General features: G+C 59.6%; 447 protein-coding genes, 3 tRNA genes, 6 pseudogenes, 1 CRISPR repeat array and 1 riboswitch (2 of these 458 running past the window's edge). Of the genes and pseudogenes, 181 read left to right on the forward strand and 275 right to left on the reverse strand.

From position 1 onward, the window contains the following. The 13 genes from nrdR to hrcA form a co-directional block, all read right to left on the reverse strand. Positions 1-290, reverse strand: partial view of a transcriptional regulator NrdR gene (gene nrdR / locus THEVEDRAFT_RS05810; protein WP_006583784.1) — the 5' portion only. The gene continues 190 nt to the left of window position 1, outside the view; only the first 290 of its 480 coding nucleotides appear in the window; the start codon lies at positions 288-290; the stop codon falls past the left edge of the window. Positions 291-535: 245 nt separating this feature from the next. Further along, positions 536-997, reverse strand: coding sequence for a GatB/YqeY domain-containing protein (locus THEVEDRAFT_RS05815; RefSeq protein WP_006583785.1), 462 nt, complete (start codon positions 995-997; stop codon positions 536-538). After that, a complete protein-coding gene (gene rpsU / locus THEVEDRAFT_RS05820) occupies positions 997-1,179 on the reverse strand; it encodes a 30S ribosomal protein S21 (protein ID WP_006583786.1) in 183 nt (60 codons plus the stop codon). Before rpsU ends, THEVEDRAFT_RS05815 begins: the two co-directional genes overlap by 1 nt. Before the next feature lie 30 nt (positions 1,180-1,209). Continuing rightward, positions 1,210-1,548, reverse strand: a complete 339-nt coding sequence (locus tag THEVEDRAFT_RS05825) for a histidine triad nucleotide-binding protein (protein WP_006583787.1) — start codon at positions 1,546-1,548, stop codon at positions 1,210-1,212. Positions 1,549-1,585: 37 nt separating this feature from the next. Beyond that, positions 1,586-2,674: a J domain-containing protein gene (locus THEVEDRAFT_RS05830; protein WP_006583788.1), complete on the reverse strand. Its 1,089-nt coding sequence runs from the start codon at positions 2,672-2,674 to the stop codon at positions 1,586-1,588. Continuing rightward, positions 2,664-4,238: an Hsp70 family protein gene (locus tag THEVEDRAFT_RS05835; protein WP_006583789.1), complete on the reverse strand. Its 1,575-nt coding sequence runs from the start codon at positions 4,236-4,238 to the stop codon at positions 2,664-2,666. The genes THEVEDRAFT_RS05830 and THEVEDRAFT_RS05835 overlap by 11 nt, the downstream gene beginning before the upstream one ends. 104 nt (positions 4,239-4,342) lie before the next feature. Next, positions 4,343-5,533 carry a MiaB/RimO family radical SAM methylthiotransferase gene (locus THEVEDRAFT_RS05840; RefSeq protein ID WP_245522612.1) on the reverse strand — a complete coding sequence of 397 codons (1,191 nt, stop codon included), beginning with the start codon at positions 5,531-5,533 and terminating at the stop codon, positions 4,343-4,345. Positions 5,534-5,668: 135 nt separating this feature from the next. Beyond that, entirely contained in the window at positions 5,669-6,394 is a 726-nt protein-coding gene (locus THEVEDRAFT_RS05845; protein ID WP_245522613.1) for an RsmE family RNA methyltransferase, read from the reverse strand. After that, complete coding sequence (locus THEVEDRAFT_RS05850; protein ID WP_006583792.1) at positions 6,369-7,235, reverse strand: 50S ribosomal protein L11 methyltransferase; 867 nt, start codon at positions 7,233-7,235, stop codon at positions 6,369-6,371. Before THEVEDRAFT_RS05850 ends, THEVEDRAFT_RS05845 begins: the two co-directional genes overlap by 26 nt. A 74-nt stretch (positions 7,236-7,309) precedes the next feature. Continuing rightward, complete coding sequence (gene dnaJ / locus THEVEDRAFT_RS05855) at positions 7,310-8,458, reverse strand: molecular chaperone DnaJ (protein WP_006583793.1); 1,149 nt, start codon at positions 8,456-8,458, stop codon at positions 7,310-7,312. 15 nt (positions 8,459-8,473) lie between these two features. Then, positions 8,474-10,291 carry a molecular chaperone DnaK gene (gene dnaK / locus THEVEDRAFT_RS05860; RefSeq protein ID WP_006583794.1) on the reverse strand — a complete coding sequence of 606 codons (1,818 nt, stop codon included), beginning with the start codon at positions 10,289-10,291 and terminating at the stop codon, positions 8,474-8,476. Between the two features lie 60 nt (positions 10,292-10,351). Then, positions 10,352-10,975: a nucleotide exchange factor GrpE gene (locus tag THEVEDRAFT_RS05865; RefSeq protein ID WP_006583795.1), complete on the reverse strand. Its 624-nt coding sequence runs from the start codon at positions 10,973-10,975 to the stop codon at positions 10,352-10,354. Between the two features lie 6 nt (positions 10,976-10,981). Continuing rightward, positions 10,982-11,992, reverse strand: coding sequence for a heat-inducible transcriptional repressor HrcA (gene hrcA, locus THEVEDRAFT_RS05870; RefSeq protein WP_006583796.1), 1,011 nt, complete (start codon positions 11,990-11,992; stop codon positions 10,982-10,984). Between the two features lie 191 nt (positions 11,993-12,183). On the opposite strand from hrcA, the gene folP reads away from it, so the two are divergent. Both folP and folK read left to right on the forward strand, forming a co-directional pair. Beyond that, complete coding sequence (folP, locus tag THEVEDRAFT_RS05875; RefSeq protein ID WP_006583797.1) at positions 12,184-13,398, forward strand: dihydropteroate synthase; 1,215 nt, start codon at positions 12,184-12,186, stop codon at positions 13,396-13,398. Further along, positions 13,395-13,883: a 2-amino-4-hydroxy-6-hydroxymethyldihydropteridine diphosphokinase gene (folK, locus tag THEVEDRAFT_RS05880; RefSeq protein WP_006583798.1), complete on the forward strand. Its 489-nt coding sequence runs from the start codon at positions 13,395-13,397 to the stop codon at positions 13,881-13,883. The genes folP and folK overlap by 4 nt, the downstream gene beginning before the upstream one ends. Positions 13,884-14,082: 199 nt before the next feature. On the opposite strand, the gene THEVEDRAFT_RS05885 is transcribed toward folK, so the two are convergent. From THEVEDRAFT_RS05885 to THEVEDRAFT_RS05940, 12 genes are all read right to left on the reverse strand, one after another. After that, on the reverse strand, positions 14,083-14,427 hold the full coding sequence (locus tag THEVEDRAFT_RS05885; protein ID WP_006583799.1) for a hypothetical protein: 345 nt from the start codon (positions 14,425-14,427) through the stop codon (positions 14,083-14,085). Between the two features lie 28 nt (positions 14,428-14,455). Continuing rightward, positions 14,456-14,911, reverse strand: coding sequence for a peroxiredoxin (locus THEVEDRAFT_RS05890; protein ID WP_006583800.1), 456 nt, complete (start codon positions 14,909-14,911; stop codon positions 14,456-14,458). A gap of 65 nt (positions 14,912-14,976) precedes the next feature. Further along, positions 14,977-15,840, reverse strand: coding sequence for a thiamine pyrophosphate-dependent enzyme (locus THEVEDRAFT_RS05895; RefSeq protein WP_006583801.1), 864 nt, complete (start codon positions 15,838-15,840; stop codon positions 14,977-14,979). Between the two features lie 6 nt (positions 15,841-15,846). Then, complete coding sequence (locus THEVEDRAFT_RS05900) at positions 15,847-17,571, reverse strand: 2-oxoacid:acceptor oxidoreductase subunit alpha (RefSeq protein WP_006583802.1); 1,725 nt, start codon at positions 17,569-17,571, stop codon at positions 15,847-15,849. 125 nt (positions 17,572-17,696) lie between these two features. Further along, positions 17,697-19,319: a carbon starvation CstA family protein gene (locus tag THEVEDRAFT_RS05905; RefSeq protein ID WP_006583803.1), complete on the reverse strand. Its 1,623-nt coding sequence runs from the start codon at positions 19,317-19,319 to the stop codon at positions 17,697-17,699. 74 nt (positions 19,320-19,393) lie between these two features. Next, positions 19,394-19,822 carry a hypothetical protein gene (locus tag THEVEDRAFT_RS05910; protein ID WP_006583804.1) on the reverse strand — a complete coding sequence of 143 codons (429 nt, stop codon included), beginning with the start codon at positions 19,820-19,822 and terminating at the stop codon, positions 19,394-19,396. 53 nt (positions 19,823-19,875) lie between these two features. Beyond that, complete coding sequence (locus THEVEDRAFT_RS05915) at positions 19,876-20,079, reverse strand: heavy-metal-associated domain-containing protein (protein ID WP_006583805.1); 204 nt, start codon at positions 20,077-20,079, stop codon at positions 19,876-19,878. Positions 20,080-20,157: 78 nt separating this feature from the next. After that, entirely contained in the window at positions 20,158-22,329 is a 2,172-nt protein-coding gene (locus tag THEVEDRAFT_RS05920; protein ID WP_006583806.1) for a heavy metal translocating P-type ATPase, read from the reverse strand. 55 nt (positions 22,330-22,384) lie between these two features. Next, a complete protein-coding gene (locus tag THEVEDRAFT_RS05925) occupies positions 22,385-22,828 on the reverse strand; it encodes a hypothetical protein (protein WP_006583807.1) in 444 nt (147 codons plus the stop codon). Positions 22,829-22,890: 62 nt separating this feature from the next. Beyond that, entirely contained in the window at positions 22,891-23,310 is a 420-nt protein-coding gene (locus tag THEVEDRAFT_RS05930) for an acyl-CoA thioesterase (RefSeq protein WP_006583808.1), read from the reverse strand. After that, entirely contained in the window at positions 23,310-23,723 is a 414-nt protein-coding gene (locus THEVEDRAFT_RS05935) for a CoA-binding protein (protein ID WP_006583809.1), read from the reverse strand. Before THEVEDRAFT_RS05935 ends, THEVEDRAFT_RS05930 begins: the two co-directional genes overlap by 1 nt. Before the next feature lie 102 nt (positions 23,724-23,825). After that, complete coding sequence (locus tag THEVEDRAFT_RS05940; protein WP_006583810.1) at positions 23,826-24,194, reverse strand: hypothetical protein; 369 nt, start codon at positions 24,192-24,194, stop codon at positions 23,826-23,828. Positions 24,195-24,261: 67 nt separating this feature from the next. Here THEVEDRAFT_RS05940 and THEVEDRAFT_RS05945 point away from each other — a divergent pair. After that, positions 24,262-24,348: transfer RNA gene (locus tag THEVEDRAFT_RS05945), tRNA-Ser, on the forward strand. A 19-nt stretch (positions 24,349-24,367) separates the two neighbouring features. Here THEVEDRAFT_RS05945 and THEVEDRAFT_RS05950 read toward each other — a convergent pair. Beyond that, complete coding sequence (locus THEVEDRAFT_RS05950) at positions 24,368-24,667, reverse strand: hypothetical protein (RefSeq protein ID WP_006583811.1); 300 nt, start codon at positions 24,665-24,667, stop codon at positions 24,368-24,370. Between the two features lie 188 nt (positions 24,668-24,855). On the opposite strand from THEVEDRAFT_RS05950, the gene THEVEDRAFT_RS05955 reads away from it, so the two are divergent. From THEVEDRAFT_RS05955 to THEVEDRAFT_RS09590, 3 genes are read left to right on the forward strand one after another with little or no spacing between them, the layout of a single operon-like run. Next, a complete protein-coding gene (locus tag THEVEDRAFT_RS05955) occupies positions 24,856-25,251 on the forward strand; it encodes a hypothetical protein (protein ID WP_040825358.1) in 396 nt (131 codons plus the stop codon). Positions 25,252-25,306: 55 nt separating this feature from the next. Then, complete coding sequence (locus THEVEDRAFT_RS05960; RefSeq protein WP_006583812.1) at positions 25,307-25,750, forward strand: hypothetical protein; 444 nt, start codon at positions 25,307-25,309, stop codon at positions 25,748-25,750. A 31-nt stretch (positions 25,751-25,781) separates the two neighbouring features. Further along, complete coding sequence (locus THEVEDRAFT_RS09590) at positions 25,782-26,165, forward strand: hypothetical protein (RefSeq protein WP_006583813.1); 384 nt, start codon at positions 25,782-25,784, stop codon at positions 26,163-26,165. Between the two features lie 100 nt (positions 26,166-26,265). Here THEVEDRAFT_RS09590 and THEVEDRAFT_RS05970 read toward each other — a convergent pair whose 3' ends face one another. Next, on the reverse strand, positions 26,266-28,296 hold the full coding sequence (locus tag THEVEDRAFT_RS05970; RefSeq protein ID WP_006583814.1) for a urocanate hydratase: 2,031 nt from the start codon (positions 28,294-28,296) through the stop codon (positions 26,266-26,268). 197 nt (positions 28,297-28,493) lie between these two features. Here THEVEDRAFT_RS05970 and typA point away from each other — a divergent pair, with 197 nt between their 5' ends. Next, complete coding sequence (gene typA, locus THEVEDRAFT_RS05975; RefSeq protein WP_006583815.1) at positions 28,494-30,350, forward strand: translational GTPase TypA; 1,857 nt, start codon at positions 28,494-28,496, stop codon at positions 30,348-30,350. 79 nt (positions 30,351-30,429) lie between these two features. Here typA and THEVEDRAFT_RS05980 read toward each other — a convergent pair whose 3' ends face one another. Genes THEVEDRAFT_RS05980 through THEVEDRAFT_RS05995 form a run of 4 tightly spaced genes read right to left on the reverse strand, consistent with a single transcriptional unit; the run spans position 30,430 to position 33,710 of the window. After that, entirely contained in the window at positions 30,430-31,488 is a 1,059-nt protein-coding gene (locus THEVEDRAFT_RS05980; protein ID WP_006583816.1) for a glycoside hydrolase family 26 protein, read from the reverse strand. A gap of 35 nt (positions 31,489-31,523) precedes the next feature. Beyond that, the gene (locus THEVEDRAFT_RS05985; protein WP_050802136.1) at positions 31,524-32,096 is read right to left on the reverse strand and encodes a DedA family protein; all 573 of its coding nucleotides are present in this window, start codon (positions 32,094-32,096) and stop codon (positions 31,524-31,526) included. A 54-nt stretch (positions 32,097-32,150) separates the two neighbouring features. After that, positions 32,151-33,338, reverse strand: coding sequence for an alanyl-tRNA editing protein (locus THEVEDRAFT_RS05990; RefSeq protein ID WP_006583818.1), 1,188 nt, complete (start codon positions 33,336-33,338; stop codon positions 32,151-32,153). A gap of 3 nt (positions 33,339-33,341) precedes the next feature. Continuing rightward, on the reverse strand, positions 33,342-33,710 hold the full coding sequence (locus THEVEDRAFT_RS05995) for an acylphosphatase (RefSeq protein ID WP_172634035.1): 369 nt from the start codon (positions 33,708-33,710) through the stop codon (positions 33,342-33,344). Between the two features lie 343 nt (positions 33,711-34,053). On the opposite strand from THEVEDRAFT_RS05995, the gene THEVEDRAFT_RS06000 reads away from it, so the two are divergent. Together THEVEDRAFT_RS06000 and THEVEDRAFT_RS06005 are read left to right on the forward strand one after the other, a co-directional pair. After that, a complete protein-coding gene (locus tag THEVEDRAFT_RS06000; RefSeq protein ID WP_006583820.1) occupies positions 34,054-34,698 on the forward strand; it encodes a lactate utilization protein in 645 nt (214 codons plus the stop codon). 76 nt (positions 34,699-34,774) lie between these two features. Further along, positions 34,775-35,731: an asparaginase gene (locus tag THEVEDRAFT_RS06005; RefSeq protein WP_006583821.1), complete on the forward strand. Its 957-nt coding sequence runs from the start codon at positions 34,775-34,777 to the stop codon at positions 35,729-35,731. A 168-nt stretch (positions 35,732-35,899) separates the two neighbouring features. On the opposite strand, the gene THEVEDRAFT_RS06010 is transcribed toward THEVEDRAFT_RS06005, so the two are convergent. Next, positions 35,900-36,412, reverse strand: a complete 513-nt coding sequence (locus tag THEVEDRAFT_RS06010; RefSeq protein WP_245522615.1) for a YbaK/EbsC family protein — start codon at positions 36,410-36,412, stop codon at positions 35,900-35,902. Between the two features lie 130 nt (positions 36,413-36,542). On the opposite strand from THEVEDRAFT_RS06010, the gene THEVEDRAFT_RS06015 reads away from it, so the two are divergent. The 13 genes from THEVEDRAFT_RS06015 (at position 36,543) to THEVEDRAFT_RS06075 (ending at position 47,700) form a co-directional block, all read left to right on the forward strand. Beyond that, positions 36,543-37,463: a triphosphoribosyl-dephospho-CoA synthase gene (locus tag THEVEDRAFT_RS06015; RefSeq protein WP_006583823.1), complete on the forward strand. Its 921-nt coding sequence runs from the start codon at positions 36,543-36,545 to the stop codon at positions 37,461-37,463. Positions 37,464-37,478: 15 nt separating this feature from the next. Further along, the gene (locus tag THEVEDRAFT_RS06020) at positions 37,479-37,841 is read left to right on the forward strand and encodes a helix-turn-helix domain-containing protein (RefSeq protein WP_006583824.1); all 363 of its coding nucleotides are present in this window, start codon (positions 37,479-37,481) and stop codon (positions 37,839-37,841) included. Continuing rightward, the gene (locus tag THEVEDRAFT_RS06025; protein WP_006583825.1) at positions 37,813-38,259 is read left to right on the forward strand and encodes an ImmA/IrrE family metallo-endopeptidase; all 447 of its coding nucleotides are present in this window, start codon (positions 37,813-37,815) and stop codon (positions 38,257-38,259) included. Before THEVEDRAFT_RS06020 ends, THEVEDRAFT_RS06025 begins: the two co-directional genes overlap by 29 nt. 40 nt (positions 38,260-38,299) lie before the next feature. After that, the gene (locus tag THEVEDRAFT_RS06030; RefSeq protein WP_006583826.1) at positions 38,300-39,376 is read left to right on the forward strand and encodes a beta/alpha barrel domain-containing protein; all 1,077 of its coding nucleotides are present in this window, start codon (positions 38,300-38,302) and stop codon (positions 39,374-39,376) included. Positions 39,377-39,622: 246 nt separating this feature from the next. Continuing rightward, complete coding sequence (locus THEVEDRAFT_RS06035) at positions 39,623-40,858, forward strand: aminotransferase-like domain-containing protein (protein WP_006583827.1); 1,236 nt, start codon at positions 39,623-39,625, stop codon at positions 40,856-40,858. A 1-nt stretch (position 40,859) separates the two neighbouring features. Continuing rightward, on the forward strand, positions 40,860-41,936 hold the full coding sequence (buk, locus tag THEVEDRAFT_RS06040) for a butyrate kinase (RefSeq protein ID WP_006583828.1): 1,077 nt from the start codon (positions 40,860-40,862) through the stop codon (positions 41,934-41,936). Between the two features lie 45 nt (positions 41,937-41,981). Continuing rightward, positions 41,982-43,070: a butyrate kinase gene (gene buk, locus THEVEDRAFT_RS06045; protein ID WP_006583829.1), complete on the forward strand. Its 1,089-nt coding sequence runs from the start codon at positions 41,982-41,984 to the stop codon at positions 43,068-43,070. 10 nt (positions 43,071-43,080) lie between these two features. Then, entirely contained in the window at positions 43,081-43,734 is a 654-nt protein-coding gene (locus tag THEVEDRAFT_RS06050) for a hypothetical protein (RefSeq protein WP_006583830.1), read from the forward strand. A gap of 54 nt (positions 43,735-43,788) precedes the next feature. Then, the gene (locus THEVEDRAFT_RS06055; RefSeq protein WP_006583831.1) at positions 43,789-44,022 is read left to right on the forward strand and encodes a 4Fe-4S dicluster domain-containing protein; all 234 of its coding nucleotides are present in this window, start codon (positions 43,789-43,791) and stop codon (positions 44,020-44,022) included. Between the two features lie 43 nt (positions 44,023-44,065). Further along, positions 44,066-45,127 carry a 3-methyl-2-oxobutanoate dehydrogenase subunit VorB gene (locus THEVEDRAFT_RS06060; RefSeq protein ID WP_006583832.1) on the forward strand — a complete coding sequence of 354 codons (1,062 nt, stop codon included), beginning with the start codon at positions 44,066-44,068 and terminating at the stop codon, positions 45,125-45,127. 7 nt (positions 45,128-45,134) lie between these two features. Further along, complete coding sequence (locus THEVEDRAFT_RS06065; protein ID WP_006583833.1) at positions 45,135-45,884, forward strand: thiamine pyrophosphate-dependent enzyme; 750 nt, start codon at positions 45,135-45,137, stop codon at positions 45,882-45,884. Between the two features lie 3 nt (positions 45,885-45,887). After that, on the forward strand, positions 45,888-46,442 hold the full coding sequence (locus THEVEDRAFT_RS06070; protein WP_006583834.1) for a 2-oxoacid:ferredoxin oxidoreductase subunit gamma family protein: 555 nt from the start codon (positions 45,888-45,890) through the stop codon (positions 46,440-46,442). A 391-nt stretch (positions 46,443-46,833) separates the two neighbouring features. Beyond that, positions 46,834-47,700: a MurR/RpiR family transcriptional regulator gene (locus THEVEDRAFT_RS06075; protein WP_006583835.1), complete on the forward strand. Its 867-nt coding sequence runs from the start codon at positions 46,834-46,836 to the stop codon at positions 47,698-47,700. A gap of 82 nt (positions 47,701-47,782) precedes the next feature. Here the strand turns inward: THEVEDRAFT_RS06075 and THEVEDRAFT_RS06080 are convergent, their stop codons facing one another. The 4 genes and pseudogenes from THEVEDRAFT_RS06080 to THEVEDRAFT_RS06095 form a co-directional block, all read right to left on the reverse strand. Beyond that, on the reverse strand, positions 47,783-48,463 hold the full coding sequence (locus tag THEVEDRAFT_RS06080) for a metal-dependent hydrolase (RefSeq protein WP_006583836.1): 681 nt from the start codon (positions 48,461-48,463) through the stop codon (positions 47,783-47,785). Between the two features lie 65 nt (positions 48,464-48,528). Next, positions 48,529-50,337 carry an aspartate--tRNA ligase gene (gene aspS, locus THEVEDRAFT_RS06085; protein WP_006583837.1) on the reverse strand — a complete coding sequence of 603 codons (1,809 nt, stop codon included), beginning with the start codon at positions 50,335-50,337 and terminating at the stop codon, positions 48,529-48,531. Position 50,338: 1 nt separating this feature from the next. Then, a pseudogene (gene hisS / locus THEVEDRAFT_RS06090) lies at positions 50,339-51,623 on the reverse strand (histidine--tRNA ligase). A 252-nt stretch (positions 51,624-51,875) separates the two neighbouring features. Further along, on the reverse strand, positions 51,876-52,136 hold the full coding sequence (locus tag THEVEDRAFT_RS06095; protein WP_006583839.1) for a stage V sporulation protein S: 261 nt from the start codon (positions 52,134-52,136) through the stop codon (positions 51,876-51,878). Positions 52,137-52,331: 195 nt separating this feature from the next. On the opposite strand from THEVEDRAFT_RS06095, the gene THEVEDRAFT_RS06100 reads away from it, so the two are divergent. Continuing rightward, entirely contained in the window at positions 52,332-53,111 is a 780-nt protein-coding gene (locus tag THEVEDRAFT_RS06100) for a L,D-transpeptidase (protein ID WP_006583840.1), read from the forward strand. Positions 53,112-53,154: 43 nt separating this feature from the next. Here the strand turns inward: THEVEDRAFT_RS06100 and THEVEDRAFT_RS06105 are convergent, their stop codons facing one another. Further along, positions 53,155-53,409, reverse strand: coding sequence for a hypothetical protein (locus THEVEDRAFT_RS06105; RefSeq protein WP_006583841.1), 255 nt, complete (start codon positions 53,407-53,409; stop codon positions 53,155-53,157). A 183-nt stretch (positions 53,410-53,592) separates the two neighbouring features. On the opposite strand from THEVEDRAFT_RS06105, the gene THEVEDRAFT_RS06110 reads away from it, so the two are divergent. From THEVEDRAFT_RS06110 to THEVEDRAFT_RS06120, 3 genes are read left to right on the forward strand one after another with little or no spacing between them, the layout of a single operon-like run. Beyond that, entirely contained in the window at positions 53,593-54,771 is a 1,179-nt protein-coding gene (locus tag THEVEDRAFT_RS06110) for a type III PLP-dependent enzyme (RefSeq protein WP_006583842.1), read from the forward strand. 5 nt (positions 54,772-54,776) lie between these two features. Then, positions 54,777-55,565 carry an amino acid ABC transporter ATP-binding protein gene (locus THEVEDRAFT_RS06115; protein ID WP_006583843.1) on the forward strand — a complete coding sequence of 263 codons (789 nt, stop codon included), beginning with the start codon at positions 54,777-54,779 and terminating at the stop codon, positions 55,563-55,565. Continuing rightward, positions 55,565-57,127 carry an ABC transporter substrate-binding protein/permease gene (locus THEVEDRAFT_RS06120; protein WP_006583844.1) on the forward strand — a complete coding sequence of 521 codons (1,563 nt, stop codon included), beginning with the start codon at positions 55,565-55,567 and terminating at the stop codon, positions 57,125-57,127. The genes THEVEDRAFT_RS06115 and THEVEDRAFT_RS06120 overlap by 1 nt, the downstream gene beginning before the upstream one ends. A gap of 102 nt (positions 57,128-57,229) precedes the next feature. On the opposite strand, the gene THEVEDRAFT_RS06125 is transcribed toward THEVEDRAFT_RS06120, so the two are convergent. Both THEVEDRAFT_RS06125 and THEVEDRAFT_RS06130 read right to left on the reverse strand, forming a co-directional pair. After that, positions 57,230-57,634 carry a thioesterase family protein gene (locus tag THEVEDRAFT_RS06125; protein WP_006583845.1) on the reverse strand — a complete coding sequence of 135 codons (405 nt, stop codon included), beginning with the start codon at positions 57,632-57,634 and terminating at the stop codon, positions 57,230-57,232. Between the two features lie 34 nt (positions 57,635-57,668). Next, on the reverse strand, positions 57,669-58,892 hold the full coding sequence (locus tag THEVEDRAFT_RS06130) for an amidohydrolase family protein (protein ID WP_006583846.1): 1,224 nt from the start codon (positions 58,890-58,892) through the stop codon (positions 57,669-57,671). A gap of 102 nt (positions 58,893-58,994) precedes the next feature. Between THEVEDRAFT_RS06130 and THEVEDRAFT_RS06135 the strand changes: the two genes are divergently transcribed. Genes THEVEDRAFT_RS06135 through THEVEDRAFT_RS06150 form a run of 5 tightly spaced genes read left to right on the forward strand, consistent with a single transcriptional unit; the run spans position 58,995 to position 61,929 of the window. Beyond that, positions 58,995-59,612 carry a trimeric intracellular cation channel family protein gene (locus THEVEDRAFT_RS06135; protein ID WP_006583847.1) on the forward strand — a complete coding sequence of 206 codons (618 nt, stop codon included), beginning with the start codon at positions 58,995-58,997 and terminating at the stop codon, positions 59,610-59,612. Further along, on the forward strand, positions 59,609-60,682 hold the full coding sequence (locus THEVEDRAFT_RS06140) for a class I SAM-dependent RNA methyltransferase (RefSeq protein ID WP_006583848.1): 1,074 nt from the start codon (positions 59,609-59,611) through the stop codon (positions 60,680-60,682). Before THEVEDRAFT_RS06135 ends, THEVEDRAFT_RS06140 begins: the two co-directional genes overlap by 4 nt. Positions 60,683-60,721: 39 nt before the next feature. Beyond that, positions 60,722-61,075 carry a hypothetical protein gene (locus THEVEDRAFT_RS06145; RefSeq protein WP_156787127.1) on the forward strand — a complete coding sequence of 118 codons (354 nt, stop codon included), beginning with the start codon at positions 60,722-60,724 and terminating at the stop codon, positions 61,073-61,075. Then, positions 61,062-61,238: a hypothetical protein gene (locus THEVEDRAFT_RS09475; RefSeq protein WP_156787128.1), complete on the forward strand. Its 177-nt coding sequence runs from the start codon at positions 61,062-61,064 to the stop codon at positions 61,236-61,238. Before THEVEDRAFT_RS06145 ends, THEVEDRAFT_RS09475 begins: the two co-directional genes overlap by 14 nt. Positions 61,239-61,284: 46 nt before the next feature. Continuing rightward, complete coding sequence (locus tag THEVEDRAFT_RS06150) at positions 61,285-61,929, forward strand: SAM-dependent methyltransferase (RefSeq protein WP_245522616.1); 645 nt, start codon at positions 61,285-61,287, stop codon at positions 61,927-61,929. Positions 61,930-62,081: 152 nt separating this feature from the next. Here the strand turns inward: THEVEDRAFT_RS06150 and THEVEDRAFT_RS06155 are convergent, their stop codons facing one another. Continuing rightward, complete coding sequence (locus tag THEVEDRAFT_RS06155; protein ID WP_006583851.1) at positions 62,082-62,846, reverse strand: SIMPL domain-containing protein; 765 nt, start codon at positions 62,844-62,846, stop codon at positions 62,082-62,084. Position 62,847: 1 nt separating this feature from the next. Continuing rightward, positions 62,848-63,708, reverse strand: coding sequence for a pyrroline-5-carboxylate reductase (proC, locus tag THEVEDRAFT_RS06160; RefSeq protein WP_006583852.1), 861 nt, complete (start codon positions 63,706-63,708; stop codon positions 62,848-62,850). 399 nt (positions 63,709-64,107) lie between these two features. Between proC and THEVEDRAFT_RS06165 the strand changes: the two genes are divergently transcribed. From THEVEDRAFT_RS06165 to pdxT, 3 genes are all read left to right on the forward strand, one after another. Continuing rightward, a complete protein-coding gene (locus THEVEDRAFT_RS06165; protein ID WP_006583853.1) occupies positions 64,108-65,004 on the forward strand; it encodes a PLP-dependent cysteine synthase family protein in 897 nt (298 codons plus the stop codon). Between the two features lie 159 nt (positions 65,005-65,163). Next, on the forward strand, positions 65,164-66,051 hold the full coding sequence (pdxS, locus tag THEVEDRAFT_RS06170) for a pyridoxal 5'-phosphate synthase lyase subunit PdxS (protein WP_006583854.1): 888 nt from the start codon (positions 65,164-65,166) through the stop codon (positions 66,049-66,051). 2 nt (positions 66,052-66,053) lie between these two features. Then, a complete protein-coding gene (gene pdxT, locus THEVEDRAFT_RS06175; protein WP_006583855.1) occupies positions 66,054-66,623 on the forward strand; it encodes a pyridoxal 5'-phosphate synthase glutaminase subunit PdxT in 570 nt (189 codons plus the stop codon). Positions 66,624-66,800: 177 nt separating this feature from the next. Here pdxT and THEVEDRAFT_RS06180 read toward each other — a convergent pair whose 3' ends face one another. The 7 genes from THEVEDRAFT_RS06180 to THEVEDRAFT_RS06205 form a co-directional block, all read right to left on the reverse strand. Continuing rightward, complete coding sequence (locus tag THEVEDRAFT_RS06180) at positions 66,801-67,736, reverse strand: nucleoside hydrolase (protein WP_006583856.1); 936 nt, start codon at positions 67,734-67,736, stop codon at positions 66,801-66,803. A gap of 6 nt (positions 67,737-67,742) precedes the next feature. After that, the gene (locus THEVEDRAFT_RS06185) at positions 67,743-68,711 is read right to left on the reverse strand and encodes an ABC transporter permease (RefSeq protein ID WP_006583857.1); all 969 of its coding nucleotides are present in this window, start codon (positions 68,709-68,711) and stop codon (positions 67,743-67,745) included. 2 nt (positions 68,712-68,713) lie between these two features. Beyond that, on the reverse strand, positions 68,714-68,983 hold the full coding sequence (locus THEVEDRAFT_RS09865; protein WP_245522617.1) for an ABC transporter permease: 270 nt from the start codon (positions 68,981-68,983) through the stop codon (positions 68,714-68,716). Continuing rightward, entirely contained in the window at positions 68,976-69,755 is a 780-nt protein-coding gene (locus THEVEDRAFT_RS06190; protein ID WP_245522618.1) for an ABC transporter permease, read from the reverse strand. The genes THEVEDRAFT_RS09865 and THEVEDRAFT_RS06190 overlap by 8 nt, the downstream gene beginning before the upstream one ends. Next, positions 69,748-71,268 (reverse strand): ABC transporter ATP-binding protein, encoded by a 1,521-nt coding sequence (locus THEVEDRAFT_RS06195; protein WP_006583859.1) that lies wholly within the window; start codon positions 71,266-71,268, stop codon positions 69,748-69,750. The genes THEVEDRAFT_RS06190 and THEVEDRAFT_RS06195 overlap by 8 nt, the downstream gene beginning before the upstream one ends. 89 nt (positions 71,269-71,357) lie before the next feature. Beyond that, the gene (locus THEVEDRAFT_RS06200) at positions 71,358-72,395 is read right to left on the reverse strand and encodes a BMP family lipoprotein (RefSeq protein WP_006583860.1); all 1,038 of its coding nucleotides are present in this window, start codon (positions 72,393-72,395) and stop codon (positions 71,358-71,360) included. A 168-nt stretch (positions 72,396-72,563) separates the two neighbouring features. Next, positions 72,564-73,559, reverse strand: a complete 996-nt coding sequence (locus THEVEDRAFT_RS06205) for a LacI family DNA-binding transcriptional regulator (RefSeq protein WP_245522778.1) — start codon at positions 73,557-73,559, stop codon at positions 72,564-72,566. Between the two features lie 134 nt (positions 73,560-73,693). On the opposite strand from THEVEDRAFT_RS06205, the gene THEVEDRAFT_RS06210 reads away from it, so the two are divergent. Next, positions 73,694-74,590, forward strand: coding sequence for a ribokinase (locus tag THEVEDRAFT_RS06210; RefSeq protein WP_245522619.1), 897 nt, complete (start codon positions 73,694-73,696; stop codon positions 74,588-74,590). Between the two features lie 82 nt (positions 74,591-74,672). Here THEVEDRAFT_RS06210 and THEVEDRAFT_RS09170 read toward each other — a convergent pair whose 3' ends face one another. Next, positions 74,673-76,439 (reverse strand): methyl-accepting chemotaxis protein, encoded by a 1,767-nt coding sequence (locus tag THEVEDRAFT_RS09170; protein WP_006583864.1) that lies wholly within the window; start codon positions 76,437-76,439, stop codon positions 74,673-74,675. A 51-nt stretch (positions 76,440-76,490) separates the two neighbouring features. Beyond that, positions 76,491-77,840 (reverse strand): 4Fe-4S binding protein, encoded by a 1,350-nt coding sequence (locus THEVEDRAFT_RS06220; protein ID WP_006583865.1) that lies wholly within the window; start codon positions 77,838-77,840, stop codon positions 76,491-76,493. 189 nt (positions 77,841-78,029) lie between these two features. Between THEVEDRAFT_RS06220 and THEVEDRAFT_RS06225 the strand changes: the two genes are divergently transcribed. Together THEVEDRAFT_RS06225 and THEVEDRAFT_RS06230 are read left to right on the forward strand one after the other, a co-directional pair. After that, positions 78,030-78,115: transfer RNA gene (locus THEVEDRAFT_RS06225), tRNA-Leu, on the forward strand. Between the two features lie 262 nt (positions 78,116-78,377). Continuing rightward, complete coding sequence (locus THEVEDRAFT_RS06230) at positions 78,378-79,574, forward strand: hypothetical protein (protein ID WP_006583866.1); 1,197 nt, start codon at positions 78,378-78,380, stop codon at positions 79,572-79,574. A 20-nt stretch (positions 79,575-79,594) separates the two neighbouring features. Here THEVEDRAFT_RS06230 and THEVEDRAFT_RS06235 read toward each other — a convergent pair whose 3' ends face one another. Next, entirely contained in the window at positions 79,595-80,404 is an 810-nt protein-coding gene (locus THEVEDRAFT_RS06235) for an SDR family NAD(P)-dependent oxidoreductase (RefSeq protein WP_245522621.1), read from the reverse strand. 38 nt (positions 80,405-80,442) lie between these two features. Further along, positions 80,443-81,426 carry an acetoacetate decarboxylase family protein gene (locus THEVEDRAFT_RS06240; protein ID WP_245522622.1) on the reverse strand — a complete coding sequence of 328 codons (984 nt, stop codon included), beginning with the start codon at positions 81,424-81,426 and terminating at the stop codon, positions 80,443-80,445. A 57-nt stretch (positions 81,427-81,483) separates the two neighbouring features. On the opposite strand from THEVEDRAFT_RS06240, the gene cbiB reads away from it, so the two are divergent. From cbiB to THEVEDRAFT_RS06275, 7 genes are all read left to right on the forward strand, one after another. Beyond that, positions 81,484-82,419: an adenosylcobinamide-phosphate synthase CbiB gene (gene cbiB, locus THEVEDRAFT_RS06245; RefSeq protein ID WP_006583869.1), complete on the forward strand. Its 936-nt coding sequence runs from the start codon at positions 81,484-81,486 to the stop codon at positions 82,417-82,419. Between the two features lie 11 nt (positions 82,420-82,430). Next, positions 82,431-83,471, forward strand: coding sequence for a pyridoxal phosphate-dependent aminotransferase (locus tag THEVEDRAFT_RS06250; RefSeq protein ID WP_245522623.1), 1,041 nt, complete (start codon positions 82,431-82,433; stop codon positions 83,469-83,471). Further along, positions 83,434-83,925 carry a DUF2703 domain-containing protein gene (locus tag THEVEDRAFT_RS06255; protein ID WP_006583871.1) on the forward strand — a complete coding sequence of 164 codons (492 nt, stop codon included), beginning with the start codon at positions 83,434-83,436 and terminating at the stop codon, positions 83,923-83,925. The genes THEVEDRAFT_RS06250 and THEVEDRAFT_RS06255 overlap by 38 nt, the downstream gene beginning before the upstream one ends. A 96-nt stretch (positions 83,926-84,021) precedes the next feature. Then, entirely contained in the window at positions 84,022-84,534 is a 513-nt protein-coding gene (locus THEVEDRAFT_RS06260; protein ID WP_006583872.1) for a cob(I)yrinic acid a,c-diamide adenosyltransferase, read from the forward strand. 93 nt (positions 84,535-84,627) lie between these two features. After that, a complete protein-coding gene (locus tag THEVEDRAFT_RS06265; protein ID WP_006583873.1) occupies positions 84,628-85,287 on the forward strand; it encodes a GntR family transcriptional regulator in 660 nt (219 codons plus the stop codon). Positions 85,288-85,289: 2 nt separating this feature from the next. Then, on the forward strand, positions 85,290-86,186 hold the full coding sequence (locus THEVEDRAFT_RS06270) for a DMT family transporter (protein ID WP_245522624.1): 897 nt from the start codon (positions 85,290-85,292) through the stop codon (positions 86,184-86,186). Positions 86,187-86,215: 29 nt separating this feature from the next. Beyond that, complete coding sequence (locus THEVEDRAFT_RS06275) at positions 86,216-86,914, forward strand: YdcF family protein (RefSeq protein WP_006583875.1); 699 nt, start codon at positions 86,216-86,218, stop codon at positions 86,912-86,914. 57 nt (positions 86,915-86,971) lie between these two features. Here the strand turns inward: THEVEDRAFT_RS06275 and THEVEDRAFT_RS06280 are convergent, their stop codons facing one another. From THEVEDRAFT_RS06280 to THEVEDRAFT_RS06295, 4 genes are all read right to left on the reverse strand, one after another. Continuing rightward, positions 86,972-88,684 (reverse strand): response regulator, encoded by a 1,713-nt coding sequence (locus THEVEDRAFT_RS06280; RefSeq protein ID WP_006583876.1) that lies wholly within the window; start codon positions 88,682-88,684, stop codon positions 86,972-86,974. 14 nt (positions 88,685-88,698) lie between these two features. Further along, positions 88,699-89,970 carry a replication-associated recombination protein A gene (locus tag THEVEDRAFT_RS06285; RefSeq protein ID WP_006583877.1) on the reverse strand — a complete coding sequence of 424 codons (1,272 nt, stop codon included), beginning with the start codon at positions 89,968-89,970 and terminating at the stop codon, positions 88,699-88,701. A gap of 1 nt (position 89,971) precedes the next feature. After that, entirely contained in the window at positions 89,972-90,931 is a 960-nt protein-coding gene (locus THEVEDRAFT_RS06290) for an HAD family hydrolase (RefSeq protein ID WP_006583878.1), read from the reverse strand. A gap of 348 nt (positions 90,932-91,279) precedes the next feature. Further along, positions 91,280-91,855: an ATP-binding protein gene (locus THEVEDRAFT_RS06295; RefSeq protein WP_245522625.1), complete on the reverse strand. Its 576-nt coding sequence runs from the start codon at positions 91,853-91,855 to the stop codon at positions 91,280-91,282. Positions 91,856-91,942: 87 nt separating this feature from the next. Here THEVEDRAFT_RS06295 and THEVEDRAFT_RS06300 point away from each other — a divergent pair, with 87 nt between their 5' ends. The 5 genes from THEVEDRAFT_RS06300 to THEVEDRAFT_RS06320 all read left to right on the forward strand — a co-directional run bounded on the left by THEVEDRAFT_RS06300 (position 91,943) and on the right by THEVEDRAFT_RS06320 (position 99,802). Then, positions 91,943-94,312 (forward strand): DUF3536 domain-containing protein, encoded by a 2,370-nt coding sequence (locus tag THEVEDRAFT_RS06300; RefSeq protein ID WP_006583880.1) that lies wholly within the window; start codon positions 91,943-91,945, stop codon positions 94,310-94,312. Positions 94,313-94,418: 106 nt separating this feature from the next. Continuing rightward, complete coding sequence (gene glgP / locus THEVEDRAFT_RS06305; RefSeq protein WP_006583881.1) at positions 94,419-96,155, forward strand: alpha-glucan family phosphorylase; 1,737 nt, start codon at positions 94,419-94,421, stop codon at positions 96,153-96,155. Positions 96,156-96,158: 3 nt separating this feature from the next. After that, positions 96,159-97,625, forward strand: coding sequence for a glycogen synthase (locus THEVEDRAFT_RS06310; protein ID WP_006583882.1), 1,467 nt, complete (start codon positions 96,159-96,161; stop codon positions 97,623-97,625). 146 nt (positions 97,626-97,771) lie between these two features. After that, a complete protein-coding gene (gene glgC / locus THEVEDRAFT_RS06315) occupies positions 97,772-99,061 on the forward strand; it encodes a glucose-1-phosphate adenylyltransferase (protein ID WP_006583883.1) in 1,290 nt (429 codons plus the stop codon). A gap of 45 nt (positions 99,062-99,106) precedes the next feature. Further along, positions 99,107-99,802 (forward strand): lipid-binding SYLF domain-containing protein, encoded by a 696-nt coding sequence (locus THEVEDRAFT_RS06320; RefSeq protein ID WP_006583884.1) that lies wholly within the window; start codon positions 99,107-99,109, stop codon positions 99,800-99,802. Positions 99,803-99,995: 193 nt separating this feature from the next. Here the strand turns inward: THEVEDRAFT_RS06320 and THEVEDRAFT_RS06325 are convergent, their stop codons facing one another. Then, a complete protein-coding gene (locus tag THEVEDRAFT_RS06325) occupies positions 99,996-100,742 on the reverse strand; it encodes a 2-phosphosulfolactate phosphatase (protein WP_006583885.1) in 747 nt (248 codons plus the stop codon). Between the two features lie 73 nt (positions 100,743-100,815). Between THEVEDRAFT_RS06325 and THEVEDRAFT_RS06330 the strand changes: the two genes are divergently transcribed. Continuing rightward, positions 100,816-101,274: a universal stress protein gene (locus THEVEDRAFT_RS06330; protein ID WP_006583886.1), complete on the forward strand. Its 459-nt coding sequence runs from the start codon at positions 100,816-100,818 to the stop codon at positions 101,272-101,274. 107 nt (positions 101,275-101,381) lie between these two features. Here the strand turns inward: THEVEDRAFT_RS06330 and THEVEDRAFT_RS06335 are convergent, their stop codons facing one another. Further along, positions 101,382-101,819: a hypothetical protein gene (locus tag THEVEDRAFT_RS06335; RefSeq protein WP_006583887.1), complete on the reverse strand. Its 438-nt coding sequence runs from the start codon at positions 101,817-101,819 to the stop codon at positions 101,382-101,384. 157 nt (positions 101,820-101,976) lie between these two features. On the opposite strand from THEVEDRAFT_RS06335, the gene THEVEDRAFT_RS06340 reads away from it, so the two are divergent. Then, the gene (locus THEVEDRAFT_RS06340) at positions 101,977-102,861 is read left to right on the forward strand and encodes a YitT family protein (protein ID WP_006583888.1); all 885 of its coding nucleotides are present in this window, start codon (positions 101,977-101,979) and stop codon (positions 102,859-102,861) included. A 49-nt stretch (positions 102,862-102,910) separates the two neighbouring features. Here THEVEDRAFT_RS06340 and THEVEDRAFT_RS06345 read toward each other — a convergent pair whose 3' ends face one another. The 5 genes from THEVEDRAFT_RS06345 to THEVEDRAFT_RS09875 are packed head-to-tail and all read right to left on the reverse strand — an operon-like array spanning position 102,911 to position 106,763. Continuing rightward, positions 102,911-103,810 carry an ROK family protein gene (locus THEVEDRAFT_RS06345; protein WP_006583889.1) on the reverse strand — a complete coding sequence of 300 codons (900 nt, stop codon included), beginning with the start codon at positions 103,808-103,810 and terminating at the stop codon, positions 102,911-102,913. A 33-nt stretch (positions 103,811-103,843) separates the two neighbouring features. Further along, entirely contained in the window at positions 103,844-104,626 is a 783-nt protein-coding gene (locus THEVEDRAFT_RS06350) for a M55 family metallopeptidase (protein WP_006583890.1), read from the reverse strand. Then, positions 104,623-105,624, reverse strand: a complete 1,002-nt coding sequence (locus THEVEDRAFT_RS06355) for an oxidoreductase (RefSeq protein ID WP_006583891.1) — start codon at positions 105,622-105,624, stop codon at positions 104,623-104,625. Before THEVEDRAFT_RS06355 ends, THEVEDRAFT_RS06350 begins: the two co-directional genes overlap by 4 nt. Before the next feature lie 46 nt (positions 105,625-105,670). Further along, positions 105,671-106,120 carry a DUF933 domain-containing protein gene (locus THEVEDRAFT_RS09870; protein WP_050802099.1) on the reverse strand — a complete coding sequence of 150 codons (450 nt, stop codon included), beginning with the start codon at positions 106,118-106,120 and terminating at the stop codon, positions 105,671-105,673. Then, on the reverse strand, positions 106,092-106,763 hold the full coding sequence (locus THEVEDRAFT_RS09875; protein WP_050802100.1) for a GTPase: 672 nt from the start codon (positions 106,761-106,763) through the stop codon (positions 106,092-106,094). The genes THEVEDRAFT_RS09870 and THEVEDRAFT_RS09875 overlap by 29 nt, the downstream gene beginning before the upstream one ends. A 184-nt stretch (positions 106,764-106,947) precedes the next feature. Between THEVEDRAFT_RS09875 and THEVEDRAFT_RS06365 the strand changes: the two genes are divergently transcribed. From THEVEDRAFT_RS06365 to truD, 4 genes are all read left to right on the forward strand, one after another. Then, positions 106,948-107,319: a response regulator gene (locus tag THEVEDRAFT_RS06365; protein ID WP_425358276.1), complete on the forward strand. Its 372-nt coding sequence runs from the start codon at positions 106,948-106,950 to the stop codon at positions 107,317-107,319. A 136-nt stretch (positions 107,320-107,455) separates the two neighbouring features. Continuing rightward, positions 107,456-107,713, forward strand: coding sequence for a FeoA family protein (locus THEVEDRAFT_RS06370; protein WP_006583894.1), 258 nt, complete (start codon positions 107,456-107,458; stop codon positions 107,711-107,713). Next, entirely contained in the window at positions 107,704-109,476 is a 1,773-nt protein-coding gene (locus THEVEDRAFT_RS06375) for a ferrous iron transporter B (RefSeq protein ID WP_050802101.1), read from the forward strand. Before THEVEDRAFT_RS06370 ends, THEVEDRAFT_RS06375 begins: the two co-directional genes overlap by 10 nt. Positions 109,477-109,479: 3 nt before the next feature. After that, positions 109,480-110,652: a tRNA pseudouridine(13) synthase TruD gene (truD, locus tag THEVEDRAFT_RS06380; RefSeq protein WP_006583896.1), complete on the forward strand. Its 1,173-nt coding sequence runs from the start codon at positions 109,480-109,482 to the stop codon at positions 110,650-110,652. On the opposite strand, the gene THEVEDRAFT_RS06385 is transcribed toward truD, so the two are convergent. From THEVEDRAFT_RS06385 to cobT, 3 genes are read right to left on the reverse strand one after another with little or no spacing between them, the layout of a single operon-like run. Beyond that, positions 110,621-111,391 (reverse strand): ABC transporter ATP-binding protein, encoded by a 771-nt coding sequence (locus tag THEVEDRAFT_RS06385; RefSeq protein ID WP_006583897.1) that lies wholly within the window; start codon positions 111,389-111,391, stop codon positions 110,621-110,623. The genes truD and THEVEDRAFT_RS06385 overlap by 32 nt on opposite strands. Beyond that, a complete protein-coding gene (locus THEVEDRAFT_RS06390; protein WP_006583898.1) occupies positions 111,384-112,364 on the reverse strand; it encodes a FecCD family ABC transporter permease in 981 nt (326 codons plus the stop codon). Before THEVEDRAFT_RS06390 ends, THEVEDRAFT_RS06385 begins: the two co-directional genes overlap by 8 nt. Positions 112,365-112,374: 10 nt before the next feature. After that, the gene (gene cobT / locus THEVEDRAFT_RS06395; RefSeq protein ID WP_006583899.1) at positions 112,375-113,370 is read right to left on the reverse strand and encodes a nicotinate mononucleotide-dependent phosphoribosyltransferase CobT; all 996 of its coding nucleotides are present in this window, start codon (positions 113,368-113,370) and stop codon (positions 112,375-112,377) included. Between the two features lie 141 nt (positions 113,371-113,511). Between cobT and THEVEDRAFT_RS06400 the strand changes: the two genes are divergently transcribed. The 10 genes from THEVEDRAFT_RS06400 to THEVEDRAFT_RS06440 all read left to right on the forward strand — a co-directional run bounded on the left by THEVEDRAFT_RS06400 (position 113,512) and on the right by THEVEDRAFT_RS06440 (position 122,129). Beyond that, positions 113,512-114,138: a V-type ATP synthase subunit D gene (locus THEVEDRAFT_RS06400; RefSeq protein WP_006583900.1), complete on the forward strand. Its 627-nt coding sequence runs from the start codon at positions 113,512-113,514 to the stop codon at positions 114,136-114,138. Continuing rightward, positions 114,135-114,482 carry a hypothetical protein gene (locus THEVEDRAFT_RS06405; protein WP_006583901.1) on the forward strand — a complete coding sequence of 116 codons (348 nt, stop codon included), beginning with the start codon at positions 114,135-114,137 and terminating at the stop codon, positions 114,480-114,482. The genes THEVEDRAFT_RS06400 and THEVEDRAFT_RS06405 overlap by 4 nt, the downstream gene beginning before the upstream one ends. Next, positions 114,479-114,982: a V-type ATPase subunit gene (locus THEVEDRAFT_RS10120; RefSeq protein ID WP_281054535.1), complete on the forward strand. Its 504-nt coding sequence runs from the start codon at positions 114,479-114,481 to the stop codon at positions 114,980-114,982. The genes THEVEDRAFT_RS06405 and THEVEDRAFT_RS10120 overlap by 4 nt, the downstream gene beginning before the upstream one ends. Then, positions 114,931-115,572 carry a V-type ATPase subunit gene (locus THEVEDRAFT_RS10125; protein ID WP_281054563.1) on the forward strand — a complete coding sequence of 214 codons (642 nt, stop codon included), beginning with the start codon at positions 114,931-114,933 and terminating at the stop codon, positions 115,570-115,572. Before THEVEDRAFT_RS10120 ends, THEVEDRAFT_RS10125 begins: the two co-directional genes overlap by 52 nt. Then, a complete protein-coding gene (locus THEVEDRAFT_RS06415; protein ID WP_006583903.1) occupies positions 115,563-117,524 on the forward strand; it encodes a V-type ATP synthase subunit I in 1,962 nt (653 codons plus the stop codon). The genes THEVEDRAFT_RS10125 and THEVEDRAFT_RS06415 overlap by 10 nt, the downstream gene beginning before the upstream one ends. A gap of 75 nt (positions 117,525-117,599) precedes the next feature. Beyond that, complete coding sequence (locus THEVEDRAFT_RS06420; RefSeq protein WP_006583904.1) at positions 117,600-118,022, forward strand: ATP synthase subunit C; 423 nt, start codon at positions 117,600-117,602, stop codon at positions 118,020-118,022. Position 118,023: 1 nt separating this feature from the next. After that, entirely contained in the window at positions 118,024-118,338 is a 315-nt protein-coding gene (locus tag THEVEDRAFT_RS06425; RefSeq protein WP_006583905.1) for a V-type ATP synthase subunit F, read from the forward strand. Continuing rightward, a complete protein-coding gene (locus THEVEDRAFT_RS06430) occupies positions 118,335-118,946 on the forward strand; it encodes a V-type ATP synthase subunit E (protein WP_006583906.1) in 612 nt (203 codons plus the stop codon). The genes THEVEDRAFT_RS06425 and THEVEDRAFT_RS06430 overlap by 4 nt, the downstream gene beginning before the upstream one ends. A gap of 45 nt (positions 118,947-118,991) precedes the next feature. Continuing rightward, positions 118,992-120,752, forward strand: a complete 1,761-nt coding sequence (locus THEVEDRAFT_RS06435) for a V-type ATP synthase subunit A (RefSeq protein WP_040825371.1) — start codon at positions 118,992-118,994, stop codon at positions 120,750-120,752. Positions 120,753-120,758: 6 nt separating this feature from the next. Next, on the forward strand, positions 120,759-122,129 hold the full coding sequence (locus tag THEVEDRAFT_RS06440) for a V-type ATP synthase subunit B (protein WP_006583908.1): 1,371 nt from the start codon (positions 120,759-120,761) through the stop codon (positions 122,127-122,129). 61 nt (positions 122,130-122,190) lie between these two features. On the opposite strand, the gene THEVEDRAFT_RS09185 is transcribed toward THEVEDRAFT_RS06440, so the two are convergent. Continuing rightward, positions 122,191-122,979 carry a LacI family DNA-binding transcriptional regulator gene (locus THEVEDRAFT_RS09185; protein ID WP_245522779.1) on the reverse strand — a complete coding sequence of 263 codons (789 nt, stop codon included), beginning with the start codon at positions 122,977-122,979 and terminating at the stop codon, positions 122,191-122,193. A 204-nt stretch (positions 122,980-123,183) separates the two neighbouring features. On the opposite strand from THEVEDRAFT_RS09185, the gene THEVEDRAFT_RS06450 reads away from it, so the two are divergent. Continuing rightward, a complete protein-coding gene (locus THEVEDRAFT_RS06450) occupies positions 123,184-125,106 on the forward strand; it encodes a DUF2207 domain-containing protein (protein WP_040825373.1) in 1,923 nt (640 codons plus the stop codon). A 73-nt stretch (positions 125,107-125,179) separates the two neighbouring features. After that, complete coding sequence (locus tag THEVEDRAFT_RS06455) at positions 125,180-125,734, forward strand: LemA family protein (protein ID WP_006583911.1); 555 nt, start codon at positions 125,180-125,182, stop codon at positions 125,732-125,734. Between the two features lie 103 nt (positions 125,735-125,837). On the opposite strand, the gene THEVEDRAFT_RS06460 is transcribed toward THEVEDRAFT_RS06455, so the two are convergent. Next, positions 125,838-127,211, reverse strand: coding sequence for a zinc-binding metallopeptidase family protein (locus THEVEDRAFT_RS06460; RefSeq protein WP_006583912.1), 1,374 nt, complete (start codon positions 127,209-127,211; stop codon positions 125,838-125,840). Positions 127,212-127,307: 96 nt separating this feature from the next. Here THEVEDRAFT_RS06460 and THEVEDRAFT_RS06465 point away from each other — a divergent pair, with 96 nt between their 5' ends. The 4 genes from THEVEDRAFT_RS06465 to THEVEDRAFT_RS06480 all read left to right on the forward strand — a co-directional run bounded on the left by THEVEDRAFT_RS06465 (position 127,308) and on the right by THEVEDRAFT_RS06480 (position 132,323). Beyond that, entirely contained in the window at positions 127,308-127,976 is a 669-nt protein-coding gene (locus THEVEDRAFT_RS06465) for a zinc ribbon domain-containing protein (RefSeq protein ID WP_006583913.1), read from the forward strand. Between the two features lie 286 nt (positions 127,977-128,262). Next, positions 128,263-129,942, forward strand: a complete 1,680-nt coding sequence (locus tag THEVEDRAFT_RS06470; RefSeq protein WP_006583914.1) for a DEAD/DEAH box helicase — start codon at positions 128,263-128,265, stop codon at positions 129,940-129,942. Between the two features lie 64 nt (positions 129,943-130,006). Beyond that, the gene (locus THEVEDRAFT_RS06475; RefSeq protein ID WP_006583915.1) at positions 130,007-131,239 is read left to right on the forward strand and encodes a C40 family peptidase; all 1,233 of its coding nucleotides are present in this window, start codon (positions 130,007-130,009) and stop codon (positions 131,237-131,239) included. A 64-nt stretch (positions 131,240-131,303) separates the two neighbouring features. Next, a complete protein-coding gene (locus THEVEDRAFT_RS06480; RefSeq protein WP_006583916.1) occupies positions 131,304-132,323 on the forward strand; it encodes a homoserine dehydrogenase in 1,020 nt (339 codons plus the stop codon). Between the two features lie 180 nt (positions 132,324-132,503). Here the strand turns inward: THEVEDRAFT_RS06480 and THEVEDRAFT_RS06485 are convergent, their stop codons facing one another. From THEVEDRAFT_RS06485 to THEVEDRAFT_RS06510, 6 genes are read right to left on the reverse strand one after another with little or no spacing between them, the layout of a single operon-like run. Next, complete coding sequence (locus tag THEVEDRAFT_RS06485; protein WP_006583917.1) at positions 132,504-133,424, reverse strand: SAM hydrolase/SAM-dependent halogenase family protein; 921 nt, start codon at positions 133,422-133,424, stop codon at positions 132,504-132,506. A 44-nt stretch (positions 133,425-133,468) separates the two neighbouring features. Continuing rightward, on the reverse strand, positions 133,469-134,818 hold the full coding sequence (locus tag THEVEDRAFT_RS06490) for a DUF4403 family protein (RefSeq protein ID WP_156787131.1): 1,350 nt from the start codon (positions 134,816-134,818) through the stop codon (positions 133,469-133,471). A gap of 5 nt (positions 134,819-134,823) precedes the next feature. Further along, entirely contained in the window at positions 134,824-136,995 is a 2,172-nt protein-coding gene (gene recD2, locus THEVEDRAFT_RS06495; RefSeq protein ID WP_006583919.1) for an SF1B family DNA helicase RecD2, read from the reverse strand. Between the two features lie 3 nt (positions 136,996-136,998). Next, positions 136,999-138,297 (reverse strand): L-cysteine desulfidase family protein, encoded by a 1,299-nt coding sequence (locus THEVEDRAFT_RS06500; protein WP_006583920.1) that lies wholly within the window; start codon positions 138,295-138,297, stop codon positions 136,999-137,001. 36 nt (positions 138,298-138,333) lie between these two features. After that, positions 138,334-139,959 carry an amidohydrolase gene (locus tag THEVEDRAFT_RS06505; RefSeq protein WP_245522626.1) on the reverse strand — a complete coding sequence of 542 codons (1,626 nt, stop codon included), beginning with the start codon at positions 139,957-139,959 and terminating at the stop codon, positions 138,334-138,336. Positions 139,960-139,992: 33 nt separating this feature from the next. Next, on the reverse strand, positions 139,993-141,432 hold the full coding sequence (locus THEVEDRAFT_RS06510) for a leucyl aminopeptidase family protein (protein ID WP_006583922.1): 1,440 nt from the start codon (positions 141,430-141,432) through the stop codon (positions 139,993-139,995). Positions 141,433-141,650: 218 nt separating this feature from the next. Here THEVEDRAFT_RS06510 and THEVEDRAFT_RS06515 point away from each other — a divergent pair, with 218 nt between their 5' ends. Beyond that, positions 141,651-143,036, forward strand: coding sequence for an NAD(P)/FAD-dependent oxidoreductase (locus THEVEDRAFT_RS06515; protein ID WP_006583923.1), 1,386 nt, complete (start codon positions 141,651-141,653; stop codon positions 143,034-143,036). A gap of 109 nt (positions 143,037-143,145) precedes the next feature. Here THEVEDRAFT_RS06515 and THEVEDRAFT_RS06520 read toward each other — a convergent pair whose 3' ends face one another. Both THEVEDRAFT_RS06520 and THEVEDRAFT_RS06525 read right to left on the reverse strand, forming a co-directional pair. Further along, positions 143,146-145,848, reverse strand: a complete 2,703-nt coding sequence (locus THEVEDRAFT_RS06520; RefSeq protein WP_006583924.1) for a M16 family metallopeptidase — start codon at positions 145,846-145,848, stop codon at positions 143,146-143,148. A gap of 73 nt (positions 145,849-145,921) precedes the next feature. Next, on the reverse strand, positions 145,922-147,709 hold the full coding sequence (locus THEVEDRAFT_RS06525) for an ASKHA domain-containing protein (protein WP_172634036.1): 1,788 nt from the start codon (positions 147,707-147,709) through the stop codon (positions 145,922-145,924). Here THEVEDRAFT_RS06525 and THEVEDRAFT_RS09480 point away from each other — a divergent pair. Further along, positions 147,708-148,319: a hypothetical protein gene (locus THEVEDRAFT_RS09480; protein WP_156787133.1), complete on the forward strand. Its 612-nt coding sequence runs from the start codon at positions 147,708-147,710 to the stop codon at positions 148,317-148,319. The two genes, THEVEDRAFT_RS06525 and THEVEDRAFT_RS09480, sit on opposite strands and share 2 nt — an antisense overlap. Before the next feature lie 5 nt (positions 148,320-148,324). On the opposite strand, the gene THEVEDRAFT_RS06535 is transcribed toward THEVEDRAFT_RS09480, so the two are convergent. From THEVEDRAFT_RS06535 to THEVEDRAFT_RS06610, 16 genes are all read right to left on the reverse strand, one after another. Next, positions 148,325-148,780 carry a GNAT family N-acetyltransferase gene (locus THEVEDRAFT_RS06535; protein WP_006583927.1) on the reverse strand — a complete coding sequence of 152 codons (456 nt, stop codon included), beginning with the start codon at positions 148,778-148,780 and terminating at the stop codon, positions 148,325-148,327. A gap of 6 nt (positions 148,781-148,786) precedes the next feature. Further along, positions 148,787-150,073: an adenylosuccinate synthase gene (locus THEVEDRAFT_RS06540; RefSeq protein ID WP_006583928.1), complete on the reverse strand. Its 1,287-nt coding sequence runs from the start codon at positions 150,071-150,073 to the stop codon at positions 148,787-148,789. Then, positions 150,070-151,056: a divergent polysaccharide deacetylase family protein gene (locus THEVEDRAFT_RS09190; RefSeq protein ID WP_006583929.1), complete on the reverse strand. Its 987-nt coding sequence runs from the start codon at positions 151,054-151,056 to the stop codon at positions 150,070-150,072. Before THEVEDRAFT_RS09190 ends, THEVEDRAFT_RS06540 begins: the two co-directional genes overlap by 4 nt. 5 nt (positions 151,057-151,061) lie before the next feature. Continuing rightward, entirely contained in the window at positions 151,062-152,219 is a 1,158-nt protein-coding gene (locus tag THEVEDRAFT_RS06550; protein ID WP_342610153.1) for a S41 family peptidase, read from the reverse strand. A gap of 129 nt (positions 152,220-152,348) precedes the next feature. After that, on the reverse strand, positions 152,349-153,551 hold the full coding sequence (locus THEVEDRAFT_RS06555; RefSeq protein WP_006583931.1) for a murein hydrolase activator EnvC family protein: 1,203 nt from the start codon (positions 153,549-153,551) through the stop codon (positions 152,349-152,351). A 27-nt stretch (positions 153,552-153,578) separates the two neighbouring features. After that, positions 153,579-154,463: a cell division protein FtsX gene (locus tag THEVEDRAFT_RS06560; RefSeq protein ID WP_006583932.1), complete on the reverse strand. Its 885-nt coding sequence runs from the start codon at positions 154,461-154,463 to the stop codon at positions 153,579-153,581. Then, complete coding sequence (locus THEVEDRAFT_RS06565; RefSeq protein ID WP_006583933.1) at positions 154,450-155,145, reverse strand: cell division ATP-binding protein FtsE; 696 nt, start codon at positions 155,143-155,145, stop codon at positions 154,450-154,452. Before THEVEDRAFT_RS06565 ends, THEVEDRAFT_RS06560 begins: the two co-directional genes overlap by 14 nt. A gap of 6 nt (positions 155,146-155,151) precedes the next feature. Beyond that, positions 155,152-156,093 carry a transketolase family protein gene (locus tag THEVEDRAFT_RS06570; protein ID WP_006583934.1) on the reverse strand — a complete coding sequence of 314 codons (942 nt, stop codon included), beginning with the start codon at positions 156,091-156,093 and terminating at the stop codon, positions 155,152-155,154. Further along, positions 156,080-156,922: a transketolase gene (locus THEVEDRAFT_RS06575; RefSeq protein WP_006583935.1), complete on the reverse strand. Its 843-nt coding sequence runs from the start codon at positions 156,920-156,922 to the stop codon at positions 156,080-156,082. The genes THEVEDRAFT_RS06570 and THEVEDRAFT_RS06575 overlap by 14 nt, the downstream gene beginning before the upstream one ends. Before the next feature lie 6 nt (positions 156,923-156,928). Continuing rightward, positions 156,929-157,966 (reverse strand): polysaccharide pyruvyl transferase CsaB, encoded by a 1,038-nt coding sequence (gene csaB / locus THEVEDRAFT_RS06580; protein WP_006583936.1) that lies wholly within the window; start codon positions 157,964-157,966, stop codon positions 156,929-156,931. Next, positions 157,963-159,894 (reverse strand): DUF5693 family protein, encoded by a 1,932-nt coding sequence (locus THEVEDRAFT_RS06585; RefSeq protein WP_006583937.1) that lies wholly within the window; start codon positions 159,892-159,894, stop codon positions 157,963-157,965. Before THEVEDRAFT_RS06585 ends, csaB begins: the two co-directional genes overlap by 4 nt. Then, positions 159,891-160,481 (reverse strand): Maf family protein, encoded by a 591-nt coding sequence (locus tag THEVEDRAFT_RS06590; protein WP_040825380.1) that lies wholly within the window; start codon positions 160,479-160,481, stop codon positions 159,891-159,893. Before THEVEDRAFT_RS06590 ends, THEVEDRAFT_RS06585 begins: the two co-directional genes overlap by 4 nt. After that, a complete protein-coding gene (locus THEVEDRAFT_RS06595) occupies positions 160,478-160,735 on the reverse strand; it encodes a hypothetical protein (protein ID WP_006583939.1) in 258 nt (85 codons plus the stop codon). The genes THEVEDRAFT_RS06590 and THEVEDRAFT_RS06595 overlap by 4 nt, the downstream gene beginning before the upstream one ends. After that, positions 160,732-161,544, reverse strand: a complete 813-nt coding sequence (locus tag THEVEDRAFT_RS06600; RefSeq protein WP_040825842.1) for an undecaprenyl-diphosphate phosphatase — start codon at positions 161,542-161,544, stop codon at positions 160,732-160,734. The genes THEVEDRAFT_RS06595 and THEVEDRAFT_RS06600 overlap by 4 nt, the downstream gene beginning before the upstream one ends. Beyond that, a complete protein-coding gene (locus tag THEVEDRAFT_RS06605) occupies positions 161,544-163,172 on the reverse strand; it encodes a Na/Pi cotransporter family protein (RefSeq protein ID WP_006583941.1) in 1,629 nt (542 codons plus the stop codon). The genes THEVEDRAFT_RS06600 and THEVEDRAFT_RS06605 overlap by 1 nt, the downstream gene beginning before the upstream one ends. A 75-nt stretch (positions 163,173-163,247) precedes the next feature. Further along, complete coding sequence (locus THEVEDRAFT_RS06610) at positions 163,248-164,966, reverse strand: ribonuclease J (RefSeq protein WP_006583942.1); 1,719 nt, start codon at positions 164,964-164,966, stop codon at positions 163,248-163,250. A gap of 151 nt (positions 164,967-165,117) precedes the next feature. Between THEVEDRAFT_RS06610 and THEVEDRAFT_RS06615 the strand changes: the two genes are divergently transcribed. After that, positions 165,118-165,191, forward strand: a tRNA-Gln gene (locus THEVEDRAFT_RS06615). Positions 165,192-165,363: 172 nt separating this feature from the next. Here THEVEDRAFT_RS06615 and THEVEDRAFT_RS06620 read toward each other — a convergent pair. From THEVEDRAFT_RS06620 to THEVEDRAFT_RS06665, 10 genes are all read right to left on the reverse strand, one after another. After that, on the reverse strand, positions 165,364-166,671 hold the full coding sequence (locus THEVEDRAFT_RS06620; RefSeq protein ID WP_006583943.1) for a Na+/H+ antiporter family protein: 1,308 nt from the start codon (positions 166,669-166,671) through the stop codon (positions 165,364-165,366). A gap of 272 nt (positions 166,672-166,943) precedes the next feature. Continuing rightward, positions 166,944-167,264: a hypothetical protein gene (locus tag THEVEDRAFT_RS06625; protein ID WP_006583944.1), complete on the reverse strand. Its 321-nt coding sequence runs from the start codon at positions 167,262-167,264 to the stop codon at positions 166,944-166,946. A 27-nt stretch (positions 167,265-167,291) separates the two neighbouring features. Then, entirely contained in the window at positions 167,292-167,648 is a 357-nt protein-coding gene (locus tag THEVEDRAFT_RS06630; protein WP_156787135.1) for a hypothetical protein, read from the reverse strand. A gap of 447 nt (positions 167,649-168,095) precedes the next feature. Then, entirely contained in the window at positions 168,096-168,356 is a 261-nt protein-coding gene (locus THEVEDRAFT_RS06635) for a ubiquitin-like small modifier protein 1 (protein ID WP_245522780.1), read from the reverse strand. Positions 168,357-168,369: 13 nt separating this feature from the next. Then, positions 168,370-170,157 carry an aldehyde ferredoxin oxidoreductase family protein gene (locus THEVEDRAFT_RS06640; RefSeq protein ID WP_281054536.1) on the reverse strand — a complete coding sequence of 596 codons (1,788 nt, stop codon included), beginning with the start codon at positions 170,155-170,157 and terminating at the stop codon, positions 168,370-168,372. A gap of 21 nt (positions 170,158-170,178) precedes the next feature. Next, positions 170,179-170,661 (reverse strand): 4Fe-4S dicluster domain-containing protein, encoded by a 483-nt coding sequence (locus THEVEDRAFT_RS06645; protein ID WP_006583948.1) that lies wholly within the window; start codon positions 170,659-170,661, stop codon positions 170,179-170,181. Positions 170,662-170,760: 99 nt separating this feature from the next. Then, positions 170,761-171,483, reverse strand: a complete 723-nt coding sequence (locus THEVEDRAFT_RS06650) for a 2Fe-2S iron-sulfur cluster-binding protein (RefSeq protein ID WP_006583949.1) — start codon at positions 171,481-171,483, stop codon at positions 170,761-170,763. Further along, on the reverse strand, positions 171,480-173,342 hold the full coding sequence (locus THEVEDRAFT_RS06655; protein WP_006583950.1) for an NADH-ubiquinone oxidoreductase-F iron-sulfur binding region domain-containing protein: 1,863 nt from the start codon (positions 173,340-173,342) through the stop codon (positions 171,480-171,482). Before THEVEDRAFT_RS06655 ends, THEVEDRAFT_RS06650 begins: the two co-directional genes overlap by 4 nt. Then, entirely contained in the window at positions 173,339-173,815 is a 477-nt protein-coding gene (locus tag THEVEDRAFT_RS06660; RefSeq protein WP_006583951.1) for an NADH-quinone oxidoreductase subunit NuoE family protein, read from the reverse strand. Before THEVEDRAFT_RS06660 ends, THEVEDRAFT_RS06655 begins: the two co-directional genes overlap by 4 nt. Positions 173,816-173,981: 166 nt before the next feature. Then, positions 173,982-174,839, reverse strand: coding sequence for an HD domain-containing protein (locus THEVEDRAFT_RS06665; RefSeq protein ID WP_006583952.1), 858 nt, complete (start codon positions 174,837-174,839; stop codon positions 173,982-173,984). A gap of 137 nt (positions 174,840-174,976) precedes the next feature. On the opposite strand from THEVEDRAFT_RS06665, the gene THEVEDRAFT_RS06670 reads away from it, so the two are divergent. After that, complete coding sequence (locus tag THEVEDRAFT_RS06670; RefSeq protein WP_006583953.1) at positions 174,977-176,362, forward strand: phosphomannomutase/phosphoglucomutase; 1,386 nt, start codon at positions 174,977-174,979, stop codon at positions 176,360-176,362. A gap of 688 nt (positions 176,363-177,050) precedes the next feature. Further along, positions 177,051-178,997: a serine hydrolase domain-containing protein gene (locus THEVEDRAFT_RS06675; protein ID WP_006583954.1), complete on the forward strand. Its 1,947-nt coding sequence runs from the start codon at positions 177,051-177,053 to the stop codon at positions 178,995-178,997. A gap of 101 nt (positions 178,998-179,098) precedes the next feature. Here THEVEDRAFT_RS06675 and THEVEDRAFT_RS06680 read toward each other — a convergent pair whose 3' ends face one another. Then, positions 179,099-179,479 carry a hypothetical protein gene (locus tag THEVEDRAFT_RS06680; RefSeq protein WP_006583955.1) on the reverse strand — a complete coding sequence of 127 codons (381 nt, stop codon included), beginning with the start codon at positions 179,477-179,479 and terminating at the stop codon, positions 179,099-179,101. 152 nt (positions 179,480-179,631) lie between these two features. Here THEVEDRAFT_RS06680 and panD point away from each other — a divergent pair, with 152 nt between their 5' ends. The 4 genes from panD (at position 179,632) to THEVEDRAFT_RS06700 (ending at position 182,764) form a co-directional block, all read left to right on the forward strand. Next, positions 179,632-180,015 carry an aspartate 1-decarboxylase gene (gene panD / locus THEVEDRAFT_RS06685; RefSeq protein ID WP_342610154.1) on the forward strand — a complete coding sequence of 128 codons (384 nt, stop codon included), beginning with the start codon at positions 179,632-179,634 and terminating at the stop codon, positions 180,013-180,015. A 144-nt stretch (positions 180,016-180,159) separates the two neighbouring features. Further along, positions 180,160-180,999 (forward strand): pantoate--beta-alanine ligase, encoded by an 840-nt coding sequence (gene panC, locus THEVEDRAFT_RS06690; RefSeq protein WP_006583957.1) that lies wholly within the window; start codon positions 180,160-180,162, stop codon positions 180,997-180,999. Between the two features lie 4 nt (positions 181,000-181,003). Further along, on the forward strand, positions 181,004-181,837 hold the full coding sequence (gene panB / locus THEVEDRAFT_RS06695; protein WP_006583958.1) for a 3-methyl-2-oxobutanoate hydroxymethyltransferase: 834 nt from the start codon (positions 181,004-181,006) through the stop codon (positions 181,835-181,837). Positions 181,838-181,840: 3 nt separating this feature from the next. Further along, on the forward strand, positions 181,841-182,764 hold the full coding sequence (locus THEVEDRAFT_RS06700; protein WP_006583959.1) for a ketopantoate reductase family protein: 924 nt from the start codon (positions 181,841-181,843) through the stop codon (positions 182,762-182,764). A 119-nt stretch (positions 182,765-182,883) separates the two neighbouring features. Here the strand turns inward: THEVEDRAFT_RS06700 and THEVEDRAFT_RS06705 are convergent, their stop codons facing one another. The 5 genes from THEVEDRAFT_RS06705 to THEVEDRAFT_RS06725 all read right to left on the reverse strand — a co-directional run bounded on the left by THEVEDRAFT_RS06705 (position 182,884) and on the right by THEVEDRAFT_RS06725 (position 188,148). Beyond that, on the reverse strand, positions 182,884-185,013 hold the full coding sequence (locus tag THEVEDRAFT_RS06705; RefSeq protein WP_245522627.1) for a patatin-like phospholipase family protein: 2,130 nt from the start codon (positions 185,011-185,013) through the stop codon (positions 182,884-182,886). Between the two features lie 51 nt (positions 185,014-185,064). Next, positions 185,065-186,072, reverse strand: coding sequence for a proline racemase family protein (locus THEVEDRAFT_RS06710; protein WP_006583961.1), 1,008 nt, complete (start codon positions 186,070-186,072; stop codon positions 185,065-185,067). A 98-nt stretch (positions 186,073-186,170) separates the two neighbouring features. Next, on the reverse strand, positions 186,171-186,635 hold the full coding sequence (locus THEVEDRAFT_RS06715; protein WP_006583962.1) for a tetratricopeptide repeat protein: 465 nt from the start codon (positions 186,633-186,635) through the stop codon (positions 186,171-186,173). A gap of 43 nt (positions 186,636-186,678) precedes the next feature. Further along, positions 186,679-187,614, reverse strand: a complete 936-nt coding sequence (locus tag THEVEDRAFT_RS06720) for a FlgT C-terminal domain-containing protein (protein ID WP_006583963.1) — start codon at positions 187,612-187,614, stop codon at positions 186,679-186,681. Between the two features lie 111 nt (positions 187,615-187,725). Continuing rightward, positions 187,726-188,148, reverse strand: a complete 423-nt coding sequence (locus THEVEDRAFT_RS06725) for a hypothetical protein (protein WP_006583964.1) — start codon at positions 188,146-188,148, stop codon at positions 187,726-187,728. 130 nt (positions 188,149-188,278) lie between these two features. On the opposite strand from THEVEDRAFT_RS06725, the gene gpt reads away from it, so the two are divergent. After that, positions 188,279-188,770, forward strand: a complete 492-nt coding sequence (gene gpt / locus THEVEDRAFT_RS06730) for a xanthine phosphoribosyltransferase (RefSeq protein WP_006583965.1) — start codon at positions 188,279-188,281, stop codon at positions 188,768-188,770. Between the two features lie 56 nt (positions 188,771-188,826). Here gpt and phoU read toward each other — a convergent pair whose 3' ends face one another. From phoU to ptb, 4 genes are all read right to left on the reverse strand, one after another. Further along, entirely contained in the window at positions 188,827-189,528 is a 702-nt protein-coding gene (gene phoU, locus THEVEDRAFT_RS06735; RefSeq protein ID WP_006583966.1) for a phosphate signaling complex protein PhoU, read from the reverse strand. Continuing rightward, a complete protein-coding gene (locus THEVEDRAFT_RS06740) occupies positions 189,519-190,340 on the reverse strand; it encodes a dienelactone hydrolase family protein (protein WP_006583967.1) in 822 nt (273 codons plus the stop codon). Before THEVEDRAFT_RS06740 ends, phoU begins: the two co-directional genes overlap by 10 nt. Before the next feature lie 21 nt (positions 190,341-190,361). After that, positions 190,362-191,438 (reverse strand): butyrate kinase, encoded by a 1,077-nt coding sequence (buk, locus tag THEVEDRAFT_RS06745; RefSeq protein WP_006583968.1) that lies wholly within the window; start codon positions 191,436-191,438, stop codon positions 190,362-190,364. A gap of 182 nt (positions 191,439-191,620) precedes the next feature. Next, complete coding sequence (ptb, locus tag THEVEDRAFT_RS06750; protein WP_006583969.1) at positions 191,621-192,541, reverse strand: phosphate butyryltransferase; 921 nt, start codon at positions 192,539-192,541, stop codon at positions 191,621-191,623. Positions 192,542-192,827: 286 nt separating this feature from the next. On the opposite strand from ptb, the gene THEVEDRAFT_RS06755 reads away from it, so the two are divergent. After that, positions 192,828-193,406, forward strand: a complete 579-nt coding sequence (locus THEVEDRAFT_RS06755) for a folate family ECF transporter S component (RefSeq protein ID WP_006583970.1) — start codon at positions 192,828-192,830, stop codon at positions 193,404-193,406. Here THEVEDRAFT_RS06755 and THEVEDRAFT_RS06760 read toward each other — a convergent pair. From THEVEDRAFT_RS06760 to THEVEDRAFT_RS06795, 10 genes are all read right to left on the reverse strand, one after another. Beyond that, positions 193,384-194,406 (reverse strand): M20/M25/M40 family metallo-hydrolase, encoded by a 1,023-nt coding sequence (locus THEVEDRAFT_RS06760; RefSeq protein ID WP_006583971.1) that lies wholly within the window; start codon positions 194,404-194,406, stop codon positions 193,384-193,386. The genes THEVEDRAFT_RS06755 and THEVEDRAFT_RS06760 overlap by 23 nt on opposite strands. Continuing rightward, entirely contained in the window at positions 194,384-195,502 is a 1,119-nt protein-coding gene (locus THEVEDRAFT_RS06765; RefSeq protein WP_040825388.1) for an aspartate aminotransferase family protein, read from the reverse strand. Before THEVEDRAFT_RS06765 ends, THEVEDRAFT_RS06760 begins: the two co-directional genes overlap by 23 nt. Then, on the reverse strand, positions 195,475-196,317 hold the full coding sequence (locus tag THEVEDRAFT_RS06770) for an amino acid kinase family protein (RefSeq protein WP_245522628.1): 843 nt from the start codon (positions 196,315-196,317) through the stop codon (positions 195,475-195,477). The genes THEVEDRAFT_RS06765 and THEVEDRAFT_RS06770 overlap by 28 nt, the downstream gene beginning before the upstream one ends. Before the next feature lie 11 nt (positions 196,318-196,328). Next, positions 196,329-197,384 (reverse strand): N-acetyl-gamma-glutamyl-phosphate reductase, encoded by a 1,056-nt coding sequence (gene argC, locus THEVEDRAFT_RS06775; protein WP_006583974.1) that lies wholly within the window; start codon positions 197,382-197,384, stop codon positions 196,329-196,331. Further along, a complete protein-coding gene (locus tag THEVEDRAFT_RS06780) occupies positions 197,372-198,094 on the reverse strand; it encodes a citrate/2-methylcitrate synthase (RefSeq protein WP_006583975.1) in 723 nt (240 codons plus the stop codon). Before THEVEDRAFT_RS06780 ends, argC begins: the two co-directional genes overlap by 13 nt. After that, positions 198,085-198,246: a hypothetical protein gene (locus tag THEVEDRAFT_RS09485; protein ID WP_006583976.1), complete on the reverse strand. Its 162-nt coding sequence runs from the start codon at positions 198,244-198,246 to the stop codon at positions 198,085-198,087. Before THEVEDRAFT_RS09485 ends, THEVEDRAFT_RS06780 begins: the two co-directional genes overlap by 10 nt. A gap of 107 nt (positions 198,247-198,353) precedes the next feature. Further along, positions 198,354-198,491, reverse strand: a complete 138-nt coding sequence (locus THEVEDRAFT_RS09490; RefSeq protein ID WP_006583977.1) for a hypothetical protein — start codon at positions 198,489-198,491, stop codon at positions 198,354-198,356. After that, positions 198,488-199,333, reverse strand: a complete 846-nt coding sequence (locus THEVEDRAFT_RS06785; protein ID WP_245522629.1) for a RimK family alpha-L-glutamate ligase — start codon at positions 199,331-199,333, stop codon at positions 198,488-198,490. The genes THEVEDRAFT_RS09490 and THEVEDRAFT_RS06785 overlap by 4 nt, the downstream gene beginning before the upstream one ends. A gap of 1 nt (position 199,334) precedes the next feature. After that, entirely contained in the window at positions 199,335-199,517 is a 183-nt protein-coding gene (locus THEVEDRAFT_RS06790; RefSeq protein WP_006583979.1) for an alpha-aminoadipate/glutamate carrier protein LysW, read from the reverse strand. A 486-nt stretch (positions 199,518-200,003) separates the two neighbouring features. Beyond that, on the reverse strand, positions 200,004-201,176 hold the full coding sequence (locus THEVEDRAFT_RS06795; protein ID WP_245522781.1) for an amidohydrolase: 1,173 nt from the start codon (positions 201,174-201,176) through the stop codon (positions 200,004-200,006). Between the two features lie 553 nt (positions 201,177-201,729). Between THEVEDRAFT_RS06795 and THEVEDRAFT_RS10315 the strand changes: the two are divergent. The 6 genes and pseudogenes from THEVEDRAFT_RS10315 to THEVEDRAFT_RS06820 all read left to right on the forward strand — a co-directional run. Continuing rightward, positions 201,730-202,020 (forward strand): annotated as a pseudogene (locus THEVEDRAFT_RS10315) (Crp/Fnr family transcriptional regulator); the annotation flags it as partial. A gap of 172 nt (positions 202,021-202,192) precedes the next feature. Further along, positions 202,193-202,366 carry a helix-turn-helix domain-containing protein gene (locus THEVEDRAFT_RS10320; RefSeq protein ID WP_425358254.1) on the forward strand — a complete coding sequence of 58 codons (174 nt, stop codon included), beginning with the start codon at positions 202,193-202,195 and terminating at the stop codon, positions 202,364-202,366. 43 nt (positions 202,367-202,409) lie between these two features. Beyond that, positions 202,410-203,087, forward strand: a complete 678-nt coding sequence (locus THEVEDRAFT_RS06805; RefSeq protein ID WP_006583982.1) for a DUF969 domain-containing protein — start codon at positions 202,410-202,412, stop codon at positions 203,085-203,087. Further along, positions 203,084-203,995 (forward strand): DUF979 domain-containing protein, encoded by a 912-nt coding sequence (locus tag THEVEDRAFT_RS06810; protein ID WP_006583983.1) that lies wholly within the window; start codon positions 203,084-203,086, stop codon positions 203,993-203,995. The genes THEVEDRAFT_RS06805 and THEVEDRAFT_RS06810 overlap by 4 nt, the downstream gene beginning before the upstream one ends. Before the next feature lie 30 nt (positions 203,996-204,025). Continuing rightward, positions 204,026-204,673 carry a pyroglutamyl-peptidase I gene (pcp, locus tag THEVEDRAFT_RS06815; protein ID WP_006583984.1) on the forward strand — a complete coding sequence of 216 codons (648 nt, stop codon included), beginning with the start codon at positions 204,026-204,028 and terminating at the stop codon, positions 204,671-204,673. A 274-nt stretch (positions 204,674-204,947) separates the two neighbouring features. Continuing rightward, positions 204,948-206,453 (forward strand): phosphoenolpyruvate carboxykinase, encoded by a 1,506-nt coding sequence (locus tag THEVEDRAFT_RS06820; protein WP_006583985.1) that lies wholly within the window; start codon positions 204,948-204,950, stop codon positions 206,451-206,453. A gap of 214 nt (positions 206,454-206,667) precedes the next feature. On the opposite strand, the gene THEVEDRAFT_RS06825 is transcribed toward THEVEDRAFT_RS06820, so the two are convergent. Further along, on the reverse strand, positions 206,668-207,297 hold the full coding sequence (locus THEVEDRAFT_RS06825; protein WP_006583986.1) for a DUF502 domain-containing protein: 630 nt from the start codon (positions 207,295-207,297) through the stop codon (positions 206,668-206,670). 89 nt (positions 207,298-207,386) lie between these two features. On the opposite strand from THEVEDRAFT_RS06825, the gene THEVEDRAFT_RS06830 reads away from it, so the two are divergent. Beyond that, positions 207,387-207,998, forward strand: a complete 612-nt coding sequence (locus THEVEDRAFT_RS06830; protein WP_006583987.1) for a lysophospholipid acyltransferase family protein — start codon at positions 207,387-207,389, stop codon at positions 207,996-207,998. A 37-nt stretch (positions 207,999-208,035) separates the two neighbouring features. Here THEVEDRAFT_RS06830 and THEVEDRAFT_RS06835 read toward each other — a convergent pair whose 3' ends face one another. From THEVEDRAFT_RS06835 to THEVEDRAFT_RS06955, 27 genes are all read right to left on the reverse strand, one after another. Continuing rightward, complete coding sequence (locus THEVEDRAFT_RS06835; protein WP_006583988.1) at positions 208,036-209,391, reverse strand: FAD binding domain-containing protein; 1,356 nt, start codon at positions 209,389-209,391, stop codon at positions 208,036-208,038. 14 nt (positions 209,392-209,405) lie between these two features. After that, a complete protein-coding gene (locus THEVEDRAFT_RS06840) occupies positions 209,406-211,667 on the reverse strand; it encodes a xanthine dehydrogenase family protein molybdopterin-binding subunit (RefSeq protein WP_006583989.1) in 2,262 nt (753 codons plus the stop codon). A gap of 111 nt (positions 211,668-211,778) precedes the next feature. After that, complete coding sequence (locus tag THEVEDRAFT_RS09880; protein WP_245522630.1) at positions 211,779-213,074, reverse strand: molybdopterin cofactor-binding domain-containing protein; 1,296 nt, start codon at positions 213,072-213,074, stop codon at positions 211,779-211,781. After that, positions 213,025-214,284: a 2Fe-2S iron-sulfur cluster-binding protein gene (locus THEVEDRAFT_RS09885; RefSeq protein WP_245522631.1), complete on the reverse strand. Its 1,260-nt coding sequence runs from the start codon at positions 214,282-214,284 to the stop codon at positions 213,025-213,027. The genes THEVEDRAFT_RS09880 and THEVEDRAFT_RS09885 overlap by 50 nt, the downstream gene beginning before the upstream one ends. Beyond that, positions 214,285-215,670: a dihydropyrimidinase gene (gene hydA, locus THEVEDRAFT_RS06850; protein ID WP_006583991.1), complete on the reverse strand. Its 1,386-nt coding sequence runs from the start codon at positions 215,668-215,670 to the stop codon at positions 214,285-214,287. A 65-nt stretch (positions 215,671-215,735) separates the two neighbouring features. Then, positions 215,736-217,043: an NCS2 family permease gene (locus THEVEDRAFT_RS06855; RefSeq protein ID WP_006583992.1), complete on the reverse strand. Its 1,308-nt coding sequence runs from the start codon at positions 217,041-217,043 to the stop codon at positions 215,736-215,738. A gap of 95 nt (positions 217,044-217,138) precedes the next feature. Further along, on the reverse strand, positions 217,139-218,860 hold the full coding sequence (ade, locus tag THEVEDRAFT_RS06860; RefSeq protein ID WP_006583993.1) for an adenine deaminase: 1,722 nt from the start codon (positions 218,858-218,860) through the stop codon (positions 217,139-217,141). A gap of 2 nt (positions 218,861-218,862) precedes the next feature. Continuing rightward, complete coding sequence (locus THEVEDRAFT_RS06865; protein ID WP_006583994.1) at positions 218,863-219,423, reverse strand: deaminase; 561 nt, start codon at positions 219,421-219,423, stop codon at positions 218,863-218,865. Positions 219,424-219,479: 56 nt separating this feature from the next. Further along, positions 219,480-220,853, reverse strand: coding sequence for a uracil-xanthine permease family protein (locus tag THEVEDRAFT_RS06870; RefSeq protein WP_006583995.1), 1,374 nt, complete (start codon positions 220,851-220,853; stop codon positions 219,480-219,482). Between the two features lie 110 nt (positions 220,854-220,963). Further along, on the reverse strand, positions 220,964-221,968 hold the full coding sequence (locus THEVEDRAFT_RS06875) for an ornithine carbamoyltransferase (protein ID WP_006583996.1): 1,005 nt from the start codon (positions 221,966-221,968) through the stop codon (positions 220,964-220,966). 45 nt (positions 221,969-222,013) lie between these two features. Then, entirely contained in the window at positions 222,014-223,231 is a 1,218-nt protein-coding gene (locus THEVEDRAFT_RS06880) for a YgeY family selenium metabolism-linked hydrolase (protein WP_006583997.1), read from the reverse strand. 35 nt (positions 223,232-223,266) lie between these two features. Then, entirely contained in the window at positions 223,267-226,512 is a 3,246-nt protein-coding gene (gene ygfK, locus THEVEDRAFT_RS06885) for a putative selenate reductase subunit YgfK (RefSeq protein WP_006583998.1), read from the reverse strand. Between the two features lie 57 nt (positions 226,513-226,569). Next, positions 226,570-227,895 (reverse strand): putative aminohydrolase SsnA, encoded by a 1,326-nt coding sequence (ssnA, locus tag THEVEDRAFT_RS06890; RefSeq protein WP_006583999.1) that lies wholly within the window; start codon positions 227,893-227,895, stop codon positions 226,570-226,572. Positions 227,896-227,996: 101 nt separating this feature from the next. Beyond that, a complete protein-coding gene (gene dpaL / locus THEVEDRAFT_RS06895; RefSeq protein ID WP_006584000.1) occupies positions 227,997-229,229 on the reverse strand; it encodes a diaminopropionate ammonia-lyase in 1,233 nt (410 codons plus the stop codon). 19 nt (positions 229,230-229,248) lie between these two features. Next, positions 229,249-229,884: a helix-turn-helix transcriptional regulator gene (locus THEVEDRAFT_RS06900; protein ID WP_006584001.1), complete on the reverse strand. Its 636-nt coding sequence runs from the start codon at positions 229,882-229,884 to the stop codon at positions 229,249-229,251. A 376-nt stretch (positions 229,885-230,260) separates the two neighbouring features. Next, positions 230,261-231,655, reverse strand: a complete 1,395-nt coding sequence (locus THEVEDRAFT_RS06905) for a uracil-xanthine permease family protein (RefSeq protein ID WP_006584002.1) — start codon at positions 231,653-231,655, stop codon at positions 230,261-230,263. 178 nt (positions 231,656-231,833) lie between these two features. Further along, entirely contained in the window at positions 231,834-234,251 is a 2,418-nt protein-coding gene (locus tag THEVEDRAFT_RS06910) for a xanthine dehydrogenase family protein molybdopterin-binding subunit (RefSeq protein WP_006584003.1), read from the reverse strand. Positions 234,252-234,264: 13 nt separating this feature from the next. Beyond that, a complete protein-coding gene (locus THEVEDRAFT_RS06915; protein ID WP_006584004.1) occupies positions 234,265-234,747 on the reverse strand; it encodes a (2Fe-2S)-binding protein in 483 nt (160 codons plus the stop codon). Positions 234,748-234,761: 14 nt separating this feature from the next. Next, positions 234,762-235,616 carry an FAD binding domain-containing protein gene (locus THEVEDRAFT_RS06920; protein ID WP_006584005.1) on the reverse strand — a complete coding sequence of 285 codons (855 nt, stop codon included), beginning with the start codon at positions 235,614-235,616 and terminating at the stop codon, positions 234,762-234,764. A 64-nt stretch (positions 235,617-235,680) separates the two neighbouring features. Further along, complete coding sequence (locus THEVEDRAFT_RS06925; RefSeq protein ID WP_006584006.1) at positions 235,681-236,484, reverse strand: cyclase family protein; 804 nt, start codon at positions 236,482-236,484, stop codon at positions 235,681-235,683. Positions 236,485-236,574: 90 nt separating this feature from the next. Next, positions 236,575-237,339, reverse strand: a complete 765-nt coding sequence (locus THEVEDRAFT_RS06930) for a YlbE family protein (RefSeq protein ID WP_281054537.1) — start codon at positions 237,337-237,339, stop codon at positions 236,575-236,577. 77 nt (positions 237,340-237,416) lie between these two features. Further along, the gene (locus THEVEDRAFT_RS10130; protein WP_281054538.1) at positions 237,417-237,833 is read right to left on the reverse strand and encodes an oxamate carbamoyltransferase subunit AllG family protein; all 417 of its coding nucleotides are present in this window, start codon (positions 237,831-237,833) and stop codon (positions 237,417-237,419) included. Between the two features lie 70 nt (positions 237,834-237,903). Next, positions 237,904-238,086, reverse strand: coding sequence for a hypothetical protein (locus THEVEDRAFT_RS06935; protein ID WP_040825391.1), 183 nt, complete (start codon positions 238,084-238,086; stop codon positions 237,904-237,906). Then, the gene (locus THEVEDRAFT_RS06940; RefSeq protein ID WP_006584007.1) at positions 238,086-239,624 is read right to left on the reverse strand and encodes an AllF/FdrA family protein; all 1,539 of its coding nucleotides are present in this window, start codon (positions 239,622-239,624) and stop codon (positions 238,086-238,088) included. Before THEVEDRAFT_RS06940 ends, THEVEDRAFT_RS06935 begins: the two co-directional genes overlap by 1 nt. A 47-nt stretch (positions 239,625-239,671) precedes the next feature. Next, positions 239,672-240,391 carry an oxamate carbamoyltransferase subunit AllH family protein gene (locus THEVEDRAFT_RS09195; RefSeq protein WP_006584008.1) on the reverse strand — a complete coding sequence of 240 codons (720 nt, stop codon included), beginning with the start codon at positions 240,389-240,391 and terminating at the stop codon, positions 239,672-239,674. Between the two features lie 7 nt (positions 240,392-240,398). After that, a complete protein-coding gene (locus THEVEDRAFT_RS06950; protein ID WP_006584009.1) occupies positions 240,399-241,589 on the reverse strand; it encodes a CaiB/BaiF CoA transferase family protein in 1,191 nt (396 codons plus the stop codon). Positions 241,590-241,595: 6 nt separating this feature from the next. Further along, complete coding sequence (locus THEVEDRAFT_RS06955) at positions 241,596-242,483, reverse strand: carbon-nitrogen hydrolase family protein (RefSeq protein WP_006584010.1); 888 nt, start codon at positions 242,481-242,483, stop codon at positions 241,596-241,598. 275 nt (positions 242,484-242,758) lie between these two features. Here THEVEDRAFT_RS06955 and THEVEDRAFT_RS06960 point away from each other — a divergent pair, with 275 nt between their 5' ends. Beyond that, positions 242,759-244,330, forward strand: coding sequence for a PucR family transcriptional regulator (locus THEVEDRAFT_RS06960; RefSeq protein ID WP_245522632.1), 1,572 nt, complete (start codon positions 242,759-242,761; stop codon positions 244,328-244,330). Here THEVEDRAFT_RS06960 and THEVEDRAFT_RS06965 read toward each other — a convergent pair. Beyond that, positions 244,320-245,534 carry an MFS transporter gene (locus THEVEDRAFT_RS06965; RefSeq protein WP_006584012.1) on the reverse strand — a complete coding sequence of 405 codons (1,215 nt, stop codon included), beginning with the start codon at positions 245,532-245,534 and terminating at the stop codon, positions 244,320-244,322. The genes THEVEDRAFT_RS06960 and THEVEDRAFT_RS06965 overlap by 11 nt on opposite strands. Before the next feature lie 192 nt (positions 245,535-245,726). On the opposite strand from THEVEDRAFT_RS06965, the gene THEVEDRAFT_RS06970 reads away from it, so the two are divergent. Then, positions 245,727-247,622 carry an ABC-F family ATP-binding cassette domain-containing protein gene (locus THEVEDRAFT_RS06970; protein ID WP_006584013.1) on the forward strand — a complete coding sequence of 632 codons (1,896 nt, stop codon included), beginning with the start codon at positions 245,727-245,729 and terminating at the stop codon, positions 247,620-247,622. 55 nt (positions 247,623-247,677) lie between these two features. Here THEVEDRAFT_RS06970 and THEVEDRAFT_RS06975 read toward each other — a convergent pair whose 3' ends face one another. From THEVEDRAFT_RS06975 to THEVEDRAFT_RS06985, 3 genes are all read right to left on the reverse strand, one after another. Continuing rightward, positions 247,678-248,022 (reverse strand): hypothetical protein, encoded by a 345-nt coding sequence (locus tag THEVEDRAFT_RS06975; protein ID WP_006584014.1) that lies wholly within the window; start codon positions 248,020-248,022, stop codon positions 247,678-247,680. 4 nt (positions 248,023-248,026) lie between these two features. Next, positions 248,027-249,289, reverse strand: a complete 1,263-nt coding sequence (locus tag THEVEDRAFT_RS06980; RefSeq protein WP_006584015.1) for a DUF1576 domain-containing protein — start codon at positions 249,287-249,289, stop codon at positions 248,027-248,029. 116 nt (positions 249,290-249,405) lie between these two features. After that, the gene (locus tag THEVEDRAFT_RS06985) at positions 249,406-249,753 is read right to left on the reverse strand and encodes a hypothetical protein (protein WP_245522782.1); all 348 of its coding nucleotides are present in this window, start codon (positions 249,751-249,753) and stop codon (positions 249,406-249,408) included. A 177-nt stretch (positions 249,754-249,930) separates the two neighbouring features. Between THEVEDRAFT_RS06985 and THEVEDRAFT_RS06990 the strand changes: the two genes are divergently transcribed. Continuing rightward, positions 249,931-250,854, forward strand: a complete 924-nt coding sequence (locus THEVEDRAFT_RS06990) for a DMT family transporter (protein ID WP_006584017.1) — start codon at positions 249,931-249,933, stop codon at positions 250,852-250,854. Positions 250,855-251,213: 359 nt separating this feature from the next. Here the strand turns inward: THEVEDRAFT_RS06990 and THEVEDRAFT_RS07000 are convergent, their stop codons facing one another. The 5 genes from THEVEDRAFT_RS07000 to THEVEDRAFT_RS07020 all read right to left on the reverse strand — a co-directional run bounded on the left by THEVEDRAFT_RS07000 (position 251,214) and on the right by THEVEDRAFT_RS07020 (position 253,369). Next, complete coding sequence (locus tag THEVEDRAFT_RS07000) at positions 251,214-251,417, reverse strand: cold-shock protein (protein ID WP_006584018.1); 204 nt, start codon at positions 251,415-251,417, stop codon at positions 251,214-251,216. Positions 251,418-251,544: 127 nt separating this feature from the next. Then, entirely contained in the window at positions 251,545-252,567 is a 1,023-nt protein-coding gene (locus THEVEDRAFT_RS07005; protein ID WP_006584019.1) for a hypothetical protein, read from the reverse strand. After that, positions 252,554-252,805, reverse strand: a complete 252-nt coding sequence (locus THEVEDRAFT_RS07010; protein ID WP_040825397.1) for a hypothetical protein — start codon at positions 252,803-252,805, stop codon at positions 252,554-252,556. The genes THEVEDRAFT_RS07005 and THEVEDRAFT_RS07010 overlap by 14 nt, the downstream gene beginning before the upstream one ends. Further along, positions 252,772-253,047 (reverse strand): hypothetical protein, encoded by a 276-nt coding sequence (locus THEVEDRAFT_RS07015; RefSeq protein WP_040825399.1) that lies wholly within the window; start codon positions 253,045-253,047, stop codon positions 252,772-252,774. Before THEVEDRAFT_RS07015 ends, THEVEDRAFT_RS07010 begins: the two co-directional genes overlap by 34 nt. Positions 253,048-253,075: 28 nt before the next feature. After that, positions 253,076-253,369 (reverse strand): DUF883 family protein, encoded by a 294-nt coding sequence (locus tag THEVEDRAFT_RS07020; RefSeq protein WP_006584022.1) that lies wholly within the window; start codon positions 253,367-253,369, stop codon positions 253,076-253,078. A gap of 132 nt (positions 253,370-253,501) precedes the next feature. On the opposite strand from THEVEDRAFT_RS07020, the gene THEVEDRAFT_RS07025 reads away from it, so the two are divergent. The 4 genes from THEVEDRAFT_RS07025 (at position 253,502) to THEVEDRAFT_RS09495 (ending at position 256,372) form a co-directional block, all read left to right on the forward strand. Continuing rightward, the gene (locus tag THEVEDRAFT_RS07025; protein WP_006584023.1) at positions 253,502-254,131 is read left to right on the forward strand and encodes a nitroreductase family protein; all 630 of its coding nucleotides are present in this window, start codon (positions 253,502-253,504) and stop codon (positions 254,129-254,131) included. Positions 254,132-254,307: 176 nt separating this feature from the next. Further along, a complete protein-coding gene (locus tag THEVEDRAFT_RS07030; RefSeq protein ID WP_006584024.1) occupies positions 254,308-255,714 on the forward strand; it encodes a sodium-dependent transporter in 1,407 nt (468 codons plus the stop codon). Positions 255,715-255,795: 81 nt separating this feature from the next. Continuing rightward, a complete protein-coding gene (locus THEVEDRAFT_RS07035; protein WP_006584025.1) occupies positions 255,796-256,137 on the forward strand; it encodes a hypothetical protein in 342 nt (113 codons plus the stop codon). 64 nt (positions 256,138-256,201) lie between these two features. Beyond that, a complete protein-coding gene (locus tag THEVEDRAFT_RS09495; RefSeq protein ID WP_006584026.1) occupies positions 256,202-256,372 on the forward strand; it encodes a hypothetical protein in 171 nt (56 codons plus the stop codon). 149 nt (positions 256,373-256,521) lie between these two features. Here the strand turns inward: THEVEDRAFT_RS09495 and THEVEDRAFT_RS07040 are convergent, their stop codons facing one another. The 3 genes from THEVEDRAFT_RS07040 to THEVEDRAFT_RS07050 form a co-directional block, all read right to left on the reverse strand. Continuing rightward, positions 256,522-257,103 (reverse strand): indolepyruvate oxidoreductase subunit beta, encoded by a 582-nt coding sequence (locus THEVEDRAFT_RS07040; protein WP_006584027.1) that lies wholly within the window; start codon positions 257,101-257,103, stop codon positions 256,522-256,524. Continuing rightward, entirely contained in the window at positions 257,096-258,874 is a 1,779-nt protein-coding gene (gene iorA, locus THEVEDRAFT_RS07045; RefSeq protein WP_006584028.1) for an indolepyruvate ferredoxin oxidoreductase subunit alpha, read from the reverse strand. Before iorA ends, THEVEDRAFT_RS07040 begins: the two co-directional genes overlap by 8 nt. A gap of 66 nt (positions 258,875-258,940) precedes the next feature. After that, entirely contained in the window at positions 258,941-259,849 is a 909-nt protein-coding gene (locus THEVEDRAFT_RS07050) for a phosphate acyltransferase (RefSeq protein WP_006584029.1), read from the reverse strand. A gap of 322 nt (positions 259,850-260,171) precedes the next feature. Between THEVEDRAFT_RS07050 and THEVEDRAFT_RS07055 the strand changes: the two genes are divergently transcribed. The 3 genes from THEVEDRAFT_RS07055 (at position 260,172) to THEVEDRAFT_RS07065 (ending at position 262,482) form a co-directional block, all read left to right on the forward strand. Then, positions 260,172-260,345 carry a 4Fe-4S binding protein gene (locus THEVEDRAFT_RS07055; RefSeq protein WP_006584030.1) on the forward strand — a complete coding sequence of 58 codons (174 nt, stop codon included), beginning with the start codon at positions 260,172-260,174 and terminating at the stop codon, positions 260,343-260,345. Positions 260,346-260,695: 350 nt separating this feature from the next. Then, positions 260,696-261,622, forward strand: coding sequence for a CsgG/HfaB family protein (locus THEVEDRAFT_RS07060; protein ID WP_006584031.1), 927 nt, complete (start codon positions 260,696-260,698; stop codon positions 261,620-261,622). A 29-nt stretch (positions 261,623-261,651) separates the two neighbouring features. Then, positions 261,652-262,482: a hypothetical protein gene (locus tag THEVEDRAFT_RS07065; RefSeq protein WP_425358255.1), complete on the forward strand. Its 831-nt coding sequence runs from the start codon at positions 261,652-261,654 to the stop codon at positions 262,480-262,482. Between the two features lie 93 nt (positions 262,483-262,575). Here the strand turns inward: THEVEDRAFT_RS07065 and THEVEDRAFT_RS07070 are convergent, their stop codons facing one another. From THEVEDRAFT_RS07070 to THEVEDRAFT_RS07085, 4 genes are all read right to left on the reverse strand, one after another. Next, on the reverse strand, positions 262,576-264,585 hold the full coding sequence (locus THEVEDRAFT_RS07070) for a TRAP transporter permease (RefSeq protein ID WP_006584033.1): 2,010 nt from the start codon (positions 264,583-264,585) through the stop codon (positions 262,576-262,578). A 19-nt stretch (positions 264,586-264,604) separates the two neighbouring features. Next, positions 264,605-265,594 (reverse strand): TAXI family TRAP transporter solute-binding subunit, encoded by a 990-nt coding sequence (locus tag THEVEDRAFT_RS07075; protein WP_006584034.1) that lies wholly within the window; start codon positions 265,592-265,594, stop codon positions 264,605-264,607. A gap of 209 nt (positions 265,595-265,803) precedes the next feature. Next, positions 265,804-267,123 (reverse strand): glycosyltransferase family 2 protein, encoded by a 1,320-nt coding sequence (locus THEVEDRAFT_RS07080; RefSeq protein WP_006584035.1) that lies wholly within the window; start codon positions 267,121-267,123, stop codon positions 265,804-265,806. A 119-nt stretch (positions 267,124-267,242) separates the two neighbouring features. After that, positions 267,243-269,159, reverse strand: a complete 1,917-nt coding sequence (locus tag THEVEDRAFT_RS07085; protein WP_006584036.1) for an LTA synthase family protein — start codon at positions 269,157-269,159, stop codon at positions 267,243-267,245. A gap of 524 nt (positions 269,160-269,683) precedes the next feature. On the opposite strand from THEVEDRAFT_RS07085, the gene THEVEDRAFT_RS07090 reads away from it, so the two are divergent. Continuing rightward, positions 269,684-271,030: an alanine/glycine:cation symporter family protein gene (locus THEVEDRAFT_RS07090; protein ID WP_006584037.1), complete on the forward strand. Its 1,347-nt coding sequence runs from the start codon at positions 269,684-269,686 to the stop codon at positions 271,028-271,030. A gap of 156 nt (positions 271,031-271,186) precedes the next feature. Here the strand turns inward: THEVEDRAFT_RS07090 and THEVEDRAFT_RS09890 are convergent, their stop codons facing one another. Together THEVEDRAFT_RS09890 and THEVEDRAFT_RS09895 are read right to left on the reverse strand one after the other, a co-directional pair. Beyond that, a complete protein-coding gene (locus THEVEDRAFT_RS09890) occupies positions 271,187-271,414 on the reverse strand; it encodes a hypothetical protein (protein WP_245522633.1) in 228 nt (75 codons plus the stop codon). Further along, positions 271,365-271,580 (reverse strand): pyridoxamine 5'-phosphate oxidase family protein, encoded by a 216-nt coding sequence (locus THEVEDRAFT_RS09895; protein ID WP_245522634.1) that lies wholly within the window; start codon positions 271,578-271,580, stop codon positions 271,365-271,367. Before THEVEDRAFT_RS09895 ends, THEVEDRAFT_RS09890 begins: the two co-directional genes overlap by 50 nt. Positions 271,581-271,700: 120 nt before the next feature. Here THEVEDRAFT_RS09895 and THEVEDRAFT_RS07100 point away from each other — a divergent pair, with 120 nt between their 5' ends. Continuing rightward, the gene (locus tag THEVEDRAFT_RS07100; RefSeq protein ID WP_006584039.1) at positions 271,701-272,933 is read left to right on the forward strand and encodes an LTA synthase family protein; all 1,233 of its coding nucleotides are present in this window, start codon (positions 271,701-271,703) and stop codon (positions 272,931-272,933) included. A 46-nt stretch (positions 272,934-272,979) separates the two neighbouring features. On the opposite strand, the gene THEVEDRAFT_RS07105 is transcribed toward THEVEDRAFT_RS07100, so the two are convergent. The 4 genes from THEVEDRAFT_RS07105 to glgB are packed head-to-tail and all read right to left on the reverse strand — an operon-like array spanning position 272,980 to position 277,774. Further along, on the reverse strand, positions 272,980-273,966 hold the full coding sequence (locus tag THEVEDRAFT_RS07105; protein ID WP_006584040.1) for an ornithine cyclodeaminase family protein: 987 nt from the start codon (positions 273,964-273,966) through the stop codon (positions 272,980-272,982). Continuing rightward, positions 273,963-274,328 carry an Hpt domain-containing protein gene (locus THEVEDRAFT_RS09200; protein WP_006584041.1) on the reverse strand — a complete coding sequence of 122 codons (366 nt, stop codon included), beginning with the start codon at positions 274,326-274,328 and terminating at the stop codon, positions 273,963-273,965. The genes THEVEDRAFT_RS07105 and THEVEDRAFT_RS09200 overlap by 4 nt, the downstream gene beginning before the upstream one ends. Next, positions 274,316-275,842: a 4-alpha-glucanotransferase gene (gene malQ / locus THEVEDRAFT_RS07115; protein ID WP_342610191.1), complete on the reverse strand. Its 1,527-nt coding sequence runs from the start codon at positions 275,840-275,842 to the stop codon at positions 274,316-274,318. The genes THEVEDRAFT_RS09200 and malQ overlap by 13 nt, the downstream gene beginning before the upstream one ends. A gap of 9 nt (positions 275,843-275,851) precedes the next feature. Then, positions 275,852-277,774 carry a 1,4-alpha-glucan branching protein GlgB gene (gene glgB, locus THEVEDRAFT_RS07120; protein ID WP_040825404.1) on the reverse strand — a complete coding sequence of 641 codons (1,923 nt, stop codon included), beginning with the start codon at positions 277,772-277,774 and terminating at the stop codon, positions 275,852-275,854. Positions 277,775-277,894: 120 nt separating this feature from the next. Between glgB and THEVEDRAFT_RS07125 the strand changes: the two genes are divergently transcribed. From THEVEDRAFT_RS07125 to THEVEDRAFT_RS07160, 8 genes are all read left to right on the forward strand, one after another. Further along, positions 277,895-278,659: an SIR2 family NAD-dependent protein deacylase gene (locus THEVEDRAFT_RS07125; protein WP_425358256.1), complete on the forward strand. Its 765-nt coding sequence runs from the start codon at positions 277,895-277,897 to the stop codon at positions 278,657-278,659. A gap of 22 nt (positions 278,660-278,681) precedes the next feature. Next, positions 278,682-279,080, forward strand: a complete 399-nt coding sequence (locus tag THEVEDRAFT_RS07130; RefSeq protein ID WP_006584045.1) for a chemotaxis protein CheW — start codon at positions 278,682-278,684, stop codon at positions 279,078-279,080. A gap of 43 nt (positions 279,081-279,123) precedes the next feature. After that, positions 279,124-280,434, forward strand: coding sequence for a CheR family methyltransferase (locus tag THEVEDRAFT_RS07135; RefSeq protein WP_040825406.1), 1,311 nt, complete (start codon positions 279,124-279,126; stop codon positions 280,432-280,434). Between the two features lie 24 nt (positions 280,435-280,458). Next, positions 280,459-280,923 (forward strand): chemotaxis protein CheW, encoded by a 465-nt coding sequence (locus THEVEDRAFT_RS09205; protein WP_006584047.1) that lies wholly within the window; start codon positions 280,459-280,461, stop codon positions 280,921-280,923. Positions 280,924-281,055: 132 nt separating this feature from the next. Further along, positions 281,056-282,729 (forward strand): methyl-accepting chemotaxis protein, encoded by a 1,674-nt coding sequence (locus tag THEVEDRAFT_RS07145; RefSeq protein WP_006584048.1) that lies wholly within the window; start codon positions 281,056-281,058, stop codon positions 282,727-282,729. A gap of 11 nt (positions 282,730-282,740) precedes the next feature. Continuing rightward, positions 282,741-284,957: a hybrid sensor histidine kinase/response regulator gene (locus THEVEDRAFT_RS09210; RefSeq protein WP_006584049.1), complete on the forward strand. Its 2,217-nt coding sequence runs from the start codon at positions 282,741-282,743 to the stop codon at positions 284,955-284,957. Positions 284,958-284,994: 37 nt separating this feature from the next. Next, entirely contained in the window at positions 284,995-286,020 is a 1,026-nt protein-coding gene (locus THEVEDRAFT_RS10135; protein WP_006584050.1) for a chemotaxis protein CheB, read from the forward strand. A 45-nt stretch (positions 286,021-286,065) separates the two neighbouring features. Beyond that, entirely contained in the window at positions 286,066-287,448 is a 1,383-nt protein-coding gene (locus tag THEVEDRAFT_RS07160) for a diguanylate cyclase (RefSeq protein WP_006584051.1), read from the forward strand. 74 nt (positions 287,449-287,522) lie between these two features. Here the strand turns inward: THEVEDRAFT_RS07160 and THEVEDRAFT_RS07165 are convergent, their stop codons facing one another. Further along, complete coding sequence (locus THEVEDRAFT_RS07165) at positions 287,523-289,664, reverse strand: hypothetical protein (RefSeq protein WP_006584052.1); 2,142 nt, start codon at positions 289,662-289,664, stop codon at positions 287,523-287,525. A gap of 100 nt (positions 289,665-289,764) precedes the next feature. Between THEVEDRAFT_RS07165 and THEVEDRAFT_RS07170 the strand changes: the two genes are divergently transcribed. Next, positions 289,765-290,418 (forward strand): endonuclease V, encoded by a 654-nt coding sequence (locus THEVEDRAFT_RS07170; protein WP_006584053.1) that lies wholly within the window; start codon positions 289,765-289,767, stop codon positions 290,416-290,418. Between the two features lie 7 nt (positions 290,419-290,425). On the opposite strand, the gene THEVEDRAFT_RS07175 is transcribed toward THEVEDRAFT_RS07170, so the two are convergent. After that, the gene (locus THEVEDRAFT_RS07175; protein WP_006584054.1) at positions 290,426-291,313 is read right to left on the reverse strand and encodes a hypothetical protein; all 888 of its coding nucleotides are present in this window, start codon (positions 291,311-291,313) and stop codon (positions 290,426-290,428) included. A 170-nt stretch (positions 291,314-291,483) separates the two neighbouring features. Between THEVEDRAFT_RS07175 and THEVEDRAFT_RS07180 the strand changes: the two genes are divergently transcribed. Genes THEVEDRAFT_RS07180 through THEVEDRAFT_RS07195 form a run of 4 tightly spaced genes read left to right on the forward strand, consistent with a single transcriptional unit; the run spans position 291,484 to position 294,829 of the window. Next, entirely contained in the window at positions 291,484-292,836 is a 1,353-nt protein-coding gene (locus tag THEVEDRAFT_RS07180; RefSeq protein ID WP_006584055.1) for an FAD-dependent oxidoreductase, read from the forward strand. 46 nt (positions 292,837-292,882) lie between these two features. Next, positions 292,883-293,947, forward strand: a complete 1,065-nt coding sequence (locus THEVEDRAFT_RS07185; RefSeq protein ID WP_006584056.1) for an FAD:protein FMN transferase — start codon at positions 292,883-292,885, stop codon at positions 293,945-293,947. A 23-nt stretch (positions 293,948-293,970) separates the two neighbouring features. Then, positions 293,971-294,324: a NusG domain II-containing protein gene (locus THEVEDRAFT_RS07190; protein ID WP_006584057.1), complete on the forward strand. Its 354-nt coding sequence runs from the start codon at positions 293,971-293,973 to the stop codon at positions 294,322-294,324. Continuing rightward, positions 294,308-294,829 (forward strand): Gx transporter family protein, encoded by a 522-nt coding sequence (locus tag THEVEDRAFT_RS07195; RefSeq protein WP_006584058.1) that lies wholly within the window; start codon positions 294,308-294,310, stop codon positions 294,827-294,829. Before THEVEDRAFT_RS07190 ends, THEVEDRAFT_RS07195 begins: the two co-directional genes overlap by 17 nt. 53 nt (positions 294,830-294,882) lie before the next feature. Here THEVEDRAFT_RS07195 and THEVEDRAFT_RS07200 read toward each other — a convergent pair whose 3' ends face one another. The 9 genes from THEVEDRAFT_RS07200 to THEVEDRAFT_RS07235 form a co-directional block, all read right to left on the reverse strand. Beyond that, complete coding sequence (locus tag THEVEDRAFT_RS07200) at positions 294,883-295,446, reverse strand: RnfABCDGE type electron transport complex subunit B (protein WP_245522635.1); 564 nt, start codon at positions 295,444-295,446, stop codon at positions 294,883-294,885. After that, on the reverse strand, positions 295,398-295,691 hold the full coding sequence (locus THEVEDRAFT_RS09910; RefSeq protein WP_245522636.1) for an RnfABCDGE type electron transport complex subunit B: 294 nt from the start codon (positions 295,689-295,691) through the stop codon (positions 295,398-295,400). The genes THEVEDRAFT_RS07200 and THEVEDRAFT_RS09910 overlap by 49 nt, the downstream gene beginning before the upstream one ends. A gap of 13 nt (positions 295,692-295,704) precedes the next feature. Then, complete coding sequence (locus tag THEVEDRAFT_RS07205) at positions 295,705-296,280, reverse strand: electron transport complex protein RnfA (RefSeq protein WP_006584060.1); 576 nt, start codon at positions 296,278-296,280, stop codon at positions 295,705-295,707. Next, on the reverse strand, positions 296,277-296,999 hold the full coding sequence (gene rsxE, locus THEVEDRAFT_RS07210) for an electron transport complex subunit RsxE (protein ID WP_006584061.1): 723 nt from the start codon (positions 296,997-296,999) through the stop codon (positions 296,277-296,279). Before rsxE ends, THEVEDRAFT_RS07205 begins: the two co-directional genes overlap by 4 nt. Further along, positions 296,999-297,556, reverse strand: a complete 558-nt coding sequence (locus THEVEDRAFT_RS07215; protein ID WP_006584062.1) for an RnfABCDGE type electron transport complex subunit G — start codon at positions 297,554-297,556, stop codon at positions 296,999-297,001. Before THEVEDRAFT_RS07215 ends, rsxE begins: the two co-directional genes overlap by 1 nt. Next, the gene (locus THEVEDRAFT_RS07220) at positions 297,553-298,506 is read right to left on the reverse strand and encodes an RnfABCDGE type electron transport complex subunit D (protein ID WP_006584063.1); all 954 of its coding nucleotides are present in this window, start codon (positions 298,504-298,506) and stop codon (positions 297,553-297,555) included. Before THEVEDRAFT_RS07220 ends, THEVEDRAFT_RS07215 begins: the two co-directional genes overlap by 4 nt. 1 nt (position 298,507) lies before the next feature. Then, positions 298,508-299,851, reverse strand: a complete 1,344-nt coding sequence (gene rsxC / locus THEVEDRAFT_RS07225) for an electron transport complex subunit RsxC (protein ID WP_006584064.1) — start codon at positions 299,849-299,851, stop codon at positions 298,508-298,510. A gap of 296 nt (positions 299,852-300,147) precedes the next feature. Next, a complete protein-coding gene (locus tag THEVEDRAFT_RS07230; protein ID WP_006584065.1) occupies positions 300,148-300,603 on the reverse strand; it encodes a pyrimidine dimer DNA glycosylase/endonuclease V in 456 nt (151 codons plus the stop codon). A gap of 67 nt (positions 300,604-300,670) precedes the next feature. Continuing rightward, the gene (locus THEVEDRAFT_RS07235; RefSeq protein WP_040825881.1) at positions 300,671-301,315 is read right to left on the reverse strand and encodes a protein-L-isoaspartate O-methyltransferase family protein; all 645 of its coding nucleotides are present in this window, start codon (positions 301,313-301,315) and stop codon (positions 300,671-300,673) included. 79 nt (positions 301,316-301,394) lie between these two features. Here THEVEDRAFT_RS07235 and pap point away from each other — a divergent pair, with 79 nt between their 5' ends. After that, entirely contained in the window at positions 301,395-302,864 is a 1,470-nt protein-coding gene (gene pap / locus THEVEDRAFT_RS07240; RefSeq protein ID WP_245522637.1) for a polyphosphate:AMP phosphotransferase, read from the forward strand. A gap of 83 nt (positions 302,865-302,947) precedes the next feature. Here pap and THEVEDRAFT_RS07245 read toward each other — a convergent pair whose 3' ends face one another. The 8 genes from THEVEDRAFT_RS07245 to THEVEDRAFT_RS07280 form a co-directional block, all read right to left on the reverse strand. Beyond that, entirely contained in the window at positions 302,948-303,253 is a 306-nt protein-coding gene (locus THEVEDRAFT_RS07245) for a PTS sugar transporter subunit IIB (RefSeq protein WP_342610192.1), read from the reverse strand. A 5-nt stretch (positions 303,254-303,258) separates the two neighbouring features. Beyond that, entirely contained in the window at positions 303,259-303,945 is a 687-nt protein-coding gene (locus tag THEVEDRAFT_RS07250; RefSeq protein WP_006584069.1) for a copper homeostasis protein CutC, read from the reverse strand. Next, positions 303,946-305,253 (reverse strand): PTS sugar transporter subunit IIC, encoded by a 1,308-nt coding sequence (locus tag THEVEDRAFT_RS07255; protein WP_006584070.1) that lies wholly within the window; start codon positions 305,251-305,253, stop codon positions 303,946-303,948. Positions 305,254-305,323: 70 nt separating this feature from the next. After that, positions 305,324-306,307: a glycosylasparaginase gene (locus tag THEVEDRAFT_RS07260; protein WP_006584071.1), complete on the reverse strand. Its 984-nt coding sequence runs from the start codon at positions 306,305-306,307 to the stop codon at positions 305,324-305,326. Next, positions 306,304-306,630: a PTS sugar transporter subunit IIA gene (locus THEVEDRAFT_RS07265; RefSeq protein ID WP_006584072.1), complete on the reverse strand. Its 327-nt coding sequence runs from the start codon at positions 306,628-306,630 to the stop codon at positions 306,304-306,306. Before THEVEDRAFT_RS07265 ends, THEVEDRAFT_RS07260 begins: the two co-directional genes overlap by 4 nt. A gap of 126 nt (positions 306,631-306,756) precedes the next feature. Next, complete coding sequence (locus THEVEDRAFT_RS07270; RefSeq protein ID WP_083830711.1) at positions 306,757-308,793, reverse strand: BglG family transcription antiterminator; 2,037 nt, start codon at positions 308,791-308,793, stop codon at positions 306,757-306,759. After that, positions 308,712-310,256: a Na/Pi cotransporter family protein gene (locus tag THEVEDRAFT_RS07275; protein WP_006584074.1), complete on the reverse strand. Its 1,545-nt coding sequence runs from the start codon at positions 310,254-310,256 to the stop codon at positions 308,712-308,714. Before THEVEDRAFT_RS07275 ends, THEVEDRAFT_RS07270 begins: the two co-directional genes overlap by 82 nt. Before the next feature lie 3 nt (positions 310,257-310,259). Beyond that, positions 310,260-311,171, reverse strand: coding sequence for a Ppx/GppA phosphatase family protein (locus THEVEDRAFT_RS07280; protein WP_006584075.1), 912 nt, complete (start codon positions 311,169-311,171; stop codon positions 310,260-310,262). Between the two features lie 106 nt (positions 311,172-311,277). Between THEVEDRAFT_RS07280 and THEVEDRAFT_RS07285 the strand changes: the two genes are divergently transcribed. After that, positions 311,278-312,054, forward strand: coding sequence for a metallophosphoesterase (locus THEVEDRAFT_RS07285; protein WP_006584076.1), 777 nt, complete (start codon positions 311,278-311,280; stop codon positions 312,052-312,054). Beyond that, on the forward strand, positions 312,026-313,024 hold the full coding sequence (locus THEVEDRAFT_RS07290; protein WP_040825411.1) for a hypothetical protein: 999 nt from the start codon (positions 312,026-312,028) through the stop codon (positions 313,022-313,024). The genes THEVEDRAFT_RS07285 and THEVEDRAFT_RS07290 overlap by 29 nt, the downstream gene beginning before the upstream one ends. Here the strand turns inward: THEVEDRAFT_RS07290 and THEVEDRAFT_RS07295 are convergent. Next, positions 313,008-314,030 (reverse strand): dipeptidase, encoded by a 1,023-nt coding sequence (locus tag THEVEDRAFT_RS07295; protein ID WP_245522638.1) that lies wholly within the window; start codon positions 314,028-314,030, stop codon positions 313,008-313,010. The genes THEVEDRAFT_RS07290 and THEVEDRAFT_RS07295 overlap by 17 nt on opposite strands. Before the next feature lie 110 nt (positions 314,031-314,140). On the opposite strand from THEVEDRAFT_RS07295, the gene THEVEDRAFT_RS07300 reads away from it, so the two are divergent. Then, the gene (locus THEVEDRAFT_RS07300) at positions 314,141-314,527 is read left to right on the forward strand and encodes a hypothetical protein (protein ID WP_006584079.1); all 387 of its coding nucleotides are present in this window, start codon (positions 314,141-314,143) and stop codon (positions 314,525-314,527) included. Here THEVEDRAFT_RS07300 and THEVEDRAFT_RS07305 read toward each other — a convergent pair. Then, on the reverse strand, positions 314,493-315,188 hold the full coding sequence (locus tag THEVEDRAFT_RS07305) for a class II aldolase/adducin family protein (protein WP_245522639.1): 696 nt from the start codon (positions 315,186-315,188) through the stop codon (positions 314,493-314,495). The two genes, THEVEDRAFT_RS07300 and THEVEDRAFT_RS07305, sit on opposite strands and share 35 nt — an antisense overlap. Before the next feature lie 201 nt (positions 315,189-315,389). Here THEVEDRAFT_RS07305 and THEVEDRAFT_RS07310 point away from each other — a divergent pair, with 201 nt between their 5' ends. Beyond that, positions 315,390-317,471, forward strand: a complete 2,082-nt coding sequence (locus THEVEDRAFT_RS07310) for a methyl-accepting chemotaxis protein (RefSeq protein WP_006584081.1) — start codon at positions 315,390-315,392, stop codon at positions 317,469-317,471. Between the two features lie 110 nt (positions 317,472-317,581). Here the strand turns inward: THEVEDRAFT_RS07310 and THEVEDRAFT_RS07315 are convergent, their stop codons facing one another. The 5 genes from THEVEDRAFT_RS07315 to THEVEDRAFT_RS07335 form a co-directional block, all read right to left on the reverse strand. Then, on the reverse strand, positions 317,582-318,760 hold the full coding sequence (locus THEVEDRAFT_RS07315) for an MFS transporter (RefSeq protein ID WP_006584082.1): 1,179 nt from the start codon (positions 318,758-318,760) through the stop codon (positions 317,582-317,584). Positions 318,761-319,013: 253 nt separating this feature from the next. Then, complete coding sequence (eno, locus tag THEVEDRAFT_RS07320) at positions 319,014-320,285, reverse strand: phosphopyruvate hydratase (protein ID WP_040825415.1); 1,272 nt, start codon at positions 320,283-320,285, stop codon at positions 319,014-319,016. A 270-nt stretch (positions 320,286-320,555) separates the two neighbouring features. After that, the gene (locus THEVEDRAFT_RS07325) at positions 320,556-321,830 is read right to left on the reverse strand and encodes a Glu/Leu/Phe/Val family dehydrogenase (protein ID WP_006584084.1); all 1,275 of its coding nucleotides are present in this window, start codon (positions 321,828-321,830) and stop codon (positions 320,556-320,558) included. A gap of 180 nt (positions 321,831-322,010) precedes the next feature. Next, complete coding sequence (locus THEVEDRAFT_RS07330) at positions 322,011-322,952, reverse strand: RluA family pseudouridine synthase (RefSeq protein WP_006584085.1); 942 nt, start codon at positions 322,950-322,952, stop codon at positions 322,011-322,013. Further along, positions 322,949-323,983: a 3'-5' exoribonuclease YhaM family protein gene (locus THEVEDRAFT_RS07335; protein ID WP_245522640.1), complete on the reverse strand. Its 1,035-nt coding sequence runs from the start codon at positions 323,981-323,983 to the stop codon at positions 322,949-322,951. The genes THEVEDRAFT_RS07330 and THEVEDRAFT_RS07335 overlap by 4 nt, the downstream gene beginning before the upstream one ends. Positions 323,984-324,166: 183 nt before the next feature. On the opposite strand from THEVEDRAFT_RS07335, the gene THEVEDRAFT_RS07340 reads away from it, so the two are divergent. The 7 genes from THEVEDRAFT_RS07340 (at position 324,167) to THEVEDRAFT_RS07370 (ending at position 332,248) form a co-directional block, all read left to right on the forward strand. Next, a complete protein-coding gene (locus THEVEDRAFT_RS07340; RefSeq protein WP_245522641.1) occupies positions 324,167-325,228 on the forward strand; it encodes a GGDEF domain-containing protein in 1,062 nt (353 codons plus the stop codon). 154 nt (positions 325,229-325,382) lie between these two features. Beyond that, positions 325,383-326,594 carry an aminotransferase-like domain-containing protein gene (locus THEVEDRAFT_RS07345; protein ID WP_006584088.1) on the forward strand — a complete coding sequence of 404 codons (1,212 nt, stop codon included), beginning with the start codon at positions 325,383-325,385 and terminating at the stop codon, positions 326,592-326,594. Then, positions 326,591-327,952 (forward strand): tRNA uridine-5-carboxymethylaminomethyl(34) synthesis GTPase MnmE, encoded by a 1,362-nt coding sequence (gene mnmE / locus THEVEDRAFT_RS07350; protein ID WP_006584089.1) that lies wholly within the window; start codon positions 326,591-326,593, stop codon positions 327,950-327,952. The genes THEVEDRAFT_RS07345 and mnmE overlap by 4 nt, the downstream gene beginning before the upstream one ends. A 35-nt stretch (positions 327,953-327,987) precedes the next feature. Beyond that, positions 327,988-328,653 (forward strand): DUF5752 family protein, encoded by a 666-nt coding sequence (locus THEVEDRAFT_RS07355; RefSeq protein ID WP_425358257.1) that lies wholly within the window; start codon positions 327,988-327,990, stop codon positions 328,651-328,653. Further along, the gene (locus tag THEVEDRAFT_RS07360) at positions 328,650-329,897 is read left to right on the forward strand and encodes a glycosyltransferase (protein ID WP_006584091.1); all 1,248 of its coding nucleotides are present in this window, start codon (positions 328,650-328,652) and stop codon (positions 329,895-329,897) included. The genes THEVEDRAFT_RS07355 and THEVEDRAFT_RS07360 overlap by 4 nt, the downstream gene beginning before the upstream one ends. Before the next feature lie 4 nt (positions 329,898-329,901). Beyond that, positions 329,902-330,678, forward strand: a complete 777-nt coding sequence (gene otsB, locus THEVEDRAFT_RS07365; RefSeq protein ID WP_006584092.1) for a trehalose-phosphatase — start codon at positions 329,902-329,904, stop codon at positions 330,676-330,678. A gap of 31 nt (positions 330,679-330,709) precedes the next feature. Further along, positions 330,710-332,248: an alpha,alpha-trehalose-phosphate synthase (UDP-forming) gene (locus THEVEDRAFT_RS07370; RefSeq protein ID WP_425358258.1), complete on the forward strand. Its 1,539-nt coding sequence runs from the start codon at positions 330,710-330,712 to the stop codon at positions 332,246-332,248. Between the two features lie 31 nt (positions 332,249-332,279). On the opposite strand, the gene proS is transcribed toward THEVEDRAFT_RS07370, so the two are convergent. After that, the gene (gene proS, locus THEVEDRAFT_RS07375) at positions 332,280-333,719 is read right to left on the reverse strand and encodes a proline--tRNA ligase (RefSeq protein WP_006584094.1); all 1,440 of its coding nucleotides are present in this window, start codon (positions 333,717-333,719) and stop codon (positions 332,280-332,282) included. A 219-nt stretch (positions 333,720-333,938) separates the two neighbouring features. On the opposite strand from proS, the gene THEVEDRAFT_RS07380 reads away from it, so the two are divergent. Together THEVEDRAFT_RS07380 and THEVEDRAFT_RS07385 are read left to right on the forward strand one after the other, a co-directional pair. Continuing rightward, positions 333,939-334,226: a YerC/YecD family TrpR-related protein gene (locus THEVEDRAFT_RS07380; protein ID WP_006584095.1), complete on the forward strand. Its 288-nt coding sequence runs from the start codon at positions 333,939-333,941 to the stop codon at positions 334,224-334,226. A 7-nt stretch (positions 334,227-334,233) separates the two neighbouring features. Beyond that, positions 334,234-334,734 carry a hypothetical protein gene (locus THEVEDRAFT_RS07385; RefSeq protein ID WP_006584096.1) on the forward strand — a complete coding sequence of 167 codons (501 nt, stop codon included), beginning with the start codon at positions 334,234-334,236 and terminating at the stop codon, positions 334,732-334,734. A gap of 81 nt (positions 334,735-334,815) precedes the next feature. Here the strand turns inward: THEVEDRAFT_RS07385 and THEVEDRAFT_RS07390 are convergent, their stop codons facing one another. The 18 genes from THEVEDRAFT_RS07390 to THEVEDRAFT_RS09930 form a co-directional block, all read right to left on the reverse strand. Next, positions 334,816-335,904 (reverse strand): hypothetical protein, encoded by a 1,089-nt coding sequence (locus THEVEDRAFT_RS07390; protein ID WP_156787139.1) that lies wholly within the window; start codon positions 335,902-335,904, stop codon positions 334,816-334,818. 82 nt (positions 335,905-335,986) lie between these two features. Continuing rightward, positions 335,987-338,014 (reverse strand): methyl-accepting chemotaxis protein, encoded by a 2,028-nt coding sequence (locus tag THEVEDRAFT_RS10140; RefSeq protein WP_281054565.1) that lies wholly within the window; start codon positions 338,012-338,014, stop codon positions 335,987-335,989. Between the two features lie 170 nt (positions 338,015-338,184). After that, complete coding sequence (locus THEVEDRAFT_RS07400) at positions 338,185-338,673, reverse strand: chemotaxis protein CheX (RefSeq protein WP_006584099.1); 489 nt, start codon at positions 338,671-338,673, stop codon at positions 338,185-338,187. 67 nt (positions 338,674-338,740) lie between these two features. Further along, complete coding sequence (locus THEVEDRAFT_RS07405) at positions 338,741-339,232, reverse strand: RuvC family protein (protein WP_172634037.1); 492 nt, start codon at positions 339,230-339,232, stop codon at positions 338,741-338,743. Beyond that, on the reverse strand, positions 339,169-340,065 hold the full coding sequence (locus THEVEDRAFT_RS07410; RefSeq protein ID WP_006584101.1) for a lysophospholipid acyltransferase family protein: 897 nt from the start codon (positions 340,063-340,065) through the stop codon (positions 339,169-339,171). The genes THEVEDRAFT_RS07405 and THEVEDRAFT_RS07410 overlap by 64 nt, the downstream gene beginning before the upstream one ends. 61 nt (positions 340,066-340,126) lie before the next feature. Further along, positions 340,127-340,891: a hypothetical protein gene (locus tag THEVEDRAFT_RS07415; RefSeq protein ID WP_006584102.1), complete on the reverse strand. Its 765-nt coding sequence runs from the start codon at positions 340,889-340,891 to the stop codon at positions 340,127-340,129. Between the two features lie 112 nt (positions 340,892-341,003). Continuing rightward, the gene (locus THEVEDRAFT_RS07420) at positions 341,004-341,567 is read right to left on the reverse strand and encodes an AbrB family transcriptional regulator (protein ID WP_245522642.1); all 564 of its coding nucleotides are present in this window, start codon (positions 341,565-341,567) and stop codon (positions 341,004-341,006) included. Next, positions 341,512-341,721 carry a hypothetical protein gene (locus THEVEDRAFT_RS07425; protein ID WP_006584104.1) on the reverse strand — a complete coding sequence of 70 codons (210 nt, stop codon included), beginning with the start codon at positions 341,719-341,721 and terminating at the stop codon, positions 341,512-341,514. The genes THEVEDRAFT_RS07420 and THEVEDRAFT_RS07425 overlap by 56 nt, the downstream gene beginning before the upstream one ends. Further along, entirely contained in the window at positions 341,711-342,268 is a 558-nt protein-coding gene (locus THEVEDRAFT_RS07430) for a FumA C-terminus/TtdB family hydratase beta subunit (RefSeq protein WP_172634058.1), read from the reverse strand. Before THEVEDRAFT_RS07430 ends, THEVEDRAFT_RS07425 begins: the two co-directional genes overlap by 11 nt. A 6-nt stretch (positions 342,269-342,274) precedes the next feature. Beyond that, positions 342,275-343,123, reverse strand: coding sequence for a fumarate hydratase (locus THEVEDRAFT_RS07435; protein ID WP_156787141.1), 849 nt, complete (start codon positions 343,121-343,123; stop codon positions 342,275-342,277). A 162-nt stretch (positions 343,124-343,285) separates the two neighbouring features. Then, positions 343,286-344,410, reverse strand: a complete 1,125-nt coding sequence (locus THEVEDRAFT_RS07440; RefSeq protein WP_006584107.1) for a sodium ion-translocating decarboxylase subunit beta — start codon at positions 344,408-344,410, stop codon at positions 343,286-343,288. A gap of 21 nt (positions 344,411-344,431) precedes the next feature. Further along, positions 344,432-344,830 carry a biotin/lipoyl-containing protein gene (locus tag THEVEDRAFT_RS07445; RefSeq protein ID WP_006584108.1) on the reverse strand — a complete coding sequence of 133 codons (399 nt, stop codon included), beginning with the start codon at positions 344,828-344,830 and terminating at the stop codon, positions 344,432-344,434. Between the two features lie 95 nt (positions 344,831-344,925). Then, positions 344,926-345,339 (reverse strand): OadG family protein, encoded by a 414-nt coding sequence (locus THEVEDRAFT_RS07450; protein WP_006584109.1) that lies wholly within the window; start codon positions 345,337-345,339, stop codon positions 344,926-344,928. Positions 345,340-345,353: 14 nt separating this feature from the next. Further along, a complete protein-coding gene (locus THEVEDRAFT_RS07455; RefSeq protein WP_006584110.1) occupies positions 345,354-346,913 on the reverse strand; it encodes an acyl-CoA carboxylase subunit beta in 1,560 nt (519 codons plus the stop codon). A gap of 63 nt (positions 346,914-346,976) precedes the next feature. Further along, positions 346,977-347,378, reverse strand: coding sequence for a methylmalonyl-CoA epimerase (mce, locus tag THEVEDRAFT_RS07460; protein WP_006584111.1), 402 nt, complete (start codon positions 347,376-347,378; stop codon positions 346,977-346,979). Beyond that, positions 347,378-347,800, reverse strand: a complete 423-nt coding sequence (locus THEVEDRAFT_RS07465) for a cobalamin B12-binding domain-containing protein (RefSeq protein ID WP_006584112.1) — start codon at positions 347,798-347,800, stop codon at positions 347,378-347,380. The genes mce and THEVEDRAFT_RS07465 overlap by 1 nt, the downstream gene beginning before the upstream one ends. A 28-nt stretch (positions 347,801-347,828) precedes the next feature. Beyond that, a complete protein-coding gene (locus THEVEDRAFT_RS09925; protein ID WP_245522643.1) occupies positions 347,829-348,860 on the reverse strand; it encodes an acyl-CoA mutase large subunit family protein in 1,032 nt (343 codons plus the stop codon). Beyond that, on the reverse strand, positions 348,772-349,509 hold the full coding sequence (locus tag THEVEDRAFT_RS09930; protein ID WP_245522644.1) for a methylmalonyl-CoA mutase family protein: 738 nt from the start codon (positions 349,507-349,509) through the stop codon (positions 348,772-348,774). The genes THEVEDRAFT_RS09925 and THEVEDRAFT_RS09930 overlap by 89 nt, the downstream gene beginning before the upstream one ends. Positions 349,510-349,963: 454 nt before the next feature. On the opposite strand from THEVEDRAFT_RS09930, the gene THEVEDRAFT_RS07475 reads away from it, so the two are divergent. The 5 genes from THEVEDRAFT_RS07475 to THEVEDRAFT_RS10355 all read left to right on the forward strand — a co-directional run bounded on the left by THEVEDRAFT_RS07475 (position 349,964) and on the right by THEVEDRAFT_RS10355 (position 352,629). Continuing rightward, on the forward strand, positions 349,964-350,353 hold the full coding sequence (locus tag THEVEDRAFT_RS07475; RefSeq protein ID WP_006584114.1) for a MarR family winged helix-turn-helix transcriptional regulator: 390 nt from the start codon (positions 349,964-349,966) through the stop codon (positions 350,351-350,353). Between the two features lie 78 nt (positions 350,354-350,431). Beyond that, entirely contained in the window at positions 350,432-350,695 is a 264-nt protein-coding gene (locus THEVEDRAFT_RS07480) for a hypothetical protein (RefSeq protein ID WP_006584115.1), read from the forward strand. A gap of 258 nt (positions 350,696-350,953) precedes the next feature. Beyond that, positions 350,954-351,328 carry a hypothetical protein gene (locus THEVEDRAFT_RS07485; RefSeq protein ID WP_006584116.1) on the forward strand — a complete coding sequence of 125 codons (375 nt, stop codon included), beginning with the start codon at positions 350,954-350,956 and terminating at the stop codon, positions 351,326-351,328. A 103-nt stretch (positions 351,329-351,431) separates the two neighbouring features. Continuing rightward, complete coding sequence (locus tag THEVEDRAFT_RS10350; RefSeq protein WP_342610155.1) at positions 351,432-351,977, forward strand: oxygen-binding di-iron domain-containing protein; 546 nt, start codon at positions 351,432-351,434, stop codon at positions 351,975-351,977. Continuing rightward, positions 351,952-352,629 (forward strand): flavodoxin domain-containing protein, encoded by a 678-nt coding sequence (locus THEVEDRAFT_RS10355; RefSeq protein WP_342610156.1) that lies wholly within the window; start codon positions 351,952-351,954, stop codon positions 352,627-352,629. Before THEVEDRAFT_RS10350 ends, THEVEDRAFT_RS10355 begins: the two co-directional genes overlap by 26 nt. Before the next feature lie 208 nt (positions 352,630-352,837). Here the strand turns inward: THEVEDRAFT_RS10355 and THEVEDRAFT_RS10145 are convergent, their stop codons facing one another. Further along, the gene (locus tag THEVEDRAFT_RS10145; protein ID WP_006584118.1) at positions 352,838-354,097 is read right to left on the reverse strand and encodes a methyl-accepting chemotaxis protein; all 1,260 of its coding nucleotides are present in this window, start codon (positions 354,095-354,097) and stop codon (positions 352,838-352,840) included. 171 nt (positions 354,098-354,268) lie between these two features. Between THEVEDRAFT_RS10145 and THEVEDRAFT_RS07500 the strand changes: the two genes are divergently transcribed. The 9 genes and pseudogenes from THEVEDRAFT_RS07500 (at position 354,269) to thiT (ending at position 363,137) form a co-directional block, all read left to right on the forward strand. Beyond that, positions 354,269-355,948: a glycosyltransferase family 39 protein gene (locus tag THEVEDRAFT_RS07500; RefSeq protein WP_006584119.1), complete on the forward strand. Its 1,680-nt coding sequence runs from the start codon at positions 354,269-354,271 to the stop codon at positions 355,946-355,948. 20 nt (positions 355,949-355,968) lie between these two features. Then, positions 355,969-357,114, forward strand: a complete 1,146-nt coding sequence (locus tag THEVEDRAFT_RS07505; RefSeq protein WP_006584120.1) for a DegT/DnrJ/EryC1/StrS family aminotransferase — start codon at positions 355,969-355,971, stop codon at positions 357,112-357,114. Next, positions 357,111-358,064, forward strand: coding sequence for a glycosyltransferase (locus THEVEDRAFT_RS07510; protein ID WP_006584121.1), 954 nt, complete (start codon positions 357,111-357,113; stop codon positions 358,062-358,064). Before THEVEDRAFT_RS07505 ends, THEVEDRAFT_RS07510 begins: the two co-directional genes overlap by 4 nt. Further along, complete coding sequence (locus THEVEDRAFT_RS09215) at positions 358,061-359,008, forward strand: formyltransferase (protein WP_006584122.1); 948 nt, start codon at positions 358,061-358,063, stop codon at positions 359,006-359,008. Before THEVEDRAFT_RS07510 ends, THEVEDRAFT_RS09215 begins: the two co-directional genes overlap by 4 nt. A 98-nt stretch (positions 359,009-359,106) precedes the next feature. Beyond that, positions 359,107-359,559: pseudogene (locus THEVEDRAFT_RS10150) on the forward strand (NAD-dependent epimerase/dehydratase family protein); the annotation flags it as partial. A 73-nt stretch (positions 359,560-359,632) separates the two neighbouring features. Next, complete coding sequence (locus THEVEDRAFT_RS10155; protein WP_050802104.1) at positions 359,633-360,049, forward strand: GDP-mannose 4,6-dehydratase; 417 nt, start codon at positions 359,633-359,635, stop codon at positions 360,047-360,049. 7 nt (positions 360,050-360,056) lie between these two features. Then, positions 360,057-360,947, forward strand: coding sequence for a polysaccharide deacetylase family protein (locus tag THEVEDRAFT_RS07520; RefSeq protein WP_006584124.1), 891 nt, complete (start codon positions 360,057-360,059; stop codon positions 360,945-360,947). Positions 360,948-361,053: 106 nt separating this feature from the next. Then, positions 361,054-362,376 carry a UDP-glucose dehydrogenase family protein gene (locus tag THEVEDRAFT_RS07525; RefSeq protein WP_006584125.1) on the forward strand — a complete coding sequence of 441 codons (1,323 nt, stop codon included), beginning with the start codon at positions 361,054-361,056 and terminating at the stop codon, positions 362,374-362,376. 39 nt (positions 362,377-362,415) lie between these two features. Further along, a riboswitch (TPP riboswitch) is annotated at positions 362,416-362,522 on the forward strand. Between the two features lie 105 nt (positions 362,523-362,627). Next, complete coding sequence (gene thiT / locus THEVEDRAFT_RS07530) at positions 362,628-363,137, forward strand: energy-coupled thiamine transporter ThiT (RefSeq protein WP_006584126.1); 510 nt, start codon at positions 362,628-362,630, stop codon at positions 363,135-363,137. 100 nt (positions 363,138-363,237) lie between these two features. Here the strand turns inward: thiT and pssA are convergent, their stop codons facing one another. From pssA to THEVEDRAFT_RS07555, 5 genes are all read right to left on the reverse strand, one after another. Beyond that, complete coding sequence (gene pssA / locus THEVEDRAFT_RS07535) at positions 363,238-363,960, reverse strand: CDP-diacylglycerol--serine O-phosphatidyltransferase (protein WP_006584127.1); 723 nt, start codon at positions 363,958-363,960, stop codon at positions 363,238-363,240. After that, positions 363,957-364,574 carry a phosphatidylserine decarboxylase gene (locus THEVEDRAFT_RS07540; RefSeq protein ID WP_006584128.1) on the reverse strand — a complete coding sequence of 206 codons (618 nt, stop codon included), beginning with the start codon at positions 364,572-364,574 and terminating at the stop codon, positions 363,957-363,959. Before THEVEDRAFT_RS07540 ends, pssA begins: the two co-directional genes overlap by 4 nt. Then, positions 364,574-367,024 (reverse strand): DNA gyrase subunit A, encoded by a 2,451-nt coding sequence (gene gyrA / locus THEVEDRAFT_RS07545; protein ID WP_006584129.1) that lies wholly within the window; start codon positions 367,022-367,024, stop codon positions 364,574-364,576. The genes THEVEDRAFT_RS07540 and gyrA overlap by 1 nt, the downstream gene beginning before the upstream one ends. Before the next feature lie 108 nt (positions 367,025-367,132). Continuing rightward, positions 367,133-367,648 carry a nitroreductase family protein gene (locus THEVEDRAFT_RS07550; protein WP_006584130.1) on the reverse strand — a complete coding sequence of 172 codons (516 nt, stop codon included), beginning with the start codon at positions 367,646-367,648 and terminating at the stop codon, positions 367,133-367,135. Between the two features lie 15 nt (positions 367,649-367,663). After that, on the reverse strand, positions 367,664-368,137 hold the full coding sequence (locus THEVEDRAFT_RS07555; RefSeq protein ID WP_006584131.1) for an Lrp/AsnC family transcriptional regulator: 474 nt from the start codon (positions 368,135-368,137) through the stop codon (positions 367,664-367,666). A gap of 210 nt (positions 368,138-368,347) precedes the next feature. On the opposite strand from THEVEDRAFT_RS07555, the gene arcC reads away from it, so the two are divergent. Both arcC and sfsA read left to right on the forward strand, forming a co-directional pair. Beyond that, complete coding sequence (arcC, locus tag THEVEDRAFT_RS07560) at positions 368,348-369,304, forward strand: carbamate kinase (protein WP_006584132.1); 957 nt, start codon at positions 368,348-368,350, stop codon at positions 369,302-369,304. Positions 369,305-369,445: 141 nt separating this feature from the next. Next, positions 369,446-370,612, forward strand: a complete 1,167-nt coding sequence (sfsA, locus tag THEVEDRAFT_RS07565) for a DNA/RNA nuclease SfsA (protein ID WP_006584133.1) — start codon at positions 369,446-369,448, stop codon at positions 370,610-370,612. 70 nt (positions 370,613-370,682) lie between these two features. On the opposite strand, the gene sdaAA is transcribed toward sfsA, so the two are convergent. Genes sdaAA through THEVEDRAFT_RS07580 form a run of 3 tightly spaced genes read right to left on the reverse strand, consistent with a single transcriptional unit; the run spans position 370,683 to position 372,669 of the window. Continuing rightward, a complete protein-coding gene (gene sdaAA / locus THEVEDRAFT_RS07570) occupies positions 370,683-371,555 on the reverse strand; it encodes an L-serine ammonia-lyase, iron-sulfur-dependent, subunit alpha (RefSeq protein ID WP_006584134.1) in 873 nt (290 codons plus the stop codon). Next, positions 371,552-372,229: an L-serine ammonia-lyase, iron-sulfur-dependent subunit beta gene (gene sdaAB / locus THEVEDRAFT_RS07575; RefSeq protein WP_006584135.1), complete on the reverse strand. Its 678-nt coding sequence runs from the start codon at positions 372,227-372,229 to the stop codon at positions 371,552-371,554. The genes sdaAA and sdaAB overlap by 4 nt, the downstream gene beginning before the upstream one ends. A gap of 44 nt (positions 372,230-372,273) precedes the next feature. Next, positions 372,274-372,669, reverse strand: a complete 396-nt coding sequence (locus THEVEDRAFT_RS07580; RefSeq protein ID WP_006584136.1) for a response regulator — start codon at positions 372,667-372,669, stop codon at positions 372,274-372,276. 145 nt (positions 372,670-372,814) lie between these two features. Between THEVEDRAFT_RS07580 and THEVEDRAFT_RS07585 the strand changes: the two genes are divergently transcribed. Then, positions 372,815-374,197: a CHASE4 domain-containing protein gene (locus tag THEVEDRAFT_RS07585; protein ID WP_006584138.1), complete on the forward strand. Its 1,383-nt coding sequence runs from the start codon at positions 372,815-372,817 to the stop codon at positions 374,195-374,197. Positions 374,198-374,233: 36 nt separating this feature from the next. On the opposite strand, the gene THEVEDRAFT_RS07590 is transcribed toward THEVEDRAFT_RS07585, so the two are convergent. From THEVEDRAFT_RS07590 to THEVEDRAFT_RS07610, 5 genes are read right to left on the reverse strand one after another with little or no spacing between them, the layout of a single operon-like run. Next, complete coding sequence (locus THEVEDRAFT_RS07590) at positions 374,234-374,521, reverse strand: hypothetical protein (protein WP_156787142.1); 288 nt, start codon at positions 374,519-374,521, stop codon at positions 374,234-374,236. Positions 374,522-374,531: 10 nt separating this feature from the next. Further along, the gene (locus THEVEDRAFT_RS09945; protein ID WP_245522645.1) at positions 374,532-375,005 is read right to left on the reverse strand and encodes a LysM peptidoglycan-binding domain-containing protein; all 474 of its coding nucleotides are present in this window, start codon (positions 375,003-375,005) and stop codon (positions 374,532-374,534) included. Then, positions 374,920-375,492 (reverse strand): hypothetical protein, encoded by a 573-nt coding sequence (locus THEVEDRAFT_RS09950; RefSeq protein ID WP_040825422.1) that lies wholly within the window; start codon positions 375,490-375,492, stop codon positions 374,920-374,922. The genes THEVEDRAFT_RS09945 and THEVEDRAFT_RS09950 overlap by 86 nt, the downstream gene beginning before the upstream one ends. After that, positions 375,476-375,997 carry a hypothetical protein gene (locus THEVEDRAFT_RS07605; RefSeq protein WP_006584141.1) on the reverse strand — a complete coding sequence of 174 codons (522 nt, stop codon included), beginning with the start codon at positions 375,995-375,997 and terminating at the stop codon, positions 375,476-375,478. The genes THEVEDRAFT_RS09950 and THEVEDRAFT_RS07605 overlap by 17 nt, the downstream gene beginning before the upstream one ends. A 15-nt stretch (positions 375,998-376,012) precedes the next feature. Then, entirely contained in the window at positions 376,013-376,504 is a 492-nt protein-coding gene (locus THEVEDRAFT_RS07610; protein ID WP_006584142.1) for a QueT transporter family protein, read from the reverse strand. Positions 376,505-376,649: 145 nt separating this feature from the next. Between THEVEDRAFT_RS07610 and THEVEDRAFT_RS07615 the strand changes: the two genes are divergently transcribed. Beyond that, positions 376,650-377,657, forward strand: a complete 1,008-nt coding sequence (locus THEVEDRAFT_RS07615; protein ID WP_006584143.1) for an NAD(P)H-dependent glycerol-3-phosphate dehydrogenase — start codon at positions 376,650-376,652, stop codon at positions 377,655-377,657. On the opposite strand, the gene THEVEDRAFT_RS07620 is transcribed toward THEVEDRAFT_RS07615, so the two are convergent. Then, entirely contained in the window at positions 377,654-378,676 is a 1,023-nt protein-coding gene (locus THEVEDRAFT_RS07620; protein WP_006584144.1) for an acetate and sugar kinases/Hsc70/actin family protein, read from the reverse strand. The two genes, THEVEDRAFT_RS07615 and THEVEDRAFT_RS07620, sit on opposite strands and share 4 nt — an antisense overlap. 181 nt (positions 378,677-378,857) lie before the next feature. On the opposite strand from THEVEDRAFT_RS07620, the gene THEVEDRAFT_RS07625 reads away from it, so the two are divergent. Together THEVEDRAFT_RS07625 and THEVEDRAFT_RS07630 are read left to right on the forward strand one after the other, a co-directional pair. After that, the gene (locus tag THEVEDRAFT_RS07625; protein WP_006584145.1) at positions 378,858-379,691 is read left to right on the forward strand and encodes an aminotransferase class IV; all 834 of its coding nucleotides are present in this window, start codon (positions 378,858-378,860) and stop codon (positions 379,689-379,691) included. A 220-nt stretch (positions 379,692-379,911) separates the two neighbouring features. Then, on the forward strand, positions 379,912-381,891 hold the full coding sequence (locus THEVEDRAFT_RS07630; protein WP_006584146.1) for a putative bifunctional diguanylate cyclase/phosphodiesterase: 1,980 nt from the start codon (positions 379,912-379,914) through the stop codon (positions 381,889-381,891). Here THEVEDRAFT_RS07630 and THEVEDRAFT_RS07635 read toward each other — a convergent pair. Then, positions 381,865-383,208 (reverse strand): MATE family efflux transporter, encoded by a 1,344-nt coding sequence (locus tag THEVEDRAFT_RS07635; protein WP_006584147.1) that lies wholly within the window; start codon positions 383,206-383,208, stop codon positions 381,865-381,867. The two genes, THEVEDRAFT_RS07630 and THEVEDRAFT_RS07635, sit on opposite strands and share 27 nt — an antisense overlap. Positions 383,209-383,604: 396 nt before the next feature. Here THEVEDRAFT_RS07635 and THEVEDRAFT_RS07640 point away from each other — a divergent pair, with 396 nt between their 5' ends. From THEVEDRAFT_RS07640 to THEVEDRAFT_RS07680, 10 genes and pseudogenes are all read left to right on the forward strand, one after another. After that, positions 383,605-384,876, forward strand: coding sequence for a double-cubane-cluster-containing anaerobic reductase (locus THEVEDRAFT_RS07640; RefSeq protein ID WP_006584148.1), 1,272 nt, complete (start codon positions 383,605-383,607; stop codon positions 384,874-384,876). Positions 384,877-384,908: 32 nt separating this feature from the next. After that, positions 384,909-385,661 carry an acyl-CoA dehydratase activase gene (locus tag THEVEDRAFT_RS07645; RefSeq protein WP_006584149.1) on the forward strand — a complete coding sequence of 251 codons (753 nt, stop codon included), beginning with the start codon at positions 384,909-384,911 and terminating at the stop codon, positions 385,659-385,661. Further along, positions 385,654-385,896, forward strand: coding sequence for a putative Se/S carrier protein (locus tag THEVEDRAFT_RS07650; protein WP_006584150.1), 243 nt, complete (start codon positions 385,654-385,656; stop codon positions 385,894-385,896). Before THEVEDRAFT_RS07645 ends, THEVEDRAFT_RS07650 begins: the two co-directional genes overlap by 8 nt. A gap of 211 nt (positions 385,897-386,107) precedes the next feature. Then, complete coding sequence (yedF, locus tag THEVEDRAFT_RS07655) at positions 386,108-386,743, forward strand: sulfurtransferase-like selenium metabolism protein YedF (RefSeq protein ID WP_006584151.1); 636 nt, start codon at positions 386,108-386,110, stop codon at positions 386,741-386,743. Positions 386,744-386,827: 84 nt separating this feature from the next. Beyond that, positions 386,828-387,517: pseudogene (locus THEVEDRAFT_RS10255) on the forward strand (aminotransferase class V-fold PLP-dependent enzyme); the annotation flags it as partial. A 121-nt stretch (positions 387,518-387,638) separates the two neighbouring features. After that, entirely contained in the window at positions 387,639-387,926 is a 288-nt protein-coding gene (locus THEVEDRAFT_RS10260; RefSeq protein ID WP_342610193.1) for an aminotransferase class V-fold PLP-dependent enzyme, read from the forward strand. A 29-nt stretch (positions 387,927-387,955) separates the two neighbouring features. Beyond that, positions 387,956-389,050: a YedE family putative selenium transporter gene (gene yedE / locus THEVEDRAFT_RS07665; protein ID WP_006584153.1), complete on the forward strand. Its 1,095-nt coding sequence runs from the start codon at positions 387,956-387,958 to the stop codon at positions 389,048-389,050. 40 nt (positions 389,051-389,090) lie between these two features. Continuing rightward, entirely contained in the window at positions 389,091-389,312 is a 222-nt protein-coding gene (locus THEVEDRAFT_RS07670) for a sulfurtransferase TusA family protein (RefSeq protein WP_006584154.1), read from the forward strand. Between the two features lie 174 nt (positions 389,313-389,486). After that, positions 389,487-391,064, forward strand: coding sequence for a methyl-accepting chemotaxis protein (locus THEVEDRAFT_RS10360; RefSeq protein ID WP_006584155.1), 1,578 nt, complete (start codon positions 389,487-389,489; stop codon positions 391,062-391,064). 100 nt (positions 391,065-391,164) lie between these two features. Then, the gene (locus THEVEDRAFT_RS07680; RefSeq protein ID WP_006584156.1) at positions 391,165-391,530 is read left to right on the forward strand and encodes a hypothetical protein; all 366 of its coding nucleotides are present in this window, start codon (positions 391,165-391,167) and stop codon (positions 391,528-391,530) included. A gap of 236 nt (positions 391,531-391,766) precedes the next feature. Here the strand turns inward: THEVEDRAFT_RS07680 and bioA are convergent, their stop codons facing one another. From bioA to THEVEDRAFT_RS07705, 5 genes are all read right to left on the reverse strand, one after another. After that, on the reverse strand, positions 391,767-393,116 hold the full coding sequence (gene bioA / locus THEVEDRAFT_RS07685) for an adenosylmethionine--8-amino-7-oxononanoate transaminase (protein WP_006584157.1): 1,350 nt from the start codon (positions 393,114-393,116) through the stop codon (positions 391,767-391,769). Further along, positions 393,100-393,834, reverse strand: coding sequence for a dethiobiotin synthase (bioD, locus tag THEVEDRAFT_RS07690; protein ID WP_006584158.1), 735 nt, complete (start codon positions 393,832-393,834; stop codon positions 393,100-393,102). The genes bioA and bioD overlap by 17 nt, the downstream gene beginning before the upstream one ends. Beyond that, complete coding sequence (gene bioB / locus THEVEDRAFT_RS07695; protein ID WP_040825424.1) at positions 393,831-394,547, reverse strand: biotin synthase BioB; 717 nt, start codon at positions 394,545-394,547, stop codon at positions 393,831-393,833. Before bioB ends, bioD begins: the two co-directional genes overlap by 4 nt. Before the next feature lie 252 nt (positions 394,548-394,799). Next, a complete protein-coding gene (locus THEVEDRAFT_RS07700; protein ID WP_425358278.1) occupies positions 394,800-395,390 on the reverse strand; it encodes a biotin transporter BioY in 591 nt (196 codons plus the stop codon). Positions 395,391-395,458: 68 nt separating this feature from the next. Continuing rightward, positions 395,459-396,925 (reverse strand): glycosyl hydrolase family 18 protein, encoded by a 1,467-nt coding sequence (locus THEVEDRAFT_RS07705; protein WP_006584161.1) that lies wholly within the window; start codon positions 396,923-396,925, stop codon positions 395,459-395,461. A 287-nt stretch (positions 396,926-397,212) separates the two neighbouring features. Here THEVEDRAFT_RS07705 and THEVEDRAFT_RS07710 point away from each other — a divergent pair, with 287 nt between their 5' ends. Then, positions 397,213-398,355 carry a sodium ion-translocating decarboxylase subunit beta gene (locus tag THEVEDRAFT_RS07710; RefSeq protein ID WP_156787143.1) on the forward strand — a complete coding sequence of 381 codons (1,143 nt, stop codon included), beginning with the start codon at positions 397,213-397,215 and terminating at the stop codon, positions 398,353-398,355. Positions 398,356-398,401: 46 nt separating this feature from the next. Here the strand turns inward: THEVEDRAFT_RS07710 and THEVEDRAFT_RS07715 are convergent, their stop codons facing one another. Beyond that, positions 398,402-399,703 (reverse strand): hypothetical protein, encoded by a 1,302-nt coding sequence (locus THEVEDRAFT_RS07715; protein ID WP_006584163.1) that lies wholly within the window; start codon positions 399,701-399,703, stop codon positions 398,402-398,404. A 113-nt stretch (positions 399,704-399,816) separates the two neighbouring features. Between THEVEDRAFT_RS07715 and THEVEDRAFT_RS07720 the strand changes: the two genes are divergently transcribed. From THEVEDRAFT_RS07720 to THEVEDRAFT_RS07745, 6 genes are all read left to right on the forward strand, one after another. Further along, entirely contained in the window at positions 399,817-400,545 is a 729-nt protein-coding gene (locus THEVEDRAFT_RS07720; RefSeq protein WP_006584164.1) for a GntR family transcriptional regulator, read from the forward strand. 96 nt (positions 400,546-400,641) lie between these two features. Further along, a complete protein-coding gene (gene nagE / locus THEVEDRAFT_RS07725; protein WP_006584165.1) occupies positions 400,642-402,024 on the forward strand; it encodes an N-acetylglucosamine-specific PTS transporter subunit IIBC in 1,383 nt (460 codons plus the stop codon). Between the two features lie 15 nt (positions 402,025-402,039). Next, entirely contained in the window at positions 402,040-403,173 is a 1,134-nt protein-coding gene (nagA, locus tag THEVEDRAFT_RS07730; protein ID WP_006584166.1) for an N-acetylglucosamine-6-phosphate deacetylase, read from the forward strand. Continuing rightward, a complete protein-coding gene (nagB, locus tag THEVEDRAFT_RS07735; protein WP_006584167.1) occupies positions 403,170-403,910 on the forward strand; it encodes a glucosamine-6-phosphate deaminase in 741 nt (246 codons plus the stop codon). Before nagA ends, nagB begins: the two co-directional genes overlap by 4 nt. A gap of 27 nt (positions 403,911-403,937) precedes the next feature. Beyond that, positions 403,938-404,873 (forward strand): DUF7916 family protein, encoded by a 936-nt coding sequence (locus THEVEDRAFT_RS07740; protein ID WP_156787344.1) that lies wholly within the window; start codon positions 403,938-403,940, stop codon positions 404,871-404,873. Beyond that, on the forward strand, positions 404,870-405,340 hold the full coding sequence (locus THEVEDRAFT_RS07745) for a PTS sugar transporter subunit IIA (RefSeq protein WP_006584169.1): 471 nt from the start codon (positions 404,870-404,872) through the stop codon (positions 405,338-405,340). The genes THEVEDRAFT_RS07740 and THEVEDRAFT_RS07745 overlap by 4 nt, the downstream gene beginning before the upstream one ends. A 68-nt stretch (positions 405,341-405,408) precedes the next feature. Further along, positions 405,409-406,703: a CRISPR direct-repeat array (repeat unit 32 nt; unit sequence GTTTCAATCCACGCCCGCGCGCGGCGGGCGAC). Positions 406,704-406,892: 189 nt separating this feature from the next. On the opposite strand, the gene cas2 is transcribed toward THEVEDRAFT_RS07745, so the two are convergent. From cas2 to THEVEDRAFT_RS07805, 14 genes and pseudogenes are all read right to left on the reverse strand, one after another. Further along, on the reverse strand, positions 406,893-407,183 hold the full coding sequence (gene cas2, locus THEVEDRAFT_RS07750; RefSeq protein WP_006584170.1) for a CRISPR-associated endonuclease Cas2: 291 nt from the start codon (positions 407,181-407,183) through the stop codon (positions 406,893-406,895). 12 nt (positions 407,184-407,195) lie between these two features. Further along, positions 407,196-408,224, reverse strand: a complete 1,029-nt coding sequence (gene cas1c / locus THEVEDRAFT_RS07755) for a type I-C CRISPR-associated endonuclease Cas1c (RefSeq protein ID WP_006584171.1) — start codon at positions 408,222-408,224, stop codon at positions 407,196-407,198. Continuing rightward, complete coding sequence (cas4, locus tag THEVEDRAFT_RS07760; RefSeq protein ID WP_006584172.1) at positions 408,221-408,889, reverse strand: CRISPR-associated protein Cas4; 669 nt, start codon at positions 408,887-408,889, stop codon at positions 408,221-408,223. The genes cas1c and cas4 overlap by 4 nt, the downstream gene beginning before the upstream one ends. Before the next feature lie 13 nt (positions 408,890-408,902). Further along, positions 408,903-409,763 carry a type I-C CRISPR-associated protein Cas7/Csd2 gene (gene cas7c / locus THEVEDRAFT_RS07765; RefSeq protein ID WP_006584173.1) on the reverse strand — a complete coding sequence of 287 codons (861 nt, stop codon included), beginning with the start codon at positions 409,761-409,763 and terminating at the stop codon, positions 408,903-408,905. 3 nt (positions 409,764-409,766) lie between these two features. Beyond that, entirely contained in the window at positions 409,767-411,521 is a 1,755-nt protein-coding gene (cas8c, locus tag THEVEDRAFT_RS07770) for a type I-C CRISPR-associated protein Cas8c/Csd1 (protein WP_006584174.1), read from the reverse strand. Then, positions 411,518-412,234, reverse strand: a complete 717-nt coding sequence (gene cas5c / locus THEVEDRAFT_RS07775; RefSeq protein ID WP_006584175.1) for a type I-C CRISPR-associated protein Cas5c — start codon at positions 412,232-412,234, stop codon at positions 411,518-411,520. The genes cas8c and cas5c overlap by 4 nt, the downstream gene beginning before the upstream one ends. A 27-nt stretch (positions 412,235-412,261) precedes the next feature. Beyond that, positions 412,262-412,765 carry a hypothetical protein gene (locus THEVEDRAFT_RS09615; RefSeq protein WP_216593056.1) on the reverse strand — a complete coding sequence of 168 codons (504 nt, stop codon included), beginning with the start codon at positions 412,763-412,765 and terminating at the stop codon, positions 412,262-412,264. A 132-nt stretch (positions 412,766-412,897) separates the two neighbouring features. Then, positions 412,898-413,251 (reverse strand): annotated as a pseudogene (locus THEVEDRAFT_RS10340) (CRISPR-associated helicase/endonuclease Cas3); the annotation flags it as partial. Beyond that, positions 413,214-414,518, reverse strand: coding sequence for a CRISPR-associated endonuclease Cas3'' (locus tag THEVEDRAFT_RS09620; RefSeq protein ID WP_216593057.1), 1,305 nt, complete (start codon positions 414,516-414,518; stop codon positions 413,214-413,216). The gene THEVEDRAFT_RS09620 and the pseudogene THEVEDRAFT_RS10340, both read right to left, overlap by 38 nt. A 453-nt stretch (positions 414,519-414,971) precedes the next feature. Further along, entirely contained in the window at positions 414,972-417,734 is a 2,763-nt protein-coding gene (locus THEVEDRAFT_RS07785) for an ATP-binding protein (protein ID WP_006584177.1), read from the reverse strand. Beyond that, positions 417,731-418,714 (reverse strand): formimidoylglutamase, encoded by a 984-nt coding sequence (locus THEVEDRAFT_RS07790; protein ID WP_006584178.1) that lies wholly within the window; start codon positions 418,712-418,714, stop codon positions 417,731-417,733. Before THEVEDRAFT_RS07790 ends, THEVEDRAFT_RS07785 begins: the two co-directional genes overlap by 4 nt. Continuing rightward, positions 418,701-419,876 carry a YbaK/EbsC family protein gene (locus THEVEDRAFT_RS07795; protein WP_006584179.1) on the reverse strand — a complete coding sequence of 392 codons (1,176 nt, stop codon included), beginning with the start codon at positions 419,874-419,876 and terminating at the stop codon, positions 418,701-418,703. Before THEVEDRAFT_RS07795 ends, THEVEDRAFT_RS07790 begins: the two co-directional genes overlap by 14 nt. Next, positions 419,873-420,970, reverse strand: coding sequence for a histidinol-phosphate transaminase (gene hisC, locus THEVEDRAFT_RS07800; RefSeq protein ID WP_006584180.1), 1,098 nt, complete (start codon positions 420,968-420,970; stop codon positions 419,873-419,875). The genes THEVEDRAFT_RS07795 and hisC overlap by 4 nt, the downstream gene beginning before the upstream one ends. Continuing rightward, complete coding sequence (locus THEVEDRAFT_RS07805; RefSeq protein ID WP_006584181.1) at positions 420,967-421,764, reverse strand: HAD family hydrolase; 798 nt, start codon at positions 421,762-421,764, stop codon at positions 420,967-420,969. The genes hisC and THEVEDRAFT_RS07805 overlap by 4 nt, the downstream gene beginning before the upstream one ends. 162 nt (positions 421,765-421,926) lie before the next feature. Between THEVEDRAFT_RS07805 and THEVEDRAFT_RS07810 the strand changes: the two genes are divergently transcribed. From THEVEDRAFT_RS07810 to hisIE, 7 genes are read left to right on the forward strand one after another with little or no spacing between them, the layout of a single operon-like run. After that, positions 421,927-423,120: an ATP phosphoribosyltransferase regulatory subunit gene (locus tag THEVEDRAFT_RS07810; protein ID WP_006584182.1), complete on the forward strand. Its 1,194-nt coding sequence runs from the start codon at positions 421,927-421,929 to the stop codon at positions 423,118-423,120. Beyond that, complete coding sequence (gene hisG, locus THEVEDRAFT_RS07815) at positions 423,114-423,749, forward strand: ATP phosphoribosyltransferase (protein WP_006584183.1); 636 nt, start codon at positions 423,114-423,116, stop codon at positions 423,747-423,749. The genes THEVEDRAFT_RS07810 and hisG overlap by 7 nt, the downstream gene beginning before the upstream one ends. Further along, positions 423,746-424,318 carry an imidazoleglycerol-phosphate dehydratase gene (locus THEVEDRAFT_RS07820; protein WP_006584184.1) on the forward strand — a complete coding sequence of 191 codons (573 nt, stop codon included), beginning with the start codon at positions 423,746-423,748 and terminating at the stop codon, positions 424,316-424,318. The genes hisG and THEVEDRAFT_RS07820 overlap by 4 nt, the downstream gene beginning before the upstream one ends. Then, positions 424,315-424,923 (forward strand): imidazole glycerol phosphate synthase subunit HisH, encoded by a 609-nt coding sequence (gene hisH / locus THEVEDRAFT_RS07825; RefSeq protein ID WP_006584185.1) that lies wholly within the window; start codon positions 424,315-424,317, stop codon positions 424,921-424,923. The genes THEVEDRAFT_RS07820 and hisH overlap by 4 nt, the downstream gene beginning before the upstream one ends. Beyond that, a complete protein-coding gene (locus THEVEDRAFT_RS07830; RefSeq protein WP_006584186.1) occupies positions 424,914-425,624 on the forward strand; it encodes a 1-(5-phosphoribosyl)-5-[(5-phosphoribosylamino)methylideneamino]imidazole-4-carboxamide isomerase in 711 nt (236 codons plus the stop codon). The genes hisH and THEVEDRAFT_RS07830 overlap by 10 nt, the downstream gene beginning before the upstream one ends. Continuing rightward, on the forward strand, positions 425,615-426,370 hold the full coding sequence (hisF, locus tag THEVEDRAFT_RS07835; protein WP_006584187.1) for an imidazole glycerol phosphate synthase subunit HisF: 756 nt from the start codon (positions 425,615-425,617) through the stop codon (positions 426,368-426,370). Before THEVEDRAFT_RS07830 ends, hisF begins: the two co-directional genes overlap by 10 nt. 27 nt (positions 426,371-426,397) lie before the next feature. Next, entirely contained in the window at positions 426,398-427,048 is a 651-nt protein-coding gene (gene hisIE, locus THEVEDRAFT_RS07840; RefSeq protein WP_006584188.1) for a bifunctional phosphoribosyl-AMP cyclohydrolase/phosphoribosyl-ATP diphosphatase HisIE, read from the forward strand. Here hisIE and THEVEDRAFT_RS07845 read toward each other — a convergent pair. The 8 genes from THEVEDRAFT_RS07845 to THEVEDRAFT_RS07880 form a co-directional block, all read right to left on the reverse strand. After that, positions 427,045-428,649, reverse strand: coding sequence for a DEAD/DEAH box helicase (locus THEVEDRAFT_RS07845; protein WP_006584189.1), 1,605 nt, complete (start codon positions 428,647-428,649; stop codon positions 427,045-427,047). The two genes, hisIE and THEVEDRAFT_RS07845, sit on opposite strands and share 4 nt — an antisense overlap. Next, entirely contained in the window at positions 428,630-429,166 is a 537-nt protein-coding gene (locus tag THEVEDRAFT_RS07850; protein ID WP_156787144.1) for a GNAT family N-acetyltransferase, read from the reverse strand. Before THEVEDRAFT_RS07850 ends, THEVEDRAFT_RS07845 begins: the two co-directional genes overlap by 20 nt. 61 nt (positions 429,167-429,227) lie before the next feature. Further along, positions 429,228-430,736: a flagellar assembly protein A gene (locus THEVEDRAFT_RS07855; RefSeq protein WP_006584191.1), complete on the reverse strand. Its 1,509-nt coding sequence runs from the start codon at positions 430,734-430,736 to the stop codon at positions 429,228-429,230. Positions 430,737-431,032: 296 nt separating this feature from the next. Further along, positions 431,033-433,111, reverse strand: a complete 2,079-nt coding sequence (locus tag THEVEDRAFT_RS07860; RefSeq protein WP_006584192.1) for a methyl-accepting chemotaxis protein — start codon at positions 433,109-433,111, stop codon at positions 431,033-431,035. Positions 433,112-433,274: 163 nt separating this feature from the next. After that, a complete protein-coding gene (locus THEVEDRAFT_RS07865) occupies positions 433,275-434,540 on the reverse strand; it encodes a class II fructose-bisphosphate aldolase (RefSeq protein ID WP_006584193.1) in 1,266 nt (421 codons plus the stop codon). Between the two features lie 71 nt (positions 434,541-434,611). Continuing rightward, entirely contained in the window at positions 434,612-436,459 is a 1,848-nt protein-coding gene (locus THEVEDRAFT_RS07870) for an aldehyde ferredoxin oxidoreductase family protein (RefSeq protein WP_006584194.1), read from the reverse strand. Then, entirely contained in the window at positions 436,449-437,045 is a 597-nt protein-coding gene (locus THEVEDRAFT_RS07875; protein WP_006584195.1) for a DNA-3-methyladenine glycosylase I, read from the reverse strand. The genes THEVEDRAFT_RS07870 and THEVEDRAFT_RS07875 overlap by 11 nt, the downstream gene beginning before the upstream one ends. Continuing rightward, entirely contained in the window at positions 437,035-438,219 is a 1,185-nt protein-coding gene (locus THEVEDRAFT_RS07880) for an NAD(P)-dependent malic enzyme (protein WP_006584196.1), read from the reverse strand. The genes THEVEDRAFT_RS07875 and THEVEDRAFT_RS07880 overlap by 11 nt, the downstream gene beginning before the upstream one ends. A gap of 142 nt (positions 438,220-438,361) precedes the next feature. On the opposite strand from THEVEDRAFT_RS07880, the gene THEVEDRAFT_RS07885 reads away from it, so the two are divergent. From THEVEDRAFT_RS07885 to THEVEDRAFT_RS07895, 3 genes are all read left to right on the forward strand, one after another. Then, positions 438,362-439,543: a GGDEF domain-containing protein gene (locus tag THEVEDRAFT_RS07885; protein WP_245522647.1), complete on the forward strand. Its 1,182-nt coding sequence runs from the start codon at positions 438,362-438,364 to the stop codon at positions 439,541-439,543. A 131-nt stretch (positions 439,544-439,674) separates the two neighbouring features. Beyond that, positions 439,675-440,109, forward strand: a complete 435-nt coding sequence (locus THEVEDRAFT_RS07890) for an FKBP-type peptidyl-prolyl cis-trans isomerase (RefSeq protein ID WP_006584198.1) — start codon at positions 439,675-439,677, stop codon at positions 440,107-440,109. A 36-nt stretch (positions 440,110-440,145) separates the two neighbouring features. Continuing rightward, complete coding sequence (locus THEVEDRAFT_RS07895; protein ID WP_006584199.1) at positions 440,146-440,700, forward strand: nitroreductase family protein; 555 nt, start codon at positions 440,146-440,148, stop codon at positions 440,698-440,700. Between the two features lie 177 nt (positions 440,701-440,877). On the opposite strand, the gene phnD is transcribed toward THEVEDRAFT_RS07895, so the two are convergent. Next, positions 440,878-442,602 (reverse strand): phosphate/phosphite/phosphonate ABC transporter substrate-binding protein, encoded by a 1,725-nt coding sequence (gene phnD / locus THEVEDRAFT_RS07900; RefSeq protein ID WP_006584200.1) that lies wholly within the window; start codon positions 442,600-442,602, stop codon positions 440,878-440,880. A gap of 128 nt (positions 442,603-442,730) precedes the next feature. Between phnD and THEVEDRAFT_RS07905 the strand changes: the two genes are divergently transcribed. The 6 genes from THEVEDRAFT_RS07905 (at position 442,731) to THEVEDRAFT_RS07930 (ending at position 446,279) form a co-directional block, all read left to right on the forward strand. Next, entirely contained in the window at positions 442,731-443,264 is a 534-nt protein-coding gene (locus THEVEDRAFT_RS07905; RefSeq protein ID WP_156787145.1) for an RrF2 family transcriptional regulator, read from the forward strand. Next, entirely contained in the window at positions 443,251-444,420 is a 1,170-nt protein-coding gene (gene nifS, locus THEVEDRAFT_RS07910) for a cysteine desulfurase NifS (RefSeq protein ID WP_006584202.1), read from the forward strand. The genes THEVEDRAFT_RS07905 and nifS overlap by 14 nt, the downstream gene beginning before the upstream one ends. 48 nt (positions 444,421-444,468) lie before the next feature. Next, a complete protein-coding gene (gene nifU, locus THEVEDRAFT_RS07915) occupies positions 444,469-444,921 on the forward strand; it encodes a Fe-S cluster assembly scaffold protein NifU (RefSeq protein ID WP_006584203.1) in 453 nt (150 codons plus the stop codon). After that, complete coding sequence (locus tag THEVEDRAFT_RS07920) at positions 444,908-445,354, forward strand: MOSC domain-containing protein (RefSeq protein ID WP_006584204.1); 447 nt, start codon at positions 444,908-444,910, stop codon at positions 445,352-445,354. Before nifU ends, THEVEDRAFT_RS07920 begins: the two co-directional genes overlap by 14 nt. A gap of 89 nt (positions 445,355-445,443) precedes the next feature. Further along, positions 445,444-445,782, forward strand: coding sequence for a BMC domain-containing protein (locus THEVEDRAFT_RS07925; protein WP_006584205.1), 339 nt, complete (start codon positions 445,444-445,446; stop codon positions 445,780-445,782). 29 nt (positions 445,783-445,811) lie between these two features. Further along, the gene (locus THEVEDRAFT_RS07930) at positions 445,812-446,279 is read left to right on the forward strand and encodes a EutP/PduV family microcompartment system protein (protein ID WP_245522788.1); all 468 of its coding nucleotides are present in this window, start codon (positions 445,812-445,814) and stop codon (positions 446,277-446,279) included. A 62-nt stretch (positions 446,280-446,341) separates the two neighbouring features. Here the strand turns inward: THEVEDRAFT_RS07930 and THEVEDRAFT_RS07935 are convergent, their stop codons facing one another. The 13 genes and pseudogenes from THEVEDRAFT_RS07935 to THEVEDRAFT_RS07990 all read right to left on the reverse strand — a co-directional run. After that, the gene (locus THEVEDRAFT_RS07935; RefSeq protein WP_006584207.1) at positions 446,342-446,890 is read right to left on the reverse strand and encodes a BMC domain-containing protein; all 549 of its coding nucleotides are present in this window, start codon (positions 446,888-446,890) and stop codon (positions 446,342-446,344) included. Positions 446,891-446,903: 13 nt separating this feature from the next. Then, positions 446,904-448,232, reverse strand: a complete 1,329-nt coding sequence (locus tag THEVEDRAFT_RS07940) for a 4Fe-4S dicluster domain-containing protein (RefSeq protein ID WP_006584208.1) — start codon at positions 448,230-448,232, stop codon at positions 446,904-446,906. 24 nt (positions 448,233-448,256) lie between these two features. Next, positions 448,257-449,687: an ethanolamine ammonia-lyase reactivating factor EutA gene (eutA, locus tag THEVEDRAFT_RS07945; protein ID WP_006584209.1), complete on the reverse strand. Its 1,431-nt coding sequence runs from the start codon at positions 449,685-449,687 to the stop codon at positions 448,257-448,259. 36 nt (positions 449,688-449,723) lie between these two features. Then, positions 449,724-450,512, reverse strand: coding sequence for a cobalamin adenosyltransferase (locus tag THEVEDRAFT_RS07950; RefSeq protein ID WP_006584210.1), 789 nt, complete (start codon positions 450,510-450,512; stop codon positions 449,724-449,726). Positions 450,513-450,531: 19 nt separating this feature from the next. Then, complete coding sequence (locus THEVEDRAFT_RS07955) at positions 450,532-451,032, reverse strand: cupin domain-containing protein (protein WP_245522648.1); 501 nt, start codon at positions 451,030-451,032, stop codon at positions 450,532-450,534. Between the two features lie 88 nt (positions 451,033-451,120). Further along, a complete protein-coding gene (gene eutH, locus THEVEDRAFT_RS10160) occupies positions 451,121-451,750 on the reverse strand; it encodes an ethanolamine utilization protein EutH (protein WP_281054540.1) in 630 nt (209 codons plus the stop codon). Positions 451,751-451,814: 64 nt separating this feature from the next. Continuing rightward, positions 451,815-452,234 (reverse strand): annotated as a pseudogene (eutH, locus tag THEVEDRAFT_RS10165) (ethanolamine utilization protein EutH); the annotation flags it as partial. A 48-nt stretch (positions 452,235-452,282) separates the two neighbouring features. Beyond that, positions 452,283-452,558, reverse strand: a complete 276-nt coding sequence (locus THEVEDRAFT_RS07965; protein WP_006584213.1) for a EutN/CcmL family microcompartment protein — start codon at positions 452,556-452,558, stop codon at positions 452,283-452,285. Next, complete coding sequence (locus THEVEDRAFT_RS07970) at positions 452,555-453,238, reverse strand: hypothetical protein (RefSeq protein ID WP_006584214.1); 684 nt, start codon at positions 453,236-453,238, stop codon at positions 452,555-452,557. Before THEVEDRAFT_RS07970 ends, THEVEDRAFT_RS07965 begins: the two co-directional genes overlap by 4 nt. A gap of 18 nt (positions 453,239-453,256) precedes the next feature. Then, entirely contained in the window at positions 453,257-454,117 is an 861-nt protein-coding gene (gene eutJ, locus THEVEDRAFT_RS07975) for an ethanolamine utilization protein EutJ (protein WP_006584215.1), read from the reverse strand. After that, positions 454,114-454,773, reverse strand: a complete 660-nt coding sequence (gene pduL, locus THEVEDRAFT_RS07980) for a phosphate propanoyltransferase (RefSeq protein ID WP_006584216.1) — start codon at positions 454,771-454,773, stop codon at positions 454,114-454,116. The genes eutJ and pduL overlap by 4 nt, the downstream gene beginning before the upstream one ends. 3 nt (positions 454,774-454,776) lie before the next feature. Next, a complete protein-coding gene (locus THEVEDRAFT_RS07985) occupies positions 454,777-455,082 on the reverse strand; it encodes a BMC domain-containing protein (RefSeq protein WP_006584217.1) in 306 nt (101 codons plus the stop codon). A gap of 81 nt (positions 455,083-455,163) precedes the next feature. Then, positions 455,164-455,828: the 3' end of an acetaldehyde dehydrogenase (acetylating) gene (locus THEVEDRAFT_RS07990; protein ID WP_006584218.1), read on the reverse strand. 811 nt of this gene lie beyond the right edge of the window; the window shows 665 of its 1,476 coding nt (coding positions 812-1,476); its start codon lies off the right edge, out of view — the gene reads right to left on this strand; the stop codon is at positions 455,164-455,166.

The raw sequence follows: 455,828 nt of genomic DNA on the forward strand, positions 1-455,828 counted from the left end.
CTAAGCTTGCCCTCTATCCTGCAAGCCGCGTCCTCCAGGACGTCCAACGGCACCGGCAGCTTCTCACAAGCCCTCATAAGGCCCCTCAAAAGCTTGCACCGGTCAAAACTCTCCCTCCTGCCATCCTTCTTCACCACCCAAAGCACCTGGCGCTCCTCAACCCTCTCGTAGGTGGTAAAACGATGGGAACAGGAAGGGCACTCCCGACGGCGACGAACCACCTTGCCGCCATCGGAGGTCCTGGTCTCTATGACCCGGGTCTCACTTAATCCACACTGAGGACAGAGCATCCGCTTCCTCCCTACATATTGTGGCTTGCCGGGTTATGATACACCATATTTAGTGGTATTGATAGTCTGGAGGGGGTCCATCGATAAGGTCTCAGGTCCCATGTTTTTGGGGCCCTGGACTCTTGCAGTCAAAAGAGATTTTTATTTAAGCCCCGAAAATACGAGGGGGCCGGGGCTAGGGGTATCCCCCAAATGCCCGGCCCTCATCTTAGATCCCGCGATCTCCTACCTTGAAAAACCAGGCCCTAGTTTCCCAGGGAAGCCAGGTAAGCGGAAACCCTATCCTTAACACGGTTGCCGTCCGCCCTACCCTTAACCTTGGGCATCAGCTGACCCATCAACCGCCCCATATCCTTAGGGCCAAGCGCCCCGATATCGGAGGCCACACGGGCTATCAGCTCAGCCAAATCCTGGTCAGAAAGCTGCTCTGGGAGGTAGCGCCGCAGGAAATCCGCCTCCCGGATCTCCGAATCGGCCCTCTCGGAAGCACCGCAGCTACGGTACTGCTCCGCCGCCTCCTCCCTCTGCTTTATCAGCCGCTGGACTATGGCTATAAAGGCATCCTCGGAAATCTCGCCGCCCCTGCCCTTCTCGGTCTGGGCAACCTGGAGGGCGGACTTCAGCATGCGAAGCACCGATAGGGCCAGCTCATCCCTGTTCTTCATAGCCGACACCAGATCCGCCTGAACCCTATCAATGAAAGACATCAACCGGACCTCCTACGATTCTTGGCCTGAGCGGCCTTCTTGCGCTTCTTGATCTCGCTGGGCTTCTCGTAATGCTCGTGCTTCCTTGCCTCCCGCAGCACGCCCACCTTCCGAAGCTCCCGCTTGAAACGCTTTAGGGTGTCCTCCAAAGACTCATTATCCCTGCGAACGACAGTGGTCATCCCCGTTCCCCCCTTTCTATGCCACCTGCTCTACCCGGGCGGCCAATTAAACCGTCGGCCCGCAAGCACGTGAACGTGCAGGTGGGGAATAGTCTGACCGGCCTGTTCTCCGCTGTTCACGACCAACCGAAACCCCTCTCGGTTGACCCCCAGCAGCTCCGCCACGCGAACCGCACCCTCCATCACAGCCCCCCATACCTCGCCACCCGGCCCCTCCGCAGCACCACATACATGCACCTTCGGGACCACCAAGACGTGAAAGGGTGCCACAGGGTTTATGTCATGAAAGGCCAGTACCGCATCATCCTCATAAACCTTCCTGGCGGGGACCTCTCCAGACACTATCTTACAGAAAAGGCACGATTCCATCGCAACAGATTCCTCCGAACAGCCAGTTCCCATCATTCTACCCCATTGACCTGTTTCTAACAATAGCGGAAGCCCAAACCCTGACCGCAGGGGAAGGATGCGATGAGGCCAGCTTCTCTATCCGAGGCATCATCCAAGGCTGAGGCCCCTCCCTCTTTACAAGCCTCAGAGCCGCTCCAAGAACCCCCTCATCCTCGGACTTTAGAAACCTGGACATGTCGGATACGTCCGGCAAACCAACCCCGGACGGCCACATATCAAGAAGCGCCGCCAAAACTCCAAGGTCCCGATTGCCACAAAAGGGCTTTAAAAGCCCCCGGTCCCGAACCCCTCCGTACTTAAGCCACCTAAGCACCCCAACCGCATCGGGCCTTCCATACACACCTCCCCAACGGCAGACGCTCCTGGCCACCTCCGCCGCAGAGGGTTTGAATATGCTCAAAACCCTAGATAAAACCTCCCCGTCCGGCATGCCCCTGGAAAGAGCCAAGACCGCCAAACGCTCCCGGAGCCCCAAATCCTCTAACTTCCTCAGTTCCTCCAAGGCCAACACCACTACCCCTGGATGGCGGCTCAAAAGCCTTGACTCCAACCTGGGAGATATGTCATGCCCCTCCGCGGGCCTAGCCCTCTTTAAGATCCAATCAAGCCGGTTCTCCGCCAGGTCCAAGGCCTCCCACAGAGCCCTGTCACGCTCAAAGCTCCTCTTCGCTTCCTCCTTGCCCACGCCTTCAGAACGGCCAAACCGCATGGCCCCCTTAGCTAGGACCGACCCTATGGAGCTGAGCCAGCTCAACCCCTTAGCTCCCCATGAAAAACCTCCGGACCTACGCCTGCGCCTAGACCGCCTGGTCTGCCAAGTCCCACTCGCGGCATCCCTGGCAGTCCCCTGCGCAGAAGCCGCCTTCGCACCCCCCGTCTGGCCAAGAGCACCGAATGATCCACTTTGAACCGCCTCTCGGATGGACATGTAGGCCCTGTTTATCTCCGCAAACCGACGAGAGTGCTCGGGACCCGCCACATCGGGGTGGTAGGTCCTGGCAAGACGCCGAAACGCCGACTTAACGTCATCCCAACTAGCACCGGGGGAAAGCCCTAACGTCTTGAGATCAACCTCAAGGCTCACCGTTAAGCACCCTCTCCATGTCTAAAATCAGCCGGTCCAACACGTCCAGGGCCTCCATAGCAAGCCCCTCCTGTCCAGTCCCGCTAAGACGCCTCACCTTGCCAACCATGCTAAGAAGCCTATCCTGCACCTGCCTCGACGCGGACATGCTGATAACCGCCAGACGAGCCTCCCTCTCGCGAAGCTCCCTCTCCAGGTCAAATGAGGCAGCCCCACCGGACAGGGCAAGATCTACAACCCTGCTGGCAGACCAGTTAGCGGTCATTACCTTTACTCGAAGAAGCCCTCCGGTGTCCACCACCAGGGAAAGCCTTACATCCCCGGTCTCCCCAGAAGGGACCGGCACCCGATATATAACCCTGGACCCAGAAGGCCCCCGCAAAACCCCCTCTCCCTGAACCAGCGTAACCGCCCCATCCAGGTGATCCAACGAAACCGACGACGAAGCCTCCGCAGGAAGGGGTGAACCCCGATGAACCAGCGTCCGCACGGAACCGTCCTTCAAAACCACCCCCACCGAAGCACTTAAAACGTCTATGAGGAGCCTTTGCCCCCCCTGCCTTATGAAAAGGCTAGCTCCTAAGGCCACCGCTTCATCGGGACAGACCTTCATGTGCTCAATAGGGCCCACCCGCTCGCTAAGGCGCCGTCTAAGAAGGGGTATCCTTCCACTACCCCCCACCACAACCAGCCGATCCGGACGATGACGACGAAACAGCCTCTCCGTAAGGCGTACCACTTCGTCCACCACCGGGGCTATTATCCCCTCCAGATCCTCCCTGGTCACCCTAAGGGGCCCTGTATCATCAAAACCCCACGGAGGAACCCAGTCCACCACCCCCACGTCCGAAAGGGCAATCTTAACCTGCTCTGCCTCCCTAAGAACCATGAGCCAACGGGGGTCAACCTCGTCAAGAGGCACGCTCCCAAGGTGACGCCAAAGCCACACCGCAAGACGCCGGTCCAAATCATACCCACCTAGGTCCTTGCGCCCTAAACTGTCCAACACCTGGAACACCCCGTCCTCACCCTCGAGGACCGATATGTCCAGGGTACCTCCACCAAAGTCAAGGATGAGGAACCTGCCGTCCGAAGCCACCGAAAGAGCGGCGGCGGTGGGCTCGTTTAAAACCCTAACAAACTCGAAGCCCGCCCCCTTCGCGGAACGATATAATGCCCCCCTCTCGGGGAAACCGAAGTGGGCGGGAACAGTTATCACCGCAGAGGTCACAAAACTCCCAAGCGACGCCTCCGCATCCTCCCTCAGAAGGCAGAGAAGATGCGATAAAAGGTCCTCCGCCCCATAGGCCCTGCCCCCGCAACGGGCAACCCAGTCCGTACCAAGCTTTCTCTTTATATCCCACCACATGTCACCGGAGGATATGGCGGAGCCCCTTAAGGCATCATCCCCACAAAGGAAACGCCCATCCCTGTATGCCACGTAAGAGGGAGTCCTGGTCTTGCCCCAACGATTGGGCAATACCCTGGGCACCCCCCCGGGGGGACAGTATGAAACCAGGGAATAGCGAGTTCCCAGGTCTATTCCTATTACGGGCTCCTTCAACAGAACACCCCCGCGAACTACATATGCGAACCCAACGGGACCGTGATACATCAAGTATCACCGGGAAACCCTAAGACAACGAACCCAAGGACACCTCACTGGGCTTACAAAGGATACAACAAATCATCGGACGGGACAAAAGCCCCCTCCCCCACCACAAGGGTCCCTCCCATCGATGCGGTGGGAGTCAGCTCTACCACCACCCCCAAAGGCCCATGATAGGGGAAACGAACCCTTACAAACCCCTCGGTAAGACCGTCCGCCAGGCCTTCCGACACCCTCTCCACCAACACCGTAACCCTACGGCCAACAAACCTGGAAGCGAAGCTCTCCAACCGGGAAGCCCCCAATTCCAAGAGCCTATTAAGCCTCGCCCGAACCACATCCGGCGCCGGCCTCTCCCAATTAAAAGCCGGAGTGCCCGGCCTTGGGGAGTACGAAAAAGGATGTATACGCCCCACCGAGGCCCGATCAAGGACCGTCAGGGTTTTCTCAAAGGCCTCATCGTCCTCCCCTGGGAACCCAACCATCACATCGGAACTCAGATGAAGATCATCGCCCAGGATGCTCCTAGCCCGGTCAGCCAGGGCCACATAATCATCCCCCCGGTAGCCCCTCCCCATCCGCCTAAGGACGGAGTCATCCCCACTTTGGAGGGGGATGTGCAGGTGCCTCATAAATGCCCCACAGTCCCCTAGGACACGGAGCAACCTCTCCCCAACAGAAAAAGGCTCGATGGAACCAAAGCGAAGCCTCTTGAGCCCCGCCACCTTCCCCAATGCTTCCACCAGATCCGCCAGGTCAAGGCCCTCCCAGTTGTAATCCCCCAGATGAACCCCGGTGAGCACGACCTCTAAAGCCCCGGAATCCAAAACCCTACGCGCCTCATCCAAGACATCCCCAAAGGGTCTCGATATCGAAGGACCTCTGAGCTTGGGGATTATGCAGTACGTACAACCCCTGGAACACCCGTCTTGGACCTTAATGAACGCCCTGGTGTGCCTGGTGGGTCTTAAAAGCGAAAGGGAATCCCAGGAGCTTCCTCTCTCCCTGTAGACGGGCTCCAACCTCTCCCCTCGGACGTGACGTTCCACCAGCTGGGGCACCAGATGCTTCATACCGTTAACCAGACCCACGTCCACTCCCATGCTCGAGAGGTCCTCATCGGACACCCGGTCAACCCAACATCCGCAAACCACCAAAAGGGCATCGGGGTTCCTGCGCCTCAGACGCCTTACCTCCTGCCGGGCCTTCCTCTCCGCCTCGGCGGTCACCGCACAGCTGACCAACACCATAACCCCCGCATCCTCTACCCTCTGGGCCTCATCGGGCCCCCAAGGAGAGCAGCTCGGAAGCTATGGCATCCCCTTCATACTGATTTACCCTGCACCCGTGGGACACCACGAAAAAACCAACCCCCGCTAGACCGCTCACAGGGAACACACCTCCGGGTGAAGGATCCTTGCCGCCCCTAGGGCAGCGGCGACCGCGGTGGACGCCCTAAGCACCCTGGGACCCAAGGAGACCGCCTTAAAACCCGCCCCCTTGAGGATCTCCACCTCCCTAGCAGTCCAATCACCTTCCGGCCCCACCGCGATAGCCAGGTCTCCCTCCGGCAAGGCGGATACCAGAGGCACGGAATCGGGGGACAAAAACGCCCCCAATCGAACCTCCGGCAGCTCCGACAGATCCAGCACATCCAGGGGCTTCAAATCCATGAGCTCCGGGGCCCTAAGAGCTCCACACTGCCTGGTGGACTCGAAGAGAATCCTCTCGTAACGCTCCTTCTTCCGCCCCCAGTCATCCGGCCTAGGAACGGAACGTTCACAAAGAACTGGCCAAATCCTGGCAACCCCAAGCTCACAGGCCACCCTTAGAACCTGATCCCATTGATCCGCCTTCAGAAAACCAACCAGGAGATCCACCCTTCGAAGGTAATCAACCCCAGGGGAACTAGAAACCTCAAGGGCCTCAACTCCGTAAGGGGTGACCTGAATCCTTAAGAGCACCGACCCCTCCTGGCAAAGGCCCTCCACAAGGGCACCGGTGTAACATCTTAAGACCTTAGTAAGGTGCCTAGCCTGGGCCTGATCCAGCAGGTACCTGCCTTCTCCTGTCTTCGTACAGCTCTCAAGCCTTAGGCGATGCAAGGACACCCCACCAGTCCCCCTGGGTCATCTCCGCCAAAACATCCATCCCGTTTTCCCTAAGGGCCTCCATGAACTCATCTCTCTCGGCGGCTAGAAGCCCGGAGAAAACGCAAAGCCCCCGATCAGTCAGAACCTCACCCACTTGGGGAAGCATAGTCAAAAGGGGATCCTTCAATATGTTTGCGGTGACCAAGTCAACCTTCTGGGAGAAGCCCTTCAAGAGATCCCCCTCCTCAAAGGACACCTGGCCCTCCAGCTGGTTGAGAGATAGGTTCTCCTCAAGCTCTGAGGCCACCGTACCATCCAAATCCCTGGCAAAAACCCTTGAAGCCCCGAGCTTCAACGCCCCTATGGCGAGGATCCCGGATCCAGTCCCCACGTCCAAGGCGCTGAAGCCCCTACCCAGGGAATCGCAGGCCCTCTCCATGAGCTCAAGGGCTATCCTGGTGCTCTCGTGATACCCGGTTCCAAAGGCACTGCCGGGTTTTATTATTATGGGCACCCGGTCCCCTTCATAGGAATCCGCATGCCACGGAGCGGTTATGACGAAAGACCTTCCAGCCTCAACCGGGGTAAAGCCCTCCTCGCAAACCTTATACCAAGGCTGGTTTTCAAGCTTCCCAGAGTCCTCCACCACGATCCCAGGGATGTCCCGGAGGGCATCCAAAAGCCTCCCCTGCCAATACCCAAGGTCATGGGATGACAGGAAATAGTATCGAATCCTAACCCCTGACGGCAACTCCTGAACCTCAGATCCGCAGCTGCCCGCTATGTCAGCGGCGGACATGAGCGCATCCTCGTATCCATCCGGCCCCATGAGGGTTATGTACCACCAAAAAGAGCCCAAACGACACACCCCTCTCTAGTACTCTCTGAAACTCCAAAAGGGGGAAGCGCCGAAAGCACTTCCCCCCACATGGGTTAACCTCCGAAAAAGCCCTTCAGCTTGTCTAGTATACCCTCTTCCTGTCGGACTTTTACGTTCATCTCCTGGGCTAAGGCCTGAAGAAGCGCCCTTTGCCTCTCCGTCAGGTTCTTGGGAACCACGACCCTCACCTGAACCAGAAGATCCCCCCTGCCGCCGCCCATCCTGGGCATGCCCTTGCCTCTGATCTTCAGCACCGATCCCGGCTGAGTCCCAGGCGGTATCTCTATCCGCTCCACCCCGTCAAAGGTCTCCAGGGAGATCTCGCTGCCAAGGGCAGCCTGGGGGAATGCGACGTCCACCTTAACCCTGAGATCCGCCCCATGTCTTTCAAAGACCTTATGGGGCATGACCTCCACTATGAGGAAGAGATCTCCGGGAGGCCCACCGTTGATCCCCGCCTCGCCCTCGCCGGGAATCCTAAGCCTGGTTCCGGTCTCTACCCCCTTGGGGATCTTAATCTCAACCCGGTGCGGTACCCTCACCCGGCCCTGCCCCTTGCACTCCTTGCAGGGGCTGTTTATCACCCTACCCTTACCGGAGCACCTGGGACAGGTGTTGACCTGCACGAACTGGCCAAAAGGGGTCCTCATGGACTGCTCCACCTGACCGCGGCCACCACAGCTAGGACAGGTCTCGGGCTTAGTCCCGGGTTCCGCCCCAGACCCCCCACACCTCATGCAGGTCTCCCATCGAGGTATGGTGAGCTCCTTCGATGAACCCCTGAAGGCCTCCTCCAAGGTAACCTGCAAAACCGTCTCCACGTCGGCTCCCCTTCGGGGGCCGGAGGGGCCCCTTCCGGGGCGCCCCCCCACACCGCCGAAGAAGTTCTCGAAAAGATCGCCGAAGAGATCCCCAAACGGATCACCACCAAACCCGCCGAACCCCTCAAATGGATTACCCCCGGGAGGAACGTCTCCCACATACCCAAACTGGTCGTACTGGGCACGTTTGGCAGGATCGCTCAAGACCTCGTAAGCCTCGTTGATCTCCTTAAATTTGGCCTCCGCGTCCTTATCGTTCGGGTTCGCGTCCGGATGATACTTACGAGCAAGCTTGCGGTAGGCCTTCTTTATCTCCTCCGACGTGGCCTCCCGGGATACTCCCAATATGTCATAATAATCCTTCTTTCCCGGAGCAGCCACCGGCCACCACCCTCCTTAAGCCCTTCCGGCGTCCTTGAAGTCCGCGTCCACGGAACCGGTATCATGCCCCGTTCCGGAGGCGTCCGATGGGCTCTCAGCACCGCCGGAGGCAGAGTATATCTTATGAGATATGCCGTGAAGCGCCTGGGTGAGCTCCTCAATGCCCCGCCTTATGGCAGCCGCATCGTCCTTGGCGGTGAGCTCCTTAAGAGCCTTCACCTTATCCTCCACCGGAGCCTTCTCATCGGAGGTAAGCTTGTCCCCAAGATCCCTCAGGGTCTTCTCGGTGTTGTACACCAAGCTCTCCGCCTCGTTCCTGGCCTCCGCAAGCTCCTTCTTGCGGCGGTCCTCCTCCTCATGCTGCTCCGCCTCCCTGCGGAGACGCTCTATCTCCGCCTCGGAGAGCCTTGAGGACTGTATCGTTATGTGCTGGGCCTTGCCGGTTCCCTTGTCCTTGGCGGTGACGTTAACTATACCATTGGCATCCACCTCAAAGGTGACCTCTATCTGGGGCACCCCCCTGGGTGCGGGAGGAATCCCATCGAGGATGAAGCGCCCAAGCTCCACGTTGTCGTTAGCCATGGGACGCTCCCCCTGGAGCACCCGTATCTCCACCTGGGGCTGGTTGTCCGCCGCGGTGGTAAAAACCTGGCTCTTGGAGCAGGGAATCGCAGTGTTCCTCTCTATTATCTTGGTGAACACCCCTCCCAAGGTCTCAAGACCAAGGGACAAGGGGGTCACGTCAACCAACACTATCCCGCTCTTCTCCCCACTGAGCACCGCACCCTGTATGGCAGCCCCCACCGCCACACACTCGTCCGGGTTGATGCCCTTGGTGGGCTCCTTGCCCAACAGCTCCTTAACCTTACGCTGCACCATTGGCATCCTGGTAGAACCACCGACCAGAAGGACCTTGTCTATCTGAGAGGCACTGAGTCCCGCATCCTCTAGCGCCCTCTTGGTGGGGGCCACGGTCCTCTCAAGAAGGTCCGCGGTCATGTCCTCGAACTTGGCCCGGGTCAAGGTGAGCTCCAGGTGCTTGGGACCGTTCTGATCCGCAGTTATAAAGGGCAGGGATATGGTGGTCTCCATCATGGAGGAAAGCTCTATCTTCGCCTTCTCCGCCGCCTCCCGGAGACGCTGGAACGCCATCTTGTCGTTCCTCAGGTCTATGCCCTCGGACTTCCTGAACTCGTCTATCATCCAGTCCACTATGCGCATATCCCAGTCGTCACCGCCCAGGTGGTTGTCCCCAGAGGTGGCAAGCACCTCGAAGACCCCATCTCCAACGTCCAGGATGGACACGTCAAAGGTCCCACCGCCCAGGTCGAACACCAGTATCTTGTGGTCCCCCTCCTTGTCCACCCCGTAGGCAAGGCAAGCAGCGGTGGGCTCGTTTATGACCCGCAAGACCTCAAGCCCCGCTATGGTACCCGCATCCTTAGTGGCCTGCCGCTGAGCATCGGTGAAGTAAGCAGGACACGTTATGACCGCCTGAGTAACCGGCTCCCCAAGGTAGTCCTCCGCGTCCTTCTTGAGCTTCTGGAGTATCATGGCAGATATCTCCTGGGGAGTGTAGGCCTTGCCGTCTATGTTGACCTTGTAATCGGACCCCATCTTACGCTTTATGGAGATAATGGTCCTGTCGGCGTTGACTATGGCCTGCCTCTTGGCCAACTGTCCCACAAGCCTCTCCCCGTCCTTGGTGAAGGCCACCACCGACGGAGTGGTCCTGCTGCCCTCCGCGTTAGGTATTACCGTTATGTTGTCCCCTTCCTTGACCGCCACACAGCTGTTGGTGGTCCCAAGGTCTATTCCTATCACCTTTCCCATGAAAAACACCCTCTTTCGCAAGATTTTTCTACTTCTCTATGCTGACTTTATACCTCTGCCTCAGCCCTTGAACTTTGCAACCTTAACAAGGGCGGGCCTTATCAACTTTCCCCCTAACAGATACCCCCTTTGGAGCTCCGCCACCACCTTGCCGTCCATCTCCGGATCCCCGGTCTCCTCAAAGTCCACCGCCTCGTGGACCGAAGGATCGAAAGCCCCCTCCGAAGCAACCCGCTCCAGGCCAAGGCTCTCCAGGGCGGAGAGGAACTGGCGGGCCACCATCTGAACCCCCTTTATCACCGGGTCATCCACCCTGTCGGTGCAGGACAAAAGGGTCCTCTCCAGGTTGTCCAACACCGGGATCAAAAGGCCCACCGCGGACTCCGCAGATCTCTTCCTCTCCACCTCCCGATCCCTTTCAACCCGCCTTACATAGTTTGTGAAGTCCGCTTTGTTGCGCAAAGCCTCCTTCATGAGGTCATCGTAGCTGTCCTTTAACTTGGACAGCTCCTCCTCCATCCTCTTTATATCCCGATCCTTACCCCGAAGCATCTCCACCAGCTCCACCTTGGACATCTCCGCCACCATAAGATCCTCCTGGCGGGACACCTCCGCAGAAGGGGAAGCCCCCTCCTGGGAAGCAGGACCATCAAAAGCTGCATCAATCAAGCGATTCTCTTCCATGGCACGTTACTCCTCCAAACCCTCGATGGCAGATGCCACGTCCTCAAGCACCGATATTACCCTCTCATAGTCCATCCTCTTGGGGCCTAATATGCCCACTATCGCCTTAGCCCCTCCCTTGGGGCTGGAGGCCAGCACCAAAGAACAGTCCTCCAGCTCAGGGCACTGAGACTCCTCGCCTATGACAACGCTCACCCCGTTGCCCACCGAGTGCCTAGCCACCAGCTCCGCCAACTCCTCCTCCTGCTCCAGCAGGGAGAAGAACGCCTTGAGGCGGCTTAGATCCTGAAAATCCGGAAGGCTCAACATCTGACTCACCGGACCGGTAAAGACCCGGACCTGCCTGGACTCCACCATCTCCCCCAGGGTGCTAAGGGCTACTCGACAGGCCTCAGAGAACTCCGAAAGCTGATGCAAAAGGTACCCCTCCAGAGAAGCCCTGACCTCCGACCAGGGCCTCCCGGACACCGCCATGTTCATCTTCCTTGAGAACTCGTCAAGGAGATCGCTGGACAGGTCCCAAGGCATGGGGATAACCTTGTGATGCACAAGCCCACCCTCCAGCACGACAACCAAAAGCACGTTCCTACTATCAACCTTGAAGAAGCTTACGTTCTTTATGGTTACGTCGTTCAGGGGGGCTATGGCACCTATCCCCACGTAGTGGGTAAGCCTGCCCAAAAGGTCCGTGGCCTCGTTGAGAAAGCCCTCAAGGTCTTGCCTCTTGCGCTTGAGCGCCTCCGCCAAAGGCAGCCCAACGCCCTTTGAGCGGGATCGCTGGAGCACCGAGTCCACGTAGAGCCTGTAAGCCCTCGTGGTAGGGACCCTACCAGCGGAGGTGTAAGGTTGAGAGAGAAAACCCATCCCCTCCAGGTCCGACATCTCGTTCCTTATGGTGGCGGGACTGTGAGAGCAGAGGTACCGCTTGGACACGGTCCTGGAACCCACGCTCTCCCCGCTCCTTATGTACTCGTATACCACCGATAACACTATCTCCAACTGACGCTCCGTAAGCATGGGGCACACCTCCATGGCCTTGGCACTCTATAAGCAAGACTGCTAACACCCAAGCCACGGCAATTAAATTACCTCTTCTTTGGCCAATTGTCAATACAGGTCAAAAAAATATGTCCGGGTTCTAATGTACAATCTACCGGGTCTCAAAACGAAGAAAATCCCATCGGACCCAGCGGGATAGGAGGACTGTCATGACTCCATACAGACTGGAACTCACCGACGACACGGAGCTGGCGGAAAGGCTCGCTAGCATTGGGGCGGACATGAGAAGCCTGCCCTTCTTCTCCAAGAAGAAACAGGTTTTGTGCCTTGGGTTTAAAGACCTGGACTTCAGGGCCGCCAACGCCATAAAACAGGAGATGCTTGCCCGGGGAGGAGATGCGGTGGTTCACAGGGGCGCCATATGCGGATCCGTGGACCGCTCCTCGGTGATCATCTTAGGCACCTTGGGACAGCTCCAAAGCCTCGCCGAAAAACTTAACCTTATGCCCTATTTCGGCCTTCAAGAGGTCCGGGACTCCCTGATTAAGGCCCTTAGAGGGATGGGGATCCGGAGATGGAGCTTGCCCCTTCCCGGGGGGCGCACGCTGGAAATGGGGGATCACACCAAGGTGATGGGGATAATAAACCTCACACCGGACTCCTTCTTCGAGGCCAGCAGGTCAAACGGAGTTGAACGGTGTCTTAAGACCGCTGAAGAGATGCTCTCCCATGGAGCGGATGTGCTGGACCTCGGGGCGGAATCCACAAGACCTGGGTCCGATCCGGTGAGCCCCGAGGAGGAGCTGGAGCGCCTTATAAACCCCCTCAGGGCCATAAGACATCGGTTCCCTGAGGCCGTGATATCCGTAGATACCTACAAAAGCACCACCGCCGCGGCCTGTGCGGAGGAAGGGGCGGACATCATAAACGACATATCAGGCCTCACCTTCGACCCCCAAATGGCCGGCACCGTGGCAAAAAGCCAGTGCGCCCTGGTGCTCATGCACATAAAAGGCAGGCCCAAAGACATGCAGAAGGACCCTTCTTACCAGGACCTCTTCGGCGAGATCATTGACTTCTTCGAGTCTCAGATAGACCATGCCAAGAAGGCCGGAATAGAGGAAGACAGGATAATACTGGACCCGGGGATAGGCTTCGGGAAGAAACCCTCCCACAACCTGGAAATCCTAAGGCACACCGAGGCCTTCTCAACCCTAGGCAGACCCCTGCTCATAGGAGCCTCTAGGAAGAGCACCATCGGCCTCGCCACCGGGGCAGAGGACCCAGCGGAGAGACTGGAGGGGACCTTGGCAGTAACAGCCCTTTGCGCCATGAAAGGGGTACCACTGGTAAGGGTTCACGACGTCAAGGAGAACGTTAAAACAATAAAAATGATCAATTCTATCAGGAGGGGTTCCTTATGAGTAAAGTAGTCCTAGCCCTGGGATCGAACCTGGGAGACCGGCTGGGGGCTCTCCGATCAGCGGTTAACCATCTCAAGGCCCGAGGGTGGATTCCCCTCAAGTCAAGCCCGGTCTTCGAGACCCCACCCTTCGGTTACGAAGAGCAGCCCAGGTTCCTAAACGCCTGTATCACCATGGAATGCCCCCTTGAAGACCCCCTGGAGATGCTGAGAGAGGTAAAAGCAGTTGAGACCCAGATGGGGCGGGTTCAGCGGTTCAAGAACGGGCCGAGGGAGATCGACGTGGACATACTATTCGTGGACCAAATGGTGTTTAATTCTCCGGACCTGCACATACCCCATCCAGGCATCCAGGAAAGGGCGTTCGTATTGGCCCCCCTAAACTGCATAGAGCCCGGATGGGTCCACCCAAGCCTAAACCTCTCGGTGTCGGAGATGCTGGACAGGGTTGATAAAAACGGGGTCATAAGGATAACCAACCTGTAGAGCAGCCCCGGGGAAGAAGGGCTAAAAACAGGAGCCACCTTATCCGCAAGGTTAAGGGGGACAGCAAGGCCCCGATGGTTAGGCGGTTGTGAAATTGCCCCAGCTTCAGGACCTTACAGGCCCTGGGCTATCGTCAATGGCCGAGGGGCCCCATTGGGGCCCCTCAAAGCCTGCGGTTTTGGACCAGCTTGTGGGGACGTCACTTTACCACAAGGGTACCGCTGGCGGTCCCCATTATGGAACAGACAGCGACCACCTTCACCTCAGCTCCCTTGGGCAGCCCGCTCAAGGCTACGGTCTCCATAAGTCCACCCACGCCGCTCTGATCCTTGTACTCCCGCTGCTCTACAAGCTTACCCCCCACGAAAACCGATAGGCGGCTCACATAGTGTTTCGTGGGATCCGATACCTCATGGACCACGGTCACGTAAAGGTTGGATCCGTCGTAAGACAGGTCCACCTTGGAGGGCGGATGAGCCAAAGCGGCCCCACATATGCCCATCAACATCAAGAGAGTTGCCACGGTCCTAGCCAAAAACCTCAAGGGAAACACCCCCTTCCTTGGGGGTAGTTTACAATATGTTGAGCACCTCTTCAAAGTCCGGCAGGGTCTTTATCTCGTAAACCTTTACCCACTGCACCTTGCCCTCCTCGTCGATCAGGACGTTGGCCCTCTCGGAGAAACCGTTCTTCTCCCGGAAAAGACCCAGGGACTCCGCCACCTCCCCGTGGGGCCAGAAGTCCGCCAGGATCTTGAGGTTTTTAAGCCCCATGGAGTCCGCCCAAGCCTTCTTGCAGAACATGGAGTCGACGCTAAGGCCCAAGGGCTCCACGCCCTTCTCCGCAAACCTATCGTACAGATCGTCCAGGGCCTTCATCTGATCCCTGCATATCGGGGTCCATGCCAAAGGATGGAACGAAAGCAGCACCTTTTTACCCCTGAACGAAGAAAGGGTTACGTCGTTACCGTCCTGGTCCTTTAGGGTAAAGTCCTTAACCAAATCCCCAACCTTAACAAGATCTGCCATGCTTATCTCCTCCTCTTTCTTGTTTTTATCTATTTTTCATGCCCATAAGGCGTGAAAAAATGCGATCATCTGAAAGAATCCAGCAAAAGGTTCAGCTCCTCCGGATCCCTTCGCCTCTGATAAAGGGGCCTTGGATCACCAGACGCGTAGGGAGCCAAGGTCCTGTGAAACGGGGTACCCGCATTTTTATAGAACACCCCCACAGGATAGGGGGCTCCTCTCAATGCCAGCTCCATAGCCCTGATCCTATCCGACGGATCGTGGTCATCTCCTATAGGCACGGTATTGTCACGAAACCACTGATACGTGTTTATCTTGTTGAAAGATACGCAGGGCTGAAAAACGTCCACCAGGGCATAGCCCTCCCAGGCCAGGGCCTTTGTCATAACCTCCACCATCATGGCCTTGTGGGCGCAGAAAACCCTGGCCACGAAGGACGCCCCAAGGGATATGGCCACCGCCAGGGGATTGAAGGGCTCCGAAGAAACCCCCTCCACCTGAACCGGGGTTACCATCCCCCTCGGACTCGTAGGAGACGCCTGCCCTTTGGTAAGGCCGTACACCATGTTGTTGTGCACCAGGTGCAAAACGTTCGGGTTTCTCCTTATGGCGTGCAGGAAGTGGTTACCCCCTTCCCCATACATATCACCGTCACCGCCAACACATATCACCTTGAGGTGGGGGTTGGACGCCTGGATAGCCGTGGCAACCGGCAGGGCCCTTCCGTGAAGGCCGTTGAAGAAGTGGCTTCTGAAGTAATGGGGAAGCTTGGCAGCCTGTCCTATGCCCGATACAACCACCACGTCACTTGAGGTCAATCCAGAAAGGGCTACCGCTTCCTTAAGGCAGTCCAATATCGGGAAGTTGCCGCAGCCGGGACACCAGGAGTTATCCCCGGGAACATCGAATGTCCTTGGATCCACCGCCATAACACTTCACCTCCCAATCGCTTCGCCGATGGAAGCCTCCGCCTGCTCCACCGACATCTGGAGCCCGGAGTAGTGACTAATCCTGCGGTGGGTAACGAAACCGTGAAGCTTCAAGATACCATCCAGCTGTCCCGTAGCGTTACCCTCCAGGACTATTAACCGCTTCCCGCCAAGAAGACCTCTAAGCTCTTCCACCCGCAAGGGCCATACTTGGGGAAGGTGGACCTGCGTTATCCCACCCCCCAAACGTCTTATAGCCTCCTCCACGATCCACTTAGTGGACCCCCAGCCAATAACCGCCACGTCCGCCTCCAGGTCTCCTGAAACCACGGGAGGCATGGCACAGGACTTAAGCCCCTCCGCCTTCTTCAGCCTCTTATCCACCATTCGGACCCTGAGCTTGAAGTCCTCCTTCATGTGGCCGGTTCGGTCGTGCTCATGGCTGTCAACACATACAAGCCCATCCCCCAAACCGGGTACTCCCCTGGGAGAAACCCCGTCCTCGGTAATCTCGTATCTGGCGTACTCACCAGAGGTCACGACCACATGGTTGGACAGCACCGAGTCAACCCTGAAGGGAGTCACAGACCAGGAGCTGTCCAAGAGGTACTGGTCGGTGAGGATGAAAGCCGGCACCTGGTAGCGGTCTGCCACGTAAAAGGCTTGTTGGGTACAAAGGAAGGCCTCAACCGGATCACCAGGGGTGAATATGGCCCTTGGAAACTCCCCATGCCCGGCGTAAAGCGCCAAGTTCAAGTCTCCCTGCTCCGTCCTGGTGGCCATGCCAGTGGCAGGCCCTGGACGCTGTCCTATGTGAACCACCATCGGCACCTCGGTCACCCCCGACAGGCTCACCGCCTCACACATGAGGGCAAAGCCCCCGCCGGATGTGGTGGTCATGGCCCTTCCCCCCGCATACCATGCCCCCAACACCATGTTGGCGGCACATATCTCGTCCTCCGCCTGCTCCACGATTACCCCGAACTTCCTGCCATGGGCCGCCATGAGCTGAAGAACCCCGGTCCCCGGCGACATGGGATAGGCGGTAACGAAGTCACATCCACCCGCAAGAGCACCTAGAAAAACCCCGTCGTTCCCGGACAACAAAAGACGCTCCGCCAGCTCTTCGTGGGGGGTAAGGGAGATAACGATCCCAAGCCTATCCTTAAGGCCAAGCCCCTCCTGGTAACCCGCCAAAGCACCTTTGAGGTTGCCATCCAATATAGCCTGCCCCTTAGAGCTGAAACGGGACCTCACCTCCCTGACCAGGAGGTCCTCAGGAACCCCCACGATGGCCCCCATGAGGCCAAGGACCACGGAACTTATAAGAGATGGAGACCCGGCGGATCGGCTTAGGGCTAGGAGGGGAAGGGGGATGAAGGTACCGCCTAGGGATGCCGCCTCATCTGCCATCTCATCCGGATCTGCCAAAACCAACGTATACTCCCCTATGCGCTCCCGTATGTTATCCCTTATACCCTTGTTCATGCATATGAGCAGATCGATCCGGTCAGCCAAAGCACCAACCGGAAACTCGGATATCCTAAACTGCGAGGAATTGCTGCCCCCACGGACCCTGGACATAAACTCCTTAGTGGCGAAGACGTGAAGCCCATGGCGCTTGAACATCTTAGCCCCAATAGCCTCAACGGTCTGAAGCCCTTGTCCGGCGGCTCCGCAAATCACGATGGAAAGTTCCTGAGAACCATCGCGAGGAAGAGAAACCGACATCCCCACACCCCCTTCGCATTTATCTGTAACAATTTCAGTTTATACCATCACACACTAAAGTCAACAGACCTGGCGAACCTGTTTTAAGTACAAACAAAGCCCCGGGCAAAGCCCGGGGCATCGAATCAAAGGGCGTCCTTCTTAAGGGCTCCAAAGGCCTCCTTCACCATGAGGATTGCAAGGATCATCAGGAGAACCGAGGGAACCACCAAGATGTAGTTAGGAGTGGCCAGCATGAGGTTATCCTTGATCATTATTGCAAGGGCGCCAACGGTTGTGACCAACATAAACCACATGGGGACCATGAGGAACGAGTTGTCCTTCTTGAGCCCCTTGGCCACCCAAACCGACACGGACAACAGGGCAAGGGCGGCCACCATCTGGTTCGAAGCCCCGAAGACCGGCCATATGGCGGCCCAAGCGGGCACCTCCTTGCCGTCCGCCCCATGGATCTTGACCAACAAAAGAACCAGGGCTCCCACAACGGTTATTAGGGTAGCGCTGTACTTATCAACCTTGTAGTTGGTCAGCTCCTGTATCTGATACCTGGTGAGCCTCGTGGCGGTGTCAAGGGATGTAAGGATGAAGGAGTTTATGGCCAAAAGCCCAAGGGAGACACCAACCTTTGGGTTGATGCCCAAAAGGCCTGCAAACTTCCCAAAGCCCTTGGCGTAAGTGACCACTGGACCTCCCTGATCCACCGAACCGCTTATCATGACCGTACCTATGGCTATCACAGCCACTACGCCTTCAAGGAGCATGGAGCCATAGCCCACTGCAACGGCGTCGGTCTCCTTGCGGAGCTGCTTGGACGTGGTGCCGCTGCCAACAAGGGAGTGGAAGCCCGATATGGCTCCACAAGCCACCACCACAAAAAGCATGGGCCAAAGGTACTGGTTCCCAGCGGAGAAACCTTTGAACGCGGGCAGGGTAACCGCGAAGTCGGATCCCCTTCCAAGCAGCATGCCCACACCGCCTATGATCACCGAGAAGTACAGGAAATAGGACGCTAAGTAGTCCCGGGGCTGCAGGAGAAGCCACACGGGCAAAACCGACGCGGCAAATATGTAAACCGCCAGGATCCAACGCCAGGTCTCAACGGGCAGGGAGAACACATCCTGAACCCACTGGGCATCGTTTCCGTACCAACAGGCATATATGACTATTGGCACCATAACCACTGTGGCCCAAAGCAGGGAAATTCTGTAGCGATATACCATCACCCCAAAAACCATGGCTAGCAATATGTACAGCATGCCAGAGAAGGCCACCGCGGGATCCGCAGCGAAGGAGTTGGCCGCCAGCTGAAGGAACACCGCCACCACAAGCACCAACGCCAGTATGGTAAAGCATAGGAAAAGAACCTTGCCCTTCCGGCCTATCCATCGGTCCACCACCTCCCCAACGGACTTTCCCTCGTGCCTCATGGAGGCGACCAGGGAGCCCATGTCGTGGGGGCCACCGACAAAAGCGGATCCGATAAGACACCATATGTAGGCCGGGAGCCAGCCGAACATGGAGGCCGCAGTTATGGGCCCCACTATGGGACCCGCTCCGGCTATGGAGGAGAAATGATGCCCCAACAACACGGACGGATGGGCAGGACAAAAGTCCACGCCATCGCAAAGGACCACCGCGGGGGTGTCCTTGTTGGGGTCAAGAGCATAAAGTTCAGCCATCCTATTGCCGTAAAAACGATAACACACCGCAAAAACGGCCAAAGCGAATACCAAAAGCCCTAGAAGCAAAATTAATCACTCCTCTCTACGCCAACCTCTTAAATCACTCTAAACTGCCATTCAATAAAACAATGGCCAATCCCCTATACCCTTTCACTCCCCCCTCTCACCTCGAAGTTACCCTTCCATGCGGCCTGAGCTATGGCCCCAAGGTCCTCGAACCCCCTTGGGGCCTCGATACCAGGCCCCAGAAGGCAAACCTCCGCAAAACCCCTCAAACCGAACAGAAAGGACCGTACCCTCCGCTTCCCATCCCCGTTTAGGCCTGACCAAAGCAGGAAACGCTGGGTCATTACATTCTCCATGGGACGAACAGACCCAATGAGATCTTCCGCGTGGCCTCCGCTGAACTCACCCCAGAGTATGTGGTCAAAGGCATAGTAGCGGCACACCTCCCCCAAAAGACCCCCCTTTACGAAGGCCACGCGCCTCCTTACCCCATTAAAGTCCCTCCACCCCCAGGGCTTGAACCCAAGGGATTCGAAAAGCCTCATCCCACCGCGAAGATCCAAAAAACCGCACCCCTTCAGCCAAATTTAACACCAAGAACAAAAAAAGAGGGGGATCACTCCCCCTCCCTGCAATCGTATCCAGCTTCCTCGATGGCCTCAAGCGCAGTCTCAAGGCTGCCCCGGTCATCGGACTGAAGGATCACTTTCTTCGACGAGAGATCAACGGTGAAATCCTCAACTCCCGCTTCCCTGAGGGCCTTTGATATGCGGTCCACGCAGTGGCCGCAGGACATATCCTCAACCTTTATGCTCATCATGTCTCAACACCTCCCCGATTTTAACCATACACATTCGCCATCAAGATGTCCTAGAACCCACAAAAACGAGCCGGCTTTTCATTCCCTGGACCTTATCCTAAGCGAGTTGATTATAACGGTGATGGAGCTGCAAAGCATGGCAAGTTCCGCCAACATTGGATGCATTACGCCCAACATGGCAAGGGGGATGAAAACCAGGTTGTACCCGAACGCCCCCGCCAGGTTTTGGGCTATCACCCTCGAAAGACCCCTTGAGATGTCAAAGGCCCTTACCACTCCGGAAAGGCCGGGCCTCACCAAGACCAAGTCAGCGCTGTCTATGGCCAAATCCAACCCACTTCCCATGGCGATACCCACGTTAGCCCCCTTAAGGGATGCCGCATCATTTATGCCATCCCCAACCATGGCCACCTTGAGCCCTTTGCTCTGCAGGGAATGTACGAGCGCCAACTTGTCCTCCGGCTTCATCCTGCCTCGCCAGCTGCCGATGCCCGTCTCCTTCGCAACCCGCATGGCCACCTCTTCGGAGTCACCGGTGGCCATGATCACCTCAACACCCCTTTCCTTAAGGGCCCTGAGGGCCTCCAAACTGTCCTCCCTCAGGGGATCCCTAAGGCCCAGGGCCCCCAAAACCTCCCCGCCCTTCCGCACTTCCACCACGGTCAATCCATCCTGAGCCCAGCTGGTCCATTTTGAATCTGAAGGCCTACCTACAAACCAGTCCTCCCCCGCTATGACCCCGAATATCCCTTCGCCAGGAACCTCCCTTAGATCATCCACCTCAACCCTCTCAACCGCGAAGCTGGAAGATATATGAGCCACCACGGCCTTGGCTATAGGATGCGAAGACGATGATTCAATGGACAACAGGGAACCCAGCGCCCAATCGGGCAGATGACATCTAACCACCGCAGGACGTCCCATAGTCAAGGTTCCGGTCTTGTCCAAAACCACCGCCCCTACCGACTTCAACTCTTGGAAAGCCTCCCCGTCCCTTATCAGAACCCCGCATGAGGACGCCTCCCCCGCCGCCACCGCAAGGGCCATGGGGGTTGCAAGCCCTAACGCACATGGGCATGCAATCACAAGGGTGGCCATGGAGGCGTATAACCAGGGCCAAGCGGTGCGGGTGATATTAAGCCCTAATGAGGAGAGTACAAACCCCCGAATGAATTCCATCGGGCCTTCCATGGCAAGCCAAAGGACCCCTGACAACACCGCAAGGGAGATGACCACCGGGACAAAGTACATGGTGATGCGATCCGCAAGAGCCTGTATGGGCGTCCTTGCCCCCTGGGACTCCCGGACCATCTGGAGCATCCGGGATACGAATGACTCATCCCCCACCTTGTCCGCCCGTATTATCAGAGGACCGGTGAGGTTCAAGGAACCGCTAACCACCGGGTCCCCTGCCCCTCTTGTCGGCAGATCGGACTCCCCGGTTATGAAGGATTCATCCACGCTGGAAACGCCATCTATGATGAGCCCGTCCACTGGTATCCGCTCCCCGGGTAGAACCCTTACCACCTGACCCACCTTAAGAAACTCCTCCGGGACTAGCTCCTCCCGGCCTTCCTCAAGCACCCTGGCCATCCGGGGTTTCATGTCCATGAGGCTCCTCACCTTCTTAAGGGCCCTGTCCCTAAGCCTGGACTCGATGAACCTCCCGGTCAGGTGAAGCACCACCATCATGGTCCCCACGGCCGCAAAGGACGGCACCTCCGGGGAGACCACGTTAAGAAAACCGGTAAAGGAACCCGCCGCAGCACCAATGCCTATCAGGACATCCATGTTGGCATGCCGGTGTGACAAAGCTATCCATGCGCTGCGGAAGATGCTCCTTCCTCCGGCGAATACGGCTAAAAAGGCAAGGACCGCCTCCACAAGGGGACCAAGGGGAGCATGGCGATGCAGAAACATGTGGTAAGCCATGTTGAACCATACCGGTGTGGAAAGGACAGCCGCAATAGCCAGATTCATCACCGATGCCCTGTATCGCTGGTTCTCTCTAGAATCCGGGGCCTCAGAGAACGGAACCATCGGGTATCCCGCCCTCTCCGCGGCGGCTAACAACGCCTCTTCCGACACCTCCTTGCCACATATCACCAAGGCAGTCTCGGTTGCAAGGTCCACGGACACAAAACTTACCCCCTGTACCTTCGAAAGCCCCTTCTGCAACATCCTGGCGCAGGTGGCGCAGGTCATCCCGGATACCCGGTACGTCCTCTTTGTTAATTCTAAGTCAGACAATTTTAAACCCCCACTTATGCAACTAGACAAATCTTAATCCCAATACCTCCAAGAATTAACGCCACAGGTCTAGGCGCACCGCCCCCAACGGGGTAATCACCAGGTTACCCACAAGACGCCCGCCCTTCAAAGAGCTGTAGATCCCAAGGGATACACCGGGGGAGAAGGTATGCCAATTGGGATAATAGGTTATGAGATCCGCGTAACCAGAACCTATGAAGAACGCCCTTCCTCCGGCATCAAAGGTCTCCCACCGGTTTGTCTTGAACCAAACGACCCTGAGAGTCTGGCTCCTTGAGGACAGCGTAACCTTGAGGGAAAAGGGCTCCCTGCCCTCCTTAGCCCTAATCAGAACGCCCCTAAACCAATCGCAGGCCTCTAACGCGGCCTCTTTACATCGGGCATCCTCCGGATCTGCGGTGAAACCACCATACATCCTAAGGACGAAAACCCCCAGGAAAAACGAGGCCAACAGGAGCGATATAAGGAGTTCCACCAAGCTGAACCCGCCGCGGCGCCAAAAGATCCGCTTGCCCTTGTTAACACAAGACGGGGAAGACCCTACCCCCCTGACACGTTTATCCTCTCCTTAAGCCAGAGATAAAAAGGGTTGTCTCCAGTCATCAAACGTCCGGCCCTGTCGCATATGCCGTGCTTTGTGGTCCCCTCCGCAAGTAACACTTGGTCTAGCAAAACGCGGTATGAAAAGGTCACGCTGTGAGGGGACAGGTCCTTCAGACGGCACTCCACGGTTATTACATCATCGTAGCGGGCGGGTCTTTTATACCTGCAGCGGGCCTCCACCGCAGGAAGGAGTATCCCCCTCCCCTCCCACTCCCTGTACGAGATCCCTAAGGCCTCACAAAAGGCCCCCCTTGCAACCTCGAACCACACCAGATAATTGGCGTGATACGCTATCCCCATCTGGTCGGTCTCGCTGTAGCGGACCCGGACCTGCACAGCCTGAAACGGCAGGGACATCAAAGGGTACCTCCGGATAAGGACCTGTGGACCGCCATAACGCACCCCTCAAACACCTCGAACCCCAGGGTTCTAAGCGCTTCCTCCCCCTCCGGGTTCTCCGCTCCGGGCTGGAAGAAGACCGCAGGCCTGCCCTTCGTTCGCCCCAACGATTCGATCACTTCCCGCTGATTAGCGGGGGACAGGAACAAGGCCACCACATCCACGTCCTCCGGCAGCGCCGATACATCGCCGAGGCATACGTCCCCGTTTACCTTTTCACCCTTTATGGATGGGTTCACTGGGTATACCTCAAACCCTTTGGACTTTAGATACTTATGCACCCGATTTGACATCCTGTCTTCCTTCGCGGAGGCACCAACTATAGCCACCCTTCGGGCGGACGAGATCACCGATTCCATTTTTGAAGACATTAAGCATAACCTCCTTAACGACATCATCCACCTATTCTCCGCCAAACCCCATCACAAAACCGCCAAGACCCCTTTGAACTCAAGCTTATTGTTCTTGTTGTTTTATTTTCCACAGGCTCCACAGCTCTCGTCCAACAGCATAACCCTTACCCCCGAGGGTATCAAGCGGGATTTTAAGGTTAGGACGACCTCTCCTACGGATCGGGCGGGCAGATATGCCCCCTCGGGCCTGCCCCAGGCGCTTGATAGCTGGTTACCCAATGAGTCAAGCAACACCACCGCCACTCGAGGGGACGGGACCCTCTGCCCCCCTAGGTTCTGCACGCGAACAACGGCCCTCCCGAGCCTTAAGACCGCGTCGTAGGACCACTCAAGGCTTCTTACGGTCAGCGAGACCTTCTGCCCCCTCGTCATACCCCAAGAAGGGGCGGAGAAACCAAGGAGAAGGAGGGAAACACATAGCACCGCCATCGGCGTTCTAAGGCTGCATACGCCGATGCGAACAAGCCCTTTTTGTGATAAAATCGTCTCCGCATGCGGAGGGCTGGCCGAGCGGTCTAAGGCGGCTGACTTGAAATCAGTTGTGGCACTGCCACCGCGGGTTCGAATCCTGCGCCCTCCGCCAAACATGCTCAATCCTACTGTCAAGCCAACCACTGTCTGAACTGTCCCTTCCCGTAAGGATAGTCCTTGAACAGCATTTCTACCTCCTCGTAGCTTCTGCGAGCCACCAGATAGGTCATGGAGACCGGGATATCTCCCTGCCAACCCTCCAAAACCCTATACTGATATACCACGTCCATGTCCTTGTTCCCCGGCACGGGCACCCTGTTAGGCCATGCGGGAGGCACGCTGGGTTCTCCAACCCTGCTAACGCCATAAAGGTACGATACCTCCCCGGGCACCCGGTAACCGGACCTCTCCACCACCCCGGATATCCTCATGAAGGCCGCCCCCTTTCTTCTGCATTTCTACATCGTTTCCTGCTCTACTCAATCCCATTCGTTAAAGTATCATAGCAAAAAGAAGGGCAATTAAGGAGTACCCTAAAGCCACCCCCATCCCTTGACTTTTTGTTTAACTAGCTGTAGTTTTTGCCTGATACCATAACACCTAGGGGGGTGCAGGGGGGATGAAGAGACATTTCTTGCCTTGGTTAACGATTTTGCTGATTCTGACCTCAACCGCCATGGCGTCCGCCAGGGAGTTAAACATCGCTGGACCTTGGATCCTAGAATATCCGCATGGGAAGGGAACGCTGATCCTCACAAGGATGGGGGACACATACGTAGGGGATCTCACAATACCGCGTCCCCAGTCGGGAGGTTCTTTCGTTTGGAAGGTTAGGATGCTGACTCACCCATCTCACGTTACGCCGGGGTTCACCGTAAGCTTTGACACCGGATCAAACGTTTTCCTTTTCTTAAACCTCAGCAGCGAGGTCAGCGGCGTAGGCTGGATAAACCCAGGAACGGAGAACGCGGAGCTGCAATCCCTCTTCGGAGTCAAGGTACCAGCTCACCGGTAGCACGTAATGCACAAAGCTTCTCCGCCTCTCCAAAAATTAGCTAGGGGGTGACCACATGTCGGAACAGACCATACTCCAGGCCGCACAGGAAGCCGCCAAGGAGCTGAACGGTAAGTTCGAGAAGAAGGGGGACGTGTTCTGTCTTAATGCCCTGATAGCGGAGAGAAAGGCTTTTCTATCGAAACAGAGCCTATGGTACACCGCCCGTTTTAAGGTAGATGAGGCCTCCCGGCAGGTCACCTTCACCGAGATGCTGGAGGAGCGCAAGTCCGGCCTTGGGTCAGGGGATCTTGAGGACTCCCCATCGGGCTTCAGCTTCAAGAAGACCGTTACAAAATCTGGGACCGAGGGGCTGGAGGGAATAATTGATGAACAGTCCGTGCTTTTTGGCAAGAAGTATTCCTACTCCCTGGATCTCAAGAAGGTGCGGGAGGGGATAAAAAGGGCGGCGGAGGTGGAGGGATACTCGTTTAAGTACAGCATATGGGGCAAGCTCTAGCTAGAATCCTTGCCCGTAGGGGGGATGGGACATGAGGAAGAACTTGATTTCATGGATGGTCACAGGAGCCCTTCTGCTTTTACTCGCTTCATCCGCCAATGCGGTATCGGGGCCATACTCGGTTTACGCATCGGTCACCACCGGGAGCGGGTCTATCCAAGCGGTTCTTGTACCCGGGGAGTTCACGGTACCAGAGGGTAAAAATGCGGTCATAGTGAGCTTTAAGCACGACGACCCCAACACGGGCTACCACTCCGAGAAACTGGGACAGAACATCTACTCCATCACCATGGGCAAGTACATGGTGGACGGGAGCGGCAACCCCCTTTTCCGCCTGCCGCCGGGCAAATATCGGTTCTTCGTGGGAGGTTATCCCGGTGCCACGGGGGTTCTCACCTACAACCTAGAACCATAGCAAGAAGAGGGGGACGGGCTTAAAGCCCGTCCCCCTCTTCCCTCTCTTCTCCCCAGGCTCTTCAGCCCAGACGGGCATTTATGGGGGCTATCAGCAAATGTCACTTGCCGGAGAATGCCCTGCTCACCAGCTCCTCCACAAGGCCATCTCTTGGGACGTAGGGCAAGGTTATGTGATCCCTGCCGTCGGACTTCAGGTTATACTCCATGGACACCTCAATGGCGTTCCTGTTCCTGGCCCACGCCCTCCTGGCCACGCCACCCATAACGTCCCAGGACAGCGCGGACTTTATTATCTCGTCCACCCGATGGGATCCATCCAACACTAGACCAAAGCCACCGTTTATGGACTTCCCTATGCCAACCCCTCCGCCGTTGTGAAGGGCTATCAAGCTCATGCCCCTCGCGGCATTGCCGGCGAAGCAGTGGGTGGCCATCTCCGCCATCATGTTGCTGCCGTCCTTTATGTTGGCGGTCTCCCGGAAGGGGCTGTCAGTGCCGGAAACGTCATGGTGATCCCGGCCAAGCATTATGGGCCCCACCTCACCCTTGCGGACCATCTCGTTGAACCGCAAAGCTATCCTCACCCGGCCCTCTGCGTCCTGATAGAGGATCCTGGCCTGGGTACCAACCACCAGCTTGTTCTTCTCCGCATCCCTTATCCAAACCCAGTTATCCCTGTCCTGGCCCCGACGGTTCGGGTCTATGCACTCCATTGCGGCCTGGTCGGTCTTCCGGAGATCCTCCGGGCGCCCGGATAGGCACACCCAACGGAACGGACCGTAGCCATAGTCAAAGAGCATGGGGCCCATTATGTCCTCCACGTAGGATGGGAAGATGAACCCATCCTTGTCATCCACCCCGTTCTTAGAGACCTCCTTGACCCCCGCATCGAAGACCGCCTTGAGGAAGGAGTTGCCGTAATCAAAGAAGTAGGCTCCCCGCTGGGTGAGTATCTTTATGAGCTCAAAGTGCTTCCTGAGGCTCTGATCAACCAGCTCGCAGAAACGGGTTCTGTCCTCCTTTAGAAGCTTCGTCCTCTCCTCAAAGGTCAGCCCCTGGGGACAGTAACCGCCGTCGTACACCGCATGGCAGGAAGTCTGATCGGACAGCAGCTCAACCTTGACGTCGTTGTCTACGCAGTACTGGAGGAGATCCACGATGTTGCCGTGATATGCGATGGACAAGGGCTCCCGCTTGGACAACGCCTCCTTGGCCCAGGCGAAGACCTCGTCCAGGTTGGAGGAACACTTGCTCACCCAGCCCTGATCCAACCGGGTCTTTATCCTGCTGTAGTCCACCTCCGCTATTATGCCCACCGCTCCAGCTATCTCCGCCGCCTTTGGCTGGGCCCCGCTCATGCCGCCAAGCCCCGAGGATATGAAGAGATGGCCCCTCAGGTCCTCATCATCCCTTATACCCAGCTTGAGCCTCCCGGCGTTGAGGATGGTGTTGAAGGTGCCGTGCACTATCCCCTGGGGCCCTATGTACATCCACCCCCCTGCGGTCATTTGGCCGTAGTTGGCCACCCCCAGCTGGGTCGCCAGGTGCCAGTCTCTGGGGTTGTCATATATCCCCACCATCAGGCCGTTGGTGATTATCACCCTCGGGGCCTCCGGATGGGACTTAAAGAGACCAAGTGGATGCCCAGACTGAATGACCAGGGTCTGATCCTGGGTCATCACCTGCAGGTACTTCATTATAAGGCGGTACTGCATCCAGTTCTGGCAAACCTGGCCGGTCTCGCCGTAGGTCACAAGCTCGTAGGGATACAGGGCCACCTCAAAATCCAGGTTGTTATCTATCATCACCTGGAACGCCTTGCCCTCTATGCAGCGCCCCTCGTACTGATCTATGGGCTTACCCCATATCCTCCCCTTAGGACGGAACCTGTAGCCATATATGCGTCCCCGGGTCATGAGCTCGTTTAGGAACTCCGGGGCCAGCTTCTCATGGTACTCCTCGGGGATGTAGCGGAGGGCGTTCTTCAAAGCCACCACCGTCTGAGCCTCCGTTAGGGTGAACCCCCTGTCCGGGGCCCTCCTTATACCGGGCTCAAAGGGGGGTATCTCGTCCGGGATCTCGTCCAACCTGACCGTCATGGCCTGCCTTATGTCCTGATTCGACAGCATGCGGATCTCCTCCTTGCTGGAAGGTCTTGGATCTTTAGTAAATTCTAAACCATCCCCCAAGCAACGTCAAATATACGTCTATAGATCATCAAAAAAATATTGCCCCATCCACCGCCACTTTTAGGTGCTTTTGTGGTATCCTCAACAATCGCGCCCCAAGGGGCACCATCAAATATGAAAAGAAGGTATGCCATAGCATGAAGTCCCACGAAAGAATAAGAAACGTGGCCATAATAGCCCATATAGACCACGGTAAGACCACGTTGATAGACTCCATCTTCAAGGCCGCAAGGACCTTCAGGGAAAACGCCAGGCTTTCAGAGAGGATAATGGACAGCAACGACCTGGAGAGGGAACGGGGCATAACCATAAAGGCGAAGCACTGCACCGTGACCTGGGGAGACTACACCATAAACATCGTGGACACCCCGGGACACGCGGACTTCTCCGGCGAGGTAGAGCGGGTGCTATCCCTCGTGGACTCCGCGCTGCTGCTGGTGGATGCCGTTGAAGGCCCCATGCCCCAGACCAGGTACGTGCTCTCCCGAGCCCTGAAGATGGGGCTTCGTCCCATCGTAATAGTCAACAAAGTGGACCGCCCCCACGGAGACCCTTCTGGAGCCCTCAACAAGACCTTCGACCTCTTCGTAGAACTGGGGGCATCGGACGAACAGTGCGACTTCCCAATACTCTACGGGTCCGGCCTGAACGGATGGGTGGTTAAGGACCTGGACTCCCCAAGGGAGGGCATGGATGACCTCTTCGATACCGTAATCCGCTTCGTCCCACCCCCCAAAGTGGACCCCGACGGCGATTTCCTAATGCAGGTATGCACCCTCGCCTGGAGCGATTACCTTGGACAGATAGGATGCGGCAAGATACTAAGCGGCACCCTAAAACGCTCCAAGAAGCTAAACCAGGTTAGGGTGGCCTGGACAGATCGGCAGAACGGTAGTTTCCACACCATATGGTCCGGGGAGACCTCCTGCGAGCATCTGTTCGTCACCCAGGGACTTGAACGAGTGGAGGTGGAAGAGGCCCACGCAGGAGACATCGTGTGGTTCTCCGGCCCGGACGAGATAGCCCTGGGGGACACCTTCATGGACCCCACATCCCAGCTGTCACCCCTGCCGCCCCTTGACGTGGAGGAACCCACCGTATCCATGTTCTTCCTGGTGAACAACGGCCCCTTCGCCGGCAAGGAAGGACAGGCGGTAACCCTGAGGCAGCTCAAGGCAAGGCTTGAACGGGAGAGCAAGACCGACGTGGCCCTAAAGGTGGAGGACGTGGGACGCCACGACGGCCTTAAAGTATCAGGCAGAGGAGAGCTTCATCTGGCCATCCTGATAGAGGAGATGCGCAGGGAGGGGATGGAGTTCTGCGTATCAAGGCCCGAAGTCATAACCTCCAGGGATGAGAACGGGGACGTACAGGAGCCGGTTGAAGAGCTCACCATAGACGTGCCGGAGGAGTTCCAAGGAACGGTGATCCAGAAGCTGGCGCTTCGCAAAGGTGAGTTGGTCTCAATGGAAAACCATGGGACCGGTACCATAAGGCTCAACTATGTGATCCCCACAAGGGGCCTCATCGGCTACAGGGGGGAGTTCCTCACCGACACCAAAGGCCTTGGCACCATGTCCAGCCGGGTCATCGGGCACGCCCCATGGGCGGGCGAGATATCCGGCCGTTCCAGGGGATCCATGGTAAGCGTGGACGACGGCCAGGCCACATCCTACGCCCTGGAAAACCTTCAGGTCCGAGGCACCCTCTTCATATCCCCAGGTGAAGAGGTCTACTGCGGCATGGTGGTGGGCGAACACTCCAGGGGTAACGACCTGCCCTGCAACCCTGCCAAGAGGAAGCAGCTAACCAACCACCGATCCGCCACAAAGGACGCCACGGTAATACTCGACGCCCCCAAACGCCTCACTGTGGAAGGGGCGCTGGAATGGATCGCCGACGACGAGCTGGTGGAGATAACCCCCTCATCAATAAGGATAAGAAAGGCCATACTGGACCCCAACGAGAGGAAGAAGGCCGCTAAGGGGGCATGAAACACCCATAGCTTACGGGTGAACCAAATACGCAAAAACCAAGCCCGGGGAAACTACCCCCGGGCTTTGCTCACCTTACTCACTGGCCCATTTGGACGGGGATCTCCACGGACGGGCCAAACCTAGGAACGGTAACGAAGTCATCCAACCGGGCCCACCGGCGGTAAACCTCCAGAGAAGGAGGAGACGAACCAAGGTCCAGTCCAGAAGGGGATCCGTCGGGCTTGAAACCCTTGTCCCACCAAGCCACCGCTCTCAACCCCTGTTCCCTCGCCGCCATGAAAGCCCTGAACGCCTCCTCCATCCAGCGGGGCTTATTAATATCCGGCCCATCCGCCACGGACCACTCCAAAACCGCCAGGGGCTTCGACCGGGATACATCCCGGAGCCTGCGGAGGGCGTAGGCTAGAAGACCGCTCATGTCCCTAAGGGGTCTTGTGCCCAACCTTCCGTAGAGGCTAACCCCCATCCAGTCAACCACGTCATCCCCGGGGTAGTAAAAAATCCCACGGTTCCACGGTGCATCCGGCCCAGGGCGCTCCGCCAGGTGAAAGACCCATGTGACGTTAAACGCCCCCTGGGCTTCAAATATCTTGACGAAACGCCTGAAGGCGTCTTTAAACCGCTCGGGCCCGTCGGGCACCCTGGGATCCCCATACCGATCGGTCACGGAACCGCCGTTGAACCGGCCAGACCATGGGAACCAACCACCATCCGCCTCGGGACCAAAGGTTATCATCACCGGGAACCCCAAGGACCGGACGCTGTTGGCCGCCTCGGCTATCTGGGCATCATAAACCCCCGCGAGGATCCTGCCGAGGGTCATCCTCCTCTCCGGCCTGTTCTGCACCCTCTCAGACCAGGGCATTACCCCAACCATGGGAACTATTCCCCTTTCCCAAAGGGCCTTGCACTGCTCAGAAGGGAACTTAGACCTCCCGTCCCAGTTCCAGCTCAGGTACATCCACACGATGCCCCTGCCGGTCATAGATATGAACCGGTCCAGCTCATCCTCCATAAGGATGTCATCATAAGGGCCGGAATAGGGGTGGCCAGATAGGTAAATCCCCCTCTCCGGGGGAAGAACCTTGAGCGCTTCCAGAGCGATGGACCCAGTGGACAGAAGGGTAAGGAGCATGACAACCCCCGCAGCAAAGGACCACAGAAAGCCCTTCAGGATATCCTCTCCCCATTCCTCTTCTTAAGCATGAACACCACGTAACCCACCACTATGAGGGTCACGAAGGCGATGAGCCCAAAGGATGCCTTGGTCACCACCCGGTGCACCATGTCCTGGTTGCTGCCGAACCAGTACCCCGCCAACGCAAGGACCACCACCCATATGCCGGAACCCAGTGCGGTATACAAAGAAAAGGACCAGAGGGACATCCTGGATACACCGGCAGGCAGGGATACATACTGCCTTATCACTGGCAAAAGCCTGCCGGTAAAGGTGCTCACGTGACCGTGTCGGGCGAAGAACCTCTCCGCCTTGTCCAAGGACGAAGGAGTAACCCCAAAGTAGCGCCCGTACTTCTCAAAGAAGGGACGCCCGAACTTGACCGCCACCCAATAGTTAAACCAAGCCCCCAAGAGACTGCCCAATATCCCAGAGGCTATAACCGCCCACAGGTTCATCCTTCCAAGGCTCGCCAGATACCCCGCCGGGGGAACCACCACCTCGCTCGGGAAGGGGAAAAACGAGGACTCCAAAAACATCAGCGCCACCACGCCGGGGTAGCCCATCTTACCTATGGTGCTTACGAGGAAATCCACCAGATAGTGAAGAACACCGGTCAACTAAAGCTCTCCCTTCATCCTGTCAATCCAAAGCTCCAAGTTAAAATCTCCGAACACCCCGCTAACCCAATCAGGGGAACCGCCGCCCTTGAGTCCAAGATCCCTGTTATCCCTAAGCCACTTGCAAAGATCCAAAGCCACATCCCCGCCGCGGCAAATCGCAAAGCGATTCGCCCCACCGCTCACACATACCCCAATGGATATGGACCTCGGATCCTCTTCCCCCTTGGCCCGGAGTTGATGGGTCATGATCTCCGACGGGAGATCTCCTAAGGACATGAGATCCATGACGAAGACGCTTAAACCCTTAAGGCAGACCTTGGTCATAGGGAATACGAGGAAGGGCCTCAGCCTCTCCAACAGCTTCGCCTTGGACTTGGCATCCTCCTTGGCCGCCCCGTAAACCTTCTCCAGCTCCTCGGGCTGACAGCCCACGTCCCTGGAGAAACGCCGAACCACCCTGCTCCAACGGTCCAAAAGGGCGGACCTCACGGGCTCCACGGTGTACCTCACCTCCCAACGGGAAGGAGATCCCTTGAAACCGGTCACCAATACCCCACCGATCTGGGACGTGCTTTCCACGTGCAATCCACAGCAGGCCACCCGGTCGTAGTCCCCCAGGCTCACAACCCTTATGGAATCCGGCATGTCCAGCTGAAGCCTCTCCCAATTGGCCTTCAGTGCCTCGTCTTGTAGGGCCTGATCCCCGGTAAGCTCCTCTATGCGAACCGCAAGATCCATGTTCACGACCCGGTTGGCCTCCTCCTCGGCGATCCAAAGCTTATCCCACGTGAGATCCTCGGGATAGTCCAAGGTTATGAGCCCCTCGTCCTCGCCTATGTTGACCTTGAAGACCCTTAGCCCCTGAAAGTTCCTCTCCAAGGCCCTGGAAAGGGCATGCTCCCCGGAATGCATGCGGGCAACCCACGCCTGCCAATCAAGATCCACCTGAACCTCTACCCTGGCCCCTGGGATGACATCATCTACAGCACCCTTGATCAGCTTAGCGGTTATGACCGACACATCCCCCTTGCCACGGCAGTCCTCCACCCGAAGCTCAAAGTTGTCCCCGGATATTCTGCCCCTACCACCTGGCTGCCCACCCCCAGATTGGTGAAAGGGGTTGTCCCTCAACACGATTAGGAACGATCCCCCCTTAACCTCCACAGAATCTATGACCGTCTCCATCCCTTAATCTACCTCCTCAACGGTAGGGAGGACCCTAAAGCCCTCCCAAGGTCCCGCCTGCTCGGCCGGTACGTCCCAACACTCAAACCGATCCACCCGAGCCCACGGGTGACCATGGGCTATCACCTGGCACATCTCTTCTACCGCCCTAGGCTCCCCCACCAAAAGGGCCTCAACGGATTGAAGCCCCACGTTTCTAACAAAACCCCTTAAGCCCATCCCCATCGCCTTCATCTGGACGAAACGCCTAAAACCAACCCCCTGGACGTGACCGCTCACCATAACCCTGCGGGCCACGACTCTGCCGATAGAACTCGAAGCACCCTGGGAGCCCATGAAGAGCAACACCTCCCGGACACGGCATAGGAACATATCCCATACCATAACCATCAGTCGCCACTGCCGACTAATTGGACATCATACGCAAGACAATCCACCAAGCGCAAGGGGAACGGCAATTCCATTGAGGTGCCTGCATGTAACATACCAAGGGTTTATAATATTTCGGAGGTTAACAGGGTTCCAGGAGATATCGCTGTGCTTCACAACATACCCTCCCCTAGCAGCTTCCTGGGACTAAGGTTTTCATGCCGGCAGAGGGGGACAAGAGACCGGCAAGGGGGGCGGATAGGAAGATGCTTTCACGGGCATCAGGATATTTCCCCCAAGATCCCCAAGGATGGCGAAAGATGCGCTGGGAGGTGAAGGTAGACAGATGACTGATCTAACCGACCATAAAGAGCGTGCCCAGGAGGCTCTGGCGGAGTGGGTGGCCCAAAAGCTGAGGGGAAGGGGTTACGCAGCATCCGTGGCCAAGGACTCCGGGGATGCTCTCTCTAAGGTGCTGGAACTGATACCGGAGGGGGCTTCGGTTGGCATCCCCGGCAGCGTTACCCTCCGGGAGATTGGCCTCATCGAGGCGCTGAAAAAAAGAGGGAACAGGGTAATTCAACACTGGGGGGATATGACACCGGAGGATCGCAAAAGGGCGCTGGTAGAAGAGATATGCGCCGATGTGTTCGTGTCCAGCGTCAACGCCATATCCCAGGAGGGGCACATAGTGAACATAGACGGCACCGGCAACCGGGTTGCGGGCATATCCTTCGGCCCCGGAAGGCTTATCCTGGTGGCGGGCATTAACAAGATAACCTGGGACCTGGAATCCGCCATCAAGCGCGCCAGAAGCTCCGCATCCCCCAACGGCATAAGGCTCAACTCTCCAGTGCCATGTTCAAGAACCGGGGTATGCGTGGACTGCCAAATACCGGAGAGGATGTGCCGGGTCGTATCAATCCTCGAGAGGTGTCCCGCTGGGAGGGATGCCCACGTTATAATCGTCCTCCAGGATCTGGGCTATTGAGCAATCGCTTCGGATCCCCTACCACGGGCTCAGCTGTACGGGCTCGCATGGATCATCAGACTCAAGGAGGCAAGCGATGAGATCGAAAAAGATGGCACTGGTCTTCGCCGGAAGCCCATCCTTGGCGGACCTCGCGTCAGCATCGGATTCCATGAAGACAATGATAGGGCTGCCTACGGAGATGGGGGATCTGGAGGTAGTGGAGTGGAGCCGGCAACCCAGCAGCCACTACACCATACGAGTAACCACCGACCTTTTGGAGCTCTTAAGGTCTTTAGTAAACGACGGCTTCGACGGCATCGCCGTGGCAAGCGGCACCGACGTCATGGAGGAGATGGCGTACCTGGTTGACCTCCTTTGGCCCTACCCGCAACCGGTTGTTTTCGCCGGTCTCGGGTCCCCCGCAAGACATGGCAGCAACGAGGGGATCATAAACCTCCGTCAGGCGGTTTTATCCGCCTCATCCGAGGAGTGCTGGGGCATGGGGGTCACCATATTCTCCAGGGGAGAACTCTTCGCCGCATCCGAGGCATGCAAATACTACAGTCACCGGGGACACGACTTCGCATCCCCGGGGCTGGGACCTGTGGGTGAGGTGGTTCAGAACCGGGTTTACGTCAACCGGATCCCCAAAAGGCCGCGGGTCATAGACAGGCCGGTGGTGCCAGCCAAAGACGTGGAGGTCCTTTACGCCTCGCTTGGGGGCGGAGAGCTGATCCTTGGGCACCTCTCCAGGGACGAGTCCCTAAAGGGACTGGTGCTGGGAGGGTTCGGAACCGGCAACGTCCCTCCCCCTTGGATACCGCACCTCAAAAACATAATCCGCCGCAGGGTCCCGGTGGTCATAACCTCTCGCTGCCAGCTGGGCAGGGTGCTGTCCCTTTATGACTTCGAAGGGTCCGCCAAGCGGCTTATAGACATGGGGGCCATCGACGGTGGGACCTTAAGACCCATCCAGGCAAGGCTCCGCCTGTCCGTGGCGGTGGGGGCCGGCATGGAGGAACAGGAGATAAGAGAATACATGTTAAGCTAGATTGTTAGGACACCAAGAACCGCTGGTATCAGGTCCCAAGGCCCAAGGATAAAAGGACCCCAGGCCTTGGGACCGGCCTCTTCCGAAGCATCAGCGGTTCTCAACCATCCTCCCCTTCTCCCCAGGGACTACCGACGGGCAACCCCGGCAATCCTTTTCGTTTCCCTTTTATTTCTTTATTTCCCCTACCACTGCCCCGGTGTAACCCTTAAGATCCTCCGGGGAGACGGGGAAGAAGGAGTGGTCATCCCCCGCCGCAGCCCAAACGACATCGTACAAGAACAAGTCTTCGTCCATGACCGACCTTATCGGGAACTGATATCCCACCGGCGGCACGCCGCCGGGCTTGAAGGGGGTAAGGGTGATCACCTCGTCATAAGTGGCCATCCTAAGCCTTTTAAGCCCAAGAAGCCCCGCAGCCCTCTTAAGGTCCAACCGATTAGGACCGCTCATGAGGGCCAAAACCAGATCACCCCGGTCCATGAGGAGGATGCTTTTGAGTATCCTACCCTCCTCCACTCCCACGGCCCTCGATGCGTCCTGCACAGTATGAATCGTTTCGACGGACTTCAAAATACTTCCGCGATACCCAAGTTCTTGCAGTTTCGACTCCACAAGCCCCACCGGATCCGAGGAACAAAGCATCTTTAATACCCCCTTGACCATAAGTACAAGCTCCAAACCTGGTATACTCTTCCGGGTCAAAGTTTAACACCCGAAGCAAGCAAACCTTCAAGTCCACGGACCACGCCACCTGATAATCTCTAATCGCAGGGCGTGCCCCAACTTTTTATGAAGGGGAAGTGATCCATTGGAGGTACGGACCGATCACCTGGCGACCGTTATAGGCTGCGCTGCAACCTGGGCATCCGCCGCGGAGGTGCTGGTGTGTCCTAAGCCCGGCCTTGTGGACCCCCTTGACAGGGGCTGTCATGATGATATGGATTGGACCCATTTCCTCTTGAGCTGTTCCGCCCTGGCGGGCTTTTGGAGCGAGCAGGCCAAGGTTGGGCTTTCAGGCATAGCCCACGGAGAAGCGCTGGAAGCCCTAAGGCGGAACGGGCTTGCGATGGAACGGGTCATGTTCGAAGCCACCGGGGGGGTTAACACTCACAAGGGGTTGATATTCGCCCTGTCCCTTTGGGTCTACGGGGCGGGCAGGTGTGCGACCAAGGGATTGCCGATGGACGTATCCACAATGGGCTCCGTCGCGGCGGGACCGGCAACAGGACTTGTAGACCGGGAACTAAGACCCCTGAAGGACGGCACGGACAGGAGATCCAAGCTCACCCATGGGGAGAGGCTCTACCTGGAACATTCGGTGACCGGCATACGGGGGGAGGCGGAGGCGGGATTCCCCACAGTGGTCAACCGGGTATACCCGGCGGTCAAGGAGTGGATCGCCAAGGGGGCATCCCTTAACGACGCGGCCCTCATGGGGCTTCTCTCCGCCATGGAGAGCTGCGAAGACAGCAACGTGATCCACCGGGGAGGATACGAGTTCTGGGCTGGGACCTACAAGCGGGCGGTGAGAAACGCCATCCAGGAGTTCAACCCACTCTCAGGGGATCACTCCCCCCTCTTTACGCTTGACGCCAAGTTAAAGGAAGCCGGTGTAAGCCCAGGAGGGGCTGCGGATCTCCTCGCCTGCGGGCTCTTTGCCCTCATGATGATAGACAAGGAGTTGATAACTAAAGCAAATGGAAATATACTAACAGATAACATTAAATAAAGAGGAGGTGATTATATGAGCCTTGGCATGAGGGTAAAGACCCTTAGGCTGGCCAAGGGACTCACCCAGCAGAAGCTGGCGGACATGATAAACGTCAGCCGTATATACGTGCAGGCGATAGAGAGCAACCGCAGGAAGCCCTCCATGGATCTTCTCGAGCGGTTGGCGGAGGCGTTGGACGCCACGCCGGCGGATCTGATGAGGGCTCCGTGCGACGGGGGCGGGAGGATGCAGCTGGAAGAGGTCCTATCATCCGGAGAGGTGGAGGTATGGTACAGGAGCAGGAAGCTCTCCCCCAAGGATATGAAGCGCATCCATCGGCTGGTGGAAACCGTGTTAGAGGAATGGGATGAGGAAGAGGAAGGAGACCGAGCTTAAAGGGCATTCCAGTGGATGTCGGATGGACTTCCCGTCTCCCCCGGAGGAGCTGCCCCGGTGGGCGCTTGAGGAGGCCAAGAGGTGGCAGAGGAAGGACGAGTTCGACGTGCTGGTCATGGCGGAGGAGATCAGCGGCAGATCACTTGAGGTGAGGTATGCTCCGCTGCCCGACGGCATGTGGGGCTTTCACGTGTGCAGAACCTCCAGGGGGGCCATATTCATCAACTCGTCCCTGCCTCCCCTCTGGAGGCATTTTACCCTCTTTTACGAGGTGTACCACATAATTAATCACCCCAAGGGGCAGGCCTTCTTCGAGAGGACCCTTCAGCCGCTCAGCCGATTCGAACAGGAGGCGGACAGCTTCGCGTGGGCTGCGGTCTGGCCCGAGTGGATTGACGGGGACTACCGGGATTGGTGATGAGGCTTGCCCTACCCAAGGAGGCGGGAGGTGCTATCCATTGGTATCATTGAAAACCGTAAGGGAACTTTTTGAGCCGGCCAACCTGGGAGGTATTCCCCTGACCTGCCGTTTCGTGGCCTCCGCGATAACACCTGAGGTCTTTGGCCGATGGCCCTCGGAGAGGGCCCTTAGATTCTACCGATCCCTTGGAGCGGGAGGAGCCGGGGCCGTCATAACCGGCTCATTCTATGTGGACAGGCTGGGGGCTGACGAGTCACACGGGGACCAATTCGTGGGGTTTGTGGAGAGGCTGAGCGGGCTTCTTAAGGATTTCGACTGCCCCCTCGTCGTCCAGCTTGGACATTCAAGCCACAGGCTCCACAACGTGCCTCAACTAATGGGGCCCAGGGGCCCTTATCCCCATGAAACGGATCCATACGAGGTGACTCAGGCTTTTGGCAGGTTCTCCAAAAAGGCCTTCGAGGCGGGAGCATCGGCGGTTCAGATCCGCTGCTGCCACGGGAGTCTCCTGGACTCATTCTTGACAATGAGCGAAGGCCTGCCCCCGGGACTCGAGAACCCCTGGGACCCGGCTGTCATGGCCCTTGACGCTTGCCTTGCCCACGGGCCCGTATGGGTCAAGGTGGGGCTCGGGGAAGATATGCCCCATGGATACGGGGTTGACGATGGGATCCGACTGGGTATCGAACTTGCCAAGGGGGGAGCATCCCTCATAGAGGTCACCTCCGGGACCTTTGAATCAAGGCCTCCGGTTGGGGTCTTAAGGATTGGGGTTTCATCTGGGGAAAGCGAAGCCCATCTGGCGTCCCCTTGTCGGCGCCTTTCGGAGACCCTTAGAGAGCTTGGCCTAAGCAGCCACATCATGCTGTCCGGCAGCATAAGGAGCATCGAGCGTTCCGCAGAGCTCTTGGAGGAGGGCATCTGCTCGGCGGTATCGATGGGCAGGCCGTTTATAGCGGAGCCAGACCTGGTGAACCGGTGGCGGGAAGACGACCGCCGTCCATCCGCCTGCTTCTCATGCAACGCATGTCTGGCCGAGGGCGTTGAATTTGTAACCTGCCCCGTGATGAGGGAGAAGGAAGAAAATTTTTGGAACTTGCGAAGCCCCGATTGACCTAAAAACCGCAAAATTTAGAAACTTCAAACCCATTGGATTGACAGGCGCAACCCACAAGTTTAAACTTGTCGGCAAAGGTAAGCGTGATACCTAAAGCTCGATGCAAAAATCACATAAAAACCTTGGCTATTCTTGATCTTTGCGCTACTATGAAGAAGTGTCAAAGTAAAAGGTTCTCCAGAAACCCTTTTACGGCGTACGCCGGGACCCAAGGGGCATAAAAGAGACGAAGGAGTGGGTATCATGTCATTGGAAGACAAGCTGTCGGAAGTGGGACGGAACTTAAGGTCCTCCATCATAAGGGAGCTTTTGAAGTTCGCCGCCTCCCCGGAGGCCATATCCTTCGGCGGTGGAGTCCCGGATCCTAATACCTTTCCCCGTCACGAGCTGGCCGAGATAGCCAAGGAGGTAATCGAGCAGGATTACTCCTACACCCTGCAGTACAACACCACCGAGGGAGACGACCTCCTGGCCCAGGAGATGTCCAAGCTGCTCACCAGGATCTACGGCATAGAAGGCATCCAGAGGGACCAGATGCTCTTCACCACCGGCTCCCAGCAGGCCCTGGACCTCATGGCCCGTATATTCCTCGACAAGGACAGCATATGCTTCATGGAGTTCCCCGCGTACCTTGGGGCGGTGAGCGCCTTCAGGATGTCGTTCCCGAGGTTCGAGACGGTCCCGGTCGAGGATGACGGCATGGATGTGGATTACCTCGAAAGGCGCCTCAAGGAGATCGACGCCAAGGGGGAGATATGCAAGGTCAAGTTCATATACACGGTCCCCAACTTCCACAACCCCGCCAGCGTCACCATGAGCCTCGAAAAGCGCAAGCGGCTTATAGAGATCTGCAACCGCTACGATATCCTAATCCTCGAGGACGATCCCTATGGGATGCTCCGTTTCAGCGGCGAGCCCAAGCCATCCCTTTACAAGCTCGCAGGACCCGATCGGGTGGTGCTCCTTAACACTTTCAGCAAGGTCCTCACCCCGGGCCTCAGGATAGGCGTAATCCTCGGCAGGTCTGATATAGTCCGCCGGGCCACCATGGCCAAGCAGGCCATGGACCTCTGCTGTCCCAGTCTGACCCAGCGGATAGCCGCAAGGTACCTTAACCGCTACGACATAGTGGAACAGATCAAACCGGGCATAGAGCTTTACCGTTCCAAGAAGGACACCATGATAAAGGCCCTCAACCAGGATTTCTCGGTGATAGAGGGAGCTAAGTGGATAGACCCGGAGGGGGGGCTCTTCGTATGGATCACCCTCCCCCAGGGCTTCGACACCATAGGCATGTTCGACGTGGCGAAGTCCAAGAACGTTTACTACATACCCGGGGAGGCCTTCTCCATCGAGAAGACCCCGTCCACTTCCATGCGTCTGTCTTTCTGCCTGCCCCCAGAGGAGAAGATAGTGGAAGGGATAAGGCGTCTCAGGGACGTGATCGTAGAGTACGGCAAGCAGAAGGGGCTGATGTAGCATGCGGATACTGGTCATCAATCCCGGATCGAGCAGCACCAAAGTCGCCATATTTGAGCACAAGGACAAGGTGGCCCAGGAAAACCTAAACCACCCGGCGGAGGAGCTGGAGAAGTACGAGTCCCTCATGGATCAGAGGGAACTACGGGAGAGGGCCATATCGGATTTCCTCGCTAAGAACGGCCTATCGGTGGACCAGCTGGACGCCATAGCCGCCAGGGGAGGCATACTCCCTCCCCTGGAGAGCGGCACGTACCTGGCAAATCAGGAGATGGAGGACTTCCTTCTCCACCATGCAAAGGTGCAGCACGCCTCCAACCTGGCAGCGGTGATAGGGCTCGAAATGGCCCGAAAGGCCAAAAAGGAGATCCCCGTGTACGTCACCGATCCGGTCAGCGTGGACGAGATGGTGGACGTGGCGAGGATATCGGGGATAAAGGACCTGGAGCGGAAGTGCCTTTCCCACATATCCAACATGCGAGTCGTGGGCATAAAGGTGGCGGAAGAGGAGCTTAAGAGGCCCTTCCATGAGACGAACATGGTGATAGCCCACCTGGGGGGCGGCATATCCGTGGCTCCCTTCGAGAAGGGCCGCATGTTCGACGTTAACAACGCCAACGATGAAGGCCCCTTCAGCGTGGAGCGGACCGGGGAGCTGCCGGTTGGAGACGTGGTAAAAACCGCCTACTCCGGCAATTACACCAAGGACCAGCTTAAGAAGACCTTCGTGGGCAAGGGGGGGCTTGTGGCTTACCTCGGGACAAACGACCTTAGGGAGGCCTTCAAGATGGCCCAGGAGGACCCCAAGGCCCTGGAGGTCATCGAGGCCATGGCCTACCAGATAGCCCAGGAGATAGGGGCCATGTGCGCAGCCCTGAAGGGCAAGGTGGACTGCATCGTAATAACCGGCGGCATGTCTCACAGCGTAGATTTCGTAAACATGATACGAGGCTACGTGGATCGGTTTGCCAAGGTCTTCACCGTGCCAGGGGAGATGGAGATGGAGGCCATGGCATACGGAGCCCTCAGGGTCATGACCGGCCAGGAGAAAGCCAGGACCTGGACGTTCAAGGCTTAGCCCTTGACTCACCAGCAAGGAACCACGAAAAGGCGGTGCTGAAGGATGAAGATACTGGTCATAAATCCCGGTTCCACTAGCACCAAGGTGGCGGTTTTCAACGGAGAAGACCTCATGGCCTCCAAGACCCTCCGCCACTCATCGGAGGAGCTGAGCCCCTTCAAGAAGCTCACGGATCAGTTCGAGTTCAGGACCCGGATAATAGAGGGCTTCCTGGAGGAGTGCAACGTCAACCCCAAGGACCTAGCGGCGGTGGTGGGCAGAGGGGGGCTTCTAGATCCCATATCCTCCGGAGGTACCTATAAGGTCACCGAGGACATGCTGGAGGACCTCAAGGCTGGGAAGAACGGAGAACACGCATCAAACCTGGGGGCCCTCATCGCCTATCAGTTCACCAAATCCTTTGGGGTTCCCTCCTTCATAGTGGACCCGGTGGTGGTGGACGAGATGGAGGATCTGGCCCGTTACTCCGGACACCCCATGTTCAAGAGGCGTTCCATATTCCATGCCCTCAACCAGAAGGCCACCGCCAGGGGTGCGGCGGAGAAGCTCGGCAAGGCTTACGAAGAGGTCAACCTGGTGGTGGTTCACATGGGAGGGGGCATATCCGTGGGGGCCCACCGGAAAGGACGGGTTGTGAACGTGAACAACGCGCTGGACGGTGACGGGCCTTTCACGCCGGAGCGCAGCGGGACGCTGCCGCTGACCCAGCTCATAGACCTTTGCTACAGCGGCAAGTACACCTTGGATCAGATGAAGAAGAAGATAAAGGGCTCGGGCGGCATGGTGGACTACCTGGGGACCAACGACGGCATGGAGGTGGCAAAGCGTATAGAACAGGGGGACAAGGAAGCCCTCCTGGTCTACAAGGCCATGGCGTACCAGACCGCCAAGTGGATTGGCAAGATGGCAGCAGTCCTCAAGGGTCAGGTGGACGGCATAGTCCTGACCGGCGGACTTGCTTACGACAAAGACTACATGGTCCCCTGGATAAAGGAGATGGTGGAGTTCATAGCCCCGGTGTTCGTCTTCCCCGGCGGCGATGAGGAGAGGGCCCTCGCAATGGGTGGGTTAAGGGTTCTTAAGGGGGAGGAGACCCCCAAGGTCTACTCCCAGATGAAGCTGCAAGGCTAGGGGTGCTAGGGTGACGGAGCTCAAGAAGAACTACGCTTTCATAGGTCTGTTCGGCAGCGGGAAGACCGAGGTGGCCATAAACTGGGCCCTGCGGCTCCGGCGGGAATGGCCCCATGTGGCCATAGTAGACGGGGATATAATATCCCCCTACTTCAGAAGCAGGGATGTGGCGGAGGAGCTTGAGAGCATGGGTTTAACGCCGGTGTACCCCCAAGGGGCCTTGAGGAACGGGGATCTGCCCGTCATAACCGGGGCCGCCAGGGGGTACCTGGAGCGTCCGGAGTACAAGACAGTTATGGACGTGGGCGGCGAAGAGGGAGGCATTGTGGTCCTTGGGTACCTGAAGCCCTATCTTGGGGACTGCGAGATCTCAATGGTGGTGAACGTGGCGCGTCCCTTCTCCTCCACCGTTGACGGCATTTCAAGGGCCCTGGATGAGTTAACCCGGGCGGGGGACCTCAAGGTAGACTACCTGATAAACAACCCCAACCTATCAGTGGAGACCACGTTAGATCTGATCCTGCGAGGGGAGGAGGTCTTGGCGGAGGCATCAAGCCGTCTGGGTATACCGGTGAAGTTCACGGTGGTGCCGGACTTAATAGAGCCCCAGGGACTTCGCTTCCCGGTTTTTCCCATAAGGCGTTTCATGAGGATGGAAATATAAGATCTATATCAAGGGAAGGGCCAAAAGCAAACAACGCACGGAGGTGTTAGGGTAATGGCAAAGGCCAAGGGGAAGATCGAAGTTGATCAGGAGAGGTGTAAGGGTTGCGGCCTATGCGTAAGCGTATGCCCCATGAAGGTCATCGAGTTCGGTGATAACTTCAATGCAAAGGGGTACCATCCCGCAGAGGCTAAGCACCTGGACAAGTGCATAGGATGCGGATTCTGCTACAACATCTGTCCCGACGTCTGCATAACCGTGTACAAGGAAGTGGCGGAGAACGCATAAGGGCCGCAGGGATAACCTAAAAAGGATTGGGAGGGGAACTTAGATGGCCGAGAGAGTTTTGGTAAAGGGAACTGAAGCCATGGGGGAGGCCGCCGTTAGGGCAGGCTGCAGGTTGTTCTTCGGCTACCCCATAACACCCCAGAACGAGCTTCCGGAGTACATGTCCAAGCGGATGCCAGAGGTTAACGGCACCTTCCTCCAGACCGAGAGCGAGGTAGCCACGATAAACATGGTCTACGGTGCCGCCTGCACCGGCACCAGGGTGATGACGTCCACCTCTTCGCCGGGCTACAGCCTGATGCAGGAGGGGGTTTCTTACATGGCCTGCGCGGAGCTTCCGGCGGTGCTGGTAAACGTGGTTCGTGGAGGCCCGGGCCTTGGGGACATTCAGCCCTCCCAGGGAGACTACTGGCAGGCCACCAAGGGCGGTGGGCATGGGGACTACAAGCTGATAGTGCTGGCTCCCTCCACCGTGCAGGAGGCAGTGGACCTCACGGTGCTGGCCTTCGATCTGGCGGATAAGTACCGGAACCCGACGCTGATAGTAGCCGACGGGGTCATAGGGCAGATAATGGAGCCGGTCACCTTCCCGGACTTCAGGGACATCTCTTCCCTCCCAACTCACGACACCTGGGCCCTCACTGGCACATCTGGAAGGCAAAAGAGGATCGTAGCCCCCTTTGACCTCGATCCCTACAGGCTGGAGCAGATGAACCTGGCGTTGGTGGCCAAGTACGAGCAGATGGAAAGGGACGAGGTTCGCTGGGAGGAGTACATGCTGGAGGACGCGGAGGTCATGATAACCGCGTTCGGCACCGTGGCGAGGATCGCCAAGAGCGTGGTTGACCAAGCTCGCTCCCGCGGGATAAAGGCAGGGCTCTTCCGCCCTATAACCCTCTGGCCCTTCCCCTATAAGCGGCTTGAGGAGCTCGCCAAGGGCAAGAAGCTGATCCTCGATGCGGAACTCAACATGGGACAGATGCTGGAGGACGTGAAGATGGCAGTGAAGGACCACGCCCCGGTGGAGTTCTTCAAGCGGATGGGCGGGATAGTGCCCACCCCCGATGAGATCCTGAACGCTCTAAACTCAAAGCTGGGGAGGTAAGGGAGCCATGACTTTTCAGGTTGTTATGAAGAGGCCCGAGAGCCTCACCATGAAGGAGTTCACCTACTGTCCAGGCTGCACCCACGGGGTTATCCATCGGCTGGTGGCAGAGGTTCTGGATGAGCTTGGCATAAGGGAGAAGACCATAACGGTGGCCCCCATCGGCTGTTCCGTCTTCGCCTACGAGTTCTTCGACACCGACGGGACCATAGCGGCCCACGGGCGGGCCCCCGCAGTGGCCACGGGCATAAAGAGGGCCAGGCCGGATCTCTACGTGTTTACCTACCAGGGAGACGGTGACCTGGCGGCAATAGGCACCGCAGAAATAATCCACGCGGCAAATCGTGGCGAGAAGATGACCACCATATTCGTGAACAACGCCATATATGGGATGACCGGTGGACAGATGGCCCCCACCACCCTGCTGGGCATGAAGAGCACCACAACCCCCTACGGCAGGAAGGCGGAGAACGATGGGTTCCCCTTAAGGGTTTCGGAGGTCATAAAGGAGACCAGGGGGGTGGCTTACCTCGCCAGGACTAAGGTGAACACCCCTCAGGACGTGCGCAAGACCAAGGACGCCATAAGAAAGGCCTTCCTCGCCCAGGTAAGGGGGCTTGGCTTCGGCATGGTGGAAGTGCTCTCCACCTGCCCCACCAACTGGGGGATGGATCCCGTCAAGTCGCTCAAGTGGCTTGAGGAGAACATGGTTCCCGAGTATCCCTTGGGAGTATTCGTGGACAAGGTGGGTGAATAAGCGATGAACACTCGGATGATCTTCGCTGGATTCGGAGGCCAGGGAGTCATGCTGATGGGACAGATAATATCCCTGGCGGGTATGCTTGAGGGGAAACACGTGACCTGGATGCCTTCCTACGGCCCTGAGATGCGCGGCGGCACCGCCAACTGTACGGTGGTGATAAGCGATGAGCCGGTGGCTTCTCCGGTCACCAACGATGCAGAGGTGGTGGTGGCGATGAACATCCCCTCCCTCGCCAAGTTTGAGCCTGCGGTCACCCCCAAGGGATATCTTCTGATCAACCAGTCAGTTGTGGATCGGGAACCTAAGAGGGGGGACATCGCATCCATAAAGGTCCCCTGCAATGAAATAGCGGACCAGCTGGGGAACCTCAAGGTGGCCAACATGGTGATGCTTGGAGCCGTGGCAGGAGCAACCGGCGTGGTCTCCATGGACAGCATAGTCAAGGCCCTGGAGAAAAAGCTATCCGCCGGCGGCAAGACCTCGCTAATAGAGGTGAACAAGAACGCCATAGAGCGGGGTTACCAGATGGCCAAGGAAGCGGTTTCCGCTTAAGAACACCGCATCCATCGCAGAACCGTCCAGCCCCTCCTCTATCGAGGAGGGGCCATTTTTTCTTTGATTTTTAGCCATAATCCCATAGCCATGGCCTACTATAACAACCGATCACCACAAAGGTGTCAACTGTAGACAGCAAGCAAAAAGGAAAAATCAGTTTCCTTAGCATATACCATGGTATATAATGTACAGGAAAACTTGAACGGAAATCCCGTTAAAGTTTACCAAACTAGTCCCCAATGCCTTCCCGTAGGACCTTAAAACTCCAAGTGGCAAGGCTCAGCCTTCAAGGGGTTAACGCGTCCCAGTCGTCGGTGTCACTGTGGCGGTTTTGAAGGTAAGGGGCGAAAAATCCTGTGATCCCAATGATGACGGAAGGGGTGTAAACATGGACAGTGCCCAGCTTCAGGCGCTGATGATGGAACGGGTGGAGGCCATGCCCAACAAGGCAAGGCGTGTAGTTGAATACCTGTTATCAAACATGCGGGAGGCGGCCTTCAGGTCCATAGGGGACGTGGCGGAGGATCTCAACGTCTCCAAGGCCCAGCTGGTTAGAGTTGCCCGGATGCTCGGTTTCGATGGCTACTCGGAGCTAAAGGACGCACTGCAGAAGGCCATCCTCGAACAGGTGAACCCCGCCGCCATGTTGGCCAAGGTATCCAGCTCGGAGGAGAGCCTTCCAGACACCATATACCGAATGGAGCATGCCAACTTAGACGACACCTGGTCCCAGATGTCCGCCTCAAGCGTGTCCGTTTTCTGCGATATGGTTCAGCGGGCACGAAACATATATTGCATAGGATGGGGCATATCCTCCATGGTGGCGGAGTCACTGCAGGTACGCCTTCGGGTAATGAACCTGAACTCCTTCCTGCTCAAGCGTGGAACCCTAACGCTGCATGAACAGGTACGGGTGGCAGGCAAGGAGGACCTTCTGGTGGTCTGCGAGCTCCCAAGCTACGTGGTGGAGGTAACCGAATCCGTGGAGACCGCCCATAACAATGGCTGCAAGGTCATCTCCATAACCGATAGCCCCGCAGCTCCGGTCTGCCGGTTCGCGGAGCTCTCAATGTACGTCTCCGCCTCCTCCCCCACCTTCGGGAGCAGCATCATAGGCCCCCTGTTCCTGGTACACGTGATAACCTCCGTCTTGGCAATCCGCATGGGAGACCGGGCAAAGAAAGCATTGGAGGAACAGGCCAAGTTCCTGCACGACGAGCGCATCTTCCATCCGGTCTTCGGCCTCAGGTACTGATCAGCCCTATCGAGGATCAAGCAGTAGGGGGGCGGCCAGCCCCCCTGCTAGTCCGACCCTAAATAACCCCTCTTTAGGATCATTACCCTATCGTCAAAGACTCCCCCGGAGACAGTATCACGGTCTCCGCCTCATCCCCCACGAGCTGGGAAAACCTTTTAGGATCCGCTTTTATTGGGGGGAAGGTGTCATAGTGCATGGGGACCACCTTCTTGGGCTTTATCATGCTCACCGCCCTGGCGGCATCTTCACAATCCATCACATAGAAGCCCCCGATGGGCAACAAGGCCAGATCTATGCCCTCCTGAGCCAAAAGCCCCATGTCTGCGGTAAGCCCGGTGTCCCCGGCGTGGTAAACCCTTACCCCGCAGGCCTCTATCACGAAGCCGCAGGCAAGCCCACCATAGGCCACTGTATCCCCCAGGTCCACCCCGGAGCCGTGAAGGGCCTTGACCATGCGGACGCTGCCGAAGGGCATAGGGGTCCTACCGGCGAAGTACATCCCCATGGTCCTCACCCCCCGGCGGGCAAGGATTAGGGACAGCTCGTAGTTGCACACCACCGTAGCCCCGGATTCCCTTGCGATGTCCACCGTATCCCCCAGGTGATCCCCATGACCGTGGGTCACGAAGATCCACTGCGGTCTTATCCCTTCAGCCCCTTTGGCCGCGGGGTTACCGCTTATGAAGGGATCCACCAGGGCGCTGAAGGAGTCCCCCTCCAGGTAAAAGGCCGCATGTCCAAGAAACCTGACGGAAAGCAAAGGCAACACCCCCTGTCTTGGATTACCGGATCAACCCGTCATCTTCAGCCAAGTTAGAGACACGGTCAATCCGCTGGGTTGTCCTCCTTAAACGTGCTGGCTATGTAAAGCTCATCCAGCTGGGACTTGTCCACCCAAGAGGGAGCCCCAGAGAGCAGGCACTGGGCCCTTTGGGTCTTGGGGAAGGCCATTACCTCCCTTATGGACTTAGCCCCACAGAGCATCATAACCAGTCGGTCAAACCCAACGGCAAGCCCACCGTGGGGAGGCGTCCCATAGGACAGGGCATCCAACAGGAAACCGAACCGATCCCTCAGCTGCTCCTCCGAGAAGCCCAACACCTTGAACACCTTCTCCTGCACCGCCGGGTGATGTATCCTAATGGACCCGCCCCCAACTTCGCTTCCGTTAAGCACCAGATCGTAAGCCCTGGACCTGACAGAAAGGGGATCGGACTCCAGCTTCTCCAGGTCATCCAGCTTGGGGGAGGTAAACGGATGATGCACCGAGACGCAACGGCCCTGCTCCTCATCCCACTCGAAAAGCGGGAAGTCCACCACCCAAAGGAAACGCCACCCATCCTCCACCAATCCAAGGGAGCGGGAGACTTCAAGCCTTATGGTACCTAGGACCTCACAGGCCAAACGCCAGGACTTATCCGCCAAGACCAGGAGGGCATCTCCCTCCTCCAATGCGGATACCTCCAGCAACTTCTCTCTTGCCCCCTCGTCCATCCCCTTGACGAAGGGCCCTTTAAGCCCCTCCTGGGTCCGCTGTATGACCGCCAATCCCTTGGCCCCCAGCTCCACAGCCCTGGCCTCCAGGTTGGACACGTCCTTCCTGGAGAGCTTGGCACCCCCTTGGAGTCTCAGCCCTTTAACCGTACCCCCTTCCTCCACCAGACTCTTCAAGGGAGAGCCCTCAAAAGCCATGACGGACGATAGATCCACCATATGGGACGGTATTCTAAGGTCCGGCTTGTCACTTCCGTAAAGGTCCATGGCCTCCCGCCATGTGATCCTCTTGAACGGAGTTGGTATATCCTCCCCCAACACGTGAGAGAACAGCCCCTTCACGTAACCCTCGAGCAGTGAGAACACGTCCTCCTCGGTGATGAAGCTCATCTCCAGGTCCACCTGGGTGAACTCCGGCTGGCGGTCCGCCCTCAAGTCCTCATCCCGGAAACACTTGACTATCTGGAAGTACCGGTCGCAGCCAGAGACCATGAGGATCTGCTTGAATATCTGAGGGGACTGGGGAAGGGCAAAGAACTTGCCGGGGTTTACCCTGCTGGGCACCAAAAAGTCCCTCGCCCCCTCCGGGGTAGACTTGGTGAGCATTGGGGTCTCCACCTCAAGGAAGCCATTCTCGGAGAAGTAGCTCCGGGTGAAGAGCGCGGCGGCGCTGCGAACCCTGAGGTTATGCTGCATCCTATCGCGCCTCAGATCCAGGAAGCGGTGCTTAAGCCGCAGGTTCTCGTCAACCCTGTCCGCCTCGTTGATCTCGAAGGGAAGCGGCTTGGAGGGAGCCAGCACCTGGATGTCCTCCGCCACAACCTCCACCTGCCCGGTGGGCATGTCGGGATTCTCGGTGCCCTCGGGCCGCGGGCTGACGCGCCCCTTCACCGCGAGGACGTACTCGCTGCGCACGTCCTTGGCCTTCTCATGGGCCAATGGGGCCACCTCGGGGTTTATCACCACCTGGACAAGACCGGTATAGTCCCACAGCTCAAGGAATATGATCCCCCCCAGGTCCCTGCGGCGCCTGAGCCATCCGTTTAACACCACGGGTTTGCCAGACAGCGGCAGCCCTACCTCACCGCACTTAACGGTCCTCTTCCAAGCCTCCCCGAAGAGGCCCTCTGAAACGGACATCCTACCTTACCTCCCCTGCTATCTTTCTAAAGATGACCTCCGCCACGGTTGAAAGGGGCGCTTCCTCTTGGTTGCCCCTTCCCATGTCCTTGATGGCCGCCACGGACTTCTCAAGCTCACTGCGGCCGATTATGCAAACCCAAGGGACATCCTTCTGGGAAGCCAGCTTCATCTGGGCCTTGAAGGACTTCCCGGAGTAATCCATGTCCGCCCTAACACCCAAGGAACGAAGCTCCTTTAAAACGCCCGCCACGGCGAGGCGAACCTCCAGGTCCTGGTCAGCGGACACCAGGAAGACCTGGCAGTTAGGGGCCTCTCCAAAGGAGCAGCCTTGGCTCTCCATGGTTATCACGATCCGCTCTATGCCGGACGCGAAGCCGACGCCGGGCACGAAGGGGCCTCCTATGGCCTCCGCCAGGTGGTCATATCGTCCACCGCCGCACACCGCGTTCTGGGCTCCCAGGTCTCCGGACAGTATCTCATAGGCGGTCTTGGTGTAGTAGTCGAGCCCCCGGACAAGCCTCTTGTCCAGGCTAACCTTGGCGCCTACCGCGTCCAAACCGCGGAGAAGGGCATCGAAGTGCTCCCTGCACTCATCGCACAGGTGATCCGTCATGGCAGGGGCCTCCTCGGTCAGTTCCTTGCACGAGGGATTCTTGCAGTCCAATATCCTCAAGGGGTTCCTGGAAAAACGTCCCTGGCAGGTCTCACAGAGCTGCTCCAAGCGGGGCATAAGGTAATCGGTCAAGGCCTTTCGATGCTCCGGCCGACACTTGGGACAGCCCACGGAGTTGAGGACCACTTCTAGGTTTGAAAGTCCAAGCCTGCGGTAGAGTTCCAGGGATAAACCTATGACCTCCAGATCCACCAGTGGATCCTGCCACCCCCAACGCCTCCACGTCCACCTGCCAGAACTGCCGGTAGCGTCCCTTCTGGGGCCTCTCGTAGCGGAACATGGGGCCAGCGCTCCAAAGCTTCACCGGCTGAGTCTGGTTCCTCAGGTCATGCTCAAGGTATGCCCTCACCATGGACGCGGTTAGCTCCGGCCTCAGGGTTATGCTCCTGCCCCCCCGGTCGGTGAAGGTATACATCTCCTTCTCAACCACGTCGGTGGTATCCCCTATGCCCCGGCAGAAGAGCTCCGTGTGCTCGAAGATGGGAAGCTGAACCTCCCGGTATCCGAAGTCATCCGCCACGTCACGGCACACCTTAAGGACGTACGCCCACTTCCACGATTCCTCGGGCATGATGTCCTTGGTTCCCCTAGGCGCCCTTATGGCCTCCATCTCTCTTATCCCCCCAAGACTTTAAATTATGAAGACGCGGATCCCTCCACGGCAAACCCCAAAAAGAGATCCCCTAAAATGCTTATCCCCTCATATTACTAAAACGGGGTCCCCCGTGACAACTCACGGGGGACCCCGAGATGAATCGGTTCCCGCTGTTTATCGCCCCAACGGGTAGCCTAGCGGACACGGCTCGATCACTTTAAGCTCTGGAAGCCTTGTGGCCAAGTCTCCCAGTAGTTCTAGACGATCTTAACGGGACTCCAGGAGGAACTTGATGGCGGTCCTCTCCTCGTTGTCTATCTCTATCCTGGCGAAGGCGGGAATGCATATCAGGTCAATCCCGTTGGGGGCCACGTAACCCCGGGCGATGGCTATGGACTTCACCGCCTGGTTAACCGCCCCAGCTCCCACTGCCTGGACCTCAACGGAACCGGACTCCCGAAGAACCGCCGCAATGGCACCAGCCACGGACTTCGGCTGGGAGTTTCCTGAGACCTTAAGAACTTCCATATCGCTTCCCCTCCCTTAAGCTTGTAGATGTGACGACGCGCGCCCGGCTTGAAGCACATAAAGCGCATCGAAAGGCCTCTTGCTCGCAAAAGGCAAACCCTTTCCAAGGGGCTTTGGAATACTATAAAACAAACCGTTCAAAGATGCTATAATCTTCGCCTAAAGGCCACCATACATCAGGAGGATGCCCCGAGCTTGAGGAAGATTGCTGCCCTTTTAGCTGCAGCGCTGGTTATGATCTCCGCTGCGACGGCCCAAGCAAGACCCTTCACCGTCGAGGATGACGAGTACTGGATCAAGATAGACAAGGCAAAGCTAAGGCTCTACCTCATGAAAGGGGACGAGCCTTTTAAGTCCTTCCCTGTGGCAATAGGGAGAGGCAAGGGGGACGTAAAGAAGGATCGCCTGGACCTCATAACTCCCGTGGGGGTTTTCAAGGTTCGCCGAATCCTACAGGATGCCAGGAACCTGGTCTTCGATCCTGCGTGGTTCAATGAGCCCGGGGAACCGCAGAAGGGCGTTTACGGCAGCAAGCTCATATCCTTCTACAACCCATGGCAGATAGCCATACACGGCACGAACAGTCCTGGCTCAATAGGCAAGAGGGTCACCCACGGCTGCATAAGGATGAGGAACCGGGACATAGAGAAGCTGGTGGCCTACATAGCCCCGGGCACCAAGATATGGATAACCCCGGGGGAAGTAAAAAACGGTGATCAGCCAAAAGGGGATAAGGCGATCAAGGCACCGGAAGGGACTTGGAACGGCAAGGGCGCGGAGGCAAGGGCTGGAAAGGTCAGACGCAACACAGAGAGCGCAAAGGCCCCCTCACCAGAGCCCATCACCATGACCCCGCAGGATCAGGATGCGGATAACAACAATTCCTCGGGAACCCAAGACGCCCCCAATGGGACTGAAGACCCGCGCATCACCCCCTCCCGGGGCAGCAAGGACGGCAAGAAGGAGTATCTGTAGCGCTTAGAGGAAGTGTTCAACGTTCAAAGCTAAAAGACCGGGGCTAACCCTTACGTTCCTCCAACATGGCCTTGACCCTACGCAGCTCCTCCTCGGTGCGCTCTATGTCCTCCCTGGTCTGGGCTATCCATCGTTCCCGGGTGGCGGGGTCTATGGACTCCGCCTTGGGGTCCGATGTCAGGAACGCCAGCTTCTTGCGCTGGATATTTAGCCAGTCGGTCCGTTTCTTAACATAGGATTCGTCATACTTCAGGTTAAGCAGATCCTCGTCTTCTTCCCTCACGAAAGCTCGGCTCATGTTGCGAACAACCTCCAGTCCTGCAACATTTTATGCGTCACAGCCCCATCGGGGGGACATGGCACGTTCAAGAGGTCATATAAATATAACACCAAATGGGATTGCTCATTAAGGTGTAAGCCATTAAACTTCTCCAGGGCTCGCCGAAATGAGCGCACAAAAAAGGGGAGGAGAGAGGAAAATTTGAAGACACCCATCTACACCTTTGACCTGGACAGATACTTCACTCCGGACAGGTTCGAGAGGATTAAGGCCTTCGCCGCCCAGAAGGAGACACCTTGCTTAGTGGTGGACATTTCCAAGGTGGTGGAAAGGTACGACGAGATAAAACGAGAGATGGGCTTTGCGACGTGCTACTATGCGGTTAAGGCCAACCCCCACGAACAGGTGGTTAGGGCCCTTGCAGACCGGGGCAGTCATTTCGATGTGGCCTCCATATACGAGCTGGACCAGCTCCTTTCCATGGGTATAGAACCGGAGAGGATAAGCTACGGCAACACGATCAAAAAGGCCGGGGACATAGCCTATGCGTACTCCAAAGGGGTCCGGGTGTTCGCCACGGACTGTGAATCGGATCTTAGGAAGATAGCGGAAAACGCACCGGGGTCCAAGGTGTTCTACCGGATCCTGTCGGACTGCAGCGGGGCGGACTGGCCTCTTTCGAGGAAGTTTGGGACCCATCCGGACTCCATATATCGCTTAATAGGGCTATCTAAGAGGCTGGCGGTTGAGCCGTATGGTCTTTCGTTCCACGTGGGATCCCAACAGAGGGACATAGGTCAGTGGGGATTCCTCATATCTACTTGTAAGTATCTGTTCGACTCCGCCAGAGAGTTCGACGTGGAGCTCAAGATGATCAACCTGGGGGGAGGACTGCCCGCCCAGTATCTGGAGCCCACGGCACCGCTGTCCGTTTACGCCTCTGAGATAAAGCGCTTCCTAAGGGAGGATTTTGGGGAGCAGCTACCGGAGATATGGATAGAACCGGGCCGGGGTATGGTGGGGGACGCGGGGGTACTGGTCTGCGAGGTGGTGATGATCTCTAAGAAGTCCCAGACAAACCCATACAGCTGGGTCTACCTGGACGCTGGCAAGTTCGGAGGCCTGATAGAGACCCTGGACGAGGCCATAAAATACCCCATATACGTGGATAAAAAGGGACCCAGCCAGAAGGTAATACTGGCAGGCCCCACCTGCGACAGCGTGGACATCCTATACGAGCACTTCAAGTACGAGCTGCCGGTGAGCCTGGCGGAGGGAGACAGGGTTTACTTCCTCACCACCGGTGCTTACACCGCCAGCTACTGCTCCGTCAACTTCAACGGGTTCCCCCCGATTAAAACTTACGTGTTCGAGGGGTAGGAAGGATGAACGGAAGGGCTCAACCCCTTGTGGTGGTGGAAAACCTCTGCAAGGGATTTGAAGATGGAGAGGTGCTCAACAACATAAACCTCACCATAGAGGAAGGGGACCTGGTATCCATAATAGGCCCGTCGGGCTGTGGGAAGTCCACTCTTTTGAGGTGTCTTAACTGTCTTGAGATCATGGATCGAGGACGCCTTACGGTGTGCGGTCACACCTTAGAACGGGACGGCAGCGAAAAGGGCTACGGCAAGGATACTCTCATGAAGGCCCATGAGATCCGGAAAGAGGTGGGGATGGTGTTTCAGTCCTTCACCCTCTTCCCCCACAAGACGGTGCTGGAGAACGTAATGCTGGCCCCCATGGTGGTCAAGGGGGAGGATCGGGACGTTGCGGAGGCCAGGGCAGTGGAGCTTCTCAAGAAAGTGGGGCTTGGGGACCGGATGAACCGATACCCCTCAACCCTTTCGGGGGGACAAACCCAGCGGGCCGCCATAGCAAGGGCCCTGGCGATGAACCCAAGGGTCATGCTTTACGATGAACCCACATCAGCCCTGGACCCGGAGCTTGTTGGAGAGGTCCTTCAGGTCATGAGGGACCTGGACGCGGAGGGGATGACTCAGATAATAGTCACCCACGAGATGCGGTTCGCCAAGGACGCCTCGGATTACGTGGTATTCATGGACCGGGGGGAGATCGTAGAGATAGAGGACGGAGAGATCCTCTTCTCCTCCCCGAAGAACGAACGCACCAGGGAGTTCTTGAGACACCTGGTGGGGACGGGGATAGCGTGATGGGGCGCCGATGCTTGGGCATCCCGTTCCTCGGGATGTTGGTGTTTGTGTTGATATCGTGCCTTCTTCTGCCATGGACTGCATCTGGGCAGGAGAAGGTTTTGCGCTGGGCCGGGGACTCCGAGGGGGGCGTACCCTTCATGTTCAACGACCCCAAGAACGTGGACCGTCTCATCGGCTTCGAAGTGGATATAATCGAGGCGGTGGCGCGGGAGATGGGACGCAAACCGGTGTTCGTCAACAACAGCTGGGACAACCTGATACCGGGGCTAAATCGCAAGCTCTACGACGTGGCCATAAACGGTCTTGAGGTTACCCCGGAGCACCAGCAGGAAGTGGCGTTCTCCATCCCCTACTACCATACTTACCTGCAGATAGCGGTAAGAAGGGATAACAAGGACATAACCTCCTTCGAGGACCTCAAGGACAAGACCGTGGGAACCCTCAAGCAGTCCTACTCCTACTTCCTGCTGAAGGAGCTGGGATGCAAGGACATAAGGACCTACATAGTGGAGGCCAACGCCTACGACGATCTAACGAACGGCAGGCTGGACGCAACCCTGTTCGATGCCCCGATAGCCATGTACTCCGCTGGGTTCAACCCGGACGTCAAGTTCGTTGGCGAACCGGTGGGCAGCATGACCTATGCAATAGCGGTGCGCAAGGAGGACAAGGCGCTGCTCCGGGAGATAAATGCCGCCCTCATGAAGCTCCGGGACACGGGGGAGTTAAGGCGCATATACGATCGATGGAACCTATGGAACCCGGTGATGGCCAAGGAGTGGAACGACTTCTCCCCTCCGAAAAGCCCTCCTTATGCCTATAACGACTGGGCGGAGGCTCACAAGCCAAGGGTTTCCCTAAAAGACCTCATCAAGCGGTACATAAGCTTCTTGCCCACCTTTGGGGAGGCCGCGCTGGTAACCTTAAAGGTTTCGGTGTGCGCCATGCTGCTCGCCATGGCGGTAGGTTTCATCCTGGCCATCATGAGGGTCTTCGGCCCCAAGTGGGCATCCGCCTTGGCTTTGGGCTACATAGAGGTCATAAGGGGTACGCCGGTGCTGATACAGCTCTTCTTCATCTTCTACGGCCTTCCCAACGTGGGGATAAAGCTATCCCCCTTCATGGCTGGGGTAATAGGTCTAGGGCTCAACTACGCGGCATACGAGGCGGAGAACTACCGGGCAGGCCTCCTGGCGGTACCAAGGGGACAGATGGAGGCGGCGCTGGCGCTTTCCATGACCCGATGGCAGGCCTTAAGACACGTGGTCGTTCCTCAGGCATTCCGGGTGGTCATACCTCCGGTTACCAACGACTTCATATCGCTCCTCAAGGACTCGTCGCTGGTATCCATAATAACAATGGTGGACCTCACCAAGGCATACGGCCAAATCGCCGCCACGTACTACGACTACTTCGGCACCGGGATAATGGTGGCCGCCATATACCTGTTGCTTGGACTGCCCTTCGTAAGGCTCTCCCGGTGGGCGGAGAGGAGGTTCTCAATCCAGGACAGGGAGAAGCAGCGCCACCACGAACAGATGATGCGAGGCTGGCATTAGGGGAACGAAGGTCAAGGAAGAGGGGGGACGAGAGCCCCCTCTTCCTTATTGGGAAATCACGCGACCCTGCTCATACTGGGGCTTGTGCTGTCAGGACAACGGTCAACGGCCCTGCCGCTCTGCCACCTTCCGCTCCAGGGCGGACACGTGAACCACCGCACGCTCCTGGGTACCCTTAGCCACCGGACCGTACATATCACTGGCGACCATGGAAAAGAACACCCTGTTGCCCTCTACGCTGTCCAGGGAAACGGTGAACGCCACGTCCTCCCCCAAGACAGCAGGAGCTAGGTTCTCCACGTGGGACATAACCCCAACCGATACCAACCCCTCCGGGAGCTTGGGGTCTAGCATCTCCACCGCCAGCTGGGTCATGGTCTCAAGACAGGCGGCGGTTGAAAGGAACTCCTCCAACGCCTTGGATTTATTCCCCACCGTGTCGGACGTGGACACCTTCTTGACCAGTCTCTTTACCGTGCCTATCGGCAGGATCTCTCTGAGGTCCATCGGATCACCTCCTTAACTTTACCTTTTTATTATATCATAACACGTTCCAATCCGACGTTATGTACCTAATGCGCTCCTCCACCGCATTGAGATCCATGGTCAAGAGGGTGCCCCGGGATACAACCTTACGTCCCCCTACGAAGACGTCCCAGACACGCCCTTCGTTGAGGACCTTAAGGTCTCCCAAGGAACCAAGCTCCATGGATCCCACATTGCCGCACCGCATGTCAAAAGGCACGATAGGAACTGACACCCCGAACTGCTCAAGGGCAAATTCCCGTTCCTCCTGTATGCTCAGACCGTAGTTGCTGGCCTCCCCATCGGTGCCGAGGTAAACCGGTATGCCCCTTTCAAGCAACCCACGGACGTCCGGAAGCCCCACCCCCATTCGGTGGTTCATCCTAAGGTTCAAGACCACCGATGCCCCCATCTGGGCAAGAAGGTCCTTTTCCTCTTGGGACAACCATATGCAATCGGAGAGCAGGAGCCTAACCGGGCCAGTTCTCTCCAGAAGTCGGGCCAGCACGAAGACCGGCCGCTCTCCATAGAGGTCCAAGCATAGGTCCACATCTCCCTTGTCCTCGGAGAGGTGAAACTGAAGCGGTGAGCCAAGCTCCGACGCAAGCTCCAACACCCTGGCCACAGCACCCAGGGTGTTGGCATGAAAGCTGTGAAGCGAAGGGGCAACCTGTACCTCCGCAAGCCCATTGAACTCCTCCATGAGGGAGATTAGGTGGTTCTCGTAGTAGGGTCCTTCGAAGTAGCTTTCCTGGGAAGCCCGCTTTTCAGGATAGGCCTCCTTGGATACCAAGTCGTAATTCATCCTCCCGAACAGGATCCTAATGCCTGAGTCAAGGGCCGCTTTTATCACCTCCCGGTCCAAGGCGTTACCCATGCGGTTGTGGCAGTAGAATGAGACCGCAACGGAGGTTATGCCGTTCAGAAGCATGCGGCCAAAGGCCCTGCAGCAGCTCAAGTAGACGAGTTCAGGGGTCATGTGGACGCTGTGGGCGTATATGGTCCTCCTGCACCAGGTAGGAAGATCCCAGCCCTCCTCCACCATCTCGGCGTAAACGGACTGTTCCGGGTGACTGTGCCCGTTGAAGTCCCCCGGCATCACGGAAAATCCCCCCTGGTAGTCCTCAATCCTCTCCACCGTGGAGTCCCCCAATGGGACCTCCAATGGATCCACAAGGAAACCGCCCTTAACCGCCGCCACAGGCCTGCCGTCAATCCTTATCAAGACGTCCGATCCCAATTACCCACACCTCCAAAACCCCTAACCTAAGATCAGGGCGGGAAAATCCTTTCTATTCTATGATAAACTCCTGTTTGCTGAATTAAGGAGGCCTGGTAAGTCGTGATCCTGTGGAACCTGTTCGAAGCATTGGGCACCGCGGCCTTCGCGGCCTCCGGGGCCCTTACGGGAGTGAAGAAGGGCTTTGACCTCTTTGGGGTGTGCGTGCTGGGGCTTGTAACCGCGGTGGGAGGAGGCATAACCAGGGACATACTCTCCGGGAACCTGCCACCCCTGGCCTTGAGGGACCCGTATTACTGTCTAATAGCGGTTGCCACGTCCGTCCTGGTGTTTATAAGGCCCCTCCCGATACTTAAGATGGACAAGCTCATAGTGCTGATGGACGCGGTGGGGCTTGGGGCGTTCTCCGCTGGAGGCGGGATGCTGGCCATAAACATGGGGTTCCAAAGTGCCTTTACCGTGACAGCCATGGGGGTTATCACCGCGGTTGGGGGTGGGATCTTGAGAGATGTGCTATCCGGCTCAACCCCCCTGATATTCCACCGCGAGGTCTACGCGGTGGCAGCGCTGGCTGGATCCGCCACGCTCCTCCCAATCACGAGGGCCCTCAGCGGGGAACACGCCATGTACTTATGCATGATGATAACCACCGTATCAAGGATATACTGCGCCACCAAGGGCATACACCTGCCCTCCGGAAGGCCCGGGAGAAGACCATGAACCGTCTGGGATGCCACGACCAATGTCGGGGGTGCAAGTACAGAGACATCCCATATGAAGAGGGCATAAGGCTGAAGGAGGCGTGGGTGCACAGGGCGCTTGCCGATCACCGGGAGGTGATATCTCCCATTCGAGGCGTCGGTGAGGGGAGGACGTTGGGATACCGCAGGAGGGTCAGGCTTAAAGCCCTTCACGATGGATCCCGTTGGCGCTTCGGCATGATGAGGAGAGACCAGCTGATACCCCTGGAGGAATGCCCGGTTCAACAGGATCGGGTGAACCGCATGCTAAGGGTGCTCATGGGGCTTCCAAAGGGCATCCCGCTTTTCATGGTGTCGATAACCATGGCCCAGGTCGCATTGGTGTTCAAGGACAGGCACCTACCATCCGTTCAGTTCCCCTTGGAAGAGCTTGCCCATTGGGGTTGCCAGGGGCTCTGGGGGCACACAAACCCTTCGGCGGGGGTTAGGATCTTCGCCAAAAACGGGTGGCACTTGATATTTGGGAAGCCCTTCTCCTTCGATGAAACCGGCACCGCCTACGGGCCGTGGTCGTTCGCCCAGCAGATACCAGATCTCCACCGGGACTCCCTGATGAAGGCCTTGAACTTTCTAAGCCCCTCCCAAGGCAAGGGGGTGGCGGACCTATACTGCGGGGACGGGGCCTCTTTGGCACTGTGGTCGAGCCAAGGGGCGTCAACGTTGGGGGTGGAGGTATCCGGCATGTCCTTGAAGATGGGGGGCATCAATTCCCCGTCATCGTCGCTGCTGCAGGGCACATGTGCCCAGAGGGTCCCCCAGATAGCAGATTTTTTACGGCTCTTTCCGGTCGAAAGCCGACTCATCTACGCAAACCCTCCAAGGTCCGGGATGGAGGCGGAGGTTCTGAACATGCTGGGGGAGGTCGGTGTATGGCGCATGGCATACCTGTCCTGCGCCGCCTCAACCCTCTCCAGGGACCTGGCCAAGCTGTGCACGATGGGGTACAGGGTTGTCAAAGTCATCCCCTACGACTTCTTCCCCATGACCGATCACGTGGAGTGCCTGGCTTTGGTAGAAAGGAAAGGCTGAGTTAGGGAACGACACCAAGAGAGTGGCAAAAAACGAAGCGTGGAGGAACTGGACAGGGAGAGAAGCCGCCACAAGGGAGTACCGGATGACACCTTGGACGTGTGCCAAGGCAAATACCAAGGCCTTGACATGAACACCCTGCTAGATTTCGCAAAATATCAGCTTGTTTACTGGTCAAGCGACGACATGGCCGCAAATTTTAGGAGGATGATAGCTAGGGAGCGGCAAAGGAATCAACACATGCTAGATCTTTTCAACAAACACTTCGGGGTTGGCCCAGTAGAGTGCGTGCGTGACATATTAACCCAAAAGCTTAAAATAGACAAACACTCAGCAACAATAATATCTATAGGGTTAATTGGACCCATGTATTTTTACTATGAACTACTATGAACTTAAAGACGGCATTGACACAGAAAAATCACCAGAAAAAACCGAAGACATAACAACAGCAATAAATGATTACATTGATGTATACTTTGGAATGATTGACGAAATTGCAGCTAAAATTAATCGAGAGAGGGTTTTATGTGATGATGTACAAACTAAGCAATAAGTACCAGGACAAAAAGTTCATGGATAAAATAATGGGTCCTAACCCAATGAAGCTCACGGAAGAGCTCTTGATGGACCATAGGATACCCGAGGGCGCCGTGGTGTGTGACCTCGGCAGCGGCAAAGGGGTGACCAGCGTCTTCATGGCTTCCGAATACGGGTTCACCGTATACGCCCTGGATTTGTGGAGCGATCCGGCGGAGAACCAGGCCTTCTTCGATCAGTTCGAGTGCAGGGACCGGTTGATAGCCGTAAAGGGGGACGCCAATGACCTGCCCTTCGAAAGGAACTTCTTCGACGCCATGGTGAGCGTGGACTCGTACAACTACTTTGGTAGAGACCCCAACTTCCTGGACCAAAAGCTCATGGACTTCGTAAAGCCCGGGGGACTTATCTACATCGCCATCCCGGGGATGAAAAAGGACGTCCACCACAATCCCCCAAAGGAGCTGCTCCTTTCATGGACTGAAGATCAACTGGACTACATCCATGACGGGGACTACTGGAAATCAATGGTTGAGAAATCCCAGAAAGCAGAACTCATATCCATAGGGGAGATGCAAAGCTTCCAAGAGGTTTGGGATGATTGGCTCCAGATGGATAACCCCTACGCCGTGGAGGACAGGAAGGCGTTCCAGGCGGGGGGCGGTAAATACCTTAATTTCATATCCATAGTCCTGAGGAAGCGGTAGAGTACGGCAGCGCAAGCCGCGGGGGGACAAGTCAACCACCTAAAAACTCGTAACAGCCACAAAACCACAAAAAAGCCCCGGAAGGCCCTCGCCCCCGGGGCATATCTTTTTCAAGTTACCTATGGGCAGGGGGACGGATCCCCCAAGCCCCATCAGTCCTCCAGGTAGTACTGAACGGTGGTCACCACCCTGACCCTCTTGTAGTCCGGGGATCCCTTGTCCCGATCCTCTATGCTGAAGTATCCCTGCTCCGCCCGCCTTATCCCCCCAAGGCGGCTGTTGGAGTCCTTGGCAAACTGTTCCGCCGCGTTCCTGGCGCTAACCGTGGCCTCCGCCACCATCTTGGGCTTTATGGAGTCCAGCTTGGTAAATATGAACTCCGGCATGACCCCGTACTCCTGGGACAACACAACCCCCTTGCTCACCAGCTCACCGGACCGCTCCATGGCCCTCTTGACCTTATCAACCTGGTTGGTTCGCAAGGTCACGAAGCTCTGGGCCACGTAGCGCTCGTCCAGCTTGGAAGCCTGATCCACCCCGTACTGGGTCTTAAGGTCGTTTATCTGGGGAGGAGACTCGCTTATCTCCTCCGGCTTGAAGCCAAGGGAGAGGAGAAACGCCCTTATCTCCCCCTTAGCCCTGTCGTTAAGCCTCTGCAGGCTAGCCAGGTCGTTGGCGGAAACCTTGAACATTATGGGCCAAACCGCAAGGTCCGCCCTAACCTCCATCTCGGAGAACCCCTTCACCGTAACGTAACGGTCAATGCTCTTAAGCTTCCCCAGAGAACCGGCGATGAGGAAGGCGGATAACACCAAGGAAACCCCCAGCAACGCCGCTGGAACCGTCAAGCAGCCCTTTCTCTCATCCACTCTGAACACCCCTTCCTCAAGACAGGAAAATATAAGAACCCATGCCACTTTAGCGCTCTTTAACCTGCATAGCAAGTATCCCCTTGTCCATCGCGCTCCGCCTAGCGGAGTCCGCCAGCTCAACGGACCTTAAAGCCGCAGCGGAAACCGCCCTCATGAAGGCGGTCCTCACCCTACCCTCCTCCAACTCGTAAAGCCCCTCTATGGTAACCCCTCCGGGGGTTATCACCTGATCCCTAAGCTCCGCCGGATGACCACCGGACTCCAACAGCAGGGACGAGGCCCCTATGGCGGTGTTGGCCGCCGCCCTAAGCGCCAGGTCCCTGGGAAGCCCTGCCTTGAGGGCTCCAAGTATCATGGCCTCCAAAACCGTGTACATGTACGCAGGGCCGCTGCCAGACATGGCAGTTAGCACGTCCAGGTACTGTTCGTCCACCTTCTCAAAGGCCCCCATGGATCTGAAGACGCTTCTCACCACTGCCTCCTCCTCTTCCCCAACGGCTAAACCGTTGGAGTAGACCGTATACCCCCGCCTTATCCGGCATGCGGTGTTTGTCATGGCCCTCACCACCGGGAAGGGACAGACCGCCTCCATCATCTGGATGGTCATGGCCGCCGCCAGCGATACCACCACCTTAGGAGCAGCCTCCGGAGCTACCTCAGATATCTGCGACATGACCTCCAGCACCTGATATGGCTTCACCGCCAATATCACCACATCAGCCCATGACGCAGCCTCCTGGTTAGCCCCTCCCTCCTCCACCCCAGCCTCTAAAAGCTCCGTGGGGATGCCACCTCTCCTACGGGTCACCATCACCTGGAAATGAGGCCTGAGCGCCATGGCCACCGCACTGCCTATGGTTCCAGCCCCTATTATGGCCACCCTGTTAACTTCAACCGCCCTGTCCATACTCAACACCTCCCATGAAAATAAAACAGGGCCGCCCCCGAAGGGACGGCCCAAACCCTAATCTCCCGGTAAACGCCTTAAGATCTCACCAGCTTCAAATCCTAAGGCCGAGGACGGGCAAAGGGCATCCTTCCGGGGAACCCCAAGGGCTCCCCGGGCTAGGGATCATCTGAAACCCAGACCAGTCAAACGCCGCCTTCAAGATCCCAACCCCTCCCCGCAACATACGGGGGATTGTAAAACAAGTCGAACCAAGTGTCAAACCAATAATTTAATCAGATGGCTCCAGATCAATCATCATCACTGAGGATTAAAATTTTCATTTCCCAGCTTTATTGACATATCCTAAGATGAGAATCAAAATCCTTAACGTCAATTACTTCGAGGGAGGAATAAAATTTGAGAGAAGGAATCCTTGCCCACGTGGGCAACACCCCCATGGTACTCCTCAAGAACTCGTCACCCAATCCAAACGTAAAGATATGGGCCAAGCTTGAGATGCTCAACCCCAGCGGGTCGTTGAAGGACCGGGTTGCCCTGTCGATCGTCGAGGGGGCGGAAAAGCGCGGCGAACTCAGGCCTGGCATGACCTTGGTGGAGGCCACCAGCGGAAACACCGGCATAGCTCTCGGCATGGTGGCGGCGGTCAAGGGATACAAACTTAAGATCTTCATGTCCGAGGCCAAGACCATAGAGAGGCGGAAGATCCTTAAGTACTGGGGAGCTGACTTGGTGCTCACCACGAAGGACGACCCGGACAGCCACATACTCTCCGCCATGGCATACGCCAAGGAGAACCCGGACTGCTTCTACGCGAACCAGAACGAGAACTTCGATAACGTGGAAGCCCACAGGACCGGCACCGGTGTTGAGATCATAGAGCAGCTCAACGGCCAGGTGGACGCTTTTGTGGCTGGGTTCGGCACCGGCGGCTGCCTCATGGGGGTGGCCAAGGCCTTCCACGACAAGGGCGTCCCAGCCAAGGTCTACGGGGTGGAGCCAATGCCCAACACCGGTGGCATCGATGGGCTCAAACACCGCTCAGAGTCCTACCAGCCCCTCATCGCAGACAGGGGGCTCCTGGCAGGGATAATAGACGTCAGCCGGGATGAGGCCATAGCGGGAGCCAAGGCCATATCCGCCAAAGAGGGCATAATGGCCGGCATGTCCTCCGGAGCCACCCTTCACGGGGCCCAACAGCTGGCCCTAAAGATGGACCGGGGCAACATCGTGGTCATCTTCGGCGACCGGGGAGAGCGGTACTTCAGCACCCCCATCTTTGACTACCAGGGGTAGGGACGAAAACTTAAAAAAGCATGAGCACAGATGGGGCCCCTAACCGCTCTGCTCTGTGCCGTACCAGAGAGGCGCTTAGCTCCCCCGGGGATGTCCATGTCCTCCCCGGGGGAACTGTTATATCCTCCGGGCTAGACGGGGAAAGGAGGCGCCTTAACCATGAACTTTGAGGACCAGGGATGGAAACTGAAGGACGGACTCGCCAGGATGCTGGTGGGAGGGGTGATAATGGACGTCACCACCGCAGAGCAGGCGAAGATCGCAGAGGACGCAGGGGCTGCGGCGGTAATGGCCCTTGAGAGGGTGCCCGCGGAGATCCGCCAGCAGGGAGGGGTGGCCAGGATGGCGGACCCCAGCAAGATAATGGAGATACGAAATGCGGTCTCCATACCAGTGATGGCAAAGGCCAGGATAGGACACTTCGCAGAGGCCCGGGTCCTTGAGGCCTTAGGCGTTGACTTCATCGACGAAAGCGAGGTGCTGACACCGGCGGATCACGAGGCCCACATCGATAAAAACTCCTTCAAAGTACCCTTCGTGTGCGGCGCAAGAAACCTTGGAGAGGCTTTAAGAAGGGTAAACGAGGGAGCCGCCATGATAAGGACCAAGGGGGAAGCCGGCACCGGCGACGTATCCCAGGCGGTAAAACACGTAAAAACGATAAACAAGGAGATAGAATCCCTTGAGGGACTTGGGGAAGAGGACCTGTCCAGGCTTGCATTGGAGCTACGAGTCCCGCTGGAGCTCCTTAAGCGGTGCCGAGAAATTAAAAGGCTTCCGGTGGTGAACTTCGCCGCCGGCGGCATAGCTACCCCCGCGGATGCGGCGCTCATGATGAACCTCGGGTGCGACGGGGTTTTCGTGGGCAGCGGGATCTTCAAGAGCGAGAACCCCTCAAAGAGGGCGGAGGCCATCGTACAAGCGGTGACCCATCACGAGGACTGGGACCTGGTGGCCAAGGTCTCTGAAGGCCTTGGAGAGGCCATGAGAGGCATTTGCACCAGCTCCCTAGAGGAGGCCTCGCTCCTTCAGACCAGGGGTTGGTAACCATGCGGATAGGGGTGGTGGCCTTTCAAGGGGCCTTCAGGGAACACATCTCAAAGCTGGAACGTCTTGGGACAGATGTCATAGCGGTTAAGGTGCGGAAGGACCTCGACGGCTTAAACGGCATAGTAATCCCTGGGGGGGAGAGCACGGTGATAGGCCGTTTCCTCCATCAAAAAGGACTTTCAACAGTCATCGCCCAAAGGGTCCTGGAAGGTTCGTTGGCCCTCATGGGCACCTGCGCCGGGGCAATCCTGGCGTGCAAGAAGATCTCGAACAACCCTCCCATGGGAAGCATAGGGGTATTCCCCGCGGAGGCCAAGAGGAACCACTACGGCACCCAAAGAGACAGTTTCCAGGGGGACGTCACCTTTTACGACGGCCATCGGGTTCCTGGGGTCTTCATCAGGGCACCAAAGCTGGTCCCCCTTGAGGGGGCCTCGGTCTTGGGGCTGCACAACGGGGAACCGGCGGCGCTTTCATGGGGCCGATGCCTTTTGGTGTCCTTCCATCCGGAGCTCACCGATGATGACTCCGTACATAGCCTATTCCTTAAGATGTCATCAACGGGTTGATTGGGCAATCAAAAACCCTTAATAAGCGAAAAGTGAAGGCCCCGATGGGCAATGCCCCATCGATAGCGGTTGGGTCATACGCAAGGCGGCGGGGGTCTAAAAGGACACCCGCCGCTTCATGGATGATGAATGATGTGGGAGGGCTATGGGCCCCTATTTTAACGGTTCTAAGCCCATTTAAGAGTAGCGCCTTATGCAGGCTTCCAACAGGTCCCAGAACCTGTCGAGATCCAACGTAACCGCCACCTGGGCGTTTGGCTCCTTCTTGGTTACCCCGAAATAGTCGCAACAGGTCCTCCCGTAGGTATGCTCACCCCTCAGCTCCACGTCAACCCTCATGGGCTTGGTCACGAAAATGGAAGGATCTATGACGTACGCCACGGTTGTAGGATCGTGAAGGGGGGGAGCATCCCACCCGAAGATCTCCTCTTGTGTCTTAGAAAAGAACTCCATAAGCTCGACGAATAGCTTTGAGACCCGGTTGCCGATAGCCCCTATCCTTTCAATCACCTGGGAGGAACAGCGGACCTGCCTAGTAAGATCCAAACCCATCATCACGATAGGCCTTCCGGACGAGAACACCACGTGAGCCGCCTCGGGATCCGCATATATGTTGAACTCCGCGGAGGGGGTCACGTTGCCGAGCTGGTACGAGCCTCCCATGAGCACTATCCGCTTTATCTTCTCCACGATCCTGGGCTCCTTACGGATAGCCATGGCAACGTTGGTAAGAGGCCCGGTTGGGACGATCGTTATGTCCCCGTCTGAGCCCATAAGGGTTTCGATTATAAGATCCACCCCGTGCCTTGGGTCCTGTTGAACCGTGGGCTCATCGAACTTGGGACCATCCAGACCGGTAACCCCGTGAATGTCGTCCGCTATTATCTGCTCCCTAACCATGGGCCTGGACATCCCCGCCGCCACGGGAACGTCCTTGAGCCCCAGGACGGACGCTACGTTTAGGGCATTCTTCACCGTCTTGTCAAGCGTCTGGTTCCCCGCCACCACCGTAACGGCCATCAGCTCCACCGACGGGTGGGACCCCGCCATCATCATGGCCACCGCGTCATCGTGCCCCGGATCCACATCCAGGATGATCTTCTCCCTCTGCAACTTACATCACTCCTCCGCGTTTGCCGAGAGGGCGCTCATCCTGGCCCTCTGGGATCTTAGCTTCCTGTACATGGCAAGGCTTAGTATCGAAGCGGTAACTATATAAGGGATCATCAAGATGAACTGAGAGGGGAAGCCGAAGGTCTGAAGCCTTGCTCCCACCGAATCCGCCAGGCCGAAGATGAAACAGCCTATCATGCTCTTTACCGGGTCTCCCCCGCCGAAGAGCATTGCCGCCACCCCCATGAAACCCCTTCCGTTGGTCATGTTCTCCGCGAAGACCTTGCTGTAGCCCAGGGACAGGTAAGCCCCCGCAACACCTCCTATGATGCCCGAGTAGATCATGACCTCGAACTTGCGAAGCGCCACCCTTATGCCTGCGGTCTCCGCCGCCTTGGGGTTTAATCCCACACAACGGAGCCTAAGGCCCCACACGGTCCTGTAGAGCATGTACTGAAGGAAAAGCACCAGGAGGATTCCCACCGGTTCCAAGAGGGAGTAACCGTTGAACAGGCTGTCGAGGATCTCATTGGAGCCCAAAAAAGGCAGGCTGATCCTAGGCATTGGCACTATGGAGGGATCCATGAAGGAACCGGACTCCTTTAGGAGCCTGTTCAGCAGGAGCTTTGTTATGGCAAGGGCGAACATGTTGACCCCCATACCCACCACAAACACATCGGACTTGTACTTTATGTGGGCCAACGCCATGAACGAGGCTATGGCTACGCCCACAAGGACCGAGGCCCCAAGGGCCAAGAGCCAGCTGCCGGAAAAGTAACTCACCGCCACGGCGGTGAAAGCCCCGCAAAGCATTATCCCCTCCACGCCTATGTTCAATATGTCCGCCTGTTGGGTTATAACACACGCCATGGCGGCGTAAATTATGGGCATCGAGGATCTCAAAGTGGACCTTATTAGGGTGTAGTCCACCACCAAGGACAGGTTGTCCATCAAATCCGCCAAGGACTCCAGCATCTTCAGCCCCTCCCGACGGACCCATCGGATCCGGACTTGTTGATCTTGAAACTGAACTTAAAAAGCCCCTCCATAGAGGCCAACAGGATAAACAGCGCTATAACGGTGTCCACCAGGGCCTTGGGAACCCCGGTGAAACGTTCCATCCCCAAGGCCCCGGATTTAAGAGCCGCTAGGAAAAAGGAGAGGATGGGTATAAGCCTTATGTCGTTCCTGGCTATAAGGGACGCCAACATACCATCAAAGGCCAACCCGGGTGAGAAGTTATCCACGAAACAGCCGAAGACCCCCAAAACCTGTATGGCCCCCGCTACTCCCCCCCATGGCGCCGCTGGCTGCCATGGCCCAGAGCATGACCGCCTTGGAGTTTATGCCCACGTGCTCCGCGTACTGCCGGTTCTCCCCCACCGCCCGCAGCCTATAGCCCCAGGTGCTCTTGTGGACCACCCAGTAACAGGCCACCAGTATGGCTAAGCTCAAGAACAGACCGGTGTTCGCCATGCTTGGGGGCATTATGCGGGTGAGCAATAGGTAATCCGGCACCGGCGTGGTCTGGGGAGCCCCTAATCCGGAGGACAAGGGGTAGTTAACCAGATATGAGGTGAAGAAGATGGCCACGTAGTTGGCCAGTATGGTGACGCAGACCTCGTTGACGTCGTAGTAGGCCTTAAGGTAACCGGGGACAAGGGCCCAAAGGGCCCCCGCAAGCACCGCGGCGGCAAAGCATAGGAGCAGGTGAATCGGCCACGGCATCGGCCCAAAGGCCACGCCAACCCAAGCCGCCGCCATGGCTCCAAGGTAAAGCTCCCCCTCCACCCCTACGTTGAACACCGAGGCCTTGGAGGCCACAGAGAAAGCAAGGGCGGTTAGAAGCAGGGGTACGAACTTCTCCAGCGTACCGCCCAGGTTGAACTTTCCTACCAGCGCACCCTTGACCAGCTCAACATAGGACTCCACCGGATTCTGTCCCATCAGGGCTATGGCCGCAGCCCCCACCGCAAGGGCCAGAAGGGCGGTAAGGATGGAGTTCAAGAACTTATTCATTCACAGCACCCCCGGTCATCAAAAGCCCCAGCTTCTCCTCGTCCGCTTGATCCGCGTTTATGATCCCGGTTATACGCCCCTCGTAAAGAACCGCGATGCGGTCCGACAGGGATAGGATCTCCTCCAGGTCCGCGGATATCAGGACTATCGCGGTACCCTGGTCCCGGACCTTCACCAGCTCCTTGCGGATGTTCTCTATGGATCCTATGTCAACCCCCCGGGTGGGCTGGCAGGCAAGCAGCACCTTCGGCCCGGAGTCCACCTCCCTGGCCACCACTATCTTCTGGGCATTACCGCCGGAGAAACCGGTGGCAGGGGCATCCGCCAAAGGAGGCCTGATATCAAAGGTCTTTATGAGCCTCTCGGCGAAACGGTTGAGCTCCCCCTCCACCATGGCGATCCCCTTGGATATAGGGGGCTTGCGAAAAGCCAGGCCCGCCAGGTTCTCCTTCACCGTCATGACCCTGTTGAGCCCCCGGGTGTTCCGGTCCTCCGGAATGTGCGCAAGCCCGTTCTCCCTCACCTTGAGGGGGCTCATGTTCTGCACCTCTACCCCATCTATCTTCACCTTGCCCCGCTCCACGGGCCTCAAACCGGCTATGGCCTCCGCCAACTCGCTCTGGCCGTTGCCATCCACACCGGCTATGCCCAGTATCTCGGAACGCCGGACCTGGAACGATACCCCCCGTATCTTCGCATGCTCCTTGGAGCTGGGCACGTATATGTCCTCAACGCTCAAGATCACATCGCCAGAGGCAGCGGACTGGGACCTTTGAACCCCCAGGAAAACGTCCCGCCCCACCATGAGCCTCGCCAGCTCCGGAATAGAAGTTTGAGACTTCAAAACGGTGCCAACGTGGCGGCCCTGGCGCATCACGGTCATCCGGGACGCCACTTCCATGACCTCGTTCAGCTTGTGGGATATGAAGATGACCGACTTACCAAGTCCTGTGAGGGATCTTATTACCTTGAACAACCCCTCCGCCTCCTGAGGGGTGAGCACCGCGGTGGGCTCATCAAGTATTAGCACTTCCGCTCCCCTGTATAAGGCCTTTATTATCTCCACCCGCTGGGCCTCACCAACGGAGATGTCGTTTACCCGCTTCCTAAGGTCCACCCAGAGGCCATATTCATCCATTATGGAGGTGATCGCATCCTCCGCAGACTTGAAATCTATCTTGCCCATCGAAAGCCTGGGTTCAAAGCCAAGTATCACGTTCTCCAAAACCGTAAGCTGCTGGACCAGCATGAACTCCTGATGCACCATGCCTATGCCTCTGGCTATGGCTTCACCCGGGTTCTGGTGATGGAACGTATCCCCCTTGACGGTGATGGTGCCGGAATCAGCCTGATATACCCCGTAAAGGATCTTCATGAGCGTGGATTTCCCCGCCCCGTTCTCCCCTATAAGGGCATGGGCCTCGCCGGGCAACAGGTCAAAAAGACCCCCGTCTACCGCCCGAACCCCTGGAAAGTCCTTCACTATGTCCCTCATCAGAACTATAGGTTCCATCTGGGCTCTTTACACCCCTCAGTCTCCACGTGGGAGGGTAAGATTAAAATAGGGCGGACCCACACAAGGCCCGCCCCGAGAAACCAGGGCTAAATATCCCGCTTGAAGCCCTTGTACTGCTCCACCTTTATCTTACCGGACTTTATGTCCTCGGTAAGCTCCTTTATCTTAACCAGTATGTCCTTGGGGAATTTGTCACCCAAGGCCTTCTTCATCACCGACATGTCAGTAAGACCCACGCCTCCAGAGGCCACACCCATCTCCACCACCGTGTTGCCCTTGAACTTGTTCTCCTTGACGTCCTTGACGACCTTGTAAGTGGCCACGTCCACCCGCTTGATCATGGAGGTCAGTATATGACCGGGGTAGATGCCATCCTGGTCCATGTCCACGCCGATGGCATAAAGCCCCTTTTCCTTGGCGGCCTCCAGTATGCCGTTACCGGTGGTGGAAGCCACGTTCATCACTATGTCGGCCCCCTGCTCAAACTGAGCCAGCGCCAGCTCCTTGCCCTTGAGGGGATCGCTGAAGCTTCCGGCGAAGGACACCAGGACCTTGACAGAGGGATCTATGTACTTGGCCCCCTGCTTGTAACCGGTGAGGAAGTCCTGGAGAACCGGTATGTCCATACCGCCGACCCAGCCTATGATCTTCTTGCTGTTCACACCGGGTATGTTGGTCTTGGTGGTGAACATGGCGGCAGCGGCTCCCGCCAGGAAGGACCCCTCGTTCTGGGCGAAGATGATGGATTCCACGTTGGGAGCCTTAACCGCACCGTCGATGACACCGAACTTCACATCTGGGAAGGACGCAGCGTGCTTCTTTATGAGCTCCGCTATCTGGGTGCTGGAACCTATTATCACGTCGTACTTGGCGGAAGCCATGGAGAGGAGATTGGCCTCCCAGTCGGCGGGGTTCTTGGACTCCAGGACCTTGAGCTCTATGCCGAAGTCCTTCTTGGCCTTCAGAAGCCCGTTGTAAGCGGAGTCGTTGAACGACTTGTCACCCAAAAAACCAGACAGTATTAGCGCCACCTTCAGGGGTTTGTTGGCCGCCACAGCACCGGAGGCCATCAGCGAAAGGGTCATGCAAGCAACCAAGAGCACCGTAAAAATCTTCTTTCTCAAGAGCTATCTCTCCCCTCTGCATTAAAAAGGATCACCCGTCAAAGCCCGACCACTCGGTTCTAACCACAGCGCCATCATAAGCCCAGCGATACCGTTCGGAGGACCACCCCCTGAAGTCCATGTGATAGATATTTTGCTCGTCCAGCTCATCCCCAAGCCCTAAAGAGGTCAACGGGGCCTAGCTTCCGCACTGGAACTCCTCTCCACCAAACTACAGTTTATCACCCTTGTGACCGGCTCAAAGCAACCCGATCCCATCCGGGCAACCACCAAATCCACCGCAGCTGCCCCCATCTCCTCTATCGGTTGGGCAACGGTGGTCAAGGGAGGCACGAAGAACCGCCCTATGGATATCCCGTCAAATCCAACCACCGAAAGATCCGCAGGAACCGAAAGTCCAAGATCCCTGGCGGCCCTAAGAGCTCCCAATGCCATAAGATCGTTCATCGCGAAGATCCCGGTTAACGACTGGTCCTTAAGCATCTCCAAAGCAAGCTCATACCCGGCAGGACAGGTGAAGTCACCCCACGCCACGAGACTTGGGTCCAACGGAACTCCTTCCTCCGCAAGGGCCATCTCAAACCCCCTCAGACGGTCCTCGCTCGGTCCAAGTCCCCTGGGCCCACAGATACAGCCTATCCTTCGGTGTCCAAGATCCAGAAGACATCGGGCCGCAAGATACCCGCCCCCAACGTTATCGGACTGGACGGAATCGACGGGAAGCCCCTGAATCTTCCTATCCACCATGACAACCGGTATCTCCAGCCCTGAAAGCACCCGGGCCTGTTCCTCCGGGAACCCAAGGCCGACTATTATCATACCCCCCACCCGGTGGGACGTCATGGCCTCAACGGCCCGCCTCTCCCTGTCAGGCTGCCCCGATGAGCTTGCCATCATCATGGAGAGACCCAGCTCATAACACCGATCCTCCACCGCCCTTGCCACCTCCGCAAAGTAGGGATTGGTGGCATCGGGAACCACGAGCCCCAGGAGAGGCGCCCCCTTGCGCCTTAGGCTCCGAGCCATCATGTTGGGTCTGTAACCCAGGGAATCAACGGCCCTAAGCACCCTTTCGCGGGTTGTAGGATCCACCCTCCTGGTACCGTTTAGGACGTGGGACACAGTAGACACCGATACCCCCGCAAGCAAAGCCACGTCCTTCATGGTCACCAAATCGTATCCCCCCATGGGCGCAAAGGATTGCGCAATCCTTTGCGCGTATGCTACTTTTACATCAAGACATTGTCAACAACTTTTTGGATTTTATCACCCAAGAAAACCAACCAAATTTTAAGGAAGTGATCTCCTTGGCTAGGATAGTGGTGGTGGGCTCCCTTAACATGGACATGATAATGCGGGCGGAACGAATGCCCATGAAGGGGGAGACCCTTACGGGCGGGACCTTCTCCACCGCAGAGGGCGGAAAGGGAGGCAACCAGGCGGTGGCGTGCTCCAGGATGGGGGCAAAGGTCACGATGATGGGCAAGGTCGGACAAGATCAGTTTGGGGATCTGCTCCTGGATAGCCTCTTGCGGGAGGGCATAGAGGCAAGGGTACTTAGGTCCTCCATCCATACCGGGGTGGCCCAGATAACGGTTTTCCAAGATGATAACGCAATCATAGTGGCCCCAGGAGCTAACCGGGACCTGCATCCCGAGGATCTGGACCTAGGTTGTTTCACCGGCGCGGATGGGGCAATATTCCAAATGGAGATCCCCATCGAGACTGTGGAAGCCGGGCTAAAGGGCGCCAAGGAAAGGGGCTGCACCACATTTCTTAACCCATCACCCATAAGGCCGATCGGGGAAGAAGCCCTCTCAAACTGCGACTACATGGTCCTGAACCATGTGGAGCTACGCCAATTGACCGGAGAGGATCAACCGGATGCAGGCATCAGGAAGCTGCTAGCCCTTGGGGTCAGAGGAGTGGTGCTAACCATGGGGTCCAAGGGAGCAAGCTTCGCCTACCAAGAAAGACTTGGGACGATGGGGGCCCCAAAGATAAATGTCGTGGACTCCACCGGGGCAGGGGACGCTTTCATGGGGGCCTTCGCGGTTATGATATGTGAAGGAAGTCCCATGGAAGAGGCGGTTAAGGCGGGTATAGCGGCAGGATCCTTGGCATGTCTAAGGGAAGGGGCTCAGCCCTCCATGCCATATCGGGAACAAGTTTTTAGATCCATGGCCTCCATGTAGACGCACAAACCCCCCGGCCCTCTAATCAGAGCCGGGGGGAACGACTACCTGGGCTTAGAGAAACATCCCGCAGCCCCTAGATCTAGCCCCTTGGAGGAGGCAGGTAAGACCCAGTTTGGCCCCCGTCGGCAAGCAACTGCTCGTGATGCGTCTTGAACCTGGAGATCATTCCCAATAGGTCCGAGGCAAGCCTCACCATGTCCTCCGCCCCCTCCGCAACCCTCTCCGCCGCCTTGGCCACTTGAGACATCTGGTCCCTAACCACATCCGAAGAGGAGGCCACACTGGAGACCTCGGAAGCTATGTCCCTCACCGCGGAGGATATCTCCGCACTGGAGGCCGCCTGCTCCTCCGATACCGCCGCCAGGTCCTGGGTGGCGGAGGCTATCTCGGCGAGGACGGATATGATCCCCTCTATGGTCCCCTTGGCCTCCATTGCCAAGGAGGAAGCCTCCTGGGAGAGACGGGAGTCCGCATCCGACGACTCCACAACCCTCTTGAGCTCCTGGGTTATGGTGTTTGCCAGGTCCGATATCTTCCTCGCCGCCTCGTTTGACTCCTCCGCTAGCTTTCGAACCTCCTCGGCGACCACCGCGAACCCCCTCCCGTGTTCTCCCGCCCGGGCGGCCTCTATGGCGGCGTTCAGGGCCAAAAGGTTGGTCTGATCTGCTATGCCGCTTATCTCTGCCACGAAGGACTGGATCTCCCTGGCGCTGTCCACAAGACGCCTTACCTCCCCGGCCATGGTGCCTGAGGCTTCCGCAACGTTCCCTATGCGCTGGGTCACCAGGGCTACCGCGGAGGCCCCGTCTTCCCCAAGGGCCCTGGCCCTCTCGACCCTCTCGGCGATCTCGGTGCTCCTCTGGGCAGACATCTGCGAACCAGACGACACCTCCTCCACGGAAGAGCTTATCTCCGCGGCGGCGGCAGACAGGGAATCCATCTGCCTCGATACTTCGTCCACGTTCGCCTTGGACTCCTGGGCAGCCGCAATGGTCTCCTCCGAAACCGCCGCAAAGTCCTGCCCCTCCTTGCTCAAACTATCCGCCACGGCCCTTATATCCTCCATGGAGCGGCTGAGGCTTAGGGTCATTTCGTTGAGCGAACGCCCCATCGACGCTACCTCGTCGGATCCATGGTCGTCAAAGACCACGGATAAGTCCCCTTCCGCAAAGGCCTTGACCCCCTTCTCCATGGAAGCAAGGCGCCTAGCTATGCTGAGGCTCACAAAAACGGCCGCCGCCAAAACAAGCACCGACAACGATACGGAGACGACACCCACAATCCAAAGGGCCCTTTGAGAATACCTGCGATTATCCTCGTTCCGCCTTGCCGCCTCCTCCCGTAGGTAGTTGGCAAGGCCTCTCATCTCCTTTTGATATCCCTCAAAGGCCTGGAAACCCCTCTGCTCGAATATGCCCCGGGCCTCCTCCCCTCGGCCGGCCTTCGCAAGATCCAAAGCCTCCAGCAGGATAGCCCTATAGGCCTTCAGCAGCTCCTTGGCCTTGGGAAGGTGCTCCTTCTCGTAATCGGTCAACACCGTAGCCTCCCAGGCGGAGATGTTCTCGTCCACCTGCTTCGCCCTCCTGGAGATATCGCTCACCAGCTGCTCCGCCTTAGCGGGGTCGGAGGTGAGGTAGAGCCTCAAAAGGTTCCCCTGGATGGCACGGCCGTGCACCAGACAGTCCATGGCAAGCACCGAGGGCACGAAGAAGTCCTTATACATCCCCTCGGCCAAGCTCAACGACTTATTCTCCATGTGTACGGACATGGAAAGCACCGCCACCAGAAGCATACCCATGATCGCTATCATGGTTAACAACTTAGCCTTTATGCTGAACCCCTTCATTCAATCGTCACCTCCAAACACCTCGGTGCCCGGCAATAGGAAGCGAAAAGCTCAATTTCCACCCTGCCCTAGCAAAGTCTTGATAGCCTCCCGGATCTTCGAAACCTCGCTTCCCGCCCTTCTCGCCAGCTCCTTCAGTGGCAAGCCCCTTGCCCCCTCAAGGTCCTCGGGCCATCCGGCGGCTTTGAGTATCCTCGTAACCTCAAGACCATAAACGGAAGCCACCTCCTCTAGGGTTTGGCTGCCCTTTATGGAGTCAGGATCCAGCACCCCCTTTCTGCTCTTAGGCGCAGAGGCCAGATAAGCCCTTAGCAAGACCTTCACCTTCTCGTCATCCACCCCGGGGAGCTTCTTAAGCGCCACATCCCTTGGAACCCCTTCGTCAAACCCTGCGGCCTTTATGAACTCCTCTGCACTTAGCCCCACCTGTCCTGCCGCCTGCTCCACCGTCATCCACCCGAAAATACCCTCCACCGGATCCGATGCAGCCTCTTTCGATATGGAATAGTGGGTCCTCCACAGGCCGGTGCAGCGGGCAACACCATATGCCAGAAAAAATACCGTCAACCCCGCAAGCCCGAGGACGAGGGGGGTTAACCTGAAACGTCTCAAACCAAAACCCAATGTCCCCCTTACAGGACAGGACTCCACGCACTCCCCGCATGAGATGCAGTCCCCGCTGGACACAGTGTGAGACTTGGAAACCACAATACCCATCGGGCAGGCCCTGTCACAGGCTCCGCAATTTACACACGTATCCGCGTTTCTCACAACCCTTGTAAGACTTACCCGCTGGAGAAGCCATAGGGCCCCTCCCAATGGACATAGGTACCTGCAGAAGAAACGGGAGACAAACATGGCAGCCCCCATGACGAACAGGAATAGCACCATGAACCCAACGGGGGACGAGGAGACCTCCCTCCACCCGCCACTGAGATGAGCCCAGCTTACCCACGGATCGTAGGGCCTCATCACCAGGGTCCCAAAACTCCAGGTAAAAACCAGAACCACCACCAAGATGACTATTTTCAAATACCTACCCCAAGACTCAAGCCATCGAGGCACACGGGAGACGCCAATGCGCTTGCCCAAAACACCGGCGGCCTCACCGATGGCCCCCAGGGGACATATCCAGCCGCAGAAGACCCTCCCAAGGGAAATAGTCATGAAAGCCACGACCAGCCCCAGTATGAGAGAACTGGGAGCCGTCCTCTTGAGGAACGCCCCCTCCCTTATGTAGGAGTAAAGGCTCTCAAGGCCCCCAAAGGGACAAAGAGCATCCATCGGCGGAACCCCCATGGGACCTCCACCTACCACTTGATGCCTATAGGCCACCCAGGTTGTAAAGGCTAGGAACATCCCCATGGATATGTACCGGATCAACCGAGATACCCTCAACATTAGCACCCCCAGTCCTTGAGGTCGCTCCAACGACTAAACAGAGCATCCAAGCGAAAATCCAATCCAGCCTAGACAACACTATCTGTTTTGCTTTTCGCAATTCTATCATTTTTCCCTAAAACAGCAATCGCTTCATGGGGGTGGACAAACCCCACCTGAATGTGGTATTTATATCCCCGTTCCTCGCTTGCCGGGGTGGCGGAATGGCAGACGCAGCGGACTCAAAATCCGCCGTGGGCAACCACGTGGGGGTTCGAGTCCCCCCCCCGGCACCATTTTTTAAAGAAATCGTATCTGAGGAGCCCATGCCCTCTCGGCCCATGGGCTCCCTTTTTTATTTTCGTTGCCCCTCCCAATGGCCCGGAGCTCAAGCGTAGAACTTACTTAAGCGACATATCCCAACCGCTGCATCGAAATATTAGGGTATAATGCCATGTAACTCCAAACCCCACCCCATATAGCCCTAGGAAATAACACTTCCTCTTCCCCATTGGAGTTAACTTGGATAAGCCAAATCACGCAAAGGGGGGATATGGCGTGGGAAACATCAAAGGTCGTCTCGATCCGGAAGCATCGGTACTAGCCATAGGCGGTTCGGTGGCCCTAACCGCGGGGGCCACGGGGCTCATCCTAAACCCCGAAGGGTTGTATCAAAACGGCTTCCTCGGGCTCATGACCTTCCTGTTCGGGATCAGCACCATAGCCCTGGGGAAATCCCCTATCGGGGAGGCAGGAGGGTGGAGGTTAAAGCTCGTGGGTGGAACCATCCTGGCTCTCATCGGGATGACCACCGCTTTCCTGCCCGACAGCCCTGAACGATATACCCGGTGGATCCTGTTCATGTGTTTATGCCCAGGAGGGCTGGCACAACTCATGGAGATGCTCCTCTCCAATCGCAAGTTGCCCACATGGAAGGCCCAAGGAGGGCCCTTAAAAACCCTCGCCATAACCTGCATAGGGGTCTACTGCGCATCTGTCCTTCTGGGTGCGGCGGTGCTGCTGCCTCAAAAACCCCTCACTCCACTAGGGAAAGCCCAGTGGGCCCTGGCCTCAGCCTACGGCATCGGACTTCTTGTACTTAGCTTACTCATAGCAAGAGTTCGAGAGATATACCCCAAACCGGAAGAAGAGCTACGGCTCCCGATAATGCGGATGGAAAGGTCCATGATGTTCGTAACCGGAATCTTCATGACCGCCCTGGGGATCACACTGATACCGGTAAGTTTGGGGATCCTAAAGTTCTCCGGGGACGCCCAGCTGGGGCTCCTGCTTATAATCATGTCTATACAGATCATGGCTACCGGGAACACACCGCTTGGCATGATGGCCCCTCCGCAGATTGGCATGCCCCTTGGGGTGTTCGGTTCCGTCCTGGGAACCCTATCATCCCTCATACCAGGAGCCCTCACGGTGCCCCTCACAATCACCGTGGCAGTGTTTAACCTGGCAGGAGGGGCATTAGGTCTGAAGGGGCTTGGCCTGTCAAGGTCTAAAACAATGGAAGCTTTAATAAAGATGGGGAGGGAAAAGCCCCCCTCCCCCCTCATAGGCCTATGGCAGGTTCAAACCGCCATGAACTGCATATCCATACTCTTTGGGATCTCCATGCTGGTCCGGCACCTCATCCCGGGCTGGATTGTGGGGATGATACTCACCATGAACGGTCTTATGCTTATGGTGATGATGCGGCTTTTAGATGAAATCCAACGCCTTTCGTCACCACCAAACGCCTGATCAGCGCTCGAACGAAAGGCTTAAAAGTACGTGCCCTTGGTCCTATAGTTCTCCCGCCGCTCCGCCGCCAACTTCCTCGCCAGGTCATCAAAGGCCTTGCGGTCCATGCGGTAAAGCTCCCCCATCTTGCGGGCGAAATCCGGGAAGGCTATGACCACCTGCCCCTTCTCCATGCCGTCAAATATGGCGTCCACCGCCTCCTCCACCGATATGGAGTCCGCCGGGGGCTCCAGGTCACCAAATATGGGGGTCCTCACGTTACCAGGGCAGAAAACGCTGAACTTAAGCCCCTCGGCCTCAAGCTCGTACTGCAGGCTTTCGGTCATGGATATGACCGCCGCCTTCGTGGCAGCGTAAACCGCTTGATAGGGCACCGGCACCAGGCCCGCAATCGAACCAGCGTTCACCACATGCCCAAACCCCTGTTCCCTCATTATGGGAATGGCGGAATAGGTGCCGTAGACCACCCCCATGACGTTAAGGTTCACCATGAAACGCCATATGTCAAAGGTTATCCTCTCGGTGGGAAGAGTCATACCCATCCCCGCCACGTTGAAGACCATGTCAAGCCGCCCACCCTTCTCCCTGGATGAGCGGATAAGCCCTGTCACCTGTTCCTCTACCGTGACATCCGCGACAACCCCAAAGACCCTCCCCGGATAAGACCTGTTAAGCCTGTCCACCTGGCTCAACAGCGGATCCTCTTTCAGGTCCCCCATGAATACCGCCCTAGCGCCCCCCCTAAGAAGCCCCTCGGCTATTCCAAGCCCGATACCCGAAGCCGCCCCTGTGACCACCGCCACCTTGCCGCTGCAATCCACCCTAGACACCCCCGTTCTGTAAGCACAGCCCCACAACAGCCACCACGCTAAAGAGCCCTGGAGGAGCCCACCTCAAGGACCGCGGATCCCCAGGTCATGAGAGCTCCCCGCCACCCAAGCACAGGCATATCAGCCAGGGCATCGATGATCCGCCACTGCACCGGATGCCTCTCAAAACCTATCTTAGTCCAAGAAACCAGGCCCATACCCCTCTGGGCGCTCCTAAAACTAACCCTCTGGGGATACAAGGTAGGCTGACTCAAGGCCCCTCCCGGACCACCCAAGTTCGGTATGTACCTCCATCCGAAAAGGTTAACCCTCCCCTCCCGGTTCATGCCCGCCAAATCCTCGTCGGATATTCGCTCTCCTCCCCAAAAATCCAGGGAGCAAAACTGACATGACTCGTAGGCAGCCGAGGTAAACCAGTGATCCCCCACGTGCCTCTCCGAGGCTATCTGCGCAAAGAGCTTAGGCACCCCGTCCTCCTCACGGCCCCCTATTATGGGACACGCCTTGTCCTCCCATACCACCAAAGCGTAGTCCCCCGTTATAACCTCACGTTCTCCAACGTATCTTGCAGGAACAGTGACCTGCAACAGCCTGTAATCCCCGCCTGACATCCACTTAACGTCTCTGCAGCTGGCATACTGGACGTCAACCCTCGGCTCAACCAGCTCAAAACACCCAGGCAAATAGTTCAGCAGCACCTCCGGATCGGTCTCAAAGCTCAGCCTCACGCAGGTCATGTCCCCGTACTCCGCCGCCACGGGTTCAAAAGCCCGGCCGGAAAAGTGCACCGGCATCGAATAGACCATGTCGTCCCTTAAACTGAAGCGCCCCCTCATCCCCAATCCCACCCTTCCAACCACAAAGATGCCGCCCCAGAACCCAATCTTATCACCATATCTTCTAAATATTTCGCAAACACTCGGACGATTTTCATCCCACCTCGTCTCAAGGGTGGATATGGACCTCCTAAGACATCTGTTGTTGTAAAATGAGTTGGTTAGACGATCAGCACGCTTCACCATCCAACTGCCCCTACAAGGGCAAAGGACTCAAAAACACCCCGGACGGGAGGGTTCGATATGCTCTCTTTATCCCTGGCAGCTGCCATAGTTTTAGACCTCATCCTGGGAGACCCCCAGTGGAGGTTCCATCCGGTCCGCCTCATAGGCCATCTAGCCCAACGACTGGAACCCATATGCCGGGCACTTCCCCTGTCCCAACCCTCCCAGGGCGGGGTGTTTCTCTTCTTGGTCCTTGTATCCTCCCTGCTCCCGGCTTGGCTCTTTATTAAGTTGCTGGACTTAATACGCCTGGGATGGCTTGCCGAAGCTCTGGTCATCTACTTCTGCCTGGGGGGAAAGAGTCTCGCCCAGGAGGTATCTCAAGTCCTCAAGCTCCTCAGGGGCCACGATGCCGACGGCGCAAGGGAAAAGCTAAAGAACCTTGTTAGCCGCAACGTGGACCACATGGACGAAGGCTACCTCACAAGATCCGCCCTGGAGACCTTGGCGGAGAACTTCTCTGACGCCTTGGTGGCCACGCTTTTCTACGCCGCTCTAGGAGGAGGCCTTCTCGCCTGGTTCCACCGGGTCGTTAACACCTTGGACGCCATGGTGGGCTACAAGGACGATCGGTACCACCGTTTTGGCACCGCTTCCGCCAAGCTGGACGATATACTCAACATCCTCCCCTCCAGGCTGTCCGCCCTGATAGTTGCGGCATCGGGGCATATACTAGGGAAGGATTTCCTGTCCACATGGGCAGCGGTGAAGGAGGACGCCCCCAAGGACGAGAGCCCCAACTCCGGGTGGCCCATGTCGGCCTTCGCCCATGCCCTAGGAGTTACCCTGGGGGGCCCCACCCTCTACGGTGACCAATGGGTTCAGTGCCCCACCATGGGTTCAGGACCAACCCCCACGGTGGACCATCTTCAGGGGGCCCTGTCCCTCTACTGGGTAAGCTACATGTTAAGCGCCATAGGCGCCCTTGTGATCGGGGGGCTGATGTCCCTTTGATCCACGGCGGAATGATCTACCGACTAGGAGTCCAACCATCAGAAGTCCTCGACTTCTCCAGCAACGTAAACCCCTACGGCCCCCCCGAAGGGGCCCTAAGTGCCGCCCACGCGGCGCTTCAGCGGACAAACCTATACCCGGATCAGGATCAGACCGCCCTGAGGGAGGCCTTTGCAAAGTGGCTTGGGGTGGAACCTGGCATGACGTGTTTCGGGAACGGCGCAAGCGATCTCATAGGAGCTGTCATGATGGCCCTCCAACCACAAAGGGTGATCACGTTCTCCCCCACCTTCGGGGAGTATCAGGCCTGGGCCACCAGGCTAAGAATACCGTTCATCCAAATCCCCATGGCGGCCCCCTCGTTTGAACCACCTCTGGAGGAACTGCCCCAACTGCTTAATAGCGGAGACCTCCTCATCATCTGCCAGCCCAACAACCCAACCGGAAGGGCTTACTCAGATGGGGAACTCAAGGAGATCACCGCGGCCTGTCAGGACGCAGGGGCATACCTCTTGGCGGACGAGTGCTTCATAAACCTCACATGGCCGCCCGCCTGCTCCATCGTAGCGGACGGATCGCTCCCCCCCAACACCATAGCCCTCAGGGCCTTCACAAAGGATTTCTCCGCTCCCGGCCTTAGGGTGGGAGCTGCGGTGGCTGAACCAGAGACCATATCGCTCATAAGAAAGGCCCTCCAACCCTGGCCGCTAAACTGTGCAGGGGAGGCCTTTGCAATCTGGTGCTCCCTCAACCCTGAACCGTTCCTGCAGAACTCCAGAGAAAAGCTGGCGGCAGAGAGGGAGTATCTAAGCAGCTCACTGCATTCCCTGGGATTTGAGCCTCTAAAATCCCAGGTTAACTTCATCCTCTCCAAGTCTCCCTGCGAAGGGGAAGTCCTGCTCGGCCTTCTAAGGCCCCGGGGTATACTGATAAGGACCTGCGAATCATTCGGATTGAATAGGCGCTACGTGCGGATAGCGGTAAAAAACGATGAGGCAAACAGGACCATCATAGATGCCATTAAAGATCTACGAGACCACTTTAACTTCTAAGACCAACCGAAAGGACGGAGATGCATCAATGCCAAACGTGGTGATAAGCCATTACGGAATTCAGGGGAAAGAGTGCCCTCACTTCACCGCCACCAGGGAGAACCTGCTTAAGGTGGTAGATCGAATGGCCCCGAAGTTTGCAACATTGGGAATAGAGATCTCGTTGGAGTACCGCGGCATGGAGGACCTGGATGAGAATCGTCCCATGCACAACCTCATAACCCTGGAGGCCCCTGGAGAAGTGCCGGAGACCTCCCTGGAGTCCCTCACGGGCCTAGTCATAGAATATGAACCCTGTGAAAGCCTCGGACGCTGCAGGGCCCTGGTAATGGAAAGCGCCAAGTTTCAAGAGGTGCCCACGGGACTGGTGATGGACGGCCTGGTACGCATGTCCATGAGGTTGATCGGGGGCTGCTCATCCGATGGGTGCGGTTCCTGCAGCTGCTGTCACTGACCTTAAGATGACGCTTCACCCCTTAAGGGCTTCCACCAATTGGTGCAACTTGATGGAGCAGACCGATAAGGGGATAACGATGAAGGAGGTGCGATGATGCCGGACCTCATCATAACCACCAAAGGCGGGGACAAGGGCACCACATCCCTTTGCAACGGGGAGAGGGTCCCCAAGGACCATCCACGGGTGGAGCTATACGGTACACTCGACGAGTGCCAGGCCCACGTGGGGATGGCCAGGGCCACCTGTCCCTACGACGAGGTGGCCGATTGGCTCCTAAAGCTAGAGGAGAACATGTCCTACGCCATGGGAAGCCTTGCCATGTGTGAAGACCTGCCGGAACCGGATTCATCGCTTCTTGAGACCCTGGTGGCCAAGGTGACCGCCATGCACAAGGGGCCCTTCCGGTTTGTACGACCCGGGGATTCCGTACCTGGAGCAGCGCTTCACATAGCAAGGACCGTGGCAAGACGGGCGGAACGGGTGGCGGTAAAGCTCTACAGGGATAACCTAATATCAGACTCCCAGTACGTATACCTGAACAGGCTCTCCGATGCCATATATGCCCTTTCCCTCTGGGTGGACATGCTAGCAAGGGGAGAAAGTTGAATAAACAATAGTTGTTGCAATAAAATAATGTATAAAGGATTCTAAGGTTTGAACGATCAACGCTTCAACCAATGACCCAAAGGAGGCGTCCCAATGAAGGATCACCCCCTCACACCCGCAAGGAGTCGGGATCTCAGACAGATCGTTTACGACAAGATAAAGGACGCCATAGTCAACGGGATCATACCGCCGGGGGAGAAGCTCTCGGAGTTTGAGCTCTCCAAGCAGCTTGAGGTCTCAAGAACCCCCATAAGGGAGGCGATACGCCAGCTCGCCCAGACCGGGTTGGTCAGGCTGGTCCCACGTAAAGGGGCCTTTGTGGCCCTGCCGTCTCCCAAGGAGGCGAAGGACCTATACGAAATAAGGCTTGCCCTGGAAACCCTGGCGCTGGAGAAGATCTGTGCCAAGCCCCCCAGGGAGGAGCTGTTGAAGTTCCGGGAGATGTTCAACTCGGTGGGCCCGGACTGGTCCTCCGGTCAATACCTAGACCAGGACAGACGGTTCCACGGGTTCATAAGCAACCAGTCAGGGAACTCGTTCCTTGAGACGGTACTGCACAATGTCAGCGACCTCATACAGCTGTGCAGGCACTATTCCATGGAGGGAGTTCCCCTGGAACGATCCTCGGAGGAACACGTGGCCCTCATCGACGCCATACTGGAGGGGAACCTTGACCTGGCAAAGGAGCGCCTGCGCCGGCACCTCAACAACGCCGTGGCGTCCCTTACGGGTTACATAACCTCTCACAGATAGGGGTGTTGAAGTTGGAGCTCCTAACTGGTATGGGACTTGCCATCGCCGCCGCTGCGGTGTGGGCTATGGCACCGGTTCTCTACAGGCGAAGCGTGGAAAAGGTATCGTACACCGCCCTTGGAGCCATCCGTTGCATAGGCTACGTGTTAAGCGCTACAGTCTACGCATTGGCTACGAAGGGAGCCGCCGCATTCATCCCGCCTCAACCCCACACGTTGACCCTCCTTTGGGCATCATCGGTGGCATGGCTTGTGGTGGGGGACCTCTGCTACTTCGGAGCCCTCCACAAGCTGGGAGTATCAATAGGGGTGCCGGTAACTTCCTCTTTCCCGGTGGTGGCGGTCATCATGTCCCATTTTGTAATCAACGAACCCCTGGGGGCAAACATCATCTTGTCGGTTCTCCTGACCCTTGGGGGCTTGTTCCTCCTAAATCGAAAGGACGGCGATAATTCTGACTCCCCAAGGGAGCTTAAGGGGGGACTCATCCTCGCCGCCGCCACGATGTTCTGCTGGAGCATAGGGGTGGTCTCCAACAAGATCCTAATAGGGAGGCTTGACATCCCCACCCTTGAGCTTTGGAGGTCCATAGGGGTGACCGTTGGTTCCATAGGAGCTTTCCTGATCAAGAACCCCAAGGAGCTTAGATCCCTGGGAATGCTGAAGGGAAGGGATGTCTTGGAGATGTCCGTGGCGGGAGCCATGGGGCTCACCATAGGGAACCTGCTCTTCTCCTACAGCTTGAACTACATATCCGTTGCCCTGGCCACATGTCTAGCCTGCGCAAGACCGTTCCTGGCCGCCCTCTTCGCCACGCTGGTGCTAAGGGAGAGGCTCACCCGAAAGGTTGCCCTGGGGATAACCCTGGTGGTGGCGGGGGTAACCGTCATGTCCCTGTAGGCCGGGTAACCCTGAGGTAAGCTCCTCCCATGTCCAAGATCTTCTTCATCTACAAGCTTGTCGGATCTTTCGTGGTACCTCCGGGGCTATTCGTGCTTCTGTTCCTCCTTATCTCTCTTCAGGCCTTGAGGACACCCCGGCGCATTAAGCTGGCGGCTGTAGCCGCCGTTACCGGCCTATTGATATACTCCTCCTCGTGCGATTGGTCCTCCCGGCTCATCACAGGACCGCTGGAGGATATGTACCAGCAGGGGGAGGAACTGCCGGAAGGGGACACCATGATAGTCGTCCTGGGAGGCGGTGTTAGATATGACCGGGATCTCACCCCCTTTGAAATGGGGACGTACACCGCCACCAGGGTACTAGCCGCCTATCGCCTGGCCACCAAGACCGGTTGGCCCATTCTATGCTGTGGGGGCAACCCAAGGTCCAACCCAGACCCATCATTTTCAGAGGCAAGGTTGATGGCGGACACCCTAAGGGACATGGGGGTAGATAGGGTCTTCGAAGAGGGCAGGTCAAGGACCACGAAGGAGAACCTATCCAACGCATACCCCATGCTGAAGAGGCTTGGGATACGCAACGTGGTCCTGGTGACAAACGCTTTCCACATGCCAAGATCCATGTACGCCGCAAAACGCACCCTAACAGGCATACGGGTCTACCCCTACCCCGCAGGGCGGCTCACCGACCGATCCCCCCCTCGATCCCATGAGCTTCCTTCCTAACCAAACCGCCATGGCGATCTCAGCGCTGGGACTAAAGGAGTGGGTGGGGTTGGGGTACTACAAGGTATTAAGCCTGTTAACCAGGTCCCCGGAGGAAAGGTAATCCCTGTACTTATCAAGGGGTTTGCCTGCTCGCATGTCCTCCTCCAGCTCCGCCATAAGGGACGAGAACGACCGGTACCCCGCCACCGCAGAATCCCCCTTGAGGCGATGGGCCAGCTTCTCCACCCTCTCCATGTCATTCCTCGCTATGGCATCACATAAACCCTCCGCCAAACCGGGCAGCTCCTTAAGAAAGTCATCCTTGGCCAACGCCACCACCGGGTCCCCTTCCGCATCATCGCAGTTCCATCCGGTCCACTGGGCCACCACATCCCTCAGAAGCTTGGCCGATACGGGCTTGAACAAGGTCTCGTCCATCCCCGCCTCCAACGCCCCAGCAAGATCGGACTCCCCACCGGCGGTAAGGGCCAGTATGGGCTTGTCAAACCCCATCTCCCGGAGCTTCGCGGTTGCCTCAACCCCTCCCATCCGGGGCATCAAAAGGTCCATAAAAACTATGTCCGGCATCTGAGACATGGCCAAATCCACCGCCTCCACCCCATCCGAGGCGGAGATAACCGTGGCACCCATCTTCTCCAGCATGACCGACAAGGACTTTCGGTTAACCATTGAATCATCCACCACCAGGACCTTTGGAGCCCTGCCAAGGGACCTGGGTATCGATGACGCAAGCCTCCTAATCGATATGTCCACGTCCACCCCCTCCCCCTGCACGGAGGAGAAGAAGCTGATGCCATCGCTGTAACGCTCCGCCAGGAGCTCCACCACCCCCCTAAGCCCGAAGGTGGACCCCTGGGATAGGGAAGAGGCCTCTATCATGACCTTGACCTTGGACGAATCCCCCACTACACCTACGCTCACGGACTGGGCGGACATGTCAACGTAATACATATTTACTATCCCCATGAGCATCTGTAACGCCCCGTATTTTATCTGGGAAGAGGGATCCATGCCCTCTATGAACATCTCAAAACCCCGGTTCTCCATCCTCTGCCAGCCCTGTCCCAACGTCCTAAGAGCCTCCAGAGCCTCGCTAAGAGGCATGTATGCCCCAAACCGCTGGGACTCAAGTTCTATCTCGCAAAGGAGCGTATCTATCTGAGAGCTCAGAACCCTTGCGGCCCCAAAGGCCAAAGAGGCGCTTTGTGGGGAGTACTGGTTCTTAAGGTCCTCCAAGGCAAGGGACAAGGTCCAGAGCGGAGTTCTGAGATAGTGGCCCCACTGCTCCATCTCACCAAGCCTAACCCTGCCCTTAAGGGCGTCCAACGAGAGGGCAAACAGCTCCCCCAGGATCCACAGGGACAAAAGGTCATCGGAGTTGTAAGGGAAGGACCTGCCAAAAGCACCAACCCATCCGGATACGCGCCAGGTGTTAAACGGCGCCAAAGCGCCCCTGTCAACGCACAGCCAACCGGGAAAGCAAAGGGGATCATCCCTATCCCTCATGGCTGGAACGTCACTTGGGGACTCTATAGACTTGAGGTACAGCCAGAGCTTGTCCGCCACCTCCTTCGGGAAGTCCTTAAGGGACCTCAGGATACCGTCATCCCAAAAGTAGGCCTCATCCTCCCCGTTGGAGAACCACACGGCACAGCTGGGGCTTTGCGATATCTCAGAAAGCCCCTTGAAAAACACGGTGATAAGCTCCCGCTGAGAAGAAGCATTCTTAACCCCGTGGAGAAGCGATTTGAGAGTAGAGCTGTCCACCCCCCTCACCTCCTCTAGCGTTCTTCACCGAAACGGCGCCAAAGACGCCTCAGCCTCTCCTTTATCCTGGCCTCAGTCCCTAGATCCGTGGGCCTGTAGAACCTTCGGGGCTCCGGAAGATAACTGGCTGGGACCCACCCCCTGGGATCCCCATGGGGATACACGTAGTTTGGGCTTCCAGGGATCAGGTTATCCGGGACCTCCATCAAATCCCCGGCCTCCACCGCCTTCCTGGCGGACCTTATGGCCTCATAGGCCCTGTTGCTCTTGGGGGCCGCAGCCAGGTAAATGGCCGCCTCAGCCAGGATCATGTCCCCTTCCGGCAAACCAACCCGGTCGAAGGCGGAAGCGGCGGCCTCTGCCAGCACCAACCCCATCGGATCCGCCAGCCCCACGTCCTCAGCGGCCAATATGCATATCCTGCGGGCTATGAAACGTGGATCCTCCCCAGACTCCAACATCCTAGCCAGCCAGTAAACCGCACCGTCTGGATCGGAACCCCGGACGCTCTTTATAAAAGCAGATATTAAATGATAATGCTGATCACCGCTTCTATCATAACGTCTGAAGGAGCTTCCCGCAAAGGCCACCACGTGCTCCTCCCTTATGGAGCTTCCCCCCATGGCGGCAACCCCGGAGGCAACCGCCTCAAGCCTCAGAAGCGCCTGCCTTAAGTCCCCGGACGCAGAGGACGCTATGGCCCCTAGGGCTTCCCTCGTGGCGGATAACCCTAAACGTCCCAAGCCCCGCTCCTCGTCCTCCAACGCCCTCTCCAGCACAAGGAGCACGTGGGAATCCTCCAGGGGCTTCATCTGATAAACCAGCATCCTGGACAACAGGGTCTTGTTTATCTCAAACCAAGGGTTCTCCGTGGTGGTACCCACCAAGACCATCTGACCTGACTCGACGAAGGGGAGCAGCACGTTCTGCTGCTGGGAATTGAAGTGGTATATCTCGTCCACAAAGGCTATGGGCGGGTCAAACCCCATTGACATAAGCGACACCGCCCGATCCGCCAGGGCCCTAAGATCGCTGAGCTTCGAGGTCACTGCGTTTATCTCCAAAAGCTCCCTGCCCGTGGCAGATCCCATGAGACGGACCAACGTGGTCTTCCCAACACCAGGAGGGCCGTACAGGATGCAGCTGCGGATCGAATTAGTCCTTATGAGGAGCCCCAGAGGTCCCTCCGGGCCCAATAGATGCTCCTGCCCCACGTATTCATCGAGGCTCTTTGGGCGGAACCTCTCCGGTAGCGGAACCTTGAAACCCCTTCCCAAGTCCTGCACATCAAATCCCCCATCGGGATAGAAGTTCCCCTAAGGGTACGGCGGATGGGTTCGGGCCGTCAAGGATCCTAACCAGGGGGAACGACCGGCGTAACGCCTCCCCCAATGCGGCCCTAAGGGAGGAACCCATGGCGGTCAACGGCATTGAGGGACACATCCTAAAGTGTAGAGGCGAAACCTCCACGTCCTCTATGAAAAAGGCCCCACAGCCCATGGCCGCGGCCTTGAAGGACAGCTCCCAGAAGGCGCCTTGGGGTTCCACCAGGGCCACGGAGTTGAACCGATCCACAAGACCATCGACACCTACCGTCTCCGCCGCACCGCGATACTCCCATGGTACGCACATCCTGGGCTCCTTAAGATGCTCCAAAAGCTGGGGCATGCTTTCAAAGCAGAGGTCCGCCAGGGAGGCCCAGCTCTCTTCAAAACGGTTAACGAGGCAGGTTCGCATCGACGCCCTGCGACCTCCCAATAGGTCGTATATGTAATCCCCCAGCAACAGGCATTCCCACGGGGAAGAGCCAAGCAGCAGCGCCGCGTGGATGAGGGGGGCCGGATCCGGTTTAGGGGGTTTGAAGTCATCCCTCGATAGGGTAACCGGGGGCAGCGGGATCCCGGAGACCTCCGAGGCCACCTCCATGGCCTTCCTGCAGTTCCTGGAGACCACACCCCAGGGTATCCCCCGCTCCTCAAGGAACCGGAGCACCTCTAGAGCCCCCTCCACCGGTACGCTCCTCAACGCCCCCTCCACCTCAAGCTCCTCAAGCTCCATCAGGAAACGGGACCTCAACGGCTCCTCCAGCGAACTTGCCTCCTCAAACAGCATGACCCGTCGCCCCCCAAAGTACCTCTCCCTTAAGGGGGAGAAATCGTAGCGACTGTCCACCAGAACCCCGTCCCAATCGAATATGAGCGCCTTGGAAAGGGACGGCCCCCACAAGGGGGAGGGGGAACGCTCCATCGGAAACACCTCCATGGGGATAATCCCCAGGTTTTGTATTTAAAAAGCCGGACCCAGATGAACCCTGGGCCCGGCTTAAGGTGGCTGAAACCGCTAAAATCACAGGAACGAGATAACCCCGCGATGCCGTGCGGGGAAGGCCTTGACCCGCTGCCTCAATATATGGAGCCCCCCGAACCTTGGAATCAGACTGCCCCTTAGGCTGTCATCACCGGAACGGAGAAGGCCCCGGCGGGTTGAAAGTGTTGGCTCAAGACTCTACACCCCTTCCACGAACACCGCAGGGCTATTCTCGCTTACAATTCTATTTTGAAACTCCGATATACGCAAGGGCAGCCCAAAGGAACATTAACCTCCCCTTCTCGCCTCCTCAACTCCCTCCCTTACGGAGTCCCTGACCCAAAGACACACGTCCGGGGTCTTGAAAAGCTCCGGGTCCTCCAGGATCTCCAGGGCCTCCGCGGAGTCAAAAACGTACTGCCCTCGGCATCTAAAAGTAAACCTCCAGCGAACGTTGGGGTGACCAGAGAGCAGGGCCATCATGGTGGATCCAAGGTCTCCCACGGGAGGCCTGTCTATGTGACTGAGCCGGAAGGACGCCTCCGTAAGAGTCCCCTCCCCAAGCTTGGACTCCAGCCGAAAGGTACCCCCGCAGGCCTCCGCAGCCTGTTTTAAAAACGGAAGTCCAAGGCCCACCTTTCTGGTGCTTCTGGAGGTGTAAAAAGGATCAACCGCCATTTCCGCAACTTCCTTAGACATTCCCCTTCCGTTGTCCCTAACCCACATCCTCACCAGATCACCCTCAAAGTCCTCCTCCAACCCCATGTCAACGAAGTCAGCTCCGGCGTTAACCCCGTTCTCCGCTATATCCAGCAGGTGGTGCGAAAGGTCCTCCAACAAGGAGATCACCTCCAATTTGTCCAAGAGTATCATAAAGACTTGTTAGATGATAAAGACCTGCTACCCAAACCAATGTATAATGTAACTGCGTAGAGGGGAGGTGGAAACACCTTGAGAGGAATCTGCGTCCACGCCCATTTCTATCAACCCCCACGGGAGGACCCTTGGCTCGATGAGGTCCTTCTGGACCCTTCCGCCGCTCCGTCCCCTGACTGGAACTCCAGGGTCACCGACGAATGCTACAGGCCCAACAGGGCAGCTCGCCTGGTGGACTCATCGGGCAGGATAGTGCACATAATAAACAACTACCTGTACATGAGCTTTAACGTGGGCCCCACTCTTCACCGCTGGATAATGCGCCACGACCCCATATTGGACTACCACATTGCCCAGGCGGACAGGGCATCGGAGGTTAACCTAGGGTGCGGGAACGCAATCGCCCAATGTTACAACCACATGATAATGCCCCTGGCCAGCCGCAGGGACAAGAGAACCCAGATCATATGGGGGATAGAGGACTTCAAGGCCCGTTTCGGAAGGCCCCCTGCGGGCATGTGGCTACCGGAGACCGCGGTGGACATGGAAACCCTGGAGGAGCTGGCCTCATTCGGCATAGGCTTCACCATCTTGGCCCCCCATCAATGCGCCGCGGTGCGCCCCCCCAAGGGGCCCTGGATCGAGACCCCCGGAGGAGCAGGGCTGGACGTCACAAGACCCTACAGGCAGCACCTCCCGTCCGGCGGGCACGTGGACATAATCTTCTACCACGGGGCAACCTCCCAGGCCATAGCGTTCGGGGGGCTTCTTGACAACGGGGATCGGTTCGCCCAGCACTTGATGGGGCTGCTGCCGGAGGATGGGGAACCCAGGCTTCTCACCATAGCCACCGATGGGGAGACCTACGGGCACCACCACCGCTTCGGCGAGATGGCGTTGGCCAGGGCTTTTCAGCTGATATCACAACGTAAGGATCTGTTCCTCACAAACCCAGGGGCGTTCCTAAAGGAGCATCCCCCGGCGTGGGAGTGCCGGGTGGCGGAGAACACGTCCTGGTCCTGCGCCCACGGGGTAGAGCGCTGGAGAAGCGACTGCGGATGCCACACCGGCGGACAGGTGGGCTGGCATCAACGGTGGAGAGCCCCCTTAAGAGCCGCCCTTGATCACATAAGGGATCGCATAGACCAGGTCTACGATCAGATGGTCTCACAGTTCACGGATCCATGGGAGCTGCGGAACCTGTTCATAAAAGCCCTTCTGGACCGAAGGGACTCGAACCCGTCTCCACTTAAAAAGAGGCAGGACTTCCTCAAGGAACACCTGCCGGGGATCAAGGACCAGGAGGGCATTAAGATACTGACCTTGCTGGAAGCCCAGCGGATGCGCCTTTTCATGTACACCTCCTGCGGATGGTTCTTCAACGACATAGGAGGCATCGAAACCCGCCAAATACTAGCTTACGCCCAGCGTGCTCTGGAGCTAACCGAAGAGGCCTCAGGCGTGGATGTGTCCGGGAACTTCCGGGAGATCCTAAAAACCGCGGAGGGGAACACCAAGGACCTGCCCAACGGGCTTGAAGTGCTAACCCGCACGGTGATCCCAAAAAGGCGCACGCTGGAGGACATGGCCGCGTCGTCCATAATGCTTAAAACCTCTGGAACGTTCTACTCGTTCTTCTGCTCCGCCAAACTCAAGGAAGCCACATCTGCAGGGGTCTCCCTAAGGATCGGGACCCTATCAGTGACAGACCAGCGAACCGGCAAGGCCTGGTCCGGCTCCGGGGCGGTCCTTTCCTCCGGAGGATTGGACGACCGCTGCTGGCTTAGCAATGATAAGGTGGACGGAGAGGGACTCATCCGGGATTTCATCAAGCTGGACATAATAAGCTTTGGGGACCGTCTGCGGCAGGCCCTGCCCATAGGCCCCCGGGGCCCTGAGGTGCTCCCGGAGGATGAGAGGGCCAACATGGGTATGCAGCGGGCACAGGCGGCGGAGGATCGCTACAAAGACGTCTCCCAATCGATCCTGGAGGACAACCGGCGCCTAATATCCCAGCTGGGGGACCTGGGATTGAACCCGCCGCTCCTCATGACCGCCGCAGCGGAGATAGTCATGAGGAGCAAGATCCGAGACCTGCTGTCCAAACTTGATACCATGGAAATATCCAGACCGGGCTCTCCACTGGAGGAACTCTTAAGGGAGGCCAGGGATATGGGGATAAAGCCCAATATGGACCAGGTGGCCCCGGCCGTAACCGAGGCACTCCACAACCGCATAAGGTCCTTGAGAACCGGTGGCGAAGACGAGGAGGCGGGGATAGCTGATGTAATGGAGGTGATCCGCCGCCTTAAGAACCTGGAGGTGCCCCTTAACCTGTGGAGGCTCCAGAACGAGGTTTGGCGGAAGTTGGAATCCGCGGGACACCAGCTTGGATCCTCGTGGCTTGAGATCGCAAGGGAGTTGGGCTTCGCCCTGCCAGGATAACCTCGTCATTAATGGATAAATAGTAAGTGATACAATATCACCAAGACGACGCAACACGCATAGCTCGTCCTAACTTGCAAACACGATCCGTGAGGGGGGTACGCTGATGACGATAATGACCTACGGTGACAACATAGGCAGCTCCATGCTTAAGACCCTTGAACACGACCCGGTTTTCAGGTCCGTGGCATATTTTTCCATGGAGATCGCTATAAGGCCCGAGATACCAACCTACTCCGGCGGCCTTGGGGTCCTGGCGGGGGACATCATAAAGAGCGCCGCAGACCTGGGGGTCCCCATGGCGGCGGTCACGCTCCTCTACAGGAAGGGTTATTTCATCCAACACATAGATGAAACGGGGCATCAAAAGGAGAGCCCCGTGGAGTGGAAACCCGAGGAATACCTAACCCTCCTACCCAACGAGGTATCCGTGACCCTGGAGGGAAGGCCCGTAAAGGTCCGCACCTGGGTATACGATTACGTGGGGCAGTCTGGGTACCCCCTTCCCATATACTTCCTGGACACGGACTTCGAAAGCAACACCCCGGCGGACAGGAACCTCACTTGGTACCTCTACGGCGGTGATCAGCGGTACCGGCTCTGCCAAGAGCTCATCCTAGGCGTGGGAGGTCTAAGAATGCTCCGGGACCTGGGATACCGGAACATAAAGACGTTCCACCTAAACGAAGGGCACGCGGGCTTCATAACCCTGGAGCTGTTGCGGGAACAGGGCTATGAGGACTACGACAAGATCAGGGAAAAGGTCATCTTCACCACCCACACACCGGTGCCCGCAGGACACGACCACTTCTCTTACGAGCTCATAGACAAGGTGATGGACCCGGTTTTCGTCCACCACATAAAGCGTATGATGGGCCCCGAGGGGGTTTCCATGACCGAGCTGGGCCTTAAGTACAGCCGGTACACAAACGCGGTATCGGTGAAACACGCGGAGGTCAGCCGCAACATGTTCAACGTGGCCAACATAGATGCGGTGACCAACGGCGTCCACTCCGCCACCTGGACCTGTCCCGGCTTCGCCAAGCTCTACGACCGCTACATCCCCGGGTGGCGCAACGACCCGAGCCGGCTCATTCAGGCCCTTCAGCTGCCGGACGAGGAGGTCTGGAAGGCACACCAGGCGGCCAAGATGAAGCTGCTCGCCCGGGTCCTGGAGGATACCGGCCGGGAACTAGATGCGGACGTGCTGACCATAGGGTTCGCAAGACGGGCGGCGGCCTACAAGAGGGCGGACCTCATCTTCTCCGACGTAAAGCGGCTCATAGACGTCTCATCCGGACAGGTACAGTTCATCTTCGCCGGCAAGGCCCATCCCCACGACGAACCCGGAAAGGCGTTGATCAAGAAGATCCACGACATGGCAAAGGAGATCGGTACCGCCGTACCCATAGTCTTCCTCGAGAACTACGACATGTCCCTGGCAAGCCTCTTGACCTCCGGCGTGGACCTTTGGCTCAACAACCCAAGACGCCCGAGAGAGGCCTCGGGCACGAGCGGCATGAAGTGCACCCACAACGGGGTGATGAACTTCTCGGTCCTCGACGGATGGTGGATAGAAGGTTGGGTTGAGGACGTGACCGGCTGGTCCATAGGGCCGGAACCCGAAGAGGCAGAGCTGGTGGAGTACGACGAGATGCAGGACGCCATGGACCTGTACAACAAGCTGGAGGACAAGGTGATCCCCACCTACTATCAGCACAGGGACCGCTGGATATGGATGATGAAGCATGCAATAGCCCTGAACGCCAGCTACTTCAACACCCACCGGGTGGTGAAGGAGTACTGTGAAAAGGCCTACGGCGTGGTTTTCAGGGGGCTGTAATACATGGGCCTCAAAAATTCCATCCGGGTGCTCCACGTAACCCCCGAGATGGCCCCCCTGATCAAGGTGGGGGGCCTGGGTGACGTGGCAGGCTCCCTCCCAAAGGCGCTAAACTCCATGGGAGTGGATTGCCGGGTCTTGATGCCTAATTCCAAAGGCCTTGCGGAGAGGGCAGGCTCCATGGGTCTTAAGGTCGTAAGGTGCCCCGGAAAGGTGCATGCGGCCATTAACTGGAGGGTCTACTCCGCGGGCATCCTTAAGACCCAGGTGAACGGCGTTACGGTGTACCTGCTGGATCAGCCGGAGCTATTCTCGGACCTGGAGGCATACCCCAAGTCCCTCACGTGCGAGTCCGTGCTCCCCTTCATCTTCCTATCCATGGGAGCTCTGGAGCTGGGCAGAGCAGTTAGATGGATGCCCCAGGTGCTCCATCTTCACGACTGGCCCGCGGCTTCGGTGGCGAGCATGCTCAAATGGCATCGACATTACCACAAGCTGCGGGAACATTTTGAGACCGTTTTGACCATACACAACCTGGCCCACCAGGGGATAGTATCCCCCGGCGGCTTGGAGGGCTGGGGATTTAACAAGAACAGCTTCTCCATGGATGGGATGGAGTTCTACGGACACGTGAACCTCTTGAAAGGAGGCATAATAGCCAGCGATAAGGTCACCACCGTAAGCCCCAGGTACTCCTGGGACATACAGACCCGAGAGGGCGGGATGGGGCTGGATGGTGTGTTGTTCGCCAACCGCAACAAGCTGTCCGGCATACTCAACGGGGTGGACTACGACGTGTGGAACCCCTCCAAGGACCCCTTGATCACAAGCCATTACTCCCCTTCGGATCTCTCCGGCAAGGCCAAGTGCCGAAAAGACCTCCTTAGGATCCTGGGCTGGGAGGACGGCAACGACGTGCTGGTTGCGTTCGTGGGCAGGCTGGTGGAACAAAAGGGGGTTGACCTCATCCTGGGAGCCATGAACAGGATCCTTGCGGAACCCATAAGGCTTGTGATCCTTGGTTCAGGCCATCCACTGTTCGAGGAGAAGCTTAAGTCGGAAGCCCAAAAGCACCCCAAAAAGCTCTGGGTTTCCACGGATTTCGATGAGACCATGGCTCATAGGATATACGCCGGTTCCGATCTCATGCTAATGCCCTCCCAGTTTGAGCCTTGCGGATTATCCCAGCTGATAGCCATGGCCTACGGGACGATCCCGGTGGCAAGGGCAACCGGGGGCATCGCAGACACGGTGATAGACGCGGACGGGGCGGACGACGGAACCGGGTTCCTCTTCATAGACTACTCCCCGGAGGAGATGACGAGAGCCCTTAAGCGGGGCATAGCCGCCGTATCCAATCCGTCGAGAAGGGCTAAAATAATGAGGAACTGCATGACCGCCGACTTCTCCTGGCGGCAGTCCGCAAAGGCTTACTTGAACATATATGAGGAACTTCTTGGATATCAATAGGGGGTTGATCCAAAAAAGACAGCAGGGGAAACCAGGGTGACATATCCCTTGACCCGGAGAAGCGATTTAAGAAACTGTCCTGCAAATCCATCGTGAGCGTGTTTCTAGAAATCTCACACTAAACATCTCGGCGGAGGTGGTGGATTTTGATCTTCGGTAAGTACGGACGGGTCTTGGGGATAGTCCTGGCGGGAGGCAAGGGAGAAAGGCTGATGCCCCTCACCAAATACAGGGCCAAGCCGGCGGTGCCGTTTGCCGCCAAGTACCGGATAATCGACTTCGCCCTGTCCAACATGGTAAACAGCGGGCTTTTCTCCATATACTGCCTAGTTCAGTTCAAAAGCCAATCCCTGAACGAACACATAGAGCGGGGATGGCAGTTCGGCAATGCCCTTAGGGGAAGGGACTACTTCATAACCGCCGTCCCCGCCCAGATGTGGACCGGGGAGAGGTGGTACGAGGGCACCGCCGATGCGGTTTTCCAGAACCTTCATCTCATCACCCTCTTCGACGCCGACAGGATATGCATATTTGCGGCGGACCACATCTACAAGATGGACATCGAACAGATGCTCCAGTATCACATGGACACCAAGGCGGACGTTACCATCGCGGCCAACACCGTCCCCGCTTCGGAAGCCCATGCTTTCGGCTGCATGGACACCGATCCCTCCGGACAGGTTATAAAATTCGTGGAAAAGCCCAAGATCCCCCCGCAGATACCGGGCAAGCCGGGGTTCAGCTACGTATCCATGGGAAACTACATCTTCGAACGGCACGTGCTGGAGGAAGCCATAATAGAGGACAACAAGATAGAGACCAGCTCCCACGATTTCGGCAAGGACATCCTGCCCCGGATATACAACCGCTGCAGGGTAATGGCCTACGACTTTAAGAGCAACGTACTGCCCGGCATAGACCGCCCTTACTGGAAAGACGTGGGCACCATAAAGGCCTATCACGAGGCCCATATGGACCTCCTTCAACACCCATCGGACCTCACCCTCTACAATCCCCTGTGGCCCATAAGAACCGTATCCTACTCGGATCCCCCGGGCTTCACTTACCCCGACAAAGGACAGGGCTGCTCCGTGGTAGGCACCCTTAGGGCTGAGGGAAGCCGAGTCCTCGGCGCCATAGTCCACCGGTCAGTGCTGTCCAGAAACTGCGTCATAAACGCCGGGGCAGTCCTGGAGGAGTGCATCGTGGGACAAGGGGTGGTCATAGGGGAGAACTGCAAGCTCCGCAGGGTCATCCTGGACGCCTACAACGTCGTACCCCCCAACACCGTAATAGGATATAACCCCGAGGTAGACCAGAAGAAATACCACGTGGACCCCGAGTCCGGGGTTGTGGTGCTTGGGATGCCCAAGATACAGCTCAGGAGAAACTTTGGGCTCCCCCCTGACAACGACGACCCCTTGAGCGCCCTTTAGGCCTTCAAGGTCATCTAATAATTTAAGGAGGCATAAGTAGCGCATATGGCAAGACCAATAAAAACCGCCATTTGGATCCTGTTTATCACCCTATGTGGGTTGTTCCTAGACCATGGGGCCGCCGAGGCCTCCATGGAAGGACGAATACGGGAGTGCGCCAGGGTTATAAGGGATATGGCGGGAGAGAACGACGCTTCCACCATGCGGGATCTCATAAGGTCCAGCCACGGGATAGCCATATTCCCATCGGTCGTGAAGGCCGGCCTAGGCATAGGCGGCAAGTACGGCCAGGGGGTCCTTCTCAAACACGACCCATACACGAACCGGTGGTACGGCCCAAGCTTCGTAAACATCGCCGGGCTATCTTGGGGAATCCAGATAGGGGTCCAATCCACCGCCCTGGTCCTGGTTATAAACAACCAAAAGGGCATCGAGGCCTTTGAGGGGGATAAGATAACCTTAGGCGGTGACCTGTCCGTATCCGCTGGGCCGGTGGGCCGAAACGCCCAAGCGGGGACCGATTCAAGCCTCAAGGCATCCATTTACAGCTACTCCATGTCAAAGGGCCTCTTCGCTGGGCTCTCCCTTGAGGGGGCGGTCATATCCACCGAGGGGGACACCAACCGGGCTTACTGGGGAAGGGAGATGTCGGTTCAGCAGATCCTTTCCAAACGGGCGTCAGGGCCAAAGATGGTGCCCCTGCTAAGAGCCCTTAAAGACGCGGTAAAAACGGGTAAGTGATCCCCTTAACAGCATCTCGCGAGATCTAGCAACACAAGACACGAAGCACGATGGGATATTCCGGGAGCCCCTTCAGGGCTCCCGGGCGTTATCGGCCCACTTAAACCGTGGGCCCTTAAACAGTAACCATGGAGAACTAAAACTCCTGCATACCCCAAGATCCCCAATCCCCCATCAGCCGTACTTAAAGGAATCACATTCCCCGGTGAAGCTCCGCGAAGGCCTCGCCAAACCGCCTCGCCTCGACCAGGAGGTCGCACACATCCACATTACATGCCTCCTCTATGTCCCCTAGGAAGCCCATATCAGCCAGGAACATGGCATGAGAGGACCTCTTCAAGATAGCCCCCATCAGATCACCCCTTATCCCCCGGTACTCCTCAATGGCCCTGAGCGCGGAGGCTGATAAATCCACATCGGATCCTCCCCGTATGTCAATCAAACGATCCAAAAGAGCCCCTGCGGCAACCACATCCTCGTAGGACTCAGCCCCTTCGTGCCCGGCGCACAAGACCGCCAAAGCCCCTGCTTCACGAGCCATAAGAGCCGCCGCAGCTCCTAGGTTCCTCATGCAAAAGGGATAAACCCGGTTTGACACCTCAATGGCCTTAAGGATGGCATTGGTACCGTTGGTGGTGGTCATGATAATGCGAAGCCGGCGATCCTTAGGAGCCCCCATGAGCTCCCTAGGTGAGTTCCCACCATCGAAGCCCACCGGAGCCACCCCACCCCGCTCTCCCCAGAGGGACCAACCTTCACCAAGCCTGTCCCTTAATTCCCTTGCCTCCTCCACTGTGCCAGATAAAATCGCGTTTAAGCCTCCAAGCTCAAAAAACACGCTCATCTGCGTGGTAGCCCTCAACATGTCCACCACAAAACAGGATGAGAAGGAACCGGATATCTCCCCTGGGCTCGAGAACACCTCCACCCTGCAGATCATTACTCATAACCTCCTTGCATTCGTGTGATAGAATAAACTTAAGATTTTCACAGCCAGGAAGGGAGTGATCCTGATGCCCAAGAAGATGTTGGTGGCGGCGGATTTAAGCAAGCTGGGCGAGTCAGTTGTAAGGTACGGCTACTCCTTGTCTCACAGGCTCAACATCGAGGCCACGTTCCTCCACGTCATACCCAACTACTACATATGGAGGGGATATGAGCCCTGGCTTCCTCCGGATATCAACCAGGAGGTGCAGCAGATAGCGGAAAAGAAGATGCGCTACTTCCTCAAGAAAGCGGAGGAACAGCTGGGCTATAAGGATCACCCAAACCACAAGCTGGAGCTGCTCTTCGGTGACCCGGCGGAGCAGATAATCGAGTACGCCAAGAAGGAGTCCATGGACCTAATCGTGCTGGGGTACAAGGGGCATAGCACCTTGGAGAACATCATCGTTGGAAGCACCGCCTCCAAGGTGGCACGCTACGCTCCCTGTTCGGTTCTGATATACCGTCCCGGGCACGAACCCATATAGGAAAGCGAAAGGGACACCACAAGGGCCACAGGGACAGCACCGTCCTCCCCGTGGCCCTTCGCTTCGCAAGATCCCTTAAGCAAGTTTTAGGGCCGCCAAGGGGTCCGCTATATTATGAGTTTGCCGCCCCCCTTGGGACCACCCATCTTGTCCAACTGCTGGAGAACGTTGGAGGACGCCACCGCAATGCTCGGCTTCTTGGCCTCCTGGGCCGCATACTCCTGAAGCCTGCGCTCGTACTCCTTAAGGCTCTTCTTCAGGGCCTCCACATCACCTTTGACCCACTGGAGTATCCCCTCCGCCATGGCCTTCACCATGTCCTCCGGGGGGTCAGAGTTGAGCAACCCAAGTTCCTTGAGCATCCGGTGCTCCTCACGAACGGACTCCAGGATGTCGTCATCGGTCACAATGCCCTTCTTGTACAGGACCCTGAGGACTATGTTGAACTTGGTCTTGTTGTTCTCGTCGTTTATGGCCAGGGAATCCACCCGGGCCAGCAACATGGAAAGCACCTCTTCAAGACTTATCTGCATGGGCATGGCCATTACCAATCTCCTCCTCCTTATCGCTGTAAGGCCAATTTTACCACCCACGGGGGGAAAGCGTTATATACTTTACATGCGAAGCTCCATAGAGAACTTTACCTTAAGCACTATAGTATTAAATCAGAGCTCAAGAACCCCAAAGGAGGTGCCGGTACGCATGAACAGCATCAAGTGGCATGGCATGAGGCTCATGGTGGCCATAAAACAGGAGTGGCTTACGCTCCTCAACATCACCTTCGGCTGCGTCATCCTTACGATAGGCATAATGGGACTTACGGTCCCCTATAAACTTCCCGACTCGGGGTTGACCGGCCTTGCGGTGTTGGCGAAGTACGCCTTCGGGCTGTCCCCCGCCTGGATAATAGGACTGGGGAACGTGGCACTTCTCTGGTGGAGCTGGAAGGAGCTCTCCCCCAGGTTCGTGGTGCTTACCGCCTACGGGGTAACCCTGTTAACGGTGCTCATAAGGCTGGCGGACAACCTCCCACACCCCACCATACACGACACGCTGTTGGTGGCCATACTGGCAGGGGTCATAAAGGGGATAGGAGGAGGCATAGTCTTCCGGTGCGGAGCATCCCTGGGCGGAACGGACATCATCGTGATGGTGCTTCGAAAAAGGCTTGGGGTTGAGGTGGGCAAGTACTCGTTCTACATAAACCTTTTCATCCTGGCCCTATCCAGCGCAGTGGTGGGAATCGAAGGTGCCCTATTCGGCTTGGTAAGCGTATATGCCAACGGCGTGGTCACCGACAACGTGCTGAGCAGCTTCGACAGGAGAAGGCTGGTCTTCATCGTATCAAGAGAACACAAAGCCATAACACAGTACATCATTCAGGAGATGAACCGGGGTGTCACGGAACTCATGGGCAAGGGAGGCTACTCCGGGGAAGACAGGCCCACCCTAATGTGCCTACTGACCCCCAAACAAGCCATGGATCTCAAAAGGTTCGTAGCCCAACTGGACCCCAAGGCGTTCATGGTGATCTCCGAAGCCTCTGAGGTGTTGGGGAGAGGCTTTAAGACATGGAAGCAGCTTTAAAAGATCTAATACCCCTCCTCCACTCACTCCCTCATTTGGATCAAGAGGCCTAGTCCCGCATCTCCCCTGCCATGGCGGCCCCCACCAAGGGGGCCTTCTCCATGAGGGACGACAAGATCAACCTGACCTTTCCGCGGAACGCCCCCGCCAGGTACGGTTCAAGCCGATCGGCCAACAGCGGCAGCAAGCCCTGGGCCCTGGACACCCCACCCCCAAGCACCACCGCCTCAGGGTCCAAGAGGTGAACCGCAGAAGCTATTCCCCTGGAAAGGGCATCCAGAAAGTCCTCCAGGGCTTCGGAGGGAGTTCCTTTTACGAAATCATCCCACTGTTCCTTGAAGCTCCTTTTACCCCTAGCTTCAACCCTGTCCGCCCCCGCAAGGGCCTCCAGGTGTCCCAACCCGCCGCAGCCGCAGGGGATGTCATCCCTTACGACCATGTGTCCTCCTTCTCCCGCCATCCCATTGGACCCGATCAAAAGGCGCCCGCGAAGCACCACCCCGCAACCAACACCGGTACCCAGGGTGAAAAGTACGAAGTCCGAAAGCCCCTTGGCAGAACCAGCCATCATCTCCCCGAGGGCGTAACAGTTGGCGTCGTTCTCCCCATAAAGCTCCACGGAAGAACCTGCGGCACAGGAAACCACCGAGGATATCTCCTCAAGGGGCACGTCATGCCAACAAAGGTTCGGGGCGCTTACCAACACCGAGCGGGATCTGTCCAGCATGCCCGGCAATGCCACCCCTCCCCTGCTCGGGAACGGAACCCCCAGGTCCTCACAAAGCTCAAGGGCCTTGAGGGCCAAGACGGTCCCCACAGAGGAAACACTGCGGTCGGGTGGGGTATCCACCACACCGGAGCCCAGGAGCAAGGCCCTTTCAGGGTCCCATATGCCCACCGCAATGCTATGCCCCCCAACGTCCGCTGCCAACCGAAGCCGTGAGGTCATAAAGCCAGCCCCCTCTAGACTAAAGGCAAAGTGCTACGTCCTAATCCGATCGGCTATCATCATGGCGGAAGCCAAGAAGCGCCTGACGTCAAAGGGATCCTCGGTCTCAAACGAGACCTCGCAGGCCCCAACCCGGCGGCTCATGGGCAACAGGCTCACCGCATCCGCAAGCTCAGGACTTGTAAGCTCCACGCTGACCCTATAAGGGGGTTTAAACGGATCGGGGCGGGGAATGCTCCCGGCATCCATGGACCAAATAGCGCTCTTAGCCCCGTCCATCAGCACCTCCACACCCCCTCGAAGGGCCGCAAAGGAACGAGCCCCCAGGGACTCCTTCAACTCACATATTACAGGCCTACCCTCTCCGAAAAGAGCCTCCGCCTCGAAACAAGCGAAGTCATCCCCAGCGATTAGGATGACCGGGGTGGAAAGAACGGCGCTTGAGAACACCTCAAGCCCTATGGGCCCCATACACCTTCCGTTTACCCTTACACCCCTTATAGAAGCCATGCCATCCGATGGCACCGCCCCCTTCTCAGCACCCCACATGGCAGGATAACCTATAAGCATCGCCGCATCGCTTTCCGCCATGAGATGTGGAAGGGTTAAAAGGTTAAAGGGCCCGCTCACCACCGTGCAGAACCGCAGGAACCCAACGGGATCCAACAACCCCTGTGGGTCATCCACCACCACGCAGTTGTCCCCAAGGGACAGCATCTCACACAGGGGCTCCATGTAATGGCTCACCAACCCCTGAGGGGGGTGATTCGCCACACAAGGGAAGCCCTCGGACCTTAAGGATATTAGGATCTTCATGGCTGGGACAACCACTGGGCAACAGAGGAGGGATTGCTAAGCAGCGGCCGTCCCACCCCAACCAAATGGCACACCCCGGACCGGAGCATCCGCTCCGCCCTCTCCGGGCTGCGCACCATACCGGTGCACTCCACCGCGCAGCGCCCTCCCACGGCCTCCATGACGAGCCTGGAGTAGTCGTCGAACCCAAGGGGGGTATCATATCCACACAGGTTGCCGGAGATCCCTATGACATCCACCCCCAAGGAGGCCAGCTCCCTGGCAACCCTTACCCCCTCCTCCGGGGTAAGCCCAGGCCCGGAAGAACCGGGGAAGAAGTCCGCCACCCCAAGCCGAACCGAGATGATCGCATCCTCAAACGCCCCGGCCAAGGCATCCACCACTTGAAAAAGCGGGCGCGCCCGGTTCATCAAGCCGCCGCCATAGCGATCCTTCCTTTGGTTCGTGATGGGACTCAGGAACTGCCCCAAGAGGTAGCCGTGACAGCAGTGCACTTGGACACCCCTGTATCCGGCCTCTAAGGCCCGCCGGGCGGCGCTCACGAAAAGATCGGGCAGCTCCTCCACCTCCCCAGGGGTCATCTCCGCGGGGACAACGCGGTGCTCCCTCATGGGGTTTGGCACCGGAGACGGGGCGACACACCTAAAGGTTGGATCGTTGAGAAGCTCCAGATCCGCCACAGAGCCGCCAGCGTGATTGAGCTGCACCAGCGGCACCGCCCCGGAGATCTCGATGAGGGACGCAACCTCCCGATGGGATTCCACCAAGGGGTCCGAATCAAGCCTCATCTGTCTCACCCTGGCCCTGCCCCATGGATGAACCGCATGATGCTCCATGATCACAAGCCCCGCACAGGAGGAAAGGATCTCCTTGACCCTGCGTAGGGTCCCCTCAGTGGGTCTCCCCTCTGGGGTTGCGGTGGCGGATGCCACCGGCGCCGCCACCAGGCGGTTAGGGATCCTCACCCCCTTTATCTCCAACGGCTCCCTAGGCAACATCACCGCACCCCCTAAAGACATTTTGACCGGATCACCAAACAAGAGATCAGACGTTAAAGCGGATCTCTATGACATCCCCGTCCTTAACCCGATATTCCTTGCCCTCAAGCCTTAGACATCCCGCATCCCTGCAGGCCCCTATGGAGAACCCATGGGCCCTGTAATCCTCAAAGGAGACAACCTGAGCCTTTATGAACCCCCTGGCTAGATCCGAGTGTATGGCCCCGGCGGCGTCCACCGCGGTGGCCCCATCCCTCAAGGTCCAAGCCCTCACCTCGTCGGGGCCGCAAGTGAAGAAGCTTATGAGCCCCAAGAGCGAGTAGGCACCCCTTATCACCCGGTCCCTCCCTGGCTCCGATATGTTCAGCCCCGCGGTGAACTCCGCGGCCTCCTCAGGGGAAAGGTCCAAAAGGTCCATCTCAAGCTGTCCATACACGGACACCCATGGGACCTCTTCTCCCAACTCCTCAAGCAGCTCCCTTCCCCCCCCGGACATCCTCGGGTCCCCGCTGGGTCTCGTCCAGGTTGAGAACCACCATCTGAGGCTTGGCGGAAAGGAAAGAGAAACCCCTTAAGAGCCTCAATTCATCCTGGCTAAGGCCCATCTTGCCTATGGGCACCTCCGAGAGGAGACTCTCCTGACAACGCTCCAAAAGCTCCTTCTCCACCTGTTCCTCCGGGGACAGCTTCTTCTTCGACCCAAGACGGCCAAGACGGTTCTCTATCACCCCAAGATCCCGGTATATCAGCTCCAGGTTGACGATCTTGTAGTCCCTCAGCACGTCCACACTGCCCTCCGGATGCTCCACCGACGGATTAGAAAAGCCCCGTACCACGTGGAGGAGGGCGTCCGCCTCGGCCACAAAGGAGAGAAAGGAGTTGCCAAGCCCCGCCCCCTTGCTGGCATCCCTGGAAAGCCCCGCAAGGTCCACAAACTCCACCTGAGCAGGGGTCCTCTTCCTGGGGTTATGATGCTCCGCAAGCATGTCAAACCGCCAGTCAGGGACCGAAACCACCGCCCTGTTGGGATCGGTCTTGCCTCCGGGATATGGCTTAACCTCCGCCCCTGCCCTGGTTATCACGTTAAAAAGGGTGGTCTTCCCGCTTAAGGGAAGCCCTACTATCCCACAATGAAGCATGTGCCCACTCCTTCCAAAATGGTTCGGCCTTGCACGAAAAGCAAATCCCCAGGAACCTATTTTATCCGAACCAGCCGTTTCCGTCCCTCGGGTGTTAAAATGAATAACAAGGCCGGATACGACCGGAGCGTACAAATCACTCAGCAAGCTTCGTACAAGAGCACAGCAGATAGATAGATTGGAGGTGTCGCCCTTGGCCCGCATAATGATCGCCGATGATGCGGAGTTCATGAGGCTAGTGCTTAGAAAGATGATAGAAAAGGGTGGACACGAGGTGGTAGGAGAGGCGGACAACGGCAGGGATGCGGTTTACCTCTACACCATGCTTCACCCTGACCTTGTAACCTTGGACATAACCATGCCCTTCTTGAGCGGACTCGACGCGGCACAGAAGATAAAGGAAAACCACACGGAAGCCCGGATACTCATGGTATCCGCCATGGGGACCAAGGACAGCGTGGAAAGGGCCAAATCCATAGGGGTTAAGGGATTCATAGTGAAACCCTTCAATGAGGAGCAGGTGCTAAAGGCCATCGAGGAGGCCTTGGTGGACTGATGCCAGAAATTAAACCCCACAAGACTGCTCTCACGACCCGTGGAGAAAGCCTTGGTAGATCGTCGTTCCCCCGGTTTTTAGGTGTGCATACCCATAACACCTCTAACCCCTTGCATGCCGGAACTAGGTGATCCCTATGGACATGAGCCTCCTAAGGCTAAAGGACGGAGAATGGTGCGTGGTCACTAAGATGCCCCACGGGGAGGCGGCTTTGCGCCTTGAAGCCCTGGGGCTCCGAGTTGGGAAGAGGATACAGAAGCTATCAGGCATGCCCTTTCACGGCCCCGTTACGGTGTGCGTGGACGGCCGGCAAGTGGCCATAGGGCACGGGGTGGCGGGAAGGATAGCGGTCTGTCCAGACCGAAGGGAGGTAAGTGGAGCTCCATGCCTTTGATATGCCACAGGGGCCCCCAAGAGCCTTCCGGAGACGACCGATGCGGAAGGCTCCTCCTAATAGGCAACCCCAACGTGGGTAAGAGCGCCCTATTCTCCCGATTGACCGGCTTGGACGCGGTATCTTCAAATTACCCGGGGACCACCATAGGTTTCTTGGAGGGCACCCTTGAGCACCGTGGCAAGTCATACCGAGTCATCGACGTGCCGGGAGCATACACGTTAAGCGCCACCAACGAGGCAGAGGAGATAGCAAGACGCATCGTTGACGAGGGGGCCCAGAGGGCCATAATCGTGCTGGACGCCACCGCCCTGGAAAGAAACCTGGTGCTGGCCATGGAGGTGCTGGAGCGGAAGATACCCTCGGTGGTGGCCCTCAACATGGTGGACGAGGCACGCCACAAGGGGATAATCATAGACATCCAGGCGCTTGAGAGGGAACTAGGGGTCCCGGTGGTCCCCACCGTGGCGGTGACAGGCCAGGGCATCCGGGAACTCCTGGACAAGCTGGACCAGGCCAGGGAGTCGCACCTTCCCCAGTGTTCCAAGGAGGAGCGCTGGAACCGCATAGGCAACGTGGTAGATCGGGTCCAGCGGGTAGAGCATCGGCACCACACCCTGGTGGACAAGCTGGAGGACGCAAGCGTCAACCCCATATGGGGATCACTGCTCGGCATACTGATCCTGGGGGCTTCCCTGTACCTGGTCCGGGGCATCGGAGAGGGGCTCATATCCCACGTGTTCGACCCCTTGTTCGAGGGGCTATTAAGGCCCATCCTGGAGGACCTCGCAAGGAACCTGGGGGACGGCATGCTGAGAAAGGTCCTCATAGGGACCCTATTCCAAGGGAAGATCGATTTCGAGCTGAGCTTCGGGCTTCTAACCACCGGGCTTTACGTGGAGTTCGCCATGGTGCTGCCCTACATAATCGCATTCTACGGGGTTTTAAGCCTTCTCGAGGACGTGGGCTACCTGCCTCGCCTTGCAATCCTGTTCGACGCCCTGCTCCATCGAATGGGGATACACGGCTACGCGGTGATCCCAACGCTGCTAGGGCTAGGCTGCAACGTCCCGGGCATACTGGCCACACGGGTCCTGGAATCTAAACGGGAGCGCTTCATAGCATCCACCCTAATATCCGTGGCGGTCCCATGTACATCCCTCCAGGCCATGGTAGTAGGCGCCCTGGGGGACAGCCCCATGCACATGGGGGCAGTATACCTTACGCTCCTCTCCTCTTGGGTCATCATAGGACGCATACTCCACCGCCTCTTGCCGGGCTTCAGCCCGGAGTTAATCGTGGAGATACCTCCCTACAGACGCCCTTCCCCTTCTGCCCTATGGCTCAAGCTTCGCCTGAGGGTCAAGGACTTCCTCCTAGAGGCAACACCCCTGGTCCTTGGGGGTATATTGCTGGTTAACGGCCTTGAGGCCCTGGGCGTCATGGATCTCATATCCGCGGTGTTCGGCCCCCCAATCAGGTTTCTGACCGGCCTGCCCCCAAGCGCGGCAGGACCTATAGTCATGGGGCTCTTCCGAAAAGACGTGGCGGTGGGACTGCTCCTACCCCTTGGGCTCACGGTCAATCAGATGACCGTGGCGGTCACGTTGCTGGCCATGACCTTCCCATGCATAGCCACATTCGTGGTCTTGCTCAAGGAGCTAGGCTCCAAGGACACCATGAAGTCACTGCTGATCATGGTGATAGCCGCCCTGTCCGCCGGCTCGATCCTGAACGGGATCCTGAAATTGACGACCCATTGAACCATGTGCAAGGCCCAGACCTACCAGCTTAAACGCCTCCCGGAGGACTTCGTGGTTCATGAGGTCCTAGAGGAGGGTTTCATCAAGGACCGAGGAGACTTCATAGTCTACCGGATGGAGAAGAGGGACATGGGGACCCAGGAGGCCGTAGAGGCCATCGCCTCGAAAAGCGGGGTCCCCATTAGGGACATCCGCTTCGGGGGCCGAAAGGACAAAAGGGGAGTCACAAGCCAGTTCATCACTGTCCCCGCAGGGACAAGGGAGCTAACCACGGAGGGAGGCGGGAACATATCCCTCCGCAGGATAGGCTTCGCCCTCTCCCACATAGCCCCCTCAAACATAACCGGCAACCAGTTCACCGTAACCGTCAGGGGACTGGAGAGCCAGGACATCTTCGCAAAACGGGTTTCCAAGGGGGAACAGGGGTTCCCAAACTACTTCGACGACCAGCGGTTCGGCAGCTTGGGCAAAAGCGGAGCTTACTTCGCGGAGAGGCTCATCAGGGGACACCTCAACGGGGCCCTAAAACTCCTTTTAACCGATATAACCCCCGAGGATACCCCAAGGGAAAGGGAGCGAAAGGCCCTCATGGCGGAGATATGGGGAGACTTCAAGGATTGCTTGCCCCTGGCTTCGTCCCCGTGGGCAAAGAAGATCCTATCCGCCCTGGCGGAGGATCACTCATCCAGGGGCATGAAAGGGGCACTGCGGCTTATACCTAGGGAGCAGCTGAGCATGCTCTTCTCGGCCTACCAGTCGTTCCTCTGGAACCTCACCACCAGCAGGCTCATGGAGGCATCCTCTGACGGACATACCGTAATCCTCAGAGGCGGCGAAGTATTCTTCCCTCATGCAAGACCCGAAGGGCACCCCATGTTGGTTCCCACCGCATCTTACAAGATGCCCCCCATGGAAGGGGCCGTCAGGGAGGCCTTTCAACAAACCCTGGAGGAGCGGGGCATAAAGACCTCGGACTTTAACATCCGGTTCATACGCTCCGTACACTTCGGTTCCTACGACAGGGCCACATGGCAATTCCCCAGAGGTTTGAGGATCTCGTCCTCTTCCCCCGACGAGCTCAACCCGGGAAAGCACAAGGCGGTGCTGGAGTTTAACCTGCCAAGGGGAAGCTACGCCACCATGTTCATAAGGTACCTGATGGAGAGGCCGGTATGACCGCCACCTCCCCGTTATCCCCCTTAAGCAGGCTGAAGGGCACCTGGTAAGCCGCTTCCAACACCCCAAGGTCTGGTCGTCCTTCATCCATGGAGGCTATGATACGTCCTTCCCTCATTACGATAACCCTCCGGCTCCAACCAAGGGCCAGGTTGATGTCGTGCAATACCACCAGAACCACCCGGTCCATGGATACCCTATCCAGGAGCGCCATAACCTCCACCGCATGTTTGGGATCCAGCGCCGCGGTGGGCTCATCCAAGAGCAGGACCTTAGGGACCCTGGCCATCGCCCTGGCCAGGGCAACCCTTGCGGATTCCCCACCTGACAGGGTCGCGGCCTCACGATCCGCCAGGGGAAGAACCCCCACATCCGCCATGGCCTTCTCCGCCATGGCAGCCTCCCTCTTTCCGTACCCCCTGAAGGGCCCGACCAAGGGATAAAGCCCCATGGTAACCACCTGACGGACCGTAAAACCCCTATCGAAACCAATGGACTGAGGCATCAGGGATACCAGGGAAGCCCTCTCACGGCTTGAAAGCCTTTGAAGATCCAGTCCATCCAACGTAACCGAACCATGAAACGGCACAAGCCCCCCCAAGGCTTTAAGCAACGTGCTCTTGCCGCTTCCGTTGGGGCCAACCAGGGCGGTCACCCCGCCAGGCGTTAGGGACAGGTGGACCCCACTGATTATCTGCCTGCCGCCCAGGCTTACCGATATCCCATCCGCCCTAAGCATCGCGGCTGCCCCTCCAAACCAGCCATAAGAATACCGGGCCCCCTATGAGGCTTGTCATGACCCCAACCGGCATCTCTCCCAACATCCGGCACAACACGTCCGCCCACACCAGCATGACCCCCCCAAGCAGGGCGGAACAAACTGATAGCCAAAGGCAGGAAGGCCCTAGCAGAAGCCTCATAGTATGGGGGGCCACCAATCCGACGAAGCCTATGACCCCGAACTGCCCCACCACCAAAGCCGCAGCACAGGAGGCCCCAAGGAGGGCTAAGACCCTTACAACTCCCTCGCGGACCCCAAGGGAGGATGGATCCGCCCCGGAGGCGAAGAGGTCAAGCTCCTTGTGAAGCCCAAGGGACGTGCAAAATCCCGAAAGGGCCCCCAAAAGGGATAGGAAAACCCCATACCAAGTGGCACCGGAGAAGCTCCCCATGAGCCACAAAACTATGGCGGACACCTTCTCCCCCGCCAATGCCTTCAGCAGGGTAAGCCCAGATCCGAGGACCGAGCTTACCACCACGCCGGACATTATCATCCCCGATGAGCCGGCACCAAACGACAACCCAAGTACCAGCACCAGGGAGGCAAAACCCCCTGCGAGGGCACCGGCGGAGGGACTAATCCCCAAGAGGATGGCCGCAGCGGCTCCGAACGCCGCCCCTGACGCAACCCCAAGGGTATAGGGCTCCGCCAGGCGGTTTCTAAAGACCCCCTGGAATATCACCCCAGCGCACGCAAGGGCGACACCGGAAAGGAACCCCCCAAGTGTCCTGGGAAGCCTTAGGTACCAGACGACGAAAGAGCCTGAAAGAGCCTCTCCCGGAGGCGGCCCGGAGAGTACGGCCCGGGCGACATCCTGGAACGACATCCCCCACTCCCCCACGGAAGCTCCGAGGATCACACCTCCAAGGGCAGCCAATGATAGCAACGCCGCCGCTATTGGCGGCAGATTCCTGTGAAACCTTGAACCCATGGCCTAAGGTTTATCCACTAAACCCCATCATGAGGGAGTAGATCTCCTCGACCTTCCCGCAAAGTTTTTCCACCGACACCCCCAGCTCCCGGGCGTACCAAAACGCCCCGCCGGCTCCTACCCCCTCCTTGACGTAACCCTTCTCATAGTCCGCAAGACCCTTGTGGGGGGATCGTGAGAAGTCCAGCGGAGCAGCGTAGGGTTCAGCACCTAGTGAAGACGCCATCTCAAGGAAGGCACAGGACCTGTCCTGGGCCACGTACTTGGTGGTGGCCACCACCACCTTCCCATCCCATCCCATGGCCCTCAAGACCGCCAGAACCGCCAACATCTGGGTCCCACCGGCCAGGACCACCCGGGCATCCCGCGGCAGTCCGAAGACAAAACCCGCCACCGCGGCCTGCATGGGATCCCCCATCTCCCGAACGGCCTTAAGAGGGTCATCCCTGAAGGCACCAAATCCGCCGCCACACCTTGAACATCCCTTCTGCCATATGGTCTCCTTGAGGTTTATTGGATTCAGAGGTCCCGCGGAGGACACCATGCCCTCAACCCCCAATGACCTTAAAACCATAAGGGCAGTGGTGGTTCCCCCGGGCACAGATTCCCCTATCACGTAAGGTTCTTTCATCCCACCCATAGATCTGCCAAGCTCACAAGCGGCGTCAAATACCTCCCTGGCATTCGGAACCGCTGAGACGAGCGACGGATCCCCACCGGGATCACACTTGAGATCCACGTGAGGACAGGCCGGGGGAAGGTAAGATCCGCACCGGACCACGATAAACGGGAACCTCGCCATCTCCCAGGCGGCCCGGGTTATAAGCGCCGGCGTCGGATGTCCCTCCGGATCGACAGGCACTGCATCAACAACCCTGGGGCGCCCGTAGTAGAGAACGTCCGCGTCGGCGGCAGCGGTAAAAGGTATCACCGCCGGGTTGGCTCCAGCTGCGGATATGCCGGGTATCTTGCAGACATCACTGGCACCGATGAACAAGAAGAACATCACGTTATACCTCCCTCGTCGATGGGGGTCTTGACTTAAACTGAGCACAGGAGTAGAACTCCATTGCCATGCACCGCCGTTGAAGGATAATCCATAAAAGGGACTTTTGAAAGCCCCTACACCTAAGGGGGTTAAGGACCCATGAAGACCAAGCCAGCACCTACGCGTGGTAACCTGAGCAAGGTCAAGAAGGCCCTGGAACTGGCCAGGAGGGGACATGACCTCCTGGAACAGAAAAGACAGATCCTCATGATGGAGCTCATGAAACACCTTGAGTCCGCCAGGGAGGTCCAGGGGGAGATGAAAAGGCTCTTCGAGGAGGCTTACTCCTCCCTGCAAAGGGCTAACGTTTCCATGGGCATAGATAACGTGGAGGAGATGGCCCAATCAATTCCCGTGACCGATGTCATAACCATACGACTTAGGTCTGTCATGGGGGTTGACATCCCCGAGGTGGACCCCATAGCAGAATCCCCGATGCCAAGCTATTCCCTCATAGGTTCCTCTTGCCCGATGGATCGAGCATACCTTAACGCTCGAAAGGTTTTGTCGCTGATACTCAAGCTTGCGGAGGTGGAAAACTCGGTCTACCGGCTGGCAGTTCAAATAAGGAAGACCTATCGTAGGGTCAACGCCCTGAAGAAGGTGATAATCCCGTACAACCAAGAGGCCGAGAGGTTCATATCCGATGCACTGGAGGAGATGGACAGGGAGGACTTCGTGAGGATGAAGGCGGCCAAGGAGGGCCGGGGAGGTGAAGAGAATTGACATCCCTTGAGGAGACCCTGGCAGTCCTGCTGGGGGCCGAGAGCGAGGCCAAGAGGCTGGTCCAGGAGGCCAAGGATGAGGCAGAGACCCTGATAAGGAAGGGACAGGAGGATTTCATAAGGGAGAGGGACATGCGGATATCCGCCGCCCGCCAGAGGGCAGCGGCGATGCTGGAGAACGCCCGCAACGCCGCCCAGGCGGAGGCGGAGGAGATAATCCGCAACGGAAAGGCCCGAAGGGAGCGAATGCAGCGGGCATTCGAGGATAACGCCCGCCAGGTGGTCCATGCCATCGCCCTTGAGGAGGCGGAGGCCATTCTTGAAGGGAGATACTGGAGGGGATGATAACCTTCAGCGCCAACGGAGAAAGACTCTCCAGCGGGGTAAAGGCCAAGGTAATGCTCTCCAACCTATTGAGCGACGAAACCATGTGGGAACTGCTCCACGACGACAGCATGGAGGAGATAGCTGCTAGGCTCAAGAGGCAGGAGGGCTACAGGGAGTATCTGTTGAAACTACCCCCGGGGGAGATCCATAGATATGACCTGGAGGGGGAGCTTAAACGCATACCTTTGCTGGAAACCGGACAGTTCATCGCCAGGTCCGCAGGGCCTAGGGCCCGTTTCCTCACCGCATGGGGTTGGAGAAAGGACTCGGAGAACCTAAAGTCCATCCTAAGGCATGTCCACACCGGGAGGAAGGATCCCGGGGGACTTAAAAAAAGCTCTACCAGGTCCCCCTATCCAAGGTTCCCTATGAAGCACTGCTCAGCGCGTCCAACTTCGGCGAGGTCCTGTCGTTCCTTAGGGAAACCCCTTATCACTCTCCCCTGGAGGAACCCCTGAGGAAGCTTCAGGAGGGGGAGACCAGGAGCCTGTTCAACGCCGAGATGGCCCTGGACATGACCGCAGAGGGAAGCGTTGCAAGGGCCCTTTCTAAGCTCCCACCGGAGGATAGAGAACAGGTCAAGGGCTTCCTGGGCGAGAGGTGGGATCTCTTTAACCTATACACCATATACAGGGCCAGGTTCTTCTTCCAGATGGGGCCGGAGGAGACCATGGGGCGACTTCTGCCCCATCGTCACAAGCTATCCGCAGAAACCCTGAGGGTTCTTTGCAGAACCCCAAACGAGAAGGCCTTCTCCCAAACCGTATCTCCCACCCCCTATGGGCATGTTTTCAACTTAAGGGTAATAAATGATGACATGGGTATCGAGAGGAACCTTAAAAGGCATCTTCTGATCAAGGCAACGGGTTTTCTCAGGCGCCAGCCGCCATCGTTCCAATCCGCTTTCTTCTACCTATACGTCCGGGAGCTGGAGGTGGAGGACATAATAACCGCCATAGAGGACGTGCGATACGACTACGACAGAAGGAACGCGGCGATGTACCTTTCAAGGCCTCTCATAGCTAGGGGGGATTCCATGTGGCAGTGACGAGAATGCTGGCCCTTACGATAATTGGGCCCGGGAACGAGATGGAGGCGGTGGCCCGGGAAATGGTATTGTGCGGCGGTTTCCAGCCCATGCCGCTGGACTACCTGATATCCGATCGTGCCATACGCTCCAAGATAACCTCAAGACCGGAGAATCCCTACGACCAGCTCCTCAGGGATCTGGCATCCCTTTGGAGCAACGTTGGGGAACCTCTCCCCGAACCCTTTCCGGTCATGGTGGACAAGTCCATGTGCCTGGAGGTGATATCCAGAGAGGTACAGAAGGTAACCCAGGTTGTAAAGATCTGGAAGGATAGGCTTTACGCCCTTGAGGAGAAGCTAGACCACCTGGAGGCCTCCCTGATATTGAACTCCGCCGTGAGGGAGGCGGGACACTCAGGTAAGGACCTCAGCGGAACGAGCTTTTCCAGGTTCTTCTTTGGAAGGGCCACCAATGAGAACTTCAAACGCCTTGAGGATGCGGTGGAAGAGTCACCGGTTATCGTAAGGCCCATCAAGGAGACCCAATCCAGCACATGGTGCCTGGTGTTCACGTTCCCGGGGTATGAGGCAAACGTAAGGAAGCTGTTGGACTCCGTATACTTCAAGGAGTACCCGATCATCCCCTCGGAGATCGAGGAGCCCCTGGAGGAGCTTAAGGACCATATCCAGAAGACCCGCAGGGCCATAGAGGTCCTTAAGGGGGCCTCTCTAAAGCGCCTGGAGGGGGACAGGAAGTGGTATGAGGAGCTCTTCTCCCGGGTCTACACCATGCAGCGGATATACGAGTTATGCGCCAACAGGGGGGAGATAAGCGGACTGTTCGTACTCTCCGGCTGGATACCGGAGGACACCTTCGAACAGGTCAAAGGCCGGATCATGGCCCTTGCCCCAAGAAGCCACATGATCGTGGATGACCTATCCCGCAGGAGGGACGCGGAATGGATCCCAACCCTTCTGAGGAACTCCAGGCTTGTGAGGGCCTTTCAGGATATAGTGGGGCTTTACAGCACCCCCTCCTACGGCGAGATAGACCCGTCCTTTGCGGTGGCGCTGACCTTCTGCTTCTTCTTTGGATTCATGTTCGGGGACGTGGGGCATGGTCTTATGCTTATGATCGGCGCCTGGCTCCTCAAACGGAAAAGGATCTTGAAGCAGTCCATGGCCACGGTACTCTACTACGCGGGCTCTTCGTCCATCCTGTTCGGGTTCCTTTACGGCAGCGTGTTCGGCATGGAAGGGATCCTTCCGTCCCTCTGGCTGTCCCCCATGAAGGACATGGGGCGCCTCATAGGAACCGCTGTAACGGTAGGGGTAGTAATGGTGAGCATAGGCATGATATTCAACATGGTAACCCAATACAGGCGGGGTAACTTCGGACGGCTGCTGTTCGACGGAGGCGGACTTGCGGGTCTCATGTTTTACTGGGGCGCCGCCTTGACGCTTTACTCATCCATCAAGGGTCTCCCGCTGCCGGTCCCATCCTGGGTGATATCGGCCCTCTTGGGGACCTTGGTCCTATGCATGGTATTCCGGGATGCCTTAGCAAGGATCATCCTGAGAACCCCAGAGGAAGAGCACCCGGAACCCTTTTACCTGAAGGCCTTTGAGGCCCTTCACGGGATGATGTCCTTCCTCAGCAACACCGCGTCCTTCGTGAGGCTGGCCGCGTTCGCGCTCAACCACGTGGGGCTCTCCCTGGCGGTGATGATGTTGTCCGACATGGTGAAGGACCTGCCGGGGGGGTTGTTCTTCCGGGCGGTGATACTCATCGCAGGGAACCTGATCATCGTGGGGCTGGAAGGTCTTATCGTGTTCATCCAGACCCTGAGGCTGGAGTACTACGAGTTCTTCAGCAAGTTTTACCGGGGCGGCGGCAGGAGCTTCCGTCCGGTGGAATGGCACCCTAGGGACATGGACGTCACAGGGGGGCACTTTCCCCGGGGAGCCTAGCGGCGGGTTCATCATACAGGTTTGCCTTCAGGGGATCTCAAAAAAATTCTAAAAGATAAACGGAGGGATGTTGTTATGCTCGGACTCATGATTTGCTGTTTCACCGTCGGGACGATGTTGTTGGCAGGATACGGCCTCAAGGGGAAGAGGGTGTCCAACCCGAGGGGGATACTAGGTGCGGCGATCCTGGTCTCCGGGGCCCTAATGCTGTTGGGGGTCACTTTATCCCTGTCGGGGAGCGCATGGGCCTCCGAGGGGGCTCCAAAGGCCGCGGGGGCCCTCGGGGCATCGGGGCTTGGATTCATAGGGGCAAGCCTATCCACCGGTCTTGCGTGTTTAGGGGCCGGGGTTGCGGTGAGCGGGGTCGGCGCCGCCGCCCTGGGTCTTGTGGGTGAGAAGCCCCAGATGCTGGGGACCACCCTCATATACCTGGGTCTAGCGGAGGGAATCGCCATATACGGGGTCATCGTCTCGCTTCTCATAATGGGAAAGATGTAGCATGAGGGCCTTTCTCATAAGCGACAATCACGACACCCTGGTGGCCATGAGGCTTGCAGGCATAGAGGGGGTTGTGGTCCATGGGAAGGAGGCCACGGAGGCGGCCATAGATGAAGTCCTTAGCAGCATGAAGGACGTGGGGATCCTGGTCATAACGGAGCTGGCGGCCAGCGCAGCGCCCCATAAGGTACGGGAGCTTAGGCAGCGGGGAGAACTTCCCCTGCTGGTCGAGATACCAGACCGGCACGGGATGAGGCGCAGCGAGGACTTCCTGACCAGGTACGTTCAGGATGCCATAGGGGTGAAAGTGGGATGACGATCCGGGACGACAAGCTGGAGGCCCTCCGGGAGCTGATCCTTGACCAGGGGGAGGCCAATAGGAGGGAACTCCTTAAGCGGGGCCAAGAGGAACTGGAGGGGTGGCTTAAGGAGCAGCGGGAGAAGCTCGAGCGGGAGGAGGAGTTGATCCTTCAGGACGCCCGCCGACGGGCGGAGGACATAAGGCTAAGACAGGTGATAAACGCCGAGAGGGAGGACTCCCTTGAGACCTTGAGGTTCCAGAACCGACTCATATCGGACGCCGTATCCATGCTTAGGGACGAACTGACCCGTCTTAGGGAGCGGGACGATTATCCCTCCATACTCGCGGGGCTGGCGATCGAGGGGATGGGGGCGGCAGGGCTCGATGGGTCCTACAGGATACGGCTGAGCGCCTCAGACCAGGACCTCGGGGACCGGGTTGTGTGGCTGGTTAAGACCCACCTTCCCGGAGCGGACCTGGTGTTCGACCCGGAACCGGCCCCAATAACCGGGGGGCTGTGGCTCTCCTCGGAGGACCGCCGGAAGGAAGTCCGGTTGGATTGGCAGAGCAGGTCGAAGGAGATGGCGGATCTGGTGGCGGAGAGGCTGCTTCAACTGCTTTAAGGGGGGAGCGATTTGGAGGCTTCTGCTAAAAGAGGGCTAGTTACGATGGTCAACGGCCCGGTCATAAAAGGCTCTTCCATGGGCAGCTTCGGCATGAGGGAAATGGTATACATAGGCGAGAGGAAGCTGCTGGGAGAGATAATCCGCATGGACGGGCAGGAGGCCCTTATCCAGGTATACGATGATACCCAGGGGTTAAAGGTAGGAGAGGTCATAGAGGGCAGCGGCCAAGCCCTTTCGGTACAGCTTGGCCCAGGACTCATCGGGGGGTTCTTCGACGGCATCGCAAGGCCCCTGGATAAGCTGATGGAGCGCCAGGGGATATACATAATGCCCGGCGCCGACGTTCCCCAAACAGACCCGGAAAAGACCTGGGATGTGACGGTGATGGCCCGAAAGGGGGACATGGCATTCCCAGGGATGGTCATAGGGGAGGTTCAGGAGACGCCGCTCCTGAAGCACCGAATAATGGTCCCCCCAAACGTGGAAGGTGAGATAGTTGAGGTAAGGCCATCAGGCCCGGTGAGGTCCGACCAGTGGCTGGCCCTTGTGAAGGACACCTCCGGGAAGGAGGTGGAGATCCCCATGGTCCAGCGCTGGCCCGTGAGGACCCCAAGGCCCTACAGGCAGAGGCTGCTCCCCAACGAGCCGTTGGTTACAGGACAGCGGGTGATCGACGGCCTCTTCCCCATCGCCAAAGGGGGAACCGCCGCCATACCCGGCGGCTTCGGTACCGGCAAGACCGTCACGCAACACCAGCTTGCCAAGTGGAGCGAGGCCCAGGTGGTGGTCTACATAGGCTGCGGAGAGCGGGGAAACGAGATGACCGACGTGCTGGAGGAGTTCCCGGTCCTTGAGGATCCAAGGTCCGGCAGGCCCTTGATGGAGAGGACGATATTGATAGCCAACACGTCTAACATGCCCGTGGCAGCCAGGGAGGCGTCCATATACACCGGGATCACCATGGCAGAGTACTTCCGGGACATGGGATATCACGTGGCCCTGATGGCGGACTCCACCAGCCGGTGGGCGGAGGCGCTGCGTGAGATATCCGGGCGGTTGGAGGAGATACCAGCTGAGGAGGGCTTCCCCGCCTACCTGCCGACTCGACTCGCGGAGTTCTACGAAAGGGCGGGCCGGGTGGTAACCCTGGGAGGCGAAACGGGCAGCATCACCATAATAGGGGCCGTCTCCCCTCCCGGAGGGGACTTCACCGAACCGGTGACCAGGCATACCAAGCGGTACATCCGCTGTTTCTGGGGGCTCGACAAATCCCTGGCCAACGCCAGGCATTTCCCCGCCATATCATGGCTCGACTCCTACAGCGAATACGCCCAGGAGGTGGAGGACTGGTTCGCCTCCCAGGTGGACCCCCGATGGGGGGAGCTGAGGAACAGGGCAACCCAGATCCTAGGGGAGGACAACAAGATCCAGCAGATAATAAGGCTTGTGGGGGAGGACGTGCTGCCGGACGAACAGAAGCTGGTGGCCTTCACCGCGTTCCTGCTCAAGAACGGGTACCTCCAGCAGAGCGCCTTCGGCCCCGACGCGTACTCTCCGCCCTCAAAGGGCTTCGCCATCCTGGAGCGAATACTTTACTTCCACGACCGATGCGAGGGGTTGATAAAGAAGGGCGTCCCCCTATCGCTGCTCAAGGACCACGAATCGGTGGATGCCATGGCACATCTGAGGGAGCTTCAGCCCGATGACGTAAGGGCCTTTGAGGAGCACAAGCGAAGCTTGGACTCCCACATAGAACGGGTTGCCCGTGAAAGGACCGCCGTGGCGCGGGAAGAGACGAGGTGAAACATAATGGCCATCGCTGAGTACAAGGGGCTGCAGCGCATAACAGGACCGTTCATATTCATGGAGGCGGTGCCGGACGTAGGATACGGGGAGCTGGTGGAGGTGGTGCCTGAGGACGGCCTGCCCCGGAGGGGAAGGGTTGTTATGGTGAGCCAAAAGGCCATAACCGTACAGGTCTTCGAGGGGACCTCAGACCTCGTCCCCTCCTCCACATCGGTGCGGTTCCTAAAAAGACCCCTTGAGATCTCATTGTCAAAGTCAATGCTTGGCAGGACCTTCAACGGCATAGGGGAACCCCTAGACGGCTGCGGACCCGTGTACGGAGGCAAGAGGGTACCGGTCAACGGGCTCCCCCTAAACCCCGTGGCCCGGCAGTACCCCAGGAACTTCATCCATACCGGCATCTCCGCCATAGACACATTGACAACCCTCATAAGGGGGCAGAAGCTTCCCATCTTCTCCGGCAACGGCCTACCCCACAACAGGCTTGCGGTTCAGATCGCCACCCAGGCTAGGATAGTGGGGGATGAGAGCTTCGCGGTGTGCTTCGCCGGGATAGGCATAAAACACGACGATGCCTCGTTCTTCATGAGAGAGCTCGCCCACCGGGGACGGAACAACAACATGGTCACGTTCCTGAACGTGGCGGACGACCCGGTGATAGAACGTATAGCCACCCCAAGGATGGCGCTTACAACCGCGGAGTACCTGGCCTTTGAGCTTGGCATGCACGTGCTGGTGATCATCACGGACATGACCAACTACTGCGAGGCCCTTAGGGAACTGGGGGTCGCCGCCGGGGAGGTGCCAAGCCGCAAGGGCTACCCTTCTTACCTTTACAGCGACCTGGCAAGCCTCTATGAGAGGGCCGGGGTGCTCAAGGACAGGCCGGGCAGCGTAACCCAGCTGCCAATACTCACCACCATGCCCAACGACGATATAACCCACCCCATACCAGACCTCACGGGATTCATAACCGAAGGGCAGATAGTCCTATCAAGAGATCTCCACTCCAAGGGCATATACCCTCCAATAGACGTGCTCACCAGCCTCTCAAGGCTCATGAAGGATGGCATAGGGAAGGGCTACACCCGGGAGGACCACCCTAACCTGGCAAGCCAGCTGTTCGCCTCCTACAGCAGGGTCCAAGACGTCAGGGCCCTGGCATCGGTGGTTGGGGAGGAAGAGCTATCCAAAAACGACAAGCTCTCCATGGCCTTCGGGAACGCCTTCGAGAATAAGTTCCTTTGCCAGGGCCCCGACGAGGATCGGGACATCTCCTCCTCCTTGGACATCGGTTGGGATATACTTAAGCTTCTCCCAAGGTCAGAGCTCACCAGGGTAACCTTAAGCCAGATAAGAGAATACTTGAGGTAAGCCAAAGATCCAACCAATCAAGCATGTGGATTCAGCTTGTCCCAAAGGCCCTCGGCGGAGTTCATCCCAACGGCTCCGGTGCCGAGGGCCTAACCTCCAGCCTGATGCTCATACGAGCCCTCGGGGCCTTTATAAGCCTTCCAAGAGCCCTTCCACAGACAAGCCCCACCTCCCTTGGGTTCAGCGGCACCGTCCAAACCCTCGGGCAGGGCATCCCGGGGAAAGGTCCAAGGACCACCGATACACCGGGGGGAACCGGATCCCACCTGACGGTCCCATCCCATACCAAGGCCCTTCCATCGGGATCCTGACGGCCCTCTAGAAACGAAAAAGGACTCCACCGCCCCCCCACGTATCGGAAGGGACCTACCGCCTCATGCAGGGCCTCCACCAATAAATCCTGGTGAAACCCTATTGAAGCTCCACAATCTCCTTCGACATCACCCCATCTAAGAACCGGGAACGGAAGGTCGGATAAACCAACGGAGCTGGAAGGCACATCCCCCATCCAAAGCACCCCATCCACCTTTCGTCCCACCAGCTCATCACAGGGCCCCCTGCCCCACCCTCCCCCAAGGACCAACACGGAGTTGCCCTTAGCGGAAAGGCCCCTGGCAAAGCCGTCCAAAAATGGGCCGACCCACCATCCAAACTGGTCCTGGATGACCAATCCACATAGGTCCCATCGGCCCGCCGCAAGCCCCGACGCCAATCGGTCCGGCCTGTAGCCTAGCTTGTGAACCGCTTCCCACACCCTTTGAGCCGTGAGATCCGATATCCTGGGATCCCCCTTGATGACCCGGCTCACCGTGCCCTTGTCCACCCCGGCGAGCTCCGCCACGTCCTTCATCTTAGCCACCCCAAGCACCTCCAATTACATCCGTTCCCCAACCGTGCCCATGGACAGGGCGACCAAATATACCGCTCCAGGCCTTCTCCCACCAGCAAATCCACCGGCGGGACGGATATTGGATTATAATACCTTTCAAAATAACCTTAAAAGACGGGAGCTTTCTTAGGATCCATACTAGGGGGGACACGGACCGTGAATACGATGAGTCGAAGGTTCAAGCTGTTCTGCATGTTCTTGGGGTTACTCGGGATCCTCTGGGGCTCTGCGGTTCAGGCCAACGAGGCGATCCTCAGCTTCGGAAGCCTTGTGAGGATAGGAGACGACGGAACCATAACCGTGACGGAGACGATAGTGGTCCGCGGGGAGGGCAGAATGATAAAACGCGGCATCTTGAGGGACTTCCCAACCACTTACGAATCCCCCACCGGCAGGACGATCCAGGTCCCCTTCAAGGTGATAAAGGTATTGAGGGACGGCGGCCCAGAGGATTGGCACACGGAAAAGATGTCCAACGGGGTAAGGCTCTACGTGGGCTCAAAGGAAAGGTTCCTTACCCCGGGCAAGTACAGGTACGACATAACGTATACCACCGCAAGGCAGGTGGGTTTCTTCCAGGACCACGACGAGTTCTACTGGAACGTGACCGGCAACGGCTGGAGTTTTCCCATCGCCGCCGCCGCGTGCAGGGTATACCTTCCAAACCAAGGCCACTTCACCGCCCTTGACGCGTTCACCGGCCCCCAGGGGGCAAAAGGCAAGGACGCCAAGTTCAAGGTGGACGACGACGGGAGCGCCCTGTTCTGGACCACAAAACCCCTGGGCCCCGGCGAGGGGCTGACCATCGCGGCGGCTTTCCCCAAGGGGGTGGTAAAGAACGCCCCCCCAAAGGTGGCGGGGCTCAGGACATCCTGGTGGCGGAACATCGGATACGCCCTATGCGGCCTAGGGGTGGTCTACTTCGTGTTCATCTGGTTCAAGGTTGGCAAGGATCCGTCGGGAGGCACCATAATACCCCGCTTTTACCCGCCGGAAGGCCTTTCTCCCCCAGCGGCCAGGGCCCTTAGACTCATGGGGGCGGACAACAAATGCATGGCATGCTCCATACTCGACGGGGCGGTCAAGGGGTTCGTGGCGATAGAAAGGCTTGGTAAGACCTATCGGCTGGAGCTTCTAAACCCAGACCTCAAGGATGCCCCAAGCCATGTGGCGGTGGTCCTGGCCAACCTGTTCCAGACGGGACAGAAGAGCATCACCATAACCCAAGGGGAGTATAAGAAACTTCAGACGGCCCAAAGGGCGTTAAAGGAATTCCTCAACGACTCCTTGGAGGGAAGGTTCTATCACTCTAACCTGCTCTATTGGCTGGGGGGAAGCCTCATCTGCCTGGCATCCGTCGGAGCCCTGCTGTTGAGCCTCCTGGAGGATCCGGAAGGAATCTTCATAGGAGTATGGGTTTCCGTATGGACCATAGGGGTCTTGGCGCTTATGGCGGCGGTAAGGACCGCTTGGGCGGACTACTCTAGCATGAGGGGCTTCAAACGGTTCGCCAAGGCCCTTTTTTTAAGCCTCTTCTCCATACCGTTCATGATAGGTGAGATAATAGGTTTGTACGGGGTAAGCGTTTACGCGGGACCCTTCGGGGCGCTACAGGTCTTCGTAGCAGGCACTTCAATAGGGCTGTTCAAGTTTCTCCTGAAGGCCCCCACAAAAGAGGGAAGACAGCTGCTGGACGAGTTGGAGGGCTTTAGGATGTTCCTATCGGTCACCGAGAAGGACAGGCTGGACAGGCTTACTCCCCCTGAGCTGGATCTCAAGACCTTTGAGTCCTACCTTCCCTGGGCAATAGCGCTGGACGTGGAAAACCGTTGGTCCGAGAGGTTTAACGCCATGGCCCAGGAGGCCCAAAACCGCGGGGAGGTTCCCAGCGGCTACGTGCCCATTTGGTATTACGGCGGTCTGTCGGATCTTGGAAGCAGCTTTGGAGAGGCCATAGCAAGCGGCATCACGTCCTCCATAGCCTCCGCCTCAACCCCACCCGGTTCCTCCTCGGGCTTCGGCGGCGGAGGCGGCGGCGGAGGCTTCTCCGGCGGCGGAGGCGGCGGCGGAGGGGGTGGCGGCTGGTAAGGGAGCTCCACCGCCAACCGGAAGATTGGCAAAGATGGTTAAAACATAAATTAAAAAGAGAGGAAGGGATCGTATGATATTCTTCGGCATACTTGGAGTGATAGTGGTCCTATGCATTTGGTTTTTAAGCATCTACAACCGTTTCGTAAAACTTAAGAACATGGTGGACGAGGCTTGGAGCGGTGTAGACGTACAGCTTAAAAGGCGCTGGGACCTGGTGGGCAACCTGGTGGAGACCGTAAAGGGTTACGCTACCCACGAGAAGGAGGTCTTCGAGGAGGTGGCCAGGCTTAGGAACCAGATGAACTCCGCTTCCTCCTTGGCGGAGAGGGCTCAGGTGGAAAACGGCCTGACCCAAACTCTGAGGAGCCTCTTCGCAGTGGCGGAGGCCTATCCACAGCTCCGGGCCTCGGAGAACTTCTCGGAGCTTCAGAGGACCCTAGGGGAACTGGAGGACCAAATACAGCTGGCCAGGCGTTACTACAATGGTACCGTAAGGGATTACAACATAATGGTGGACTCCTTCCCAAGCCTCATAGTGGCCCGCACCATGGGATACTCCAAGAGGGACTTCTTCCAGCTGGAGGATCCATCGGAGCGCACCGCCCCCAAGGTCAGCTTCAGCTAAAATAAAACTCCGTTTCACAAGTAAGCCCAAAGGGGCCCAGCGGGAGTTACCCCCCCCGTTCGATCCGCCCCTTTGGGCTTATCCTTTCGCCTTCCCCGCCTCTTTACCTTCCCTCGTAAAACGCTCGATACGCCGCCGTTGTGGCAGCCACATCCGCCAAGCTCATCATCTCGAAGGGGGCGTGCAGGGATATCACCGCGGGGCCCATGTCAAGCACATCGATCCCGTGCCTTGCAAGGTACTTGGCCACGGTGCCACCCCCGCCGGTATCCACCTTGCCAAGGCTACCCACCTGCCAGGGTACCGAGGCCTCGTCAAGCCAGCCCCTTACCTTGGCCACGAACTCACCCCTGCTCTCGCTGCCTTCATACTTACCCTTCAGACCTGTCCCCTTCATCACCGCGGGACCGTCCCCCGCCACGGGGAGCTGATTCATGTCGAAGGCGTCCTTGTACATGGGGTTGAAGGCCTCGGTGACGTCGGCGCTTATGGCCTCCGAAGCGGCCAGGGCCCTGTCCAGCTGGAAGGTCCCAACGGCGCCCTCGGCCTCAAGCACGTAGGACATGAGTATCCTCAAAAGGGCCCCCTGGGCTCCTCCTATCCCTTCGCTGCCTATCTCCTCCCTGTCGAGGCATAAAAACACCGCCCCAACCTCAAGGTCCTTGGCGGACACGAAGGCCTCAAAGGAGGTGTAGACACAAATCCGGTCGTCCAAACCGTAGGCGGTGAGGAGCGACCTGTCAAAGCCGGAGAGCAAGGCCTCCCCCGCAGGTACCAACGCCAGATCCGCCGACACCAGGTCGTCCTCGGACACACCGTAACGGTCCTTCAGTATGCTCAAAACCTGCTCCTTAACCGACTCAGCACCGGGCTTGTGACCCAAGATGACGTCCAGGTCCTCACCCTTGATCGTCTCGCTGGCCTTCCTGCCGTCCAGGTTTCTGTCGAGGTGAGGCGCTAAGTCCGGTATCATAAGCTTAACGTCCCTGCCATCCAGGACCACGGTGCTGCGGTCCTTAAAGTGCACCTCTCCCCTGATCTCCAGGGGCACGTTAACCCATTGATACTTCTTTATCCCCCCGTAGTAGTGGCAGTCACCCATGAGAAGCCCCTTCTCCTCGTAAAGGGGCTTGGACTTCAGGTCTATCCTGGGGGAGTCTCCATGAGAGGCGGTGATCCTCACCCCCTGCGAGGCGGGGCGCTTACCGGGCCTGTAGGCCCCCAGGGCCCTGCCCTTCCAGTTGATGAAGGTCCCTGCCTCGGTCATTTGCCCCCCTTCACCGAACCCAAGGCTGCGGAGCCTATCCTCCAGCCACCTTACCGCCTCCCGCTCGGTCTTGCAAAGGGTGAGGAACTCGGCTGCCCTGTCACCAAGACCGTCAAAGGCTTTCCGCCCTGTAAGGAAATCCCAGGCCTTAAAACCCCTTCGGTCCTTCACGTCATTCCGGTTCTTCTCTTCCTTGCTCTCCTTGCTCAAAGGGCTCACCTCCTGAGTTTAAATTATTATAATGCAAATTATGATAACATATGAACCATGAGATCAAGCTCAAAGGGGCACCAAGGGGGTGGTACGATGCTCTGCGGAAGCTGCGGCTACAACAACTCCGCCAGTGCCAGGTTCTGCATCCTCTGCGGATCTCAGCTGTCCAAGGCGGAGGTGATGGATCCGGACCCTAAGATATGCCCCGGGTGCGGTGAACCCAACGAAGGACATGCGATGTTCTGCTCCTCCTGCGGAGCCGACGTATACACCGCCCCAAGACGATCTTCCCTGGCCAACGCTCAAACGCCCCCTGTCCAAGGGGAGGAACCGGACGGTGAGGTTGAAACCGATAGCCCGGAAGGGCCTGATCCGGAGCAGGAGGTCAAAACCACCGCAGATAACCCAGCGGACATGGATCCAATTGCCCCATGGGAAGCGGAACCAGAGCCCTACCCCTCTCCGACGCAGGATCTGTTCGAAGAACCCTCTCGGTACGAGGAGCCCGCTTCCAGCGCCCCCGTGTACCAAGAGGAGGCGGTTGAAATGAAAGGGGAAGAAACGAAAGGAGAAGGGAACAAAAGGAGGTTTGGGTTCAAACTCCCCTTGCCCAAGATGTCCCTTCCAAAGCTGTCCATAAAGATAAGCCTTAACTCCAGGATCATAATAAAGGGCCTGGTCCACACGGCGATCGTGTTAGTCATAGCATCCATAGGGGTTTCCATTGGGATGCTCTCCATCATGGTTATAAAGGGTAGATGAGCCTGGGGAAAGGGGGAAAGTTTTCGGCCTAAAGTTGACAAATCCCCAAAAAGGCCCATAATGGTTCAGTGACTTCGCAGGGAACTTTAAAAGGGGCGTGCAGGTCGCGCCCCTTTTTGGTGTCCTTTGGGGACATAGGCAATGCGAGTTTTCCGTATCGTCCCGGCGTAAAGCCGTTTTTCTGAAGCTTCTTCTTTTGCAAGGGCGCTGGGCTCTTGAAGGACAGTGGGGGCAGGGACGACGGAAGACCCGAGCCTTCACAACAACTTCAGGAGGTAGTGCACGCATGACGATTGAAAGATTTGACCAGTATCCCCTCAGGGACGAGCTATTATCGGCCCTGAGGCGCAAGGGTTTTGACCACCCCATGCCCGTTCAGGTGAGGATGCTCGAGGACCCGACCCTGTCGGACGGGGACCTCATAGTTCAGGCCAAGACCGGCTCCGGCAAGACCCTTGCCTTCGCCCTTCCGCTCTTGAACCAGATGAACGCGGGGGAACGTACCCCCCGGGTGCTGGTGCTCTCCCCCACCAGGGAACTGGCTCTTCAGACCGCCAGGGAGTTCCAGTGGTTGGGCTACGAGATGAGGATCAAGGTGGCCTCCCTGGTAGGAGGCATGGACATGGAGAGGCAGGTCAAGGCCCTGAGGGACGGGGCCGCCGTGGTGGTGGGAACTCCTGGCAGGGTGCTTGATCACATCCGTCGGGGGTCGTTCAAGGCCGACACGATTCAAAGCTTGGTCCTTGACGAGGGGGACCACATGCTGGACCTGGGCTTCAAGGATGAGCTGGAGGCCATAATAGAGGCCATGCCTGGGGTCGAGAGGAACTGGCTCTTCTCCGCCACCATGCCGGAGGAAGTGGTGACCTTGGCCAAGCAGTACCTGGACGCCCCCAGGAAGATCTCCCTGGTGGACGATGCGGCAAAACACGATGACATAGTCCAGAGGGCCTACATAATACCCGCCAGGAAGCGGTTCGAGGGCTTGGCCAACGTGCTCCTCTTCGAGCGTCCTCGGAGGGCCATCGTGTTCTGCGCCACCAAGCTGCAAACCCAGGAGCTGGCGGAGCGGCTGTGCGACGAGGGGTTCAAGGCCGGTGCGCTCCACGGGGACATGACTCAGAGGGAGCGGAACATGGCCCTTGAGAGCCTGCGGCGGGGCAGGAACCAGATAATGGTTGCCACCGACGTGGCCGCCCGGGGGTTGGACATAAGCGGGGTATCCCACGTGATACAGTTCGGGCTGCCCGGGTGCCTTGAGACCTTCATCCATCGAAGCGGGAGGACCGGTCGAGCCGGACAGGAGGGACGCAACCTCATCCTTCTCACCGCCCGGGAGGCCGGGGAGTTCCGATCCATGATAAGGGGGACCTCTCTTGAGGTCGAGTGGCTCCCCGCTCCGGACGCGGAGGAGGTGGAGTCCCTCTCGAAGGCGGAACTGGAGAGGTGGTGCGTAAGCAACCCAGCGGAGACCGAGGAGTACCTTGAGTGGGCGGAGGAGATCCTCCAGCGGGACGATGCGGCGGAGATAGTGGCGGGGCTCTTGAGCAGGTCCTTCGCCGATGAGCCCAAGGGGTACTCCATAAGGGAGGACGTCCAGATGGAGATGGCCAAGGGGAGGAGCTCCGACAGGCCTCGGCGCGCCTCAGACCGGCCTCTCAAGAAGCTCATCTCCGGAGCGGTTACCATGAAGTTCCCTTCCGGCAGACAGGACGGATGGGAAGTGGGGTCCCTTCTGGGAGCTCTCTGCAGGGGACTGGGCGTAAAGAGGGAGGACGTGGGTAACATAAAGCTCAAGGACCGCTGTGCCTTCGTGGAGCTATCCCCCTATGCGGCATCCCAGATCGAGCGCCGAAGGGATCGACTGGCCCGGGAGGGACTTAACGATTTCACCAGGTTCGAACAGGATTTCCAGCCCGCCCCAAGGGACAGGAAGAGAAGTTTCCCTCACAGGAGCAGGTCGTAATATAAGAAAGCCGAAAATGTGCTATCCTCCCCGGAAGATGAAGATCCTACGGGGAGGTTTTTTCATGTCCCAGCCACAATCAAGGTCTCTAATCCATCTAATCGGGGTTCTTGCGCTTGTCCTCCTCCTGCACCCTGGGCGGGCAAACGCTGATGGGGTAGCCACGCGGGTCATTCCAGATGAGCTCCAAGCAGCGCTGGCCGAGCAGTTTAAAGCCCGCTACTTCATGCCCTGGAGCTCAAAGGCCTCTTCCCTTAACCCAAAGGGGGAGTTCCAAAGCTGGTACCGGAACATCCTGGATTCCCCCTTGGTGGGATCTAACCTCTTAATCGCGGACCGGTCAAGGAAGGAGGCCTGGGTCAGCCTTGCCTCCCAGGCAAGCGAGGCAAGGACCCCCGGGATGGCCCTGAAGCGATCGGACCTTAGGGTCCTCCCCACTAGGGAGCCGCTGTTCGAACCTCCCGGGGGTTCAAAAACATCCTTCCCCTTCGACAGACTTCAGAACGGGACGGTCAACCCCATGGAACCGCTCCTGGTGACCGCCAAGGTTCAAGGCTGGCTGCTTGTAGTTACCCCATGGGCCTCCGGATGGCTGGAGGAGGACTCGGTGGCCCTGCTGGACCAGGACACCGTAGAAAGGATACAGGGGGCCTCGCTAGGAGTAATCACAAAGGACGGCTCTTCCCTGGCCTACCAATCCGGCATATCCGCTTTCACCGGGGACATCGGCACCCTTATACCCATTGACGAGGACGGGGCCCCCCTCCTGCCCCTCTGGAACCCCCATGAAGGACGGTTGGAGCTTGTGAAGGGCAGGAAAAGCGACTCCATAAGCCCCTTTCCAGTTCCCGCCACCTCCGAGGCCCTTGAGGCCCTGGCAAAGTCCTTCCTCCACCAGCCTTACGGATGGGGAGGGCTTTACGGCAACAGGGACTGCTCCTCCACCACCAGAGATGCCCTCATCCCCTTTGGCATCTGGCTGCCGAGGAACTCCCACGGCCAGGGGGGGATGGCTGGGCTTGACCTGTCAAGGCTCCCCAGGAGGGAAAAGGCAAGGCTCATAGTTGATAGGGGGATCCCGTTCCTATCAATACTTTACATGAGGGGACACGTGATGCTGTACGCGGGGCACCAAAACGGCAACCCCCTGGTGCTGCATAACCTTTGGAGCCTCAAGGTAAACGGGAGGGAAGAGGTTTTCGGGAGGTGCGTTTTGACCGACCTCAACCTGGGGGACGTACCACTCATCGACCGGGTCACGAGGCTTGTAATGCCCGTGGAATCCAAAGGCCTTTGACGGCAAATCGTGCTATACTTGGCGGAAAAAATCCTTCCATTAAAACCAAGAGGAGGCGAGAAGTTTGGAACACCGGGTTGCCCTTTTGGGCTGCGGCAACGTGGGTAAGGCGCTGGTGGGCATTTTAGCCCGCAAGCGGGACCACCTAAAGGCGCGATATGGGGTTGACGTAAAGCTCACGTACGTAGGAGACATAAGGTGCGGCTCCACGATGAACCCCCGGGGTCTGGATGAAGAGAAGGTCTTGGAGGGCCTGGCGGCGGGGAAGCTTCCGGACCCATTCGGCACGATCCCGCTGGAAGAGGTTATCCGGCTAAGCGGAGCCACCATAGTAGCCGATGCCACTCCCACAAACCTTGCGACCGGTGAACCCGGGCTTTACCACGCAAGGTCCGCCCTCTCCTCGGGTGCCCACTTCGTGACCACCAGCAAGGGGCCCTTTGCGGTGGCGGCGGCAGAGCTTGAGGAGACCGCCAAGAAGAACGGCCTTTCCTTCCGCTACGAGGGGGCCGTCATGAGCGGGACACCCCTCATAAGGCTCATACGGGAGGACCTGGCGGGGTGCAGCATAGAGTCCGTTGAGGGGATCCTAAACGGCACCACAAACTACATGCTCTCTCGGATGGAAGAGGGCCTTTCATATGACGAAGCCCTTAGGGAGGCCCAAGATCTGGGCTATGCGGAAGCGGACCCCACCGCTGACGTGGAGGGTTTTGACCCGGCGGTTAAGCTGTGCGTCCTGTCTTGGGTGGCCTTCGGGGTGGAGCTCAAGGTCAGCCAGGTGGACAGGACCGGCATATCCGGCCTTACGTCGAAACATGTGCAAAGGGCAAAGATGGAGGGCAGATCGGTAAAGCTCATCGCATCCATCCACATGGACGGGGGAGAGGTTAAAGCAAAGGTGTCCCCAGTGGAGGTGCCAAGAGAACACCCGCTCTTCGGGGTAAGAGGAGCCCTCAACGCCGCCACCATAACCACTGACCACCTGGGGAAGGTTACGATATCAGGACCGGGGGCCGGAAGAGACGAGACCGCCCAGGCCCTTTTATCGGACATCATATCCGTGGCTAAAACAAAAATATAGACTCATATTAAACCTTAACGTAACCCGTCGTGGCGGCAGGGGCAATATCGGCACCTCAAAGCAATAAGGATAGGCGGGCCAATCAATCGCCGTACGTAAAAAACAGGGGAAGCGGGCGGTCCGCCCCGCTTCCCCTAATCGTCATCACACACCCTTAAGCTAGGACCGCAACCTCCTAGATCATTTGCCGGGTCGAACCTCAACGGACCACTCGGGGCCGGACGAAATCCCGAACTTTTCGGCAAAGCTGTCCATGTTAAGGGCCAGCGACAGGTTCATCAGGCTGTTGTAGTAGAGGAGCGGCTTGCCCTCCGGCACATCTCCAAAGGTGTTGGCAAAGGGCACCATGCCGCGATACACCTCCTTGCCATCCTTGAGGATCCTCACGTAATACATCTTACCCTTGACGGGTTTGAGGGCCCCAAAGACATCCTCCCCTATGTTGGTCCACACGTTTCCGTATTGAACGTCCAAGATTGGTATGTTCCCGTAGACCGCTCCATCCCTAACTTCCGCCTTCTGATAAGGTATCCTAACCACATCACCCTTAAGAAGCGGCCCCACCTCCTCAAAGGCTATCTTGCCAGAGGCGAGCTTGGCTCCGGTGTAGGCGAAGAGATCCCGTCCGTGGAAGGTGTAGGACTTCTCTGATCCCTTCCTGCGATGCTTGGTCTCGTCTATGACCCTAACCTCCGAAAGACCCACAGAGTCGGCGAGCAGCGTAAGGGTTCCATTGTCAGGGGTGACCACATAACGGCCATCCTTGGTCTTTGCCACCACCGGCTTGCGGTCCGTGCCAACCCCAGGATCCACAACGGACACAAACACCGTACCCTCCGGCCAGTACTGGACGGTCTGAAACAACCTGTATGACGCCTCCCATATGGAGTAAGGCGGTATCTCATGGGTAAGGTCGTACAAAGGAAGCCTTGGATCCTCCCCAAAAGCCACCCCCTTCATGGCAGAAACAGCCCCGTCCTTAAGACCGAAATCGGTCTGGAAGACCAAGGCGGACCTCGCCTCACCTGCACAGGAAAAGGCAACTGTCAACAACATCGAGAGAACAAACACCCTACTCCTACGGAACAAACCCCTCATCATGCCTAATCACCCCCTCGTGATTATATACCCATACAATCTACAACCTAGCGGATCGAAACCGTAAGCACCCCCTGGGCCTGCACGTCCGCCCGAATGCCTTGAGAATCCGCCCTCACGCCTATGACACCGAAGCTGGAGGGTCTGAAGTCCAGCTTTGCACCGCCATAGCTAAGGCCACTTAAGGCCTTGGCCAACCCTTTCTGAAGCTGATCCAACTGATCTCCTATGGGGAATTTGAGTACCTCTCTCAAGGAGGGGACCACCGCATCGTTCAGGAACGACAAAGCTTCACCACCGGCACTTATCTCAACTCCCAGGTCCTCCACTGACACGGTCTTAGTGGACATATCGTAGAACGGCCTGCCAAGGAAGTTGACCACCGAGTTGATGGGAGATCCCTTACCGTCGGTTCCGATCAGCTCCGCCCCCAGGACGAACCGGTCACCCCTTCCGGTCATCCCGAACCTCTCAAGCCTCGCCCTTCCCCCGTCCGGGAGGGCAATATCCCTTGGGGTCCAGTTCCTGGCGATCAAAGAGTTTATAAAAGCGTAGTGTATGGTAACGGGGAGGATGACCCTGAAAGAACCGTCCCCCCCGCCGGACACAAGATCCGGCAGGGGTCTTACCACCGGCCTCCCGGGGAAAGCCCCGCCCACAACCCTCATCCTCGCATCCATTCCGGCGGACATGAAGACCCCGGCACCGTTAACCTCCAAGGGGGTGGCCCAGAACCTCTCGGGGTTCATCACAAGCCAGAGGATGTCCCCCTCCCCTATGCTCAAGGGCTTCGAAACCTGGTTCCAAAGCTCCTGGGCCCGGCGTTTTAACGCCAGCCGATCGTTTAAAACCACATCTATCCGGCCCTTCCTCTGGTCCACCCACTCACGAATAACCCGATCCGCCACGGGCTGGAATGAAACCCTTAGACCCATCAGGTTAATGGCCGGCGGCTTGCGCCACGATATCCTCACCTGGGGATTCGTGGATATCCTCCAGTCGGGCAACACCCTGGGCTTTGCCACCACCGTGGCCAAAAGCTCCCCATCCGCATTGGCGGATATGGGCAGCCCCATGGAACCACCGGAGAAGGTGGCGGTGAAGTAAAGGGGGACGTCCATGGCCACCGAATCCCCCTCCCGGCGAACCACCGGTCGGCCCTTGCGGATTATCACGTACTTCACCCCTCCGGAAAGAGCACCCTGAGAGAAGGATTCCCTGCCCTCCACCCGCAACGGAAGCCTCAGGTCCGCCAAGTCCGCAAGGTTCGAATAGGTGGCCTCAAACCTCACGGATATCTGGGACAACGTCCCGTCCCCCATATCCCCAAACGCAGGGGCAAAGGCCCACAACAGCAGACAACAGGATGCGTACAGCAAAACGAAAATCCTCTTCATAGCCCTTACAAACTGCCTCCTTTTATCAACGACGAAAGGCGCCACTTCAGCGCCCCGTATCTGCACACGTCGGATTTGACCTTAACCGCCATGGAAACCGCCCTGCGGGATCCCACTAGGACCGCCAGCCGCTTAGCCCTGGTAAGGGCGGTGTACAAAAGGTTACGCTTAAGCATGGAGGAGTGCTGGGACAATACAGGCACCACTACCGCCGGATACTCGCTGCCTTGGGACTTGTGAATGGTCAGCGCGTAGGCCAACGCGATGTTCCGCTCCCCATCGGCCCCAACCTTAACTGGCCTACCCTCGAAATCCAAGACCAGCCCGTCCCCCTGCGCTTCCCTCACAATGCCTATGTCCCCGTTGTATATATCAAGATCGTAATCGTTCTTGAGCTGTATCACCTTATCTCCCCTGCGTATGGCCCCCTCTCCACGCCTCAGGGGCTCCCCCGATGGGTTCAACACCTCCTGCAGCCTAAGACAAAGCGCCCTGGCCCCGACCTCCCCCTTGTGCATGGGGGTAAGCACCTGAACGTCCCACATGGGATCAAGACCAGTTCGCCTGGGTATCTCGTACCCCACCAGCTCCGCCACCAGCTCCGCCGCGGCGATCGGATCCTCCTCCTCCACGAAGGCGAAGTCAAACCCGTCATCCAGTGACGGCATCTCCAGCTCCTCTCCCCGGAGTATCCGGTAGGAGTTGCTAACCACCAAGCTCTCCTCCGCCTGCCTGAACACTCCGCTAAGCTCCACCTTGGGCACCGCCCCAGAGGAGATCAGGTCGTTCAGCACCGTGCCAGGCCCTATGGAAGGCAACTGGTTCACATCCCCCACCAGAACAAGGGAACAGCCATCCCCAAGGGCCGATAAAAGCCCGTGGAACAGCGGAAGGTCCACCATGGAAAACTCGTCAACCACCACCACGTCCGCCTCCAGGGGGGCTCCACTGCCCCTCTGGAAACCACCGGACCTCGGATCGTACCCCAAGGCCCGATGAACCGTGCTGGCCTCCAATCCGGTGACCTCGCTCATCCTCTTGGCCGCCCTGCCGGTTGGGGCCATCAGAAGCACCTCAAGCCCCATGGATTCACAAAGCGCAGCGGTAAACCGAAGCAGGGTGGTCTTACCAGTCCCTGGACCTCCGGTTATCACGAATATCCGGTGAGAAAGGGCCCCCTTCACCGCCTCACGCTGGGGACCCTCAAGGGTCATACCCCACTGCCCCTCCAGGGCGGATATCATAAGATCCAGCTCCCACTTCAACCTGGGCCCACCAGAGGCGGCCAGGTCCATGACGGCCCTGGCCACCTCCTCCTCCGCTCTCCTGAGAAACGGGTGATATATGCACTCCATCCCCCCAAGGATCTCCCGCTCCAGGGTCCCCATCTGACACAGCAGTTCAAGCCTCTGGGACAGCAGGTCCGCCCTAACGTTGAGAAGCCTCTCGGCCCCACGCAAAAGGTCCTCCTGGGGCAACATGGAGTGCCCATCATCTATGGAACGCCTTAAGACAAAGACCAGACCGGCATCCAGCCTCTCGGGGGCATGATCGTCAAACCCCATCCCCTTGGCTATCTGGTCCGCTGTCACAAAACCTATACCCTTCACGTCATAGGCCAGCTGATAGGGGTTGTTCCTTATCACCTGAGGGGCCAGGTCTCCGTAGGCACAAAATATCCGATCCGCCATGGAGAACCCTATGCCGTAATCCATGATCTCCATCATCACATGGCGCCTATGCCGGTGCTCCTCCCAACGCCTGCGGATCTCATCCAGCCTTTTAGCCCCAATTCCAGGGACCTCTAAAAGCCTCTCCGGATGGTTGTCCAGCACCTCCAGGGTATCACCGCCGAATGCCTCCACGATACGCCTCGCAACCGAAGGACCCACCCCAGGTAGCAACCCGGAGGACAGGTATCTAACAAGCCCCTCCTCAGATACCGGCATCTCCACCCGGAGCTTCTCGGCCCGGAACTGAAGACCGTAACGCTGATGTCTCCCCCACCTTCCCAACAGGGACAAACGCTCCCCCGCCATGATCAGGGGAAAAGAACCCACCACCGTAACAGTCTCACCCTCCGGGGTGACCACTTTGGCCACCGTATACCCGGTTAGATCATCCCTGTAGGATACCTCCAGGACCTCTCCCCTGATCCTGTCAAGGTCCGGGGTCAACCCTTAAACCCCCCCGCCAAGGCCGGCGAAGGATCGATCCAGTATGCCTATGATCACCTTGTCCACGTCCCTCATGCCATCCTGGTTGACCTTGGCCACGTTCTCCACCGAGGCCTCGAAGGCACAGGACAACACCCCCTGGGGTTTGCAAAGGGACAACCCCGAGGCGGCCATCCTTGCCGCCAGGTAAGCCTCGTGGGAACCGGTACCCACCTTGAGGGCACAGCTCTCCTTGGCCCCGTCGCACAACATGCCCGCCAGGTTCGCCAATACCATCTCCATGGCGGACTGAACCCTTTGAACGTCACCGCCCAGCAAGAGACACATCCCCGCCGCAGCACCCGCCCCAGCGGCCACGGAACACCCGCAAACCGGGGAAAGCCTGCCAAGCCGGCGCTTCACAAAGCTGGTGGACAGATGGCTCAACGCCAAGGCCCGGGCAATCTGCTCCCTGGAACAACCCAGCTCATCCCCCAGGATGGCCACCGGAAGTATTGCGGTTATCCCGTGGTTACCGCTGCCGGCGCTGCTCATGACGGGCATCTGAACACCCCACATGCGGCTGTCCGCCGCAGCGGTGGCGGTGGCCCTTATCCTAAGCCCAAGGTCACCATTGGAGGCATCCATTATGCACCTTCCCATCCCCAAGGAACGACCATCACCGGATAGCCCCACCTCCGCCACCGCCATGTTCATCTCCACTCCCCGCAGCAGGAACTCCTGGTCCTCAAGGTCCATCTGCTCCAGCATGGCGAACACATCGGCGTACGACTCCGGCAGCTCATCGTCCCCGCAGGAGGACCCGGAATGGGCAGAGATCTCTTGGTCCTCATAAACCACCTGGCCGTCCAACATCACCTTGGCTACCCTGTCATGGCTTCCGGAAACGAGGCAAACCGCCTTGTGACTTGGGGTAAACACCGCGGAAAGCACGTAAACCCCGGTCCTGCCAGGATCGCATACCACGCTCACCCGCTCCTCATCTACCCACGCCCTGGCCCTTTCCACATCCGCCTCAGTGGTGTCCTTCAACACCTCCAGGCCATAGGCGGACTTGCCAACCAAGGCACCCAACGCAGCGGCCAAAGGATTGCCCTTGGCCCCGTTAGCCCCGGGTATCCCCACCGCCATCCCGTTCTTGTAAATGCTGGAACTCACGGTAACCCTAACCGCCGCCACATGCTCCCGGTCGCTAAGCTCCTCACAGGCCCTGGCCACGCTCAAAGCCACCGCCCCAGGCTCGGTACATCCTAGGGCAGGTCGCACCTCCCTGCGGAGGAACCCCTTAAGAGTTATAGCCAAAATCACCTACTCCCCTCATCGCCGTCAAAGCTCATCCTACCTAAGGTAGCGGATCTTACCGCCACACACGGTAAGCCCCACCTCCACGCCACCTATCCTATCGGGCTCCACCCTAAAAGGATCCTCCAACAGGGCTATGAAGTCCGCGGACTTGCCAACCTCCAAGGACCCCCTATTCCTCCATCGGCCGCAAACCTTGGCGGCTCCGCCGGTGTAAAGCCAGAAGGCCTCGGATATGTCCAGTCTCTGGTTGGGCATCCAGCCATGCTCTGGCTCCCCGTGCAGATCCTTACGGGTCACCGCTATCCTAATCCCCTCCAACGGATCGGATATCCCATAAGGAGCATCAGACTCGCCTGAAAGGGCTACCCCGCGGTCCACCATGGTCTTCCAGGCGTAGCTGTTCCTTGCCCTGTCGGGACCCAAACGGTCCAGTATTATCTTCCAATCGTTGGCCAAGAACAAGGGCTGAATGTCCGCCGTAACCCCCAGCTCAGCCATGCGGCTGTAGAGCTCGGGATCCCCAACCTGACAGTGGAGAACCCGGGGGGGCAAACCGGAGGAGCCCCCCACCTGGAGGCTCTCAAAGGCACTCACCGCCTGGGCAAGAGCCCTGTCTCCTATGGCATGGCAAGCCACCTGACAGCCCAGGGGCTCCACCGCCCTCATGAGGAACTCAAGCTCCTCCTGGGTAAAGGCCAGAAAGCCCCTCTCCGAAGCGGCATCCCAATAGGGCTCGTTAAGGGCCGCCGTCCTCGCCCCTATGGTACCGTCCAAAACAAGCTTCACCGGCCCTATACCACAGTGCCTGGGCTTCACTGCCCTGAAGAGCCGGAGCGCCTCCTCCAGCTCCTCCAGCTCGGACCGGGAGCCTATCCTGAAGATGAGGTCAACCCTCAAAGGAAGACGCCCCTCCTTGTCCTCCTCAAGGTAGAACTCCGCCATCCTCTTAAGGCTCCCAAAGGCAGAGAGATCATCACTCTGAACCCACGTAACACCCTTGGCCAGCAAGGCCTCACAGGCCCTCTTGAGCCAACACCTTAGCTCATCCTCCGAGGAGACAGGCAGCCTGGAACGCACCCACATGAGGGCTTCCTCGCTCACAACCCCGTTGGGAACGCCATCAAGGTCGGTCTCAACGAAGGGCCCCGCCATCCTGGGGTCATCCATGAGCCCAAGCTCCCTCAAACCAGGGGTGTTAAGCACCCCCACGTGCCCACAGGCCCGCTCATAGAATATGGGCCTCTGATCACTTATTAGGTCAAGGTCCCTCCGGGTGGGGAAACGCCGCTCCTCCAAGGACTCCTGATCCCATCCCCAACCGATGTGCCATCCCCTGGAAGGATCACCTTCCACCGCCTTGCGGCCCATACCAATCATCTGAGGTATGGACGAGGCCCCCCTAAGGTCCAATGACACCAAGGACCTTCCATACTCCATCAGATGAAGATGGGTATCCCCAAAGGCGGGGAACACAAAGGCCCCCTTAAGATCTAGAAGGGTGGTCCTATGGTCGCATCGGGCTATGACCTCCTCATCGCCTCCGATGAACTCCAGCACCCCATCCCTGGCGAAAAGGGCCGTGGCCCTCCCGGGAGGCGCAAGGGGATAAACCACGCCGTTGATTATCCCTATGGTAGATCCTCGCTCCATGGGATCCATCTCCCTTTAAATTCAAATGCCCCTTCGGGATCCTTAAGCCAAAAGCCCCTTCATCCACCTTATTAATGACCGAGCCCCAAAGCCGCTGGCTCCCTTAACCAGGTGCCCCCGGTTCTCGTTCACCACGTCCACGCCGGCTATGTCCAGGTGAGCCCAACGCTTCCCACCGGACACGAACTCACCCAGCAGCATGGCGGCGGTTATGGCACCACCATACCTGCTGCCACACTGCGCCAGGTCCGCCACCGGGGATTTTATCCCCTCCCTCAAGGTCTCGTCATCAAGCGGAAGCCGCCAAACCCGCTCCCCCGATCGGTTGAACGCCTCCGCAAGCTCCCCCGCCAGGCCGTCGTCAGGGCTGAAGAGCCCCGCGGTGTTCTCCCCCAGCGCCACCGCACAGGCACCCGTAAGGGTGGCAATATCCACCACGTAGTCCACGTCCTGCTCGCACGCGTAGGCTATGGCATCCACAAGGGTCATGCGCCCCTCCGCATCGGTGTTCAGTATCTCCACCGTCTTCCCCGAATAGGTCTTTATTATGTCGTCCGGCCTGTATGCCCTGCCGTCCGGCATGTTCTCCGCAGCGGCTATTATCACGTGTAGATCCAACGGAAGGCCCAGCCGGCAAGCTCCCAAAAAGGCCCCCAACACCGCACAGGCCCCGGACTTATCCCCCTTCATGGTCTTCATGGAGTCCCCAGGCTTTATGTTAAGACCCCCGCTATCAAAGGTGAGCCCCTTGCCTATCAGGGCCACCCTCGCCTTCGGAGACTGGACCTTGCGGGTTATATGGATGAACCTAGGGGGATTGGAGGACCCCATGCCCACCGCAAGCACCGCGTTCATCCCCTTCTCCTTCATGGCGGACTCGTCCAACACCGTAACCTGACAGCCGAAACGCTCGGCTAAATCCCTGGCCCTCGACGCCAGCTCCTCGGGGGTAACCACGTTGCCCGGCTCGTTGGCAAGATCCCTGGTGTAGTTTTGGGACTCCCCAAGCACCGCCCCCTCCGCCATGGCCTGCTCCTGGCCTCCCATGACGTGAACCTCGTCTGGAACCACGAAGCGGTCATCCTTGTCCTTTGCCCTGTACCGGTTGAACCGGTAGGTTCCAAGCACCGCCCCCTCCGCCACGGAAAGGCCCTCGTCACAAAGCCCTGAAGCCGCCACCATGACCCTTGAACAGCCCTTAGACGCCAGGGACCTCATGGCCTCGGCGGAAGCTACCATCACGTTACGGGATGAACCGTCACCCACCCCCGCCAAAGCCACCCATACCCCAGAGGGGGAAACCCCAAGAGCCCTCTCCTTCGGCTTTCCATTGAAGCCCTCCGCAGCGGCCAACAACGACGTAAAATCCGCCGCCTCCTTCGGCATACCTAGGGATGAAACAACCTCCCCCTCCTTCAGCAACACCACAATACCTTTTACGTCATCCGGAAATGAACGACCGTTAAGGCCAAAGAACTTCAACCTCCAACCCCCCCTTGTGGTTTTTGCTCTATGATACACCAACTAAAAGGTGAACGTATCGTAAAAAGGCCTGTCATTCCCATAAACATATCCGCTTAACCGACCGGGCTTGGAAGTTTTAGAATATATCCCAGTTTACAAATTAGCCGCTTCCATATATCATGCCCCTTTGGGATTTCGGCCGGTCAAGAGATCCGGCCTTGTTGGGAGGGGATCCTTTGCGATACGACGTTATCCTGGTGGGAGCCGGTCCTGCTGGAATATTCGCCGCCCGGGAGCTTGTAAGGGCTGGCAAGCGGGTGGCATTGGTAGACAAGGGAAGGGACATCAAGAAGCGGCACTGTCCCCTCAAGGAGGGGAAGACCGACCGCTGTGTCCACTGCACCCCATGCAACGTGGTCTGCGGCTGGGGGGGAGCTGGGGCCTACAGCGACGGCAAGCTCACCTTAACCCCAGAGTTCGGGGGTAACCTGGAGGGGTACTGCGGAAGGGATGAGCTGATCCGCCTGATAAACGAGGTGGACAGGGTGTACGTGGAGCATGGGGCAAGCCAGGAGCTGTTCAGCCCCAACGATTCGCTGGCCGCAAGCGTAATGGACAGGGCGAGGAGGTCCGGGCTTCAGGTCATACCGGCAACCATAAGGCACATGGGCACCGACCGCTCAAAGGACATACTGTCCAGCATAATGAGGGAGCTTGAGGACAAGGCGGATATAATCCTTAACAAATCCGTGGAGTCCGTTTCCGTCAAGGACGGCAAGGTCCAGGGGGTGGTCCTGTCGGACGGAACGAGGATCGAAGCCGATATGGTGATGCTTGCTCCGGGACGAGAGGGCGCCCCTTGGATGGAGCAGACGGTGCGTTCCCTGGGACTCGATATAGAATCCCTGCCGGTGGACATAGGAGTAAGGGTAGAGATCCCCGCCGCGTGGGCCAAGGAGATAACCGATCAGTTCTACGAGATAAAGGCCGTGCTGGACACCCCAACCTTTGACGACAAGGTGCGCACCTTCTGCATGTGCCCCAACGGAGAGGTCACCACGGAGTACCAGACCCATCACGGGATACTAACCGTCAACGGCCACTCCAACCGGGACCCGGACAAGCGAACCGAAAACACCAACTTCGCCATACTGGTTTCCACCCAGTTCACCAAGCCCTTCAACGACCCCAACGGGTACGGCAGCCACATAGCAAGGCTTGCGAACATGCTGGGGGGGACCGTCCTGGTCCAGCGCCTAGGGGACCTCAAGCGGGGCCGAAGGTCCACCCAGGACCGGATAGCCCGGGGGCTCGTAAGGCCCACGTTAAAGACCGCGGAGCCCGGCGACCTGTCCTTCGTCCTGCCCTACCGGCACATGAAGGGCATAATGGAGATGATCGAGGCCCTGGACTGTCTAATGCCCGGGATAAACGGAAACCACACCCTGCTGTACGGCGTGGAGGTAAAGTTCTATAGCTTGAAACTAAGCCTCTCAAAGTGGCTGGAGACCAACATAACGGGCCTTTACGCCGCCGGGGACGGGGCCGGGGTCACCAGGGGAGTCATCCAGGCCTCCGCGTCGGGCATATGGGCCGCCAGGGGGATGCTGCAAAAGCTCTAAGGCCCGGACCTGCAAAGGGTGATCAAAAAATGCCAGGGGCCTCGATCCCAAGAGCCCCTGGCATTTTTGCACACTTGAAAGTCCTCTTACACCGATCAAGAGGACCTGGCTATTCGAAACTGCCGGCCTCAACGATGAGGAAGGCCCCTTCCCCGGATAGATGCCTTCTAAGCGCCTTCAGCGCGGAATCCGGAGTCACCTTCGATATGGCCTCCTCCATGGCCCTATGCCACAGGAAGTCCCTGCCCAGGAAGAGGTCCTTCTCCAGCTGTCTTGGGAGCCTCCCGTCCTGGGAGCGGTCCACCTTCACCCCCTCGAGGATGAACGACTTGGCCCTCTCCACCTCCTGGGACGAAAACCCTTCGTTTAAGGCTCGCCTCAACTCATCCCTAAAAGACTCCTTAACCCTCGGCACGTCCTTGGGGGACGCTATGGCCCAGAACTCCAGCCTTCCCGAGTCGTCCGGATCGAAGACCCGCAATGAAAGCCTTACGCCGTAGCTGGTTCCGTCATGATGCCTTATGCGCCGTGCAAGCCTGGAGTCCAGCCATCCCCCTCCCAGCACGTTAACCGCCACCAAAAGGTCCGGGTAATCGGGGCTCTCCTGGTTTATCCTAACCGGGGACCAGGCAGCCACCGTTGCATTGGGCTTGCCGTTCACCTGAACCCTCCGGACTCCCCCTTCCACAGGGACAAACGGATACTCAACCCTGCGGTACCGCACCTTGGGGCTCCAACCGGAGAAGAGATCCTCGAGCTTCTTCCTGAGCCAGTCCCCATCCACCGGGCCCACCACCCCTAGCTGGCCCTCTGAAAGACCAAAGAACTGGCGGTGGAAGGCCTTGAGCTCATTCAGACCCACGGACTCCATGCCCTCTAGGCGCTCCTTCATGGTCAAAGGACGCCTTACATCCCCCTTGTGGTAGGGGTTGAAGGCCTCATCGAGCACCTCCTCCGCAAGGGCGGACGGGTCATCCATCTGATCCTCTATCTCGGAACGAAGCTCCAGTTTCAGCGTACTCAACTGCTCCTTGGAGAACCTGGGCTCCTTAAGACACAGGGCCACCAGATCCAAAGCCTTGCCGAAGTTCTCGGAAGGGGCTTTGAGATCCACTGTCACCCCGGTTGGGGATCCCGAGAAGGATACCAAGGCCCTCATCTCGTCAAAGGCCCTGTCCAGCTCCTCCCTAGACATGCCCCCCGCCCCTCTGCCGAGGTAACGCCCCATCAGCTCCCCGATGAGGGCCTTGCCTTTAAGATCCTCGGGGGTGCCTATTTCAAGTCCCAGCCTGGCGTAAACCCAGCCTCCCCTGGTCCTCTTGTCGATAAGCCCCACCTTCAAGCCGCCCAAGGTAAAACGCTGAACCCGCCTCTCCATCTCGTCCAGCGTTACCCCCAGCGACTCTCCCTCCATCAAGGGAGACTCCGCTGCCCGCCGCAGCTCCTCCTCCCCGATCGGCTCCCCATTGGGGACCATAACCCTGACATCCGAGGAGGAGGGCTCGAATATCCCAGCGGTCCTGTTGTACCTAACCAGGTAGCGTTCCGCCAGGGCGTTCACTTCCTCCGGGGTTACGTCCTCAACCCTGGACCTGTGAACGAAGAAGAGCCGCCAGTCACCCCTTGCAACCCACTCGGTCAGCTCCACCGCCAGTTCGTCCGGGCTGGCATACTTAAGGTCCATCCTCTTGAGTATCCTCTGCTTCGCCTGATGAACCTCCTCGGCGGTAAACCCTCTCCTTCCCTCCACGGAATCTACCATGGCCGCAAGGGCGGATTCCGGATTGGAGCCCCCGGGCAGCTGCGCCAGGGCTATGGCGGTCGAGGAGTCCTTGAACATGAAGGCCCCGGCCCATACGGCACCGGCCACCCCCTTCATCACCAAGTCCCGGTACAGCCTGCCAGAGGGTTCCGCCCCTATTATCTCCATCAACACCTGGAAAGCCGCAGCCTTCCTGGATGAGCCCGCGGGACCATGGTAAACCAACCCAACCGCACCATACTGACCGGGAAGGTACAGCTTCACCATGCGCTCCCCATCCTGACCTAGCTCCTGGCTCACCATCCTAGGCACTGGATAGGAAGGCACCTCTATGGAACCGAAGAACCGCTCAACCTCCTTAAGGACCACCTCATCCTCAAAGGGGCTGGAGATGATGAGAACCCCGTTGTCCGGCCTTACGAAGGACCTGTAGAAATCAAGCACCCGGTCCAACGAAAGCCTCTCAAGATCCACCCGGTTCCCTATGGTGGGCTTACCATAAGAATGCCAATCGAAGGCCACGCTCTCCATCCGGTTCATGAGGACCGATATCGGGTCGTTCTCACCCCTCACAAGCTCATTGATCACCACGCCGCGCTCCTTATCCAGCTCCTCGGCGGTTATCCTGGCCTTGGTCATCCTCTCGGACTCCAAGGACAGGGCCCAGCGAAGGTTTTCCAAGCGGGCCGGAAGGGTCTGGAAGTAACAGGTCCTGTCGGTCCAGGTGTTGCCGTTCGCCCTGCCTCCCCTAGAGGCTATCTCGCTCGGGATGTCAGGATGAGACGGGGTACCCTTGAAAAGCAGATGCTCCAAAAGATGTGCCAGCCCCCTCTCTCCGTCCCTCTCGTCGGACGAACCCACCCGGTAAACCACGTTGACCGTAACGTTTGAAGCCCCGGGATCACGGATGAGGAGCACCATCAAACGGTTCGCAAGGTGGTACTGGTTCACCCCACCCATGGAAACCTCGGGCAGAGGAGCGGAAAATGCCCTTGGAACAAAGAACAAGAGGATCGCAAGGGACGCTATAGGCAGTATGAACAGCTTCAAAGAAACACCTCCAATGGACAACTGTAGGCAGTTTTCAATGAGACACGCAGGTCCCTTCGGTACTCCGAAAGACCTATCCCGGATAAGACTCCCCAAGGTCAAGACACCTCATGAGCCGTTCCTTAAAGTCATCCCGGTCCAAAGATACGTGGCGGCACCTGGAAGCCAGTTTTTCCACCTCCCTCATAGCTTTTTCACCCCCGAGCAGCACGGAGAGAAGACCCTCCAACACCCCATCCGGGGAGAAGTGTATCCTGTCCCTCCACGGGGGAGGCAACATGCCGGTCCTTATGAGATCTACAGCCTCAAGGGAACCACCGAACAGCCCGGACACCACGCAAAGCTCCACTTGGGACTCCCCTATCCCAGCCTCCTCAAGGAGGGTCTCAATCGCCGCCCTCACCGCCCCCTTGGCCAGCTGGAACTCCCTTACATCCCTCTGGGTTACCCAAAGATCCACGTCCCCGCCCAGCCGAAATCGAAGGCCCAGACATGGCTTCATCCGTCCGGACCTGTCCAGGACCTCCATCTCCCTCATGAGCGACACCGATGAAACCAACCCGGATCCGCAAATGCCCTTGGGCTCAGATCCCCCTATGACATCAAGTTTAACATCCCCGCCATCCAATCGGACCCGGTGAACCGCTCCCGGCAGGGCCGGCATGCCGCAGGACAGTCCATATCCCTCAAAGGCGGGACCCGCTGCAGTTGAGGCCCCAAGGGCACCCCCTGAGGTCCACAACAACACCTCCCCGTTGGTACCAAGGTCCAGAAGAAGCCTCGCTCCCCCCGACCTATGACGGTAAAGAAGTGCCAAAGCATCAGATCCCACGAAACCCCCGATGGAAGGCAACAGCGTCAACGGACAACCAAGGTCAATCCCAAGCCCAGATGCCCTCTCCGTCCTGCTCCTTAAAGTCCAGGGCAGAAAGGGCCTCTCCGAAAGCCCCGCCGGCGGGATCCCAAAAAGGAAGCTCCCCACAACCGTGTTGCACCCCACCACCATCTTGACCACTCGGTCTGCTGACGCCCCGGAGGACTTAAGAAGCTCATTAATCGCTTCGTTCAATGACAGGACAAGAAGGGACCTCAGCTCATCGGAAAACCCTTCAATGGCCCTGACGACCCGGCTTATAACGTCACGCCCCAACCGGCGCTGACGGTTCTCAACCCTTAACCTGCCCAAAACCTCCCCGGACCGAAGGTCCACCGCCGCCACCTCTATGGTGCTGCTGCCAAGATCCGCCGCCAAACCAAGGGGAGTAACACCCAAAGGGGCCACCATCACAACCCGATGGTCAAAAACCCACCCCACCGCCTCAGGTTCCCCCCGGGAAAGCATCTTGGCAAGCCCTTCCAACGCAAGGTCCGACACCGCCTCGGGAGGGCATGAAAGCCCGGCACTGCTCCTCAACAGGAACTCCTCAAGGCTTGAGGTCCCAACCATGGCTTCCCGGCGCAGGTCTAGCCGGAAGGGCAACGCCCGGGATGCGGCGTCCTCCGGAACAGCCAAGGCGTGGGATCCATTGGGGCCCGAAAAAATAGGCTGAGGAGGGTCATCAAGGAAGACCTCCGCATGCCCCAATAACCTGGCAGTACAAGCGAGCCTTAAATCGCCGGGCATCAGAGCCTCCCTCGGGGACCGCCCGGAGAGGCCGCCGGATGCCCTTACGGTACAACCCCCGCACAGACCAAGGCCCCCGCAAGGGGACTCCACATCACGGGCGAAACCGGCGGCCTTGAGGGCTTCAAGCAGGCTGATCCCCCTTGGAAGCTCCATCTCAATCGTAGATCCCCTCCTGTGGACCCTTAAAACCGGCATGTTTACTTTCACCTCCCGGAGCGTAAAATCTACCATCATGAGGATATCCGAAGGAAACGCCATGTTGAGCTTCGGCTTCAGGGTACCCCCTGCCTCGGGGGACGCAAGGGTCCTGGCGGAAAGGATGAAGATCCCACCCCACCACAGGGCCCTGGATGTGCTTGGAACACTTCGCTTCAGGGTTACAGGGCTGGGCAGGGTTTTCGCCCTTTCGATCTTCGAAGACGTCGTAGGCGGAGATATGCCGTGCCTGCCGCCGGATACCCCGTGTCTTGGAGCCATCGTGTGGTCCTTGGAGGAGCTTCCGCCATCGGAAAGACCCGTCCTGGAACAGATGATAAGAAACGGTGCGGCCATGGCGGGGCTAGAAAGGGCCATCAACTTCTTCAAGCTCCTTCTTGCGAACCTGTCGGGCTTCAATCACGTAAGGGCCCTCTTCCCAGGAAGGGACGTCCCCCTTAATGTCCAAGGGCGGCTCGCCTACCTATTGAACAGCGATTCGGCTGGGATAAGCTTAAAAGAAGATCTCCTGGTGCCGGAGGACTCGCTTTCCACCCTTTTGATCCCCGTCTGCCATCCGGAGGACACGGGCCTTGACGATCAGTGCGGATCCTGCGGGGACCTGGGCTGCCCCTATAGGCGACCCTAAGTTTCCTAAATGTTGAACGGCAGCTCCGTCTCCCAAAGCTCCCCGTCCTCCCCGTCGGAGTAGTAACCGGGGACCAGCTCAACCCTCCTAAAGCCCATGGCGGAGTAAAACCCCATGGCGTCCCGGTTGGATGACCTTACGTGAAGCCTGGCCCTAAGGCACCCCTGTGCCATGGCCATCACCTCCATGGCACACATGAGCTGGGACCCAAGCCCCAGCCTCCTGAAGTCCCTATGGACCCCTATCCTCACGACCCACGCTTCGTCCCCACGAAGCTCCCAAACGAGGAACCCCCTGAGCTTCCCCTTAAGGAACATACCAATCACCGCTCCGCCCCGGTCGGAAGCCACGTGATGAAGAAAGAGTCCCCTGCTCCACGCAGGGGACCCACACATGACATCCAGCTCCTCCAGGCAAAGAACGTCCTCCACCCCGCAGAACCGGATCTCGCCGATTATCAAGGCCCGCTAAAGCCCCCTTATTATGGTGGCCTCCCTGGCAGGACCCACCCCCAGCAACACCACCGGGACCCCGCAGTACTCCTCTATGAAGGCCACGTAATCCTTTGCGGCCTTCGGCAGCTCGTCAAAGGACGTACACCCGGAGATGTCCTCGTTGAAACCCTTAAGGGTCTTGTACACCGGCTCCGCAGCGGAGAGCATCCGATGATCCGTGGGGAAGTAAACCGTTGAGCTCCCGTCTATCCGGTACTCCACCGCCACGTTTATCTGCTCCAATCCGGACAGGACATCAAGCTTGGTAAGGGCTATGGCGTCAAGGCCGTTAACCATAACCGAGTATTTTAAGGCCACCAGGTCAAGCCAACCGCATCTCCTGGGCCTTCCAGTGGTGGCTCCGTACTCGTTCCCCACCTCCCTAAGCCTAGAACCTATCTCGCAGTTGAGCTCCGTGGGGAACGGCCCCTCTCCCACCCTGGTGCAATAGGCCTTCGCAACCCCGATGACCCGGTCTATCCGGTTGGGCCCCACGCCGACCCCGGTACAGGCACCGCCGGCCGTCGGGCTGGAACTGGTGACATAGGGGTAGGTACCGAAGTCCACGTCAAGCAGCGTGCCCTGGGCACCCTCGAAAAGCACTCCCTTGCCCTCATCAAGCGCACGGTTCACTTCCACGTAGGCATCCCCAACGTACGGCGCCAGCTGGCACCCCCACTGGATCGCCCGGTCCATCAGGTCATCCATCGCCAAGGGCTTCTCACCGTATATGCGGGTGAGCAAGAGGTTCTTGCTCTCCAGGTTCAAAGCCAGCTTCTCCCTCAAGACCCCCTCGTCCAAAAGGTCCCCTATCCTTATGCCCACCCGGGCGAACTTGTCCACGTAACAGGGGCCTATCCCGCGACTGGTGGTGCCTATCCGCTGGGAGGCGCTCCTCTCCCTCTCGGATAGCACGTCCAGGGTCTTATGGTAGGGCATCACCACGTGGGCATTGCGGCTTACCACCAGCCTCGCCCTGTCCTTTCCCCTCTCCCGAAGCTCCCCAAGCTCCGCCAAGAGCTGGTCAGGATCCACCACCACGCCACCGCCTATGACGCAGGTCTTCCCCGGGTACAGCATCCCCGAGGGAAGCAGGTGAAAAACGTGTTTCTCCCCACCTGCTATTACCGTATGACCCGCGTTTGCCCCACCCTGATAGCGGACAACCAGATCAACCCTGTCCGCCAGGGCGTCGACCACCCGTCCCTTGCCCTCATCTCCCCACTGGGCCCCTATTATCACTTCCGCTCTGCGCTTCATCTCTTTCCTCCTCCCCCTTCCCCGGCCACCTGGGTGAGCCTCACCAGATCAAGCCCCTCCGGCATCGGCAGCTCCCCCCTGGAAAGCCTGGAAAGGACCTCTATGGTGCCGGGCCTTGGATGTCCTATGGCTACCGCCCTGCCCGACCTGTAGGCCCCCGAAAGGGCGGCCATCAAAGCCCGCTCCTCACCACCGGGGACCGCATCTATGAAGTATCGGTTTCTAAACGCCTTAAGCCCCATCTCCAAGGCCACCGAGAAGGCCACGGATTTCGGGTTGGTCCTGCTGTCCAGGAAGAACCACCCGGGCCTCTGCGCCTTGAGAGCCCCCAAAAAGGCCTCCATGGCAGGACGGTCTGCGGTGGCCCCAGAACCTCGATGGTTGTTAACCCCCACCGCCCCGGGCAGTGCATCAAAGGCCGCCTTAGCCCTATCCCTTATCTCCTCCGGGGCCATGTCAGGAGCTACCACCATCCCCTTAGAACTCCCGTCCGACAAGGCCTTCATCGGGACGTGAACCAGATATGGTATTCCCTTGGACTCCGCTATCCTAGCCACCTGGGACGCATGAGGAGCACCGGGTATTATAGCCCAGGTCATGGGAAGCTCCAAGGAGGCCAACCTCCGGGCGGCTTTAACGTCATACCCCATATCGTCCACCACTATCGCAAGCCAACGCCTGGGTTCCCCCGACCTATCCACCCCCTTGGCGGGTCGGGGAGGCGTGAGATGAGCACCATCTGCCAGTGGCCCCTTACCCGGCTCATCCGCCGATGCCACTGGGGCTTTACGCCCGGGCTCAACCAACGGGTTGTCCTGAGGGGCAGCCTTACCGGGAACCCCGCTTTCGGCGGCATCATCCCGGGCTACCTCAAGAGCCCCACGATCCCACAGACGGTCGAATACCTCCAAACCCTCCCGCCAAAACCTGCCGACGAAAACCACCAGGAGAAGGATAAGGACCGCCCATAAGAGCCGACGCACCCTTGCTACCTCATGGACTTCAAGATCTCAACGCCCTTCCTGACCTGAGGGTCCTTGGCAAGATCCCCCATGGGCTCCCCGGACACCTTCACGTCCGGGTTCAATCCCACCTTGTCTATCATGCGTCCCGAAGGGGTGTAGTACCGGGCGATGGTAACGTACATGCCCGCCCCATCGGGCAGGTTGAACAGGGTCTGAACGGACCCCTTGCCGAAGCTCTTGACCCCCACAAGCTTGGCCCTCCCATGATCCTTAAGGGCCCCTGCCACTATCTCCGAGGCACTGGCACTGCCCTCGTTGATGAGCACCACCAAAGGTCCCTTGAACTTAACCCTTCCGGAGGCGTACATGGCTTCGTTGGCCCTGTCAACCCTTCCCTTGGTGCTCACCACAAGATCCCCATCGTTCAGGAAGCAGGAGGCCACGTCCGCCGCGGCGTTAAGGAGTCCGCCGGGGTTGTTACGAAGATCCAAAACAATGCCCTTAGCCCCCTTGGAAGAGGCCCAAGCCACCGCCTCCGCCATCTCCTGCCCAGCGGTCTGGGTGAAATGGGCAAGCCTCACATAGGCGTACTTGTCCTTGAGCATCTCCTTCCGAACCGAACGGATCTTTATGATCTCCCTGATGAGATCGAACTTAATTATCTCATCCTTGCCCTTGCGACGAACCCAAACGGTTACCTTCGTCCCCGCCGGGCCCCGGAGCATGTTGACCACCTCATCCTGGTTCATCCCCACCACTATTTTGTCCCCAACCTTCACTATCTCATCCATGGGCTTAAGGCCCGCCCGCTCTGCAGGGGTGCCCTCCATGGGGCTTATGACCAGCACCTTGCCATCCCGCTGCCCCACGTACATGCCTACCCCTCCGTACTGACCCTCCATCTCTATGCTCTCTTCCTTAAGCTGGGAGGGATCCACAAACCGGGTGTAGGGATCCCCGGCGGCGGCAACCATTCCCTTCATGGCCCCATAGAAAAGCTTCTGCTCCCCGGGCAGCTTGTCCGCATCAACATGGTAAAGATCTATTATAGCCCTTGCCTGCCTGAGTATGGCCATGTTCCTGGGGGAGAAGGGGTCCTTGATGGAACCCTGCTGAATGCCATCCCCCGCCATGGCAGCCATAACCCCCGTTACCGCCAAGGCCCCTATGATGACGCCCAATACAAGATCTCTGAAGCGTTTGAACAAGGATCTCACACTTCCCTTCGTCCTGCGCAGTGGAATGAATGTCAACGGGTAGACCCCCAGGCCCACACCGCCAGACCTTCTGGCAAACCCAGCTTCCGCGTTCTACTGCAGGTAACCCCTCGGGTTTGTGGCCTTCCCGTTGACCCGGACCTCAAAGTGAAGGTGCGGCCCCGTGGCAATGCCGGTGCTCCCAACCCTACCTATTACCTCTCCACGGCCAACCTTCTCTCCCTCGTTTACCTCTATCTTGGAAAGGTGGGCATACACGGTGGTTATATCACCCCCGTGGTCAAGTATTATCACCTGACCGTAACCTCTTAGCCATCCGGCATACAACACCTCTCCGTTCTCCGCCGCCCTTACGGGATCCCCATGGTTGCCCGATATGTCTATCCCGGTGTGCATTATCCTGGTCCTGAAAACCGGGTGAACCCTTACCCCAAAGGAGCTTCGGATCTGCCCAACCACCGGCCAGGCGAGGCGTCCTCCCTTATAGTATATGACCTCTTTAGGCGCCGATGCCTTGATCTGGGCCGCCCGGGCCCGGGCCTCCGCAAGCCTTCGGCGCTTCTCCTCCATCAACCTGGTTATGGTGGAGTTTATGGCCTGCTCCATCCTCTGGTACTCCTGAAGCTCCGCCAGGTGCAGGCTCTTCTCGCTCCTAACCCGTTTCAGCAGATCGTTCCTCCTGTCCGAGGCCACCTTCAGCCGATACTTGTTGTCCTGCAGGTCCTGGTTCTGCTTCTCCAGAAGTGCCCTCTGCTCCGCCAGCTCCCTGTGGGCCATGCTCAGCCGGGTCTTCCGGTCCGAGAGCTCCCTTATGAGCCGCTGGTCCTGATCCGCTATCCTACCCAAAAGATACGAGGTGGAAAGGGCATCCATCGCACCAGGAGCCGACAGGAGCAGGTTGAACTCCGCTATGCCGCCATACTTGTATATGGCCACCAGCCGGGCCTTGAGAAGCTCCTTAACGTAATCTATCCTGGTGGAGGTGTTCCGTATCTCCGACACCAGCTGCCTCATCCGTTCCTTCACCTTCTCACGCTGAAGGCTCAAAACCGATATGCGCTGTTCCGTCACCGCGATCTGCTGGGCCAAGGTCTCGATCTCCGAGATGACGTCCCTCTCCTTGCCCTCCATCTCCTTGACCTTCCTCTGGTGATAGGATATCTGGCTTTGAACCTGATTAAGCCTCTTCTCCTCCTGCTTTAGGCGCCTCTCTAGATCGGAGGCCCCGGCGGCATAGGACCTTTCGCACAGGACCGCCAGCAGGGAAAAGGCTAGGAAGAACCGCTTAAACCCCATGGTTCCCACCGTTCCAATCATCCACGGCTAAAGGGGCTTAAGGGCCCTTCTGATGAAGCGCTCCACCGCCAGGAAGCTCGCGAAGAAGCTCACCAAGGCTCCCCCTCCCACCAGGACGCCACCAAGCCTCACGAGCAAGGAAGAGTCGTTCAAGAGCTCAAGGAAGGGCAGGAAGTCCTTGAGCCTCTCCACCGCTGCCCCGTAGGAGAAGGCTAGCATCACGGAAGAGCAAAACGCCCCGAGGCTCCCCAAAAGGACCCCCTGTATTATGAAAGGCATGGCCACGAAAGACGGGGTGGCCCCCACCATGAGCATTATGGCGATCTCCTCCTCCTTGGAGTAGACCGCTATCCTTATGGTGTTGAAGAGGACGACACCGCTTGCCGCCACCGCCACCAGCAGGACCGCAAGGGAGAATCGGCCCGCGAACCTGGACAGCTTTGCCAGCTTCTCCGCCAGCTTGCCAGCGTACACCACATCTTGAACCTCGTCCACCGCAACCAGCTCCCTCGCCACGATGGGGACCGACGAGGCCTTGTCCACCCAGACCTCCACGCTGGGAGGAAGGGGGTTCTCTCCCAACAGGGTTATTGCCTGGGCTTGGCTTCCCAGCCGGGCCTTCAGGCGCTCAAGCGCCTTGGCGGGGGTTATGACCTCCACGGCCCTCACGTGGGGCATTCGACGCACCCTCGCAGCAAACCCGTTAAGGTCCACGTTGGGGGAGACATAGGCCTGAATGGACAACTCCCCCTCCAGGTTCTTCACCACATGCCGGGTGTTAAGCACGAAGAGGATGCTGGATCCCATGAGGTAGAAGACCGCGGCGGAGGTGAACAGGGTGAGAAAACTCAAACCCCAGTGCCGAAAGACCAGCCTTAAACCGTCCCTTATGGCATACCTAAAGCTCCCCATCTATCTCGTACCTTCCCCTCTTTTCATCTCTAACCACTCGCCCCATCTTGAGTTCCACCACCCGCTGCCTATAGGAGTCCACCAGGTACTGGTTGTGGGTGGCCATGAGCACCGTGGTCCCCATGGCGTTTATGGATAGGATGAGCTGCATTATCTCTTCCGCGGTATGAAGGTCCAGGTTGCCCGTTGGCTCGTCCGCCAGCAGTATGGACGGGGAGTTCACTATGGCCCTGGCTATCGCCACCCGCTGCTGCTCACCCCCTGAAAGCTGCGGTGGGTAGAGAAAACGGCGCCGCCAAAGGTTCACCCGCTCCAAAACCTCGTCGGTCCTCTCCTTAACCTCCCTAGGCGGCATCCCAAGCACTTCGAGCACGAAGGCCACGTTCTCGAAAACGTTAAGATGCGGCAAAAGGCAGAAGTCCTGATAGATAACCCCCACGTCCCGCCGGAACAGCGAAAGATCCACACGGCTTATCTTCCGCAAACTGTACGAACCCACCATGACCTGACCCCTGGTGGGCATTACCTCCCTGGTTATGGTCCTCATCAAAGTGGTCTTCCCCGATCCGGTGGGACCTACCAGATATACGAACTCCCCCTTGGGGATCTCAAGATAGACATCCTCCAGGGCGGTTATGTCCGGATGGAAGATCTTGGTCACCCCTGACAAACGAATATCCATGAAATGCTACCTCCTGCGCATGTTCAAAACCTGCACCGCCGCCCCAACTATCCTTCCGCTGGTGAGACCATAGTACTCCCGAAGCTCCTCATCGGACCCGCTTTGGCCAAACCGATCGTCTCCGCACACAAGCCTAACCGGCACGGGATACTTGGAGGACAGGCACTGGCAGACCGCACTGCCGAGACCACCGAAAAGACTGTGCTCCTCCGCAACCACGCAGCACCCGGTCCGCCTCACCGATGAAAGGACCACCTGTTCCGCCAGAGGCCTTACGGTGTAACAGTCTATTACCTCCGCGTCTATGCCCTGGCTCGAAAGCACCTGGGCGGCCTTTAATGCCTCGTGCACCATGATACCACAAGCACATATCGTGACCCCCTCCCCCTGGGTGAGCAGCCTAGCCCCCCCTATGGAGAAGTCCCCTTCGTCCAATCCGGTGAGATCCCGCAATGCCCGCCTGGTGAGCCTCATGTAGGAAGGGCCCTTCAAATCCACGGTAAGCCCTGTAAGCCTTCTGGTGGATACCCCATCGCAGGGGACCAGAACCGGCATCCCCGGCATGGCGGTCATGAGGCCAAGGTCCTCCACCATCTGGCTTGGAGCCCCGTCGGGCCCCATGTCAAGCCCTCCGCAGGGGCTTACCAGGTGAACCTCCAATGACGGTATGGCCACCGAAGACCTTATGAGATCGTACGTCCTCCCCACCAGGAAGGGGCTGGAGGATGACACGAACACCCTCTTGCCCCCCAAGGCCAGTCCGGCAGCGGTGAGCACCATCTCCTGCTCAGACATCCCCGCCACGAAGAACCTTCGGGGGTACATGCTCTTGAACGCTCCGGACAGGGTGGGCTCCCTTGAATCCAGGACCACCAGATCCTCGATCTCCTCCCCCATGGCGCACAACGTCTCCTCGTAAGCGATCCACAGGGGGCTAGGTTCTCTCATCGGAAGGTCTCCTCCCATCTGATTCTATGGAGCTTATCGCCACGTCCACATCCTCCCGGGATAAGGGACCCCTGCAGGACGAACCGCCGGGCAGGAGAACCCCCCCGGCCTCCCGGGTCCTCAATATCACCGCCTTGGGCGAGTCTACCCCCATGATGGAACGGAAGGTGGCGTCCATGGACATGAAATCATGTCCATCCCCCTCCGCCACGGTCCAGCCAAAGGACTCAAGCTTTGCCTTTATGGTGTCAACGCTGTCCACGGGACCCCACTGCTCCTTGCCGTGATCGGTAACGTTTATCACCGCCACCAGCCCACCAAGCCTCCTGAACGACGCGGAAAAGGCGGCCTCCCACACGGTCCCGTCTCGAAGCTCCCCATCTCCCATGAGGCAAAAGGTCCTGCAGGGCATTTTGTCCATCTGAAGCGACATGGACAACCCCACCGCCATACCCAACCCCATCCCCGACGGACCGGAAGGGGCATCCAAACCGGGTATCCTGCGGTACTCCGGGTTCCCCTGAAGAAGGGCCCCCAGACGACCGAAGCTCCAAAGCTCTTCCCGGCTGAAGAAACCGCGCCTTGCCAGTACGGCGTACAGCACCGGAGCGGCCCTACGTTTGCTCAGGATGAACCTGTCCCTCCTGAGGTCCCTGGGGTTTGACGGATCCACAGAAAGGGCCTCCCAATAAAGGTACACCAACAGGTCCGCCAAGGCCAATGAGGACTCCAAACATCCGACCTTGGCCAGGCCTATCATCCTCACCACGTCCTTGCGGACCTCCCGAGCTATGGATATGAGCTCCTTAGACCTTTCCTCACTCAACACGGCACATCACCGCCCGCCCACAGGGTCCGGCTTCAATTTTAATTTTAACAGCGCCGTCCCCATCGCATCCCTCAAAGCCTGGGCGGATTCCTCCAGAACCCCGGGATCTACCCCTTTCCCAAGGACTATATCCCCTTCCCCAACGTGTTTAGGGATCCCGAAGGCGTCTGCAAAGGACTCCACCTTCGGATCATAAGGCAAGGCCCCGCAGGGCAACCCAGAAAGGGCGGACAACACGACCCCGTGCAGCCTCATGGACAGAGATCCTCCAGCCCGGGACGCCATCTCCTCGAAGTCCCCAAGGGTCCTTAAAAGCTTCACCTGAGACCACCGTACCCCAAAGGTCTCAAGGTCCCTCAGGGGGATGAGATCCTCCTGAGCCATGGCGAACCCAACAGGGGAAAGGCCAGTGGCGCTGGCAAGCCTCATTATGGACCTGGCCAGTTTAGAAAGGTCAAACGACTTGGAGGGCCTCACGTTAACCAAAAGGTGCTCCTCCTTGGACCTTAGGACCGAGGGCCTTAGGGCCATCACTGGATCCGGAGCCAAAGCCGCCGCCCCTATGCCCATGGACTGAGCCATCGCCACGGAACGCCTGTCCCGGAACACCCTGACCTTACAGGCCCCAAGAGCCCTTTTAGCGAGGGCCCTTCCCAGGGCGGTTCGAAGGGGGCCCAAGGACTGGCCGAACGCCCAAGGGACTGCCCCGGCCCTCCTGGCAAGCCAGACCACCCCGGAGTAATACACGGGGCTCTTTATGCTTGTGACGTCCTGAAAGAGGCCTCCGCCGCCTAAAAGCAGCGTGCTGGCAGAACGCAGGAAGCCGCTGACCTTGCGGAGGCTCCAACGGTTCTCCGCCCTGACGGACAGCTCCGCGGCAGTAACCTCCGGTGAAGCGGACAGAACACCTATGCGGGACCTCGGTATCCCGCATCCCTCCAGGAGCTCCACCAAGCCCCGGGCCAAGAGCTCATCCCCAAGGTTGCCAAACCCGTAGTAGCCGCACAGGACCACCTGAAGATCCCTTTCCCCCGGCCTCGTCATGACCTTAACCTCCCGGCTCGGTAGTTAAACACGGCGCCAAGGGATACGAACAGCACAAGGCCTATAAGGCACCCGGTCCAAAGACCGTTGAAACCCCGCAACAAGGTCAACGGATAAGGGGTGTGAAGATGACAGAAGGAGTTGACCGCGGATGCGAAGGCCAGGGAGGACACAATCCGGAAAACCTCCTGAAGCCTTGGGACAATTCCCCTGGCGGACAGCCAGGAGGTCACGAAAAGGCAGGGATACCCCAAGAGCTCCTTGGTCCTGGGACGGACCAGCAGCAACCGCTCCAACCACTCGCGGAAAGACAGCTCCCACTGGGGCACCAGGGCGGTGTTGTCGCTCCTTACCGCCATGAAGGCGAGGCCCGCCAGGAGAATACCGGCCACCATCAGTTCACCCCAAAGGGGAGGACGTTTCAGTATCTCCGCTCCCTCCGGGTATCTTCGCTTCAGCACATCGTTCAGGACCACCATGACCGGCGGCAGTACGAGGGTGAGCTTAACCCCTGAAAACACCTCAACCCTCAGCATGTACAGGCTGAAGCCGTACATGGCACCTATGGCGGTGCCAACCGCCAAAGCCACCGCGAAACCCCACAGGGCCCCCCTTAAGGGGCTCTTCTGGTCCAACGCCCTGAGGGCCGCCTCAGAGGCCCCCAAGGCCCCGAGGAGGGCCCCCATAAGCTTCATCGGGAAGCCCCCGGCGATGGAGGCCCCCAATGCAAGCAGCAGCGGAACCCCCAAGTATAAGGGGATCAGGCGGGGACTGTTCAACAGCCGGACCTCGGAGAAGCGGTTCAGCAGGGACATCATCACCGCCAGGAGCGCAAGGGCCGCACCAAACGGGGCTATGCGGGACCTTCCCACCGGCTGCTCCGCCGAAGGGAACCCCATAATATACCCCCGGGCCCTAAGGGAAGCGCTCAGCAGATCGAGGTCCTCGGTGAAGCTGCCAAGCCTCTCCCCTGGGTAAAGGTCATAGGGACGGACCAGAAGCAGCCTCACGGTCCTCTCGTGAACCGCCCGTACCATGCGCTCCACCAGCTGCTCCCTGGTTATGGACTTGGAGAAGACCTCGTCCTTGATCACGCTGTGAAGGGGTATGAGGTTAGGGAAGGCGGACTTGCCAGCCTGTACCATGCCGATCTGCTTCACGAACTCCGGCTGGGCCAGGAACATGGACTCCCCCCTTAGCAACGCCCCTAGGGGCTCCAGCTGGGGGTAGCCCGCCACGGTAAGTCCAGCGGGGAGTATGCCCCTTATGAGGTAACCGTGGGAGAGGAGGGTCTCTATCCCCGAAGCAACAGCCCCGCCACCAACACCTATGCAGGGAAGGGGACGGAACAAAACTGGGAAACCGAGCCGGCGGGCCAGCTCCAAGCCTTCGAAGTCCGGAACCAACCCCGAATCCAATAGGTCGGACATACCAAGGGACAGCAGGACCGCCAGGTACCCCGATGAGGACATCCTGGATGAGGCGGGGAACTTGGCGGATAGGTAAGGCATTGCCAGCCTCATGTTGGGGTCATCCGCGGAGGACCAAAGGACCGCTCTATCCTTGGGAACCCCCTGGACCGGCAATGGGAACGGCAGGTCCCGCACCGGGGAGAGCCTTAAGGAGCCAAACCCGGAGATCAGGTCCCGGCCGGTCAACTCCCCTACCAAAAGCCCGCTGAGCCCCTTGGCCCTAAGGGATTCAGCCAGCCCTGAGGGCGTGGCCCTACCTTCCCTGGCGAGGGAGACCAGGTCCCTGTACTCAAGCACTATGCCCACCTTGCGGTTCCCAACCTCCGCCCTCACCCTGGGAAGAAGCGAGAAGAGGGACACACATAGGGAGGCCACCAGGAGGGCCACAAAGAAGGAACTGCCCCTTCCGTCCGCTGCCCCCCCCCGAAGCTGGCCACCCTTTGGGAAATGGATCATAAGCTCACACCCCCAAGCTGATCTGAAAGGCTGAAGCCCATCTCCTCAAGGAGGCGGCTCAGCCTCAAGACCGGAAGCCCCACCACGTTGAAATAACATCCCTCGATCGATTCCACCAACATGGCCCCCTTGCCCTGGATAGCGTAGCTTCCCGCCTTGTCATCCCCCTCACCGGTGTTGATGTAGCAAGCGGCGTCCTCAGCCGAAAGGGGTCTGAACAGGACCCGGGTGGTCTCAACCCCCGATACGGATCTATCCCCCAGCACCAGGGACACTCCGGTGTGTACCCGGTGGGTCCTGCCCTGAAGGGCCATCAGCATCCTAAGCCCTTCGTCCCTGCCATTGGGTTTGCCGAATATCTGACCGTCCAGCTCGACAACCGTGTCGGCCCCGATCACAAGGGCATCGGGGGCCCTCAAAGCCACGTCCCTGGCCTTCGCCAGGGACAGCCTGAGCACCATATCCTCCGGCGACTCTCCGGGAAGGGGTGACTCATCAACCTGGGATACCACCACTTGGAAGTTCCATCCCAACGCGGCGAGCAACTCCCTCCTCCGGGGACTGCCTGAGGCCAGTATCAACCTCATCGGGCAAGCCAAACTCCTATCACTCCTCCCAAAAAAGTTCCAAGGTTGAAGTCCATGCTGAAACTAACCCTAAAGCTAAATGCTATGACATCCACATGGCCCGAGTCCAATCCGAAGGACAAGAGGTCTCGGAAGAGCGGGGCGGAGAAGGAGAACATCTGCATCATCTTGCCCGCGAAACCGCCCATCATTAGACATAGTATGACTACGATCCAGCCGGGGATGCCCTTCTGAAGCCCCTTGGCCATCCTCATACACCGAGCAAGGAGAAACCCACCACCGCGGTACCAAGCAATAAGCAGTAGGCACCAAACATCCACCAGGCCCTGAAGAGGGAGACCCGTCTTAAAGCCACAAGGGAGAGGAAACCCGCGGCCCCAGCGGCCACGAAACCTATGGGCCACCCATGGGGGAGGGACGAAAGGAACGCGGCGTATCCCCCGCCGTCAAAGACCTCAACCAGGGTAGCCCCGATCACCGCAGGAACCGACAGGAGGAACGAGAACCGGAAGGCCTCCAAAGGTGAGAGACCCACCGCCAAGGCCGCCACTATGGTGCTGCCGGACCTGGATATACCGGGCATGACCGCTATGCCCTGAGCCAGTCCGACCACGAGTCCCACCATGAGCCCAACCTTCCTGGCTCCAGGGGGGATGAACCTGGAAACGGTGAGCACGATGCCGGTAACGACCAAACCGGCACCAACCCAAAGGGAGTTCTGGGACGCGGTCTCCACCAGGGGCTTGAGGGGAAGGCCCACCAAGGCGGTCACCACGGTGCCTGCGATCACCGCCCATCCATACCTCCATCCCTCAGAGGACCTGGCATCCTCCGAGAAGAACCCCCAAAGGAAATCCCGGAGGAACCTAAGCATGTCTACGGCGAAGTACGCCACCACCGCAAGCAAGGTTGCCATGTGGAGGATCAGGTCGAAACCCATCTGGGGCCCCTTAATGCCCAAGAAGATCTGCACCAGCGCCAGGTGCCCGGAGCTGCTTATGGGCAGGAACTCGGAGAAACCCTGCACCAACCCCAGGAGCACAGGGTACAAAACAACCCCCATCAAGCCTCGCACACCTCCTGCCCTCTCACCTTAGCCATGTCCATGACCACGCAGGCCAGGTTATGGGCATGGTCCCCAACCCGCTCAAGGTTGCTCAAGATGTCTATGAACACCACCCCGGCCCCTGGGCTGCACTTGCCGTGGTTAAGCCTGTCGATGTGTCGGGCCCTGAGACGCTTTTCCATCTCGTCCACCCGGTCCTCAAGCTCCATTACCTCCCCCGCCAGGCACAGGTCCTCCTTGTCCAAGGCCTCAATGCTCTTGCTCACCGCCTCGTAAACCAGGGAGAACATCTCCTCGAACTCCTTCATGGCGGACTCCGTGAACTTAAGGTTATGGTCCCTCATATACTGGTACATCTCGACCAGGTTAGTGGAGTGATCCCCCATCCGCTCTATGTCCCCAACCCCGTTTATGCAGGAGTTCAGGAGGAACGAGAGGTCCGATGAGAGGCCCTTCTGGCCGAGCTCCGTCCCGTAACGGACTATCTCATGGGTGAGCTCGTTCACTATCTTTTCGGTGTTAAGGACGTCGGCCGCGCTGGAATCACTCCATTTAACGATGGCCCCCCTGCATCCCTCAAGCATTGACTTGGCAAAGTAGCCCATCCGGACCATCTCCTTCTTGAGGGCGTCCAGGGCGGCGGCGGGTGAAGCGGATATCAGGTTACGATCCAGGAAGGCGGGTCCGTAAACCTTAACCACCCCGTCGTCTGGGACTATGCGCCTTATCAGGTTCACGTAGGGTTTCACGAATGGGAGGAATATCAGGGTGTTCGCCACGTTGAAGAAGGTATGAGCGTTGGCCACCTGCCGTGATATGTCCGAAGCAGTGAGGGCTATGAGCTTGGAATACCATGGCAGCAGGGGCAGCATGATCAAGGTTCCAAGCACGTTGAACATCACATGGCACGCTGCCGCCTGTTTGGCGGACCTGTTGCCTCCCAAGGAGGCCAGCACCGCCGTTATGGTGGTGCCTATGTTGTCGCCCAAGATAAAGGCTATCGCCACGTTCAGGGGCATGAAGCCCTGAGACGCCATGGCCATGGTAAGCCCCACGGTGGCGGAGCTGGATTGAATCACCATGGTGACCGCCGTGCCCGCGAAGACCGCCCAAATGGGATGGTGCCTAAAGGGCATGAACAGGTCATCCCTGCCCTTCAAGAAGGACATGGAGTCCCCCATGATGTGCATCCCTATGAACAGTATGCCGAACCCTGCAAGCCCGGCCCCTATCTCCCGCTGGCGTTTCGTCTTGGACATGAGGAAGAGAAAGGCCCCGATCAACACGCACAGGTAGGCGATGTCGGTTATCTTGAAGGCCATTATCTGGGCCGTCACGGTTGTGCCTATGTTGGCCCCCATTATCACCCCAAAGGCCTGATAAAGGGTCATGAGCCCCGCGTGGACAAAGCTCACCACCATGACGGTGGTAGCGCTGCTGCTCTGAATAATGGTGGTGACCGCAGTACCCACTATAACCCCTTTGATGGGAGTTCCCGTGAGCTTGGCTATGAGACGTCTCAGACGATCCCCTGCCAGGTTCTGCAGGGAGTCTCCCATGACCTTTATTCCGTAGATCAACATCCCCACTCCGCCCAAGAGCTGAAGAAGGACCTTGAAGGACATGTCTTACCCCTCCGGAGGTTTATTTTTTAGATGGCTTTTTGCTTACACAAAATCACAAAGACAGCAATCAAGATATCACAGCCTGTTTATGAGGGGTATTATGGAAGGATACCCCCTGGAGTAGCGGCTAAGCACCTCCCTCATCCTCTTCCTTATGGCGGTCTTGGCGGACTCATCCCCAGAGGGGCAGGATTCCAGTGCCCTTATGACCGCCCTCTCTAGCTCCCCGTAAAGGTCCTTTGCCTCTTGGCTATGCAGGAAGCCCCGGCTTTCCATCTTAACGTCCCGCACAGAACCGTCCTGGCCCAAAAGCACCGATACCGCCAGGACCCCATCAAGGGCCAGCTCCCTGCGCTCCTTGAGCAGGCTACCCTGGAACTCACCCATGGCAAGGCCGTCCACCATTATTGCCCCCGCCTGGACTCGGCCGTCCACCCTTCCCTTCCCCTGGGATGTCAATGTCAGCACGTCCCCGTTCGAAAGGACAAAGACCTCCTTGGAGGGGACCCCCAGATCCCTGGCGAGCTGGGCATGTCTCACCAAATGCCGGTACTCCCCGTGAACCGGGGCGAAGCACTTGGGCTTGATGAGGCTTATCATCATCTTTAGCTCCTCCCTGGAGGCGTGACCGGACACGTGTATGGCCTGATCCCTTTCGTACACCACCTCACACCCGCAGGAGAAGAGCATGTTGATGGTCCGGCTCACCAGCTTCTCGTTCCCTGGGATAGGGGTGGCGGATATTATCACCAGATCCCTCTGTCCCAGTCGGATCTGCCGGTGCTCTCCCTTGCTCATGAGCACGAGCCCAGAGAAGGGTTCCCCTTGGCTTCCCGTGGTGAGCACCACCACCCGGTTTGGGGACATGCGGTCCGCCTCCTGGGCGGGGACGAAAAGGTCCTCCGGGGCGTTGACGTAACCCAGCTCCCGGGCGAGCTCCACGTAGGCAAGCATGCTCCTTCCCACCAGGGCCACCTTACGGTTGTACCTCATGGCTATGTTGAAGACCTGCTGGGCCCTGTGAAGGTTGCTGGCAAAGGTGGCTATGACTATTCGCTTGTCCTTATGAAGACGGAACAGCTGCTCAAGGGTCCTGCCCACGGTCCTCTCCGACGGGGTGAAGCCCTCCCGCTCAACGTTGGTGGAGTCCGACAGCATGAGGAGAACCCCCTCCCTGCCTAGCTCCGCGAAGGCCCCGTAGTCGGTGGTGCGGCCATCTATGGGCTGGTTGTCCAATTTGAAGTCCCCGGTGTGGACCACGGTTCCCACCGGGGTCTTCACCGCGTACGCAAGCCCATCCGGTATGGAGTGGCAGACCGCTATGGCCCTGACCGTGAAGCTCCCCAAAGTCACGCTGTCTCCGGCGCTTATCTCGTTGAACTTAGGCCTGTACCGGGGGCAAACCTCCCCCAGCTTGTTCTTTATGAGCCCCAACGTCAGCCGGGTCCCGTAGACCGGGACGTCCAACTTCGGCAACACAAAGGGAAGGGCCCCTATATGATCCTCATGGCCGTGGGTTATGAATATGCCCTTTATCTTGTCCCGGTTCTCCTCCAGGAAGGAGACGTCAGGGATCACAAGGTCTATGCCTAACATCTCCTCCTCCGGGAACTTAAGGCCGCAGTCTATTACCACCATCTCGTCCCCGTACTGCAGGACGGAGACGTTCTTCCCTATCTCCCCCATGCCGCCCAAAGGTATCCATTTAAGATCCTTCCGTGGTTTTGGGGACTTGCCTTTACCACGTCTCTGTCGAGAGGGCCTGGCGTTGGAAACGCCCGATTCCATGCCCATCCTTTCAACTCCCTTCTCCGGTGAACAATCCTACCACAGTTTCGCCGGAAAATAAGCAGACTTCCTCGGGGAGGAACAAAAAATTTTGCCACATCTTCCCGCCACCCCTTTTCAAAAGGGCGGTCCTGTGATAGTATTCTCACCGTCCGATTGGGGAATGGTGCAACGGCAGCACGCCTGACTCTGGATCAGGTAATCCTGGTTCGAATCCAGGTTCCCCAGCCAAGATAGCAGAGGCGGCCGAAGGGCCGCCTTTTTCGTTTCCAACTCCCTCAAAACCGGATCCTCAATCCTCTCTCTGGATTTAAGACTGTAACAATAGAGCTCCCGGCCCGCCGGAGATTGGCATCTCCGGGGGCCGGGGTCTTGAGGACTTGATGTCAAGCGTTACCGCCTTTTAGTAGAGCATCATGGCCCCAATGAGGCCAAAGATTATGAGCGGTATGTTGTAGTGGATAAAGGTCGGGACGCAGGTGTCCCATATGTGGTTGTGCTGACCGTCGGCGTTAAGTCCAGACGTGGGGCCCAAGGTAGAGTCCGAGGCCGGAGAGCCCGCGTCCCCCAGGGCCGCCGCGGCGGCAAGGATGCACGCCAGTGCTCCGGGGGTAAAGCCCAGCTTAACCCCCAAGGGACAGTATATGGCGGCCACAACCGGGATGGTCCCAAACGAGGTGCCTATGCCCATGGTGACCAGAAGCCCCACCAGCAGCATCAGAAGGGCACCGTAGAACTTGCTGCCTCCAACCATCGAGACGACACCGTTGACCAAAGCGTCCACCGCCTTGGTCTCCCGGATGACCGCTCCGTAGCCCGCCGCCACCAACATTATCATGGCTATCATGCCCATTATGCCTATGCCGCCGGCCATCACATCGTCGAGCTTCCTCCACCGGATGACCCCGCCGGCCGCCATGAGTCCCAGGGCCACCACGGCCCCAAGGGGCAGGGAGCTGGTCTTAAGCTGGATGACAAAGGCCACCAACACCGCCGCCAGGGTTATGTAGTGATCCCTGGACAATTTCTCCACCTCGGGAACGCCCTCGAGCCCCATCACCGGCTTGTCCTGGTACTCCCTGTCCCTGGAGTAGCTCACGAACACGGCGAGCAACAGGCCTATGACCATGCCGACTCCGAGTATCCAGGTGTAGTGCCACATGTCACCCTTGGGGACGCTGACCCCGTTGGCGGCCATCTGGTCGGATAGTATCCCGTGAAAGATGAGGCCAAAACCCGCGGGCAACACTATGTAAGGTGCCTTGAGCCCGAAGGTGAGGGCGCAGGCCACCCCCCGCCGGTCCATCTTAAGACGGTTGAAAAGCGACAACATGGGGGGGATCAGGATGGGGATGAACGCGATGTGAACCGGGATCAGGTTCTGGGATAGACAGCTCACCGAGGCTATGAGCAGGAGCAAGAACGCCTTGCGGCTTCCCACCACCCTGGACAGCTTGGCACTCAGGAGGGAGGCCACCCCGGTCTGGCTTATCGCCACCGCCAGGGCACCAAGCAGGATGTAGCTCAACGCGGTCTCCGAGTTGCCGCCCATCCCACCTATCAGTACCCCCATGGTGTCACCCAAGGACATCCCAGCCGCCAATCCCGCCACCAAGGCGGACACGATGAGGGCAAGAATGATGTTCAAATTAAACAAACAAAGAACTATCATGACCAACACGGAAAGCACGACGGGGTTCGTAAGGATCACCTTTCACGACCTCCTCGCTTCTTCGTTTTTGGGCCCCGGGCGACAGAGAGTTTAGGAAACCATCACCTCCTTACAGGGAACTTAGTGGCATACAAAAACCCAAACACCCCTGAAACAACCTCCTCCGGAGTCCCATGTGTACATGGTAAAGCCCAATATCAAACTAGTCTATAAGGCATTCAAGAAAAATTCTTCTCTTCTCTAGGATGAGAAAAATTAAACATCGGCTACAAACATCGAGGTCTCAGAGTAAATTAGCCAGGAACACAAGGTCATTGAGGCTCCCGGTGGAACCGGTCAGGGGTGAGGAAAACGTAGCGAACAGCCTCTCCCCTGGGGCCCAGACAGTTCAAAACAAGCCTCACGTTATCCCATCCAGCGTTGATTATCTCCAGCTCCGACGGCAGCCTAACCATCCGGAACCTGTCGCTGCGCCTCTCGTACACCGCCAAGTTGTGCCGGTTCTCGATCTTGAGAACCCCTCCGGCGTAACGATCCCACCCGGCACCAAAGGCGACCCCCGCAAACGACGGCTGAAGTGAAAGGGAAACGCACAACCCAACGCAATATGCCAGTATCCTAGGGGACAACACGAAGAACACCTCCCGACGAAAATCAAACTACCTTCCCCAGTGGAGGACCGAAATCCCCACAGAGGCGATCAAAAGCGCCTCCCAGACAAGTATAAGAAAAAAAATCACCGTATCCTTAAAAGACATCTCAAATGGCCATACCAACCATACCGCAAGCCCCCAAAGCCAAAGGGCCAGACACGCCCCAAGACAGACAAATCCCCCCATCCTAAACACCCTCGCAAAAGGCCCCCTATAAAGCCTTGATGACATCCCCAAAAGCCCAATGCACAAGAATGAAACCGCGTAAACCCTGCCGGGCCTGTCAAACCACAAAAGCCCAACGGACAACACAAACTGTATCGCTCCCAGTGGCAGCGCTAATCGGACAAGAAGGTCCCCCATAAACCCCAGCCTAAAACCAATGAACGTTGGAAACACCCCCATTTCCCCTCAACGGGTCAAACCGCTGGAAGGCCTGAGCTAGATCAAAGGGAGCTAAAAACATCCCCCAATATACGCGGTACATTTTACAAGGACCACGAGGAACGGGCCCCCCTTGTTTTACACCATGCATGATTGAAAGGCAGGACAGAGGCAGGACCCAAAAGAAAACCCTAAATCCAGCACGCAGGTGAACATCAAACCAGGCCTCTTTCTCAACCGGTCATGGGCCCCCTCGTGCAGCGGGATACCCAAGGCCTCGGTTTACTTCCCAAGATCAGCACCCACCCAGGGAACGCCGCAGTAGAAAGCCGAGGCTGGGATCACCCCGCCTCGGCTTATGGGGACAAGAGATCCTCGCACCTCCGGCTCGAAGGCGCGCTGTTTCGACCCAAAAGCTAAATCGGACTACCCACCCCCTATTACAGGGAATATGCTCACCTGGTCATCGGGGTTCAACCGGGTCTCCTCCCCATCTAGATGGGCCACGTGATGACCGTTCACCAACACTATAACCTGGTCCGACATGGCCCCATCCTTAAGGACCGCGTCATGGAAGCTCCGTCCGTACCGGCGGGACAAGACCTCCAAGAGCTCCCTCACCGTGGACGCCTCCGCCTGGTCCTCCCTGCGGCCCGCCAACTCCCTGAAGGTGGCGAAGAAGAGCACCTTCAAGGGGAGATCACCTTATCCAGTCAAGCCCGAGCTCCCGTATCTTCTCCTCCGTGGGCACCCCTTCGCTGGTCCAGCCCCTCACCTCGTAGTACTTCGGGAGCATCTCGGGCACCCGGCTGACCTTGCCCTTGTGGGGGCCTTCGGGCAGCGGCTCCGATGTCATCCTCTGGGGAAGCACGTCGTCGGCGGCGGAGAAGCCCTCCTTGAGGTTGAAGAGGCGCTCCATGTTCCATATCCTCTCACCGATCTTCATGAGGTCATCCGTAGAGTAATCGATCCCCACGGCACTGGAGAGCTGTTCCGATATCTCCTGGGCCCCGATCCCAAAGGTGGTGAAAAGGCACATGCCCACCGAGTCAACCACCGCGGTGAGGTCCTGGAACGCCTTGTCCCACCCGGGCTTCTCCTCTATGGACTGGGGATCCAGCTTCTGAGGCACCCCCAGTATCTCCGGCGATATGGTGTAGCCCCTGACGTGGCAGGCCCCACGGTTGCTGGTGGCATAGTTCAAACCTATACCCTGTATCGCCCTGGGGTCATAGGCGGGCATCTCCTGCTTCTTGGAGGTCATTGAAAGCTCCGGGTGACCGAAGTGGCTCGCCAGCCGGAAGGAACCCTGGGCCAACAGCTCCCCCAGCTTGCCCTTCCGGTATGCCGCCGCCTCCACCATGGGGACCAAGGCTTCCCCGTTGCCGAAGTTAAGCTCAACCCCCGCCATCTCCCGGGATATCAGCCCCATCTCGTAGAGCTCCATGGCGCAGGCTATGGTGGCCCCCATGGATATGGTGTCCAACCCAAGCTCGTTGCACCTATAGTTGGCCATGGCCACCGCGTCTATGTCGTCAACCCCGCAGTCCGCACCAAAGGACCAGGAGGTCTCGTACTCAGGCCCCTCCCCGTGGTGCCCAAAGGACTCGGCGAAGGACACCCTGCCGCACCCTATGCCGCAGCCAAAGCAGCCCTTGTTCTTCAAGAGCCGGCTCTCCCGCTGGGTCTCCCCGCTTATCCGGTCCGCCCCCTCGAAGACGCCGGTCCTGAAGTTCCTGGTGGGCAGTCCCCCGTTCTGGTTCAGTATATTGACCAACACGTTGGTACCGTAAAGGGGAAGCCCGCTTCCCGTAACCGGGTGTTTTGCCAGCTTCTCCCTGGCGGCGACCGCGGCCTTCAGGAACTCCTCCGGCCTGGCCACCTTTACGCCCTTCGTGCCCCGCACCACCAGGGCCTTAAGGTTCTTTGAACCCATGACCGCCCCCATGCCTCCCCGGCCAGGGGCCCGATGCTTGTCGTTTATTATGTTGGCGATGAGGGACAGGTTCTCCCCCGCAGGACCTATCACCGCCACCTTAGCCTCCGGGTCGGTCTGTTCCAACAGCTTATCCGTGGCCTCATGGGTCTCAAGGCCCCATATGCCCTCCGCATCCCTTATCTCCACCTGGTCGTTGTTGATGTACACGTACACCGGCTTAGGGGAACGGCCCTCCAAGACCACCATATCCCACCCGGCGTACTTGAGCTCCGGCCCGAAATACCCGCCGGAGTTGGCGGCCCCTATGGTACCGGTAAGGGGGCTCTTGGCGACCACGTTGAACCGCCCCGCCGAAGCCGCCAGGGTACCGGTCAGGGGACCGGTCACGAAGTAGATGTTGTTACCCTCCGACAGCGGATCAACCGAGGGGCCTACCTCCTCGAAGTAGTAGCGGGTTCCCAAACCCCTTCCGCCCAGATAGTCCCTGGCCCACTCCTCCTTCAACGGCTCGGCGCTGAACGTGTGGTTCGAAAGGTTTATCCTTAACACTCTCCCAACCCAGCCGTTCATCTAGTCCTTCACCTCCTCAAGGGCATCCGCTATCCTCTTGGCGAACTTCTTCTTCTTGGCCACCACCGCGGAGTCCGCGGGCAGGTACTCTATGGCCTTGGTGGGACATATGCCTGCGCACTTCGGATCCCCTCCGCACTGGTCGCACTTTATCACTCCCTTGCTCGACCTGTCATAGGAAACGTTGCCGAAGGGACAGGCCATCACGCACATACGGCACCCTATGCACTTGTCCTTGTCGAACTCCACCAACCCAGAGGAGGACTTGTAAAGCGCCTGGGTCTTGCAGGCCTTGGCGCAAGGCGCGTCCTCACACTGGAAACACATGATCGGAACGTTCTGTCCCCTCTCAAACCTATGAACCCCCACCCTGCTCATGGAAGGCCTGAACTGTCCTTCCTTATTGAAAGAGCAGGCCAACTCACAGCTGCCGCAGCCTATGCAGCGCTCCGGCGTAACCAGAAGAACCCTCTCCGTCGCCATCTTGAGATCCTCCCCCCTTGTCCTATCGCTTGCAGCCTCGCTTCACCCAACCCGTCCCAGGGACGGGCAAGCCCCAAAAATTTCAAAGCCCCAGGGGCATCAACCGAGCCCCAATGACCCAGCCTCCTCACGCCTCCTGCAGGAAGGGCACAAGGGATCCCACGTCCCAAGGGCCCTAAGCTGCTCCAGGGTGGCAAACCTGGCACCGCAGGAGGGACACTCAACAAGCTGGAATCGCCTACCCCATATCTCCCGCACCCCGTCGGACTCCCGGTAGGTTATGTGCCCGGTAGGGCAGACCTCCGCGCAGGCAAGACAGCCCACGCAAGCCTCGGCAGCCTCCTCCAGAGGGGGCCCCACCTGCCTGTCCCAACCCCTTTTGGAGAAGGATATGGCGTTGAAGCCGTTTTCCCCGCAGGCCCGGACACACCTCATGCACCTAACGCAAAGGTCCTTGCTAATCATGGGCTCAAGGCGTCCCACATCCATGGCCCCCCATCTCTCCGCCAGGGCCTTCACAACCGGGGAAGCGCCGTTCCGCCTTAAGAGAAGCCCTATCACGAAGCGTCTGGCCTTGAGCACCCTTTCGGTATCGGTACGAACCTTGAGCCCCTCTTCCCTCACCGGATACATGCAGGAGGCCACCAACTTGCTCGACCCCCTGGACTCCACCTCAACCACACATACCCTGCAGGCCCCCTCGTGTTGAAGCCCCCCATGCCTGCAGAGGGCCGGCACCTCCACCCCAGCGGAGATCACGGCGTCGTACAGAAGCGTGTCCCTCGGCACCTCCAGCTCCCGTCCATCCACCCATATAATCACCGCTCGTTCACCTCCATGGAGGGCTCTATGGCCCCCACGGGACACAGGTCAAGACAAGCACCGCATCCCTCGCAAAGGTCTGTAACACCGTACTTCCCATCCTCCAGCTTCTTTATGGCGCCGAAGGAACACCCCTTAACACAAGCCCCACAGGAAACGCACAGGTTCTGGTCTATCCGGGCGGAGAACATGCCCCTGCAGACCCCGGCCCTGCAAAAACCCTTGATCTCGTGCTCCAAATACTCGTCCCGGAAGTACCGTACGGTGGAAAGCACTGGGTTGGCGGCGGTCTGCCCAAGACCGCACAGGGCGGTATCCGATAGGGCCTCCCCCATGCTAACCAGCAGATCCATGTCCCCTGCCCTTCCCTTGCCGGAGCACAGGTCCTCGAGTATCTCCCTCATGGCCCTGAGACCCTCCCGGCATGGGACACACTTGCCGCAGGATTCCATCTCAAGGAAGCTCACGAAGTACCTGGCCACGTCCACCATGCAGGTCCTGTGGTCCATGACGATCATCCCGCCGGAGCCCATCATGGACCCCTCCTCCGTAAGCCGGTCGAAGTCCACGGGAAGGTCCAGCTTATCCTCCGGCAGGCAGCCACCGGAGGGACCTCCGGTCTGGACCGCCTTGAACCGGCCCTTACCCCTCATGCCGCCACCTATGTTGAAGATTATCTCCCTGAGGGAGGTCCCCATGGGGACCTCCACGAGCCCGGTCCTCTTGACCTTCCCCACCAGGGAGAAGACCTTGGTTCCAGGGCTGCCCTGAGTGCCAAGGGCCCTGTATACATCGGGCCCCTCGTTTATTATGATCGGCACGTTGGCCCAGGTCTCCACGTTGTTCAGCACCGTGGGACAGTTCCACAGCCCCTTCTCGGTGGAACGGATGTACTTGACCCGGGGCTCCCCAGTACGCCCCTCTATGGAGGCCATAAGGGCGGAGGACTCCCCGCAGACGAAGGCCCCTCCGCCGCGGCATATGTCCATGTCGAAGGAGAAGGAGGTCCCCAGTATCCTCCTGCCCAAAAGGCCCGCCTCCCTGGCGTTCTTTATGGCAAAGCTCAGGTTCTCCACCGCCAAGGGGTACTCGTCCCTCACGTATATGAACCCCTTAGAGGCCCCCACCGCGTAGGCCCCTATTATCATCCCCTCCAGCACCGCGTGGGGATCCCCCTCCATGAGGCTCCTATCCATAAAGGCCCCGGGGTCCCCTTCATCCCCGTTGGCCAGCACGAACTTGTGCTTGCCCGAAGCGGCCCTGCAGGAAGCCCACTTGCGACCCGCAGGAAAACCACCGCCGCCACGGCCCCTCAAGCCCGCCCGGTCTACCATGTCTATTATGGTCTGGGGCTCCATCCCAAGGGCCTTAACGAGGGCGGAGTAGCCGCCGGCGGCTATGTAGTCGTCCAGGCTCTTGGGGTCCACCTTGCCGCAGCGGGCAAGGACTTTCCGGGTCTGTCCGGCGTAGAAGGGGATCTCCTCCTCCGACTCGAAGGCCTGCCTGCCCTCCCGATAGAGCAGACGCTCCAAGACCACCCCTTCCCGGAGGGAGGCCAGTATGTCCCCCGCGTCCTCGGGCCTTACCTTTCGGTAAAAAACCTCCCGGCCCTGGATCCGGCAAACCACAATGGGCCCCTCCTCGCAGAAGCCATGGCACCCGGAACACTTGGCCTCGAAGTCCAGGGACCCGCGAAACCCCACCCTTGAGGCCTCCTCCACCAAGGCCTTGAAGACCCTTTCGCTGCCCCCCGCAAGACATCCGGTCCCCGCACACACCCTCACCGCCACCGGAGGCTCAGCCCGGCCAGCAAGACAATCCCTGTAGGACTCAAGATCGATAGGAGAAGAAAACCTCATGGCAGCCCCTCCCTCTCCCTCTCAAGCATCTCGCGAACCTTGGAGGGGGTCATGGACCCGTAGCAGGACTCCTCCACCATGACCACCGGAGCCAGGGCACAGGCCCCAAGACAGTTGACCGCCTCCACGGAGAACAGGCCGTCAGGGGTGGTGCCTCCACATCGGATCCCCAGCGCGCCTTCGATGGCCTCCAGCACCTTTGGAGCCCCCCTAAGATGGCAGGCGGTGCCCATGCAGACCTTTGTGGTCTTGAGCCCCCGGGGGGTCAGACTCAAGGCCCTGTAAAAGGTGGCCACCGAGTAAACCCGACTCAAGGGCACCATGAGCCTCAACGACGCCAGCTCCATGGCCTCCCTGGGCACGTGACGGAACTCCCGCTGCACGTCCTGCAGGAAAGCCAGGAGAAACCTCTGATGCCTTGGGTACCTGGAAAGCATCTCCTCCAACCGAGAAGAGGCCTCCTGCTTTAACATTGCACCAAGCCTCCTTTGCCAAGGGGTGCATCACGGCTCAAGAAAAGCATAACAGTTGTGAATTTACTTGCAAAGAGGGCAGGGGTTGAATTAAACAAAAAAATAACGCCCCCCTGACGCGGGAGGCGGGGGGCTTGCCATGAAGCAAACACATAATCATTAAAATTTAAGATATTTCACAGCCCGAAGGATTTACCGTGGGGGACCACGAGGGGGTCGACGGCCCCACCGAGAGGACCTTGCCAAGCCAGTTTAAAACGTCTTTGATGACCCTAACGGCGCCGATGCTTTGAGGGATGAAACGCCCTATCCTGTTTACTATGCCCCGGCGAATGACCTGTCCGGCGGACCAATGGAAGCTCATGTCGTAGGCCCAGGATATCTGGACGAGCAGAAGGTCCCCGAGGCTCTTGACCATCGAGTAGTCCGCGCTGTGGCGGGTCAAGAGCTCCTCCACTATTTCATCCGACGGGGGGGACTTAGTGTCCTCCAGGCGGGGTATTATGGTCCTGATCGTACCCCTTTCCAGGTGCCCCACTATGACCCGGTAGACGTCCAACCTGTCCGCATCCCTGACCAGCCGGGCCCAAAACCCCTCTTCCTCCGAGAGGCCCTGGGGGAGGACCCTCTTGTTGTGAAGCTCCACGGACGACAGGGTAAGCTCCCAGATCCTGCTGCCCACCAGGTCCTTGAGTCCCCCGAGTTCGTTCCGCAGAACCGCAGCCCCAAGCTCCCCATGGTCCGCCGAAGCGGAGTCGTTAAAGGTGCGGTAAAGCTTGTACTGGGGAAAGCGGCCGACATCATGAAGAAGGCCCACGGAGAAGGCAAGCAAGAGGTCCTCACCCCCCAGGCCGCAGCTTCTAGCTATGGCCAAGGCCTCCTCCCGAACCCGGTAGGAGTGCCTTCTCTTGAGCTCCAACAAATACGGCAGCTCCCCTCCCTCCCGGAAGGAGTCCACATAACCGTCGAAGGCCCGGGAGATCTTCCCAACCAAATCCCCAAGAGATCCAGAAAAGGGTTCCATTGCAAAAACTCCAAGTCTAAGTGATTTAAGCGCACACGCCCAGCCGGGATTTTACCCCTCATGGCTAGGATGGTGAAGCGGACCGATAAAAAGATGGTAAAATTTACCCATTCCATAACGAATGGGGAGGCGATCAAATGCCTAAGGTACCCTCTCACATATTCAGGGAGTACGACATAAGGGGCCTGGCGGAGGAGGAGCTTACTTCGGAGAACGTGCGTCTTATAGCCCAGGCATACGGGACCTTTCTTTCGGAGAGCGGGGTTACCAGGGCCACCGTGGGCGGGGACGTGAGGCTCTCAACCCGCCGGATAATGGACGCCGCCATAGAGGGGCTGACCAACGCCGGAGTGGACGTGATAGACCTAGGCGCCGTATCGACCCCGTGCTTCTACTGGAGCCTTCACCACTTCGGCTTGGACGGGGGAATAATGGTGACCGGGAGCCACAACCCCAAGGAGTTCAACGGCCTCAAGCTGGCGCTGGGCAAGGTCACCCTCTACGGGGATGAGATCCAGGAGATCCGCCGCATCATCGAGGAAGGGCGCCTCAAGACCTCAGTCTCCAGGGGGAGCGTGCGGCAGGAGGACATCAAGGAGGCCTACATCTCCATGCTGGTCTCCAAGATCAACCTTGGGCCCAAGAAGCTCAAGGTGGTGCTTGACTCGGGCAACGGCACCGGCGGGCTCTTCGCCCCCGAGATGCTCCGCCGTCTGGGCTGCGAGGTGATAGATCTCTTCAGCGAACCCGACGGGACGTTCCCCAACCACCATCCGGACCCCACGAAGAGGGAGAACCTGCCGAAGCTCATAGAGACCGTGCTGGCCAACGGGGCGGACGTGGGGATAGGGTTCGACGGGGACTCCGACAGGATAGGGGTGGTGGACGACAAGGGTGAGGTCATATGGGGAGACCGGCTCATGATCCTCTACTGGAGCGAGATACTGCCCAAGCACCCTGGGGCAGACGTGATCGTAGAGGTCAAGAGCTCCATGGCGCTTCCGGAGGAGACGGAGCGGATGGGGGGACGGCCGATCTGGTGGAAGTCCGGCCACTCCCTCATCAAGGCAAAGATGAAGGAGCTGAACGCCCTATTCGCCGGTGAGGTGTCCGGGCACATGTTCTTCGCCGACGAGTTCTACGGTTTCGACGACGCGTTCTACGCCGCAGGACGGCTTCTTCGGATACTATCCAACACCCAAGAGAAGCTGTCGGACATCATGTCCCGCATCCCATCCTACCCGAGCACCGCGGAAACCCGTGTGGACTGCCCGGACGACGTTAAGTTCCAGGTGGTGGAACGGGTCAAAGAGGAGGCCCTTAAGGACCACGAGGCCATAACCGTGGACGGGGTCCGCGTAATATACCCCAACGGATGGGGATTAGTGCGAGCCTCCAACACCCAACCGGTCATAGTGACCCGCTGCGAGGGAAGGACCGAAGAGGACCTTAAGACCATATCCCAAGACATGAAGCGCCGGCTCCTCAACGCGGGGCTCCATGACTTCGATTGGGAGTACTAGACGGCGGAATATTTCGATCAAATCACAAAGCAAGAGTAAGAAAAACGGCGAAAAATGGACTTCGGTCCACTTTTCGCCGTTTTATTTTCCCTTGGTTGCCCCACAGTTTCTTTGCATCTAGGCATCTGTGTCGCTTATCATTTGTCTAAGCAAGGAGAGGGCGTTAAAAGGATGGGGCCGGGGGATCCGCGGGAAACGGGTCATCGCATCGCAGACTTTTGCTACCGAGGGCACGTACGGGGATCCCAAAGCAGGAGGCACAACGCTGGTAGGACCGGTGTAGGTTCCACAAACGCAAAGCCGTTGAACCCTTGGAGCGTTACCACTGTAAGAGGGGTTGGATGGCAAGCGCGGTCCTTGAGGCGGAAACCTTCGCGTAGGTGAGGCGGCCCGAAGCCAGACAACGCTCGAAAGGGGGGAAGAGCGAAATAGCCTATGAGAAACCACATGTCACAACCAAATAGGATGGAGGCAGAACCGGTAGCCAGTCCGGAACGCGGTTCCCTGGAACCGCCGGGGAGGTCCTAAGATAGGATCTCCCCTTCACTTTTCCCCTTCTCGCCCCTTCAACGGTCCACCCCGCTTAGCTCAGCCCCCCAACCGTCCTAGGGCTCCATATACCCCAAGGGAAGGCAAATCCCTTAAAATAGCCTAAAAGAACCAACCACAAATCCCAGGGGGTGTCCCGATGGGCTTCATAAGGCCTAGGACCATGTGGATCGCAATCGCACTGTCTATCCTGCTTAACCTCAACCCCGCCGAGGCCGGGACAAGGAACTCACCTCCGGACAGCATAAACCCCGTGGACCTCGAGACCTTCACCAGGGGGTTCCTTGCGGGGATCATGAAGGCCAACCACGTCCCCGGGGCGGTCTTCGTGGCAATTCACAACGACAAGGTAATCTCCTGTTTCGGGATGGGCACCGCGGACCTGGAGACCCATAGACCCATGACCGCCGACACGGTGGTGAGAACCGCATCCATATCAAAGGTGCTCACCTCCATCGCCGTGCTGACCCTTTGCGAACGGGGCAAGATGTCCCTGGACGACGACGTGAACCGATACCTAAAGGGAATATCGGTGCCGAGCAAGCCGTGGGACTCACCGGTGACCATAAGGAACCTCCTCACCCACACCGGAGGCTTCGAGGACCGATGGACGGCCACCGAGGCGGACGACCCGGTGGCGGAGGTTAGCTTCTCAAAATCCCTAAGCCACATAATGCCCCGGAGGGTCTTCCCCCCTGGAGAGGTCTACTGCTACTCCAACTACGGCATGGCCCTTGCGGGGGCCGCCGTCGAAGGGGCCACAAGGCGCAACTTTCAATCCCTGGTCAAGAAGACCATCCTAAACCCCCTGGGAATGACCAAAAGCGGCTTTACCATAGACCAGGGGATGGAAAAGGACCTGGCAACCGGCTACTTCTCCGCACCAGATCCATACCCCGCCCAGATGGCCTACTTCAAAGAGGTCCCGGCCATCTCCTTCTGCTCCACCGCCAGGGACATGGGGAACCTCCTAAGGGCGCTGTTAAAAGACGGGCAGCTAAACGGCCGACAGGTCATCCCCCAGGAGGCGGTCAAGAAACTCCTCACCCCCGCCTTCTTCAACCACCCCTCCGTAAAGGGGGCCACGCTGGGAATGTATGAGAGCCAGGCGGGGGACGTGGAAGGGATAGAACACGGAGGTGACGTGGACGGCTTCACAAGCCTTCTCTTCCTGGCCCCCAAGAAATCCTTCGGCTTCTTCGTGGCCTTCAACGGAGATGTGTCATCCATGAGGGACTACCTGAGGGAGGCCCTGGCGGACCGCTACCTCTCCGGCAGCCGCCCCAGGAAACCAGCTGCACCTACAACCACAACCCCTTCGACCCCCAAAGGCGACGAAGGGGCGCAGAGGCCAACAGAAACGGAAGACATAAGCGGCAGCTACAGACACATAAGATATTCAAGAAGCACCGTGGAAAAGGCCTACCTGATGCTGGGACCCACAGTGACGATATCCCGCTCCGAAGACGGCTCCCTCACCGTGTCATACCCCGAGGCTTGGGACCGAAGCACCCAAGAGTTCCATCCCGAGGGGAAGGACCTGTTCGTCTCCGAAGACGGCGCCCACCTGGCGCTGCGAAGGGATCCAAGTGGAAGGGTGAAGTACATCTTCATAGGTGACGCCTACGAAACCTACGAGCCGGTACCATTGATGGAAAACCCCAGGACCACCAGGATCCTGCTTTGGAGCTTCGGAGCGGCCCTCCTGATCTCCGCAGCGATGTTCTCCTTCGGCACCTTCAAGGCCAAATCAACCCGGTGGTACGAAGACGCCCCCAGGTGGCACCAAAAATGGGCCTGGATCCTCTGCTTCTGGATCTTGGGATGGTCCTTCCTGCTGAGCATAAGGCTGTGCGACTTGAACATGGGATACAGCTTCCGCCTGGGGATACCCTGGCAGGTGAAATCCCTGTTCACCCTGCCTATCCTTGGCTGCCTCACCCTCATACCCCCAACCCTGGCGCTCGCAAGGCGCCCCATGGACTCAAAACCCTTCGAGCTGCCCCTCTTCCTGTGCTGCTTCGGCCTCGGGGCGGTATTCCTTGGCTTTCTTAACACGTGGAACCTGCTAGGATTTAAGTTCTAAAACCTCACAAGGGCAAAACAAATAAGAACAAAAAGACGGGGCGTTTGATCCCAAACGCCCCGAGGTAATTTATCCCCTGCTAACCCAGCACGATCCCGTAACTAGCGCGAGGCACTGCGCTTTATGGCCTCTTCGATCCGCCAGCGGCCTATCTTGCCGTTAATGTCGTGAAGCTTCTCAAACAGCGACCGGACCTTACCGGCATCCACCTTGTCCTCCGTCAGTGCCAGGCGCATCTGAAGCCGCAGCCGCTGGGCCTCCCGCATCATGTCCTGCACGTCCTTTGGTACGTCCTTGGGATCCACGGGACCTCCGTAAAAATCCCCTCTCATCATCCCATGATGCCCAGGTCCCATGCCTACACCGGCCCCCCAACCGAAATCTCCTTGACCGTACCCCATGGGTTTCGCCATGGCAGCCCCCGCAGAGGACAACCCCAAAAGGGCAGCCATCAACAAAGCCCCAAACACCTTCCTGTTCATCCGCAATTCCTCCCCTCTCAGACTAAACAGCTCGCCTTCGATGGGTGTAATATACCAAGGCTCCTGGGACACCACATGGATGGTTTCCCTTATAATGGGATAGGTAAAAACCCCTAAAGGGGGACATAAAAAAGAAGATCCCTTCGGAGGAGATGCGCGTGTTCCTTAAGATGTGCAGGAGTAAGATCCACAGGGCCACGGTGACCGAGGCAAACCTTCACTACGTGGGCAGCATAACCATCGGCGAGGACCTCTTGGAGCTGTCGGGCATCCTGCCAGGCGAAGCGGTGCAGGTGGTGGACATAGACAACGGAAGCCGTCTCGAGACCTACGTGATATCCGGCCCCAAGGGCACCATATGCCTAAACGGCGCCGCCGCCAGGCTGGTGCAACCGGGCGACAAGGTCATAATCATGGCCTTCGCATGGATGACCCCGGAGGAAGCAGAGGGACACCAGCCCAGGGTCGTGTTGGTGGACCAGGACAACCGCCCCACGTCGGTGATCCACCGGGAGGATCACGGAGCGGTCTGCTAACAGGCTAGCGAAGAACCTATCAATGCAAACGGAACTGCAGCCCCCTTGGCTTCAACGGGGGCTTTGGCCGTTTCGTAAGCGTGCGCAGGCGTTCCCTGTCCACGTCCAAGCAAGTTCAAGCGATACAAAGGGGAGGATGATCCCATGAGGTTAGTTAGGACCCCCGAAGAGTTAAAAATCGCCCTTAAAGGAGCACAACAGGTGGGATTCGTTCCCACCATGGGGTACCTTCACAAGGGGCACCTGTCCCTTGCGGAGCGGTGCCGTCGGGATAACCGGACGGCAGTGGTATCCATCTTCGTAAACCCCACCCAATTCGGCCCCTCCGAGGACCTATCCAGGTACCCCAGGGACTTGAACGGGGACCTCGAACTGCTCCGATCCGCGGGGGTGGACCTGGTCTTCGCCCCCGAGCCGTCTCATATGTACCCCTCGGACTTCTCCACCTGGGTGGAGGAGACGAGCCTTTCGAAGGGGCTGTGCGGGGCAAGACGCCCAGGCCACTTCCGGGGGGTCTGCACGGTGGTCCTTAAGCTATTCAACCTCGTGAAACCCGATCGGGCGTACTTCGGGGAGAAGGACTACCAGCAGCTAAAGGTCATCCAAAGGATGGTAAGGGACCTGAACATGGACGTGGACGTCATCGGCTGCCCCATCGTCCGGGAGGAGGACGGGCTGGCGATGAGCAGCAGGAACGTCTACCTCTCCCCGGAGGAACGGGAGCTTGCCCTGTGCCTTTCCCGTGCCATCCAAAGGGCCCAGGAAGAGGCATTGAAGGGGGAGAGATCCCCCAAAAGGATCATCGATGCCGCCCTGTCCGCCGTACCGGAGGACCCTAGGGTTCAGGTGGAGTACGTGAACCTGGTGGACCCGGAGACCCTTGAGGACCTGGATGAGCTTCGCAGTGCCGCCCGCATCCTGCTGGCGGTTCGGGTTGGGACCACGAGGCTAATCGACAACGGTCCTTTATCACTAGGAGGTTAGCGCCATGGAAAACCGAAAGGTGAGCATACCGGACCTTCACGCCATGAAGGCCAAAGGTGAGAAGATCGTAATGCACACCGCCTACAACCACTGGCAGGCCCAGATGGCGGAAGAGGCGGGAGCAGACACCATACTTGTGGGGGACTCCGTCGGGATGGTGGAGCACGGGTTTAGCTCCACCGTTCCGGTTACCATGGAGATGATGCTGCTCCACTGCTCCGCGGTGGTAAGGGGAGCAAAAAGGCCCTTCATCATAGGGGACATGCCGTTCCTCTCCTACGAGGTGTCCCCGGAGGAGGCGGTAAGAAACGCCGGGAGGCTGATAAAAGAGGCCGGGGTCGACGCCGTAAAGCTGGAAGGTGGCAGATCCAGGAGAGACACCATAAGCGCCATAGTAAGGGCCGGCATCCCGGTGGTGGGACACGTGGGGCTCACCCCCCAGAGCGCCACCCAGCTGGGGGGATTTAAGGTTCAGGGAAAGGACCGGGAAAGGGCAAGGCAGGTGCTGGAGGACGCAGTAAGCGTCCAGGAGGCAGGGGCCTGCATGGTGGTCCTTGAGTGCATCCCCACCCCCTTGGCCAGGCTGATCACCGAGCGGCTCTCCATACCTACCATAGGCATAGGGGCAGGCCCCTTCTGCGACGGCCAGGTATTGGTTTTCCACGACCTGCTTGGCATCTTCAACTCCTTCAAGCCCAAGTTCGTCAAACGGTACCTGAACGGCAGGGAAACCCTGGTGGAGGCGCTGAGCCGTTACACCCAGGAGGTGCGGTCCCAGACCTTCCCAGAGGACCAGCATGGGTTCTCCATGGACGCCTCTGACCTGGAGGGACTCTAAACGGTGTTCCCAAGGATACTGGTGGTGGGACTTGGAGCCCTGGGGGGCCGGATAGCCTGCCAGCTAGCTGCAGCGGGGGTGCCGGTCATGGGGGTGTCGGGCGGAGGGGCTGCGGATGGAGATGTGAAAGACTTGACCTATCAAGGCCCCGACGGAACCCAATTGCACGTCTCAATCCCCCTTGCCAAGGACCACCACGACGCCTGGAACTTCAACCCCTCCTACGCCCTGGTGGCGGTGAAGTCCTACCACTCCGATCAGGTCTGCGATTACCTCTTGAAGGCCCTGCAGGAAGGGGCCATGGCGGTGACACTTCAGAACGGCATCGGGAACCTGGAAAAGCTTCAACGGGCCCTTGGGGAGGACAGGGCGGCGGTCGGGGTTTGCACCTACGGGGCAAGCATCCGGGATCACAAGGTCCTGTGGGGCGGAGACGGGGAGATAGCCCTGGGCTCCCCATCGGGGAGGGATCTCTCCGACCTGGCCCGTGCCATCGCCTCCGCGGGGTTCAACGTGCGGCTTTCCAATGATCCCTTAGGGGAACTGTGGCGAAAGGCGGCGGTAAACTGCTGCATAAACCCCCTCACCGCCATCCTAAGGGTTCCCAACGGCCGCCTCCTCAAGTCCCCTTGGGCTTTGGAGCTTACGGAATCGGTGGTGCGGGAGGTGTCCCTTGCCGCCCGCCTCAACGGGGTTGATATGGATCCCGTGAGGACCGCGGGAACGGTAAGGCTCGTCATGGAAGCCACGGGTAACAACAGGTCCTCCATGCTCCAGGATCTCGAGGCCGGAAGGACCACCGAGATAGAGGCCCTGTCTCTGGAGGTGGCCAGGATATGCACCGCCGCAGGCAGCGACGCCCCGGTGTGCAGAACCCTGGGGCTTCTAGTAAAGGCCATGGAAGAACTCCCCAAGGAGAACAATTAACCCTTTAACAACATCGCGTAAAACGTAAGAGGAACGGTCCAGGGGAACCGCAGCCCCCGGACCGTTCCTCCTTTGCCTTTACCTAACCCGTGCCCCATGGCGCATACGAACAGGACCTATTAGGGGAGAGGACCGTTCCACCATATGGGATCTCCTATGGAAAAACCAAGGGTCATCTTGCCGTCCTTGTTGTAAACAGTTATTAGTCTACCGTTAAAAAACTGACCCGGTATCGATAACGCCAGTCCAACCTCCCAGGAATCCTCGCTCCTGCTCCAGTCCCTCATTACCATGCCCGCGGTGACGAAGAGCTCCGCATTGACCCTACCCCACCAGGTCTGCATAACCGTCCCGGACAGCCCCAACCTAACCCACGCGGCCTGATCCCCCCAGAGGGGCTTATCTCCCAGGCTGTAAAGCTCCTCCTGGTCACCCAGATAAGCCCTGTGAGGAGGATAGTCACCGTCCCCGGTCTCGAGGCCCCCGCTCAACACGACCCTAAACTTGTCGTTCCAAGGGATGTATCTCTGGAAGACCGTCCTGGATAAAACCCTCTCGAGGTCCGGGGCCCATAGGTTGGTTTCAACCGAGTAGCCACTGGTTGGGAAGTTCCTTGAGTCCGTGTTGTCGTAGGAGAAGTACAGGTAGGGACCGAGAGAACTGGAGCTTCCGTCCATCTCTATCTGCTCACCCAGGATCCCCGCACCTAACCTGGTCCTGCCGTTGTCGAAGTACCTAAGCACCCTTAACCCGTACCGCTCCCAACGGGAGGCGTTAAGCCCTTCGGGGGATATCTCCTCCTCCCTCCCGGTGAAGGTTATGCCCCATTGGGAGTTGCCGCTGTACGGTGAGAAGTAGCGCAAGACACCCCCCCAGTGATCCCCCACCCGAAGCTGCAGCTCCCCCACATCACCCGCATTGGCCAGATCCCTCTTAACCGCAGACAGCGCGACCCACCGCTGGGAGTGAAGGTTCGTGGCGTAACCGCCCACCGAAACCTCGAGGGGTGGACGCCGCTGAAAGGACATGACCAGCGACACACCGTCCTCTTCCTCCTTGGCATACCCGTTGACCGCCAGGAACTGATCCCGCCTCATCAGGTCATCCGCCGCATCGGACACGGCATTCATGTCCAAGGGGCGCCCTATCCATGGGGAGAAACGATCCATCATGTCCCGAGCCATGGGCTCCGGCAATCCCTCTATGATGACCCGCTTGACCAGCGATGCTTGCTGCAACCTTGCGTCATCCTTGGAAGGGCCTTGTTGCTGACCCTCCGCCAGCGCCATACGAGCATCCAACGCGGCCCGGGCAGCCTTGGCTCCCCGGTCCACGATTGCCTCGTATCCCCCGGAATCTAGAAGGCCGAACCTGGATACGTCGGGATCTATCAAGACGTCCGCCTTGGCTGCCTCTGCGGCTATGGACGAGGCGGTTATTATGTTTATCGACTGGGCCACCACGTCGTAGAGGGTCCTTATCTCCTTCCGGTCCTTCCTAACCCCCTCCGACAGGTTCACCGCCACCACGGGGAAGCCCGGGAAGAGCTCCTTGGCTATGCTGACCGGGAGGTTTGCCACCAGCCCTCCGTCCACCAAGATCCTGCCGTTCACCATCCAGGGCTCGAAAAGGCCTGGTATGGCCATGGAGGCCCTCATGGCATCCGCCAGGTTGCCCGAACGAAGAACCACGGGCTCTCCGGTCTCAAGATCCGTGGCCACCGCGGCGAAGGGGATCGGGAGCTTTGAGAAGTCCCCATCCTTCACCTTGGCGGATACGGTCCTGTTAAGAAACGACACCAGCACAGAGGCGGACATCCCCCCCATTGGGCCTATCCGGTTATGCTGCCGGTCGAAGTAGAAGTCCAAAAAGCCGGACCTAGCCTTTGGCAGGCGGTTCAGCGACGCGTCAGGGAGCAGGCCAGAGGTCCGGTCGTACAGGAGGTCCAGGATGTTATTGGTGGTGATCAACTCCTCAAGCTCAGCAGCGCTGTATCCGCAGGCGTAAAGACCACCTATTATGGCCCCCATGCTGGTGCCCACTATTCCTGCCACCGGCACCTTCCGCTCCTCCAACACCCTGAGAACCCCGATATGGGCAAAACCCCTGGTACCCCCGCCGGAGAGCACCAGGACCACCCCACGTTCATAATCGGAAGCCTCGCAAGGGGTTCCAAAGGGCACCATCGCGAAAAGGACCAATAAAAAAACGATAAAACGCACTCCCGGCTTAGAACGAACGCTTCTCATGAGACACCCCCCGCCGGCGATCAAGTCCAAAAGTTAAGACCCCCAAAGAAATCAGCGCCCCAACAGGAAACCCCGTGGGAATACGTCACCCTCCTCCTGGATCAGCATGTTGAAACCGGTTATGCTTGACGTGCCCTTCACAAAGGGAAGCACGCTTTGGAAACCGCTGATCTTAGGGCCCTCTTCCACGTAACCGGTGAAAACGCTGCCGGTTATGCCTCGATGAACGAACTCCTCCCCAGGCCTGAGCTCCCCCTTAGCCGCCAAGACCGCCATCTTGGCGGAGGTTCCGGTTCCACAGGGAGACCTGTCAATGGCCCCCTGACCAAAGACCACGCAGTTGCGGTAGCGCCGCTCCCCCTCCTGCAGGGAGAACTCCACAAGTTCAACCCCGCATATCCTGTCCTCCTCCGGGTGGGAAGCCCGGATCTTTAGATTAACCAGCTCCCGGATCTCCAACCCCAAGGCCTGTATCCTCCTGGCCTCCCCGGGCTCTATGGAGAGCCCCAACTGCCCCGCGGGCACTATGGCGAAGAAGTTGCCCCCGAAAGCCACGTCCAACGTTACGTCGGTCCCGTCGGACAACCGGATTTTAAGATCCTCCGCATAAAGGAAGGACGGCACGTTGCCAAGCAGCGCTGCCCCCACCTGTCCGTCCTCCTGGACATCCACCAGCACTCTCACAACCCCAGCCGGGGTATCAAGGATCACATGGGTACAGGGGATATTACTCTCAACCATGCGGAGCTCCAACAAGGTCCTGGCAAGCCCGATGGATCCGTGACCACACATGGTAAGGCATCCGGAAGGGTCCATGAAGATCACGCCGCAGTGGGCCCCATCTGAACAAGGGGTGGTAACCAGCGCCCCAAACATGTCCCCGTGTCCTCGGGGCTCCCTCATCAGGAACTCCCTTAGGTCATCGTGGCGGAGCCGGAACTCCTGCCAGCGGTCCAGCATGGTGTTCCCCCGAAGCATGGGACCTCCGGATAGGACTATCCTGGTGGGCTCTCCCCCGGTGTGGGTGTCCACCACGGTCAAGATACGCTTGATCCTCAAAACCCATCCCCCCGCCTCTTAAGAAGTTGAGTCATGCTTTTAAGGCGATAAATACCCTCCATGCGATCGGGCTTATGCCCACACCGCCGGCACCACCGTCAATCCGCCTCGGGGGGCGTTATCTCAGGCCAAAGGGGCATGCCGGAATCGTCCAGCCGGTCCGGCTGCAGGGACGGGTAGTAGGGATCCACCGCCAAGGTCCGCTGGAAGGCGTTCCTGGCCCTTTCAAAATCCCCCATGGCCAGGTATGCCCGGCCCAGCCAGAACCACCCGTCCGGGGACCTAGGCACGACGGAGACGTAGGCCCTGAGGTACCTCACCGCCTCCTTCAGCCTCCCCTCACTCACCAGCTGCTGACCACCCCTCCAGGCCTGGGTCATCAGGGGACTGCGCAGGCTCGCCCCCTTAACCGCCAGCGGCTGCTCAGCCCGCGACGGCCTTTTAACCGCCCTCACCCGGACCTTGGCCTCCGCCGGCAAGGACCCTATGGGCACGGACCACAGGGCTAACGCCACCAGCAAAAGGGTACCCCAAAACGCAAAACCTCTCGAACGGTCAAACATGGGTATTCCTCCTAAATCCACCGAATGGAACCGGGATGCCAGGTCAGAAAAGCCCCTTCCTGGGAATGGTGAGCGGTACCATTATCACGTCCCCAATCCCTATCGGGGATCCCTTGGGCTCCTCTACAACCTCCACCACCCCGTCCTTTTGGCTAGCGTATACCACCCTTACCCTGCCTACCCGCTGGGGGTACAACATAACCGGTTCCTCCCCATCCGCCGTCCTCGTCACGGTGGACCGCATCACCGGGAGGACGTCCCCCTCCCTCAAGGTGTCTTCGGCCCCAAGGTTCACGTGGAACCTCCGGACGTTCCTGTCCCAGGCAAGCCCATCCGCAGGGCGGGCCACCGCCACGATGCGGCCCAAAATACGATACCCACGCCTCAAAGAGACCAACTCGCCTACACATCCGTTTATGGCATCCTTCACGGCGGACCAGTACACGGAGGCCTCAAAATCCCTCCAGAAGAAGGGCTCCCTGAGATCCCGATACTCCGGGGTCCACCTCTTAAGGTCCGAACGGGAAACCCAAGTGTATATGGGCTCCTTGGAGACCGCCCCGTAGACGGTCATCCTCACGTAAGCCACGGCGCTCATCTGAGAGCCTAATAGGTCCTTCTTGCCTATTTTAAGATCCTCCAGGTTAACCTTGACCACCACGTCGTTGGGGCCGTAACCCCTTACGGGCCATCCAGCCCCCACCTCCTTGTCCAAAAGGGTGGCCTCCACCATGGGGGAGGACTTAAGCACGTTCTGGAAGTGCTGGGTCATCTTCTCCGGCAGGGCATCGGAGGGATCGTACCGGGACCTCCAGACCCTTACATCCGTCAAGTTGTGGATCGGGGACGCGATCCTTATCCTTATGTACCTGTCCTGGGCATCCACCACGTCCAAAGCCCCGGCGGGATTGGGACACAAAATCCATCCGAAAGGCACCACTATTAAGACGAGAAGCCGTGCAAGTACCTCCTTCAACATACGATAATCCCCCAAACTACCCAGTATTCAGCTCCCCCTTCCAGGACGGCCATCCTAAAGGGGAAGATACGTCTTCACCAGTAACTTTCTCGACCCCCGCCAGGGGACCCATTAGCGGCTCCCCTGGGCGGCCCACCTCTTCATGTCCTCCACCCGCAGCATAAGCCTCTTCTTCAAACCCTCCGGAAGCTTATCGAAGCTTGCGGAGCCATACCTCTCCAGGTTCTCCTTGAACAACCCCAAGTTAACCTCCGATGGGAGGTAATAGTGCTCCGCCACGTCCCCCGAGGATAGGAGGGTGAGCACGAAACCATCGTGAAAGAAAACCTTGTAAAACCCGTCATCGGAGTCCCTTATCCCAAGCTTATCACAATATTGAGGGGCCATTTGGCACGGGAAGAACGCCTCTTGAACCTTCTCAGCGGGGTAGAACTTCCACATCGCCGCCTCCCGCAGCACCTGCAAAGGGGTTGCCCAAGCGATCCCATAAAGGGAGAGGACCGCCGAGATCAGCAAAGCATACAAGGCCCTCACAGGACATCACCTCCTATCCTTATGATATACTTACGGCTCAAACCTTAAAAGCACCGCCTCAGACGTTGCATTCCAGGGGCGGCTTATCATATCCTTAGCGAATACATTAAGCTCTTGAGGAGGAAGGTTCATGTCCGAAGAAAGATACCACAAGACTTACTCGGTCAGCTGGGACCAGATACAGCGGGACTGCAGGACCCTTGCCAGGGAGTTGGTAAAACTGCGAAGCTGGAACAGGATCATAGCGGTGGCCCGGGGAGGATTGGTGCCGGCGGCCATAATGGCCAGGGAGCTCGAGGTCCGGCTGGTGGACACGGTGTGCATATCCAGCTACACCCTTAAAAACCAGGGGGACATGAAGATCCTCAAGAGACCAGACCTGGATGGGGTGGACGAGAACTGCCTCATCATAGACGACCTGGTGGACACCGGCAAGACCGCCAAGGTCGTTCGGGAAATGTTCCCCAAGGCCTACTTCGCCACGGTGTACGCTAAACCTGAGGGCATCCCAATGGTGGACAAGTTCGTGACACAGGTTACTCAGGACACGTGGATACTCTTCCCCTGGGAGTCCGATGCGGCCTTCTGCGACCCCATAGTGGATCAGGAGAAGCAAGGTTAACCATAGATTACAGCCAAACAGCCTCCTAAGGGTAACCCAAATGACCGGGCGCGGGATTAAGGGATGGACTCACCCCTAAGCCTGCGCCCGGTTATAACGAAGTACGCGAGCTCCGCCACGTTGGCGCAGTGATCCCCTATCCTCTCAAGGTGACGTCCCACCGCCAAAAGGGCCAGCACCTTGACGGCCCGCTCCCTTCCCACCTCACAGGACCCGCTGAAGACCCCCACTGCCCTCTCCCTCATCCGGCTCCAGAGGAGGTCCACCTGGTCATCCTTGTGGAAGACCGAAAGCGCCAGGTCCGGATCCAACCGGACCATGCAGTCCATCGCCTCGTCAAGCATCTCCATGCACTTGGAGAACATGGCGGGCAGCTCCTCCCACTCCTCGGGCATCTTGAAGGACCCAAAGGGGGAGAGCTCCTCCCCCACGTTCTGGGCCTCATCGCCAATCCTCTCCAGGTCCTTGGCTATGCGGAGCACCGCAAAGCAGAAGCGTAGGTCCTCCCTCAGGGGCTGTCTCAGGGCGATAAGCCGCAAGCACTCGCTCTCCACCTGGACCTCCATGGAATCCACCGGCATGTCATCCGGGATAGCCACGGACGCCCCGGAGGTGATAAAGGTATTCAAGACCCCCTCCAGGTTGTCTCGCACCAGGGCACCCATGGAGACCAGGAGCCCCATAAGGTGGTCCCTGTCTGCCTGGTCAAATCCCCCCTCATCCCCCTTTGAAGGGGAGCCGAAGAACCTTAAGGCCACCAAAGCCTCACCCGGTCCACCATCATCTTAAGGGGTTCCCTGGAGGGTTCGCCGTTAACTGTGCGGAACGAATGGTCAACCCCTGGTATCTCCTGAAGGAACTTGTTCTCCTCCGACAGCGGGACCAGGTCCACCAGCCGTCGGCAGGAACCCACGCTGAACAGGTCATCCTCGGTGCCCCTAAAGGCCGCGAAATACGATGAGTTCAACCCCTTAGCCCCCTCGTGAAGCACCGACCGGTCCGGCAGGGAGTTGAGTATGGGCAGCTCAAGCATGCCGAGGTCCGCATTGTCCCTCAGGGTATCCCCGGTCCCAGAGGTCACCACCCCCATTACCCGGTCCACCGGGGGCTCCACCCCTAACATCCTGGAAGCCCCGGAGGCCAACAGCATGGCCCCTATGCCCCCAAGGGAGAACCCCCACAGCCACAGCCACTTAGGATCCACCGTCTCCAAAGCCCCTCTAACCGCGCGACTAAGATCCTCCATCTCCTGGGCAAAGGTCTTGCCGGTAAAGGCCTCCCGGGCCCAACGGTTCTTATCGGATCCAAAGCTTCCGCGGTCCCGTCTCAACCTGCTGGTCTCAACCACCGCCGCCACGGCCCCTCTGGAGGCTATGAGCCTCCCAAGGTCTCCGTACTTGTTCCCCGGGTCCGGGAGGGCCGTGCCGTGCACCCCGTGAAAGACCACCATCAAACCACCATTCCAACCCTCCGCTGGACGAATGAGATGGACCAGCACCTTCTTGTCCCCGAAGGAACCATCTAGACAAAGGGTCTCAAAGTCAGCCGCTACATCTTTAAGGACAGACAAGGGAACACCCCCCAAAAAAGATCATCCCAAGGATCGGGCCTCCTCAACACCCGAGAGCACCGAAGAGGCACACACGGCAAGGTCCGCCAGTTCATCCTGCCCCTTTATGACCATGACGGGGGCGATCCACCTACAACGCTCCTCCAGCCTTGAAACCAGAGAATCCCAAGAGGCAAGAGGCCCAGTGATCACTATCATGTCCACGATACCCTCGAGGACCGACGCCCTGGCGGCGATCTCCTTGACCACGGAGGAGACAAAGGCCTCAAAGACCAAGAGGGCCCGTTCGTCACCCTTCCGAAGCAGGGAATCCACCTCCCTGGGGGAATCGACCCCCAGGTGTCTCACAAGCCCCCCCTTGCGGGTTATCATCTCCGACAGCTCCTCCAGGTCATACCTGCCGCTGAAGACCATTTCAATAAGCCCCAGCACCGGCAATCCCCCTGCCCTATGCAAAGACATGGGGCCCTCCCCCATGAGGGCATCGTTGACCTCTATGACCAGGCCGTCCCGATGGGCACCAACGCTAATTCCCACCCCAAGGTGGGCCACCACCATGCGACAGCACCGGTAATCCTTGCCGAGCCTTAGAGCCCCAAGCCGGGCGGCGCTTCTCTGGGATAGGGCGTGGAAGACCGGATGGCGCTCGATCACCCCGGTACCCGATAGCTTGGCCTCCGGGAGGAGCTCGTCGGTGCTCACCGGATCACCAACGAGGGGGATCCCCATCGGGTGCCTCATGGAAAGCTCCATGACCAAGAGCCCTCCCAGGTTGGACACGTGATGTCCGAATGACTCCCTCTCTAACACCTCCACCATTCGGCGGGTGACCACGTAGGGCCCTCCCGGCACCGGACCGAGAATGCCCCCGGTGGAGATGAAACACTCCACCCGGTCGATATCAAACCCATGTTCCGCCGCCAAGTCCTCAACCGCCTGAACCCGAAGGCCAAGCTGGTCCTTCAGCCGAGGGTACCTAATAAGGTCCTCCTTTCGATGGGACAGCTCCTGACGCAAAAGGACCGCCGGACCTCTGAAAAGACCCACATGGGTGGAATCCAGCCGGGGTGACAGGGAAAGTATTAGGGGGTCTTTCATGGGAACACCCCTTTCTTAAGGGTTCGCCAACCTAGGAGTTCGACGCTTGGCGTTCAATTTTGGTAACAAACCAGTCTCAGCGGAGCACATTCCTCTACAGGATTATATACAAACAGCAATGAAGGCGCGCCGGAGAAGGACCGCGCCGCCGGAGGAAATCCCAGGGCGCGGTCCTTAAGGGTCTACTTCTTGGAGAACGCCGCCATGGCAACCGCGGAAGCTATGGAGAGGAGCTTGGTCTCCGCGGAGTCGGAACGGCTGGTGAGCACGATGGGAGCCTTGGCACCTACCACGAGACCCGCGGTCTTGCCCTTGGCGAAGTATATTATGGCCTTGGCCATCATGTTGCCCGCCTCGATGTCAGGCACCATGAGCACGTCCGCGTGACCGGCAACCTCGGATACTATGCCCTTGTGGCGGGCCGCCTCCTCGCTGACCGCGTTGTCCAACGCCAACGGGCCGTCTATGATGCAACCCTTTATCTGCCCCCGACGGTTCATCTGCACCAGCGCCGCCGCATCAAGGGTGGGCGGCATGTCCGGGTTTACCACCTCAACCGCCGCCAGCACCGCCACCTTGGGGCACTCTATACCAAAGGAGTGGGCCACCTTGACCACGTTCTCCACTATGGAGACCTTGGCGGGCAGATCGGGGTACATGTTAAAGGCCGGGTCGGTGATGAAGAAGATCCTGTCATAGCCCTCCACATCGTGAATGTAAACGTGGGACAGCAGGGAACCGGTTCTAAGACCCTTCTCCTTGTTCAGAACCGCCTTCAGGAAGTTGGCGGTCTTAACCATGCCCTTCATGAGGATGTGAGCCTTACCAGAGGAAACCTGCTCCACCGCCGCCAGGGCAGCTACGGCCTCACCGCCCCTCTCGTCCACAACCTCGTACTTGGAGAGGTCCACCCCCAACTTAGAAGCCACGGCACCTATCTTGTCCGCATCACCAACCAGGATGGCCTCGGCAATGCCCTTAACCCTGGCCTCCTCCACCGCCTCCAGAACCTCCGCGTCGTCAGCGCAGGCCACGCTTATCTTGAGGGGCCCCACCTCCCTGGCGTAATCAAGGAGCTCAGACAGTGAACGCAGCTGTTTCATAGAAACCGGACCTCCCTATGACTTGGAATTAAACCCTAATGCCCAAGGGCACTACGACACGAACACATTATACTCCCCCTCCACATGAGGTAACAGCGATTCCATACCAGCAAGGGCAAGAAACCATATCTTAAATATCAAAAAAGTACACACCGCCCAGTTCCACGCCCACATCTACCATCATGGGCCGGTGAATGATAAAGTATCCCCTGCGGGAACGTGTCTATGCACTGAAAAGCATGGTTGACACCAACCGCCACAAAGGCAGGACAGGAGGGAGTTCTCAATGGAACGGGATAAATCTCTTGGGGAGCGATTCGGCCTTGGGCGTTTTTCCACCAGAGAGGTGGTGGTGATGGGGCTTCTGGTGGCGATGAACATAGTGCTGACCCGGGTGGCCAGCATAAGGATAGCCATAGGGTCGGTGGAGGGCATAAGGATAGGGTTCGGCACCCTCCCGGTGGTGTTCGGTTCCCTTTCCATGGGCCCCCTTGCCGGGGGGCTGATAGGGGCCGTGGGGGACCTCATAGGGTATTGGGTCAACCCCATGGGGCCCTACATGCCTCATTTCACCATCACGTACACCGTCGGAGGCGTGCTGCCGGGGCTCATATTCCGCTCCATGCCCGGTAAGTGGCGGAACACGTGGACCATGGGGCTTTCCATAGGGATACCTCACGTGATCATGTCCTGCATAGTGGTGCCCCTTCTCCTCGAACATCTGTTCTCCCTGCCCGTGGCGGTTACCATGCCCCCGAGGTTCATAGCCGCCGCTTTCATCATACCCTCTTACACCTTGATATGCAGGGCCCTTATCGCCCGCACCGGATCCCAGGGATGGTTCATCCGCACACTTCTGCCGTGATGTGGGTAAGACCAATCCTCAAGACCTCTATGGACTTAAGATAATCTTCTACCCTCAGCCTCTCCTCATCGGTGTGGTCCAACCGGGAATCCCCGGGACCGTAGACCCCCATCGGGCATCCCAGGGGGGCCAAAACGTTCATATCGCAGGTGCCCATCTTGGAAAGCAGCCTTGGGGTCATGCGGAAGGATCTTATGGCCCTCCGCATGGCCCTAACCACCAGGTCATCGCTCCCTACCCCGTGAGGTTCGATGGCTTCTAAGACCCTGATGGATACCCCTTCCGTACCGGCGGACAGCACATCACGGGCAACCTCCACGGAGCTTCCCAATGGGACCCTCACGTCCAGCCTCACCCTGGCGCTGCGTTCCCCCACGTCAACCCCTTCCATCATGGCCACCGCACAGGAGAACCCCTCCATGGATGACACCGCCTCCACCGCCCTCGCCGCCTGGACCAACACATCGGTGAGAGGCCCCCGGTGACATGACCTGTGGGAACCACCGTCGGAGGCGTAAAACTCCGCCAGAAGACGTCCTCGGTAAGAAACAGCCACCCCATCGGAACCGGTGGGCTCCCCCACCAGCAAGGCCCTAACCCCCTTCAGCCACGTCAAGGCATGTCTGGCCCCCCTCGAATCCTCTTCCTCCCCCACCGCTCCTATAAACACGAGGGAAACCCCGGGGGGAACTTCCACCGCACCCCCTGCCACCGCCAGGGCGCACAGGGGCCCCTTGGCATCCACCGTCCCACGTCCCCAAAGCTCTCCCGCCTCCATCCGAACCGCAGGCCCCCCGGGCACGGTGTCCACGTGCCCCACCAGGGCAACAACCGAAGGCCCGGTACCCCTCACCGCCACTACATTCCCCGCCCCATCGATGATCACCCGTTCCCATCCGAAACACCCCAGGTTCTCCACAAGAAAGGCACAGGCCCTCTCCTCCATGAAGCTCGGGCTGGGGATCTCCACTAGCCCCCTAAGGAGTTCCACCGGATCCATGGGACACCTCCGAAACCGTCAGCCTAAGGGCCTCAAATACCAGCTCCGCATCCTCCCGGGTGGCATGAAAGGAGGGGAGAAACCGAACCACCCTAGGTCCCGCGGGAAGCGCCAGCACCCCCTTGGACTGAAGAGACCTCACCACCAGGGAGGAGTCCACCGGCACCTCCACGCCGGTCATGGAGCCAAGGCCCCTAACCACAAGCCCAAGCCCCAGCACCCGCTCCCGGAACTCCTCCATGACAGCACATATCCCGGCGGAAGCCCCCTCCATGACCCTTTGTATCCCGTAAGCCCCCATGGCACAGGCCAAGGGATTGCCCCCGTAGGTGGACCCGTGAAGCCCGGGGGCAAAGTCCCCGAGGTCGGATCTCCAGAGGGTCATCCCACAAGGGAAGCCCCCCGCAAGCCCCTTGGCAAGGCACACCACCTGGGGGTTCAAACCCACCAAGGGGCTCGCCAAAATGGGCCCGCAGCGTCCCATGCCGGTCTGGACCTCGTCGGCCACCAGTATGGCCCCGTTCCTCTGGCAGGCCTCGCTTATGGCCCGGCCTAAGCCCTCAGGAAGGGGGTTAACACCCCCCTCGCCCTGAACGGGTTCAACGAAGACCGCCGCCACCCGGTCATCCACCCTCTCCGGCACCATCTCCGGGGAAAGATGCTCAACCTGAGGGATCAACCGTCTAAAGGGCTCCTTGTAGCGGGGGTTGAACGTCAACCCCAGGGCCCCCAGGGTCCTCCCGTGAAAAGCCCGCCGTAAGGCTATGATCCTGTCCCTGGAGGGCCTAAGGTAAACGCAGAGCTTAAGCGCCGCCTCCAGGGCCTCGGTGCCGCTGTTGCAGAGGACGAAACGCATGCCCGGGAAGGCCCTCATAACCTGCTCCCCCAGGGCCTCCCTTGAGGGATGGCCGAACCCCGCCCCCACCGCCCAAAGGCCTTCGGCGGCGCGCTTGAGCGTCTCCACCATCCCAGGGTCACGGTGGCCGAATATGGCGGCCCCATGGGCGGTAAACCAGTCCACATACTCCCTGCCGTCCTCATCAACCACCCTGCCGAGGTTTCCAGAGGTCAGCGAGATGCCGCGGTTTCCATACATTGAGCTGAGCGGGTTGAACAAAACACGGTCCCCCCTCCCCCTAATGCCCTTCCAATGGGGTTTTGGAGCCTTCCGTCCCCTATTACCACCCTTTGGACTCCCCCCATCAACGCCTCCCTGGCAGCCAACACCTTCCTCTTCATGTTCCCCTGGGCGGCCGCATCCGCCGCATCCCACTCGTCCAAGCCCACGCGGCTTATGAGGCTTGAGGGATCGGAGGGGTCCAAGAGAAGACCTGGGGTGTTGGTGAGCATCACCATCACGGAAGCCTCCAGGGTGGAGGCCGCGGCGGCCGCGAGCCTGTCCCCGTCTACGTTTATAAGGACCCCATCACACGCCGCTAAGGGGGGCAAAAGCGGCAGCTTCCCCTGCTCCAAGGCGCTCAATATGAGGTCCTCCCGAACCTCCGCAACCCTTCCGCTGTAATTGCCCCTTAGGATCCTAACCCGGCCGCCCTCCAGGGACCTCAAGCAGTCCTTCCGTTCCCCCTCCGCGGGGGTCAGAACCTGGCAAGACACCCCCAAGGCCTCCATCCGCTCCGCTATTGACCGGGAAACCGCGAAGGCCGCCTCCTCGAACACACACCTCTCCAAGGGGCCCACAAACCGGCTGCGGTAACCAGAGGGACTCACCACGTGGCGAACCTCCACACCCCTTTCCGCACAGAGGCGCTCCATCATACCGCTTGCCCCGTGGACGAGCACCCAGCGCTCTCCGCTGCGAAAGCGGCAGGCCAGCTCCTCTAAAAGGGGCTCCAGCCTGTTGCCTGAGGCCCCGCCTATCTTCACAACCCCAAACACGCACATTGATACCATCCCTCCTAGCGTCACGCGGGATATACGGGGGGCATGGCGAGCCCCTCGTCCTCCGGAAGTCCAAGCATGAGGTTTGCGCACTGCACCGCCGTTCCGGCGGCCCCCTTCATAAGGTTGTCTATCCCGGACCCAATGAGCAGCCTTCTACCGGTGCGGTCAAGCACAAACCCCACCATGGCCCGGTTGCTGCCGAGCACCAACTTCGGGTCCGGGATCCTAAGGTGAACCGGTCTTGCGGGGCAAAGGTCCACGAAGGGCTCGCTTCCAAAGGCCCCCCGGCAGGCCCTCCAAAGGTCCGCCTCGGACACCGGGTCCTTAAACCTCACGTGAGCAAGGCACTGAACCCCCCGGACCGCCTCCACCGCCGTAAGGGTCATGGAGAGGGATTGAGCCGGTATGTTAAGCTCCTGGACTACCTCCGCCATGTGGCGATGAACGAAAGGGGATACGAGCCTCATGGCCCGGCTCCTGAAGACGTGCATGCCGCCCTCCGAGGGCCTGCTGCCCCCCTCGGACGAACCGGCCCGGCACTCAACGTTCACGTCCAACACGTTGGCCCACAGGGGAGAGCTAACCAGGGGGTAAAGGCACAACAGGACCCCCGTGGCGTTGCATCCAACCCCGCTCACCAACCGGGCGGAGGCTATCTTCTCGCGGTTAAGCTCCGGCAGTCCGTACACGAAGGAACCTAAAAACTGTGGACAAGGGTGCTTCCCATACCAAATCTCGTGTTCCCTCGGGTCCCTAAGGCGAAAATCCCCGGACAGGTCCACTATCCTGCGCCCCCCTTCCACCAGGGGCATCAGCCCCTCCACCCAAGGGGCGCTTTTCCCGTGAGGAAGGGCAAGGAAGATCAAGTCCCATTCACCCTCCAACACGGCCTCCGGAGAGACGAAGGTCCTGGATCTATAGGCATAGGCCAAATGGGGGTGGGAGGACCTCACCGGCTGTCCCTCGGACGAGGAGGAACATATGAGGGACACCTCCAGGTGGGGATGCTGGCAGAGTATTCTAAGGAGCTCTCCCCCCGCAAGGCCCGCGGCTCCCATGACGGCTACCCTATGCATGGCTCTTCCTCCACCGGGGCAAGCCTGTAGGGCCTGAAGGGACCTTGGGACACCTCCCGCAATATCCACATGATGAGCCCCGGTATGCGGCCGCAGAAGAAAACCCCTCGGCCAACCTCCGGCGGGAAACCCATGTCCAACAAAAGGGCCCCCGCAACGCCGTCGATATTTCCCCTTATCCCCTTCAACCTCGTCAGCTCTTCCTGTACCGCCAGGAAGAACCTGAGGTGCCTGGTATCCCTTAGCGAAAGCCCCTTGCGGACCAAGGGTGCCACCCGGGGATCTTGGCGATGAACCCTGTGTCCAAAACCGGGCATCCTCTCCCCACGGGACAGGAACGAAGACACCAACTCCCCCGGGTTGACCATGTCCCTTACGGAGGCGCTGAAGAGCTCCATGGCCCGCTCTATGGCCCCCGCGTGGTGATCCCCAAAGGACAAAAGGGCCGATGCCAGTGCGCAGTGGATCCCCGAGCCCGATGAGGCCGCAAGCCTGGCGGACTGGGTGCTGGGAGGAGTGGCTCCATGATCTCCCATGGCACATAGTATGGCGCGAAACACCCCGGACTCCTCCTCGGAAGGGGAACGCCCTTGAACCAGCCTAAACCAAACCTCCGAGGGATCTGCCCTGTCTATGAAGCCCCCTATTGGCTCCCGGTCGATGATTATGCTGTCCCGGCACACCGACGAGCTTCCAAGCCTCACCACCATTCCCCATCCCTCCCCAGGTGCCCGTCCTGATCAAAGTCATCGGTACCCTCTCCATCCAGTTCCCAGGGGTTCCAAGACATACCCTGGGGCATCTCATCCAAGGGCATGAGGGTTATCAACAAACCGCCAAAAAGGGGAAGCCTGAGTTCCATCGTCAACACCTCCAAAAGAGTGGTAAAAACATAAAAAACCCGCCCCATTCCGGGCGGGTTGAGGTGTAAGAGGCATGAAGGGAACAGGCCCCCGATGATACGCCAAGTTAACCGGGGGATGTCCCTTCCCTCAACCCGCCTGAACGACCCCACGCCCGGAAGAGCTTTCCAAGGGCGGGGGAAAACCTCAACGACAGCAGTGCCCTCTCATCAGCCCCGAAGGGCTTTCGCTTACCGCGTTTCATTTCACGATACCCCCTTGTTTATCCAAAAGGTTCCTAACGATGAGACCCGGTATGTCAACCCCGGTGGGCTCCAGGGAGTTCTTGAACTCACCACCGTCGTTCACCTCGTTCACCATCCACTCCCCGTTCACGAGGAATAGATCCACCGCCAGGAAGTCTCCCCCTATGGCTCCGTGGACCCCCTTGAGAAGGTCCCTCATGGCGCTGTCCACGGGCTGGTTTGAGGTCCTGCCCCCCCTTGCGGTGTTTGTTATCCAGCTCTGGCTCTCGCGCCGCACCGCACACACCGGCTCTCCACCGATGATGAAGGCCCTTACGTCGAAGCCACCCTTTTCCACGTACTCCTGGATGAAGAATGTCTGGTGGTTAACCCCAAGCTGCTGCTTGTGTTCCACCACCGCCTCCAGGGCCTCCCGGTCGTTGACCTTGGCGAGAAGGCGTCCCCAGCTTCCGCAAAGGGGCTTCAGCACCGCCGGGTAACCAAGTTCCTCCACCGCTCCCATGGCCCCCTCCTGAGACAGGGCCACCCTCCAACGGGGCTGCGGGATCCCAAACCTCTGAAGCTCCAAAGCGGTGAGCATCTTGTTTCCGCACAGCGCCATTACCTCCGGAGGATTGGAAACCCGGACTCCTGCTGCATTTAGGCACCTGGCGAGCATCTCGTTCTGGCCGTGGGATATGCACCTGCAAAGGGGCACAGAGCCGGCCTCCAGGGGAAGCTCACCCCCCAAGACCCATTCCGATACGTCCAACAAACGGGACCTGATGCCCATCTCGAGGGCCCTCTGATGAAGCAGCTTTTCCTCCACCCTAAGTCGAGTGTAGAGCACCAACAGGTCCACCCTATTCCCCCCAGTCCTCCTGCACCTGCGGGGCCTCGGTGAGCTCCAGGGGCTCCAGGGACAACACCTCCAGCTCCACCCCGCAGTCCGGACACGGCACTATCTCGCCCACACAGGAGCCCTCTGGCAGGCTAACGACTCCCTCGCACACCACACAAATCCCGTTAAGCCTCGTACCATCCATCCAAATCTCCTCCCTTCGGCATTGGAACATTGGAAAATAAAAAAAGGACCCGTCCCCGAAGGGACGAGTCCTTGGAACTCGCGGTACCACCCAACTTGAACGGCCTCGACAGAAGCATGGGAAGCCGTTCCTCTCTCGGGCCTTTGACGGAGCCCACCCGGGAGACGTACTCCGGTCCCCGCAACGGGAGACCTTTCCGCCCCGGCTCCGCGGACCTTGGGCCTCACGGCGGACCCAGACCCCTCTCAGCCGGTGGAGGTCATTCTCTGTAGGATCCGTCTCTCCGCTTGGCCATCCGCATCATGGCCTTTCCCCTATAACACCCCTCAATGTTCAGGGAGCCTTCGTTGGGGGAAAGGATATTCCAACCCGCACGTCCTGTCAATACCCCATCGTAGATAAACTTGAATCTAAATAATCGCCGGTTTACTTATAAACGTTCACTCTCGTAAACTATTTTTTATCAGACCCCCATACCAGTCAAGTTTATGCCCTGGAGTTCACGAAGGCCATCTCGCCACCCACCATGACCCACAGCGGACGGTGCCTCACGTCCGTGGGATCCCCGGTCCAAAGGACGAGATCCGCGTCCTTCCCGGCCTCCACGGAGCCCATCCGATGGCCAATGCCGAGGTGCTCCGCCGCCCTTAAGGTCACCCCCCTCATGGCCTCCAGGGGGTCAAGACCATGACGGACCGCCAGTGCCACCGCCACCTGAAGGGTCTCGATGGGTATCACCGGGTGGTCGGTGATGATGCAGTACCTCACCTTGGCCTTGCTGAACGCCACCAGGGTCTCCCAGGTCTTGTTCCTCAGCTCTATCTTGCTCTTGGAGGACTGGGTGGGGCCCACCGCAACGCTTACCCCATCACGGGACAGGGAGGCCAAAAGGTCCGCCACAAGGTGACCCTCGGTGCCGTGCTCCAGGGTGAAGGGAACCCCAAACTCCCTGCACACCCTGACGGCGGTGCAGATGTCGTCCGCCCGGTGGCAGTGAATCCTCAAGGGACAGCGGCCCTCCAAAACGGGGATCATGTTCTCCATGCCAAGGTCCAAGTCGAAGTGCTCCCCCTTCTCCAAGGCCCTCAGCTTTCTCTGCCGATAGTTCAAGGCGTCCTGAATCGCCTTCCGCAAACAGTAGGCGTTCCCCATCCGGGTTGAAGGCAGCCGATCCTTCCTGCCGTGAACCCTCATCGGGTTCTCCCCAAGAGCCGCCTTCATCCCCGAATGGGGAAGCACAAGCATCTCGTCCAAGGTCCTCCCAAAGGTTCTTACCACCGCCCCTGACCCACCGATGACGTTGGCGCTGCCTGGGACCACGTTAACGCAGGTGACCCCAGCTTCAAGGGCGTTAGAAAAAGCCTCGTCGTTGGGGTTTATGCCGTCCAAGGCCCTCAATCCCATGGTAACCGGCGAGGTCTCCTCGTTCACCGGATCCGGGTCCTCTGGGACCCCCTCCTCACATATGCCCGCATGGGTGTGGGCGTCGATAAGGCCCGGGGTGAGTATGGCCCCCTTGGCGTCTACGACCTCCACGGGACCCTTTAGCTCCACGTCCTCCCCCACCTGGACTATCCTGCCACCCTCAATCAGAACCGCACCCCTCGATATCTCCGCCCCTTCCCCTTCCTTCATGGTCCAGATCCTTGCGTTCACCACGGCCTTCAAACAAGATCACCTCCGCCTGGTTTTTCAGTATATGTTAAGGCAAAGCATGATGACTATGAAGGGGCTTTTAAGCCCCACTAGAGGTCCGTCGGCGTAACAGAATCCCTGTCGATAGTTGGTAGGACCCTTTAGTAGCACCATGCGATTGCCCGTCTCAAAAACGGGCTGCGGGCTACTGGAGCTCCAAGGAACTTAGGGGGTAATATCCAGCAGATGCCCACCAATAGTTTCCCTGGCTTCCCCCGCCTTAAAATCATGGCCGAAACCCATCAGCACAGTCCCATGTGGGTTTTTGGAGGCAACCACTCATCCCAAAGACCAGCAGGCCGTCGTATGGTAAATCAGGATCCAACCCGTGAGGCCTATGAGTTAGATCTTCCAGCGCTGTTTTGTATCACCCGATACAGATCATGGGTGGCGGTTTGTGTATATTCCTCACAACCGTTGCCACCTTCTGTAGTTTTTGACTCTCTTATCCCGGAGGTGCACCGCAATGGGCGGATACATATACTCGGACCTCTTTGACCAGCGGAGCCAGGAGGTTATGAGACGTTTTTTCCTGGAAGAAGTTGCCCCCCTGGGAATCATAAGGGACTATCGCCGGGGCAGCTCAGTGGACCATGAATCCGCCACGAGGTCCATGGGGGTGGTGGTCAAGGGGTGCATTTCAAAGTCCATGGTGAGCGCCGGGGGTAAGGAGAAGCTGCTCTACTTCTTAAGGCCCGGTGAGATATTCGGGGAAATGGACCTGTTGGATGGAGGATCCTTCCCATACGTCCTTTGTGCCAGGATGAAGAGCAGCGTGGCATATGTGCCCCTGTGCGAAGTTGAAAGCCTTTTGGCCTCAAGGCCGGAGTCATATCGGTTATTCATCCACAGCATGACCCGTAAGTTCCGGATAGCAGCTTTGCAGTTAGCCAACAGTGTATTTAACGATGCGGGGGGCGAAGGTGGCGGAGGCGCTGCTCAGGCTATGTTCTTGCTTGGATCCATCAGAGGCTGGTGGCATGGCCGTATCGGTGACTCAGCAGGAGCTGGCGTCCAACATAGGATGTTCAAGGGTCACCGTGGCAAGGGTTCTAAAGAGGTTCGAGCGGGAAGGGGTGGTGGAGCGGAGGGGTAGGAAGATCGTGGTGTCGAACTTAGAAGCCCTTACCGGATTAAGGGATGGGGTCAGGTAGTTCCTCGCTACCCTTAGGAATTTTTTCTTTAGGAGGGAAGACGTTGTTAAAGCTAGTGGGCGTAGGGATAGTAGTTCTAGGGTTGAGCTTGCGCCTTAACCCGCTGCTTGTGGTACTGGGGGCCGGTGTGGCCACCGGTCTGGTGGCCCACATGGGGGTTTGGGACATACTGGAAGCCCTGGGCAATGCATTTGTGACGAACCGCTATATGTCCCTTTTCGTGCTCACCCTTCCGGTGGTAGGTATACTGGAGAGGCACGGTTTGCGAGAACAGGCGGAGAGATTTGTATCCTCCCTAAGAGGCGCCACTGCAGGGCGGGTTATGCTGCTTTACATGCTGTTCCGCCAGCTAACCTGTACACTTGGCCTTCAGCTTGGGGGACACCCCACATTTGTAAGGCCCATAGTGGCCCCCATGGCGGAGGGTGCCCTTGTTAAGAACGGCCCCTTGAGCCCAAGGCTTTCCGATAAGGTCCGGGCAATGGCGGCCTCGGCGGAGAATTACGGCAACTTCTTTGGCCAGCTCATATTCATAGCCTCCGGAGGTCTGCTCCTAATAAAGGGGGTTATGGATCAGGCGGGACACCCGGTGGATCTCATGAGGATGGGGCTTTATGCCATCCCCACCGCGGTCTGTGCACTTGGGGCTGCGTTCGTCAGGTTCACCCTGTTCGACCGCTCATCCGCCTCAGGGATCTCAAAGGGGGGTGAAGTGGATTGAAACCATCGGTTGATCACCTGTACGTCCTGGTGGGGTTGCTCCTCCTGGTCTTCGCGGTAAGGTCCTTTATTGACAGGGATAACCCCAAGAGAATTGGCACCGGCTCGTTCTGGCTCGTCTACGGACTTACGTTTTTGTTGGGAGGGTTGGTGCCTCCTAGGGTCATAGGGATCATGGTGGTGGTGTTAGCCCTAATAGGAAGTTTTAACCTAATGGGCCCTGGTTCCTATCGTCAGAAGAGCCGGGAGGAGAAGATGATGGAGGCAGAGAAGCTGGGCAACCGCATATTCGTCCCGGCCCTGTGCATCCCTCTGGTGACCTTTTTGGTGGCAAAGTTCACCGATCTTGGGGCTCTGGTGGGGCTCGGCATTGGCACCGTAGTGGCCTTTTTCGGGGCCCTGATCATGCTAAGGGAGGGGCCTTATGCCTCCGTGGAGGAGGGGCGGCGTCTTATGGATGCCATAGGGTGGTCCGCCATGCTTTCCCAGTTCCTGGCGGCCCTCGGTTTTTTGTTTGACAAGGCCGGCGTAGGGGATGTCGTGGCTGGCATGGTATCGTCAGTGGTCCCAACAGGGGAACCCCTGCTTGCTGTGGTGGCCTATTGTGTCGGGATGGCTCTCTTCACCATTATCATGGGCAACGCCTTCGCCGCTTTTGCGGTGATTACCACTGGGATAGGGATTCCCATGGTGGTTTCCCAAGGGGCAGATCCCTCCGTGGTGGGGGTGATAGGGATGCTGTCCGGCTACTGCGGCACCCTCATGACCCCGATGGCAGCCAACTTTAACGTGGTGCCTGCGGCCCTCCTGGAGCTAAAGGATAAGAACGGGGTCATCAAGGCTCAAGCTCCAATTGCGCTATTTATGCTGCTGGCCAACATAACCCTCATGTACTTCCTGGCCTTTTAGGCAGGACATCTTCTTCTTGGAGGTATCATCGTGAAGACCATATTGATGACCGGCTTTGATCCCTTCGGCGGAGAGGCGGTAAATCCAGCCCTTGAGACAGTAAAAGCCCTGGACGGCAGGGTTTTAGGAGACACCAGGATTTGCGTCTTAGAAGTACCTACGGTACGCGGCAAGTGCGTAAACAGGGTTGTTCAAGCCATAGGGGAGCTGGATCCCTTTGCTGTCATATGCGTTGGCCAGGCCGGTGGAAGGGCTGAGATAACCCCCGAGAGAGTGGCGATCAACGTTGATGACTTCAGGATAAAGGACAACGAGGGCAACCAGCCGGTGGACGAGCCAATTGATCCCAATGGGCCAAGCGCCTACTTTTCAACCCTTCCTATAAAGGCCATGGTAGAGGCCATGAGGTCCAAGGGGATACCCGCTTCTGTGTCCAATACCGCCGGCACCTTTGTGTGCAATCATCTGTTCTACGGTCTTATGAGGTACCTTGACGTGGAAGGCAAGGGACGAATCGGTGGCTTTGTGCACATACCTTATCTTCCTGAGCAGGCGGTGAGGTTCCCAGGACAACCTAGCATGTCATTGGACTGTACAGTAGAAGGACTTTTTGCGGCCCTACAAGCGGTGTTGGATAACCGAACAGATCTTAGGGTTAGCGGCGGAAGGGAGTGCTAGCAGTCTACGGAACTTACCAGCTAAACATAAGCCCAAGTTAGTTTTTTGCCTCTCCGCGTACGCCACCTGGGGCTCAAGGAACTATTTACCCTTGAGCCCCGTTGCTCATACGTCGAGGCCATGAGCCGCCCCTTCAGGCGCTTACCGCCGCCGTTGCGTACCCACACCAGGTGATTTAAGATCGATCCGCGTTGATCAGCACCTTAAGACCCTGCGGGCAAACCCGCTCACGGACATCTTGAGGTCAAGACCCAGAGAGAGGAGAGGTCTTACGTTGGAGAACTACTTGGAGGGCATGGCGGTTCAGGAGATGCTCCGAAGGCCCGTTTGCAGGAGCCTTCTTAGGGATCTCACTTCGGAGGAACTCCGGCGGATTTCCGAGTGGGAAAGCGTGCCAAACAACCAGGGATCCGCCCTTTACGTCACCCGGGTACGATCCAGGAGCGCCCCTTTCACGGAGATACTATACGAGTTGGATGAGAACTCCTTGAGGATCCTCCAGGAGGTTTGGGGATACCTTAGGTGGCAGCAGCTCATCCGAATCACCGCCCGGGTCGGCTCCCCCTATGGGTTGCCCATACAGGCAAACCTCTACGTGACCCGCCGGTACTCCCGGCTGGCCCACATGTTCAACGAGAACTTCTTCCCCCAGGGGGACGACGATTTCTCCGACGTCACCACCGTGGTAGTCCCCGAGTGGCACCAACGAAAGATCCTGGTCATGCCCCGCCACAGGGTAACCTATATCCTTGGTAGCGATTACTACGGGGAGACCAAGATGGCCACCCTGAGGCTCGTCATGCACATGGTGCGGGAGGAGATGAGGGGACTCGGGCTTCACGCGGGAAGCAAACGGGTCACCATTCGGAGGAACCGGGAGCTGGAACAGAAGGGGATGCTGATATTCGGCCTGTCCGGCACCGGCAAGACCACCATAACCACCGCGGACTTCGGGCTTAGCAGCCCCGAGGGGGTTGAGGTTCTACAGGATGACATAAACTTTCTGCTGCCCGATGGACGCTGTTTCGGTTCAGAACGCAACTTCTACATAAAAACCGATAACGTGACCAGGCAGCAACCCCTCCTCAGCGCCGCAAGAGATCCTAGGGCGGTGATAGAAAACGTATGGGTGGATGACGATGGGAACGTCAACTTCGACAACCACGCCATCTCCACCAACGGCAGGGCCATCGTGCCTAGGGATCGCATACCAAACACGTCAGACCAGATAGACCTTGATAAGGTGGACATGATCTTCTTCAACATGCGGCGCTACGACATGCCGCCGGTGGGACGTCTCTGCAGCCCCGAGCAGGCGGCGGCCTATTTCATGCTGGGAGAGTCCACGATAACCAGCGCAGAGGACCCATCCAGGGTTGGACAGGCTAAGCGGGTGGTGGGCTTCGACCCCTTTGTGGTAGATAATCCGCACCTCAACGGCAACCGGTTCCTCCAGATACTGAGGGATAACCCGGGGATACGATGCTACCTGCTCAACACCGGCCGGGTGGGCGGCAAAGACGGAGCGAACATATCCCCGGAGGTAACGTTCGCCTGCATCGATGGAATACTAAGGGACACCTTCTCCTGGCGCTATGACGACCTGCTGGGCTACGAGGTACCAGAGTCGTTCGGCCTTCCGAACGATGAGCAGTTCCTCCCGGCGACCTACATGGGACGGGACGAATACGTTCGGACAATAGATTCCCTAAGACGGGAGCGCAAGGAATACCTAAGGAAGTTCTCCGGCCTCGCCCCGGAGATCGTGGAGTCCGTATAAACAGGGAACTGCCGGAAAGGGGGCCCATGGGCCCCCTTTCGCTTACTAAGTCAACGCTAGAATTCGAGCCATGCAGATAAGGGACATCCACGGGGCATGCCGATCCCAAACCTTATCGCCCCATGCAAGAGAGCGAAGAAAGGACTTCTAAAAATGCCGGACCCGAAGCGAAAGAAGACACCAAACCGACACAAGCAAAAGCCCGCCAAAACGGCTACTTAATCCCCAAGGATATTATCCTTGAGAACGCCGCCTCCGCCGGCAGATCGGACTTCTTGACCTTGTCCTCCGGGAAGAACAATACTATGCCAGACGTGGGATTAGGACTTGTTGGCATGAACAACGTGAGCATCACCCTCCCGTCCTTCCACACCTCCCTCTTGGTGACAAAGGCAAGCACATGCCCATCCCCAACTGGAACCTCCACAACCCCAAGGTACATCTCCTTGGAATCCTTGTTCGTTAACCGATCCACCAAATCCCTCATCACCTTGTACCAAGCCCCCACCATGGGAAGGGCCGCAAGAAAACGATCCACCCTGGTCATGAACCACTTCTCCTGGCGTCTTATCTTGTACCCACCGTAAAACACCAGGGAAACGGTGAAGAGCATTATCCCCGCCGTGGCCTCCACCGAATTGGTAAGACCGAACAACCACACGAAAAGGGATTCCACCGACTTAAAAACGAAGTTCAAAACGAGAAACGTGACTATCAGCGGGAAGAAAACCATAAGACCAGTCCCAAAGGTCTTGGCCCCCGCAGTCAGGAAAAGCCTCACCCTGAGCATAAACCGACGAAGCCCTCTTTCCCTCGACCTTGAGCTGCCGTCGTACGAAGACAACCCGATCCCCCCAGACTCGAAGAAGCTATAATAATACTATCAGCCCCATATACTACACCCAAAAGCCAGCACGAGGGACGTGAAAAAACTTGAAAAACCTGTTCTACGCCCTAACCAGATGCGCCCTTTGGATATACTTCAAGCTCTACCACCGCCTCACCGTGGAGGGAATAGAGAACATACCATCCGTTAACGTCATCGTAGCCCCAAACCACTGCAGCTACCTAGATCCCCCCGCCGTTGGAACAGCCTTCCCGAGAAGACTCACGTCCATCGCCTGGGAGGGACTCTTCAAATCCCGGTTCTTCTCCATGATAATAACCGCCCTGGGGGCCGTAAAGGTGTCCCACCAGGACGCCAAGAAAGCCGCGGCGGTGCTTAAGCTCAGCATAGAACTCCTAAGATCAGGACATGACCTCATGATCTTCCCGGAGGGACAGCGCAGCCCCACCGGCGAGCTGATGCCCCTGGAAGGCGGGGTTGCACTGATGGCCCTCAAGGCAAACCGCCCCATAGTCCCCGTGGTCATAAAGGGCTCCTTCGAGGCCCTGCCCACTCACCTAAGATTCCCGCGGCCAAAGAAGATAACCATACGATTCCTGCCCCCCATATGGCCCCCATCCGATGATTCAAAGGACCCCAAGACAATCCGGGAGGAGATCCTAAGGAAGCTGGAAGAAGCACTGAGGGCCGGGGCATAACGCCCCGGCCCTCGATCGCATCTCCCGTGCCCTAAGGCTAGCGGGCGGACAGCTCGTCGAAGAAGCGCCTCACCAGGTTGGAGGTTATCCTCTTCCGGTAGGAGGGGCTCTTCCTGGGGTTCACCTCGTCGTAAGCCCCAGAGGCGGCCAGCTCCGTCGCAGTCTTGAGGTCCTTGCCCACAACCGCCTCCTCGGTCTTCGTGAGCCTCATGGGAAGCGGAGACATGCTGCCCGCTGCCAAACGGAAGGTCTTCACCACCCCGTTCTCCTCCTCAAGGTACATGGCCAAGCTCACCCGGGAGAGGGTAAGGGCCTTCCTGGATCCACGCTTGAAGTACCGCTGGACCGCCCCCTTGGGAGGCACCGGGATCTCGATGGATTCGAGTATCTCCCCCGCCTCACAGGCGTTCTTCCGGTAGCTGGGCATGAACTCCTTGAGCGTCATGGTCCTCATCCCCTTGGCGGAGGCAAGGCGCACCTTGGCGTCCAAGGCCAAGAGTATCACCGGCAGGTCCGCCGCACCGGAGGCATTGGCCAGGTTGCCCCCCACGGTGGCCCTGTTCTGAATCGCAGGAGCACCGCTCCTGGCGGAAGCCTCCACCAACGCCGGCAGGTACTCCCTGGCCACGGAACTCCTTATTATCTCCCCGTTGGTGGTGCAGGCCTTGATCCTTATCACCTGCCCCTCCAGCTCTATGCCGTGAAGCTCCTTAACCCTGAAGAGGTCGATCACTTTCTGGGGCTCTCCCTTGCCGTTCTTGATGTCCGGCAGTATGTCCGTAGCCCCCGCCAGGATCTTGCAGTCCCCGTGCTTGGACAGGATATCCAGGGCCTCGGAAAGGCTCTTGGGCGAGAAGAACCTTCCCTCCTCTTCCCCGCTGAACCGGGGCTCCAGGGACTCACAAAGGCTCTTCCTGGGCTTGAAGGTCCTCGTGTACCCAAGGCGCACCGCCTGGTCCACCGCCTTGTATATCCTCTCGTAACCGGTGCAGCGGCAGAGGTTGCCGGAAAGGGCCACCTTGATCTCCTCCAGGGTGGGCTGCTGATTCTCCTCCAACAGCGCCCGGGAGGCCATTATCATGCCGGGGGTGCAGAAGCCGCAGTGGACCGCCCCCTGCTCCACAAAGGCCTTCTGGAGCTCGTCGGGGCTCTCCTCACTGCCCAGACCCTCGATGGTCAGTATCTCGCTTCCCGCCGCCTGCATGGCGGGCACGCAGCAGGCGTTTACCAGAAGACCGTCCATGATCACCGAACAGGCCCCGCATTCGCCCTCTCCGCAGCCCTCCTTGGTACCGGTGAGCTCCAGGTCCTCCCTGAGAACCCTCAAAAGAGGCCTAAGGGGATGGACATCCGCCTCCCTAACCTTCCCGTTAACGGTCATCTGTATCTTCATAGCCCTATACCCTCCTAGCAACCCTTTTCTTCAAGAAGCTTGAAGAGCTTCTCCCCGGTAAGGGGCACCTCGGTGCCAAAGACCCCCACCGCATGCTGAACCGCCGCCAGGAACGCCGGGGCCCCACCGTCCATTGGCAGCTCCCCCAGCCCCTTCGCCCCGTGAGGACCCACCGGACAGCTGGCGGGCTCCAAAACGTCCACGTTCCACTCCGGGGTATCCAGGGTAGTAGGTATTAAATAGGCGTTAAGGTGCTCTGCGGATATCTGCCCCTCCGGAGTAAGGGTCATGTCCTCTATGTGGCTCCAGCCTATGGCCTGAAGGAGACCGCCGTGTATCTGCCCCTCCACCATGACCGGATGGATGGCCTTACCTATCTCCGCAACGACCGTGGCCTTCACGGGCTGCACCTCAAAGGTGTCGGTGTCCACGTCCACCTCTATGGCCTGGGCGATCCAGGAGTAGGCCTTGTAAGCCTCTCCCCGGAAGGCATCCTGATCCCACTGGCCGGTGCATCCCGGCGGAAGGGTTCCGAAGACCTCAAGCTTACCCCTCTCGGCCCTGCAGGCCTTGGCGGCGTCCAAAACCGACATCTCCCCAGCGGGGGTCAGGAACACACCGTCCTTGAAGGACACTTCCCCATGCTTGCCCTTCAGGAACTCCTCCAGCTCCTTGAGCATGTTCTTCGCCGCCTCCTGCACCACCCTGCCAACGTACATGGTGCTCCTGGAGGCCACGGTGGGGCCGCTGTTGGGGGTCACCCGGGTATCGGGCCTCGGGCTCTCCACCACCTCAAATGGAACGTGAAGCGCCTCAGCGGCTATCATGGGATGCACGGTGGCTATACCCTGCCCCATATCGGTGCTGCTGGCGTGAACCTTGAAGATCTCCCCGTCGAACTCGATCTTTACGATGGTGCCCATGTTGCTCTCCCCAGCCCCGGTGAAACCACCGCCGTGCATGGCAAGGCTTATGCCTATGCCCCGGCGAACCCGGCCGGTCATCTTGGAGTACTCCTCCCGCTTACGCCGGTAGTCGGAAAGCTCCGCAGCCCTAAGCAGCGCCTCCTTGGCGTGCACCGACTCCTTCAAGACCTGGCCGCAGGGCATCACATCCCCAACCTCAAGGACGTTCTTGAGCCTCACGTCCAACGGATCCATCCCCAGTACCTGGGCTATCTTGTCCATGTGACGCTCCATGGCAAATATGGACTGGGGCGCCCCGAAACCTCGGTAGGCACCGCTGGGGACCATGTTGGTGGCCACCGACAGGGAATGAATCGAAACGTTGGGCACCCGATAACACCCATGGGCATGCAGGGTACCCCTCTGCTGAACCACCCGGCTCATGGTGGTGAAGGCCCCTCCATCCATGATGAACTCGATCTGGAGGGCCGTCAGGGTGCCGTCCTTCTTGACCCCCGCCTTTATCCTGGTCCGGGAGGGATGCCTCTTGGGAGTGCCCTTGAGGTCGTCAGAGCGGTCGTAGATGAGCCTCACGGGCTTGCCGCAGGCCAGGGCAAGGTTGGCTACCCAAAGGGCTATGGCGGAGGGAAAGTCCTCCTTGCCGCCGAAACCGCCACCGGTGGCCGCCTGGCGAACCCTTATGCGCTCCGGCTCCCAGCCCAGGGACTGGACCAGCGCACCGTGCACGTAGTAAGGGCACTGCATGGACCCCACGACATCCAACGTACCGTCCTCGTGGGGGATGGCCAACATGCCCTGGGTCTCAAGGTAAAGGTGCTCGTGAAGGCCGGTCCTGTACGTGCCCTCCACTATAACGTCCGCCTCGGCAAAACCCTTCTCCAGGTCCCCCCGGTCTATCTTGTACTCATCAAGTATGTTGTCCTCTCCCCATACTATGGCCACCTTGGCAAGGGAGTCCTCGATGGAGAGCACCGGGGTGAGGGGCTCTATGATGGGCTTCACCGCCTTAAGAGCCGCCTTTAAAGTGGCCTCGTCAGGGGCCGCCAAAAGGGCCACCCCCTGGGTGGCGTAGGTCACCCGATCCTCCGCCAGGATGGGGAAGTCATCGCGCACCATGTGCACGAAGTTCTTGCCCTTGAGGTCCTTGGCGGTGAGGAAAACCACCTTGGACCAGTCAAAGGAAGGATCCTTCTCAAATCCCTTCAACAACCCGTGGGGTACCGGGGAGCCTATCACCGCCCCCTCCCAGCAGCCAGGCACCTTCATGTCCGCCACGAACTGAGCCCTGCCCGTGGCCTTCTCAATGCCGTCCTTCCGCGGGACCGAGGTCCCAACAACCTTGCAGGTCATCTGCCAATCCCCTCCTGACGCTACTTTATGGGCCCTAAGGCCTTCCAGTGTGACTACTTCCTCCTGTCGTACGGGGTACCCTCAAGGGGCAGCACGGTACGCTCCTTCCCGTCAAACCGCTTGTAAGCCAGAGCGATGGCGGGGGCGAGGAGGCACCAGGGATATCTCGCCCACTCCCTTCGCGCCGAAGGCCACATCCCCTCCCTGGGCATAGCAGAGCTTCACCTCGATGGGAGGCACCTCCGGAGCCCTCCAAAGCCCCAGGGTACCGTACTTCTTGACCGGGTAGCCGCCGGGGGTTGGGAACTCCTCCGTGAGGGCGTAACCCATGCCCATCACTATGCCACCCTCTATCTGTCCCTCCATGGACTTGATGTTTATGGGCTGTCCCGAGTCGTGGCAGGCCACGTACTTAACCAGCCTGCCCTCCTCATCCAAAATGGCCACATGGGTGGCGTAACCGTAGGCTATGTGGCTCACCGGGTTCGGCTTGTCGGATCCCATGGGATCGCTCTTGAAGTCGAACTCCTGGTAGTAGTCCTTCCCCTCCAGGGCCTCAAGGGAGCCCGCATCCAGCAGGTCCTGGCGGAGAAGCTCCGCACAGCGCCTGGTGGCCTCCCCGGTGAAAACCGTCTGCCTGGAGGCGGTGCTGGTGCCCGCATCGGGGGTGAGCTTCGTGTCCGCCGGCATGTGCTGGATCTTGGACACCGGTATGCCCGTCACGTGGCTCACGATCTGGGTGGTCATGGTGGCTATGCCCTGACCCATGCACGCGGCGCTGGTGTATATCTGCACCTTGCCACCCCTGACCTCCAACCGTACCCGGGAGACGTCGGGAACCCCAACCCCAAGACCGCTGTTCTTCATCCCACAGGCTATGCCCGCGTAGGGACTGGACTCAAAGGCCTCCTTGGCGGCCAAGAGGGTCTCCTTAAAGCACACGTCGGGGCCCGCGATCTGCCCGTTGCTCATCACCGCACCGGGCTCTATGGCGTTACGCCAACGGATCTCCCAGTAGGATATGCCCACCTTCTCGGCCAGCAGGTTCATGTTGCCCTCCACCGCAAAGGCGGACTGGGTCACACCGAAACCCCGGAAGGCTCCGCAGGGGGGGTTGTTGGTGTAAACACCGATGCCCTCTATGTCTATGTTGGGCACCACATAGGGACCTCCCGCGTGGGTGCAGGCCCTCTGAAGGACCGGCCCCCCAAGGGACGTGTAAGCCCCTGTGTCGGAGGTTATCCTTATCCTGTGGGCGGTGAGACGTCCCTGCTCGTCACAGCCGGAGGTGATCTCTATCCTCATGGGGTGCCGCTTGGGATGAACCCGCAAGCTCTCCTCCCGGGTCATGGTGAGCTTAACCGGCTTCTTGGTTATCCAGGCCATGAGGGCCGCATGATGCTGCACCGACATGTCCTCCTTGCCCCCCGAAGCCGCCGCCCACCATGGCGGTGATACACCGGACCTTGTCAGCCGGGATGCCGAGCATGGCGCTTATCTGACGGTTCTCGTCGTAAACCCCCTGCCCTCCGGTGTAAACCACTATCCCGTCCTCCACCACCTCAGCCAAGGCGGACTCGGGCTCCATGAAGGCGTGATCAACCCGCTGGGTCTGATAGACCCTGGTCACCACGTGGGCGGACTTGGCAAGCGCCTCGTCCACGTTGCCCCTCTTCACGTGGGTCTTGACCTCCACGGTGTTACCCCAGGGATGAATCTTAGGGGCGTCCGGCGCCAGCGCCTCCTCGGGGGTGAGAATCGGCTTGAGCTCCTCGATGTCCACCTTTATGCGCTTCACCGCATCCCGGGCGATGTGAACGTCCTTGGCAACCACCAGCGCCAAGGCATCCCCCACGTACCGGGTCTCCTCCCCCTCCGCCACGAGGACAGGCCAATCCTGAACCAGGTGCCCTATGATCCGCTTGCCCGGTATGTCCTTCCAGGTGATCACCGCCTCCACGCCCTCCATGGCCCTGGCCTCGGAGACGTCGATCTTCTTAACCAATCCCCTGGGGACCGGAGAGCGGAGAACCGCCCCGTAAAGCATGCCCGGCAGGGATAGGTCATCCACGAACTTGGCAACCCCAAGCACCTTATCCTTGGCGTCAACCCTGGGCATGGCCTCCCCGATCTTCCAGGCCCGGTCCTCCTCGACCGGGACGTAGTTCTCCCGGAAGGCCCAGGCGGCCTTCTCTATGGCGTCCTCTATCTTCACGTAACCGGTGCAGCGGCAGATGTTGCCCCGGATGGCCTCCTTTATCTCCTTCCTGGTGGGGTTAAGGTTCTGATCCAGAAGGGCCTTGGCGCTTATGACCATGCCAGGTATGCAGAACCCGCACTGAACCGCTCCGGTGGCACCGAAGGCCCAGGTGTAAACCTGCTTCTCCCTCTCCGAGAGGCCCTCTACGGTTATTACCTCCTTGCGGTCCACCTGAGAGAGCTTCAGCACACAGGCCCGGTACTTCTTGCCATCCACCAGGACCATGCAGGTTCCACAGGCACCCTCACCGCAACCCTCCTTGGCAGAGGTTATGCCAAGATCCTTCCTCAGGTACTCAAGAAGGTTCTTGTCCCTCTCCTCCCGGTACTCAACACCGTTGACCTTGAACGCGTACATCTACTCTTCCTCCTTCCGCCCGCGGCGCAATAGATACTGCCCCGCAGGTTCTTGGCCTTCGAAAACCCCCCGGTGATATGCCCTTGATCCCCGAAGGTACACGGATACCACCCGGCCGGTCACGCTCCATCCCTCGTAGGGCGTGTAGTCCACCCTTTGAACCTGCTGAGAGGCCCTCACGGTCCACCTGCTATTAGGATCGAACACCACCACGTCCGCATCGCTGCCCGGCAACAATATCCCCTTCCTGGGATAGAGACCGAATATCTTGGCCGGAGATGTGGACACCACGTTGACGAAGGTGCCCAGGGATATGCGTCCCCCCTCGACCCCCTCCGAATACAGGATCGAAAGCCGATGTTCCACCCCGGGAAGCCCGTTGGGAATGCGCCTGAAGTCCTTGAGCCCCCTGTCCTTGTGACCAATAAGATTGAAGGAACAGTGATCCGTGGCCACCACGTCCACGTATCCACCCTCAAGGTCCATCCACAGGGCCTCCACGTCCCCTCTGGACCTGAGGGGAGGGGAGCAGACGTAGGCGGAGGCATCCCCGTCGGGCAAGAGGTACCGCCCCTCATCCAAGGTGAGGTACTGAACGCAGGTCTCCGCCCAGACTTGATTTCCCCTTTCTTTGAAGGCCCTTATGTGCTCCATTGACTTGGCGGAGCTCACGTGCACCACGTAAAGGGGGGCTTGCACCGCCTCCGCCATGGTAAGGGCCCTAAAGACCGCCTCGGACTCCACAAAGGAGGGCCTGCTCAGGGGATGGTATCGGGGGGAGAGCCTGCCCTCCCTTGCCAACCTCTCTCCCATGGAGGACACCAGATCCCCGTTCTCGCAGTGGAGGCACAACACCCCCCCAAGATCCCTCAAGAGCTCCATCATCCTCATGATTGACCCGTCATCAAGCTGAAGGAGCCCCTTGTAGGCCATGTACATCTTGAAGGAGGGTATGCCCCCCTTGACCACCTGGGGCAGCTCCCTCTCCACCTCATCGTTCCAGTCGGTGACCGCCAGGTGGAAGCCGTAGTCACAGTGGCACTTGCCCCGGGAAAGGCGGTGCCATTCCTCGATGCCCTGTCTAAGGCTCTCACCCTTGAACTGGGTGGCATAGTCGATTATGGTGGTGGTACCCCCCGCCAGGGCGGCCATGGTGCCGGATTTGAAGTCATCGGCGGTCCTGAAGTCCCCGGCGGGAAGGTCAAAGTGGGTATGGGGATCCACGCCGCCGGGCAGGATCAGCATGCCCCCGCAGTCCACCACCTCATCCCCCTCCCTTTCCAGGTCGAAACCAAGGGAGTGGACTTGCTCACCCTCAATCCGAAGATCCATCCTCGCCGCCCCGCTGGGGGACGCCACCAAACCACCTTTTAGGACTATTCCCATTTAAACTCTTACCTCCCCGGGCGGGGCCCTGAGGGGCCCCGCCGGCTAAGCTGCAGCTTCAAACCCTAGTGGATACCTACCACCCTGGCCAACACGAACAGGGCGGCCAGACAGATCATCACCACGTTGAGCTCCCGGGCCTTGCCAGTGACCAGCTTGAGCACCACGAAGGACACGATGCCCGCCTCGATGCCCACCGCTATGCTGTAGGAGAAGGGCATCATGAAGAACGCCAGCATGGCCGGGGCGGTCTCGGTCCAGTCGTCCATCTTGAGCTCCTTAAGCCCCATCATCATGTATATGCCCACCAGGATGAGGGCGGGAGAAGTGGCACAGGCGGGGACTATGGACACCAGGGGGCTGAAGAAGGTGGCCAAGAGGAACAACACCGCCACCACCAAGGCGGTGAGACCCGTGCGCCCCCCCTGCTCGACACCGCTGGCGCTCTCAACGAATGTGGTCACCGTGCTGGTGCCCATCACCGCACCGGCGGTGGTGCCTATGGCGTCCGCCAGAAGGGCCTCCCGAGCCTTGGGCAGGCGCCCCTCGGAGTCAAGGAGCCCACCACGGCTGGCCACCCCCACCAGGGTACCCACGGTGTCAAAGAAGTCCACGAAGAAGAAGGTGAACATTATTATCCAGAAGCTCGATTGGGCTATCTGCGAGAAGTCCATCTGCATGAAGATGGGGGAAAGGGACGGGGGCATGGACACTATGCCCTCCGGCAGCTTGCTTATCCCCAAGGGAATGGAGACTATGGTGACCGCTATTATCCCCCAGAGCACGCTGCCCTTGACATGGAAATACTCCAACACCACCATGAGGAACAATCCGAGGATGGCCAGGATGGCGGGCATGTTGCCCTTGAAGTTGGTCATCTGGACCAGTACAGCGTCGTTGTTGACTATTATCCCCGCCCCCTGAAGCCCTATGAAGGCGATGAAAAGCCCTATGCCCGCGGATATTCCAAGCTTAAGGGACACCGGTATGGTGTTGACCACCGCCTCCCTTATCTTGGTCAGGGTGAGCAGGATGAAGATGATGCCCTCCACGAAGACCGCCGCCAGGGCCACCTTCCAGCTGACTCCCATCCCAAGGACGACGGAAAACGTGAAGAACGCATTAAGCCCCATCCCGGGAGCCAAGGCGAAGGGATAGTTGGCCATGAAGGCCATGCATATGGTGGCAAGGGCAGCGGAGAGACACGTGGCCACCATAAGGGGGCCAAAGGGCATCCCGGTCTTGGAAAGGATGCCGGGGTTTACGAAGATGATGTATCCCATGGTCATGAAGGTGGTGAGCCCCGCCAAAAGCTCGGTCCTAAAGTCGGTACCTCGTTCGCTCAGCTTAAAAGTCCTCTCTAGCCACTCCATCAAGACACCCCCTAAGTCTAGTGATGCCGGTAACTAGAAACCTCAACTATTCTACTACAAATTTCAGGGTCAATGGTTGACATAAAAATTGTTATCTAAACCCATAAAGGCAGCACCCCTCCCTCCCCCAGGTTGACGTACCCCCGGTCGGTGAGCTTGAGTTGCGGGATCACCGACAGGGACAGGAACGAGAGGGCCATGCACGGATGAGGTCCCGAAACGCCGAGATCCCCTATCGCCCGGTCCACCCGCTCCTGAAGGGCCACCACCTCCCATGTGGACATGTCACACATGAGACCCCCCACAGGAAGGGGCAGCTCCGCCAAGATCTTATCACCCTCCGCCACGACAACCCCTCCGCCCAGATGGTTCAGCCGGTCCAAAACGGTCTTTATCGACCGGTCGTCCATCCCGGCAACTATGGCATTGTGGGCATCGTGGGATACGGTGGAGCCAAAGGCACCGGACCTAAGCCCAAGGCCCTTGACAAAACCCACTCCGATCCTGCCGGTTCCCCTGTGACGCTCCCGGCACATCAGCTTGGCCAGGTCGATCTCGGGGGAGGGAACCACAAATCCATCCTCCACTACAGGGGAAACCGCAACGGAACCGGTTAGCAGGGAACCGGGGGTGAAAAGGATCGCCCGGAGCATCGCTCCCCCCTTGGCGGGAACCGCAAGGGCCTTAACGTCCACCTCGGGCAGATCAGGCCCCCGGGACAAGAGCAAGGGACTCAAAACGGATGAAGGGGGTGTCGTGAGCCTCCCATCCCTTGCCACCAAGCGGCCATCCTTGAAAACCATGTGCACCTTCATGGACCCTATGGAGTCCACCAACGCCATGTCCGCGGCGAATCCCGGCCCTATGGCCCCACGGCCCCTCAGGCCAAAGTACTCCGCCACCGACAACGTCACCATCCTAAGGGCCACAAGGGGATCCACCCCAAGGGCGCAAAGCTTGCGCACCTTGTGGTCCATGTGCCCCTTCTCCATCAGGGTCCTGGCGTCCAGATCGTCGCTAACCGCCATGCATCGGTGGCACCGCAGGGGCACATCCCTGACCAACGGCGCCAAGGCCTCGAGGTCCGGCGCGGCGGATCCCTCCCGCATCATCACCCAATAGCCGCGACGCAGCTTCTCCATGGCCTCTTCCAACCGGGTGGCCTCGTGGTCCCCGTCGCAACCGCTTAAGACGTACGCGCAAAGCTCCTTACCGGTGAGCCCCGGAGCATGGGCGGTCAAGGGCATACCATCGAAGACCCGGATCTTATCCCAAACCTCCTGGTCTCCGGAGAGCACCCCAGGATAGTTCATCATCTCCCCCAGGTGCTGGCAGTATCCACCGTCCCGGAGCGACCGCAGCTCCCCGGGCCCCATGGGGACCTTGCAGGTCTCAAACTCCGAGGCGGGGACGCAGGAGGGACAACCAAGGTAAACGTCCAGCGGGAGCCCCCGAGAGGACTCGAACATGCCGATTACCCCATCAGGCCCCAACACGTTGGCTATCTCGTGGGGATCCGCAAACACCGCGGAGGTACCCCGGGGAACCACCGCCTCGGCGAAACGGGAGGGTATCATCCAGGAGCTCTCTATGTGCACATGCCCGTCCATCATGCCGGGGATAAGGGTCATACCCTCCGCGTCCAAGGTCTCAAGCCCCTCGTACCCGGAGCCCACCCCCACTATCACCCCGTCCTTCACCGCCACCTGGACATCCTCAAGCTCCATGGAGAACAGGTTAGCCACCTTAGCCCCCCGGATCACCAGGTCGCAAGGCTCCTTGCCCAGCGCAAACGGAAGAAGCCCCTTCTTAGTCATGGCTACAGCACCACCGGGAGGGCCTTGTACTTCTCCTTGAGGGACTCTATCCGGGCCATGAGGCGCTCCGCATCCTCAGACTGCTTGGCCGCCTCTTTAATGCTGTAAAGATTAAGGTAGGAGTTCCTGCGCCTTATATCCTGGCTGCCGAAGAGTTCCTTCAGCATTATGAGGTCATCGGGCATGTTGAAGTCCTTGTCGGTCTCGGTGTAGTCGAACAAGTACCATGCCTCCTTGAAGCCGCACCAGGCCAGGGCGGAGAAACACATGCAGCAGGGCTCGTGGGTGGCCAGGAAAACCGTCTCCTCCGCCTTGGGACGGTCCTTCTGCTCATAGAACCTAAGGAGGGTCTCCACCTCCCCGTGAAACACCGGGTTGTCGGACCTGCGGTTGCTGCCCACCACTATCGGATCCAGGCTCACCGGGTCCAGCACCGCCCCCCCAAAGAGGTTATGACCCTTGCGGACGAAATCCTCCGTCAAAGGCAGTATCCGATGCTCTATCACGTCCAACATCTTGTGCAGCTCTTCCGCCGTTATGGTCTCGGGAGTCCTGAACTTCATGGATATCAACCTCCACATGTTCTTTTAAGATAAAAGGGGCCCCTAGGGCCCCTTTCCTACTCCTCAACCTCTATGACGAACTTCTTCTCCCCCTCTTCGGGATCCGGGAAGATGATGTTGGCCAGGATGGATACTATGCACACCGACGTAACCGTATCCCTGAAGAGGAACTGAAGCAGCTTGGGCAGGTGCTCCAACAGCGCGGGCACGGAGCTGAAGCCCATGCCTATGCCGAAGGTTATCCCCAAGACCAGCATGTTCCTGTCGCTGAAGCCCGACTTGGCGAGCATCTTTATGCCGTTCAGCATTATCATGGCGAAAACCGTGACCACCGCACCGCCCAGAACCGAGTTGGGCATCACGGATATGATAGCCCCTACCTTGGGGAAGAGACCAGCCAGTATCAGGACCATGGCACCGGTGGCGATGCACCACTTGTTCACCACCTTGGTCATGGCCACCAACCCCGCGTTCTGGCCGAAGGCGGTGTTCGGAAGGGTGTTGAATAGCGCCGCCAAAGCGGATCCGAAGCTGTCTCCCATTATGGCCCCGGAGGTCTCCTCTGTGGTGGCCTCCCGGTTAAAGGCCGCTATGGTTATCCCAGAGGTGTTGCCTATGGTCTCAAGGCCCGAGACTATGTACACCGCAGCGAAGCTGAGTATGGCATCAAGATGGAAGGTCATGCCGAAGTGGAGGGGCCTAGGCACGCTGATCCACCCCGCGTTGGCCACCGGGGAGAAGTCCACCATGCCCATGAATATGGCGGCCACGTAGCCCACCAATATGGCGATGAGAAGGCTTGAGATCTTCACCATCCCCTTGCCGAACTTCTGCAAGAAGAGCACCGTAACGAGCACGAGGGTGCCCAACAACAGGTTCTTAGGGGATCCATAGTCCTTGGATGCCACACCACCGGCGAAGTAATTCACCCCAACCGCCAGCAGCTTGCTACCCATGGCTATGAGCACGCTCCCCACCACAAGGGGGGGGAAGAAGCGCTTAAGGGGCTTTATGAATATCCCCATTATGAACTCCACGATGCTTCCAAGCAGTGCCCCTCCCATTATCCCCGATATGCCGTACATCTGCCCCACGGTTATCGAGGTCGGCACGAAGGCAAAGGAGGTGCCCATGACTATCGGCAGCTCCCCGCCTATCCTTGGGAGGAACCAGTTCTTCTTCCCGATCGGATAAAGCTGGATCAAGGTGGTTATGCCGGAGATGATCATCGCCGCCTGGATCATGATTATCATGTCCGGCTTGGAGAGGGAGACAACTCCCGCCACCACGAAAACCGGCGCCAGGTTCCCAGTGAACATGGCCAACACGTGCTGAAGCCCCAGAGGAAGGGCCACACCAAGGGAGGGACGGCCGTGAAGCTGATACACAAGCTCTCTATCCCCAACAGCGCTATCTACCTGGTTAGACATGGCACACCATCCTTTTGTCCGTAAGACAAGGCTCAAAAAAGACCTTGCGGAAGTCCTCGGGCTCTAAAAAAGGGGACAGAGAATAGATCCCTGCCCCCCTAAGACGTCTCTTACCTTCCTCCCATGAGGAGGGTCATGACCGCCTTTGCGGTGTGCAGACGGTTCTCCGCCTCGTCGTACACTATGGAGTGGGGACCATCGATCACTGCGTCCTCCACCTCGTTGTTCCTATCCGCCGGCAGGGCGTGCATGTAAACCACGTCCTTGTCCGCCAGGGCCATCTTCTCCTCCGTGCACTTCCAGGACTTGTGGGCCATCAGCTTCTCGTCCACCACCTTAACCGCTCCGGCGGCGGTAAGACCCGTCTGGTCGGTGACCCAGTTGCCCCAGTTCTTGGGGATCACTATGTGGGCGTTCCTGTAGGCGTACTCCTCGTCGTCGGTGACGGTGACGGTGCCGCCGTACTTCTCCGCGTTGGCCTTCGCCTGGGCGATGACCCAGTCGGGGAGCTCCCAACCCTTGGGATGGGCAAGCACCACGTCCATGCCGTAACGGGGGAACAGTAGCACCTGGGAGACCGGCACGGAGATGGGCTTCTTGTGGCTCTCCGCGTAAGCCCAGATGATGGAGACCTTGAGCCGCTCCAGCTTACCAAACTTCTCCTTCATGGTCATGAGGTCCGCCAGGGCCTGGAAGGGATGATACAGGTCGCACTGCAGGTTCATCACAGGCACCTTAGCCCACCTGGCCATCTCGGTGAGGTACTTGTTACCATAGCCCCAGTTGCAGTAACGGCAGGCGATGGCGTGACCAAAGCTGGAGAGGATGATGGCGGTGTCCTTGGCGCTCTCCCCGTGGGAGACCTGCATGGTGCTGGAGTCCAGATAGCCCGCGTGGCCACCCAGCTGAGCAAGCCCCGCCTCCATGGAGTTCCTGGTCCTGGTGGACTGCTCGAAGAAGATCAGGAACATGGTCTTGTTCACCAAATAGGGGGTGGGCTCCCCCATGGCAAACTTCTTCTTCAGGTCAAAGGAGACCTCCAGCATGGTCTCCACTTCTTCTTTGGTGAAGTCCTCCAGGTTGATGAAGTGACGGTTCCTGAAAAAGCTCTGCATAAAAACTCCTCCTCCTTAAACGTCTTTTCCTTGTATCCCTAGGGCCTAACGGCCATAGCGATCCGCGTATATCCTGGGAAGGGCGGCGTAAACCGCAGCGCACTCCACCAGCTCGGACTTCCAGGTGACCTCGTCGGGGGCGTGGGCCTGGTCCTCATGCCCCGGCCCGAACCCTATGCAGGGGATCCCAAGAAGCCCCATGATGGCAACACCGTTGGTGGAGAAGGTCCACTTATCCACCACGGGCTCCCTGTTCAGCACGCTCTTGAAGGCGTCCACCATGCTCTTGGTGACCGGGTGGTCCTCCTCAAGCACCCAGGAGGGGAAGTAGCACTCGGTGGGATACACAAGGCCCGTGTAGGCGGGGCGCTCGTAGGTGTAGAGGGATACCTCTGCGTTTGCCGCCTTCACCGCCGGCAGGTTCCTTATCTGCTGCAGCGCCAACTCCTTGGTCTCCCCGGCGGTTAGCCGGCGGTCTATGGATATCCAGCAGCTGTCCGCCACGGCGCACCGGGAGGGGCTGGTGAAGAATATCTCCGACACCGCCAACGACCCCTTGCCAAGGAACGGATCGTCCTTCAGGTTCTCGTGAAGGGCCCGAAGCTCCTGAAGTATCGGGGCCATCTTGTAGATGGCGTTGTCGCCCCGCTCCGGGGCGGAACCGTGACAGCTCACGCCGGTGGTCTTGACCTTTATCTCCATGCGACCCCGCTGACCCCGGTGGATCCTTCCGTCCGTGGGCTCGGTGCTCACCACGAACTCAGGACGGACCTTGTCCTCCTTGACGATGTACTGCCAGCAAAGCCCGTCGCAGTCCTCCTCCTGAACGGTGCCCACCATGACCACCCTCAGACCCTCCAAGAGCCCAAGGTCCTTCATTATCTTGGCGGCGTACACCATGGAGGCCATGCCTCCCTCCTGGTCGCTGGCACCCCGGCCACCGATCTTCTCGTCGTCCTCGTAACCCTCGTAAGGGTCAAAGGTCCAGTTGTCCCGGTTGCCTATTCCCACGGTGTCAATGTGGGCGTCGAAGGCTATGAGCCTGTCCCCGTTCCCCATGTAACCCAGGATGTTACCCATGGGGTCTATAACCACCTCGTCGAAGCCCACCTTCTCCATCTCCTGCTTGATCCGCTGGACCAGCTTCTCCTCCTGGCAGCTCTCGCTGGGGATGGCGATCATATCCCGGAGAAACCTGGATATGTCAGGCTCGTACTTCTTCGCCAGCTCCCGGATCTTCCCAAAGTCCATCTCCATCTTCATCAACATCTCCTTTCCCCTCTAGGACAGCCCTTAGCTTAAAGGGCGCTGTCGCCGTTGACCAAAAGATATGAACCGCTCTCCTCCATTCCCTCCAGGAGCACCTTCATCTTGAAGGCCAACTCCAAGGACCTCTCCCCCTCAAAGAACGACTTTGCCGCCACCTTGACGGGCCTAAAGGCCTGGGTAAGCTCCACTCGGATGAAGGGATCCTCATAGCACCACCCGGAGAACGTCCTCTCCAGGGTGCATCGGATGCCCCCGTCCTTCCAGACGATGACCCCTTCTCCGGCGGCCACCGCGTTGTCCTCCTCCTTAACCATTCCATCCTGGCCAAGGAAAAGCCTAGGCTTAGCCTCGTAGGGCTTCCCGTCCTGGTGGACGCAGAAGGTCTCGCAGTTGCCGCACCGGTTGCAAAGGTCCTCCACGTGCACTATCTGCCGGTCCTGACGGATCGCCACGTACCTGGCAGGGGCCTCCGCAACCCTGTCACCGTCGCATCGGAACACCGGCACCAACGCCTCCGACGGCACCACCCGAACCGACACGTTGGCCCTGTTGGGACACACGTCCACGCACTTGTCGCACACCACGTCGCAGGAGAGACACCGCCTCGCCTCCTCCACGGCCTCCTCACGGCTCAGGGGCAGCTCGAAGAGGTCAAAGTCCCTACCCTCGCGCCTTGCCTCCCGGTGGGACCTCACCTTGACCGACCTGCGGAGCTTCATCTCCTCTATCTCATCCTCCGTCAGGAGCTCCTGGGGCACCTCGCCGTTTACCGGAACCCCCAGGGCCAACGCCATGGACCGGGCGGCGGACCTGCCGTCCGCGCAGGCGGCTATCACGGTCTTGGGGCCCCTCACCAGGTCACCCCCCGCGTACACCCCGGGCACGGAGGTGAGATAGCTGGGCCGAACCTTGACCTTACCATCCGACAGATCCAAGGAACTGCAATCGAAGATCACGTTCCCCTGGGACTGCCCAATGGCGGCTATCACGGAATCGCAGTCCAGCCGGAAGGTCTCGTCGGTGGCCACCGGCCTGGGCCTCCCGTCGGGCCCCGGCTCCCCCAAGCGGTTCCTGCGGCAGAGGAGCCCCTTTACCACTCCACCCTCCACAATGATCTCCTCCGGGGAGGCCAGCTCCAGGATGGCCCCACCCTCCGCCAGGAAGGCCTCGATCTCCTCGGCCTCCGCGGGCATCTGGTCCTTGGTCCTGCGGTAAACCACCTTCACGGAGGCCCCAAGCCTCATGGCGGTCCTCGCGGCATCCATTGCGGTGTTGCCGCCGCCTATCACCAAAACCCTCTCTCCCACAGAAGGCCTCTCGCCCCTTGAGACCCGGTCCAGGAACTTGAGGGCCCCAAATACGCCCTCCGCATCCTCACCGGGGATACCCAACGGGCTGTCCACCGGGAAGCCGGTGGCCACGTAAACCCCCTGGAACTCCCCAAGGAGCGACTCCGGGGATCCCTTTACGGGGTGGTTGAAAAGGAACTCCACCCCCAGGGCCTTGACCCTCTCCAGGTCCTTCATCAGGGCATCCTTGGGCAGACGGAAGCTGGGGGCCAGCCCCATCATCCCCCCGGGCCTGTCGGAGGCCTCGAAGACCGTCACATTGAAGCCCATCATGGCAAGCTCCGCCGCGGCGGCTATCCCGGAGGGACCGGCGCCTATCACCGCCACCTTGACCCCGTTGGGCTCCGGGGCCTTCAGCAAGGCGTTCCCGTACCGCTCCGCCGCCCTCTTGAGGGCCCTTATGGCCACGGGCTCGTCTATCTGGTTCCTTGTACAGCGGTCCTGGCATCCGTGGGGGCAGACGTGGCCCGTCACCCCCGGCATGGGGTTCCTTCGAAGCACCGCTTCAAGGGCGCCGTCGAAGTCCCCCTTGGCTATGCGCCTAGCGTACATGGGGACCTCCTGGTTAACCGGGCAGGCGGCAGAACAGGGGGCCTCCACGCAGTCGAACATGCCAAGCGGCGAAGGGGACTTGGGGGGGACAACTTCAACGTAACGGTACTTGGGGTCCGCCAAGCTCCCCCTGGCCAGATCCTCCAGGGCCATGGGAGCGTCCTTGGCAAACTCCTCGAGGGAGGAACAACCCCTTTCCCTGAGGGCCCGCTCAAGGCTCCTTACGCAGGACGCCAGACGACCGTAACCACCGGGCTTCAGGATCTCAGAGGCTATGGTCACCGTCTTCACCCCGCAGGCGAAAAGCCGGTCCACGTTCTCCTGGTCCACCCCGGCGGAGAAGGACACCGGAAGGTCCGGGAAGTCCTTCCTTATCTTGTTGAACAGGTTAACCGCCAGTGGGAACAGGGGGCGCCCCGACATGTACATCTCACCGCCGGGCATGCGGCCCTTCCAGTTCTCCATGGCCAGGGTATTGGTGAGCTTGACCCCGAAGGTGACCCCCTTGCGGCGGGCAAGGTCCGAGAGGTTCCTGAGTATCTCCACCGCCTGGGGGTACTTAAGGTCATGCTCAAAGGCGGAGTCCGGTATGTGAAGCCTCTTGAAGCCAAGCGAGTCGTTCAGTATGGACCTCACCGTCTCGGCCCCGAGAAGCGTGGGGTTGAGCTTTACGAACACGTGGAGCCCCCGGTTTATGAGGTAAGAGGCTATCTTCTCTATCTCGTCGGGAGGACAGCCGTGCATGGTGGACAGGGTGCAGCCGGCGGATATCCTGGAGGGGACTTCGAGGTCCCCCATCTCGGGGAGGTACTCCTTGAGGATCTTAAGACACTTGGAGATCTCCTCCGAGGCGTCCTCCATGGATGCCATGAACTGCTGCATCCTGGGCTGGAGGATCCCCTCCATGTTGTACCCCACGCTCATGTTGAATATGGTCCCATCGGTTATGTCGTCCCATCCCAAAAGCCGGGGGAGCAGGTGGACCAGGACCCAAGCCCTGGCGTACTCCGCCGCGGAGCGCTCAAGCTTGAGCTCCTGGGACCACTCCACGTTATAGCCCTCGTCCTCCATGTCTATGCAGGGCCGCTCGATCACCAGCTCGTCCATTATCTGCACCGTCTTGAGCTCCATGTAGCGGGCTCCGCAGAGCCACGCGGACACTATGTTCTGAACCAGCTGGGTGTGGGGGCCCGCGGCGGGACCTATGGGGGTGTGAAGCTTGTCACCGAAGAGCCGGCTCACCATGGGGGAACCCGCATCGGGCTTGAAGAACATGGCCTTGGGTATCCCGTATATGGATCCCCTGGTTCGGTACTCCTCCAGTATCCAGTTCAGGTGCTCCTCAAAAGTCAAGGGACGCATGTAGTCTTTCATGGCTTACCTCCTAGGATGCCAAGGGCATGAGAAAAGCAAAGGACGAAGACCAAATCCCTAGAAACGCTCCCAAACCTTCACCGCCCGCTCCCTGGCCCTGGCCATGATCTCCTTGGGATCCAGGGTGGTGAAGTTCCTGTCCTTGTAGAGCACCTTCCCGTCCGCCACGGTGTGGACCACGTGGGACGTCAAGGGCCCGAACAATAGATGCCCGTTCACGTTCTGATGGCTCAGAGGGGTGGGCGGGTCGTAGTCGAACACCACCAGGTCCGCAGCCCAGCCCTCCTTTAGAACCCCCCGCTTAACCGAGAAGTAGCGGTTGGCTATCTCGAAGTTGTTCTGGAAGAGTATGGTTGGCATCTCACCCCAGCCAACGTTGGGATGCCCCACCGAGTGCTTCACCAGGGCGTTCGCCATGGCGTAGGACCTAAGCATGTCGCACACGTAGCCGTCGGTGCCAAGCCCCAGGAGGATGCCCCTCTCGGTCATCTTGAGCACCTTGGCGGCCCCCACCGCGTTGCCCATGTTGGACTCCGGGTTGTGCACCACCGCGGTATTGGTGTCCTTGAGGATCTCCATCTCCTCGTCGTCCACGTGGATGCAGTGGATAGCCATGGACTTGGGCCCCAAAAGGCCGAACCGGCGGAACCGATCCACTATGCTGAGGCCGTGGCGGCGCCGGCACTCGGGCTCATCGGTCTGACCCTCCGCCACGTGGACGTGGAAGCCCTGGTAGTCACCGGAGGAGGCGCAGAGATCAAGGGTCTTATCCGAAAGGGTGAGGGACGCGTGAAGCCCGAAGGTCCCGGCTATCCTGCGCCGGTCTCCCCGATTGGCATGGTCTATGAACTCCCGGTTCTCCTTTATGCCCTCCAGCGCCTTGTCCTCCCCGTCCCGGTCGGACACCTCGTAGCACAGGCAGGCGGAGAGCCCCATGCGCTCCACCGCCTCGGCTATGGCGAAAAGGCTGCCGGTTATGGCGTTGGGGCTGGCGTGATGATCCAACATGCAGGTGCAGCCGCACCTTATGGCCTCGAGCAGGCACACCTCCGCGGAGACCTTCACGTCCTCAACGTCAAGGGCCTTGTCAAGGCGCCACCAGAGCCTCTCCAGGACCTGAACGAAGTCCGCGGCGGGCTCTCCTCCCTTACCGCCGAAGCCCCTTACCAATGCGCTGTAATAGTGCATGTGGGCGTTTATGAGCCCAGGATGCACAAGCCCTCCCCGGGCGTCCAGGAACTCCGCATCACCATGCCTGGCCTTCAGCTCATCGGTGGGGCCCACCTCAACTATCAACCCCTGGTCACACAGCACCGCCCCGTCTGCCAGGAACGGCCTGTCAGGATCCCTGGTAACAAGACGCCCGTTTCCCACTAGAAGCATGTCTTCCCCTCCCAGCTTTATGCCTAACGCTAAGCACCGCCTAAAGGTCACAGGGCGGCGGGCCCGTCAGGGGTCCGCCGAAACGACACAGCTACAACCCCCTAGGGCCTCGGGAGATGTCCAACCGTGGGAAACTCCCCGTCCCACACCACGGACCTGTAGCGATCCGGGTCGGTGTCCCCCTCGGTGCTGAACAGGAGAACCCGGGAGGAGGAATCCAATCCCAAGGCACCCCGGAGATCCTTAAGCTCCTCCTTGCCCATGAGGTACCCAAGAAGCCCCGCGGTCACCGCCCCGGACTCGCCGGAGACCACCTTCTGGTCCCCCTCCAGGGGGTTGCCAAGGACCCTCATGCCCCTGGCGGCCACGTAATCGGGGCATGAAACAAAGGCCGCCGCGTAGTCCCTAAGTATCTCGTAGCCGATTATGTTGACCTCGCCGCAGGCGAGCCCCGCCATCAGGGTGAAGAGGTCCCCCCCAACCGCCCTGGGCTTACCGTCCCCCGCCAAGGCGGACTCGTAGTAGCAGGCGGCGGCACTGGCCTCCACCACAACCACCTTGGGGGCCGACTCGCCAAACCGAGCCCTTAGCACCCCCTGCACCGCCCCGGCCAAGGAGCCCACACCCGCCTGGATGAACACGTGGGTGGGCATATCCTCTCCCTTGGCCTTCAGCTGATCCAGGGCCTCCACCACCATAGTCCCGTAACCCTGCATTATCCACAGGGGGATGTCCGTGTAGCCCTCCCAAGCGGTATCCTGAACCACCACCCAACCGTGCTTCCGGGCCTGCTGGTCCGTGTAGCGCACCGCGTCGTCGTAGTTCATGTCCAGTATCTCCGCATGGGCCCCCTCACCCCGTATCTTCTCAAGCCGGAACTGGGCGGACCCCTTGGGCATGTAGACCACCGCCTTCTGGCGAAGCATCCTGGCGGTCCAGGCCACACCGCGGCCGTGGTTGCCGTCCGTGGTGGTGGCAAAGGTTATGTCCCCCAGCTTGGACTTCACCTCGTCGCTGGTGAGCACCTCAAAGGGAAGCTCCGATATGTCCTTCCCCAAGAGCTTCGCCAGGTGCATGGCGATGGCGTAGCACCCCCCAAGGACCTTGAAGGCCTTAAGGCCGAAGCGATGGGACTCGTCCTTAACGTGAAGGGCCCCAAGCCCAAGCCGCTTCGCCAAACTGGGCAGGGAAGCCAAGGGGGTCGGCTCGTAACCCGGCATGGTGGAGTGGAAGCCCACCACCTTGCTCATCTCCTCCGGGGAGAAGTGATCCACCGGAGCGCTCCTCCTCATACCCCTCTCAGGACCGTTTACCACGTAACGAATCTCCTCCAAAATAAACACCTCCAAGGGGTCAGCTGCCCCTGAGATACCTGTATATGGTCTGTTCCGAAACCTCCAGGCGCCTTGCGGCCTCCGCCACCGCTCCCTTGAGGAGGAATATCCCCTTCTTGTCCAGCTCCTCGACCACGGACTTCTTCTCCTCCGCGGTCATCCGGGAGGGGGGGATGCCCCTGGAACTCAACACCTGGTCCATCTGCTGGTGCATTAGGTTTTCTATGGAGAAATGGATGGGATGAGGCGGGGATGCTTCCTCCCCGTTCTTGGATATGTTGAGGAACGACCCCAATACCTTGTACGCGTCCTGTATGCGGGAGATGTCGAGGTTTATGGAGAGCATGGCCACCGGCTCCCCGGTGGACGGATCCTTTATGAACAGGGAAGACAGCCTTAAGGGACGTCCATCCTCCAGCACGCCTTTGTAGTTGACCTTGTAGGGCTGCCCCTTGGATTCCCGGAGCACCTCCAGGGCATAGTCGGTGAGGGAGTCCCCCTCCCGGCGGCCCGATATGTGGCCGTTCCTTATGGCCACCACCGAATGCTCCGGATCCCTGAGATCGTGAAGCACCACCTCCGCAAGGTCACCTAAGACCTCCGCCAAGAAGTCCACCATGGGCCTTGCAATCTCAATGATCTCGTCCGAGGACATGGGACCACCCCGTAGATGGGAATTTTTTATCGTGATGTTTTTTTCTTTTCGTCAACCTTATACACCATTGCGCTTCTCGTGTCAATGTCCCCAGGGGGTATCGTTTTCAGCAAATTCTGCTACATTGTCCAGCCCAAGCCCCAAGCACCAATGGGTCTTGCGGATCAGCACCAGGATTAGGATTTGAAGCGCTGGAAGGGATTTTCAACGTAGCTACCCGATCCCAAGCATCACCGCAGAAAAGCCGGGCAGGACCCAGGCTGGCCCCGAGCATCTCACAGCGGACCGTGTTAAAAAAGCAAAAACGCGGGGCGGGGTATCACCCCGCCCCGCTTGAGATGCCTTAGATCTGGATCAAAGCCCAAGAAAGGCCAAACTACTTCATCGAAACCCCTATACCCCTCTCCTCCGGGGTGCCGGGGATGAGGCTGTCGCAGATGGCGGCGCATATGCCCGCCACCGCCATGGGGGTCTTCAAGATGGCCCACACCATGCCACCAAGGGTGGAAAGGAGCTGTCCATAGGCGGGGTCCATGAAGAGCATCTGGTTCTTCTCCACCCAACCGGGAAGCCCCAGGGCCATGAGGAACGCAAAGCCCACTATGACCACGTTCCTCTGGCTCCCCATGTCCGCCCTCATGAGGGTCTGGATGCCCAAGGCACCTATCACACCGAACAGGGAGATGTAAGCACCGCCTATCACGGGGGAGGGCATGGTGGCTATGAGCCCCCCAAGCTTGCCTATGAAGCTCAGGAGGATCAGGATTACCGCCCCGGTGCGGACCACGTAGCGGCTCGCAACCCCCGTGAGCCCTATGAGCCCTATGTTCTCCGTGTAGGACGTGGTACCCACGGAACCGAACACGCCGGAAAGGGCACAGTTAAGCCCCTCGGCCCCTATGCCCCGGCTTATCATGTCAGGGGTGGGATCGTCCAAACCGGACACGTAGGAACAGGAGTGATAGTCCCCGATGGACTCGATCATCACCGCGAAGAACCCGGCCAAAAGGGCACCAAAGGTTAGAAGGCTGAACTTGGGCATACCCCAGGGGAACAGCACGTTGAAACGGAACCACGGGGCAGACGCCACCTTGCTGAGATCGATGTACGCCGGATGCCCCGGGGCGAAGATGCCCATGAGGGACGCCACAAGGCAGATGAGGTAGGCGATCACGACGGACCCAAGGACCGCAAATATGTTGGCGTACCGGTTCTTGCTCACCAGGCTGAAAATCATGATGAGGGCCACCACAAGCAGCGATATGGGCCAGTAGTTGGCGGCGTTGAACTGGATGGCCACCGGCGCCAGGGAGAACCCTATGGCCATGATGACCGGCCCTATGACCACCGGGGTTATGACCTTCCTGATCACTCCGACTATGCGGCTGTAGCCTATGAAGGACAACAGCAGACCACCGGCTATGAGACCCCCTCCCACGTACTGCATGACCACGTTGGGACCCATGGCCTTGTAGGCCCCTATTATGGTCATTATCGAAGGGATGAAGCTGAAGCTGGAGCCCTGTACTATGGGAAGCCCGGTGCCAAGCTTGGGGTTGGTCTGAATCAGCGTGGCAACCCCCATGCCGAAGTAGACGCAGGATATGAACGCCCCTATCTGAAGGGTGTCCATCCCCATGGCGGGACCGAATATCAAGGGCACCAACGTAGTGGCGCCAAAAAGGGTCAGCACGTGCTGAGCCCCCGCAAGGATCATTATGGGTAGCGGCGGCTTGTCGGTAAGACCGTAAACTATCTGCTTCCTCGCCATCTCATAAAACCCCCTCTCCAGTTCTCTCTCAAGCTAAACCCAGGTTCCACGTCCAACCGTAACCCTTCTCCCTCTAAACCACCACCTTCTAAACTTCTAAAATTTCAGAACAGCGATCTTGCCATAAAGGGGGCGAGACGACCCGCCCCCCAAGGCCCGCAACCAAGCCCATAAGGCCCTAGAGCCACTCCTTTATGGCCTTCCGATAGTTCTGCTCCTGCACGTACGGGTACTCCCAAAGGTCAGTCTCCCCGTTCTTCGCCATCTGGATCGCCTTGTACACCCTCTCCTTGGAGAACGGATAGGAGTGTATGCGAATGCCCAAAGCATCGTAAAGGGCGTTGTCTATGGCCGGCGCGGGGGATATCATCGAGTGTTCCCCTATACCACGGTTGCCGTAGGGAGACAGCTCCTCCGGGGTCTCCTCCCAGAAGATGTCCATTTTGTCCGGCAGGTCCATGGTGGTGCTCATCTTGTAGTCCGTGAAGTCCGGGGTGAGGAGCTTACCCTTCTCATCGTAGTACATTCCCTCCAGTAGCCCCGCGGATATGCCCTGGATGGTGCCTCCCTCTATCTGTCCCCGCACGTTTATGGGGCTTATGGCCTTGCCCACGTCGTAGCCCGCCGCCACGTTGTTCACCACCACCTCACCGGTGGCAGGGTCAACCTCGATGTCGATGCCCACGGCCCCCACGGTGAAGTGAACCACGCTCTTGGGCGACTGGCCGGTCTCCGGATCCGGGTACACCACGTCCGGCGGGACGAAGGTCCCGGTACCTATCACCGGCCCTCCCACATGCTCCCCATCGGGCATGTGGAAACCGTTCTGGATACGCTCGTCCAGCCTCTCCGCCTTCCCAAGCTTGCGGCACTTCACCACTCCGTGCTCTATGGTTATAGCCTCGGGCTCCACCTGCCAATAACGGGAGAAGAGGGAGAGTATCTTCTCCCGGGCGTCCACCGCCGCCCGCTTCACCGCCATGCCCATGGACCAGCAGGATCGGCTCGCCACGGTCTGCCAGTCATAGGGATGGCTCTGGGTATCCGGGTAGTAGCACTTCACGCTCTCAATGGGAACCCCGAGCTCCTCGCACACCATCTGGGCGTAGGCGGTGTAGGCCCCCTGCCCCATGTCCATGGTGGCCGCCAAAACCTCAACGGTTCCGTCCCCCAATACCTTGACTATGGCGCTGCTCGCCGCGTCCGCCGGCATGGCGGGGGCCTTTATGGCCAACGCAAATCCCTTACCCCTCTTCCAGCCGGGACGCTTCGGCGGCTCCTTCTCCCCAAGCTTTATCTTCTCAACCACCTTGGCAACTATCTTGTCCAGCGCGTGGTTGTGCATGGGCATGCCGGTACAGGTGGGAAGCCCGGGCCTAAGCATGTTCTTCAGCCTGAACTCGATGGGGTCCATGCCTATCTTATTGGCCGCTATGTCTATTATGACCTCCATGGCCCCCATGAGCTCCGGAAGCCCAAAGCCCCGGTAAGCCCCACCAAAGGGCTTGTTGGTGTACACCGCATAGCTGTCGGTCCACACGTTAGGCACGTAGTAGCAGCCGGTGGAGGTGTAACCGGCGCTGCGCACCGGGTTGGCCCCGTACTCCGCGGAAACTCCGGTGTCGAAGAAGAAGGTGTTCTTTATCGCCTGGATCTTCCCTTCCTTGTCTATCCCCAGCTTTATCTTCGCCACGTAGCCCTGACGCACCCAGGAGGAGATCAAAACCTCCTCCCGGGGGATGTGAAGCTTCACCGGACGACCCTTTATGTCCGGATCCATGGCGGCGGAAAGACACATGGACTCTATTGTCATCCCCGCCTTGCCGCCAAAACCACCCCCTATCGGAGGGGCTATGACCCTTATCTTGTGAAGCGGATACCCAAGCCCCTTTGCTATTATCTCCCTCACCGCAAAGGCGGACTGGGCGGAGCTCCATATGGTCAGGTCCCCCGTGGCGGGATCCTCCTGGCAGATGCAGCAGTGGGGCTCCAAGAACCCGTGGGCTATCTGAGGACAGGTCACCGCCTCCTCAATGATGTACTCACACTCCGCGAAGGCCTTCTCCACATCGCCCCGGCGAATCCTGAACCAGTTGGCTATGTTGGTCCCCGGCTGGGGCGTAAGGTACGGCACGTGCTCGTAACTTCCAAGCTCGGGGTGCACCAACACGGAGTTGTCCGTGGCGGCCTTCACGGGATCGAACACCGCGGGCAGCTCCCGGTACGTGGCCTTGACCTTCAGCATGCCCTCCTCCGCCGCCTCCTCGGTCTCCGCCACCACCAGCGCTATGGGCTCCCCAACGTAACGAACCTTGCCGACCGCCAGAGGGGTGCGGTCCTGAAGGTAGAGCCCGAAATGGTGGACGAACATGTCACCGGTTATAACCTTCACCACCCCAGGGACCTTCATGGCCTCGGAGGTGTCTATGGAGACTATCTCACCGTGGGCTATGGTGGACCTGGCAGCCCGGGCGTGCAAAAGCTCCGGACCAAACCGGAGGTCATCCGCAAACCTCAAGGTCCCCGCCGCCTTCTCCTCGTCGAACTTCCTGGTCACCCAGGTTCCAACCCCATGGTTGGTAACGGTCTGCTTCATGGCGATCCTCCCCTCATGCTCCGCAGCAGGACATCATCTTCGCCGCCTTGCGCACCGCCCGGAATATGCCCTCGTAGCCGGTGCAGCGGCAAAGGTTACCGGAAAGGGCCACCTTCATCTCCTGGTCCGTGGGGTTGGGGTTCCTCTTGAGAAGGTCGTACACCGCAAGGACCATCCCGGGGGTGCAGAAACCGCACTGGATGGCCCCCTCCTCTATGAAGGCCTGCTGAACCGGGTGCAGCTTGCCGTCCTTGGACACCAGCCCCTCAGCGGTCATCACCTCCCGGCCTTCCGCCTCCTGGGCCAAGACCATGCAGGACTTCTGAAGCTTCCCGTCCATTATCACCGTACAGGTGCCGCACTCCCCCTCCTCGCAACCCCTCTTAACGCTGGTTACCCCGTAATCCCTAAGGGCCCGAAGAAGGGTCGTCCTGGGCTCCACTTCCATGGTCACCGGCTTTCCGTTCAAGGTGAAGCTTATGGTCTTCTTAGACATCTGGAACAGCCCCCCTAAAGACTCTCAAGGCACTTCCTTATCGCCCTGGCGGTGAGCTCACCCACCATGGAAAGGCGATACTCCCGGCTGGCCCGCACGTCGGTTATGGGGTTCACCGCCCCCTTGGCCTCCTCGCATACCCTGGCCATAAGCTTGTCGTCCACGTCTAAAACCCCGTCCAGCAAGGCCTCCGCCCTTACCGCCCTCACCGGCACCGGGGAGACCGCCCCGTAGGACAGCCGATACTTCCTGCCGGAAGGACCATCAGTCACAAGACAGGCCACCCCCACCTGCGCCAGGTCCAAGGCGTTGCGCCGCCCAAGCTTGATGTAGCAGCCCGCGGAAGGCCCCTCCGGAACCGGAAGGGTTATCCTGGTGACCACCTCCCCGGGCTTAAGGACGTTGCGCCTGGGACCGGTTATGAACTCCATGATCGGGACCCGCCTCTCCCCGTGGTGGGACGCCACGTGGACAACCCCCTCGTATACACAGGTGGGGGGGATCATGTCCCCGGAAGGAACGGAAGAACATATGTTCCCCACGTAGGTGGCCTTGTTCCTTATGATGTGGTCCGAGTGGGACATGGCGGCATCCACCAGGGCGGGGTAAAGCTCCCTGGCCTTGGGGAAGGACGCCAGCTCGTTGAGGGTCACACAGGCCCCCACCGATAGGCCCTCCTCAGGGGTAAACTCGATCCCCTGAAGCTCGTCTATGAGGCTCAGATCCACCACCAGCTTGGGCTGGATCACATGCTTCTTCATCCAGACGAGAAGGTCCGTGCCGCCGTTCTTGGCCCAAGCCCCATCCTTCTCCAGAAGCTTCATGGCCTCCGCCAAGGTGGCGGGACGCTCTAGCTCAAAGGACAGCATAAAGTCACACCCCCATCTTCAAAAAAAGGGGCGCCCTAAAATAGGAACGCCCCGTGAAATACATCTACTCCTCGACGAAAGCCACGATGCGGCTTATGCAGGACTCGCCGCCCTCAAAACGCCAGGGGAAGCAGCCGATGGTAACCCGCTTGCCGGAGAGCAGGTCGATGTCCCCGCCGAGACACTCGGCATGAATTATGTTGTGGGGGAACAGATCGATGTGCATGAGCTGGTAGTCCTCCGGCGGGAAGAAATCGTCCAGCCCCTTGCCGTACTTCTCCTTGAGATGCTTGTCCGCCATCTTGGCGTGATAGGGCATCCACTCCCGGATCTTGGTGTTCATGGGGTGATCCGCGGATCCGCAGTCAACCCCTATCCACTTTATCTTCCTCTTCTTGCACCACTGGGCGAACTCAGAGGTGGGACCGGGGTGCATGACCATGTACCTCACCTCGTCCGCCTCAGGCTGGTCCCAGCCGTAGCGGTGGTAACCGGTGTTGATGATCAGTATGTCCCCGTCGTGAACCTCCGCCCGCTCCTCTATGTCCTTGCTGGTGTATATGCCGTAGTCCTCCGCGATGTCCCTTATGTCCACCACCACGCCAGGGCCGATGAGGAAATCCTTCAGCTCCAGGCTAGCTATGTCGCAGCCGTGGGTGCAGAAGTGCAGGGGACCATCCAGGTGGGTTCCCACGTGGTTGGAGTGGGTCAGCAACTGACCGTTGGCCCCGTTGGGGGCTAAACGCTTGAAGAACTTTATCTGCAGCGGCTCGTAGGTGGGCCACGCAGGAGTGAGATGGCTTATGGGGATGGTGAGATCGTAAACCTTTATGTTGCCCCAGTTCTTAAGTTCCCAGTTAGCGCTCATGTTCATTCCTCCTCTTCATTTTTATGGCCTAGAGAAAGCCCAAAGGGCTTGGACTCCGAAGACTCAAAACCTTGAATCTAAGTGGCCTGTCTACTCCCCGTACTTCTCCACGAAGGCCTCCGCCGCCTTTATGAAGGCCTCGGCGGGCATGCGAACTATGCCGGCACCCACCTGCCCCCGTCCAGGCTCCTTGTGGGCCGCCCCGGTGTCCAGAACCGGGGTGATCCCGGTCTCCGCCACCTTGAGGATGTCTATCCCCGTGGGGGTGCCCCGGAAGTTAAGGGAGGGGATGGAGTAGACGTTGTTCTCCCCAAGGGTTATCTCGTACATCTCCAGGGTGTACTTAGCCGCGTCCTCCGGGGTACCGCCTATGAACTGCACTATGGCGGGGGCCGCCGCCAAGGCGAAACCGCCTACCCCAAGGGTCTCCATGATGGCACTGTCCCCGATGTCCCGGTTGACATCGTCCTTGGTGTACCCGGGGAAGAGAAGCACATCGGGCAGGGCGGCCTCGCAGGTAAACCACTGCTTCCCAAGCCCTGAGACCTGTATGCCCATCTCGGTGCCGTTCCGGGCCATCACGGTCACCAGGGAAGACCCCTCCACCTCGTGGGCCGCCTCGGTGCTGGCCTTGGCGGCCGCCATGGCTATGTTGAGGAAGAAGTGGTCGTTCTTGTCGATGAACCGCACCACCTCCGCCAGATCCCGGCAGTTTGGGACCGCCTCTATCATGAACGGCACCACCGCCCGAAGGAACAGGCTGGTGCCCGCCTTGTTGCGGTTGTGCATCTCGTCCCCCATGTGCAGCGCCTGGGCTATTATGTTCTTTACGTCTATCGCCCCCCTGGACCTCATAGGCCCTCCTTATCCCCGCGTGGAGGTTCGGGTAAAGGGTGTAACGCATCCACTTGAGGCGCTCTATTACCTCCTGGTCATACGGCCCCCATCCTCATGACCTTGCCCAAGCCCTCGTTCATGCTGCAGTAGGACCGGTTCCCCCGATCCTTGTTCTCTATGACGAACACCGGCATGTGAGGACTCGTGACCCCCGCCATGGGACCCACCGCGTTGTGATGATGACAGGGATCGAAGGCTATCTCACCGCTGGCCGCCAGCTCCTGGGCCTCCTCCGGGGTGGAAGCCCATCCCTCGTACAGGCAAGCGGCGATCACCGCCCCCCTCATGGGACCCGACATGCGCTCCCACGTGATGGGAGGGCCCGCGTGCATCAGCATCTTCTCTCCCATCCCAGGGACCACGTCCACCGCAAGACCCATGTCCACCAGCACCGGCTGGGCCGACAGGAGCCTGGAAAGGGCCTCCTGATTCGCCTTGTCGATATCCACCATCCCTTATCCCTCCTTTTATGAGAAGCTCTCTCCAACCCCCCGCCCCCTCAAAACCCGGGGGCCAAGGGCGCTACTGCCTCTTAAGCTTCCTAAGCTTTGACAGCAGGTCCGAACCGGCGGTGGGGGGACGCCAATCCATCTGCACCACCAGGACGCCCTGGGCGGACAAGTCCTGGGCGAACTGCTCCACCCCGATGTTCACCACCTTGGGACCCTCCTTCAAGAGTTTCTTCAATCTCTCGTTCAACCCCATCACCCCTTAAGAAGGTACGCAGCAAGCCTCGAGGCCTTGGCGTTGCTGTCCATCACCACCACTCCCGCGTCCTCCAGCGTCTTCCTCTGACGGTCCGAGTCCTGGGGATCGTCGGGGGTGCCGCATACGGACGCCACGAAGACCACCCGGTCCCCCGCCAGCTTCCGCGCCTTCTGTATGCCCTCCACCAGCCCCGAGGCGGGATCCGGGTTGCAGCCGTAACCTATCACCACGTCGAAGAGGATGACCCCCACCTCCGGGTCCTTCGCCTCCTCCTCGAACCTGGAGGCCCTTAGGGACACGTCTATCATGGGGTGCAGACGCCCCTGAGTGAACTCGTCCTCCCCGAAGTCCACTATGCTGTGCTCCACGGACCTCAGGCTGTCCTCAAGCTTGAGCTCCTTCCTCAAGGGGGTGTTGCTGTGAATGGGACCCAAGACGTCCTGAGCTATGAGCTGGGCCTCGTAGCAGAGGGTCCCACCGGAGTAGAGCCCTCGGAGGTATCCCTTGCGGAGCCCTATCTGCTCCGCCAGGGCCCTTATCTTCCGGTCCTCCTCCTCCATGGCGGACCTCACGGCACCCACGTCCTCCCCCTTCGCAAGCGCCGCCGCCACCGCAGCGGTCTCCTCCAGCTCCCGACAGATGTACACCGGATGCCTGTCCCCACTGGCCTTGCCGCCTATGAAGCCCAGCACCACCGGCTTTTGCGAACCGGAAGCGAGCTTCAGGATCTTCTCCTCCACCTCCGGTGCCGGGGGCTTGCCAAGGATCACCAACACCTTAACCTCCGGGTCCTCCAGCAGGAGCCGGGAAGCCATCTCAACCATTATGCCCCCCACCTCGGACTTAACGTCCCTGCCGCCGGTGCCTATGCCGTGGAGGGTCCCCACTCCCCGGCGGGCCAGCTGCACGTGAACCTCCTGAAGACCCGTCCCCGCCGCCGCCACCATGGAAACCGGCCCCACGGGACACACGTTGGCCATCCCTATGGCCACCCCGCGGATTATCACGGTGCCGCAGTCAGGCCCCATCACCAGGAGCCCCTTCTCCGCCGCAGCCCTCTTGACCTCTATCTCCTTCTCCAGGGGCACGTTGTCCGAGTAGAGCATCACGTTGAGCCCCTTGGATATGCAGTCCGTCGCCACGTCACCGGCGTAACGGCCCGCCACGGACACCACCGCCAGGTTGGCATCCCCCAAAACCGAAAGGGCCCCGTCAATACTCTTGGGCCTGTAAACCCCGCCCCCATCCTGCCCCTGCTGCTTCCAGGGGGGGTTGCTCAGGTACTCCCTGGCCTTCGCCACAGCCCCGTCGAGGAGGTCCGGCTCCCCCATGACCGCTATGATAAGGTCGTTAGGGGTCGCGCAAAGCCCGGACAGGTCGTATCCCGCCGCGGCAAGGATCCTCAAGTTCGCCTCGGTGCCCATGGACAAGGACGCGGAGCTTATCCCCTCCATGGAGTTGATCTCCTTGGCAACCCTCATCAGGGTGACGCTGTCGTAATAGGTGCGCTCTACCACCTCTATGCGCTGTACCACAAGATCACCTCCGCAACCTCTGAGTCTGCAGCCTAAAAACCAAGCCCTCAAAGGGCCATTAAACCTTCTATGCCTAGGGCCATCCCTATAAGACAGCATCTGCCGGAGGTGTGCCCCACCGCCTGGGCCCTTCCAACCGCCTCCAGAAGGTCTCCGCGGCCCATTACCCCCCCAAGCCCCGCCAGAACATCCCTGGCGGCCTTCCACGCAAGGCCAAGGGCCGCACAGGAAAGCTGGTCCGACGAGAACCAAGAGGTCCCACGGGGGTCAAACACCTCAAGAAACCGCATCCCCGCCGATACATCCCCCACGGCCCTCCGGGCCAACAGCCAACCGGTCAGCACATCGTCCCCCGCCGGGGTGTGTCCGGGACCCATCCCCACAAGCCCCATGGGGTCCCCCCCCTCCACCGGCCCCCTCAAGAAGGACAGCTCCGGATCCTCAAGGAAGCCTAGCCACTCAAGCCAAAGGGGCCTAAAATCCCCAAGGGGCTCAAGACCGTCCACCCAAGGCCAGTACAAACCGCATGGCCCAGGGGGGAGCCAAACCGTGACATCCCCTGCAAGACCCTCCAACGACCTCACCAGGACGCTCCTGGGCCCCATGAGACACAGATCCTGCACCAAGCTCACCCTTACACCCCCGGGACCCTCCAGGTTCACCGCCCGCCGGTGAACCTCCCGGACCCTTAAGGGGGCTCCAGAGAGGACAAGGTCCCCCAGGACGTCATCGCTCACCCCAAGAGGGAAGACCTCACAGCCCCCCATGGGAGCCTCAGCCCAGCACCCCCTGGCGCTTAAGCTCCTGGATCTCCTCCTCGCCCATGGAAAGGAACTCCCCCAGGACCTTGCCGGTGTGCTCCCCAAGCAGCGGTGCGGGACCTTTTATCTCCCCCGGGGTCTTGGAGAACTTTATGGGCACGCCCGGGACCTTGAGCTCCCCAGCCACCGGGTGGACCAGGGACACGATCATGTCCCGGGCTAACACGTGGGGGTCCGATACCACCTTGTCCACGGTGTTTATGGGGCCACAAGGCACGTTCGCCTCCCGCAGGACCTCCACCCAATGGGCGGTGCTCCTGGTCCTGGTGCGCTCGTTTATAGCCGCCTTGAGCTCCGGCCAGTTCCTTATGCGGTCCGAGTTGGTGAGGAACCTCGGGTCCTGGACGAACTCCTCCATGCCAAGCACGCTGCAGAGCTTAGCCCAAAGGGCATCGTTCCCCGCCGCTATGTTCACAAAACCGTCGGAGCTCTCGAAGGTGGCAAAGGGGGCTATGGATGGATGATCGTTCCCCGCGGGCTTAGGCACGTTCCCAGTGACCACGTACCGGGCTATGGCGTTCTCCAGCGTGGCCACCAGACAGTCCAACATGGCCACGTCCACCATCTGTCCCTGACCCGTTATGTCCCTGGCCCTGAGGGCTCCAAGTATGCCTATCACGGTGAATATGCCGGCCAGTATGTCCGCCATGGAGGAACCCACCTTGGTGGGGTGCTCCTCATCCGGACCGGTTATGCTCTGCAACCCTCCCATGCCCTGGATTATCAGGTCATAGGCGGGGAGGTGGCTGTACGGGCCATACTGACCGAACCCGGAACTGGCGGCGTAGATCAACCTGGGGTTCACACCGGACAGCACCGGGTAGCCCAACCCCAGCTTCTCCATGGTGCCGGGCTTGAAGTTCTCCACCAGCACGTCCACCTTCTTCACGAGCTCCAACAGCAGCTTCTTCCCCTCCGGGTGCTTCAGGTTTATGGCCACGCTCTCCTTGCCCCGGTTTATGCTCATGAAGTAGGCGCTCTCTCCGTTCACCATGGGGGCGAAGGCCCTGGAGTCGTCACCCCCCGAGGGGTTCTCGACCTTTATCACCCGGGCCCCCAGGTCGGACAACATCATGGTGGCGAAGGGACCCGCCAAAACCCTGGTAAGATCCAGCACCGTAACTCCTTCCAACGGCCTGTTCACGGCCAATCACCTCCCGTAGGGTATCCGCCTGGCGGGCTCAAAGGGGCAGCGCCCCTCCTCCAAAATCCCCCGGTAGCTCCTGAGGTTCCGGTCCTCCACGTGATCAAACCACTGCTCCGCGGAGCTGTTGGGCAACACCCTCCTTATGGGATCCGGATCCAGCCGGGCCCATACGCACTCGTCGCTGGCCCTGGCCTGGGCCAGCTTCATGGCGGAGGGATGCACTATCATGGAACCTCCGAAGAAATACGCCCCCGACGCATCCCGTCCCACCGAGTTGGTGGCCACCCAGTAAACGTGATTGTCGTAGGCCCTGGCGCGGTTCGTTATCTCCCAGTGATCAAAGGTCCTCATGAACGCGGAGGGCCGACATATGACCTCCGCCCCCATGAGGGTGGTGACCCTGGCGAGCTCCGGGAAATCCCCGTCGTAACAGATCACTATGCCTATGTTCCCAAGCTCGGTCTTAACGCAGAAGGGCTCATGACCCGGGGTGGTCCACCCACCCCCCTCAAGCCTCTCGGTGGGAAACGGATGGGTCTTCCTGTAAACCCCCAATATCCCAGAGGGGCCTATGAGGACCGCGGAGTTGTAAACCACCCCCCGCTCCGGCCCCCTCTCGTAGGTGGGGAAGACCAGGTGTATCCCCATCTTCTTGGCCCACTGGACCCCCCGGTCGGTCAAAGGGCCAGGGATCTCGGACACCGCGTCCCAAAGGTCCTTCGCATCCCCCAAGGGGGTGAACCCGGTAGTGAAGCTCTCCGGCAGGACCACCAGCTCCGCCTGGGACTCCTTCACACAACGATCCACCCACATCTCGGCCCTGCTCAGATTCTCCTCGACATCCATCGGCTCCACGGCAAACTGCACCGCCGCCGCCACGAAAGATCTCATCCCAATCCCCCCGTATGGCCCCACAAGGGGCCCTAAAAACTACAACCAATCAATTTGTAATCCCCGCACAACAAGACCTTCTTGAAAGCAGCAGCCCCGTAGGATCGTAGGTTTGGCGCTTTCAAGCCACTAAGCCTATTGCCTTTATAGACCGCTACATTACAATACCTTCTTAAGGGTTGCCATCCCATGGCAACCGTTGACAATCTGACGACGCCTGTTGAGCAACAATATCCATATTGCCATGGGCTTCACAATGGGCGCTCCAAGGGGGATTGGGCTTGATAGCGGCGGACCTTCTAAGACACCATTTGTTCCCTGACTTTGACCTCCTGGGGGGCAGCAGCGGCCTCAACAGGGAGCTCTCCTCGGTGTCCGTAATAGACGCCCCCGACGTGGATCGCTGGATGAGGGGCGGGGAGTTCCTTGTGGGCAGCGGCTACATATTCCGGGAGGACCCGGAGGCCTTCACGGACTTCCTAAGGCGGGTCAACGAACGGGGCATAGCGGCGGTGGGGGTGAAGCTGGACCGGTATCATCACGAGCTCCCATCCTCCATGGTGAGCGAGGCGGACAGGATGGGGCTGCCGCTGCTGTCCATCCCGCTCCACTATCGTTGGACCGACATAATAGAGGGGGTACAAACGTTCCTGTTCCAGGAGCGCAACCGCTCTGCATGCTCCATCGACGAAGTGGGCAGCTTCCTTGAAGAGGGTTTGGACATAAGGCAGATACTCTCGACCTTCGCCTCAAGGCTTCAGCGGACCCTGACGGTCCAGTGCTCCCAGATGGGGATATGCCACAACTTCATGCCCGATGGCTCGGTGGAGGGACCCGAGGCGGCCCAGGAGTTCCTTAAGACCCCGGTGGTCCAGGAGCGGGGACTGCCAAAGAGGGGACAGGTGGTGGCCAACCTGGAGCTTAGGAACAGCGGGGTGCTCCAGTGGAGCGCCTCCTACCGGTTCCTTTCGGACACCCCGCTCACGGTGCACCTATGGCTGAGCCAGGGGGAGAACATGCCTTCCGCAAGGCAGGAGCGGATGATACTGCGGGCCATGACGCTGGTGAGGGCCTCAGCCCTGGAGCTCTCCGCCATATCCAACCGGTCCGCCATGAAGAAGGAGAAGCTCTTCGAGACCCTGTGTTTGGACATATACAACGACACCTCCATCGTGGAGGCCAACCTGAGAGAGCTTGGGATAACCCTGCCCCATAAGTCCTGCGTGGTCATAGTGTCCAGCATGGACGGCACGTCCCCACCGAGGTGGACCCCTCCGAACGCGGTTATGAGCTACAGGCTTGGGGACATGTGGACAGGCTTGGTCCCCCTGCCCGATCTCGATCAGGCCAAGGGAGAGTGGAGCCAGCGGGGAAGGGACCTCAAGGTTTACGTGGCGATAGGAGGGGGCATAAAATCCATAGGGGAGATAAGCAGGTCCTATCAGGAGGCCAAGAGGACCTTCAACTGGCTGAGGGAGTTCTCCCTGGACCCCGGGGCATACGCCCACGAGGACCTGTCGCTGTACGCCCTGCTGGACAACCTCTTCCGGCTTCCGGAGGCCAAGGGGGTTTACAAGAGGTTCTTCGAGCCCCTGCTTGAGGAGGCTTCGTCCAACTCAAGGCGAAGCCTTCCCCTGAAGGAGCTGGTGAGGAGCCTGGTGAGCTGCGACTTCAACGCCCGGCAGTGCGCCCAGATGCTTCACCTGCACTACAACACCGTCCGGAACCACCTGGACGAGCTGGAGAAACTCTTGGGCGTGGATCTGAACAACCCGCACCACAGGCTGGGGCTTGCCCTGGCTTACCACATAGGGAACGGCATTAAAAAACGGGGGATCAAGCTCTGACCTTAAGCAGCATCGCCATGCCGAAGAGGAAGAACCCAGCCAGGAGTGGTCCTCCCAGGGCGAATGACCCGGTCATCTGGGATATGACCCCGAACGCCAGGGGACCAAGGACCCCAGCAAACTTGCTGGACAGGTCGTAGAAGCCGAAGAGCTCCGCACTTCGATCCTTCGGCACTATCCTTGAGAAGAGGGACCGGGAAAGCGCCTGGGCACCCCCCTGGACCGAACCTATGGCAAGCGCCATGGCCCAGAAGTGATAGGGGGTCCTTATGAACGGGACGAACAGACATATCAGAAGGTACACCGCCAGTGTCCCCATAAGGGCCCGCTTATCCCCCACGAAGTCCGACGCCTTGGCCCACAGCATGGTCAAGGGTATGCCTATGAACTGGGTGGCCACCAGAGACATCAGGAGGGTCCGCTGGTCTATCCCAATGCTGGAGCCGTAGATAACCCCCATCCTCATTATGGTCCCTATGCCGTCGTTATAAAGCCAAAAGGCGAACAGGAACCACATCACATCCGGGTCCCCTGGGAGCTCCCTAAGGGTCTTAAGGGGCCTTGCGAAGAGACCGTAGGAGTCTCCAAGGGCCCTCGGAGGCTCCTGGATGAACATCCAGAAAGGCACGGTGGCAGCGGCCCACCAGAGGGCCACGGACACGAAGGACATCCTAAAGCCCGCCTCCCCGTAACGGGCAGCCATCAGGACGTTCAGCATGAGGAGCACGCCGCCCCCCAGATATCCCAAGGCATAACCCGCGGAGGACAGGAGGGAGCGATCTTCATCGGAGGCTATGTGGGGCAGGAAGGAGTCGTAGAAGACGTTGTTGAAGGAGAACCCAAGGGAGCCCGCCACGAACACCGCAAGCCCCAAGATCCAGCCACCTCGGGGGAGAAGCCCCATGGCGAACGATGAAATCACCCCCAGGGCGGTGAAGGCCATGAAAAGCGACTTTCTGAGCCCCCGCTGATCCGCCGCGGCCCCCAAGGCAGGTGCCAGTAGGGCGGTCATTAGCATCCCCATTGCGGTGCCGTAGCCCCACATGGCCAGCACCAGCTGTTTGGGAGCTCCGGCACCCAAAACCTCCCGGTAGAAAAGGGGGAACATCACCGCCATTATGGTGGTGGCAAAGGCGGAGTTGCCCACGTCCTGCAGGACCCAGGCCAGCCACTTAGGGTCCTTAAAGACCCCCGTGATTTTCAAAACGCTAATTACGAAAGCCCCCCTTCATCTAAAAAGGTGGTCTTAGTTTACCACCCCCGAGCCAAAGCACCTAATGGGTTGTAAAATCCTCTTTGGTCCAGAAGAAGGGAACTGGAGGGATAGGAGCTGATAATCTTAGAAGGGGTATCCCTTAGGTACGGGGAAAGGGTCATACTGGACAACGCGGGCTGGGTGGTCCCAACGGGGCATAAGGTGGCCCTGGTGGGTCCCAACGGCTGCGGCAAGACGTCTCTAATGAGGCTGCTCGCCGGGGAAGACCATCCGGAGTCCGGCTCGGTCACCGTGAAGGGGCTTCAGGTGGGTTATCTCCCCCAGGACATAGCCCAGGTGGGGCCTGGGAGCTTGATGGAGCACCTGAGGGCAAGAAGCGGGTTGACTCAGGCGGAGTCGGCGATGCGGGAGCTTGAGGCTCGGATGGGTGCATCGGGCATAGGGGAGGACGAGGCGCTCAAGCTAGCCAAGGAACATGACGCCCTGCAGTCAAGGATAGCCAGTCTAGGGGGCTACTCCTTCGAGGCCCGGGCAAGGCGAGTTCTTAGCGGCCTTGGGTTCGAGGAGCGGGATCACGAGAGGGACTGTGCGGACTTCTCTGGGGGCTGGAAGATGAGGATACTCCTGGCCTCCATACTGCTTTCGGAGCCAGACGTGCTGCTTCTCGACGAGCCCACCAACCATCTGGACACGGAGAGCATGGAGTGGCTTGAGGGGTACCTCAAGTCCTTCGATGGCACCATGGTGGCGGTGTCCCACGACAGGCGGTTCATAAACAGGACCACCGCTTCGGTGGCGGAGATCCGGGGCGGGAAGATAAGGACCTATCAGGGGAGCTACGAGTCCTACCTGAGGGCCAGGGAGGCGGAGGAGGAGGAGCTGCGCCGAAGGGCCAAGGAGGTCCGGGAGCTACGGGCCAGGACCATGGCCTTCGTGGAGCGCTTCCGGTACAAGGCCTCAAAGGCCTCGCAGGTACAAAGCCGCCTCAAGGCGCTGGAGAGGATAGAGGATGCGGTGGAGCTGGAGTCCGCAAGGGAGCTGACCATAAAGATCCCCACCCCTCCCAGGGGTCCCGAGCTGGTGATAACCGCCCAGGGACTTGGGATGAGCTACGAGGGCCGGTGGGTCTTCAGGGGGATCCGCTTCGAGGTGCACCGGGGGGACCGGGTGGCCCTGGTGGGCTACAACGGTTCCGGCAAGTCCACCCTCATGCGGCTGATGGGGCTTAGGGAGGCCCCATCGGAGGGCATCGTGCGCTTGGGCAGCGGTGTGCGGTATGCGTTCTTCTCCCAGGAGAGCGCCGAGAACCTGGACTATCGGAAGACCGTGCTGGAGGAGGCGAGATCCGCCGGGACGTACGTCACCGACCAGGATGTGAAGTCCACCCTGGGGGCGTTTCTGTTGGGGCCTGACTACTGGGATCTGCCGGTGGAGGTCCTGTCCGGGGGGGAAAAGTCCCGGCTGACCCTGGCCAAGATGCTCATGGAACCCGCGAACCTCCTGCTCTTGGACGAGCCCACAAACCACCTGGACGAGAGGACCAAGGATATCTTCGCCAGGGCCCTTAAGGCCTACCAGGGTACCTTGGTGATGGTGTCCCACGACCGGGACTTCCTTGACCAGGTGGTGAACCGGGTGTTCGAGATACGCCGGGGCGCCCTCAGGGAGTACCTGGGCAACTACAGCCGGTTCGCAGAGATTAGGGGGGAGATCGATGGGGTCGACGGGGGCCCTAGTTCGTCCCTGGAGGCGGGTGGACGGGACTCCCGGGGGACGGGGCCTCAAAAGGACTCCGGGTCCGTAAAGGAGGAACGAAGGCGCCAGGCGGAGGAGAGGAACAGGATATACCGTCTTAAGAAGGCGGTGCTGGACAGGATGACCCCCATAGAGAAGGCCATCGGGGCCGCGGAGGATCGGAAGAGGGAGCTGGAGGAGATGCTGTGCAGCCCCCAGGTTCTAGGCGACTCATCCAAGGTACAGGAGCTGATGCTCGAGCTGTCCGAGACAAACCGGCGTCTTGAGTCCCTGTACCCCCAGTGGGAGGCCCTGGCGGAGGAGCTAGACTCCATAGAATGATCCCGAGGGTGCGGAGCACCGGCAAGCCGCAGGGCCGGGACGGATTTTAACCATGTCAATCCCTGCGGCGCAGCCTTATGAACGTTCCCTCCCCGGGGGAGGACTCCACGCACAGCACCTCCGTGGCGTTGCCCACCACCTCAAGCTCCGTGCCCTTGTGCTCCCCCCCGGCGAGGCCCCAGTAGTACTCCCCTATCTCCCTCTGCTGAGGGTGTATCAGGCGGCGTCTCAGCCTCTCCAGGTCCTCTTGGGATAGGACAAGGTCCGGAGACCGTATCTCCACGTGGAGGACCCCGTTGACGAAGAGGAAGCGATTCTCTATCTCCCTGGAGCCACGCCGTATGAGATAGGCCACGAGCTCGCCGGAGGCGTGTATGGCCTTGGCCCACTGACCCTTCATGACATCAGTCCTCCTCCCTCAAGGCCTCAAGCACCGGCAGCAGCATTGCAGCCACTATGCCGCCGGATAGGCCGTTGTTGTAAAGGCTAAGCCCCCCGTGGATGCTCCCCACGGTCATCACCACGATCAGGTGCAGGAACCCCGCAGCGATTCCCGCCGCCACCCCAAAGGCTCCGCTCATGGGGGCAAGACATCCGCTGAACAGCACCGCCAGGGTGGCCCCTGGGCTGGTCACCGGCCAGACGGACACCACCGCCGCCAGCCAAGTACCCACCATCACTGGCACCACGTTCCTAAGGTGCTTTCCGAAACCTCCGAAGCCCGCAAGGGTTATCATGCCCCCTACGGTTGGGCCGTTTAAGTCTCCGCCGGTGAGTTTAAGGTACAGAATCCCCAGGAGCCCCAGGGACCCCATGTTTATAAGGGACGGGCCGAACCCGGAGTACTGGACGAAGTCCGACACGAGACGACCGGACGATGAGTACAGGTCCTTAAGGCCCGGCATGAAGTCAGGGGTAATTATAAGACCCCCTATTATCATGGAGGAGAACAGCAGGACCATTGGAACGAGGAATATATCCTGCCCCCCGTTGAACCAGTAGAAACCCCCGTCCAGCGGGACCCCTATGGCCCTGAGCAATCCAAGGGCCACCAGCCCCAAAAATCCGCAGGTGAAACCAACGTTGTATAGGTTGTAACCCTGATGCACCACCAGAAAGTGTTTCGCCAAGGGGGGCAGGAAGAAACCCGCCGCAATGCCTCCCACCAACCCCATCAAGACGGATCCAAGCCAAGGCCCCACCGGGGACAGGGAGGCCCCGAAGGCCAGCTCGCTTACCAACGGTGCCAGGGAGGTTCCAAAAAGGGATATGAGCAGGTGATCCTTGAAGGGCACCCCGCGAAATCGGCTGTGGAGCATTACCCCGATTATTATGGGCCAGATGTTAAGCATGTTCTTACCGAAAAACCCGAATCCGCACACCGTGAAGACCGCCGCTATGGCAGGACCCGTCAACCTCACCTGGGCAGCGGCACAGACTCCAAGGGCGGAAAGACCCACCATCCCCGCGTTAACCAGCGCGGCAGAGGGGCCTCCAAGCAGCACATAGTCTGTTATCAGGGTGCAAGTGGAAAAGAGTATCCTCTTAAGCCCCGCAAAAAGCTCGTCCACGTTGCCGTCGCACAGGAAGATGCCATACAGTATGAGGGCCCACAGGAACGCGGAGATGACCCCGTAACGACGGAACTCCCGCCTCGTCTCCTCCATCAGAGGGCACCTCCAACGGCTTTCGCAAGGGGAGGCGAGTGGTTGAGGGTATTCTTTTTCATGGGTCCGACCTCCTCAGCTTTTAATAAAGGTCTATTATTTTCAATTATAACACCCTACCGATAAAAACCGGAGAGGATCCACTGATACATCAAGAGCCATCGGGGGTTGAGCACGAAGGCCGGGAAGAGCCCCATGGGTATTACGGACCTTGCCACGTGGTAGAGGGAGCCCGGGGTCTCCGACCTTGCCACCATGGCAAGGGGTACCTGGCAACAGAGGAATCCCAAGCCGTAGGCCATGGGCTTGCCCAGATCCTGGACAAAGTTCATGGCCCGGTCGGAGCAGTAGGCCACCCAAAGCCCTTGTATGATCACCTCCAGCAGGAGGAAGCACAGGATGAACATCCTTCCCATGGCTAGAGGGGCAGACTGGGACCTAAGAGACCGGATCAAGGGGACCACTCCCCTTCCATAGGACACCCAAAATATCAAACCCCAGGTGAGGAAACCCAAAAGATAACCGGCGATGCGCAAGGAAGAAGCCCCCATTCTCTTAATTTTGATTACAAGTTAGACTATTATCATTGCATGTGATATATTACATCTTCGGGGCGTTTGCCCGGAAGGGAGGCGTTTGTGGTGACGGAGTCCCGCTTAAATATTAGCAGGAGAACGGTGCTCCTGGCGGACAGCTCGATACTGCTGGCCGCGTCTTTTTGGGGCGTGGGTTTCGCGGTGCTGAAGGACGCTTTAACGTACCTTCCTACATTCACGGTGCTGGTGTGCCGATTTCTGGCCGGAGGGGTCATACTAGGCCTCATATTCAACAAGCGCCTGAAGGGTCTATCCAAGAGGGGCATCCTTGACGGGTTATGCACCGGGTTTCTGCTGTTCCTGGCCTTTGCACTTCAGACCATGGGGCTCATATGGACCAGCGCGGGGAAGCAGGCGTTCCTCACCGCCACGTACGTGGTGCTGGCACCCCTCATATCCTGGGGGATAACCAGGCGTTTCCCAGGGCTTAAGTCCATGACCGCCTCTTTCATCTGCCTTGGGGGCATATGGACCTTGAGCGCCGCCGAGGCGGGGGGGCTAAACAAGGGGGACATCATGACCCTGGTGTCCGCGGTGTTCTTTGCCGCCCACCTCCTGGCGGTGGACCGGTTCTCCAAGAGGACCGATCCGGTGGGGCTGGCTTCGCTGCAGATGATAACCCTAGGGCTGCTCAGCCTGCCGTTTGCCGTCCTATTCGAGAACCCATCGTTCAGCGCCATGCCCCCGAGGGCATGGTGGTCCATGGCGTACATGATAGCCTTCTCCACCGTTGGGGCTTTCACTATCCAGAACGTGGCACAGCGCTACACGTCCCCGACCCATGCGGCACTGCTGCTCTCCACCGAGGCGGTCTTCGGCGCCTTAGCGGGGGTGCTGATGCTGGGAGAGGTGTTCACCCCCCAGATGCTCATGGGGGCTTTCATGGTGATGGCGGCGATCATCCTGGTGGAGGTGCAGCTGCCAGCCGCTTGGACGGAACGGCTCCTGAGCAGGGCGGAGGAACGATAGCTGGGCACGAGAGAACGAGAACCCAAGGGAATTTCGTCCTCCCCAATGCAGCAGGTCCTCTTGAACTTTGATAACGGGACGGAGCTCATATCCGTCCCGTTATCCTTGTTCTCCTCGTCATGGATGTCATGGATCCCCTTGAGACAACGGGACAGTGGAAGGATGGACAAGCCCTGGGAAAAGGCTATAGCGGGGATACCGGTTACCCCCTCAGAAGAACCCCTGAGGGAGTGGGGCTTTTCCCATTTTTTCTCCGTCCTCATAGGAAGGTCCAGGGCTCTATGCGCCCGCCGCAAAAGGGGAAAAAAGAGAAAGGGGCGATCTCACGATCGCCCCTTGCGGCAAGTTCTAAATTTTATTTAGAGCTTCACCACGTTGGCAGCCTGCTCGCCCTTAGGACCCATCTCCACATCAAGGGAGACCCGCTGCCCCTCCTCGAGGGACTTGTAGCCATCCATCTTGATGGCGCTGAAATGGCAGAAAACATCCCTACCCTCGTCGGTGGTGATGAAGCCATAACCCTTCGTCGCGTTGAACCACTTAACAGTACCCTGAGTAGCCACTTGTTGCCTCCTGAATTTAGTCCTTTCTAGAGAAGGACGGTTGCGCCGCCCGTCCTGGGCGACAGTGACATTATAGATCTTCTAAAAATTTTGTCAACCCAGGATTTTCAATTAATCTTTTTAACCCCTAGGGCTTATCGATCCACAGGCCTCCCCACTCCACCAGGGTGAACCCCCTCCTGACGGGCACCTTGATGTCCGGTGTCTCAAGGGGTTTCCCGTCCCAGGGGCTGAAGGCCACCAGGGCCCTTATCTCCGTATCGGGCAATGGGTCCACCTCAAGGGGCATGTGCACCCGGACGAAGGACGGGTCAAAGGGTTTCACCGCCACGTCCACCCCATATCGTTTCAGTATGGGCCGCCAGTAGTTCGCGAACTCCTCCACCTCCGGGCCCTCAAGCCCCAAGGCGTTCCCAACCGCCCTTAGTCCCCGGTCCAGGTCATCGGCACGAACCACCCATCCCCCGAGCTCCACTCGGACGTCCCCGTCCAGGGAGCACTCATAGTAAAGGCTGTGGCCGCCGGTGGAAAGGGAACCGTCCGGGGAGGCGTATACCCTCCAGGGCCCCAGTGGAGGATCGGCCTCCACCACCTTCCCCAAGGGCTTGGGCTCCAGGACCACGAAGGTCCTGACGGGGGGATACAGGTATATGACCGGTTTCTTGACGATCGGCATCTCCCAATCATCCGACAGGGGGACCAGCCGATCGTCCTGGGGCCTGAAGCGAAGGTCCCTGCCCTGCTCATCTATGACGCGGACCACCTTGGGCAGGAAGCTCGGGAGGTTCGCCGACACGGAGAGCCTGACCCAGCTGCGGTCCTCTAGGGGGACGGTCTTGAAGGGGGACTCCCCAGCGGAGGCGATGAACCACTCGGTCTCACCCCTGCAAACCGTCTTGAGCAGAGCCGCCCAGGTAAGCCCCAAGGGGTCCAGGGGTCTTGCGTCAACCAGCTGGACCACCAGATCCCCCGCCACACCCTCGCCATCCGAAAGGGAAACCCACAGGTCCCCCGGAAGCAGGTACCGGCTGTTCCTGGGGTCCGGCTCCCCTAGGGCGGATCCATGAAAGGCCCAAAGGACCAGGAACAGCGCCCCGGACCATACGGCAAGCGCTGCGGACCGCCTCTTAAAAAGGCTAAAGACCCTCATCGGCTCCACCCCCCTGTTCCAACAGCAAGGCTCCCGCCAAGGGGATCACCCTCAAGAGGGCCTTCATGAGGGCCCTCTTGGATCCCCCGGCAAGCCCAACCACGAACCCCGCCCCGAAAGCCCCGGCCGTCAAGGCCGGGACGTTGTCCGAAAGCCACCGGTCCGCATCCCTGGAGAGGGCCATGAGCCTCTCCCGGGCGGCGGTCAGCTCCCTTTCCTCCGAGGTCCCGAAGCCCAACGGAAACACCCCGCTCCCAACGCACAAAGGGCCGCCCCTGCAAGGGCAAAAGCACCGGGACGGCCTAGGTACGGGGAAGCCCAAAGGGCCCCCCCGTAGGCCGCGAAGCCCGCCCCCAACCCAATGAACAATATACCGATGGCGACCCCCGCTACCCACCGGGCCCAAAGGGCCCGGATGAGCCGCATCTCCGCCTCGAGGGTTTCAAGGGCGCTTAAGAACAGCTTCGCCAGCGTCTCCATCCCAAGGGCACCTTCCCGCCTTATCCGCCTAGTCCTGCCTGTGCCGCACCAGGGCCCCCAGCAGGAGCCCCGCCCCAAAGGCCAGGGCCGCCACCGCCAGCGGCGACTCTCCCACCATCACTTTGGCACGGCTTAACGCCTCCGAGGCCGGCTCTGCCACGGCTCCAGCTCCCTTTGATATCCCCTCCAGGATCCTGTCCTTAAGCCCCTCAAGATACCTCCGGATGCGCTCTTCCCCCTCGCGCTCATCCATTGCTTCCCCCGACACCCTCTGCTCCAGGGCCTCCAGACGACGCAGTATCTCCTTAAGATCCTCCTCCATCCCAGTCACCTCCAAAGGGCTATGGATTACATGTTCAATTATATAGCTAAACAACCAAACCGCGACATCACATCAATAAACTCAAAAACTGATATAATCGCATAAATATCGAAACGAAGGGAGTGGCACGTCATGGAGGTATCGGAGGCCCTAAGGCAGAGACGATCCATAAACTTCTTCGACCCTAACAGGGAGATACCGGAAGGGGTTCTTGAGGCGGTACTGGAGGAGGCCAACCTAGCACCTTCGTCGTTCAACCTCCAGCCCTGGGAGGTCATATTGGTAAAGGACAAGGATAACAAGCGCAGGCTTAGGGAGTGCGCCTTCAACCAGCCCAAGGTGGAGGAGGCCTCGGCGGTCCTCATAGTGGCGGGGGACCCCATGGCGGTGGAGAACCACATCGACCCGGTGCTGGAGAGCATGATCCGGCTGGGCTACATGAAGGCGGAGGACGCGGCTAGGACCAGGCCCATGCCGTTCAAGCTTTACGGCGAACCGGACTCGGAAAGGCGCAGGCTCTTCGCCGCCAAGAACGCATCCCTATTCGCCATGAGCGTCATGGTGGCCGCCATGGGACATGGGCTATCCACCCATCCGATGGACGGGTTCGACGAGGCCAAGGTCAAGGAGACCTTTGGGATACCAGATAGGCTTGTGATCCCCATGCTCATAGCGGTGGGCTACCTCAAGGAAGGGGTCACCCTGCTTCCCAGGGGCATGAGAAGGCCCCTGGAGGGGTTCCTGCATCGGGAGAGGTTTTAGGCCAACCGCAAGGCTTTGAATATCGGTTCAGCTTCAGGGGCGGCATGACTACAAAAGTCATGCCGCCGTTCCTTTTTTCTTAAGATTCAAAAACGATTTCCCTCTATTGACTCAACTCTCGAAGGAACTAAATATATACGAATCCCCTGCGGGGGAACCAAACCAGAAGGGAGTTGGTGCTTTTGTCCAGCGCTGATAGCAAGAGGGAGGGCTTCTCCTCGGGTCTTGCGGTGTTCTTCGCCACCCTGGGATCCGCGGTGGGGCTTGGGAACATCTGGAAGTTCCCGTACCTAACCGGGGCGAACGGAGGCGGGGCTTTCTTGGTGATCTACTTCATATGCATAGCCCTGGTGGGGATACCGGTGATGACCGGTGAGTTCATAATAGGCAGACGGGGCAGGAGCAACGCGGTGGGATCCTTCAGGAACGTGACGGGGAATCCCAACACCCCCTGGAGGTTCGTGGGCATCATGGGGGTGTTGTCCGCATACCTCATAATGTTCTTCTACACCGACGTGGCGGGATGGGTCTACTTCTACTTCTTCAAGGCCGCCACGGGACAGCTGGCGGGGATCACCAAGGACCAGGTGGAGCCGCTTTTCCGGAGCGTGGTGGGTGCCGGGGCCAAGGACCTCAAGGGTGCCATGTCTCCGCTGCTCTGGCAGTGGATAGTGTTGGGGCTGGTGGGAACCGCAATCTCAATGGGGGTAAGAAGCGGCATCGAGCGGATAACCAAGACCCTCATGCCCCTGCTGTTCGTCCTCATAATAATGTGCGACGTAAGGGCCCTCACCCTCCCGGGAGCCAAGGAGGGGGTGGCCTTCCTATTCAAGGTGGACTTCTCCAAGGTAACCGCCTCGGTGATCCTCTCCGCCCTGGGGCTTGCGTTCTTCAAGCTGTCCCTGGGAATGAGCACCATGATAACCTACGGGTCCTACTTCACCCAGGACAACCGGATGCTCAACACCGCCGTGCGCGTTGCGGCCTCGGACACCCTGGTATCGATGCTGGCGGGGCTCGCCATATTCCCCACGGTGTTCAGCTTCCACATGGAGCCCTCCGCGGGGCCGGGACTTCTGTTCATGACGATACCCCTGGTGTTCAGCCAAATACCCATGGGCAGCGTGCTTCTGGCGTGCTTCTTCCTGCTCACCTGTTTCGCCGCCACCACCGCCATGTTGTCCATCATCGAGGTCCCCATAGCCTTCATGGTGGAGGAGCTCGGCATAAAAAGGCCCAAGGCGGCGCTGGTGAACTGCCTCATAATCGCCCTGGTGGGAGCCACCGCCACCCTCTCGGCGGACAGCACCGGCTACCTGGGGCACGTAAAGGTCTTGGGCAAGAGCTTCTTCGACCTGTATGACCACCTCTCCAGCAACATCCTAATGCCCATCGGAGGACTCCTCACCGCCCTGTTCGTGGGCTACTTCATCAAGCCCGCCACGGTGGAGGAAGAGCTCTCCAACAACGGGACGCTGAACAACCAAGGGCTGATAAGGTGCTACATCTTCATCGTGCGCTACATAACCCCCGCCCTCCTGCTCCTGGTCTTCCTCAACACCACAGGCATAATAAAAATTTAACTATAAAATGATTCCAAGGTCCCGGTAAGACCACCTCCGAAGGTCCGATAATCATATAGGACCCTTCGGAGGTGATCGTAGATGGATCGCAAGGTGGACCCCGTGACGGGAGTTAACTCCGTGGAGCCCATCCGTCCAAAGAGAAATCCCAAGGGGGCGCCCGGCAGGTTGAAGCGCCGCTGGGAGGACCTGTTGGAAGAGGAGGAGCGCAAGGGGAGCTACGATCACCGGCCATGGGACCACAAGGGGGAAGAGGACCCAAAACCCCGCCCCGGGGAGGGGGACGTCCATGCCGCAGCCCAGGCGAACATCGGCCAGGATCCCCAGGAGGTGCTCAAGCGGGTCAAGGAAAGGCCCCTCCCGTTCCTGGAGGCCCATAGGCCCAAGGACCCAAAGGGCAAGGTGTTGAATTCCATAGGGTAACCTGCTTGACTTTTGTTTTACTGTGAGTTATCATGAACCCAACATCCAAGGGGAGGTGTTGGGTTTGGCGCTCATAAAAAGGATACTGGGGATCGTCTACACCATGAGCCTCAACGGGGAAAGGCTGGAGCTGCTCTTCGACGGGGATCGGGCCTCCTCCTTGAGGCGGAGCATGGTGACGGTGCAGGACCTGATGAATCGCGCGGGGGCAAACCCCGGCGTTTGGGACGGCTAGATACCGCTTCCCTGCCGCGGGCAATGCGGGGTTGAACAAGCGGGTTCGGAAAAGAACAAGTTTAAGGGCGGGGATGATCCCCGCCCTTAAACTTTCTCTAGCCCCGGCGCGGCGGTCCCTTGGGGGAGCCCCGCATCCCCAGGGGCTGCCTAAAGCTCCATCCCCGCCTTGAGGGCCTTCACGTTGAGCTCCAGGAACCTGGCAGGCACCACCTCCGCCAGGACCTCCTCCCAGTTTATGGCGTCAAGCCCCATGGCCTTGATCAAAGCTCCAAGTAGCACCACGTTCTGGGCCTTCACGTTCCCAAGGTCCTGGGCCACCTTCCCGGCGTCGAATATCTTGACATCCTTAACCTTCCGGCGGAACATGCCGTTCAAGTCCTCCGGGTACTTGGCCCGTCCCAGGAGGACCGGGACTGGGTATATCTCGTAATCGTTAACCACCAGGACCCCCCGGTCCTTAAGGTAGGTGAGCCACCTTGCGGCCTCCAGCTTCTCAAAGGCCACCAGTATGTCCGCCTCCCCCTCCGATATGACCGGGGAATAGACCTTGGAGCCGTAGCGCACGTGGGTGGTGACGCTGCCACCCCGCTGGGACATGCCGTGGATCTCCGACATCTTAACGTCGTATCCCATCCGCATCAGGCCCTCGGAGAGGACCTTGGAGGCCAGTATGGTCCCCTGTCCGCCCACGCCGACCAGGAGAATGCTCTTGGTTGAGTTACTATTCATTGACCTCGCCCTCCCTCGAGATGGCCCCCTTGGGGCAGAGCTGCATGCAAAGGCCGCACCCGTTGCACTGGGCCACGTCTATGGTTATCACCCCGTCCTTCATCGCTATGGCCGGGCACCCGGGCCTGAGACAGGACTTGCACTTGACGCACTTGGACTGGTCCACCACGCAGTGCACCCCCGCCCGGGAGCGCTGAACGTCCTTTATCAGGGCACATGGGCGGCGGGTTATTATGACGAACGGCTCCTCCGAGGCCTCCGCGGCCTTCACCGCCCCCTCGCAGGCCTTGTAGTCGTAGGGATCCACCACCATCAGGTTCTCCCGCTTCACCCCGCAGGCCACGCACAGGGCCTCTATGTCCAAAGACACGGTCTCCTCCCCCATCAACGTGCGGCCTGTCCCGGGGTTCTCCTGGTGCCCCGTCATGGCGGTTATACGGTTGTCCACTATGACCAGCGCCAAGGGCACCTTGTTGTACACCGAGTCTATGAGGCCCGTGATACCGGAGTGGAAGAAGGTGGAGTCCCCGATGACGCCAAAAACCTTGCCCTTCCGCCCCGCCAGCTGCTGAACCTTCTGGAACCCAACGCCGGCGGAGACCGACGCGCCCATGCAGATGACCGTGTCACCCACGTTCAAGGGCTCCATGGCCCCCAGGGTGTAGCAGCCTATGTCGCTGGTGACCACCTTGTCCTTAACCCGGCTCATGGCGTAGAAGATCCCCCGGTGAGGGCATCCGGCACAGAGCACCGGAGGACGTCCGGGGATCTCGCAGTCCGGTACGGTAACCGCCGGGGTCTCCGATGATACGAAGGCCCTCCGCACCACCGCAGGAGACAGCTCGTCCACGGGGGGCAAAAGCTCCCTGCCCACGCACTGGATCCCCAGCTGCTTGACGAAGTTCTCTATATACGGCTCGTTCTCCTCCACCACGTACACCCGGTCCACGCACTTGGCGAAGGCCCTTATCATCTCGTCCGGCAGGGGGTACGAAAACCCTATCTTGAGGTAGCTGGCCTGGTCTCCGAAGACCTCCCGGGCATGCTGATAGCCTATGCCGCTGGCTATTACCCCCACTTCGCGGCGGCTGCCCCACTCTATGCGGTTGTAAGGGCAGTGGTTGGAGAAGTCCCTCAAGGCCTTGAGCCTCTCCTCCACCACGTAGTGGCGGGCCTTGGCGGAGGACGGGGCCATGAGGGTCTTCCTTATGTCCCGCTGATACTCCATTACGGGCCGCTCCTCCCGCTCCCCCAGCTCCACGATGCCCTTGCTGTGGCACACCCTAGTGGTGACCCTGAAGAGCACCGGGGTGTCAAAACGCTCGGATATCTCAAAGGCGGCCTTTATGAAGTCCTTGCACTCCTGGCTGTCCGAGGGCTCCAGCATGGGCACCTTGGCGTGGAGGGCGTACCAGCGGTTGTCCTGCTCGTTCTGGGAGCTGAAAAGACCGGGGTCGTCGGCGGAAACCAGGACCAAGCCGCCGTTGACCCCTATGTACGCCATGGTGAAGAGCGGGTCCGCCGCCACGTTCACCCCCACGTGCTTCATGGCCGCCAGCGCCCTGGCACCCCCGAGGGACGCTCCGCTGGCCACCTCCAAAGCCACCTTCTCGTTGACGGACCACTCGGAGTAGACCTCCTTGTACTGGGACAGGTTCTCCAGTATCTCCGTGCTAGGGGTCCCGGGATACGCGGCCGCCACGTGGAGCCCCGCCTCCCAGGCCCCTCGGGCTATCGCCTCGTTCCCCGTCAGTATCGCCTTATTGGCCAAGACCTTCCCCTCCTTCTGTGCGTTTAGTCACCTTCGCAGCCCTCTCGAAAAAGAGGGGCTTAAAACCTAGAGATTTGCGCTCCCCTGGGAGACCAGACAGGCCATGGCTATGGAGTACAGCTTACCCTTGGCGGTCTCAGACCGAGAGGTGAGGACTATTGGGGCGGCGGCCCCTAGGACCAGACCCGCCATCTGGGCCTTCGCATAGTAGATGAGGCTCTTCCCCGCCACGTTGCCGGCCTCTATGTTGGGCATGAGGAACAGGTCCACCTCGCCGGAGATCTTGCTGTCTATCCCCTTGTGCTTCGCAGCCTCCGGGGACACCGCCACGTCAAGCGCTATGGGCCCCTCCACCACGCAGTCCCCGAAGGCCCCGGACTTCCACTCCTCCACCAGCGCAGCGGCGTCCACCGTGGACTGCATCTTGGGGTTAACCTGCTCGTTGGCGCTCAGGATCGCCACGTTGGGACACTCATACCCCAAAGCCCGAAGAGCCACCAGGGCGTTGGCCAGTATCCCCCTCTTGGCATCCAGGTCCGGAGCTATGTTTATTCCCCCGTCAGAGTGGAATACCAGCCGCTCCTCCCCGGGTATCTGAAACACCGACAGGTGGCTTATGAGATTGCCGGTCCTAAGACCCTTGTCCGGGTTAAGCACACCCCTCATGAAGTCGCTGGTGTTCACAAGCCCCTTCATGAGCACCTGGGCCCTACGGTTCCTGACCGCCTCGGAGGCGGTAAGAGCCGCTGATACCGGATCGGGATCCGGGATCACCTGGAAGTCCTTAAGCCCCACCTCCTCCGCCAAGGGGGCAATGCGCTCCGGATCACCCACCAAAAGGGCATCGCAAAGACCCATACCCTTGGCCATGGCCACGCACTCCAAGACCTCCCGATCCTCCGCCGCCGCCACCGCCAAGGTCACCGGACTCCCCTCCAGCACCCTCTTAAGCACCTCGTCGTAGCTTCGAAGCATCCGTCTACCCCCCAGTTATGTGAGATGCCACAAATAAGCCAATAACCCAAATAACACAAAAGTTCTGCACCGCACCACAAACCCAAGATTAATACCCAAGGGGGACCTTGTCCAGATCTCATCAGCCCCATTTGGATAAAAAAACAGCCTTTTCCCGTCATCCTTTATCGCTTTTATGTTTTTATTATTTTTGAAGCTATATATTAGAAGAGCATTCCCGGAGCCCCTTTTCTCCGCTCCAACGGTTGTGACATGACGGCCCAGCGTTTAAAATTGGTAACGGCTTCATGGAAGCCCATCTCAGCGAAGAGGAGGAGCGAAAATGGCCAAGGCTGTAGTAGACAAGGATACCTGCGTGGGTTGCGAGGCTTGCGTGGGCGTGTGCCCCACCTCCGCCATCTCCATGGCGGACGGAAAGGCGGAGGTCAATCCCGACAGCTGCGTGGAGTGCGGCGCCTGCGTCGCCACCTGCCCGGTGAGCGCCATCTCCCAGTAAGCCGGTAAGCACCAATCCGCTTCGGGAGGCCCTGACTAAGGGCCTCCCCCTCTCGTATCCCCCAGGGCCTGTCGAAGCCCACCCTCCATCCAGCTATACCGCCACCAGCCCCATCCCCTCCAAGCAAAACCCCCGAAACACCACAAAAACCCCTCAATCCAGCCGCCGAGGCCAGAGGAACACCCCAATCACCGGAGACGAAAAAGGACCGCTGTTGGGAGGATGCTGCAAGGCACGAGACCACAACCGGCCCATACCACGAAGAGGGCCGGCAAAAAATTCCGAATAGGCTGCACATATTCATTAGTAAAATGCTATAATTTAAAATCAAAAAATGGGAGGTGATACCCATGGGAAATCGTGTGGGCAAGCTCGGCAGAACCCTGCTGGTGTTGGGCTTAGTGCTGCTCCTAGCTTCCATGGCCCAGGGGAAGACCCGGGTGGCGGTGTTGAGCTTCCAGGACAACTCCGGCGCGGGAGCCCCCGCGGAGGCCATAGCGGACATGATGACCAACGAACTCTTCAACACCGGCATGTTCTCCGTGGTGGAGAGGTCTAGGCTGGAGCAGATAGCGTTGGAGCAGCGGATGTCCGCCCAGGGCCTCATGGACCCCACCGCGGCGGTGCAGATGGGGAAGATGCTGGGGGCCGACTACCTCATAACGGGCTCCGTGACCCAGTACAAGTACGAGGCATCCGGCGGGGTGATACCGCTCCCCTTCGGGGGGCTCAGCGGGGTGGCGGTGGGATCCGAGACCGCGTACGTGACCTTGGACGTGAGGCTCATCAACTCCACCACCGGGGAGATAGTGCTCACCGCCAAGGCGGAGGGGGCGGCTAATCAGACCCAGGGGGGCTTTGCTTACGACTCCGCGGTGTTCGGCACCGGCAAGGCCGGAGGGCTCCTCGGACAGGCCACGTACAAGGCGGTCACCAAGGCGGTGGACCAGATAAAGAGCAAGGCGGGCTCCGCCATAGCGGTAAAGCCCTACAACGTGCTCTCAGAGATGGCCAAGGTGGTCACCATAGACGGAGGGGTGAACAGCGGGGTCCAGGCGGGACAGATCTTCATGATCTACGCGGAGGGCAACCCGGTGTTGGGGATCAAGGGGGAGATACTGGACGTGGAGAAGATACCCCTTGGGCTCATCAAGATAACCGAGGTGAACCCCAACTATTCCAAGGGTACACTCATCAAGGGAGTGGACGTCCGCCGGGGGGACAAGGCGGTACCGTACTGGGGGGACGTTGATAGCTTCAAGATGGGCATAAGGTAGGGCACGCAGCCATTTGCCCTGCGAAGGAGGTGTTCTTTTTGAGGGTCTTTAAATCCCTTGGGGCGGCGGCACTGATGTGTCTCTTGGGCGCTTCCTTGGCCTTCGGGGCCATGCTGCCCCAGCACAAGCGCATAGCGGTGGTCATATTCGAGGAGGCCAGCGGGTTTTTCCGGGAGAACCTGGCGGTGGACACCTCCTCCACGGTGATAACCAAGACGCTCATCGAGAACGGCTACCCGGTGGTCAACGCCGCCCAGGTGGAGAGGATAAAGCAGGACAAGCGGTCAGAGCTTCTCATGAACGGCAACCCCAAGGCCATACGGGAGCTGGGAAAGATCTACGACGTCAGGATATTCCTGGTGGGGAAGGCCACCATGGCCCAAGCGGTGAAGAACGACTTCGGCACCTACACCGCCACCGCCACGGTGACCATCCAGGGCTACTCAACCCAGGACGGCAAGTACCTGCTAAGCGAGATGAGCAGTTCAAAGCAGCTTGGGGGCACTCCGGACGAGGCCTCCCAGAGGGCCGTTGAGGCGGCGGCCCAGGAGCTGGCAAGGAAGCTGATCTCCGGCCCGAGCCAGTCCATCCACAGCTCCAAGGCTCCCTCATCTTACCGGAAGGTGGTTGTGCAGCTCATGAACGCCAACGACTTCCAGGGGGTGAACGACGTACTAGGAGCCATTAAGAACCATTCCGCCACCTCGGAGGCGGCGGTGACCTCCTACGGAGGCGGAAGGGGCTCCATATCCGTCAGCTTCGGCGGCACCTTAGAGGAGCTAGCCTACGCGGTAAGGGCCGTTAGGGGAGTGAAATCCGCGGTGGTTCAAGGGGGCGTGGTGGTTGCCACATTCGAGTGACAAAACGCCTCCGATCTCCAGGTGCGAGAGCCAAGAAGGGGGCCCCAAAGGCCCCCTTCTCCTATCTTAAAATAAAGATCCGAGCTTAAGGCATCAGGAGGCCTGAAGGGGCCTCCTCCTTATCGTGAGCAGCCAGTGCAGGGAGGCGGTGATCGCAACCGTTATGAGGGCCATCTTAAAACCCGCCCCCTTAGGGTAGACCAGGACTATGCCGGAGGCGAAGAACAATAGCCTCTCCCACCAGGTCATATCGGAAAGCCCGGTTCCAATGAAGGCGCAGGACAGGAACAGTATTCCCACGGCGGCAACGGCGAACACCTCCAGGAACTTGAGCCACGAGAAGTCCACCAACAGGAGCACCGGGTTGTAGACGAAGAAGAACGGGAGTATCAGCCCCGAGGACGCCAGGAACAAGCCCATGAGGGCCACCTTGGAGGGACGACCTCCCGATAGGCCCGCGGCGGTGAAGCTCGTAAGCGCCACCGGCGGAACGACCCCCGAGAGGGTGCCGTAGTAGAATGCGAAGAAGTGGGCTGCCAGGGGGGTCACCCCCATGCCCTGAAGGGCCGGGGCGGCGATGGTGGCCACCACTATGTAGCAAGCGGTGGAGGGGAGCCCCATGCCAAGGACTATCGAGGCCACCATGCACAGCAGAAGCGACGCCCACAGCATCCCCCCGGAGAGGTGCATTATGTTCATGGCTATCACCTGCCCAAGGCCCGTCATGCCCACCGATCCAACTATGAAGCCCACTATGGCACAAGATACCGCCACGGAGGCGGAGCTCTTGGCTCCCTCCTCCAGGGCCACCATGGCGTCCCTAAGGCTCATCCTGGTGCTTTTCCTCAGGGAGGAGACCACGATGATGGCCACCAACCCCGCCATTGCGGAGAACAGGGGGGTATAGCCCGCCACCAACATGTACATTATGAAGGCCAAGGGTATCATCATGTGTCCCCTTTCCCTCATGGTCTTGGAAAGGGGGGGCACTTCATCCTCGGGAAGGCCCTTCATCCCCTGGCGTTTTGCCTTGAGATCCACCATGAACATGATGCCCAGGAAGTACAGTATGGCGGGGGCGAACCCGGCCAGCATTATCTTCACGTAGGGGATGCCCAGGAAGGAGCTCATTATGAAAGCCGAGGCCCCCATTATGGGGGGCATGAGTATGCCTCCGGTGCTGGCGGAGGCCTCGACGGCGCCGGCGAAGTAGTCGGGATAGCCTATCTTCTTCATAAGCGGTATGGTGAAGGCCCCGGTGGTGGCCACGTTAGCCTGGGCGCTGCCGGAGATTGTACCCATGAGCGCAGAGGCTATCACCGACACCTTGGCGGGACCTCCCCGGTACCTGCCGGCCAACGCCATGGCGAGGTCGTTGAAGAACTCGCTGGTCTTCGTGGCCGCAAGGAACGATCCGAAGAGGATGAACATGAAGACGTAGGTGGCGGAGACCGTAAGGGTGGTGCCGTATATCCCCTCGTCGGTGAACACCATCCTCACCAGTATCCTCTCCCAGTTAAACCCCCGGTGGGCAAAAAGCCCGGGGAAATAGGGACCGAAACGGGTATAGCCAAGGAAAAACAGGCTCAGCAACGTCAAGGGTATCCCCACCGACCGCCTGCTTGCCTCGGTGAGGACCACTATCATAGCCGCCGCCACCCAAAGGTCCATCCCGGAGGGCTCCATGTTGACCGCCAGAAGGTGATCGTATCTTAGGAGCATGTAGAGGGCGGAGAACAGGGAGAAGGCCGCCATGGCCACATCCGGGACAGAGGGACGCTTCATGGGTGACGAAGGCAGGGCGGGACAGAGGATGAACGTGAGCGCCATGAGGGTCCCAAGGTGTATGGCGTTCATCTTTATGGTCATCATGACCCCCACGGTGTTCATCCAACAGTGGATCAGGGATATGGCAACCGCGAAAAGGGCGGTCCATCTTCCAACGGCCCCTTCAAAGTGCCTTAACGGGACGCTCTCAAAGGGAGACAGCAGTTTTAGCAGATTACCAACCAAAGCGGTTACCTCCGTTTCCGCGGCTAAAACCCCGTACCCGGGCCAGGGCGCGAAAGCCCCAAGACCCGGGCACAGGACCGACTGTTGCAATAAAACCTCCTAAAGTTTATTAAGGGAGAAGCTTGGGAGGTATCTTTACACCCCTATCCATGAAGAACTTTATGGCTCCGGGGTGCAGGGGAGCTCCGAACAGCCCGTCCAGGGGCTTTTCGTAGTCTATCTTGGTGAAGGCGGCGTGCTCCTTCTGCATCTTGTCCTTGTTGTCGTAGATGACCTTGAGCATGTCGTAGACCACCTGGTCGGGAACGCTCTTGTCCACGATGAGGGCAGACTTAACCCCCGCCAGCATGAGCGGCTTGTCCTGCTTGGGATAGGTGTTGGCCGGCACCACCACTCGGTAGTAGAACGGCGCATCCTTCCGGAGCTTCTGCATGTCCTCGTCGGAGAACTCGAGGAACTTCACCTTGGTCCTGCTGGCCAAAAGCTCCGCCACCGCTCCGGTGGGTATGCCCGCCTCCGCGTTGAACCCGTCGAGCTGGCCGTTCTGGAGCGCCTGGGAGGCCTCGGTATAGCCCACCCTTTCGGGTATTATGTCGCTGAACTCAAGCCCCCCCAAGGCCTTGAGCAAAACACGGCTTGAGAACTCCGTGCCCGAGGCGGCGGGGCCCACCGCTATCTTCTTGCCCTTGAGGTCCTTCCAGGTGGATATCTTGGAGTCCGCCCTCACCACAAACTGGGTCACGTCGGGCCAAAGCCCCATCACGTACCTCACGTTCTCAATTCGCTTGCCCTCGTAGCGCACCGTACCGGTGTAGGCAAAGCCGGTGAGGTTGGACATGGCTATGGCCATCTCCGCCTCCTTCTTCCTCAACATCTCCAGGTTCTCCGCGGTGCCTCCGCTGCTCTGGGCGGACCACTTATACCCCTTGGAGCCCAGGACCATGTTGAAGTGGTTGGCCAATATGGTGCCCACTGGGTAGTAGGTCCCACCGGTGCTGCCCGTAACTATGGTTATGAACTTCCCCGCCCCAAAGGACTGGGTGGGAACCGCCAACCCCAACATCAAACAAACCGCGAAGACCAAAGACCTGTACCTCATGAAAACCCTCCTTTCAAGCATCGTGATCTTCACCCAAAGCTCGTTATAATATAATGCATTGCCCAATGGATATAGTCAAACCCCCTGCTCTTAGTAAAACTGTCAAAAACGAAAAAACGGAGGGCGAAGCGCCCTCCGTAAGCGAGCCGTGACTCACAGCCCTAGAACCGAGTAAGATCACATGCGCACGCAGCCAACCCCCAAGGGTGTTAGTTCCTCCGGGCCAGCTGCTCTATGGATATGCTCCTGGTGTGTTCGGTCTTCACCCAAACGCCCTGGTGCTTCGCCAGGAACGCGGCCTTGAAGAGGATGGGAATCCAGGTAAGGCCGAACAGGAAGTAGCCGAAAACCTCCTTGACGTAGCTGACGCAGAGCCTTCGCCGGTGCATCGAGGGCCCCACCAGGGCCACGAAGAAACAGTGCCCCAGTATCATGGCCACCGGGAGCCCCACGAAGGCCAGCCACTCCAAAGGCGACGTGGGGGCCTTGCTCTCCAGGGTGGGGAACAGTATGGCGTTGTTCACCACCGTGTAGACCATTCCGGCGAACATGGCGATAAGGGATATGCAGGCCTTAGCGGGGGCCAAAAGGTAGAGGAACAGGTCCAGGTACTGGATCCGGCGGGTCCTAATGAACATCCTCAAGGCCTCCATGCCGTACCGCCAGCAAACCCAGTAGTGACCCTGCATCCACCGGGTCCTCTGTCGGACCGAAATGCGGTAGTCCAGGGGCTTCTCGTCATACACCACCGCGTACTCGTTCCAGTGGACCCGGCTGCCGGAGAGGATGAGACGGGTTGACATCTCCAAGTCCTCGGTGAGGCTCTCCAGGTTCCAGCCTATGCGCCTCAAGGTGGAGGACCTTATCACAAGACCGGTGCCTCCCAGGGTACAGGACAGCCCCCAGTTGGACCGGGCGAGCTGCCAGAACCGGTTTGTGTACCAGTAAGCCAGCGCGTAGGCCTTGGTGAGCCAGTTATCGTCCGGGTTCTTGACGTCAAGGACCCCCTGGACCGCCTCGGCCTCCGGATGGGCCTCCATGTAGTCGTTCATCCGGCTTAAAAAGTCCTTGGCCGCCAGGTTGTCCGCGTCGAACATCACCAGGGCATCCACCTCGTCCATGGGGATCTGGGTCAACGCCCAGCGGACGTTCCAGGTCTTGCCGCTCTTGGTGGTATCGCGCCTTATTAGGGCGGTGGCCCCGTAGGACTCCGCCACCTGGGCGGTGTCGTCGCTGCAGTTGTCGCAGGACACGAAGACCTGGTAGCAGCTCTTGGGGTAGTCCTGGGCTCGAAGGCTCTCCAAAAGGGGCCCTATCACCCTCGCCTCGTTGTGGGCGGGGATCAAAACCGCAAACCGTCTGTACCTGGAGGCCTTTGGGGGCTCCTTCGGGGTCCACCACCCCCGGAAACTGATCACAAACTGGTACACCCCATCCGCTATCAAAAGACCAAACAGCAAGTAAAGGCAACACTGGACCAGCCACCAGCCCCACCATATGGCAAAGTACATCATTTCCTCACCGCTCATGGGTCACAAGCCCTCCGTTCCACGATCTTATCTAACTACACTGTCCCTAAACGCCTTGAGGATAATACTCTAAGACCGGTTATACACGCCCGACCCTAAGGGGACGAGGTATTCTACACCTAAGGCAGCTGTTGGCAAACCCTCTCCACCATATCTTTTTCGAGGAGCAGGTCCGAGAACCTGAGGAGCTCCGCCGCCTCCTCCGCCACATCACGGTAGGCGTTGAAGTCCACGGCCTCTCCGGTCCTCAAGCTCGCCGCCCTTCCAGCCGCCGGATCCACCAGGACGCTGCCTCTGATGAACGTGCCGTTCCGGAAGACCACGTTACCCACCCTTGCGGAGAGGAGGTCCTGTCCGAAGGGCAACGGCATCTCCACCCCCATTATTGACGCCACCGTGGGAGCTATGTCCATGTGCCCCGTGGAGATCTCCATCACTCCAGCCCCCTTGCCGTGGGGCATGCGTATCATGAAGGGCACCGTCTGAGCGGCCCTCCAGCGGAACGCCTCCCCCATGTCCTCCCCAAGGAAGGCCCCTAGCTCATCCTTGTTGGCGCTGGGAATGGCCACGTGATCACCGTACAGCACCACCACAGAACGATCGAGAAGGCCCCTGGATTTGAGCCCCCTTAGGAACATGCCTATCTGGGCGTCCGCATAGTGGATGGCCTGCAGGTAGTCCCCCAACAGGGTTCCCTCCAAGGCGGCATCCAGCTTAAGGGCCCTCGGTATGCCCTCAAAGGAGTAGGGATAGTGGCTGGTAAGGGTAACCAGGAACGCGTAGAAGGGCCCCTTCTCCCGTGACAATATCTCAGAGGCCTGGGCGAAGAAGCTCCTGTCCGAGAGGCCCAGGCCTATGGCCTCATCGAACCGCATCTTCTCCCGGCTGACGTACCTATCAAAACCAAGGGACGGGTACATCCGGTGTCTGTTCCAGAAGGATGCCTTATCGCCGTGCAGGGCCAGGGTGGCATACCCACTGCGCTTCAACGCCTTGGGCAGGGACTCGAAGGCGTTGGAGAAGAAACGGGTGTAGGCAACGCCCTTTGACGCGGGGAACATGGAGGTCTGGGCCATGAACTCCGCGTCCGCGCTGTTTCCCAGGCTGGTCTGGTTGTAGGTGTTGGGGAAGTAAATGCTCTCCCGAACGAGGCGGTTGAGGTTAGGGGTTATCTCCTGCCCCCCCACGGACCGGTTGATCACGAAACCCTGAAGGGCCTCCACCTGTATCATTATTAAGTTGAGCCCCCTGCCGGCGCCAGCCAGACCGCCCCGACCCTCCAACTTGTCAGGAGCGCTGCGCTTCACCGCCCAATCCACCAGGGCCTCTTCCTCCTCCGCCGCCACCGCCTTGGAGGAAAACAGGTCCGCCGAGGCGTTGATGAGGTCCGCCAGGTGATACCCCACGGGACCTAAGCTCATCATAACCGCCGGCCTATCCCACATGGCCTTTATGTAGCCCGGCACCCTGAGCTTCGCGATCCCGCTCTGCACTAGGAACGGCGTAAGCCCCAAAAGGCATAGGGCGGGGAAGAGGATCCTCCGCTTGAGGGGGACTTCCCTAAGGTCCCTCCTGGCCCTATAGAGCCTCACCACCGCGGCGGCGAAAAGCAGCGGCAGGTCCAACACGCAGAGGCCGTCCTCGGGGGTCAAAAGGGCCCACACGGAGTCCGATACATCCCCAAGCTGCCCGGCAAACACGAGGCTCCTCACGGTGAAAAGGTCCGAGTAGTAGCGGAACGACAAGAGATCCGCAAGACAGAGGGCGGAAAAGCCGGCACTCAAGGCGAACATGCCCAAGAGACGAAACCGCCTGGGCAAGAGGAGGGGAAGACCCGCGAAGGGCAGAACCCCCAAAATGGTGGACCAAAGGACCTGGGGATACCGGTAGGAGCCGGCGAAAACCCCGTCACACACCGCAAGCAGCTTAAGCGCCGACGCGGCCCAAACCGCAAGGAACCAAACGAGATCCCCCTTCATCGCCTCAAGGGATCTCATAAATCCAAGCCGATTAAACAACCCACGGATGAAACTCATCACACCCATTCCTCCAAAGAAGCTTACCTCAAGTCAGAATCCGATAGATTATACACCTCTAAACCGTCAAGGCAAGCCGCCTGCACCCCACGCACAGCAAGGTGCACCACAGCCCGCGGGGGACACGCCGGGGAGGGCCCAACGATGTCGATCCCAGGGGCATGCTAGGTGGATCGGCATGGAAACGCTATTGTTGCAAAATTACAACTAATATATGATCGGAATTTTTATTTTGTATTTGATGGTTTATCTCGGTAAATAGTTTTTATATTCTAATCATATAGACGGGAGAACACGGGATATTTAAAATACCCCCCAACAAGGGGGTGGTCTCCTTGATACGCAAAATCCACTGGAGCAACGGCTTGGGTTGACCTCAGGACCCCGGATGGGCCCCGGCGGGACCCTGGGGGCACTCCTTTCCTCCCTGGCGGCGCATCCCGGTGAGGATGTCACCGCTTATGTCCTCTGTCTGATATCCACTTATCCGCTAATCCACAAAGACATGAAGGGAGGAGACGGCATTGGATCTTCTTGAGCTCGTAAAAACGGTAAACGGGGTGCTATGGGGGTACCTCCTGATATTCCTCCTGTGCGGGACCGGGATCTTCTACACCCTAAGGCTTGGGTTCGTTCAGGTAAGGCTATTCAGAAAGGCCTTCCGAAAGGCCTTCGGGGAGCTGAACCTGTTCGGCAAAAGGGCTGACAGGGAGGGAATGTCCTCATTCCAGGCGCTGGCCACCGCAGTGGCCGCCCAGGTAGGCACCGGGAACCTGGCGGGAGCCGCCACCGCCATCGCCATGGGAGGACCTGGAGCCATATTCTGGATGTACCTGGCGGCCTTCTTCGGCATGGCCACCAACCTCGCTGAAGCGGTGCTGGGACAGATATACAAGGCCAAGGACGACCGGGGACAGGTCACCGGAGGCCCCGCCTACTACATAAGCCAGGGGCTTAACATGCGGTCTCTTGCGGCCTTCTTCTCCATATCCATCATAGTGGCCCTGGGCTTCATAGGGAACATGGTGCAGTCAAACTCCATAGCCGACGCGTTCCACACCGCCTTCCACGTGCCGCCCATATGGATTGGGATAGCGGTTGGCGCCGTCGGGGCCTTCGTCTTCATAGGGGGCATCGGCCGTATCGCCTCGGTGACGGAAAAGATGGTGCCCCTCATGGCGGGCATATACATACTGGGAAGCCTGTACATCTTAGCCACCCACATAGGGGCAATCCCCGGGGCCATAAGGGCAATACTGGTGGGGGCCTTCAACCCCGCCGCCGCCACCGGAGGGCTCATCGGAGCCACCATAAGGGAGGCGGCCCGCTACGGGATCGCCAGGGGGCTCTTCTCCAACGAGGCGGGCATGGGATCCACCCCCCACGCCCACGCGGTAGCAAAGGTTGACCACCCGGTTGAACAAGGGCTCATGGGCATAGTGGGGGTCTTCATAGACACCTTCGTGGTCCTCAACATGACCGCTTTCGTCATCCTATGCACCGGCGTCCTGGACGGCAAGACCACGGGGATAGCGCTGACCCAAAAGGCCTTCACCTCCGCGCTCGGGAGCATCGGGAACCCCTTCGTGGCGGTTTGCCTGCTGTTCTTCGCCTTCTCCACCATAGTGGGCTGGTACTTCTTCGGGGAGGCCAACGTAAGATACCTGTTCGGCTCAAGGGGACTGCCCCTGTACAAGGCAGCGGTGGTGGGATTCATAGTCCTGGGCTCAACCCTGAAGGTGGACCTGGTGTGGGAGCTGGCGGACACGTTCAACGGCCTCATGGTGTTCCCAAACCTCCTGGCCCTCATCATGCTGTGTCCCGTGGTGGCAAAGGCGGTGAAGGAGTTCGAATCACAGGGCAGAGAGTGACGGGCAGAACAACCTAACCAATTCAAACAGGGGACTAAAAAACCGGTGCCGCAAAAGGGCTCCACCCCCTCCTGCGGCACCTTCTCGTCCCCTAAGACCCCTTAAGACGGGGCCTCAGGGGATAAACCGGGCACTGCTAAGATGTGGCCCCCGGGATCACTTCTCCACCGGATCCTTCTTGCCTGAGAAATCCCAGAAAAAGGCCTCCCACTGGGTGAGGCGAAACACCTCAAACAGTGGATTGTCCGGGGTCTTGTACATGTCCTTCAGCGTCTCATTCCCCTCCAGTATCCTTGACTTCTGCTCAAGCCCGGGGAAGAACTCGGCGACCCCCCTAATCCGCAGCGTCACCGACCAGTCGGGGGAGGCAGAAGGCCACCTCACAGCGGGGATCCTCCTTAAGCTGCCTGAAGACCTCCTTGTCGTTGGAGAGGCAGAACAAGGGACAACCCTGGTCCTCAAACTGGAACATGAAGGGCCTCACCCTGGGTCCCTCGGGGGAGACGGTGGCCAGGAAACCAAAGGGGTTCTTGCTCAGGAAGTCGTACATTTGTCGTTTGGAAGCCAACTCTATCTACCTCCTACAGCTTAATTTCCTGCTCCTTATATCTATATCCCAGCGGGACGGACAGCGCAAGATGGGGGTATAATCCCCTACCGGGGTGATGACATGATAAGAAGGCTTAAGGCCCTGGTTTACGGGGCGGGCATCGCGGCCTTGACGCTATTGGCGCTGCCAATCTCAGGCAGGGCAGACGTCCCCCCCGTGCCGTTCGGGGCGTTCAGAGGCTTCAACGTGATATACATACAGATGGAGTCCATCCAGCAGTTCCTCATAGGTTCCAAGCTGCAGGGGCAGGAGGTAACTCCCAACCTTAACCGGCTGGTCCAAAGGGGCCTCAGCTTCACCCGCTGCTACCCCCAGACCGGCATGGGCAACACCTCCGACGCGGAGCTGCTGGCCATGTGCTCCTTGCTGCCATTAAAGGACCATGGGGTCTTCAACCTCCTGCGCTCCCCCATCCCATCTCTCCCCCAGCAGCTCAAAGCCATGGGATACCACACCTACGCATTCCACGGCAACTCCCCATCCGTCTGGAACCGCAGGAGGGTGTACCCCCTCATCGGGATAGACAAGTACTACCATCGGGGGAAGCTGGTGAACGATGACGTGGTGGGCCTTGGCATATCGGACATGAGCCTCCTGCGGCAGACCGGGCACGTGATGTTCAAGCGGAAGCTACTGAAGGAACCCTTCTTCGCCCTGGTGATGACCCTCTCAAGCCATCACCCCTACAAGGTCAAGGGATGGAACTTCCCCAAAGGCCCCTTCGAGGGCACCGTCCTGGGGGACTACCTCGCAAGCGCCAACTACGCGGACCACGCCCTAGGGGAGTTCATAGACGCCCTGGAGGGCTCGGACCTGGCCAGAAGGACCCTGGTGGTGATCTACGGAGACCACAGGGCCCCGGGGCTGGAGATGGAAAGGGTGAACCAGTTCCTGCAGGAGAACCAGATGAAACCCATATCCAGCGAGGGCTGGAAGCAAAGGGACTTCTCTAGGGTACCCTTCATAGTCCTCATCCCCAGAGAGGACGGGACGTACGAGGCCGGATCGTCGGACATACCCTGCGGCCAGTGGGACATATCCCCCACGGTGGCCCACCTTTTGGGATTTAAGATGCCCAATGCACTCGGGGAAGACCTCCTGGAGGAACCAAGGGGCCTAGTGGTGTTCCCCCAGGAGGAGATCATATACCGGGACTACTGGAGCGCCTTCGGCGGCAAAACCCTGGTGGACATGACCATGGAGAGGCCGGTGGTGCCCATGGTGCTGAACCCCCAATGGGACGCCGCTCGAAGGGCAAAGGAGATGAGCCTCAGGACCCTCGGGTTGAAATAGCGGGGATAGAGGGTATAAAGCCGAGGGGTCCCGGAAGAGACCCCCGCTAAAGGGACACCTCCACTCCCAGCCCCTCCGATAGGGCCCTGTTAAAAGCCCTCTGGGCGCACAACACGTCAAGGGCACCGAAGCCCACGCTCTTCATGACCGTTATCTGGAACTTGCTGGTCCTGCCCTCCTTGCCCCCCAGGATCAGCTCCCCCAGCTCACCGGTTATCCGCTCCGGGCCGAACCTACCCTCCTCGATCGGTATCAGCAGGTCTCCCGCCTCCTCCATGGCCCCCTTTAGGTAGTCCACGTAGACCAAGTCCGCCCTCTCCAGGGTCTGGGAATCCAGCTCCCTTGACGTGGGGGTGTAGGCCCCTATGGCGTTGACGTGAGCCCCCATTGGAAGCATTGCCCCCGGGAAGACCGGCTTGCTGGAGGTGGTGGCAGTGGTCACCACCATAGCGTCCGCCACCGCATCCTCCGGGGACTCCGCCGCCACCAACCAACAGCCCCTTGCCTCCGCCATGGGGGCTGCGAGCTCCACAAACCTGCGGCTCCTATCGGGATCGCAATCGTAAACGTTAACCCTTTTTAGGGGCCTCGCGAGCAGCATCCCCTCCAGCTGGGTCATCCCCTGCCCCCCGGTGCCGAAAAGGGCCCCCACGGAGGCATCCTTCCGAGCCAAGAGATCCGTGGCGCAACAGGTGACCGCACCGGTCCTAATCCTAGTGAGCTCGGTGCCGTCGATCAGGGCCTCCACCTCGCCGGTCTCGGAGGACAAAAGAAACATCAGCGCCGTGACGGAGGGCTTATCCAAGGACACGTTGCCGGGAAAGACGGACACCACCTTGACCCCCGCGGCCTCGCTCACCTCTTTCACCGAGGCGGGCATCACCAACACGTCCCCCAGCTCCAATGACAACCTCTCCCTCACCGGCACCTGAGCCCTCCCGCTAGACCAGGCCCCAAGGGCGGACCTCACCGCCTTAACCGCCTCCGACATGGGAAGAACCTTTCTGACCGCCTCCGCACCAATCAGCTTCATCCGATCCACCTCCTCCTCAGGTCCTCCGAGATCTTCACAAAACGTAAGAAACATAGGCTGACGGCCCTGAAAAAATCCCCGCTTGCACTCAAAGGGTCCTTCTCCGCCCCTGCCATAAGCCTGCGCAGCTTCTCAGCCCCCATGCTGGCACAAAGCCCCTTCAGAGAGTGGGCGCACTTGGAGGCCCCCTCAAGATCTCCCCGGTCCAGGCTATCCTTGAGCTCCATCACCCGGATTGGGAACTCCTCCTGAAACATCTCCAGAAGCCTTACGAGGGCCTCCACATCCCCATCCAAGCGGTCCCAAAGACCCTGGACGTCAAAATCGGGCAGGGAATCGTCATCCAGATCTAAATGCTCCATGCCAACAGCCTCCTTGGCTCAACTCGATGGGCCCTGAAAACCCAGTTGCCCTTCACCGACGACGGGGTGTTCATCCGGTGCCCGCTGCCAAGGCAGAGCAGGTCCTGAAGCGGTATGACCCGCCACCTGGAGGGGGAACAAAGAATAAGCCTCACCATGGCCTCCACCGCCCCCTCCGGATCCAAAGACCGCCCCACCATGCGCCTTAAAGCCCCCCTCTCCTCCGGAGAGGCCTTGAGCCACCATCCAAGGGACGTGTCGTTGTCGTGGGTACCCGTATAGGCGACCCCTAAGGCCTCGTGATTCCAGGGAAGGTGCGGATTGTCCTCCCCCCCAGAGAATGCGAACTGCAGGACCCTCATCCCGGGCATACCATATTTCAAGCGGAGGGACGTGACATCGTCGGTTATCACCCCCAAGTCCTCCGCCACCAAGGGAAGCGGACAGGGCTTGCCCTCCTCGGGGGATGCGAAGCCGAACCTCTCAAGGATCAAGTCGAAGAAACCGCTCCCAGGCCCCTCCCTCCAGCGGCCCCTCACCGCAGTCTCCTCCTCGAACGGTATGGCCCAGTAACCGGCGAAACCCCGGAAGTGGTCTATCCTCACCACATCGAAGACCTGAAGGGAGGCCTTAAGCCTCATGAACCACCAATGGTACCGGTCCTCCTTCATAACCTCCCAGCGGTAAAGGGGGTTTCCCCACCGCTGACCGGTGTCGCTGAAGTAGTCCGGCGGAACCCCCGCCACCTCCACGGGGTTGCCCTCCCCATCAAGCTCAAAGAGCTCCGGGAAGGCCCAGGGATCCATCCCGTCGTGGGCCACGTATATGGGCAGATCCCCCACAAGGACTATACCCCTGGAGGCGCAGAAATCCCGGAAGGACCTGAACTGCCTAAACGCCAAGAACTGCTCGAACTTGAAGAACTCGCTCCTGTCCAAAAGCTCCCCGCCCGCTTGAGCCAAGGCGGTCTCGAACCTTCCGGCCCAGCTGGGCCAGCGGGTCCATATCTCTCCCCGGAAGGACTCCTTGAGGGCCATGAAAAGCCCCCACCGGTGGATCCAGAAGGAGTTATCCTCCAAGAACCCCTGGTAATCCTCCTCAAGATCCTGTCTGGCCCCGCCCCTGAAGGCCCTAAAGGCCTCCTCCACCGCCCTGCGCCTCGACGCGAAAGCCCCTGCAAGATCCGCCCGCCACGGGTCATCCAGGGGAACCCTCAGGGACTTGGCCAGATCCGCCCCTATCAAGCCCTGGGACACCAGATCATCTATCGATATTATCGTGGGGTTCAAGGGGAACGCCCCGTAGGCGGCATAGGGGCTGTACCCCATGGCGGGGTTCGGATAGTTAAGGGGCAGCATCTGCCACAGGGTCCATCCACCCTGGACCAGGAGCTCCCCCATCTGCCTGGCAGCTGGCCCCAGGTCCCCTGCCCCGTACGGGCCGTTAAGGGACGTAAAGTGCAGGAGCACTCCCCTTTTCCTCGAAAGGAACATGGACACTCTGCCACCCCCTATTTTTTGAGGTCAACCTTGAGGCTCGAAGAACAAGAACGAGTTCCCCGGTATGGTAAGCGTCAGCGAATAGGGCCTCCCATGGGAGCCCAGATCCGAGGCCCAAACACCTCCCAGGTTACCCTCCCCAGATCCCCCGTACAGGGAAGCGTCGGAGTTGAGCACCTCCCTCCAGAAACCCCCGCAAGGGACTCCCAGCCTATAATCCCTGCGAGGAACAGGGGTGAAGTTCCCAACCCCCAACACCACTGGGCCATCCTCCGAGAACCTGAGGCACGCCAATATGCCGTTGTCCCGGTCATCACAGTCCACCCACTGGAATCCCCTGGGGTCGAAGTCCAACTGGTACATGGCAGGACGGGACCGAACGAACCGGTTCAGGTCCTTAACCCACTGGAAGATCCCCCGGTGCAGCTCCGACTCCCCCATCAGATGCCAGTCAAGGCTGGACTCGTGGTTCCACTCCCTCTCCTGGCCGAACTCCCCCCCCATGAACAGGAGCTTCTTGCCGGGATGACAGTACATCCAACCGTAAAGCAGCCGCAGCGAAGCCGCCTTGTTCCATTCGTCCCCCCACATCTTGCCCCATAGGGAGCCCTTCCCGTGAACCACCTCGTCATGGGATAGGGGAAGCACGAAGTTCTCCGAGTAGTTGTACCAAAGCCCAAAGGTGAGCTCGTCGAAGTGCCACTTGCGATGAACGGGATCCCTGGACATGTGGGACAGCACGTCGTGCATCCATCCCATGTTCCACTTCATCCCAAATCCCAACCCCCCAAGGAAGGTCGGGCGGCTCACCATGGGCCAAGCGGTGGACTCCTCCGCTATGGTCTGGATCCCCGGGAAGCTCCGGTAGAGCTCGCAGTTCATGGCCCGGAGGAACTCTATGGCCCCCAGGTTCTCCCTTCCCCCGTATTGGTTAGGAATCCATTCCCCGTGCTTCCTCGAGTAGTCCAGGTACAGCATCGAGGCCACCGCATCCACCCTGAGGCCATCGGCGTGGTAGACGTCGCACCAAAAGGCAGCGGAGCTTATGAGGAAGCTCCTAACCTCGTTGCGATCGTAGTTGAAGATGCCGCTCTTCCAGTCCGGATGGTACCCCTTTCTGGGGTCCTGGTGTTCGAAAAGGCAGGTCCCGTCGAAGAGCCCAAGGCCGTGCCCGTCCTTGGGGAAGTGGGAGGGAACCCAATCGAGGATCACCCCTATGCCGAGGTGATGCATGTGATCCACAAAGGCCATGAAGTCCTGGGGGGTTCCATAGCGGGCGGAGGGGGCAAAGTACCCAATGGTCTGATAGCCCCAGGAACCGTAGAACGGGTGCTCCATAACAGGCAACAGCTCCAGGTGGGTGAAACCGGTCTCCAGAAGGTAGTTCCCAAGCCTCTCCGCAAGCTCCCGGTACGAAAGGGGCCTGTTGCCATCCTCCGGCACCCTCTGCCATGAGCCCGGGTGAACCTCGTATACGGTCCAAGGGGAGTCCAGCGAGTTCCTATCCGGCCTGGCTGACATCCAGGAATCATCCCCCCACCGATAGGAAAGATCCCAGACCACCGATGCGCTTCGGGGAGGGCACTCGAAGAAGAATCCGAACGGGTCCGCCTTCTCATATGTCTCCCCGGTCACCCTGGACCTTATCACGTACTTGTACCTGTCCCCAGGCTTGACGAAGGGCACGAATCCCTCGAACACCCCGGAACCGTCCCATCGAGGGTACAGCCGGTGGGACCCCCGGTCCCAGCCGTTGAAGTCCCCCGCAACGGACACCCATTCCGCGTTGGGAGCCCATACCGCGAAAAGAGCCCCCCCTTGACCGTCCACCTCCATCAGGTGGCAACCAAGACAGCGGTACAACCTGAAGTGACGACCCTCCCGAAATAGATACACGTCGTAATCGCTCATGAGGCTTATCCCAGGCACAGCACCGCTCAATATCATCACCACCAGATAAGCGGATATAATTCGCTCGTAAGCTTGCCATATATTGTATCCCATAGGCACGGTTTGTCGTCCCTGCAAACCGGCGTTACAATGAAAAAATAGAATTTCGCAGCGGAGGTGACCCCCTTGGGCTTGAAAGAAAAGGCGGAGGAGCTGGCAAGGGCCATAGAGGGAGCGAGGAGGATAGGGGTCCTCACAGGGGCGGGGATATCCACCGGGGCGGGGATACCGGACTTCCGGGGGCCCAAGGGCATATACAGGACCCTCAAGGTTGAGAACCCGGAGGCCATCTTCGACATCCGCCGGTTCAATGAGGATCCGTCGGAGTTCTACCGGTTCCACCGGGGCCTTATGGAAATGATGCTCAAAGCGGAGCCCACCTTCACCCACCGTTTCCTCGCGGGTTTGGAGGGCTCTAAAAAGGTTACCGTCATCACCCAGAACGTGGACGGCCTGCACCAGCGGGCGGGGTCTAAAGACGTCATCGAGATCCACGGGGGCATAACCCATAACTTCTGCTCCTCCTGCGGCAAGAGCTACTCCATTGAGGAGTTAAGACAGCTCATGGATCTCAGCGACGTTCCAAGGTGCTCCTGTTCCGGGACGATAAGGCCGGACATCGTGTTCTTCGGGGAGCCGGTTAAACAGCTGGAGCGCTGTTTCAGCGCCGCCTCCGAGAGCGACCTAATGATGGTCATAGGTTCATCCCTGAACGTGACCCCCGCGGCGCTGATACCCTCATCATCCAAGGGGGTTCTGGCGGTGGTGAACCTGGGGGAGGTCAACACCTTTAACCTTCACCGCCGTGTGGACATAATGGCAGAGGATGACATAGACCGGTTCTTCAAGCGGGTGAGCGAAAACCTAAAGAACCTTGCTTAAGGGCTTAGGAGGGCGGCTTAAAGTGGATTCTTTCCTGGTCATGCGGATCGCAAGCAGGTACCTCGCGCTGCCCATCCAGCAGGTGGTCCGGGCCGTTCCTGCGGCCCTGCTCAGCCCTCCCGCGGGGAAGGGGCCGGTGGCGGGTATACTCAACTTGGAGGGGGAGATGATCCCGGTGATCGACCCAAGGGAGATCTTCGGGGTCCCCAAAAAGGAAATGGACACCTCAGACGCCATCGTCCTGGCCCAATGGGGGGACCAGGTGATCGGAATATGGGTGGACCAGGTGCTCGGGGTCTTTGAGCCTCAATCCAGAAGGAGCTGCACCGTGATGGGGCAGCCGGTGGACGCGGTGGCCATAGGGCAGGACCAGCCGGTGGCAGCGGTTCTGGATATCGGGGGGATGTTCTCTGAACGATAGGGAGGGACCACGCAAGGCGGAGGCACAAAAACAGCTCCTAAGCATGGCGGAGAACTTGATCCCCATGATCGAGTCCAGTTACGGCCTTGACCTTCGAGGGAAGGAAGAACAGCTGGCAAGGGTCCTGGGTAAGCTCTGCGAAGACTCGGGGATGGATCTGGACCGCTGTACATCCACGGGGCTCCACAAGCTCTGCGATGCCGCGGTGGAGCACATGGTGGTTGGCGAGAGCTACTTCCTGAGGCATCGGGAGGCCCTGGAGGAGTTCGTAAGGCACACGGCGTCCATGGGAAGGCCCAACGTGTGGTGCGCCGCCTGCAGCACCGGCGAAGAGGCCTACTCGCTGGCGTTCCTTTTCGTCCAAAGGGGCATAGAGGACTTCTCTATACTGGGCTCCGACGTAAATCCCTCGGCCATTAGAAGGGCCAGGGAGGGTGTATACGGTCGCTGGTCCCTCCGAGGCCTGGGCGATGAAGCGCGCCTTTTGTTTGACCACATCCATGGGAATCTATTTAGGGTAAAGGATAGGTACCGGAGGAACGTGCGTTTTTCGATCGGCAACGTGATGACCCCGCCGGAAGGGGTCTTCATCGGCATATCCTGCAGGAACCTCTTCATATACTTCTCCGACTCCGGGATATCCAAGGCCTTGGATATCTTCTACCAAAGGCTCCACCCCAAAGGGGTCCTCCTGGTCGGGGCGGCGGAAGCTCCCGCGGTGAACAGGCTCATGGGCAACCGGTTCGTGCCATCCGGGGTCTTCGTCTTCAGGAAAGCATCCCCCATCAAGAACGTTGAAGCTTATCCCATGCCCCACCGGGAGGACGCAGAGGGCATAATCCCCCGCACACCCAAGATGGCGGAGATGACCCGCCATACGGCAGAAGAGGCCCCGAGAATCGAGACACCGGCTAAACCCGCAGGGGAAGCTCCAAAGGAAGCAAAGGAGGCAGTCCCCCTCAAGGACCAGGAGGACTTGGTCTTCGAGAGGGCGAAATCCATGGCAGACCGGGGAGACCTGCAAGGGGCGCTGGAGATCCTGACCTCCGCTGAGAAGGTTGACCCCACCGGGGCTAAGGTTAAGTTTCTAAAGGGGGTGATACTAATGGACATGGGCATGCACAAAGAGGCGGCGGAGTCATTCAAGGAGGCGGCGTACCTGGACCCCTCGATGCCGGAACCCCGGCACTCCCTCATGATACTATCCCTCCAGGAGGGGGACATGGCGTCCGCCCAAAGGCATGGAAGGCTTCTTCTCAACATCCTCAAGGACTTGGACGACCGGGAACCCACGCTTTACGGACCCCACGTAACCAAGGGTCACCTAAGGAAAACCGCAAGCGAGCCGTTTTGAACGCCGTGAACAGGGGGGATTAAGGTGAGCTCACGGGCGGATCTCACGACGGAAATATTAAAGGCCCGGGCGGTTAAACTATCCCGTAGACCGCAGACAGAAGAACGGCTGATCTCCATGCTCATGTTCATCAGGATGGGCAAGAGACTGGGCATACCGGCCTCCAAGGGGGGGGAGATAGTCCGCCTCAAGATCGGGTATACTCCTCTGCCCCTAACCAGTCCCCATTTGGCCGGGGTGTTCAACCTGAGGGGCAGCATCGTGCCCCTAATAGACCCGTCCCCCCTGGCGGGCATATCCGGCTCCGGAGAGATCCAGGTGGCCATGATCATCCATAACCGCAAGGGGCCCTTCGGCATAGGATTTGACAGACTGGAGGGGCTGGTAAGCCTAAGCTCATCGGCGGTCCGAGAGGTGCGAGGCTCGGGCCCGGTCAGGTGGATGCTCGATGACGTCCCCATACTCGATCCGGATCTCATATCCCCCTGAACAGCCCCTGCCCCCTTAACAGGGCAAAAGGAGCCGGTCACCTAGGGTTTTTACATCCTATAGAGCAAATTCATCTGCTTAGGCAAAAGCATAAATAAAATCTAACATAATAGAATCTTAGGAGTGATGACCATGAAGATTACCATAAGGATCAAGCTCCTGGGCCTCATCACATTAGCATCCCTCTCCCTTATGTGGCTTGGATTCACCATGTGGGGGAACATGGTCCAGGCAAAAAGGATGTACGAGGAACAGCAAATGGTCCAAAGGGCCCTCATGCTGGCGGAAAGGATAAATTATAAAAGGATGGAGGTAAGGAGCATCTTCATATCCGCCCTTAGCGACCAAACAAACAAACTGTACGGAGAGGACTTGCCTCAAAACCTCCGTAGGAAGAGAGAGGCAATAGACCAGATGGGGCGGGACGTGGACGATCTGTTAAGTAACCCGTACATAAGATCTAACCCCAAGGAACTGTCCATGGCGGAGCATCTGAGGGACCACTACCTAAAGTGGCGGCGGGAGCACGAAGAGGTGGACAAAATCCTATGGGACTTGAGCCAGAGCGGGAGCAGGTCCTCCAGGGAAAAGGTCTACTCCGGGGGGATGAACAAGATAAAAGATCTGTTCGAGTTATCCAATCAGTTCGGGGAAGAGGCGGACGCCTTCGTCAACTTCATGACATCCGAGGCCTCGGCAAAGGCGTTAGAATCCGCAGAAAGGGCAAAGAGATCCGCCGTGATGTCGATCATAGGCCTTGGGATCATAATCACCGCCATCATGTCCTCGGGATACCTCCTGGCCTTCAGGGTATCATCCGTAATCCGATGGGCCTCCCACGCCATGGAGAAGATAGCTTCCCGTAGTATAGATTTAACGGTTCCCCAGGATTTCCTCAGACGATCCGACGAGGTAGGGGACATTGCTAGGTCCTTGGAGCAGCTCCTTACCGCCCTAAGGGAACAGATATCAGAGATGGGCACGGCGTCAAAGACGTTAACCGACACGTCGATCAAGATCAGCAGCACGGTGTCCCAGGTGGCGGCATCCACGGAGGAGAACTACTCCGCCATAACAGAGAGCTCCACTTCCATGGAGGAGATCAAGGCCACCGCAAGGAGCACCGCCAAGAGGATGGAGGAGGCCACGCAGCTTTCCCGGGACGGGCTTGATCTGGTGATAAGGGCAAACGAGGCCGTAACGGGGCTTCTAAACTCCCTCAAGGCGATAATGGAGCGGATGGACTTCATCTCCGGCACGATAGTCAAACTTAACGACCGCAGCAGGGAGATAATGGAGATAGCGGACACCGTTGAGGACCTGGCGGATCAGTCAAACCTGCTGGCGGTGAACGCGGCGGTGGAGGCCGCCCGCTACTCCGACGGGGGCAAGGGTTTTGCGGTGGTGGCCCAGGAGATCAAGGAGCTTGCGGAGCAGTCCAAGCAGTCCGCTAAGGAGGTGAAGCACAAGCTCGAGGAGGTCCTGCGGGCCACGTCATCGGCGGTCATGGCCACAGAACAGGGCATGAAGGCGGTAGCCGAGGCGGAGAAGCACACCGAGCCCGTAAAGAACTCCATGGACCAGATGGCCCGTCAGCTGGGGGAGATAGCCCAGATGGCGGGGCAGATCCTCAAGGCCAACCAGGACCTGTTCATAGGGGTTGATCAGGTGAACCTGGCGCTGGAGCAGATCCGCACCGCCAGCAAGGAAAACTTGGATGCCATGAAGGCCCTTGAGTCCTCTGCGATTGAGCTAAAGGCCCAGGGGCAGAAGCTGATTCAAATCGTGAACGAGTACAAGCTCTAGGAGACCGGCCCATGGAGGACAGCTTCCTTGAAGAGCTTCGCAGGGACTTCGCTGTGGAGGCAACGGAGTACCTCTCGACCATAAGGGATATACTCCAGGATCCTAAGTCATTCGAGGATCCCAAAATGATCGAAGAGGCCTGCAGGATTTTTCACAACTTGAAGGGGGCCTCCCAAACCGTCGGCTACCCCAGGGTATCCCTTTTGTGCCAATCCATGGAGTCCCTCCTATCCGCCGCGAGGAAGGGGAGCCGAAGCATCACCCCCTCTGACCTTCCCGTGATAGCCTCCGGCCTGGAAACCCTTGAATCCCTCATAAACGGGACAGACGTACCCATTGAAGCGGTGGCAAGGGGGGTTGAGGACCTTCTCAGCGGGAAGGTCCCATCACCCACCAACAAGACCCCGCAAGAAGCCTCGGACGCCGCCGGCCAAGCCGCGGCGGCTGCACAGGAGGAGCACCACGCATCCGGCGCTGAAAACTCGGCAAGCGCCGAGGTCCCCGAGGTCGAGAAGGCATCGGCCGAACCGGAGCCCCAAGGGGTTCCGCCGGCCGCGGAAGAGGCACCCCCCATTCAGCCGGCAGAAAGGGTGGATCCCCAGGGGCACCAAGACCTTCAGCGGGAACATGACGACACCGTAAGGGTAAGGTTCAAGGACGTGGAAGAGTTCATCACCCTCTTGGAGGACCTCATGTCCCTGCGCCTCTACGCGGCCCAGAAGGCGGAACAGCTCTTCAGCGTCGCATCGGAGGATAAGAGCTGCGCTGAAGCAAGGCCCGTCATCCGGGGGCTCCGGGAGGACCTATCCGCCATGGACAGGGCCATAAAGACCCTCATGCAAAAGGCCCGGGACATGGGAATGATAAGGGGTGACTGGCTGCTAAGGTTCCTTAAAAACTCCGCCGTGGGGCTGGCAATTAAGCTCTCCAAGTCGGTAGACGTACATGTGTCGGGCGGAGACGTAAGGTTGGACCGAAGGGTCATGGAGACTCTAAAGGATCCCCTCATGCACCTCATACGTAACGCCATGGACCATGGGATCGAGTCCCCGGAGGAAAGGGAAAAACAGGGTAAGCCAAGGTCCGGGACCATCTGGATATCCATATCGGCCGACGGAAGCGACTGCATGGTGACCGTGAGGGATGACGGAAGGGGCATGGATCCCGAAGCGATAAAGGCAAAGGCCTTAAAGGATGGACTCATATCCCTAGAGCAATCCTCTTCAATGGGCACGGAAGAGGCACTGCACCTGATTTTTCAGTCCGGGTTCTCCACCGCCCAGGGCGTATCGGATGTCTCCGGCCGGGGGATAGGGATGTCCATAGTGAGGGAGGCACTGGATAAGATCGGGGGTACCATCAAGATAGCGACATCAAAGGGCCTTGGAACCGAGTTCTCTATTCGGTTCCCATCCACGGTGAGGACCTACCGGGGGGTCATGGTTAGGGTGGGGAGTCAGGTCTTCAGCATACCCTCATCACAGGTGTCAATGGTGTACGCCATTAAAAACAAGGACCACCAGGCCATGGGGATCGCCATGGGGAAGGAGAGATACCTTCCCGCCATAGACCTCAAGGACCTGTTTGGTCTTAAGGGCAACTCATCCTCCCCATCCAAGCCTCAGGGGGTGGTGATACTCTCCTCCGATGGGGAGGAGGCCGGGGTGATCAAGGTGGATCAGATCCTCGGGGAGCATGAGGGGATCGTAAAGGGCCTTGGGACCTTCCTGGGCAAGGTTAGGTTCTTCGTAGGTGGTACCATCCTGGGATCGGGGATTGTATTGCCGGTCCTGGACGTGAAAGACCTGCTGGACTCCATTGACAGGGACTCCGCCCCCTTCGTGGAGGAGAAGACTTCGGGGCCCAAGAAGGTTCTGGTGGCGGAGGACTCGGTCACGTCCAGAGCCCTCCTTAAGAACATCATAGGTTCCCTGGGCTACCAGGTTGTGACCGCCTCGGACGGGCAGGACGCTTGGGAGAGGCTGTCCAAGGAGGACTTCGACCTGGTGGTGACCGACGTGGAGATGCCTCGAATGGACGGGATAGGGCTGCTCAAGCGCATAAGATCCAATCCGCCCACCAGCAGGCTGCCGGTCATCGTGGTCACCTCCCTGGACTCCCAAGAGCAGGTTAAAATGGGGATGGAGGCCGGGGCGGACGTGTACATCTCGAAGAAGGACTTCGACCAGGACAAGCTTAAATCCCTGATATGGGGGTTCCTCGGGTGACCGGGACGGGCAGATCCGTAAGGAGGTAAGGCGGTTAATGGGGATAAAGGTGCTGGTGGTGGACGACTCCCTCTCCTTCAGGCGATACATGCGCATGGGGTTATCCTCCCTTCCGGAGGTGGAAACGGTCACCCTCACGGAGTCCGGGGAGGAGGCACTGGAGGTGCTGACCCTTTCAGGGGGACGCTTCGACCTGGTTACAATGGACGTAGAGATGCCGGGCATGGGAGGCATGGAGGCCATAAGGCGGATAAGGTCCCGTTGGGAAATTCCGGTGCTGGTCATATCCTCCCTGTGGTCCCCCGGTGAGGTGGCACTGACGTTCAAGGCCTTCGAGGCCGGCGCCTTCGATGTCCTAGCGAAGCCCGCCCCAAGGACCGATCCCAATACCTTCGCGCGAAGGATCATCTCCACCGCAATGCCGGTGATCAACCGCACCCAACCGATGGGGGGGATAAAACCCAGGGAACTCAAGGTCCCCTCACCGCCGGCTAAGAAGCCCTACCAGATAAAGGTGATAGCCGTAGGGGCCTCCACCGGAGGCCCCAAGGCCACGCTGGAGCTCCTGTCCGCCCTTCCGGCCCCCCTTCCGGTGCCGCTTCTGTTGGTTCAGCACATGAGCACCGGCTTTGATGAGGGCTACGTAGAGTGGATAAAAACCGCTTCGGGCCGCAAAATTCAACTGGCTCGGGACGGGGAGGTCCCCTCCAGCGACACCGTGATCGTGGCCCCCGCGGGACGCCACATGGAGCTCAACAAGGGCAGTATAAGGCTCACCGATGGCCCCCAAAGCCACGGGGTAAAACCGTCGGTCTCGGTGCTCTTCAAATCCCTCCTTAACGAGCTGGGGGGCAGCTGGTGCGGCATACTCCTCTCAGGCATGGGATCCGACGGGGCCCAGGAGCTAAAGGCCGCAAGGGAGACGGGGGCACTCACGCTGGTGCAGGACCCTGAGTCCTCGGTGGTCTGGGGGATGCCCGGGGAGGCCTGGCGGATCGGGGGCGCTGATATGATGCTAGCTCCCTTAAGGATGGGAGAGTTCATAAGAAACGTGATACATTAATCCCAATCAAGGGGTTAAGCACCTAGAAGAAGGGACCGGTGAGGGATGATATTGGACAAGTTCCTAAACCCCAACAGCCACACGATAGCCCTTGCGGAGGACAGCCCCACCCAGGGCAGGGGGCTTAAGAGCATCCTCGAAAAGGAGGGCTTCAACGTCCTATGGTTTCGGGACGGACAAGAGGCCCTTGAGCACATAAAATCCATGGACCAACCTCCGTCCATCATCATATCCGACGTGGTGATGCCCAGGATGGACGGGTTCGAGCTGGTGAGGAACCTAAAGTCCCATGAGGCCACCAAGAACATCCCGACGATACTGCTGACCGCCCTATCGGACCCCATAGAGGTTATAAACGGCCTTAAGGCCGGGGCGGATAACTTCCTGGTGAAACCATCTTCCCCGGAGCAGATCTTGAAGCAGGTCTTCTACCTGATAAACCAGAGCAACCTGGGGGATTACGATGATTATCAGGCAAGGGTGGTCTTGGAGGTCAACTTCAGCGGCCAAGTGCATCAGATAACCGCTCATAAGATGCAGATAGTGAACCTCATCTTCTCCCTCATAGACTCCTCATCCGCGTCCGCCCAGAAGCTGAGCGACCTGTTGTTCCGCCAGCAACAGCTGGAGGAGGACAGACGGACCCTGTTCAACAACCTGCAGCATGTTCTAGGTTCCATGGATGACGGGATAATCGTGGTGGATCCATCGGGCCAAGCGGTCTACTCCAACTCATCCGCCCAGGCCATAATGGGTGAGGTGGGGGCGGAGGGCCTGCTGGCCTCCCTGCCCGAAGGTGAAGGGGAGATACGGTTTACCCTCCAGGACGGAAGCCCCCTGGTGCTGGACGTAAAGCACTCCACGGTCTTGTGGGACGGAGTTCAGTGCCGGATGTCGGTTCTAAGGGACGTAACCGAGCTGGTGATCCTGAGGGATCAGCTCAAAACCCAAGCGGTGACGGATGCCCTAACGGGCCTTTACAACCGCCGGGGGTTCACCGAGGCGGCCAGCATCGTTTTAAAGCAGGCCAAAGAGGCCTGCAAGCCCGTCTCCATGATATACATGGACCTGGACGGCTTCAAGAACGTGAACGACACGTTAGGACATCACGCGGGGGATCAGCTCCTGGAGGAGATGGCCCAGGCCATGCGCGAGTCCTTCAGATCCCAGGACCTCTTGGGGCGCATCGGGGGGGACGAGTTCGCCTGCTTCCTGCTCCACCAGGAGGGGTTAAACCCCGAGGAACTGATACACCGGCTGGAAGCTAGACTTACGGCCCGGCACAATGCCATATCCGTAAGCTACGGCATATCCCATGACCAGCCCGGCGGATCCAAGACGCTGGAGGAGATGATGATAGAGGCGGACAGGGCCATGTACCAGCATAAGGAGGGCAAGAAGGCGAGCAGAATGGGAGCTTACGCTTGAGCCGAGGAGCTCCCCAGGTACCGCAGCGGCCAAGCCGAAGCAGCGTCTCGTCAGCGAACCAGCCGTAGGGAGCTTCAGCGTCGGCGACTCCGCCGCCTCCTCGTCAACAGCGTGGACTGCCGTCTTTCCCTCTTCTTGAAAAGCCGGAGCCCCGGCAAGGAGGGTTTGAAGAACACGACAAGCCCCAGGGCCACCGACGTCCCAGCCCCTCCAAGGAGGATCCAAAGGGTCCCTCCCCCCATGCCGCCAAAAGCATGATCAGAACTCTCAGGACCCTGATCGGGCTTCTGGTCGGGGCTTGGTCGGGGGGCCTCTTGAACCGGCTTCTTATCAGGCCCCTGTTGGGGGGCCTTCTGATCTGGCTTTTGATCGGGGCCCTGTTGGGAGACCTCATGACCTGACTTCTTAGATGATACATCAGGCACCTCCGGTAGGCCCAAGAGCCCCGTTGGGAGGTGAATGCTCTTAACGGCATCCACCACCGAGCCCCAAAGGGACCTCAGGCCCCCCCCTATCCCCCAGCGGAAGGGTTTGCTTAGCCCTAGGTCAACCACCTTGAGGCCGTCGGGGCCGAAGAAGAACACCTGACCGTCCTGGTTTACGTTGTTTACCTCGTAGTTGGAAAGAGCCTCGAAGGCCTCCTGAACCACCTCCACCCGGGAGGGCACCAGGACCGCAAGCCCCCCGTCAGCGGTTAAGGATTGCCCCATGACCCAAAAGGCCTCGCCAGCAAGCTTGGCCTCCACGTCCTTGCGGGGTAGCTTAAGCTGGCCGTCCTTGTACAACACGCTCAACCTGTCCTCCATGTCAGTTGGCAGGCTGTTCCCTATGAAGATGAAGAAACCATCCGGGACGTCCACGTCCTCCCCGTAGAACCGGACGTCCGGGAACACCGGGACCTCGGAAGGAAGAGAGGAACAAAGCCACCGAAAGGCCGCGAGGGCCCCCTGAAGGCCGGTCCATTTAAGATCCCGCCCCACCAGGACAGGTACCCCTTCGCTCATAAGGGCCCCCATGTCCCCAAGCATGCCATAGGCCTTGCCATAGGACATCTTGACATACGAGACCTGCAGAGAAGATGGTCCCCCAGCCCCCCGGACCACCAGCTTCAATCGGTTTTTAACCTTAAGGTTAACCCAATCGGGAACGTAAAGGACGGCATCCACGTTGCCGTCCTCAAGCCTCTCGGAGCAGACCAGCTGGCCGTTCACGTACAGGTCGAGGGCCCCTTCTCCCCTTGCCGAAAGGGGGACCACCCCCTTGACCGATATGGACAAGCGGTCCACCACCCCTCCCCACAGGAAGAGGTCCCCGAGCTCGTAAGACCATCCTGGAGCCCAGGACCTGGAAAGCCTTTGATATTTCCAGCGGGTCCCCTTGCTGCCCCCGGAGGCCTCGGACAAGCCGGTCACCGTGGCACCCTGCATCATCCCCATCAACGTGGGGTCGAAGATCTTGGCACAAAGATCCCTCAGGGAACCCCTGGATACCCCGTTTATGAGCAGGTTCGCCCCCCCGGAGTCCAAGGTGACCCCATCCGCCTGCTGATCATCCAGCTGAACTCGCACCTTGGGGAGGAACGGCTCGGATAGCTCCTCGGAGGCCTTTATCAACACCACCCTTCCACCGGGCAAAAGACGGCTTAAGGTGCCCACCAGGGCAAAACCGGCGGAGAGTTCCTCGTCCCTAGCCTCGTTGGGCACCACCACCGCCACCCCTTCGTTGAGGGAGGCAAGCCACTGGGACACGCTCTTCGGCATCGAGAAAACCCCTTCCAAAACCAGACGGGCAGAGGTTATTTGAACCCCCGCGTCCTGAGAAGGGTCATCCCAATGCCCCCCCGAAAGGCCGGCTAAAACCCTTATCACCACCTTGGCACCCTGAAGCTTGGCCCCTGAAAGGGGTATCACCAGCCGCTTATCTCCGGAAGCCAGCCGGGAAGAGCCTATCATCACGTTCCCCAAGAACACCGAAACGGTGCCGGAAACAGCCCCCTCCGGATAGTTCAACGACAGCTCGAGCCTTGAAGGGCTCATTACCGTCCCCGAGGGCAGCGGGAACCACAGCTCCGCCTCCCCCTTAGGGCCCCCTATCGTAAGCCCTCCAGCCCCAATGGAAGGAGAGTTAATCGTCCTCTCACCTCCCCATGCGGAGGATAGAAATACACCGGTGAACACCAGAAGTGCCACCCCAAAGGACAAAAACCTGCGAAACATGAAAAGCCCCCTACCTGCCGGAAAGGACATCTCCGGATACGTATTAAAATACCTGTTAAGGCCAGATTATTATACTCGCTATAAAGGCGGTGACAACGATATGAAGGCCCATGGAAATAATTTTTCAACCCTGTGCGAGCTTCAGCGCCAAATGGCTCAGCAGGTGGTCTTAAGCTCCCTCAAGGGTGAGATCCGGTTCATCTCCGGGGTGGATTGTTCGGAGGTCCAAGGGCGCGTAAGGGCCGCCGCGGTGCTCATGTCATGGCCTCAGCTTGAAGAGCTTGGAAGGTCCGCCTTCGAGGACGTGTGCACGGTGCCCTACGTTCCGGGGTTCCTGTCCTTTAGGGAGATGGAACCGATGATGAAGGCCCTGGAAGCCCTTAAAGGGCCGGTGGATCTTATCCTGGTGGACGGATGCGGCATAGCTCATCCACGAGGTCTCGGCATAGCAAGCCACCTGGGGGTGGCAACGGGGGTACCGTCAATTGGGGTGTCCAAGTCCCCCCTGGTGGGGTCTTTCGAGGAACCCGGAGAAGCACCCCTTTCAAGCTCCCCCCTGGTCTTTCAAGGACGCCAGGTTGGATGGGCGCTTAGAAGCCGAAAGGGCTGCAAACCCATATTCGTAAGCCCTGGGCACCTCATAGACCTTGAGGGGGCCCTAGAGACCGTCAAGATGGCCCTTCGGGGATACAAGCTGCCGGAACCAATAAGAAGGGCCGACCGGCTGTCAAAGCTAAGGCCCCCTAAGGCTTAAGCTATGCCTATCGGACGAACATGTAGAACACTATCCCCGCCAATACCGCAAGCACCGCGCCCCCTGCGATGATGATCATGGGCGAAGGGGCCTTGGGAGGAGGCGGCACGTCCTCCACCACCTCCTGGAACGCCTTCTTTATGCGGACGTTGCCGGAAAGCCTTAAGATCCCCACAAGCCCATCTGAAAGGTGAAGATCCACCTGGGTGCTTCCGGTCTCGGTCTTCTTCACCGATATGACCTTGGCGGACACCACCCCGTCAAACCCGGGCAGCTTGGACTTAAAGAGGTCGTAGAAGAAGGAGTCCTCCGGGAGGGCCGCTAGAACCTCATCCCCTTCCTTCAAGCCCTGAAGTGGTATGCCCCCCACCGGATCGAGCACCGGCTGGCACGTGAGCACCACTAAGTGGGGCACCTCCGGCTTAAACCCATGATCCTGCTCTTCACCCCGGACCCGGGCTTCCACCTCCTGCTGGCCCTTGCTCCCAAAGGCCCGCAGCTCATCCTCCGCCTCATCCGGGGATAACTCGTCCATCCTAGCCACCACAACCGCCTTCAAACCCAGGCGGTCCGCGGCGAACTTTATGAGTTCATACTCGAAGGCTTTCACGTTTCCCTGGAGCAGGGCGCGCTGAAATATCTGGCTGTCCTGAACGAACATCCTAAACTGCATCGCCCCGTAGGCCCCGAAGGATTGGTCGTCCATCCCCATGGAATCTATGAGATGAGCCCTGGACCGCCAGGGATCCGGGACCTCCAAGTCGGACGACGTGCCCGATATCTTGATCCATATTATCCGCTTGGAGTCCCCCAATATGCAAAATGGGAAGATGAACCGCTGTCCCCTGTCGTTCTTGCCGTCCACAATGCCGCTTATGACCGCGTAGTCGGGCACCTGCAGCACCCCCTGATCTTTCTATGTATCTATATATTACAGGCACTGGCGGGATTTTAGCACCCCTAAATTCCTCCAATGGGGTGATCTTTTTAACAACCCAGGGTTATGAAGTAAAATGACTTCAGCACGATCCAAAGACCAGGCAGAACGGCCAGGGGGTGAAGGACATGACAAGAAAGGTGGTCGTCATAGGAGCTGACGCGGCGGGCATGAGCGCCGCTTCGCAGTTAAGGAGGCTGGACCGCCACGTGGAGATACTGGTCTTTGAAAGGGGGCATTACACCTCCTACTCCGCCTGCGGCATCCCCTACCTGGTGGGAGGTCTCATCAAGGATCCTGGCAGGCTCATATCCAGAACCCCTGATGATTTCGCCTCCATGGGCATCAATGTGCGCACCAGATCAGAGGTGACCGGGATAGATACCGTTTCCAGGACCGTGGAGGTGCTGGAATTGGATACCGGGAGGACCTACCATGAGCCCTACGACCAACTGCTCATAGCCACCGGCGCCAAACCCATAAAGCCTCAGGTGGAGGGGATAGACACCCCCGGTGTCTTCGGGGTGAACACCCTGGACAGCGGCATTGAGCTTCTCAAGGCGGTGGAGGAGCGCCGTCCCCGCAAGGCAGTGATAATAGGAGGAGGTTACATAGGCCTGGAGGTGGCGGAGGCCTTGAACTGCCATCGAGGCCTTGACGTAACGGTGGTCGAGAGGGCTCCGACCGTGATGGGGACCCTTGACCAGGACATGGGGAAGCTGGTGGGGGAGGCCCTTTTGGACGTGGGAGTGAAGCTCAAGACCAACGAGGCCCTGCGGGCGGTGGAAGGACACCAAGGTTGGGTGAAGGGCGTTTGGACCGACCAAGGGTTCATCGAGGCAGATATTGTGGTCTTGGGGCTTGGGGTGGCTCCCAACTCCGACCTGGCCCAGAGGTCCCGCATACCCTTGGGCTTCAGGAACTCCATAGAGGTGGACCTTAGGATGCGCACCCCCGTGGAGGGGATCTGGGCCGCCGGGGACTGCGCCCAGAACTTCCACATGATAACCCGTAAGCCCTTCTACGTGGCCATGGGCACGTCGGCCAACAAGATGGGCCGGGTGGCGGGGCTCAATCTCGCGGGAAGGGACTACCTGTTCCAGGGGGTAATGGGGACCGCGGTGTGCAAGATATGCAAGTACGAGGTGGCGAGGACCGGGCTCTCGGAAAGGGAGGTCTCCGAGGCGGGGATCGACGCGGTTTCCGCGGTCATAACCGATGAGACCCGGGCGGGCTACTACCCCGGCTCCGGTGACATAACCGTAAAGCTAACAGCCCGGAAGGACACCGGCGCCGTCATAGGGGGACAGATAGTGGGGGTCGAAGGCGCAGCAAAGCGCATCGACGTCATCGCCACCGCCATAAGGGGCGGCCTCACCGCGGAAGACCTGGTGAACATGGACCTAAGCTACGCCCCCCCGTTCTCCCCCGTATGGGACCCCGTTCAGGTGGCCACAAGGGCCCTGCTGAAGCTCCTGTAACCGTCATTCAACCACAAGGTCCCTATGCTGTGGTAGGATCTTCCCTATGAGGAGATCCTACCGCTTTTTACTCACGTCCCTTATCATAACCGCTTCCATCATCTGGGCCGTTCGGGCGGTTCACACCGGCCTTCCAAGGGAAGGACAGTCGGAGTTCTTCGCCATGAACACCTTGATGAGGATACGGCTTGAGGCCCCAGACCCCGAGGGCGTCCTGGCTCGATGTGAGTCCACGGTGAGACGCATAGAAAGCCTCACCTCCGCCCACCTGGACTCCTCGGAGGTATCCACCCTGTCGAGGACCGGGGAGATATCACCCTCGGACCCGGTGCGGCGGGTACTGCGAACCGCCTTGGATGTGGCGAGGGACTCTAAGGGATCGTTCGATCCCACCATAGGGGCCCTCACGTCCCTGTGGCAGATAGGCACCCCAAACGCACGGGTGCCAAGGCCTGAGGAGATAGCAAGGGCGATAAGGCAGGTGGACTACAAGGGGCTTTCGGAGTCCCGGGACGGCAGGTTTCACTTGAGGTCCGGGCAGAAGCTGGACCTCGGCGGGATAGCTAAGGGCTTCGCCGGGGACGTCCTTGCGGATGAGCTCGGGACCATGGGGGTTAAACGGGCGGTACTGGACCTTGGGGGGAACGTGGTGGTCCTGGGCAGCCCCGACAGGGGGCCTTGGAGGATAGGGGTACAGCACCCCACTTCCCCCCGGGGGACCCTCTTGGGCATCCTGGAGCTTGAGGGGCCCAGGGCGGCGGTGGTGACCTCCGGGGTTTACGAGAGGTTCCTTGAGGTGAACGGCCGAAGGTACCACCACATCTTGAATCCCAAGACCGGCTATCCCGCCCAATCGGGGCTTCTTTCGGTCACGGTGGTATCGCATTCCTCCACCGCCGCCGACGCCTTGAGCACCGCCCTCTTCGTGGAGGGCCCAAAGAAGGGACAAGAGCTGCTCAAAAGGTACAATGCCCTGGCCCTGTTCGTTACTACGGACCGCAGGATCCTTATAAGCCCCGGGCTGATCGGACGGTTCTACCTTAAGGACCCTTCGTTCCGGGTGGAGCCTCTGGGCTCCGGAGGGGCGCAAAGGGGAGGGAAAGGGCCATAGCGGGGAGGAAGCTGGACCGCTGGGTGGCGGCGGTCATAATACTAGTGAGCCTAGGTGCCCTGGCGGCAAGGCACTTGCTGAGCCATGGGGGGCAAACGGCAACCCTCGAGATATCCTCACCGTCGGTAAAAAAGATCATCCCCCTGGATGGTTCTTTCAACGGCACAATAATGATCAGGGCGGAGGATGGGGGGTTTAACTTGGTGGAGGTCCGAGGGAAAGCCGCCAGGGTTAAGGACGCCGACTGCCCCGATCGGTTGTGCGTAAGACAGGGGTGGCTGTCCAAACCGGGGGATCAGGCGGTATGTCTTCCCCACCGGCTGGTGGTCCGCATAAGGGGGGATCGGGAGGAGGAGGTTCATGGGATATCCCAGTAGACGGGTGACCCTTGACGGTCTGCTGCTAGGGGCCGCGGTATGCGTAAACGTGCTGGAGGGCCTTTTCCCATACCCATTACCGGGGGTTAAGCTGGGGCTTCCAAACGCCCTGGGGCTCGCCGCCTTCGCCCTTTGGGGCTTCAAGGACGCGGCGCTGGTGTCCCTGGGGAGGGTTTTGTTGTCGGGGCTCCTCTTCTCCGGTTTCGGCCTGTCGTTCCTGTGTTCTCTTGCGGGGGTCCTAGGGGCCCTCGGGGTCCTAGGCGTTATGGGCCGCATGTGGCCCGAGAGGCTCTCCTTGAGGGGGCTGGCCCAAGCTCAGGCCCTGGCTTTCAACCTGGCCCAGCTGTGGGTGGCATCCAGGGCGGTGAGCTCCTTTCACCTGTTCCTCTCATACCTTCCGATCATGGGCATATCCTCCATCCTCACCGGTTTCGCCACGGGGACGATGGCGGAGTGGCTCTGCCAAAAGATCAAGGGGACGGAGGTACCCCCCCCATCCCCTTGAGATCTTCTTGCTGCTCAAAAGCCCTTGATGCTTGATCGCCGCGGCTAACGGGGCTAGTACGAGGACTCCAGGAACAGTATGGACTTGGTGGGGCACTTCTCCACGCACTTCATGCACTGGGTGCACTTGGACTGGTCTATTACCGGCAGGTTGTCCTCCATGGTTATGGCCCCTTCTGGGCAGACCTTGCTGCAAAGTCCGCAGCCTATGCAGCCGAGCTGGCAGACCTTCTTGACGTCCGCACCGCGCTGGTGGGAATTGCAGGCCACCCTTACCCGCTTGTCCATAATCACCAGCTCTATCACCCCCTTGGGACAGGAGGCAACGCAGAGGCCACATCCCACACACCTGGACTCGTCAACCCTTGCCAAGGAGTTCTCTATCCTTATGGCGTCAAAGGGGCAGACGGTAACGCAGGTGCCAAGGCCGAGGCAGCCGTACGAGCAGCCCTTGGGGCCGCTGCCGGGCAAAACCACCGCCTCCCGGCAGTCCATGACCCCGTCGTACACGTAGCGTGTCTTTGCCACGTCCGGGCTGCCCTTACACTTAACGAAGGCAACCCGTTTTATCACGTCCTCCGCGGACATCCCCATGATGGCCGCCACCTTTGTGGCCACGTCGGCCCCCCGGGGGCGCACTTGTTGGGCTTGGCCTCCCCGGAGACCACCGCCTCGGCGTAACCGTCGCAGCCGGGGTAACCGCAGGCCCCGCAGTTGGCCCCTGGCAGGGCATCCCTGACCTGCTCCACCCTCGGATCCACCTGGACCCGGAACTTCTCCGCCGCCACCGCCAAGAGGACTCCGAAACAAAGTCCCAACCCGCCTAACACCGCCGCGGGGAACAAGGTTCCTTCCATGCCCATTAAGAAGCACCCCCTATATGAGTCCCGTGAAGCCCATGAAGGCCACCGCCATTAGGCTCGCGGTCACCAGGGCGATGGGAAGCCCCCTCATGCACCGGGGCATGGTGTCACTGGCATCTATACGCTCCCTCAACCCCGCCATGAGTATGAGGGCCAAAAGGAACCCCACGGAGGCTCCCACGGCGTTAACCATGCTGCCGACTAGCCCGTAGCCCTTGTTCATGTTTATCACCGCCACGCCCAAGACCGCGCAGTTGGTGGTGATGAGGGGAAGGAATATCCCAAGGGACTTGTAAAGGCCTGGGTTCAGCTTCTTCAGGGCCATCTCGACCAGCTGCACCAGGGCCGCTATGACCAGTATGAACGAAAGGGTGTACAGGTACTGGAGCCCCATGGGGACCAGGATGAAGTTGTACAGGAGCCAGGTTATCATGGAGGCCAGGAATATAACGAATATGACCGCCATACCCATTCCCTTAGCGGTTCCCAGCTTCGAAGAAACCCCAAGGAAAGGGCAGCACCCCAAGAACTGGGAGAGGATTATGTTGTGGACAAAAACCGCACCCAAGAATATACCTATGAGGCTCATCTTCCGTCATCCTCCGTCCTAAGCATGCTGCATACCTGGCATCCCGCGCAGGCGGTCTGCTTGCCCAATCGATCCGCATCGGAGTCCGCATCTATCATGTCGGTGCCTCCGGGACGACGGCGGCGCTTCAGGTCCTTTCTGTAGTTAAGGTAGCCCATCACCAGCCCAAGGGTGAGGAAGCCCCCGGGTGCCAGTATCATCACCAGGGCGGGCTGAACGTAATGGGGGAACACCGGGCAGCCGAAAAGGGTACCACCACCGAGAACCTCCCTTATGGATCCCAGGATCAGGAGCCCCACGGTGAACCCAAGCCCCATGCCTATCCCGTCGAAGAGCGACGCCACCACACCGTTCTTAAAGGCAAAGGCCTCTGCCCGGGCGAGTATTATGCAGTTCACCACTATGAGGGGGATGAATATCCCCAGGGACTTATCCAGCGAAGGGGCGTAGGCGGAGACCAGGAACTGGATTATGGTGACAAAACCGGCTATTACCACTATGAAGGCGGGGATCCTTATCTGGTTGGGGATCATCCGTCTCAGCAAGGAGATGACCACGTTGGAACCCATCAGCACCGCCGTGGCGGCAACCCCCATGCCCAGGCCGTTTATGGCGCTCGTGGTAACCGCCAGGGTGGGACAAAGCCCTATGACCTGGACAAAGGTGGGGTTTTCACCGAACACGCCGGCCCTTATCCTCTCCAGGGCGGTCCTTATCATCACCTGTTACCTCCCATCTTCTCGAAGACCTCCACCGCGGAGTTGACCCCCTCGGTGACCGCCCGGGAGGTTATGGTGGCGCCGGATATGGCCAGCACCTCGTCATCCTTCGCCGGGGCGGACTTGACCACCTTCAACACCTGGGCCTTTTTCCCCCTGAACTGGTCGGAAAAGCTCGGCTCGGAGGCCTTGGCCCCAAGACCTGGGGTCTCCGACTGGCTCAGCATGCTTATGCCCCTTATTATCCCGTCGCTCCCTATGCCGGTCACGAACACCACGGGGCCCGCGTAACCTTTAACAGAAACGGTCACCGCATATCCCACAAGCTCACCGCCCTTGCGTCCCTCCTGGACGTCCTGAACACCGGAGACCGGGGGGAACTTCACGGGATTGAAGGAATCCGCTTCCGGGAGGGTCTTCCGGAAGGCCTCCTGCCGCTGGGCCTCCTTGGTCTTGCTTATGGGGCCTGCGGTTATCTGCTGCACCGCCCCCAGGACCAGACCGGTGACGGCGGTTATGACGAACAGTATGGTTCCAAGCTTCACCTTCTCGTTCACGACCTCTTCACCCCCTGGGGCTGGCCGAATATCCTGGGCTTGAAGTAGCGGTCTATGAGGGGCACCGTTAGGTTCATTATGAGGATGGAATAGGATACCCCCTCGGGATAGCCGCCGTAGAACCTTATGAGAGTGGTTATGACGCCGCAGCCGAAGGCGAACAGCATCTGCCCGGACTTGTCCATGGGACTGGTGGCGTAGTCGGTGGCCATGAATATGGCGCCTAGGAAAAGGCCTCCCGCGAATATCTCGTAGAGGGGGCCCATCGATATCCCGGAGGGCCTGTGGAGAACCGCGCTTAGGACCGCCACGGTGCCGATATATACCACCGGGATGTGCCAAGTGATTACCCGCTTCCAAAGGAGTAAGAGTCCCCCGATGAGAAGCGCCAGGGCCGATGTCTCCCCGATGCACCCCCCCACGTTGCCGATGAAGAGGTCCATAAGTCCAGGAAGGTTGGCCCCCGTTGACTCCACTCCCTTAAGGAGGGCAAGGGGGGTGGGGCCTGTTACCCCGTGGAGGCTCCAGGTGGTCATTGGAACCGGCCAGCAGGTGAGCATCACCGCCCTGGCGGCCAGGGCGGGGTTGACTATGTTCTTACCAAGCCCCCCGTAAAGCTGTTTTACCACGATTATGGCAAAGCCGCTTCCTAGGGCGGCCATGAAGAGGGATATGTCGGGGGGCAGGTTGTAAGCTAGGAGGAGCCCCGTAACCGCGGCGGAGAGATCCGACACGGTAACCTTGCGTCCCGTCACCCTCTGCCACAGCGCCTCGGAGCCCACCGCGGAGAGCACGCACACCGATATTACCCAAAAGGCGTGCATCCCGAAGAAGTAGACCCCCGCCACGCCAGCGGGCACCAGCGCCAGGAGCACCAGCCCCATAATCTTACGGACCGTCAGCTCATCCCTTATGTGGGGTGAGCTGGAAACCACAAGAAGCCTGTTCAACCTATGCCCCTCCTTTACGCCTTCTTGCTAGGATAGTTCTCTTGCCGTCCCTGCAGGACTGGGTGAGGTGGCGCCTGGCGGGACACGAGTAGGCACAGCACCCGCACTCGATGCAGTTCATCCCCCCGAGGCTCTCAAACTGGTCGTACTCCCTACGTCGGACCATGGCATCCAGCTCGTAGGGGGTGAGCCCCATGGGACAGGTGGCCACGCACTTGCCGCACCTTATGCAGTTCTCCTCCTCACCAAGCCTCGCCATGGCCTCGGAGAGGGCCAATATGCCGGAGGTACCCTTAACAACCGGAACGTCCAGGTCCGACAGGGCTATGCCCATCATGGGCCCTCCCGCTATGACCTTCATGGGTTCCACAACGAAGCCTCCGCAGGCCTCTACAAGCTCCCTTACGGACATTCCAAGCCTTACGCCCAGGTTGCGGGGTTCCTTGATCGCGTCACCGGCGACCGTTACTATGCGATCGATCACCGGGCGGCCGTTCACGACCGCGTTCCATATCTGATGGACCGTGCGAACGTTGAGTATTATGCACCCCACGTCGGCGGGGAGACCTCCGGAGGGGACCTCCCGTCCGGTGACCGCGTAGATCAGCATCTTCTCCGCCCCTTGGGGGTACTTGGTCTTCACCGCCTGGACGGATATTCCCGCTGAGGCAAGCCCAGACGCATCAAGGTACTCCCTCATTGCCTTAAGTGCGTGGGGCTTGTTGTCCTCCACCGCCACGATCCCCTTTACCCCTTGGGGGAAGAGCCGGAGGACCAAGGATAGGCCCCTTAAAACCTGCTCCCCCTCCTCCATCATAAGCCGGTCATCGCAGGTTAGATACGGCTCGCACTCCGCACCGTTTATTATCACGTGGTCTATCTTCTTATCCGGCGGGGGGGAGAGCTTGACCGCCGTGGGGAAACAGGCCCCACCCATGCCAACTATGCCGGACTCCCGTATAATCCTCCGAATCTCATCGGGGGATAACACCTCCCAATCATCCCTCGGGGTTATCGATGGATCCCATTCGTAGAGGCCGTCGTTCTCCACCACCACGCAGGTGTCCAGGGCACCGGATATAACCAGCCGCTGGGACACCTCCTTGACGACGCCGGACACCGACGAGTGAACCGGGGCGGATACGAAGGCATCGCTGTCCCCTATCTTCTGCCCCACCAAAACCCTGTCCCCCTTTTTCACCAGGGGTTTGCAGGGCGCTCCTATGTGCTGAGACATGGGGAATACCAGCTCGCCGCCCGGGTCGATCCACTGCACCGGGGAGGACTCGGTAGAACCCTTCCGATGAGGCGGATGAACCCCTTTCTTGAAAGTAGCTAACGCCATAGCCGCTGCCCTCCATGCGTTAAATTCTAAATGTTCGGGAATATGCCTCCGTATTTTTGCACAATTGTCCCGAACAACAGCATAAAGGATACACCCAAAGCGGGTTTTTGGGCTAGTATACATGCCCCTCCTACCCCATAACCCCGCAAAAAATGCCTATGAATTAATCATTGCTTAAATATATAAATCGACAAAAACGCACTAAGGAGCACCGCTTTAATTCCGATTTTAAGACGCCGCCTTCCGTAGGAAGCCCCAAACGGCGGCAAGGGATCATGGAAGTCACCCGCTCTAAGCTATTTTAACTTCACCGCCTCCCAGGGCTCCACCTCACCTGGGAACACCTCCATCATCGGATGAGGCAAGGGGTCCGATAGGGCCCTTAGGGAGTCGTACCTCTGGGGATCCCGGAGGGACAGCTTTTTCAAGAGGTGTCCCCACTCGTAGGCAAGCTGGCCGGATGACACGGGTATCCGGATCCGCCCTTCCGCCTCCGGCGCCTGTTGAAGCTTTGAGGGATTGAACTTATATCCCCTCTGTCGGGCTTCCTCAAAGACCACCAGCAGGTACAGGTTGATTGCAAGGACGGGGTCAGCCTGCCCCCTGAAGCGGATCAATTGGGGATGATGCCTATACCCTGTGGTGTTACCTTCTAGAACCGCCTTGGCAAGCAGTCCCTCCCTCCAAAGGGCCACCAGCCCCTTGGGGTCCAAATAACATGGGTGAAGAGACCAAAGACGAATCCTGTTCACCGCCCTTCCTCACGCTAAGAACCATATGTACTACCTGCTATCTACCATGGCATATTAACCATAAAAATCAATCTTTTGCCAGCCCCCCCACAAGCGGCACAAACCGGCACAGGTCCTCCCAGCGCTCACCCCTCTCCCCTCCCTCAAGGTTAACCACCAGCACCCTCTGCATCCCCCCTCCCACGTCCACCGGGGCCACCAAAATACCCGGGTCCGAAAGAAGACCCCCAAAGGCCCGCTCCACGTCCTCCTTCGAACAGGCGGCGGATATCAGGACCCTTGGGAACCTGCCAAGACCGAGCGACGGATCAAGACCATCCCCATGAACCACCTCCACCGATAACCCCAACTCCCCAAGGACCCGCCTGGACCAATCCACCAACCTACCTATGCGTTCCACCCCGGTCACCACACAACCCATGCGACCGAGCACCGCACACTGATAGCCGCAGCCGCTGCCCACCTCCAACACCCTAATGCCACTTCGGACCGACAGCAGATGGGTCATACGGGCCACCATGGAAGGCTGGGACACCGTCTGACCAAACCCGATGGGAAACGGAAAATCCCCATAGGCCTGTTCCAAAGCCCTCCTATCCCCCTCCTCCGCCCCTTCCCTCAGCACCTCTATGAATCGGTGCCTTGGGATCTCCCTGATTGCGGAGATGACATCGGGATCTCCACACCCCAAAACCTTAACCTGCTCGGCCAACCTCTCAGCCCAGGCCTTCCACAAACCCTTCACCCCCACGCTTTTTTGTATATATTATCCTTCAAAATCAGCGGAGGGGGTGCGGCGGTTGCTCGAAAAGGTAGACCTGGACAGGAAGCTCTCCAAGGAGGTGTTCAAGTCCACATGGCCAAACTTGATGGATGAGCTCGGAATGGCCCAGCGAAAAGCAAAGGAGCTCGGCATACCGGTCATGATAGTCTTCGAAGGCTGGGACGGGGCGGGCAAGGGAACCCTCATGAACGAGCTCATTCAAGCCCTGGACCCAAGAGGCTTCGAGGTCCACAACGTTAAGTCCGACCACGAACCCCTGTGGCCCCCCATGAGACGCTTCTTCCAAATCACACCGCCAAAGGGAAAGATAGGAATATACAACCGAAGCTGGTACCGACGGATACTGGACGGGGACGAATCTGATAAGGTACTCGAGGAGATAACCTCCTTCGAAAGCCAGCTGGCCCAGGCCGGATACTGCATCATAAAGCTGTTCCTCCACATATCTAAGAAAGAACAGCGGAAACGCCTCAAAGCACTGGAGGAAAATCCCGCCACCGCCTGGAGGGTAACCAAAGAGGACTGGGATAACCACAAACGCTACGACAAGATCGCCCAGACGGTGGAGAGGATGATACACCAAACAGACAAGGGCTATGCCCCATGGACCATTGTGGAGTCCCACCAAAAGGAGTACGCCACGGTCAAGATAGGGCAGAGCGTCCTGGAGCAAATATCCTCCGCCATAAAGAGGGCGGAGGCTGAGAAAGACATAAGCCCCGCAAGGTTCTCGGGCCTGGGACTGCGAAAGGATACTAGGACATCAATATTAAGGAACCTTAACATGGGGCTCTCCCTCTCGGAGGACGCCTACCGAAAGGAGCTCAAATCCTGCCAATCCCGCCTAAGGGAGATCCAATACCACCTCTACAAACTGCGCAAGCCGTTGGTGATAGTCTTCGAGGGGATGGACGCGGCGGGCAAGGGGGGCTGCATAAAGAGGCTCACCCAGAACCTGGATCCCCGAGGGTATCAGGTGGTACCCACCGCAGCACCTAACGACTGGGAAAGGGCTCACCACTACCTATGGCGCTTCTGGAACTCCTTCCCCAAGGGGGGACACATAGGGGTATACGACCGAAGCTGGTACGGCCGGGTGCTGGTGGAGCGCATAGAGGGATTCTGCACGGAACCGGAATGGCGAAGGGCCTTCGGGGAGATAAACGAGATGGAGGATCAATGGGCGGACTTCGGGGCGGTGATCATCAAGTTCTGGCTCCACATCACCCAGGAGGAGCAGCTCAGAAGGTTCAAGGAACGGCAGGAAAACCCGCTTAAGCAGTGGAAGATCACCGAAGAGGACTGGCGCAACCGGGATAAATGGGACCTCTACGAGGAAGCGGCGGAGGAGATGTTCATGAGGACCAGCACCCCCAACGCCCCCTGGGTCCTGGTGGAGGGCAACTGCAAGCGCTTCGCGAGGATAAAGGTGCTAAAAGAGGTAATAAAGATGGCGGAGGCCAAGCTCAAGCTCTAAGCCTATGAATAAGAGGCGGGGGATCACGGCCAGAGCCGTACACCCCCGCCTCTCATCCTCACATCCTCGCACCAACAGCCGCGTTACTCGGATATCCCATCCCCCACCAAGGACAGGGCAAGGTCCAGGACGCCCTCCCCATCCATGGCCCCGTAAAGCTTCGTGTCTATGACCTCCACGGGGACCCCGTCCCGCACAGACCGTCTCACCTCATCCAGCATGTACCTGGCCTGGGGACCTAAAAGGACCACCTGGGCGTCCTCGGTGAGATCCCTCATGTCCGCCGTGGACACCGCCTCTATGTCCGCCTTTATGCCCCGCCTCTCCGCCGCCTTCTTCATCTTGCTCACCAAAAGGCTGGTGGACATGCCGGCGAAACACACCAGCACTATCTTCAACCCCGCCACCCCCTTATAATGCTCATCATCCGCATCAGAAGCCCCTCATCCAACCGCCCTTCCGGACGGTGCCCCAACCTAACGGAACGCCCCAGGTGAACCCAGCCAACACCGGTCCCATCTATCACATTCCGGACGTTGCCCTCGGCTATGCCCCCACCTGCCATCACCCTGACACCATCAAGGACCTCCACCATTCGCCTTATCCTGTCAAGATTACCCTCTATGGGCCCGCCCCCACCGGAGGTAAGCACATCGGTAACCCCTGGGAACCCCTTAAGCACCTCCGCCGCCGCCACCGGGTCCGACAACTGGTCTATGGCCCGGTGGAACGTGAAGTCCATGGATGGACACCAGGACAGGGCTTCCGCCAAAGCCTTAAAATCCACCTGATCCCCCCGGGTGAACCCCATCACCAGCCCCCTGGCCCCCGCCTCCATGGCGGACAGGGAAAGCCCCCTCATCTCCTCCATCTCCCGAGGGGAGTACTCAAACCCCCCAGCACGCGGACGGATCATCACGTTAACCGGTATGTCAACCCTCTCCACCGCCCGGGCCACCTGCCCCATGTCTGGGCTGAGCCCACCAACCTCAAGGTGCCGGACAAACTCGACCCTGTCGGCGCCACAAAGCTCCGCCAGCTCCGCCTCCTCCGGGGACGTGACTATCACCTCTACGAACACCTAACTTCCAGCCTCCTCTTCCTGGGCCCTCCTGCGATCCGATATCTTTATGAAGGGATACCAGATGAGCATAACCACCAGCATGTCCACGATCTGCAGCACCGCCCCGGACACGCTGCCGGTTATGAGGAACCCCTGTATTATGGGCGGCGTTGTCCAGGGAAGTACCACCCCGGTGGGCTTTGCCACCAACCCTAATGCCATGGCATAGTAGTTTATAACCGTTATAACCACTGGACCTAGGACCAAAGGTACCATGTTAAGAGGGTTCAGCACCACCGGCAGACCGAACATTATGGGCTCGTTTATGTTGAAAAGCCCGGGCAGCAGCGACACCTTGGCGAGCTCCCTATACTGTTTGGACCTGGATCTTATGAGCAATAGGATCACCACCGCCAAGGTAGCCCCAGCACCACCGATCCATACGAGATCAAAGAACTGCTCGGTTATTATGTTAGGAGGCACCTGTCCCGCCTCTATGGCCGCCAAGTTGGCCTCCTGGAGGGGAACCCAAAAGGGCCTCATGATGCCGTTCACTATGGTGCCCCCGTTCAACCCCACGCTCCAAAGGAGGCTTATGGAGAACACGGTGCCTACGGCACCGAACACATTATTGGCCACCATCTTCTGCATCGGGATCGATACCAGATTGTAGATAAACTGGTGCACGTTCCCGTAAGGAGTGCCCAGGAACACAAGCCTTATAAGAAGCATCACCGAAACTATGCAGAAACCGGGCAAGAGAGCCGAGAAGGCCCTCGAGACCGCCGGAGGCACCCCCTCAGGCATGCGGATCACTATGTTCCTCTGGATGAAGAACCGGAACAGCTCGGTCACCAGGATGGCCAGGAGTATGGCCACCAACACGCCGTTAGTCCCATACCAGCCCCCCAAAGTTATCACCCGGTTCACCGTTACGGCGGAACCGTTGACGTCCACCGTCGTGGATATGGGGGATATCAACACAAAGGAGCCCAACGACAGGGCCCCCACGGACAGGGCATCCAACTTGTACGACTGGGCCAGCTTGTAGGCCACAAAGGATACCACGTACAGGGACATCAGATCATAGGTGGCCCGCTTGGGCAATATTATAAACTGGTTAAAACCATCGCCGAACAGCTTGCCCTGCAGCTCCTGCCAGCCCGGAGCGGGGAAGTCCTGTATTATTATGAAAAGAGATCCGATTATCAGGAACGGCATGAAGGCTATGAAACCGTCCCTGACGGCCGCAAGATGCCTCTGTCCCGCTAACCTCACCGCCCAAGGGGCGAAACGGTTCTCCAGGAACTCCTGTACCTTGTTCATATTAAATATCCCTCCCTCACGATAGCTGTCAGGCCAGTCCCGCTTATTGAAGCAAAGCAGACCTTAGAGCTCAGAAGACCTCTTCCGGCGGAAGGTTAAGGCGTCTTTCATAGGCTTCCAGCCAATGGGAAGACGCCTCCTCCACCGAAAGATCCCCATCTTCCCCAGTCGGACGGGCTATGTAGACCTTAGGATCCGAGCAGCTCGAACCCCATGCGAACGAGAACTCCACGTTTGTGGCAACTCCTATGTCGCCCCGAGGGGAACAGCAGATTATCGATATCGCCCCCACCTTTCTACCCCTGCTTAGCACACGGGCTTCAAACTCCCTCAAGGCCCTCCTGGCAGCCCTGTCCGCCGAAAATCCCTCTCCCATCAGGCGAACCGTCTCGTAGGACAATGCCCCCTTCATGATGTCCTCCCCAAGGCCTGTGGCCACCGCAGCTCCCATGCGGCTGTCGCAATAAAGTCCAGAACCGCAGAGCGGGGAGTCCCCAACCCGTCCAGGACGCTTCATGAAAAGTCCGCTGGTGGAGGTCGCGCAGGCCATGGATCCCCTCAGGTCCAACGCCACCACCCCAACGGTGTCATGGCCGTCGTAAGGGGATAGGTTCTCCTCCAACATCCTGCGGCGCCTTATCTCATGGGCCCTCTTGGCCCTTGGGGTAAGCATGTTGCGCATCTCAAATAGCTCAACCCTGGCAAAGTCCTGGGCACCCTGACCCACCAGGAACGTGTTGAATCGCTCGGAGCTCAGCCTTCTTGCCAACATCACGGGGTTTTTTACGTCCCGCACCGCAGCTACGGCACCAAAGTCAAGGGTGTCTCCGTCCATGAAGGCCGCGTCCAACTCCACCTGACAGTCCCCATTGGGCAGCCCCCCAAACCCAACGGACTTGTAACGGGGCTCATCCTCCACCACCTTAACCGCCTCACAGACCGCATCACCAGCACTACCACCCTCCGCAAGGATCCGCCCGCCGAGGGAGATCCCCTCCAAACACATCCTCCAGGTGCCGCCTATGACCCAACCGACAGGGATGACCTGGCTCAACCTGAAACCCTCCCATCATGGATGACCTGATAAAGGTTTATGATCTCCCCCACCAAGGGTTTAGCCAGCATGGCGTTCATCAGGTGATCCTGAGCGTGCACCATCAACATGGTCACGTTGACCTGATCTCCCCGGGCCTCCCCAACGAGGAGGGACGTCTGAACCTTGTGGGCCTCCACTATCAACGCCTCCGCCTGCTCCATCCTCTCCAGAGCACCGCTGAAATCCCCTCCCCTGGCACAGGCGGCGGCCTCCATCATCCTGGAAAACGCATCCCCCGCCATGGATATGATCTTAAAAACCGCCTTCTCGTCCTCTCCCAACCATATCCCCCCTAGGCAAAACTGACTTTAAAAAAATATAAAGGCCCCCAAGTGGGGGCCTCAAACTCTTAATTTCCTAACCATTAGGAAGCAAGACAGCCCATCCGCACCCGAGGACCTCCGGGATCAAAAGAAGACAAGGTCTCCAAACAACCGTTCCATAAACTCCTCATGGGTCCTGCTCCTTAAAAGGCGCCCCACAAGCCCTGGGTCCTCCACCAGACGTCCCACCACCTCGTAAAGGGCCCTGGCCTCCTCCTTAGCACCCCTCCGGGGAGCGAACAGCATGACCAGCCTCACCCGATGATCCCCCCACTGGACGGGACGCCTCAAAATGCCCACTGCCACCGCAGACGTGAAGGCATCCATCCTAACCGAATGAGGCACCGCCACGAGGTTGCCAAGGGACGTGGCAAGCAGCCTCTCCCTCTCAAGAACCCCTTCCCGATACCCCTTAGGCACGACCCCCGCTTCCCACAGAAGCCGGGAAAGAACGTCTATGCTCTCCTCCGGGGACCGGGCTTCCATTGGAGACAGGAACAGGTCCTCCCTGAAGAGACCTTTAAGCACATCCGCCAACCCCTTCAGCTTCGGCCTTACAAACAACACCGTCTCCAACGCCTCTTGATCACGGCGGTCGAAGAACGGGGACACTTGAACCACCGGTATACCCTCCATCTCCATGGGAACGGTGGAGACCACGCACTTCAGATCCATCACCTTAAGAAGCGGGCGCTGAGCAAAAGAGAACGGCCCAAGCAGCCTGACCCTTCCACCATAGAGAGCATTGAGCTTATCCATCAGAAGCCTCGCCGACGCCTCCCCAGATGGGCAAACCACCGCCAACCCGATGCGCCGTTCCTCCTCCCGGGCCATTCGCTCGAAGGCCCCACCAAAGTGCATGGCCACAAAACCCGCCTCATCCTCCTGAAAATCCAGGCCGGAAATGCTAGAAAGGTGCTTCAAAAACAACACCGCCACCTCAAACGTGAGGGGATAACGGCGGCGAAGGTCCTCCAACATCGGGTTCCTAACCCAGTGACCCAAAATGGCCCTGCGGCGAAGCATCTTCACGTGCAGTGCAAGGCCTGTCACCAAACGATCGTCCCCGGTGAAATCGAATCCACACTCCTCCGCCAGCTTCACAAGGGCCCATTCGGTCAACGTGAGGTAGTAAGAATCCTGAAACGTCCTCAGTCTGTCTCGGGTAAAATCCCCAGGAGACCTCCGACGGAACAGGGATATCAGACACCCAAGGTACCGGACATCCGCCTCATAAACCTTAAGCCCCAATCCTTTAGCCACCAGGGATAAAACCTCCCTGGCCGTCTCCAGGTCATGGGGACACATAAGCCAAGAGCCGTCATCCAAATCCTCCGGCAACATACCCTTCGAAGACCTCAAAACCGAAAAGACCGCGCATATGAAGATGTTCACCCTGTCCAGGTCCGAGAAACCCCTTGCCTCCGAAAGAACCTCCGACACCTGGGAGAAAACGCTCTCCGGAACCTCCATGCCAAGGGAATCCATTAGCCCCCCAAGTCCCACGGAACCCCATGCCTCTTCCTGCAAAACCCAGGCAAGGAACCTTCGCTTCTCCGACTCGGCCCCCTCTACCTCCAGCGTAAAACCCCTTTGCCTTAAGCTCAACTTAAACCCCAAGCCCCTGGCCTCCTCCTCCGCAGCCCGAAGGTCCGAGAGGACCGCGGACTCGCTCAAGCCCGCCTCCTCCCCAAACTGGTAAAGATCCAGCGGCACCTTGGACATGACAAGACGGAGGAATACCCCCCGGGCCCTCTCCACGGGAGGACATTCCGCCGGCAAGGGATTGCGGACGGAAGAGGGAACCTCAACCCCCCTTGATCTCTCAAGAAGGTAACCCTTTGACCTGGAAGACCTTATGGGCCTGAACCCCCAGACCGGCTCCGCCGAACGGTTTATCTGTTTGACCTCAGCCCTTATGGTCCTATCGCTTACCCCAAGGGCCATGGCGATCTCCGAGGCCTTTGCCCAACCGGCCCGCTCCTCCAGGTATCTCATCAAGGCCTCCTGCCTACGGGTGAAAAAAGGCACCTGGTCGATCACACCTCCTCGTTGAGCACCAGCTCCGCAAGCTCCGAAGCCAACCTTCCCAACTCCAGTAGAACCCTCTCCACGTTCCATATCCTGCTCCTGTCCCTCTCACCGGAGCTTATCCCGTCATACAGCCCAAAACCCCTATGGGACAAGGGCTCGAAAACGGACACCGCCCTGGCGGCCATCTGCTTGTCCCCCAAGACCCAAGCCCCCACGGAGGCGCTCAATACCTCCCGAACCACGTCGATGGACCTCCAAACCCCTTCGATGGCCATGAGCTCCCGGGACCTAGCCACCTCCGCCATCAGGGGGTAAAGATCCCTCGTAAGGACCACCCCCATGCTCCTTAGACACAGCAGGACCTGGGCAAGCCTGCGCTTCCTCTCAATGCCCCTAGGGCTTGGATCCTCTATAACGTCAAGGTACTGGATACAGGAGTCCGCCAGGTCCACCATGCCGTCCTCCGCAAAGGGCTTTAACCTAAGCTCCACCGAAGGATCCGTCTGGAGCTGCCGCAGCATCCCCATGAACCGGTCCTCCATGTCCGCAAGGCGCCCCATCTCCTTCTCCAGCAGCCTATAGGCCACCTCTGGGAAACCCGCCAGGGCGTCATCTATGTACGCCCTCTCCCCGGGACGCCTGGCCGTCCCCGCAAGGACCGTGGAGGCCTGCGCAAGCCACCCGGTCAGCGGGAAGAGGGCCAAACCGTTAACCACCGTTAGAAACCCCATGAAGGCCGGTATCCCCAAGACCGGCGGCAACCCCGCCCTGGCGGCAAAGGGGCCAACCAAGAAAGCCCCCATCACCCCCCCCAGGACCTTGTATATCCCCGTGGCCCATGCAAGCCTCCGGGCAGACAGCTTCTTCCCGATGCTCGCCAGCATCACCGGGCCAAAGGACCCACCGTGTGAACCCACCACAAGCCAGCAGGCCTCCTTCAGCCCCAGCACCCCCGATGAAGCCATGGCTATCCCCAAAGCCACCACCGCGGAACTGCTCTGAAAGGCACAGGTGGCCAAAAAGGCCCCCAAGGCCAATAGCAAGGGGCGGTCCGCCAGGTACCCCACCAAAACCCGGGCCCCCGGGGAGGACATGAGGGGCGATACCCCGGTCTTTATGAGCAGCATTCCCACCAACACTATCCCCATCCCGCGAAGAAGCCCCCCGTAACGGGAGACACCGGATGGAAAGTTCGATGCCCCAGCCCCTAATAACAGGAACCCAGGACCAAGGTACGAAACGTCCAGGCTGAGCAGGAACGTCACCATTGAAGCCCCAACGCTTGAACCCATCATGGTTACTATCGAGGACGAGAAGCTGAGGGCCCCTATGTCCACCAAACCCATGGCGAAGCTGGTGGCCACGGAGCTGCTCTGGGAAAGAAAGGACAAGACCCCCCCAAGGACCAAGGCCCCCAGCGGGTTGGCGGCAAAACGGGCCATGAGGGCCCGTTCCCTCTCCCCCAGGGCCGCCCGGCTGGCCCTGGAACTCTCATCCACCCCGAACAGGAACAGGACTATGCCCCCCGCAAGGATGAGAAGGTGCCCCAACCTCTAAACCTCCCCCTTAAGAAGCCTCTCCATCAAAGCGTGCCTCAGCCCTCTTGCGCTCACCACAACCCCTTCGGAGTCAAAGAGCCTCACCGCCTCCAGGGCTATAACCGCACCCCCAAGGGCGATGTCCGCCCTCTTGGGATGCATGCCCGGTATGGAACGCCGCTGTTCTCCGGTCATGGAGGCGTACATCCCATGCTGCCTCTCAAGCTCACCGCGGGACAGAAAAAAACCATGCACCCTTTCCGGGTCGTAGCTCTCAAGCCCCAAAGCCACGGAGGCCAAGGTGGTGAAGGTACCACCCACGCCGCAAAGGGGAACGTCCCTGTTTGGAAGGTTGAGCTCCCCCAACCCTGCCACCAGGGCCTCCCGGGCCCTCACGTGGGCCGCCTCCAGGGCCTCCCCGGAGGGAACCACCCGGGGGTCCAGAAAGAGGTCGGTGAGGAAGAGGGCCCCCGCCTCCACGCTCACCGCCCCCAGGATCCCCTGGTGGCCAAAAACCATCTCGGTGCTTCCGCCGCCTATGTCCAGCACCAACCGCGTCCCCTTGAGGGCCGAGGCCTCGAAGGAGAGCTCCGCCTCCTCCTGGCCGGATATTATCCGCACCTCCAAGGAGCATCGATCCTTGATGGCATTTAGCAGCTCGTCCCCGTTGGAAGCCTTCCGGAACCCCATGGTCCCCACCGCCAGCAGGACCTGGACATCCAAGGCCTCGCAGATCTCCAGCATTTGCCCCACTTCCTGCACCGCCCGGTCCATGGCATCCCGCAGAAAGCCGCCGGTGAGCGCAAGGCCGTCCCCAAGACGCACCACCTCCTGGCGGTCCAAGAGGACCTTCATGCCCCCCTCGTCCCCTTCCGCCACCAGGAGTTTGAAGGAGTTGGTACCAAGATCCATCACCGCTGCCCTCATCCCAAGGCCCCCAATTCCAAGGAGTTTAGGTTATCATGCAGCATAGTAATACATGCCGCCGGAGCCGGGCAAAGCTCCGGGGCTCGTTGAGCTTAGGAGGTGGCCGGTGGGAAGGTTCTTCATACCCTCGCATCAAGCCTATGGGGGCCCCCAGCTGGAACTGGGAAAGGGGGTAAGGCGTTTCCTGGAGTCCATGGGGTTCATACCCCCGCAGCTGGACGGGAGCGGATGCATACTGCACGTGTCCGATACCCCCTCATCCACCTACGGCTACATAAGGCGGGCGGTTTTATCAATGAGGCCCATGATGGTTATCCACACCGGGGACGTGGCGGACGAGGTCAAGGTTGGACTTTGGCCATCCTTGAAGGACGAGTACGTCCGAAAGATAGCCAAGCTCTCTAAAACCCTGGACGTCATCAGGGACATCTCAAGGCTCCTCATCACCTGCGGCAACCACGACCTGGAGGAGGTGCTTAAGGAGCTCATCCCCTGGGCGGAGGTATACCCACTTAGGGCCTTAATCACCGTCAACGGCAGGTCCGTGGCGGCCTCCCACAGGCACTCGGACCTGGGGGAGCTCGGGGACGCAAACCTCTTCGGCCACGACCTGGATCTGAGGACCTCCACGGACGGGGACAGGATCATGTTGAACGGCATCGAGCGGATGAGCCTCTTGGACACCAACACCTGGTCGGTACGATTCATAACGGTACCCCCCGGGCACCGACGACGAACGGACACTGCGCCGCCGGAGGGGGCTATAACCATACTCACACCCCGATGGCCGCCGGCTGATCCGAGGGCATCGAAGGCAACCAAGGGGGCAGGGGACACAACCGGAGGTGGTACGAATGCTTTCACTGGTACGAGGAGGGCCTAAGGTGCTCGTGGTGGAGAGCACCGCTTCGGAAGGAAGGATAAGGGAACTGGAGGATTTCATGACCAGCCGCTGCGTACCCTGGCAGCTGGACCCTCTTTCCGCGGTGGAGTCGATAACGGAGGAGTCCACCCTCATCATATTCATGGCCTCCGGGGACAAGCCAGCCATGAAGGTGTACTCCACGAACACCCCGCCGGAGGACCTTTTATGCCATCTCATAAACTCAAGGCTCTGCGAGGCGGTGGACAACGTGTGCACCGCCCCGGGGACCGCGGTCATGCGGCTCTTGGGGGACGTGGACAAGGCGGCTGCAAGGATAGCCAAGGACCTTGGGGGGGAACTGGTGGACAGGCCCCACGCCCTGGCGTGCCCCGTCGGCACCAGGACCATCATATACTTCACCCAAAGCCCGCTGAACAGGCCCCTCCGGATGGAGGAGCTGCATCCCCTTGCGGTTATGGTGGAACGCCCCTGCTCCGAGGTATTAGGGCGTCTTAAGGAGAACGCCATGGACTACCTAAGCATGGCCATGGGTACCCCGGACTGGAACCACGTGGAGATCAAGATATACGACGCAGCGGGGAGATATGACCTGCACTACCAGAGGCTCATGGGGGCAATAGAGGGCTTGGACGCGGGGCTGGTCCTGTCCGAAGCCTGGGGGAGGGATCAGGCCTTCATACTCATGAGCGTGCCGGTCTACGTGGTTAGCCTCTTCACCCCCCTCCCCCCTTCGGAGGTGAAGGAGATCTGCACGGCCCTGGAGTACTCTCCGAAGGGGGATAGGTGGGTGGACCTGGACGTGATCCACCAGGGCAAGAAGGTTAGCTGGACGTCCATGGGACAAGGGAAGGGGGACACGAGGGACTCCTTGGGGCTCTCCCTCCGGGAGAAACTGCTGCCCCGCATGTCCCCCCAGGGGCTGAAAAGGCTTATGGAGGCGGAGTCCAAGCTTATGGAGAACCCGTGAGGGCCCTTCGGATGACCCTCAGCGGGTTCTCCCAGAGAAGCTTTTCCGTCAGCCTTGCCCCCAGCCTGCCCGCAAGTACCTCCAGGGCATCCCTGGCCTCCCGGTGGCTCATGAAGAGGTCCTTGCGGACCCCTTGGTAGAAGCTCTCGAACCTGTCGCAGAGGTCCAACCCAAGGGCGCAGGCATCCTCCCCCGCCAGGTCCACCACCCGGGTTATGTGACGGTACATCCCCTCCACCGGGTCGTCGAAGCCCACGAAGGATCCGTGGGCGTTGAACCCCACAACGCCTCCCGAACGGCCCAGGGCCTCTATGTGCCGGTCCTCAAGGTTCCTTGGGTGGGGGCAAAGGGACCGGCAGTTTGAGTGGGAGGCCCAAATGAAAGCCCCCATCCTCAGCAGGTCCTCCACCCCAGGGTCGTTCAGATGGCTTACGTCCAGGGCGATGCCCTTTTCCATCGCTGCCCCCACAAGGGCCAACCCCCGGGAAGAAAGCCCGCCGGGGGAGAGAACCACGCCTTTGAGATCCGTCCCTTCCGCGAAGCCGTTCCTGCGGCTCCAGGTGAGCCCCATGGACGCAAGGCCGTGGTACCTGAAAAACCCCAGGAGCTCCTCTGCCCCCTCAAGGGGCTCCGCTCCCTCCATGGAGGGCACAAGGCCCAGGGTCCCGCTGGAAACACACCTCTCAAGCTGGTCAGCATCTCTGACCAGGGCAAAGGCCCCTTCCGCCTCCCTCTCCTCCTCCAAAAGGCACTGCAGCTGGAAGAGCGCCTCCTCCAAAGCCCTTGGTACCGATAGATCGTCCACGAACAGCGTAACCACCAGCAGCCTAAGGCCGCTATCGAGGAAGTCCCTGAGGAAGATCCTCCTTACAACGTCCCGCTCCCCCCGGCGGCGTCTTACCGCCAGGTCATAGGGAAGGTCACAGTGCATGTCCACCCATCTCATGACATCGAACACCCCCAGCATGGTCCTCCAATGATAAACCCAGGGATACGTGGAATCCAATTGGCAATGGCATAACGGGAAGCCCCGGATGGGCCGAAAAATAGAGAGCAAGGACGAGAATTAACCTAAACTGGATGGGACGAAGCCCTTAGAATAGGGGGTGGCAGGGGATGACTAGACCATTAGCGCTTCTCAGCGGGCCGAAGGACGAGCGGCTGACCCTTCGCAAGGAGGCCGCGGAGGCGGAGGCGAAGGGAACTGAGGTAGGGAAGGAAGAAGGAACACCCCAGGATCCCATGGAGGAGGTCCGAAGGGCGGAGGAAAGGATCTACGCCTCCATGGACCGGGTGATGGTGACCCATCACAGGACGGTGCAGCGGTCCATGGAGGAGTACAAGCTGAAACTGAAGAAGAAGATCCTCGAGGCGGAGATCAAAAGGAGACGCGATCAGGACCAGGAACTGCTGAGCCTCGCGGTGGTGGAGGCTTTAAACCACAGGAACCTCTTAAAGGCCAAAGTTCTTAAGAGGAACGCGCCCCATGGCGGTAGGAGGTAAACCCCTCGAGGGCTTCCTTGAACTGTTCCCTGGAGAGGGTAGCTGGGGTGCCAACCGATCGGGCCCTCCAGTAGACCTCGCACAGGAACTCAAGGTTAACCGCCAGGTCAAAGGCCTCCTCCGGAGTCTCCCCCGCCACCACCGCCCCATGGTTGGCAAGCAGAACCCCTTTTACGCCGGAGGACATCGCCCTGGCGGCCTCGAGGGCAAGCTCCTGGGAGCCGAAGGGCCTGTAGGGCACCACCGGTATGTACTCATCCCCAAAGGCCGCGAGGTAGTAGTGAACCGCTGGCACCTCCCACTTAAGGCACGCCAACGTGGCGGCGAACCTTGAATGGGTGTGGAAAACCGCACCGACCTTAGGGTTAGCCTTTAATATCTCAAGGTGCATCCTCCACTCGCTGGAGGGCTTTCCCCCCTTCAGGTGTCGGCCCTCCATGTCCAAAACCGCCACGTCATCGGCCCTAAGGGCCCCGCAAGGGAAACCGGAGGGCTTGAGGGCCCAAAGCCCATCACCGCAGCGCACCGACAGGTTCCCTCCGGTGCCGAACACAAGCCCCCGCTGCTCCAAGAGCGTCCCATACCTCACCACCGCATCCCTAGCTAGATCTAAATCCAAAGGGCACTTACCCCCCATGGTCATCACCCCCGGAGGAATCAACCACAAAAACCGGTGGTTTGCAAGACCCCCAAGGGCCCTTAGCCGGCCGCCATATCCGATTGATGAAAGCAGCACAAGGGATGAGCATTTTTTGATTTATGTAAGGATATTGTATCCATCGACACCCCTAATAAGGGATAATATAATCATACTTGTCAATTATATAAGTTAAAAACATTACAAAAAGGAGATGGTACCTCCATGAGGCTTAAGGACTTCTCCCTGGCCCGGAAGATGTTTTTTCTGGCAGCGGGAGTGACGGGACTTCTCGCGGCGATGATCCTCACGGTGGCGCACCAAAGCTACTCCATGTTCAACCAGCAGGTTAACTCCCTGGGAATGGAGCTCATCAAGTCCAGGGCGGATGAGGTGGACCGGTATTTCGACGGCATATGGGGCATAGTCAACACCTCCGCAGGCACCGCTCAGCACCTCATTGAGTCCGAGGGTAAGACCCAGGACAGCGACCTTGAGCCCTCCTTCGGCGCCATATACGACAAGGTCAAGGCGGACCCGAACATACTGGACGTGTACATGGGCCTTGAGTCCTCCGGGAAGCTCGCCAGCGGCTCCCACTGGGAGGAACCCCAGGACTACGACTCGCGGAAACGCCCCTGGTACGAGGACGTGCTCAAGGCCAACGGGCCAGTCATAACCGAGCCCTACGTGGACCCGGACACCAAGGAAGTGGTCATAACCCTGGCGGTCCCGGTAAAGGGCAAGGACGGCAGGATGTTGGGGGTTGTGGCGGCGGACCTCATGCTCAAGAGCCTTTCCGAGACCATCACGTCCTACACCATCCTAGGCAAGGGCAACGGTTTCCTAACCACCTCCCAAGGGACGCTGGTGTGCGACCCCAACAAGGACCTGATCATGAAGGAGAACATAACAAAGGCCAGCTCCATGATAACCCCGGAGCTTGCGGAGGCGGGTCGGAAGATGATCTCCGGTGGCCTGGGCTTCGTGGACTACAAGTTCCAGGGGGAGGGCCGCAGGACCTTCTACGCCCCCACCAAGTCCGGTTTCATCCTGGGGGTGGTCTTCCCATCCTCGGAGCTCAACGCCATGGTCAGGAGCCTTGCTATGCGGCAGCTGGTGATGGGGATCTTCACGCTGGTCCTGGTGGCGGGGATGCTTTGGGGGCTTTCCAAGAGCATCGTGGAGCCCGTGCGCCGGATAACCCGGGCGCTTGCCAAGCTTGGGTCCTTGGACCTCACCAGGGATCCGGAGGAGGATTGGCTCAAGGAGGCAGGCAGGTCCAACACCGAGGTGGGACAGATGGCGTTGAGCGCCGTAACGCTTCAGGAGGCCTTGAGGCACGCCATAGGGGACATAGCCCAGGAGTCGGACCGGGCGGCGTCGGCGGCGGAGAACCTGGCGGCCCTGTCGGAGGAGCAGGTGGCGTCGGTGGAGGAGATAAAGGCCTCCATAGACCAGGTGGCGTCCTTGATGGAGTCCAACTCCGCGGCGCTGCAGGAGACCAACGCGGGGATAGAGGAAGTATCGAGCGGCGCCCAGCAGGCGGCGAACTCCGCCACGGACGGAGCGGAGGCGGCGTCTAGGATGTCGGTTCTTTCGGAGCAGACGGTGCGCCAGGTGGAGGAAGTGGTGAAGGCCATAGCGGGTGTTGGGGAGGAGTCCCAGAGGACCTTCGACCGGATCCAGAAGGTGGCGGAGTCCGTGAGCTCCATATCTGGTTTTGTGAACACCATAAGGTCCATAGCGGACCAGACGAACCTTTTGGCGCTGAACGCGGCGATAGAGGCGGCTCGTGCGGGCGAGGCGGGCCGTGGTTTTGCGGTGGTGGCGGAGGAGGTTCGCAAGCTGGCGGAGGAGTCCGCCATGGCGGCGAAGGAGGTAGAGGACCTCATAGCGCCGCTGCAGGCGAACACCGAGGAGTCCCTGAGGGCCACGGAGCAGTCGAAGAGGTCCATGGAGGACACGGTGCGCCGGGCCCACGAGGCGATGGACCGTCTGTCGGAGGTTCTAGATCAGATAAAGGTGATAAACGACGCCATGCAGAACATAGCGGCCACGTCGGAGGAGCAGGCGGCGGCGGCGCAGGAGATAGCCCAGGGTATAGACAACGCCACCCAGGGGACCATAAACGTGGTGAACACCGTGGAGGTTATCCGGCACTCCACGGAGGAGACCGCGAGGGCCAGCGAGGCGGTGGCCCAGGAGGCCCAGACCTTGAGCCACACGGCGGACAAGCTGAAGGGTTTGGTGTCCAAGTTCCGGTACGGCGAGGCGGGCTTGAGCCTAGGACCGGGCAAGCTCTAGCGCTATCCGAAACGCGAGGTATCTGGAGATAGCCGCAAGGGAGGGGCCTTTTTCCCTCCCTTGCCCGGAACGCAGGGGACAAGATCTGCGGTACCTGAAATCAGCAGGGATCAGGGAACCACCACATCCCGTCCTCTAAGGGCGAACCATACAGTCCCAAGGGCACCGAATGCACCAGCAACCGCAAAGTTTACAACCGGTGATAGGGCGAACAGGGCAGGGGACAGGAAGGCCGCTATGGAAACCACCACGTCCCTCATAAGGTAATAAGCGCCGAAGGCGGATCCCTTAGCCTCATCCGGGGCCAGGTCCATGATGAGGGCTTTCCTTGTGGGCTCCCCGAACTCCTTAAGGCCCCGGACGACAAAGGCCAACGCAAACGGCCAAAACCCACGGCAGAACGGCAGCATCAAGGGGAATGCGGTAAAGAAGCAGAAGGTCATGAGAACAAAGGGTTTCTTCCCATACTTGTCAGCCATGGCAGCCACGGGGACATAGACCAAGACAGCCACAGCCATCTCTATAGCGGTGAGCACGCCAAATTGAACCGCCGAAACTCCCCTGCTCATTGCCCAGAGCACCACAAAAGGATAGGGTATCTGTTCGGCAAAGCGTATGAGTACATCGGATACGAGAAGCATCCTAAGGTCCCCCCTTATGAGAGACAGGGACTCCCGAACCCCCATCTGTCCCCTATCGGTCTGGGACTCGGGAGGGACCATCCTCCAAAGGAAGCCCACCGATAAGACCCCCATGACCGCCGCAGCCCCAAGGGCGGTCCTTATGCCCGCCACTTCCCCCATGTGGGATATGAGGTATCCCCCTATTATGGGTCCCAGCGCCATGGGGATTCGCCTTACCAGGGAGTGCATGGACACCCCCATGACCCTTTTGGACTTGGGGACCGACTGGCCTATCAGATCCATCATGGCGGGCAGAGTGACCGCGGTCCAGGATATGAAGAAAACCGCTCCCAACAGGACCCCCCACCAGGTTCCAAGCCATATCACCAACAGGTAGCCGAAAACCGCCCAGAGGGAGAAGAACACCAGCGCCCCTTTAGGCCCGATCCTGTGGCTCAAAATACCCCCCGGGAGTGAATAAAGGGCGGACAGGAGGTTGTCCATGCCGTTCAGAAAACCGACTGACCACAAGGAACCGCCAATGGCCATGAGATAAACCGGCAGAAACCTTTCGGACATCTTCTCCCCCATGCCCATGAGCACCACCATCACCAAAGCAGCTCCAGTTGATCTGTTTATAGCAAGGAAACCAAGGATCCTCGACAAACAAGACACCCCCATCCGCCCAACCCATAGGCTAAAGCCGATTAAATTGCCCCCATGATAACAGCAGGGCTGCGAAACTTCATTGTATATAGGTTAAGCCCATACCCCGCCAGGACAGCGAAGCTCAGGCGCGGGGAGCTTGGAGCCTTGCGCAATGGAAAGACCCCGTCCTTCCGGACGGGGTCAGACAAGATTACAGCGGAGATCAAGGGCAAGGGCCCCGCTTGGAAGACTACTAAGGCCTGTTCAAAAGCTAGGATATCCGTCCAAACCTGGAAGCTGCCCCCAGTTCATCTTCGATCTCAAGCAGCCGGTTGTACTTGGCGATCCGCTCGCTCCTGCAGGCGGAACCGGTCTTGATCTGGCCGCCCCCCATGGCCACCGCGAAGTCCGCCATGAAGGTGTCCTCGGTCTCCCCGGACCTGTGGGATATCACATAGCCCCAGCCAGCCTTGCGGCAGAGCTCTATGGTCTCTATGGTCTCGGTGACGGTGCCGATCTGGTTCAGCTTGATGAGGACCGCGTTGGCCGCCTTGGCCTTTATGCCCCTACGTACGAAGTCCGGGTTCGTGACGAACAGGTCGTCCCCCACGATCTGAACCTTGTCACCCATCTTGGCGGTCATCTTGGCGAAACCATCCCAGTCGTTCTCGTTGAGACCGTCCTCTATCGAGGCTATGGGATAGGCGGAGCACCAACGACTGAAGAGCTCTATCATCTCATCGGTGCTCTTCCTACCCTGGCCGGACTTGGAGAGGTTGTAGGAGCCATCCTCGAAGAAGCTGCTCGCCGCGGGGTCCAACGCGAGGAATATGTCCTTGCCGGGCTCGTAGCCCGCGGCCTTTATGGCCTCCACTATGACGTCACAGGCCTCCTCGTTGCTCTTTAGGTCCGGGGCAAAACCGCCCTCGTCACCAACCCCAACCGCATAGCCCTTCTTCTTGAGGATCCCCTTGAGGGCGTGGAAGGTCTCGGCCCCCATCCTCAAGGCCTCCCGGAAGGACGGAGCCCCCAGGGGGAAAACCATGAACTCCTGGAAGTCCACGCTGTTCTCCGCATGCTTGCCACCGTTGAGGATGTTCATCATCGGGACCGGCAGGGTCCTGGCAGCAGGCCCCCCCAGGTAGGCGTAAAGGGGAAGGTCACAGTACTCCGCCGCCGCCTTGGCAGCCGCCATGGATACCCCCAAGATCGCATTAGCGCCCAGCTTGCCCTTGTTGGGGGTACCGTCAAGCTCTATCATGGCCCGGTCGATCGCCGCCTGCTCCCGGCAGTCCATCCCTATGACCACGGGGGCTATGACGTCGTTGACGTTCTGCACCGCCTGGAGAACCCCCTTGCCACCGTAACGTCCCTTGTCCCCGTCCCGAAGCTCCACCGCCTCGTTCTCCCCCGTGGAGGCTCCGGAAGGCACCGACGCGTCAACCTTTATGCCGCACTCCAGCTCCAGCTTGACCCTAACGGTGGGGTTGCCCCGGGAATCAAGTATCTCCAATGCCCTGACGTTGGTTATGATAGCGCTCATGTCAGATAATCCCTCCCGATCTTTGGCCCGCTCTCTCTCATAAAACAGGCTCTCTCTCACAAAGGCCTCTTAGTTCACCCGACTTCACACCACCGGGCGACCCTAAAAATATAGTACATAAATGGGGTTTTTAAAAGCCTTTAACCCATTTCTCATCCCTTATGCACATCCCCTTGAAAGGATCACCCTCGATCCCTGGGAAGACATGCAAAAAGGGCGGGAGCCCTGCGGCCCCGCCCCGATGGAGTTCAAACCGGTCCCGTTCAGGACTTAGAGGAAGACACCCCGCATCTTGACCGCATCGGCCACCCGCTTGATGGCCACCATGAAGGCACCCTTCCTCATGGGCACGTTGTGCTCCTTGCTGTAGTTCCAGACCCTCCAGAAGTTGTCCGCCATCAGGGTGAGGAGCCGCTGGTTGTACTCCTCCTCGGTCCAGAAGAAGCCCATGAGGTCCTGAACCCACTCGAAGTAGGAGCCCACCACGCCGCCGGCGTTGGCCAGGAAGTCGGGGACCACGATGACATCCTTCGGAAGCGCCGCGTCACCCTCGGGGGTAACCGGGCCGTTGGCACCCTCCACTATGAACTTGGCCTTGATCTTGTGGGCGTTATCCCCGTGAATGGCACCCTCAAGGGCGCAGGGGCAGAGCACGTCCGCATCGAGGTAGAGGATGTCCTCTCCGGGCAGCTTCTGAAGCCCCGGCTGGTCGTAACCCTCCAGGAGATGCTTGGGGTGATTGGTCACGTAGTCGAAGGCCTTCTGGATATCGATGCCGTCGGGGCAGTAGTAGCCGCCGGTGATGTCGCTTATGGCCACCACCTTGGCACCCATCTCGACCAGGGTGAGGGCGCAGTAGGTGCCCACGTTGCCGAAGCCCTGTATTATGGCGGTGGAACCCTTGACGTCCCTGCCCGCCGCCTTCAGGACCTCGCGCACGCAGGTGGCCACGCCGCGGCCCGTGGCCTGGGTACGACCCTTGGAACCCCAGAGGGAAACGGGCTTACCGGTGAAGATGGCGGGCTCCAGCCGGTTCCTCATCTTGCTGATGGTGTCCATGAGCCAAACCATCTCCTGGCCGCCGGTGTTCACGTCCGGGGCGGGCACGTCGGTCCAAGCACCCACCAGGGGCTCTATGCGGGCCGCAAAGGTCCGGGTGATGCGCTCCTTCTCAGCGGTGGAGAGCTCCAGTGGGTTGCAGGCCACACCACCCTTGCCGCCGCCGTAGGGGATTCCAGCCAAAGAGCACTTCCAGGCCATGAGACAGGCCAAAGCCTCGCACTCCTCCAAGGTCACATCCGGGTGGAACCTGAGCCCACCCTTGGCGGGACCCAAAGCGGTGGAGTACTGAACCCGGTAACCCTCGAACACCTTGACGGTGCCGTCGTCCATGGTGACCGGGATGGAAACGCAAAGCTTACGCTCCGCCCTGCTCAGTATCTCGATGAGCCCGTCCTCCAGCCCCATCTCCTCCGTGGCGGCATAGAAGTTCTTGAGGGCCGTGTCGAGCAATACGTTGCTGGAAGTCCTCTTTGTAACAGCCATTCCGAATCCCTCCTTATTTTTTTAGGCCTAAGGCCATGAAGGAACCCAACCTAAAAGGTTTGTGAACTAATCTCACAAACCCCGTGGATATTCTATTCCAACCACCCTGTTCCGTAAAGAGTCAAACGGGACTGATTTTTTAGAAAAAATAAGAACACATTCTAAATATGAATAACACTTTTAGGCTAAATCACCACATCGATTCATGGCACCGGGATGCTGAAGGCCCAGCCGGCCGATCAGATCCTCCATGTCCTCCATGAGGGGGGCCGTGAAGGACGCACCCCTGAGATCCCCAAGGGACGCCTCATCCGGGAGGGATATAAACCGGGCGTGCAGCATCGGACGGCGAACCCCCTGCAGCCTAACCCCGTAGACCGGGTCCCCCACTATGGGGAGCCCCGCATGGGCCAGGTGAGCCCGGGCCTGATGTTTGCGCCCTGTCACCAGGGTCACCTCCACCAGCGAATAACCGCCGTGCGTGCAGAGGGGCCGCACCAGGGACAAGGCCTCCCGCCCCTCCCCCGATACCGCGACAGGCCCACCATCGCCGGCATAAAGGGGAGCGTCTATCCTAAAAGCCCCTCCGCAGCGGCCCTTGACCACCGCCCAGTAGAGCTTCCTTATGAGCCCTTCCCGGAACATGCGCTGGAGCTCCCTGGCGAAAGGCTTGGTCAAGGGCACCAGCACAACCCCCGAGGTGTTCACGTCCAACCTGTGGGCCGGCACCGGTCCGGTGCGGCCGATGAGGCGCCAAACCTCCTCCGGCAGGCTCGTACCGTTCCCGCTTCCCCCGGGCTGGCATATCCAACCCGGAGGCTTGTTGGCCACCAAAAGGACCTGGTCCATGTGGATAACCCATGATGGCAGCACCCTTGACTCTCCCCTGACCACACAGGACTCTTCCCCCTTGGGAGCCACTGGCTCATCATCCCAGGGTACCGTAAGCTCCTGACCCGCCACCAGCCTCTTAGAACAGGAGACCTTCATGCGGTCCAGCCGGACGTCGCCCCGCCGTATGGCCCCCATCCTCAGCCCCATGCCCACCGAGGGCCACCAATCCCTGATAAGCCGGTCCAGCCTCCTGCCCTCCTCCTCCGGCGGTACCGTGTACCTCCTCATGCGCCACCCTCACCGCCAAGGGAGTCCGAGATCTCACCGCTCCAAACCCGCCTCTGAAGGGCCTTGTGAAAATCCGATATCACCTGGCCATCCCTCAGAGCCGATATGCCCTCCCGGCAGCAGAAGACCTGAAAGTCAAGCTCGTCAGCGGCGGAAACTATCAAGGCCTCCGGGGTCGAAGGGAGCACCGGGGAGCCAAACTCCTTCTTGCCGTGGTGGCTCAGTATTATGTGCCCCAGGTGCAGCCTAAGCACGTCCCTCAGACCATACCTGTCCGCCAGCTCCTCGAACATGCAGTACCCCATGGCTATGTGGTCTAAAACGGTGCCCTCCAGGGTGGCCTCCGGCAAAGGGCTCATCCGATAGGCCCTGAGCTTGCCCAGGTCGTGAAGCAAGGCACCCCCCACCACCACGTCCCTGTCCACCCGATAGCAGCCGCAAAGGGCAGCGGCGGCCTCCGCCACCGACACGGTGTGCTCAAGAAGCCCCGAGGCATAGGCGTGATGGTTCCCCACCGCGGCGGGATAAGAGAAGAAATCCCGCCTCAAAGGGCCCTGAAAGACCGACTCAAGAAACCCTCGGACCTCATCACCACAGGACCCCACCAAAAGGTTGAACCGCTCCTCCAGATCCTCCTGAGGATACGGGGATCTTTGAACGAAATCGTAAGGGGGGTACTTCTCCTGACTGACCAGGTATATCCTATCCGCCGTGGGCTGCAGGGCCTTGTTGAACTCTCTCACGGTCCCAATAACCCCTATGGACAGACCTCTCAAGGGGGGGACCTCCTCCGGCTCAAGCCTTACCCCCTCGGGGACCTCCCGCTGATCCAACCACTCACAGCTGCTCCAGGCCCTTATCTCCATGCTGCCGGTCTGGTCCATCAGCGAAAGGATCCAGTACCTCTTGCCGTTCTTGTCCAGCTTTACCTGCTCGTCCGCCACCGCATAAACCCCCCGAAACCTCCCTTTCTCAGAGGGCTTTAAAGTGATCACCTGGGCAACCGTCATGTTCCCCATGCCGCTTTCCACCGAAACACCCCCAAAAATTAAATAAAAATTATACCATCTAAACCTTGAAGCTCTGGCCCCCATGGCTTAATCTTAAACTGGATCCACGGCAAAGACTTTGGGAGTCAAAAGGGGGTACCAGGCCTGAGGTGGTTAACCGCTCCTCCCATAATATCCATCCCCATAATTGTCGTCATCTCCCTCTTGGGGTCCGGTTCATCCGAGAGCCTACCTCTTTCCGTGTGGGCGGTGTTCTTATCATCCTACTTAACCGCCACCGCATGCTACGTGATGAACTCCACCGGCAGCTCCATGGGGCAGTTCTGCTGCAACCTCTCCGCCCAGGGGCTGCTGCTGGCCTTCGTCTCCCCCGCCGCGGGGGCAAGCCCAGTTCTCGCGTGGCTGGGGGTGGCACTGGCCTCCGCGGGCATGGTAGGGCTCATAAGCTGCATCCAGAAAGCCCACAACCCCCTAAAAAAGGATCTCCTTGAGGGACCTATAAGCATATCGGACCTTCAGACGGAGCTCAAGTCTATGGAAGATTCCATAGACATCACATCGAAGATACCCCTGCCGGCCCTTTGGGCGAGGGACGGAACCGTGGAGTCCGCAAACCGGGAGATAAAGCTACTCCTCGGAAGGGACGACATCGAGGGAAGTGGGCTGAACGAGATAATAAACCCGTCCCTCCACGAGCTCGACCTCGGCGGAACCGGGTGGCTTGTCTTCAGGAAGACAGTAGAAGGAGAGGACGTCGTGCTTCTTGCCCCCAAGGGGGACGTGTCCGCCGGGGACAGCTCCGAGTTCGTGGACCCAAAGACCGGCCTTTACTCGGACCGCTACGCCAGGAAGCGGGGGGAGGAGGAGATAGAACGGGCCAGGCGCTACCGCCGCTGGCTCTCCATGGCCCTGCTGAAACTGGAGTTTGAGAACCTCACATCCGGTCCACTGCCCCAGTCCATGATGGATGAAGCCTACATGAAGTTCATAGGGTTGGTTAAGAAGACCATCCGGACCACCGACATGGGCTTCCGCCTAAAGGACGGATGCGTGCTGCTGCTGCTCCCCGAAACCCCCTCTTCCGGCGCGAGGACCCTGTTCGGACGGATCAAGACACAGGTGGACAAGATAATCGAAGAGGGAAGCGTAACCCCCTTCAGGATCAACCTCCTCGGGGGCTTCTCCTTCTACGGCGGTAACGGCACCACCTCCTACAGCCAGATGCTGGAGGAGGCCTACTCCAACCTGGCGCTAAACGAGGACTGAAGAACCTATTGACATTAAAATTCACAAATGATTCGGATTTCGCATGGTGTATCATTGTGCTCAAGGGGACAAAACCCCATAAAGGTTGTCTGTTGGGGTCTTACGGGGGACACCCCACGAGGACCTGACAAAAAAGGACGAGGAGGGGATAGAGTTGTCCAGTTTCTTCGACGGCCTCTACAGCGGCAGGGTGGCAGACCTTAGGCCATCCCCCATAAGGGAGATGCTTCACCTGGTGCGAAGGCCCGGGGTCATATCCTTCGCGGGAGGCATGCCCGATCCCGAGGCCTTCCCAGTGGACCTCTTCTACGAGGCTGCGGGGATCCTCAAAAGCCAGGGCAAGGACGTGCTGCAGTACGGCACCACCGAGGGATACGGCCCACTGAAGGACTTTCTCATACATTGGACCGCCCCCAGGATGGGACGCAAGCTGGAGCACGACGAGATGCTCATAACCGCCGGCTCCTCCCAGGTCTCGGACCTTCTCTGCTGGGCCCTGATAGACCAAGACGACCTGATACTAATAGAGGAACCCTCCTTCCTCGGGGTGTTCCTCAACATGCACAACCACGGGGCCAAGTTCCTCACCGTTCCCTGCGACGACGAGGGCATGATGGTGGACCTCATCCCCGAGAAGGTGGAGAGGGCCCAGAAAGAGGGCAAGAAAGTAAAGCTCTGCTACACCATAGCCAACTTCCACAACCCCTTGGGGACCACCCTCTCCCTGGAGAGGCGCAAGAAGCTCATCGAATACGCCCACCGCTACGGCTTCGCCATCATGGAGGACGACCCCTACGGCTACGTGAGGTTTGAAGGGGAGCACCTGCCCACCCTCTTCTCCCTGGACGACCGGGGGGTGGTGGTGTACGCGGGCTCCTTCTCCAAGATACTGGCCCCGGGGACCAGGGTCGGATGGTGCTGCGGCAGCCGGGAAATAATCCGCAAGATGGCCATCTTCAAGCAGGGGGTGGACGTGTGCACCAGCCTGGTGGCCCAGGCGTTGGTCTACGAGTACTGCCGGCTGGGGCACCTGGACTCGTTCCTGCCCAAGATAATAGAGCACTACAAGAAGAAGCGGGATGCCATGGAGGACGCCATGCGGGAGCACCTTCCCCTTGACCTGGTCCACTGGGTAAAGCCAGAGGGGGGCTACTTCTACTGGGTCAAGATGAAGGGCATAAACAGCGACGAGCTATTCAAGCGGGCGGTGGACAACCAGGTGGCCTTCGTGCCCGGAAAGGCCTTCTACCCCAACCGGGACGGGGGAGAGAACGAGCTCAGGCTCTGCTACACCTTTGCCTCCCCTGAGCAGACCCAGGAGGGGATGAAGCGCCTTGGAGAGGCCATGAAGGGGATGGCGGGTTGACATCTCTCGCTCATGAAGACGTCATAGCCGCCGTATCCACCCCTTGGGGAGAGGGCGGCATAGGGATAATAAGGTTGTCCGGCAGGGGGAGCGCCCAGGTGGTGGATAAGGTCTTCAGGGGACGCTCCCCCCTCTGCTCCACACCCCCTTGGACCATGAGGCACGGACACCTGGTATCCGAAGATGGAATCCTCGACGAGGTCCTGGCGGTGCGCTTCGAGGCCCCCAGGAGCTACACCGGCGAGGACTCCGCCGAGGTGCACTGCCACGGTGGTATCCTGGTGGTCCAAAGATGCCTGAACGCCCTCATAAACGCCGGGGCAAGGCTTGCGGAACCCGGGGAGTTCACAAGAAGGGCGGTCCAAAACGGCAGGATGGACCTCACCAGCGCAAGCGGAGTGCTGGGCATGATAAGGGGCTACAGCGATGAGGCCCTTAAGGCTGCCTCCAGGTCCCTTACGGGAACCACCCGGCGGGAGATGGAGGAGCTCTTGCAGTACCTAATATCCATCACCGCCCTTCCCGAGGCACTGCTGGACCACCCGGAGGAGGAGCTCCCGGACCTGGAGCTGGAGCGCCTGCGGACGGGGCTTATGGATGCGGCAGGCAGGCTCCGGGACCTGGCCTACAGGGGAGAGGCCGGGATGGCCTTGAGCTGCGGCATCAGGGCCGCCCTGGTGGGACGCCCCAACGTGGGGAAGTCCTCGCTCCTCAACAGGCTGGTGCGGGAGGCAAAGGCCATCGTGACCCCCATACCCGGCACCACCAGGGACCTAGTGGAGGCGGCGGTGATCCACAAGGGGGTCCCCCTCAAATTGGTGGACACCGCGGGCATAAGGGACTCCCAGGATCCCGTGGAAATGCTGGGGATCCAACGGGCAAAAGAGGCCATGGTTACCTCCCAGATCCGCATTCTCGTGCTAGATGGTTCAACCCCCCCTTCCCAGGAGGACCTAAAGCTGCTCACCTCCCTGGAGAAACCCGCCCTGGCAGCGCTCAACAAGAGCGACAAGGGGATACTCCAGGAGTGGCTGGACCTTCTTGACCGCCCCCAGGAGATACCTTATTTTGAGATATCCGCCCTAAACGGGGACGGGGTGGAGGAGCTCAAGGACCGCATGGTGGAGACCTTCTTCTCCAGGGGCTCCCTGGAGGGGGCGGTAAGCCTCTTCCGGCACCAGGTGGACAGCCTCAAAAGGTCCGCCCAGTGCCTAGAGGAGGCGGCCGGCGCATCCTTCCTGGACGCCATGGTCCACCTGGCCTCAAGGGCAAGACAGCACCTAGGGGCCGCCATGGGCAGGGACACCACGGAGGAGCTGCTGGACTCCATATTCTCGAACTTCTGCATAGGGAAGTGATCCCCATCTTACTAAGGTGAGATCTTCGGAAGGAGGTGGCGCCATTGCCAAGCTTCACCGAGTTCTCGATCAAAAGCTGTTCGATGATAGTCCAAAGCGCAGGACACAGCGCCCATAGTCTAAAGGAGCTAAGGGACGGGGTGGAGGCCGTGCCCCCCCAGTCCCTCATCTACCACTTCTACGGTTACCTCATGAGGCCCCGGGCGGAACAACTCCATCACAACGATCTTGCCGCCTGGGTCAGCCAAAGCGTGGGGGAACAGGCCTCCGCGGAGAGGCTTGACGCCCTCAACCCCTCTTACTTCCCGTCAATCGAGGACCTGAGGGAGGCGATCCTGGACGTGCTGGACGAGCCGGTGACCTCCGGGGCCTTCCTCGGCTGGGCCATGGCCAGGAGCCGTTTCTACTTTCTCATGGCCACCACGCTGGTGTTCCAAACGGGACTATCCGCAAAGGATCCATCGGAGCTGGCGGACAAGCTCTCCCTATGCCACCCTGCCAGCGCCTTCTACCACTTCGTGGACGCCAGGCTGAGGACCGGTTGCGGGGACGATTTTTCCCTATGGCTCCTATCCTGCGGCATACCACAAGAGGAGGTGTCGGGCCTCATGAGCATAGACCCGTATCTCATGTCCCTCCAGACCCTTAAGGATCGGATAGTGGAGGAGCTGGGCCTCATAGGACGGAGGTATCGGTCATGAGTCTCCTGGACCTCTACGTGGAACACTGCGGCGCCGAGGAGGTGAAGCTCCTCCGGCAGATGGGGGAGATGCTGGAGGGACTCAGGCTGGTGCACGTGAACTCCACCCGCCGGGGAGGAGGGGTGGCGGAGATCCTGGAAAGGCTGGTGCCGCTCCAAAGGGAGCTGGGCATAGACTCCAGCTGGGAGGTGATCGAGGGGGATCCCGACTTCTTCGAGGTGACCAAGGCCTTTCACAACGCCCTTCAGGGCAGGAGGCAGCACGTCTCGGACTCGATGATCGCCGCCTACGAGGCGGCTAACCTGAGAAACTGGACGGCCATGAGGGATAAGCTGGAGGACGCGGACTTCGTGTTCATCCACGACCCCCAGCCCGCCATGATGGCGTCCCTCTCAACCGCCCGAAGGGGAAAGTGGATATGGAGGTGCCACATAGACGCCAGCAACCCGGACCGCAAGGTGTGGAGGTACCTGGCAGGACACGTAAACCACTGCGACGCCGCAATCTTCTCCCTGCCCGACTTCGCCCAGCCCCTTGATATACCGGAGTTCATAATCCCCCCCGCCATAGACCCCATAAGCCCCAAGAACCAATACATATCTCCCGAGGAGTGTGAGCGGGTCCTGGAGTCCCTGGGGATCGACCTTAAGGACCCATCACATCTGGTGGTCCAGGTCTCCCGGTTCGACCGATTTAAGGATCCCCTTGGGGTAATAAGGGCCTGCGAGCTGGCCCTGCGGCGGGTTGGGGACTTACGGCTGGTTCTAGCGGGAGGAGGGGCGGACGACGACCCGGAGGGTGCCGCGGTCCTGGAGGAGGTGAACCGGTGCGCGGAAAGGCTGCCCTTCGTGAAGGTCCTTCTGCTGCCACCGGACGCCCACATGGCTATAAACTCTCTCCAACGTTCCGCACAGGTGGTATTTCAAAAGTCCACTAAAGAGGGCTTCGGCCTTACGGTCTCGGAGGCCCTTTGGAAGGGGAAACCCGTCATCGGAGGGGATACGGGGGGCATAAGGCTTCAGGTCTTAAACCAGATCACCGGCTACCGGGTGCAAACCCCCGAAGGGGCTTCCCTCAGGCTGGTGGAGCTTTTAAACAACCCGAGGGAACGGGAGCGAATGGGCAGGGCGGGCCGGGAGCTGGTGAAGGAGCACTTCCTCATCACCAGGCTGCTGCGAAACCACCTTTCCCTGATGCTCGCCCTTCAGGCCGGGTCTGGCTCCGGCAGGGTGGAGGTGTTGTGATCCTATGATCCCAGCCCTGGCCCCTTTCTTCTCCTGGGTAGCAAGGTCGAAGGAGCCCGCGCTTATGCTGGACTTCGACGGAACCATCGCCCCGTTCTGCGATAACCCCTTAAGCGTAAGACCCTACCATGGGATAAGGGAGAGGCTCCGCTTGATCGCGCACTCCGGCACGAGGTTGGCGATGATAACCGGCAGGCCCGCGTCTCAGCTAAAGAGGGTGCTCAACGACTGGGATTTCCCGTTCAACGTATTCGGATGTCACGGCGCGGAGGAGATGAGGCCTGGAGGCGATATAACCAGGGTCCCCTTGGAAGCGGAGGTCCAAAGGGCCCTCAGGATCGCCCACTGGAGGGCCCTGAACGTCCTGCCCCCTTACAGGGTTGAGCGAAAGGCCTCCTCGGTGGCAGCCCACTTCAGGGGCATAAGCCCAAGGAGGGCCCGCAGCACCAGAGGGGCTCTGGAGCTCCTTTGGATGCCCCTGACCGCCAACGGGAAGCTCCAGATAATACCGTTTAAGATGGGGTTGGAAATACGGCTGTCCGGGGTGAGCAAGGCGGACGCGGTCAGGAGGTTTATAAAGCCGCCGGAGGCTTCCGCTTACCTTGGAGATGACAGGACCGACGAGGACGCCTTCGGGGCGATCAGGGGTAAAGGCATAGGCATCCTGGTCAGCCGGACCATAAGGCCCACCATGGCATCGGCGTGGATAACCCCTCCGGACGAGGTCTTGGGTTTCCTTGACCTATGGATTCGAGCTGCGAGGGTTAAACTAAGCACATGAGGGATGATGCGCTTCTTATCCTTTGAAAGGGGTGAGGAAGTTGAGTCAGAACCACGGATCGAAAGGGTTCATCGTGGTCTCCAACCGCCTGCCGGTGGTTCTCGAGGAGCAAAACGGAACCCTATCGGTAAAAAGCGGTTCCGGGGGGCTCATCTCCGCCCTCTCCCCCGCCCTCCGGGATCGGGGGGGCAGCTGGATAGGCTGGCTTGGAACCAGTGAGACGGTAAGGATAAAACACATCAAATCCCTTCTGGGTCCCATATCGTCCCAAAGCGGATACAGGCTCCTGCCCATATTCATGACCCACCAGGAGGTTAAACTCTTCTACCAGGGCTTCTGCAACGAGATCGTATGGCCCCTTTTCCACGACCTCCAAAGCCGGTGCCGTTTCGACCCCACCTACTGGGATACGTACCTCAAGGTTAACCAGAAGTTCGCCAAGGTCACGGTGAAACACAGCGACCGGTGGAACCTCATATGGGTAAATGACTACCACCTCATACCCCTTGGCAAGATGCTGAGGGATAAAAGGCCCAACTGCGCCTTCTTCCTTCACATACCGTTCCCCCCTCCCGACATATTCATGAAGCTCCCCTGGCGCCAGCAGGTGATGGAGCAGCTGTTGAGCTACCGGCTCACCGCCTTCCAGACCGACAGGGACGCGGACAACTTCCTAAGGTGCTTCAAGGAACTAAACCCCAGGTCCAGGGTGATGACCCGAAAGGGAGGGGGCAGGGGGTTCAAGCTAAGCCATCAGTGGGAGACGGTGGTTGGGGCCTTCCCCATAAGCATAGACTTCCGCTACTTCGAGGGACTGGCCAAATCGCCCGCGGTGAGGAAGAAGGCGGATCAGATCCGCCGGGCCCACCAGGGGCGAAGGATCATGCTCGGCATCGACCGGCTGGACTATACGAAGGGCATACTGGAGAGGTTCAGGGCCTTCGAGCTGCTGCTCCAGAGGGACCCGTCGCTGCTTGGGAAGGTGACCCTGGTGCAGCTGCTGGTTCCAAGCCGAGAGGACGTTACGTCCTACAGGAACCTGCGGGAGGAGATAGATAGGGAGGCTGGGAGGATAATCGGACGCTTCGCCACCTTGGACTGGATACCCATAACGTACATGTACCAATCGGTGGGGCAGGAGGACCTGGCGGCCCTCTACAGGGCGGCCCACGTGGGGCTAGTGACGTCCCTCAAGGACGGCATGAACCTGGTCTCTAAGGAGTACTGCGCATGCCACCCGGACAACGACGGGGTGCTCATACTAAGCGAGTTCGCAGGATCCGCGGTGGAACTTGGAGCTGGGGCCATAACGGTGAACCCCTACGACATGGAGGGGATGGCAAATGCGATGCAAAAAGCCCTGTTCATGCCTGATGAGGAGCGGAAGCGGCGGATGTCCCTGATGAGACGCAGGATAAAGGGTTGGGACGTGTTCCGATGGATGGACTCGTTCCTAAACACCGCCGCAGGACTTACCTTGAGCAGCCTTCCAAAGAGGGAACTGCCGCCGATAATAAGAAGACCCCGAGCCCCCCTTGACGGCGGAAGGGGAGCGTCAGGGTCCGTTTAAACTAGCTTAAATCATAGAGTTCCGCCGCCCTCTAGTAGGCCTTGGCGAACACGGCCCGTTTGCAGCCCTGACGGCCGGTGTAGAAACAGGTGCCCAAGGAGTCGTCCTCCAGGGGGAAACAGCGCACCGTGGCCCCCGTGGCCTCCTTTATGGCCCGCTCGTCCTCCTTGGTGCCCCCGAAGAAGGCGGTTATAAACCCTCCCCTGGACTCCAGCACCTCCTTGAACTCCTCCATGGAAGACACCTGGAAGGTGTTGGAGAGCCGGAAATTCAAAGCCCTTTCGTACAAGCTCCGCTGAACATCCTCCAGCACCTCCAGGACCCTCTGGGGAGCCTCCCCCATGGGGACGTCGATCCGCTCCCCCGTGTCCCTCCTGACAAGACGGAGGGTCTGGTTTGCAAGCTCCCTCTCCCCAAGCTCCGCCCGGAGCGGAACCCCCCTCTGCAGGTGATGGAAGAACCGGTCGGAGGGACGAAGGTGATACCGGGTGTCCAGCTCAACGGTCCTCCTGCCTATGGCGGCCTCTATGGCGGCCTTCAGCTCCGCCGCCTTGGGCTCCAACGTGGAGGAGATGAGATCCTGATCGGTGCTTATGGGCAAAAGCGCCAGCTTCACCGGTGCCACCTTGGGGGGCAATATCAACCCGTCATCGTCTGAATGGGTCATTATGAGCGCCCCGATGAGCCTGGTGGACACCCCCCAGCTGGTGGTCCAGGCGTAGCGAACCTCCCCGTCCCGGTCCTGGAACTTTATGTCGAACGCCTTGGCAAAGTTCTGTCCCAAAAAGTGGCTGGTCCCCGCCTGAAGGGCCTTCTTGTCGCTCATCATGGCCTCACAGGTAAAGGTGTTGTCCGCCCCGGGGAACCTCTCCCCCTCGGACTTCTCCCCCGGCACCACCGGAAGGGCCAGGACCTCCTTCATTATCCGCTGGTACACGTCCAGCATCCGAAGGGTCTCCTCCATGGCCTCCTCCCTCGTGGCATGGGCGGTGTGACCCTCCTGCCACAAGAACTCCGAGGTCCTCAAGAACAACCGGGGACGCTTCTCCCACCGCATGACGTTGCACCACTGGTTGATGAGTATCGGCAGGTCCCTCCAGGACTGAACCCACTTGCTGTACATGTGCCCTATCACCGTCTCGGAGGTGGGGCGCACCACAAAGGGCTCTTCAAGCTCCTCCCCTCCCGCATGGGTCACCACCGCACACTCGGGAGCGAAGCCCTCCACATGCTGGGCCTCCTTCTCAAGGAACGAGTTGGGGATCAACAGGGGAAAGTAGGCGTTGACATGCCCGGTCTCCTTGAAGGCCTCGTCAAAATGACGCTGTATGGACTCCCAAAGGGCATAGCCAGTGGGGCGTATCACCATGCACCCCCTCACTGGAGCGTAGTCCGCCAGCTCCGCCGCCCTTATCACGTCCAGGTACCACTGGGAGAAATCCCTGGATCTTGGGGTTATGTTCTTGGCCATCTCCAATCCTCCACTTTTGATCTAGTTTGAGTCCTGCGCCTGACAATTATATCCCCAAGCGCCTCCCCCACCAAGTGCAGTATATCTAACTAAATAGGCATAGCTTGAAGGTTGACGTTTTGCAAAGCACGGCTATACTATCGTTTAGGAGTTTTAGAAACATGTCGCCAGATCAAGAAAAGAAAGCGTATAACTTTAAAATCACGAGGAGGCATGAACATGGGAAGCCAGTGGAAGGACAGCCTTACGGATCAGCTTTGCAGGGCGCTCTTGTGCCTTGAGAACGAGGAGGAGGTCTACCGGTTCCTGGAGGACGTGGCCACCATATCGGAGATAAGGTCCCTGGCCCAGAGGCTGGAGGTGGCACGGCGTCTAATGGAGGGGGAGACCTATCCATCCATATCCAAGGAGACCGGAGCCAGCACCGCCACCATAAGCAGGGTCAAGAAGTGCGTGGACTACGGCTCCGACGGGTACAAGCTGGTGCTCGAGAGGCTCAAGGGGTAGGGGGCCCATGCAAACCTGGTGGTTCCCCTTCTATCACCCCTTAGCGCTTGAGCTTCACCGCAAGGGTCAGGGGGTCATATGCGCCGCAAGGGAAGGGGAGGAGATACCGGATGACGTTCCCTCGGTTGCGGCGGAACGGGGGATCCGGGGGATATACGGGGCCACCGTCAGGGCCGCGGAGGAGCAGGGGTTCAACCGGATGATGATAGCCCTAACCTGCGGGGACGATCCGTCTCCCTTCCTTGACGTCCCGGAGGACCAGTGGCACCGGGGGCTGCACCGGCTTGAAGAGGCCATGGAGGCCCTAAGGTGTGCGATCCCCTACCTCCTGGGAGCCGAGGATGCCCAGGTGCTGTTCCTGGTCCCCTCTGAGGACTGCGCGGTGGGGGCCACCGTCACCGGGGCTGTTGGGGGTTTCTGCCAATGGTTCCGCCGGGAGGCGGAGGAGCTCAACATCACCGTCTCGATCCAGCGGGACGACCACCTGGGGAACCAACTTACAGACTGATAAAAGGCCCCGGGGTGATGCAGCCCGCCCCTGACGCTCAAGCGCTAAGGCTAGACGAAACTAAAGAACTACCCCGGGGGTCTACCTGTAGATGTAAAGCGCCACCGCCAGCAGGGCCAATAGACCCGCCGCGGCGGCGTAAAGCACCGGAAATCCCTCCCGGTCCTCCACGTGGACACCGGGGGGGATCTTTATCTTGAGCTCCCCGGGGGATATGAACTTGAAGAAGCTGCCGTCCCGGTCGAACTGGCCGTGAACCTCGTACTGGCCGTTCTTGAGCAGCCTTATCATGTATATTGTCCCCGGCAGCTCCACCTCCCGGGCGGGCTCCACCACCACCGGGTCCCCGGGCCTCATCAAGGAAAGCGCCACCCCGTTGATAGGGTCCACGCAGGGACGGACCTCCAATACCCCTTGTGGAATCGCAGCATCCTCCCCGCCTGATTGGGGATCCTGCTTCATGGATGGTATGGCGGAGCTGACGTAGGAGTCCAGGACCGACTGAAGGGACGACACCTCAAGCCCCATGTCCCTGAGCTCCGGCAGGGACACCACCGCGTACCTTACAGAACCCAATGGGACGCTCCGCCCCACCGAATCCCGAATATCCTTTGATATGTCCACCGACAGCCTTGAGTTAAGCTCCGAGCTCTCCACCATACCGTCCGGGACCTCTATCCCCTGTTGGGAGAGCCACTCCTCAACCTCCGTGAGGAACATGCCGGCCCACCCATCCCAAAGCCTCATCAGCTGGCGGTTTACCTGCTCCGCGGACCAGAGGTCGGTCTCCGATACCCTGCTGTCCGGCTGTACCCCTATGCCGGATGACAGCTCCAAAACCCGGTTCCAAAGCCGCAAGGCCCCGCTGTCGCTGCTCATGGGAAGCACGGAACTCTTGCGCCAAAGCATCTGCTTATCCGGTCCAAAGACCGCGGCGAAAAGGATGCTTATCAGGTCCCCCATGGGGAACACCGCCCAGAGCACCCTGTACTTCCTCCCGTTGGCGGACAGGTACCTAAAGAGCCCAGAGGGATCGGGCACACCGCCGGAGGCCTGGTAGCCCTCCACCAGGGAATCCAGCTCCTCCCTTGGGACCCCGAACATGTATGCCATGAGATCCTTGACGTACCAGTCCAATTGAGACCTCCCGGACTCTGTTCTCTCCTCCACGGTACACCCCCCAAAGGCAATTAGGATGGGTAACACAAAGGGGCGAGCTGAAAGGCCCGCCCCGGGAAGTGCCTCTTAAGAGCTATCCCTTGAGGGCCAAGGGCTGATCGGAATCTATTTTATACCCTTTGAGCACCCGGTTGAACTCCTGGGCGAAACGCTCCAGCTCCTCCGATGCCTCCATAAGAAGCCTGCTGTTCTCCACCAGGTCGCCCAACACGTGGTCGATCTTGACCGCTATATCCTTGGTGGTGGCGACTCCGCTGGCGAGACGGTCCACCGACGCCGCCATCTCCTGGGAGCTGGCGGACTGTTCCTCCGCCGTGGCCGCCACGTTCTGGATCTGGCCTACTATGTTGTTTATGGCCCCAAGGACCTCCGCTATCCTATCCCGCATGGCCTTGGTCTCCGCCTCCGCCGCCTCCGCCACGGCCACCCCGCTTCCCGCGGTCTTGACCGCATAGGCGGTGCCGGATATTATGGCCCCCGCCAGTTCTCCTATGCTCTTGGCCGCCTGGTTGGACTCCTCCGCCAGCTTCCGAACCTCCTCCGCCACCACCGCAAAGCCCTTGCCCGCCTCGCCCGCCCGGGCGGCCTCTATGGCGGCGTTCAACGCCAAAAGGTTGGTCTGATCCGCTATCTGGGAGATGGTGTTGACGATGCTGCCTATCTGGCTCGCCTGATCGTTCAGCTTCATCACCGCGTCCGCCACGCCCCGGAAGGACCCCGCCATCTCCATGACCCTGTCGGAGGTCTTGACTATCAGCTCCTGGGCACCCTCCGCGTTGGCCTTAAGACCTTCGGCGTAGCTGGAAGCCTCCGCCGCCGCCTGGGCAGCCCCCTGGGAAGCGGACGCCACCTCCTCTATGCCCGCGTTGGCCGCCTCCACCGCCTGGGAGTTGTCCTCCGCCATGCGGGTGAGCTGATCCATCTGCTCCTTTATCAGCGATATGGTGTCCTCGGTCTTACGGGCCACCTCCTCAAGGTTCCTGGACTGACCCTCTATGGCCTCCCCGTCCCTGCGGAACTGCTTGAATATATCCCTCTGGGAGGATATGACCAAGTCCAAGGCCCTCCCAAGCTGGCTCATCTCGTCGGTGCCGGAAAAGCAGGCGGACACGCTCAAGTCCCCCTTGGCGGCCTCGCCGGAGACCTCCATCAGACACTGGATGGGACGCATGAGGCTTCTTACAACCGAGAAGATCAAAGCCCCAAGAAGCCCCATGGCCACAATCGCCGCCAAAAGCTGCCTCATACCAAGGACCCCTATAGGACCTAAGAGGTCCTTCTCGGAAACCACCAGGACAAGGGTCCATCCGTAATTAAGGGGCCTTACGAAGAGCCGCCGGTCGTCCCCGTCCACGCTGCGATACTTAAAGAGGCCCGACTTGCCGGATAGTATCTCCTGGCCTATCTTGGCCAGCTCCGGGGTGACGAAGGATGACTGCTTCGCTATGTTCTCCTTCAACACCAGCTCCTTCTTGGGATGGGCCACAAATGTCCCGTCCGGCGCCAAGAGCACCCCGTAGCCGTAGCCCAGTATCCGCTGCTTGGATATCATCTCCACCAGCGTGTCTATCGCCATGTCAGCCCCCAAAACCCCAAGGACCTTGTCCCCATATCCTTTCAGGGGTGTAGCCAGGGTCACTATCAGCTTCCCGGTTATAGAGTCCACGTACGGCATGGTCATCACAGGCCCGTTAGCCTTCAAGGCATCCTTATACCAGGGCCTGGTCCTGGCGTCCCATCCCTCCGGGGGGGTCCATCCGCTGCCATCCACGAAACCTCCCACCGCAAGTCCTATGTAGACGTCCATAAAACCCTTCCCCGCGTACTCCTTTGTCAGCCCCTCCACATAGGGCTGCAAGAGGCGTCCCGCCATGCCGTAGTTAAGCCACAGGTACTCACAGTTCATGGCGGCGGTCTCCACTATGTCGGTCCTGCCCTCCAGCCAGTTCCTAACCGCCCCGGCGGCGGAGTCCGCCGCCACCTCGCCCCCCTTGGAGATCTGGTCCAGCACTATGGACCTGCTGTTGTAGTAGGCTAACCCCCCCATAACACCCAACGCCAGGAGCGCCATCACCGCCAGAAGATAAAGACGCTGCCGCATGGACACTAACACCAAGCCCCCTCTACAGAAAAGTTACAAAACTTTTACAGTGAGAATTATATCCCATGTCCCCTAAAAACAAAAAGGGAGCATCGCTCCCTTTCGGTGGCACAAAAACAAAACTTATTGAATTAATCAGCCACAGGCAAACGTTCCCCCCTGAGCCCTTGCTACTCGTGGAAGGACAGGACCAAATATACCCGCCCCTTCTCGGGTCCCACGTCAAAGGGCAGGGTGAAGCTCTTGACGTCCGCCTTCTTTGCGGGCACCGCCTTGAGGTTGTCCCCGGACATGAGCTGCGGAGGGGTTATGTCCAGCCCCTGAACATCCACCTTCATCAGCGCCTGGCCGCTGGTCATGTTGGTGAGCTCCCCCAGGACGCTCATGGACATGGGGTCATCCGGGTTGGCCTCTATCATGCCACCCGTCATGGCCTTCACGTAGGCGCTGAAGCCCGTTAAGTCCGCCATGAGGGCCACGGTGCCATGAACGCTGGGTCCTACTATTCCTATCAGCGCCGCCACCCGGCTCCCCGGGGCGTTAACCCCCGGGGCGATCTCCCCCTTTAAAAAGACCGCCTCAACCCCCATCATCTGACTTACCGATACGAATGCCCCTGCGTATGCGTTAACCAAGGACGTTATGACCTGTGTGGACATGTCCTAGCTCCCCTTGTGTCTTTTTTATATGGCACCATAGGCCTAGACAATTCTATACCTTTCGGACCTATAACTCAAACGGGGGAATAAAACTTCGACGCAGCAAAGCCCATGCGGCAAGGTCGTCCACGTCCCTGGGGGGCACCAGGAGCCCCTTCGGGACAAGGCGCAAAAGCCCCTTCGGAGGGTGAAGGAGGAAGTAAAGCCCCCGGGCCTCCAATGTGCTGTACCTCTCATCCACCAGCAAAAACTCAAAGCCCCGGCGAGACAGTTCCTTGGCCACATCGGAGGAGCCGGTGCTGTCCCCGATCAATATCCTTCCCTTAAACCTAAAACCCGAGGGGAGCCCTCCCTCGGTTATCCAACGGCAAAACCCCGGGGAGTCCGACCCACAAAGGAGGGTCCAGAGGTCCTCCCAATGGGGCCTGGGGACGATGGCGGAACACAGGAGCCCTTCAGCTCCGAACGCCACCCCCAGCTTGCAGCGCCCCGGGTCTATGGCACAGTCCACCAGTTCCTCCCCATGGTGCTTGCCCAGCGGTCGTACATCCATATCCACTGATCCGGCACCTCCCTTATCCAAGAGGACAGGAGGCGGTTGCAAACCCCCAAGGACCCCGCCTCATCCTCACCAAAGGGCTGTCCGTCGGGACCTTCCAGGGAGGACATGAGGGCGACCCGGTGCATCCGGGGGTTAAAAGCGTCCCTCACGGACCTGCAGGGCACCACCGGACATCCAAGCTTCCTGGCAAGCTTAACGGGACCCAAGGGGGTGCTGGCGGGAAGCCCAAGGAAATCTGATACCAGCCCCTTGGACTTCGCGTCCTGGTCCAATAGCACCGCCAACGCCCCTCCCTCCTCCAGACATTTAAAAACCCCCTTGAGGTCCGAGGCCTTCCCTATGGTCACCACCCCGCAGCTGGCCCTCATGGAAACCAGCATGTCCGTAACCCTCTGGTCCCGCTGGTCCGCCGCCACAACCCTTATGGGATATCCCTTGAGCGCCAGGGCCGCCGCGGTGAGCTCCCAGTTGCCCATGTGGCAGGAGAGTATTATGGCTCCCCGCCCCAAGGCCAACGCCCGGTCGAGGTTCTCCAGGCCCTCGAACTCCACAAGCCCCGGGATTGCATCCCTCATAACGGGAAAACGGATCACCTCCGCAAGCCCCATGCCAAAGTGCCTGTAGGAGGACAATACAATCCCCCTGGCGGCCTCCTCGGATATGCCAAGTACCCTGGAGCAGCGGGCGGAGGCCTGATTCACCCGCCTGCGGGACAACAAGGCCACCATCTCTCCCAATCTTCCGCCCAGCTCCACCGCCGACTGGTGCTCCATATACCGAAACAGGGCCCCGAAGAGCTTCAGGGCCCCCACTATGAACGGCTGCTTCATAAGATAAAAACCCCGTTTAAAACCTATTCTAACCGAACAAAGCCCTTAAGAGGTTGAAGGGCTAGAACGTACGATCCCTGCCGGAAATCCAATGCTCAAACATGCTCCGGCTGTCATCCATTGAAAGCGTGAACCCCTGGCCTGAAAGCGCCATCTGACAGGCCACTATGGCCTGCCCGGCAAGCACCGAAGCCAGGTAATCGGTGAACAGGGTGTCCTCTTCCCCCACGTCCCCCATGGTGAGGCAAACCACCGTGGAAGCCCCCCTCTCCACCACCTTCAGGGAACCATCGCTCAGCCTAGCCAGTCCCGCGGCACAGCCGGCGGCGGCGGCAATAAGCCGGTCGTAACCGTTAGCCTCCTCCAGCCGGGCCAACATGTACCCCGCCACCAGTCCCCCCAACGAGAGGGCTTCCGCCAACGAACGCCGGGACTTACCAACGTAGTTGCAAAGCACCCACATGGGCACGGTCAACAGTACCCCCGCGGGCACGCTTTCCACCACCGGGGCGGTCTCCACGTCCTCACCGGAAAAGACCAGATCCAGGGCGGCCCCGCACATGGACCGGGACACCCATATGGGATCCTCATCAAAGGCCCCGCGCCAAAGCCTGTACCCCAGCGCCCTGCCCCGGGGCTTCAGGATCCCCCGCTGGGCCAGCCTGTAGTTGGCATCCCCCAGTGAGAGAACCCACACCTCCTCCTCTTCTGTGAGGTGGGGGACCAGGGCCCACAGATCCCCGAAGGAAGACAGGGACAGCTCCCTCTGAACTGACGAATCCTGGGACCTGGAAAAAAGAGACCTAAGGTAACGGCTTATGTCCAAGATCACTCCCCCTTATCGCCTAAGACAGTAACCGGCGGGAAAAGAACCAACTCCCATAGGTCAAGGACCTGCTCACACCACATATTACCATTTATTAAAATACTCCACAAACCTATCTATTTAAAACAAACCCCGCCAGCATGGGCAGTATGACGAGGATGCACAATATCCTGCAAAGGTTGAAGAGCACCGTGACCGCCCCGTCCGCCCCGGTCTCCACCGCCGCTATGACCACCCCGGAAAGCCCCCCGGGGGAGGTGGCGAAAAGGGAGGTGGAGAAATCCATGCCGCAAAGCCTCATGAATACCAAGGCCATCACCACACAGAAACCGACCAACATCAGGCTGTAAACCACCGCGTAGGGCAAAAGCCCGAGGGCCCTGCGGAAGGACACGAGCTCACTGGAACGGACCAGCACGTAAGCCACAAGACATTGGGACACCGCGGAAACCCACCCGGGCAGCCGGGAATCGCTGACCCCTAAAAGGGCCTTGACCGCCAATCCACCCAATATGCCAACCGCCATGGCGCCGGCGGGGATCTTTAGTCTCAAGCCCAAGAACCCAAAGACAAGGACTCCAAGGGCCACGAGGGCCTCTTTCAAAAGCCCCGGCAAAATATCACCCCCCATCCAAAGGCGGAAGAACGGCCAGAACTTCCCCATGATGAACTTCATCCTCCATGGACAGGATCCTGGACGAACGGACCACCGCCCCCACGTGGGAGATGTCAAGCCCCGCGGCGAGGAGCACGTCCCTAACCACCGCGGAGCTGCCCGGCAAGGACACCTTTTTCTCCCCCCCGAGGGGCAGCAGCACCCTAACCTCCAAGGCCTGCCACCATCGCCCTCGCCTCCCTGGGGCCGGAATCGTAAAGGTCGTTGCCCTTAGAGTCCGCTATCACCACCAGGGGCATCCGAAGAACCTCTATCCTAAGCACCGCCTCGGGTCCCAGCTCCGGGTACGCTATCACCTCCGAGGACACCACCGAGCGGGACAGCAGAGCCGCAGCACCCCCCGTGGCCCCAAGGTACACCGCACCAAAAGAGACCATGGCGTCTAATACCTCTCTGGACCTCCGCCCCTTGCCGATCATCCCCTTGAGCCCCATTTGAAGGAGCCTCACGGTGAACGGATCCATCCTGCCGCTGGTGGTGGGTCCCATGGAGCCTATGACCCGCCCAGGCGGGGTTGGGGAAGGTCCCGCGTAGTATATGACCTGCCCCTCCAGGGGGAAGGGCATGCGACCCGCATCCAGGTCCTCGAAGATGCGACGGTGCGCCTGGTCCCGGGCCACGTAAACCACCCCCGAGAGGAGGACCCTCTGTCCCGCCACAAGATCCCTCACCGACTGGTCCAGGGGAGTTGATATCTGCATCTCCACCTATATCACCCCCTTGGCGTGCCTTAGGGCATGACAACAAAGGTTAACCGCCACCGGCATCCCCGCTATATGGGTCGGCAGCTGCTCTATCCTCACGTCCAGGGCGGTTATAACGCCCCCGTAGCCCCCCGCCCCTATGCCCAGGCGGTTTATGCGGTGCAGACACTCCTCCTCCAAACGGGCATAACGGGGGTCCCGGTTCCTCTGTCCCATGGGCCTTAAAAGCGCCCTCTTGGCCCCAAGGGCGGCCTGCTCGAAATTGCCCCCCACCGCTGCACCAACAACCACCGGGGGGCAGGGATTGGGGCCCGCCTGGCTCACGGTGCTGACTATGAAGTCGATAACCCCCGCCTCACCATCCGCGGGCTTCAGCATGCCTATCCTGCTCATGTTCTCGCTGCCCATGCCCTTTGGGGCCACCACCACCTCAACCCGGTCCCCGGGGACCATGGTGAGGTGCACCACCGCCGGTGTGTTGTCCATGCTGTTCCGCCGGTCGTATATGGGGTCGTAAACCACGGACTTCCTCAGGTAACCTTCAGCGTAGGCCTCCCGTATACCGAGATCCACCGCCTCCTGAAGGGAAGCCCCCTCCAAAACCGCCTCCTGCCCCCAATCCACAAAGACCACCGCAAGGCCGCAGTCCTGGCAGATGGGAAGCCGGTCCTCCTCCGCCATCTTGAAGTTGGCCACTATGTCGGACAGGGCAGCCTTGGCAAGGGAACACCTCTCCTCCTGCAGCGCCCCCTCCAGGCGGCTCCTCACATCCGATGGAAGCTCAAAGTTTGCCCTAAGGGCCAGGGATTTAACAAGGTCCGAGAGATCCCTGGAACTTATCAACCGCACCACCGTTCCACCCCCTGTCAAACGGAACAACCAGCCATATCTTACATCTCCTTAAAGAAACTGGGGAAACGGGACTCCTAAAATCCCCACGAAAAAGCCGGGAAGGCGCGAACGCCCTCCCGGCGGTGGATCTAATAGGCGGTTCGTCGATCCGGGAACCGGTCGCTAGGCGGTGAGAAGGGTCAGCATGGCTCCCGCGGCGACAGCGGTACCTATGACCCCCGCCACGTTGGGCCCCATGGCGTGCATGAGCACGTAGGACCCCGGGTACTCCTGCTGAACCACCCGCTGGCAGACCCTGGCGGCCATGGGAACCGCCGAGACCCCCGCGGCCCCTATGACCGGGTTTATCTTGCCCCCCGACAGGACCTTCATAACCTGGCCGAAGATGGTTCCCCCGGCGGTGCTGAATATGAAGGCCACGAGCCCCAGGGCTATTATCTTTATGGTGGCGGCGGTTAGGAACGACTCCGCCTCCATGGTGGCCCCCACGGTGATGCCCAGGAATATGGTGGTGGCGTTGAGTATCTCGTTCTGAGCCGCCTGGTTAAGCCTCTCGGTGCAGCCACACTCCCTCAAGAGGTTGCCGAACATGAGCATCCCTATGAGGGGCACCGCCGGAGGCAGCACCAACCCGCAGGCGATGGTGCTTATGATCGGGAACAGCACCCTCTCGGTCTTGGTAACGGGGCGCAGCTGTTCCATCCTTATGCCCCGGTCCTCCTTGGTGGTGAACATCTTTATCACCGGGGGCTGGATTAGGGGGACGAGGGACATGTAGCTGTACGCCGCCACCGCCACGGCCCCCACGATCCTAGGGGCCAGCTTCATGCAAAGGTATATGGAGGTCGGGCCGTCGGCCCCTCCTATTATGCCTATCGCAGCGGCCTCCTTGATGTTGAAGCCCAAGAACATGGCCCCCACCACCGCCACGAAAACCCCAAGCTGAGCAGCCGCCCCAAGCAGGAACGTTATGGGGTTCGCGAGGAGAGGGCCGAAGTCCGTAAGGGCCCCTATGCCCATGAATATTATTATGGGGTATATCTCGTGCTTGGTGCCAAAGGACACGTAGTACAGGAACCCACCGGGATCAACTATCCCCGACAAGGGCAGGTTGACCAAAAGACACCCGAACGCTATGGGGGTGAGCAGAAGGGGCTCGAAACCCTTGGCGATGGCCAGGTACAGGAGCACCAGGGCCACCACGATCATCACGATGTTGCCCCCGCTCAGTCCCACCAGCCCAGACTGCTCTATGAGGCCCTTAAGGGCCGCCAGATAAAGTTCCATCCCTCTCCCTCCCCGGGGAGCCTAAGCTATGACCACCAGGACGTCCCCGGTGTTCACCGAGTCACCCTCCTTGCAGCGCACCTCCGAAACGGTGCCTGCCGCGGGGGCGAAGATCTCGTTCTCCATCTTCATGGCCTCCAGGATCAGGATGGCCTGTCCCGCCGACACGGAGGCACCCTGCTGAACCATGACCTTAAGTATCTTGCCCGGCATCGGAGCGGTCACCACACCGCTTCCGGCGGGGGCAGGTGCGGGAGCCGGCGCGGGGGCAGGGGCGGGAGCCGGCGCGGGGGCAGGCGCCGCCGCTGGAGCCGCCACAGGGGCAGGGGCTGCGGCAGGAGCAGGCGCGGAGGCCCCTATCTCCTCCACTTCAACCTCGTAAGCCTTTCCGTTAACTACCACTCGATACATGCGACCCATGGGGCATACCTCCTAATAGGGATGGTTATTTTGAGAGCTTGTGCGAATACCAACAACCGGTTCCAACGATTCTCAAATTCTCAGGGACAAAATGGTCAACCATCAAAACCCTCCAGGTTCTCCAGCTTGGCCATGGCCCTCCAGTGGCTCACGGGGGAAGCGGGGAGGGGCCTTAGGGACTTAACCGCCACCGGCCGTCCCATGAGGGCACACAAGGAAGCGGTTATGACCGCCACGAGCTCCAGGTCCTCGGCGGGAGCGATCCCAACGGCGGAGGGGCCTGGAGCCCCCGCAGGGGTCGGAGCGGATGCCCCAGGCCCTGCCACGGTGGACGCCGGGGAACCCGAGCTCCCCGACGCCTTGCCCCTTGAATCGATCGCCTGGGCCACCATCTTGGTGGCCATCATGACCAACATGAGCCCCACTATCACCAGGAAGACTATGCTGAAGGCGATGAGGGACATGAGAACCCCTCCCATGGGGCCCACGAAGTGATCGTGAATGCTCATACCCTATCCCCTCCTTAGTGGGGCATTATCCCGTGCTTGCGCTTGGGCCGCAACTCCCTCTTGCCGTCGCACATGACAAGGGCCTGATATATGGCCCCCCTGGTCTCCTCCGGCAGGATGACCCGATCCACGAAGCCCCTGGAGGCCGCCTGATAGGGGTTGGCAAAGGCCTCCCGGTACTCCTCTATCTTCTGGGCCCTCATGGCCGCCTTGTCCTCCGCAGCGTCGATCTCCTTCCGGAAGATTATGTTGGCCGCCCCCTCGGCACCCATGACGGCGATCTCCGCCTGGGGCCAGGCGAGCACCACGTCGGCACCCAGGTCCTTGCTGCACATGCCAAGGTACGAGCCCCCATAGGCCTTCCTAAGGACCACGGTGATCTTGGGGGCTGTGGCCTCGCTGTAGGCGTAGAGCAGCTTGGCACCGTGACGGATTATGCCCCCCATCTCCTGGTTGAGCCCTGGCAGGTATCCCGGCACGTCCTCGAAGGTCACTATGGGTATGTTGTAGGCATCGCATATCCTTATGTGCCGACTGGCCTTGTCGGAGGCATCTATGTCAAGGCATCCCGCCATGTGGTTGGCCTGGTTGGCGATGATCCCTATGACCCTTCCGCCCACCCGGGCGAAGCCGGTCACTATGTTCCTGGCCCAGAGGGGCTGCACCTCGAAGAAGTCCCCGTTGTCCACCACCTTGCGGATCACGTCCCTCACGTCATAGCCCTTGTTGGGGTTCGTGGGCACCGCTTCTCTAAGGCTCATATCAAGCCGCATGGGATCGTCCCCGGACTGTACACAAGGGGGATCCTCCATGTTGTTGCCGGGCAGGTAAGAGAGGAGCTTCCTCACCTGGGCAAAACACTCGTCCTCGTTGGAGGCGAAGAACTGGGCCACCCCGGAGGTGGTGTTGTGGGCCATGGCGCCCCCTATCTGCTCGGAGGTAACGTCCTCCCCGGTAACCGCCTTGATCACCGCGGGACCGGTGATGTGCATGATGCCTATCTTGTCCACCATGAAGATGAAGTCCGTAAGCGCCGGGCTGTAGACCGCACCTCCAGCGCAAGGACCCGCTATGACGGATATCTGGGGCACCACGCCGCTGGCCTTCACGTTCCTGAAGAAGATGCTGCCGTAACCGGAAAGGGCATCCACCGCCTCCTGGATCCTGGCGCCCCCGGAGTCGTTTATGCCGATCACGGGACAGCCGTTCTGAAGGGCCAGGTCCAGCACCTTGCATATCTTCTTGGCGTGCATCTCCCCAAGGGAACCGCCCAGGACGGTGAAGTCCTGGCTGTACACGTAGACCAGCCGGCCATCCACGGTGCCGTAACCGGTGACCACCCCGTCCCCCAGGAACTTGGTCTTCTCCAGCCCGAAGTTGGTGCACCGGTGCTCCACGAACTCGTCTATCTCAACGAAGCTCCCGGGGTCCAAGAGTCGCTCTATCCTCTCCCGGGCGGTCAGCTTGCCCTTCTCGTGCTGCTTTTCAATCGCCTTCTTACCGCCCCCGTCGTGAGCGGCCTTTCGCTTGGCAAGCAGCTGCTCGCAAAGCTCGTCGATGGTCCGATCCGCCATGACTCTACCTCCTTATTTTGAAGTGTCCGGCGGGACCGGATCCCGCCGGACCACTTATGACGCCTATCTCTCGCTTATCTCCAGCAGCACCCCTCCGGAGGCCTTGGGATGCACGAAGGCTATCTTGGCCCCGCCGGCCCCCATCCTGGGCTTCTCGTCTATGAGGCGAACCCCCTTGGCCTTGAGCTCCTCCAGGGCCTCCTCTATGTTGGGCACCCGGATGGCTATGTGGTGGATGCCCTCCCCCTTGGCCTCGATGAACTTGCTCACCGGGCTGTCCTCGGAGGTGCCCTCCAAAAGCTCTATCTCCGTGTCACCCAGGGGCAGGAAGGCGGTCTTCACCTTCTGCTCCGCCACCTCCTCCACCCCGTGGCACTGGATGCCTATCACATCCTGCCAGAACTTAAGGGACTCCTCGATGCTCCTCACCGCTATGCCTATGTGGTCCACAACCGTGGGCTTCATCAGTTGGACGCCTCCTTCTTCCTCTTCTCCGCCACCGCTTCCTCAAGCCACTTTATGCACTCCCCGGTGGGAGTACCGGGCCCGAATATGGCCCCAGCCCCAAGCTCCAGAAGCCTCGGCACGTCGGACTCGGGGATGACTCCGCCGCCAAACACTATTATGTCCTCCGCCCCGCGCTCCTTCAGCATGTCGATGATTACCTTGAAGTAGTGCTCGTGGGCCCCGGACAGGATGCTTATCCCGATGGCGTCCGCATCCTCCTGTATGGCGGTCTGAACTATCTGCTCCGGGGTCTGGCGAAGACCCGTGTATATGACCTCCATCCCCGCGTCCCTGAACGCCCTGGCTATCACCTTGGCGCCCCGGTCGTGCCCGTCAAGCCCCGGCTTGGCCACCACAACCCTTATCTTACGGTCGCTCATCCCTTTTAGCCCCCCCCGGCTTTAAGACTCAAAGAATCACGTTCTCCCGGTACTCCCCGAAGACCTCCCGGAGAACACCGCATATCTCGCCCTCGGTGGCATAGTTCCTGACCGCCTCTATTATGTGGGGCATCAGGTTCTCCTCCCCCTGGGCAACCCGCCGGATCTCCTCAAGGCAGTCCCGGACCTTGAGGTTGTCCCGGCTCTCCTTGAGCTTCACCAGCTTCTTGACCTGCATCTCCCCCACCGCGGGGTCCACCTTGAGAAGGGTCCGCTCCGAGGCGTCCTCCTCTATCTGGAACCGGTTGACTCCAACCACCACCCGGTCCCCGGACTCCACCGCCTTCTGGTACTCGTAGGCGGCGTCCTGGATCTGCTGCTGCACGTAGCCCTTCTCTATGGCCGCGAGCATGCCGCCCATCTCGTCGATCTTCCGGATGTACTCCCTGGCGCCCTCCTCTATCTGGTTGGTGAGGGCCTCGATGACGTAGCTGCCCGCCAAGGGGTCTATGGTCTGAGTGACCCCGGACTCGTAGGCCACGATCTGCTGTGTCCTGAGGGCTATGCGGACCGACTTCTCGGTGGGAAGCGCCAAGGCCTCGTCGAGGCTGTTGGTGTGGAGCGACTGGGTGCCTCCCAGCACCGCCGCCAGCGTCTGAATGGCCACCCGGACGATGTTGTTCTCCGGCTGCTGGGCCGTGAGGGTGCTTCCGGCGGTCTGGGTGTGGAAACGCAGCATCTGGGCGCTCTTGTCGGTGACGCCAAAGCGCTCCTTCATTATGTGGGCCCAAAGCCGCCGCGCCGCCCGGAACTTGGCTATCTCCTCCAGGAAGTCGTTGTGGGCGTTGAAGAAGAAGGAAAGCCGCTTGCCGAACACGTTGGGGTCCTGGCCCTTCTTGACCGCCGCCTCCACGTAGGCTATGCCGTCCGCCAGGGTGAACGCCACCTCCTGGATCGCGGTGGATCCCGCCTCACGGATGTGGTAGCCCGATATGGATATGGTGTTCCACTTGGGGACGTGGGTGCTGCAGAACTCGAATATGTCGGTGATGAGCCTCATGGAGGGCTTGGGGGGGAAGGATGTAGGTGCCCCGAGCGATGTACTCCTTGAGGATGTCGTTCTGTATGGTACCGGAGAGCTCCGTGGAGGGAACCCCCTGCTTCTCCCCCACCGCTATGTACATGGCGAGCAGCACGGAAGCGGGGGCGTTGATTGTCATGGAGGTGGAAACCTTGTCCAGCGGGATCTGGTCGAAGAGGATCTCCATGTCCGCCAAGCTGTCTATCGCCACGCCCACCTTGCCGACCTCGCCCTGGGCCATGGGGTGATCCGAGTCGTAGCCTATCTGGGTCGGAAGGTCGAAGGCCACCGAAAGCCCCGTGGTCCCCTGGCTCAAAAGGTAACGGTACCGGGCGTTGGACTCCTCCGCAGTGGCGAAACCGGCGTACTGGCGCATGGTCCAGAACCGGCCCCGGTACATGGTGGGCTGCACCCCCCTGGTGTAAGGGAACATCCCGGGGAATCCAAGATCCCTGTTGTAATCCAGGTCCTTCACGTCCTCCGGGGTGTAAACCCTATTGAGAGGAATACCCCCGCCGGTGGTAAACTCCTTGCGCATCTCCGGGTTCTTGGCAAGGGTCTTCTCCACCGACGCCTCATACTGCCCCCTCTTCTCCGCTATGGCCTGAAGTTCCTTCTCATCAAACACGCGCTCCGCCTCCTCTTTTTTGAAAGGGAAAATCGGGGCTGCCCAATCCCCGCGGACCCATCGTCAGCCTGGTCCGGCTCGCAACTTATTATTCAACAGTTGACAAGCATACGCAAGGCGTTATCTGTTTTTTCAAGAAAATTACAAACAACTGTTCAGGCTGGGCGAATCACCCATCCCCTGCGACACCCATCGGGGCCACATGGGATATTACCCCCCAACTCCCCACACAAGGATGTGCAACTGTAACTTTTTAAGGATCAACCGATGCCAGTTTTAACGTTACAAGCGAACCTTCCAAGCCCAAAGGACCGCAGCAAACCGGGGGGAGACCACCAACGGGGGCTCGGAGGCGTGGAGGAGCCTCCCCGGTTCCATGTGTTTGCGGCTGCCAACCTTGGGTGGTACAATACAAAAGGTTGCATATGCAAGCATTTACGTCTGGAGGCGGCGGATGAGCACACAGGAGAGATCCCTTGGAAGGCGGATAGCCACTCTATTCCGGCGCAGCCGGTTGTACTTGGACAGGGCATTTGAGCCCCTGGGGCTCGGTGGGGGACTTTACCTCTACCTGGCCCTGATCTCCCGAAGGGATGGGATAACCCAGCGCCAGATGGCGGAGGAGCTGGCCTTGGACGAAGGGACTGTGGCGCGAGCGGTTGACAAGCTGGTCCAAGAGGGCTGGCTCAAGCGGGAGAAGGACCCAAGGGATCGCCGGGCCTTTCGGATATACCTGGGACCTAAGGGGGTGGAGCGGATGCCCTCTATACTGGCGGGACTGCAAAGCTGGGACGAAAGGCTGGCGAGGGGATTATCCCCCCGCGGAGAGGGAGGCGGCACTTGACCTGTTGATCCGGATGGAGAGGAACGCGGGAGAGGGGATTGAATCATAAACGTCTAGGTGGACAGGAGGGGGAAGCAGATGATGCGTTTAGAGGACATGGTGGACAGGGCTCGGACCATGGACATGGAAGACCCATTAAAGGTATTTCGCGAGCTGTTTCTCATACCCCAGGATGTCATATACATGGACGGGAACTCCTTGGGTCTTCCTCCCCGGGAGTCGGTGGAAGGGGTCATGCGGGTCCTGAAGGAGTGGGAAAATCTGGGGGTCGACGGATGGCTGAAGGGGGAGATACCGTGGTTCACCATGCCGGAGGAGATGGGAAGGCGGATGGCCCCGTGAGGTCCTGGAGGTGGCAAAGGGCCCTCAGGGATATAGTGGACAACCAGGAGTACCTCAATTTCCCCAAGGAACCCAGCAAGGTCTCCTAGGATCACCGGCATCCAAATGTAGTTCGAGGCCCCGGAGTTCCTGGGGCCTCTAATTAATGGCGCTTGGCAATCAACCGATGCCCTAGATGGCCATGTCTCTGGATGAAGGGACGGCAATGTAATATCATCTTTAAGATAGATATATAACCGTGATCTGGAGGTGTAACCCATGGAGATGCACCAGTGTCAGGTCTGCGGCAAGCTCTTCGCCTCCTCGGGGCCGAGGATATGCCCTGCCTGCATAAAGCGGCTCGACCGAGTTTACGAGAAGGCCCGAGGGTACTTAAGGGACAACCCCAACGCGAACCTGAACGCCAAGGAGCTGGCGGAGGCCATAGACGAGGACGTGCTGGACATAGAGGTCCTCATCGCGGAAGGCCGCTTTGAGCGGGACCTTTCCAGCGACCTGGAGGACATCCGTCGGCAGCAGCTGCTGAGCGAGTTTCAGAAGTCCTTGAGCAAGACCGAGGCGGCCCTCAAGGCCCAGCAGGAGCAGAAACGCACCACCTACGGGAAGGACCGTCACGGCAAAGGCATAGCCTAGGGGTTGACGGAACCCTGGAGGGCAATACACAATAAAACTGATTTTAAATAACCCGCCGGTCATCCGCCGTGGGTGGCCGGTCCAGGAGAAGGAGGGGAAGGGATTGCACAAGGCCATACCCATAAAGGACGGGGTATTCTGGATAGGGGCCAACGACCGGGAGACCGACCTTTTCGAGGCCCTTTGGACTTTGCCCCGAGGGGTCTCCTACAACTCGTACCTGGTATGCGACGACAAGGTAGCGGTGGTGGACACGGTGAAGAGCTCCTTCATGCAGGACTACCTGCAGCGTCTTTCATCGGTGCTCAAGGACTGCAAGCCCGTGGACTACCTCATCGTGAACCACATGGAGCCGGACCACTCGGGCTCCATAGCGGTGATGCGCCAGGTATACCCGGACCTCAAGATCGTGGGCAACAAGAAGACCCTGGAGATGATAAAGGCCTTCTACGGCATAGAGGACGGCCTTCTCGAGGTGTCCGAGGGGGATGTGCTGGACCTTGGGGAACACAAGCTCTCGTTTCACATGATACCCATGGTCCACTGGCCGGAGACCATGGTCACCTACGACTCCACCACCAAGGTGCTCTTCACCTGCGACGCCTTCGGGGGCTTCAGCGCCCTTGAGGGGGGGGTCGTTCGACGATGAGGTGGACATGGACTATTACGAGGACGAGATCCTCCGGTACTTCGCAAACATCGTGGGGCGCTACAGCTCCTTCGTCCAGAAGGCCATAGCCAAGGTCCGCACCCTGGAGATATCCGTCATATGCCCCTCCCACGGGCCCATACTGCGCTCCAACCCCTGGCGGGTGGTGGACCTTTACGACCGCTGGAGCCGACATGAGACCGAGGAGGGCTGCGTCATCGTCTACGGTTCCATGTACGGGAACACGAAGAAGATGACCGATGCCATAGCCCGGTCCCTCACGGAGGCGGGGATCCAGAAGATAATCGTTCACGACGTATCAAGGTCCAACATGTCCTTCATGGTGCGGGACATATGGAAGTTCCGGGGGCTCGTGATGGGGAGCTGCACCTACAACACCGAGCTCTTCCCCCCAATGGCCTACCTGGCCAGGACCTTGGCCAACAAGATGATGAAGAACCGGGTCTTAGGGCTCTGCGGTTCCTACAGCTGGAGCAAGGGGGCACTCTCGGAGCTCCTGTCCTTCGCCGAAAAGGGTGAGTGGGAGCTGGTGGAGCCCACCGTGGAGGTCAAGTCCTCCCCCAACGAGGAGGACCTCAAGGCCTGCTGGCTCCTGGGGCAGAACATGGCCAAGTCCATAAAGAGGGAGTGATAGCCCAGCAGTCCCGCCAACAGCCCCTTGCACAGGACGAACGGGCTCCACGATTCCGTCTTAGCCTCGGAACATTAGCAGCGGAAGGCCCCGCGCCAGGGGCCTTCCGCATTATTAACGCATTACCACATCACCGCATTCCCGCCGCCCTTCGCATCATCACGGCATACTCGGCATCCTCGTCCGCATGGGACCACCGCTAAACCTTCTACCCCCTGAGCGCCGGGGCGCCGGGCTGGGATATCTTGAAGGCCCCGATGCTGCGCCTTAGATCCTCCGACGAAGACCGCAGATCCCGCATCGACGCCTCCATGCCCTTCACGGCCCCCTTAAGCTCCTCCGCGGCCCCCACGAAGACGTCAAAGGACCTGTCCACCTCGGCCACCATGTCCGCCGCCCCCTGCACGGACTCCGCTATCTCCTGGCTTGAGGCCGCCTGCTCCTGGGCCACCGCCGCCATGTCCTGGGTGGCCATGCCGATGCTCTTCAGCGACTCCTGAATGGACCTTATGGACTCCTCCACGGAAACCGCCCTGCTCCGGGCCACCTCCGCCTCCGACGAGGTCCTGTCCACCGACCGGACCACACCCTCCAGGTCTTTGACGATGGTCTCCGCCAGGTCCGCGATGTTCCTCGCCGCCTGGTTGGACTCCTCCGCGAGCTTCCGGACCTCCTCCGCCACCACCGCAAAGCCCCGCCCCGCCTCTCCGGCTCTGGCTGCCTCGATGGCGGCGTTCAACGCCAAAAGGTTGGTCTGATCCGCTATCTGAGAGATGCTGCCCACTATGGACTGTATCTGGTGAGCCCGGTCCGCCAGCTCCCGGACCATCCTGGCGGAGCTCACCGCCTCCTCCGCCAACGTCCTTATGACCTCCGTGGCCTCCCGAACCGACGCAAGACCCGCCTCCCCGGCCTTGGCGGCCTCCGAAGCCCGCTCCGCCATGTCGCTGCTCCGCTGGGCCACCGTCTGAGCCCCCGCGGCCACCTCCTCCACCCCGGCGTTTATCTGCTCTATGGCAGAAGCCGCACGGCTAACCTTGGACCGGGACTCCGATGCAGAACGCTCCATATCCATGGCCAGCTTGGCCACCCTCCCGGAGGCCTCCCCAAGCCCAGACACCGCGGAGGCGTTCCTCTGGTTCGCCTGGCTCACCCTTCCCATGGCCTCGTCAAGGGAGGTTAGGAACGAGTTCACCGACCGGCTCACATCCCCAACCTCGTCCCCCGCCCAAGTGAAGGTCCTGAACGTAAGATCCAAATGGGAACTTATCTCCCTCATGCCCCCCTCCATGTCCCCAAGGGGCCGGTACACCGAACGAGCCACCACCCAGCCCAGCACCAGGTACAGCACCGCCAAACCCGCAGCCCAGCGGAGACCAAGCCATCCAGAGAGCAGGACCACCGCCACCCCGGAGACAAGCAAAGCCAAAAGCCTAACCGAAGACCGTAGGGACCTAAGAAAACGCATGAGCAATTCCCCTCTCTCTCTTTTGTATTTCAACTTTTGCCCAGATGCTATCACAAGTAAAAGGAACGCTCCAAACGCCATTCCTTGACCCCAGGTCCAGCTAAATGTATAACCTCCTAGTCCCACCTGATAAAATAAAACAATTGATCCGTAATTAAGGGGGTTTTGAGCTTGGAGATATTCCGAACCCACAGGGCCGCCCTGGCGGTCCTCATAGCGTCTCTCTGCCTTATCTACTTCCTGGGGCTCGGCGGATGGGGCCTCATAGAGCCCGACGAGGGGCGCTACAGCGAGATACCAAGGGAGATGCTCGCATCCGGAGACTGGGTCACCCCAAGGCTCAACGGGGTCAAGTACTTCGAGAAGCCCGTGATGTACTACTGGATGGCCGCCAGCTCGTTCAAGCTGTTCGGGGAGTCCGAGTTCACAGCCCGGATACCCTGCGCCGCCTCGGCCCTCACCGGAGCCCTTGCCACCTACGCCATGGGGGCCCCCTACGGCCCATCCGCCGCGTTCTTAGGGGCCTTCATCACCGGCACCGGGTTCCTTTGGTTCGCCCTCTCTCAGATAACCTTGACCGACATGGCGCTGGGGGCCTTCATGACCCTCTCCATCCTCTGCATCTTCAAGGGGCTAACCGGATCTCGGCCGCTACTTTGGCTCGGCTACGCCTTCATGGGGCTTTCGGTGCTCACCAAGGGCCTCATAGGCATCGTGCTCCCGGGGGGCATATTCCTGATCTGGATACTGCTCACCCGGAGGACCTGGCTCCTCCTCAAGGGCATATCCCCGGTGGGCATACTGGCCTTCCTCGGGGTTACGGCCCCTTGGTTCTACAAGGTGATCAAGGCAAACCCGGACTTCGCGTGGTTCTTCTTCGTCCACGAACACTTCCTGCGCTACTCCACGATGGTATCCAACCGATACCAGCCCTGGTGGTTCTTCCTGGCGCTGCTGCCGGTGGCCCTGCTGCCCTGGACCGGCACGGTGCTTCAGGGGGTCCTCGCCTCCCTAGGGGAGCTTAGATATCTCAGGAAAGACACGGCCCTCAGGGACTCCTGCCAGGACCCCGCATCCGAGTCCGAAGAGGCCCTGCTCCTGCTCATATGGAGCTTCTTCATCCTGGCCTTCTTCTCCGCCTCAAAGTCCAAGCTCATACCCTACATGGTGCCCGCCATGCCCCCCTTGGGGCTCATGGGAGGCATATACATGGCCCGGTGCATAGAGGACCGGCAGTACAGATCCCTGCTGCCCGGGTTCGCCGTGACCGCCCTCATCATGATCACCCTTGGAGCCGCCTTGATCTTGTACCCCAACCACCAGGATCGCTTCGACCCCGCCACCCTCAAGGCCGTGGCACTAATCGCCGGGGGGATGACGATCGCAGCGGGGCTCATCCCCCTACTTGCCGCCTGGGCCCGCAAAAACCCCTGGATCGTGTCCGCCGTATGCGCAGCGGCGTTCCTTTTGGGGATGAAGCAGATCTTCCCCGTGGTGGCCCAGGCGAGATCCCCCAAGGCTCTGGCGCTCATGGTCCAAAAGGAGCTAACCGACGACTCCAAGGTGATAATCTACAAGGACTACGACCAAGCGGTGCCCTTCTATCTCAAACGCCTGGTCGTGATAGTCCAGGACGGCGGGGACTACGGGGAACTGTCGTTCGGCTACAACGCGGAGAAGCCCAGCTGGTTCATATCGACCCAGGACCTCAAGGCCTTGTGGGAGTCATCCAGAGCCATAATGATCGTCCGGCCGGAACACCTGAAGGAGATAGAGCAGCTCGGGATAAAATACCGTACGGCAGGCCAAGATCCCGCCTACTACGGGAAAATGATATTGGTGAACCGTTAATCGATTGGAGGAACCGTTATATGAGAGATGACTTCCTTCCCTTCTCCAAGCCCTTCATAGGGGAGGAGGAGGTGCAGGCGGTGCGGGAGGTGCTGTTGTCCGGATGGATAACCACCGGTCCCGTGACCGCCAAGTTCGAAGAGGCCTTCAGCAAGCTGGTAGGAGCCCGCTTCGCCGCGGCGGTGTCCTCCGCCACCGCGGGGCTCCAGATAGCCCTAATGGCATTAGGGGTGGGGCCCGGTGACGAGGTGATAACCACCCCCATGACCTTCGCCGCCACGGTAAACGCCATAATATACAACGGCGCAAGGCCCGTGCTTGTGGACGTTGAGATGGGGACCATGAACATAGACCCCAAGAGGATCCGGGAGAAGCTCTCCCCAAGGACCAAGGCGGTGATGCCGGTACACTTCGCGGGGCTTCCAGCGGACATGGACGCCATAAAGGAGGTGGCACCGGGGATACCCATCGTGGAGGACGCGGCCCACGCCATAGGCGCCTCCTACAAGGGCTCTCCCATCGGCTACGGCCCATCCCCCCTGGCGGTCTTCAGCTTCCACCCCGCAAAGAACATCACCACCGCCGAGGGAGGGATGATCGTCACCGACGACCCGGAACTGGCGGACTCATGCAAGGTCATGCGGCAGCACGGCATGTCAAAGGGGGCCTGGAACCGGTTCGCCAAGTCCGGCCGTCCGGACTACGAGATAGTATCCCCGGGCATAAAGGCGAACCTCACGGACCTTCAGTCCGCCATAGGGCTCGAACAGCTCAAGCGCCTCGAGGGCTTCCAGTCAGAGCGGCACCGAATAGCTGGCATATACGACCGGGAGCTTAAGGGGGTAAGGGGCATCATGCTCCCGGAGTACCCCCAGTACCCCCACGTGCACGGGCGCCACATATACTGGGTGATCCTCAAGACCGAGGAGCTTGGGATTACCAGGGAGGAGTTCATGGGGCGCCTCAAGGAGATGAACATAGGCACCGGGGTCCACTACAAAGCGGTCCACCACCACAAGCGCTACGAAGGCTTCGGGTGGAGTGACCTGGATCTCCCCAACGCCTCCTACGCCTCCAGCAGGATAGTGTCACTGCCCCTTTTCCCCGGCATGACCGACCACGACGCCATGGACGTGGTCAACGCGGTGAAGGAGATATGCGGATGAACCCCGAGGTGTCCATCGTAATACCGGTCTACAACGAAGAGGAGTCCCTGCCAGACCTCTTCCGCCGGCTGTTCCCGGTGGTGGAGTCCCTGGGCCGTGACTGCGAGGTCATCTTGGTAAACGACGGCAGCCGGGACAGATCCCTTGTCCTCCTCCTGGAGGCCGCACGGAACAAGCCCTACGTGCGGGTGGTGGACTTCAACGGCAACTTCGGGCAGCACATGGCCATAATGGCGGGGTTCTCAAAGGCCAGGGGGGACAAGATAATCACCATGGACGCGGACCTTCAGAACCCGCCGGAGGAGATACCCAGGATCCTCGAGCAGATGGACCTGGGGCACGACATGGTGGGCACCTACCGGGTGATGAGAAAGGACCCGGTGTTCACCCGGAAACTGCCCTCCAAGCTCATAAACTGGATAACCAACCGCATAACCGGCCTCAACATAAGGGACTACGGGTGCATGCTCCGGGGCTACCACCGACGGGTGGTGGACCTCATCAACATGTGCCGGGAGACCACCACGTTCCTGCCCGCCCTGGGGAAGAAGTTCGCCCAGAACCCGGTGGAGATACCGGTGTCCCATGAGGAACGCCACAAGGGGACCTCTAAGTACGGGCTGTACAGGCTGATCCGCCTCAACTTCGACCTCATGACCGGCTTCTCCATGGTCCCCCTGCAGGGGGTCACCATCACCGGCCTCTTCGTGTCCGCCGCCAGCCTGCTGTTCGCCCTGTTCCTCATCGTAAGGCGCCTCTTGGTGGGCTCCGAGGCGGAGGGGATGTTCACCCTCATGGCCATAAACTTCTTCCTAATGGGGATACTGCTCTTCGGGGTCGGCATAGCGGGGGAGTACGTGGGACGGATATACATGGAGGTCCGGCAGCGCCCCAGGTACCTCATAAAGATGACATACCCGGATGACCAGGAGGCGGGAGAGAAACCATGAGGCCCTCCATAGCGGTGTGCGCCTACAGCCAGGTGGGGACCCGGTGCCTTGAGGCGCTGCTCGAATGCGGGGCCCACGTGGCGGCGCTCTTCACCCACCAGGACAACCCCTCGGAGAACCTGTGGTTCCGAACCCCCGACAGGGTGGCCCAGGGGGCGGGGATACCTATCATAAGGCACAGCCTCAGGTCCCGGGAGGGCATCGAGGAGTTCCGGCGGTTAAGCCCCGACATGCTCCTGTCCTTCTACTACCGGGACATGATACCCGGGGAGCTCATTAAAGACCTCCCCTGGGGGGCGTTCAACCTCCACGGCTCCCTGCTGCCCCGCTACAGGGGAAGGGTGTCGGTCCACTGGGCGATCATCATGGGGGAGTCCAGGACCGGGGCCACCCTGCACGTGATGACCCCACGCCCCGACGACGGCCCCATAGTGGACCAAGAGGAGATCCCCATCCACTTCCACGACACCTCGAAGGACGTGATGGAGCGCCTGGCGGAAGGGGCCTACAGGCTCGTAAAACGGGCCCTCCCGTCCCTGGAAAACCGGTCCTTCCAGGCGAAGGAACAGGACCACTCCAAGGCCACCTACTTCAGCGGCAGATCCCCCAAGGACGGGATAATACGCTGGCAGGAAGAGGACTCCCTGGGGGCCTATCACATGGTTCGAGCCCTCACGGACCCCTACCCCGGGGCCTTCTCCCTCACCCCCGGCGGGGAGAAACTCATGATTTGGCGGGCCTACCCGGTCCCGGAGAAGGCTTCCCCCAAATGCCCCCCCGGGACGGTCACCGAAGACCCCGAGGGGTACCTGCTGATCCGCTGCGCCTTTGGGGCCCTGCGGGTCATCGAGGCGGAGCTGTCCGGACATCGGGGCCACCCGCTGGACACCCCGATGAGAACCCTGGTGGGGCTCCGGTTGCGGGATACGGCAAATAGTGATTAAAATAACTATATCTGATTCGGAAAGGATATGATGTCTTAGTGACTAACCTGTTGATCCTCGGCGCCAACGGCTTCATCGGCAGCCACCTGTGCGAGAAAGTGCTGGAGCACACCGACTGGGGGATACTGGCCCTGGACATAAGGCATGACAACCTGGAGCATCTGATGGGCAACCCCCGTTTCCGTTTTCAAGAGGCCCCCATGTCCAAGGCCTGGGATTGGATACAAGAGGGCATAAAGGACAGCTTTGCGGTGGTCCCCCTGGCAGGCATAGCAAGGCCCGCCATGTACATAGAGGATCCCCTCTTCACCTACGAGCTGGACTTCGAGGAGAACCTCAAGGTGGTAAGGGCCTGTGCGGAGGCAAAGCGGTGGGTCGTGTTCCCCTCCACCTCGGAGGTGTACGGCATGTCCCCGGACCCGGAGCTGAATGAGGACGAGAGCCCCCTGGTCCTGGGTCCCATACGGAACGTGCGTTGGATATACAGCTGCAGCAAGCAGATGATGGACCGGGTGATCTGGGCGCTCGGGCAGTCCAAGGGGCTTCCGTTCACCCTGTTCAGGCCCTTCAACTGGATAGGCCCAAGGCAGGACGATCCTCGCACCCCCAACGGGCAACCGGCTGGTGCCCCAGCTCCTGGGCAACCTCATGCGCCGGGAACCCTTGAGGCTGGTGAACGGAGGCACCCAGCGCAGGAGCTTCACCGACATCGAGGAAGGGGTAATGGGGATAATGGCCATACTGAAGCAGCCGGAGGCCTCGGTGGGGGAGATATTCAACCTGGGCAACCCCAAGAACAACCACTCGGTGCGGGAGGTGGCGGAGGCCCTGCGGCAGGAGGTCTCAAGGGTCAAGGGCTACGAGGACGTCCTGGAGGTGCCGATAGTGGAGGTTTCCGGGGAGGAGCACTACGGCAAGGGCTACGAGGACGTCAAGGACCGCCTCCCCAGCATAGCCAAGGCGGTGAACAAACTCCACTGGGAGCCCAAGCTCTCCCTTAGGGACACCCTGAGGAAGACGGTGGACTACTACCTGAGGTGATGCGCCGATGAAGGTACTGGCCCTAAAGGTGGACGTGGACACCCTCCGGGGTCACCGGGAGGGGGTTTTGAACCTCCTCAACCTGTTCGACAGGCTGTCCGTGAAGGCCAGCTTCTTCTTCAGCATGGGACCGGACAACTCCGGGAAGGCCATAGTGAGGATCTTCCGCAAGGGTTTCATATCCAAGATGCTGAGGACCAAGGCCCCTTCCACCTACGGCCTCAAAACCCTGTTCTACGGAACCCTCATAAAGGCCCCCATGATCGCCCAGTCGTTCCCGGGACTCCTCAAGGAGACGGTGGTAAGGGGGCATGACTTCGGCATCCACGCCTGGGACCACGTGAAGTGGCAGGACGGGCTAAACAAGATGCCGGTTACCACCATAGAGGCGGAGCTCAAGAGGGCCTTCGATCTCTTCTACCAGTACACGGGCCGGCGCCCCAAGGCCTTCGCCGCCCCGGGGTGGCAGATCAACATCGATGCGATGATGGTGCTGGACTCCTTGGGACTGGACTACACCAGCAACACCCGGGGGCTTTTCCCCTACATACCCCGGTTCGGCAGGAAACTGTTCAGCACCGTGGAGATCCCCACCACCATGCCCACCATGGACGAGATAATGGGGACCAACGGCCTTAGGGGCAGCGCCATGGCCCAGCACCTGCTGGGCTGTCTAAAGGAAGGGCTCAACGTGTTCACCCTGCACGCGGAGATGGAGGGGCTGTCCCAGATACATGTGTTCGAGGAGTTCTTGAGGGGTGCCTTGGATCAGGGGGTGCGGTGTGTTCCCCTGTCGTTCGTATCGAAGATGACCCGGGACGAGCTTCCCCGGTGCCAGGTGGCGGATGGTACAGTGGAGGGCCGAGCGGGGACCCTGGCGGTTCAGAAGACCGATTAACCAGCTCCCCACTCCCAAGACCCGGCAGCGGCGAAGGGACCGGGATCAGGCTTAAAATCAAAAGGCTTGGGGCGCAAGGCCCCGGCCACACGGAGGTAAGCAGCTCATGAGGATATCTGTTATAGGCACCGGCTACGTGGGGCTGGTGACCGGAGCGTGCCTTGCGGGGTACGGCAACCACGTGACCTGCGTGGACGTGGATCAGGAGAAGATAGCATCCCTAAACCAGGACCGGGTTCCCTTCTTCGAGCCCGGGCTGGAGGAGATAATAAAGAGCAACCGCACCGCCGGCAGGCTTCACTTCACCACCAGCCTTGAGGAGGGCATAAAGGGCTCCAAGGTTTGCTTCATAACCGTGGGGACCCCGTCGGACGTGGACGGCAGCGCGGACCTGCAGTACGTCCTTCAGGTGGCAAGGGAGATAGGCAGGCACATGGAGGATCCCATGGTGGTGGTCACCAAGTCCACCGTTCCGGTGGGGACCGCCGACAAGGTGAGGTCCGCGGTGGCGGAGGAGCTGAAGGCCCGGGGGGGGCAGATAAATTTCTTCGTGGCCTCCAACCCGGAGTTCCTGCGCGAAGGAGCGGCGGTATCGGACTTCATGAACCCCGACAGGGTGGTCATAGGCACCGATTCGAAAGAGGCGGAGGAGATCCTAAAGGAGTTGTACTCCTTCCTTCCCCCCGAGAAGGTGCTCTGCATGGACATAAGGTCCTCGGAGATGACCAAGTACGCCGCCAACGCCCTGCTGGCCACCAAGATATCCTTCATGAACGAGATGGCCCGCATATGCGAGCTCGTGGGGGCGGACGTGGAGCGGGTTCGTCTCGGCATAGGCTCCGACTCCCGCATAGGCTACGCCTTCATATCCCCCGGCTGCGGCTACGGGGGATCCTGCTTCCCCAAGGACGTGAGGGCCTTAAGACACACCGCGTTGAGGCACGGATACTCCCCCAGGATACTACAGGCGGTGGAGGACGTTAACGAGGCCCAGAAGCACCTGATCTTCCAAAAGGTGCTTCGCCACTTCGGGCAGGACATATCGGGGCTCACCTTCGCCATCTGGGGACTGTCCTTCAAACCCAACACGTCGGACATGAGGGAGGCTTCCTCGCTGGTGCTCATACAGGACCTGCTCGGCGCCGGGGCCTCCGTAAGGGTCCACGACCCCAAGGCCATGGAGGAGGCCAAGCACATCCTGGCGGGCCGAAACGGGGTCACCTTCGTGGAGGATCAGTACGAGGCCCTCAAAGGGACATCCGCGTTGGCCCTGGTCACCGAATGGGACATGTACAAGCAGCCGGACTTCCAGCGAATCAAGGAGGAGATGCTGAGCCCCGTCATCTTCGACGGCCGCAACCAGTACTCCCCTAACGAGATGAGGCGTCTGGGCTTCACTTACTACGGTATAGGACGCCCCAACGCTTGAAACCCTTGACCAAAGGGGTCCTATGGGTTTAAATCTTCTACGAAGCATCGGGGGAGCCAAAGGGCTGAGAGGGGGGCTGAAGGGTCCCCGACCCCTAGAACCTGACCCGGGTAATGCCGGCGAAGGGAAGGTGCCGAACCCTTGAAAACCCCAAGGAGCTGACGCCGTCCCCGATGCGGGGACGGCTTTTTTCCGTCCCCGGGGCAGTACCGGTTCTGGTATGAGCTTGAAAGGACAGGAGGAGATGTGCTTTGGAAAGCCGTGCTGTTAAGGTCATCACGGAGGGGGCGTTGGCGGCGGGGATGTCGGTGGCCCTGTCGTTCCTCAAGGTGTTCCAGATGCCCCAGGGGGGCTCCATAACCCTTGAGATGGTGCCCATACTGGCCTTCGCGGCCCTGAGGGGGGTGAGGGCCGGAGCCCTATGCGGCGCCGCTTCGGGGCTGCTCCAGATGATGCTGCAGGGATACGTGGTGAACCCCTTGCAAGCGGTGCTGGACTATCCCCTGGCCTTCGGGATCCTAGGAGCCGCGGGGCTCAAGGACCGGGGCTTGGGGCTTATCCTCTCCATGGCCCTGGCGGGGCTCCTGAGGCTCGGGTGCCACGTGCTGTCCGGGGTGCTGTTCTTCGCCTCCTTCGCGCCCAAGGGGGCCAACGTGTGGGCCTATTCGCTCACCTACAACGCCACCTTCCTGGTGCCATCCCTTGCCATATCCATGGCCCTGGCAATACCGCTCGCGAGAAGGCTGAAGAACAGGGTTTAGGGGATCAAAACGAGGACCCGGTTCATACGGGAGGGCCTACAGTTCCACGCCACGAAAGAGGGGCGCCCGCAGGGGCGCCCCTCTTTGACGTATCTCGCAATCAAATCTCGTTCTTCGCCGTCCTGGAACCGGTGAGCCAAGCCCCCCAGTCGAACCGCAAGAGCCCGCTCAGCACGTACGTAAGGCACATTCCCAAGGGGGCCTTCTCCCTCAGAACCAACGCCATGCCCCCCAGGAGGCCCAGCAGCAAAAGGGCCCTCACCCTGTTGAGGTTCCCCCGGTGGACCTTCTTGAGGTTGCCGTAGGGTACGCTGGATATCATGAGCCCCCCAAGGGCCGCCATGGCCAAGGAGGCAGACCACCAGGGCAGGTTCACTCCCCCCATTATGAAGGACACCAACGTAAGCCCCGCGGCGGGGATCGGAAGCCCCTGAAAGGGCCCCACCACGTGGGTCACGTTAAACCTGGCGAGCCTCAAAACCCCGCAGAGGGTGAAGAAGGCGCCGCTAAGCACCCCCAAGAGCCCCCCCTCAAGACCAACGTAGGCCCCGTAGGCCATGAAGGCCGGGACCGCTCCAAAGCTTATGGCGTCCGCCAGGCTGTCCAGCTCAACCCCGAAGTCGCTGCTGCCCCCAAGCATGCGGGCAACCCGCCCGTCCATGTAGTCGAACACCACCGCAGCGCACACCAGCCAGGCGGCAGGCAGGAACCTGTCGTAGTAGGTGAGCGCCAAGGCCATGAAGCCGCAGAGCACGCTGCCGCTGGTTATCATGTTCGGCACTATCTTGCGGAACGGAAGGTCCTTCCTCAACCTGCGTTTCATCTTCTCACCACTCCCACCGGGGTCTCTCCGGCCTTCACCCTCTGCCCCAGCTTCACCAAAGGCTCCACCGAGGGCGGCAGGTAAAGGTCCACCTTGCTCCCCAACTTTATCATACCATAACGATCCCCCCGGGAGAAACGAGAGCCAACGGGTGCCCATGCCACTATGCGCCTTGCCAGCAGACCCGCTATCTGCACCAGCATGGCATCCCCGTGGGGGGTCCTCACCCCCACGTAAAGCCTCTCGTTGTTCTCAGAGGCCTTGGGCTCGAAGGCCAGCCACTTCCGCCCCGGCACGTAGCGAAGGTGGAACACCTCCCCCTCAAAGGGCATCCGGTTCACGTGGACGTCCAGGGGGCTCATGAATATGCCCACCTTGGTGGAAGGCCCCACCACGGGGTCGTTAACCTGTTCCAGCTCCACCACCTTCCCGTCCGCGGGGCTCACCCAGAGGGCGGGGTCCTCCGGGGGACGCCTTTCCGGGTCCCGGTAGAACCAGAGCAGGAACAACAGCGGAAGGGCCAGGGCGAAGGACAGGGGCCTGGATATCAGCCAGGCGCCGGCCATCATGAAGACCACCGCTCCCACCGAGGGAAGACCGTGCCGGTTTATCATCACCCTTCCTCCTCCACAGAACAGCGGATGACGGTGACGTCCGCCACGGAGTCCCCCTCGTCCAGGCGCACCACCGTGGAACCGGTGGCCATCCTGCTCAAGGTGGATATCTCCCGGGCGGCCATGCGGATCACCCTTCCCCGGGAGGTTACCACCATGAGCTCGTCATCCTCCGCCACACCCCAGGCACCAACCAGGTCCCCGGTCTTATCGTTGAGCCTCATGGCCCTGACCCCCATGCCTCCCCGGTGATGGGTGGTGAACTCCTCGTAGGGGGTCCTCTTGCCGAGCCCCAGCTGGCTTATGAAGAGCACCTGGCGGCCCGGGATTATCACGTCGCAGCCCACCACCGCGTCCCCTTCCTCAAGCTTTATGGCCTTGACGCCCTTCGCAGCCCTACCCTGGGGACGGAACTCCTCCTCGCTGACCCTCAAGGTCTGCCCCTTGGCGGTGGTAAGCAGCAGCTCGTCGTCGCCGCCGGTGAACCGTACCCTGGCTATGGTGTCCCCGTCCTCGAGCCCAAGTATCCGGCGCCCCGCCCTCGTTATACCCTCCAGCTCCGCGACGGGAAGCCGCTTGGCAAGCCCCATGCGAGTCAAGAGGAACACGAACTTAGCTCTCTCCATCACGCTGTCCCGGAAGGTCACGACCGACTCACCCTCGTCAAGGGAGATGAAGCTTCCCACGTGCTTGCCCCGGCCGCTCTTGGGCTCCGGCAGGGCAAGACACTTGAGGGCGAAGACCCTGCCACGGTCGGTAAAGAGGTACAACGTGCGGTGGGTAGTGGTGACCGCCACCAGGGAAACCTCATCGTCCCCCTTGGTGGAAGCTCCCTTCACCCCCTTGCCTCCCCTGGACTGACAGCGGTAGTCCTGCAGTGGCATCCTTCGAATGAAGCCGTCCCTGGTCATGGCCACCACGATCTCGGTCTCGGGGATCAGGTCCTCGGCGGACACGTCGTCCACCGAGTCCTCTATCACGGTGCGCCGCTCATCCCCGTAGGCTGCCTTGACCTCCAGAAGCTCCTTCCGAACCACCCCGTCCAGCTCCGAGGAGTCCTCCAGTATCCTGCGGTACCAGGCGATCTGGCCCCTGAGCTCATCGAGCTCCTCCTGAAGCTTGTGGATCTCCAGGCTGGTGAGCCGCTGAAGCCTCATGTCCAGGATGGCCTGGGCCTGGGCCTCCGAGAAGGAGAGCTCCTCCACCAACCTCCCCTTGGCCACCGCGGGGTCCGAGGAAGACCTTATGAGGGCTATCACCCGGTCTATGATCCCCAGGGCCTTGACCAGCCCCTCCAATATGTGGGCCCGCTCCTCCGCCTTCCTAAGCCTGTACTCCGTGCGCCGCCGGACCACCGTCCTGCGGTGGTCTATGAATATCTGGAGGAGCCCCTTGAGGTCCAGCTCCACGGGACGTCCGTCCACGAGCGCCAAGTTGATCACCCCGAAGGTGGTCTGCAGCTGGGTCCTGGAGTAAAGCTGCCGCAAGACCAGATGGGGATCGCTGTCCCTGTGGAGCTCCAGCACCAACCTTATGCCCTCCCGGTTGGACTCGTCCCTCACGTCGGTTATGCCGTCCAGCTGTCCCTTCTGAACCCCGTCCACTATGGTCTCGATGAGGGTAGACTTGTTGACCATGTATGGGATCTGGGTTATCACGATGGCCTTCTTGCCCCGCTTGGCGTCCTCTATCTCGGCGCATCCTCTAACCGTTATCTTCCCCCGGCCGGTTGCATAGGCGTCCACGATGCCGTCCCTTCCCAGGATGACACCGCCGGTGGGGAAGTCCGGGCCGGGCATCAGGGACATGAGCTCCCCTATCTCCACCTCCGGGTTGTCAAGCATGGCGCAGCATGCGTCAACCACCTCCCGGAGGTTGTGGGGAGGCATGTTGGTGGCCATGCCCACCGCGATGCCGGTGCTGCCGTTCACCAGAAGGTTAGGTATGCGGCTGGGGAGCACCGCCGGCTCCTCCAGGGACTCATCGAAGTTCGGGAGCCAATCAACCGTGTCCTCGTCTATGTCCGCCAGCATCTCCTCCCCCAGGGCGTGGAGGCGGGCCTCGGTGTACCTCATGGCCGCCGGGGGATCCCCGTCTATGGAACCAAAGTTCCCCTGCCCGTCCACCAGCGGATATCTCATGCTGAAGTCCTGGCTCATCCTAACCATGGTCTCGTATATGGCGGCGTCGCCGTGGGGGTGATACTTACCCATGGTCTCCCCCACCACCCTGGCGGACTTCTTGAAGGGCTGGTTGTGCCTCAGCCCCAGCTCCCTCATGGCGTACAGAATCCGCCGCTGCACCGGCTTAAGACCGTCCCTGGCGTCCGGCAGGGCCCTGCCGACTATGACGCTCATGGCGTAGTCTATGTAGCTGTGCTTTATCTCCTCCTCCAGAGAAAGGGGGATCACCTTCTGGAAGAGGTCGGAACCTTCCTTGCCCTTTTCCATGACTTGCCTCCGAACAAAAAGAAATGGAACACCCACCCGGTGGATCACCGAGGGGTGAACCTAGATTTTACCATCTAATGGATGTCCTTAGATTAAAGGCTAAAGCCCTTACCAGCGGTTCCTGTGAACCACCCCGTCGTCTATGCCCCTGTGGGGCTCTTTGCTCTCCCCCGGCCAGCCTATGGCGGCTATGCCCATTATCGCCACGTGATCGGGGACCGAGAGGATGGCCCTCATGGCGACCTCCCTCTCCGGGGAGTGCTTCACCCCGAGCCACACGGAGCCAAGCCCCAGGGAAGTGGCGGCGATCAGGATGTTCTCCATGGCGGCGGAGCAGTCCTCCTCCCAGTACCGGGCGGCGTAATCGCTCTTGGTGGGGTCTGCGCACACCACTATGGCAAGCGGGGCCTCGAACAGCATCTTGCCGTACGGGTGGGCCTCCCCCATGCGGTCCAGCAGTCCCCGATCGGTCACCACCACGAAGTGCCAGGGCCTCGAGTTGGCCGCGCTGGGGGCGGCGCAGGCACACTCAAGAAGGAGCTTTATCTCCTCCTCCCCCACCTCCTGGTCGGTGAAACGCCTTATGCTGCGCCTTGAAAGTATCGCCTGTATGGCCTGGTTCATAGTAGATCCTCCTCCTCAATCTTCCTCCTTCTGGGATATGGCGGGCTCCACCACCCGGTTGGCTATGGGGGTGGAGAGGACCACCGAAGTGGTGGTCTGACCGTAGAAACCCATCTGGTTAACCACTTCCTCCAAGTGCCCCACCGAGGACACCACCACCTTCAAGATTATGCCGTCCGTGCCGGTCACGTGATGGCACTCCAGCACCTCCGGGATGCGCTCCGCTATCTGATCTGCCTCGTGAATGCGGCTTGCGGGGATGGCTATCCTTATGAAGGCGGTTATGGGAAAACCCAGCTTCTCATGGCTCACGATGGCCTTGTAGCCCTTTATTATCCCCGCGCTCTCCATTCGTCTTATCCTCTCCGCTATGGCGGGCGATGAAAGACCCACCTTACGGCCGAGCTCGCTGTATGATATCCTGGCGTCCTCCTGAAGAGCCCTAAGTATCTTGCGGCCTATCTCGTCAAGGCACTTCTCCACCTGCATGTCCCTTCCCCCGCTTCCTTAATTTTTCACAGCCCTCCGGCCACGCCGGCACTCCCACTTAAAATAATACAGTATTTCCCGGTTTTGCCAAATCTCTTTTATCAAATCATGGCAACCCTAAACCCCAGGTTGTTGTAAGATCATATTGAACTTAAATGCCCTTTGGGTTTAGAATAGCCCATATCCTAAGGTAATGAGGAGTGATACGTAATGGCCGCCACTAAGGTAGTAGTAGCTTTGGGGGGCAACGCCCTCCAGGAGGCAGGCACCCCGCCCACCGCGGAGGCCCAGCTTGAAGTGGTGAAGAAGACCGCCACTTACCTGGCGGAGATAAGCAAGAGGGGGTACGAGATGGCGGTGGTGCACGGCAACGGTCCCCAGGTGGGCCGCATAGTGCTGGGACAGGAGATCGCCGCCCAGATGAACCCGGAGACCCCCGCCATGCCCTTTGACGTGTGCGGCGCCATGAGCCAGGGCTACATAGGCTATCAGATTCAGCAGGCCCTCCGTGACGCCCTGAGGAACCGGAACCTCAACATCCCGGTGGTCACCCTGGTGACCCAGGTGGTCGTGGATGCCAACGACCCGGCGTTCAAGAACCCAACGAAGCCCATAGGCCCCTTCTACACCGAGGAGGAGGCCAAGAAGCTCATGGCCGAGAAGGGCTACGTCATGAAGGAGGACGCGGGCCGGGGCTGGAGACGGGTCGTGGCCTCTCCGGAGCCCAAGAAGATCGCCGAGATATCCGCGGTCAAGAGGCTGTGGGACACCACCATCGTGGTGACCGCCGGCGGCGGCGGCATACCGGTGATTGAGAACATGGACGGCTCCCTCTCCGGCGTGGCGGCGGTGATCGACAAGGACCTGGCGGCGGAGAAGCTGGCGGAGGAGATCGAGGCGGACATCCTCCTCATCCTCACCGAGGTGGACAAGGTCTGCATAAACTTCAAGAAGCCCAACCAGCAGGACCTCTCCCACATGACCGTGGCGGAGGCCATCAAGTACATGGAGGAGGGGCACTTCGCCCCCGGGAGCATGCTCCCCAAGGTCTTGGCGGCGGTCAAGTTCGCCAGGACCTTCCCTGGCAAGAAGGCCATCATCACCTCTCTCTACAAGGCGGTGGACGCCCTGGAGGGCCGGGAGGGCACCGTCATAACCATGGCGTAAGCCAGAAAATCGATCCCAAGCACCACCAAAGGGACCTAATCAGCAGGGGGCCGGCCGCCGGCCCCCTTTCCCTTATAAATCCCATCGATAAGGTAAAATTAGGAACGTAATCCCAACTTCCAAGGAGATATAAAGATCCCGATGGGGCTTTGTAAACCAAGCTACCCCATAAAATTCAGCGAGCTGGGAAACCCGGCCCCGGTGGAGGGCAGGTTCTTACGGCGCCTAAACCGCTTCGTGGCGGAGGTCATGGTGGACGGTGAAACCGCAGAGGCCCACCTGCCAAACCCAGGAAGGCTCCTGGAACTGCTCTTCCCGGGACAGACCGTGTACCTGCTCCCATCCCAGGGGGCCAAGCGCTACAAGATACACGGCACACTGCGAAACGGGGACTTCGTCCACCTGGACACGGTGAGGATGAACCGGGTGGCGGAAGCCCTGATAGACCGGGGCTTGATACCCCAGCTGGAGGGTTTCAGGGTGACCGCCCGGGAGGTCCGTTACCACCACAGCCGCTTCGACCTCCTGCTGGAGGGCCCCTCCTCCCCCATGGTCCTGGAGGTCAAGTGCTGCACCCTGTTCAACTCCCTTGCGGCGTTCTTCCCGGACGCCCCCTCCGAAAGGGGCACGAAACACCTACGGCACCTGGCTGAGATGGACCACATGGAAAAGGGGGTCCTGTTCCTTGTTCAGTCCACCGCCCCCAAGGCGTTCCTGCCGGACTGGCACACGGACCCGGACTTCGCCGGGGCCTTCGTGGAGGCCTCCAAAAGGGGGGTAAGGCTGATGGCGGCGGGCATATCCATGTCCCCATCCCTTGAGCTCCTGGCAGAACCGGTGGAGATCCCGATACCCATCGAACCCGCAATACCCCATATGGCGGACCGGGGAAGCTACTGCGTGATAATGAAACTGGAGGAGGACACCGATGCGGAGGTGGGGGCCCTAGGGGTCATCCGCTTCGAAAGGGGATACTACGTATACGTGGGATCCGGCATGGGGGGGCTTACTAGCAGGATGGCAAGGCACCTAAGGGGGCACAAGACCATGAGATGGCACGTGGACTACCTGTCGTCCCTGTGCACCGCAAAGCGGGCCTTCCCCATAAGGGCCGACCTAAGGCTGGAGTGCCTGCTTGCGGACCGGATGGCCAGGCTGGGGGGACGAGGTATAGCCAGGTTCGGGTCATCCGACTGCGGCTGCGAAAGCCACCTCTTCCACTTCCAAGAGGATCCGTCAACCCAGGTCTTTGAGGCAGTGCTCCACATAAGATCCCTAATAGGCCTGGGGTGTCCGGTCAAACCCTGACACCCCAGGCCTCGCCGGCTCCCTTATCCTTTCTTTTTCACAAGCGGTCCCTCAGGACCTCTATCAATTCTCAATCGAGCCTCGGGGCCTCCGCCAGCAGCTGTCTTGCTATGCGCTGCCCCGTCGGGGTGGCCGCAAGGCCTCCCTCCGAGGTCTCCCGAAGGGCAGAGGGAAGGGCCCGGCCCACCGCCGCCATGGCGTCGACCACCTCGTCCGGCGGTATGGTGGATCTGATCCCCGCCAAGGCCATGTCGGCGCACAGGGCCGCTACCCCCACCATGGTGCCGTTTCTCACCACGCAGGGGACCTCCACAAGGCCCGCCACGGGGTCGCACACCATGCCCATTATGGACTGGAGGACCAAGGCGGCGCCGTGGAAGACCGCCTCCGGGGACCCCCCCCTGAGCTGGATCAGGGCGGCACAGGCCATGGCAGCGGCGGCACCGCACTCCGCCTGGCACCCTCCCTCCGCCCCGGCCAGCGTGGCCCGCTCGGCTATGACAGCCCCCACCGCGCCGGCCACCAAGAGCCCGTTGAGAAGCTCCTCCTCGGACACCTCGTTGGTCCTGGAGTAAGCCCCCAGGACCCCCGGCACTATTCCGCAGCTGCCGGCGGTCGGGCAGGCCACTATCCGCCTCATGGAGGCGTTCCCCACCGCCACCTTCATCGATATGGAGCAGGCGAGGCTCACGAAATCCCCCGACAGGGGGGAACAGGAGCGCTTGAAGCTCTCCAGCAGCTCCCCTTCCCCCCCCACCAGCTTGGCCCTCGGGGGACGCTGCTCCACCGACACCACCGAGGCCTTCATTTCCCGAAGGCGGGAGAGCATGCGCTCCAACACCACATCCCTGGGTACACCCCGCTCCTCCTCCTCCATGGAAAGCACGGCCTCCGGGAGCGGAAGGCTCCTCGCCCTCTCCAGGATCGCCTCGAAGGACCTCATCTTGCGGCCTCCTCTCCGAGGGAAGGTATCAGGAGCAGCCGCCTTATGGCCCCGTGACATCTGCTTATCCGCTCCACCACTCCCTCCGAAGGCAGGGCATCCAACTCCAGCACCATGGCAGCCCCCTTGCCGCGCCCCTGCCGGTGAACGTTCATGGACGCCACGTTTATACCCGCCTCCGCCAGGATGGCGCTCACCGCCGCTATGACCCCCGGCTCGTCCCGGTGAAAGGTGATCATGGTGGGAAGCTCTCCGGAGGCCCTGAGGCTGAAGCCGTCCACCTCCTGCAGCTCCACCGCCCCGCCGCCCAGGGAGGCCCCCACAACCTCCATGACCTTGTCGTCATCCCTCATGACAAAACGAACCGAGTTGGGATGGGCTCCATCCACCTTCTCCGCGTGAAACCGGTATTTGAGACCCCGCTCCGCGGCTATCCTGAACGAGTCCTTAAGGGATTCATCGCTGGGGGAGAACCCCATGATCCCCGCCAGCAGGGCCTTGTCCGTGCCGTGTCCCCAGAAGGTGGCAGCAAAGCTGCCCCTGAGGAATAGGTCAACCTCTCGTACCTCCCCGCCCCAGCAGAGCCTGGCGAGGTTGCCAAGCCTCACCGCCCCAGCGGTGTGGCTCGAAGAGGGCCCCACCATCACGGGACCCACTATCTCCTCCAAAGCCATTAGAACACCTCCAACGGGATGCGATAACTCATCAACCCCTACGGCTAAGAACCTCCGGGGGAACCTAAGAGCCTATCCAGCGCCTCCTTGAGGGTACCCCTGGAAACCGGCTTGCGCACCACCGCCACAAGGGGATCCCCTTCCACCGCCCCAAGCACATCCTCTTCCCCGAGGGCGGAGAGGAAGACCACCGGCGTGGGAGCCAAACCCAACCGGGCCTCCATTGAACGGACGCGGCTGAAAACGTCCACCCCGTCCATCTGAGGCATGAGGACGTCCAAAAGGACCGCGTCAAAGGGATCTCCGCCGTTCACCGCCTCCTCGAACAGCTTAAGGGCCTCCGCGCCGTCAAGGGCGCTGCGGCACTCCCCCAGTTCAGAAAGGTAGATCTGAAAAAGGCGGTTGCTGCTCACGTCATCTTCCGCTACCAGAAAACGCACCGTCCCCCTCCTCCGAAAACCCTGTTAACCCTTTGATTTTACCATCCAACCCACCGGCATAATCACCCGGGGCATGGAAACTTAGGATTACACCGGTGATATAATCCGCTTGAAGCGTTCACGCATGTCGACGGGGGGGAGCTCCTTGGAAAACAACTGGTGGAAGATGCCTTTGGGGTTCGCCCTTATGTTCATGGTTCTGTCCGGCATGCTCTTTCTGGCTCTCATGGAGCACGCGGATCGGGCCCTTTTCAGGCTTGAAGTGGAGGAGGCGAGGGCCAGGGGAAGGGAGCTCCAAGGCTTTCTGGATCACCAGTCCGCCCAGCTGGACCTGCTGTGCATAGATTGGGCCAACTGGGACCAGGCATATCGATTCCTTCAGGAAGACGACCCTTCATTCGAGAAGGAAAACCTGAACCTCATGTCCTTCGATAACGCCGACCTGAGCCACGTGGTTTTCTTCAAGAAGGACCTGTCCGTCCGATGGCATGGGAGGTACGTCCAGGGGACCAAAGCCCTTACGGGCTGCTCCGGGGAAGAGCTGTCTATCCTAAAGGACATCCTGGCAAGGAATTACAAGACCGGCTACTCCAGGGGGATCATATCCTTAGGCCACCAGGTATACCTGGTGGCCGCAAGACAGGTTAGGGACAGCGACTCCAAACGGCCCATGGAAGGCTGGCTCGTCATGACCCGCCCCTTGCCGAACCTCAAGGAGTTGCAGAGGGTGATACCGGGCCTTATCGAGATATCCCCGGCACCTCCGGAGGGCGCAACCCATTCCACCAAGAACGGGAAGGAACCGGTGATAGTACCGGTCAACTCATCGACCATTGACGGGGTGGTACCGCTGACGGACCCCTCAGACAAGCCCATAGCGGAGGGACGTATAAGGATCAACCGCTGGATCGCGAGGGAGGTACGAGCACTCATGGGCCGGGTGCTTTTGGGGATTGCCCTGCTCGGTCTAGGCACCTTCGTCTCCCTAATGACATGGCATCAAACCCACATAAGCAAACCCCTTAAGGAAGTGTACGATAAGCTGGCCCATATGACCTCAACGGGCAGCCTGGAGGTCCTGGATCTGGAAGCCGGGGAGCTCAGCGGGATAGCCAAGGCCATGAACGGCCTTATCAACTACGCGAAAGGGGTGGAGAGGAGGGCGGTGATGGAGGCAAGACGCACCACGGACATCCTGGACCGCATGGACCTGATGGTGGCCCTCTGCTCCCCCTACGGGGCCATAAGCTTCGCCAACAGGTCGATGACATCCCTCTTCGGGGACCTGCCCCAGCTGGAAGGCATGAAGATCTGGGACCTAATGGACAGCGAGGACCGGGAGAGGGTCCGGGACCAGTTCCTGGCCGCCGGAGAGGGCAAGAAGCCCATCCTCCGGGTTCACCTAAGGTCCCGGAGGACGTCGCTGGTGATCAACATGTCCGCCATAAGGGATCCAAAGGCAAAGGGGGAGGTGATGGTGCTCTGCAGGGCCACCACCGCTTCCCTTCCCCCTGGGGTCTTCGCCTGATACCAGCGGCTACAGCGGGAGGGGCTGGCACCGGCGTCAGGGGCCGTACCTTCGCTCCAGGGCATCCATGAACCCCTGGGTGAGCCAACCGGCAACCTTAAAGGCCGCCCACAGTCCTGCCATGGCCACCCCCGCCTTGAGGGGATTGACGGGTCTCACGTCAAGCGACAGCTGCGGAGCTAAACGTTTAAGCGCCAGGCTGAACCCCAGGAAGATCACCCAAAGGAACACCACCCGGGCCACCGCCTCGGCGCACCCCATCCTTTCCCTAAAGGACCTGTCGGAGCTTCCGTTCTCCACGGTCATGTGCTTCGGTCCTGTCACCCGCGGGAGATCATCTACGATCCGGTACGAGTTCCTCGTCCCCCAAGGGCAGGTTCAGGGTCTGACCCACCTTGAGCCTAGAGGGGTCCTCCAACCCGTTGTGCCTGGAAAGCACGGTCCAGGCCTGCCCCTCCCCGTAGAGCCTTCGGGATATGAGCCACAGGCTGTCGCCCCGCTGAACCCGGTAGCTGCGCTGTACCTCGAGGCCCCTCAGGTCCACGTGTTTGACCCCGTCCATGGCGTAAACCGCCATCTCCACCTGATACCGGGTGAGAAGGCTGGGCACCTTGCCAAAAACCCTGACGGAGTCCCCCTCCTGCTCCACCAGCACCTCCACCCGGCCCCTCGAGATGGATGTACCCTGTTTCACCCGGGTGAACCCAAGTGGGTAGGTCCCCTTAACCGGCTGGGACAGTTTGGACACGTCGTAGTAGTAGTGGGCCTCCAGCGCCGCGGGCTCCGGCCCCTTGAGCCACCTTTCCAAGTGCTTGGCTCCAACGAAAACCCCGAAGAGTACCGAGCAGATCCCCCCAACTTGCCAACGCCCCCTTTAGGGCAAGGCCGATCCGGTGGGCCGCCAGTATGGCAGACCTCTTGCCCTCCTCCAGGCTCTTGGCAAGGCTCAAGGTCCGCTTGAGGTGGATGTTCCAGGGCTGCAGCTCCAGGGCCCGCCTCCAGATCTCCACCGCCTTAAGATCCTGGCCCCGGTGGAAGTATATGCGGCCCAGGAGGTCCATGGCCTCCGGGTTCCTGGAGCCCTCCTTGAAGATCAGGCGGAAGAGGATGTCCTCCGCCTCCTGCATGGCCCCGCGCTTCAAGAGCCACTGGGCCCGCCATATGATCACCGACTCCACCAGGGCGGCTATGGCCTCCACCCGCTGGTACCCCTCCAAAACGGCCTTAGCCCCCGAGCTGTTGGGAAGTCCCTCCAGCTTAGGGGCCCCGTGATGTCTCCTATGCGGTATCGCCATCTCTGGCCTCACCTCCGGGGCGCCCAAGCACCACTTCCCCAACCTGTATTACCTCGCCCTTGAGCATGATGGTGGGCTTGAGGGCCTCAACTATCATCTCCCTCTCAAGGCCTGGCACCTCAATCACCTTTACCACCTTGGGGACCATGCCCAACGGAACCTCCCCCACGTGGTCTATGACCTGCACCCCGTCCTGGGCCATGGACTCCCAGGTGCTCTCCAGGGCGTATATGGCCTCTTTTATCTCCCTAGGCACCCGCTTCATGGACTCCACCTTCTTCTTCACCCGCCACACCCCGGTGCCAAGCTCCGCCATGAAGCGGGCCAGCTCCCGCCTGTCCCGCCGGTGAAGGTCCTCGGCGGAGATGAGGGCGGGCTGTATGAGCTGCACCAGGTCCTCCAGGGTGTCCAGCTGATCTCCGTCGAACTCTGGCTCCGGAAGGCGGAACTCCTCGGGGTAGCTAAGCTGTTTAAGCCGCCAGGACAGGTTGGAAAGCCAGCTCATCCGGTCAACCCCTCCTCACCGGTCCCTGCCTTTCAGCACCCCGAGCCGTCCCTCCGGAAGCCGCATGAGGGCCTTCACGAGGGGCACCCCAAGGCCGAAACACACCCCCGCCTCCCCCAAGGCCACGTAGGCCATAGAGAGGTGCCAGGGCATGTTGAGCAGCACCGATAGATACCCACCCACGATGACCCCGTTAACCAGCACCGGCCAAAGGGCCCCCATGAGGACGCTCTTGGACTTCATCGTGAGGTATCCCGCCATGACCGTGGCAAGGGTTCCGAACACCACGTCCACCCAGCCGAATCCCCCCGCAAGGTTGGATATGAGGCACCCTATGCCCAACCCCGCCAGGGCCTCGGGCCACAGGAAGGGGAACAGGGTGAGCACCTCGGAGACCCTGAACTGAACGGGCCCGTAGGATATGGGGGCAAAGGCCATGGTGAGGGCCACGTAAAGAGCTCCCACCAGGGCAGACCTGGTAAGCTTCAGCTTGTCAAAATGGGGCATGAAAAAAAGTCCCTCCTCAAAAGGATGATGGGTATAATTACCGTGTCCCCAAGGGGACTGCTGTCTTTGAATTATAAACCATAGGCCCGGTTACTGCAGCGGTACCATGCAGGAAGGGACTTGGGACCCAGGGGGGTTGTGAGGTTTGAGCGAAGCGATGACTATCTCGGTGCTGGGGGCCGGGAGCTGGGGGACCGCGGTGGCGGATCTATTGGGCAGGAACGGGCACGGGGTGGTCCTTTGGTGCAGGGACCCGGGGATGGCCCGCCACATGGAGTCCTCCGGCAGGAACCCCAGGTACCTGAGGGATCTCCTGCTTTCCCCCAACGTAAGGGTTACGTCCGACCTGTCGGAGGCCTTGGGGGCGTCGGACCTCACGGTGGTGGCGGTGCCAGCCCAAGGGGTTAGGGAGCTCCTGCGTTCCTCCAGGTCTGCCTGTGCCTCTCCTCGCCGGTGGCTCAACCTGGCGAAGGGCATAGAGATATCGACGGGGCACCTGCTGCACCGGGTCTTTGAGGAGGAATCTCCGGGGAACAGGTACTCCGTGCTGTCCGGCCCGAGCCACGCGGAGGAGGTGGCCCTTGGGCTTCCCACCGCGGTGGTCATCGCCTCCGAAGATCCGCAGGAGGCGGTGCTCTGGCAGGGGCTGGTCAACAGCAGCCGTTTCAGGGTCTACGGAAGCTCCGACGTGACCGGGGTGGAGCTGGGGGGAGCGGTGAAGAACGTGATCGCCATAGCCTGCGGCATGGCGAGGGCCATGCGCATGGGGGACAACAGCGTCTCCGCCCTGGCCACCAGGGGCCTTGCGGAGATATCCCGGCTGGCCTTGAGGATGGGGGCGGACCCGCTCACCCTGTCGGGTCTTGCGGGCATAGGGGATCTAATGGCCACCTGCTTCAGCTCCAACTCCAGGAACTTGAAGCTGGGGATGCTCATAGGCTCCGGCATGGGGCTTGACCAGGCCAAGGCGGAGCTTGGACAGGTGGCGGAGGGGGCTTTTACCGCCCAGGCCATAAGGAGCCACGCGGCCTGGTGGGGGATTGACATGCCCATATGCGAAGGGGTTTACCGGGTCCTCTTCGAGGGTGAGGTGCCCCGCAGGCTCATGGAAGAGCTCCTATGCCGGGAGCCCAAGATGGAATCGTTAACCTAAAGGGGGCCTATCTCCGCCGGCGGGGTGTACCTGCCGTCCAGGGACCTCAAGGCCAGCTCAGACACCGCCTGGAGGCCGGTTATCCTGGGGTACCTGAAGACCGGGGCTATCCACTGGACTCGGCGGGATATGAGGTCCGACAGATCGGAGAAGGCGGCACACCCGCCGCAGAGGGCTATGAAGTCCACAGCGCCGTCAAGCGCTCCCGCCATGGCCCATAGGGACTGAGAGACCTGGTGGGCCATGGCCCTTACCACCTCCGCCGCCCTTTGGCTGCCTCTTTGGTACGACGCCTCCACCTCGGTCATCAGGTACGTTCCAAGGTACCCCGCCACCCCGCCGCCCCCCGCCAGGAGCCTCACCAGTTCCTCCCGGCTCCTTCGGCCGCTCAAGGCCTCCCTTATGAGGTCCATGGCGGGGACCGACCCGGAAAAGGCCACGGAGAAAGGCCCGGTCTCCTCCGGGTTGTTGGAGTCCAGGACCCTGTCCCCCTTCAAGGCGCACACTGAGAAACCCCTGCCGAGGTACGCCACCACCGATGACGCGTCCTGGGGGAACAGCCCCTCTTCCCGGGCAAGCATGTTGCACCACTTTACCTGGGGGGCGTGTCTCAAAGGGCGAACCGGCAGCTCCGGCAGGCCGGTGATGAGCCCATGGGGGAGCAGCTCCGAGGACGTCATGGGCTCCACCAAGAGGGCCCGCAGGCCAAGGAGCCTTGCGGTTAAAAGGGCCACCAGGGGGGCGAAGCCGATGGCCCCCGCGGAGGCCAGGCGGCCCTCCAGGTCATCGTTTAGAAAGTAAACCCCTCCGTTCAGGGGAGCATCCAGCCCTCCGCTGGCGGCCAGCAGGTCCACCGGCTCCCCCTTCAAGGAAGCCGCCAGCCTCTCAGAGACCGTGCGGGCCTCGGACTCGTCAAAGGATCTAAGCGGCACCATCCCCTTGATCCACTCCCCCCCGCCGGGCCTAGCCGAGGCGAACTCAAGCCCCCCGGAGGATAGGTTAAGGGCCATAACCTTCATGCGGGACCCCCCCCTTTTCAAAACCCGATTTTACCATGCTGCAGCATATCCCAATCCCACGGCGAATCCCAGGGGGTGTGACAGATCAAATATACAACCTGGGGCTCCCGTCGTCATGGCGCATTTTGATTTTTGGATTATACTTATGGCTTGACCACCACTAGGGAAAGAAGGGTTTGTGATGATGTTCTGTTATCACGACGGTGAGTTCACCCCGCTTGAAAAGGCATACGTACCCTTGTCGGACTACGCCATACAGAGGGGGATAGGGGTATTCGAGTCCATAAGGACCTACGACCGGCGGCCGTTCGCCCCGGGACCGCATCTGGAGCGGCTTTTAAGGAGTGCGGAACAGGCGGGGATCGAGGCCCGGGACATGGTGGCCCGGATACCCCGGATATTCAAGGAGATCCTGGCCCGTCCGGAGCTTCCGGAGGGGGAGGTCATAATGAAGCCCTACATAACCGGAGGGGACGTGATGGAGAACAAGCGTTTTCCAAGGCCCAGGCTCTACGTGCTGGTGGAGCCCTTGGAGCTGCCGGATCCGGAGCTGTACAGGACCGGCATAGCCCTTCAGCCGGTGGCCATGGAGCGGCCGTTCCCGCTGATCAAGAGCATAAACTACATGTTCGGCTACATACCGGTTGCGGGGATGGGGGACGTGTTCGAGTCCCTGTTCTGCCCCAACGGGGAGATAACCGAGGCCTCTTCCAGCAACTTCTTCCTCTGCGCCGGGGGGAAGCTAATAACCGCCCCGGTGGGAAGGGTGTTGGCGGGGATAACCCGGGGGATAGTGCTGCACCTGGCGAAGGAGGCGGGGTTCAGGATAGAGGAGCGCTGCCCAAGGGTCAACGAGCTGGAGACCGCCGACGAGGCCTTCATAACCGGTTCAATCAAGGAAATCCTGCCGGTGGTGCGCATAGGTGGGCGACGCATAGGGAACGGGAAGCCGGGACCGGTCACCCAACACCTTCACAGGCTTTACAAGGCCTCCATCCACAAGTGGCTTGGATAAGCTAAAACGCACAGGACCTAAGGACGGAGGTCCCATGGAGCACGGGATCTCCGTCTCGTTTTTATGGTTCTTTAGCCCTTGATTAATTATACATTTTTGATACCATTGACCTGAGAGTCTGCGACCTCATGGGGTCGCAAGGTTGTAAAATATCTAATGACAGCTATCTACAGCGGAACCCTCAAGGGAAAATCACTCCCCCAGCAAAGGAGACTCGGCCATGCGATCAAAATCACCCAGCCTCAAAGACGTCTTCACTCCGAACACTTTGAAGCAGCAGGGCTGGGCTATCTTCCTCGCGTCTCCCACGGGGGATCTGCTGGATCAAAACGAAGAGGGGCTAGAGCTGGCCCGGGAGCTTGGGATCCCGGACGATAGGAGAGGTTGCGGTGGGCAACCCCCCAGGGCCTTGAGAAAGGCGTTCCTATGGGCCCTGAGGGGAAGGATTTCGAGGCTCCATCTTCCCTTGGGGGACCGGAGCGTGATGGCCTTTGTGACCCCAGTCCCCTCCGGGGTGGCGGTGATGGCCTCCTTGGGGAGGAGCTCCCTGTGGGAGGAGCTCCTGTTGGAGCATTTGGACCGGATCGGGGCGGTGCTCGATCACGAGGGCCGGGTTATGGCGGCCACCAGGGCCATGAGGGAGCACCTGAAGGCCCCCATGAACCGCCTGCTGGGCAAGCGGTTCTCCCGTTTCCTCCAGAGTCCCGCCACGGCCTCCAGCGTGGCCTGGATAGTCAAGAACAAGGGTCAGTGGGAGGGAGAGGTAAACCTGCGCCGCATGGACGGGGCGGCGCTGCCCCTCAAGGTTTTGGTGAGATCCATAAACGACCCTCGATTCGGCAGGGTGGGATTTCTTGTGCTGGCGGAGACGCCGCCTCATGAGACACCCCCCACTTGGATCTGCACCCACGACCCGGTGACCGCCCTGCCAAACCGCTCATACCTATTGAGCAGGTTATCGGAGATGATCCCCAGCGCCGAAAAGCCCGTAGGGCTCCTATTGGCGGACATGGACCGCTTCAGGGATGTGAACGTGCTCTTAGGACACGACGGAGGAGACCGGATGCTTCATCTGGCCCTTCGCCGGATAAAGGACGCGGTGGGCAAGAACGAAGGGGTCTTCAGGCTGGAGGGTAACACGTTCGCGGTGATCCTCCCTCACGACGAGATTGAAACCCTGTCGCTGGGGAACCGGGTTGTGGAGGCCTTCAAGGCTCCTCTATCCGAGACCCATCCGGTGATAAACGTGAGCTGCAGCGTGGGGATATCGGTGTCCCCATGTGACGGCACCAGGCCAGACGAGCTCCTGGACAAGGCCTTTCACGCCCTGCGGAGGGCAAAGGAGCTCGGGGGCGGCCGGTGCGTAAGGTACGACAGGGATATAAGAAGGGACTTCACCATGAGGATGGTGTTGGAGAACGGCATCAGGCGGGCCATTAGGGAGGGACACTTTCAGCTGCATTACCAGCCCCTGGTAAACCCGTTGAACTGCAAGGTGGTGGCCATGGAGGCGCTGCTCCGTTGGCCCACCGGCAAGGGTACCTATGTGCCCCCCTCCAAGTTCATACCCATAGCGGAGAGCACGGGCCTTATACTGGAGATAGGCGAGTGGGTGCTCAATCAAGCCTGCATGGACGCCAAGAAGTGGTCCCAGGGCCCCATAGGGGAGGTTCCCGTCTCGGTGAACCTATCGGGCACGGAGCTCCGGCTCGGCAACCCGGAGGAGAAGATACGGCTGGCCCTGGAGCGGTCCAATCTGGACCCACGGCTTCTCATAGTTGAGATATCCGAGAACGCCATCCTTGAGGAGCGGCGAAGGGCTGAAAAGGTGTTCCTGGACTTGAGGAGAACCGGGGTAAAGGTTTACATAGACGATTTCGGAACCGGGTACTCCTCATTGAGCTACCTCAGGGACTTCACCCTTGACGGGCTCAAGGTGGACAAGTCCTTCGTGAACCAGGTCCCGCGAAACGAGAGGGACATGGCCCTCATCTCCGCCATACTGGGAATGGCCAAGGCACTTAAGCTAGAGACCGTGGTGGAAGGGGTGGAGACCAAAGAGCAGTGCTCCGCCGTGACTGACATGGGCATAGGCTGCATACAGGGCTTTCTGTTCAGCCCCCCAAGACCCCTGGCGGTGCTGGAGGCCCTGGTGTCCGACGCGGGGGTTCTCCTACCGTCCCGAAAGTCCCCTGGATGATATGGACCTAAGGCTTTTGCTCACCAGGTAGAAGCCCAACAGGCACCCCCCAAGGTCTGCCACGGGCAGCGCCATCCATACGCCGGTTATACCGAATATGGGAGGCAGCACCATAAGGGGGACCAGAACGAACAGCACCACCCGGCACAGGGCGGACAGAAGCCCCGCCCTCCAGTTGCCGATGCCCTGGAAGTAGTATCCCGCGGTTATGGACATCCCCGCCATTGGGGCCCCGGCGTAGGAAACCCTGAGTCCCCAGGCGGCCATCTTGAGGAGCTCCGGGTCGTCCTTTACGAAGAGCCCCGCCAGCTCCTGGGCGAAAACCTGCACCACAATAAGGCTTATGCAAAAGTATCCAACCGCGTAGGCCACCGCGGTCCAGGTGGTTTTCCTAACCCTCTCAAGGTTTCCCGCCCCGTAGTTGTAGCCTATTATCGGCTGGGCCCCCTCCCCCACCCCTATAGCGGGGAGGAAGAAGAGCGCGTCCAGGCCAAAGAATATCCCAAGGGCGGACAAACCCGCGTCGCCCCCGTAGAACTTAACCTGCCGGTTCATGAGGGCTATTACTATGGTGAACCCCATCTCCGTGAGCCCCGATGGAAGCCCCACGGATACTATGCGCCTTATCAAAGCGGGGTCCGGCAAAAAGTGCCTCGGGGCAACCCTGGAGGTCCTAAAGACCATAACCGCACCGCACAGGGCCATGAAGGCCTGGGATACCAGGGTAGCCCAGGCGGCCCCCTTGACCCCCGCCCCAAGCCCCATGACCCACCACCAGTCGAGCCCCACGTTGAGCAGCGCCCCCGCCAGCTGCACCCCCATGGCGGCGTTGGGCCTGTTAAGGGCCCTCAAAACCGGCGTCATGGTCATCCCAACCACGGAGAAGATGGACCCCGGCAGCACTATCCTCATGTAGTCCCGGGACAAGGACAGGACCCTTCCCTCACCGCCCTGGGTGGAAGCGAAGAAGTCCATCCCCGCAACGGAGGCGGCTACGAAAACCCCTCCGCCTATGAGCGCCAGGAGAACCCCGTTGCCCAGGGCTCTCAATGCCCCATCCCGGTCGGAGGCCCCAAGGCATATGGCCATCCGGGAAGAGGTTCCCACCCCGGTCACAAGCCCAAGGGCGATGAAGGCCAGCATCAAGGGGAACGCCAGGGAGAGGGCCGCAAGCCCCTCGGACCCCACCGCCCGGCCCACGAACACCCGGTCGGTTATGTTGTAAAGCGCGTGGGCTATAAGAGCCCCTATGGCGGGGCCCGAGAACTTTACGATCAAAGACGATATTGGGTCCTTGCCCAGACGATCTTCGCTCAAAGGACTATATCCTCCTAACATGCAATTGGTTATGATATGATTATAGCAGGTTGCGTGGATTACCTAATATAAGTTTCTATTTTGAAACCTTGTGCTATCATACATCGTGATCTCTTAGACCACCGGCAGAGGAGGGGTAGACATGCGCATCCTTTGAGGCCACGACTTGCCGCATGGCATGCGCGCCAACCCCATGAAAACCGGAAGCCGGTGGGTTCGGCCCTCCCCTGTATAAATCTCAAGCGCCGGGGGCCTGGCATTAGACGGCCCTCGTCAGGCTCCCGCAGAAAACCGTCCCCATCGGTTTCCGGTTCTTAATTCAAAAAGCCCTTGGTTTTACACCTAGGGGTTGTATATCCCGTTGTAGAACGGGAGAACCGGAAGGAGGAGTGTCCCTTGGCGGACTACCGTGAGATGTGGAGCGAACTTGGACTCGACCTGGCACTGCATGACAAGCTTTGTGCCGCCCTGCCCCCCTTGTTCGAGGAGGCCTTCCTTCATCAGAAGGACAGGCCCTCCGGAATGGACTACTTCAATATGGTCATAGCGGAGGTTCACGGGCTCAGGATAAAGGAGCTGGTGGACCACAAGAGGAACGGTGGGTTCGTAGTCGGGTCCTTCTGCGTTTACGTGCCGGAGGAGATAGTCCTGGCTCTTGGGGGGCTTATGGTGGGGTTGTGCGCGGGATCCCAGTTCTGGGTTCCCGAGGGGGAGAAGGTACTGCCCAGAAACCTGTGCCCCCTCATAAAAGCCGCCATAGGAGCCAAGCTCTCCAAGACGTGCCCCTACTTCCAGTCCGTGGACCTGGTGGTGGCGGAGAACACCTGCGACGGTAAGAAGAAGGCCTGGGAGGAGATGGGGCGGCTGGTGCCAACCCACGTGATGGACCTGCCCAACCGCAAGTCCAAGGAGGGCATGGACCTCTGGAGGTCCCAGGTGAGGGAGCTAATCAAAAGGCTGGAGGACCTTTCCGGCAGGAAGCTCACCTACGAGGGTCTAATGGAGGGCATCCGGAAGGTGGAGGCCAAGAGGGAGGCCCTTAGGGGCCTTTACGAGACCCGCAAGGCCGACCCGGTTCCGATCTCCGGCATAGATTCCCTGGTGGTGTCCCAGATAGCTTTTTACGACGATCCAGAAAGGTTCACCTCCATGACGAACCAGCTGGTTCAAGAGTGCAGGGACCGGGTGAGCTCCGGCTTCGGGGTGTTCCCCAAGGGAACCAAGCGGATACTCTTAACCGGCAGCCCCATAGTGGTGCCCAACTGGAAGGTTCATCACATCCTGGAGACCAGCGGCGCTTCGGTGGTGGTGGAGGAGAACTGCACCGGCACCAGGTATTTCAAAGGCTCCGTCGACACTTCCCCTAAGGATCTGGAGGGGCTGATAGACGCCCTGGCGGACCGTTACATGAACGGCATAAACTGCGCGTGCTTCTCCCCCAACCAGGGCCGGTTGGATGATGTGGTGGAGCTGGCCAGGGAGTACAAGGTCCACGGGGTGGTGGACGTTACTTTGAGCTTCTGCTCCACCTACCAGGTGGAGGAAGGGGCCCTTAAGAGGCGGCTCAAGGAGGAGGGCATACCCCTTCTGTGCCTTGAGACCGACTACGCCCCGGGGGACGAGGGGCAGCTAAGGACCCGGGTTGAGGCGTTCCTGGAGAGCCTCTAGGGGTCCTTATAAACGAATGGAAGGCGGTTACGATGACTGCACTGGGCATAGACGCGGGAAGCCGGTTCATAAAGTGGGTCCTGTTAGACGGACGCCGCATAGCGGACATGGGAAGGATATCCTCCGAGGGTGCGGACTTACGATCCCTCCCCTCCCGTCTTCCCCGGGCACCCCTTGCGGGGCTCACCGGTTACGGGCGTCATCTGCTCAGGGATGTCTTTGATAACTTTTGCGTGGTGTCCGAGATATCCGCTCACGCCATGGGGGCCAGGATGCTGGAGCCTGGGGAGCGGTTATTGATGGATGTGGGCGGTCAGGACAGCAAGGCCTTGGAGATGGACGCATCGGGGAAGGTGCTGGATTTCAGGGTCAACGATCGGTGCGCCGCCGGCACCGGCCGGTTCCTGGAGAACATGGCTCGGGTCATGGGGTGTGACATCCGGGAGATGATCGGGGAAGCCATGGGATCCGGCGAATCCGTTGAGGTCAGCTCCATGTGCGCGGTGTTCGCGGAGAGCGAGGTCATATCCCTTTTAAACAGGGGGGTGGGAAGGGGCGCGGTGGCCAAGGGGATGTTCCGTTCCCTTGCCCGACGGCTGGAGGCCCTGGGGAGTTTCCTGAGCCCTGGGGGGGTTTTCGCGTTCACCGGCGGCCTGTCCGAGCTGGACGGGGCCTGGGAGCTCCTCTCCACCGACAGGATGAGGCTAAAGCCGGTTAAGGACGGGGCCTACGCCGGGGCCTTGGGGGCCGCCCTGTCCGCCCTTAGGGGGTCTTCGAGTGGCTGAACTGTACTGCCTTTTCGAAGGGGCATCGGAGGGTATGATGCTCCACAAGAGGCTTAAGGAGCTGGGGGTTCCTCATCACATATGTCCATCCCCCAGGCACCTCACTGAGAGCTGCGGCATAGCCTTGAAGTTCCACGAGGGGGAATTGGGTGTTTTGGTCCGAAGCGCCCGGGAGATTAACGTGGCGATCAAGGTGATAAACGGGGAGGGCAGGGCGCTCGAGCACGAGGGATAGGCATGTTATCCTGTGCTCCTGCAAGGGCCCAGGGGTTCTCATGGGGTCGCTGGGTTCAGTTATCCGTGAAAGGGAGGACCAGGTGATGTTCTTCTCATCCTCTTAGGCGGTTTCGATGAGGCATCCCAGGGGGGCGGAAGGGGCATTGAATTCCGCCCTCCTTACGGGGGTACAAACGAGGGTAAATTAATTAAATGAGGAGGCGACTTTCTTGATCAGGATAGACGCCAGGGGTAAGAGCTGCCCCAAACCGGTGATGATGACCAAGGAGGCGGTGGATCAAGGGGCGGCGGAGGTGGAGGTGCTGGTGGACAACCCGGTGGCGGCGGGGAACGTCACCAGGTTCCTGGAGGGCAGGGGGTTCCGGGTTACGAGAGAGGATACCCCTGAGGGAACCCTCATATCGGGCATCGCCGCTGGGTCCGTCAGCGGGGGCGCCGGTTCGGCTCCTAAGGGGGTCCACGACGCCAGCGTTTCGTCCGCCCCGGGGGAACAGTGCTGCTGCACCGCGAGCGACACGGGGCTTCTCATACTATCCCGGACCATGGGGACCGAGTCGCTGGAGCTTGGGGAGGCCCTCATGAAGGCGTTTCTAGACACCATGAGGCAATCCGGGAGTATCGGGGTCTTGGCGCTGATGAACGGCGGGGTCTTCCTTGCCCTCCCGGAGTCCTCCGCCAGCGACACCATCCGGGAGATGGAAGCCCAGGGCACCCAGGTGTTGGTATGCGGAACCTGCACCAAGCACTTTGGGATAACCGATCAAGTGGCGGTGGGCACCATATCCAACATGTTCGAGATAACCGAGCAGGTGTTCCGGATGCCCAAGACCGTGACCATAGGCTGAGGGTTTTAAGGGATGAATCCCAGGGGAGTTTACCTCAACAACGCTGCCACCACGTGGCCCAAGCCGCCGGAGGTGGCGGAGGCCATGTACCGTTTCATGACCCAAGGGGGGGCCAACCTGGCGAGGGGTTCCGCGTCGTCCAGGGACCTGAGCACCATGGACATGGTCCTCAGCTGTAGGGAGGAGCTGGCCAAGCTGTTTGGGGGTTATTCCCACGGGGACCCCCGGTACGTGACGTTCACCTCCAACGTCACGGAATCGCTCAACTTGGTCTTAAAGGGCTATCTTAAGCCCGGCATGACCGTGGTCACCACCTCCATGGAGCACAACGCGGTGATCCGTCCCTTAAGGCGGCTGGAGGGGCAAGGCGTGACCGTACGGGTAGTGACTTGCAGTCAGGACGGCACCCTTCCGCTGGACAGCTTCCGGGACGCCTTAAGCGGGGGGGACCTGGCGGTAGTGTGCCACGGAAGCAACGTGTGCGGCACCCTGCAGGACCTTGAGGCGGTGGCAGAGACGTGCCACAGGAGGTCCGTGCCGTTGGTGCTGGACTCCGCCCAGACCGGAGGCTTGGAGGAGATATCCGTCTCGGACCTATCCATAGGTGCTCTTTGCTTTACCGGCCACAAGGGGCTCATGGGCCCCCAGGGTATAGGGGGGGTAGTTTGGAGCCCTTGGATGGCAGAGGCATGTTCAAGCCTCATCGAGGGGGGGACCGGGAGCTTCTCCCATGAGGAGACCCAGCCCTCGGCGATGCCGGACAAGTTCGAGTCGGGCACCCCAAACCTTCCAGGCATAGCGGGGCTCCTGGCGGCGGTGAGATGGATCAATTCCGTGGGGAGTCAGGGCCATAAGGGACAAGGAGGGGGAGCTCAAGGAGCTGTTACTCCAGGGTTTGCGGGAGATACCGGGGATCGAGGTATACGGCGTGACGGATCCCAAGGGATCCCTTGGGGTGGTGGCGATGAACCACCCGTCGGTGGACAACGGGACCTTGGCCATGGAGCTGTCAGAGCGGGGCATAGAGACCAGGCCGGGGCTTCACTGTGCCCCCCTGGCCCACAGGACCCTGGGTACCTACCCCGGCGGGGCATTGAGGTTCTCGGTGGGGTATTTCAACACCCGGGAGGACATACTCAGCGCCTTGGAGGCCCTCCGGGAGGTCTTAGGGGGTAGAATCTAGATTTTGTGCTGGAGAGGAGGACACCTTAATTGCGCTGCTTTCTTACTTCTAAGTGGGGACCGGTGGCAACAGGGGTCGTAGTGGGTATACTGGCTCCTATTTTGGTACACCTTGGCAACCCGGGCAACATGGGGATGTGCGTGGCCTGTTTCACCAGGGACATCGCAGGGGCCCTAGGGTTACACCGGGCCGCCATCGTGCAGTATCTAAGGCCCGAGATACCGGGTCTCCTGCTGGGGGCTTTTGGGGCCTCCATGGTTTTCGGGGAGATGAGGCCCCGTGGGGGATCCTCACCGATAACCCGTTTCTTCCTCGGGGTGTTCGCCATGGTGGGGGCACTGATATTCCTGGGCTGTCCTTGGAGGGCCTACCTCCGGCTTGCGGGAGGGGACCTCACGGCGGTGGCGGGGATACTGGGTTTGATATCCGGCATAGGCATCGGGATAGGCTTCCTCTGGAAGGGCTTCAATCTGGGCAGGTCGAGGCCTACTTCGAAGGCCTCCGGCTACGTGATGCCGGTGGTGATGCTTGGGCTGCTGGCACTCCTGGCGGCATCTCCCCTGATGGGGCGCACCCCCGAGGGGGATCCTACGGGGCCCATCTTCTTCTCCGCCAAGGGACCGGGCTCCATGCACGCTTCCGTGGCGGTATCCCTTGCGGTTGGGGCGATCATAGGCTGGATGGCCCAGCGGAGCCGTTTCTGCACCGTAGGGGCATTCAGGGACCTCATAATGCTTAAGGACCCGCACCTCTTCTGGGGGATAGCGGCCCTGGTGGTCTCCGCGGCGGTGACGAACGCGGCGCTGGGGCAGTTCAAGCTTGGAGTTGAGGGGCAGCCGGTGGCACAGCCATCACACCTTTGGAACTTCCTGGGCATGATGCTCTCAGGCCTGGCCTTCACGCTGGCCGGGGGGTGTCCTGGGCGGCAGGTGATAATGTCCGGTGAGGGGGACTCCGACGCAGGGGTGTTCGTCTTGGGGATGCTGGTAGGTGCCGCGGTGGCCCATAACTTCACCCTGGCTAGCTCTGTCAAGGGACCGTCCCCCTACGTCATGGGGGCGTGGGCCTTGGGCATGCTTTTCTGCCTTGCAGTGGGATTCCTGAGCAGGAACGAGAACGTCTAGGCCCGGTCTCAACAGGTCTGGAAAGGAGGTATCTTTAACCATGTCTTCCAGCGTAACCGTTGACGCCAGGGGGTTATCCTGTCCCCAGCCGGTACTGTTAACCAAGAAGGCCCTGGACTCATCACCGGAGCTTCCAATAACAATACTGGTAAGCACCGCAACGTCCCGGGAAAACGTCATCCGGTTCTGCTCCTCGAGGGGCCTCAAGGCCTCCTGGGAGGAGACCCCCGACGGGGACTTCCTGATAACAGCCGAATCTTAAAACTTAAACACCACAAGGTTACCAAAGCATAACAAACCCGGGAGGCCCAAGGGCCTCCCTATTGTTTTAAGGCATTTGTTGACAATAAAACTGTCACCCCGTCCATATCCCTCGGCACTGGGATTTGCCATAATGGTTTAAAAGTATAGCAAAAAGACAAGGGGGAATCAGACCATGGAGAGATTGCCGGTTCCCATGGCCGGGGATGATAGACTGGACGTAGCGGAGCTTTTGGAGGTTCTGGCGGAGGCGGATGGTCTTTTACGGTCCTTCGTGCGGGAACAGCGTCTCTCGGTGAAGCTCGCCAGCGCGGACTCCGCGGGGCTGCTCAAGGAGCTTGACGAGGGCAGGAGGTCCCTGGACAGGGCCTGCGCGGACATGGAGTCAAGCCAAAGGCGCATGATGGAGGTCATAAGGGACGTGGACTCCCTCAAGGACATACTGGAGAGGGCGGTCCAGGAGGGGAACCGGAGCGCGGAGCTCATGGGCAAGGCCACGGAGTCCCTGGACAGGATGAACCGATCCTTTGAGGACGTACAGGGGCTGGTGGGATCTTTGGCATCGGTGGCCCGGGACGTGGCGGACATGTTAAACGGCATAGAGCGGGTGGCGAAGCAGACGAACCTCTTGGCACTTAACGCTGCGATAGAGGCCGCCCGGGCGGGGGAACACGGCAAGGGCTTTGCGGTGGTGGCGGACGAGGTGCGGAAGCTCGCGGCGGAGAGCACCGGCATAACCAAGAAGATCGCGGCCCTGATGGAAATGCTATCCCGGAAGACCCAGGAGACCCAGGAGGGGATAGAGACCTTCCGGGAGCTCAAGGAGGCCACGGTCAGGGAGATCCTCGGGGGCACCAGGACCCTTAGGGACTCAATGGACAGCTTGAAGTCCTCGTCCGCCAAGCTGGAGGACATATCCAAGCGGGTGGAGGAACAGGGAAGCCTGGAGGAAGAGGTGCTTAAGGGCTCCTGCGAGATAAACGCCAAGATAACGGAGACCGTGGAGGTCTCGGAGGCCCAGGCTAGAAAGCGGGATGTCCTTTTCTCCGGGCTTGAGAGGTACGCCAGGGAGGCGAAGCGCACCTTCGAACGGTTCCTGTCCTTCCGCTCCAAGGTGAAGCCCGAGAACACCATAACCTTCGGGCACGATGACTCCTACGCCCCCTGGGTATACCTCTCCGAGGGGGCATCAAAGGGCATAAGCGTTGAGAGGGCCAAGAAGGCAGCGTCAGGGCTTTCCAAGCGGGCGTCGTTCATCGGGGCCCCCTGGGACCAGGTGTTCCCCCTCCTCATGGAAGGCAAGGTGGACGTGATACTGAACGCCGGCTGGCCCAACCCCTACTTCAACAGCTTCCCCGTGGAGGCAACCAAGACCTACGGTACCTTCAGGACCCGGGTGTACGCCTCCCGGAAGGACGGACTCGGGAGGACCAGGGACATGGCATCCCTGAGGGACCTCCAGGGTAAGACCGTGGGGGTGCAGCGGGGGGGCACCGGCAACCTCATCAACATCTTGAAGTCCCGGGGGGCCAAGGTGGTGGAGTTCGATAACGACCCCTTGAGCTTCGCGGAGCACATGTGGAACCGGGTAGACCTGGTGGCATGCGAGGAACAGGTGGCAAAACACCTTAACCAAACCATTTACGACGGTCTGTTCGAACCGATAGGAGATCCCCTTGAGACCGTTCAGGTGGTCATGCTGGTCCACAAGGACCACAAGGAACTGCTCAGCGCGTTGAACTCCCAAATATGATATAGCATGTTAAACGTTTAAATTTTTCGCAGGCCCCCTTGTAAAATTTGCAAAATAGTATAGAATGTTCTCAGCAAATCCACTCAAGGGGGGTTGCGAAATGAAAAAGCACTGGATACTGGCGCTGGCGGCGCTTTTGGTGCTATCCCTTGCGGCTTCCGCCATGGCGGGAACCGCCTCGGGAAGCGGAACTCAGATCAGGGGCAATCCGGGCAGGAACGCGGAGCTTAGGGCCACGCCGTTCGACGTGCCCAGGGGCGTGGTGGCCACCATAACAAACGCCAGCTGCGACGGGGACGGTTTCTGGATCGAGAGGGACGGGAACGTGATAGGCACGTTCAAATCCGCCGGTGATGCCATAGGGTTCACCCTGTCCGGCGGGACCTACAGGGTTTACCCCAACCTGAAGGAGGGGCAGTTCAAGCAGGAGACCGCGAGGGTGCAGGTGACGGTCACGTGGCCATAGGAGCCTGAGGGATCGATCTCCCGGATCCTTAGCTTGTAAGTCCCAGCGGGGAGGAGCCAAGCCACCGCTCCTCCCCGCTTTTGCAGCCTTCATCCCTTATCCGGCCATGGCGGGAGAACACGGCCCTTCTTCACCCAAAGCGGGGCCGTTGGAGCGAGCCTCGGCGAGGCTGCGCGCAAGCCCGGGGTCCTACACCCCCCTTGTGAAACCAAAGGCTAAAGCGAGCCCGGGGCCTATCAAGAGATGCCCAAGGACTGGAGCACATGGATGGAGGCTTCCGCGGCGGTTTTAACCATGAACTCCAGTTCCTCCTGCCCCATCACATAGGGGGGCAGGAAGTACACCACGTCCCCCAGGGGCCTTATCAGGACCCCCCGTCTCATGCACTCCCGACCCACCCTGCGGCCCACCATCATATCCGCTGGCAGGGCAGATCCATCGGGCCTTCTAAGGTCCAAGGCCCCCACAAGACCTATGCGCCTTAGATCCCAGGTGAAGGGAAGTCCGCCGAAGTGGCGCCTCATGAAGTCCTCAAGGGCCTCACCCAAGATCCTTACCCTCTCTAGGACTCCCTCATCATCGAAGATGCGCAGCACCTCTATCCCCAGGGCACAGCCCAACGGGTTCCCGCAGTAGCTGTGGCTGTGGAGAAAAGCCCTCTCCACACCGCCACCGTAGAAAGTCCGGTATACCTCCTCCGAGGCCAGCACTGCTGAAAAGGGCATCATCCCCCCGGTTATACCCTTGGACAGACACACCAGGTCCGGGGGGCTCTCCAGTTCACAGTGTTGGAAGGCCAGGAACTGTCCGGTCCTGCCGAAGCCCATGGCGATCTCGTCGTCTATGAACAGGATCCCAAGCTCCGATGCGGCCCTTCTAAGCCCCTCGAAGTAACCCTTGGGGTAGATCCTCATGCCCGCCGCCCCCTGAACCAAGGGTTCCACTATGACCGCACAGACCTGGGAGGCCTGATCCCGCAAGACCTTTAGGTCCCTGTCAAGGCACCCCAGGGAACACCGGTCCCTGGACTCCCCAAAGGGACAGTCCGAGCAGCTGGGTCCCTGGAGCCTAAGGTTCCTCAGCGTGATATCCCGGTAGGGCTCCCCGTAGAGCCCCAGATCCCCCACCGAAAGGGCCCCCAGGGTCTCCCCGTGATAGCTGCCCCCGAGGTGGGCAAAGAGACGTCTTTCGGGACGTCCAAGGTTAACCTGGTGGTGATAAGCCATCTTCATGGCGATCTCCACCGCGGAGGAACCGTTGTCCCCGTAAAAGACCCTTTGGAGCCCCGCAAGGCCCGTGAGCCTTTCGGAGAGCTCCACCGCCCAAGGGTGGGTGAGCCCTGCGAACATGCAGTGGTCCAAGGTGCGGGCCTGCCTGACAAGGACATCCGTCAGCCGGGGGTTGCAGTGGCCGAAAAGGTTGGTCCACCAGGAGGATATGCCGTCCAACAGGCGGGATCCGTTCTCCAGGTGGAGCCACACCCCCTGGGCGGAAACCACAGGCAGGGGTGGGAACTCCTCATGGTCCGCCATCTGGGTACAGGGGTGCCAATTGACCTTGAGGTCTCGGTCAGCAAGAGAGCCCAAATCCCATCACCTCCGCGAACGTGAGCAGCTGTTCCCGTCCAAGTAGGACGGGACCGTCGGGACAATCCGGCACCGTCATGACCTCAACCCCACAGTTCCTGCGCACCCAGTCCCGGTTATCCCGGTGGATTAATGAGGACTGGTCGAACCGGTTGAGTATAACCAAGGGGACTGGAACTCCCAGGGAGCGCAGGAAGAACAGGGCGGTCCAAAGGTGACTCAAGGCTCCAAGGCCGCTTGGAGATACCAGAACCGCGGGCATGCCCCACCGGGCCACCCAGTGGGAGATGAAGGTCCCGTCCCCCAGGGGAACCGCCACCCCGCCGGCCCCCTCCAGCAACACGGGCCGGTAACGCCCAAGGAGGACCCACAGTTTCTCCAGCGCTAACCGTTCCTCCGCCTCCCCTATGGACCGTCCCTCCTGAGCCGCCGCGAGGTGAGGAGATGCGGGGAGCTTGAAAAGAAGCCCCGTAAGGTCCGATGGGGCATCCTCAAGGCCCGCCGCGGAGACCACCGTCTCCGGGTCCTCCCCAACAAGGGTCCCCATTCGGTCCACCGCGCCGGTGGCCACGGGTTTGAAGTAGCCGCAGGGAAGATCGAGTTCCCGGAGCCCCCTGACCAGGGCGGAGCTAACCGCGGTCTTCCCCACGTCGGTGCCGGTGCCCAACACCCAAAAACCATCGGCCCCCGAGAATGGAGGTGACGACAGGCGGCTCATATGATCCTCCCCAAGGGCTTTAACCCAAGTTCACCGAGCATAGCCGCATCATCCTCAAAGGACATGCCCTGGGTGGTGAGGTAGTCCCCGGTCATGAGGGAGTCCACGGGGCCCGACAGGGCGGTCCTGTCAAAGGGCCTTATGAGGGGCCTTCCCCCCGCCAACCTTATCCTTCCAGTGGGGATCAGATACCGCAGGACGCAGGAGAACCTGAGGAACTCCTCCCCAGAGGTCACGGGGCGCCCCTCCATGGGGGTGCCCTTTATCGGAGAAAGGACGTTGAGGGGGAACGACACCGCCCCCAGCTTGGAGCTCCAAAGCCCGAGGCTCACAAGGTCCTCATGGGACTCCCCCATGCCCATGATCCCGCCGGAGCATACCTCAAACCCCATGGCCGCCGCTTCCCTTATGAACTCCAGCTTCCTGGACCACCGGTGGGTTGAACATATGGAGGGGAAGAACGACGGGGAGGCCTCCAGGTTGCAGTGGATCCTCTCCACCCCCGCGTCCCTGAGGGCCTTGAGCTCCTCCCGGGAGAGGAATCCCAGGGACACGCAGGGGGAAAGCCCCATGCCGCGGATGGCCGGGGCAAGCCGCACCGCCATCCCCAGGACCCGTTTCGGGGCCTTGAAACCCGATGAGACCAGGGAGAAGCGGCTCACCTTGAAGGAAGCGGCCCTTTGGGCCATGGATAAGACCTCTTGATCCTCCATCACTCCCCCCCGGCATCTGGGTCCCCACAGGCCCCCTTGTGGACTGGGCGCAGAAACCACAGTCCTCGGAGCAGGAGCCCGTATGGACCGAGCAGATGGCGCAGAGCTCAATCCCGGCGGGCAAAAGGGCCTCCCTTATGACGGCACTTCCCTCCATAAGCTCCTCCAGGGGCGCACTAAAAAGCGAGAGCCCCTCCTCAGGGGACAGGCTCCCGCCGTTCAGAACCCGCCGGGCAAGGGCAAGCGGCAGGCTCATCTGAGGAAGCCCCAGTTGTGCTTCCTGATCCGCAGGGCCACCATGGCGATGAGGGCGCAAAGCACCAGGTCACCGCCGATGGGCACCAGGAATCCCGCCTTCACCGCCCAGCCCCAGCCCTTGGCCTTGCCTAGGTAAAGGTCCATTATCACCCAAAGGTAAGGGACCCCCATGAGGTATATCACCGCAAGCCCCGACAGGGCGGACAGGTAGGCCCAGATAAAGGTCCCGGCCTTGCTCCCCCAGCGCTCCCACAGGAAGCCGGTGACGTAAGCACCGGCGCAGAAGCCCACAAGGTAGCCAAAGGTGGGCTGGAAGACGTAGGACGGGCCGCCGCCGGCGGTGAACACCGGGAGCCCCGACAGCCCCATAAGGACGTAGATCACCTGAGACACGAAACCCCAGCGGGCCCCCAAGAGGATGCCGGACAGGGCGCAGAAGAAGAACTGCAGGGTGAAGGGCACGTAGGGGATGGGGATCCTTATGAAGGCACCCACCGCGGTGAGGGCGGCAAAGAGGCCGGCCATGACCCAGCTTTTCGTGGCTCCTGAGCTCTGAGAACCGCTTAAAACGTTCAAAGGCGACACCTCCAAGATGTAGTACTTCCAAGAGATGTCGCCAGTTTAAGCAAATCCCTGAGATATGTCAACCTATTTTATTGTATAGTTGACATACCTCCCCTAACCGCCGCAGCCCCCATGGAGTTGTGGATGGCCCCCCAAACCTCCGGCCGCTCGAAGCCCCGCCGCCAGGCGGCCACTCCGGCAAGCCCGTATCGGGGAACCAGCGAGGCCTTAAGGCCGAGGGACCGCTCCTCCTCGAGCCATATGCGGTAGCGCTTGCCGTCCCTTAGGTATTCCGCGTAGAACTGCCCCGCCTCCTCAAGCCACCTCACCTGGGCTTGGTTCTCCTGGACCTTTGACTCCGCGGTCCCCATGGAAAGGGCCTTGGACCTGACCTTCACTCCCCCGCCAGAGGGGCTCTCCTCCCACACCCGGGTGTAGAACGGGAGGCCAAGCAGCAGCTTATCCCCAGGCACACTCCTCAGAAGCCCCTCCAGCCCCCTCTGCACCCAGGGCAGGGAGGCCACGGATCCCGCCACGGGGCTCTTGCCCCAGTGTTCGTCGTAGGTCATCACCATAACGTAGTCCGCCGCCTCCCCAAGGGCCCGCCGGTCGTAGCAGCGGGACCAGAAGGCGCTGGTGGACTCAACGGTCACGTCCACGGAGGTCTTAAGCCCCAGGGGCCTCAAGCGCTCCGCCACGGCCCTCACGAAGGCGCTGTAGGCGTCCTTGTCCGCGGGGTCCATGTTCTCGAAGTCCAGGTTGATCCCGTCCAGCCCCAGCAGGGAGCAGTAGGCAACTATCCGGCCCACCGCCCGGTTGACCGCGGTGGGATCGTTGAGGAACGCCTTGGTGGCTCCGGGGTCGAAGCCGTTGTGGACCAGGGGCCAGACCCTTACCCCAAGCCGGTGGGCCCCTTCCACGTAGGAGAGACGGCCGGTGAACTCAACCTCCCCGTCCGGCCTCACCTTAAACCACGAAGGGGACACCACCGATACCGATGGGAACGAGGGGTCCAGGTGCGGGTCGGTCCTGTAGAGGGGGTCCCACACCAAGGAGAACGGGTGCTCCAGGGGGGAGTTCAACGGGGAAGGAAGGTCCTTAAGCTCCCCAAGGGAGTTGAGGCGGTACAACATAACCCCATCGTCAACGGCCGCCATGGCTATCCCGAGCACCGGCTCGAAGCCCCGGATGTCCATGAACACATCGCCGCTAACCGGATTTCCCCGGGCGGTGAGGCGAAGCCCCTCCAGGGGGACGTCAAAGGACACCATGGGGTTGCCGCGCCGGAGCTCCATCACCACCAGCTTGGAGCCTCCGTCAAAGGCCACGTCCGCCCCAAGGCGTCTTAAAGCCCCAAGGGGAACTAGCAGCGACTCCCCCCGTCTTATGGCAGTGCCCGCCATGACAGGCCGGTCCCCTACGGCGTTAAGGTACAATGGAACCTGATCGTCCGCCGCCCCGGGTCCTACCCAAATACCAAAGATTAAAAACGGCAAGGCCGCCACAAGCCCCCCCGCCATCCTGAGAACCCTGCCGAAACCTCCGAAAATCCGCAACGGAAACTACCTCCCCAAGCAACTTGAAGTTAACCGGCTTAAACCGCCCCAAGGATGTGGAGCGGGAAAAAGCAAGCCTTCCTAGGGATCTCCCCACGGTCTTATTATGCAGCCACGGGACCAGACGTACAACCCAAGGGGCAGAAAAAACGGGATCCTCAGGGGATAACCGCCAAAGGCCGAAAAGTCAATCGCCCCAAAGGGCTTTACACGGCTTTAGCGAAGAGGCAAAATTGGCGGATGACCGCCAGGCGGAGAGATTTGAAACATATGAAAAGGGAGGATCGATGTTGGAAGAACTACTGCGTTTTCTAGGTCATACCGTAAGCGCCTTCACCTACAAGGAAGCGGTGATGATCGCGGTGGGGATGGGTCTTATGTACCTTGCGATAGCCAAGGAGTTCGAGCCCAACCTCCTGCTGTCCATGGGATTCGGCACTATTCTGGTGAACATCCCCTTCACATCCGCGTTGGATCAAATATCCGGCGGCAAGCTCACCGAGGGAGCCCTGTCGCTGCTGTTCAAGGCGGGCATATCAACCGAGCTGTTCCCCCTGCTCATATTCATCGCCGTGGGGGCCATGTGCGACTTCTCCCCCCTCATATCGAACCCCCGGATGTTCATCTTCGGCCTTGCCGCCCAGGGGGGCATATTCATGACCATGGGGCTGGCGCTGCTGCTTGGCTTCAACGTCAACGAGGCGGCCTCCATAGGGATAATAGGCGCCGCCGACGGCCCCACCTCCATATACGTGGCAAACCGGTTCGCCCCGCACCTTTTGGGCCCCATATCGGTGGCGGCGTACACGTACATGGCCCTGGTGCCCATAATCCAGCCGCCGGTGATAAAGCTCCTCACCACTAAGTCCGAGAGGGCCATGAGGATGCCCTACGCCCAGAAGGAGGTGTCCCGAACGAAGCTCATCGCCTTCCCGGTGATAGTTACCCTGGTGGCGGGCATCGTGGCCCCTCCGTCCGCGGCCCTCATAGGGTTTCTCATGTTCGGCAACCTCCTGCGGGTGAGCGGCGTGACCGAGCGGCTCTCCCAGGCGGCTCAGAACGAGCTGGCAAACATCGTCACCATACTGCTGGGCTTCACCATCTCCGCCACCATGACGGGGTCCAGGTTCGTCAACCTCTCCACCCTGATCATAATAGCCATGGGGCTCGTGGCCTTCGTGCTCGACACCGCCGCGGGGGTGGTGATGGCCAAGCTCCTCAACCTCTTCCTGCCCAAACACCTCAAGGTGAACCCCATGGTGGGGGCGGCGGGCATCTCCGCGTTCCCCATGTCCGCCAGGACCATACAGAAGCTGGGGCAGGAGGCGGACCCGGGCAACTTCCTCCTCATGCACGCCGTGGGGGCCAACGTATCAGGTCAGATAGGCTCCGTGCTGGCCGGGGGCCTGCTGCTGGCGCTGCTGGGCTAACCCGCAGCGGCCCCTCACGTTACCCAAAGGCCCAAGGGTCTACAAGCTAAAAGTACTCCGGCTCCGGAGCTCCCTGGTCGTAGACCCTCTGCTTCGACCCCGCAGCTCCGGAGCCGCCGTCCGTCTTCTTGTCCTTCTTATCCTTCTTGGCACCTTCCCCGGCCTTCCCTGCCGCAGACCCGGCCCTTTGGTCCCCGCCGAGGGCCCCAGCATCCGAAGCAGCACCGTATCCGTCGGAGACGGCGGGATCGGTCCTACCAGGGGATCCGGTCTCCACCGTGGATGAGAGGGGCCCCGAAAACCGGGGGTAAAGTATCCTTATGTGGGTCACGTCCTTGAGGAACACCCCCTCCGCCTCGCTGGAGGCCTTGGGCATGTCCTCCCAGTCACCGCCGGAACGCCTCACCTTCACCGAGGCCACCGACAGGGCTTCCAAGGGCCCCACCCTTTGATCCCTATCGGAAGGACCGGGCATCAGGTAGCCGCTGAAGAGGGGCTTGGTCCCCGGGGCAGCCCCACCACCCAGAGAGCGGACTATGAGCCATTGGGGCTCGTACCAGGCGGGCTTCATCTCATGGGACCTGGCGTGCTCCTCCGGCACTATCTGGAAGCCCCCCATCTCCCCGGGAGGCGAGGTGGAAACGCAAACCACCCCTGGGTGGTTCGCCCTTATCCGCCCCACCCCCTGGTAGTGGCTCCCCTCGAAAAAACCTATGCCGCTCACCGGATGCACCACCTCCCCTATGACCTTTGCCCCGGAGGGGTACACCGCCTCCACCCTGCCGCCCAAGCGGTTCTCAAGGTCCACCCACAAGGGGGCCCCCGAGGGAGGCATTACCCTGTAGCGGATCTCCACGACCTCCTTCAGAACCCCCTCGTCCAGGGGGACCTCGGAACCGTCTTTCAAAACCCCGGTCACGGGGGTGCCCACGGGAGGGCAGTAGGCGCCGAAGAGGCCGCTGCCCCCCACCCCGTCCACCACCACCGCGCTGAAGGGTCTGGAGGCAGGGGCCATGGTGTAGGACGGGATGAGGCTCACCACCGCCCCTCGTCCCCCCTTAAGCCCCACCAGCACGTGAACAGCGTTCACCGCGGAGGCCACCACGGTACCCACCTTGCCCCACCGGGAGGCCCCGAAGGCGGGGTACAAGGGTCTTATGGGGGTGGAGAGCACCTGCCCCATCTGAATCGACATGCCCCCCTCCTCAACCCTCACCTGCCTGCCCCGCTCAAGGGGTATCCTTACGGTGAAAAGCTCCCCCTGGGCGAAGGCCCCGGAAGGGAAGCCCAAAACCCACGCAAAACACAAAACCCAAGCACATACCCGGAATAAAACACCACATATCAAAGCCCAACACCCCCTGATGACCCGCCAATCATACCACCACGGCGGGCGTTGCGAGAAAAGACCGCTGGTGATATAGTCCACATGACAACATGATGACATTTGGGGGGATTCCCATGACGCTTAGGAAGGAGAGCCCGGTGCCCCTGTACTATCAGCTCAAGGAGAAGCTGTTGAGGAAGATAGAGCAGGGGGAGCTCAAGCCCGGGGATCCCATACCGTCCGAGCGGGAGCTCTGCGACAGGTACAAGATAAGCCGGATGACCGCCGCCAAGGCGGTGACCGCCCTGGTGAACGAAGGGGTGCTGTTCCGCCAGCGGGGGGTGGGGACCTTCGTGGCCCATCCCAAGCCCCCTTGCAGCTCCTCCACCCTGGGGGGCTTCACGGACAACATAAGGGAGGCGGGACTCTCATGCAGAACCGAGATCATCTCCTTCTCCGAGGAGCCCGCGGAGGGCAGCATGCCCTCAAGGCTTCAAATTCCCGATGGGGCCTTGGTCTTCAGCATACTCCGGCTCAGGTTCGTGGAGGACGAACCGTTCTCCCTGGAGCACGCCTGGATACCCAAGGACCGATTCCCGGACCTAACACCGGATCTGCTGAACGGGGACTCCCTGTACCGGCTCTTCCGGGAGCACCTCAAGAAGCCCCCGGTGCTTGCAAGGCAGACCATCGAGGCGGTGCTGGCCAGCGAGTACGAGGCCAAGATGCTCCAGGAGGAGCCCAAGACCCCGATGCTCCTCTTCAGGCGGGTGGCGCTGGATTCCGAAGGGCTGCCCCTGGAGTTCTCAAAGTGCATATACCGGGGAAGGAAGTTCCTCTATGAGATAACCTTCTCCATCTAGCGTTCAGCGGCTGACGAAGCCAGGCAACGAAAGGGCATAGAGGGGCGCCGATCCCCTTTAAGCTGCAGAAATATCACCATAAGGAGGTAGGAAGAGATGTTTGGAGGTCTTCAGAAGCTTGGCAAGGCCTTGATGCTGCCGGTGGCGGTGCTGCCCGCGGCGGCGCTGCTGCTCCGCCTTGGGGCATCGGACGTGCTCGACATCCCCTTCATAATGCAGGCCGGAGGGGCCATATTCGACAACCTGCCCCTCGTCTTCGCCATCGGGGTTGCGGTGGGCTTCGCGTTCGACGGCGGCGGCGCCGCAGCCCTGGCCGGGGCGGTGGGGTACCTCACCCTCACCAAGGCCATGGTGACCATCAACAAGGACATCAACATGGGGGTTCTAGCGGGCATCATCTCCGGGATCCTGGCGGGACAGCTCTACAACCGCTTCCACAACGTAAAGCTCCCGGACTTCCTGGGCTTCTTCGGGGGCAAACGGTTCGTCCCCATCGCCTCCGCGGGCTGCAGCATAGCTCTGGCCCTCATCTTCGGTTTCATATGGCCCCCCATCCAGCAGGCCATCCACGGGGTGGGCAACTGGATCGTGGGAGCCGGGCTGGTGGGGGCCTTCGCCTTTGGAGCCCTTAACCGGCTGCTGCTGCCCCTGGGGCTTCACCACGTGATCAACAGCCTCGTCTGGTTCGTCTTCGGTTCCTTCACCGACAAGGCGGGCAAGGTGGTCACCGGCGACCTCTCCCGGTTCTTCGCCGGAGACCCCACCGCAGGTACCTTCATGACCGGCTTCTACCCCATAATGATGTTCGCCCTGCCCGCCGCGGCGCTTGCCATGTACACCACCGCAAGGCCCGAGAACCGAAAGGCGGTGAGCGGCATCTTGCTGAGCGTGGCATTGACGTCGTTCCTCACCGGCATAACGGAACCGATAGAGTTCGCCTTCATGTTCCTGGCCCCGGCCCTCTACGTGGCCCATGCGATCCTCACCGGCGCGGCGTTGGCCGTATGCGAAGCCCTTGGGATCCACCACGGCTTCGGCTTCTCCGCGGGGGCCATAGACTACGTGCTCAACTACGGCCTGGCCACCAAGCCCCTCCTGCTCATACCCATCGGGCTTGGGTTCGGCGCGGTCTACTACTTCCTGTTCGTGGCGATGATCAAGGCCCTGGACCTGCCCACCCCCGGCAGGGAGTTAGCCCCCCGGGGGATGACCGCCTCGGCCTCCACCGACGAGGAGCTGATGAAGCTGGCCGCGGCCTACATAGCAAGCCTAGGAGGTGCTGGGAACATATCCTCCCTGGACTCCTGCATAACCCGTCTCAGGCTGTCCGTTAAGGACGGCAAGCTGGTCATGGAGGAGGAGATCCGCAGGCTAGGGGCCACCGGCATAATAAGGCCCAACTCCACGGACATGCAGATAGTGGTGGGCACCAAGGCGGACCTCATAGCCGGGGCCATCAAGAGACAGCTGAAGGGTTAAGAAGGGGGAAGGACGGTGAACGCGCTTCTGGGCCCCTTGGTGGTCCTGCCATCCGGGGAGGCCATGGAGGGAACGGTGGTTTTCGACCACGTGATAAGGGAGGTAATCCCGGGCACTCGGCCCCTCAAGGGGCACCGGGTCATGGACTGCCGGGGACTTTGGCTCACCCCGGGGCTCATGGACCTGCACATCCACGGCATAGGGGGCCACGACGCCTGCGACGGCACGCCGGAGGCCCTGGAGGCCATGTCATGCCGCCTGGCGTCCCACGGGGTGACCGCCTTCTGCCCCGCCACGATGACGCTACCGGAGGGGGAGATACGAAGGGTCCTGGGCAGCATAAGGTCCCGCATGGGGCGTCCCATGCCGGGCGCCAGGCTCATAGGAGCCCACCTGGAGGGCCCCTTCATCAGCCCCGAGCGCCCCGGGGCCCAGGACAGGTCCTTCATCACAGGTCCCAAGCCGGAGCTGCTGGAGGACTTCAAGGACGTGATAAGGATCGTGACCTTCGCCCCCGAAAGGGATCCGGACTGGGTGCTCCTGGACACGGCGCTTCGGCTTGGCATCACCGCCTCGGCGGGACATTCAAACGCCTCTTACGAGGAGGCCCAAAGGGCGTTCATGAGGGGGGTCATGTCGGTGGCCCATCTCTTCAACGGCATGGCCCCCTATCACCACAGGACCCCGGGGCTTGTGGGGGCCGCATTGGACTACCCGTCGGTCTTCTGCGAGGTGATCGTCGACGGGGTCCACTGCCACCCCTCAGCGGTGCGGCTGGCGCTGAAGGCCAAGGGGGAGGACAAGCTGGTGCTCATATCGGACTCCATGCGGGGTGCGGGGCTCGGGGACGGCACCTTCTCCCTTGGGGGCCAGGAGGTGACGGTATCGCAAGGGGTGGCCCGTCTCAAGGAAGGTGCCATAGCGGGGAGCGTCATAACCCTGGACCAGGCGGTCAGGAACTACGGGGCCTACACGGGCCTCCGCTTTGAGCGGGCGGTTAAGGGGGCCACGCTGAACCCCGCGAACCTCCTGGGGGACAAGACATCGGGGGCCATAGCTCCGGGCAGGAGGGCCGACATGGTCCTGTGGGGGCCCGGCGGAGAGGTGGTAAGGACTTACGTGAACGGGATGGAGGTCTTCTGCAGATGAGGATAGTGGTGGCCAAGGACTACGATCAGATGAGCCGGATGGCCGCGATAGTGGTGGCGAGCCGGGTTATATTGCAGCCCGACTGCGTGCTCGGGCTCGCCACCGGCCAGACGCCGCTGGGGCTTTATCGGAACCTGGTGGAGTTCTACAGACACGGGGACCTGGACTTCTCCAGGGTGACCACGTTCAACCTGGATGAGTACGTGGGGCTCGCGCCGGATCATCCCTGCAGCTACCACCGGTACATGGAGGACAACCTTTTCTCCCACGTGAACATACCCCGGGAGAACTGCCACATCCCGAGGGGTGATGCGGAGGACCTGGAGGAGGAGTGCAGGAGGTACGAGGAGGCCATATGCGCCGCCGGGGGCGTTGACCTGCAGATCCTGGGCCTTGGGGTGGACGGGCACATAGGGTTCAACGAGCCGGACGTGAAGTTCGAGGGGAGCACCCACGTGGTGCGGCTGGCCCAGAGCACCCTAGAGGCGAACAGCCGGTTCTTCCCATCCCCGGAGCAGATGCCCCGATTCGCCATAAGCATGGGGATAAAGACCATAATGAGGGCCCGCCGGGTTCTCCTCCTGGCCTCCGGGGAGGAGAAGGCCCGGGCGGTCCGAGGGGCGGTGCTGGGGGAGGTGACGCCGGATCTTCCGGCATCGATACTGCAGCTGCACCCCAATGCCACCATAATAGTTGACGAGAAGGCAGCCTCCCTCATAAGGGAGGCCATAAGATGACGATAGGAGGCTGGGACCTTGAGGCGGATGTTGGATCTTCATGCAAGCCATGTTAGAAGGCTCACCGGTCGGGACCTGGTTCAGAGCATACGGCTTGCGGAGGGCAGGACCGTGGCCTGCGAGGTCATAGCCCCCGCCCAGCCGCTGCTGGGGGACATAAGCAATCCGGAGCTGGCCAAGGCCATGGGGGCGGACTTGGTGATACTTAACCTTCTGGACCTTCAGAACCCGGTTCTAGGGGGGCTTTCCAACGACGACGGTCTGGAGGAGCTCTTCCGGTGGTCGTTCCACCAGGGACATGGCAAAGCCGGCCAGAACCGCAACCCCATAGCTGCGGCGGGGGACCTTACGGGCTGTCCCATAGGGGTCAACCTGGAACCCAAGGGTGACGGGGCGGTGAAGGTGCCGCCTGGGAGGACCGCCACGGCGGAGAACGCCAAAAGGGCGGTGGAGATGGGGGCAAGCCTATTGGTGATCACCGCCAACCCCTACACCGGGGTGGGGATGGAGGACATAGTCCGCAGCGTGAGCTCCATGAGGGAAGAGCTGGGGGACGTGGTGATAGGGGCGGGCAAGATGCACGCCGCAGGCTCTGACTCCCCCTGGAGGGACATGCCCAGGGCCGCCTCGGAGCTCGTGAGGGCCGGTGCGGACATGGTGCTCATACCATGTCCTGGGACCGTGCCGGGCATGTCGGAGGACCTCTTCGCCAGGGCGGCGGAGGCGGTTCACCAGGCGGGGGGGCTTGTGATGTCCACCATAGGGACCTCCCAGGAGGGGGCGGACCGGGGAACCATAGCCCGGCTGGCTCTTATGGCCAAGATGGGCGGGGCGGACGTTCAGCACATAGGGGACTCCGGTTACTCGGGCATAGCGGTGCCGGAGAACATAATGGCCCTCTCCGTGGCCATACGGGGCAGGCGCCACACACTAAGAAGGATGGCGAGGTCGATAGCCCGATGATAACCGGGTGGTTCAAGCGGAAGGATTTTAAGGTTCTGTCCCCTTTCAGCGGCACCATATACCCGTTGGAGCGAGTGCCGGACCAGGTGTTCTCCTCCAGGCTGGCGGGGGACGGGGTGGCGGTGGAGCCTTCGGAGGGCATCGTATTAAGCCCCGCGGACGGGGTGATAGAGGTCCTTTTTCCCACCGCCCACGCCTTCGGGGTGCGCACCCCGGAGGGTGTGGAGATACTGGTTCACGTGGGGGTGGACACGGTGAACCTGCGGGGGGAGGGGTTCACGGCCCTGAAGGGGCAGGGGGATCGGGTGACCGCCGGCGAACCGGTCATAAGGTTTAACCTGGAGCTGGTGAGGTCCAAGGCGCCCTCCATGCTCTCCCCGGTGCTGATAACCACCGGGCAAGCCTTTCAGGTGTTGAAGGAGGGGGAGGTCAAGGGGGGAGACCCGATCCTGAGCTATCAGCCCTAGGGAGGGGGGCCCGCTGGGGGTCCCCCTCCCTAGGTATTGTTTCGATGTTTCAGTACACCGCGCTTCGATGTCCGATCCACGCCCGCGCGCGGCGGGCGACGTTGAACAGTATTATGTCACGAGTAAGACGACAGTTTCAATCCACGCCCGCGCGCGGCGGGCGACATCCATCTCATGCTGGAAGTAGTTGGCTATCGCCTTGTTTCAATCCACGCCCGCGCGCGGCGGGCGACTTCTTTACCAATGTCCAGCGTTGGAGGGGTAGCTGTTTCAATCCACGCCCGCGCGCGGCGGGCGACAGGCCCAGGTGTCCGGGGAGGCCATAGTGTCCGGGTTTCAATCCACGCCCGCGCGCGGCGGGCGACGGGCACTGGTGGTGGGCCTAGAGCAGTTTTTGAGCGGTTTCAATCCACGCCCGCGCGCGGCGGGCGACTGCCAAAACCCTCAAAAATCGGCAGATTGCACTACGTTTCAATCCACGCCCGCGCGCGGCGGGCGACGTGCCCACCACCAGTGCCCACCAAAGGTGTACGGGTTTCAATCCACGCCCGCGCGCGGCGGGCGACGGAAGCTGGAGACTACATCCACTATAGGAGGAGGAGTTTCAATCCACGCCCGCGCGCGGCGGGCGACTCTGGCGTTGGCGTGCTATAACCGGATCACGACCGGTTTCAATCCACGCCCGCGCGCGGCGGGCGACCCCCTTCATTAGATGACTTAAAGGCGTATATCAAGCTGTTTCAATCCACGCCCGCGCGCGGCGGGCGACCGGCGTATTGATGCGAATCGCACGATAACTATCGCGTTTCAATCCACGCCCGCGCGCGGCGGGCGACCAGATTCCCCTCGGCCTGACGCTATGCGTTTTAGGGTTTCAATCCACGCCCGCGCGCGGCGGGCGACGTAAACGTTGCAGGGGACTTTAGGGCGCTGATTTGTTTCAATCCACGCCCGCGCGCGGCGGGCGACTGGTGGTGGCATGCTATAACCAGGTCACGATCTGGGTTTCAATCCACGCCCGCGCGCGGCGGGCGACCCCAAGTGGGCCCTGGTGGTGGCCCAAAAAGAAGTTTCAATCCACGCCCGCGCGCGGCGGGCGACAAACTGCAGAATTCCCATAGCTTGAAGGTTTTCGGTTTCAATCCACGCCCGCGCGCGGCGGGCGACATGCCACCACCAGGCTGTCAATAGAGGCACCGCGTTTCAATCCACGCCCGCGCGCGGCGGGCGACCTGGTGGTGGGCACTGGTGGTGGCCCAAAAAGAGTTTCAATCCACGCCCGCGCGCGGCGGGCGACGGATCACGGCCGGAAAGGAGGAGATACGCATGGCGTTTCAATCCACGCCCGCGCGCGGCGGGCGACGGTTACCACATCAAACCCTGCAACCACCTGGCTTTAGACAGGCCTTTTCGCGAACCCCTCATGAGAGACCCCGTTTCGAGCAAGTCCACTACACCCATCCCTACCTAAACCCTTGGGGCTGAACAATTATACCACTTCGCGAACCCCCCAGGTTTTCATGAGCGCTTCTGGTCCGCGCGGATGATCGCCTCAAATCACTAGGGGGCCTTCTGGGTCGTACGACGCCTTTGCCCCCTGGTGCTCAACCCGATTCTTCCACTTTGCGCCAAGGAAGTAGAACCTCAGGCTATCCTTCTCAGGGTCATAAACCTCTAAAAGTTGATGCCGCAAACTCGTCCATTGGGCAGGATCAACAAGGCATTCGAACACCGAATTCTGTACCCTCTGTCCATAGTTCTGGCATATCTTAGCCACCTGTCTCAAACGCCTGGCGCCCCCTTCGGAGGCCGTATTTACATCATAGGTCACCAAAACCATCATGAACTCCCACACCTACTTCCAGCGAAATGGCGGATACGCATCCAGATCTCCCCGCAAGTGACGAGCGAGAAGAAGGGCTTGAACGTATGGGATCAAACCTATGGGAATCTTCTCCCCAATAAAAGGATGTATTATCTCTTCCCGTTTCCTCTCCTGATAGGCCACCAGTACCTCCTTCCGCGTTTTGTCATCCATCAACACAGCCCCAGATTCTGTCCTCGTGAAACCGCTGCCTTTAACCTGCCGCCTGTTCACCAGGGATAAAGCCAAGCGGTCCGCTATAAAGGGCCTCAGCTCCTCCATGATGTCCAGCGCAAGGCTGGGCCTTCCTGGACGCACCGCGTGCAGATAACCCACGGCGGGATCGAGACCAACCGATTCCAGGGCCGAAGAAGTATCGTGAACCAAAAGAGTGTACAAAAACGATAGAAGGGCATTCATCGAATCCATTGGCGGCCGCCTACTCCTCTCGCGGAAGAAGAAATCATCCTTCTGCGCACAGATAAAGGCATCAAAAACCGAAAAATAGATCCGGGCCGCCTCCCCTTCAACTCCCCTCAAGGTATCCAAATCAACAACCGATTCAATCAAACGCAGGATCCCCGCCAGCCGGCTCGCCGCAAAAGAAAACCCCTCCGAACCACCGGACTTGTTCTCCCTTGCAGCCCGCAAAAGAGCCGTACGGCTGTTCACAATCTTCCCTATCACCATCGACCGGGCAATCAAAAGACTCTTGCCTGGATCATCTGCACGCCTGTATTGCTCCCTCCGCAAAAGGACATTCCCCGAGACTGGCCCATGCACCCGGGCAAGGAACCTGCCGCTTTCCGTCATGAAGGACAGGGTAATCCCCCGCTCCCCGCACAACCCCATCAGAAAGGGACTACATGAAACCTGACCAAAGCAAACGATTCCACACAGGGTATGGATCGGCACCCGGACCTTCGTCTCCTCCCCCACCCGCACGAGAACTGTTTCACCATCACGGGAAAGGTAAGATCCCTGGGTTAACACGTAAAGGGTGTTTAACAGGTGTTTCATAGCCCATCTCCCCCTTCAGCCAGGTCCTCCGCAAGTGATGAGCGGATCAAGGAGTTGATATATCTTTGGGCACTCCTACCTCCCCGACTCATTTCAGGCAAGCAAACATCCCGCAAGGAACATAGCTCGCAACGCCTCCCACACACGGCAGACGGGGTAACTGCGGCTTCGGTAAGATCATGCAGCCTTAAAGAGAGACGCTCGGTTCTTGCCCTAAGTGCCTCCGTCAGCTCCACCACATGACGCCGACGGGGCTTCCCATAAAAAAATTCAGCCTCCTCAATATGTAAGCCCGTCATCTCCTCAAGACACATCGCCTGGGCACAAAGCTGGACTTCGTCACAATCAACAGCCTTAGGTTTACCGCTCTTATACTCAACTATCTTCGGCGGGCGACCAGCCAGACCGCCTGCCGGGAACTCTACCACATCCGCCTGACCCACAAGACCGAGCCGGAAAGAATGAAGCCGGAGGGCTCTAACAATCCTAACATCCCCCCGGCTTTCACCATCCTCCTTGTGGGCCTTCTCGTGCAAAAACTTACCCTCCAAGGTTAGCACGTTCTCGCGCCACACCTGCTCCAAATAGATAAGCCCCCACTGCCTTTCACAAAAGGCCAGGTGCTGAAGCGCAGAGATCGGAAGAAGGTCCTCTTCGCTGTACATCTACCCTTCCACGTTATTTCACTGATACGAAATTCAAGGGACTCGTTATCGGGTTCCCGTCCAGGAACAACGCATAATCAGAAAAACTTCTCGCCGGTCCCTCTGTGGTCCTCTCCCACGTCACCCGCTCAAAAAGCTCGTGAGCCGGCTTGTTACCCAGAGCGGTCTCGTGTTCGAAAACGATCAGCGCACGGGCGCTCATCAACCCCCGGGCAGCCGAACGATCGTGTTCGAACATAACCTGCAACGCCTCCCAAAAAAGGTCCAAGTCATCCTTGGAAAAACCAGTTTGTGCGGCAAGGTGGGCAGATACAAAACCATACGCCCTGTAAAGCCCGTAAGGAACCGTGTATTTACGACCCATCGTGCGGTTACCGCCACTTTGTTCCTTCGCCTCGGCTTCCGTCGCAACCGCCATGCGGGTGATGCTGTGCTCAAGCGCCACTATCGGCTCCAGGGAACGGGCAAAGGTCAGCTGTATGGGACCACGAACCTGCCCCGCATTCTTACCGGTGCTCATAACCGCACCGAAAGCACGCACATCGTAATATTTCCTGCACATCCAGTTTCTCGCCGCTTCAACCATTTCGCCCTCCGTCTTTCTGGCTTTAACTTCTTCTTGTTCACGAGCTTCATCTATAAAATTATTAAGAACCGCCTTTTCTTTGACAAAAATACCGTATCCCGGCCCTTCGTTTCTCGTAATATAAACATAGTTGCGAACTTTTCTTTTTATGCAGACATCCGTAACAAGGCCAATGCCAGTTTCAGCATCAATCCTAGGCATGTTAGCTGCATCAGGATCTCCATTTGGGTTACCATCCACAACATCAAAGAAATAAACAAAATCATACCTTCTGTCAACGCAGCTCATAACCTATTCCCCCTTATTTTTATTGTAAAAAGCTTGCATTTGGTGGTAATATCCAACAGCGAAATGCGCTTGCTGATCTAAGCTCATGGTCGACGGCATTGTCGCAATACCATCCATAATTTCTCCTATTTCCTTCTCCAGATTTACCTTTCTGCCAGGGTTAGTCAATTTTGCCATATGGTAATTTTTTAATTTAAGAAGCTGAGGGAAAACCACCACGGGCATAGATGAAGCAGCTCCGTAATAACGATCCCGAATGGTAGCGTTTATTCCAGGGTTAGCCTCCTCCTGAATCTTTTCAAGAACCGCGAAAAGCCGTCCGAGCCGATAGGCCACATTTGGATTGGATCGATCTAGGGACACCTTCAAAACCTCCTTCTCCCTCGAATTGGCCTGCTGACGATTGATGCATGCTTTTAAGATCCCCGCCCGCTCCCTGGTCACCTTCCTTTCAGCCCTAATCCGCCTTATACACTGCTGCAACAGCGACCTGGGGTAAGGCGTTCCATCCAAGATGCTCGCTAAAACTGCCCCAGGTAAATTCGGAGGGACATTATCCATCGTGTAATCCAACGCAGTTGCCTTAAGAAGACGGCTCAACGGCAGATGCTCTTTTTCGTTCGGACCATGGATAATCTGAACATCCTCAAAATGTTTGATAATCTTATCGGCGAAATCCCTCGCCTTCCCAGATCTCCATAAACGGACGGAAATCCGCCCCGCGTTGGGGGAAAGCCCCAAGACGTAAAAACGGTCCTGTTCCGTGGCCGGGATCCTACCCGAAAACACCGATTCGTAAAGCGCCTTCACCGCAGCAACCGATCGGTCAGGATCATCCTTTGGGTCCTCCCCAACTAACCAACTGAAGCTTTGCTCAAGGTTGCAATAGGCCGGATCCTCCTTCTGTGCCCAAAACACAATGGTAGTTTCCCCAAGGTTCGTTTTGTTTTTAGATGCGGGATCAAGCAAGAGGTTCAGCGCCCTAGTATAGGCTAATGCAGCCCTTACGCTCACCGGAGCATTAAACCCCTGCTGCTTGAGAAAAGACGCAAATGCAGGCGTAGGACCACCATTCCTACCGTTTTCAACCTTGTTGTTGACAGAAACCAGACTCGCACCAGTTGAGTTAGCCCCCTTTACCCCTAGAATAGGGGGATGTAACTGCTTAATAGGAGCCTTCTCACCGGTGACAAGGCAGATACCCTCTGGGAGCCCCTTTTCATCAACAACCTGGGCCTTTCTAATCTCTGGCAGATCCGTAATAACCCCCAAACCCTCTATTTTGAAGGTCATCAGAGATTCAGGCTTTTTAAGATCATCCCAAACCGAACTCTTAGAAAGCTCATCCAGCAAATTCTTGCTAAATACATTGAGCACATTTTTTGCTGGCTCACCAATCTTTTCTTTTTCAAAAAAGCTTTTCATTCTCTCAATAAATGCTTGATGTTGCTTTTTTACCCTTTCAGGCTTGCTGTTCTCTTTGGTTGGAACACCCAGAAAATACTCAGCATTCTCCCAAAAGAGGTTTGCCTTAATCGCACTCCCCTTGGACTCACCCAGAGAAGGTACCAGGAATTTCTTGGCAACCAACTTCTTCCCCGACAACTCCCTAGTATCTTCAACACGGATAAAGTTGCCCTCGGTGTCCACCACAATCAAAAAATGGATCCCCTTCCACTCCCAACCCTCAGGTGGAACTTTCCTTTCCGGATCAGCAAGGCTGCGCTCATAGTATTCACAAAGCGCCTGCAGGATCATCTTCTCACCTCATCACTATCCCAATCAGGAACGTTAACCACTCCCCTGTCAAGCCTAGCCCTGAAAAACGCCGGAGTCGGGTTCGCCGGGTCGGAAAAATCTATGTCGTAAAGCATGAACCCAAGATCCCGGGTTTCATCGATAGGCTTTGGTCCACTGTCATGGTCCTCAACAAGCCTAAAGTGTGCACTAAATTCGCGGCAACCCAGGTAAGGCCGGTTGAAACACTGCCCCTTAAGCGCCCTCCTCCTGAACATGGCGTTGTACTTCCCGGGATTTTCATCCCCACCCAGCTCCACGGATTCCACCGCATCAATCAACGCTTCTGGCGTCTTCAAAAAACCAGTCTTCCTTTGCGACGGCGGAATGAACTCCAACTCTGCGTGAAGCCTATAGCGAACGTCCTTCAGAAAAACCCCCGCCCGCTGCTGCCTTTTGTCCTCAACAAAAAAACCGTTACTCCGCTCCGTCATGACACAACTCACTTCGTTCCGACGAACCGACACCCAGCGAATAGGGTTGAGAACCTCTATCTTTCTCACCCTCCATCTGATCGCCGGTTTCCAGAAGATCGCCTCAAAAATCCCCCTCGCAGCCGAAGGCGTTATAACGTCATAACTCACCCTCTCCACCTTCATCTCCGGTCGAGTAAAACAAGCATAATCCCCCCAAACTTCAAGGCAAAAAGTCCTGTTATAAAAAAGCTCGCTCACATAAACCTCCTTTCCCCTGAAAAAACCTCAGGCAAACAATACCTCGTCAGACCACTGACTCGGATCAACCAGAAGACCCAACCCAGGTTTGTACAACCCATCACAGCACTGCACATACAATCCATGGATCTCCTCCACCATCCCACCCCTTAGGATCATCTCAAATTCCCTTTTCCGAAGGTTTACAGCAAACCGCTGGAGCTTGCGGAAAAGGGTCCTGCTAGGCCCCTTATGCCTCAGCTCTTCAATCAACAAACGGCTCGACCTTTTGGCGTTGAACGGACTTTGGTAAAAAACAACCACGCTCCGCTGCCCCTGGTCATCTATCATGCTAAAATCCTGGGCCAGGCTCCTAAATTGAAATTTAAACTCCGAAGCCCTACTGACTAACCGATCGGCAAACTTGGGCTTATCCAGTTCATTCACCCTTGCATAAAACACCCGAAAGTACTCCCCAAAAACACTACCGCTAAGGTCCATAAGGTCCCCCTTCGCAAGGATTTCAAGACAGGCTTCCTCTCCCTTTCTCAAAAGCCCTGGGGGCGCTGGCTTAGGAGGGTTAAACACAACGACCCGACCAAGCTTTCCAGATGAGTTCAAGCGCCCCTCACGGTTGCAGCGCCCTGCTGCCTGAACGATCGAGTCCAACCCCGCCATGGCCCGGTAAACCACCGGAAAATCAATATCCACCCCAGCCTCTACAAGCTGCGTACTAACTACCCTAAGAGGCTCCCCCGATTTAAGCTTATTCTTGATCACGTTGATAACATCGCTCCGATCTTCCCCACACATCAGGGCCGAAAGGTGCAGGGTACCCTCTGGCATAAGGGCACACAGATCCCGACAATCCCGCCGAGTGTTCACAATGCAAAGGACTTGGTCAAACTGACTCAGCTCCTCCGCTAAATCTGCCCATTCCCGTCTTTCTAATTTTTTTGCATCAGGAAAATGAAAACTGACCCTGCGAAAAGCATCATCACTACCAAGGGGGGGTATCAATGATCTCCACAGTTCCATCCAGACCTTCAAATTCCGCCTGCCCCGCCCCTATCTTGCCCGTCAACGCCGGCTGCGTGGCAGTACAAAGCACAAAGGTAACTCCGAAATGATCCACAAGGCTTCTCATAACCGATAGGATGGGCCTTAGAAACTCTGGAGGAAGCAGCTGAGCCTCATCTAGGATGACGATACTGTTGACTATGTTGTGAAGCCTCCGGCAGGACGATGGCTTACAGGCAAAGAGGGATTCAAAAAACTGCACGTTCGTGGTCACGATTATAGGAGCATCCCAATTCTCCGCAGCCAAACGGCTCCTAGGGCTCTCCCTGTCCGGGTCAAGGTTGCTGTGATGCTCAAGAACGTTTTCCTCTCCAAACAAACCAGGGACGCCCCTATTTACCATCTCTTCAATTTCCTCGTCCCTGTCAGTGCCATACTTGAAAACCTTAGCAGTTTGCTCAATGATGCTAGTATATGGAATCGCATAAACGATCCTACGCTTGCCATGCGCAAGCGCGTGTTCCAGCGCAAAAGCCATCGAGGAAAGGGTCTTACCCCCACCAGTTGGAACCGTCAACGTAAAGATCCCAGGCTCCAGCTCAGCCTTCTGTCGGCATTTAGAAAGAATTTCCCTGCGCCTTCTATTGATTAAAGTATCTTTGGCATGTCTCTGCTTATAATCTATGTAACGGTCAAAGCGATCTTTTAATTCCGCTAAAGAGGCGTAACCGGACCGCTCCAAGCTCTTATCCCGGTCCATGAAACTTTCTGTGTCGAGATAATCCGCATCCACAAGACAGGAGAAAAGCATTCGCACCCAAAGATGCAGGCTCTCCCTAGGCTTACCCCGCAACGGCTTCTCCACACTCATGGGGGCAGACTTCGGGATAGGTTTGTCTAAGAACTCTATCGCTTGGGGCTCCCTTTCTATCTGGTCAATATCCCGCGTTTCAAGTTTCTTCTCGTCAGGGTTTAAATCACGGGGATCAAAAATACGCTCCTGAAGCGTCTCTCCCCCGGCGGACTCATAGTCCCAATCGGGCAACCCGGTATGATGCCCCGCTATCGGATAGGCAAGAACACGGGCAACCGCGGGACACTTCCTTAGCTTTTTAAAGGCCAGAACCGCCCCTGCCCTGCTATGCTGAACCTTACCACCAAGCGTCTCCAGGTGTGCTTCCACATCATACCCAGTCTCTTTACGGATATAGCCCTGCCAAGCCGGAAGGAACTTTCCCAAATCATGCCAAAAACCCAACACGTTCCCCCCAATCTCTATTGCCAAATTCTGCCGCAAAGTCCCCAGCCCGCTTAGCCACCCCTTCAAGATGGTCCCTCAAGGGCTGCACTTGCCACTCTCCAAACTCGTCTTTTTTTACGTGAGCAATGATCTTAGGACGACACATCTTTGCGATGCCCCCCAGCAAGCCCCAGCTATAACAAAAATTTAATTAAAATAACCCAAAAGCGATCACCCCTTTAAAGACCATTATATAACATTTGAGCAAACCATATCAAGATGGATCCCAACAGACTCGTCCTCAAACCACACATCACCACGGGTGATCAGATAACTCTCCCCCAATCCACATGATCACACGAACCAAGGGAAGGATGAGAGCAGCATGAGACCCGGGGACACCCGCCAAGCAGCGGCGGGCAACACCGGGCAACCAACGCCCTTCCCCCGGCGATGGGAAGACTGAAGCACCGGGCCCGGGAGTAGATCAACCTTAATTTAAAACCTTGACTCCCCGCCGGGCAGCTCCTGAAACCGCAGCAACACTTCCTGCACGAAACGCCTCCAGGAGGGCTTGCCTATGGAAAGGGCGGAAAGGGATCGGTCAATCAGCGCTCCAGCCTCCTCCATCCTCCCCTCCAGCCCCCTGTGAAGGGCCGCCACCGCAAGCACCGATGGGTCATGCCTCACCCAGGGCATCGCCGAGAAGATCCCCAAGGCCTCTTCCGCGTGCCCAAAGGCCCCATCCATATCCCCCGCCAGGTACTTGAGCCTGACCAATACGGAGAGGGCGAAGGGCTCAACCCTCATGAAGCCCCTGGATCTAACGGCCTCCAGGCACTCCTGGACCCTGGCCATCCCATCCCCCCGTCTCCCCAGGAGGAACAAGCACTCCCCCTCGTAAATCCCAGCGGCCAAACGATTGAGCTCGTGAGGGCTGCCCATCTCCGTCAGCATCTCAAACTCCGCGGCGGACTCCTCGAAGAACCTAAGCGCCCCATGCAGATCCAGGGAGAACATCCTGGAAAGCCCCATAAACCGGAGGGAAAGGCCCTTAAGGGGGATCGACCGGGGCTTCAGGTCCCGCAGCTTAAGGGCCGCCTCCTCCAGCCTAACGGGGTTCTCCACCTGTATGTAGAAGTAACCAAGCCGCCTTAAGCATCCCGCCAGGACGTCAAGGTCCCCCGCCTTCATGGACATCTCAGCCCCTCGGGCGGTCATCTCAACCCCCCTTTGGTACTCCCCCCACCAGAGGAGGAAACCCCCCTTGATCATCGCATACCGGGAGGCAAGCTCATCACCGACGCCGATGGCGGACATGAGGGACCTGCACTCCTCCAGCATCTCCTCCGTGGCCTCCCTGGTGCCGTAAAAGCTGGAGGGCCCAAGCAGCGAGTCCGGCAGCAGGGGAAACAGCTCGTAGTGAAGCTCCATGTGCCGCTCCAGGTCCTTAAGACGCACCTCCAGCTCCCCCTTGAGGTTGCCGCCCTTCCTCATGTGATGGGCCGCCCTCATGGAGGAGAACGGGTCCTCCTTGCGGCAGAAAACCTCCCCCGCCAGGGCATGGAGCTCCATCCGCCTCGACACATCCATGGACAGGTATATGCACTCCCGGAAGAGCCCGTGATACACGTCCACCAACGGGCCCTCTGGGCCGTCCTCAATGCGGATCAGCCTCAGGGTCTCAAGGGAACCAAGGGCCTTCATGAAGCCCTGCCCCTCCAGCGAAGCGATGGATCGAAGCTCCTCCAGCCCCACGGGGCCATCAAGGACCGCCAGGACCTCCATTAACGACCACTCGTCGTCGGCGAGATCCCCCATGAGGCCCTCCACGGCACCCACGAACATCTGACCTACAGAGGAAGCACCCTTGGCGGCGTCCTCAACGAACAGGGGAACCCCAGCGGTCCTGCTGTAAAGCTCCGCCAGCTCCGCCTCCCCCAACGCCCTCTGGGAAAGCCTCTCGAATAGCTTCCCCGTGTCCTGGGGGCTCAAGGGCTCAAGCTCCACCTCCAGGAGCCCTAAATCCCCCCTCATCTTAAGGGACCTTAGAAACCGCCTCAGGGGCCCATCACCCCGCCGGGATATGAGCGCCACCCTGATGCCGCAGCGGGGGGTCATGTAGCTAAGGAAACCCTCCAGCGCATCCATGGAGGCCTCGTCAAACCTATGCAGGTCGTCGAATATGACCCAAAGCCCCCGATTCCCCCGGCAAACCATGCCCAGGAGCTGGAACACCATGACCCCTATGGAACGGGAGTCCACGGGCTGGAAGTCCGACCTCCTCACCCCCAGGGAGGGGAACACCTGCCCAAGCCGCATGAGAAGGGGGGAGGATAAGGCCTCCCGGTCCATGAGATCCTTGGCCATCAATCCCCTCAGGAGGTCCTCGAAGGGCCAAAGGGGAAGCTTGCCCATAACGGGCCTCGCCCAAAGCGCAGGGGCCCCGTAAAGCCGGGCAAGCTCCTTGGCGAAACTGGTCTTCCCAACCCCCGCCTGTCCGAAAAACCAAAGGACCGCTGGATCGGAAGCACCGGCGAACTCCAATGCCCTCCTCAGCTCCAGGTCCCTTCCCACCAGGCTTGACCTCTCCATCATGAGGGCCACCGCCCGGTCCCTCAGAGCCACCGAATCCTCTGAGGGCTCATCCCCCTCGTCGTTCAACGCCGCCCTAAGGCGCGAAAAGACCCTAAGGGCATCCCCGGGACGACCCAGGGCGACAAGACAGTCCATGAGCCCCAACGCCAAGTGCTCGTCCCAAGGGGACCGGTTGAAGAGCCCCCAAAGCCCCGAAAGACGGACCTGATCCCCGTGATCCCGAGAACCAGCCAGGAGAAAGCGCCTAACCCGCTCCGACAGGTCCATCCTCATGGACTCAACCCACTCCTCAAAGAGGGGACAGTCCGGGAGGCTCAACCCCTCCAGGAACTCACCCCGGGGAAATGGGGGGAAGGAACCCTGCAAAACACCGTCCAGGTCCACCTTCCAACCCTCACCCCGGATGACCCATAGCCGGTCCACCAGGACGGCACCTTGGGGAAGATGCCTTTTCAACTCATAAAGGGCATTCCTGAGGCTCCCGGACGCCCGGTTGCTGTCGTAGTCTCCCCAGAACATATCCTCAAGACGGGTCCGCTGAACCCTCCGATTGACCAGGACGTAAGCCAAGAGGCCATAGGCCTTCTTGAAGGGAAGCGCCGTCTCCGTTCCGTCCATGTATATGCGGAAGGGCCCCATGAGACGGGCTTCCAAGGAGCTCATCGGCGCTCGCACATCCCCTTTAGAAAGCGAAAGATCACATCCGCCCCAAGGGAGGCGGTCCTCTGGTCCTGGTCTAGGGGAGGGCTTATCTCCATTATGTCCAAGTACTTCACCTTGTAGCTTCGGCCCGCCAGGTACGCCACCTTGTTGAGCTCGTGGGAGGAAAGGCCGTTGGGGGACACCGCGGATGCCCCGGGAGCATCGGTGCTCCTAACCGAGTCGATGTCCACCGAAACCGCTATGGCCCGGGTTCCCCTTCCGGCTATCTGAAGGGCCTTTATGAAGGTCTCCATGGGACGCCCCTGGATCTCGTCGAAGGTCATCACCGTGGCGTGCCTATCGGAGAGCCAGTCATAGTAATAGGGGGAGTTATGGGCCTCCTGTATAGCGTACTCCACGAAGTTCTTGGGGCTCACGGCCCTCATGGGCATCTCCTCCAGGGAACGATAGAAGGGGGTGCCGCTGGTTATGCCGCCCCAAGAGAGGTCCCTGACGTCCAGGTGCTGGTCCACGTTGACCACCCCCAGCTCCCCTTCCCCAAGGCCAAGCCCCTCCGCCAGCCCCCAAAGGCCGGGGTAGCTGTTGTCGTGCCCCCCGCCTATCACGATTGGTATGACCCCGCAGGAGACCACCCATCTGACCACCCTGCGGAGCGCATCGTGGGCCTCCTCTATGGTCAACCCGTCCACTTTCACGTTGCCCACGTCGGCTATCTTCAGCTCCCCAAGGGAGGGGGCAAACCCAGGGGTAAAGCGGTAGAAAGCCCTCCTAACCGCGTCCGGCGCCAGCCGGGCTCCGGGACGGCCCTTGTTGGCCCTTACGCCCCGGTCATCGGGCATTCCAACAATGACCACGTCAAAGGCCTCAATGCCGCCCTCCGTTACCGGCACCACCAGCTCCCCCATCCGAGGGTCCTTGGGATCCCCCTTGCTGAAGAAAAGGCCCCGATCCGGGGGGGTCAAAAGATCAAACAGGTCCAACTCCCATCTCCTCCAATGCCAAATGAAGTGCCTCAAGGTCCACCCGGTAAAGAGCGGAGGGACGATACTGGACACGGCCCTCCCTGGAGGAACAGACAAAGCCCAAATCCCCCGGGTCGTCGGGGATCACACACTCCCCAACAACCCGGGCCAGCCGACCCCGTAGGTCACCCCCACAGGAGGGACACCGGTCACCCTCCGACAGGGCCGCCAGATCCGCAAACTCGGGGGTGAAGTCCCTGAGGGGCACCAGGTTCGCCAAGTGCCTATCCCGCCGGTTAGCCCCCGCCACCATGGGACGGGAAAACCTAAGGGATTCATGGGCTATTATAGTCACCGGCCTCATAATCCCAACGGGCCCCAAAAAACCGGCACAGTCCCCGAAGACCCTCTCCACCACCCGCTCAGAAGCCATCTGAGCCTTGAACTTGAGGGCCCGCGAGGCCTTGGGGTACGACAGGCTCATGTGCCCCGGCAGCAGGAGCGCCGCCGCCCGCTCACCCTCTTGGTCCATCACCGCCACGGTCTTTATGGTGTCCTCAGGCCTTACCCCCAGGAACGAGCACAGGTCCTCTATGGTGGAAACCGAGGGGGTGTAGACCTCCTCCGCCGGGGGGAAGTCACAGGAAGCCGGCAACTCCGTCTCCTGGGACGCCAAGGGGTGGTGGGGGGAGAAAAAACCGCCGCAGGACGAACACTCCAAGACCTCCCCGCAGTTCATGGCCCCCTGCGCCGCAGGAACCGTCCAAAGGTACCTCAATCCCCCCTCGAAGACCTCGGGCACCGGCCTCACCCAACCAAACGGCGGGGACTTGGGCTCCCCCGCGGCACCTTCACCGAACTGCACCGCCAGACACAGGTCCTCCCCCACGGTGCCCCAGGTTAGAAGACCATGGTCCCGCACGTACCGCTCCGCCAGGCTCTTCAGGTGCTGGAAGCTCCCAGCCCCTCCGCACACAACCCCTCCCATGGAGGATATCCAACCCTCCAGGACGCCCATCAAGGCCCTGCGCTCCGAAAGCCCAATGGGCAAAAGCAGAAGACGCCCCTCCTTGGCGTTGTAAGCCCCCTTGCCGGAGGTCACGATCGAGATAAGCCCCGGATCCTTCACCTTCGCCGGTGGGTTCTGGGAGGGCACGAAATCTCTGACAGCACCGGTCAACCTAGCCTCACCTCCAAAAGGACCTCCTTGAGGGCATCGAGAAAGGCCCGGTTCTCCTCCGGTCGCCCCACGGTGACCCTCACGGCCCCCAAAGGCCCGTAGTGTCTTACCATTATGCCCCTTTCAACGAGCCCGTGAAACACCCGATCCGACGAGGCCCCGAACAGCAGGAAGACGAAGTTCCCGTAGGACCTGACGAAGCTGACGCCCAAGGCCGAAAGCCCCCCTTGAAGCTCCTCCCTCTCCCGTATCACCCGCTCCACCACGGACCTGAGGAAACCCATGTCCTCCAGGGCCCCCAAGGCGCCGGCCAGCGCCAGGGCGTTCACCGAATAGGGCTCCTTGGCTCTTCTCATGTGGGATATGACTCGCTTCGAACCTGCTATATATCCCACCCGGAGCCCCGCAAGACCGTAGGCCTTCGAGAAGGTGCGCAGCATCACCAGGTTATCCCTTTGAGCTATCATCTCCGCGGTACGCGGAAAGTCCGGAAGGTCCGCGAAGTCCCCATAGGCCTCGTCACATACCACCAACACGCCGGGGGGCACCTTTTCCAGGAACTCCTGCAGCTCCCCGTGGGAGAAGACCGTGCCGGTGGGGTTGTTGGGGTTGCACAGGAACACCAGCTTGGTCCTTGGGGTTATCCGCTCCGCGAAACCCTTGAGGTCCAAGGACCAGTCACCCCTCATGGGGACCTCCACGGACCTGGCGCCCAGCCTTCCCGCCAGCGAACGGTAGACCGAGAAGGTGACCCCGCCGTGAAGGACTTCGTCCCCCTCTTCCAGGAATGTTATCCCCAGCAGGGTTATGACCCCGTCAAGGCCGTTGTCCACCAGGAAGCAGTCCTCCGGCAGCCCCCAATGACGGGATAGGGCCCCCCGAAGCTCCCGGGCCAGCGGGTCGGGATAGCGGTTGAGCCCCTCCCTCAGGACCTTAAGAATCCGGTCCTCCGCACTGGGGGAGTGCCCGTAGGGGCTCTCGTTGGCGTTGAGGGGGATCACGGGCCTGCCCAGGGAGGCCGCCAAATCCCTGGGCAGGGGACCTGGATCGTAGGGCTCAAGGGACATCAAGGACCTCTTGGGGACCACCGTCACGAGACCCCACCCCCCAAAACCCAGTCAAGTCCCTCCTCAACGGACGCAAACCTCCTATGGGCCCCCTGGGCCCAGTCCCCAACGGCGATGAACATCCCCCGCCCAAAGGCCTCCAGGGCGGCCCTGTCGCTCTCCGCATCGCCGAAGAAAGCGGGGTTGGATATCCCAAGCCTCTCGCAGAGCACCTCAAGCCCAAGCGGAGAGGGCTTCACTATCCCGGAGTCAAGGGGCACCACAAGGTCCCGGGGGAAATCCTCCCACCCCAGGAGCTTTAAGGCCAGATCCAGCTCCCTCCAGGGCCTGCCGGTGTATATCCCCACGGGCAGCGGAATGTCCTTGAAGGACCGCTTTATCAAGGGCCTCTCGTAGGTGTAATAGGGCTCGCAGTCTATGCCCTCCACGTAGAGCCTGTCGCAGAAGCTCCTCACCGCTTCGCGGAACTGAAACCCCGGGTCGGGCTCCCCAAACCTTTCGAGCACCCACTCCACCGGATCATCACCGTCAAATAAGGTCAACTCGTTCTTCCACTCCTCGGGGGTGGGAAAAGCCTCCTTGAGGCTCCCAACACCCCTGCGGCTCGCCATGCACAGCATGGCCCAGGGGATGTCATAGTCGTCGTTGAAGGCCCTATGCCCCTTGGTGACCCGTTCGTGCTCCTCCGTGTAGGCCTCACAGTCCACCACGCCCCCTAAGGCCTCCCAGCCCCACGACACCGCCCGCCGGATCACCCGAGGATAAGAGTCCTTCACGTCCACCAGGGTGCCATCCACATCGAATATTATCCCGTCCACCATTTGCACAACACCTCCGTTGCATTTCCGCGGACACCATGATAACATGGGATCCACGTTTTGGGATGATAATTTATCACGCTAATATGACACTGGAGGTAACAGCCATGAGAAACGCCGCACCCAAATCGCCGGGGACCCCGTTTGAAGCGGAGGTGCCCGGCCATGAGACCCCCAAAGGGATGCCTTGACCCCCATGAAGACCTGGCCTTCTCCATGGAGCTCTGCAGGGGCAGGGGGATCCAAGTCCTCTTAAGCCACGGCTACAGGCCTGTGTGCCCCCCCTCCCTCCAGCGGCTGGACAGCCTCATGGAGGTCCTGGAGCCTCCAAAGGCGGCTTCCATCATAGCCCTCACATCCCCACACGGGGAAGCCTGTGCACTGAACTTCGACGTCACCATTTCGGCGGTGCTCAAACTGGTTCGCCAGAAGGCCCCGGAGGAGCGCCCCTTGCGGATATGCTACGCCGAGAGGGCCTACAGGAAACCGGAACCCCCGGGGGAGGACTTCGAGTCCTATCAGCTCGGGGCGGAGATAATCGGATGGGACGGGGAAGGGGCGGACTGCGAGGCCCTCTTCCTGGCCAGCCTGGCCTTGACAGAGATGGGGATCCAATCCCCTACCTTCGCCCTGGGGAACCCTTCCCTCATATCCAGGATCTTCAAGGGGCTCCCCAGGGACGCCGCCCGATCCCTTACCGGGTGTCTTAAAAGGAGGGACTTCACCTCCTACGTGCGCATGGTGGACCAGCTGGGCCCCCAATGGAGGGGGCTAAAAGACATACCGGACCTGCGAGGCGGAGCGGAGGTGCTCGAAGCCCTATGGGACAGGGAGGGGATACGGGAAGACCGGGCCTACCTGGAACTCAAGAGGCTTTGGGACTTCGCAAACCAGTGGGGCATAAAGGCCATCCTGGATCTTTCCCTCACCAGGAACCCGGACTACTACAGCGGGCCGGTCTTCGACTTCTACGACCCCAACGGCATGCCCCTGGGGGGAGGGGGCCGGTACGACGGGCTGCTCAAGCGATGCGGCGTGATAGGGCAGGCGGTGGGGTTCTCCATAGACCTCAAGGCCACCGGGCAAGCCTCTTCCCTCAAGATGCGGGCCCCGGCGGCGATGGTGTGGTGCGCCCCGCTGCCGCCCTTAACCGCCCTGGAGTTCACCCGGCGGCTGAGCCAACAGGGTATCCCCTTCGAGATAAGCTGGCATCAACGCCCCCAGCAATCCATGGAGGCCGCGAGGATCAAGGGCATCCCCTGGTGGCTTGATCCCTCCGCCGGGCTCGCGCTGAACCTAGTGGACAAGCGCAGGAGCACCGTGAGCCGCTTCATGGAGGAGGTGGTGTCCCAATGCTGACCTTGGCGCTCCCCACCGGCAGGTCCCAACAAGAATGTCTGGACCTGCTCAAGAGATGCCGCATCGTCCCCAAGGACATCAGGGCGGAGCAAAGGGAGCTGGAGATCGTCACCGAGGGCATGAGGATCATCCTGGTGAAACCCCAGGACGTGCCCACCATGGTGCACATGGGGTTCGCCCAGCTGGGACTCGCGGGCTATGACGTCATCCTGGAGTCCTGCGCCAGGGTCGTGGACGTGCTGGACACCGGATTGTCCCGCTGCGACATGGTCCTCGCAGGACCCCCTTGTGCCAGGGAACTCCTGATAACCCCACATCCCCCATTCCAGCTGAAAGTGGCCACCAAGTACGTGAACACCGCGGAAAAGGTGCTTCCCGAGAGGGGGATGAAGGCCCTCACGGTCCCCATGCACGGCTCAGTGGAGATAGCCCCGGCCCTGGGCATAGCGGACATCATAATGGACATCGTCCAAACCGGCTCCACCCTAAGGGCCAACGGCCTGGTGGTGCTGGAACACCTGTTCCCCGTGTCCATCCACCTAATAGGACATCCGGGGGCCCTTGAGACCCGCTGGGACGAGATAAGCCGGATCGCCAAGGCAATACGGGAAGGGGGGAAGTCCCCATGATCGCATCGCTGGAAAGGACCACCCGGGAGACCCGGGTTGCAATCACCATGAAGCACCCCGGGGAAGGCCGTTTTGAGGTCCTCATGGAACGGTCGTTCCTAACCCACATGCTGGAAGCCCTGTGCCTCAACTGCCGCATGGACCTCAGCGGAAGCGCAGAAGGGGACACCCATGTGGACATGCACCACCTCACCGAGGACCTGGGCATCGTGATGGGACAGTGCCTGCTGAGGATATGGCCCACCGAACCCCGGCGTCGCTACGGATGGTGCGTGCTACCCATGGACGAATCCCTGGTACGGGCGGCGGTGGACCTATCGGGAAGGCCCGGGGCTTACTTCTCCGGGGAGCTCCGCCACGGCCTCATAGGCACCTTCGACTCGGAGCTCACCTTCGAGTTCTTCCGGGCCCTCGCCACGGAGGCCCGGCTGACGCTGCACCTGGACGTGCTTAAGTGCTCAAACCTGCACCACGGGGTCGAGGGGTGCTTCAAATGCGTAGGCAGAGCCCTGGGAGAGGCCCTGAAGCCCGGGGGGCCCATGAGCACCAAGGGGGTGATGGAAGTTTGATTGGCATCGTGGACTACGGGGCAGGGAACCTGGCAAACCTCGAAAGGGCCCTCGCCAGGATTGGGGTCCCCTCCCGGGTGCTCACAAGCCCGGAAGAATCGGGCTCCCAGGACATCACCGGCCTCATCCTCCCGGGGATCGGCTCCTTCGGCAGCGCCGCAAGGTCCCTGGAGGGATCCGGATGGAGTTCCCGTCTACTTGAGTGGGCGGGATCGGGGCTTCCACTCATAGGCATATGCCTAGGGATGCAGCTCATGTTCGAGAGGAGCCTTGAGGACGGGGACAACCGGGGACTTGGGATATTCCGGGGGGTGGTGGAACCCTTCAAGGGCAGCCGGGTGATCCACATGGGATGGGACCGGGTACGCTGGCTCCACTCCCCCCCTGCTCAGGACGGGGAGGCCTTCTACTTCGTCCACCGATACTGCTGCTACCGCATGGACGACGCCTGGGGGGTATGCGGCAGCCCCGGCCACCCGGAGTTCCTGGCCGCCGCAAGACGGGGCAGCACCATGGGGTTTCAGTTTCACCCGGAACGGAGCGGCCCCAAGGGGCTCGATCTCCTGCGGAACGCAATAAGGGAGGTGACCGGGGGATGGAGCTGATCCCCGCCATAGACCTATATGGGGGCAGGGTGGTACGGCTGACCGAGGGACGGTTCGACCGGGCCTCCGTCTACCCATTGGAAGTATCAGCCCTGGGAGAGATGTTCCTCCAGGCGGGGGCGCGGTGGGTTCAGCTGGTAGACCTGGAGGGGGCCAAACTGGGAGAGCCCAGGCACCTCGACGCCATAAAGGCTTTAAAGACCTTAGGGTTAAAGGTCCAGTTCGGCGGGGGCCTAAGGTCCGTCGAACGGTGCCTCCGGGCCCTGGAGGCCGGAGCGGACCGGGTGATGGTGGGGAGCGCCCTTTTCGAACCCGACACCTCCCCGGAGGGCTTCGCAGAGGCCATGGGGGAGGCCCTCGTGGCGGCGGTGGATCATCGGGGAGGCCGGGTATCCATAAGGGGATGGACCCACGAGACGGGCATAGCCGTGGACCGGGCGTTGGAGGAGCTATCCCGCAAGGGGGTATCCCTCTTCCTCGTCACCTGTGCGGACCGGGACGGGACCATGGGAGGCCCGGACTTGGGGACTTACCGTAGGGTATGCCCCCGCTACCCCATCATCGCCGCGGGGGGGATAAGGGGCATAGAGGACCTAAGGGCCCTCAAGGCCTGCGGGGCTGAGGGGGCCGTGGCGGGCAAGGCCCTCTACGAGGGGGGGCTGGACCTGAGGGAGGCCTTGGAGGTGCTCAAATGGGGATGATCCGGGTGATACCGTGCCTTGACGTTAAGGATCAGCGGGTGGTCAAGGGGGTGAGCTTCCGGGGACTGAGGGAAGCGGGAGACCCCGCGGAGATGGGGGAGACGTACTGCCTGGAGGGGGCGGACGAGCTGGTCTACCTTGACATCAGCGCCTCTTGGGAGTCCCGGAGGACCAGGCTGGACTGGGTTCTAAATGTGGCCCGGGTGATGACCATACCGTTCACCGTCGGGGGAGGCATATCCAGCGAGGACGAGGCGGTGGAGCTGGTTCGGCTTGGGGCCGACAAGGTTAGCATCAACAGCGCGGCGGTCAGGGACCCGAACCTGATAGGCCGATGCGCCTTGCGGCTTGGCAGCCAGGCGGTGGTGGTGGCGGTGGACGCCAAGCGGGGCAAGGACGGGAGGTTCCGGGTCTTCGCAAAAGGGGGACGGGAGGACACCGGGATGGACATGGCGGAATGGATATCAAGGCTCGAACCCCTGGGGGCCGGGGAGGTGCTCCTCACCTCCATAGACAAGGACGGCACCAGGGACGGCTACGACCTAGAGATGATACGCTCGGCCCGGGAGGCCACGGGGCTTCCCATAATCGCCTCCGGCGGGGCCGGACGGCCGGAGCACTTCGCGGCGGCCGCCGAGGCCGGGGCCGACGGGCTTCTGGCCGCATCGGTTTTCCACTACCGAATCATCGGGATACGGGAGCTCAAGGGCATCCTAAAGGGGCTTGGCGTTCCGGTAAGGGTTTGACTTTCGGCATCTAGGGGAGAGGATAAGGTGAGTAACTACAACGCAAACCTCAAGTTCGATACCCGGGGGCTGATCCCCGTGGCGGTTCAAAGCGCGGTAAACGGCAGGCTCCTCATGCTGGCCTACGCGAATCAAGAGGCCCTCGAGAGGACCTTTGAGACCGGGGAAGCCTGGTTTTACAGCAGATCCCGGGGGGAGCTGTGGCACAAGGGGAGCACCAGCGGCAACGTGATGAAGGTGCTGGAGGTCCGAGGGGACTGCGACGGGGACGCGGTGCTCTACCTGGTGGAGGAAGCGGGTCCCGCTTGCCACACCGGGGAAAGGTCATGCTTCCACCGGGTCCTCTTTGGCCAGGGGGGAGAGGACTGCCTCTTCCTGCACAGCCTGGAGGAGGTCATAGCCGCAAGGTCCGCGGGGGAGGATGAGAGGAGCTACACCAAAAGGCTTCTCCGAGAGGGTCCCCAGAGGGCCGCTCAAAAGGTGGGGGAGGAGGCGGTTGAGACCGCCATAGCCCTGGCGGTGGGGGACATGGAAGGGGCGGCGGAGGAGGCGGCGGACCTTCTCTACCACCTGCTGGCGGCGCTCAAGAGCCGGGAGATCCCACTCAACCGGGTGCTTAAACGTCTCGCGGAACGGCACAGGGCCCCGGGCAAGACAGCGGGAGCTGACCCCAATTAATCCTCCACGTCCCAGGCCTCCTCGGACACCTTGAGCTGCCCTATCTTCTCCTCGAATCCGAACACCGTGGAGTCTATGGCGTTTATCTCCCTGTCCACCTGGTCCAGCCCCTCTATGGAGTATCCGTCGGGCAAGCGGTTGGCGTAGCGCTTCACCTTCAGGAGGGCCTGCAGGTAGTTCCGCTCCTCCCGCCGCAGCACCTCCGCCAGGTCCAGGGCATGGGGCACCCCGTGCTTGACGAACAGGTGGGCCGATGCGATGTTAGCCGTTACCGACATCTCGTCAAACCAAAGATCCCCCAGGGCCCGTTTGAGCCTCCGGCGGGCCTTGGGATCCTTCACGAAGTTCACGGTCCTGTTTATCAGGTACATGGTCTCCTGGATCTCCCCAAGCACCGACTCGTACTCCCGCTTGGGCAACGAGCAGGACGCCACTACCCTGGCCTCCTCCTCGTAGGTACGCTCCTTCCGCAGCAGCATCCCCACCGAAGGCCTCACCTCTATCCTGGCGGGCTCCTTAGGGGCGTGCAGCAGCTTCATGTAAAGCCGCTCGGTGTCGTAATCCGGGTGCTCACATCGGCTCTTGGGGATGAAGGTCACATAGCCGGTCTCGAAGAACCCCCTGCGACCGGCACGCCCCGCCATCTGCAGGAACTCGTTCTTGGTCAAGGGGCCGTCGAAGTACTTGGCCATCTGGGCGAACACCACCGTCTCCGCCGGGAGGTTCACCCCCAGCGACAAGGCATCGGTGCCCACCACCACGTCCAAAACCCGCTCACGAAAGGCCATCTCCACCAACAGCTTCTCCTTGGGAAGCAGGCTGCCGTAGTACACCCCCACCCCCTTGAGCAGCACGTCGGGCACCTGATCCACCTCGAGTATGTAGGCCATCTCCCGGAGCCTGGCCCGGTCCTCCCGGGGTATCCTCTTCCGGGTCCTGGCTATCTCCCGGGCGGTGTACTCAACCCCCTTCCTGGAGAAGGCGAACACCAGGGCATCGTGGATCTGGGAGAACTTAACCCCCTTTCGGCGAAACACCAGCTCGGTAACCCGCTCGGAGGTCTCGAAGAGCACGAAGTCCCGCTGGGCCATCTCCTCCAGGTAGTCCTTCACGGCACCGGGGTTCCCAAAGGTGGCGGACATGACCAGCAAACGGGAGTCCCGATGGGTTCCCCTTATGCCGTCTATGTAGGCCCTGGCACGCTCGGAATCGCCGAAGATGAAGTGGAACTCATCCACCACCACCCTCTGGTTCGGCCTCCCACAGTACTTTAAGGTGTATATCTCCTGGGTGCAGCAAAGCACCGGGGCATCGGAGTTCTTCTTGAAGTCCCCGGTCTCGAGCCCCACGTCGAAACCCATGCCCTTAAGGTCCAAGTACCTCTCGTTGGACAAGGCCTTTATCGGGGCGGTGAATATGACCCGGCCAACCGGCATGGCGGCCCGCCCCTCCCGATCCATCAGCCCAGCCCACCGGTACGCCACCCAGGTCTTGCCGCTACCGGTGGGAGCCGAGAGTATCCCGTTCCGGTCCTTTATGGCATCGTAGGCCCTCTCCTGCCAGGGGTAGAACTCCGCTGCCCTATCTTCCTTGAATGCCACCGTTCAAAACCTCCGGATCCCCACAAGAGGCCCCCATTCGGTAGGCCATGACCGGTATTATCCGATCCTCCCCATCGACCACCGTGTGCCAGTCCCCTATGCGCTCCGCCCCCATGTGAAGGTAGAACCCCTCCGCAAAGGGGTCCGACAGTATCCACACCCACGAAGCCCCCCTTAGACGGGCCTGGTTCACCGCGTGCTCAAAGAGCCTGCGCCCCAAACCCATCCCCATGCACGGCGGATCAACCCACATGTGGTCCAGCTCCCACCTTCCCTGGTCCCACAGAAGGGACGAAAAACCCACGGGCTCCCCGGAGGGCGCGCACATCACGAAAACCGGGTTCTCCCTTATGTACTCCTCGGTCACCGTAAGGGGTCCCGCCCACTGGTCTATGGTCCTTGGATCGTAACCCCAATGGGCCTTGGCAGCGTAGGCTATCCGGGTGAGTACCGGACCGTCACCGGGAACCCCATCCCTTATGTAGAACCCCTCCGGGATCTCTACTCGATCAACCACCACCAATACCCCCCAAAAATCACGCACTTCCCACGTGACGGCGAAACAACATGCCTCACCATCAGCTGTAAGGCCCAAACGTTACCTCCCCATCGTCCCCAAGGTAGAAGGACGCGTAACGCATCACCTGGTGGATCTCCCTCCTCACCCCTCTTACCTCCACGGTGACCCCGGGATAAACCTCTCCCCTCACACGGACCACCCCGTTGGCACTGGAGGACTCCAAGAGGCTCTCCAACATGGCTATCTTGGTCTTCAGCTCCTGCTCCTGCTTCTTGAGACCATCGTAAACCGTCATGGCCTTGCGGAGCTTCTCCTTTAGGTCGTCCCTAAGCAAGGCCGCATCCTTCACCTTGGGCAGCACCGCCTTCACGAAGTTCTCCGCCCGGAGCACCGCGGCCACCACCTCCGCCAAGTTCTTCTTCTCCCGGGCCAGCTGCTCCTTAACCCTGAAGCTGTCCCCCACCGCGAGCGACGTCTTGGTCCCCATCTCGCTACCGGCCACAGTGCTGTCGATCAGCTTGAGGGCCTGCACATGCCCACCTATTACCCCCCGGCGGCCTTTTACTACCACCGACTCCCCGGAGCTCACCCGGCCGTTAAGGGAGTACTTCTCTATCGTCACCGGCCCGTCACACACGACCGCCCCGTGCTCCACGTAACGAACCAACACGCTGCCCCCAGCCTCAATCAGGGCCTTCATCCCCACCAGGCCCCCGTGGATCACCCCGTCCCTGCCGCACCTGACAGTCCCGTCAAAGACCCCCCCGAACACCTCCGCGTCAACCCCGGCCTCCACGGAGAACCCGGCGGAAACGCTGCCCCGCACCACGATGCTCCCGTCAAACTTGACGTTCCCCGTGGCAACCCCCACGTCCCCCCGCACCTCAAAAACCGGGTCCACCCGGAGGACCACCCCGTCCAAAACCGGCTGACCCTCCGCGGTGGCCACAAAGGTCCTCCCATCCTCCTTCACCTCGACACCCTTGCCGGGCATCAAGTGGACCTCCTTGACATCCGGCACATCGATGACGTTGCCCCAAACGTCCTGACCAGGCCTACCAGGCACCGGGGGATGAAAGACCGCTAGCCTGTCCCCTGGCCGCACGGTCTTGACCCTCAACACCTTCCTTAGATGCAGGGGCACCTTCTCATCCCCCTGCTCCATCTCCTCCATGCCCAGGGGGAACAGTACCTCAACCTTGCCCTCCCTCGGCGGAAGCGGAGGAACACCCTTGGCCACCAGGACAGCCTTCACCACCTCCCCGGCGTTGCACCGGTCCACCGCGGCGGATATTACCTCCGTCAACAAACCCTTCAAACCCTGGGAGGAGAGCTCATCCACCACCACGAGCCAGTCCAAGGGCTTGCCGCCCCCAAGGGGGGGGAACAGGTCAACCCGGGCCTCCATGCCGTCCCCGGAGACCTCCAGACGGTAAGACCCGTCAATCCTTGAGTCCTTGGCGTCAAGGCCAAGCTCCTTGAAGGTCTCCTCTATGCCGGCTATGAAACGCTCCAGGTTCTCCGCCAAGAGCTCCTCCCTTCCCCGGTCCCTCTCCTCAGAAGCCATATCACATCCCCCCAGCACGAAACCAAATAAGGGATAACACATTAAAGCACAGGTTCATCTGAGCAAAGATTATACCGCAAGGGGCCATTAAAAACGGGTGGGCTGCCCACATCAACGTCTGGGGGGGGAGTCAAAAGGGTCTGGAGGGCGCGGGCTTCCTCGAACCCCTTAGTTCACAACGCGGGAGGAAGGGGAGGAAACACCACGGGCTAATGGCCTCCCGGGGGAAACGACACGGGGAAAATAGAAAAAAGAGAAGCGGGAGGATACCCTCCCGCTTAAGTTAAGCCAACCGCTTAAACCCTTCCGCCCGGTCCTAGGCTCAAGCCCGCCTCGCCGTACCGGAACTTGGACACCAAACCCTTCAGCTTGTCCGCCGTGTGGCTCAAGGTCTGGGCCTCCTGGGCCACCGCCTCGCTGGCCCTCGCGGTCTCCTCCGTGGAGTGCCGGATGACCTCCACGGTGTTCACCACGTTTATGGTCCCCTGGGTGGCGTTGTCTATACCCTGGGCTATCTCCTGCGCCGCCGCCGCCTGCTCCTCCGACGTGGCCGCTATGTTCTGCATGGCGTCGTTTATCACCTTTATCTGATCTAGAACCTCCGACAGACGGTCCAAGGACTCGTGGGCCCGGCGCACCGTGTCCTCCATGGACCTCTTCGACTGCTCCGTGGCCCTCAGGGACTCCTCGGTGTTCGCCTGCAGCGGCGCTATGAGGTCCTCTACCTCCTTCGCCGCCATGGCGGACTCCTCCGCCAGCTTGCGAACCTCCTCCGCCACCACCGCAAAACCACGGCCCGCCTCGCCCGCACGAGCCGCCTCTATCGCCGCGTTCAGCGCCAAAAGGTTCGTCTGGTCCGCTATGGACCTTATGGTGTTCACAAAACCAGATATGGAGCTCACGGACTCCGCCACCTTCTGGATCCGGTCGAAGGTCCTCTGGGACTCCTCCCCAACACCCGCTATGGCCTTCACCACTTCCTCCACCTGGCGCACCGTCTGCTCCGAAAGAACCGACATCCTAGACGCCGCCTCCGCTCCGTCCGTGGCGGAGTTCGCCGCCTGCTGGGCGCCGCTCGATACTTCCTCTATCCCCGCGTTGGTCTCCTGCAGCGCCGCGGAGTTGGACTCCATCAAGGACGCCACCTGGTCTATGGAGGCCTTTATCTCCTCCACCGACGCCACCTGCTCCTCCGACAGGGCCGCCAGGTTCTCCGCCGCCGACGCCGCCCGGTCCGACTCCTGGGCTATGTCCCCTATGGCGTGCCTCAAGGCCTCCTGAAGCGTTACGGCGCTCAACGCCATCTGTCCCACCTCGGTGTTGGACCTGCCTGCCTCCTTGAGCCAATCCTCCTCCGGATCCCTGGTGAGGTCCAAGGACCCAAGCTTGGCAAGCGCCCGGGTTATCCGGCGCACGGGCTCCACGATGCTCTTGGAAAGCCCCCAAAGCATCCCCGCCACCAGGACCAGCGTGAAGATCCCCATCACCAGCTGCCGCATAGCAAGGCTCCTGACCATGGCGTTGAGCTCCGAGGATGGGAAGACCACCCCCAGGATGAAACCGGACTTGGTGGGGGCGTAGAAGGTCCTGCGGCCCTCCCCCTGGAACTTGTAGTCCACGAAGCCCAGGCCACCGGAGATCATCTTCCGACCCGCCTCCGCAAGCTCCGGGGTTATCATGGAGCTGGCCTTTGTTATGTTCTCCTTCATGATCATCTCCGGCTTCGGGTGGCACACGATGTTTCCCTCCCTGTCGAGGAGGAACCCATAGCCCTTGCCGAAAACCCTGTACGAGGTGATCATGTTGGAGAGAACCCCCAGGTCCACGTCTATGCCCGCCACACCGAGGAGCTTCCCCGATGAGGCCTTGACCGGTACGGCTACGGTTATCACAAGCCCACCGGTGTTGGCGTCCACGTAAGGGGCGGTGAGCACCACCTTGTCCTCCTGAACCGCCTGGATGTACCAGGGTCGCTTGCGGGCGTCGTAGTCGGGCTTCTCAACCCAGTCGCCCCCGGTGCCAACCTTACCGGAGGACTCGAGCCCCACGTACATCTCAAGCACGTTGAGCTCCTTCGCGGAAGCCTTGAAGTAGCGGGACATCACCGACTCCAGGTCGTCGTCGGTCACCGCCTTGCCGGTCTCCAAAAGCTCCGCGGTGCCGCTCGCTATCCCAAGCGTCAGGGTCTTAAGCTCGCTGAAGTACTGATCCACCTGGTTGGCGCTGTTGCCTATCATCTCAAGCCCCAGGGTGTTCACCTGGTTGTTGAGTATTGAGCTGCTCTGATAGGCCACCAACAGGACCATGGCGCCCAACAGGACTGTTACCCCAACCCCCAAAACCAGGAGCTTCTTGGCTATTGACAGGTTTCGCATCCCGTACACCCCCTGACGATTATCTACAAAGCCCAAGGTTAAGAGTACATCCTTGGCGGTTATGTTGGTAGGGGGAACATATTTAATAACACTTATTACTAAAAGGACAAATCCCCTGGGTTAGGCCCGCCGGGGAGGAAGGACCTCCCCGGCGGGATCCCGTCTAGTCGCTGTAGTCCCCGCCGCCCTTGGAGGAGGAGTTGGGGGCCTTCTCGGGGCCGAAGTCGGCCCTAACTCCCAATATCTTGCGTTCCGGGGAGGCGTTGTGGTCCCTGCGGCGCAGGGCCACCTCTAGCACCTTCTCGGCGGTGCCCTCGGCTCCGAAGGCCTTTATGAAACGCTCCGCCCACCAGGCTATCTCGTCCACTATGCGATCCTTGATGTGGTCCGGCTCGTTCATTATGGCGTCGTGGAAGGGCAGGTTGAGCTTCTTGTAGTCCCCGCTCTTGCGGCTCATGCCCTTGGAGTCGCACCAATCCACCATGCGGTTCCACAGCTCCGCGCTAACCCCCCTGGAGGGGTCCTTCACGTAGGAGCCGTCCTTTATCACCGCGTTGCCCGTGTCCTGGTCCATCTCAAGGCCGAAGACCACGTTCTGGAACAGGGTGGCCACGTTGCCCTTTCTTATGCCATACTGCCTGAAGGCCTTGACCTTCTCCAGGGGAGTGCCGGATATGCCGTGCTGGGCTATGGCCACCCCATAGGGGGCTATGGCGTCCGCTATCTCCTTGGTCCTGTTGAGGTCTATGCCCTCCACCACCCCTGCGGAGGCGTCGTAGGTGCCGTGAAGGCTCCCGTTGGATATGGCGAGGTAATCGGGGAACACCCCCCAGGCGTTGAGGCCCCCCACGAAGTACAGGGCCTCCTCCACGGTGGAGAGCTCCCCGGCCCCCTTTATCTCCCCCACCTCCACCTCAAGGCCCAGCCCGGAGGGGATCCAGTCCGCCAGGTCCCGAGTGGCCGTGAGGTTATCGTAGTCCGGAAGGTGAGACGCGTCCAACGCCACGGAGGTGAAACCCCGGGATATTATGTGCTGCAGGTGGAACACCCCCTTGAGCACGTCCTCCTCCCCCTTGATGCCGTAGTGGTCCACGTGGAGGGCAAAGACCACCCCGTGACCAAGCTCCCTAGAGAACTCCAGGGCATACTCGGGGATGTTCTCGTAGTTGGCCCCACAATAGGTGGATTCAGACTTGGCGAGCTCAAGGTACACCGCCGCATCACACCTCTTGGCCCCCTTGAGAACCCCCTTGATGACCAGGGCGTTCCTGGCGTTGGCCGCAAGGGCTATGGCCCCCGCCTCCTTCATGGCCTCCGCCACGTCCCGGCCGCTCACCAAAGCCACGTCCTCCCCGCCAAAACGGGCCTGAACGTTCAACGGACGACGCTTCAACAGCTCCCTGTAAGAAACCTTGTTAACATCCACCATGGGGACACACTCTCCTTCCTGTCTCAACGGACCCCAAGGGCCCGAGATATCCGGCCTTTTGCCCCGTTATTTTAATCCAAAGGCAACCCAAGCGCCAGCCTCACGCTCTCCGTGGGGTTCCCCTGGTCATCCCAGCCCATCAGGTTGTAGAACATGATGAGGGCCTTTCGGTACTCCTCCGGGTCTATGGGCTTGCCCTCAAAGGGACCGTGGGGCAGGGGCTGATGAAGCCTGGGGGGGAGCATGTCGTCCTCCATTGAAAGCCCAAGCCGCCGGTTTATTATCCTGGCGGCGCAGTGCCCCCGATGACCCATCTTGGATATCTCGAGAAGGGACGTCCTCCAACCGGTCATGGACTCCACCAGGTCCGGTATCCGCTCCAGGGGGAAGTAGCTCCTGGGGGCGAAGACGAAGTAACATCCCCCCAAGTGGTTTATGGCCCCCCATATCTTCCAAAGCTCCGCCATGGCGGCCACCTTGGAGGGGGCGAAACCGGTCAGGTCCATGCTGTCCAGTATCCCCAAGGGCTTCACCGCCTCACATCCGAAGGACTCGGGGTTGGTGAAGAGGGTATCGTAAGGCACCTGCAGATGGTCCGCCCCGGCGGCGGCAACGCCGTAACCCAGGGCAACCCCCACCTTGCCCCGGGGGTCGTGCATGGCCATCTCCTGTCCCTTTATGGTGAGGCACAGCTTATCGCTTCCCCCGCCGATGCGGCGGGCCGCCCTGTAGGTACCCTCCGCCAGCACGTCGCCGATGCCGGTCCTGGTGGCTATGAGCTCCACCATCCGGAGCATGCCCTCCGCATCCCCAAAGCCCCTCAGGTTCGCCTCCCCGGGGGTCAAAACCCCCTCCTCCACACACTCCATGAGCCACGCTATCGTCATCCCGCAGGATATGGTGTCCATACCGAACCGGTTGCAGAGCTCATGGGCCTTCAGTATGGCCTCCAGATCGTCCACGCCGCAAAGGCACCCGAAGGAGGCCAGGGTCTCGTACTCGGGCCCCCCGTACCGGGGGTCCGCGTTGAACCTTCCTCCCCCGGCGACCCGCTTGCACCTCACCGCGCAGGCGAAACACCCTCCCCGGTCCAAAAGGTACCGGTCCGTCAGGGCCTCGTGACCTATCTCACCGGCCCCCTCAAAGATGCCCTCCCGGAAGTTGCGGGTGGGGAGCATGCCCATGGAGTTAAGGCCCATCAGGGTGGCGGAGGTACCGTACCGATGAAGCCCCATGGCCCCTGGATGATCCCTCCAACCGGAGAAAAGCCGCTGAAGCTCCGCCACCAGACCCCGGTCCTTGGGCTCCAGGGCCTTAGGGGGAGGACAGGCCACCGCCTTAACGTTCTTGGAGGCCATGACGGCCCCCATGCCCGCCCGGCCATTCACGTGATGAAGGTCGTTCACAAGGCAGGAGAACCTAACCCCCCTCTCCGCCGCGGGGCCCGCCACCACGGCGGTGCACTTGCCGTGCCGTTCGTAAAGGGCGTCCATGACCTCCCCGGTCTCAAGCCCCCTTAAGAACTCCCCGTCCAGCACCGAGACCTCCCCGCCCTCAACCCATAGGTAGCACATCCTCCCGTGCCGGCCGGTCATGACGATGGCGTCGATCCCCTGGGACCTCATGGCGGGGCCGAAGAACCCCCCCGCCTCGCTCTCCCCGTATCCGAACGACAGGGGGCTTCTGGCATAGGCCCCGTAACGGCACATGCCGTGGAAGGGCATGCCCGTGAGCAGCCCCGCCGCAAGTATGAACACGTTGTCCGGCCCCAAGGGGTCCACGCACGGGGAAAGCCTTTCCATCAACACCGGCAGGGCCAATCCCTTGGCGCCACCCCACCGGCGGCTCTCGGTCTCGTCCACCAGCTCCCGGCTGGTCCTGCGGGACGACAGGTCCACCCAATACCTGTTAAGCTCCATGCCCCACACCTCCGTTCCGGTTAAAGGAGTGCCTGAAACACTCCACCCCGTGATCGTCCACCGCCCCTACCGCCTGCATGAGGGAGTAACAAACCACCGGACCAGTGAAGACAAAACCAAGGGACTTAAGACGCCGCGAAAGGGCCCTTGACTCCTCGGTGCTGGGCGGAAGGGGCTCACGAATGGACCGGCGGCTAACTATGGGAACCCCTCCCACCGCCGACCATACCTGGTCGGATAGGCTGAGCCCCCGGTCCCACATTCGAAGCAGCGCCCTGGCGTTGTTCACCACACCCAATACCTTCGCAGGGCTCCTTATCATCATGGGCATCTGAAGCGCCGCCATCACCCCCTCTTCATCCATCTCCGCCAACCTCATGGGCTCGAAGTCCAGGAGGGCCCTCATGAGAAAAGGCCTCCTTTTGAGGATTAGAAGCCATGAGAGCCCGAACTGGAAAACCTCAAGGCAAAGGTGCTGAAATACCTTGAGCTCATCCCTCTCAGGGGTCCCCCACTCTTGGTCGTGGTACTGGATGTACAGGGGGTCCTGGAGCGCCCAGGGACACCTTACCTTATCATCCCCCATGGCTAACCCGGGCCACCCGGGTCTTAACCGCCGCATCCGCCACCGCCCCCGCCACCGCGGGCACCACCCGGGGGTCCAGCGGATCCGGTATTATCCGGTCCACCTCAAGGGAGTCCTGCACCACCGCCGCGATGGCCATGGCGGCGGCAAGCTTCATCTCCAGGTTTATCCGCCTTGCCCTCACCGCCAGGGCACCCTTGAATATCCCGGGGAACCCAAGGCAGTTGTTCACCTGGTTAGGGAAGTCGCTCCTGCCCGTGGCCACCACGAAGGCTCCCGCAGCCTTGGCCTCCTGGGGAAATATCTCCGGCGTTGGGTTCGCCATGGCGAAGACCACCGGTCGGTCCCCCATGGAACGGATCGAAGCCTGATCCAGCAGCCCCCCCTTTGAGACCCCTATGAAGACCTCCGCCCCCTTAAGGGCCTCCGATAAATCCCCCTTCACGCCGGCGGGATTGGTCCTGGCCGCAAGCTCCCGCTGGCGGTGCGACAGCCTTTCGTCCGAGGGGTCCATGACACCGTACCGGTCACAGAGCACCAGGTCCCGGGCACCAAGGTGCATCAGCATCTCCGCTATGGCGGACCCGGCGGCGCCTATGCCGTTCATCACGATCCGGCAGCCCTGAATGGGGGTCCCCCGGAGCTTGAGAGCGTTGAGAAGCCCCGCGGCCACCACCACCGCGGTGCCGTGCTGGTCATCGTGAAACACCGGGATGTCCAGCCTATCCTGCAGCTTCTCCTCTATCTCAAAGCACCGAGGGGCAGATATGTCCTCCAGGTTTATACCCCCAAATGAGACCGACACCTTGGCCACCGCGTCCACAAAGGCATCGGGGTCCCGCTCGTCAACGCAAAGGGGGAAGGCATCCAAACCGGCGAACCGCTTGAACAGGCAGCACTTGCCCTCCATCACCGGCAGGGCCGCCAGGGGGCCTATGTCACCTAGGCCCAGCACGGCGCTGCCGTCGGTCACCACCGCAACGGTGCTGCCCTTGGAGGTCATCTGGTAGGCCTCGTCGGGGTCCTTCTCTATGAGCCTGCAGGGCTCCGCCACCCCGGGGGTGTAGGCCAACGACAGGTCCTCCCGGGTCTCAAGGGGGACCCGGCTCTCCACGGATACCTTGCCCCGGTGGGCCCGGTGCAGCTCCACCGACCTCTGATAGACGTCGCTCATGGGAAACATCACTCCTTCCAACCTAAAACTACGCCAAGGAACCTGAAAAATCAAATGTTTATCAACCACACCGCAGGGTTTATACTTAAGGTTAACCACGGGCGGGGAGGATAGTTCATTGCGCGCAGCGGACCCCTACAGCTTGATACTTGCGTTCCTGATGATCCAGCTGGCCGCATTAGGGGCACTATTGGCGGACCTTCAAAGGGACCGGGACATCAGGGACCTGGGATTCCTATTGGGCCGGGTTCTGCAGATCTTCGGGTGGTCCATGATATTCTACCGGGACGTGCTCCCGGATGGGATATCCGTCATCTTGGGCAACTCCCTCATGTTCGCCGGCATATGTCTGGACGCCGCCACGCTGGTAAAGCTGTCCCGGACACCCCCCCGCTGGTACCGCCGGGCTGTGGCGGCCGCTTTGGCCGCCTTCGTAGGGACGGTGCTGTTGGAGCTCCCGGGGGTGCTCCAACGGGAGCGGGTGATGTTTATTTGCACGTTAATCCACGGGGGCCTCATGGGGTTGAGCTCCTACATGTTCTTCACCGCCCCCAAGGTCTCTCCCCTCCGCATGGTCCTATCCGCATCCTACGGGATCGCCGCTGCGATACTCTTCTGGAGGGGATGGTGGCTCACGGGGATAGGTTATTACCGACTCACGGACCCATCCCTACCCCAGGTGGCCTCCATACTGGCCGCCTTCGGCATATCGACGGTGAGCGCCATATCCTACGGGCTGCTCAAGAAGGAATGGGCCATACGGCAGATGCGGGTGCTGGCGGATCAGGACGGGCTGACCCATCTTTACAACCGCCGGGCCTTCATGAGGCTGGGGACCGAGATGTTCCAGCGGGCCCGTTCCCAAGGGACACCCCTCTGGGCCATGATGATAGACATAGACCACTTCAAGGAGATAAACGACACCTACGGCCACAGCACTGGGGACGAGATCATATCGGACCTGGCATTCGTGATGAACAAGGTGCTGGCGTGCCACGTCACATGCCGCTACGGGGGAGAGGAGTTCGCCGCCCTGGTGCTGGATCCAGATGCCTCTAAGGCCCGGGCCCTTGCGGAGGCCCTGATGGCGGAGGTCCGGCGGAGCTCCGTGATGGGCATATCATACACGGTCAGCATCGGCATCGCGGGGATGAGGGGGCACAAGAACTTGCTGGGCCTCATCAACGACGCGGACGCCGCCATGTACATGGCCAAACGCCTAGGACGAAACCGGATCGAGGTGTACCGGCCGGGAGAGCCCTCGGCCGATGAGGATCCCATGGGGGACCGCAAGGAGAGGGAGATGGAGGAGGCCCTGGGATGACAAAGAGCCCAAGCCCGGGACACCGCAAGGGGTAACCCCGTAGGGCCCCTGTCATACCCCATCCAGTGGCTAAAAAACAATTTTACTGCTACCATTGCCCAAGGCCCGAAGGCCCAAAGGAAGGACGTGATATGATGGGGCTTAAGGTGGAAAAGAACGACCGGGTAAGGGTTCACTACGAGGGCACCCTGAACGACGGCACCGTATTCGACTCCTCCGAGGGGAGGGAACCCCTGGAGTTCGTGGTGGGTTCCGGCGCGGTCATAGGGGGTTTCGACTCCGCGGTCATGGGCATGGCGGAGGGGGAGAGCAAGGAGGTAAGCATCCCCTGCGGCGAGGCTTACGGCCCCTGGAGCGAGGAGCTGGTGTTCAACGTCCCGCGGGATGCGTTCCCCTTCGAGCCCGAGGAGGGCATGGTGGTTCGTCTCAGCCTTCCCTCCGGGGAGGACATGGCCGCCACGGTTTGCGAAGCGGACGATCAGACGGTCACTCTGGACGCAAATCACCCGCTGGCCGGCAAGGATCTCAACTTCCGCATAACCCTGGTGGGAATCGACCGCCAGTAGGCCGGAGCTTGAGGACCTAGGGGGGTAAGGTGGGTCATGGGCGGACCTTACAACAGCTTCCTCGACCTGGCTAAGGAGCGGTTCAGCCTTAGGAGGTTCTCGGATCGTCCAGTGGAGGACCCGGTGCTGCTGCGGTGTGCGGAGGCGGCGCGCCTCGCCCCCTCCGCCTGCAACGGGCAGCCCTGGCGGATGTTCATGGCCAACCGCAAGGAGGTCACGGAACCACTTGGGGACGTGGCCTTCGGCGGAACCTACGGCATGAACTCCTTCGCCCAAAAGGCCCCAGCGCTTGTGGTCGTGGCATCCTCTCCCCTGCCCTGGACCGCCCGCATAGGGCAGTTCATAGGTGGCGTGCCCTTCGCCCCCTGCGACGCCGCGGTGGCGACGGAGCACTTCGTCCTCCAGGCCCAGAGCGAGGGGTTGGGAAGCTGCTGGATAGGCTTCTTCAACTTCAATGGGGTGGCAAGGTTCCTAAACCTCGATAGGGGACTTCGCCCCCTCTTCATTCTGGCCCTCGGGTACCCCCCGGAGGGGCTCACACCCCCCAAGCGGTCCCGCAAACCCCTGGAAGACCTGGCCAAGCTGCTCTGAAGAGAACCAGCACGGGCAACAGGGACACAAGGATGCAGGGGCAATGGACGATCCCCCATTTAGGTTCCGTGGGCGGGGCAACGAACCCCCGCCCCGGGAACCTAAGCGGGCTGGCCGTCAGTATCCGACGGTCCCTTACCTCAAAGACCCTGCTGGAGCTCTGGCTTTCGGGACCAGCTACATGGACGCTCCGACCCGCCGGGCCTCCCGGATCACGTGGTACATTGAATCGTCCCCCTTGACGAACCCGTCTATCCCCAGGCTCCGCATGGCACTCCCCGCGGCGGGATCATCAACCCCCAGGGACAAGAGGGCTTCGGCGATCCTCTCCGCCTCGGCTCCATCGAGATCCGCCAGCACCGCCACCGCGTCCTTGGGGATCTCCTCGGTGGTGGCCAACACCACCAAGGGGGAGAGGTCCTTCTTCTTCGCCGCCCCGTCCCATGCGTCGGTGTACGTGGCCCCCGCGTCCACCTCACCGGACAGCACCGCCTCTATAACCCTGTCGTGGGTGCCTAGGAACAGAACCCCCCCGAGGTCCCTCTTGGGGTCCAGCCCGGACTTGGACATGAGCACCCTAGGATACAGGTAGCCGGAACCGCTGGAGGCGTCCACGAAGGCAAAACGCCTGCCCTTAAGGTCCGAAAGGCCCTTTATCCCCGAGTCCCGGCGGGCTATTATAAGACCCCTGTAGGAGGGACGGCCCTTCACCTTTGGGATTCCAAGAACCCTCATGGGCACCCTCTCCGCCGCAACCACGTACGCCAGCGGGGAGAACCAGGCCACGTCGAAGCGTCCATCCTTAAGCCCCTCCCCCAAGGAACCATAGTCATGGGAGACAAAGAGCCGGCAGCGTTTCCCGAGCTTCCCTGCGAGCCCCTCCACGATGGGCCCGTAGGAGGCCTTGATCTCCTCCGGGGAGGCGAACGGCGTAAAGCCCACCCACAGCTCATCCCGGGGCCTCACCGCAAGGGCCTTCCTTTGGAGCTCCTCCAAGCTGAGCCCCATTCGCCTTAAGCTCTCCGTGAGCTTAGATGCGGTCTCCGCCTCCTTGGACAGGAGCCGGTCCATCCCCTGGGCCTCCTGGGCCCCGGTTGAGGCGTCATCCGCCATGGCGGAGGTGCTCACCGCAAGCTCCTCCGCCAGCCTGGACTGGGCCAACACCATGTCGGTAATCTCCCTAAGACGCCCCCCAAGCTCCAGCGCCGCCGCCCCAGCCCCCTCCACGGAGGAAGACGTGGCCCTCATGACCGAGCTCCCCTCCAAAAGGCCGTTCCTGGTGCGCTCCATGGCGGTGGACACCGCCTTAAGCTTCTCCCTCAGATCCCCCATGGACCTGTCTATCCTGCCCGCTATGTCCTGGGTGGACAGGGCAAGGTTCCCCACCTCCCTGGCCACCACGGAGAAGCCACGCCCCGCATCACCCGCCCGGGCGGCCTCTATGGCGGCGTTCAACGCCAACATCTGGGTCTGTCGGGTCACCCGGCCTATCTGGGAGAGCAGGCCACTAACCTGGTCCGCCGCATCCACTAGCCCCGCCAACAGCTCCTCGTTGGCCCTGGCGGCCTGCTCCATATCCGATAGGAACTCGTCCATGCGGGACATGTCCGAAAGGGCCCCCTGGATCAGCTCCTTCGCCCCCGCCTCCAGCCGAGCCGCCTCGGTGGAGAACTCCTCCAGCCTCTTGAGCTCCCCCGAGAGGCTTAAAACCTCCCCGGATACCCTCCTCATCTTCTCCCCCATGGCGGACATCCTGTCCCTTATGGATAGAACCCCTCTCCTCAACTCCTCCGCCGCCTTGCCCTGAAGGGCCGCGTCGAAGAAGGACTGCTGCAGCTTAAGACCCATCTTCTCAACCGCGTCCAGGAGCAAGAGCACCGCAGACCTGTCCTCGGAAGACATAAGGAAACCTCCTCACCTTTAGGGGCCCGCTGTATCCCTCTCTCAAGGTCTCTCGGGAAGGTCCCGTTTTTTAAGCACGTTAAGAATTTTAAACCAATGGAACCGGCATCTTCAATCGATTTCATCCCATGGGGGTATTTACTCAGCCCCGGGACGGGTGTAATATCTACCAAAAAGATAGAGATGGTGGTGTTAAGGTGGCCATAAACCAGAAGTGCCAGTACGCCCTTCGGGCCCTTTATGAGCTTTCCCTTCACTATCCCTCAGGACCCGTGAAGATAGCCCATATAGCCCATTCCCAGGGGATACCAAAGAAGTTCCTGGAGGGGATACTGGGGCTTCTCAAGTCCTTGGGTTACGTCAAGTCCCATCGGGGCAAGGACGGAGGCTATTCCCTAGCTAAACCCCCGGGTCAGATATCCGTGGGGGAGGTAATCCGGGGGGTGCAAGGGCCCTTCTCCCCCGTGGAATGTATCATAGGGGAGGACCATTGCCAGCTGAAAGGCCGGTGCAGCTTCCGCCCCCTTTGGGAGAGGGCCAAGGCGGCCTTGGAGGAGGTTTACGACCACACCACCTTCCAGGATCTTTTGGACCAGGACAAGACCCCCACAGAAGGGGAACGGCTAGAATCGAAGGGAGGAAGCTCAGATGAACCAGACTAGGACCGTGTACCTGGACAACTCCGCCACCACGCCGGTGGATCCCAAGGTCGCGGAGGCCATGCTGCCATACTTCACGGAGCACTACGGCAACCCCAACAGCCTTCACCGTTGGGGAAAGAGCACCAGGGTTGCCATGGACGCCGCAAGATCTCAGGTGGCCTCCCTCATAGGGGCGGAGCCCAAGGAGATCATCTTCACCGGCGGCGGGAGCGAGGCGGACAACCTGGCGATAAAGGGGGCCGCCTGGGCCCTCAGGGAAAAGGGAAGGCACCTCATAACCAGCGCCATCGAACACCACGCGGTGCTGGACGCCTTCAAGTGGCTGGGGAAGAACGGCTTCGAGGTGACCATACTTCCGGTGGACCGGGAGGGCTTCGTGGACCCCGAGCAGCTCAAGTCCGCCCTCCGGGACGACACCACCCTGGTATCCATCATGATGGCCAACAACGAGATAGGGACCATTGAGCCCATAGAGGAGCTCGGGGCCATATGCCAAGACCGGGGGATCCTCTTCCACACCGATGCGGTGCAGGCGGCGGGACACCTGCCCCTGGACGTAAAGTCCCTGCCGGTGGACATGCTAACCATGGCGGCCCACAAGATGTACGGCCCCAAGGGCATAGGGGCCCTCTACGTCCGCAAGGGCATAAGGCTCACCCCCCTGATCCACGGGGGAGGCCAGGAGTTCGGCTTGAGGTCCGGCACCGAGAACGTGCCCCTTGCGGTGGGCTTCGGCGTTGCCGCGGAGCTGGCCTCCCAAAGGCTCGCAAGGGGGGAACACCTGCGGGAGGCGGATCTCAGGGATCGTCTAATAAGAGGGGTGCTGGACAACGTGCCCGACTCGTTCCTAACCGGAAGCCCCGAAAAGCGGCTCCCGTTCCACGCCAGCTTCTGCATACCCAGGATAGAGGGGGAGGCCATGGTGCTTCGACTGGACTTCGCGGGCATCGGGGCCTCCAGCGGCTCCGCCTGCACCTCCGGCAGCCTGGACCCAAGCCACGTGCTGCTGGCCCTGGGGCTCTCCCACGAGACCGCCCACGGCTCCCTAAGGCTCACCCTGGGCAAGGACACCACCGCTGAAGACGTGGACTACGTCATACAGACCCTGCCCCCCATAGTTAAGACCCTAAGGGACATGTCCCCCTACAAGGCCTAGGGAGCGGACATCAAGGACAGAATAGAAAAAGACTAGGAGATGATTACCATGGCGTACTCCGAGAAGGTAATTCAATACTTCATGAACCCGGTCAACGTGGGGGAGATGGAGAACCCCGACGGGGTCGGGGAAGTGGGGAACCCCAAGTGCGGGGACGTGATGAAGATATACCTTCGCATAAGGGATGATAAAATAGAGGATGTAAAGTTCCAGACCTTTGGCTGCGCCGCCGCCATAGCCACCAGCTCCATGGTCACCGAGATGGTGAAGGGCAAGACCATAGAGGAGGCCCTTCAGGTGACCAACAAGGACGTGGCGGACGCATTGGGAGGGCTTCCACCGGAGAAGGTCCACTGCTCCCTCCTGGCGGAACAGGGCATAAAGGCCGCCATAGAGGACCATCTGCGGCGCAAGCGGGGAGAGGCCGCCGCACAAGAGGGGGAGGTGTGCTTCTCAGATCATCATGACCACGAGGGGAGCGAAAGCCGTGCCGCCGATTGAAGGCAAGGTAACCGCGGTATGCATATCCGAGAAGAAGGGCACCGTGAAGGAGCGGGTAAGAGAGGCGCTGCTCAAGACGGACTTCGGCCTTGAGGGGGACGCCCACGGGGGATCCTGGCACCGCCAGGTGAGCCTGCTCGCCCAAGAGGACATAGACATGATGGCCCAAAAGCTGCCCACCGTAGGGAACGGCAGCTTCGGGGAGAACATAGGGGTCTGCGGCATAGACCTCCCATCCCTCCCGGTGGGCACGAAGCTGGAGGTCGGGGAAGCCCTGCTGGAGGTCACCCAGATAGGCAAGGAGTGCCACACCCGCTGCCAGATCTACCACGCCACCGGGGACTGCATAATGCCCAGAAGGGGAATCTTCTGCAGGGTGCTCCGGTCCGGCCTGGTGCGGGAAGGAGACCCCGTAAGGGTCTTGGAGGCATGAGCAAAAGCCCTCCGCCGCCCCGCGCTACGGGTCCGCGGAGGGCCCTTTTGGATTTTTAAATCTCAAAACCCAGATCAGGGGGTGAGGTCTTGGAGGATAAGAAAAGGGTCATCCAGGAATACGTCCCGGGCAAGCAGGTCACCCTGGCTCATATGATATGCAACCCCCGTCCGGAGCTCTGTTCCCTCGTGGGGGTGGAAAAGGTAGGGGCCATAGGCATAATGACCATAACCCCCGGGGAAGGGGCCATCATCGCCGCTGACATCGCCTCCAAGTCCGGAAACGTGAACATGGACTTCATCGATAGGTTCACCGGCTGCGTACTCTTCACCGGAGACGTGGCGGCGGTGGAGAGCTCCCTCGAGAACTCGGTGCGCACCCTGTCATCGGTGCTGGGTTTCACTCCAGCTCCAATCACCAGAACGTGATGACGACATCCCAGGAAAAGCACAAGCTAATGGTCATAGGCCCCTCCGGCGCAGGCAAAACCACCCTCCTAAAGGTCTTGGGGATGAGCGAGGCCTCCCCATGCAAAACCGAAGCGGTGTGCTACTCATCCAAGGCAGTGGACACCCCCGGGGAGTTCTTCGAGATCCCTCGCTTCTACCACGCCCTCATAACCTCCTCCACCAAGGCCCACCTGGTCCTTCTTGTGGCGGACCCCACAAGACACGTGCGCTTCCCATCGATGTTCACCCGAGCCATCAGGGCCCGCTCCATCGGGGTGGTAAACAAATCGGACCTGGTCTCCGAGGACCTGCTGCTCAAGGCCGAGGCGGAGCTCCGCAGGGCCGGGGTCTCCCAGGTGTTCCGGGTTTCAGCGGTCACCGGGGAGGGCTTGGAAGAGCTCAAAGGATACATGAGGGCCTGTGGGGTTATGGATCAACCGGTCAAGACCGAACCGGCCCCAGGACCACAAGGATAAAGGGCGGGATGCCGCCGCCCCTCCCGCCCCATTAAGTGATGCGACAGGAAGGGGAGTCTAAGTCATAAAAGGACCGCCACCAGATCCCTGTGAGGGGACGCTATGACCGATGAGCTCACAACCCCTCCCTCTTCGCCCAGCCTCTTTTCGCAAGCCCCCACAGAGGCCTCCACGCTCCCAAGATCCCCGGTGAAGACCACAAAACCCTTCCCCCCAAGCCCCCGGGCTATCCTTATCTCCAAAAGATCTATCGACGCCGCCTTGGCCGCCACATCCCCAGCGGTGATCGCCGCCACCGCCGATATGGTCTCCACCAACCCCAGCGCCTCCACCCCTTCAAACTCCGCGGTGCCGGTCAGCGCAGGTATCACCGAGGGGTGTACGTTTGGCAGCACGTGGGAATCCACGGTAAAAATACCACCCACCAATGCGGCCTTCCCCACGGCGGTCCTAACCGCATCCACCTCCCCGGATATTATGCTCACGTACTTGCCAGGACATATGGGGGAAGAGAACAACAGCCGGACGTCCGAAGCCTTTAACATCGCATCCGCAGCCTCCACGCCCTTGGGAACCGTCTTGTACTCCATAAGGCCTATGGCTAAGCTCAAAAACCGCACCCCCTTACGACACCTGTATCACCATGCGATCCCCCAACAACTCCACCACCACACCGGCCAAAGGAGCGTGAACCCCCGCAGACACCTCCCCCTCAGGCCTGGCCACCAGCTGACCCGGGGAAACCGTATCCCCCGGCGATACCAGCGGAACCGCGGGAGACCCTATGTGCTGCTTAAACTTCAAGACCAACTTCCCCCATGGGAAATCCACGGCCTCCCTCAAATCCGTGTGCACCGCCCCGTACTTCCCAAGACCCAGTCGTCCCAAAAGCTTGCCCGTAGGAAATCCCCGGTACCGCCGGAAAGGGTTCACCTCCCCAGGAGATGACCTGTGAGGATTCCTTATCCCCTGCCTGGACATCCTGAGCTTAAGCTCCCTGTTGAGCTTCCAGGGCTGAAGCCCCATGACACAAGCCACCTCGCACATGCCGCACTCACAACACAAAAAGGCCTCGGTGGACATGGCATCCTTCTCACAGGTGTCGTTGTACGCCGCAAGCCTCATGAGCTTGTCGGGCCTCAGCTTGTGCCCTAAGAGATACCGGGGACAAAGATCTGTGCAAAGCATGCAGTGACAGCACGCAGTCTTGGCAAGCCTCATCATCTCCGGAAGCTTCCTCATCTTGGAGACCACCAGCGGGTGATCCCTCGGGAGAACTATTATCCCCTTGGTGGTCTTAACCACCGGCTCCGATGGATCCTCCACCACACGCCCCATCATGGGACCACCATCTACGGCCACCCAATCACCCACCACCGCCCCACCACAGACATCCACCGCCTGGGCAAAGGACACCCCAACCGGCACCCGGATCGTGGAAGGACGAGCCACCTCCCCGCACACGGTTAGATACTTATGGGTGACCGGCAACCCCTCCAGGGCCCTGGATACGTTGTAAAGGGTCTCCACGTTGATGACCACCGCACCAACCTCCAACGGTATGCCGCCCTCCGGCACTATCCTACCCGTGGCCTCGTAAACCAACACCTGCTCGTCCCCGGCGGGATACACGTTGGGTAACACGTGAAGCCGCAGCTTGGGATACCTGCCTATCCCCCTCCCAAGAACCTCCAGTACCCCCTTGTACTTGCCCTTAAAAGCCAGGATGCCCTCCAGGGCACCTAAGCGGGAGACCAACAGGTTCATCGCCTCAAGAAGCTCCTCCCCGTGGGCCTCCGCCAAGTGCTGGTCCACCTCCAACAGGGGCTCACACTCCGCCCCGTTGAGTATCAGGTGTTCAACCCCACCCTTGAGCTTTACGTGGGTGGGAAAACCCGCTCCACCTGCCCCTACCACTCCCGCCTCCCTCACCCTGCTAAGAAGATCCTCCATAGGAACCCCTCCCAGACCCCATCATCAATAGCCAAACACCAGGGTCTTTATCACCACCGGAAGAACCCGCCCCCTCGCAAGGGGACGACCTATGTCGATGTAGTCCCCATTCCCAACCTTCACCCCGTCCAGGCTTACCACCTTGATCCCCTCGGGAAGCCTGCTGGAAAGCGCATAGCCCAAAGCCTTACCCATGTCCCGCTCCAGCAACACCACAAGCACCGGGGAGCTCGCCAGATACCCGCGCAGACCATCTATTATGCGCTCCGCCATCACCTGAACCTGTTCAAAAGAAGGGTTCGGGATCCCCCGGAAGGCAAAGGCAACGGTCTGATGAGCCCCCTCATAATCCATAAACCAAAGCACCTTCTCCCTCAGGGCCTGGGAAAGGCAACCCTCCTCCTCCGCCGGCGTAAGCTTCAGTATGGGGATGTTCCTCATGGGGAAAACCGCCTGATCGCTGAAACCTATGGTGCTGCCGCTAAGCTCCACCGAATGACTCCCCGCCCCTATCACGGTGGCCCTTATGGTCTCCTCAGGCCTCACCCCGCCTCCGATGGCAAACAGCCTGGTGGATCGCACGGCCCTTCCAAGCAAGACCCCGAGATCCCCGTAAGCAAAGGGATCAAGGTTATCCCCGCCGTAAACACAGTCCCCCACCCCACCGGATATGAATACCCCGTCCATAGGGATCCCAGGATCCCTCAAGTCATGGGACGTCAGCATATCCATCAGAAGCGGAGTCCTCGGGACGAGCTCGAAAAGCTCGTCCAAAAGGGCCGCCATCCTGGCGCATATCATTTCAGCCCCCTCAAGATCCAGCACATCCCCTTCCACAAGGTTTAACCCAAGGGAACTCAAAAGGGGAAAGACGGAGGGTGATACCCGCTGCACCACCCCCCCACTCGAAACCCTTATCAAACGCCCCCCCACGTTGAGACAGGAGGTGTCCGACACCTCCCCTTCCCGGAAGACCGCCACGTTGGAGGTCCCGCCCCCCATATCAACGTTCACCACCACGGAACCGGACCTCCTGGATAAAGCCTCCGCCCCGGAACCCTTGCCGGCCAGAATGCCCTCCAGATCCGACCCAGCAGTGGCCACCACGAAATCCCCCGCCAAACCCTCCATGCTCCTGAGAACCGATCGGGCGTTCTCCTTGCGAGCAGTCTCACCGGTTATGATGACCGCCCCCGCATGAACCTCCTCCCTTGCAACCCCCGCGATCCGATACTCCTCCTCGACTATCCGCCGGACAGCCTCCGCATCGATGGCAACCGGGGAGAGAAGAGGGGTGAAATGTATGCCGCTCCTGTACGTAACCCTCTTGTCCACCACCGCCACCCTCGGCACGGCACCAAAACCTCCACCCTCATCTATTATCAGCTCGCTGAATACCAACTGGGTGGTGGTGGTGCCTATGTCGATTCCCACGCTGGTAAGACGATCCGGCAACTTAACCAACCTCCTGGATAACCGCTCTCCCCCGCCCTAATACTCCTTGTCATAACCAGCGGGAAGGTTAATGTACATGGCCACGTAAAACGCGCTGCTAAGCCTGTTGAGGGCCCGAACTATGTCCTGCCTCAAAAGCCCCTGGTCCTCCCGATAAAAGGCCCGAAACGCCGCCAGCTCCGCCTCCCGAGCTCGGACCCTCAAAAGGTTCAACCCCGCACATATACGACCCATCGAATAGTGAGGCCTTATGTGACCCCGGCCAAAGGCCTTCCTGGGATCGTGCGACATGCCCCGCAGGGTGTCCCAGTCAAACCCAAGCAGCGGCAGCTCCTCCACCGGCGAACCGGTAACCTCGGCCCTCAAAATCGACCTTATGACCCCAAGGAAATCCTCCAAGCTCTCCGCCAGCTCTTGATTCCCCTCCTCAAAGGCCAGGGCCTGCAGGGCTATAACCTCCGCCTGAAGGGAGTCCAACTTACCCCTGAAAGCTATGACCGGATGCCCCTTGCTCACCAACCGATTGCCGTGAAGATGGGTCATGTGCTCCGGCTTCTGGGTGAAAGCTCCACCATCGGGGCCCACGAAACGGGGCCCCCCCAAGGCCTCCGAAGACCCGACAACCCCGTTCAAAGACCCCGACACCCCCCTAGACCTGCCCGAAGCCTCCTCCGCAACCGGATCCTCCACCACCAGTTCTATCTTCCGATCCGAAAGGTACTGCCTTGCCGAAGGGGTAACTATGGTACCCCGGTCCACCACGTACCGGCGAACATCCCTCGCCCCTATTTGAGCGCGAAGATCCTGCTCGGTTACAAGCTTCAAGTAGATCCCCCCCATCACTTCACTGGGAGGCCCAGTCCGCAGGGTAGGTCACGTAGAGAAACCTCACAAAATCAGGGGTGCTGAAGTGTATGGTGCTGTTGGCGGGGATGTATATCACGTCCCCCTTGTTACCCACCACCCTGCGCCCATCCACCACTATCTCAAGCTTACCCTCCATGACATAGTCTATCTCGTCGTACCTCAAGGTCCACTTAAAGGAGCTCCTCTCCATCTCCATAACCCCACAGCCAAGCCTGGGGCTCTCCTGAAGGGTCAGAACGTCCTTAAGAAACACCCGGTCCGATTCCTTGCCGGTATCAAACCTCTCCGGCTTAACCGTCCCAAGACGCACCGCAAGGACACCGCTCGGATCAACATGCTTTTCAAAACAGGCCTCCCCGCCGCCTGAGCCACCGACCTCCTCCGACAGGAGATCCCTCAAAACGTCCCGTATCATCGATTTAAGCTCTTCCCTGTCCAAACGGCACACCCCCTCACCGGCCCCCTCTGAAGAAGCCAACGGCCTGCGGGAAAAACTCCTGTAACGCCAATCCCCAAGCCCTCCCCGCAAGGGGCCTCTTAGCGGATCGGAGAACATCCAAACCCTCTTACTTTGCCTCTCCATTGGCAGGAGTGAACTTGCACGCCAGGATAACCGCGGTTATGCCGCCCACCAGCTTGCCCACTATCATCGCCAGTATCAATCCCCTCTCCACCCCGGCGGTGAAGCCCAGGTGATCCCCAAACACGAAGGCGGCGCTCACGGAGAAAGCCACGTTTATTACCTTGCCCCGCTCGTCCATGTCCTTCATCAACGTGAACATGGGAATGTTGTTCGCCAAGGTGGCCACCATCCCAGCGGCGGACACGTCGTTCATCCCAAGCCTCCTGCCAAAGGCCATGAGGGGCTGTTTGAAGACCTTGGTTATGAAGGAAACCATAGGAAAGGCCCCGGCCAACACGATGGCTATGGCCCCTATGACCCCGATGGCCTCCGAAAGGGGGGCCAACGCCATGGGAGACCCCTCGGGGAAGAACCGGAAGGGGGAAAGGGCCTCTATTATGCCCATCGCAAGCCCTATGGTTATGATGGACACCACCCCTTTGCCAAAGGCTATGAAACCCTTGATCATGGCCTCCGGTATCATCTTCAGCCCCAGGGCTATCAACACCGAGAACAACACCACCGGTATCAGGTTCATCAACATGACGTTGAAAGTGAACTCCTTGTCCAACATCAGAACGCCCCCCGGCGAAACAACCGAGCGGTATGGTTACCATCCCAAGCAGTATCCCCTTGGCGAGGGCGGCGTGATCCCTCTTCTCGATTATCCCCAGGGCCACCGGTATGGAGAAGACTATGGTGGGACCCATCATGGCTCCCAGTATGATCCCCGCGAAACGCCCCACCTGGGGGTTCTGGGCCATCTTCATGGCCAATGGGTACCCCCCCATGTCGCAGGCCAAAAGGGTGGTGGCGAACATGGCAGGATCCGCCCCCATCATCCTGTAGAGAGGCACTATCACAGGCTTAAGGATCTCCGCCAGCATGGGCGCTATGGTGATAACCCCTCCCATGGCCAGCATCAAGGATCCCATGGCCATGAACCCCTCCTCGAACTTCTCACCAAAACCCATCTTGCCCCCAAGGAACGCCTTATCTACCGCCCCAAGGACCATGAAACCGGTCATCACGTAGAGGATGATATCGTTGATGCCCATACAGGATCACCTCCAACCCCGATAAATACCCCGGGAAAAACGGGGAACTCACTTACCCAAAAGCGACTCGTCCACCTCCACGGAATCGATGATGCCCACTATCACCGCGTCCACCGGCACATGCTCCCTGTCGAAAACCATCCTTGCGGAGCTGCCCTGAGACACCAGAACGTGATCCCCTATCCCCGCCCCGGCGGCGTCCACCGCCACAAAACCATCCCTGGCACCACCCTTAACCGGTTGAACCACGAAGAACTTAAGGCCGTTCAAACTCTCGTCCTTCTTGGTGGCCCAAACGTTGCCCACCACCTTGGCTATTATCAACCGCCACACCCCCTGATCACGCTTATCCCCCTTATTCGCAGGAGGTCCATGCACAGCGGGGTTATTATGGCCTTGGGATCCACCCGCACCTCCCGGCAACCGTCAAAACACCGGTCCTTTACCTCCCTCTCAGACACAAGGCGCACTCCCCTTAGATCCAAAACCCCCTCCCCAAACGGGGCTCCAACACACCCATCGGGGGCTTCCTCCACCCGCTCTGCCCGCTCCGGAAGAGCAAAACACTCCGCCGGGGATGACACCACCCGGACGCCGAAGGCGCAAAGCCGGTCAAGACACTCCCTGTAGTGGTTCCCCAACGGGCTCCCAGGACGCAGCTGATCCATCCACTTAAGCCCCTCCCTTAGGACGTATGCCTTAATCCCCATGGACAGGCCTTCCACCAACCATCGGGAAACCGGATCACACCACATCCCAAGGGAAGAGGCCACCAGCTGGCACTGATCCAGCCGGGGAACCACCAGGGCCTCCAAACCATGAAGGCAGGGCTCTCCCCCCTCCAGGAACAAGGGCACAAAAGCCTCATCCCACGGGGAGGCAAGACAACCGGGCTCCCCTAGAACCAGAACCTTAGGACCCCCAGAAGGGACAGCGCTCCCCTCAAGGCTGAGCCTCCTCATTACCTCCCTTAACACCTGATCTATAAGCTTAGATTGATCCAAACGGATCACCCCCAAAGATCAACTCCCCTGAACCGGACACCCAAGGGCTATGCCCAGGGGGGTCACGAGGAACGGGCAGGAGGGGACAAAGGCAGGCAACCCCACCTCAGCGCTTATCACTTGATCCATCCGGGAGAACGAGCACGTCCCCCCCACCAGGAAGACCCTGCCCGCCCCGTCATCCCCCACGAAGCGCTTTATTATGGTTCCCATCTTCTGGAACACCGGCTTGACCACCGGCATAAGCTCTGACTGCATCCTAGGGTCCCTCTTTAGCGCCTCCGCATCTTCCAGCGATATGCCCCGGTTGCCCGCTATCACCAAGGACACATGGGTACCCCCCGTGGGCTCGTCAGCCACGGACACCAGCTTCCCATCCCTGAAAAGGGCTATGCCGGTGGTGCCGCCCCCTATATCCACCACCGCTCCATCCGATACGCCAAGGACCAGGTTAGCCGCGGTGGGCTCGTCCAGGACACCCTGCACGTTGAAACCCGCTCCCTCCGCCACATAGCGATGGGCCGCGGAGTCCCTGGAGGACGTCCCCGGGGGGACCGCCACCGCAGCCATCTCAAGCTCCACCCCAAGCCGTTCCTCCAAAATCCCCTTAAGCCTGCGAACTATGCCGGCGGCCCCGGCGAAATCAACCACAAGTCCATCCCGGACCACCGACGCCTCCTCCATCTCCCAGGACACGACGCGGCCCTCTAGGTCCACCACAGCTAAAACCACCGAGGCGGTACCAAGATCCACCCCAACCATCAGGGGACAGGAGAACTCCCCCAAGGGCTCCTCCCGGGTACGGAAAGCCCCCTCCAAGAACCGGTTGACCCTTTCAATCACCGCGGGGGCATCCCCGCATCCCAAAAGGTTGTTCATGGCACTATGTTCCCCCTCACGCCCTTTCTATAGCCGCAGGCGTTGGCCTCGTCGTAGTCTATGTGCATGGCAAGGCTGTACTTAGGGGAAACCCTAACCAGCACCTCTTCAAATATCACCGGCCTATCCCCAGGCACCCTCACCCTCACCCGGTCACCGTCCCTGACCCCCAGAAGAATCGCGTCATCGGGGGTCATGTGGATGTGCCTATGGGCCACTATGACCCCCTCGTCCAACCGCACCTCCCCATTAGGACCCCTTATGACCAGTTGGGCACTGCCCCGGATGTCCCCGGAGTCCCTGACCGGAGGGGATATCCCAAGGGTCAAGGCGTCGGTCATGGACACCTCCACCTGGGTCTTATCCCTCTCCGGCCCGAGAACCGCCACGTTCCTCATATCTCCCTTGGGCCCCACAAGGGTCACCCGCTGGGAGCACAAAAACTGACCCGGCTGGGAGAGGGGACGCTCCGGGGATAGAGAAGCCCCCTTCCCAAAGAGGGCCTCCACATGAGGGACGCTGAGGTGAACATGCCTTCCGGATGCCTCAACCTCAAAGGATATCCGTCCCCTGAGGGCCCATACCACCCGCTCCGCAAGGGCATCCAAGTCAAGCCCGGCGGGCAGACGACCCACCCCCTCCCTGGGGCGATCCATGACCTATGCCCCCTGGGGCTTCGACTGATCCAGGCTGGGAAGGATGAACTCCACCTCCGGATGGGGCCTCGGGATGACGTGCACCGAGATCAGCTCCCCAACCTTGCTCGCCGCCGCAGCCCCCGCGTCGGTGGCGGCCTTCACAGCGCCGACATCTCCCCTCACCATGACCGTAACCAGCCCGCCCCCAACCATCACCTTGCCTATCAACGTCACGTTGGCCGCCTTCACCATGGCATCCGCCGCCTCAACCGCCCCCACCAAACCCTTGGTCTCTATCATCCCCAGCGCCTGCATGTTGTTGCTCATCTCAACTACCCCCTTCTTAAGATATATTTAACCAAATACCACCGGATCCACCCTAGCCCCAAAGCCCCATCCCCCTGGGCCTCAGCGGCCTAGACGCTTCAGCAGACGGTCCGCTATCCGGTCCACAAGCTCCTCCAGCGGGAAATCCTGGTCCACCGCGCCGGAGGTGCCGCAGCCCCCTAAATCTGCCCCGAGCTCCTCTATCTCCTTGAGCCCCCAGGCTACCCGTCTTACGTTTATGAGGTGCATGGGCCCCACGTTGTCAGACGTGGCGTTATGTCCCACGGCCCCGCATCCCAGCGTCATGGACGGGAAAAGACCGGTGGTGGCCCCCACAGCCCCAAGGGATGAACCGGCGTTCACAATGACCCTTGAGACCGGCTTCTTAAGGCCGAACTGGCGTATGACCTCCTGGTCGTTGGAGTGTATGGCCAGGGTGTGTCCAGCCCCCTCAAAGTCCAGGAGCCTTATGCACAGCTCACAGCACCTCTCCCAGCCGTCCTCGGAATAAAAGGCCAGCACAGGACAGAGTTTCTCCTGGGAGAACGGGAACTCCCTCCCAACCCCCTGTCCCTCCACCAGGAGCAGCTTCGTCCCGGCGGGTATGCTTATACCCGCCTCCTTGGCTATGAACTCAGGGCTCCTGCCCACCGTACGGGGGTTCATCAGCCCCGAGGGCTGGAATATGGTCCTGGCCAACTTCGCAGCGTCGTCCGAGGGGACGAAGTATCCCCCTTGACGAAGGA

This window comes from Thermanaerovibrio velox DSM 12556 (assembly GCF_000237825.1).
GTDB lineage: Bacteria > Synergistota > Synergistia > Synergistales > Synergistaceae > Thermanaerovibrio > Thermanaerovibrio velox.

Bases quoted from the DNA above. Each gene is read 5' to 3' on its own strand.
- THEVEDRAFT_RS05815 (WP_006583785.1), bottom strand. From the start codon at position 997: ATGTCTTTCATTGATAGGGTTCAGGCGGATCTGGTGTCGGCTATGAAG.
- rpsU (WP_006583786.1), bottom strand. From the start codon at position 1,179: ATGACCACTGTCGTTCGCAGGGATAATGAGTCTTTGGAGGACACCCTA.
- THEVEDRAFT_RS05825 (WP_006583787.1), bottom strand. From the start codon at position 1,548: ATGGAATCGTGCCTTTTCTGTAAGATAGTGTCTGGAGAGGTCCCCGCC.
- THEVEDRAFT_RS05840 (WP_245522612.1), bottom strand. From the start codon at position 5,533: ATGGTGTTGGTCAGCTGTGCGGTGACCGCCGAGGCGGAGAGGAAGGCC.
- dnaK (WP_006583794.1), bottom strand. From the start codon at position 10,291: ATGGGAAAGGTGATAGGAATAGACCTTGGGACCACCAACAGCTGTGTG.
- THEVEDRAFT_RS05865 (WP_006583795.1), bottom strand. From the start codon at position 10,975: ATGGAAGAGAATCGCTTGATTGATGCAGCTTTTGATGGTCCTGCTTCC.
- hrcA (WP_006583796.1), bottom strand. From the start codon at position 11,992: ATGCTTACGGAGCGTCAGTTGGAGATAGTGTTATCGGTGGTATACGAG.
- folP (WP_006583797.1), top strand. From the start codon at position 12,184: ATGACTCCATACAGACTGGAACTCACCGACGACACGGAGCTGGCGGAA.
- folK (WP_006583798.1), top strand. From the start codon at position 13,395: ATGAGTAAAGTAGTCCTAGCCCTGGGATCGAACCTGGGAGACCGGCTG.
- THEVEDRAFT_RS05890 (WP_006583800.1), bottom strand. From the start codon at position 14,911: ATGGCAGATCTTGTTAAGGTTGGGGATTTGGTTAAGGACTTTACCCTA.
- THEVEDRAFT_RS05895 (WP_006583801.1), bottom strand. From the start codon at position 15,840: ATGGCGGTGGATCCAAGGACATTCGATGTTCCCGGGGATAACTCCTGG.
- THEVEDRAFT_RS05900 (WP_006583802.1), bottom strand. From the start codon at position 17,571: ATGTCGGTTTCTCTTCCTCGCGATGGTTCTCAGGAACTTTCCATCGTG.
- THEVEDRAFT_RS05915 (WP_006583805.1), bottom strand. From the start codon at position 20,079: ATGATGAGCATAAAGGTTGAGGATATGTCCTGCGGCCACTGCGTGGAC.
- THEVEDRAFT_RS05930 (WP_006583808.1), bottom strand. From the start codon at position 23,310: ATGTCCCTGCCGTTTCAGGCTGTGCAGGTCCGGGTCCGCTACAGCGAG.
- THEVEDRAFT_RS05935 (WP_006583809.1), bottom strand. From the start codon at position 23,723: ATGTCTTCAAAAATGGAATCGGTGATCTCGTCCGCCCGAAGGGTGGCT.
- THEVEDRAFT_RS05940 (WP_006583810.1), bottom strand. From the start codon at position 24,194: ATGGCGGTGCTATGTGTTTCCCTCCTTCTCCTTGGTTTCTCCGCCCCT.
- THEVEDRAFT_RS05950 (WP_006583811.1), bottom strand. From the start codon at position 24,667: ATGAGGATATCCGGGGTGGTGGAGAGGTCCGGTTACCGGGTGCCCGGG.
- THEVEDRAFT_RS05955 (WP_040825358.1), top strand. From the start codon at position 24,856: ATGAAGAGACATTTCTTGCCTTGGTTAACGATTTTGCTGATTCTGACC.
- THEVEDRAFT_RS05960 (WP_006583812.1), top strand. From the start codon at position 25,307: ATGTCGGAACAGACCATACTCCAGGCCGCACAGGAAGCCGCCAAGGAG.
- THEVEDRAFT_RS09590 (WP_006583813.1), top strand. From the start codon at position 25,782: ATGAGGAAGAACTTGATTTCATGGATGGTCACAGGAGCCCTTCTGCTT.
- THEVEDRAFT_RS05970 (WP_006583814.1), bottom strand. From the start codon at position 28,296: ATGCTGTCGAATCAGGACATAAGGCAGGCCATGACGGTCAGGTTGGAC.
- typA (WP_006583815.1), top strand. From the start codon at position 28,494: ATGAAGTCCCACGAAAGAATAAGAAACGTGGCCATAATAGCCCATATA.
- THEVEDRAFT_RS05980 (WP_006583816.1), bottom strand. From the start codon at position 31,488: ATGCTCCTTACCCTTCTGTCCACTGGGTCCATCGCTCTGGAAGCGCTC.
- THEVEDRAFT_RS05985 (WP_050802136.1), bottom strand. From the start codon at position 32,096: ATGGGCTACCCCGGCGTGGTGGCGCTGATGTTTTTGGAGTCCTCGTTT.
- THEVEDRAFT_RS05990 (WP_006583818.1), bottom strand. From the start codon at position 33,338: ATGGAGACGGTCATAGATTCTGTGGAGGTTAAGGGGGGATCGTTCCTA.
- THEVEDRAFT_RS05995 (WP_172634035.1), bottom strand. From the start codon at position 33,710: ATGTTCCTATGCCGTGTCCGGGAGGTGTTGCTCTTCATGGGCTCCCAG.
- THEVEDRAFT_RS06000 (WP_006583820.1), top strand. From the start codon at position 34,054: ATGACTGATCTAACCGACCATAAAGAGCGTGCCCAGGAGGCTCTGGCG.
- THEVEDRAFT_RS06005 (WP_006583821.1), top strand. From the start codon at position 34,775: ATGAGATCGAAAAAGATGGCACTGGTCTTCGCCGGAAGCCCATCCTTG.
- THEVEDRAFT_RS06020 (WP_006583824.1), top strand. From the start codon at position 37,479: ATGAGCCTTGGCATGAGGGTAAAGACCCTTAGGCTGGCCAAGGGACTC.
- THEVEDRAFT_RS06025 (WP_006583825.1), top strand. From the start codon at position 37,813: ATGAGGAAGAGGAAGGAGACCGAGCTTAAAGGGCATTCCAGTGGATGT.
- THEVEDRAFT_RS06035 (WP_006583827.1), top strand. From the start codon at position 39,623: ATGTCATTGGAAGACAAGCTGTCGGAAGTGGGACGGAACTTAAGGTCC.
- buk (WP_006583828.1), top strand. From the start codon at position 40,860: ATGCGGATACTGGTCATCAATCCCGGATCGAGCAGCACCAAAGTCGCC.
- buk (WP_006583829.1), top strand. From the start codon at position 41,982: ATGAAGATACTGGTCATAAATCCCGGTTCCACTAGCACCAAGGTGGCG.
- THEVEDRAFT_RS06055 (WP_006583831.1), top strand. From the start codon at position 43,789: ATGGCAAAGGCCAAGGGGAAGATCGAAGTTGATCAGGAGAGGTGTAAG.
- THEVEDRAFT_RS06060 (WP_006583832.1), top strand. From the start codon at position 44,066: ATGGCCGAGAGAGTTTTGGTAAAGGGAACTGAAGCCATGGGGGAGGCC.
- THEVEDRAFT_RS06065 (WP_006583833.1), top strand. From the start codon at position 45,135: ATGACTTTTCAGGTTGTTATGAAGAGGCCCGAGAGCCTCACCATGAAG.
- THEVEDRAFT_RS06070 (WP_006583834.1), top strand. From the start codon at position 45,888: ATGAACACTCGGATGATCTTCGCTGGATTCGGAGGCCAGGGAGTCATG.
- THEVEDRAFT_RS06075 (WP_006583835.1), top strand. From the start codon at position 46,834: ATGGACAGTGCCCAGCTTCAGGCGCTGATGATGGAACGGGTGGAGGCC.
- aspS (WP_006583837.1), bottom strand. From the start codon at position 50,337: ATGTCCGTTTCAGAGGGCCTCTTCGGGGAGGCTTGGAAGAGGACCGTT.
- THEVEDRAFT_RS06095 (WP_006583839.1), bottom strand. From the start codon at position 52,136: ATGGAAGTTCTTAAGGTCTCAGGAAACTCCCAGCCGAAGTCCGTGGCT.
- THEVEDRAFT_RS06105 (WP_006583841.1), bottom strand. From the start codon at position 53,409: ATGAGCCGAGCTTTCGTGAGGGAAGAAGACGAGGATCTGCTTAACCTG.
- THEVEDRAFT_RS06115 (WP_006583843.1), top strand. From the start codon at position 54,777: ATGAACGGAAGGGCTCAACCCCTTGTGGTGGTGGAAAACCTCTGCAAG.
- THEVEDRAFT_RS06120 (WP_006583844.1), top strand. From the start codon at position 55,565: ATGGGGCGCCGATGCTTGGGCATCCCGTTCCTCGGGATGTTGGTGTTT.
- THEVEDRAFT_RS06125 (WP_006583845.1), bottom strand. From the start codon at position 57,634: ATGGACCTCAGAGAGATCCTGCCGATAGGCACGGTAAAGAGACTGGTC.
- THEVEDRAFT_RS06140 (WP_006583848.1), top strand. From the start codon at position 59,609: ATGAACCGTCTGGGATGCCACGACCAATGTCGGGGGTGCAAGTACAGA.
- THEVEDRAFT_RS09475 (WP_156787128.1), top strand. From the start codon at position 61,062: ATGAACTACTATGAACTTAAAGACGGCATTGACACAGAAAAATCACCA.
- THEVEDRAFT_RS06150 (WP_245522616.1), top strand. From the start codon at position 61,285: ATGAAGCTCACGGAAGAGCTCTTGATGGACCATAGGATACCCGAGGGC.
- proC (WP_006583852.1), bottom strand. From the start codon at position 63,708: ATGGACAGGGCGGTTGAAGTTAACAGGGTGGCCATAATAGGGGCTGGA.
- pdxS (WP_006583854.1), top strand. From the start codon at position 65,164: ATGAACTTTGAGGACCAGGGATGGAAACTGAAGGACGGACTCGCCAGG.
- pdxT (WP_006583855.1), top strand. From the start codon at position 66,054: ATGCGGATAGGGGTGGTGGCCTTTCAAGGGGCCTTCAGGGAACACATC.
- THEVEDRAFT_RS06185 (WP_006583857.1), bottom strand. From the start codon at position 68,711: ATGCTGGAGTCCTTGGCGGATTTGATGGACAACCTGTCCTTGGTGGTG.
- THEVEDRAFT_RS06190 (WP_245522618.1), bottom strand. From the start codon at position 69,755: ATGAATAAGTTCTTGAACTCCATCCTTACCGCCCTTCTGGCCCTTGCG.
- THEVEDRAFT_RS06195 (WP_006583859.1), bottom strand. From the start codon at position 71,268: ATGGAACCTATAGTTCTGATGAGGGACATAGTGAAGGACTTTCCAGGG.
- THEVEDRAFT_RS06205 (WP_245522778.1), bottom strand. From the start codon at position 73,559: ATGAAGGACGTGGCTTTGCTTGCGGGGGTATCGGTGTCTACTGTGTCC.
- THEVEDRAFT_RS09170 (WP_006583864.1), bottom strand. From the start codon at position 76,439: ATGAAGGGGTTCAGCATAAAGGCTAAGTTGTTAACCATGATAGCGATC.
- THEVEDRAFT_RS06220 (WP_006583865.1), bottom strand. From the start codon at position 77,840: ATGTTGAGGGTATCTCGGTTGATCCGGTACATATCCATGGGGATGTTC.
- THEVEDRAFT_RS06240 (WP_245522622.1), bottom strand. From the start codon at position 81,426: ATGGTGAAGCGTGCTGATCGTCTAACCAACTCATTTTACAACAACAGA.
- cbiB (WP_006583869.1), top strand. From the start codon at position 81,484: ATGCTCTCTTTATCCCTGGCAGCTGCCATAGTTTTAGACCTCATCCTG.
- THEVEDRAFT_RS06250 (WP_245522623.1), top strand. From the start codon at position 82,431: ATGATCTACCGACTAGGAGTCCAACCATCAGAAGTCCTCGACTTCTCC.
- THEVEDRAFT_RS06255 (WP_006583871.1), top strand. From the start codon at position 83,434: ATGCCATTAAAGATCTACGAGACCACTTTAACTTCTAAGACCAACCGA.
- THEVEDRAFT_RS06260 (WP_006583872.1), top strand. From the start codon at position 84,022: ATGCCGGACCTCATCATAACCACCAAAGGCGGGGACAAGGGCACCACA.
- THEVEDRAFT_RS06265 (WP_006583873.1), top strand. From the start codon at position 84,628: ATGAAGGATCACCCCCTCACACCCGCAAGGAGTCGGGATCTCAGACAG.
- THEVEDRAFT_RS06275 (WP_006583875.1), top strand. From the start codon at position 86,216: ATGTCCAAGATCTTCTTCATCTACAAGCTTGTCGGATCTTTCGTGGTA.
- THEVEDRAFT_RS06290 (WP_006583878.1), bottom strand. From the start codon at position 90,931: ATGGAGCGTTCCCCCTCCCCCTTGTGGGGGCCGTCCCTTTCCAAGGCG.
- glgP (WP_006583881.1), top strand. From the start codon at position 94,419: ATGACGATAATGACCTACGGTGACAACATAGGCAGCTCCATGCTTAAG.
- THEVEDRAFT_RS06310 (WP_006583882.1), top strand. From the start codon at position 96,159: ATGGGCCTCAAAAATTCCATCCGGGTGCTCCACGTAACCCCCGAGATG.
- THEVEDRAFT_RS06320 (WP_006583884.1), top strand. From the start codon at position 99,107: ATGGCAAGACCAATAAAAACCGCCATTTGGATCCTGTTTATCACCCTA.
- THEVEDRAFT_RS06325 (WP_006583885.1), bottom strand. From the start codon at position 100,742: ATGATCTGCAGGGTGGAGGTGTTCTCGAGCCCAGGGGAGATATCCGGT.
- THEVEDRAFT_RS06330 (WP_006583886.1), top strand. From the start codon at position 100,816: ATGCCCAAGAAGATGTTGGTGGCGGCGGATTTAAGCAAGCTGGGCGAG.
- THEVEDRAFT_RS06335 (WP_006583887.1), bottom strand. From the start codon at position 101,819: ATGGCCATGCCCATGCAGATAAGTCTTGAAGAGGTGCTTTCCATGTTG.
- THEVEDRAFT_RS06340 (WP_006583888.1), top strand. From the start codon at position 101,977: ATGAACAGCATCAAGTGGCATGGCATGAGGCTCATGGTGGCCATAAAA.
- THEVEDRAFT_RS06345 (WP_006583889.1), bottom strand. From the start codon at position 103,810: ATGACCTCACGGCTTCGGTTGGCAGCGGACGTTGGGGGGCATAGCATT.
- THEVEDRAFT_RS06350 (WP_006583890.1), bottom strand. From the start codon at position 104,626: ATGAAGATCCTAATATCCTTAAGGTCCGAGGGCTTCCCTTGTGTGGCG.
- THEVEDRAFT_RS06355 (WP_006583891.1), bottom strand. From the start codon at position 105,624: ATGTTGCCTAGGGAGCCGTTGGAGATAAAGGGGGTGAGGATCCCTAAC.
- THEVEDRAFT_RS09870 (WP_050802099.1), bottom strand. From the start codon at position 106,120: ATGTCCGGGGGGGGAAGGGAGCTGCTTGAGGAGTTGGGAGAAGAGGTC.
- THEVEDRAFT_RS09875 (WP_050802100.1), bottom strand. From the start codon at position 106,763: ATGCTTCATTGTGGGATAGTAGGGCTTCCCTTAAGCGGGAAGACCACC.
- THEVEDRAFT_RS06370 (WP_006583894.1), top strand. From the start codon at position 107,456: ATGGACATGAGCCTCCTAAGGCTAAAGGACGGAGAATGGTGCGTGGTC.
- THEVEDRAFT_RS06375 (WP_050802101.1), top strand. From the start codon at position 107,704: ATGCCTTTGATATGCCACAGGGGCCCCCAAGAGCCTTCCGGAGACGAC.
- truD (WP_006583896.1), top strand. From the start codon at position 109,480: ATGTGCAAGGCCCAGACCTACCAGCTTAAACGCCTCCCGGAGGACTTC.
- THEVEDRAFT_RS06385 (WP_006583897.1), bottom strand. From the start codon at position 111,391: ATGCTTAGGGCGGATGGGATATCGGTAAGCCTGGGCGGCAGGCAGATA.
- THEVEDRAFT_RS06390 (WP_006583898.1), bottom strand. From the start codon at position 112,364: ATGGGTTCAAGGTTTCACAGGAATCTGCCGCCAATAGCGGCGGCGTTG.
- cobT (WP_006583899.1), bottom strand. From the start codon at position 113,370: ATGTTCTTCTTGTTCATCGGTGCCAGTGATGTCTGCAAGATACCCGGC.
- THEVEDRAFT_RS06400 (WP_006583900.1), top strand. From the start codon at position 113,512: ATGAAGACCAAGCCAGCACCTACGCGTGGTAACCTGAGCAAGGTCAAG.
- THEVEDRAFT_RS10120 (WP_281054535.1), top strand. From the start codon at position 114,479: ATGATAACCTTCAGCGCCAACGGAGAAAGACTCTCCAGCGGGGTAAAG.
- THEVEDRAFT_RS06420 (WP_006583904.1), top strand. From the start codon at position 117,600: ATGCTCGGACTCATGATTTGCTGTTTCACCGTCGGGACGATGTTGTTG.
- THEVEDRAFT_RS06425 (WP_006583905.1), top strand. From the start codon at position 118,024: ATGAGGGCCTTTCTCATAAGCGACAATCACGACACCCTGGTGGCCATG.
- THEVEDRAFT_RS06430 (WP_006583906.1), top strand. From the start codon at position 118,335: ATGACGATCCGGGACGACAAGCTGGAGGCCCTCCGGGAGCTGATCCTT.
- THEVEDRAFT_RS06435 (WP_040825371.1), top strand. From the start codon at position 118,992: ATGGTCAACGGCCCGGTCATAAAAGGCTCTTCCATGGGCAGCTTCGGC.
- THEVEDRAFT_RS06440 (WP_006583908.1), top strand. From the start codon at position 120,759: ATGGCCATCGCTGAGTACAAGGGGCTGCAGCGCATAACAGGACCGTTC.
- THEVEDRAFT_RS09185 (WP_245522779.1), bottom strand. From the start codon at position 122,979: ATGAAGGACGTGGCGGAGCTCGCCGGGGTGGACAAGGGCACGGTGAGC.
- THEVEDRAFT_RS06450 (WP_040825373.1), top strand. From the start codon at position 123,184: ATGAGTCGAAGGTTCAAGCTGTTCTGCATGTTCTTGGGGTTACTCGGG.
- THEVEDRAFT_RS06455 (WP_006583911.1), top strand. From the start codon at position 125,180: ATGATATTCTTCGGCATACTTGGAGTGATAGTGGTCCTATGCATTTGG.
- THEVEDRAFT_RS06465 (WP_006583913.1), top strand. From the start codon at position 127,308: ATGCTCTGCGGAAGCTGCGGCTACAACAACTCCGCCAGTGCCAGGTTC.
- THEVEDRAFT_RS06470 (WP_006583914.1), top strand. From the start codon at position 128,263: ATGACGATTGAAAGATTTGACCAGTATCCCCTCAGGGACGAGCTATTA.
- THEVEDRAFT_RS06475 (WP_006583915.1), top strand. From the start codon at position 130,007: ATGTCCCAGCCACAATCAAGGTCTCTAATCCATCTAATCGGGGTTCTT.
- THEVEDRAFT_RS06485 (WP_006583917.1), bottom strand. From the start codon at position 133,424: ATGATGAGGGGTTTGTTCCGTAGGAGTAGGGTGTTTGTTCTCTCGATG.
- THEVEDRAFT_RS06490 (WP_156787131.1), bottom strand. From the start codon at position 134,818: ATGAAGAGGATTTTCGTTTTGCTGTACGCATCCTGTTGTCTGCTGTTG.
- THEVEDRAFT_RS06505 (WP_245522626.1), bottom strand. From the start codon at position 139,959: ATGGATCCCATGGAGCGAGGATCTACCATAGGGATAATCAACGGCGTG.
- THEVEDRAFT_RS09480 (WP_156787133.1), top strand. From the start codon at position 147,708: ATGAGGATATCCGAAGGAAACGCCATGTTGAGCTTCGGCTTCAGGGTA.
- THEVEDRAFT_RS06525 (WP_172634036.1), bottom strand. From the start codon at position 147,709: ATGATGGTAGATTTTACGCTCCGGGAGGTGAAAGTAAACATGCCGGTT.
- THEVEDRAFT_RS06540 (WP_006583928.1), bottom strand. From the start codon at position 150,073: ATGAAGCGCAGAGCGGAAGTGATAATAGGGGCCCAGTGGGGAGATGAG.
- THEVEDRAFT_RS06555 (WP_006583931.1), bottom strand. From the start codon at position 153,551: ATGGGGTTTAAGCGGTTCTTCCTAGCCTTTTCCCTGCTGGCGGTCCTG.
- THEVEDRAFT_RS06560 (WP_006583932.1), bottom strand. From the start codon at position 154,463: ATGGGGAGCTTTAGGTATGCCATAAGGGACGGTTTAAGGCTGGTCTTT.
- THEVEDRAFT_RS06565 (WP_006583933.1), bottom strand. From the start codon at position 155,145: ATGGATATTCGTTTGTCAGGGGTGACCAAGATCTTCCATCCGGACATA.
- THEVEDRAFT_RS06570 (WP_006583934.1), bottom strand. From the start codon at position 156,093: ATGAGAGAACCTAGCCCCCTGTGGATCGCTTACGAGGAGACGTTGTGC.
- csaB (WP_006583936.1), bottom strand. From the start codon at position 157,966: ATGACGAGGCCGGGGGAAAGGGATCTTCAGGTGGTCCTGTGCGGCTAC.
- THEVEDRAFT_RS06585 (WP_006583937.1), bottom strand. From the start codon at position 159,894: ATGATCCATTTCCCAAAGGGTGGCCAGCTTCGGGGGGGGGCAGCGGAC.
- THEVEDRAFT_RS06590 (WP_040825380.1), bottom strand. From the start codon at position 160,481: ATGAGGTTGATACTGGCCTCAGGCAGTCCCCGGAGGAGGGAGTTGCTC.
- THEVEDRAFT_RS06595 (WP_006583939.1), bottom strand. From the start codon at position 160,735: ATGAGGATGGCCAAGGGGCTTCAGAAGGGCATCCCCGGCTGGATCGTA.
- THEVEDRAFT_RS06600 (WP_040825842.1), bottom strand. From the start codon at position 161,544: ATGGGGGTTGTTTTGTACCCTGTGCTCCTGGGGTTGGTGCAGGGTTTC.
- THEVEDRAFT_RS06605 (WP_006583941.1), bottom strand. From the start codon at position 163,172: ATGTCCTTCAAGGTCCTTCTTCAGCTCTTGGGCGGAGTGGGGATGTTG.
- THEVEDRAFT_RS06610 (WP_006583942.1), bottom strand. From the start codon at position 164,966: ATGGGCATGGAATCGGGCGTTTCCAACGCCAGGCCCTCTCGACAGAGA.
- THEVEDRAFT_RS06630 (WP_156787135.1), bottom strand. From the start codon at position 167,648: ATGGGGGACCTTCTTGTCCGATTAGCGCTGCCACTGGGAGCGATACAG.
- THEVEDRAFT_RS06645 (WP_006583948.1), bottom strand. From the start codon at position 170,661: ATGGCGACGGAGAGGGTTCTTCTGGTTACGCCGGAGCGCTGCATAGGC.
- THEVEDRAFT_RS06655 (WP_006583950.1), bottom strand. From the start codon at position 173,342: ATGAGGTTTTCTTCTCCTATCGATCTTGAGTCCTACAGGGATTGTCTT.
- THEVEDRAFT_RS06660 (WP_006583951.1), bottom strand. From the start codon at position 173,815: ATGTTAAAGCAGGAGGCCTCTTCTCGGTTGGAGGAGATGCTTTCCAGG.
- THEVEDRAFT_RS06665 (WP_006583952.1), bottom strand. From the start codon at position 174,839: ATGGAACCCTTTTCTGGATCTCTTGGGGATTTGGTTGGGAAGATCTCC.
- THEVEDRAFT_RS06670 (WP_006583953.1), top strand. From the start codon at position 174,977: ATGCCTAAGGTACCCTCTCACATATTCAGGGAGTACGACATAAGGGGC.
- THEVEDRAFT_RS06675 (WP_006583954.1), top strand. From the start codon at position 177,051: ATGGGCTTCATAAGGCCTAGGACCATGTGGATCGCAATCGCACTGTCT.
- THEVEDRAFT_RS06680 (WP_006583955.1), bottom strand. From the start codon at position 179,479: ATGAACAGGAAGGTGTTTGGGGCTTTGTTGATGGCTGCCCTTTTGGGG.
- panD (WP_342610154.1), top strand. From the start codon at position 179,632: ATGCGCGTGTTCCTTAAGATGTGCAGGAGTAAGATCCACAGGGCCACG.
- panC (WP_006583957.1), top strand. From the start codon at position 180,160: ATGAGGTTAGTTAGGACCCCCGAAGAGTTAAAAATCGCCCTTAAAGGA.
- panB (WP_006583958.1), top strand. From the start codon at position 181,004: ATGGAAAACCGAAAGGTGAGCATACCGGACCTTCACGCCATGAAGGCC.
- THEVEDRAFT_RS06705 (WP_245522627.1), bottom strand. From the start codon at position 185,013: ATGAGAAGCGTTCGTTCTAAGCCGGGAGTGCGTTTTATCGTTTTTTTA.
- THEVEDRAFT_RS06715 (WP_006583962.1), bottom strand. From the start codon at position 186,635: ATGTTTGACCGTTCGAGAGGTTTTGCGTTTTGGGGTACCCTTTTGCTG.
- THEVEDRAFT_RS06720 (WP_006583963.1), bottom strand. From the start codon at position 187,614: ATGTTGAAGGAGGTACTTGCACGGCTTCTCGTCTTAATAGTGGTGCCT.
- gpt (WP_006583965.1), top strand. From the start codon at position 188,279: ATGTCCGAAGAAAGATACCACAAGACTTACTCGGTCAGCTGGGACCAG.
- buk (WP_006583968.1), bottom strand. From the start codon at position 191,438: ATGAAAGACCCCCTAATACTTTCCCTGTCACCCCGGCTGGATTCCACC.
- ptb (WP_006583969.1), bottom strand. From the start codon at position 192,541: ATGAAACAGCTGCGTTCACTGTCTGAGCTCCTTGATTACGCCAGGGAG.
- THEVEDRAFT_RS06755 (WP_006583970.1), top strand. From the start codon at position 192,828: ATGGAACGGGATAAATCTCTTGGGGAGCGATTCGGCCTTGGGCGTTTT.
- THEVEDRAFT_RS06760 (WP_006583971.1), bottom strand. From the start codon at position 194,406: ATGGATCCGGTGGAACTCCTTAGGGGGCTAGTGGAGATCCCCAGCCCG.
- THEVEDRAFT_RS06765 (WP_040825388.1), bottom strand. From the start codon at position 195,502: ATGTATGGAAACCGCGGCATCTCGCTGACCTCTGGAAACCTCGGCAGG.
- THEVEDRAFT_RS06770 (WP_245522628.1), bottom strand. From the start codon at position 196,317: ATGGTATCAATGTGCGTGTTTGGGGTTGTGAAGATAGGCGGGGCCTCA.
- argC (WP_006583974.1), bottom strand. From the start codon at position 197,384: ATGCATAGGGTAGCCGTCATGGGAGCCGCGGGCCTTGCGGGGGGAGAG.
- THEVEDRAFT_RS06780 (WP_006583975.1), bottom strand. From the start codon at position 198,094: ATGGTGGTGAGGCTTGGAAGCTCGTCGGTGTGCCGGGACAGCATAATC.
- THEVEDRAFT_RS09485 (WP_006583976.1), bottom strand. From the start codon at position 198,246: ATGGAACTCAGGCTTCCCCTTTTTGGCGGTTTGTTGATAACCCTCATG.
- THEVEDRAFT_RS09490 (WP_006583977.1), bottom strand. From the start codon at position 198,491: ATGAAACGCGGTAAGCGAAAGCCCTTCGGGGCTGATGAGAGGGCACTG.
- THEVEDRAFT_RS06790 (WP_006583979.1), bottom strand. From the start codon at position 199,517: ATGGATGGTACGAGGCTTAACGGGATTTGTGTGGTGTGCGAGGGAGTC.
- THEVEDRAFT_RS10320 (WP_425358254.1), top strand. From the start codon at position 202,193: ATGGCCGTATCGGTGACTCAGCAGGAGCTGGCGTCCAACATAGGATGT.
- THEVEDRAFT_RS06835 (WP_006583988.1), bottom strand. From the start codon at position 209,391: ATGAAGATACAGATGACCGTTAACGGGAAGGTTAGGGAGGCGGATGTC.
- THEVEDRAFT_RS06840 (WP_006583989.1), bottom strand. From the start codon at position 211,667: ATGACCTGCAAGGTTGTTGGGACCTCGGTCCCGCGGAAGGACGGCATT.
- THEVEDRAFT_RS09885 (WP_245522631.1), bottom strand. From the start codon at position 214,284: ATGTACGCGTTCAAGGTCAACGGTGTTGAGTACCGGGAGGAGAGGGAC.
- hydA (WP_006583991.1), bottom strand. From the start codon at position 215,670: ATGGGAATAGTCCTAAAAGGTGGTTTGGTGGCGTCCCCCAGCGGGGCG.
- THEVEDRAFT_RS06855 (WP_006583992.1), bottom strand. From the start codon at position 217,043: ATGGAGTGGCTAGAGAGGACTTTTAAGCTGAGCGAACGAGGTACCGAC.
- ade (WP_006583993.1), bottom strand. From the start codon at position 218,860: ATGACTAAGAAGGGGCTTCTTCCGTTTGCGCTGGGCAAGGAGCCTTGC.
- THEVEDRAFT_RS06865 (WP_006583994.1), bottom strand. From the start codon at position 219,423: ATGAAGTTCAGGACTCCCGAGACCATAACGGCGGAAGAGCTGCACAAG.
- THEVEDRAFT_RS06870 (WP_006583995.1), bottom strand. From the start codon at position 220,853: ATGTCTAACCAGGTAGATAGCGCTGTTGGGGATAGAGAGCTTGTGTAT.
- THEVEDRAFT_RS06875 (WP_006583996.1), bottom strand. From the start codon at position 221,968: ATGCAGAGCTTTTTCAGGAACCGTCACTTCATCAACCTGGAGGACTTC.
- THEVEDRAFT_RS06880 (WP_006583997.1), bottom strand. From the start codon at position 223,231: ATGAAGATGGAGATGGACTTTGGGAAGATCCGGGAGCTGGCGAAGAAG.
- ygfK (WP_006583998.1), bottom strand. From the start codon at position 226,512: ATGAAAGACTACATGCGTCCCTTGACTTTTGAGGAGCACCTGAACTGG.
- ssnA (WP_006583999.1), bottom strand. From the start codon at position 227,895: ATGCTTCTAGTGGGAAACGGGCGTCTTGTTACCAGGGATCCTGACAGG.
- THEVEDRAFT_RS06900 (WP_006584001.1), bottom strand. From the start codon at position 229,884: ATGTCCTCGGACGAGATCATTGAGATTGCAAGGCCCATGGTGGACTTC.
- THEVEDRAFT_RS06905 (WP_006584002.1), bottom strand. From the start codon at position 231,655: ATGGCGAGGAAGCAGATAGTTTACGGTCTTACCGACAAGCCGCCGCTA.
- THEVEDRAFT_RS06910 (WP_006584003.1), bottom strand. From the start codon at position 234,251: ATGAAGCAGACCGTTACCAACCATGGGGTTGGAACCTGGGTGACCAGG.
- THEVEDRAFT_RS06915 (WP_006584004.1), bottom strand. From the start codon at position 234,747: ATGTCTAAGAAGACCATAAGCTTCACCTTGAACGGAAAGCCGGTGACC.
- THEVEDRAFT_RS06920 (WP_006584005.1), bottom strand. From the start codon at position 235,616: ATGCTGTCCTTTGAGCTAGAGCGTCCCGCCACCTTGGCGGAGGCCATG.
- THEVEDRAFT_RS06925 (WP_006584006.1), bottom strand. From the start codon at position 236,484: ATGAGCGCTAACTGGGAACTTAAGAACTGGGGCAACATAAAGGTTTAC.
- THEVEDRAFT_RS06930 (WP_281054537.1), bottom strand. From the start codon at position 237,339: ATGAGGTCCAGGGGGGCGATAGACGTAAAGAACATAATAGCCCAGGCG.
- THEVEDRAFT_RS10130 (WP_281054538.1), bottom strand. From the start codon at position 237,833: ATGGTGGATATCGACAAGGCGAATCAGGAGGCCCTTTCCAGGCTCCTG.
- THEVEDRAFT_RS06935 (WP_040825391.1), bottom strand. From the start codon at position 238,086: ATGGGGTTGAACGAGAGATTGAAGAAACTCTTGAAGGAGGGTCCCAAG.
- THEVEDRAFT_RS09195 (WP_006584008.1), bottom strand. From the start codon at position 240,391: ATGGGGGGCTGTGAGGTCTTCCCTCTTGGGGTGAGCGATGACGTCCTG.
- THEVEDRAFT_RS06955 (WP_006584010.1), bottom strand. From the start codon at position 242,483: ATGAGATCTTTCGTGGCGGCGGCGGTGCAGTTTGCCGTGGAGCCGATG.
- THEVEDRAFT_RS06975 (WP_006584014.1), bottom strand. From the start codon at position 248,022: ATGAAGGGTCAGTGGGCCAAGGCCATACACGCCTCCGGCGAGCTCGTG.
- THEVEDRAFT_RS06980 (WP_006584015.1), bottom strand. From the start codon at position 249,289: ATGGAGGAGACGAGGCGGGAGTTCCGTCGTTACGGGGTCATCTCCGCG.
- THEVEDRAFT_RS07005 (WP_006584019.1), bottom strand. From the start codon at position 252,567: ATGAGGGTCTTTAGCCTTTTTAAGAGGCGGTCCGCAGCGCTTGCCGTA.
- THEVEDRAFT_RS07015 (WP_040825399.1), bottom strand. From the start codon at position 253,047: ATGGAGACGCTGGCGAAGCTGTTCTTAAGCGCCCTTGAAACCCTCGAG.
- THEVEDRAFT_RS07020 (WP_006584022.1), bottom strand. From the start codon at position 253,369: ATGGAGGAGGATCTTAAGGAGATACTGCGTCGTCTGGAGGCCCTGGAG.
- THEVEDRAFT_RS07025 (WP_006584023.1), top strand. From the start codon at position 253,502: ATGGAGGTATCGGAGGCCCTAAGGCAGAGACGATCCATAAACTTCTTC.
- THEVEDRAFT_RS07035 (WP_006584025.1), top strand. From the start codon at position 255,796: ATGGATCGCAAGGTGGACCCCGTGACGGGAGTTAACTCCGTGGAGCCC.
- THEVEDRAFT_RS07040 (WP_006584027.1), bottom strand. From the start codon at position 257,103: ATGAATAGTAACTCAACCAAGAGCATTCTCCTGGTCGGCGTGGGCGGA.
- THEVEDRAFT_RS07050 (WP_006584029.1), bottom strand. From the start codon at position 259,849: ATGCTTCGAAGCTACGACGAGGTGCTTAAGAGGGTGCTGGAGGGGAGT.
- THEVEDRAFT_RS07055 (WP_006584030.1), top strand. From the start codon at position 260,172: ATGGCCAAGGCTGTAGTAGACAAGGATACCTGCGTGGGTTGCGAGGCT.
- THEVEDRAFT_RS07060 (WP_006584031.1), top strand. From the start codon at position 260,696: ATGGGAAATCGTGTGGGCAAGCTCGGCAGAACCCTGCTGGTGTTGGGC.
- THEVEDRAFT_RS07075 (WP_006584034.1), bottom strand. From the start codon at position 265,594: ATGAGGTACAGGTCTTTGGTCTTCGCGGTTTGTTTGATGTTGGGGTTG.
- THEVEDRAFT_RS07080 (WP_006584035.1), bottom strand. From the start codon at position 267,123: ATGAGCGGTGAGGAAATGATGTACTTTGCCATATGGTGGGGCTGGTGG.
- THEVEDRAFT_RS07085 (WP_006584036.1), bottom strand. From the start codon at position 269,159: ATGAGTTTCATCCGTGGGTTGTTTAATCGGCTTGGATTTATGAGATCC.
- THEVEDRAFT_RS09895 (WP_245522634.1), bottom strand. From the start codon at position 271,580: ATGTACGACTTCCTGAGCAAGAACCCCTTTGGTTTCCTGGCCACCGTC.
- THEVEDRAFT_RS07100 (WP_006584039.1), top strand. From the start codon at position 271,701: ATGATAAGAAGGCTTAAGGCCCTGGTTTACGGGGCGGGCATCGCGGCC.
- THEVEDRAFT_RS07105 (WP_006584040.1), bottom strand. From the start codon at position 273,966: ATGAAGCTGATTGGTGCGGAGGCGGTCAGAAAGGTTCTTCCCATGTCG.
- THEVEDRAFT_RS09200 (WP_006584041.1), bottom strand. From the start codon at position 274,328: ATGGAGCATTTAGATCTGGATGACGATTCCCTGCCCGATTTTGACGTC.
- glgB (WP_040825404.1), bottom strand. From the start codon at position 277,774: ATGATATTGAGCGGTGCTGTGCCTGGGATAAGCCTCATGAGCGATTAC.
- THEVEDRAFT_RS07135 (WP_040825406.1), top strand. From the start codon at position 279,124: ATGGCGGAGAACTTGATCCCCATGATCGAGTCCAGTTACGGCCTTGAC.
- THEVEDRAFT_RS07145 (WP_006584048.1), top strand. From the start codon at position 281,056: ATGAAGATTACCATAAGGATCAAGCTCCTGGGCCTCATCACATTAGCA.
- THEVEDRAFT_RS09210 (WP_006584049.1), top strand. From the start codon at position 282,741: ATGGAGGACAGCTTCCTTGAAGAGCTTCGCAGGGACTTCGCTGTGGAG.
- THEVEDRAFT_RS10135 (WP_006584050.1), top strand. From the start codon at position 284,995: ATGGGGATAAAGGTGCTGGTGGTGGACGACTCCCTCTCCTTCAGGCGA.
- THEVEDRAFT_RS07160 (WP_006584051.1), top strand. From the start codon at position 286,066: ATGATATTGGACAAGTTCCTAAACCCCAACAGCCACACGATAGCCCTT.
- THEVEDRAFT_RS07165 (WP_006584052.1), bottom strand. From the start codon at position 289,664: ATGTTTCGCAGGTTTTTGTCCTTTGGGGTGGCACTTCTGGTGTTCACC.
- THEVEDRAFT_RS07170 (WP_006584053.1), top strand. From the start codon at position 289,765: ATGAAGGCCCATGGAAATAATTTTTCAACCCTGTGCGAGCTTCAGCGC.
- THEVEDRAFT_RS07180 (WP_006584055.1), top strand. From the start codon at position 291,484: ATGACAAGAAAGGTGGTCGTCATAGGAGCTGACGCGGCGGGCATGAGC.
- THEVEDRAFT_RS07185 (WP_006584056.1), top strand. From the start codon at position 292,883: ATGAGGAGATCCTACCGCTTTTTACTCACGTCCCTTATCATAACCGCT.
- THEVEDRAFT_RS07195 (WP_006584058.1), top strand. From the start codon at position 294,308: ATGGGATATCCCAGTAGACGGGTGACCCTTGACGGTCTGCTGCTAGGG.
- THEVEDRAFT_RS09910 (WP_245522636.1), bottom strand. From the start codon at position 295,691: ATGGGCATGGAAGGAACCTTGTTCCCCGCGGCGGTGTTAGGCGGGTTG.
- THEVEDRAFT_RS07205 (WP_006584060.1), bottom strand. From the start codon at position 296,280: ATGAGCCTCATAGGTATATTCTTGGGTGCGGTTTTTGTCCACAACATA.
- rsxE (WP_006584061.1), bottom strand. From the start codon at position 296,999: ATGATAAGGACCGCCCTGGAGAGGATAAGGGCCGGCGTGTTCGGTGAA.
- rsxC (WP_006584064.1), bottom strand. From the start codon at position 299,851: ATGGCGTTAGCTACTTTCAAGAAAGGGGTTCATCCGCCTCATCGGAAG.
- THEVEDRAFT_RS07255 (WP_006584070.1), bottom strand. From the start codon at position 305,253: ATGAACAAGGTACAGGAGTTCCTGGAGAACCGTTTCGCCCCTTGGGCG.
- THEVEDRAFT_RS07270 (WP_083830711.1), bottom strand. From the start codon at position 308,793: ATGGAACGTGGAGAGGGTTCTACTGGAGTTGGGAAGGTTGGCTTCGGA.
- THEVEDRAFT_RS07280 (WP_006584075.1), bottom strand. From the start codon at position 311,171: ATGAGGGCAGCGGTGATGGATCTTGGTACCAACTCCTTCAAACTCCTG.
- THEVEDRAFT_RS07290 (WP_040825411.1), top strand. From the start codon at position 312,026: ATGCTTTCACTGGTACGAGGAGGGCCTAAGGTGCTCGTGGTGGAGAGC.
- THEVEDRAFT_RS07300 (WP_006584079.1), top strand. From the start codon at position 314,141: ATGACTAGACCATTAGCGCTTCTCAGCGGGCCGAAGGACGAGCGGCTG.
- THEVEDRAFT_RS07310 (WP_006584081.1), top strand. From the start codon at position 315,390: ATGAGGCTTAAGGACTTCTCCCTGGCCCGGAAGATGTTTTTTCTGGCA.
- eno (WP_040825415.1), bottom strand. From the start codon at position 320,285: ATGAGCGCTATCATAACCAACGTCAGGGCATTGGAGATACTTGATTCC.
- THEVEDRAFT_RS07325 (WP_006584084.1), bottom strand. From the start codon at position 321,830: ATGGCTGTTACAAAGAGGACTTCCAGCAACGTATTGCTCGACACGGCC.
- THEVEDRAFT_RS07330 (WP_006584085.1), bottom strand. From the start codon at position 322,952: ATGAGGAGGTACACGGTACCGCCGGAGGAGGAGGGCAGGAGGCTGGAC.
- THEVEDRAFT_RS07360 (WP_006584091.1), top strand. From the start codon at position 328,650: ATGAGTCTCCTGGACCTCTACGTGGAACACTGCGGCGCCGAGGAGGTG.
- otsB (WP_006584092.1), top strand. From the start codon at position 329,902: ATGATCCCAGCCCTGGCCCCTTTCTTCTCCTGGGTAGCAAGGTCGAAG.
- proS (WP_006584094.1), bottom strand. From the start codon at position 333,719: ATGGCCAAGAACATAACCCCAAGATCCAGGGATTTCTCCCAGTGGTAC.
- THEVEDRAFT_RS07380 (WP_006584095.1), top strand. From the start codon at position 333,939: ATGGGAAGCCAGTGGAAGGACAGCCTTACGGATCAGCTTTGCAGGGCG.
- THEVEDRAFT_RS07385 (WP_006584096.1), top strand. From the start codon at position 334,234: ATGCAAACCTGGTGGTTCCCCTTCTATCACCCCTTAGCGCTTGAGCTT.
- THEVEDRAFT_RS10140 (WP_281054565.1), bottom strand. From the start codon at position 338,014: ATGCGGCAGCGTCTTTATCTTCTGGCGGTGATGGCGCTCCTGGCGTTG.
- THEVEDRAFT_RS07400 (WP_006584099.1), bottom strand. From the start codon at position 338,673: ATGTCCACACAGGTCATAACGTCCTTGGTTAACGCATACGCAGGGGCA.
- THEVEDRAFT_RS07410 (WP_006584101.1), bottom strand. From the start codon at position 340,065: ATGAAGCAGCCGTTCATAGTGGGGGCCCTGAAGCTCTTCGGGGCCCTG.
- THEVEDRAFT_RS07420 (WP_245522642.1), bottom strand. From the start codon at position 341,567: ATGAAGTTCATCATGGGGAAGTTCTGGCCGTTCTTCCGCCTTTGGATG.
- THEVEDRAFT_RS07430 (WP_172634058.1), bottom strand. From the start codon at position 342,268: ATGCAGATATCAACTCCCCTGGACCAGTCGGTGAGGGATCTTGTGGCG.
- THEVEDRAFT_RS07440 (WP_006584107.1), bottom strand. From the start codon at position 344,410: ATGGAACTTTATCTGGCGGCCCTTAAGGGCCTCATAGAGCAGTCTGGG.
- THEVEDRAFT_RS07445 (WP_006584108.1), bottom strand. From the start codon at position 344,830: ATGGGTCGCATGTATCGAGTGGTAGTTAACGGAAAGGCTTACGAGGTT.
- THEVEDRAFT_RS07450 (WP_006584109.1), bottom strand. From the start codon at position 345,339: ATGAGCATTCACGATCACTTCGTGGGCCCCATGGGAGGGGTTCTCATG.
- THEVEDRAFT_RS07455 (WP_006584110.1), bottom strand. From the start codon at position 346,913: ATGGCGGATCGGACCATCGACGAGCTTTGCGAGCAGCTGCTTGCCAAG.
- mce (WP_006584111.1), bottom strand. From the start codon at position 347,378: ATGAAGCCCACGGTTGTGGACCACATAGGCATAGCGGTGAGGAGCATC.
- THEVEDRAFT_RS07465 (WP_006584112.1), bottom strand. From the start codon at position 347,800: ATGAGCGACCGTAAGATAAGGGTTGTGGTGGCCAAGCCGGGGCTTGAC.
- THEVEDRAFT_RS09925 (WP_245522643.1), bottom strand. From the start codon at position 348,860: ATGAGGCTCATCACCGACATATTCGAGTTCTGCAGCACCCACGTCCCC.
- THEVEDRAFT_RS07475 (WP_006584114.1), top strand. From the start codon at position 349,964: ATGAGCACACAGGAGAGATCCCTTGGAAGGCGGATAGCCACTCTATTC.
- THEVEDRAFT_RS07480 (WP_006584115.1), top strand. From the start codon at position 350,432: ATGATGCGTTTAGAGGACATGGTGGACAGGGCTCGGACCATGGACATG.
- THEVEDRAFT_RS07485 (WP_006584116.1), top strand. From the start codon at position 350,954: ATGGAGATGCACCAGTGTCAGGTCTGCGGCAAGCTCTTCGCCTCCTCG.
- THEVEDRAFT_RS10145 (WP_006584118.1), bottom strand. From the start codon at position 354,097: ATGCGTTTTCTTAGGTCCCTACGGTCTTCGGTTAGGCTTTTGGCTTTG.
- THEVEDRAFT_RS07505 (WP_006584120.1), top strand. From the start codon at position 355,969: ATGAGAGATGACTTCCTTCCCTTCTCCAAGCCCTTCATAGGGGAGGAG.
- THEVEDRAFT_RS07510 (WP_006584121.1), top strand. From the start codon at position 357,111: ATGAACCCCGAGGTGTCCATCGTAATACCGGTCTACAACGAAGAGGAG.
- THEVEDRAFT_RS09215 (WP_006584122.1), top strand. From the start codon at position 358,061: ATGAGGCCCTCCATAGCGGTGTGCGCCTACAGCCAGGTGGGGACCCGG.
- THEVEDRAFT_RS07520 (WP_006584124.1), top strand. From the start codon at position 360,057: ATGAAGGTACTGGCCCTAAAGGTGGACGTGGACACCCTCCGGGGTCAC.
- THEVEDRAFT_RS07525 (WP_006584125.1), top strand. From the start codon at position 361,054: ATGAGGATATCTGTTATAGGCACCGGCTACGTGGGGCTGGTGACCGGA.
- pssA (WP_006584127.1), bottom strand. From the start codon at position 363,960: ATGAAACGCAGGTTGAGGAAGGACCTTCCGTTCCGCAAGATAGTGCCG.
- THEVEDRAFT_RS07540 (WP_006584128.1), bottom strand. From the start codon at position 364,574: ATGATAAACCGGCACGGTCTTCCCTCGGTGGGAGCGGTGGTCTTCATG.
- gyrA (WP_006584129.1), bottom strand. From the start codon at position 367,024: ATGGAAAAGGGCAAGGAAGGTTCCGACCTCTTCCAGAAGGTGATCCCC.
- THEVEDRAFT_RS07550 (WP_006584130.1), bottom strand. From the start codon at position 367,648: ATGAACCAGGCCATACAGGCGATACTTTCAAGGCGCAGCATAAGGCGT.
- THEVEDRAFT_RS07555 (WP_006584131.1), bottom strand. From the start codon at position 368,137: ATGCAGGTGGAGAAGTGCCTTGACGAGATAGGCCGCAAGATACTTAGG.
- arcC (WP_006584132.1), top strand. From the start codon at position 368,348: ATGGCCGCCACTAAGGTAGTAGTAGCTTTGGGGGGCAACGCCCTCCAG.
- sfsA (WP_006584133.1), top strand. From the start codon at position 369,446: ATGGGGCTTTGTAAACCAAGCTACCCCATAAAATTCAGCGAGCTGGGA.
- sdaAA (WP_006584134.1), bottom strand. From the start codon at position 371,555: ATGAGGTCCTTCGAGGCGATCCTGGAGAGGGCGAGGAGCCTTCCGCTC.
- sdaAB (WP_006584135.1), bottom strand. From the start codon at position 372,229: ATGGCTTTGGAGGAGATAGTGGGTCCCGTGATGGTGGGGCCCTCTTCG.
- THEVEDRAFT_RS09950 (WP_040825422.1), bottom strand. From the start codon at position 375,492: ATGGCGATACCGCATAGGAGACATCACGGGGCCCCTAAGCTGGAGGGA.
- THEVEDRAFT_RS07605 (WP_006584141.1), bottom strand. From the start codon at position 375,997: ATGAGCTGGCTTTCCAACCTGTCCTGGCGGCTTAAACAGCTTAGCTAC.
- THEVEDRAFT_RS07610 (WP_006584142.1), bottom strand. From the start codon at position 376,504: ATGCCCCATTTTGACAAGCTGAAGCTTACCAGGTCTGCCCTGGTGGGA.
- THEVEDRAFT_RS07620 (WP_006584144.1), bottom strand. From the start codon at position 378,676: ATGAAGGTTATGGCCCTTAACCTATCCTCCGGGGGGCTTGAGTTCGCC.
- THEVEDRAFT_RS07625 (WP_006584145.1), top strand. From the start codon at position 378,858: ATGATGTTCTGTTATCACGACGGTGAGTTCACCCCGCTTGAAAAGGCA.
- THEVEDRAFT_RS07630 (WP_006584146.1), top strand. From the start codon at position 379,912: ATGCGATCAAAATCACCCAGCCTCAAAGACGTCTTCACTCCGAACACT.
- THEVEDRAFT_RS07645 (WP_006584149.1), top strand. From the start codon at position 384,909: ATGACTGCACTGGGCATAGACGCGGGAAGCCGGTTCATAAAGTGGGTC.
- THEVEDRAFT_RS07670 (WP_006584154.1), top strand. From the start codon at position 389,091: ATGTCTTCCAGCGTAACCGTTGACGCCAGGGGGTTATCCTGTCCCCAG.
- THEVEDRAFT_RS10360 (WP_006584155.1), top strand. From the start codon at position 389,487: ATGGAGAGATTGCCGGTTCCCATGGCCGGGGATGATAGACTGGACGTA.
- THEVEDRAFT_RS07680 (WP_006584156.1), top strand. From the start codon at position 391,165: ATGAAAAAGCACTGGATACTGGCGCTGGCGGCGCTTTTGGTGCTATCC.
- bioD (WP_006584158.1), bottom strand. From the start codon at position 393,834: ATGAGCCGCCTGTCGTCACCTCCATTCTCGGGGGCCGATGGTTTTTGG.
- bioB (WP_040825424.1), bottom strand. From the start codon at position 394,547: ATGGAGGATCAAGAGGTCTTATCCATGGCCCAAAGGGCCGCTTCCTTC.
- THEVEDRAFT_RS07710 (WP_156787143.1), top strand. From the start codon at position 397,213: ATGTTGGAAGAACTACTGCGTTTTCTAGGTCATACCGTAAGCGCCTTC.
- THEVEDRAFT_RS07720 (WP_006584164.1), top strand. From the start codon at position 399,817: ATGACGCTTAGGAAGGAGAGCCCGGTGCCCCTGTACTATCAGCTCAAG.
- nagE (WP_006584165.1), top strand. From the start codon at position 400,642: ATGTTTGGAGGTCTTCAGAAGCTTGGCAAGGCCTTGATGCTGCCGGTG.
- nagB (WP_006584167.1), top strand. From the start codon at position 403,170: ATGAGGATAGTGGTGGCCAAGGACTACGATCAGATGAGCCGGATGGCC.
- THEVEDRAFT_RS07740 (WP_156787344.1), top strand. From the start codon at position 403,938: ATGTTGGATCTTCATGCAAGCCATGTTAGAAGGCTCACCGGTCGGGAC.
- THEVEDRAFT_RS07745 (WP_006584169.1), top strand. From the start codon at position 404,870: ATGATAACCGGGTGGTTCAAGCGGAAGGATTTTAAGGTTCTGTCCCCT.
- cas2 (WP_006584170.1), bottom strand. From the start codon at position 407,183: ATGATGGTTTTGGTGACCTATGATGTAAATACGGCCTCCGAAGGGGGC.
- cas1c (WP_006584171.1), bottom strand. From the start codon at position 408,224: ATGAAACACCTGTTAAACACCCTTTACGTGTTAACCCAGGGATCTTAC.
- cas4 (WP_006584172.1), bottom strand. From the start codon at position 408,889: ATGTACAGCGAAGAGGACCTTCTTCCGATCTCTGCGCTTCAGCACCTG.
- cas7c (WP_006584173.1), bottom strand. From the start codon at position 409,763: ATGAGCTGCGTTGACAGAAGGTATGATTTTGTTTATTTCTTTGATGTT.
- cas8c (WP_006584174.1), bottom strand. From the start codon at position 411,521: ATGATCCTGCAGGCGCTTTGTGAATACTATGAGCGCAGCCTTGCTGAT.
- THEVEDRAFT_RS07785 (WP_006584177.1), bottom strand. From the start codon at position 417,734: ATGAGCTCCTTGGAAGCCCGTCTCATGGGGCCCTTCCGCATATACATG.
- THEVEDRAFT_RS07805 (WP_006584181.1), bottom strand. From the start codon at position 421,764: ATGGTGGACGGGATAATATTCGATGTGGATGGCACCCTGGTGGACGTG.
- THEVEDRAFT_RS07810 (WP_006584182.1), top strand. From the start codon at position 421,927: ATGAGACCCCCAAAGGGATGCCTTGACCCCCATGAAGACCTGGCCTTC.
- hisG (WP_006584183.1), top strand. From the start codon at position 423,114: ATGCTGACCTTGGCGCTCCCCACCGGCAGGTCCCAACAAGAATGTCTG.
- THEVEDRAFT_RS07820 (WP_006584184.1), top strand. From the start codon at position 423,746: ATGATCGCATCGCTGGAAAGGACCACCCGGGAGACCCGGGTTGCAATC.
- THEVEDRAFT_RS07830 (WP_006584186.1), top strand. From the start codon at position 424,914: ATGGAGCTGATCCCCGCCATAGACCTATATGGGGGCAGGGTGGTACGG.
- hisF (WP_006584187.1), top strand. From the start codon at position 425,615: ATGGGGATGATCCGGGTGATACCGTGCCTTGACGTTAAGGATCAGCGG.
- THEVEDRAFT_RS07855 (WP_006584191.1), bottom strand. From the start codon at position 430,736: ATGGCTTCTGAGGAGAGGGACCGGGGAAGGGAGGAGCTCTTGGCGGAG.
- THEVEDRAFT_RS07860 (WP_006584192.1), bottom strand. From the start codon at position 433,111: ATGCGAAACCTGTCAATAGCCAAGAAGCTCCTGGTTTTGGGGGTTGGG.
- THEVEDRAFT_RS07865 (WP_006584193.1), bottom strand. From the start codon at position 434,540: ATGGTGGATGTTAACAAGGTTTCTTACAGGGAGCTGTTGAAGCGTCGT.
- THEVEDRAFT_RS07870 (WP_006584194.1), bottom strand. From the start codon at position 436,459: ATGGAGCTTAACAGGTATTGGGTGGACCTGTCGTCCCGCAGGACCAGC.
- THEVEDRAFT_RS07875 (WP_006584195.1), bottom strand. From the start codon at position 437,045: ATGGGGGATGATAAGGTAAGGTGTCCCTGGGCGCTCCAGGACCCCCTG.
- THEVEDRAFT_RS07880 (WP_006584196.1), bottom strand. From the start codon at position 438,219: ATGAGCGACGTCTATCAGAGGTCGGTGGAGCTGCACCGGGCCCACCGG.
- THEVEDRAFT_RS07890 (WP_006584198.1), top strand. From the start codon at position 439,675: ATGATGGGGCTTAAGGTGGAAAAGAACGACCGGGTAAGGGTTCACTAC.
- THEVEDRAFT_RS07895 (WP_006584199.1), top strand. From the start codon at position 440,146: ATGGGCGGACCTTACAACAGCTTCCTCGACCTGGCTAAGGAGCGGTTC.
- phnD (WP_006584200.1), bottom strand. From the start codon at position 442,602: ATGTCTTCCGAGGACAGGTCTGCGGTGCTCTTGCTCCTGGACGCGGTT.
- THEVEDRAFT_RS07905 (WP_156787145.1), top strand. From the start codon at position 442,731: ATGGGGGTATTTACTCAGCCCCGGGACGGGTGTAATATCTACCAAAAA.
- nifS (WP_006584202.1), top strand. From the start codon at position 443,251: ATGAACCAGACTAGGACCGTGTACCTGGACAACTCCGCCACCACGCCG.
- nifU (WP_006584203.1), top strand. From the start codon at position 444,469: ATGGCGTACTCCGAGAAGGTAATTCAATACTTCATGAACCCGGTCAAC.
- THEVEDRAFT_RS07930 (WP_245522788.1), top strand. From the start codon at position 445,812: ATGGTCATAGGCCCCTCCGGCGCAGGCAAAACCACCCTCCTAAAGGTC.
- THEVEDRAFT_RS07940 (WP_006584208.1), bottom strand. From the start codon at position 448,232: ATGGAGGATCTTCTTAGCAGGGTGAGGGAGGCGGGAGTGGTAGGGGCA.
- eutH (WP_281054540.1), bottom strand. From the start codon at position 451,750: ATGTTGGACAAGGAGTTCACTTTCAACGTCATGTTGATGAACCTGATA.
- eutJ (WP_006584215.1), bottom strand. From the start codon at position 454,117: ATGAACAACCTTTTGGGATGCGGGGATGCCCCCGCGGTGATTGAAAGG.
- pduL (WP_006584216.1), bottom strand. From the start codon at position 454,773: ATGGATCGCCCCAGGGAGGGGGTGGGTCGTCTGCCCGCCGGGCTTGAC.
- THEVEDRAFT_RS07985 (WP_006584217.1), bottom strand. From the start codon at position 455,082: ATGAGCAACAACATGCAGGCGCTGGGGATGATAGAGACCAAGGGTTTG.